This window comes from Ramlibacter agri (assembly GCF_012927085.1).
In the GTDB taxonomy this organism is placed as follows: Bacteria; Pseudomonadota; Gammaproteobacteria; order Burkholderiales; family Burkholderiaceae_C; genus Ramlibacter; species Ramlibacter agri.
In genome coordinates this window covers 1888799-2333323 of the sequence record NZ_JABBFX010000001.1, presented here as the reverse complement: position 1 = coordinate 2333323, position 444525 = coordinate 1888799, and the positions used below count along the sequence as shown (strand labels likewise).

Annotated in this window: 425 protein-coding genes and 3 pseudogenes (2 of these 428 only partly in view); 205 read left to right on the top strand and 223 right to left on the bottom strand. The window is 69.3% G+C overall.

The genetic code is table 11. From position 1 onward, the window contains the following. The 5 genes in view from HHL11_RS11275 to HHL11_RS11255 are tightly spaced (at most 5 nt apart) and all read left to right on the top strand, a layout consistent with a single transcriptional unit that may run on beyond the window. Window positions 1-278, top strand: partial view of an oligopeptide/dipeptide ABC transporter ATP-binding protein gene (locus HHL11_RS11275; protein ID WP_169418471.1) — the 3' portion only. It extends 709 nt beyond the left edge of the window; 278 of the gene's 987 nt are visible here — the last part of the coding sequence; the start codon falls outside the window, past its left edge; its stop codon occupies window positions 276-278. Further along, entirely contained in the window at window positions 275-1345 is a 1071-nt protein-coding gene (locus HHL11_RS11270; RefSeq protein ID WP_169418470.1) for an ABC transporter ATP-binding protein, read from the top strand. The genes HHL11_RS11275 and HHL11_RS11270 overlap by 4 nt, the downstream gene beginning before the upstream one ends. Next, window positions 1342-2859 (top strand): ABC transporter substrate-binding protein, encoded by a 1518-nt coding sequence (locus HHL11_RS11265; protein ID WP_205964251.1) that lies wholly within the window; start codon window positions 1342-1344, stop codon window positions 2857-2859. The genes HHL11_RS11270 and HHL11_RS11265 overlap by 4 nt, the downstream gene beginning before the upstream one ends. A gap of 1 nt (window position 2860) precedes the next feature. Beyond that, complete coding sequence (locus HHL11_RS11260) at window positions 2861-3802, top strand: ABC transporter permease (protein WP_169418469.1); 942 nt, start codon at window positions 2861-2863, stop codon at window positions 3800-3802. 5 nt (window positions 3803-3807) lie between these two features. Further along, window positions 3808-4695 (top strand): ABC transporter permease, encoded by an 888-nt coding sequence (locus HHL11_RS11255; protein WP_169418468.1) that lies wholly within the window; start codon window positions 3808-3810, stop codon window positions 4693-4695. Between the two features lie 93 nt (window positions 4696-4788). Here the strand turns inward: HHL11_RS11255 and HHL11_RS11250 are convergent, their stop codons facing one another. Next, a complete protein-coding gene (locus HHL11_RS11250; protein WP_169418467.1) occupies window positions 4789-5559 on the bottom strand; it encodes a 3-hydroxybutyrate dehydrogenase in 771 nt (256 codons plus the stop codon). A gap of 49 nt (window positions 5560-5608) precedes the next feature. Further along, window positions 5609-6604: a Bug family tripartite tricarboxylate transporter substrate binding protein gene (locus tag HHL11_RS11245; RefSeq protein WP_169418466.1), complete on the bottom strand. Its 996-nt coding sequence runs from the start codon at window positions 6602-6604 to the stop codon at window positions 5609-5611. A gap of 83 nt (window positions 6605-6687) precedes the next feature. On the opposite strand from HHL11_RS11245, the gene HHL11_RS11240 reads away from it, so the two are divergent. From HHL11_RS11240 to HHL11_RS11210, 7 genes are all read left to right on the top strand, one after another. Beyond that, window positions 6688-7506: an IclR family transcriptional regulator gene (locus tag HHL11_RS11240; RefSeq protein WP_169418465.1), complete on the top strand. Its 819-nt coding sequence runs from the start codon at window positions 6688-6690 to the stop codon at window positions 7504-7506. A 7-nt stretch (window positions 7507-7513) separates the two neighbouring features. Then, entirely contained in the window at window positions 7514-9211 is a 1698-nt protein-coding gene (gene ilvD / locus HHL11_RS11235) for a dihydroxy-acid dehydratase (protein ID WP_169418464.1), read from the top strand. An 8-nt stretch (window positions 9212-9219) separates the two neighbouring features. Continuing rightward, window positions 9220-10692, top strand: coding sequence for an FAD-dependent oxidoreductase (locus tag HHL11_RS11230; RefSeq protein ID WP_240980056.1), 1473 nt, complete (start codon window positions 9220-9222; stop codon window positions 10690-10692). Continuing rightward, window positions 10683-11960 (top strand): aconitase X, encoded by a 1278-nt coding sequence (locus HHL11_RS11225; RefSeq protein ID WP_169418463.1) that lies wholly within the window; start codon window positions 10683-10685, stop codon window positions 11958-11960. Before HHL11_RS11230 ends, HHL11_RS11225 begins: the two co-directional genes overlap by 10 nt. Continuing rightward, window positions 11957-12412 carry an aconitase X swivel domain-containing protein gene (locus HHL11_RS11220; RefSeq protein ID WP_169418462.1) on the top strand — a complete coding sequence of 152 codons (456 nt, stop codon included), beginning with the start codon at window positions 11957-11959 and terminating at the stop codon, window positions 12410-12412. Before HHL11_RS11225 ends, HHL11_RS11220 begins: the two co-directional genes overlap by 4 nt. Before the next feature lie 21 nt (window positions 12413-12433). Next, window positions 12434-13402, top strand: coding sequence for a Bug family tripartite tricarboxylate transporter substrate binding protein (locus HHL11_RS11215; protein WP_169418461.1), 969 nt, complete (start codon window positions 12434-12436; stop codon window positions 13400-13402). Between the two features lie 103 nt (window positions 13403-13505). Beyond that, window positions 13506-14648, top strand: coding sequence for a porin (locus tag HHL11_RS11210; RefSeq protein WP_342593201.1), 1143 nt, complete (start codon window positions 13506-13508; stop codon window positions 14646-14648). Between the two features lie 78 nt (window positions 14649-14726). Here the strand turns inward: HHL11_RS11210 and HHL11_RS11205 are convergent, their stop codons facing one another. After that, window positions 14727-15758 (bottom strand): LacI family DNA-binding transcriptional regulator, encoded by a 1032-nt coding sequence (locus tag HHL11_RS11205; RefSeq protein WP_169418460.1) that lies wholly within the window; start codon window positions 15756-15758, stop codon window positions 14727-14729. 132 nt (window positions 15759-15890) lie between these two features. Between HHL11_RS11205 and HHL11_RS11200 the strand changes: the two genes are divergently transcribed. From HHL11_RS11200 to HHL11_RS11180, 5 genes are all read left to right on the top strand, one after another. Continuing rightward, window positions 15891-16910, top strand: coding sequence for a TRAP transporter substrate-binding protein (locus tag HHL11_RS11200; protein WP_169418459.1), 1020 nt, complete (start codon window positions 15891-15893; stop codon window positions 16908-16910). A gap of 100 nt (window positions 16911-17010) precedes the next feature. Continuing rightward, window positions 17011-18897 carry a TRAP transporter large permease gene (locus HHL11_RS11195; RefSeq protein ID WP_169418458.1) on the top strand — a complete coding sequence of 629 codons (1887 nt, stop codon included), beginning with the start codon at window positions 17011-17013 and terminating at the stop codon, window positions 18895-18897. A 13-nt stretch (window positions 18898-18910) separates the two neighbouring features. Continuing rightward, on the top strand, window positions 18911-19462 hold the full coding sequence (locus HHL11_RS11190) for a VOC family protein (protein WP_169418457.1): 552 nt from the start codon (window positions 18911-18913) through the stop codon (window positions 19460-19462). Further along, the gene (locus HHL11_RS11185) at window positions 19459-20736 is read left to right on the top strand and encodes a RuBisCO large subunit C-terminal-like domain-containing protein (protein ID WP_169418456.1); all 1278 of its coding nucleotides are present in this window, start codon (window positions 19459-19461) and stop codon (window positions 20734-20736) included. Before HHL11_RS11190 ends, HHL11_RS11185 begins: the two co-directional genes overlap by 4 nt. Beyond that, window positions 20736-22052 (top strand): four-carbon acid sugar kinase family protein, encoded by a 1317-nt coding sequence (locus HHL11_RS11180; RefSeq protein WP_169418455.1) that lies wholly within the window; start codon window positions 20736-20738, stop codon window positions 22050-22052. Before HHL11_RS11185 ends, HHL11_RS11180 begins: the two co-directional genes overlap by 1 nt. Here the strand turns inward: HHL11_RS11180 and HHL11_RS11175 are convergent. Next, window positions 21997-23037: an AraC family transcriptional regulator gene (locus HHL11_RS11175; protein ID WP_169418454.1), complete on the bottom strand. Its 1041-nt coding sequence runs from the start codon at window positions 23035-23037 to the stop codon at window positions 21997-21999. The genes HHL11_RS11180 and HHL11_RS11175 overlap by 56 nt on opposite strands. A 103-nt stretch (window positions 23038-23140) precedes the next feature. Between HHL11_RS11175 and HHL11_RS11170 the strand changes: the two genes are divergently transcribed. Genes HHL11_RS11170 through HHL11_RS11155 form a run of 4 tightly spaced genes read left to right on the top strand, consistent with a single transcriptional unit; the run spans window position 23141 to window position 26426 of the window. Further along, window positions 23141-24109 (top strand): Bug family tripartite tricarboxylate transporter substrate binding protein, encoded by a 969-nt coding sequence (locus HHL11_RS11170; protein ID WP_169418453.1) that lies wholly within the window; start codon window positions 23141-23143, stop codon window positions 24107-24109. Between the two features lie 3 nt (window positions 24110-24112). Next, window positions 24113-25129: an amidohydrolase family protein gene (locus tag HHL11_RS11165; protein ID WP_169418452.1), complete on the top strand. Its 1017-nt coding sequence runs from the start codon at window positions 24113-24115 to the stop codon at window positions 25127-25129. Next, on the top strand, window positions 25126-25467 hold the full coding sequence (locus tag HHL11_RS11160; protein WP_169418451.1) for a NifU family protein: 342 nt from the start codon (window positions 25126-25128) through the stop codon (window positions 25465-25467). Before HHL11_RS11165 ends, HHL11_RS11160 begins: the two co-directional genes overlap by 4 nt. Beyond that, window positions 25455-26426 (top strand): fumarylacetoacetate hydrolase family protein, encoded by a 972-nt coding sequence (locus tag HHL11_RS11155; RefSeq protein ID WP_169418450.1) that lies wholly within the window; start codon window positions 25455-25457, stop codon window positions 26424-26426. The genes HHL11_RS11160 and HHL11_RS11155 overlap by 13 nt, the downstream gene beginning before the upstream one ends. Here HHL11_RS11155 and HHL11_RS11150 read toward each other — a convergent pair. Then, window positions 26416-27225, bottom strand: coding sequence for an LOG family protein (locus HHL11_RS11150; RefSeq protein ID WP_169418449.1), 810 nt, complete (start codon window positions 27223-27225; stop codon window positions 26416-26418). The genes HHL11_RS11155 and HHL11_RS11150 overlap by 11 nt on opposite strands. Before the next feature lie 46 nt (window positions 27226-27271). After that, on the bottom strand, window positions 27272-27706 hold the full coding sequence (locus HHL11_RS11145; protein ID WP_342593200.1) for a VOC family protein: 435 nt from the start codon (window positions 27704-27706) through the stop codon (window positions 27272-27274). A 74-nt stretch (window positions 27707-27780) separates the two neighbouring features. Here HHL11_RS11145 and HHL11_RS11140 point away from each other — a divergent pair, with 74 nt between their 5' ends. Then, window positions 27781-28464 (top strand): TetR/AcrR family transcriptional regulator, encoded by a 684-nt coding sequence (locus HHL11_RS11140; RefSeq protein ID WP_169418448.1) that lies wholly within the window; start codon window positions 27781-27783, stop codon window positions 28462-28464. Window positions 28465-28467: 3 nt separating this feature from the next. On the opposite strand, the gene HHL11_RS11135 is transcribed toward HHL11_RS11140, so the two are convergent. The 5 genes from HHL11_RS11135 to HHL11_RS11115 are packed head-to-tail and all read right to left on the bottom strand — an operon-like array spanning window position 28468 to window position 34861. Next, window positions 28468-29328: an amidohydrolase family protein gene (locus HHL11_RS11135; RefSeq protein WP_169418447.1), complete on the bottom strand. Its 861-nt coding sequence runs from the start codon at window positions 29326-29328 to the stop codon at window positions 28468-28470. Next, window positions 29328-30983, bottom strand: coding sequence for an acyl-CoA dehydrogenase family protein (locus HHL11_RS11130; RefSeq protein ID WP_205964249.1), 1656 nt, complete (start codon window positions 30981-30983; stop codon window positions 29328-29330). The genes HHL11_RS11135 and HHL11_RS11130 overlap by 1 nt, the downstream gene beginning before the upstream one ends. A 7-nt stretch (window positions 30984-30990) precedes the next feature. Continuing rightward, on the bottom strand, window positions 30991-32220 hold the full coding sequence (locus HHL11_RS11125) for a CoA transferase (RefSeq protein WP_169418445.1): 1230 nt from the start codon (window positions 32218-32220) through the stop codon (window positions 30991-30993). Window positions 32221-32227: 7 nt separating this feature from the next. Further along, the gene (locus tag HHL11_RS11120) at window positions 32228-33208 is read right to left on the bottom strand and encodes a Bug family tripartite tricarboxylate transporter substrate binding protein (protein ID WP_169418444.1); all 981 of its coding nucleotides are present in this window, start codon (window positions 33206-33208) and stop codon (window positions 32228-32230) included. Window positions 33209-33235: 27 nt separating this feature from the next. Then, a complete protein-coding gene (locus HHL11_RS11115) occupies window positions 33236-34861 on the bottom strand; it encodes an AMP-binding protein (protein WP_169418443.1) in 1626 nt (541 codons plus the stop codon). A 95-nt stretch (window positions 34862-34956) separates the two neighbouring features. Here HHL11_RS11115 and HHL11_RS11110 point away from each other — a divergent pair, with 95 nt between their 5' ends. Then, entirely contained in the window at window positions 34957-35955 is a 999-nt protein-coding gene (locus HHL11_RS11110) for a LysR family transcriptional regulator (protein ID WP_169418442.1), read from the top strand. Here HHL11_RS11110 and HHL11_RS11105 read toward each other — a convergent pair. Next, a complete protein-coding gene (locus tag HHL11_RS11105; protein WP_169418441.1) occupies window positions 35942-36925 on the bottom strand; it encodes a Bug family tripartite tricarboxylate transporter substrate binding protein in 984 nt (327 codons plus the stop codon). The two genes, HHL11_RS11110 and HHL11_RS11105, sit on opposite strands and share 14 nt — an antisense overlap. A gap of 197 nt (window positions 36926-37122) precedes the next feature. Here HHL11_RS11105 and HHL11_RS11100 point away from each other — a divergent pair, with 197 nt between their 5' ends. The 4 genes from HHL11_RS11100 to HHL11_RS11085 are packed head-to-tail and all read left to right on the top strand — an operon-like array spanning window position 37123 to window position 40394. Next, window positions 37123-37566 (top strand): Zn-ribbon domain-containing OB-fold protein, encoded by a 444-nt coding sequence (locus HHL11_RS11100; protein ID WP_169418440.1) that lies wholly within the window; start codon window positions 37123-37125, stop codon window positions 37564-37566. Next, window positions 37563-38753 carry a thiolase C-terminal domain-containing protein gene (locus tag HHL11_RS11095; RefSeq protein WP_169418439.1) on the top strand — a complete coding sequence of 397 codons (1191 nt, stop codon included), beginning with the start codon at window positions 37563-37565 and terminating at the stop codon, window positions 38751-38753. Before HHL11_RS11100 ends, HHL11_RS11095 begins: the two co-directional genes overlap by 4 nt. 10 nt (window positions 38754-38763) lie before the next feature. Further along, window positions 38764-39747, top strand: a complete 984-nt coding sequence (locus HHL11_RS11090) for an Ldh family oxidoreductase (RefSeq protein ID WP_169418438.1) — start codon at window positions 38764-38766, stop codon at window positions 39745-39747. Next, the gene (locus HHL11_RS11085; RefSeq protein ID WP_169418437.1) at window positions 39738-40394 is read left to right on the top strand and encodes an NADPH-dependent F420 reductase; all 657 of its coding nucleotides are present in this window, start codon (window positions 39738-39740) and stop codon (window positions 40392-40394) included. The genes HHL11_RS11090 and HHL11_RS11085 overlap by 10 nt, the downstream gene beginning before the upstream one ends. Window positions 40395-40482: 88 nt before the next feature. On the opposite strand, the gene HHL11_RS11080 is transcribed toward HHL11_RS11085, so the two are convergent. The 4 genes from HHL11_RS11080 to HHL11_RS11065 are packed head-to-tail and all read right to left on the bottom strand — an operon-like array spanning window position 40483 to window position 44185. Beyond that, on the bottom strand, window positions 40483-41343 hold the full coding sequence (locus HHL11_RS11080; RefSeq protein WP_169418436.1) for a TauD/TfdA dioxygenase family protein: 861 nt from the start codon (window positions 41341-41343) through the stop codon (window positions 40483-40485). Between the two features lie 10 nt (window positions 41344-41353). After that, window positions 41354-42316, bottom strand: coding sequence for a tripartite tricarboxylate transporter substrate binding protein (locus HHL11_RS11075; RefSeq protein ID WP_169418435.1), 963 nt, complete (start codon window positions 42314-42316; stop codon window positions 41354-41356). Between the two features lie 28 nt (window positions 42317-42344). Further along, entirely contained in the window at window positions 42345-43310 is a 966-nt protein-coding gene (locus tag HHL11_RS11070; protein ID WP_169418434.1) for a tripartite tricarboxylate transporter substrate binding protein, read from the bottom strand. 38 nt (window positions 43311-43348) lie between these two features. After that, window positions 43349-44185 carry an IclR family transcriptional regulator gene (locus tag HHL11_RS11065; protein ID WP_169418433.1) on the bottom strand — a complete coding sequence of 279 codons (837 nt, stop codon included), beginning with the start codon at window positions 44183-44185 and terminating at the stop codon, window positions 43349-43351. 130 nt (window positions 44186-44315) lie between these two features. Between HHL11_RS11065 and HHL11_RS11060 the strand changes: the two genes are divergently transcribed. After that, on the top strand, window positions 44316-44945 hold the full coding sequence (locus tag HHL11_RS11060) for a LysE family translocator (protein ID WP_169418432.1): 630 nt from the start codon (window positions 44316-44318) through the stop codon (window positions 44943-44945). Between the two features lie 87 nt (window positions 44946-45032). Here HHL11_RS11060 and HHL11_RS11055 read toward each other — a convergent pair whose 3' ends face one another. Further along, complete coding sequence (locus HHL11_RS11055; RefSeq protein ID WP_169418431.1) at window positions 45033-46289, bottom strand: TIGR03862 family flavoprotein; 1257 nt, start codon at window positions 46287-46289, stop codon at window positions 45033-45035. 118 nt (window positions 46290-46407) lie between these two features. Here HHL11_RS11055 and HHL11_RS11050 point away from each other — a divergent pair, with 118 nt between their 5' ends. Continuing rightward, on the top strand, window positions 46408-48702 hold the full coding sequence (locus HHL11_RS11050) for an arylsulfatase (RefSeq protein ID WP_169418430.1): 2295 nt from the start codon (window positions 46408-46410) through the stop codon (window positions 48700-48702). 5 nt (window positions 48703-48707) lie between these two features. On the opposite strand, the gene HHL11_RS11045 is transcribed toward HHL11_RS11050, so the two are convergent. The 7 genes from HHL11_RS11045 to HHL11_RS11015 form a co-directional block, all read right to left on the bottom strand. Then, window positions 48708-49352 (bottom strand): YidH family protein, encoded by a 645-nt coding sequence (locus HHL11_RS11045; RefSeq protein WP_169418429.1) that lies wholly within the window; start codon window positions 49350-49352, stop codon window positions 48708-48710. A gap of 1 nt (window position 49353) precedes the next feature. After that, entirely contained in the window at window positions 49354-50835 is a 1482-nt protein-coding gene (locus tag HHL11_RS11040; RefSeq protein WP_169418428.1) for a DUF1254 domain-containing protein, read from the bottom strand. A 17-nt stretch (window positions 50836-50852) separates the two neighbouring features. Then, window positions 50853-51704: an acid phosphatase gene (locus tag HHL11_RS11035; protein ID WP_169418427.1), complete on the bottom strand. Its 852-nt coding sequence runs from the start codon at window positions 51702-51704 to the stop codon at window positions 50853-50855. After that, window positions 51697-52071 carry a DUF1622 domain-containing protein gene (locus HHL11_RS11030; RefSeq protein ID WP_169418426.1) on the bottom strand — a complete coding sequence of 125 codons (375 nt, stop codon included), beginning with the start codon at window positions 52069-52071 and terminating at the stop codon, window positions 51697-51699. Before HHL11_RS11030 ends, HHL11_RS11035 begins: the two co-directional genes overlap by 8 nt. Window positions 52072-52100: 29 nt before the next feature. Continuing rightward, complete coding sequence (locus HHL11_RS11025) at window positions 52101-53075, bottom strand: formylglycine-generating enzyme family protein (RefSeq protein ID WP_205964248.1); 975 nt, start codon at window positions 53073-53075, stop codon at window positions 52101-52103. Window positions 53076-53314: 239 nt separating this feature from the next. Continuing rightward, window positions 53315-54727 (bottom strand): DUF1254 domain-containing protein, encoded by a 1413-nt coding sequence (locus tag HHL11_RS11020; RefSeq protein ID WP_169418425.1) that lies wholly within the window; start codon window positions 54725-54727, stop codon window positions 53315-53317. A 16-nt stretch (window positions 54728-54743) separates the two neighbouring features. Then, window positions 54744-55523 carry a hypothetical protein gene (locus HHL11_RS11015; RefSeq protein WP_169418424.1) on the bottom strand — a complete coding sequence of 260 codons (780 nt, stop codon included), beginning with the start codon at window positions 55521-55523 and terminating at the stop codon, window positions 54744-54746. Between the two features lie 171 nt (window positions 55524-55694). Between HHL11_RS11015 and HHL11_RS11010 the strand changes: the two genes are divergently transcribed. Further along, window positions 55695-56381, top strand: a complete 687-nt coding sequence (locus tag HHL11_RS11010; RefSeq protein ID WP_240980055.1) for a response regulator transcription factor — start codon at window positions 55695-55697, stop codon at window positions 56379-56381. A gap of 38 nt (window positions 56382-56419) precedes the next feature. Here the strand turns inward: HHL11_RS11010 and HHL11_RS11005 are convergent, their stop codons facing one another. The 7 genes from HHL11_RS11005 to HHL11_RS10975 all read right to left on the bottom strand — a co-directional run bounded on the left by HHL11_RS11005 (window position 56420) and on the right by HHL11_RS10975 (window position 66153). Next, window positions 56420-57967 (bottom strand): arylsulfatase, encoded by a 1548-nt coding sequence (locus HHL11_RS11005; protein WP_169418423.1) that lies wholly within the window; start codon window positions 57965-57967, stop codon window positions 56420-56422. 20 nt (window positions 57968-57987) lie between these two features. Further along, window positions 57988-59277 carry an ion channel protein gene (locus tag HHL11_RS11000; protein WP_169418422.1) on the bottom strand — a complete coding sequence of 430 codons (1290 nt, stop codon included), beginning with the start codon at window positions 59275-59277 and terminating at the stop codon, window positions 57988-57990. A gap of 104 nt (window positions 59278-59381) precedes the next feature. After that, complete coding sequence (locus HHL11_RS10995; protein ID WP_169418421.1) at window positions 59382-60257, bottom strand: bile acid:sodium symporter family protein; 876 nt, start codon at window positions 60255-60257, stop codon at window positions 59382-59384. Window positions 60258-60266: 9 nt separating this feature from the next. Then, entirely contained in the window at window positions 60267-61229 is a 963-nt protein-coding gene (locus HHL11_RS10990) for a SphA family protein (RefSeq protein WP_169418420.1), read from the bottom strand. Window positions 61230-61320: 91 nt separating this feature from the next. Further along, entirely contained in the window at window positions 61321-62865 is a 1545-nt protein-coding gene (locus HHL11_RS10985; protein WP_169418419.1) for a phospholipase D family protein, read from the bottom strand. Between the two features lie 94 nt (window positions 62866-62959). Continuing rightward, window positions 62960-65194: an arylsulfatase gene (locus tag HHL11_RS10980; RefSeq protein ID WP_169418418.1), complete on the bottom strand. Its 2235-nt coding sequence runs from the start codon at window positions 65192-65194 to the stop codon at window positions 62960-62962. Then, window positions 65194-66153 (bottom strand): Bug family tripartite tricarboxylate transporter substrate binding protein, encoded by a 960-nt coding sequence (locus HHL11_RS10975; RefSeq protein WP_169418417.1) that lies wholly within the window; start codon window positions 66151-66153, stop codon window positions 65194-65196. Before HHL11_RS10975 ends, HHL11_RS10980 begins: the two co-directional genes overlap by 1 nt. Before the next feature lie 107 nt (window positions 66154-66260). Between HHL11_RS10975 and HHL11_RS10970 the strand changes: the two genes are divergently transcribed. After that, window positions 66261-67241: a LysR family transcriptional regulator gene (locus tag HHL11_RS10970; RefSeq protein WP_169418416.1), complete on the top strand. Its 981-nt coding sequence runs from the start codon at window positions 66261-66263 to the stop codon at window positions 67239-67241. Here HHL11_RS10970 and HHL11_RS10965 read toward each other — a convergent pair. After that, window positions 67204-68310 carry an ABC transporter substrate-binding protein gene (locus HHL11_RS10965; protein WP_169418415.1) on the bottom strand — a complete coding sequence of 369 codons (1107 nt, stop codon included), beginning with the start codon at window positions 68308-68310 and terminating at the stop codon, window positions 67204-67206. The two genes, HHL11_RS10970 and HHL11_RS10965, sit on opposite strands and share 38 nt — an antisense overlap. A 195-nt stretch (window positions 68311-68505) precedes the next feature. Between HHL11_RS10965 and HHL11_RS10960 the strand changes: the two genes are divergently transcribed. The 10 genes from HHL11_RS10960 (at window position 68506) to HHL11_RS10915 (ending at window position 78228) form a co-directional block, all read left to right on the top strand. After that, window positions 68506-69243 (top strand): FCD domain-containing protein, encoded by a 738-nt coding sequence (locus HHL11_RS10960; protein ID WP_169418414.1) that lies wholly within the window; start codon window positions 68506-68508, stop codon window positions 69241-69243. Window positions 69244-69247: 4 nt separating this feature from the next. After that, complete coding sequence (locus HHL11_RS10955; protein WP_169418413.1) at window positions 69248-70012, top strand: SDR family NAD(P)-dependent oxidoreductase; 765 nt, start codon at window positions 69248-69250, stop codon at window positions 70010-70012. 12 nt (window positions 70013-70024) lie between these two features. Beyond that, complete coding sequence (gene kce / locus HHL11_RS10950) at window positions 70025-70954, top strand: 3,5-dioxohexanoate:acetyl-CoA acetone transferase (RefSeq protein ID WP_169418412.1); 930 nt, start codon at window positions 70025-70027, stop codon at window positions 70952-70954. A gap of 22 nt (window positions 70955-70976) precedes the next feature. Beyond that, window positions 70977-72161: a Rieske 2Fe-2S domain-containing protein gene (locus HHL11_RS10945; RefSeq protein WP_240980054.1), complete on the top strand. Its 1185-nt coding sequence runs from the start codon at window positions 70977-70979 to the stop codon at window positions 72159-72161. A gap of 21 nt (window positions 72162-72182) precedes the next feature. After that, complete coding sequence (locus HHL11_RS10940; protein WP_169418411.1) at window positions 72183-73160, top strand: tripartite tricarboxylate transporter substrate-binding protein; 978 nt, start codon at window positions 72183-72185, stop codon at window positions 73158-73160. Further along, entirely contained in the window at window positions 73157-74866 is a 1710-nt protein-coding gene (locus HHL11_RS10935) for a thiamine pyrophosphate-requiring protein (RefSeq protein ID WP_169418410.1), read from the top strand. Before HHL11_RS10940 ends, HHL11_RS10935 begins: the two co-directional genes overlap by 4 nt. 68 nt (window positions 74867-74934) lie before the next feature. Next, window positions 74935-75717, top strand: coding sequence for an HpcH/HpaI aldolase family protein (locus tag HHL11_RS10930; RefSeq protein WP_169418409.1), 783 nt, complete (start codon window positions 74935-74937; stop codon window positions 75715-75717). Between the two features lie 101 nt (window positions 75718-75818). Then, a complete protein-coding gene (locus HHL11_RS10925; RefSeq protein WP_169418408.1) occupies window positions 75819-76643 on the top strand; it encodes an isocitrate lyase/PEP mutase family protein in 825 nt (274 codons plus the stop codon). A gap of 91 nt (window positions 76644-76734) precedes the next feature. Then, the gene (locus HHL11_RS10920; protein WP_169418407.1) at window positions 76735-77139 is read left to right on the top strand and encodes a cupin domain-containing protein; all 405 of its coding nucleotides are present in this window, start codon (window positions 76735-76737) and stop codon (window positions 77137-77139) included. A 9-nt stretch (window positions 77140-77148) separates the two neighbouring features. Next, a complete protein-coding gene (locus tag HHL11_RS10915) occupies window positions 77149-78228 on the top strand; it encodes a Kelch repeat-containing protein (RefSeq protein ID WP_169418406.1) in 1080 nt (359 codons plus the stop codon). A 25-nt stretch (window positions 78229-78253) separates the two neighbouring features. On the opposite strand, the gene HHL11_RS10910 is transcribed toward HHL11_RS10915, so the two are convergent. Then, a complete protein-coding gene (locus HHL11_RS10910; protein WP_205964397.1) occupies window positions 78254-79582 on the bottom strand; it encodes a PQQ-dependent sugar dehydrogenase in 1329 nt (442 codons plus the stop codon). A 131-nt stretch (window positions 79583-79713) separates the two neighbouring features. Here HHL11_RS10910 and HHL11_RS10905 point away from each other — a divergent pair, with 131 nt between their 5' ends. From HHL11_RS10905 to HHL11_RS10880, 6 genes are all read left to right on the top strand, one after another. After that, window positions 79714-81249, top strand: coding sequence for an MAC/perforin domain-containing protein (locus tag HHL11_RS10905; RefSeq protein WP_169418404.1), 1536 nt, complete (start codon window positions 79714-79716; stop codon window positions 81247-81249). A gap of 44 nt (window positions 81250-81293) precedes the next feature. Continuing rightward, window positions 81294-82214 carry a hypothetical protein gene (locus HHL11_RS10900; protein ID WP_169418403.1) on the top strand — a complete coding sequence of 307 codons (921 nt, stop codon included), beginning with the start codon at window positions 81294-81296 and terminating at the stop codon, window positions 82212-82214. Window positions 82215-82216: 2 nt separating this feature from the next. Then, entirely contained in the window at window positions 82217-83407 is a 1191-nt protein-coding gene (locus HHL11_RS10895; protein WP_169418402.1) for a glycosyltransferase family 4 protein, read from the top strand. Further along, window positions 83383-84078, top strand: coding sequence for an FkbM family methyltransferase (locus HHL11_RS10890; RefSeq protein WP_169418401.1), 696 nt, complete (start codon window positions 83383-83385; stop codon window positions 84076-84078). The genes HHL11_RS10895 and HHL11_RS10890 overlap by 25 nt, the downstream gene beginning before the upstream one ends. 149 nt (window positions 84079-84227) lie before the next feature. Continuing rightward, on the top strand, window positions 84228-84983 hold the full coding sequence (locus HHL11_RS10885) for an SDR family NAD(P)-dependent oxidoreductase (protein WP_169418400.1): 756 nt from the start codon (window positions 84228-84230) through the stop codon (window positions 84981-84983). An 11-nt stretch (window positions 84984-84994) separates the two neighbouring features. Continuing rightward, on the top strand, window positions 84995-85936 hold the full coding sequence (locus tag HHL11_RS10880; protein WP_169418399.1) for an acetamidase/formamidase family protein: 942 nt from the start codon (window positions 84995-84997) through the stop codon (window positions 85934-85936). On the opposite strand, the gene HHL11_RS10875 is transcribed toward HHL11_RS10880, so the two are convergent. Then, entirely contained in the window at window positions 85909-86997 is a 1089-nt protein-coding gene (locus HHL11_RS10875) for a substrate-binding domain-containing protein (RefSeq protein ID WP_169418398.1), read from the bottom strand. The two genes, HHL11_RS10880 and HHL11_RS10875, sit on opposite strands and share 28 nt — an antisense overlap. A 214-nt stretch (window positions 86998-87211) precedes the next feature. Here HHL11_RS10875 and HHL11_RS10870 point away from each other — a divergent pair, with 214 nt between their 5' ends. Next, window positions 87212-88660: an aldehyde dehydrogenase family protein gene (locus tag HHL11_RS10870; RefSeq protein WP_169418397.1), complete on the top strand. Its 1449-nt coding sequence runs from the start codon at window positions 87212-87214 to the stop codon at window positions 88658-88660. Window positions 88661-88665: 5 nt separating this feature from the next. Here HHL11_RS10870 and msrA read toward each other — a convergent pair whose 3' ends face one another. Both msrA and HHL11_RS34350 read right to left on the bottom strand, forming a co-directional pair. Then, window positions 88666-89394, bottom strand: coding sequence for a peptide-methionine (S)-S-oxide reductase MsrA (gene msrA / locus HHL11_RS10865; protein ID WP_169418396.1), 729 nt, complete (start codon window positions 89392-89394; stop codon window positions 88666-88668). A 75-nt stretch (window positions 89395-89469) separates the two neighbouring features. Next, window positions 89470-92559 carry a helicase-related protein gene (locus HHL11_RS34350; protein ID WP_240980053.1) on the bottom strand — a complete coding sequence of 1030 codons (3090 nt, stop codon included), beginning with the start codon at window positions 92557-92559 and terminating at the stop codon, window positions 89470-89472. A 114-nt stretch (window positions 92560-92673) separates the two neighbouring features. Between HHL11_RS34350 and HHL11_RS10855 the strand changes: the two genes are divergently transcribed. Together HHL11_RS10855 and HHL11_RS10850 are read left to right on the top strand one after the other, a co-directional pair. Continuing rightward, the gene (locus tag HHL11_RS10855; RefSeq protein WP_169418395.1) at window positions 92674-93168 is read left to right on the top strand and encodes a hypothetical protein; all 495 of its coding nucleotides are present in this window, start codon (window positions 92674-92676) and stop codon (window positions 93166-93168) included. A gap of 21 nt (window positions 93169-93189) precedes the next feature. Next, window positions 93190-94035, top strand: a complete 846-nt coding sequence (locus HHL11_RS10850) for a hypothetical protein (protein ID WP_169418394.1) — start codon at window positions 93190-93192, stop codon at window positions 94033-94035. 6 nt (window positions 94036-94041) lie between these two features. On the opposite strand, the gene HHL11_RS10845 is transcribed toward HHL11_RS10850, so the two are convergent. From HHL11_RS10845 to HHL11_RS10830, 4 genes are read right to left on the bottom strand one after another with little or no spacing between them, the layout of a single operon-like run. Beyond that, the gene (locus HHL11_RS10845) at window positions 94042-94677 is read right to left on the bottom strand and encodes a hypothetical protein (RefSeq protein ID WP_169418393.1); all 636 of its coding nucleotides are present in this window, start codon (window positions 94675-94677) and stop codon (window positions 94042-94044) included. Next, window positions 94677-95405, bottom strand: a complete 729-nt coding sequence (locus tag HHL11_RS10840; protein WP_169418392.1) for a hypothetical protein — start codon at window positions 95403-95405, stop codon at window positions 94677-94679. Before HHL11_RS10840 ends, HHL11_RS10845 begins: the two co-directional genes overlap by 1 nt. Further along, entirely contained in the window at window positions 95405-103516 is an 8112-nt protein-coding gene (locus tag HHL11_RS10835; RefSeq protein WP_169418391.1) for a beta strand repeat-containing protein, read from the bottom strand. Before HHL11_RS10835 ends, HHL11_RS10840 begins: the two co-directional genes overlap by 1 nt. A gap of 20 nt (window positions 103517-103536) precedes the next feature. Further along, the gene (locus HHL11_RS10830; RefSeq protein WP_169418390.1) at window positions 103537-105189 is read right to left on the bottom strand and encodes a ShlB/FhaC/HecB family hemolysin secretion/activation protein; all 1653 of its coding nucleotides are present in this window, start codon (window positions 105187-105189) and stop codon (window positions 103537-103539) included. A 218-nt stretch (window positions 105190-105407) separates the two neighbouring features. Between HHL11_RS10830 and HHL11_RS10825 the strand changes: the two genes are divergently transcribed. The 5 genes from HHL11_RS10825 to HHL11_RS10805 all read left to right on the top strand — a co-directional run bounded on the left by HHL11_RS10825 (window position 105408) and on the right by HHL11_RS10805 (window position 110708). Beyond that, window positions 105408-106016 carry a response regulator gene (locus tag HHL11_RS10825; protein ID WP_169418389.1) on the top strand — a complete coding sequence of 203 codons (609 nt, stop codon included), beginning with the start codon at window positions 105408-105410 and terminating at the stop codon, window positions 106014-106016. Then, window positions 106013-107773 carry an ATP-binding response regulator gene (locus HHL11_RS10820; protein ID WP_240980052.1) on the top strand — a complete coding sequence of 587 codons (1761 nt, stop codon included), beginning with the start codon at window positions 106013-106015 and terminating at the stop codon, window positions 107771-107773. Before HHL11_RS10825 ends, HHL11_RS10820 begins: the two co-directional genes overlap by 4 nt. A gap of 103 nt (window positions 107774-107876) precedes the next feature. Continuing rightward, entirely contained in the window at window positions 107877-108848 is a 972-nt protein-coding gene (locus HHL11_RS10815; RefSeq protein WP_169418388.1) for a tripartite tricarboxylate transporter substrate-binding protein, read from the top strand. 2 nt (window positions 108849-108850) lie between these two features. Then, window positions 108851-109213 (top strand): hypothetical protein, encoded by a 363-nt coding sequence (locus HHL11_RS10810; RefSeq protein WP_169418387.1) that lies wholly within the window; start codon window positions 108851-108853, stop codon window positions 109211-109213. A gap of 61 nt (window positions 109214-109274) precedes the next feature. Then, entirely contained in the window at window positions 109275-110708 is a 1434-nt protein-coding gene (locus tag HHL11_RS10805; RefSeq protein ID WP_169418386.1) for a hypothetical protein, read from the top strand. Between the two features lie 7 nt (window positions 110709-110715). On the opposite strand, the gene HHL11_RS10800 is transcribed toward HHL11_RS10805, so the two are convergent. Together HHL11_RS10800 and HHL11_RS10795 are read right to left on the bottom strand one after the other, a co-directional pair. Continuing rightward, on the bottom strand, window positions 110716-111186 hold the full coding sequence (locus HHL11_RS10800; protein WP_169418385.1) for a Cif family virulence factor: 471 nt from the start codon (window positions 111184-111186) through the stop codon (window positions 110716-110718). Next, complete coding sequence (locus HHL11_RS10795) at window positions 111179-111628, bottom strand: hypothetical protein (RefSeq protein WP_169418384.1); 450 nt, start codon at window positions 111626-111628, stop codon at window positions 111179-111181. The genes HHL11_RS10800 and HHL11_RS10795 overlap by 8 nt, the downstream gene beginning before the upstream one ends. A gap of 291 nt (window positions 111629-111919) precedes the next feature. On the opposite strand from HHL11_RS10795, the gene HHL11_RS10790 reads away from it, so the two are divergent. The 4 genes from HHL11_RS10790 to HHL11_RS10775 all read left to right on the top strand — a co-directional run bounded on the left by HHL11_RS10790 (window position 111920) and on the right by HHL11_RS10775 (window position 116535). Further along, window positions 111920-112297 (top strand): hypothetical protein, encoded by a 378-nt coding sequence (locus HHL11_RS10790; protein WP_169418383.1) that lies wholly within the window; start codon window positions 111920-111922, stop codon window positions 112295-112297. Window positions 112298-112353: 56 nt separating this feature from the next. Then, the gene (locus tag HHL11_RS10785; protein WP_169418382.1) at window positions 112354-114540 is read left to right on the top strand and encodes an LVIVD repeat-containing protein; all 2187 of its coding nucleotides are present in this window, start codon (window positions 112354-112356) and stop codon (window positions 114538-114540) included. 121 nt (window positions 114541-114661) lie between these two features. After that, window positions 114662-115558, top strand: a complete 897-nt coding sequence (locus HHL11_RS10780) for a LysR substrate-binding domain-containing protein (RefSeq protein WP_169418381.1) — start codon at window positions 114662-114664, stop codon at window positions 115556-115558. Between the two features lie 74 nt (window positions 115559-115632). Beyond that, window positions 115633-116535, top strand: a complete 903-nt coding sequence (locus HHL11_RS10775; RefSeq protein ID WP_169418380.1) for a tripartite tricarboxylate transporter substrate-binding protein — start codon at window positions 115633-115635, stop codon at window positions 116533-116535. Between the two features lie 11 nt (window positions 116536-116546). Here the strand turns inward: HHL11_RS10775 and HHL11_RS10770 are convergent, their stop codons facing one another. After that, entirely contained in the window at window positions 116547-117053 is a 507-nt protein-coding gene (locus HHL11_RS10770) for a DNA-deoxyinosine glycosylase (RefSeq protein WP_169418379.1), read from the bottom strand. 22 nt (window positions 117054-117075) lie between these two features. On the opposite strand from HHL11_RS10770, the gene HHL11_RS10765 reads away from it, so the two are divergent. After that, entirely contained in the window at window positions 117076-117591 is a 516-nt protein-coding gene (locus HHL11_RS10765; protein ID WP_169418378.1) for a DUF1697 domain-containing protein, read from the top strand. Here HHL11_RS10765 and hmpA read toward each other — a convergent pair whose 3' ends face one another. Next, entirely contained in the window at window positions 117592-118782 is a 1191-nt protein-coding gene (gene hmpA / locus HHL11_RS10760; RefSeq protein WP_169418377.1) for an NO-inducible flavohemoprotein, read from the bottom strand. A gap of 83 nt (window positions 118783-118865) precedes the next feature. Here hmpA and norR point away from each other — a divergent pair, with 83 nt between their 5' ends. Beyond that, a complete protein-coding gene (norR, locus tag HHL11_RS10755) occupies window positions 118866-120407 on the top strand; it encodes a nitric oxide reductase transcriptional regulator NorR (RefSeq protein WP_169418376.1) in 1542 nt (513 codons plus the stop codon). Window positions 120408-120437: 30 nt separating this feature from the next. On the opposite strand, the gene HHL11_RS10750 is transcribed toward norR, so the two are convergent. Continuing rightward, the gene (locus tag HHL11_RS10750) at window positions 120438-121277 is read right to left on the bottom strand and encodes a nucleotidyltransferase (RefSeq protein ID WP_169418375.1); all 840 of its coding nucleotides are present in this window, start codon (window positions 121275-121277) and stop codon (window positions 120438-120440) included. A gap of 206 nt (window positions 121278-121483) precedes the next feature. Between HHL11_RS10750 and HHL11_RS10745 the strand changes: the two genes are divergently transcribed. The 3 genes from HHL11_RS10745 to HHL11_RS10735 are packed head-to-tail and all read left to right on the top strand — an operon-like array spanning window position 121484 to window position 125329. Continuing rightward, window positions 121484-122260 (top strand): metallophosphoesterase family protein, encoded by a 777-nt coding sequence (locus HHL11_RS10745; protein ID WP_169418374.1) that lies wholly within the window; start codon window positions 121484-121486, stop codon window positions 122258-122260. 15 nt (window positions 122261-122275) lie between these two features. Further along, window positions 122276-122725 (top strand): hypothetical protein, encoded by a 450-nt coding sequence (locus HHL11_RS10740; RefSeq protein WP_169418373.1) that lies wholly within the window; start codon window positions 122276-122278, stop codon window positions 122723-122725. A 57-nt stretch (window positions 122726-122782) separates the two neighbouring features. Next, window positions 122783-125329, top strand: coding sequence for a chemotaxis protein CheW (locus HHL11_RS10735; RefSeq protein WP_169418372.1), 2547 nt, complete (start codon window positions 122783-122785; stop codon window positions 125327-125329). Between the two features lie 134 nt (window positions 125330-125463). Here HHL11_RS10735 and kdpE read toward each other — a convergent pair whose 3' ends face one another. The 6 genes from kdpE to HHL11_RS34815 are packed head-to-tail and all read right to left on the bottom strand — an operon-like array spanning window position 125464 to window position 133387. Then, complete coding sequence (gene kdpE, locus HHL11_RS10730) at window positions 125464-126153, bottom strand: two-component system response regulator KdpE (RefSeq protein ID WP_169418371.1); 690 nt, start codon at window positions 126151-126153, stop codon at window positions 125464-125466. Window positions 126154-126160: 7 nt separating this feature from the next. Then, on the bottom strand, window positions 126161-128857 hold the full coding sequence (locus HHL11_RS10725; protein ID WP_169418370.1) for a DUF4118 domain-containing protein: 2697 nt from the start codon (window positions 128855-128857) through the stop codon (window positions 126161-126163). Between the two features lie 19 nt (window positions 128858-128876). Next, complete coding sequence (kdpC, locus tag HHL11_RS10720) at window positions 128877-129452, bottom strand: potassium-transporting ATPase subunit KdpC (protein WP_169418369.1); 576 nt, start codon at window positions 129450-129452, stop codon at window positions 128877-128879. Between the two features lie 14 nt (window positions 129453-129466). Then, window positions 129467-131596: a potassium-transporting ATPase subunit KdpB gene (gene kdpB, locus HHL11_RS10715; RefSeq protein WP_169418368.1), complete on the bottom strand. Its 2130-nt coding sequence runs from the start codon at window positions 131594-131596 to the stop codon at window positions 129467-129469. Next, window positions 131593-133287, bottom strand: coding sequence for a potassium-transporting ATPase subunit KdpA (gene kdpA, locus HHL11_RS10710; RefSeq protein ID WP_169418367.1), 1695 nt, complete (start codon window positions 133285-133287; stop codon window positions 131593-131595). Before kdpA ends, kdpB begins: the two co-directional genes overlap by 4 nt. 1 nt (window position 133288) lies before the next feature. Next, window positions 133289-133387: a potassium-transporting ATPase subunit F gene (locus HHL11_RS34815; RefSeq protein WP_342593199.1), complete on the bottom strand. Its 99-nt coding sequence runs from the start codon at window positions 133385-133387 to the stop codon at window positions 133289-133291. 285 nt (window positions 133388-133672) lie between these two features. Between HHL11_RS34815 and HHL11_RS10700 the strand changes: the two genes are divergently transcribed. From HHL11_RS10700 to HHL11_RS10685, 4 genes are read left to right on the top strand one after another with little or no spacing between them, the layout of a single operon-like run. Beyond that, window positions 133673-135574, top strand: coding sequence for a potassium transporter Kup (locus tag HHL11_RS10700; RefSeq protein ID WP_169418365.1), 1902 nt, complete (start codon window positions 133673-133675; stop codon window positions 135572-135574). Continuing rightward, the gene (locus HHL11_RS10695) at window positions 135571-137388 is read left to right on the top strand and encodes an FAD-binding protein (RefSeq protein WP_169418364.1); all 1818 of its coding nucleotides are present in this window, start codon (window positions 135571-135573) and stop codon (window positions 137386-137388) included. The genes HHL11_RS10700 and HHL11_RS10695 overlap by 4 nt, the downstream gene beginning before the upstream one ends. A 32-nt stretch (window positions 137389-137420) precedes the next feature. Further along, window positions 137421-138752 carry a hypothetical protein gene (locus HHL11_RS10690; RefSeq protein ID WP_169418363.1) on the top strand — a complete coding sequence of 444 codons (1332 nt, stop codon included), beginning with the start codon at window positions 137421-137423 and terminating at the stop codon, window positions 138750-138752. A 5-nt stretch (window positions 138753-138757) separates the two neighbouring features. Beyond that, the gene (locus HHL11_RS10685; RefSeq protein WP_169418362.1) at window positions 138758-139738 is read left to right on the top strand and encodes an LLM class flavin-dependent oxidoreductase; all 981 of its coding nucleotides are present in this window, start codon (window positions 138758-138760) and stop codon (window positions 139736-139738) included. 139 nt (window positions 139739-139877) lie between these two features. Here the strand turns inward: HHL11_RS10685 and HHL11_RS10680 are convergent, their stop codons facing one another. Further along, window positions 139878-140084, bottom strand: a complete 207-nt coding sequence (locus HHL11_RS10680; protein WP_169418361.1) for a dodecin — start codon at window positions 140082-140084, stop codon at window positions 139878-139880. A 134-nt stretch (window positions 140085-140218) separates the two neighbouring features. Between HHL11_RS10680 and HHL11_RS10675 the strand changes: the two genes are divergently transcribed. The 12 genes from HHL11_RS10675 to HHL11_RS10620 are packed head-to-tail and all read left to right on the top strand — an operon-like array spanning window position 140219 to window position 154744. Next, complete coding sequence (locus HHL11_RS10675) at window positions 140219-140521, top strand: hypothetical protein (protein WP_169418360.1); 303 nt, start codon at window positions 140219-140221, stop codon at window positions 140519-140521. 38 nt (window positions 140522-140559) lie between these two features. Continuing rightward, window positions 140560-143283: a papain-like cysteine protease family protein gene (locus HHL11_RS10670; protein WP_169418359.1), complete on the top strand. Its 2724-nt coding sequence runs from the start codon at window positions 140560-140562 to the stop codon at window positions 143281-143283. 14 nt (window positions 143284-143297) lie between these two features. Beyond that, on the top strand, window positions 143298-144356 hold the full coding sequence (locus tag HHL11_RS10665) for a hypothetical protein (RefSeq protein ID WP_169418358.1): 1059 nt from the start codon (window positions 143298-143300) through the stop codon (window positions 144354-144356). Beyond that, on the top strand, window positions 144356-144610 hold the full coding sequence (locus tag HHL11_RS10660) for a hypothetical protein (protein WP_169418357.1): 255 nt from the start codon (window positions 144356-144358) through the stop codon (window positions 144608-144610). Before HHL11_RS10665 ends, HHL11_RS10660 begins: the two co-directional genes overlap by 1 nt. Further along, window positions 144607-145428, top strand: a complete 822-nt coding sequence (locus HHL11_RS10655) for a hypothetical protein (RefSeq protein WP_169418356.1) — start codon at window positions 144607-144609, stop codon at window positions 145426-145428. Before HHL11_RS10660 ends, HHL11_RS10655 begins: the two co-directional genes overlap by 4 nt. Next, window positions 145425-146861, top strand: coding sequence for a S8 family peptidase (locus tag HHL11_RS10650; protein ID WP_169418355.1), 1437 nt, complete (start codon window positions 145425-145427; stop codon window positions 146859-146861). The genes HHL11_RS10655 and HHL11_RS10650 overlap by 4 nt, the downstream gene beginning before the upstream one ends. 20 nt (window positions 146862-146881) lie before the next feature. Then, window positions 146882-148852 carry a hypothetical protein gene (locus HHL11_RS10645; RefSeq protein ID WP_169418354.1) on the top strand — a complete coding sequence of 657 codons (1971 nt, stop codon included), beginning with the start codon at window positions 146882-146884 and terminating at the stop codon, window positions 148850-148852. A 15-nt stretch (window positions 148853-148867) separates the two neighbouring features. Beyond that, window positions 148868-149911 (top strand): hypothetical protein, encoded by a 1044-nt coding sequence (locus tag HHL11_RS10640; RefSeq protein WP_169418353.1) that lies wholly within the window; start codon window positions 148868-148870, stop codon window positions 149909-149911. A gap of 19 nt (window positions 149912-149930) precedes the next feature. Beyond that, window positions 149931-151241, top strand: coding sequence for a hypothetical protein (locus HHL11_RS10635; RefSeq protein ID WP_169418352.1), 1311 nt, complete (start codon window positions 149931-149933; stop codon window positions 151239-151241). Between the two features lie 21 nt (window positions 151242-151262). Next, a complete protein-coding gene (locus HHL11_RS10630; protein WP_169418351.1) occupies window positions 151263-152510 on the top strand; it encodes a hypothetical protein in 1248 nt (415 codons plus the stop codon). Between the two features lie 10 nt (window positions 152511-152520). Further along, complete coding sequence (locus HHL11_RS10625; RefSeq protein ID WP_169418350.1) at window positions 152521-153399, top strand: hypothetical protein; 879 nt, start codon at window positions 152521-152523, stop codon at window positions 153397-153399. Beyond that, window positions 153368-154744: a hypothetical protein gene (locus tag HHL11_RS10620; RefSeq protein WP_169418349.1), complete on the top strand. Its 1377-nt coding sequence runs from the start codon at window positions 153368-153370 to the stop codon at window positions 154742-154744. The genes HHL11_RS10625 and HHL11_RS10620 overlap by 32 nt, the downstream gene beginning before the upstream one ends. A gap of 9 nt (window positions 154745-154753) precedes the next feature. Here HHL11_RS10620 and HHL11_RS10615 read toward each other — a convergent pair whose 3' ends face one another. Continuing rightward, entirely contained in the window at window positions 154754-155653 is a 900-nt protein-coding gene (locus HHL11_RS10615) for an AfsR/SARP family transcriptional regulator (protein ID WP_169418348.1), read from the bottom strand. A gap of 144 nt (window positions 155654-155797) precedes the next feature. Beyond that, window positions 155798-156910, bottom strand: a complete 1113-nt coding sequence (locus tag HHL11_RS10610; protein ID WP_169420000.1) for a branched-chain amino acid ABC transporter substrate-binding protein — start codon at window positions 156908-156910, stop codon at window positions 155798-155800. Window positions 156911-157027: 117 nt separating this feature from the next. Between HHL11_RS10610 and HHL11_RS10605 the strand changes: the two genes are divergently transcribed. Continuing rightward, complete coding sequence (locus tag HHL11_RS10605; RefSeq protein WP_169418347.1) at window positions 157028-157624, top strand: NADPH-dependent FMN reductase; 597 nt, start codon at window positions 157028-157030, stop codon at window positions 157622-157624. Here the strand turns inward: HHL11_RS10605 and HHL11_RS10600 are convergent. Then, the gene (locus HHL11_RS10600) at window positions 157621-157821 is read right to left on the bottom strand and encodes a hypothetical protein (protein ID WP_169418346.1); all 201 of its coding nucleotides are present in this window, start codon (window positions 157819-157821) and stop codon (window positions 157621-157623) included. The two genes, HHL11_RS10605 and HHL11_RS10600, sit on opposite strands and share 4 nt — an antisense overlap. A 62-nt stretch (window positions 157822-157883) precedes the next feature. Between HHL11_RS10600 and HHL11_RS10595 the strand changes: the two genes are divergently transcribed. Both HHL11_RS10595 and HHL11_RS34920 read left to right on the top strand, forming a co-directional pair. Beyond that, the gene (locus tag HHL11_RS10595) at window positions 157884-158624 is read left to right on the top strand and encodes a glutathione S-transferase (RefSeq protein ID WP_169418345.1); all 741 of its coding nucleotides are present in this window, start codon (window positions 157884-157886) and stop codon (window positions 158622-158624) included. Then, window positions 158617-159876 carry a DJ-1/PfpI/YhbO family deglycase/protease gene (locus HHL11_RS34920; protein WP_425355191.1) on the top strand — a complete coding sequence of 420 codons (1260 nt, stop codon included), beginning with the start codon at window positions 158617-158619 and terminating at the stop codon, window positions 159874-159876. Before HHL11_RS10595 ends, HHL11_RS34920 begins: the two co-directional genes overlap by 8 nt. Here the strand turns inward: HHL11_RS34920 and HHL11_RS10580 are convergent. The 4 genes from HHL11_RS10580 to HHL11_RS10565 all read right to left on the bottom strand — a co-directional run bounded on the left by HHL11_RS10580 (window position 159866) and on the right by HHL11_RS10565 (window position 166598). Beyond that, window positions 159866-161278, bottom strand: a complete 1413-nt coding sequence (locus HHL11_RS10580; RefSeq protein WP_169419999.1) for an efflux transporter outer membrane subunit — start codon at window positions 161276-161278, stop codon at window positions 159866-159868. The two genes, HHL11_RS34920 and HHL11_RS10580, sit on opposite strands and share 11 nt — an antisense overlap. Continuing rightward, window positions 161278-162501, bottom strand: coding sequence for an efflux RND transporter periplasmic adaptor subunit (locus tag HHL11_RS10575; RefSeq protein ID WP_169418344.1), 1224 nt, complete (start codon window positions 162499-162501; stop codon window positions 161278-161280). The genes HHL11_RS10580 and HHL11_RS10575 overlap by 1 nt, the downstream gene beginning before the upstream one ends. Before the next feature lie 6 nt (window positions 162502-162507). Then, on the bottom strand, window positions 162508-165705 hold the full coding sequence (locus HHL11_RS10570; RefSeq protein WP_169418343.1) for an efflux RND transporter permease subunit: 3198 nt from the start codon (window positions 165703-165705) through the stop codon (window positions 162508-162510). A gap of 80 nt (window positions 165706-165785) precedes the next feature. Then, entirely contained in the window at window positions 165786-166598 is an 813-nt protein-coding gene (locus HHL11_RS10565; RefSeq protein ID WP_240980051.1) for an aldo/keto reductase, read from the bottom strand. 64 nt (window positions 166599-166662) lie between these two features. Between HHL11_RS10565 and HHL11_RS10560 the strand changes: the two genes are divergently transcribed. Next, window positions 166663-167220: a cytochrome b gene (locus HHL11_RS10560; protein ID WP_169418341.1), complete on the top strand. Its 558-nt coding sequence runs from the start codon at window positions 166663-166665 to the stop codon at window positions 167218-167220. Between the two features lie 185 nt (window positions 167221-167405). Beyond that, window positions 167406-167636, top strand: a complete 231-nt coding sequence (locus HHL11_RS10555; protein WP_169418340.1) for a DUF2630 family protein — start codon at window positions 167406-167408, stop codon at window positions 167634-167636. A 1-nt stretch (window position 167637) separates the two neighbouring features. Here the strand turns inward: HHL11_RS10555 and HHL11_RS10550 are convergent, their stop codons facing one another. Then, window positions 167638-168744 (bottom strand): 3-deoxy-7-phosphoheptulonate synthase, encoded by a 1107-nt coding sequence (locus tag HHL11_RS10550; RefSeq protein WP_281068655.1) that lies wholly within the window; start codon window positions 168742-168744, stop codon window positions 167638-167640. Window positions 168745-168773: 29 nt separating this feature from the next. On the opposite strand from HHL11_RS10550, the gene HHL11_RS10545 reads away from it, so the two are divergent. From HHL11_RS10545 to HHL11_RS10475, 15 genes are all read left to right on the top strand, one after another. After that, on the top strand, window positions 168774-169586 hold the full coding sequence (locus HHL11_RS10545; protein ID WP_169418339.1) for an alpha/beta fold hydrolase: 813 nt from the start codon (window positions 168774-168776) through the stop codon (window positions 169584-169586). A 10-nt stretch (window positions 169587-169596) separates the two neighbouring features. Beyond that, window positions 169597-170799 carry an MFS transporter gene (locus HHL11_RS10540; RefSeq protein ID WP_425355190.1) on the top strand — a complete coding sequence of 401 codons (1203 nt, stop codon included), beginning with the start codon at window positions 169597-169599 and terminating at the stop codon, window positions 170797-170799. Between the two features lie 197 nt (window positions 170800-170996). After that, a complete protein-coding gene (locus HHL11_RS10535; RefSeq protein WP_169418338.1) occupies window positions 170997-171269 on the top strand; it encodes a hypothetical protein in 273 nt (90 codons plus the stop codon). A 43-nt stretch (window positions 171270-171312) separates the two neighbouring features. After that, the gene (locus tag HHL11_RS10530) at window positions 171313-171723 is read left to right on the top strand and encodes a hypothetical protein (RefSeq protein WP_169418337.1); all 411 of its coding nucleotides are present in this window, start codon (window positions 171313-171315) and stop codon (window positions 171721-171723) included. After that, window positions 171720-172265: a DUF4166 domain-containing protein gene (locus HHL11_RS10525; protein ID WP_169418336.1), complete on the top strand. Its 546-nt coding sequence runs from the start codon at window positions 171720-171722 to the stop codon at window positions 172263-172265. The genes HHL11_RS10530 and HHL11_RS10525 overlap by 4 nt, the downstream gene beginning before the upstream one ends. Next, window positions 172262-172651 carry a DCC1-like thiol-disulfide oxidoreductase family protein gene (locus HHL11_RS10520; protein ID WP_169419995.1) on the top strand — a complete coding sequence of 130 codons (390 nt, stop codon included), beginning with the start codon at window positions 172262-172264 and terminating at the stop codon, window positions 172649-172651. The genes HHL11_RS10525 and HHL11_RS10520 overlap by 4 nt, the downstream gene beginning before the upstream one ends. Window positions 172652-172670: 19 nt before the next feature. Further along, window positions 172671-173108 (top strand): hypothetical protein, encoded by a 438-nt coding sequence (locus HHL11_RS10515; protein WP_169418335.1) that lies wholly within the window; start codon window positions 172671-172673, stop codon window positions 173106-173108. After that, a complete protein-coding gene (locus tag HHL11_RS10510; protein WP_169418334.1) occupies window positions 173105-174115 on the top strand; it encodes a formylglycine-generating enzyme family protein in 1011 nt (336 codons plus the stop codon). The genes HHL11_RS10515 and HHL11_RS10510 overlap by 4 nt, the downstream gene beginning before the upstream one ends. A 35-nt stretch (window positions 174116-174150) precedes the next feature. Beyond that, window positions 174151-174351 carry a hypothetical protein gene (locus tag HHL11_RS10505; RefSeq protein WP_169418333.1) on the top strand — a complete coding sequence of 67 codons (201 nt, stop codon included), beginning with the start codon at window positions 174151-174153 and terminating at the stop codon, window positions 174349-174351. Between the two features lie 9 nt (window positions 174352-174360). Then, the gene (locus tag HHL11_RS10500; RefSeq protein ID WP_205964243.1) at window positions 174361-174651 is read left to right on the top strand and encodes a hypothetical protein; all 291 of its coding nucleotides are present in this window, start codon (window positions 174361-174363) and stop codon (window positions 174649-174651) included. Further along, window positions 174648-174896, top strand: a complete 249-nt coding sequence (locus HHL11_RS10495; RefSeq protein ID WP_169418332.1) for a hypothetical protein — start codon at window positions 174648-174650, stop codon at window positions 174894-174896. Before HHL11_RS10500 ends, HHL11_RS10495 begins: the two co-directional genes overlap by 4 nt. 17 nt (window positions 174897-174913) lie before the next feature. Beyond that, window positions 174914-175468, top strand: coding sequence for an NAD(P)H-dependent oxidoreductase (locus HHL11_RS10490; RefSeq protein ID WP_169418331.1), 555 nt, complete (start codon window positions 174914-174916; stop codon window positions 175466-175468). 103 nt (window positions 175469-175571) lie between these two features. Continuing rightward, window positions 175572-175823 carry a hypothetical protein gene (locus HHL11_RS10485; RefSeq protein ID WP_169418330.1) on the top strand — a complete coding sequence of 84 codons (252 nt, stop codon included), beginning with the start codon at window positions 175572-175574 and terminating at the stop codon, window positions 175821-175823. Between the two features lie 37 nt (window positions 175824-175860). Beyond that, window positions 175861-176232: a hypothetical protein gene (locus HHL11_RS10480; RefSeq protein WP_169418329.1), complete on the top strand. Its 372-nt coding sequence runs from the start codon at window positions 175861-175863 to the stop codon at window positions 176230-176232. A 65-nt stretch (window positions 176233-176297) separates the two neighbouring features. Next, window positions 176298-177086 (top strand): SDR family oxidoreductase, encoded by a 789-nt coding sequence (locus HHL11_RS10475; protein ID WP_169418328.1) that lies wholly within the window; start codon window positions 176298-176300, stop codon window positions 177084-177086. 3 nt (window positions 177087-177089) lie between these two features. Here HHL11_RS10475 and HHL11_RS10470 read toward each other — a convergent pair whose 3' ends face one another. The 3 genes from HHL11_RS10470 to HHL11_RS10460 form a co-directional block, all read right to left on the bottom strand. Beyond that, window positions 177090-177866 carry an enoyl-CoA hydratase/isomerase family protein gene (locus HHL11_RS10470; RefSeq protein WP_169418327.1) on the bottom strand — a complete coding sequence of 259 codons (777 nt, stop codon included), beginning with the start codon at window positions 177864-177866 and terminating at the stop codon, window positions 177090-177092. A gap of 30 nt (window positions 177867-177896) precedes the next feature. Then, window positions 177897-178349 carry a hypothetical protein gene (locus tag HHL11_RS10465; RefSeq protein WP_169418326.1) on the bottom strand — a complete coding sequence of 151 codons (453 nt, stop codon included), beginning with the start codon at window positions 178347-178349 and terminating at the stop codon, window positions 177897-177899. A gap of 73 nt (window positions 178350-178422) precedes the next feature. After that, a complete protein-coding gene (locus HHL11_RS10460; protein WP_169418325.1) occupies window positions 178423-178872 on the bottom strand; it encodes a TerB family tellurite resistance protein in 450 nt (149 codons plus the stop codon). Between the two features lie 136 nt (window positions 178873-179008). On the opposite strand from HHL11_RS10460, the gene HHL11_RS10455 reads away from it, so the two are divergent. Beyond that, on the top strand, window positions 179009-179956 hold the full coding sequence (locus HHL11_RS10455) for a tetratricopeptide repeat protein (RefSeq protein WP_169418324.1): 948 nt from the start codon (window positions 179009-179011) through the stop codon (window positions 179954-179956). Between the two features lies 1 nt (window position 179957). Here HHL11_RS10455 and HHL11_RS10450 read toward each other — a convergent pair whose 3' ends face one another. Next, entirely contained in the window at window positions 179958-180167 is a 210-nt protein-coding gene (locus tag HHL11_RS10450; RefSeq protein WP_169418323.1) for a hypothetical protein, read from the bottom strand. 71 nt (window positions 180168-180238) lie between these two features. On the opposite strand from HHL11_RS10450, the gene HHL11_RS10445 reads away from it, so the two are divergent. The 4 genes from HHL11_RS10445 (at window position 180239) to HHL11_RS10430 (ending at window position 184235) form a co-directional block, all read left to right on the top strand. After that, entirely contained in the window at window positions 180239-181450 is a 1212-nt protein-coding gene (locus HHL11_RS10445; RefSeq protein WP_169418322.1) for a serine hydrolase domain-containing protein, read from the top strand. Between the two features lie 22 nt (window positions 181451-181472). Next, complete coding sequence (locus HHL11_RS10440; RefSeq protein ID WP_169418321.1) at window positions 181473-182264, top strand: hydroxyacylglutathione hydrolase; 792 nt, start codon at window positions 181473-181475, stop codon at window positions 182262-182264. A 115-nt stretch (window positions 182265-182379) separates the two neighbouring features. Further along, on the top strand, window positions 182380-183498 hold the full coding sequence (locus HHL11_RS10435; RefSeq protein WP_169418320.1) for an ABC transporter substrate-binding protein: 1119 nt from the start codon (window positions 182380-182382) through the stop codon (window positions 183496-183498). A gap of 62 nt (window positions 183499-183560) precedes the next feature. Further along, on the top strand, window positions 183561-184235 hold the full coding sequence (locus HHL11_RS10430; protein WP_169418319.1) for a VC0807 family protein: 675 nt from the start codon (window positions 183561-183563) through the stop codon (window positions 184233-184235). 3 nt (window positions 184236-184238) lie between these two features. Here the strand turns inward: HHL11_RS10430 and HHL11_RS10425 are convergent, their stop codons facing one another. Together HHL11_RS10425 and HHL11_RS10420 are read right to left on the bottom strand one after the other, a co-directional pair. After that, window positions 184239-184535, bottom strand: a complete 297-nt coding sequence (locus tag HHL11_RS10425; RefSeq protein ID WP_169418318.1) for an ATPase with chaperone activity — start codon at window positions 184533-184535, stop codon at window positions 184239-184241. A gap of 7 nt (window positions 184536-184542) precedes the next feature. Further along, the gene (locus tag HHL11_RS10420) at window positions 184543-185154 is read right to left on the bottom strand and encodes a hypothetical protein (protein WP_169418317.1); all 612 of its coding nucleotides are present in this window, start codon (window positions 185152-185154) and stop codon (window positions 184543-184545) included. A gap of 82 nt (window positions 185155-185236) precedes the next feature. On the opposite strand from HHL11_RS10420, the gene mrdA reads away from it, so the two are divergent. Then, entirely contained in the window at window positions 185237-187285 is a 2049-nt protein-coding gene (mrdA, locus tag HHL11_RS10415; protein ID WP_169418316.1) for a penicillin-binding protein 2, read from the top strand. A 97-nt stretch (window positions 187286-187382) separates the two neighbouring features. On the opposite strand, the gene HHL11_RS10410 is transcribed toward mrdA, so the two are convergent. From HHL11_RS10410 to HHL11_RS10400, 3 genes are read right to left on the bottom strand one after another with little or no spacing between them, the layout of a single operon-like run. Further along, entirely contained in the window at window positions 187383-188723 is a 1341-nt protein-coding gene (locus HHL11_RS10410) for an MFS transporter (RefSeq protein WP_169418315.1), read from the bottom strand. 19 nt (window positions 188724-188742) lie between these two features. Then, complete coding sequence (locus tag HHL11_RS10405; protein WP_342593198.1) at window positions 188743-189378, bottom strand: flavin reductase family protein; 636 nt, start codon at window positions 189376-189378, stop codon at window positions 188743-188745. Between the two features lie 12 nt (window positions 189379-189390). Continuing rightward, window positions 189391-190131 (bottom strand): dienelactone hydrolase family protein, encoded by a 741-nt coding sequence (locus tag HHL11_RS10400; RefSeq protein WP_169418314.1) that lies wholly within the window; start codon window positions 190129-190131, stop codon window positions 189391-189393. A 114-nt stretch (window positions 190132-190245) separates the two neighbouring features. Between HHL11_RS10400 and HHL11_RS10395 the strand changes: the two genes are divergently transcribed. Next, window positions 190246-191184, top strand: a complete 939-nt coding sequence (locus tag HHL11_RS10395) for a LysR family transcriptional regulator (protein ID WP_169418313.1) — start codon at window positions 190246-190248, stop codon at window positions 191182-191184. A gap of 107 nt (window positions 191185-191291) precedes the next feature. Next, on the top strand, window positions 191292-191861 hold the full coding sequence (locus tag HHL11_RS10390) for a cupin domain-containing protein (RefSeq protein WP_169418312.1): 570 nt from the start codon (window positions 191292-191294) through the stop codon (window positions 191859-191861). A gap of 7 nt (window positions 191862-191868) precedes the next feature. On the opposite strand, the gene HHL11_RS10385 is transcribed toward HHL11_RS10390, so the two are convergent. Genes HHL11_RS10385 through HHL11_RS10375 form a run of 3 tightly spaced genes read right to left on the bottom strand, consistent with a single transcriptional unit; the run spans window position 191869 to window position 195890 of the window. Further along, window positions 191869-192756: an SMP-30/gluconolactonase/LRE family protein gene (locus HHL11_RS10385; protein WP_169418311.1), complete on the bottom strand. Its 888-nt coding sequence runs from the start codon at window positions 192754-192756 to the stop codon at window positions 191869-191871. Beyond that, the gene (locus tag HHL11_RS10380; RefSeq protein ID WP_169418310.1) at window positions 192756-193727 is read right to left on the bottom strand and encodes a Bug family tripartite tricarboxylate transporter substrate binding protein; all 972 of its coding nucleotides are present in this window, start codon (window positions 193725-193727) and stop codon (window positions 192756-192758) included. The genes HHL11_RS10385 and HHL11_RS10380 overlap by 1 nt, the downstream gene beginning before the upstream one ends. 27 nt (window positions 193728-193754) lie before the next feature. Further along, window positions 193755-195890 (bottom strand): beta-galactosidase trimerization domain-containing protein, encoded by a 2136-nt coding sequence (locus HHL11_RS10375; RefSeq protein ID WP_169418309.1) that lies wholly within the window; start codon window positions 195888-195890, stop codon window positions 193755-193757. 91 nt (window positions 195891-195981) lie between these two features. Here HHL11_RS10375 and HHL11_RS10370 point away from each other — a divergent pair, with 91 nt between their 5' ends. Beyond that, a complete protein-coding gene (locus tag HHL11_RS10370; protein ID WP_169418308.1) occupies window positions 195982-196758 on the top strand; it encodes an IclR family transcriptional regulator in 777 nt (258 codons plus the stop codon). Here HHL11_RS10370 and HHL11_RS10365 read toward each other — a convergent pair whose 3' ends face one another. After that, window positions 196759-198132, bottom strand: a complete 1374-nt coding sequence (locus tag HHL11_RS10365; protein ID WP_169418307.1) for an MFS transporter — start codon at window positions 198130-198132, stop codon at window positions 196759-196761. It lies immediately after the preceding gene. Between the two features lie 145 nt (window positions 198133-198277). Here HHL11_RS10365 and HHL11_RS10360 point away from each other — a divergent pair, with 145 nt between their 5' ends. Further along, window positions 198278-199048, top strand: coding sequence for an IclR family transcriptional regulator domain-containing protein (locus tag HHL11_RS10360; protein ID WP_169418306.1), 771 nt, complete (start codon window positions 198278-198280; stop codon window positions 199046-199048). A gap of 10 nt (window positions 199049-199058) precedes the next feature. Here the strand turns inward: HHL11_RS10360 and HHL11_RS10355 are convergent, their stop codons facing one another. Beyond that, window positions 199059-199274, bottom strand: a complete 216-nt coding sequence (locus HHL11_RS10355; RefSeq protein WP_169418305.1) for a hypothetical protein — start codon at window positions 199272-199274, stop codon at window positions 199059-199061. A 58-nt stretch (window positions 199275-199332) separates the two neighbouring features. Between HHL11_RS10355 and HHL11_RS10350 the strand changes: the two genes are divergently transcribed. Beyond that, complete coding sequence (locus tag HHL11_RS10350) at window positions 199333-199860, top strand: DUF488 domain-containing protein (protein WP_169418304.1); 528 nt, start codon at window positions 199333-199335, stop codon at window positions 199858-199860. Here the strand turns inward: HHL11_RS10350 and HHL11_RS10345 are convergent. Then, complete coding sequence (locus tag HHL11_RS10345; RefSeq protein ID WP_169418303.1) at window positions 199847-200815, bottom strand: Bug family tripartite tricarboxylate transporter substrate binding protein; 969 nt, start codon at window positions 200813-200815, stop codon at window positions 199847-199849. The two genes, HHL11_RS10350 and HHL11_RS10345, sit on opposite strands and share 14 nt — an antisense overlap. After that, window positions 200812-202008, bottom strand: coding sequence for a M20 aminoacylase family protein (locus tag HHL11_RS10340; RefSeq protein ID WP_169418302.1), 1197 nt, complete (start codon window positions 202006-202008; stop codon window positions 200812-200814). Before HHL11_RS10340 ends, HHL11_RS10345 begins: the two co-directional genes overlap by 4 nt. 60 nt (window positions 202009-202068) lie before the next feature. Between HHL11_RS10340 and HHL11_RS10335 the strand changes: the two genes are divergently transcribed. Beyond that, window positions 202069-203298, top strand: coding sequence for an MFS transporter (locus HHL11_RS10335; RefSeq protein ID WP_240980049.1), 1230 nt, complete (start codon window positions 202069-202071; stop codon window positions 203296-203298). Between the two features lie 143 nt (window positions 203299-203441). Here the strand turns inward: HHL11_RS10335 and HHL11_RS10330 are convergent, their stop codons facing one another. Further along, on the bottom strand, window positions 203442-204383 hold the full coding sequence (locus HHL11_RS10330) for a ketopantoate reductase family protein (RefSeq protein WP_169418300.1): 942 nt from the start codon (window positions 204381-204383) through the stop codon (window positions 203442-203444). 256 nt (window positions 204384-204639) lie between these two features. On the opposite strand from HHL11_RS10330, the gene HHL11_RS10325 reads away from it, so the two are divergent. Next, the gene (locus HHL11_RS10325; protein WP_205964242.1) at window positions 204640-205443 is read left to right on the top strand and encodes a C1 family peptidase; all 804 of its coding nucleotides are present in this window, start codon (window positions 204640-204642) and stop codon (window positions 205441-205443) included. Between the two features lie 3 nt (window positions 205444-205446). Here HHL11_RS10325 and HHL11_RS10320 read toward each other — a convergent pair whose 3' ends face one another. Both HHL11_RS10320 and HHL11_RS10315 read right to left on the bottom strand, forming a co-directional pair. After that, on the bottom strand, window positions 205447-206442 hold the full coding sequence (locus HHL11_RS10320) for an alpha/beta fold hydrolase (RefSeq protein ID WP_169418299.1): 996 nt from the start codon (window positions 206440-206442) through the stop codon (window positions 205447-205449). An 8-nt stretch (window positions 206443-206450) separates the two neighbouring features. Beyond that, the gene (locus HHL11_RS10315; RefSeq protein ID WP_169418298.1) at window positions 206451-207425 is read right to left on the bottom strand and encodes a Bug family tripartite tricarboxylate transporter substrate binding protein; all 975 of its coding nucleotides are present in this window, start codon (window positions 207423-207425) and stop codon (window positions 206451-206453) included. Window positions 207426-207514: 89 nt separating this feature from the next. Between HHL11_RS10315 and HHL11_RS10310 the strand changes: the two genes are divergently transcribed. Beyond that, window positions 207515-208447: a LysR family transcriptional regulator gene (locus tag HHL11_RS10310; protein WP_169418297.1), complete on the top strand. Its 933-nt coding sequence runs from the start codon at window positions 207515-207517 to the stop codon at window positions 208445-208447. Beyond that, a complete protein-coding gene (locus HHL11_RS10305) occupies window positions 208444-209412 on the top strand; it encodes a threo-3-hydroxy-L-aspartate ammonia-lyase (RefSeq protein WP_169418296.1) in 969 nt (322 codons plus the stop codon). The genes HHL11_RS10310 and HHL11_RS10305 overlap by 4 nt, the downstream gene beginning before the upstream one ends. A 46-nt stretch (window positions 209413-209458) precedes the next feature. Here HHL11_RS10305 and HHL11_RS10300 read toward each other — a convergent pair whose 3' ends face one another. Together HHL11_RS10300 and HHL11_RS10295 are read right to left on the bottom strand one after the other, a co-directional pair. Beyond that, window positions 209459-211099, bottom strand: coding sequence for a DUF2334 domain-containing protein (locus HHL11_RS10300; RefSeq protein WP_342593197.1), 1641 nt, complete (start codon window positions 211097-211099; stop codon window positions 209459-209461). Window positions 211100-211246: 147 nt separating this feature from the next. Continuing rightward, the gene (locus HHL11_RS10295) at window positions 211247-212269 is read right to left on the bottom strand and encodes a Bug family tripartite tricarboxylate transporter substrate binding protein (RefSeq protein ID WP_169418295.1); all 1023 of its coding nucleotides are present in this window, start codon (window positions 212267-212269) and stop codon (window positions 211247-211249) included. A gap of 35 nt (window positions 212270-212304) precedes the next feature. On the opposite strand from HHL11_RS10295, the gene HHL11_RS10290 reads away from it, so the two are divergent. Both HHL11_RS10290 and HHL11_RS10285 read left to right on the top strand, forming a co-directional pair. After that, window positions 212305-212856, top strand: coding sequence for a hypothetical protein (locus tag HHL11_RS10290; protein WP_169418294.1), 552 nt, complete (start codon window positions 212305-212307; stop codon window positions 212854-212856). A 74-nt stretch (window positions 212857-212930) separates the two neighbouring features. After that, window positions 212931-213737, top strand: a complete 807-nt coding sequence (locus HHL11_RS10285) for an N-acyl homoserine lactonase family protein (protein WP_169418293.1) — start codon at window positions 212931-212933, stop codon at window positions 213735-213737. A gap of 1 nt (window position 213738) precedes the next feature. On the opposite strand, the gene HHL11_RS10280 is transcribed toward HHL11_RS10285, so the two are convergent. Continuing rightward, window positions 213739-214122 carry a hypothetical protein gene (locus HHL11_RS10280; RefSeq protein ID WP_169418292.1) on the bottom strand — a complete coding sequence of 128 codons (384 nt, stop codon included), beginning with the start codon at window positions 214120-214122 and terminating at the stop codon, window positions 213739-213741. 45 nt (window positions 214123-214167) lie between these two features. Here HHL11_RS10280 and HHL11_RS10275 point away from each other — a divergent pair, with 45 nt between their 5' ends. The 3 genes from HHL11_RS10275 to HHL11_RS10265 are packed head-to-tail and all read left to right on the top strand — an operon-like array spanning window position 214168 to window position 216864. After that, window positions 214168-215388, top strand: coding sequence for a helix-turn-helix domain-containing protein (locus tag HHL11_RS10275; RefSeq protein WP_169418291.1), 1221 nt, complete (start codon window positions 214168-214170; stop codon window positions 215386-215388). A gap of 49 nt (window positions 215389-215437) precedes the next feature. Further along, window positions 215438-216112, top strand: coding sequence for a Vgb family protein (locus HHL11_RS10270; RefSeq protein WP_169418290.1), 675 nt, complete (start codon window positions 215438-215440; stop codon window positions 216110-216112). After that, window positions 216109-216864, top strand: coding sequence for a DUF899 domain-containing protein (locus HHL11_RS10265; RefSeq protein WP_169418289.1), 756 nt, complete (start codon window positions 216109-216111; stop codon window positions 216862-216864). Before HHL11_RS10270 ends, HHL11_RS10265 begins: the two co-directional genes overlap by 4 nt. Window positions 216865-216870: 6 nt before the next feature. Here the strand turns inward: HHL11_RS10265 and HHL11_RS10260 are convergent, their stop codons facing one another. Together HHL11_RS10260 and HHL11_RS10255 are read right to left on the bottom strand one after the other, a co-directional pair. Next, a complete protein-coding gene (locus HHL11_RS10260) occupies window positions 216871-217266 on the bottom strand; it encodes a hypothetical protein (protein WP_240980048.1) in 396 nt (131 codons plus the stop codon). Window positions 217267-217321: 55 nt separating this feature from the next. Continuing rightward, entirely contained in the window at window positions 217322-218152 is an 831-nt protein-coding gene (locus HHL11_RS10255) for a mechanosensitive ion channel family protein (RefSeq protein ID WP_240980047.1), read from the bottom strand. Window positions 218153-218315: 163 nt separating this feature from the next. Between HHL11_RS10255 and HHL11_RS10250 the strand changes: the two genes are divergently transcribed. From HHL11_RS10250 to HHL11_RS10230, 5 genes are all read left to right on the top strand, one after another. After that, window positions 218316-218762, top strand: coding sequence for a DUF2844 domain-containing protein (locus HHL11_RS10250; protein ID WP_169418287.1), 447 nt, complete (start codon window positions 218316-218318; stop codon window positions 218760-218762). 3 nt (window positions 218763-218765) lie between these two features. Continuing rightward, the gene (locus tag HHL11_RS10245; protein WP_169418286.1) at window positions 218766-220010 is read left to right on the top strand and encodes a DUF3443 domain-containing protein; all 1245 of its coding nucleotides are present in this window, start codon (window positions 218766-218768) and stop codon (window positions 220008-220010) included. 117 nt (window positions 220011-220127) lie between these two features. Then, window positions 220128-220712, top strand: a complete 585-nt coding sequence (locus tag HHL11_RS10240; RefSeq protein ID WP_169418285.1) for a hypothetical protein — start codon at window positions 220128-220130, stop codon at window positions 220710-220712. A gap of 43 nt (window positions 220713-220755) precedes the next feature. Next, the gene (locus HHL11_RS10235; protein ID WP_169418284.1) at window positions 220756-221658 is read left to right on the top strand and encodes a DMT family transporter; all 903 of its coding nucleotides are present in this window, start codon (window positions 220756-220758) and stop codon (window positions 221656-221658) included. Between the two features lie 28 nt (window positions 221659-221686). Next, window positions 221687-222799: a phospholipase A gene (locus HHL11_RS10230; RefSeq protein WP_169418283.1), complete on the top strand. Its 1113-nt coding sequence runs from the start codon at window positions 221687-221689 to the stop codon at window positions 222797-222799. Here the strand turns inward: HHL11_RS10230 and HHL11_RS10225 are convergent, their stop codons facing one another. Beyond that, the gene (locus tag HHL11_RS10225; protein ID WP_169418282.1) at window positions 222800-223759 is read right to left on the bottom strand and encodes a hypothetical protein; all 960 of its coding nucleotides are present in this window, start codon (window positions 223757-223759) and stop codon (window positions 222800-222802) included. 83 nt (window positions 223760-223842) lie between these two features. Here HHL11_RS10225 and HHL11_RS10220 point away from each other — a divergent pair, with 83 nt between their 5' ends. The 3 genes from HHL11_RS10220 to HHL11_RS10210 all read left to right on the top strand — a co-directional run bounded on the left by HHL11_RS10220 (window position 223843) and on the right by HHL11_RS10210 (window position 227023). Continuing rightward, window positions 223843-225459 carry an ATP-binding protein gene (locus HHL11_RS10220; protein WP_169418281.1) on the top strand — a complete coding sequence of 539 codons (1617 nt, stop codon included), beginning with the start codon at window positions 223843-223845 and terminating at the stop codon, window positions 225457-225459. After that, window positions 225456-226118, top strand: coding sequence for a response regulator (locus HHL11_RS10215; RefSeq protein WP_169418280.1), 663 nt, complete (start codon window positions 225456-225458; stop codon window positions 226116-226118). Before HHL11_RS10220 ends, HHL11_RS10215 begins: the two co-directional genes overlap by 4 nt. A 62-nt stretch (window positions 226119-226180) precedes the next feature. Beyond that, window positions 226181-227023, top strand: coding sequence for a dioxygenase family protein (locus HHL11_RS10210; protein WP_169418279.1), 843 nt, complete (start codon window positions 226181-226183; stop codon window positions 227021-227023). Here the strand turns inward: HHL11_RS10210 and HHL11_RS10205 are convergent. The 4 genes from HHL11_RS10205 to gspD form a co-directional block, all read right to left on the bottom strand. Next, on the bottom strand, window positions 226990-227379 hold the full coding sequence (locus HHL11_RS10205) for a VOC family protein (protein WP_169418278.1): 390 nt from the start codon (window positions 227377-227379) through the stop codon (window positions 226990-226992). The two genes, HHL11_RS10210 and HHL11_RS10205, sit on opposite strands and share 34 nt — an antisense overlap. A gap of 58 nt (window positions 227380-227437) precedes the next feature. Continuing rightward, entirely contained in the window at window positions 227438-227869 is a 432-nt protein-coding gene (locus HHL11_RS10200; protein ID WP_240980046.1) for a hypothetical protein, read from the bottom strand. Window positions 227870-227873: 4 nt separating this feature from the next. Beyond that, window positions 227874-228290 (bottom strand): hypothetical protein, encoded by a 417-nt coding sequence (locus HHL11_RS10195; protein WP_169418277.1) that lies wholly within the window; start codon window positions 228288-228290, stop codon window positions 227874-227876. A gap of 303 nt (window positions 228291-228593) precedes the next feature. Beyond that, entirely contained in the window at window positions 228594-230621 is a 2028-nt protein-coding gene (gspD, locus tag HHL11_RS10190; RefSeq protein ID WP_169418276.1) for a type II secretion system secretin GspD, read from the bottom strand. 85 nt (window positions 230622-230706) lie between these two features. Here gspD and HHL11_RS10185 point away from each other — a divergent pair, with 85 nt between their 5' ends. Then, complete coding sequence (locus HHL11_RS10185; protein ID WP_169418275.1) at window positions 230707-231648, top strand: SGNH/GDSL hydrolase family protein; 942 nt, start codon at window positions 230707-230709, stop codon at window positions 231646-231648. A gap of 40 nt (window positions 231649-231688) precedes the next feature. Next, on the top strand, window positions 231689-232690 hold the full coding sequence (locus tag HHL11_RS10180) for a GNAT family N-acetyltransferase (protein WP_169418274.1): 1002 nt from the start codon (window positions 231689-231691) through the stop codon (window positions 232688-232690). Here the strand turns inward: HHL11_RS10180 and HHL11_RS10175 are convergent. After that, window positions 232680-233174 carry a GNAT family N-acetyltransferase gene (locus HHL11_RS10175; protein WP_169418273.1) on the bottom strand — a complete coding sequence of 165 codons (495 nt, stop codon included), beginning with the start codon at window positions 233172-233174 and terminating at the stop codon, window positions 232680-232682. The two genes, HHL11_RS10180 and HHL11_RS10175, sit on opposite strands and share 11 nt — an antisense overlap. Before the next feature lie 151 nt (window positions 233175-233325). On the opposite strand from HHL11_RS10175, the gene HHL11_RS10170 reads away from it, so the two are divergent. Next, window positions 233326-233709, top strand: coding sequence for an RcnB family protein (locus HHL11_RS10170; protein WP_169418272.1), 384 nt, complete (start codon window positions 233326-233328; stop codon window positions 233707-233709). Window positions 233710-233754: 45 nt separating this feature from the next. Here HHL11_RS10170 and HHL11_RS10165 read toward each other — a convergent pair whose 3' ends face one another. Next, window positions 233755-235539: a thiamine pyrophosphate-requiring protein gene (locus HHL11_RS10165; protein ID WP_169418271.1), complete on the bottom strand. Its 1785-nt coding sequence runs from the start codon at window positions 235537-235539 to the stop codon at window positions 233755-233757. A 192-nt stretch (window positions 235540-235731) separates the two neighbouring features. Between HHL11_RS10165 and HHL11_RS10160 the strand changes: the two genes are divergently transcribed. The 4 genes from HHL11_RS10160 (at window position 235732) to HHL11_RS10145 (ending at window position 242212) form a co-directional block, all read left to right on the top strand. After that, window positions 235732-237387: a DUF1302 domain-containing protein gene (locus HHL11_RS10160; RefSeq protein WP_169418270.1), complete on the top strand. Its 1656-nt coding sequence runs from the start codon at window positions 235732-235734 to the stop codon at window positions 237385-237387. A gap of 14 nt (window positions 237388-237401) precedes the next feature. Further along, window positions 237402-238751 (top strand): DUF1329 domain-containing protein, encoded by a 1350-nt coding sequence (locus HHL11_RS10155; protein WP_169418269.1) that lies wholly within the window; start codon window positions 237402-237404, stop codon window positions 238749-238751. 19 nt (window positions 238752-238770) lie between these two features. Then, window positions 238771-239736, top strand: a complete 966-nt coding sequence (locus HHL11_RS10150) for a WD40/YVTN/BNR-like repeat-containing protein (RefSeq protein WP_169418268.1) — start codon at window positions 238771-238773, stop codon at window positions 239734-239736. Window positions 239737-239818: 82 nt separating this feature from the next. Beyond that, the gene (locus HHL11_RS10145) at window positions 239819-242212 is read left to right on the top strand and encodes an efflux RND transporter permease subunit (protein ID WP_169418267.1); all 2394 of its coding nucleotides are present in this window, start codon (window positions 239819-239821) and stop codon (window positions 242210-242212) included. Window positions 242213-242231: 19 nt separating this feature from the next. Here the strand turns inward: HHL11_RS10145 and HHL11_RS10140 are convergent, their stop codons facing one another. After that, complete coding sequence (locus HHL11_RS10140; RefSeq protein ID WP_169418266.1) at window positions 242232-242582, bottom strand: hypothetical protein; 351 nt, start codon at window positions 242580-242582, stop codon at window positions 242232-242234. 122 nt (window positions 242583-242704) lie between these two features. Between HHL11_RS10140 and HHL11_RS10135 the strand changes: the two genes are divergently transcribed. The 4 genes from HHL11_RS10135 (at window position 242705) to HHL11_RS10120 (ending at window position 246032) form a co-directional block, all read left to right on the top strand. Beyond that, a complete protein-coding gene (locus HHL11_RS10135) occupies window positions 242705-243418 on the top strand; it encodes a trypsin-like peptidase domain-containing protein (protein WP_169418265.1) in 714 nt (237 codons plus the stop codon). A 195-nt stretch (window positions 243419-243613) separates the two neighbouring features. After that, the gene (locus tag HHL11_RS10130) at window positions 243614-243943 is read left to right on the top strand and encodes a hypothetical protein (protein ID WP_169418264.1); all 330 of its coding nucleotides are present in this window, start codon (window positions 243614-243616) and stop codon (window positions 243941-243943) included. Between the two features lie 101 nt (window positions 243944-244044). Then, a complete protein-coding gene (locus HHL11_RS10125; protein ID WP_169418263.1) occupies window positions 244045-244860 on the top strand; it encodes a hypothetical protein in 816 nt (271 codons plus the stop codon). 62 nt (window positions 244861-244922) lie between these two features. After that, window positions 244923-246032, top strand: a complete 1110-nt coding sequence (locus HHL11_RS10120; protein WP_169418262.1) for a porin — start codon at window positions 244923-244925, stop codon at window positions 246030-246032. Window positions 246033-246039: 7 nt separating this feature from the next. Here HHL11_RS10120 and HHL11_RS10115 read toward each other — a convergent pair whose 3' ends face one another. From HHL11_RS10115 to HHL11_RS10095, 5 genes are all read right to left on the bottom strand, one after another. After that, window positions 246040-248424, bottom strand: coding sequence for a penicillin acylase family protein (locus tag HHL11_RS10115; protein WP_240980045.1), 2385 nt, complete (start codon window positions 248422-248424; stop codon window positions 246040-246042). 81 nt (window positions 248425-248505) lie between these two features. Further along, window positions 248506-249423, bottom strand: coding sequence for an alpha/beta hydrolase family protein (locus HHL11_RS10110; RefSeq protein ID WP_240980044.1), 918 nt, complete (start codon window positions 249421-249423; stop codon window positions 248506-248508). A 495-nt stretch (window positions 249424-249918) separates the two neighbouring features. After that, complete coding sequence (locus tag HHL11_RS10105; protein WP_169418259.1) at window positions 249919-250542, bottom strand: tyrosine-type recombinase/integrase; 624 nt, start codon at window positions 250540-250542, stop codon at window positions 249919-249921. A 149-nt stretch (window positions 250543-250691) separates the two neighbouring features. Next, window positions 250692-251435 carry a hypothetical protein gene (locus tag HHL11_RS10100; RefSeq protein WP_169418258.1) on the bottom strand — a complete coding sequence of 248 codons (744 nt, stop codon included), beginning with the start codon at window positions 251433-251435 and terminating at the stop codon, window positions 250692-250694. A 163-nt stretch (window positions 251436-251598) separates the two neighbouring features. Next, window positions 251599-252306: a hypothetical protein gene (locus HHL11_RS10095; protein ID WP_169418257.1), complete on the bottom strand. Its 708-nt coding sequence runs from the start codon at window positions 252304-252306 to the stop codon at window positions 251599-251601. A 172-nt stretch (window positions 252307-252478) separates the two neighbouring features. Here HHL11_RS10095 and HHL11_RS10090 point away from each other — a divergent pair, with 172 nt between their 5' ends. Further along, entirely contained in the window at window positions 252479-255469 is a 2991-nt protein-coding gene (locus tag HHL11_RS10090) for an RNA-directed DNA polymerase (RefSeq protein ID WP_205964239.1), read from the top strand. Window positions 255470-255535: 66 nt separating this feature from the next. On the opposite strand, the gene HHL11_RS10085 is transcribed toward HHL11_RS10090, so the two are convergent. Continuing rightward, window positions 255536-256762, bottom strand: coding sequence for a protein kinase domain-containing protein (locus tag HHL11_RS10085; RefSeq protein ID WP_169418256.1), 1227 nt, complete (start codon window positions 256760-256762; stop codon window positions 255536-255538). A 268-nt stretch (window positions 256763-257030) separates the two neighbouring features. On the opposite strand from HHL11_RS10085, the gene HHL11_RS10080 reads away from it, so the two are divergent. Then, window positions 257031-258011: a hypothetical protein gene (locus tag HHL11_RS10080; RefSeq protein ID WP_169418255.1), complete on the top strand. Its 981-nt coding sequence runs from the start codon at window positions 257031-257033 to the stop codon at window positions 258009-258011. 880 nt (window positions 258012-258891) lie between these two features. On the opposite strand, the gene HHL11_RS10075 is transcribed toward HHL11_RS10080, so the two are convergent. The 9 genes from HHL11_RS10075 to HHL11_RS10035 all read right to left on the bottom strand — a co-directional run bounded on the left by HHL11_RS10075 (window position 258892) and on the right by HHL11_RS10035 (window position 268280). After that, window positions 258892-259209: a hypothetical protein gene (locus HHL11_RS10075; RefSeq protein ID WP_169418254.1), complete on the bottom strand. Its 318-nt coding sequence runs from the start codon at window positions 259207-259209 to the stop codon at window positions 258892-258894. Window positions 259210-259734: 525 nt separating this feature from the next. Further along, the gene (locus HHL11_RS10070) at window positions 259735-260721 is read right to left on the bottom strand and encodes a Bug family tripartite tricarboxylate transporter substrate binding protein (protein ID WP_169418253.1); all 987 of its coding nucleotides are present in this window, start codon (window positions 260719-260721) and stop codon (window positions 259735-259737) included. Between the two features lie 26 nt (window positions 260722-260747). Next, a complete protein-coding gene (locus HHL11_RS10065; protein WP_169418252.1) occupies window positions 260748-261758 on the bottom strand; it encodes a YeiH family protein in 1011 nt (336 codons plus the stop codon). Between the two features lie 4 nt (window positions 261759-261762). Beyond that, on the bottom strand, window positions 261763-263391 hold the full coding sequence (locus HHL11_RS10060) for a 3-(methylthio)propionyl-CoA ligase (protein WP_169418251.1): 1629 nt from the start codon (window positions 263389-263391) through the stop codon (window positions 261763-261765). Between the two features lie 22 nt (window positions 263392-263413). Beyond that, window positions 263414-264757 carry an MFS transporter gene (locus tag HHL11_RS10055; RefSeq protein WP_169418250.1) on the bottom strand — a complete coding sequence of 448 codons (1344 nt, stop codon included), beginning with the start codon at window positions 264755-264757 and terminating at the stop codon, window positions 263414-263416. Between the two features lie 2 nt (window positions 264758-264759). After that, entirely contained in the window at window positions 264760-265731 is a 972-nt protein-coding gene (locus HHL11_RS10050) for a quinone oxidoreductase family protein (RefSeq protein ID WP_169418249.1), read from the bottom strand. A 28-nt stretch (window positions 265732-265759) separates the two neighbouring features. Then, window positions 265760-266335, bottom strand: coding sequence for an RBBP9/YdeN family alpha/beta hydrolase (locus HHL11_RS10045; RefSeq protein ID WP_169418248.1), 576 nt, complete (start codon window positions 266333-266335; stop codon window positions 265760-265762). A gap of 2 nt (window positions 266336-266337) precedes the next feature. Then, entirely contained in the window at window positions 266338-267396 is a 1059-nt protein-coding gene (locus HHL11_RS10040) for a beta-keto acid cleavage family enzyme (RefSeq protein WP_169418247.1), read from the bottom strand. Between the two features lie 35 nt (window positions 267397-267431). Continuing rightward, window positions 267432-268280: a TauD/TfdA dioxygenase family protein gene (locus HHL11_RS10035; RefSeq protein WP_169419987.1), complete on the bottom strand. Its 849-nt coding sequence runs from the start codon at window positions 268278-268280 to the stop codon at window positions 267432-267434. Window positions 268281-268521: 241 nt separating this feature from the next. Between HHL11_RS10035 and HHL11_RS10030 the strand changes: the two genes are divergently transcribed. After that, window positions 268522-269091, top strand: coding sequence for a nucleotidyl cyclase domain-containing protein (locus HHL11_RS10030; RefSeq protein ID WP_169418246.1), 570 nt, complete (start codon window positions 268522-268524; stop codon window positions 269089-269091). 45 nt (window positions 269092-269136) lie between these two features. On the opposite strand, the gene HHL11_RS10025 is transcribed toward HHL11_RS10030, so the two are convergent. The 4 genes from HHL11_RS10025 to HHL11_RS10010 form a co-directional block, all read right to left on the bottom strand. Continuing rightward, complete coding sequence (locus HHL11_RS10025) at window positions 269137-271788, bottom strand: helix-turn-helix transcriptional regulator (protein ID WP_342593196.1); 2652 nt, start codon at window positions 271786-271788, stop codon at window positions 269137-269139. A 185-nt stretch (window positions 271789-271973) separates the two neighbouring features. Then, on the bottom strand, window positions 271974-273449 hold the full coding sequence (locus tag HHL11_RS10020) for a DegQ family serine endoprotease (RefSeq protein ID WP_169418245.1): 1476 nt from the start codon (window positions 273447-273449) through the stop codon (window positions 271974-271976). A gap of 187 nt (window positions 273450-273636) precedes the next feature. Next, window positions 273637-274944, bottom strand: coding sequence for an ATP-binding protein (locus HHL11_RS10015; protein ID WP_169418244.1), 1308 nt, complete (start codon window positions 274942-274944; stop codon window positions 273637-273639). Beyond that, a complete protein-coding gene (locus HHL11_RS10010) occupies window positions 274941-275600 on the bottom strand; it encodes a response regulator (protein ID WP_169418243.1) in 660 nt (219 codons plus the stop codon). The genes HHL11_RS10015 and HHL11_RS10010 overlap by 4 nt, the downstream gene beginning before the upstream one ends. A gap of 140 nt (window positions 275601-275740) precedes the next feature. On the opposite strand from HHL11_RS10010, the gene HHL11_RS10005 reads away from it, so the two are divergent. Then, entirely contained in the window at window positions 275741-276532 is a 792-nt protein-coding gene (locus tag HHL11_RS10005; RefSeq protein WP_169418242.1) for a hypothetical protein, read from the top strand. Window positions 276533-276680: 148 nt separating this feature from the next. Here HHL11_RS10005 and HHL11_RS10000 read toward each other — a convergent pair whose 3' ends face one another. Genes HHL11_RS10000 through HHL11_RS09980 form a run of 5 tightly spaced genes read right to left on the bottom strand, consistent with a single transcriptional unit; the run spans window position 276681 to window position 281336 of the window. Then, window positions 276681-277358 carry a class II aldolase/adducin family protein gene (locus HHL11_RS10000; RefSeq protein WP_169418241.1) on the bottom strand — a complete coding sequence of 226 codons (678 nt, stop codon included), beginning with the start codon at window positions 277356-277358 and terminating at the stop codon, window positions 276681-276683. Continuing rightward, complete coding sequence (locus HHL11_RS09995) at window positions 277355-278281, bottom strand: GntR family transcriptional regulator (RefSeq protein ID WP_169418240.1); 927 nt, start codon at window positions 278279-278281, stop codon at window positions 277355-277357. The genes HHL11_RS10000 and HHL11_RS09995 overlap by 4 nt, the downstream gene beginning before the upstream one ends. Before the next feature lie 2 nt (window positions 278282-278283). After that, complete coding sequence (gene otnK, locus HHL11_RS09990) at window positions 278284-279558, bottom strand: 3-oxo-tetronate kinase (RefSeq protein ID WP_169418239.1); 1275 nt, start codon at window positions 279556-279558, stop codon at window positions 278284-278286. Window positions 279559-279579: 21 nt separating this feature from the next. After that, window positions 279580-280653: an isocitrate/isopropylmalate dehydrogenase family protein gene (locus tag HHL11_RS09985; RefSeq protein ID WP_169418238.1), complete on the bottom strand. Its 1074-nt coding sequence runs from the start codon at window positions 280651-280653 to the stop codon at window positions 279580-279582. After that, window positions 280650-281336 carry an aspartate/glutamate racemase family protein gene (locus tag HHL11_RS09980; protein WP_240980043.1) on the bottom strand — a complete coding sequence of 229 codons (687 nt, stop codon included), beginning with the start codon at window positions 281334-281336 and terminating at the stop codon, window positions 280650-280652. The genes HHL11_RS09985 and HHL11_RS09980 overlap by 4 nt, the downstream gene beginning before the upstream one ends. 90 nt (window positions 281337-281426) lie before the next feature. Between HHL11_RS09980 and HHL11_RS09975 the strand changes: the two genes are divergently transcribed. From HHL11_RS09975 to HHL11_RS09960, 4 genes are all read left to right on the top strand, one after another. After that, on the top strand, window positions 281427-282413 hold the full coding sequence (locus HHL11_RS09975) for a Bug family tripartite tricarboxylate transporter substrate binding protein (RefSeq protein ID WP_169418237.1): 987 nt from the start codon (window positions 281427-281429) through the stop codon (window positions 282411-282413). Between the two features lie 119 nt (window positions 282414-282532). Then, window positions 282533-283468 carry a hypothetical protein gene (locus HHL11_RS09970; RefSeq protein WP_169418236.1) on the top strand — a complete coding sequence of 312 codons (936 nt, stop codon included), beginning with the start codon at window positions 282533-282535 and terminating at the stop codon, window positions 283466-283468. 84 nt (window positions 283469-283552) lie between these two features. Further along, complete coding sequence (locus HHL11_RS09965; protein WP_240980042.1) at window positions 283553-284938, top strand: pyridoxal phosphate-dependent decarboxylase family protein; 1386 nt, start codon at window positions 283553-283555, stop codon at window positions 284936-284938. Next, the gene (locus HHL11_RS09960; RefSeq protein WP_169418234.1) at window positions 284935-286167 is read left to right on the top strand and encodes an ATP-grasp domain-containing protein; all 1233 of its coding nucleotides are present in this window, start codon (window positions 284935-284937) and stop codon (window positions 286165-286167) included. Before HHL11_RS09965 ends, HHL11_RS09960 begins: the two co-directional genes overlap by 4 nt. Here the strand turns inward: HHL11_RS09960 and HHL11_RS09955 are convergent. Then, complete coding sequence (locus tag HHL11_RS09955; RefSeq protein ID WP_169418233.1) at window positions 286154-287134, bottom strand: Bug family tripartite tricarboxylate transporter substrate binding protein; 981 nt, start codon at window positions 287132-287134, stop codon at window positions 286154-286156. The two genes, HHL11_RS09960 and HHL11_RS09955, sit on opposite strands and share 14 nt — an antisense overlap. Window positions 287135-287214: 80 nt before the next feature. On the opposite strand from HHL11_RS09955, the gene HHL11_RS09950 reads away from it, so the two are divergent. Beyond that, window positions 287215-288111, top strand: a complete 897-nt coding sequence (locus HHL11_RS09950) for a GntR family transcriptional regulator (protein WP_169418232.1) — start codon at window positions 287215-287217, stop codon at window positions 288109-288111. Here HHL11_RS09950 and HHL11_RS09945 read toward each other — a convergent pair. From HHL11_RS09945 to acnA, 3 genes are read right to left on the bottom strand one after another with little or no spacing between them, the layout of a single operon-like run. Next, complete coding sequence (locus HHL11_RS09945; RefSeq protein WP_342593195.1) at window positions 288071-289138, bottom strand: lactonase family protein; 1068 nt, start codon at window positions 289136-289138, stop codon at window positions 288071-288073. The genes HHL11_RS09950 and HHL11_RS09945 overlap by 41 nt on opposite strands. A 58-nt stretch (window positions 289139-289196) precedes the next feature. Then, window positions 289197-289916: a transporter substrate-binding domain-containing protein gene (locus HHL11_RS09940; RefSeq protein ID WP_169418231.1), complete on the bottom strand. Its 720-nt coding sequence runs from the start codon at window positions 289914-289916 to the stop codon at window positions 289197-289199. Then, window positions 289913-292495 (bottom strand): aconitate hydratase AcnA, encoded by a 2583-nt coding sequence (acnA, locus tag HHL11_RS09935; RefSeq protein ID WP_169418230.1) that lies wholly within the window; start codon window positions 292493-292495, stop codon window positions 289913-289915. The genes HHL11_RS09940 and acnA overlap by 4 nt, the downstream gene beginning before the upstream one ends. Window positions 292496-292545: 50 nt before the next feature. Here acnA and HHL11_RS09930 point away from each other — a divergent pair, with 50 nt between their 5' ends. Next, window positions 292546-293529, top strand: coding sequence for a Bug family tripartite tricarboxylate transporter substrate binding protein (locus HHL11_RS09930; protein WP_169418229.1), 984 nt, complete (start codon window positions 292546-292548; stop codon window positions 293527-293529). Window positions 293530-293605: 76 nt separating this feature from the next. Continuing rightward, on the top strand, window positions 293606-293809 hold the full coding sequence (locus HHL11_RS09925) for a hypothetical protein (protein ID WP_169418228.1): 204 nt from the start codon (window positions 293606-293608) through the stop codon (window positions 293807-293809). A 69-nt stretch (window positions 293810-293878) separates the two neighbouring features. Here HHL11_RS09925 and HHL11_RS09920 read toward each other — a convergent pair whose 3' ends face one another. Then, window positions 293879-294526: a dihydrofolate reductase family protein gene (locus HHL11_RS09920; protein ID WP_169418227.1), complete on the bottom strand. Its 648-nt coding sequence runs from the start codon at window positions 294524-294526 to the stop codon at window positions 293879-293881. A gap of 158 nt (window positions 294527-294684) precedes the next feature. Between HHL11_RS09920 and HHL11_RS09915 the strand changes: the two genes are divergently transcribed. Continuing rightward, window positions 294685-295548: a shikimate dehydrogenase family protein gene (locus tag HHL11_RS09915; protein WP_169418226.1), complete on the top strand. Its 864-nt coding sequence runs from the start codon at window positions 294685-294687 to the stop codon at window positions 295546-295548. Here the strand turns inward: HHL11_RS09915 and HHL11_RS09910 are convergent. Continuing rightward, entirely contained in the window at window positions 295541-296443 is a 903-nt protein-coding gene (locus HHL11_RS09910) for a LysR family transcriptional regulator (RefSeq protein WP_169418225.1), read from the bottom strand. The two genes, HHL11_RS09915 and HHL11_RS09910, sit on opposite strands and share 8 nt — an antisense overlap. Before the next feature lie 96 nt (window positions 296444-296539). On the opposite strand from HHL11_RS09910, the gene HHL11_RS09905 reads away from it, so the two are divergent. Then, window positions 296540-297517, top strand: coding sequence for a Bug family tripartite tricarboxylate transporter substrate binding protein (locus HHL11_RS09905; protein ID WP_169418224.1), 978 nt, complete (start codon window positions 296540-296542; stop codon window positions 297515-297517). Window positions 297518-297522: 5 nt separating this feature from the next. Further along, window positions 297523-298809: an FAD-dependent oxidoreductase gene (locus tag HHL11_RS09900; protein WP_169419983.1), complete on the top strand. Its 1287-nt coding sequence runs from the start codon at window positions 297523-297525 to the stop codon at window positions 298807-298809. Between the two features lie 94 nt (window positions 298810-298903). Here HHL11_RS09900 and HHL11_RS09895 read toward each other — a convergent pair whose 3' ends face one another. Next, window positions 298904-299290 (bottom strand): hypothetical protein, encoded by a 387-nt coding sequence (locus HHL11_RS09895; RefSeq protein ID WP_169418223.1) that lies wholly within the window; start codon window positions 299288-299290, stop codon window positions 298904-298906. Between the two features lie 86 nt (window positions 299291-299376). On the opposite strand from HHL11_RS09895, the gene HHL11_RS09890 reads away from it, so the two are divergent. The 3 genes from HHL11_RS09890 to HHL11_RS09880 all read left to right on the top strand — a co-directional run bounded on the left by HHL11_RS09890 (window position 299377) and on the right by HHL11_RS09880 (window position 303446). Further along, complete coding sequence (locus HHL11_RS09890; protein WP_169418222.1) at window positions 299377-301119, top strand: ABC transporter ATP-binding protein; 1743 nt, start codon at window positions 299377-299379, stop codon at window positions 301117-301119. Then, complete coding sequence (locus tag HHL11_RS09885; RefSeq protein WP_169418221.1) at window positions 301109-302899, top strand: ABC transporter ATP-binding protein; 1791 nt, start codon at window positions 301109-301111, stop codon at window positions 302897-302899. Before HHL11_RS09890 ends, HHL11_RS09885 begins: the two co-directional genes overlap by 11 nt. Before the next feature lie 259 nt (window positions 302900-303158). After that, window positions 303159-303446, top strand: coding sequence for a hypothetical protein (locus HHL11_RS09880; protein WP_169418220.1), 288 nt, complete (start codon window positions 303159-303161; stop codon window positions 303444-303446). On the opposite strand, the gene HHL11_RS09875 is transcribed toward HHL11_RS09880, so the two are convergent. The 4 genes from HHL11_RS09875 to HHL11_RS09860 form a co-directional block, all read right to left on the bottom strand. Next, complete coding sequence (locus HHL11_RS09875; RefSeq protein ID WP_169418219.1) at window positions 303393-303596, bottom strand: hypothetical protein; 204 nt, start codon at window positions 303594-303596, stop codon at window positions 303393-303395. The genes HHL11_RS09880 and HHL11_RS09875 overlap by 54 nt on opposite strands. A gap of 188 nt (window positions 303597-303784) precedes the next feature. After that, window positions 303785-304711: a hypothetical protein gene (locus HHL11_RS09870; protein WP_169418218.1), complete on the bottom strand. Its 927-nt coding sequence runs from the start codon at window positions 304709-304711 to the stop codon at window positions 303785-303787. A gap of 70 nt (window positions 304712-304781) precedes the next feature. Further along, window positions 304782-306197, bottom strand: coding sequence for an MFS transporter (locus HHL11_RS09865; protein WP_169418217.1), 1416 nt, complete (start codon window positions 306195-306197; stop codon window positions 304782-304784). 48 nt (window positions 306198-306245) lie between these two features. Beyond that, entirely contained in the window at window positions 306246-306875 is a 630-nt protein-coding gene (locus HHL11_RS09860) for a LysE family translocator (protein ID WP_169418216.1), read from the bottom strand. Window positions 306876-306940: 65 nt separating this feature from the next. On the opposite strand from HHL11_RS09860, the gene HHL11_RS09855 reads away from it, so the two are divergent. Both HHL11_RS09855 and HHL11_RS09850 read left to right on the top strand, forming a co-directional pair. Then, a complete protein-coding gene (locus HHL11_RS09855; protein WP_169418215.1) occupies window positions 306941-307915 on the top strand; it encodes a helix-turn-helix transcriptional regulator in 975 nt (324 codons plus the stop codon). Between the two features lie 149 nt (window positions 307916-308064). Continuing rightward, window positions 308065-308271: a DUF6494 family protein gene (locus tag HHL11_RS09850; RefSeq protein WP_169418214.1), complete on the top strand. Its 207-nt coding sequence runs from the start codon at window positions 308065-308067 to the stop codon at window positions 308269-308271. On the opposite strand, the pseudogene HHL11_RS09845 reads toward HHL11_RS09850, so the two are convergent. Then, a pseudogene (locus HHL11_RS09845) lies at window positions 308194-309243 on the bottom strand (NAD-dependent epimerase/dehydratase family protein). The gene HHL11_RS09850 and the pseudogene HHL11_RS09845 overlap by 78 nt on opposite strands. 93 nt (window positions 309244-309336) lie before the next feature. Here HHL11_RS09845 and HHL11_RS09840 point away from each other — a divergent pair. Continuing rightward, window positions 309337-310248, top strand: coding sequence for a LysR family transcriptional regulator (locus tag HHL11_RS09840; protein WP_169418213.1), 912 nt, complete (start codon window positions 309337-309339; stop codon window positions 310246-310248). Between the two features lie 12 nt (window positions 310249-310260). Here HHL11_RS09840 and otnK (HHL11_RS09835) read toward each other — a convergent pair whose 3' ends face one another. The 9 genes from otnK (HHL11_RS09835) to HHL11_RS09795 are packed head-to-tail and all read right to left on the bottom strand — an operon-like array spanning window position 310261 to window position 320031. After that, window positions 310261-311511, bottom strand: a complete 1251-nt coding sequence (gene otnK / locus HHL11_RS09835) for a 3-oxo-tetronate kinase (protein ID WP_169418212.1) — start codon at window positions 311509-311511, stop codon at window positions 310261-310263. Next, window positions 311496-313016 (bottom strand): tripartite tricarboxylate transporter permease, encoded by a 1521-nt coding sequence (locus tag HHL11_RS09830; protein ID WP_169418211.1) that lies wholly within the window; start codon window positions 313014-313016, stop codon window positions 311496-311498. The genes otnK (HHL11_RS09835) and HHL11_RS09830 overlap by 16 nt, the downstream gene beginning before the upstream one ends. A 3-nt stretch (window positions 313017-313019) precedes the next feature. Beyond that, on the bottom strand, window positions 313020-313493 hold the full coding sequence (locus HHL11_RS09825; RefSeq protein ID WP_169418210.1) for a tripartite tricarboxylate transporter TctB family protein: 474 nt from the start codon (window positions 313491-313493) through the stop codon (window positions 313020-313022). A gap of 46 nt (window positions 313494-313539) precedes the next feature. Further along, window positions 313540-314535 carry a Bug family tripartite tricarboxylate transporter substrate binding protein gene (locus tag HHL11_RS09820; protein WP_169418209.1) on the bottom strand — a complete coding sequence of 332 codons (996 nt, stop codon included), beginning with the start codon at window positions 314533-314535 and terminating at the stop codon, window positions 313540-313542. Between the two features lie 24 nt (window positions 314536-314559). After that, complete coding sequence (locus HHL11_RS09815) at window positions 314560-315951, bottom strand: NAD(P)H-dependent oxidoreductase (RefSeq protein WP_169418208.1); 1392 nt, start codon at window positions 315949-315951, stop codon at window positions 314560-314562. A gap of 3 nt (window positions 315952-315954) precedes the next feature. Then, window positions 315955-316872, bottom strand: a complete 918-nt coding sequence (locus HHL11_RS09810; protein ID WP_169418207.1) for a dihydrodipicolinate synthase family protein — start codon at window positions 316870-316872, stop codon at window positions 315955-315957. Next, window positions 316872-318044, bottom strand: coding sequence for an L-rhamnonate dehydratase (locus HHL11_RS09805; protein ID WP_169418206.1), 1173 nt, complete (start codon window positions 318042-318044; stop codon window positions 316872-316874). The genes HHL11_RS09810 and HHL11_RS09805 overlap by 1 nt, the downstream gene beginning before the upstream one ends. Continuing rightward, window positions 318041-319063 (bottom strand): 4-hydroxythreonine-4-phosphate dehydrogenase PdxA, encoded by a 1023-nt coding sequence (locus HHL11_RS09800; RefSeq protein ID WP_425355189.1) that lies wholly within the window; start codon window positions 319061-319063, stop codon window positions 318041-318043. The genes HHL11_RS09805 and HHL11_RS09800 overlap by 4 nt, the downstream gene beginning before the upstream one ends. 5 nt (window positions 319064-319068) lie before the next feature. After that, entirely contained in the window at window positions 319069-320031 is a 963-nt protein-coding gene (locus HHL11_RS09795) for a Bug family tripartite tricarboxylate transporter substrate binding protein (RefSeq protein ID WP_169418204.1), read from the bottom strand. 108 nt (window positions 320032-320139) lie between these two features. Here HHL11_RS09795 and HHL11_RS09790 point away from each other — a divergent pair, with 108 nt between their 5' ends. Further along, window positions 320140-321075: a LysR substrate-binding domain-containing protein gene (locus tag HHL11_RS09790; protein ID WP_169418203.1), complete on the top strand. Its 936-nt coding sequence runs from the start codon at window positions 320140-320142 to the stop codon at window positions 321073-321075. A gap of 76 nt (window positions 321076-321151) precedes the next feature. Then, a complete protein-coding gene (locus HHL11_RS09785) occupies window positions 321152-321526 on the top strand; it encodes a hypothetical protein (protein ID WP_169418202.1) in 375 nt (124 codons plus the stop codon). Window positions 321527-321613: 87 nt separating this feature from the next. On the opposite strand, the gene HHL11_RS09780 is transcribed toward HHL11_RS09785, so the two are convergent. Both HHL11_RS09780 and HHL11_RS09775 read right to left on the bottom strand, forming a co-directional pair. Then, on the bottom strand, window positions 321614-322660 hold the full coding sequence (locus tag HHL11_RS09780) for an aromatic ring-hydroxylating oxygenase subunit alpha (protein ID WP_169418201.1): 1047 nt from the start codon (window positions 322658-322660) through the stop codon (window positions 321614-321616). Window positions 322661-322662: 2 nt separating this feature from the next. Then, the gene (locus HHL11_RS09775; protein ID WP_169418200.1) at window positions 322663-323826 is read right to left on the bottom strand and encodes an ABC transporter substrate-binding protein; all 1164 of its coding nucleotides are present in this window, start codon (window positions 323824-323826) and stop codon (window positions 322663-322665) included. An 87-nt stretch (window positions 323827-323913) separates the two neighbouring features. Here HHL11_RS09775 and HHL11_RS09770 point away from each other — a divergent pair, with 87 nt between their 5' ends. Further along, window positions 323914-324447, top strand: a complete 534-nt coding sequence (locus HHL11_RS09770; RefSeq protein WP_169418199.1) for a MarR family winged helix-turn-helix transcriptional regulator — start codon at window positions 323914-323916, stop codon at window positions 324445-324447. On the opposite strand, the gene HHL11_RS09765 is transcribed toward HHL11_RS09770, so the two are convergent. Genes HHL11_RS09765 through HHL11_RS09740 form a run of 6 tightly spaced genes read right to left on the bottom strand, consistent with a single transcriptional unit; the run spans window position 324444 to window position 331337 of the window. Beyond that, entirely contained in the window at window positions 324444-325202 is a 759-nt protein-coding gene (locus tag HHL11_RS09765) for an enoyl-CoA hydratase-related protein (RefSeq protein ID WP_169418198.1), read from the bottom strand. The two genes, HHL11_RS09770 and HHL11_RS09765, sit on opposite strands and share 4 nt — an antisense overlap. Before the next feature lie 2 nt (window positions 325203-325204). After that, window positions 325205-326413, bottom strand: a complete 1209-nt coding sequence (gene pcaF / locus HHL11_RS09760) for a 3-oxoadipyl-CoA thiolase (RefSeq protein ID WP_169418197.1) — start codon at window positions 326411-326413, stop codon at window positions 325205-325207. A 6-nt stretch (window positions 326414-326419) separates the two neighbouring features. Next, window positions 326420-328036, bottom strand: a complete 1617-nt coding sequence (locus HHL11_RS09755; RefSeq protein WP_169418196.1) for a carboxylesterase/lipase family protein — start codon at window positions 328034-328036, stop codon at window positions 326420-326422. Between the two features lie 28 nt (window positions 328037-328064). Then, window positions 328065-328907: an amidohydrolase family protein gene (locus HHL11_RS09750; RefSeq protein WP_169418195.1), complete on the bottom strand. Its 843-nt coding sequence runs from the start codon at window positions 328905-328907 to the stop codon at window positions 328065-328067. Between the two features lie 19 nt (window positions 328908-328926). Further along, window positions 328927-330564, bottom strand: a complete 1638-nt coding sequence (locus tag HHL11_RS09745) for a (2,3-dihydroxybenzoyl)adenylate synthase (protein WP_169418194.1) — start codon at window positions 330562-330564, stop codon at window positions 328927-328929. Window positions 330565-330575: 11 nt separating this feature from the next. Further along, entirely contained in the window at window positions 330576-331337 is a 762-nt protein-coding gene (locus HHL11_RS09740) for an SDR family NAD(P)-dependent oxidoreductase (RefSeq protein WP_169418193.1), read from the bottom strand. Window positions 331338-331543: 206 nt separating this feature from the next. Between HHL11_RS09740 and HHL11_RS09735 the strand changes: the two genes are divergently transcribed. Then, a complete protein-coding gene (locus tag HHL11_RS09735; RefSeq protein ID WP_169418192.1) occupies window positions 331544-332536 on the top strand; it encodes a Bug family tripartite tricarboxylate transporter substrate binding protein in 993 nt (330 codons plus the stop codon). A gap of 6 nt (window positions 332537-332542) precedes the next feature. Here HHL11_RS09735 and HHL11_RS09730 read toward each other — a convergent pair whose 3' ends face one another. The 6 genes from HHL11_RS09730 to HHL11_RS09705 are packed head-to-tail and all read right to left on the bottom strand — an operon-like array spanning window position 332543 to window position 338825. After that, complete coding sequence (locus HHL11_RS09730; RefSeq protein ID WP_169418191.1) at window positions 332543-333439, bottom strand: LysR substrate-binding domain-containing protein; 897 nt, start codon at window positions 333437-333439, stop codon at window positions 332543-332545. 10 nt (window positions 333440-333449) lie between these two features. After that, on the bottom strand, window positions 333450-334424 hold the full coding sequence (locus HHL11_RS09725) for a Bug family tripartite tricarboxylate transporter substrate binding protein (protein ID WP_169418190.1): 975 nt from the start codon (window positions 334422-334424) through the stop codon (window positions 333450-333452). A 29-nt stretch (window positions 334425-334453) separates the two neighbouring features. Further along, on the bottom strand, window positions 334454-336013 hold the full coding sequence (locus HHL11_RS09720) for a bifunctional 3-(3-hydroxy-phenyl)propionate/3-hydroxycinnamic acid hydroxylase (protein ID WP_169418189.1): 1560 nt from the start codon (window positions 336011-336013) through the stop codon (window positions 334454-334456). After that, the gene (locus tag HHL11_RS09715) at window positions 336010-336873 is read right to left on the bottom strand and encodes a fumarylacetoacetate hydrolase family protein (protein ID WP_169418188.1); all 864 of its coding nucleotides are present in this window, start codon (window positions 336871-336873) and stop codon (window positions 336010-336012) included. Before HHL11_RS09715 ends, HHL11_RS09720 begins: the two co-directional genes overlap by 4 nt. Window positions 336874-336885: 12 nt before the next feature. Then, window positions 336886-337791: a VOC family protein gene (locus HHL11_RS09710; protein ID WP_169418187.1), complete on the bottom strand. Its 906-nt coding sequence runs from the start codon at window positions 337789-337791 to the stop codon at window positions 336886-336888. Beyond that, window positions 337788-338825, bottom strand: coding sequence for an amidohydrolase family protein (locus HHL11_RS09705; RefSeq protein ID WP_169418186.1), 1038 nt, complete (start codon window positions 338823-338825; stop codon window positions 337788-337790). The genes HHL11_RS09710 and HHL11_RS09705 overlap by 4 nt, the downstream gene beginning before the upstream one ends. Window positions 338826-338903: 78 nt before the next feature. Here HHL11_RS09705 and HHL11_RS09700 point away from each other — a divergent pair, with 78 nt between their 5' ends. After that, entirely contained in the window at window positions 338904-339830 is a 927-nt protein-coding gene (locus tag HHL11_RS09700) for a LysR family transcriptional regulator (protein WP_169418185.1), read from the top strand. 57 nt (window positions 339831-339887) lie between these two features. Next, window positions 339888-340109 (top strand): hypothetical protein, encoded by a 222-nt coding sequence (locus HHL11_RS09695; protein ID WP_169418184.1) that lies wholly within the window; start codon window positions 339888-339890, stop codon window positions 340107-340109. Here HHL11_RS09695 and HHL11_RS09690 read toward each other — a convergent pair whose 3' ends face one another. The 4 genes and pseudogenes from HHL11_RS09690 to HHL11_RS09675 all read right to left on the bottom strand — a co-directional run bounded on the left by HHL11_RS09690 (window position 340110) and on the right by HHL11_RS09675 (window position 344738). Then, window positions 340110-340526, bottom strand: coding sequence for a GlcG/HbpS family heme-binding protein (locus HHL11_RS09690; RefSeq protein ID WP_169419982.1), 417 nt, complete (start codon window positions 340524-340526; stop codon window positions 340110-340112). A gap of 24 nt (window positions 340527-340550) precedes the next feature. Continuing rightward, window positions 340551-342002 (bottom strand): aldehyde dehydrogenase, encoded by a 1452-nt coding sequence (locus tag HHL11_RS09685; protein WP_169419981.1) that lies wholly within the window; start codon window positions 342000-342002, stop codon window positions 340551-340553. A gap of 117 nt (window positions 342003-342119) precedes the next feature. Further along, window positions 342120-343754, bottom strand: a pseudogene (locus HHL11_RS09680) (thiamine pyrophosphate-binding protein); the annotation flags it as partial. After that, on the bottom strand, window positions 343755-344738 hold the full coding sequence (locus HHL11_RS09675) for a Bug family tripartite tricarboxylate transporter substrate binding protein (protein ID WP_169418183.1): 984 nt from the start codon (window positions 344736-344738) through the stop codon (window positions 343755-343757). Between the two features lie 110 nt (window positions 344739-344848). On the opposite strand from HHL11_RS09675, the gene HHL11_RS09670 reads away from it, so the two are divergent. Beyond that, complete coding sequence (locus HHL11_RS09670; RefSeq protein WP_169418182.1) at window positions 344849-345754, top strand: helix-turn-helix domain-containing protein; 906 nt, start codon at window positions 344849-344851, stop codon at window positions 345752-345754. Here HHL11_RS09670 and HHL11_RS34610 read toward each other — a convergent pair whose 3' ends face one another. From HHL11_RS34610 to HHL11_RS09560, 22 genes and pseudogenes are all read right to left on the bottom strand, one after another. Next, window positions 345755-347389 (bottom strand): methyl-accepting chemotaxis protein, encoded by a 1635-nt coding sequence (locus HHL11_RS34610; RefSeq protein ID WP_281068654.1) that lies wholly within the window; start codon window positions 347387-347389, stop codon window positions 345755-345757. 74 nt (window positions 347390-347463) lie between these two features. Further along, window positions 347464-347739, bottom strand: coding sequence for a DUF2277 domain-containing protein (locus HHL11_RS09660; RefSeq protein WP_169418181.1), 276 nt, complete (start codon window positions 347737-347739; stop codon window positions 347464-347466). 28 nt (window positions 347740-347767) lie between these two features. Continuing rightward, window positions 347768-348196 (bottom strand): pyrimidine dimer DNA glycosylase/endonuclease V, encoded by a 429-nt coding sequence (locus HHL11_RS09655; RefSeq protein ID WP_169418180.1) that lies wholly within the window; start codon window positions 348194-348196, stop codon window positions 347768-347770. Between the two features lie 19 nt (window positions 348197-348215). Continuing rightward, a complete protein-coding gene (locus HHL11_RS09650) occupies window positions 348216-348776 on the bottom strand; it encodes a dihydrofolate reductase family protein (protein WP_169418179.1) in 561 nt (186 codons plus the stop codon). A gap of 34 nt (window positions 348777-348810) precedes the next feature. Further along, on the bottom strand, window positions 348811-349668 hold the full coding sequence (locus tag HHL11_RS09645; RefSeq protein WP_169418178.1) for a class I SAM-dependent methyltransferase: 858 nt from the start codon (window positions 349666-349668) through the stop codon (window positions 348811-348813). 10 nt (window positions 349669-349678) lie between these two features. Further along, on the bottom strand, window positions 349679-350734 hold the full coding sequence (locus HHL11_RS09640; RefSeq protein ID WP_205964236.1) for a phosphotransferase: 1056 nt from the start codon (window positions 350732-350734) through the stop codon (window positions 349679-349681). Continuing rightward, window positions 350725-351291, bottom strand: coding sequence for a cysteine hydrolase family protein (locus tag HHL11_RS09635; RefSeq protein WP_169418177.1), 567 nt, complete (start codon window positions 351289-351291; stop codon window positions 350725-350727). The genes HHL11_RS09640 and HHL11_RS09635 overlap by 10 nt, the downstream gene beginning before the upstream one ends. Before the next feature lie 44 nt (window positions 351292-351335). Then, on the bottom strand, window positions 351336-351512 hold the full coding sequence (locus tag HHL11_RS09630; RefSeq protein ID WP_169418176.1) for a hypothetical protein: 177 nt from the start codon (window positions 351510-351512) through the stop codon (window positions 351336-351338). A 382-nt stretch (window positions 351513-351894) separates the two neighbouring features. Further along, window positions 351895-352341 carry a VOC family protein gene (locus HHL11_RS09625; RefSeq protein ID WP_169418175.1) on the bottom strand — a complete coding sequence of 149 codons (447 nt, stop codon included), beginning with the start codon at window positions 352339-352341 and terminating at the stop codon, window positions 351895-351897. Continuing rightward, window positions 352338-352886 carry a GNAT family N-acetyltransferase gene (locus HHL11_RS09620; RefSeq protein WP_169418174.1) on the bottom strand — a complete coding sequence of 183 codons (549 nt, stop codon included), beginning with the start codon at window positions 352884-352886 and terminating at the stop codon, window positions 352338-352340. Before HHL11_RS09620 ends, HHL11_RS09625 begins: the two co-directional genes overlap by 4 nt. After that, a complete protein-coding gene (locus tag HHL11_RS09615; protein WP_169418173.1) occupies window positions 352883-353257 on the bottom strand; it encodes a hypothetical protein in 375 nt (124 codons plus the stop codon). The genes HHL11_RS09620 and HHL11_RS09615 overlap by 4 nt, the downstream gene beginning before the upstream one ends. Window positions 353258-353427: 170 nt before the next feature. Further along, window positions 353428-353580: pseudogene (locus tag HHL11_RS34340) on the bottom strand (transposase); the annotation flags it as partial. A 78-nt stretch (window positions 353581-353658) separates the two neighbouring features. Next, a complete protein-coding gene (locus HHL11_RS09605) occupies window positions 353659-353934 on the bottom strand; it encodes a BrnA antitoxin family protein (protein ID WP_169418171.1) in 276 nt (91 codons plus the stop codon). Continuing rightward, window positions 353891-354166 carry a BrnT family toxin gene (locus tag HHL11_RS09600; protein WP_169418170.1) on the bottom strand — a complete coding sequence of 92 codons (276 nt, stop codon included), beginning with the start codon at window positions 354164-354166 and terminating at the stop codon, window positions 353891-353893. Before HHL11_RS09600 ends, HHL11_RS09605 begins: the two co-directional genes overlap by 44 nt. Window positions 354167-355239: 1073 nt before the next feature. Next, complete coding sequence (locus HHL11_RS34915) at window positions 355240-355542, bottom strand: type II toxin-antitoxin system RelE/ParE family toxin (protein WP_169418169.1); 303 nt, start codon at window positions 355540-355542, stop codon at window positions 355240-355242. After that, a complete protein-coding gene (locus tag HHL11_RS09590; RefSeq protein WP_169418168.1) occupies window positions 355539-355766 on the bottom strand; it encodes an addiction module protein in 228 nt (75 codons plus the stop codon). Before HHL11_RS09590 ends, HHL11_RS34915 begins: the two co-directional genes overlap by 4 nt. A 182-nt stretch (window positions 355767-355948) precedes the next feature. Continuing rightward, entirely contained in the window at window positions 355949-356356 is a 408-nt protein-coding gene (locus HHL11_RS09585) for a GNAT family N-acetyltransferase (protein WP_169418167.1), read from the bottom strand. A gap of 109 nt (window positions 356357-356465) precedes the next feature. Continuing rightward, complete coding sequence (locus HHL11_RS09580) at window positions 356466-356924, bottom strand: hypothetical protein (RefSeq protein ID WP_169418166.1); 459 nt, start codon at window positions 356922-356924, stop codon at window positions 356466-356468. A 154-nt stretch (window positions 356925-357078) separates the two neighbouring features. Next, window positions 357079-357522: a UBA domain-containing protein gene (locus HHL11_RS09575; protein ID WP_169418165.1), complete on the bottom strand. Its 444-nt coding sequence runs from the start codon at window positions 357520-357522 to the stop codon at window positions 357079-357081. Between the two features lie 130 nt (window positions 357523-357652). Next, window positions 357653-357973 carry a hypothetical protein gene (locus tag HHL11_RS09570; RefSeq protein ID WP_169418164.1) on the bottom strand — a complete coding sequence of 107 codons (321 nt, stop codon included), beginning with the start codon at window positions 357971-357973 and terminating at the stop codon, window positions 357653-357655. 214 nt (window positions 357974-358187) lie between these two features. After that, the gene (locus tag HHL11_RS09565) at window positions 358188-358907 is read right to left on the bottom strand and encodes a hypothetical protein (RefSeq protein WP_169418163.1); all 720 of its coding nucleotides are present in this window, start codon (window positions 358905-358907) and stop codon (window positions 358188-358190) included. 1288 nt (window positions 358908-360195) lie between these two features. Continuing rightward, a complete protein-coding gene (locus HHL11_RS09560; protein WP_169418162.1) occupies window positions 360196-360357 on the bottom strand; it encodes a hypothetical protein in 162 nt (53 codons plus the stop codon). Window positions 360358-360413: 56 nt separating this feature from the next. Here HHL11_RS09560 and HHL11_RS09555 point away from each other — a divergent pair, with 56 nt between their 5' ends. Continuing rightward, window positions 360414-361427, top strand: a complete 1014-nt coding sequence (locus HHL11_RS09555; RefSeq protein ID WP_169418161.1) for an integron integrase — start codon at window positions 360414-360416, stop codon at window positions 361425-361427. Here HHL11_RS09555 and HHL11_RS09550 read toward each other — a convergent pair. From HHL11_RS09550 to HHL11_RS09515, 8 genes are all read right to left on the bottom strand, one after another. Then, window positions 361424-361843, bottom strand: a complete 420-nt coding sequence (locus HHL11_RS09550) for an Sbal_3080 family lipoprotein (protein ID WP_342593241.1) — start codon at window positions 361841-361843, stop codon at window positions 361424-361426. The two genes, HHL11_RS09555 and HHL11_RS09550, sit on opposite strands and share 4 nt — an antisense overlap. A 170-nt stretch (window positions 361844-362013) precedes the next feature. Then, window positions 362014-362376, bottom strand: coding sequence for a DUF1304 family protein (locus HHL11_RS09545; protein WP_169418160.1), 363 nt, complete (start codon window positions 362374-362376; stop codon window positions 362014-362016). Window positions 362377-362413: 37 nt separating this feature from the next. Further along, a complete protein-coding gene (locus tag HHL11_RS09540) occupies window positions 362414-362767 on the bottom strand; it encodes a hypothetical protein (RefSeq protein WP_169418159.1) in 354 nt (117 codons plus the stop codon). A gap of 115 nt (window positions 362768-362882) precedes the next feature. Then, window positions 362883-363032: an AP2/ERF family transcription factor gene (locus tag HHL11_RS09535; RefSeq protein ID WP_169418158.1), complete on the bottom strand. Its 150-nt coding sequence runs from the start codon at window positions 363030-363032 to the stop codon at window positions 362883-362885. A 3-nt stretch (window positions 363033-363035) separates the two neighbouring features. Further along, window positions 363036-365174, bottom strand: coding sequence for a glycogen debranching protein GlgX (glgX, locus tag HHL11_RS09530; protein ID WP_169418157.1), 2139 nt, complete (start codon window positions 365172-365174; stop codon window positions 363036-363038). A 106-nt stretch (window positions 365175-365280) separates the two neighbouring features. Beyond that, window positions 365281-366654: an efflux transporter outer membrane subunit gene (locus tag HHL11_RS09525; RefSeq protein ID WP_169418156.1), complete on the bottom strand. Its 1374-nt coding sequence runs from the start codon at window positions 366652-366654 to the stop codon at window positions 365281-365283. Further along, the gene (locus tag HHL11_RS09520; RefSeq protein ID WP_169418155.1) at window positions 366651-369821 is read right to left on the bottom strand and encodes an efflux RND transporter permease subunit; all 3171 of its coding nucleotides are present in this window, start codon (window positions 369819-369821) and stop codon (window positions 366651-366653) included. The genes HHL11_RS09525 and HHL11_RS09520 overlap by 4 nt, the downstream gene beginning before the upstream one ends. An 18-nt stretch (window positions 369822-369839) precedes the next feature. Beyond that, window positions 369840-371072: an efflux RND transporter periplasmic adaptor subunit gene (locus HHL11_RS09515; protein ID WP_240980039.1), complete on the bottom strand. Its 1233-nt coding sequence runs from the start codon at window positions 371070-371072 to the stop codon at window positions 369840-369842. Window positions 371073-371186: 114 nt separating this feature from the next. Here HHL11_RS09515 and HHL11_RS09510 point away from each other — a divergent pair, with 114 nt between their 5' ends. Together HHL11_RS09510 and HHL11_RS09505 are read left to right on the top strand one after the other, a co-directional pair. Beyond that, window positions 371187-371804, top strand: coding sequence for a TetR family transcriptional regulator (locus HHL11_RS09510; protein ID WP_169418153.1), 618 nt, complete (start codon window positions 371187-371189; stop codon window positions 371802-371804). 118 nt (window positions 371805-371922) lie between these two features. Beyond that, the gene (locus tag HHL11_RS09505) at window positions 371923-372285 is read left to right on the top strand and encodes a hypothetical protein (protein ID WP_169418152.1); all 363 of its coding nucleotides are present in this window, start codon (window positions 371923-371925) and stop codon (window positions 372283-372285) included. 95 nt (window positions 372286-372380) lie between these two features. Here the strand turns inward: HHL11_RS09505 and HHL11_RS09500 are convergent, their stop codons facing one another. From HHL11_RS09500 to HHL11_RS09490, 3 genes are all read right to left on the bottom strand, one after another. Next, complete coding sequence (locus HHL11_RS09500; protein WP_169418151.1) at window positions 372381-372968, bottom strand: hypothetical protein; 588 nt, start codon at window positions 372966-372968, stop codon at window positions 372381-372383. A gap of 147 nt (window positions 372969-373115) precedes the next feature. Next, window positions 373116-373307, bottom strand: coding sequence for a YodC family protein (locus tag HHL11_RS09495; protein ID WP_169418150.1), 192 nt, complete (start codon window positions 373305-373307; stop codon window positions 373116-373118). Window positions 373308-373317: 10 nt separating this feature from the next. Continuing rightward, window positions 373318-373698: a hypothetical protein gene (locus HHL11_RS09490; RefSeq protein ID WP_240980038.1), complete on the bottom strand. Its 381-nt coding sequence runs from the start codon at window positions 373696-373698 to the stop codon at window positions 373318-373320. Between the two features lie 27 nt (window positions 373699-373725). Between HHL11_RS09490 and HHL11_RS09485 the strand changes: the two genes are divergently transcribed. After that, a complete protein-coding gene (locus HHL11_RS09485; protein WP_169418149.1) occupies window positions 373726-374211 on the top strand; it encodes a cupin domain-containing protein in 486 nt (161 codons plus the stop codon). A gap of 72 nt (window positions 374212-374283) precedes the next feature. Continuing rightward, window positions 374284-374643 (top strand): hypothetical protein, encoded by a 360-nt coding sequence (locus HHL11_RS09480; RefSeq protein ID WP_169418148.1) that lies wholly within the window; start codon window positions 374284-374286, stop codon window positions 374641-374643. On the opposite strand, the gene HHL11_RS09475 is transcribed toward HHL11_RS09480, so the two are convergent. Continuing rightward, a complete protein-coding gene (locus tag HHL11_RS09475; protein WP_169418147.1) occupies window positions 374640-376133 on the bottom strand; it encodes a serine hydrolase domain-containing protein in 1494 nt (497 codons plus the stop codon). The genes HHL11_RS09480 and HHL11_RS09475 overlap by 4 nt on opposite strands. Before the next feature lie 30 nt (window positions 376134-376163). On the opposite strand from HHL11_RS09475, the gene HHL11_RS09470 reads away from it, so the two are divergent. Then, window positions 376164-376781: an HAD family hydrolase gene (locus HHL11_RS09470; RefSeq protein WP_169418146.1), complete on the top strand. Its 618-nt coding sequence runs from the start codon at window positions 376164-376166 to the stop codon at window positions 376779-376781. A gap of 78 nt (window positions 376782-376859) precedes the next feature. Here the strand turns inward: HHL11_RS09470 and HHL11_RS09465 are convergent, their stop codons facing one another. Then, window positions 376860-378299 (bottom strand): cytochrome P450, encoded by a 1440-nt coding sequence (locus HHL11_RS09465; RefSeq protein WP_169418145.1) that lies wholly within the window; start codon window positions 378297-378299, stop codon window positions 376860-376862. Between the two features lie 175 nt (window positions 378300-378474). Here HHL11_RS09465 and HHL11_RS09460 point away from each other — a divergent pair, with 175 nt between their 5' ends. Further along, window positions 378475-381342, top strand: a complete 2868-nt coding sequence (locus HHL11_RS09460) for an FAD-binding and (Fe-S)-binding domain-containing protein (RefSeq protein WP_169419976.1) — start codon at window positions 378475-378477, stop codon at window positions 381340-381342. 23 nt (window positions 381343-381365) lie between these two features. Here the strand turns inward: HHL11_RS09460 and HHL11_RS09455 are convergent, their stop codons facing one another. The 15 genes from HHL11_RS09455 to HHL11_RS09385 form a co-directional block, all read right to left on the bottom strand. Then, a complete protein-coding gene (locus HHL11_RS09455) occupies window positions 381366-382352 on the bottom strand; it encodes an SDR family oxidoreductase (protein WP_169418144.1) in 987 nt (328 codons plus the stop codon). Further along, the gene (locus HHL11_RS09450) at window positions 382349-382675 is read right to left on the bottom strand and encodes a cytochrome C oxidase subunit IV family protein (protein ID WP_169418143.1); all 327 of its coding nucleotides are present in this window, start codon (window positions 382673-382675) and stop codon (window positions 382349-382351) included. The genes HHL11_RS09455 and HHL11_RS09450 overlap by 4 nt, the downstream gene beginning before the upstream one ends. Next, window positions 382672-383262 (bottom strand): cytochrome c oxidase subunit 3, encoded by a 591-nt coding sequence (locus HHL11_RS09445; RefSeq protein WP_169418142.1) that lies wholly within the window; start codon window positions 383260-383262, stop codon window positions 382672-382674. The genes HHL11_RS09450 and HHL11_RS09445 overlap by 4 nt, the downstream gene beginning before the upstream one ends. Then, on the bottom strand, window positions 383259-384854 hold the full coding sequence (gene ctaD / locus HHL11_RS09440; protein ID WP_240980037.1) for a cytochrome c oxidase subunit I: 1596 nt from the start codon (window positions 384852-384854) through the stop codon (window positions 383259-383261). The genes HHL11_RS09445 and ctaD overlap by 4 nt, the downstream gene beginning before the upstream one ends. Continuing rightward, window positions 384851-385786: a cytochrome c oxidase subunit II gene (coxB, locus tag HHL11_RS09435; protein WP_169418140.1), complete on the bottom strand. Its 936-nt coding sequence runs from the start codon at window positions 385784-385786 to the stop codon at window positions 384851-384853. Before coxB ends, ctaD begins: the two co-directional genes overlap by 4 nt. Beyond that, entirely contained in the window at window positions 385783-386604 is an 822-nt protein-coding gene (locus HHL11_RS09430) for an SCO family protein (RefSeq protein ID WP_169418139.1), read from the bottom strand. The genes coxB and HHL11_RS09430 overlap by 4 nt, the downstream gene beginning before the upstream one ends. Then, window positions 386601-386942 (bottom strand): hypothetical protein, encoded by a 342-nt coding sequence (locus tag HHL11_RS09425; protein ID WP_169418138.1) that lies wholly within the window; start codon window positions 386940-386942, stop codon window positions 386601-386603. The genes HHL11_RS09430 and HHL11_RS09425 overlap by 4 nt, the downstream gene beginning before the upstream one ends. Continuing rightward, entirely contained in the window at window positions 386929-387933 is a 1005-nt protein-coding gene (locus tag HHL11_RS09420; RefSeq protein ID WP_205964234.1) for a hypothetical protein, read from the bottom strand. The genes HHL11_RS09425 and HHL11_RS09420 overlap by 14 nt, the downstream gene beginning before the upstream one ends. Beyond that, a complete protein-coding gene (locus HHL11_RS09415; RefSeq protein ID WP_342593194.1) occupies window positions 387930-388535 on the bottom strand; it encodes a c-type cytochrome in 606 nt (201 codons plus the stop codon). Before HHL11_RS09415 ends, HHL11_RS09420 begins: the two co-directional genes overlap by 4 nt. Further along, entirely contained in the window at window positions 388532-389068 is a 537-nt protein-coding gene (locus tag HHL11_RS09410) for a DUF3341 domain-containing protein (RefSeq protein WP_342593193.1), read from the bottom strand. Before HHL11_RS09410 ends, HHL11_RS09415 begins: the two co-directional genes overlap by 4 nt. After that, the gene (gene nrfD, locus HHL11_RS09405) at window positions 389065-390429 is read right to left on the bottom strand and encodes an NrfD/PsrC family molybdoenzyme membrane anchor subunit (protein WP_169418137.1); all 1365 of its coding nucleotides are present in this window, start codon (window positions 390427-390429) and stop codon (window positions 389065-389067) included. The genes HHL11_RS09410 and nrfD overlap by 4 nt, the downstream gene beginning before the upstream one ends. After that, complete coding sequence (locus HHL11_RS09400; RefSeq protein WP_169418136.1) at window positions 390426-393167, bottom strand: 4Fe-4S dicluster domain-containing protein; 2742 nt, start codon at window positions 393165-393167, stop codon at window positions 390426-390428. Before HHL11_RS09400 ends, nrfD begins: the two co-directional genes overlap by 4 nt. Before the next feature lie 5 nt (window positions 393168-393172). Continuing rightward, window positions 393173-393826, bottom strand: a complete 654-nt coding sequence (locus HHL11_RS09395) for a cytochrome c3 family protein (RefSeq protein WP_169418135.1) — start codon at window positions 393824-393826, stop codon at window positions 393173-393175. Further along, the gene (locus HHL11_RS09390; protein WP_169418134.1) at window positions 393823-395655 is read right to left on the bottom strand and encodes a glycoside hydrolase family 15 protein; all 1833 of its coding nucleotides are present in this window, start codon (window positions 395653-395655) and stop codon (window positions 393823-393825) included. Before HHL11_RS09390 ends, HHL11_RS09395 begins: the two co-directional genes overlap by 4 nt. 127 nt (window positions 395656-395782) lie before the next feature. Then, on the bottom strand, window positions 395783-397342 hold the full coding sequence (locus HHL11_RS09385) for a fatty acyl-CoA synthetase (RefSeq protein WP_169418133.1): 1560 nt from the start codon (window positions 397340-397342) through the stop codon (window positions 395783-395785). Between the two features lie 172 nt (window positions 397343-397514). Between HHL11_RS09385 and HHL11_RS09380 the strand changes: the two genes are divergently transcribed. Together HHL11_RS09380 and HHL11_RS09375 are read left to right on the top strand one after the other, a co-directional pair. Next, complete coding sequence (locus tag HHL11_RS09380; RefSeq protein WP_169418132.1) at window positions 397515-398678, top strand: SGNH/GDSL hydrolase family protein; 1164 nt, start codon at window positions 397515-397517, stop codon at window positions 398676-398678. Between the two features lie 26 nt (window positions 398679-398704). Continuing rightward, window positions 398705-399385 (top strand): OmpW/AlkL family protein, encoded by a 681-nt coding sequence (locus HHL11_RS09375; RefSeq protein ID WP_169418131.1) that lies wholly within the window; start codon window positions 398705-398707, stop codon window positions 399383-399385. Here HHL11_RS09375 and HHL11_RS09370 read toward each other — a convergent pair. Further along, window positions 399382-400971: a mechanosensitive ion channel family protein gene (locus HHL11_RS09370; RefSeq protein WP_169418130.1), complete on the bottom strand. Its 1590-nt coding sequence runs from the start codon at window positions 400969-400971 to the stop codon at window positions 399382-399384. The two genes, HHL11_RS09375 and HHL11_RS09370, sit on opposite strands and share 4 nt — an antisense overlap. Window positions 400972-401184: 213 nt before the next feature. Between HHL11_RS09370 and HHL11_RS09365 the strand changes: the two genes are divergently transcribed. Beyond that, window positions 401185-401706 (top strand): MarR family winged helix-turn-helix transcriptional regulator, encoded by a 522-nt coding sequence (locus tag HHL11_RS09365; RefSeq protein ID WP_240980036.1) that lies wholly within the window; start codon window positions 401185-401187, stop codon window positions 401704-401706. A gap of 1 nt (window position 401707) precedes the next feature. Here the strand turns inward: HHL11_RS09365 and HHL11_RS09360 are convergent, their stop codons facing one another. The 5 genes from HHL11_RS09360 to HHL11_RS09340 form a co-directional block, all read right to left on the bottom strand. Further along, a complete protein-coding gene (locus HHL11_RS09360) occupies window positions 401708-402136 on the bottom strand; it encodes a universal stress protein (protein ID WP_169418129.1) in 429 nt (142 codons plus the stop codon). 8 nt (window positions 402137-402144) lie between these two features. After that, window positions 402145-402852 (bottom strand): TerC family protein, encoded by a 708-nt coding sequence (locus HHL11_RS09355; RefSeq protein WP_169418128.1) that lies wholly within the window; start codon window positions 402850-402852, stop codon window positions 402145-402147. Window positions 402853-402968: 116 nt separating this feature from the next. After that, on the bottom strand, window positions 402969-404360 hold the full coding sequence (locus tag HHL11_RS09350; RefSeq protein ID WP_169418127.1) for a sensor histidine kinase: 1392 nt from the start codon (window positions 404358-404360) through the stop codon (window positions 402969-402971). After that, complete coding sequence (locus HHL11_RS09345; RefSeq protein WP_169418126.1) at window positions 404347-405021, bottom strand: response regulator transcription factor; 675 nt, start codon at window positions 405019-405021, stop codon at window positions 404347-404349. Before HHL11_RS09345 ends, HHL11_RS09350 begins: the two co-directional genes overlap by 14 nt. A gap of 158 nt (window positions 405022-405179) precedes the next feature. Beyond that, the gene (locus HHL11_RS09340) at window positions 405180-406079 is read right to left on the bottom strand and encodes a LysR substrate-binding domain-containing protein (RefSeq protein ID WP_169418125.1); all 900 of its coding nucleotides are present in this window, start codon (window positions 406077-406079) and stop codon (window positions 405180-405182) included. 74 nt (window positions 406080-406153) lie between these two features. On the opposite strand from HHL11_RS09340, the gene HHL11_RS09335 reads away from it, so the two are divergent. The 9 genes from HHL11_RS09335 (at window position 406154) to HHL11_RS09295 (ending at window position 416528) form a co-directional block, all read left to right on the top strand. Continuing rightward, the gene (locus HHL11_RS09335) at window positions 406154-407557 is read left to right on the top strand and encodes a 3-isopropylmalate dehydratase large subunit (protein ID WP_169418124.1); all 1404 of its coding nucleotides are present in this window, start codon (window positions 406154-406156) and stop codon (window positions 407555-407557) included. Then, window positions 407557-408156 carry a 3-isopropylmalate dehydratase small subunit gene (gene leuD / locus HHL11_RS09330; protein WP_169418123.1) on the top strand — a complete coding sequence of 200 codons (600 nt, stop codon included), beginning with the start codon at window positions 407557-407559 and terminating at the stop codon, window positions 408154-408156. Before HHL11_RS09335 ends, leuD begins: the two co-directional genes overlap by 1 nt. A 27-nt stretch (window positions 408157-408183) precedes the next feature. Next, window positions 408184-409134, top strand: coding sequence for a tripartite tricarboxylate transporter substrate binding protein (locus tag HHL11_RS09325; protein ID WP_169418122.1), 951 nt, complete (start codon window positions 408184-408186; stop codon window positions 409132-409134). After that, complete coding sequence (locus tag HHL11_RS09320) at window positions 409134-409868, top strand: transporter substrate-binding domain-containing protein (protein WP_169418121.1); 735 nt, start codon at window positions 409134-409136, stop codon at window positions 409866-409868. The genes HHL11_RS09325 and HHL11_RS09320 overlap by 1 nt, the downstream gene beginning before the upstream one ends. Before the next feature lie 119 nt (window positions 409869-409987). Further along, window positions 409988-410686, top strand: coding sequence for an SDR family NAD(P)-dependent oxidoreductase (locus HHL11_RS09315; RefSeq protein ID WP_169418120.1), 699 nt, complete (start codon window positions 409988-409990; stop codon window positions 410684-410686). 222 nt (window positions 410687-410908) lie between these two features. Beyond that, the gene (locus HHL11_RS09310) at window positions 410909-411220 is read left to right on the top strand and encodes a hypothetical protein (RefSeq protein ID WP_169418119.1); all 312 of its coding nucleotides are present in this window, start codon (window positions 410909-410911) and stop codon (window positions 411218-411220) included. Window positions 411221-411328: 108 nt separating this feature from the next. Further along, complete coding sequence (locus HHL11_RS09305; RefSeq protein ID WP_169418118.1) at window positions 411329-412009, top strand: response regulator transcription factor; 681 nt, start codon at window positions 411329-411331, stop codon at window positions 412007-412009. An 80-nt stretch (window positions 412010-412089) separates the two neighbouring features. Next, window positions 412090-413223, top strand: coding sequence for an adenylate/guanylate cyclase domain-containing response regulator (locus tag HHL11_RS09300; RefSeq protein ID WP_169418117.1), 1134 nt, complete (start codon window positions 412090-412092; stop codon window positions 413221-413223). Further along, window positions 413220-416528, top strand: a complete 3309-nt coding sequence (locus HHL11_RS09295; RefSeq protein ID WP_169418116.1) for a response regulator — start codon at window positions 413220-413222, stop codon at window positions 416526-416528. Before HHL11_RS09300 ends, HHL11_RS09295 begins: the two co-directional genes overlap by 4 nt. Before the next feature lie 57 nt (window positions 416529-416585). On the opposite strand, the gene HHL11_RS09290 is transcribed toward HHL11_RS09295, so the two are convergent. Further along, a complete protein-coding gene (locus HHL11_RS09290) occupies window positions 416586-418997 on the bottom strand; it encodes an ATP-binding protein (RefSeq protein WP_169418115.1) in 2412 nt (803 codons plus the stop codon). Between the two features lie 72 nt (window positions 418998-419069). On the opposite strand from HHL11_RS09290, the gene crcB reads away from it, so the two are divergent. Both crcB and HHL11_RS09280 read left to right on the top strand, forming a co-directional pair. Beyond that, the gene (crcB, locus tag HHL11_RS09285; RefSeq protein WP_169418114.1) at window positions 419070-419450 is read left to right on the top strand and encodes a fluoride efflux transporter CrcB; all 381 of its coding nucleotides are present in this window, start codon (window positions 419070-419072) and stop codon (window positions 419448-419450) included. An 85-nt stretch (window positions 419451-419535) separates the two neighbouring features. Continuing rightward, a complete protein-coding gene (locus HHL11_RS09280) occupies window positions 419536-419862 on the top strand; it encodes a hypothetical protein (protein WP_169418113.1) in 327 nt (108 codons plus the stop codon). Between the two features lie 6 nt (window positions 419863-419868). Here HHL11_RS09280 and HHL11_RS09275 read toward each other — a convergent pair whose 3' ends face one another. Then, window positions 419869-420597, bottom strand: a complete 729-nt coding sequence (locus HHL11_RS09275; RefSeq protein WP_169418112.1) for a SapC family protein — start codon at window positions 420595-420597, stop codon at window positions 419869-419871. A gap of 17 nt (window positions 420598-420614) precedes the next feature. After that, a complete protein-coding gene (locus HHL11_RS09270) occupies window positions 420615-421922 on the bottom strand; it encodes a hemolysin family protein (RefSeq protein WP_169418111.1) in 1308 nt (435 codons plus the stop codon). A 68-nt stretch (window positions 421923-421990) separates the two neighbouring features. On the opposite strand from HHL11_RS09270, the gene HHL11_RS09265 reads away from it, so the two are divergent. Continuing rightward, entirely contained in the window at window positions 421991-422821 is an 831-nt protein-coding gene (locus HHL11_RS09265; protein ID WP_169418110.1) for a symmetrical bis(5'-nucleosyl)-tetraphosphatase, read from the top strand. Between the two features lie 37 nt (window positions 422822-422858). On the opposite strand, the gene HHL11_RS09260 is transcribed toward HHL11_RS09265, so the two are convergent. Both HHL11_RS09260 and ypfJ read right to left on the bottom strand, forming a co-directional pair. Then, the gene (locus tag HHL11_RS09260) at window positions 422859-424280 is read right to left on the bottom strand and encodes a DEAD/DEAH box helicase (RefSeq protein ID WP_169418109.1); all 1422 of its coding nucleotides are present in this window, start codon (window positions 424278-424280) and stop codon (window positions 422859-422861) included. A 74-nt stretch (window positions 424281-424354) separates the two neighbouring features. Continuing rightward, on the bottom strand, window positions 424355-425239 hold the full coding sequence (gene ypfJ, locus HHL11_RS09255; protein ID WP_169418108.1) for a KPN_02809 family neutral zinc metallopeptidase: 885 nt from the start codon (window positions 425237-425239) through the stop codon (window positions 424355-424357). Window positions 425240-425267: 28 nt separating this feature from the next. On the opposite strand from ypfJ, the gene pcp reads away from it, so the two are divergent. After that, a complete protein-coding gene (gene pcp, locus HHL11_RS09250) occupies window positions 425268-425936 on the top strand; it encodes a pyroglutamyl-peptidase I (RefSeq protein ID WP_169418107.1) in 669 nt (222 codons plus the stop codon). A gap of 28 nt (window positions 425937-425964) precedes the next feature. On the opposite strand, the gene HHL11_RS09245 is transcribed toward pcp, so the two are convergent. Genes HHL11_RS09245 through HHL11_RS09235 form a run of 3 tightly spaced genes read right to left on the bottom strand, consistent with a single transcriptional unit; the run spans window position 425965 to window position 428603 of the window. Further along, window positions 425965-426636 (bottom strand): glutathione S-transferase, encoded by a 672-nt coding sequence (locus HHL11_RS09245; protein ID WP_169418106.1) that lies wholly within the window; start codon window positions 426634-426636, stop codon window positions 425965-425967. Window positions 426637-426676: 40 nt separating this feature from the next. Continuing rightward, the gene (locus HHL11_RS09240; protein WP_169418105.1) at window positions 426677-427654 is read right to left on the bottom strand and encodes a Bug family tripartite tricarboxylate transporter substrate binding protein; all 978 of its coding nucleotides are present in this window, start codon (window positions 427652-427654) and stop codon (window positions 426677-426679) included. Between the two features lie 16 nt (window positions 427655-427670). Continuing rightward, the gene (locus HHL11_RS09235; RefSeq protein ID WP_169418104.1) at window positions 427671-428603 is read right to left on the bottom strand and encodes an ABC transporter substrate-binding protein; all 933 of its coding nucleotides are present in this window, start codon (window positions 428601-428603) and stop codon (window positions 427671-427673) included. Window positions 428604-428739: 136 nt separating this feature from the next. Here HHL11_RS09235 and HHL11_RS09230 point away from each other — a divergent pair, with 136 nt between their 5' ends. Genes HHL11_RS09230 through HHL11_RS09220 form a run of 3 tightly spaced genes read left to right on the top strand, consistent with a single transcriptional unit; the run spans window position 428740 to window position 431134 of the window. Next, on the top strand, window positions 428740-429591 hold the full coding sequence (locus HHL11_RS09230) for a 3',5'-nucleoside bisphosphate phosphatase (protein ID WP_169418103.1): 852 nt from the start codon (window positions 428740-428742) through the stop codon (window positions 429589-429591). Then, a complete protein-coding gene (locus HHL11_RS09225) occupies window positions 429588-430493 on the top strand; it encodes a DMT family transporter (protein ID WP_342593192.1) in 906 nt (301 codons plus the stop codon). Before HHL11_RS09230 ends, HHL11_RS09225 begins: the two co-directional genes overlap by 4 nt. A gap of 5 nt (window positions 430494-430498) precedes the next feature. Continuing rightward, window positions 430499-431134, top strand: a complete 636-nt coding sequence (locus HHL11_RS09220; protein WP_169418102.1) for an L-threonylcarbamoyladenylate synthase — start codon at window positions 430499-430501, stop codon at window positions 431132-431134. Here HHL11_RS09220 and HHL11_RS09215 read toward each other — a convergent pair. From HHL11_RS09215 to HHL11_RS09205, 3 genes are read right to left on the bottom strand one after another with little or no spacing between them, the layout of a single operon-like run. Then, window positions 431131-432051 (bottom strand): tetratricopeptide repeat protein, encoded by a 921-nt coding sequence (locus HHL11_RS09215; protein ID WP_169418101.1) that lies wholly within the window; start codon window positions 432049-432051, stop codon window positions 431131-431133. The genes HHL11_RS09220 and HHL11_RS09215 overlap by 4 nt on opposite strands. Further along, entirely contained in the window at window positions 432051-432533 is a 483-nt protein-coding gene (locus HHL11_RS09210; protein ID WP_169418100.1) for a hypothetical protein, read from the bottom strand. Before HHL11_RS09210 ends, HHL11_RS09215 begins: the two co-directional genes overlap by 1 nt. Beyond that, window positions 432530-433873 (bottom strand): ATP-binding protein, encoded by a 1344-nt coding sequence (locus HHL11_RS09205; protein WP_169418099.1) that lies wholly within the window; start codon window positions 433871-433873, stop codon window positions 432530-432532. Before HHL11_RS09205 ends, HHL11_RS09210 begins: the two co-directional genes overlap by 4 nt. Before the next feature lie 40 nt (window positions 433874-433913). Between HHL11_RS09205 and HHL11_RS09200 the strand changes: the two genes are divergently transcribed. From HHL11_RS09200 to HHL11_RS09190, 3 genes are all read left to right on the top strand, one after another. Beyond that, a complete protein-coding gene (locus HHL11_RS09200) occupies window positions 433914-434591 on the top strand; it encodes a site-2 protease family protein (protein WP_425355207.1) in 678 nt (225 codons plus the stop codon). An 11-nt stretch (window positions 434592-434602) separates the two neighbouring features. Then, entirely contained in the window at window positions 434603-435883 is a 1281-nt protein-coding gene (locus tag HHL11_RS09195; protein WP_169418097.1) for a tryptophan--tRNA ligase, read from the top strand. A gap of 82 nt (window positions 435884-435965) precedes the next feature. Then, entirely contained in the window at window positions 435966-436559 is a 594-nt protein-coding gene (locus HHL11_RS09190; RefSeq protein ID WP_169418096.1) for a response regulator transcription factor, read from the top strand. A 48-nt stretch (window positions 436560-436607) separates the two neighbouring features. Here the strand turns inward: HHL11_RS09190 and HHL11_RS09185 are convergent, their stop codons facing one another. Then, the gene (locus tag HHL11_RS09185) at window positions 436608-437945 is read right to left on the bottom strand and encodes a sensor histidine kinase (protein ID WP_169418095.1); all 1338 of its coding nucleotides are present in this window, start codon (window positions 437943-437945) and stop codon (window positions 436608-436610) included. A 276-nt stretch (window positions 437946-438221) separates the two neighbouring features. On the opposite strand from HHL11_RS09185, the gene HHL11_RS09180 reads away from it, so the two are divergent. The 10 genes from HHL11_RS09180 to HHL11_RS09135 all read left to right on the top strand — a co-directional run. Further along, window positions 438222-438452 carry a KGG domain-containing protein gene (locus HHL11_RS09180; RefSeq protein WP_169418094.1) on the top strand — a complete coding sequence of 77 codons (231 nt, stop codon included), beginning with the start codon at window positions 438222-438224 and terminating at the stop codon, window positions 438450-438452. An 82-nt stretch (window positions 438453-438534) separates the two neighbouring features. Next, entirely contained in the window at window positions 438535-438819 is a 285-nt protein-coding gene (locus HHL11_RS09175; RefSeq protein WP_169418093.1) for a hypothetical protein, read from the top strand. Between the two features lie 111 nt (window positions 438820-438930). Next, on the top strand, window positions 438931-439863 hold the full coding sequence (ku, locus tag HHL11_RS09170; RefSeq protein WP_240980035.1) for a non-homologous end joining protein Ku: 933 nt from the start codon (window positions 438931-438933) through the stop codon (window positions 439861-439863). A 13-nt stretch (window positions 439864-439876) separates the two neighbouring features. Next, a complete protein-coding gene (locus HHL11_RS09165; RefSeq protein ID WP_169418092.1) occupies window positions 439877-440389 on the top strand; it encodes a hypothetical protein in 513 nt (170 codons plus the stop codon). A 30-nt stretch (window positions 440390-440419) separates the two neighbouring features. Continuing rightward, window positions 440420-440863: a BON domain-containing protein gene (locus HHL11_RS09160; protein ID WP_169418091.1), complete on the top strand. Its 444-nt coding sequence runs from the start codon at window positions 440420-440422 to the stop codon at window positions 440861-440863. A 66-nt stretch (window positions 440864-440929) separates the two neighbouring features. Beyond that, window positions 440930-441196, top strand: a complete 267-nt coding sequence (locus HHL11_RS09155) for a hypothetical protein (protein WP_169418090.1) — start codon at window positions 440930-440932, stop codon at window positions 441194-441196. Window positions 441197-441313: 117 nt separating this feature from the next. Continuing rightward, a complete protein-coding gene (locus tag HHL11_RS09150) occupies window positions 441314-442732 on the top strand; it encodes a hypothetical protein (RefSeq protein ID WP_169418089.1) in 1419 nt (472 codons plus the stop codon). A 318-nt stretch (window positions 442733-443050) separates the two neighbouring features. Further along, window positions 443051-444007: an MBL fold metallo-hydrolase gene (locus tag HHL11_RS09145; RefSeq protein ID WP_169418088.1), complete on the top strand. Its 957-nt coding sequence runs from the start codon at window positions 443051-443053 to the stop codon at window positions 444005-444007. Window positions 444008-444073: 66 nt separating this feature from the next. Further along, entirely contained in the window at window positions 444074-444439 is a 366-nt protein-coding gene (locus HHL11_RS09140; protein ID WP_169418087.1) for a hypothetical protein, read from the top strand. Window positions 444440-444523: 84 nt separating this feature from the next. Next, window positions 444524-444525, top strand: partial view of an ABC transporter ATP-binding protein gene (locus tag HHL11_RS09135; RefSeq protein ID WP_169418086.1) — a 2-nt sliver only. Its footprint extends 595 nt past the window's final position; just 2 of its 597 coding nucleotides fall inside the window; only part of the start codon is in view: it crosses the right edge, with 2 bases visible at window positions 444524-444525; its stop codon lies off the right edge, out of view.

The window sequence follows — 444525 nt, the reverse complement described above, 5'->3', positions numbered from 1 at the left end:
TCTTCGAGGAGCCGCAGCATCCTTACACCGTGGGGCTGCTGGGTTCGATCCCGCGTCTCGACCTCGCCCGCACGCGTTTGGCCGCCATCGAAGGGCAGGTGCCGGACCCGCTGCGGCGGCCGGCGGGGTGCACCTTCGCGGAGCGTTGCCCGTTTGCGGTTGCACAGTGCCTTGCGGAGGCGCCGTCGCTGCGCGATGTAGGCACCACGCATCTCTCGGCCTGCTGGCGGGCGCCGCTGGAACCGGACGCGTTGGTCCCCCAGGAGCTGGCCGCATGACGCCCTTGCTGCGGGCCTCCGGCCTGGTCAAGCACTTCCCCGTCCGCCGCGGCCTCTTCGGCCGCGTGAGCGGCCTCGTGCGCGCCGTCGACGGCGTCGACGTGCAGCTTGCGCGCGGCGAGACGCTGGGCGTGGTCGGCGAATCGGGCTGCGGCAAGTCCACCTTGGGCCGCATGCTGCTGCGGCTGCTGGAGCCCACGGCCGGCAGCATCGCCTTCGACGGGCAGGACATCAACGCGTTGAGCCCCGCGCAACTGCGGGCCCAGCGCCGGTCCATGCAGATCATCTTCCAGGACCCGTACTCCTCGCTGAACCCGCGCATGACGGTGGGCCAGACGCTCGCCGAGCCGCTGCGCCTGCACGGCCTGCACGCGGGCCGCGAGCAGCAGCGCGTCGCCGAACTGCTGCACACCGTGGGCCTGGCGCCGGACCACGCGCAGCGCTATCCGCACGAGTTCTCCGGCGGCCAGCGGCAGCGCGTCGGCATCGCCCGCGCGCTGGCCGTGGAGCCGCAGCTGGTGGTGTGCGACGAGGCCGTGTCGGCGCTCGACGTCTCCGTGCAAGCGCAGGTGGTGAACCTGCTGCAGGACCTGCAGAAGCGCTTCGGCCTGGCCTACGTGTTCATCGCACACGACCTCGCGGTGGTGAAGCACATCGCCAACCGCGTCGCCGTGATGTACCTGGGGCGCATCGTGGAACTGGCCGACAAGGACGCGCTATTCGCGGCGCCGCGCCATCCCTATACGCAAGCGCTGCTGGGCGCGATCCCGCGGCCTGAGCCGCAGGACCGGCGCGAACGCCGCGTGCTCGGGGGCGACGTGCCCAGCCCGCTGGCGCCGCCCAGCGGCTGCCACTTCCACACCCGCTGCCCGCACGCGCGGCCGCTGTGCTCGCAGCAGGCGCCCGCGCTGGAGGCCACGCCCGACGGCCACGCCGCGGCCTGCCACTTCTGGCGCGAGCTCGCACCACAGGCGGCCGCCCCGCAGGCGATCAATTTCGCGCCGGCGCGCCGCCGGCTGGAGCGGCTGCAGGCCGCCTTCCTCACAACCACCAAGGAGAACCCATGATGCGCTGTCCTTCCCCCCGCTGGCTGCTCGCGCTTGCGCTGGGCGTTGCCGCCTTCGCCGCGCAGGCGCAGACCCTGCGCGTCGGGCTGGCCGAGGACCCCGACGCGCTGGACCCGACGCTGGCCCGCAGCTTCGTCGGCCGCATCGTGTTCTCCGGCCTGTGCGACAAGCTGTTCGACATCGACGAGAAGCTGGCCATCGTGCCGCAGCTCGCCACCAGCTACCAATGGTCGCCGGACAACAAGCAGCTCACCCTGAAGCTGCGGCCCGGCGTCACTTTCCACGACGGCGAGAAGTTCGACGCCGCCGCGGTCAAGTACAACATCGAGCGCCACAAGACGATGCCCGGCTCCAACCGCCGCGGCGAACTGGCGCCGGTGACCAGCGTCGACGTGGTCGACCCGCTGACGGTGCGCCTGAACCTGTCGGCGCCCTTCTCGCCGCTGCTGGCCGCGCTGACCGACCGCGCCGGCATGATGGTGTCGCCCAAGGCGGCACAGGCCGAGGGCGAAAGATTCGGTGCGAAGCCGGTGTGCTCCGGCCCCTTCAAGTTCGTCGAGCGGGTGGCGCAGGACCGCATCGTCCTGGAGAAGTTCACCAACTACTGGAACAAGGACGCGGTGCACTTCGACAAGGTGATCTACACGCCGATCCCCGATGCGACCGTGCGCCTCGCGAACCTGCGCTCCGGCCAGCTCGATTACATCGAGCGCATGGCGGCCAGCGACATGGAGAAGGTGAAGTCGGAGAAGAAGTTCAAGACCTCCAGCATCACCGAGATCGGCTACCAGGGCCTCACCATCAACGTCGGCAAGAGCGACAAGGCCAAGACCAGCGCGCTGGGCCGCGACCCGCGCGTGCGCGAAGCGCTGGAGCTGGCCATCGACCGCGCCGGGCTGGTGCAGGTGGTGATGGACAACGAAGCCATCGTCGGCAACCAGTGGGTGGCGCCCACCAACACCTGGTACGCGAAGAACGTGCCGGTGCCCAAGCGCAACATCGAGCGCGCCAGGCAGCTGCTGAAGGAAGCCGGCATGCCCAACCCGAGCTTCACGCTGCTGACGCCGACGACCTCCGACGCGCAGCGCATCGGCCTGGTGGTGCAGGCGATGGCGCGCGAGGCCGGCTTCGACGTGAAGATCCAGTCCGCCGAGTTCGCCACTTCGCTGAACATGGCCGACAAGGGTGACTTCGAAGCCTATGTGCTGGCCTGGAGCGGCCGGCCCGACCCGGACGGCAACCTGTACAGCTTCGACGTCTGCAACCAGCCACTCAACTACTCCGGCTATTGCGTGCAGGACGTCGACGGCCTGATCAAGCAATCGCGCGAGGTGCTGGACCCGGCGCAGCGCAAGAAGGTGTTCGAGCAGGTCGCGGCCAAGGTGCTGAAGGACCGCCCCATCGTCTACCTGTACCACCGCAAGTGGCTGTGGGCCTACACGCCCAAGCTGCAGGGCGTGCGCGAGATCCCGGACGGGCTGCTGCGCGTGACCGGGCTGAAGTTCGGCTCCTGAGATGGGCGAGTTCCTCGTCAAGCGCATCGCCCAACTGCTCCCGACGCTGGTGCTGGTGTCGATGCTGATCTTCGGGCTGCAGCAACTGCTGCCCGGGGACCCGGCCAAGATCCTGGCGGGCGAGGAACAGGACCCGCAGGTCATCGCCTACCTGCACCAGAAGCTGCACCTGGACGAGCCGCTGCCGGTGCGCTACGGCTACTGGGTGGGCGGCGTGCTGCGCGGCGACCTCGGCGAGTCCGTGCGCAACCAGCAGCCGGTGCTGCAGCTGGTGGTGCAGAAGCTGCCGGTGACCTTGGAGCTCGCCTTGCTGGCCATGTGCATCGCGCTGGTCATCGGCATCCCGGCCGGCATCGTGTCGGCCGTGGGCCGCGGCACCGCCTGGGACTGGGCGGCCAACGTGTTCGCGCTATGGGGAATCAGCACGCCCAACTTCTGGCTGGGCATCCTGCTGATCCTGCTGTTCTCGGTGAACCTGGGCTGGCTGCCCGCTTCGGGCTACGTGAGCCCGTTCGAGGACCTGCGCGCGAATCTCGCGGCGATGATCATGCCGGCCTTCGTGCTGGGCAACGCCATCGCCGCGGTGCTGATGCGGCACACGCGCAGCGCCATGCTGCAGGTGCTGAACGCCGACTACGTGCGCACCGCGCGCGCCAAGGGGCTGGACGAGAAGACGGTGGTGTTGAAGCACGCGCTGCGCAATGCGCTGACGCCGATCATCACGCTGGGCGCGCTGGAGCTGGGCACTTTGCTTTCGGGCGCGGTGCTGACCGAGCAGGTGTTCACCATTCCCGGCTTCGGCAAGCTGATCGTCGATGCGGTGTTCAACCGCGACTACGCGGTGGTGCAGGGCGTGGTGATGGTCACGGCGACGGCGTACATGGTGTTGAACCTGCTGGCCGACCTGGCCTACTTCGCGGTGAACCCGCGCCTGCGGCATTGAGAGCGATGGCGGCTGTCCTTCCCATTCCTTCCACCGTCGGCGTGGTCCCGCCGCAAGCGGGCCCGTGGCGGCGCGCCTGGCGGCGCTTGCGGCGCCGTCATGCGGCCTTGTTCGGGCTCGTCGTGGTGCTGCTGTTCGTCGGCATGGCCGTCTTCGCGCCGTGGGTCGCGCCGCAGGACCCGATCGCCACCAGCTGGAGCGCGCTGCGGCAGGCGCCCTCGTCTGCCCACTGGTTCGGCACCGACGAAATCGGCCGCGACGTGCTGTCGCGCGTCATCTGGGGCACGCGCGCTTCGCTGCTGGCGGGCGTGGTGTCGGTCAGCATCTCGCTGTTGATCGGCGTGCCGCTGGGACTGGCGGCGGGCTTCATCGGCGGCTGGGTGGATGCGGTGATCTCGCGGATCACCGACGCATTTCTCGCGTGCCCGTTCCTGATCCTGGCGATCGCGCTGGCGGCTTTCCTCGGCCCTTCGCTGTCGAATGCGATGGTGGCCATCGGCGTGTCGGCCGCGCCGATCTTCGTGCGGCTGACGCGCGGGCAGGTGCTGGGCGTGAAGGTGGAGGATTACGTGGAAGCGGCGCGCGCGGTGGGCAACCCGCCGTGGCGCATCGCGATCCGGCACATCCTGCCCAACGTGACGGCGCCGCTGATGGTGCAGTCCACGCTGGCGATCGCCGCGGCTGTCATCGCCGAAGCCAGCCTGTCCTTCCTGGGCCTGGGCCAGCAGCCACCCGCGCCGAGCTGGGGCAGCATGCTGAACACGGCCAAGAACTTCATCGACAACGCGCCCTGGATGGCGGTGTGGCCGGGGCTGGCGATCTTTTTGCTGGTGCTGTCGTTCAACCTGCTGGGGGACGGGCTGCGGGACGCGCTCGACCCGCGGCACCGTTGAAGACAGGACAGCCGGACGCAAAGGCCAAATTCAGAGGCTGTTCCTTTGCGGCTTTTGCGTAACCTTTGCGTCTTCTGCGTTCGGCTGTTTGACTTAACGCGCCACCCAGCCGCCGTCGACGTTCCAGGCCACGCCCTTCACGTTGTTCGCCGCCGGCGAGCACAGGAACACGGCAAGCTCGCCCAGTTCTTCCGGCGTGGTGAACTGCAGCGACGGCTGCTTCTCCGACAGCAGTTCGATCTTGGCCTGTTCCACGGAGATCTTCTCGTTCTGCGCGCGGGCGTCGATCTGCTTCTGCACCAGCGGCGTCAGCACCCAGCCCGGGCAGATGGCGTTGACGGTGATGCCGGTTTCCGCGGTCTCCAGCGCGATGCTCTTGGTCAGGCCGACGATGCCGTGCTTGGCGGCGACGTAGGCCGACTTCTCCGGCGAGGCCACCAGGCCGTGCGCGGACGCGATGTTGATGACGCGGCCCCAGTTGGCCTTGCGCATGGCGGGGATGGCCAGGCGCGTGGTGTGGAAGGCGCTGGAGAGGTTGATGGCGATGATCGCGTCCCAGCGCGCCGGGTCGAAGTCCTCGACCTTGGCCACGTGCTGGATGCCGGCGTTGTTCACCAGCACGTCAACCTGGCCGAAGCGCGAGGCCGCGAACTGCATCATGTCCGCGATCTCGGCCGGCTTGCTCATGTCGGCGCCGTGGTACTCGACCTCGACGCCCAGCGCGGCCACTTCCTTCTTCGCGGCCTCGACCTCGCCGAAGCCATTGAGCACGAGCCGCGCGCCCTGCTTCGCCAGCGACTTGGCGATGCCAAGCCCGATGCCGCTGGTGGAGCCGGTGACGAGGGCGGTTTTTCCTTGAAGCATGCGATTTCTCCGGGACAAAGGATTGCCTCGGAGTATCGCACTGCAGCAATTACTGCTTCTCGAACCCGATCGCCTTCACCATCTGGCCCCAGCGGTCGTAGGCGACGTGCATCTCGTGCGTCAGCTCCGCCGGCGTCGAGGGCGCGGTTTCCCAGGCGCCCGTGGCGTAGAACTCCTTCACCTCGGGCGCATTCAGCGCCTGCACCAGCATGGTGTTCAGCTTCTGCACCAGTTCGGGCGGCATCTTGGCCGGGCCGACGAAGCCGATCCAGCTGGTGAGGTCCAGGCCCGGGATGCCTTGCTCGGTGAAGGTGGGCACCTCCGGCGCCGCCAGCATGCGCGTGGGGGAGGCCACGCCGACCATGCGGATGCGGCCGGTCTTGGCGTTCTGGATCGCGGTAGGCGCGGCGTCGAAGTAAGCCTGCACGCGGCCTTCCAGCACGTCGCGCGCCGCTTCCGCCGTGCCCTTGTACGGCACGTGCGTGATCTCGATGCCCGTGGCCTTTGCAAACGCCATCGCATAGATATGCGAGGACGTGCCATTGCCGAAGGACGCGAAGTTCAGCTTGCCCGGGTTCGCCTTGGCCCAGGCCACCAGGTCCTTGGCGTTCTTGACCGGCAGCGACTGGTGCACCGTCAGCACCAGCGGGCCCTTGGCCGCCATCGTGATCGGCGTGAAGTCCTTGAACGGGTCATACGGCACCGTCGACAGCGTGTGCGGGTTCTGCGCGAACAGCGAAGACGGTGCGTACAGCAGCGTGTAGCCGTCCGGCTGCGACTTCATCACCTCGGTGGCCGACAGCATCATGCTGGCGCCCGGCTTGTTGTCGACGATCACCGTGGTGCCGGCGATCTCGGTCAGCTTGCGCGCGACCGAGCGGGCCTGCGCGTCGAGCGAGCCGCCCGCCGCCAGGCCGACCAGGATGCGGATGGGCCGGCCACCCTGCGGGAACGTGGACTGGGCCAGGCCGGCCAGCGGCGTCGCCAGCGCGGCGCCGGCCGCCCAGGCGCCGAAGGCGCGGCGGGAAATGCGCGTATCAACCATTTTTCGAACGTCTCCTTCTTTGGTTTCAGTGATTTCCGGAAAAGGTCTTGCTTATTTTGAACGCGACGTCCAAAATACGCAAGATGCAAGCCCCCGAGGACAACGGCAGCCCGCAGAAGCCTGACACCGTCAGTGCCCTGGAGCGCGGCGTGGCCGTGCTGCGCTGCTTCACCGAAGAGCGCCGGGTGCTGACCTCCACCGAGCTGTCGCGCCTGACCGGCGTGCCGCGGCCCACGGTGACCCGTCTCGCCTCCACCCTGGTCACGCTGGGCCTGCTGTCCCAGGAACCCGAAGGCGACCGCTACATGCTGGGCCCGGGCGTGGTCTCGCTGGCCCGCGTGTTCCTCGCCGGCCTCGACTTCCGCGCCATCGCCCGCCCCATGATGCAGACCCTGGCCGAAGCGGCCGGCGGCTCTGTCTACCTCGCCGTGCCCGACGGCCTGGACATGGTGCTGATCGAAGCCTGCCGCCCGCGCACCACCATGCTGGCGCCGCGGCTGGACGTCGGCTCGCGCGTGCCCATGGCCAATTCCGCGCTGGGCCGCTCCTACCTGTGGGCGCTGAAGCCCGACGCCCGCAAGGCGTTGATGGAATCGCTGCGCCTCTCGCGCGGCAGCGACTGGGCCTCGGTCGAGCCGGGCCTGCTGCGCTCGCTGGGCCAGCAGGACAAGGCGGGCTACAGCATCTCCACCGGCGAGTTCCATCGCGAAATCAATTCCCTGTCGGTGCCGGTGATCGGCCCGAACGACGAAGTCATGGCGCTCAACTGCGGCACGGCGGCCTTCATCTACACCGAAGACCACCTGCGCCAGGTGATCGCGCCGCAACTGCTGGCGCTGGCCGAAGCGCTGGCCACGGCCATCGGCGGCCACGTGCCGCCCCCCCTTTCCTCCGACAAATAGTCCCACCATGTCCCCTACGCCGCGCAAGCTGCGCAGCAACTTCCCCAAGGGCTCCTATCTCTGGGCCGTGCGCAACGCGCAATGGCAGGCGATGGGCATCCCCGAGGAAGACTGCGAGAAACCCAAGATCGCCGTCGTCAACAGCAGCTCGGAACTCGCCGCCTGCTACAGCCACCTGGACCAGGTGGCCAAGGTGGTGAAGGAAGCCATCCGCGCCGCCGGTGGCGTGCCCTTCGAGATCCGCACCACCGCGCCCAGCGACTTCGTCACCGGCGCCGGCGCCCGCGGCGCCTACATGCTGGCCGCGCGCGACCTCGTCACGAACGACATCGAGGCCGCCGTCGAAGGCGCGCAGCTCGATGGCATGGTCTGCCTCACCTCCTGCGACAAGACGGTGCCCGGCCAGCTGATGGCCGCCGCCCGCCTGAACGTGCCGACCATCCTCGTGCCCTGCGGCTACCAGGCCAGCGGCGAGTACAAGGGCGAGCACGTCGACATCGAGGAAGTGTTCATCCACTCGATGCACGCGCAGATCGGCGGCAGCACCTCCACCGAAGACGTGATCGGCATGAGCCGCTGCGCCATCCGCTCGCCGGGCGTGTGCTCGGGTCTCGGCACGGCCAACACCATGCACATCGTCTGCGAGGCGCTGGGCATGGCGCTGCCAGGCTCCGCGCCGGTGGCAGCCCTCTCCGACAAGATGTTCACCGACGCCAAGGCCGCCGGTGCCCGCATCGTGCAGATGGTGTGGGACGACCTCAAGCCGCGCGACATCCTGCAGCCCGGCGCCTTCTCCAACGCGGTGAAGGCGGTGCTGGCCATCGGCGGTTCGCTCAACGCGGTGAAGCACCTGCAAGCCGTGGCCACCGAGGCCGAGAACGGCGTCGACGTCTACGGCATGTTCGAAGAGCTCGGCCCGCAGACGCCGGTGCTGGCCGGCGTGCGCCCGATCGGCAACCACCTGATCGAGGAATTCGAAGCCGCCGGCGGCTGCCGCGCGCTGATGAAGCAGTTGCAGCCGTTGCTGGCGACCGACCCGCTCACCGTCACGGGTGCCACCGTTGCCGACAACCTGCGCACCTACCAAGTGGCGAACGCGGAAGTCATTCGCCCGATCGACAACCCGGTCGCGCCCCAGCCCGCCATCATCCTGCTGCGCGGCTCGCTCGCGCCCGAAGCGGCCCTCATCAAGACCGGCATAGCCGAGCGCAAGGTGCGCCGCTGGATCGGCCCGGCCGTCTGCTTCGAAACCTCCGACGCCGCCGTCGCCGCGCTGAAGGCCAAGACGATTGCTCCCGGCTCCGTGATGGTCATGCGCGGTGCCGGCGCCTGCGGCGGCCCCGCCATGGGTGGCGGCGCCTCGCGCGTCGTGTTCGCCATCGACGGCGCCGGCATGGGCGACGAGGTCGCCATGCTCACCGACGGCCACCTGAGCGGCCTGGTGTGCAAAGGCCTCGTCGTCGCCGAAGTCGCCCCCGAATCCGCGCTGGGCGGCCCGCTGGCCCTGGTGCAGGACGGCGACCGGATCACCATCGACCTCGACGCCCGCAAGGTCGACCTCGACGTAGCACCCGCGGTGCTGGAACAGCGCCGCGCCCAATGGCAAGCCCCGGCGAAGTTGTTCGACCGCGGCTGGCTGCAGATCTATCGCCGCAACGTCGGCCCGCTGGCGCAAGGCGCCGTCCTCACCCGCCCCACCAAGTGAAGCGCGAAATGACTGACAAGAATCTCCCCGCGATGCAGAGCCTCACGCGCACCGACGAGCGCATCCTGCAATCGGACATCTTCGAGCGCGACGCCAAGGAGCAGCGCAAGGACCTGGGCACCGTGCAGGAACCCGCCCGCGACCTCACCGTGTACCGCGAGTGCGACGTGCTGGTGGTCGGCGGCGGCCCCTCGGGCACGGCTGCAGCTGCGAGCGCCGCGCGCGCCGGCGCCGACGTCTGCCTGCTGGAGCGCTACAACCACCTGGGCGGCCTCAGCACCGGTGGCCTGGTGATCTGGATCGACCGCATGACCGACTGGCAAGGCAAGCTGGTCATCCGCGGTTTCGCCGAGGAACTGTTCGATCGCCTGCCCGCCGATGCCGTCGCCGGCCCGCCGCCGGAAGACTGGGGTTCGCAGGACAAGGACAAGGCCCACCACTGGTCTTTCCGCACCGCCGCCTACCACGGCGTCGTCACCTGGTCGCCCACGATCGACCCCGAGCGCCTGAAGCTGCTGTCGCAGGAGCTGCTGATCGAGCGCGGCGTGAAGCTGGTCTACCACTCCTGGGCCGCGATGCCGCTGATGGAGAACGGCAAAGTGGCCGGCGCCACCTTCGAGAGCAAGGAAGGCCGCATGGCCATCCGCGCCAAGGTGGTGATCGACGCCACCGGCGACGGCGACATCTTCGCCCGCGCCGGCGCCTCCTTCGTCAACGACATCGAGGAAGCCGACGTCCACCACTGCATGAACACCTCCTGGCTGTTCGGCGGCGTGGACATGCAGAAGTGGATCGCCTTCCGCTCCGGCGACCCCGAGGGCTACACCAGGTTCATGGCCGGCGGCCGCGAAGCCTGCGGCCTGTTCGAGCGTCCCTTCGTTTCCTGGCGCAACGACATCGCCCTGTTCATGGGCCCGCGCCAGAGCGGGTATTCGGCATTGGACGTCGACGACCTCACGGCCGTCGAAGTGCGCTCGCACCGCGCGATGGCCGCGCACCTGGACTACTTCAAGAAGAACGCTCCCGGCTTCGAGGACGCCTACATGGTGCTGAGCGCGCCGCAGATCGGCGTGCGCCACGCGCGCCGCCTGGTCGGTGTCGGCGCCGTGCTGCGCAGCCAGTGGCCCGAAGGCAAGGCACTGCCGGACGAAGTGGCCGTGACGCCCGCCGTGTCGCCCAAGTTCCCCAACATCTCCATCCCCTACGGCGCGCTGGTGCCGGAGAAGATGGACGGGCTGCTGGCCGTGGGCCGCCACGTCAGCTGCGACCGCAACTCGCACGGCTTCATGCGCGAGATCCCGCAGTGCTGGCAGACCGGCCAGGCCGCCGGCGTCGCCGCCGCGCTGGCGGTGAAGCACGGCATCCAGCCGCGCGCCGTGGACATCGACGAACTGCAGCAAGCGCTGCTGGCGCAAGGCGTGTACCTGCGCCCGCGCAACGAAGTGGAAGCCGCCCAGCAGAAGGAGCAGGCATGCGCCTGACCGATGTCGAGAAAGCCATGCGCGATGGCGAGGCCGGCCCCGCCGTCGCCAAGGCGATGGACCTGTTGATCCGCTACGGCGAGGCGCTGGGCGCCGAGGGCCTGGTGGAAACGCGCAACGTCTGCGGCACCGTGACGGCCACGACGCCCTTCCTGCGCGACTTCGCCGTGAACAAGGGCGGCCTGGACGCCGTCTTCAGCGAGTTCAACCTGGATTCGCAGGAAGTCGTCGCCACGCCCAAGGTCAAGGCCTTCAGCTCGCACCTGCAGCTGGGCTTCGACCCGCACCATCCGGCGGAAATGGGCGTGAGCGACGAGATCGTCCAGTTCTACAAGAAGAGCGAGGCCGCCGCCGCCAAGATGGGCGTGCAGATCCTCAACACCTGCACGCCCTACCAGGTGGGCAACGTGCCCACGCGCGGCGAGCACCTGGCTTGGATGGAATCGTCGGCCGTGATCTACGCCAACTCCGTGCTGGGCGCGCGCACCAACACCGAAGGGCGCGAGAGCACCAGCTGCGCCATGATCACCTGCCGCATCCCCGACTGGGGCTTCCACCGCGACGAAGGCCGGCGCGGCACCCTGGGCGTGCATACCGACATCCCGCTGGAGACGGTGGAGGACTGGGGCCTGTTCGGCTACTGGATGGGCGACTGGGTGCAGGAACGCGTGCCGGTCATCACCGGCGTGCGCTCTTCGCCCAACCTGCCGCGGCTGAAGCACTTCGGCGCGGCGGCGTCCTCGTCGGGCGGCGTGGAGATGTACCACATTGTCGGCATCACGCCCGAGGCGAACACCGTAGAACAGGCCTTCGGCGGCAACAAGGCCACCGAGGTACGGCACTATGGCCGCCGCGAGCGCGAGCTGACCTTGGAGCGCATCAACTCCACCGCCAGCGACAGCAAGGTGGACTACGTGATGCTGGGTTGCCCGCACTACACCATCGAGCAGATCTGGGAAGCGGCGCAGCTGCTGGAAGGCCGCAAGCTGCATCCGGAAACGGCGCTTTGGATCTGGACGCCGCGCGCGATCAAGGAACTGGCCACGCGCAACGGCTACACGCAGATCATCGAAGCCGCCGGCGGCAAGATCTTCACCGACAGCTGCTCCGCGATGAGCCGCGCCGTGCCACCCGGCACCAAGGTCGTGGCCCTGGACTCCGCCAAGCAGGCGCACTACCTGCCCGCCATCCTGGGCCTGCAAGCCTGGTTCGGCACCACCGAGCAATGCATCGAGGCCGCGTGCACCGGCCGCTGGAGCGCCGCATGAACTCGTCGACCCACGTTGAACAGGCCACCGTGGCGGCCGGCGAAACCATCGTGATCCGCGGGCGCTGCGTCGTCCCCGGCGTCGCCGAAGGCGAAGCCCTGGTCACCACGCAACCCATTTCCGGCTGGGGCGGCGTCGATCCGCGCAATGGCACGGTCATCGAGACGCGCCACGAGCTGCGCGGCCAGAGCTTCGCGAAGAAGGTGCTGGTGTTCCCCGGCGCCAAGGGCTCGTCGGGCTGGTCCGCGCAATTCCACGTGGCCCGCCTCATGGGCACCGCGCCGGCCGCCTGGCTGTTCAACCAGATGACCACCAAGGTGGCCCTGGGCACGGTGGTGAGCCACTCGCCGGCGATGACGGACTTCGACCAGGACCCGGTGGCGCTGATCCGCACCGGCGATTGGGTGAAGGTGGACGCCACCAACGGCGTCGTGACCATCACGCGCAAGTAAGACAACAAAGAGGAGACAACGATGAACAAGATCACCCGCCGCGCCTTCGCCGCCGGCGCCATCGCGCTGGCCGCCGTCGGCGCCCACGCCGACACTTTTCCCAGCAAGCCGATCCGCCTCGTCGTCGGCTTTACCGCCGGCGGCGCCGCCGACGTGCTGGCCCGCATCATCGCCAAGGGCCTGGGCACCGAGCTGGGCCAGCAGGTCATCGTCGACAACAAGCCCGGCGCCGACGGCATCATCTCCGCCAACGAGGTGCTGAAGGCACCCGCCGATGGCTACACGATCCTGCTGGGGACCAACACCGCGATGGTGGCCGTGCCGTCCCTCCGCGCCAACCCGCCCTACGACCCGTTCAAGCAGTTCACGCCGCTGTCCTCCGCCGGCGAGTTCTCGATGTTCCTGGCGGTCTCGCCCAAGGTGCCTTCGGGCAGCCTCAACGAGTTCCTCGACGCGGTCGCCGCCAACCCGGGCAAGTTCAGCTCCGCGTCCAGCAACAGCGCGGCCGAACTGGCCATGCTGCAGTTGCTCGGCACGCGCAACGTGAAGGTCGTGAACGCGCGCTACAAGGGCGACACGCAGGCCTACACCGACCTCGTGAACGGCGGCATCCAGATGATGTTCGGCACCGGCACCATGACCCCGGCCTTCGTGAAGGACGGCAAGGTGAAGGCGCTGGTGACCTTGCTGCCCAAGCGCAGCCCGCTGCTGCCCGATGTGCCCACCGCCACCGAGCTGGGCATCGGCAAGAAGCTGACCATCACGCCCTGGGCCGGCTTCTTCGGCCCCGCAGGCCTGCCGGCCGACGTGACCGAGAAGCTCAGCGCCGGCCTGCGCGCCACGCTGGCCCGGCCCGAAGTGCAGGAGCAACTGGTGGCCCAGGGCTTCTCGGCCTACGGCATGACGCCTGCCGAGTTCTCCGCGTTCTTCCGCCGCCAGTACGACGGTTTCGTGCAGACGGTGCGCGAGAACAACGTGAAGTTCGAGTAAGTACCCCGTTCCCCGCCGCGTGACAGCGCGGCATCCCCTGCTCCGGCCGCCTCGTAGCGGCCCGGAGCCTTTCCCTGCCTGTAAAAAAGAGGAGCACCAAGAGGTGATCAAGAGAAACTTGTGCCTGTCCGCCGTCGCGCTCGCCTGCGCCGCATCCGTCCACGCCCAGAGCAGCGTGACGATGTGGGGCATCGTCGACGTGAACGTCCAGCATTTCAAGGCCGAAGGCAACGGTTCGGTCAACGCCATCGGCAACGGCAGCCTGTCCACCAGCCAGCTCGGTTTCCGCGGCAGCGAAGACCTCGGTGGCGGCCTGCGCGCCAACTTCTGGCTCGAAGGCAGCATCAACCCCGACAACGGCACCGGCCGCACGACGAACCTGAACAACCAGCCGAGCGGCACGGGCACCGCGCCCGCCGGCACGCAGGGCTTCCTGTTCGACCGCCGCGCCTACGTCGGCCTGTCCAGCAACTACGGCGAGCTGCGCCTGGGCCACGACTTCGTGCCCACGCACTACAACAGCATCAGCTTCGACCCGTTCAACGCGAACGGCGTGGCGCGCGCCGGCAACTTCACGTTCTCCGGCTCCAGCAACGGTTCGCTGTCCACCACCATCACGGCCAGCAACAGCGTCGGCTACCTGCTGCCCACCAACCTGGGCGGTGTGTACGGCCAGGTGATGTACGCGGCCGGCGAGAACCAGAGCAGCGTGGCGAACCCCGACGACGGCACGCTGTTCAGCGGCCGCCTGGGCTGGACCAACGGCAAGTTCGACGTGGCCGCCGCCGCATCGCACACGCTGTTCGCGAAGACCGCCACCATCGGCTCCTTCACGCACCAGAACGTCGGCGCTTCGTACAACTTCGGCTTCGCCAAGCTGTTCGCGCTGTACAACCGAGTGAACGTGGACGTGCTGGCCGGCAGCGTGCGCAAGCAGTCGTGGGAACTGGGCGCCACCATCCCCGCCGGCCCCGGCCCCGGCCGCGTGCGCGTGACCTACGCCAACCTGAACGACGTGAGCGGCTCCAAGCTGCTGAACGCCAACGGCAGCGCGCGTTCGGGCAACGACGCCAACATGTGGGGCCTGGGCTACGTGTACGACCTGTCCAAGCGGACCGCGCTGTACGCGACCTACGCCAGCATCAGCAACAAGGGCGGCGCGACGTACGCGGTGAGCGGCGGCCCGGCCCCGATCGCGGCTGGCACGTCGACCGGTATCGAAGCGGGCGTGCGGACGTCGTTCTGACGCAACTTCGTCACCCCCGCGGAGGCGGGGAGCCAGGGCGCCCTGGGTTCCCGCCTTCGCGGGAATGACGAGGCCGGGTCAGGGCAGGTTCTCCCGGAAGATCACCTGGCTGCGCACCTGCTCCACCCCACTCGTCGGCTCGCGGCCGTCGCGCAGGTTGGCGAAGATGCGCACGCAGTTCATCACCGCGCCCTGCGGGTTCTGCGTGATCACGGCATCCAGGGTGCCGTCGATCAGCAGGGCCCGCGTATCGGGCGTGAGCCCGTGGCCGATGAAGATCGGCTTGCGCACCAGCGTCGTTTCATGGATCGCGCGGCCGATGCCCTCCGCGCCGCCGCCGATGTTGTAGATGCCGGCCAGGTCCGCGTGCTGCTCGAACAGGGCGCGCGCCTGGCGATAGTTCTTCTCCGCGTCGTCCTGCCCTTCGCGGGCCCCGACCACGTGCACCGACGGATACTGCTCCTGCATCAGGTGCAGGAACCCGGCCTCGCGCTCCTCGTGCGCCTTGTAGCTCAGGGAACCGGCGATCATCGCCACCTTGGGATGCTTGCTCCGCGCCACCGGCCCCATGAAGCGAGCGATCAGGTAGGCCGCGGTCCGCCCCGCGGCGCGGTTGTCGAGGCCTACGTAGGCCGCGCGCTGCGAGTTCGACAGGTCGGAGATCAGCGTCACCGTCGGCACGCCCTGCTCCGCCAGCTGCGCCACCGCCTCGCGCACCACCGGATGCTCCAGCGCCATGAAGGCGATGCCGTCGCACTTCTTCGCGTGCCGCAGCAGCTGTCTGGCCAGCGCCTCCGGGTTGAAGGCCTCGATGTATTCGGCCTGGCAGCGCACGTTGAACGGCGCCCAGTGCTCCTGCGAATAGCCGATCACGTCGCCCAGCATGCGCAGGAAGCGGTTGCTGCCCTCCGGAATCAGGAAAGCCAGCCGCAGCGGCTTGGGCGCCGCCGCGGCGCGCGCCTGCGCCTCGGGCACGTAACCCAGGTCGGCGGCGGCCCGCATCACGCGCTGCACCGTGGCCGCGCGCACGCCACTGCGCCCGTGCAGCACGCGATCCACCGTCGCAAGCGACACTTCAGCGCGCTGCGCCACCTCCTCCATCCGCGGCATCGGCACCTCAAAACCCCTCAAATCACCGGTTTGACCGACCGGCCCTGGAAACCTACTCTACCGCCCTACAGGCGCAGCGGCAATGGCGGCGCCTCAGGACACCTCAAAATCCCTCAAACCCAGGAGACAAGCATGCCCCATACCTCGCGCCGCAACGTCCTGCGCCAGTTCGGCGCCCTGCCCGCCGCCGGCATCGCCGCCGCCCTGCCCACTTTTGCCCGGGCTGCGGAGTTTTCGCTGAAGTACGGCAACAACCTGCCGCTGACCCACCCGCTGAACGTCCGCGCCCAGGAAGCCGCCGACCGCATCGCCAAGGAAAGCAAGGGCCGCGTCGAGATCAAGATCTTCCCGAACAACCAGCTGGGCGGCGACACCGACATGCTGGCGCAGGTGCGCTCCGGCGGCCTCGACTTCTTCACGCCTTCGGCGCTCGTCATCGCCACGCTGGTGCCGGTGGCCGCCATCAACGCCGTGGGCTTCGCCTTCGGCGACTACAACCAGGTGTGGACTGCCATGGACGGCAAGGTCGGCGCCCACGTCCGCGCGGCCATCGGCAAGATGCGCCTGTACGCCTTCGAGAAGATGTGGGACAACGGCTTCCGCCAGATGACCAGCTCGCGCGGTCCCATCGCCACCGCCAAGGACATGGACGGCCTGAAGATCCGCGTGCCGGTGAGCCCGCTGTCCGTCAGCATGTTCAAGGGCCTGGGCGCCTCGCCCGCCGGCTTGCAGTTCAGCGAGGTCTACTCCGCGCTGCAGACGAAGATCGTCGACGCGCAGGAAAACCCGCTGCCCATCATCCAGGTGGCCAAGCTGTTCGAGGTGCAGAAGAACTGCTCGCTGTCCAACCACATCTGGGACGGCTTCTGGTTCATCGCCAACGGCCGCATGTGGGACAGCCTGCCGGCCGACCTGAAGACCATCGTCGCGGGCGCCATCAACGACGCCGGCATGAAGCAGCGCGAGGACATCAAGAAGCTGAACGAGACGGTCCAGGCCGACCTCTCTTCCAAGGGCCTGCAGTTCAACAAGACCAGCCCCGACAGCTTCCGCGCCAAGCTGCGCGAAGCCGGCTTCTACGGCGAGTGGAAGGGCCGCTTCGGCGACGAAGCCTGGGGCCTGCTGGAATCCGCGGTCGGCAAGCTGGCGTAATGACTCCCCCCCGAAGCGCCTTCGGCGCCTCCCCCTCAAGGGGGCGCCACCAGCGGCCCGGCAAAGCCGGTTCCGCGGTGGCCCGCGAACGAGCCCGGACATGACACCTGTTCTTACTCACGGCGCCGCGGACGCGCCGCCCGCCGCGCGCCGCCCGCTGGGCGTGCTGGCGCAGCGCGTCGAGAACGGCCTGGGCCTGGCGGTGGATGCCGTCGCCGGCAGCCTGGTGCTGGTCGAGATCTTCGTGCTGCTGGCCGGCGTGATCGCCCGCTACGTGTTCCAGAAGCCGCTGGTCTGGTCGGACGAGCTCGCCTCGCTGCTGTTCCTGTGGCTGTCGATGCTGGGCGCCGTCGTGGCGCTGCGGCGCGGCGAACACATGCGCATGACGGGCCTCGTCAGCCGTGTCGGCCCGCGCGCGCAGGCGCTGCTGGAGACGCTGGCGCTGACGGTGCCGCTCGCCTTCCTCGCCATGGTGCTGTGGCCGGCCTTCGAGTACGCCTCGGAGGAGATGCCGGTGGTGAGCCCCGCCATGGAGATCAGCAACGGCTGGCGCGCCACGGCCATCCCGGTCGGCCTGGGACTGATGGCGATCATGGCGCTGCTGCGCCTGGCGCGCCTGCATGAAGGGCGGCGCATCGCCGTCGCCGTCGGCATCACCGCGGCGCTGACCGCGCTGCTCTGGTTTGCCGGGCCTTCGCTCGTGCCGCTGGGCAAATTGAACCTGGTGATCTTCTTCGTCGTGCTGGTCGCGGCCTGCGTGTTCGGCGGCGTGCCCATCGCCTTCTCCTTCGCGCTCGCCACCTTCGCCTACCTCGGCCTCACCACGCGCACGCCGCTGCTGGTGATGGTGGGACGGCTGGACGAAGGCATGTCGCACCTGATCCTGCTGGCGGTGCCGCTGTTCATCTTCCTCGGCGCGCTGATCGAGATGACCGGCATGGCGCGCGCCATGATCCAGTTCCTGGCCAGCTTGCTGGGCCACGTGCGCGGCGGCCTGTCCTATGTGCTGGTCGGGGCGATGTACCTCGTGTCCGGCATCTCCGGCTCCAAGGTCGCCGACATGGCAGCCATCGCGCCGGTGCTGTTCCCCGAGATGAAGGCGCGCGGCGCCAAGCCCGGTGACCTGGTCGCATTGCTTTCGGCGACCGGCGCGCAGACCGAGACGATTCCGCCTTCCATCGTGCTGATCACCATCGGCTCGGTCACCGGCGTGTCGATCGCGGCGCTGTTCAGCGGCGGCCTGTTGCCGGCGGTGGTGGTGGGCGCTTTCCTCTGCACCGTGGTGTGGTGGCGCTACCGCAAGGAAGACCTGTCGCAGGTGCGCCGCTTCACCAAGGGCCAGATCACCCGCTTCTTCGTCGTGGCGCTGCCGGCGATCCTGCTGCCCTTCGTCATCCGCGCAGCAGTCGTGGAAGGCGTGGCCACCGCGACCGAGGTGTCGACCATCGGCATCGCCTATTCGGTGATCGTCGGCATCTTCATCCACCGCCAGTTCGACATCAAGCGCCTGCCCGGCATGCTGGTGGAGACGGCGTCGCTGACCGGCGCCATCATCTTCATCGTCGGCTGCGCCACCGCCATGGCCTGGGGCCTCACGCAAAGCGGCTTCTCGCAGGACCTGGCGGCGTGGATGCAGTCCATGCCCGGGGGCGCCGCAGGCTTCATGCTGGTGTCCATCCTCGCCTTCGTGGTGCTGGGCAGCGTGCTGGAAGGCATCCCCGCCATCGTGCTGTTCGGGCCCCTGCTGTTCCCCATCGCCAAGGCCGTGGGCATCCACGAGGTGCACTACGCCATGGTGGTGATCTTCGCGATGGGCATCGGTTTGTTCAGCCCGCCGTTCGGCGTCGGCTACTACGGCGCCTGCGCCATCAGCAAGATCCATCCCGACGAAGGCCTGCCGCACATCGGCGGCTACATCCTGGCGCTCCTCGCCGGCCTCGCAGTCGTCGCGGCCGTGCCGTGGATCTCCACCGGCTTCCTCAAGTAAAGGTCAATTTTTCATGAGCAGATTCTTCGGCGAGATCCGCCAGGTGTGCTATCTCGTGCCCGACATCGAGGCCGCGATGGACTACTGGGCCAACGTGCTCGGCGTGGGCCCCTGGTACTACAACCCGCGCGTCCCCATCAAGAACTACAGCTACCGCGGCGAGCGCTACGAGCCGCACAACTCGGTGGCGCTGGCCAACGCCGGCGGCCTGCAGGTGGAGTTGCTGCAGACGCGCAACGACGTGCCGTCCATGTACCGCGACTTCCAGCAAGCCGGCCACGTCGGCGCGCAGCACTTCGCCTACTGGACGGAGAACTTCGACGCCGACCTGGCGCGCGCCGAAGCCGCGGGCTTCAAGGTCTGCATGGGTGGCGAAGTGGGCGAGAACGGGCGCTTCGTGTATTTCGAGGATGCCAAGCATCCCGGCGTGCACCCGGGCACCGTGGTGGAACTGTCGGAAGTGGCCGGCCCCAAGGGCAAGCTGTTCCGCATGATCCGCGAGGCCTCGCAGGACTGGGACGGCAAGGACCCGGTGCGGCCCTTCCCCGACCTGAGCACGCTGTGAGCGGCATGCGCTTCACCGCCACGTACCTGATCGAAACGCCGCTAGACGTGGCCCAGGTCGCCGAGGTGCTGGCCGGCGAGCAGAGCTGCGGCACCTTCGCCCGCGTCGAGGGCGAGACCGAGGCGCTGCGCGAACGGGCGCGGGCGACGGTGGAGAAGATCGAGCTGCTGGACGTGGCCGAAACGCCGTCGCTGCCCAATGGCTGGATGCAGCGGCGCGGCATGTTCGCCAAGCCGCAGAGGTGGCAGCGCGCGCGCTTGCGCGTGAGCTTCCCGGTGGCCAACGTCGGCGTGAACCTGCCGACCCTGGCGGCCACCGTGTCGGGCAACCTGTTCGACCTGGGCGAAGTCACCGGGCTGCGGCTCGAATCCGTGGAGCTGCCGGCCGCCTACCGCCAGCAGTTCCAGCTGCCGGTGCAGGGCATCGCCGGCACGCGCAAGCTCACCGGCGTCTTCGACCGGCCCCTGATCGGCACGATCATCAAGCCCAACGTGGGACTGTCGGCGCAAGAGTCCGGCGACCTGGTCGCGAAGCTGTGCGCCGCCGGCGTCGACTTCATCAAGGACGACGAGTGCTGCGGCAACCCGGACCACGCGCCGCTGGAGCAGCGCGTGCGCGCTGTCATGAAGCGAGTGCGCGCCCACCAGGACCGCACGGGCAAGCACGTGATGGTCGCCTTCAACATCAGCGACGACCTCGACGCCATGCGCCGCCATGCGGACCTGGTGCAGGCCGAGGGCGGCAGCTGCGTGATGGCCAGCCTCAACTGGTGCGGCTATTCGGCGATCCAGTCGCTGCGGCGGCACACGCCCTTGGCGATCCACGGCCATCGCAACGGCTTCGGCGCGCTGTCGCGCCATCCCTTGCTGGGCTTTTCCTATCCGGCCTGGCAGACGCTGTGGCGGCTGGCGGGCGTGGACCACATGCACGTGCACGGGCTGCAGGGCAAATTCGCGCAGGACGACGACGAAGTCATCGAGGCCGCGCAGGTCTCGCTGGCACCGCTCGCCGAAGGCCTGGATGACCGCGTGCTGCCCGCCTTCAGCAACGGCCAGTGGGCCGGCACCGTGCCCGCCACCTGGGGCAGCGTGCGCAGCAACGACCTGCTGTTCATGTCCGGCGGCGGCATCCTCGCGCATCCCGATGGCGCCGCCGCCGGCGTCGCCAGCCTGCAGCAGGCCTGGGACGCGGTGCAGCAGGGCGAGACGCTGGCCGATCGCGCACAGCGTTCGCCCGAGCTGCAAAGCGCACTGGCCTTCTTCGGCAAGAAGTGATGGCGCCGCTCCTCGGCTGGTACGGCGACGACTTCACCGGCGCCACCGACACGCTGGCCGTGCTGACGCAGGCAGGATTGCGCGCCCTGCTCTTTCTCGACGTTCCCGATGCGAACCAGCAGGCCGCGGCGGCGCGCGCGTTGGGCGGCGAATTGCAGGCCGTCGGCATCGCCGGCGCTGCGCGCACGCTGTCACCGCCGGAGATGGCCGCGGCGCTGGCGCCCGTTGGCGACTTCTTCCGGGGCCTGCAGGTGCCGGTTCTGCACTACAAGGTCTGCTCCACCTTCGACAGCGCGCCACATGTAGGAAGCATAGGTACGGCCATCCGCGTGTTGCGGCGCTCGGTCGACAACCCCTTCGTCCCGATCGTCGGCGGCCAGCCGAGCCTGGGGCGTTACTGCGCCTTCAGCAACCTGTTCGCGGCGGCCGGGCGCGGCGGTGCGGTGGAGCGCATCGACCGGCATCCGACCATGCGCCAGCATCCGGTGACGCCGATGGCGGAGGCGGACCTGCGGCGTCACCTGTCCCTGCAAGGCCTGGAACCGGTCGCTGCCCTGCACTACCCGCTGTATGCGGAAGACGAGACAACGCAGGACGCCGCTGTTTCCGCAGCCATCGACGGCCACGCGCCGGCCGTGCTGCTGGACGCCGCGGCGCCGGAGCACCTGGCGGCCATCGGCCGCATCGTCTGGGAACAGGCGCAACGCGAGAGACTGCTGGCCGTGGGCGCGAGCAGCGTGGCGCAGGCGCTGGTGGCGCATTGGGGGCCTGACGCCGCGGCGGCGGAAGCACCGCTCGCGCCGGCGAGCGCACCGCTGTTGGTGTTCGCGGGCAGCTTGTCGCCAGTGACGGCGCGCCAGGTCACCGCCACACGTTCCTTCGAACGTGTCGCGCTCGATGCCTCCGATCTTCTGGATCCCGAACGCGCAGTCGCCGCGTCCGCGCGTCTGGCCGCGCTGCTGCGCGCCGGACGCCACGTGCTGGCCTGCACGGCGCCTGCGCAGGCGGGCAGTGCGGACAGTTCACGCTCCGGCGAGCTGGCGGCCGCCAGTGCGCGCCTGCTGCGCGGCCTGTTGCTGGACCTGGCGGCGCGCGGCATGCGCTTGCCGCGCGTGGGCATCGCGGGCGGCGACACGTCGAGCCTCGCCGTCGATGCGCTGGGACTCTGGGGCCTTTCCTATCGCGCGGCGCTCGGGCCGGGCGTGACGGTGAGCCGCGCGCATGCGGACGACCCGGTGTTCGACGGCCTGGAGCTGATGCTCAAGGGCGGGCAGATGGGCGGGGAGCAGGTGTTCGAACAGCTGCTGGGGGCTTAGCGCGCCATTGCGTCGGCGCGCAGCCGAAGGCCTTGGCGAACCAGCGCGAGAACGCGCTGGTCTCCGAGAACCCCAGCAGCGCCGCCACCGCGGCCATGCTCTTGCCCGAACCCGCCAGGTAGCGCTGCGCCAGTTCGCGCCGCGTCGCTTCCAGTTCCTCCGCGAAGGACACACCTTCGGCCGTGAGATGCCGGCGCAGGGTGCGGCTCTGCAGCCCGAGCCGCAAGGCCACGTTGTCCATCGTGCAGCGGCCGCTGGGCAGCATCACGCGCACCAGTTCGCGCACCTGCGCCGGCAGCGGCCGCGCGCGCAGCCCCGCCCACTCCTCCACCTGGCGCTCCGAGACACTGCGAAACAGCGGGTCGGCTTGCTGGATCGGATGGTCCAGGTCCGCCGCGGCGAGGTACAGCGCGTTCGCATCCGCATCGAAATCCACGCGGCAGCCGAAGTGGTGCCGCCAGGGCCGCGCATCGGCCGGCGCCTCGTGCTGCAAGGTCACGGCCTGCGGATGCCAGCCGGCGCCCAGCAGGTGGCGCAGGATCTGCAGGATGCCGCCGACGACGAGATCGCTGACCTGGCGCGACGCCGCGGCGCCCGCTTCCAGCAGATGGGCGCTGAGCACGGCGCCGCCGCGCGTTTCGTGCAGTTCCAGCACCACCTCCGAATGCAGGTGCAGCCACGAGGTGATGGCGAGCAGCGCGTGCCGCACGTCCGGCTCGTCGCGCGCCAGCAAACCCACCGCGCCGAAGTGCGAGAGCCGCCGCGCCTGCGACAAGCGCAGCCCGAGATCGGGACAGGCCAGGGCTTCGGCACTGTCCTCCAGCAAGCGCGCGACGGCGCGCACCGGCAGCCGTGCCTGCGGATCGCCCAGCGTCTGCGGAGCGATGCGCGCGCGCCGCAGCAGTTGCGCGGCGTCGCCGCCGTGATTGCGCACCAGGCCCGGGAAGCCGGTGAGGACGTTGACGCTGACGGTAGGCCCCGGCATGTCCGCGATCGTCAAGACTTTGTCCGCGATGGTCAAGCGCGAAGACCCGCGCCGGGCCTAGATTCGCGGTGCGGCGAAACCCGCCGCCGGAGCGAGACAAGCCATGAAGACCACACTGCTGCGCAGCACGGCTGCGCTCTTCCTCGCCGCCTGCGCCCTCGTGGCGCAGGCCCAGCCGCAATGGCCCGCGCGGCCCGTGCGCGTGCTGGTCCCCGCACCCGCGGGCTCCGGCCCCGACGTGCTGTGCCGCAACGTCCTGCAGCGGCTGTCGGAACGGCTGGGCCAGCCCTTCCTGCCGGACAACCGGCCGGGCGCCAGCGGCCACCTGGCCGGCGACATCGTGGCCAAGGCGCCCGCCGACGGCTACACCTTGCTGTGCGGCGTGAGCAGCACCTTCGTGACGACGCCGCACCTGATGTCCAAGCTCTCGTACGACCCGCTCAAGGACTTGCAACCGGTCGACGTGCTGGCCCGCGCGCAGTTGCTGCTGGTCGCGAACCCCGGCGTTCCGGCCGACGACCTGCCCTCGCTGGTGGCGTGGATCAAGGCCAACCCCGGGAAAGTGTCCTATGCCTCGCCCGGTGTCGGCTCCAACGCCCACCTGGCAATGGAAGTGTTCAAGGCGCAGGCCGGCCTGGACATGGTGCACGTGCCCTACAACTCGCCTGCGGCGCTGACGGACGTGGCCAGCGGGCGCGTGCAGCTGATGATCGAGCCCAGCGCCAGCGCCGGCCCCTTCATCCGCGACGGCCGCCTGAAGCTGATCGCCATCGCCAGCCCCGCGCCGATGCCGGAATACCCGAAGGCGCTGCCGGCGAACAAGACGGTACCGGGCTTCGAGGTGATCGGCTGGGGCGGCATGTTCGCGCCCGCCGGCGTGCCACGGCCCATCGTCGACAAGCTCGCCACCGAGATCCAGCAGGTGCTGGCCGGCAGGGACGTGAAGGATGCGTTCGGGCAACTGGGCTTCGTCCCCGACGGCATGGGCCCGGAAGACACGCGCCGCTTCATCCGCACCGAATACGACCATTGGGGCCAGGTCATCAAGGCCGCCAACATCCGCCTGGAGTGAACAGTGATTGATGGTCTCTTCGTCTTCGACAACGTCATCCACCTCTACGACCTGTCGGCCGGCAACACGCGCACGGACCGCGACGACGCGCTGCCCGCGCGCGACCGCATCCTGGCCTACATCCGCGCCCAGGTGCGCGACCCGGCGGCCGCGCCCGGCGGCGACCGCGACTTCCGCTGGGACCGCCGCTGGAGCGTGGAGGAGATGCACCGGCTGGTGTTCGAGAATTCCGCCACCGACATGGCCATGGCACAGACCGTGCCCATGTTCGACTGGTTCCAGGACTGGTACTCGCCGGTGCGCACGCAGCATGCGATGGCCGAGGCCTATCCGGACCGCGTGCTGTTCTGCGGCGGCGTCGACCCCAGCTACCGCGGCCTGGCCGACGCGCTGGAGCAGATCGACCACCAGGCGCAGGTGATGGGCGCGAAGTCCTTCAAGTTCTACAACGGCCATGCGCTGGTGAAGGACTGCTGGCGCTGCGACGACGAGAAGCTGGCCTACCCGATGTACGAGCGGGCCATCGCCAATGGCGTCAAGGTGCTGCAGTTCCACAAGGGCAACCCTTATGGATTGCAGAACATGGAGTGGCTGAGCCCGGTCGACCTGCAGGCGCCGGCGCGCGACTTCCCGCAGGCGACATTCATCGTGCACCACCTTGCCCTGCCCTACTTCGAGGAGCTGGTGTCGATCGCCACCCGCTTCCCCAACGTCTACCTGTCCCTGGCCGGCTTCATGGCCTTCTACCGCGTGGCGCCGCGCCGGGTGCAGGAACACGTGGGCCGGCTGCTGCAGACCTGCGGCCCGGACAAGATCCTGTGGGGCTCGGAGGCCGCGCTCGCGGGCAACCCACAGCCTTACCTGGAAGCCTTCATGCAGCTGCAGATCCCCGAGGACCTGCGCGCCGGCTACGGATACCCCCAGCTCACGCGCGACGACCGCCGCAAGATCCTGGGCGAGAACTTCGCCCGCATCATGGGCGTCGACCTGGCCGCCAGGAAGCAGGAGCTGGGTCTATGACCGGCACCGTGGCACTGCGCGTGGCGGCCCTGGACCGCATGCTGCGCTCGCATGGCGGCGGGCTCGAACTGGAGTCCGTCTCTCCTGATGGCGTCGTGCGCGTGCGCTTCACGGGCATGTGCGTGGGCTGCGAACTGCGGCCGGTCACCAGCAGCTCGGTGATCGAGCCCGCGCTTGCCAAACTGGACGTCGTCACGAGGGTCGAGATCGCGGGAGGACGTGTCTCGGAGTACGCCCTCGCGTCCCTGCAAGCAGCCAGCGCCCCCGACCGCGACGCCATCCTCCAGGCCGTCGAACAATGCGAAGCCGAAATCGGAGGCCACGCATGCGGCTCGTGAGCTATCTCGCGCCCGGCGACGCGCGGCCGCGCGTCGGCAGCCTGGTCGACCTGCCGCAGGGCCGCTGCGTCGCCGACCTGCAGCGCGCGTATGCGGCGACGCTCGCCGATGACCCGTTCGCGCCGGAGATCGCCGCGGTGCGCATCCCCGGCGACATGATCCGCTTCCTCGAAGGCGGCCCGCTCTCGATGGCCGCGGCCCGCGCCGCCGAGGCGCAGGCGCGGACCCACGCTGTCTTCCTGCACGCCGAAACCGCGGTGCGCCTGCTCGCGCCGGTACCGCGCCCGCGCAAGATCATCTCGGTGGGCGGCAACTATCGCGCGCACATGGAGGAAGTGCTGCGGCAGAAGGTGCGCGTGGACCTGCCCGACTACCCCATTGCCTTCCTCAAGATGCCGTCGGCCGTCATCGGCCCGGACGAGCCCATCGTGCGTTCGCGGCTGACCGAGGAGCTCGATTACGAGATCGAGATCGGCCTGGTGATCGGCCAGCGCTGCAAGGACGTGCGCGCCGAGGACTGGCGCAGCGTGGTGGCCGGCCTGACGGTGGTGAACGACGTCAGCATGCGCGACATCATCCTGGCGGAGCAGCCTTACGGCATTCCCTTCCAGGGCAAGAACCTGGACACCTCCTGCCCCTTGGGGCCCTGCATCGCGACGCTGGACGAACTGGGCGACACCGGCAACCTGGACGTCTGCCTGCGCGTCAACGGCGAGGTGCGCCAGCAGGACAACACCCGCAACATGGTCCACGACTTCGGCCGCATCGTGGCCTACTGGTCGCGCGTGACCCTGGAGCCCGGCGACGTGATCACGACCGGTACGACCTCCGGCGTGGCGGGCTTCCGCAAGCAGCGCCCCGAGAAGCTGCTGAAGCCGGGCGACGTGGTGGAGGCCGAGGTGCAGGGAGTGGGGGTGCTCCGCAATCCCGTCGTCGACGAGCCCGGGGTCAGAGCTTGAGGTCGGCGGCCAGGCGCCGCAGCAACTCGTCCCCGCTGTCCACGTGCTGCCGGAAGGCCAGCTCGTTCGCACCCGCCGTCCCGCGCTGCGCCATGTCGTCCAGCCGCGCGTCGAAAGCGCGCCAGTACTTGTCGCGGCTGCCGAGGAAATACACCGGCACCTTCGCCAGCTGCCCGCTCTTCATCATCTCCAGGATCTGGAAGATCTCCCATTCGGTGCCCGTGCCGCCCGGTGCGATGACGATCGCCGCCGAGTGCTTGATCATGGCCTGCTCGCGCGTCGCCACGCTGGAGAAGATCAGCCCCTGCGACACGTAGCGGTTCAACTGCACGCGCGGGTTGCCGCCATAAGGCCGCTCCGGCGTGCCGTTCGGGTCGCGGTCGTAGTACGTGGTGTAGCCGATGCTCGGGCCGCCCGCTTCCAGCGCGCCCTGGTTCACGGCCTCCATCAGCCCGGGACCGGCGCCGCTCATGATCGGGAACTGCTTGCCGTAACGCTGCGTCCAGGCGCTGCCGAAAGCCTTGACGTCCTGGTACAGCGGATCGCCGGCCTTGATCCGCGAGCTGCCGTACAAGGTGACGAAGCCCTGCGGGAAACGCTCCGCCTTGAAGGCTTCGGCGCAACGCAGATCCTGCGCCAGCGCATGCACCGGGATCACGTTCTCCACGCCGTAGTACGGGCCCACGTAGGCCGCGTTCGGCACGTCCGCCCGCGGGCACGACACCAGCTCGAAGGGGCCGGGCGGGGTGACGCAGCCGGTGACGGCTGCGACCAGGACAAGGGCGGCGAGGAGCTTCATCGCCGCGATCATCGCAGCAAGCGGCCCGCGCCGCCCGCGCCTTCCGTCAGACCGCGCGCTGGCCGCCGCCGATCATCCAGGGCGTGCCGAAGCGGTCCACCAGCATGCCGAAGCCGTCGGCCCAGAAGGTCTGCGCGAAGGGCATGCGCACCTGCTGCGCGCCATCGGCCAGCGCGTCGAACACGCGGCGCGCCTTCGCCGCGTCCGGGAAAGTCACGCTCACGCTCATGCCGCCCATCTTCTCGGCCATGCCGGAATTCGGCGCGTCGGAGCACATGAGCATGCCGCCATCGAACTGCAGCATGCCGTGCATGATGCGCTGCTTGTCGACCGGCCCGCAGCCCGGAGGCGGCTCGCCGCCGCCCGCAGGCGCGTCGGAGTAGCGCAGCAACTTCAGCTCGCCGCCGAGGGCCTTCTGGTAGGCGTTCATGGCGGCGTCGGCCTGGCCGTCGAAATAGAGGTAGGGGCAGCAGCTCTGCACGGAAACTCTCCTATGTGTACGGTGTACACAAACATAGCAGACAATAGGGACACTGTCCACAATCAACCCCAACGATGAGCCGAGCCCCGCCCCAGCCGCCCGCACGCAGCACCTATCGCCACGGCGACCTGCGCCGCGCCCTGCTGGAAGCCGGGCTGGCGCTGGCACGCGAAGGCGGGCCCGATGCCGTGGGGCTGCGCGAGGTGACGCGCCGCGCCGGCGTCGTGCCCAACGCGGCCTACCGGCATTTCGGCAGCCACGCGGAGTTCCTGCAGGCCGTGCGCTCGGAGGCGCTGGCCGCGGTGGCGCGCAGCATGGAACACGAACTCGATGCGGTGCCACCACTGAAGCCCGGCACGCGCGCCAACAGCGCGGCTGCCCTCACCCACGCGCGCGCCCGGCTGCGCGCCGTCGGCATGGGCTACCTGCGCTACGCGTGGAAGGAGCCGGGCCTGTTCCGCATCGCCTTCCTGCGGCCGCACGAGCCGCAGGACGCGCTGCCCGAGCGCGAAGCCGATCCCGCGAAGGCGGGCCGCAGCGGGCTCAACCCGTTCCAGCTGCTGGGGTCGGCGCTGGACGACCTGGTGAAGGCCGGCGCGCTGCCCGCCGAGCGCAGGCCGCACGCGGAGTACGTGGCCTGGTCCGCGGTGCACGGGCTGGCCCTGCTCGTCACCGACGGACCGCTGCACGGCGCGAGCCGGCAGCAGGCGGAGGGGTTGGGGATGAAGTTGCTGGAGATGGTGGAACGGGGGATCTAGGGGCTACGCCTTCGCCCAGCGGAACACCTCCCGCGCCGCCCCACCCAGCACCCACTCGCGATCCGCATCGTTCAATGCGGGATTGCGCAGCACGAAGGCCAGCAACTCGGCCCAGGTCGCCGAGGTTTCTTCATGCGTGACATCGCCGGCCCACAGCACCCGCCGCGCGCCGAAAGCGCCCAACGCCTGCTCGAAAGCGCCCTGCACGCCTTGCGCATGGACCTCGCCGTCGCCGAACGCGCGGTGGAAGTGGCTCCACTTCAGCCAGACGTTGTCGTGCCGCGCAAGCGCCAGCACCTCGCGCCAATGCGCCTCCTTGCGCACCCAGCCGCAGTGGTCGACGACGAAGCGCAGGCGCGGGAAGCGCGCAGCCGCCGACTCCAGCAGCGCGCCGGCGTCGCGCGCCAGCAGGCACAAGGCCAGCCCGGCCTCCTGCGCTTGCGACAGCAGCGCGTCATAAGCGCCGCTGCGGAACAAGCCGCATTCGTCGCGATCGAAGATGACTACGCGCAGCGCCTTGCAGCCGGGAGCCGCGCCCAACTGCGGGATCAGCGACGCCAGTCCCGGATCGCGCCGCGTCACGCGTTGCAGCCACGCAAAACGCTGCGGATCCTGCAGCGCCGCGGCCTGCGCCAGCGGGCTGAGGGGACGGTAGGCACCGTCGCCGAATTCGATGCAAGGCGTCCCGTGGTCCTGCTCGTTGCGGCCCCAGAGCTCGTCGAACAGCACGGAGCGGATGCCCAGCGCGTCCATCGCGGTGGCGATACCACCCAGGTCCGGCTGCGGCGCCAGGTGCAGTTGCGCGTCGACGATGTCGAGCCCGCCGCGGCCGCCGATGCCATGGAAGACGGTCGGCGCCGGCATCACGCCACCCCGCCGTCGCGCGCCAGCAGGCCGCGTCCAACCACCTGCGCCTGGATCTCCGCCGCGCCCTCGAAGATGTTGAGGATGCGCGCATCGCACAGCACGCGGCTGATCTCGAACTCCAGCGCGTAGCCGTTGCCGCCGTGGACCTGCAGGCTGAGGTCCGCGTTGCTCCATGCCACCCGCGCGGCCAGCAGCTTGGCCATGCCGGCCTCGATGTCGCAGCGGCGGCCCTTGTCCTTCTCGGTCGCGGCGAAGTAGGTCAGCTCGCGCGCCAGCACCGTCTCGGCCAGCATCAGCGCCAGCTTGTCGGCCACGCGCGGGAACGCGATGATCGCCTGCCCGAACTGCCTGCGCTCCTGGGCGTAACGCAGGCCCAGCTCGTACGCGCGCCGCGCAACGCCGACGGCGCGCGCCGCGGTCTGCACGCGCGCTCCTTCGAAGGTCTGCATCAACTGCTTGAAGCCCTGCCCTTCGACGCCGCCCAGCAGGCCGTCGGCCGGCACGGCGAAGCCCTCGAAGGCGATCTCGTACTCCTTCATGCCGCGGTAGCCCAGCACCTGGATTTCGCCGCCGCTCATGCCCTCCGCTGGAAAGGGCTGCGCATCGTTGCCGCGCGGCTTGGGCGCGAGGAACATGCTGAGGCCGGCATAGCCCTTGTCGCCGGTGCGCGCCAGCACGGTCATCAGGTCACTGCGCGCCGCGTGCGTGATCCAGGTCTTGTTGCCGTCGATGCGCCAGCCGGCTTCGGTGCGGCTCGCGCGCGTGCGCAGCGAGCCCAGGTCCGAGCCGGTATCGGGTTCGGTGAACACCGCGGTCGGCAGCACGGCGCCGGAGGCGATGCCCGGCAGCCACTGCGCCTTCTGCTGCGGCGTGCCGGCCAGCGAGATCAGCTCGCCGGCGATCTCGGAGCGCGTGCCCAGCGAGCCGGCGGCGATCCAGGCGCGGCTCAGTTCCTCGGTCACCACGCACATGGCCAGCTTGCCCAGGCCGAGGCCGCCGTGTTCCGGCGCGATGCAGACGCCGAAGGTGCCCAGCGCCGCCATCTCGGCGACAACTTCGTCGGGGATCAGCGCATCGTCCAGGTGCCACAGGTGCGCGCGCGGCGCGATGCGCTCGTCGGCGAAGCGGCGGAACTGCTCGCGCACCATCGCGAGGTCGGGGTCGACCAGCGAGTCATCGACGGTCGCGCCATCCCGGACAGCTTGCATCAGAGCGCTTCTGTTGGCGGCCGTGTTGCCCTCCTCCAGGAACCACGCCACGGTGGCATCCGCCTGCAACGCCATTGCCGCTTGCATGAGCCCCAGTTCGGCCGGCCGGAAGATCTCGGACTGGCTCATCGCGATGCCGCCCGCCAGCTGTGCCAGGTACTCGCCGATGGCGATGCGCAGCACCAGGCTCTCGGCAGCGGCCAGCCGGTTCTCGCGCGCCAGTCGCAGGCCCCATTGCGCGGCTGCAGTCACGGCTTCCGCGGTGGTGGCGATCCAGGCCAGGCCGTGCAGCTCGCGCTGCCGCTCGTGGGCGAGTTGCGCGTCGAAGGCGCCGTCGCGAGTGAGGCGCGCCCGGGCCGCCGCGGTGGCCTGCGCGACGTAGTCGCGGACGGGCGCGTCGAGTTGTTCCAGGTGCCGCGCCAGCGGCGCCAGCGGTTGTTCCATGTGCATGTCAGTCCTTGGACGGGCCGGCGATGCGGCCCTGGTCGTGCAGGCGCCCGATCTGCGCGCTGCTCAGGCCCAGGCGTTCGGCCAGGACCTGGTCGGTGTGTTCGCCCAGGCGCGGCGCGCGTGGCGGCACGCCGCGCTGTTGCTGCGGCAAGGTCGCCATCGCGCCAGGGGTCGGGTAGGTGCTGCCGCTCGGGTGCGCGACGGGCGCGAACAGCGGGTTGGCGTTCACCAGCCGCGGGTCACTCGCGATGCCCTCGACCAGGGTCCGGTACGGCCCCCAGCAGACGCCGCGTGCGTCGAAGGCAGCGGCGAGTTCGGCTGCGGAGCGCTGTGCGATGGCGGCTTCCACCAACGGCAGCAGCACGGCGCGATGCCGGAAGCGCCGGCCCTCGTCCTCGGCGAAGGACACGCCCAGGGCGGCCTCGATGCCGGCGACCGCGACTTGCAGGCCCAGCACCTCGAGCAGGCCGCTCCACTGGCGCCGGGTGATCGCCACCACCATCAGCCGCTGGCCGTCGGCGGTGCCGAAGTCGCGGCCGAAAGCGCCGAACAGCTCGTTGCCCATGCGCGGACGGTCGCCCTCTTGCAGCACCTCGGCCAGCTGCCCCATGTTGGCGAGCGAAGCAAGGGCCACATCGGACAGCGGCACGCGCAGTTCCTGGCCCTGGCCGGTCTGGCGGCGGAAGCGCTCCGCGGCCAGCGTCGCGAAGGCAGCATAGGCACCGGTGAGCAGGTCCCAGGCGGGGAGCACGTGATTGACCGGCGTCGCGCTGTCGGCGGGGCCCGTCATTGCGGGCACGCCGACGGCGGCATTGACCGTATAGTCGACGGCGGACGTGCCATCGGCCCAGCCCATCACCCGCGTGGTGACCAGGTCCGGGCGGAGGGCGCGCAGGCGCTCGTGCGCCAGGAAGCCTTCCGCGGGAAAGTTGGTGACGAACAGGCCGGCGTCCTCGCCGGGCGCGCAGATGATCTGCGCCACCAGCTCGCGCCCTTCGGGGCTGCCGAAATCCACGGCGACCGACAGCTTGCCCTTGTTCAGGCCTTCCCAGTACAGGCTGGCGCCGCTGCCCGCCTCGGCACGCGGCCAGCGATGGAAGTCCGGGCCGCCGCCGATGGGGTCGATACGGACCACCTCGGCGCCCATCTGCAGCAGGTGCAGGCAGCACGAAGGCGCCGCGATGAAGGAGGCGCATTCGACGATGCGCAGGCGTTGCAACAGCGGGTACACGAGGCGCTCAGCTCAGTTTCAGGTGGATGCTCTTGGCCAGCGCGCCCCACTTGGCGAGCTCGCTCGTCATCAGGCGGCGGAAGTCGTCGGCCGAACCTTGCACCGGAATCAGCCCCTGCGCGCGCAGCTGCTTCACCACTTCCGGTTGCAAGGCGATGGCGTTCATCTCCTGCTGCAGCTTCGCGACCACGGCAGCGGGCGTGCCCGCCGGCGCCAGCAGGCCGGTCCAGTCGTGGAACTCGAAGCCCTTGACGGTCTCGCTCACGACCGGGATGTCCGGGTACTCCGCCAGCCGCGCGTCCCCGCTGAAGGCGATCGCGCGCAGCTTGCGCCCCGCCACCAGCGGCATGCCCAGCGAAATGTTGCCGAAGCTGAAGGCCGCATCGCCGCTGACCACCGCCACCAGCGCATCGGACACGCTCTTGTAGGGGATGTGGCGCATGCTCACGCCGCCCAGCGCGGCCAGTTGCTCGCCGCACAGGTGGGCCCCATTGCCGTTGCCGCCGGAGGAGAAGGTCAGCGCGCCCGGCTTGGCCTTGGCCGCCGCCAGCACGTCGGCCACCGTGCGATACGGCGAGTTCTCGGCCACCAGCATCAACAGCGGCGACTTGTAGATCTGCGCCACCGGCGTGAAATCCTTCAGCGGCGCATACGGCAGGTTGTCATAGATCGCCGGGTTGATCGCCAGCCCGCCGACGTGACCCACCACCAGCGTGTAGCCGTCCGGCGGCGCCTTGGCCGCGGCCGCCAGGCCGATGGCGCCACCGGCGCCGATGCGCGTCTCCGGCACGAAGGGCTGGCCCATGCGCTGCGACAGCGCCTGGGCGGCGATGCGCGCGCCGAGGTCGGGGTTGGATCCCGGGCTGTACGGAATGATCATGCGCACCTGGCGCTCCGGCCAGGCTTGCGCCCGCGCGGGGCTTGCCAGCAGGCCACCCGCGGCCAGGGCAGCAGGCGCGATCAAGAAGGAACGGCGGCGGATGGTCATGGCTTGTCTCCTTTGCTTTCTGGTAACTCAGGCGGCCGCGGCAGCGCGACCCAGGACGGGCGCATGGTGCTGGTCGCGGTCCCAGGCATGGGCTGGCAAGCCAGCTTCCTTGAGCTTCAGCTTCTCGATCTTGTTGGTCGGTGTGCGCGGCAAGGCATCGGTGAACTCGATGTAGCGCGGCAGCATGTAGCGGGGCATCACGCGGGTCAGCCAGTCGTAGAGCTTCGCTGCCGACAGCCCGGCGCCTTCGGCCGCCACCACGATGATGCGCACGTCGTCCTCGCCGACGTTGGCCGGATGGGCCAGCGCGGCGCATTCGCGCACGTCCGGGTGCGAGGACACCAGGCTCTCGACGTCGAAGCTGGAGATGTTCTCGCCCAGGCGCCGGATGCGCTCCTTGCGGCGGTCGATGAAGTAGACGTAGCCGTCGGCATCCTGCCGGCCGATGTCGCCGCTGTGGAACCACAGGTTGCGATTGGCTTCCACGGTGGCGTCCGGGCGGCCGACGTAGCCCTGCATCATCAGCCAGGGCACGCGCGGGCGGAACACCAGCTCGCCGGTGGCGCCCGGCGCGACGGGCTGGTCCTCGTCGTCGACGATCGCCATCTCCCAATCGGGATGCACCTGGCCGGCCGCGCCCTGGCGGCGCTGGCCGAAGGCGCTGTAGATCGGCAGGCCAATCTCGGTCATGCCATAGGCCTCGACCAGCTTGACGCCGAAGCGCGCTTCGAACTCCTCGTCGGCGCGCGAGTTGTACATGCGCGTGACGCGGTGCGCGGTATCGTGCGGCGCGGCCGGCAAGGCCTTCAGCATCGCCGTCATTGGCGGCAGCGTCTGCCCCACGGTGGCGCCGCATTCGATGGCCTCCTGCCAGTAGCGCGAGGCACTGAACTTCTGGCCTACCACCACGTGACCGCCGGCCAGCAGGGTCGGCAACACGCCCAGGCGCGTCGACATGCCGTGGAAGAAGGCGAACGGCGTGTACAGCGTGTCTTCGGCCGTGAGCCGCACCGCATGCACATAGGTGCAGGCGGAATCGAGCGCCTGCGTGTTGGTGATGAGGACGCCCTTGGACGGGCCGGTGGAACCCGAGGTGAAGGAGATCACCTGGATGGAGCGGTGGTCGCCGCGCGGCGGCAGGTCCGCCGGCACCGGCGCCTCGGTCCAGGCCCGCAGCGGGATCGCGCCCGGCGCGCGTTCGGCCGCGGCGCCGATCGCCACCACCGTGCGAACGGCGTCGCGAACCTCCGGCGACAGCGATTCCAGGGCATCGGCCGATGGCGTGTGGAGCACCGCCACCGTGCAGCCGGAAGGCCCCATCGCGTTGTCCAGCAGCGCCCCGCGGAACTGCGGGTTGATCGCCACCGTGGTCGCGCCCAGGTGGGCGCAGGCAAACCACAGGAAGACGAATTCGGCGCAGTTCGGCAGCAGCACGCCGACCCGCGAGCCTTCGGCCACGCCTTCGCGCGCCAGGCCCGCGGCGACGCGCAGCACCTGGTCACGCGCTTGCGCGTAGCTCCAGGTGCGGCCTTCGATGCTGAGGAAGGGGTTGTGCGGCCGGGCGGCGGCCTGCTGCGCCAGCAGCACGCTGGGGTGGCGCTGCTGCGGCGCCAGCACGATGCGGCCGGTGGGGCCGAACGAATGGGAGATCACGGCGGCTCGTTCCTGGAAAGCGGATGCAGCAAGGTTAGGGAGGCGCCCGCCATTTCGGTAGCATCGCGCCAACATCATCACCATGACACCAGCGTATGGCCCGCACCAGCCCCGCCCCCGCGCCCGCCCTGCTCGATAGCGAGCTGCTGAACGTGTTCTGCCGGGTCGCCGAGGCGCGCAACTTCTCGCGGGCGGCGGTCTTCCTGGACATGGCGCAGCCCATCGTCACGCGCAAGATCAAGCGGCTGGAAGACGAACTGGGCGTCCAGCTGTTCGTGCGCTCCAACCGCGGCTGCGAACTCACGCCGGAGGGCGAGCTGCTGTTCTCGCGGGCCGGCGGCATCCTGATGCAGCTGGCGCAGGTGCGCGACGAGGTGTCCACCAGCTCGCAGAAAGTGTCGGGCACCATCGCCATCGGCCTGCCTGCGGCAGCCGGCACCTTGCTGGCGCCGCACCTGATGCCTGAAGTGGCGCAGCGCTGGCCGGACCTGCACGTGGAGCTGACCGAGGCGCTGACCGGCAAGCTGATGGAAAGCGTGGCCACCCGCGAACTGTCGCTGGCCCTGGTCTACGACCCGCCGACGGACACCGGACTGATCGCGCGGCCGCTGCTGATGGAACGGCTGCACCTGGTGGGCGTGCCGCGGCTGGCGAAGCGCCTGGACTCGGTCAAGCGCGTGCAGGCGGCCGACCTGGCCAGGCTCCCGCTGGTGCTGCCGATCCGGCAACAGGTGGTACGCGTGCTGCTGGAGGACGCGTTCGCCGAAGCCGGCCTGCCGCTGGTGCCGCGCTACGAGGCCAACAGCCCGCTGCTGCTGAAGGCGATGACCTTGCAGGGCCTCGGTTTCACCGTGCTGACGCTGGGCTCGATGGCCGACGAAGTGGCCGCGGGCCGGCTGGTGGCGATTCCGCTGGAGGACCGCGGCATGTCGCTTTCGCTGTCGCTCATCACGACCAAGGAGCACGGGCGGCTGCGCGTGGTCCAGCTCATGGCCGACCTGATCGAGGGCGAGGTCCGGCGCATGGCCGCCTCGGGGGACTGGCCGGGCTCGCCGAAGGTGATCCGCCCGGCCAAGCCGCTCAGTCCTGCTTGATGTTGGCGCGCGTGATCAGTTCGCGGAACAGCACGCGCTGCCCCTTCAGGATCTGGTCCAGTTCGGCGCGACTGCCCATGGCGACCTCGCCGCCCATGTCGACGAAGCGCTGCGCGACGTCGGGCGCGGCCAGCACTTCGCGTACTTTCGCGTTCAGGGTGTCGAGGATGGCGGGTGGCGTGCCGGCCGGCGCCATCAGCGAATTGATGCCGGGCACCACGAGCCCTGGCACGGCTTCGGCAATCGTCGGCACGTCCGGGAATTCCTTGGAGCGTTTCTCGGTGGAGACGGCCAGCAGGCGCAGGCGCCCGCCCTTGGCATGCGGCGCGATGCCGCCCAGGCCGTCGATCAGCACCGGCACGCGGCCGCCGATGACGTCGGTCTGCGCCGCCCCGCCGGTGGGATAAGCCACGTTGACCAGGCGCGTGCCGGCGCGCTGGTTCAGGTTCTCGCCGATCAGCCGTGACAGCGAAGCGGAACCCGGCGTCGCGAAGAAGGTGTCCTGCGTCTTCGCGCTGGCGACCAGGTCCTGGATCGACTTCACCGGGCTGTGCGTGCTGACCGCGATGGCAAGCGGCACGTAGGAAACCGGCGCCACGGCCACCAGCGCCTTCTCGATGTCGAAGGGCAGGTTCTTCGTCATCAGCGGGTTGATCACCAGCACCGAGTTGCCCGCGAACAGGAAGGTGTAGCCGTCCGGCCTGGCCGAGGTGACGGCCTGCGTGCCGATGACGCCGTTGCCGCCCGGCCGCGCTTCCACGATCACGGCCTGGCCCAGCGAGCGCTGCAAGCGCTCGGCCAGCAGGCGGGCGAACACGTCGACGCTGCTGCCGGCGCCCGCCGCGACCACGAAGGTCAGCGGTCGCGCGGGCCAGGCGCTTTCCGCGCCGGCGGGAGCGACGGCAAGGCCGGCCAGCAGGGCGGCGGCGCTTGCGAGCCAACGGCGGCGCGAGAGGAATCGGGCGGGCATGAATGTCTCCTGTTGTTGCCCTGACTCTAAGCGCGCCAGTTGCGGCGTCTAGCAGCGCACCGGCATGGCTGCGATACCGAATCCGCATGGCGACTGCCATACGGATTCGTCATGTCCACGATGCAGGCCCGCTGCTAGCCGGGCGGCGGCCCGCTGCCTACATTGGCCCGGTACCCCGTCCCTCGGAGACAACATCCATGAGCTACCTTCCCGCCGGCATTCCGGCACCGCGGCCGACCGTCGATGACGCGCCCTTCTGGGCTGCGTGCCAGGAGCAGCGGCTGGTCATCCGCCACTGCGAGGCCTGCAGCCGCTTCTTCCATCCGCCCATGCCGTGCTGCCCGCGCTGCGGCTCCTTCGACGTGGCCTGGAAGCCCGTCAGCGGCCAGGGCAGCATCTATACCTGGACGGTCGGCCACCAGGCCATCCACCCGGCGTTGAAGGACCATGGGCCCTACAACGTCTGCGTGATCCTCCTGGACGATGCCGACGACGTGCGGCTCGTCACGAACGTCGTGGACGTCGCGCCGGAGGAACTGCGCATCGGCCTGCCGGTGGCCGTCTGCTTCGAGGAAGCGGGTGACGGCACGCTGCTGCCGCGCTTCCGCCGCGCCGACGAACAGGGGGAGCGCCAGCAATGAGCTTCCCCGTCCACGACCTGCCGCGCCGCCTGCAACCCTGCATCGTCGGCGTCGGCGAAACCCGCTACACCCGCCGCGGCGGCCACAACGACACGCCCGAACTCAAGCTGTGCCTGCAGGCCATCCACGCGGCCGCGGCCGACGCGGGCATCCACGCGGGCGAGATCGACGGCTTCGCCTCCTTCGGCTTCGAGCGCCACGAACCGGCCGTGGTGCAGACCGCGCTGGCCGCGCCCCTGCTGCGCTACGCGTCCATCGTCTGGGGCGGCGGCGGTGGCGGCTGCTCGGGCGCCGTGATGCTGGCGGCCATGGCCGTGGCCACCGGCCAGTGCCGCTATGCCGTCGTCTACCGCTCGATCTGCCAGGGCCAGCACGAGCGCTACGGCCAGTTCCGCGAACGGCCGCTGTGGGGCTCGTACATCGCGCCCTACGGCCTGATGTCGCCCGGCATGATGGTCGCCCTGGGCTACCGCCGCTTCATGGAGGAGTCGGGCAGCACCGCGGAGGACCTGTGCGAGGTCGCGATGAATTCGCGCGCCAACGCGCAGCACAATCCGCGCGCCGTCATGAAAGGCAAGCCGCTGAATCGCGAAGGCTACTTCGGCGCACGCATGGTGGCCGACCCGTTCCGGCTCAACGACTGCTGCCTGGAGACCGACGGCGCCTGCGCGATCATCGTGGCGCCGCGCGAAGTGGCCGAGAAACTGCAGCGGCCGTCGGTGCCCATCCTCGGCGCCGCCATGGCGAGCGGCCCGCGCTGGTCGCTGGGCCCCATGGGCTCGCACAACATGCCGCTGGAAGACTACGCGACGATCAATTCGCGCGAGGTGGCGAAGGCCATCTACGAGCAGGCCGGCATCGGGCCCGGCGACATCGACGTGGCGCAGATCTACGACGCCTTCACGGGGCTGATCCCCATGGCGCTGGAGGACTACGGCATCTGCGGCAAGGGCGAGACCTCGGCCTTCATCCAGTCCGGCGCGCTGCGCCAGGGCGGCCGGCTGCCGATCAACACCGCCGGCGGCCTGCATTCCGAGGCCTACCTGCACGGGTTGAACCTCATCATCGAGGGCGTGCGGCAGGCGCGCGGCGAAGCCGTGCTGCAGGTGCCGAACGTGCGGCACTGCCTGGTCACCAGCGGCGGCGGCACCGGGCAGAAGAGCGCGCTGGTCCTCGGCGGCGCCTGAGGAGACGACGATGCAACTTTCCGTCAAGGAATGCCGGCAGCTCGCCGAGGCCGCGATGGCCTCGGTGGGGCACAGTGCCGAGGAGTCGCAGATCATCGCCGACCACCTGGTGGACTGCGAACTGCGTGGCCTGGGCTTCGGCGGCCTCGCTCGCGCGCTGTCCGTCATCGAACGCCTGCGCCGGGTGGACGAGCGCCGGCCGATCCGCGTGCTGCAGCAAAGCCCCGCCAGCGCCTGCCTCGATGGTGGCGACCAGGTCGGCTACCTGGTGGGGCGCCGCGCCACCGACATCGCGATCGACAAGGCCCGTGCCACTGGCCTGGCCGCCGTGGGCGCCAGCAAGACCTGGTACACGGGCATGTTCTCGTACTACCTGGAGCGCGTCACCGCCGCCGGCTTCGTCGGCATGATCACCGGCAGTGGCAGCCCCAAGGTGGCGCCGCATGGCGGCACCGAGCCGCGCTTCAACACCAACCCGATCGCCTTCGGCTTCCCGTCGCTCGGGACGCCGGTCATCTGGGACATCGGCACTTCGAGCGTGATGGCGGGCGAGGTGACGCTGAAGAAGCGGCTGGGTGAAACGCTGGAGCCGGGCCAGGCCTTCGACCGCGCGGGCCAGCCCACGCTGGACCCGGTCGCGGCAATGGCCGGCGCCTTCACCGCCTGGGGCGGCCACAAGGGCTCGGGCCTGGCGCTGTCGGTGCAGCTGCTGTCCATGATGGCCGGCCAGGTGACGGTGCCGGTGGAACTGCGGGATTGCGGCTTCTTCATCACCGTGTTCAACCCCGACCTGTTCACGCCGCCTGGCGAGTTCAAGCGCCGTGTGACCGAGTACGCGGACTTGCTGCGCGCGAACCGTCCTGTCGATGCGGCGCGCCCCGTGCGCGTGCCTTTCGAACGCTCGGCCGCGGAACGCAATCGCCGCACGGCGGCCGATCGCATCGAGGTCGACGACCGCATCCATCACGCCCTGAAGGAGCTCGCATGCAAGTAGGGATCATCGGCGCCGGCTTCATCGCGCGCGCCCTGGCGCAGAACCTGCTGCGCGCCGGCCACGCAGTGATGCTGAGCAACTCGCGCGGGCCGCAGAGCCTGCGCAGCACGGTCGCTTCGCTGAAGTGCAAGGTGGGCACGGTGGAAGAGGCCGCGGCCTTCGGCGAGGTCGTGGCCGTGGCGATCCCGATGAGCGCCTGGCGCGAACTGCCGGCGGACGCCTTGGCGGGCAAGGTGGTCATCGACATCATGAACCACTACCCGGAGCGCGATGGGCCCATCGCCGAACTGGAGGGCGGCCTCGGCACCAGCGAGCTGATCGCGAAACAACTGCCGCAGTCGCGTGTGGTGAAGGCCTTCAACGCGATCATGGCCAACGACCTGCAGAACAACCCGCGCCCGGCGGGTGCGCCGGACCGCAAGGCCCTGCCCATCGCCGGGGATGATGCAGGCGCCAAGGCGCAGGTGGCGAAGCTGGTGGAGGAGATCGGCTTCGACGTGGTCGATGCCGGGCCGCTGGCCGAAGGCTGGCGCTTCGAGCGGGCGCGGCCGGCCTATTGCGTTCCGATGGACCAGGCGACGCTGGCGGCCACCTTGGCGGCCACGCAGCGCGACGCGTTCATGGGGGAGTATTCCTGGCGGCGGTGAGGCGGTTTCCTCGTCACCCCCGCGTGAGGAGCGAAGCGCACGTGGGGAGCCAGGACGCCCTGGGTCCCCGCCTCCGCGGGGATGACGACTATGCGGTGACTTCCTCCGTCGTCGCCCGCCGCAGCTCCCGCCGCTCCGCAAAGTCGAACCACCGTCCGCGGTGCACCGTCGCCGTGTTGTCCCACATCACCAGGTCGCCCACCTGCCAGTGGTGCTGGTAAACGAACTCGCGCTGCGTCGCGTGTTCCAGCAGGTCCAGCAGCAGCATGCGGCCTTCGGCCACGGTCATGCCCTTGACCTGGTGCGCGTGCACGCCGACGAACAGGATCTTGCGGCCCGAGCGCGGGTCGGTCTGCACCAGCGGCCAGTCGGCCGGCGCGATGCTTTCCTTCTGGGCGTCGGTGTAGCTGGTGTCGCCCAGCAGGAAGCGCGAATGCAGCGCGTAGTGCTCGGCTTCCAGGCCGTCGATCTGCTTCTTGCGCCAGTCCGGCAGCGCGTCGTAGGCCATGCGCAGGTCGGCGAACTCGGTCTCGCCGCCGAAGGCCGGCACCACCACGGCGGACAGCATCGAGTACTTGGCACGCGGCTTCTGGAAGCTGCTGTCGCTGTGCCACAGCTGGTTGGCCACGTTGCCGACGATCTTGGCGTGCTGGCGGTCGGCGACGTCGCCGTCGGCCTTGACGTTGGAGATGTCCGCCAGCTCCGCATATTCGAAGCGATGCGGGCCGCCCTTCAGCTTGCGCAAGCCCAGGTCCAGCGGCCCGAAGGACTTGGCGAAGGTGATCTGCTGCGATTGGGACAGCGGCTGCTTGCGGAACACCAGCACCGCATGCTGGTCCATCGCGTCCTCGATGGCGCGCGTCTGTTCCGGCGCCAGCGGCTGGGAGAGGTCGATGCCGCTCGCTTCGGCAGCGAAGGGCGACAGGGGTTTCAGGGTGAGCAGGCTCATGTCTTGTTCCTCAATCGAGCTTGATGTTGGCAGTCTTGACCACCTGGGTCCAGCGGTCGATCTCCTGCCGGATCTGCGTGTTGTATTGCTCCGAGGTGGAACCCACCGGCTCCAGCCCCAGCGCCGCCATGCGCGCGCCCATCTCGGGGCTGCGCACGGCCTGCGCGATGTCGGCGCTGATCTTCTGCAGCAGCGGCGCGGGCAGCCCGGCCGGCGCGATCACGCCGATGGAGCTCATGGCGCTGAAGCCGGGCACGGTGTCCGCGATCAGCGGAATCTCCGGGTTGGAGGCCGCGCGCTTCGGGCTGGACAGCGCGATGACCTTCAGGCGCTTGTCCTGCACGAAGGGCATGGACGAATACAGGATGTCGAACAGCAGCGGCACGCGCCCGCCCACCACGTCCGCCTGCGCCGGCGCGCTGCCCTTGTAGGGAACGTGGACCATCGTGATGCCGGCCATGTGGGCCAGCATCTCGCCGGCCAGGTGCGTGCCGGTGCCGGCGCCGGGCGTGGCGAAGCTGAGCGCGTTGGGGTTCTTCTTCGCATACGCTATCAGCTCCGGCACCGTGTTGAACGGCGCCGAGGGATTCGCGAACAGCCCGAAGTGCGCCTGCGCCACCAGCGAGACGCCGACGATGTCCTTCACCGTGTCGTAGGGCAGCTTCTGCAGGCTCGGGTTGATGGTCAGCGCGGAGATCGCCATGCCCAGCGTGTAGCCGTCGGCGGGCGAGCGCGCCACCGCCTGCGTGCCGACCACGGTGCCGGCGCCCGGCTTGTAGTCGAACACGACGGGCTGCTTCCAGATCGCCTCCAGCTGCCTGGACAGCAGCCGCGCCACCGTGTCGGTGGGCCCGCCGGGCGTGAAGGGCACGACCAGCTTGACGGGCTTGTCGGGCCAGGCCGGCGCCTGCGCGGCTGCCGCCAGGGGCAGCAGGGCGGCGGAGGCCAGGAGAATGCGTCGGGCGATTTTCATGTTTGTCTCCTCCGTGCCCTGTTCGCGATCAGTCGGCGGTGGCGCCCGAAGCCTTCACCACCTTCGCCCACTTCGGGATCTCGGTGTGGATGTAGGCCGCGAAAGCTTCCGGCGTCGTGCCGACCGGCGTCAGGCCCACTTCGGCCATGCGGGCCTTCACCTCGGGCGAAGCCAGCACCTTGTTCATGTCGGCGCTGATCTTGGCGACCACGTCCTTCGGCACGCCCGCTGCGACGACGGCGCCGAAGATGCTCTCGACGTTGAAGCCGGGGATCGTCTCCGCCACGGTGGGGATGTTCGGCGCGATCGACGAGCGCTTGGCGCTCATGATGCCGATCGGCTTCAGCATGCCGGCCTTCACCTGCGGCAGCGAGGAGAACAGCGGGTCGATGATCAGGTCCACGCGGCCGGCGATGACGTCGGGGTAGGCGCCGCCCGAGCCCTTGTAAGGCGTATGCAGGACGTCGATGCCGGAGTCCGACTTCAGCAGTTCCATGCCCAGGTGCATGGAGCTGCCGCTGCCCGGGGACGCGTAGCTCAGCTTGTTCGGCTCCTTCTTGGCCAGCGCGATCAGTTCCTTCACGTTGTTCGCCGCCAGCTTGTTGGAAGCGGAGATCAGGATCGGCGAGGTCGCCAGCATGGACACCGGCGCCAGGTCCTTCTCGGTGTCGAAGGGCATGTTCTTGCGCAGGCTGGGGTTGATCACGTGCGAGGTGACCACGATGCCGATCGTGTGGCCGTCCGGCTGCGCCTTGGCGACGAAGTCGGTGCCCATCACGGTGCCGGCGCCGGGCTTGTAGACCACCAGCACGGGCTGCTTCCAGGTGTCGTGCAGGCTCTTTTCCAGCAGCCGGGCCAGGATGTCCACCGCGCCGCCGGGCGCGTTGGGCACGATGATCGTCACGGGCTTGCTGGGGAAGGGGTCCGCGGCCAGCGCGGCCAGCGGCAGCAGCGCGCAGGCGGCGGTGGCAAGCAGGCGCTTGATGTCTTGCATTCGAAGTCTCCGTTGGATCAGGGGAAAGTGTTCTGGAATCAGGCTTGCGCCGGCGGCACGCGGCCGCCGATCTCGGCGGCGACCTTCTCGGCCACCGCCCGCAGGCGCGGCGCAATCTCGCCGCGCAGCTTGTCCTCGGTGAAGACGAAGCCGGCGCCGCCGCAGTTGAGCGCCATCACCTCGCCGCCGGGGCCCACCAGGGGCACCGACACCGAGGAAATCTCGCGATAGAACTCGCCGAGCGAGGTGGAGTAGCCGAGGCGCCGCGCTTCATCCAGGGCGCGCGTCAGGCCCGGCTCGATCGACGCCCACTCGGGGCCGCGCAGCAGGCGCAGCGAATCGAGCAGCTGGTTCTTTTCTTCGGCCGCCAAGGCGGCGATGTAGGCGCGGCCCAGGGCCGACACGGCCATCGGCACGCGCGAGCCCACGTCGAGCCGCGGCGCCAGGATGGAGAAGCGCGGGCGGCAGGCTTCGATCATCACCATGTCGAGGCCGTCGCGCACCGCGAGGTAGACCGAGGCCTGCGTCTCTTCCGCCATCGCCTGCATCGGCGGGCGGGCGACGGCGCGCACGTCCAGGCTGCCCAGGAAGACCTGCGCCAGCGACAGCACCGCGGGGCCCAAGGTGAAGCGGTCGGACAGCGGATCGGGCTTGAGCATGCCGTTGGCCAGCAGGGTCGCCACGAGGCGGTTCACCGTGGGCCGCGGGATGCCGGTGATGCGCGCGATGTCGGCGTAGCCCAGCACCGGGCGCTCGGCGGCGAAGCAGCGCAGCACCGACAGGCCGCGCTCCAGCGCGCTGACGGTTTCGGAACGGCTGTCCACCGGATCGGGGACGACGGGCCGGTCGGCCAGCGGATTAGGGGTTGATGTCATTTGATTTTGGACAACGCTTCCATTTTATGGAGTTCTGGACACTTTCGACGCGACCATATCCGAGGGTTTCTACCAATTTCGGGCGGCCGGTCCGTTTTCGATCCAGGCCGAGTGGACGGATACTGCGCGGATGCTGCCTGCGACTCCCCTCCTTCTTGCCTTCGTCGGCGCCAGCCTCGTGCTGGCCCTCACGCCCGGCCCGGCCGTGGTCTACATCCTCGCGCGCACGCTGGCGCAGGGGCGCTCGTCCGGCCTGGCCTCGGTGGTCGGGGTCGCGCTGGGCAACCTGGTGCTGGCAATCGGTGCGGCCGTGGGACTGGCCGCGCTGTTTGCCGTGTCGGCCGCGGCCTTCACCGTGGTGAAGTGGGCCGGCGCCTGCTACCTGGTCTATCTCGGCGTGCGGCTCTGGCGCGCGCCCGCCGCGGCTGCGGAAGGAGCCGCGCCGGTGGCGCAGCCCTTGAAGCGCATCTTCCGCGACGGCTTCGTGGTGGCCGTGCTGAACCCGAAGACGACGCTGTTCTTCGCGGCCTTCCTGCCGCAGTTCATGGACGCGCACAGCAGCCCGCTCGTGCAGACGCTGTCGCTCGGCGCGCTGTTCGTCGGCATCGCGGCGTGCACGGACCTGAGCTACGTGCTGACGGCCAGCCTGGTGGCGCCGCGGCTGAAGCGCGTTCCGCGCGGGGCGGTGTGGGGCAACCGGCTCGCCGGGACCTCCTTCATCGGGCTGGGCTTGTTGACGGCTTTCGGCGCGCGTAAGTAACTTCCGCGCCGGGGCCTGTAGGGTGCGCAGCTTCGCTGCGCACCGCCCACGGACCATCCTCGCGCGGTGCGCAGCAAGCTGCGCACCCTACGAGTTGCCCGATCGAGAGGACAACCAATCCAGGGCGCCGAGACCCGCTCGCCGTCCCTGCGCAAAACACGCCGTCAAGAGATAGCCACCCGTCGGCGCCTCCCAATCGAGCATCTCGCCGGCGCAGAACACCCCCGGCACGGCCTTCAACATGCCGTGCCCATCCACCGCCTCGAAGCGCACGCCGCCGGCCGTGCTGATCGCCTCCGCGATCGGCCGCGGCCTGGCCAGCGGCACCGGCAGCGCCTTGATCGCGTGCGCCAGCTGCGCCGGATCGTGCATCTGCTCCGGCGTCAACAACTCGTGCAGCAAGGCCATCTTCGCGCCCTGCAGGCCCAACCGGCTCTTCAAGTGCGTCGACAGGCTGCGCGGACCGCGCGGACGCGCCACTTCGTCGCGCACCTGCTGCCCGCTGTGCTGCGGCAAGAGATCCAGCAGCCACGTCGCCTGCCCGTCGGCGGCGATCGCATCGCGCAGCTTCGAACTGAAGGCATAGACCAGGCTGCCTTCGATGCCGCTCTCGGTGAGCACGAACTCGCCCTGCTGGTAGTCGTCGCCGAAGCGCCCGGCCACCGGCTTCAGCGGCTGGCCCGCGAAGCGCGAGCGCAGGTGCTCGCTCCAGCCTTCGCGGCCGGGGCTGGTGGACGCGACGTCGAAGCCGCAGTTCGAAGGCTGCAGCGGCGCGACGTCCACGCCGCGCTGCTCCAGCCACGGCGCCCACGCGCCATCGGACCCCAGCCGCGGCCAGCTGGCGCCGCCCAGCGCCAGCACGGTGGCCTCGGCGCGCACCAGCTGTTCGCCCGTGGACGCCGCGAAGCGCAGCGCGCCGTCCTCGGCAAAACCGGTCCAACGATGCCGCACATGCAGGCGCACGCCCGCGCTGCGCAGGCGGTGCACCCAGTGGCGCAGCAGCGGCGCCGCCTTCATGTCGGTGGGGAACACGCGGCCCGAGCTGCCGACGAAAGTGGCGATGCCCAGGCCCTCGGCCCAGGCGCGCACCGCGGTGTTGTCGAAAGCTGCGACCGCATCGTGCAAGCGGGCACTGCGCGCGCCATAGCGCTGCAGGAAGGGCTCGAAGCCTTCCGAATGGGTGAGGTTCAGGCCGCCGCGGCCGGCCAGCAGGAACTTGCGGCCGGGCGAAGGCATGGCATCGTAGACATCGGCCTGCACGCCGGCCTGCGACAGCACTTCAGCTGCCATCAGCCCGGCGGGGCCGCCGCCGACGATGGCGACACGTGAGGAAACTTGGGACATGGGGACGCGATTGTCCCGCACGCGGGCCGCCAAGCGGCGGACCGCTTGGCACGAAGGTCCCATAGCTGCGGCCGGCCCCCCTGCCCACACTGCGCACTCGACTTGGCAGGAGCAACGCATGAGCCAGCAAGGCACGCCCGACATTCTTCCCCGCCCCGACTTCCACTTTCCCGGCGAGGTCGGCCGCACCTACCTCGATTCCGCCCCGGCGCAGTTTCCGCAACCGGTGAAGGCGCCGCAAGGCGCGCCCAACATCCTGCTGGTGCTGCTGGACGACGTCGGCTTCGGCCAGTTCAGCACCTTCGGCGGCGGCGTGCCCTCGCCCACCATGGACCGCCTCGCCGCCGAAGGCCTGCGCTACAACCGCTTCCACACCACGGCCTTGTGCAGCCCGACGCGGGCGGCGCTCATCACCGGCCGCAACCACCACTCGACCTCCTTCGCCGGCATCACCGAGCTGGCGACCGGCTACGACGGCTACACCTGCATCCTGCCCAAGAGCTGCGGCACCATCGGCGAGGTGCTGCGCCAGAACGGCTACATGACCGCCTGGATCGGCAAGAACCACAACACGCCCACCTGGGAAACCAGCGCGGCCGGCCCCTTCGACCGCTGGGCCAACGGCCTGGGCTTCGACTACTTCTACGGGTTCAACGGTGGCGACATGAACCACTGGAACCCGATCCTCTACCGCAACCGCGACCTGGTGGCGGCGTCGACCGACCCGGACTACCACCTCACCACCGACCTCGCCGACCACGCCATCGCCTGGGTGCGGCAGGCCACCTCCATCGCGCCCGACAAGCCCTTCTTCCTGTACGTCGCGCCGGGCGCGACGCATGCGCCGCACCACACGCCGCAGGACTGGATCGCCCGCTTCAAGGGCCGGTTCGACGGCGGCTGGGACCGCTACCGCGAGCAGACGCTGGAGCGGCAGAAGAAGCTGGGCGTGGTGCCGGCGGACACCCAGCTCACCACGCGTTCGCGTGGCCTGCCGGCCTGGGATTCGCTCAACGCCGACCAGCAGCGGCTGTACGCGCGCATGATGGAAGTGTTCGCGGCCTACGGCGCGCACGCGGACGAACAGATGGGCCGCGTCGTCGACGCGGTGAAGGCGCTGCCCAACGCCGACAACACGCTGATCGTCTACATCGCCGGCGACAACGGCTCCAGCGCCGAAGGCGGCCTGGAAGGGTCGCTGTGCGAGAACATGTTCTTCAACGGCTTCCCGGAGAAGTGGCAGGACAACATCCAGGCCATCGACGAACTGGGCGGGCCGAAGCACTTCAACCACTTCCCCTCGGCCTGGGCGCACGCGATGAACACGCCCTTCCAGTGGACCAAGCAGGTGGCCAGCCACTTCGGCGGCACGCGCAACCCGATGATCATTTCCTGGCCCCAGCGCATCCGCGACCGTGGCGCGCTGCGCGGCCAGTTCGTCCACACCATCGACCTGGTGCCCACGCTCTACGAAGTCTGCGGCATCACGGCGCCGAGCGTCCTCAACGGCATCGTGCAGAAGCCCATCGAAGGCGCCAGCTTCGCCGCTAGCTTCGAGGACGCCAAGGCCCCCGCGCCGCGCAAGACGCAGTACTTCGAGCTGGGCTGCAACCGCGGCCTGTACCACGACGGCTGGATGGCCTCCAGCCCGTCCTTCGTGCCCTGGGACCCCAACCGCGCCGAATGGGACCCCGACAAGGCGACCTGGGAGCTGTACGACGTCGAGAAGGATTTCTCGCAGGCGAACGACCTGGCCGCGCAGCACCCGGACAAGCTGCGCCAGCTGCAGGACATGTGGTGGGTGGAAGCCTCCAAGTACAACGTGCTGCCGCTGGACTGGCGCGCCACGATCCGCATGAACGCCGAGGCCATGGGCCGCCCCAGCCTGGTTCGCGGCCGCAACAAGCTCACCTACTACCCCGGCACCATCGCGGTCCCGGACGCGGCCTCGCCGCCCATGTGCAACAAGTCCTGGACGATCACGGCGGAAGTGGAACTGCCCGACGCGAAGTCCAACGGGATGGTAGTGACGCACGGCGGGCTGGAAGGCGGCTACGGCCTGTACTTCCGCGACGGCGTGCCGACCTTCGTCTACAACTTTCTGTCGGTGGAGCGCTTCACCTTCGCCGCGCCGGAGCCCTTGCCGGCCGGCAAGGTGACGCTGGTGGTGGATTTCAGGTACGACGGCGGCGGCATGGGCAAGGGCGGCGCGCTCACGCTCAGCGCCAATGGCCAGAAGCTCGCCGGCGGCCGACTGGAGAAGACCATCCCGATCCAGATCTCGCTGGGCGAGGGCCTGGACGTCGGCATGGACATCGGCTCGCCGATCGATTTCACGTACGAGCTGCCCTTTGCCTTTACGGGCAAGATCGACCACGTGACCATCGAACTGGGCGCCGTCGAGGCGCGCTAGCAGGTTCAGCCGAACGGCCCGATGTGGAACACCATGCTGACGATCGCGAAGGCGCCGATCGCCAGCAGGATCAGCGCCGTCACCAGCGTGAAGGAAGCCGGGAAGCCGCTGTCGCCGTGGATCAAGCCCTGCTCGCGCATCTCCTTGCGGATGTCGCGCAGGCCGACCATGAAGTGCACGTGGTAGATGATGCCGATCGCCAGCATCACGATGCCCAGCGACACCAGCGCCAGGCCGAAATTGCGGCTGGCGTGCACGCCCTTGATGACCTCGTTCGCGGACAGCTTCTCGAAGATCTGGTAGATGGTGAAGCCGAAGCTGATAAGGGACAGCGATGTGCGGATCACCGACATCAGCGTGCGGTCCGCGCTCAGCCGCGTGCGCTGGAAGGACATGCCGGTGCGCCGCATCGACATCTCGGTGCGCCGCCGCGACAGCGTCGTGCGGAAGGTGGAAAGATCCGTGCGGTGTTCGGACAGCGCGGTGCGATGCTCCGACAGCGAGGTGCGGTGCGTCGACAGCCGCGTGCGGTGCAGCGACAGCACCGTCGACGGCTCGGTCGGCGGCGGCTCGATGTCGGGCACCGGCGGCGGCGCCGTTTCCGGCACGCGCTCGGGGCGTTCAAGGTCGTCGTCGGAGGCGTCGCCCATCTCAGGTTCCTGCTTTCTTGTGGACATCGGGCAGCCGGTAGCTGCCATCGAGGACGGCCGCCGCCGGCACGTAGGCGCGCACCAGCAACGCGAACTGGCCCGCCGGCGCCGGCAGCCAGTTGGCGCGCGCCTGCGCCTCGGCCGGCTCGGCGTGCGAAAGATGCAGCGTCAGCGAGCCGTCGGCCGCGAACTTCAATTCGTTCGCGTCCAGGTTCACCGTGCCGATGTTGTGGCGGCCATTGGGGCTGTCGGCCAGCATGAAATAGTCCTGGTCGTACATCGTCAGCGACCAGAAGCCGCCGCGCTCGCGGTCCACCGGCGGCAGCGCGCCCTTGGGGAAGGTCACCGTGTAGCGGTAGCGGCCCTGCAGCAGTTCGCCTTGCGCATCGGTGCCGCGGATGAAGTAGACCGCCTCGTGGAAGTCGTTGACGTAGATGTAGATGACCGCCGCCTGCGCCCGCCCGAACCAGTCGCTGCCCCAGGCGCCGCCGTTCTCCTGCCGCTGCCAGCCGTTGCCGGCCGTGACGCCGGCCTGGTGGTACTTCGCGCTCTCGTGCAGTTCGGCATCGGCGGCAAGCGTGACGCGATCGACCAGCGCGCGCCAGGCCGGGTCTGCGGCGCGCAGCGCCAGCAGCACCCGCGCCTGCGCCGCCATCGGCGCGTCTTCCGCGCTGACGATCGGGTTGGCGTCCAGCGCCTTCTGCAGGTCGTCCCAGAACGTCCTCACGTTCACCGGGCGGTGGCGCAGCAGGTCGGGGTCGGCCGCCAGCATTTCCGCCGTCAGCCCGGGCGGATAGACCTTGTTGCGCGCGCTGGCCTCGCAGTCGAAGCGCAGCGGCCCCGGCCGGTCTTCCTTCAGCGGCACGGCGCCGATCTGGTTCAGCACGGCGCGCGCCTGCGCCTTCGCCTCCGGCGTGCGGGCCGCGAAGCTGCGGCAGAAGATGCCGGCCACGTGGGTCGGCGAACGCAGCACGCCCAGGAAGCCCGCGGGCGCCTGCCCCTGCCAGTCCGGGCCGACCAGCAGGAACTTGCCGCCCGGCGTGCGCGAGGCGGAGCCGAGCTGGTGCGTCACCGTGGTGAACACGTCGACGACCTGGATCGTCCAGTAGTGCCCCGGCGGCGCGTCGGCGGGCGTCTGCACCACGACGGCGTCCGCCGCCAGGTCGGCGAAGCAGGCTCCGTAGATGGTGTCGTTGTTGGGCGTCACCACCTTGCGCTGCGCGGCGGGCAGGTAGTCGTCGACGTAGCCCGTGTGGTTCTTCGGCGCGCCGGGGAACAGGCCCATGGTGGCGCCCGGGCTTTTCATCAGGTGCCAGCCGCTCGTGCGGCCGAAGGTATCGGCCGCCGGATAGCCCCAGTAGAAGACGATGCGCGCGAGCGACTCGACGTACTTCTCGTTCGCCAGCTGTGCCGGCGCGCCGGCGGCGTCGGCGAGCCCCGCATGCGCGGGGTTGAAGGCACGGGCCAGGTCGGCGGGATTCATACGGGACACCTCCACGTTCACAACACGCCGTCGATGCGCACGCGCAGCGCCGCTGCTTCGGCTTGGCAGTCCGCGTTGGGGGCTGCGCCGGCGCGCCGCAAGGCCGCGACCTCGCCGGCCGCGGCCGCGAGGTCCGAGTTGAATTCCGGTTTGCCGTGCAGCTTGGCGACCGCGCCGGCGGCGGCGTTGCGGCCCTCGATCACGTCGCTCTGCCAGTGCGCGTTGCACACGAGGCGGCTTTCGCCGAACGCGCGGCCGCGGGCGAGCAGCGCATCCGCGCGCTCGGGCGCAACTTCGGTCAGCACCAGCGCCCAGGCCCAGCCGATCGAACTGTGCCCCGAGGGGTAGGAGCCGTCGCCGCGCAGCATCGCCTCGTCCGCGGGCAGGCAGGTGCCCTCCTGGTGACGCACGAAGGGCCGCACGCGCTGGTAGTGGTCCTTGGCGGCGTAGGTCGCGAGAGCCGCGTCGGTGAAGACGCGCTGCAGCATCTGGTAGAGATAGGGCGACCGCTGCTGCGTGATCGGCACGCCCAGCGCGCAGGCGAAGGCGGTGGGCGCGTGGGGAAACGCGAGCTCCGCATCCTGCGCCGCCTGCGCATAGCGCGGCGTGCCGCGCAGCCGCTGTGCCGCCGTGTGCACCGCTTCGTCGTTCGCGAAGGCCGGCGTGCCGTCGGCGGGCGGCGCCGGCAACAGCAGCAGGCTGTCCGGCAGCTCGCGGCCCAGGTAACCGGTGAGCAGGCCGGGCCGCATCTCGGGCACAGGCTGCGGCCCGGCCGGAGCGACAGCGGTGGCGCAGCCGCAGGCGGCAGCCGCGAGCGCGGCGCACGTAGCGAGACGCCGCACGCAGCGGACGAGAGCCGTCTCAGCCATGAACGGCTCCGGTCGACGCTGCACGCGCCCGCCGCTCGCGCCGTTCCCGCAGGCCCTCGATGTCGCGCTCGAGGGAGTAGTTGACGAACGTGCGGATCGCCGCGATGGCCGCCAGCCGCCCGATGGATTCCCAGTTGTCGGTGATCGCCGTTTCGACGATGTCGGCGGCGAGCTGGAAGGTGAGGCCGCCCACCAGCCAGCGCCCATAGCGCAGCCAGAGGTCAACGCGCAAGTGGTCGTCCGCCTGGCGCACCAGGCGCACGCCGCGCACGAGCGCCTCCAGCGTGGCGTAGGCGATCACCGCCAGCGCGATGAAGTTGATGCCCAGGACAGCCAGTTCAGTGAGGTAGACGAGCCATTCGCGCATCGGTCATGCTCCCGGCCGCACAGCGTGGCTCATGCAGCCGGCCCCGGCCCGTGCCGCACGCAGCGGAAGCCCACGTGGCTGGTCGAGGTGTCCACCGGCTGCGCGTGCCGCGCCGCCGGCCGGTAGCGGCGGCAGTAGTTGGGCGCGCACAGGTGCGAGCCGCCCTTGAGCACCTTGCGCGGGATGCGCACTTCGAGCTGGCAGGGGTCGTAGCTGGCCTGCTCGCTGGGTCCGCGCGGGTTCACCGGCGCGCAGCAAGGGCGCGGCGCGCTGTCGGGGTGGCCGGCGGAATACCAGTCCTGCGTCCACTCCCAGACGTTGCCGATCATGTCCAGCACGCCGTAGCCATTGGGCGGGAAGGCCGTCACCGGGGAAGTGCGCTCGAAGCCGTCATCGCCCAGGTTCTCCTGCGGGAAGCGGCCCTGCCAGGTATTGGCCATGTGGCGCCCACCCGGCGTGAACTCCTCGCCCCAGGCGTATTCGGCGCCGTCCAGGCCGCCGCGCGCGGCGAACTCCCACTCGGCTTCGGTGGCCAGTTGCTTGCCGGCCCAGGCGCAATAGGCTTCGACGTCGCGCCAGGCCAGGTGCACCGCGGGATGGTCGTCGATCCCTTCGATGCCGCTGCCGGGGCCCAGCGGATGCAGCCAGTCGGCGCCGAAGCAGAACTGCCACCACTGCGAGAAATCGCGCAGGTCCACCGGCCGCTGCGGCGGCGTGAAGACCAGCGAGCCCGCCCGCAGCATCTCGGGCAGCGCGCCGGGATAGTCCTTGGCATCGGGCGCGATCTCGGCGAAGGTGACGTGTCCCGTCGCCTCGACGAAGGCGCGGAATTGCGCGTTGGTCACCGGCGTGCGGTCGATCCAGAAGCCGCCGACCTGCACGAAGTGCGCGGGCTTTTCTTCCGCGTAGTGATGGTCGGAGCCCATGCGGAAACTGCCACCGGGAATCCACACCATCGTGTCATCGGCCAGCGTCGCGCCAGCCGCTTGCATGACTGCACTCATCGGTCCTCCACGGGTTCGCGAGGCATTGTTCGACGCCCCGCTCCCAGCAGGAATGGCACCTTGGTCCAATGCAAAGCATTCGCATGCGCAACCAACATCGCGGGCCATGGCACAGGAACTCAGCTCATGGGCTGAGGGTGGCGCCCGCGCTGCCATCGAAGGCTTCGTGCAGCGCGTGACGGCGCGCGAATCGCCCGACTCCGGTAACCAGGCCCAGGCCCGCGCCGCCGCGCGGGTGCTCAGCCCTTCGCCAGCAGCTCGAAGTCGCCCGGCTTCCAGCTGCCGTCGAACGCAGGCGCCTGCGGTCCGTAAATGCGGAAGTAGGCAAACCAGCCCTTGCCGGGCAGGGTCTGGATCCAGCGGTCCGCGGCGCGGCCTTGCGGCCGGTCGGGGCCGAAGTGCAGGTCCACCGAGCTGCCGGTGGCGTCCTTCAGCTCGAACAGCGAACGCAGCGCCGCCTTGCCCTGCGGCGTCTGCACCTGCGAGCGGCTGGCCGAGTCGTACACAGTGAGCGACCAGAACAGCTTGCCCGGCACCGGCAGCGGCACGGCCAGGCGGTAGGACCTGCCGCCATCGAGGTAAGCGCCGGCCGCATCCCGCAGGCCCAGCCAGTACAGCGAACCCGCCTGCGCATCCCGGCGGAACATGGCCGGCGATGCGCCTACAGCCTGGAAGAACCATTTCTCGCGCGCTTCCAGGTCCAGGTGCTGCTGCGTGTTGAAGTCGCCGTCCTCGTAGCGCAAGGCGGCCCACTGCCATTGCCGGTCCGGCCAGGGCAGCCGGTCGGGCCGGCGATCCCCGAAGGACTGCACCCGCATCTGCGCGTTGGCGACGACCGCGGCCTTGGCCAGGATCGCCTTCATGCGCGCGTCCGGCGCAAACGGCTGGCCCTTCTCGATGCCGAGCGCGGCGAGCTCGCCGTATTCGTTGTGGTAGCCGTCGAACAGCGGCTCCTGCTGCAGCGTGTCGTGCAGCACCTGCCAGAACTGCAGGTTGTCTTCCCACGCGAGCGGGGTCGTGTCCTGCTCCTTGCCGGTGACGTCCAGCCAGCGCGGTTCGGTCCAGCCCGCGACGGGCTGCAGCGGATAGACCTTGATCGTCTTCAGCCGTTCCTTGGCCGCCGGCACGTCGCCCCCCACGGGCAGCGACCGGACGCCGACGATCTGCCGGTTGCTGCTGGCCCGGTGCACGAAATAGCCCGCCTTGGGCAGTTCGCCGCGGTAGTCCGGGCCGACCAGCAGGTGCTTGCCGCCCTGGCCCGCGTCGGGACCTGGCAAGCCCATGTCGGCAACCCAGCGCTGGTTCACGTCCATGGAACACACGATCAGCGGGCCGGGCGCCAGCTCCACGACCAGCGGACTCGCCGCCAGGTCGAGCATCAAGGGGCCATAAGGCGTGTCGGAGTTGGCCGTGAACACGAGCTGCGCGGGCGCGCAATCGAGGATGCCGAACACCTTGTTCGCCACCACGCCGATCTGCTCGTTGCCGCGCACGATGGCCGCCCCCGACACCGTCGGATAGAAGAACTTGTAGGCCTGCACCGCGCGGCTGAAATCGGCGGCGTCGTAGGCCTGGCTGGCGGTCTCCGCGGTCGGAAAGCCCGACTGGAACTCATAGCGCGCGGCTTCCGCCGCGATGGTGTCCATGGTCATTTGTCGAACTCCTTGCCTACAGGGGAAACTGCATGTTCAACCCGAAGAACACCTGGAACTTCGGCACACCGTCGCCGTCGTGGGCCACGGTCCACTGCGGCTCGGCGAACAGGTTCATCGTCGTCTTGCCGGCCTTCCAGACCCAGCCGAGTCCGGCGCCCAGCGGGATGGAGTAGGTGTCCCGTTGCAGGTCGAAGTTCCAGGTGGCCGTGCTGCGCAGGTACCACCCTTGCGGCAGGTTGTAAATGAAGAAAGGCTGCGCCTGCAGGTTGTTCTGCGTCGGCCGCGCTTCGTCGCCCGCGAACGAATGCTGCCAGGTGACGAGGCCGCCCAGCAGGCCCCAGCGCTGCGGCGCGATCACCGTGCCCGCCAGCCCCGCCTGCCACTTGCCGGTGCCGGTCTCGTCGCGGCTGGCCGTGGGGATGGTGAACTGCGGCCCGATGCCGACTTCCATGCGCCCTTCCTTGAACAGGAACAGGTCGAACAGGTTGAGGTCGCCCACGCCCGTCTTGCGCCCGGACGGCGGCACGTCGGGCGTCGTCGTGATGGGCAAGGTGGCGCGCAGCAGCTGCGGCATGCCGAACAGCTTGTGCGGCAGGGTTCCCCGCAGCAGGAAGGAATTCGCATCCTGGTCGCCCAGGCCGTAGAAGCGGCCGGTGTAGGCGTTCTGGAGGTTCAGGCCGATCGAGGGCTGCAGCGGGTTGTTGGAGGCGTTCATCTCCTCGGTGCTCGGCTGGGCCCAGCACGGGACGCTGCTGGCACAGGCAGCGCCGAACAGCACGAGTGATTTCTTCATCGCCGGATCATTCACCGCCGGGGCGTCGCGGAGAAGTTGGACAAAGGGGCATCCCGGCGCGGTCGGACGCGCGCGCTATGCAATCACCTGCATATCGACACGCTTCGCGGATCGCTACAAGATTTTCCGGTCTGGCTGCCGGGAGGCAATTGGCGCCGGAAAGGGGAGAAGATGTACAGCGATCATGTGCCCGGCATGGCTGGAGGGCAGTCGCGCACGCCGTGCCTGCCGGCTTGCGTCCACGTCGTCGACGACGACACCCAGGTTCGCACCGCGCTGGCCCGCCTGCTGGCGGCGCACGGCTACGAAGTCCAGCCACACGCCACGGCCGCCGACTTCCTGGCCGCGCACGACGCGCGCCAGCCGGGATGCATCCTGCTGGACCTCGCGCTGCCGGACCTCGATGGCCTCGCGCTGCAGGAACGGCTCGCCGCGCAGGGCAGCGCGCTGCCGATCGTGTTCCTCACCGGCCAGGCGGACGTGCAGGCCTGCGCCAACGCATTCCGCAGCGGCGCGGTCGACTTCCTGACGAAGCCGGTCGATGAGGACTCGCTGGTCGCGGCCATCGACAAGGCCCTCGCACGCGAGGCTGCATTGCGCGTGCGGCATGAAGACCAGGAGCGCATGCGCGTGCAGTTGGCGTCATTGACGCCGCGCGAGCGCCAGGTCCTGGCCTTCGTGGCCCGCGGCAAGCTGAACAAGCAGATCGCGGGGGAGCTGGGGACGACGGAGAAGACGGTCAAGGTGCACCGCGCCCGTGGCCTGCAGAAGATGGGAGTTCGCGCGGTGGCCCACCTGGTGCGGAACCTCGAACGCAGCGGCCTGGGCCACGCGCTTGCCGCCGCCGGCGACCCATAGGGTGGAAGTGGCCGGCCTCCCGGAGGCCGGCCCCGCGTTCAGCTCGCGCCCGACGTGGCCTCGCCCATCTTCGCGATGGCGTCGTCGATGGTGAAGGTGTTCGGCCGCTGGATCGGCGGGAAGTCCTTGAAGGTTTCCGCGAACATGGCCGCGCCCGCCTGCGCCGCGTAGATGAAGTAGGCGTTGTGCAGCATCCAGTCGTAGTAGCTGTTGGACGTCACGTCCGCGAACTCGTACGGGTCCGTCCGCAGGTTGTAGATCTTGGGCAGGCGCAGGCGCGTGAACGGCTCGGCCCAGACCTGCAGGGTGCCGTGACAGCGCTGCTCCATGAACACCAGCTTCCAGTTGTCGTAGCGGATGCCGAGGATGTCGCCGTCGTCGCTGATGTAGAAGAAGACGTTGCGCGGGCAGTCCTTCTGCTCGCCGGTCAGGTAGGGCAGCAGGTTGTAGCCGTCGATGTGGTTCTTGTAGGTCCGGCCTATGGCCTGGTAGCCCGTCTTCAGCTTCTCCGGCACGTCCGGCGCGCCCGCCAGGGCCAGGATGGTCGGCAGCCAGTCGTGGTGCTGCACGATGCCGTTGGCCACCGAGCCGGCGGCTATCTTGCCGGGCCAGCGCACCAGCATCGGGATGCGGAAGGCGCCTTCCCAGTTGGTGTTCTTCTCGCTGCGGAACGGCGTCATGCCGCCATCGGGCCAGGAGTTGCGGTGCGGGCCGTTGTCGGTGGAGTACTGCACGAAGGTGTCTTCGGCGATGCCCAGTTCGTCCAGCAGGTCCAGCATCTGCCCCACGTTCTTGTCGTGGTCGATCATGGTGTCGTGGTAGGGCGACTGCCAGCGCCCGGCCTGGCCGAGGCTGGACTTCTTGGTGTGCGTGAACATGTGCATGTGCGTCGTGTTCAGCCACACGAACCACGGCTTGCCCGCCTTTTCCTGCTGCCGGATGAATTCGCTGGCCCGGGCGACGAAGTCGTCGTCGCAGGTCTCCATGCGCTCCTTGGTGAGCGGCCCCGTGTCCTCGATCTTCTGCTTGCCGACCTTGCCCCAGCGCGGCATCTCCGTCGGATCGTCCTTGTCGGTCGCCCAGGAATGGATCACGCCGCGCGGCCCGAACTTCGCGTGGAACTTCGGGTCCTTGGGGTAGTTGGCCATCTCCGGCTCTTCCTCGGCGTTCAGGTGGTACAGGTTGCCGTAGAACTCGTCGAAGCCGTGGTTGGTGGGCAGCATGTGGTTCAGGTCGCCCAGGTGGTTCTTGCCGAACTGGCCGGTGGCGTAGCCCTGCTCCTTCAGCAGGGCCGCGATCGTCACGATCTTGTCGTTCATGCCGATCGGCGCCGCCGGGATGCCCACCTTGGACAGGCCCGTGCGGTAGACGCTCTGCCCCGTGATGAAGGACGACCGCCCCGCGGTGCAGCTCTGCTCGCCGTACGAGTCGGTGAACAGCATGCCTTCCTTGGCGATGCGGTCGATGTTGGGCGTGCGGTAGCCCATGAGCCCGTGCGTGTAGCAGCTCAGGTTGGACTGGCCGATGTCGTCACCCCAGATGACGAGGACGTTGGGTTGCTTGCGCTTCGATCCCTTGCTTGCCATGTATCACCTCCAGAGAAACTTCATGCGGATGCCTTCGCCGCGGGCGAGGCGGGGCCGGCCGCCTCGCCTTGCCGCGGCGCCGGAGTCTTGACGATCATTTCCGCGCGCCCCGCCATCACGAACCAGGCCGGCAGCACCATCAGGCACAGCAGCGGCAGCAAGTGCGGGCCCGGCACCATGGCCGCGGCGAGGAACAGGCTCAGCCAGCCGTCGCGCGTGGCCACCAGGGTGAAGCCCATGATCGCGCAGGCCAGCGAAAGCGACAGCGGAATGGCGGGAATCAGCGAGTGCACCAGCAAGCCGAAGGTCGCGCCGGCCGCCACCATCGGAAAGATGCGGCCGCCGCGGAAGCCGCAGGTGCCGGCGATCACCGTCGCCAGCAGGCGCACCACCAGGAAGATGGCGAGCGCGGAAACGCCGAAATTGCCGACCTGCTCCACCATCGTCTTCATCTCGCCCAGCCCCTTGAACATCGTGAGCGGCCCGCCGACGATGCCCAGCAAGCCCAGCAGGAAGCCGCCGAGCGTGAGCGCCAGCACTTGCGGCAGCACCACGAACAGCCGGTGCAGCGAGAGGAACAGCCACACGGCAAGCATGCCGACGCCGCAGGACAGGAGCACGATCGCCGTGCCGGTCAGGAGATCGATCGCACGGGCGGCGCCATAAGGCTCGACCGGCAGCGCGAAGTTCGGCGCCTCGAACAGCGTCATCGTGACGGCGCCGGCGCCGGCGGCCAGCAGCGGCGCGAACATGCGGTCCCACAACGGCGGCTGGTTCTCGCCGCCGCCGAAGATTTCCGACAGCAGCAGGGCCGCCGCCACCGGCGTGCCGAACATCGCGCCGATGATGCCGGCCACGGCGAGGATGACCCAGGCCTTCACCGGCACCTTCGGCATCAGGCGCGTGCCGATGGCCACCGTGAGGCCGATGACGATGGCGACGATGGGGTTTTCCGGCCCCAGGCTGACGCCGCCCGCGAGCATGAGGACCAGCACGAGCGCCAGGCCAGGCAGTACGACCAGAGGCATGGGCGGGCCGAACAGGGAGACCGTCGCCGGGTCGGGCCCGGCGTGGCCCGGCACGAACTTCGCGACGAGGCCGACCACGAGACCGCACACGGTGAGCATGCCGAGGATCCACCACCACGTCGCCGGCGTCGCGCCGAACATCGGCGGCAGCACGTTCCACAGCACGCGCTGCAGCAGGTTGGCGACGATGACGACCACCAGCAGGATGAGGGCGGAGCCGACGCCCACCAGCAGGGCCGGCGCCGCAAGGGCAAGCATGGTGTGGCTGCGTGAACTGCTCATGGACGATTTCGTGGGATGGGTGTGCGGTGCAGCGGCGCGTGGCGATGATGGTGGGGGACCGCTCGCGCAACCATGGGACCTTGGTCTCACCGGGTCGTGGCGCTTCAGTGCTGCCCGCTGCCGGCCACCGCCGCAGCCTCGAAACTGTGCTGGCGCCAGCGCACGTACGGAATCGCAACGATGGTTCCCACCAGCAGCGACAACAGCACCGCCGCCATCACGCCGGGCTTGTCGATGGCGTTGTGCGTGATGGCGATGGCCACCGCCGGATGCCGCGATGCCGTGGCGAGCGCCAGCACCGTGCGGCCGCCCTCGCTGGGACCGCCAAGCAGGTGGCCTACCGCCAGCCCGACGACCGCGAAGGAAACCATCGCGACGACGCTGAAGTCACCGACCAGCCGTCCCATCGCCGGCCATTCCTTGATCAGGATCGGGATGCATGCGAGCACCAGCACCACGGTGGCGAAGTGGGACAGCGGCTTCTCGATGCGCCGCGCCAGCTTCGGCGCCCACTCGTGCACCGCCATGCCGGCCAGCGCGGGCAGCAGCATGGACGTGGCGACGATCTTGACGATGCTGGCGACTTCCACGTCGATCGGCCGCTGGAACATGCGCTGCAGCAGCGCGGCGCTGAGCGGCACGTAGACGATGGCCACCAGCGCCGTCGTCGTCAGCAGGCCGATGACGTAGGCCGCCTCGCCGCCGGCCTTGATCTGCTTGTTGGGCAAGATGGGCGGCACCGGCGAGATGGCCGAAGCCAGCAGCGCGGTGACGACCGCGTGGTTCAGGTCGAACTTCAGCAGCATCGCCGTCGCGAACAGGGGCATCACGACCAGCATCGCGACCAGCGAGCGCACCAGCAGGCCGGGCCGGCGCCACAGGTACATGAGGTCGGCGAAGCTCGCCTCCAGGGCGACGCTGCAGATGATCAGCGCCATGCTCAGCTGCAGGGCCAGTCCGATCAATGCGGTGATCGACATGGCGGCCTGCTACTTCGACGAGAGCGGAACCACCAGCGACAGCCAGAGGTTCCAGCCAGCCGCGCGGTTCTTCTCGCCGAATTCCCAGAAGGCCTTGGCGTTGGCGTAGTACTTCTTGCCGCCGCCGTCGAAGAACCAGCCCACCTGCGGGCCGATGGCCGCCACCCGCGACTTGAAGTCGCCCAGCGTCGCGCCGCTGCCGGAGTCGCCGCTGAGCTGCTGGTAGAAGTAACCCACCAGGCCGGCGTGCACGGTCTTCGTGAAGAACTGCGACGCCGCCCAGTCGACGTGGCCGTCGATGCCGTTCCGGTAGTTGGTGTCGGGGTTCTCGAAGTTGTAGGTGAGGCCGGCGACGGCCGAGAATTCCCTGCCGGCCTTGGGATCCAGGTAGGTGTAGCCGCCGCCACCATCGAGCGACCAGTGGTTGGTGCCGATGTTGGACAGCCGCCCCTTGGCATACGAACCCACCGGCACGCCGCCCATCACGTAGGCCATCGTGTTGTGCACGCCGTTGTTCCACTTGAGCGAGCCCTGCGGATAGAGGTCGGCCGCGCCATCCAGCGTGTCGGTCTGGCTGCCGGACGTCGAGTTGCCGAGCGGCCCGGTCAGCGTCGCGTCGATGGACGTGCGCATGTGCCCGCCGCCTATGCCCATGGCCAGTGCAGCCTGCCCGCCCGCCACCGGCTGCGGAAAGGTGTAGCTGGGCACGAGCAGCACGAGGTCCACGCGCGAATCGAGGCCCGCCACGATGCGGCCGCCGCGCGGGAATTCCTTGCCGCCGCCGCCGCTGACGCTCTCGTGGATGTACACCATCGGCAGGCTCCAGCCCGGCGCGCCGGGCACGGCGGCGAGGCTGCCGAACTGGCCCGGCAACCAGAAACTGACGCCGCCTTCGTCGGCGCGCGCGGCCGGCACAGCGGCCAGCAGGAGCAGCGGGAGGAACAGGGCTTCGAGTTGCTTGCGGCGGGCCATGGAGGCTTCCTGCCGCCCTTGCAACGGCGGCGGTGGATGATCGGCCGCGCCGCCGCGCCCGGGAAGTTGGACGTTGGTCCTAGGAAGTGCGCTACAACATCCACTCGACCGGCAGCAGCGACAGGAAGCCCGCTTCGAAGCGCTTCCAGGCGGTGCTGCCCGGCTCGGACGCATGCACCGCTTCGCCGGCGCTCGTGCGGTCCACCCAGACCAGCCCTGCGCCCTCCGGGGACGGCCGCACCTCGTAGGCGCTTTCGCGGATCTTGTCGTCGAACAGGCTGGACAGCCGTCCCGCCAGGTTCGTGCTGGTGAGCACGACGCCCATCTCCGTGTTCAGGCGCGCCGACCGCGGGTCGAGGTTGAAGGAGCCGACGAAGATGCGCTCGCGGTCGACGGCAAAGGTCTTGGCGTGCAGGCCCGACTGCGAACCGCTCTTGCCGATCACGTGGGTCTTGGGCCGCTGCACTTCCGCGGTGGGCTTCAGCTCGAACAGCTGTACGCCGCCACCCAGCAGCGGCTCGCGGTAGCGCGCATAGCCTGCGTACACAGGCAGCACGTCGGTGGCGGCGAGCGAATTGGTCAGCACGCGCACCTTCACGCCGCGCTGCGCGATGGCCAGCAGCGCGGACGTGCCTTCCTGCGCCGGCACGAAATACGGCGAGACCAGGTCCAGCTCGCGCAGCGGCCGGCCCAGGGCCTCCTCCAGCCGCGGCAGCATGTGCAGGTCGTGGCGCTCGGGCGGGTTCAGCACCTTGGCGGGATCGTCGGACACCAGCCGCGCGGGCACCCACTCCATGCGCAGCTGGCCGGACAGCACGTCGGCCACCAGCGTGGTGTCGCGCACCGCCTGCATGTAGCGCTGGGCCTCGGGCTTGCGCGCGGCCTCTTCCCAGCCGTCGCGCAGCTGCTGCGCCACCACGTCGGACACGGGCGCCAGCATGCCGGCAACGGGATAGGCCGAGGCGCTGTTCCAGTAGTTGTCGAACTCGGAGGACACGTCGCGCACCACGGCCCCCGCGACGGCGACGTCGAGGTCGGCGAAGTCCAGCGACTCCGCCGCGCCGAAGTATTCGTCGCCGATGTTGCGCCCGCCGACCACGCTCACCTGGTTGTCCACGGTAAAGGACTTGTTGTGCATGCGGCGGTTGACGCGCGAGAAGTCCACCGCGAAGTCGCCCAGCCGCCAGCTGCGGTTGGCGAAAGGGTTGAACAGGCGCACCTCGATGTTCGGGTGTCCATCCAGCATCGCGAGCAGTGGGTCCAGGCCGCCGGTATTGGCGTCGTCCAGCAGCAGCCGCACCCGCACGCCGCGTTCGGCGGCCTCCCACAGCGCCTGCGTCATCAGGCTGCCGGTGATGTCGTCGTGCCAGATGTAGTACTGCGCGTCGATGCTGCGCTCCGCGGTCCGCGCCAGCAGCATCCTGGCCGCGAAAGCGTCCAGGCCACCGGGCAGCGGGTGGACGGCTGTGCGGCCCGGGTGCGCCGCCACGTCGCCGGCGAGCGCGCGGCCCAGGCGCGTATCGCCACTCTGCGCCAGCGCGTGCTCCGGCGCCCTCTCGGGCACGGCGGGCAGGCTGGAGCAGCCGCAGATCATCGCGCAGAACCAGAGCACGATGAGAAGGGAAGCCCGGGGCATGCGAGGCCTTTCATGGACGGTGGAGCTGGACGATGCAAGGGGACAGCTCGTGCGCCCATTGGACTTTGGTCCAGGGTTCCCGGCCCCCGGGGAATCACTCCTCCTGCAACATCGCCGCGAAGCCGCCGTCCGCGCGGGGAGCCCCGTCGAGCAGTTCGAGGTCCACGCAACCGATGCTGCCGCTGAAAGCCGCCGGCACCGGACAGGCCGGCACGATCGGCACGTTGACGTAGCCGCAGGTCAGCCCCGCGGTGACGCCATAGGTCGTCCAGGTGCGCGGCACGTCCATGGCCTGCGGCGCCGAGCCCGCGGCTTCCAGCGTGAAGCGGCCCTTGCGCTCGCCGGCCTGCTCGAACAGCACCCGCACTTGCTGCCGTCCGGCCGGCTGCGGCAGGCGCAGGCTGAGCGTCTTCGCCTCGCTGTAGATGTAGTCGAACACCAGTTCGCCGCCGCTGCAATACAGCGCGATGCCGGCAAAGCGGTTGCCGAAGGCGAGGATCGCACCCTGCGCCGCGCCCGCGCCGAAGTCCACGTCGGCCAGGACGCGGTAGTTGCGCCCGTTGATCGCCGGAATCATCAGCCGGTCGGCCCGCGCCATCCCCGGCAGGTAGCGGTAGCGCGATGGCGCGGAACTGCGGAACCAGTCGAGCGCGCGCTCGGACTCGCGGTCGTCCAGCGGCAGCACGCCGAAGCGCTCGGCCTCTTCCCACCAGAGCTTCACCATGGACTGCACGCGCTCGGGCTGGGCCGCGGCCAGGTCGTTCACCTCGGAGTAGTCCTGGCCCATCTCGTACAGCTCCCACCGGTCGGCATCGAAGTCCACGCCCTTCTGGTGGCGCGCCACGATCTTCCAGCCCTCGCGGTACAGGGCGCGGTCCCCCACCATTTCGAAGTGCTGCACCGGCCGGCGCGAAGGCGCCGCCGCGTCGGCGAAGGTGTAGGCCATGCTGGTGCCGTGAATCGGCAACTGCCGCACGCCGCGGTACTCGGAGGGCGCGCTCACGCCCGCCAGCTCCATCACCGTGGGCAGCACGTCGATGACGTGGTGGTACTGCGTGCGCACTTCGCCGCGCTGGGCGATGCCCTTGGGCCAGCTGATGATCAGCGGCGCGCGGATGCCGCCGCCATGGGTGTTCTTCTTGTACCACTTGAGCGGCGTGTTCGACACCTGCGCCCAGCCCTGCGGATAGTGCGGGAAGGAATGCTCGCCGCCGATCAGGTCCAGGTTCTGCAGCACGTACCCGGTGGTCTCGGTCTCGGTCTGCAGGTGCTTGCGGATGTTCAGCGCGCCTGTCGGGCCACCCTCGCCGCTGGCGCCGTTGTCCGACAGCAGCACGAAGATGGTGTTCTCGTACTCGCCGATGGACGACAGGTAGTCCGCCAGCCGCCCGATCTGGTCGTCGGTATGCTCCATGAAAGCCGCATACGCCTCCTGCAGGCGCGCGGCCACCTGGCGCTCGGGGGCCGTGAGTTCCTCCCAGGCCTGCACGCCGGGGTTGCGCGGCGCCAGCTGCGCGGCCTGCGGCACCAGGCCCATGGCCTTCTGCTTCGCCAGCCGCGCTTCGCGGATCGCGTCCCAGCCCTGGTCGTAGCGGCCCTGCACGCGCTCGATGTACGCGCGCGGCACGTGCAGCGGCCAGTGGCCGGCGCCGAAGGCCAGGTAGGTCATGAAAGGCCGGCCGCGCGCCGAGCTCACGTGGTCGCGCACCTGCGCGATGGCGTGGTCCACCAGGTCCTCGCTCAGGTGGTAGCCCGGGCGCGGCTGGTGCCGGATGGGATGGTTGTCCTCGTGCAGGTCCGGGTTCCAGTGGTCGACGTAGCCGCCGAGGAAGCCGTACCAGCGGCTGAAGCCGCGGCCCAGCGGCCAGTCCGGGTGCGGGCCCGCATTGACGTAGTTGGCCAGGTTGGACAGGTGCCACTTGCCGATGGCGTAGGTGCCATAAGCGTGCTCGCCGAAGATCTCCGCGGCGGTGGCGGCGTGGCGCGAGATACGGCCCTCGTAGCCCGGGAAACCGTTGGCCCATTCCGCGATCGCGCCGACGCCGACGCTGTGCGCGTTGCGCCCCGTCAGCAAGCAGGCGCGCGTCGGCGAGCACATCGCGGTCACGTGGAAGTTGCTGTAGCGCACGCCGTTGGCCGCCAGCGCATCCATCCGCGGCGTCCGGATCTCGGAGCCGTAGCAGCCGATGTCGGAATAGCCGACGTCGTCCAGTACGATGAACACCACGTTGGGCGCGCCCGCGGGCGCCGCCGGTGCCGGCGGCCACCAGGGCGTGGAGTCCTTCCAGGTGCGGCCGATGCGGCCCTGGAACTGTGCGTCGCCAGCCATCACTCCGCCTTCAGTCCCAGCTTCTGGATCAGCCCGCCCCAGCGGCGCGCCTCGGCGGCCACGAAGGCGCCGAACTCGTGCGCATTCATGTGGAGGGGCTCGGCGCCGACCGCCTTCACGCGTTCGGCCACCTGCGGTTGCTGCGCAGCGGCAGCGAATTCCTTCTGCAGGCGGTCGACCACGGGCTGCGGCGTGCCCTTGGGCGCCAGGATGCCGTACCAGGCCGACGCATCCATGCCGGGCAGCACGGTCTCGGCGACCGTGGGCACGTCGGGCAGCTGGCTGGAGCGGCGCTTGGTGGTCACGGCCAGTGCGCGCAGCTTGCCACCCTGGATCTGCGGCAGCAGCGCGGCCAGCGCGTCGCTGTCGCAGTCGATCTCGCCACCGAGCAGCGCGGTGATGGCGGGTGCCGAGCCCTTGTAGGGCACGGCGGTGATGTCCAGCTTCAACTCCGACTTCAGCAGTTCGAAGGCCAGGTTGGTGACGGTCGCGCCGCCGCCGCCGCCGGCGCAATTGAGCTTGCCGGGCTTGGCGCGCGCTGCCTGCACGAAGTCCTGCAGCGTCTTGTAGGGCGAGCTGGCGTTCACCGCGATCACCACCGGCGCCGCGGCAATGCCGATGACCGGCGCAAAGTCCGCCACCGGGTCGAAAGTGAGGTGCGGGTAAAGCGCCTTCGTGCCGGCGTGGCCCGCCGTCGCGAACAGCAGCGTGTGGCCGTCCGCCGGCGCCTTCGCGACCAGGCTCGCCGCAATGGTGCCGCCGGCGCCCGGCTTGTTGTCGACGAGGATGGGCTGGCCCAGTTGCATGGCCTGCGCAAGCACGCGCGCGACGACATCGGCGCCGCCGCCGGGAGCGAACGGGACCACCAGCGTGACGGGCTTGGAGGGAAAGGCCTGGGCGCCGGCCAGGGAAGGCGCGAGCGTGGCGCAGGCCAGCAGCGCGGAGGCGAGAAGCTTCAAGGTTTGTCTCCAGGGGGATTTCTGCCCGGTCACTGTAGGCAGGCGGGGCGTTGCCGAAAAGTGCGAACTTCCGATCAGGTGATGCGCTGCGCGCAACAATACGCCCCATGGACCGACCCAGCACCCGGCAGATCCTGCAGCGCATGACCCGGCGGGCGCACCTGCTGGCCGACTTCCTGGCCGTGGCCCGCGCCGGCGGCATCCGGCAGGCGGCCGAGCAATCGGCCATCAGCCAGTCGGCGCTGACGCGGCGCATCCAGGAGCTGGAGCAGGCGCTGGACGTAACGCTGTTCGAGCGCAGCGTGCAGGGCATGGCGCTCACGCCTTTCGGCGCCGCGCTGCTGCACCACGCGGAGCTGGTGGAGATGAACTTCAACTACGCCGCCAGCGAGCTGAGCGACCTGCTCACCGGCAGCGCCGGCGAACTGCGCATCGCGGCCGGCCCGGCCTGGTCCTTCGAGCTGGCGGCCGATGCGGTGGCCGCGCTCAGCGCGCGGCTGCCGGCCGTGAAGGTCAGCATGCTCACGCGCATGAACGAGGCCACCTTGCCGATGCTGGACTCGGGGCGACTCGACCTGGTGCTGGGTGGCTTCCCACCGGAGCGGCAGCGCTCGCCCGAAATCGAATACGAACCGCTGATCGAAGTGGAGCACCTGGTCTTCGCCGCCACTGCGCACCCCTTGCAGCGCAAGCGCAAGGTGGCCGCGGCCGGCCTGGCGACCGTGCCCTGGATCTGGTTCAGCGAAGCGGTATCGGGGCGGCAGCTGGTGAACGACTTCTTCGACCGCGCGGGACTCGCGACACCCGCGGCGGCGGTCGAGACGACCTCGGTGCAGTTCGGCTTTCGCCTGTTGCAGCACGGCCTGCACGTGATGCTGCTGCCGTCCACCCTCGCCAGCGCGGCGGCCGCGCAGGGCCTCGCGCCGCTGAAGCTGGCGGACCCTGTGGGCCGCTACACGGCGGGGATGATGTACCGGCCCTCGCTGCGGCGGCTGCGCGCCTTCCACGAGTTCCGGCAGGCCTTGCTCGACGTGCTGCCACGCGAATCCGTCAGCGCGCGAAAGTCCCGTCCTGCCGGATCATCGTGAGGTTCACGTAGCGCGAGCCCAGGTTGCTCTGCTTCCCGTAGGAGATGTGGAAGCCGCCCAGGTCCTCGTCGCCCATGGACTCCAGCGTGGCCATCAGCTTGGCGCGGGTGATCGGGGACGGCGTCTTCTGCAGCGCGCGCACCACCAGCTTGGCGTTCAGGAAACCCTCCAGGCTGCCGTAGCTGTAATGCTTGTCCGCCAGCAGCGACTGGTACTCGGTCACGACCGGTTCGCGGGCGATGAAGGGATACGGCGCCACCTGCGTCACCATGATGCCCGCCGCGGCCTCGTTCAACTCCGCGTGCAGCCCGGACGAAACGCTCAGCGCGAAGAACATGGGATGCACGTCCTTCGCCCGCAGGCCCTTGATCAGCGCCGCGTTCGGCTTGGTCTGCCCCAGCATCAGCACGGCCTGCGGCTGCACCTTGGCCAGCGCGTCGACGCCCGAAGCCACGTCGGTGCTGCCCCGCTTCAGCGCCGCCACCGCCACCGGCTGCGCGCCGCGCTTGGCCAATGAAGCGCGGAAGGCCTCGATCGCCTCGTTGCCGAAAGCATCGTCCTGGTAGTAGGCGGCGATGCGCGTCATGCCGATGGTCCAGGCATGGTTCACCGCCGCCTCGATCTCGTCGGCCGTGCTGGGGCGCATGTGGAACACGCCGCGCATCGCGGGCTCGCGCAGCGCCTTGGCCATGCTGGTGCTGCCGATCTCCGGCACGCCGGCGGCCTGGATGATGGGGACGATCTTCAGCATGCCCGCGGTGCCGCGGTAGGCCACCAGCGCCAGTACCTCGTCTTTGTCGACCAGCTTGCGCGTGTTCTCTGCCGTCTTCTGCGGGTCGGAGCCGTCGTCCGCACTGACGATGCGGATCGTCTCGCCGCGGATGCCGCCCTTGCGATTCACCTCGTCCAGGTAAGCCTGCATGCCGCGCATGTAGTCGCGCGTGAGCGCCGCATTGGCGCTGGAATAGTCCGACGACGTCCCCAGCAGGATCTCGGCCCGGGCCGCGCCGCAGGCGGCGACCGACAGATATACCAGTACGGCGAAATGGCGGCAAATCCTGCCCCTCATACCCTTGATCACGGCATCTCCCCAACCCTGGCGGGTGATTTGGATGCCGCTGTTATATCGATACCCAACGCCGCCCGCCCCTGGCGAATTTCCTAGCGCACAACAGGTGCAACTGCGGCACCCTTCTCATGGAAAACCCGAATCTATCTTGCGCGGCTTGGGCCTGCGTGCATAAACTGTTATCACACTATGAGCGTGACTCCCCTCCCCAAGCGCAGCCCGCGCCAGAAGCGCGTCGTCGGCATCCATGCAGCCCTCGGGCAGTCCAGCGCCCTCGAACTCGATCGCAGCAGCAACCTGCACGACGCCGCCTACGAGCGCATGCGCCAGGCCTTGATGGACGGCCACTTCGTCCCCGGCCAGACCTTCACCATCCGCGCGCTGGCCGCGGTGTTCGGCACCAGCCCGATGCCGGTGCGCGACGCGCTGAAGCGCCTGGTGGCCGAGCGCGCGCTGGACCTGGGCCCCAACCGCACGGTGGTGCTGCCCATCATGACCCGCGCGCGCTTCCTCGAGATCCTGCAGATCCGCCTGAGCCTGGAGCCGATGGTGGCCGCGCGCGCCGCCGTGCGCATCACGCCGGCGCAGATCGAGGCGATGGCCGCCGACCATCGCGCGATGGACGAAGCGCTGCACAAGCGCGACGCCTCCGCCTACCTGGCCTGCAACCGCCGCTTCCACTTCCGCCTGTACGAGGCTGCCGCCACCGAGGTGATGCAGCCCGTCATCGAGAGCATGTGGATGCAGATCGGCCCGCACCTGAACCAGATGTTCCGCGTGCCCGAAGGCGCGACGGCCAACGCCGACCACCACCACATGGACCTGCTGCGCGCGCTGCGCCGGCAGGACACCCAGGCCGCCTCCAAGGCCATCCACGACGACCTCTCCGACGCGGCCGACGCCCTGCTGGCCGCCGACAACTTCAAGGAATGACAGCGTGAGCGAACACCTCCCGGCGCGCACGGCTTTCGTCACCGGCGCCGCGCGCGGCATCGGTGCCGCCGTGGCCGTGGCCCTCGCCAGGCGCGGCATCGCGCCCGTGCTGGCCGTGCGCAACCCGGACGCCGCCCGCGGCGTCGCCGACGCCGTGCTGGCCACCGGCCAGTCCTGCCTGGTGCTGCCCTGCGACGTGGCCGATGTCGCCTCGGTGCAAGCGGCCATCGCCAAGATGCTGGCGGCCTGGGGCCGCCTCGACGTGGTGGTCAACAACGCCGGCGTCATCGAGCCGATCGGCCACCTGCACGACACCGACCCCGCCACCTGGGCGCAGGCCGTGACGACCAACCTGGTCGGCTGCTACCACGTGCTGCATGCGGCGCTGCCTGCGCTGATGAAGTCAAAGGGCACGATCGTCAACATCTCCACCGGCGCCGCGCACAACCCGCGCGAAGGCTGGTCCGCCTACTGCAGTTCGAAGGCCGGCCTGGCCATGCTGACGCGCTGCGCCGCGCTCGAATATGGCCCGCGCGGCATCCTCGCCTACGGCCTCGCGCCGGGGCTGGTGGACACCGAAATGCAGGTGCGCATCCGCGGCTCCGGCATGAACGAGATCAGCCAGGTGCCGCGCGAGAACCTGGCGCCGCCCGAGCGCTCCGCCGGCGTCGTCGCCTGGCTGGCGGACCAGCGCCCCAGCGACCTGCAGGGCCAGGACCTCACTGTCAACGACGCCGCGCTGCTGCAGCGCACGGGCGTCACCCACTAAGGAAACGCGAACATGCCGCAGAACAAGGTCATCATCACCTGCGCCGTCACCGGCTCCATCCACACGCCCAGCATGTCGCCGTACCTGCCGGTGACGGCGGACGAGATCGCCGAAGCCGCCATCGGCGCGGCCGAAGCGGGCGCGGCCATCGTGCACCTGCATGCGCGCAACGAGAAGGACGGCCGCCCCGACCAGACGCCCGAGGCCTTCCTGCGTTTCCTGCCGCGCATCAAGAAGGAAAGCAACGTCGTCGTCAACATCACCACCGGCGGCGCGCCGACGATGCCGGTGGCCGAGCGGCTGCAGCCGGCGCTGAAGCTGAAGCCCGAGGTGGCCTCGCTCAACCTGGGTTCGATGAACTTCGGGCTCTACGAAATGCTGGACCGCTTCAAGTCCTTCGACCACGAGTGGGAGCGTCCCTACCTCGCCGAGAGCGACGACCGCGTGTTCAAGAACACCTTCCGCGACATCGCCTACATCCTCGAATCCTGCAGCGCCAGCCAGACCCGCTTCGAGCTGGAGTGCTACGACATCGGCCACCTGTACACGGCGGCGCATTTCCGCGACCGCGGCCTGCTGAAGGGCCCGCTGTTCATCCAGTCGGTGTTCGGCCTGCGCGGCGGCATCGGCAACGACGTCGAGGACGTCATGCACATGAAGCGCACTGCCGACCGCCTGTTCGGCAAGGACTACTACTGGTCGGTGCTGGGCGCCGGCCGCGCGCAGATGCGCGTCGCCGTGCAGTCTGCCGTCATGGGCGGCAACGTGCGCGTGGGCCTGGAGGACAGCCTGTGGGGCGGCCCCGGCCAGCTGGCCAGGAGCAACGCCGAACAGGTGGCGCGCATCCGCCGCATCCTGGAAGAACTCGGGATGGAGGTCGCGACGCCGGACCAGGCGCGCGCGATGCTGCAGCTCAAGGGCGCCGCCAACGTCGGCTTCTGAATACAAGCGAGGAAGGAAGGACATGTCGACCACCATCAGCCGCGGCGAGCAGTTGAAGCTGCTCACGCAGACCACCCCGGACACGGACATGGGCAAGCTGCTGCGCCTGTTCTGGCAGCCCATCGCGCTGTCCACGGACGTGAAGAAGGGCGATGCGATTCCCGTGAAGGTGCTGGGCGACGAGCTCACGCTGTTCCGCGGTGACAGCGGCGAAGCGCACCTGGTGGCCGGCCGCTGCCGCCACCGCCAGACGCTGCTCCACACCGGCTGGGTGCACGGCGACACCATCCGCTGCATGTACCACGGCTGGCGCTTCGACGGCAGCGGCGCCTGCGTCGAACGGCCCGCGGAGAAGGAAGCGGCGCCGCCGCCCGCTGCGAAGATCGCCGGCTACCCGGTGCGCGAGTATTGCGGCCTGGTGTTCGCCTGGCTCGGTGAAGGCGAAGCGCCGGAGTTCGACCTGCCGCGCAAGGACGCGCTGGAGGCCGAGGGCGTGACCATCGTCGCCACCAAGGAGACCTGGAAGATCAACTGGTTCCAGCAGATCGAGAACTCGCTGGACGCCACGCACGTCAGCTTCGTGCACCGTGCGCTGCGCGTCGCCTCCTTCGGCGATGCCGTCACCGACGCGATCCCCGAGCTGTCCTATGCCGAGACCGAAGCCGGCATCGAGCAGACGGCCCGCCGCGGCGCCGGCAACGTGCGCAAGTCGAACTGGACCTTCCCCAACAACAACCACGTGGTCGTGCCGGGCCTGACGCCCGCGGACCCGTGGATCGACTTCGTCATCTGGATGGTGCCGGCCGACGACGAGCACAGCACCCGCTTCACGCTCTATGCGCTGAAGGCGCAGGACGAGGCCCAGAAGCAGCGCTTGCTGCAGCAGTTCGAAAAGTACGGCCAGTACAACGCCGACGAGCACTTCGAGGAACTGTTCCTGCAGCGCAAGGGCCCCGAGGAAGGCGACGTGATCGGCCTGATCTCCGCGCAGGACTACATCGCGCAGCGGGGCCAGGGAATCATCGCCGACCGCGAGCTCGAGATGCTGGGCAAGAGCGACCTGGGCGTCATCACCCTGCGCCGCATCTTCTGGCGCGAGCTGGAAGCCGTGCGCAACGGCAAGCCCACCAAGCCCTGGCGCAAGCGCGAGCTGGCGCAAGCCCTGCCCACCCAACCCGGCCAGAAAAACGCCGCGGCCGCCGCCTGAGTCGAACAAGGAACCCCCATCGTGCCCAAGCTGTCCATCCTCCGCCGCGCGCTGCTGCTTGCCGCCGGCGCCTGCCTGCTGAACGCCGCCCACGCCCAGGGCGACAACTACCCGAACAAGGTCATCAAGCTGGTCGTGCCCTATGCGCCGGGTGGCGGCACCGACGTGCTGGCGCGCCTGGTCGCCAAGGAGATCCAGGACAAGCTGGGCCAGCCCTGCATCGTCGAGAACAAGGCCGGCGCCAATGGCATCCCCGGTACCGAGTACGCGGCCAAGGCGGCGCCGGACGGCTACACATTGATGATGGCGCCTTCGGGCCCGCTGGTGATGAACCCGGTGCTGCAGAAGACCTTGCCCTACAACCCGCAGAAGGACTTCGTGCCGATCTCGGTGGTGGGCCGCCTGCCGCTGTTCATCACCGTCAATTCGACGCAGCCGTTCAAGACGGTGAAGGAGCTGGTGGACTACGCCAAGGCGCACCCGAACGAGGTGACCTATGCGTCGAGCGCGCCGCTGTTCCAGCTGGCCACGGAACTGTTCAAGCAGAAGACCGGCACCAACTTCCTGGCCATCCCGTACAAAAGCAGCGGCGAGTCGACCATCGCGCTGACCGGCGGGCAGGTCACCATCGCCATCGCCGACGTGCCGCCGCTCGCCGGCCTGCTGAAGGCGGGCAAGCTGCGCGCTCTGGCCTACACCGACGAGCACCGCAACGCCGCCTTCCCCGAGGTGCCGACGGTGGCCGAGGCCGGCCTGCCCGGCACCGAGGTGGCGACGCTCGTGGGCGTCATCGCGCCGGCCGGCACGCCCATGCCCATCGTCCGCAAGATCCAGAACGTGGTGGTGGAGATGGTGAAGCGGCCCGAGGTGCGCGAAGCCTTCATGAAGATCGGCGTCGAGCCGGTGGGCAACACCTCGGAGGACTTCGCCAAGGCCATCGCCTTCGACCTGGACCGCTGGGCGACGGTGGCCAAGCGCGCCAACATCCAGCCGCAATGAGGCCCACCGTCGCCGAGGCCTTCCTCGCGCTGCTGAAGGAGCGCGGGGTGGACCGGTTCTACATCGGCGCCGGCACCGACACGGCGCCGCTGGTGGAGGCCTATGCGCGTTCGGCGGAGAGCGGGCTGGCGTTTCCGCAGCCGGTGATCTCCACGCACGAGAACGTGGCGGTCGGCATGGCCCATGGCTACTACATGGTCACGGGCCGGCCGCAGGCGGTGATGCTGCACGTGAGCGTAGGCGCGGCCAATGCGGTCTGCGGGCTGTTCAACGCGGCGCGGGCCCAGGTTCCGATCCTCTTCACGCCGGGGCGCACGCCGGTGTTCGAGGGCGGCCACGAAGGTTCGCGCGACAGCGAGATCCAGTGGTCGCAGGAGATGTTCGACCAGGCCGGCATGCTGCGCGAGCTGGTGAAGTGGGACTACGAGCTGCGTGATGGCAGCAACGTGCACCAGCTGGTCGACCGCGCACTGGCGATCGCCATGGCGCATCCGCGCGGCCCGGTGTGCCTGACCCTGCCGCGCGAGGCGCTGGCGGCGCCGCTGCCGGAGTCGGCGCCCTGGCCGCTGCCGGCTCCCGCGCAGGTGGCGCCGGCCGGGCCCGCGCCCGATCCCGCGGCGGTCGCGCAGCTGGCGCGTGCTCTCGCATCGGCGGAATTCCCCGCCATCCTCTGCACCGGCAGCGGGGCCGATCCTTCGACGGTGGCCGCGCTCGCGTCCTTGAGCGAGCGCTTCGGCATCGCCGTGGGCGATGCTCGTTCGCGCTACACCTGCTTTCCGTCCAGCCATCCCCTCTTCCTGGGGCACGACCACGTCGTCGTGCTGAAGCGCGCGGACGCGCTGTTGTTCCTGGAAGCCGACGTGCCCTGGGTGCCGAAGAAGGGCGAGCCGGTGGCGAAGCTGGTCGCGCATGCGGGCACCGACCCGCTGTTCACGCGTTATCCGCTGCGCGGGCATCGCACCGACCTGGCGATCACGACGACGATTGCGCAGTTGCTGCCGGCGCTGTCTTCCGCGCTGGAGGATTGCGGCGCCTTGCGCGACGCCGACGCGCGGCGTGCGCGTGCCTTGGCTTGGGCCGGGGAGCTGCGCAGCGCCGCGCGTGCCCGCGCCGATGCCGACACGCAGCGCGGCGGGGCGATCAGCAAGTCCTTCCTCACGGCGGCGGTCACGGCGACCTTGCCGGCCGACGCACTCGTCGTCAACGAATACCCGGTCGCCCGCGAGCGCATGCCCTTCGACGAGCCCGGCCGCTACTTCGTGCATCCCACTTCGGCCGGCCTGGGTTGGGGCTTTCCCGCGGCGCTGGGCGCGCAGCAAGCGGCGCCGGATCGCACCGTCGTCGCCATGCTGGGCGACGGCGCCTACCTGTTCGCCAATCCGGCGGCCTGCCACCACGCGTCGCAATTGCACGGCTTGCCTGTGCTGGTGATCGTGTTCGACAACGGCGGCTGGGAAGCGGTGCAGAACGCCGCCACCCTCGTCTACCCGCAGGGGACGGCGGCGGCGCAGGTGCGCGCCGGCGGCAGCGCGCCCTTGTCCAATCTCGCGCCGCTGCCCGACTTCGCGCGTTATGCGGAGGCCAGCGGCGGCGCCGGCTTCCGCGTGTCCGAGCGCGCCGAGCTGGAAGACGTGCTGCGGCGGGCCTTCCGCGTCGTCCGCGAAGAAAAGCGGCAAGCACTCGTCCACGTCACCGGCCGCGGCTGATCCCCCCACTCGTCATTCCCGCGCCCCCCACTCGTCATGCCCGCGAAGGCGGGAACCCAGGGCTTCCGATGAACGCATTTCTCGACCAACTGAGCTCCGGCGCCGCCCCCTCCGCCGGCACCTTCCTGATGTCCGCCAGCCCGCTCATCGCCGAGGCCGTCGGCTGCTGCGGCTTCGACTGGGCCATCATCGACGGCGAGCACTCGCCGATCGACACGATGGACCTCGCGCACATGCTGCAAGCGCTGGGCACCACGCCCACGGTGCCGGTGGTGCGCATGGCCTGGAACGACACCGTGCTGGTGAAGCGCGCGCTCGATGCCGGCGCGTCCACCCTGCTCTTCCCCTTCGTGCAGGATGCCGAAGAGGCGCAGCGCGCGGTGCGGGCCACGCGCTATCCGCCCGAAGGCATCCGCGGCATGGCGGGCCTCAGCCGCGCTTCGCGCTTCGGCGCGGTGCCGGACCATTTCAAGACGGCCAACAGCCGCATCGGCGTGGTGGTGCAGATCGAGACGCCGGCCGCGCTGGACGGGCTGGAGGAGATCGCTTCGGTGCCGGGCGTCGACGCCCTGTTCATCGGCCCGACCGACCTGTCGGGTTCGATGGGCCTGCACGGCAATGGCGCGCATCCCGACGTGCAGCGCGCGCTGCAGGATTTCGCGCGCCGCTGCAACGCACTCGGCAAGCCGGCCGGGACGCTGGCCGCGTCGGCCGAGCAGGCCAGGCAGTACGGCGAGGCCGGCTTCCGCTTCGTGGCGATCGGCTCGGACCTGGGCCTGCTGACGGGGAATGCGCGAGGGATGCTGGCGAAGCTGCGGGAAGGGGCGGCCAAGCCCTCAGGCAGCTATTAGTTGTCATCCCGGACTCGATCCGGGATCCACGCCACGCCTGCATGGATTGCGGCTCGGGGCCGCAATGACAACAATGCGGCATCCCCCAAGGAGTCCGCCGCATGCCCTCTCCCTTCTCCGCCCGCCGCCAGGCCTTCCGCCGCCTTCACGACGCCGGCTGCTTCGTCATTCCCAACCCCTGGGACGTCGGCAGCGCCCGCTACCTGCAGTCGCTCGGCTTCCAGGCGCTGGCCACCACCAGCTCCGGCGCAGCCTGGAGCCGGGGCATGGCCGACGGCGACATGCAGTTCGAAGGCGTGCTCGCCCACCTGCGCGAGCTGGTGGCCGCGACCGAGCTGCCGCTCAACGCCGACTTCGAGGACGGCTTCGCCGACGATGCCGAAGGCGTCGCGCGCAACGTGCGGCTCGCCATCGAAACAGGCATCGCCGGCGTTTCCATCGAGGACTCCACCGGCGACGCCGCCGACCCGATCCGTCCGCTCGCCGCTTCGGTGGAGCGCATGCGCGCGGCCCGCAAGGCCGTCGACGACGCCGGCGGCGAAGTGCTGCTGGTCGGCCGCGCCGAGAACTTCTTCTGGGGCCGCAAGGACCTGGACGACACGATCCGGCGCCTGCAGGCCTACGCCGAAGCCGGCGCCGATTGCCTCTACGCGCCGGGCATCTCCACCCGCGAACAGATCACCGCGGTGGTGCAGGCCGTCGCGCCCAAGCCGGTGAACCTGCTGGTGGGCTCGGCGCTGCCCTTCAACCTGCAGGAGCTCGCGGCCATGGGCGTGCGCCGCGTCAGCGTCGGCGGCGCGCTGGCGCGCTCGGCCTGGGGTGGTTTCATGCGCAGCGCCCGCCTCATCGCGGAGCAAGGCCGTTTCGACGGCTTCGCCGACGCGGCCAGCGGGGCCGAGTTGAACCGGCTCCTGGGCGCGTCCTGAAAACGGGGTAAGCCTCCGGGTTCACCCCGGCCCAGGTGGCGCGCCCCCGCCGTAGCATGCCCCGGTCCACAACCACCCTCCAGAGGACCCGATGACTGCTCGCCCGCGCTTCTCCTTCGTGCTGGTCGCCGTTGCCGCCTTCGGCTGCGGCTACGGCTTCTCCCAGGTCGCCGGCCCTGCCGACGCCAAGGGTTCCTCCACCAGGTCGCTGGGCCAGATCGAACTGGCCGGCGAGATCGACGGCATCGAGGGCCGCGCGCTGCGCGCCCGCGCCGTCACCATCGAGCCCGGCGGCCACGTGGCCGCGCACAGCCACAAGGGCCGGCCCACGCTGGAATACGTGCTGCAGGGCGACGTGGTCGAGATCCGCAACGGCGTCGAGATCCCGCACAAGGCGGGCGAGATGGTCGTGGCGAAGCAGGACGTTTCGCACTGGTGGGAGAACCGCGGCCTGACGCCAGTAGTGCTGCTGCCGGTGGATGTGTTCAAGCCCTGAGGAGGCGCCATGCCGCTCCCACGCCGCTCGCTGCTGCTCGCCGGCGCCGCCGCGTTCGCCGCCCGCGCGCAGACGGGCGGCGGCCACGCCGGCCACGACGCCCTCTACGAACGCCTGAACGCGCCGGGCCGCATCGACCGGCCGGCCGAAGCCGACGTTCAAAGCCTGTTCGACAGCCTGGCCCCCAAGGCCGCGACGCCGGGCCGCTGGACGCCGAAGGCGCCATTGCCCTTGCCGCGCAGCGAGATGGCCTGGGCCGTCGCCATGAACGGCCGCATGCACCTGGTGGGCGGCTACGGCGAGCAGCGCGTGGACCGCGCCTACCACCACGTCTACGACCCGCAGCGCGATGCCTGGGGCCGCGCCGCGCCGCTGCCGCGCGGCGCCAACCACGTGGGCGTGGCGGTAATGGGCGACACGCTGTACGCCATCGGCGGCTTCCTCGAGCAGAACCGCCACCCGGACCCCGAGTGCTACGCCTGGAGCGCCCGCGAAGACAAGTGGCGCGCCATCGCGCCGCTGCCGCAGGCGGGCGGCTCGGTGGCCTGCGTCAACTTCGAAGGCAAGCTGCACGCGATCGGCGGCGCCATCGGCGACACCTTCGACACCAAGAAGTCGGTCGACTGGCATCTGGTCTACGACCCGCAGGCCGACCGCTGGACGCGCGCCGCGCCGCTGCCCACCGGCCGCGACCACGTCGGCGCAGTGGTGGCCAACGGCCTGATCCATGTCATCGGCGGACGCGTCGACAGCTTCCACACCAACAGCAACCTGCACCACAGTTACGAAGCCGCCACCGACAAATGGACCATGCGCAACCCGCTGCCCACGGCGCGCTCGGGGCACGGCGCCGTGCTGGTGGGGCAACGCATCTTCGTCATGGGCGGCGAAGGCGTGAACCGGGTGTTCGGCCAGAACGAGGCCTACGACCTGGTGCGGGACCGCTGGGAACAGTACGCACCGATGATCACTCCGCGCCATGGCCTGGGCGCCGCGGCGATCGGCAACACGATCTACGTCGCGGGCGGCGGGCCGGTGAATGGCGGCGCTTTCCAGAGCGCAGTGCACGAGGCGTTCACGGTCGCCTAGACGGTCAGGCCAAGCCACCGATCATTCAACGTCCCGCTGCCCCCACTCGCCAGATCACGTCGCCGACATCGTCCGCCACCAGCAGCGAATGCCGGTCGGGCCCGATCGCCACGCCCACCGGCCGGCCGTAGGATTCGCTTTCGTCCGGCGCCAGGAAGCCGCTCAGGATGTCGCGCGGAGGCTGCCCGCTCGGGCGTCCGTTGGCGAAGGGCACGAAGACCACGCGGTAGCCGCTCAAAACGCTGCGGTTCCACGAGCCGTGCTGACCGATCACCATGCCGTCCTCGTCGAAACCGGGCAGCGTGCCGCGCGGCATCCAGCACAGGCCGAGCGATGCGGTGTGGCCGCCCAACGCGTAGTCCGGCGTGATCGCCTGCGCCACCCGCGCTGCGTCCTGCGGCTGCACGCGGTCGTCGACGGTGCGGCCCCAATAGCAGTACGGCCAACCGTAGAAGCCGCCCTCGCGCACCGAGGTCAGGTAGTCGGGCGGGGTTTCGTCGCCGAGGCCGTCGCGCTCGTTGACCACCGTCCACAGCACGCCCGTCTGCGGCTCCCAAGCCAGGCCCACCGGGTTGCGCAGGCCCTCGGCGAACACCCGGCTGCGGCCGCTCGCGAGATCCAGCTCGAAGATGCAGGCGCGCTCCTGCTCCACCTCGAAACCCAGGTCGCCGATGTTGGTGAGCGAGCCCACGCCGGCATACAGGCGCAGGCCGTCGGGGCTGGCCAGCAGGCTGCGCGTCCAGTGGCCACCGGGCTTGAAGCGCACGAGCGGCCGGCCGGCGGCCTGGATGCGGGTGCTGCCCGGCGCGTAGGGAAACGCCATCACGCCGTCGGTGTTGCCGACGTAGAAGGTTTCGCCGATCAAGGCCATGCCGAACGGCTGGCTCAGGCCTTCGAGCAGCGTGTCGCGGATTTCCGCGGTGCCGTCGCCGTCGGCGTCGCGCAGCAAGGTGATGCGGTTCGGGCTGGGCCCGATCGCCGCCGCGCGCTTCATCGTCGCGACCATGGCGCGCTCGAACACGGTCTTCGGCGGCCCGGGCATGAACAGCGCCTCGGCGACGGTGACGTCGCCGTTCGGCAGCACGTGGATCCAGCGGGGATGCTTCAGGCCGGTGGCGAAGGCGTTGGCGGCGAGTCCCGGCGCCGCCGCCGGCAACTGCCCCAGCGCCCAGCCGCGCGCGGTGGGCATCTTGAGCGTGGGGACGGCGCCTTGCGGGCGGCCGGCCGGAATCTCCGGCGCGCCGCCCACGGCGGGTGGCGGCACGGGGCCTTGCGTGCGGCGCCGCCACGCCACGGCGGCTTCGCCAACCAGCGCGACGCCGCGCGAGAAGAGAGTCGTCTGTCCGCTCATCATCGCTCCCCCGGCCTTGCCGGCCATCGGCGCACTCTAACAAAGCCGCCGGCCGCCCGGTTGTCCCCTGTTCTGGGGACATACGGATTCCGCGCGCCTCCGTAGCATCCGCCATTCCGAAACGGGGAGGACGCATGCCGGACATCGCAGCCTTGAAGCACGCACGCCACGAACTGGGCCTGCCTGAAATTCCCAGCCTCGTGCCCGGGCACGCCGTCCTCGGCAAGGGCTTCAACATCTTCGGCCGCTACAACGCCGCCTCCGCCAAGGCCACCCTGTTCGACATGACCCAGCCGGCGCTGCGCGTGTGGCGCTCGCCGCAATCGGGCATGCTCTACCTCCTGCCGCAGAACGTCGACGACCCGGTGGAACTCGGCGTGCAGAGCGGCGAATCGACGACGTTCAACTCCAAGTCCAGCGTCAGCCAGTACTTCAGCGCGCAGGCGAACGTGTCCGGCAAGTACGGCATGTTCAGCGCGGAGTTCGACGCCGCCTTCTCCAGCGTCGGCCAGCAGATCGCCGACTACTACCTGGGCCTGGTCTGCGTGCGCAGCAAGAACTACAAGCTGCGGCTGCTGGACGCCTCCATCGACAAGCTGGCGCCGTGGGTGCTGGACGACGCGGACTTCAAGGGCCTGCCCACCGAGTACAAGCCGGCCGACAAGGAAAACGTCCGCGCCTTCTTCGCCTTCTTCAACAAGTTCGGCACGCACTTCGTGAACGAGGTGGACATGGGCGGGCGGCTGGACTACTACACGGCGATCGACAAGACGTACAGCAAGTCCGAAACCGACTTCAAGGCCAAGCTCAAGCTGGAAGCCAAGGCGGTGTTCTTCGCGGCGAAGGCGGAGGCCGGCGTCGCCTGGAACCAGCTGGGCGAGGACTGGGCGTCCAAGCGCATCGTCCGCATCAGCGCCACCGGCTCCAACACCATCCTCGAGGCGCTGGTCCCCGGCTTCAACGACAACTTCCACTGGATCTACAACCAATGGCTGGTCGACCTGCGCTTCATGCCGATGCCGGTGGACTTCTCGCTGGTCCCGATCCATTCGCTGTTCTCGGGCGCCCAGGCCCAGGCCTTGAAGGAGGCCACCGAGGCCTATGCGGGCAACAACCTGACGCTGTACACGCCGGACGACTATGACGTCTACAAGCGCTCCTCGGGCTTCGCCAACCTGAACGACAAGCCGCTGTCACTGGCGCCCAGCCTGGGCTCGCCCGGCGTGCGCGCGCTGGTGCTGGACCGCGCGACGCTGGCCGTGAAACTGGACAAGGCGTACCGGATCACGGAGCACTCGATCGACCCGGAGACGCTGAAGGAGTACGCCGCCGTCGTGGCGGACCTCGACCCCTACCAAGGCAACCGCGACGTCATCGTGGCGATCCTGATCTGGTGGGTGTCCGGCGTGCAGCTCTATCCGAGCGTGCCGCTCGCCAACCTGCTGAAGAACCTTGGCGCGGGCGACGCCATGGACACCTGGTGGAGCCTGAAGCATACCTCCTCGGCCCTGGGCCTGGTCTCCTACGGCATCGTCGGCACCTACGGCGGCAGCGCGCCGGCGCTGGAGGCCTTCGCGATGCACGACAACACCGCCACGCGCGGGCTGCTGCTGGAGGCTTTCCTGAAGCCGGAGTACTCGGGCGGGGTGTTCCGCTACGTTCCGTCCTGAAGGCGGGGCCAGCCATGCCAAATGAATTCGGCATCGGGCGATTGATGAAGATCGACGATGTCTCGGACATGAACCCGACCTTCGCGCCCATCGCGTTCCTCGCGCAGTCGCAGCATGGCCCGGGGCTCTATGCGGTGTTTCCGGCGCATGTCCTGCAGAAAAGCTATTACCGCAAAGGCATGTGGGCGTATCTCGACAACGTTCACACCATCGGTAGCGAACCGCCACAGGCGGGACCAACGACCACGTGGCCCGTCGCATCGCCCCCATTGACCCAGACGCAGACCGTTTTCGTCAATACCGGGGTGCCAGGCCTGATCCCCGACAAGTGGGAGATGGTGACCGGCGTGGTCCCGCTGAAGATCGGGACGGAAATCCTGGGGCCCGTCGTCTACCGGAGCGCTTATTCAGCCCCGTCGGATGTCTGGAAGTCGCCCCCCTGGGCCATGGCCTCTCTGGACCTCGCGGTCGCCTTCGTCAACCCGAACCGGGCCTTCCGAAGCGACGCATTCCACCTGCCCGGCCAGGGCAATGGGTTCATTCCGCCCGGCCCGAACTTCCCGCTGCAGAAGGACAGCATCGTTCGTGTCTGCACCGAGTTCGTCACTGGCATCAAGGACATTTCCGTGAAAGTGGAGGACGTCGACCCGAACGGCTGCATCTTCGACGTCCTGCCCCAGGACGGGGTCCTGGAGCCAGGGTTCTCGGGAGCACCGGTCGTCTACGACTGCGGCGGCGCCGAACCCATGCTCGTCGGCTACGTGATCCACGGCGAGAGCAACCTGCAGAACCGGACCACCGTCTTGCGTGCGGATGCGGCACTCCAGCATCTCCGGACGTTCTGCCCCGCGCTGGGCCTGTCGATCGCGGACGCTTCCCTGGCCAGCCGGGCGGTCTGGAACGCGAATCCCAACGTCCCCGGCCAGAACAACTTCTACCAGTTGGATGGCGACTGGCCTTCCTGACCATGCGGATCCTCACGGTCGGCTACGGCGCCGCAGGCTATGGTTTCGGCCGCGTGCTGCGGGCGCTCGTCTCCGCCTGGCTGCCGCAGCACGAGGTCTCGCACTTCGAGATGGGCGGCGCCGCGGATCCCGACTTTCCATGCGTGGTGGCAGGACGGCTGGCGCCCGAGGACAGGTCGGGCTTCCGTGCGCTGGCGGCGCAGGCGGCGGCCAGCCAGCCAGACCTCGTCTTCCTGTACCTCGAAGCCTTTCCCGCGGCCCGGGCTGTGCACGCCCTCAAGGCGGCCGCGCCGGCCGTGCCCGTCGTCGTCTATTGCCCCATCGACCACGAGTTCCACGTCGACGCCTCGCTGGCGCCACTGGGGCAGGCCGACCGGCTCTGCGTCTTCACCGACTTCGCGGCGCGCTACCTGGAGCAGGTGCTGCGCTCGCTGGGCGCTTTCGACAGGCCCACCTGCGTCGTGCCCCACGGCATCGACCTGCAACGCTTCGCTCCCCTGGCGTCCGAGCCGGCCAGCGCCCGGCGCATGGCCAGGGCCACGCTGTTTGCGTCGCGGCCCCACCTGCACGACGCCTTCATCGTGCTGAACGCCAATCGCAACCAGCCCCGCAAGCGGCTGGACCTGACGATCGACGCCTTCGCCCGGTTCGCCAGGGGCAAGGAAGACGCCTACCTGTACTTCCATGCGGGCATGCGCGACCAGGGCTGCCGGCTGCTGCCGCATGCCGAGCGGCGCGGCATCGCCGAGCGCCTGCTGTTCACGCGCTGGGACGCAGAGCACCCGCGCGTCACCGACCCACACCTGAACCTGATCTACGGCGCCTGCGACGTCGGCGTGAACACCGCGGTTGGCGAGGGCTGGGGCCTGGTCGCATTCGAGCACGCGGCCACGGGCGCCGCCCAGATCGTGCCGGACCACACGGGCTGCGGCGACGCCTGGAGGGGGCACGCGCTGCTGGCGGCGTCCACCGCTCGCGAGGACCCGGCGCTGGGTACGCTGCACGAGGTCGACCCGGGCGCCCTGGCGGCGCAATTCGAGTTGCTGTATGGAAACGCGCGGCTGCGGGAAAGCTGGAGCGCCAGGGCGCTGGAACACGTGCGCCGCAACGGGGAATCCTGGCCCCAGGTGGCGCAGCGTTTCGAAGCGATCTTCTCGGACCTGCGGACGTGCGCGCCATCCAGCCCATCCTGAGCCGCCGGCAAGACGGCACGCAGCTGCTGCGCTGGCGAGGCATCGACGTGCTGCTGCGCGACACGCCGGGCTCGAACGCACTCGAAGCGATCGCCCACGACTTCCTGTGCAACCGCTACGGCCTCGATGCCCTCGAGCTCCGGCCGGGCGACCTGGTGCTCGACGTGGGCGCACACGTGGGTGCCGTGAGCATCTTCTGCGCCCTGCGCTGGCCGCAGGCCGTCGTCCACGCGTACGAGCCCATGCCCGCGAATTTCGACAACCTCGCCTGGGCGCTGCGCGAAAACGGCGTGCGCAACGTGCTCGCCTGGAACGAGGCGCTTTCCGGCGACGGCCGGACGCTGCACCTCGGAGCCTCGCCCAGCAACAGCGGGAGCGCAAGCGCCTTTCTTCCCGGCGCTCGGGACGTTCACGCGGCTTCCGTCAGCCTCGCCACGGCGTTGCGGCGGGCGAGCGCCGCGCGCTGCCGCTTCCTCAAGATGGACTGCGAGGGCATGGAACACGAGTTGTTGCGCGATCCCGCGGTGGCCGGACGGGCCGATCTGCTGGCCGTGGAAATCCACGCTTCCGATGCGCTGCGCGCCGCGGGGCACGACGCGGCGAAGCTGCAAGCGACGTGCAGGGAACGGTTCGGGGAGCGGCTGCTGCGCAGCCACGTCTGCGACTGCTGAAGTCGCCGAGCGTTGTTCCGTGGTCAAGATCACGTAGGTCCAGGTTGCGACGGCCCATGTCGCAGCTACGGCCCGGCTGCGGCACCGACAGGCGGCGATTGTCTGCGGGATACCCCGGCGGCAAGATGCCTGCCGGAAGGAGACATGCCATGGACCTCGGACTCAAGGGCAAGCGGGCACTCGTCACCGGCGGCACCAAGGGCATCGGCCGGGCCATCGCCGATACCTTCGCCGCGGAAGGCGCCAGTGTCTCGGTCTGCGCGCGCAACGCCGGCGAGGTGGAAGACGCGGTCGCCGCGCTGAGGAAGAAGGACGTGCCGGCCTTCGGCCGCGCGCTCGACGTCGCCGACGCCAACGCCCTGGAGAGCTGGGTCCGGGCCAGCGCCGCGGCGCTGGACGGCATCGACGTGCTGGTGTGCAACGTCAGCGCCCTGGCCGTCGGCGACTCGCCCGAGAGCTGGGCCAAGTCCTTTGCCACCGACATGATGCACACGGTCAATGCAGTGGCCACCGCGGTGCCTTTCCTCGAGAAGTCGGACTGCGGCTCCATCGTGCTCATCTCCAGCGTCTCGGGCTTCGAGGTCGACTTTGCCGCAGGCTCCTATGGCGCCACCAAGGCGGCGCTGATCCACTACGCCAAGGGCCTGAGCCGCAAGCTGGTCGACCAGAACATCCGCGTCAACTGCGTGTCGCCGGGCAACACCTACTTCGACGGCGGCATCTGGCAGAACATCGAGAAAGGCATGCCCGACCTGTTCGCGTCCACGCTCAAGGTCAACCCGACGCACAGGTTCGGCACGCCGCAGGAGGTGGCCAACGGCGTGGTGTTCATCGCCAGCCCCGCCGCCAGCCGCATCTCCGGCGCCAACCTGGTGATCGACGGCGCGCTCACCGTCGCCGTCTGAAGGAGCAAGCCATGGGCGCCCTGGCCGGCCACACGATCCACAAGGACCACATCCACCACGGCTGGAACAACGCGTTCCAGCCCTGCCTGCAGATCGCGCCGGGCGAGACCATCGAATTCCAGACGGTCGATGCGTCGTCCGGCCAGCTGACGCGCGAATCGACGGCCGCGGACCTGGAGCGGCTCGACCTCGCGCGCGTCAACCCGGTCACCGGCCCCGTCCATATCGATGGCGCCGAGCCAGGCGACGCCTTGAAGGTGACCGTGCTGTCGCTGCGTCCTTCGGGCTGGGGCTGGACCGGCAACATCCCCGGCTTCGGGCTGCTCACCGACCAGTTCCCGCACGCCCGCCTGCATCACTGGAACTACGACCCCGGCCTGGCGCCGGCCATGTACGGGCCGGGCGGCCGCGTGCCGCTGCGGCCCTTTACCGGCACGATAGGCGTCGCGCCCGCGGCTCCCGGGCTGCACAGCATCATTCCGCCGCGCAACGTGGGCGGCAACATGGACGCACGCGACATCGCCGCGGGCACCGAGCTGTACCTGCCGATCGAAGTGCCCGGCGCGCTGTTCTCGGTGGGCGACACGCATGCGGCGCAAGGCGATGGCGAGGTCTGCGGCACCGCCATCGAAAGCCCGATCGACGTGGTGCTGCAATTCGAGCTGGTGAAGGGCGCCCGCCTGCGCATGCCGCGCTACGTGGTGCCCGGGCCGGTGACGAACCACTTCGACCGCAAGGGCTACGAGGTGACCACGGGCATCGGCCCCGACCTGATGCAAGGCGCGCGCGTGGCCGTTTCGGAAATGGTCGAACTGCTCGCCAGCCGCTACGGCTACGACCCGCTCGACGCGTACATGCTGTGCAGCGTCTGCGCCGACCTTCGCATCAGCTCCATCGTCGACGTGCCCAACTGGGTGGTGTCGTACTACTTTCCGCGGGTGGTGCTCGAGTAGCCGAAGGCGTCGCGCAGGTCCGTCACCACGCCGGCCTTCTGCACCTTGTAGCCAGGCAATTGGTTCACGGCCGTCTTGTACTTCGTGCTGCGCAGGACGGCGAGCACCTGCTGCAGCGCCGGCGCAGCCAGGGTCTTCTCGTGGCAGATCAGGCAGTAGCGCTCGGTCTGGCTGGGGATGAAATCGAGCTTGAACTGGCGCGCGGGCGTTTCCACGCCGTAGCCGACGTCGGCCATGCCGCTCGCCACGAAGGCGGCCACCGCCGCATGCGTGTATTCGCAGCGCTCGTAGCCCTTGATGCTGGCGGGCGCCACGCCATCCTTGCGCAGCAGCAGCTCCAGCAGCAGGCGCGTGCCCGACCCCGGCTGCCGGTTGATGAAGTTCACGCCGGGCCGGGCCAGGTCGCCGGCGCGGTAGATCTCCTTCGGGTTCCCGCGCGCCACCATGAAGCCCTGGCGCCGCGTGACGATGCTGATGACCTTCAGCGAGCGCGCGTTGAGCCACCGGCCATAGTGCTGCAGCACGTCGGCCTCGAACTCGCCCACGGGAACGTGGAAGCCCGCGACATCGCATTCGCCGTTGTGGAGCGAGACGACCGCCTCCAGGCTGCTCAGGTACTTCAGCTCGTTGGCGACGCTGGCCGCGGCGAGGAAGTCGTGCAGCAGCTGGATCGAGAAGCCGTGGCTGGCATGGATGCGAAGCAGGCCCGGTGAAGGCGAACGGGCTTTCTCGATCTCGGCGCTGAGTTCCGAAGCGAGCGAGGCGAGCAGCGGCGCCAGCCGGGCGACGATGCGCTTTTCCGCCCACACCAGCTTTTCGCCGAGCATGGTGAGCTTCGAGCCCTTGCCGCGCTCCATCACGATCAGCGCCTCGCCGAACAGCGTTTCGCCCTGGCGCAGGAGCTCCCAGGCGTAGCGGTAGGAGACGCCGGTGGCCTTGCAGGCGGCCGCCAGGCTGCCCAGCTCGTGCACCTTCACCAGCAGTTCGACCAGCCGCCGCGGCAGCGACTCGCCACCCGCCTGGCGGATGATCCATTCCGGCTTGATCGTGACCTCGTGCATGCCTGGCAGCCCTCTTGCAACGTGGGGGAAATACATGCGGCCGAAAGCCGGTTCGGGAAGCCGCCGGCCCCAGCAGGATCCCATGCTAAGCGCTGGCCGCGCCAAGCGCCATATCGGCTTTCCAGAGCCTATTTGGACGACACCCGTCTCATATTGCGCCGGCCCCGCATGTCCCCCTACGCTGGCGGCGAACCCTGCACAGGAGACGCTTTCGATGAACGCCCGCACCGACCTCCCCACCCACGACCTGCTGATCGCCGGCCGGCGGGTCGCAGCCCGCGACCGCGCCTACTCCACCACGCTCGATCCGGCCACGGAACAGCCCATTGCCTACGTCGCGCAAGGCACCGCCGAGGACGCCGACCGCGCGGTCGCCGCCGCGCGCGCAGCGCTCCCCGCGTGGAGCGGCATGCGCGCCGCCGACCGTGGACGCATCCTTTACCGGCTGGCGGAGCTGCTGCGCGCGCACGAAGAGGAACTGATCGCGCTGGAAAGCCTGGATGGCGGCAAGCCGCTGGCCGCGGTGCGCCGCCAGGACGTGCCCGCCGCCATCGACACCCTCGCCTACTACGCGGGCTGGGCCGACAAGATCAACGGCCAGGTGGTCCCCGCGCGGCCCGGCGCATTGACCTACACGGTGCGCGAACCCGTGGGTGTCGTCGCGGCCATCGTGCCCTGGAACTTCCCGCTGATGATCGGCATGTGGAAGATCGCGCCGGCGCTGGCCTGCGGCTGCACGCTGGTGGTGAAGCCGGCGGAGCTGACGCCGCTGTCGGCCTTGCGGCTGGCCGAACTCGCGCTGGAGGCCGGCGTGCCGGAGGGCGTGTTCAACGTGGTGACCGGCTCGGGCAGCGTGGTGGGCGAGGCGCTCGTCCACCATCCCGACGTCGACAAGGTCACCTTCACCGGCTCGCCCGGGGTCGGCCGGCGCATCATGCAGGGCGCGGCCGGCAACTTCAAGCGGGTGACGCTGGAGCTGGGTGGCAAGTCCGCCAACCTGGTCTTTGCCAACGCCGACCTCGATGCCGCAGTGCGCGCGGCCGCGTCCGGCATCTTCTTCAACGCCGGACAGGTCTGTTCGGCGGGCTCGCGCATCCTGGTCCAGGACGCCGTGTACGACGAGGTGGTGGAGCGGCTCGCGCAGCGCGCGAGCACCATCCGCGTCGGCAGCCCGCGGGAGAGCAGCACGGCGATGGGACCGCTCATCTCGGGCAAGCAGATGCAGACGGTGCTGGATTACATAGCCATCGGGCGGAGCGAAGGCGCGAAGCTCGCGGCGGGTGGCGCGCGCGTGGGCGACCAGGGCTACTTCGTCGCGCCGACCGTGCTGGCCGACGTGAAGCACGAGATGCGCGTGTCGCAGGAGGAGATCTTCGGCCCGGTCGCCAGCGTCATCCGCTTCCGCGACGAGGCCGACGCCATCCGCATCGCCAACGGCACGCAGTTCAGCCTGGCGGCCGGGGTCTGGAGCGCCGACATCGGCCGGGTGCATCGCGTGGCCAACGCCTTGAAGGCCGGCACGGTGTGGATCAACACCTACGGCTACACGGACGTGCGCCTGCCCTGGGGCGGCGCCCGCGATTCCGGGCTGGGGCGCGAGCACGGCGAGGCCGCGCTCGAGAACTTCACGGAGCCGAAGGCGATCTGGCTGGCGACGGCGTAGCGGCGCTACTTCGACCGCTTCACCAGCACCGGGTCGGCCTGGTAGCGCTCCGGGAACAGCTGCTTCAGGTGCTCGATCTTCGGCAGGTCGTTGTACGCGATGTAGGGCTGCTGCGGGTTCTCCGTCAGGTAGTCCTGGTGGTAGGCCTCCGCGGCGAAGAAGCCGCGGCTGTCTTCCAGCCGCGTCACGATGGGCTTGCCGTAGACGTGGGCTGCATCGAGCTGCGCGATATAGGCCTGCGCCACCGCGCGCTGCGCCGGGCTGGCAGGGAAGATCGCGGATCGGTATTGCGTGCCCACGTCCGGGCCTTGCCGGTTCAGCTGCGTGGGATCGTGCGCGACGGCGAAGAAGATCTGCAGCAGCGTGCCGTAGCTCACCTGCGCAGGGTCGTAGGTGACCTCGACCGACTCCGCATGCCCGGTGTTGCCCCGGCTCACCAGCTCGTAGGCGGCGGTCGGCGCCGTGCCGCCGGCGTAGCCCGAGAGCGCGTTGCGCACGCCCTTCACGTGCTGGTAGACGCCCTGCACGCCCCAGAAGCAGCCGCCCGCGAAGACGGCCTTTTGCAGCCCGCCGGCAGGCGGCAGGTCCTGCGCCGGCGGCGGGATGCGCGCGGCTGCCTCCGCCGAGCGCGCCGGGTCCTGCCACAGCAGCCCGCCGCCGAGAACGAGCGAGCCGCCGGCCAGCAGCTGGAGGACGCCGCGGCGGCGAGGTGGATTCGAAGCGCTGGCGTTCATGGCGAGGTCCTGTTCATTCGAAGGTGAAAGCATAGGCCACCACGGCGGGTCGTGCACTGCAGCGGGCGTCGCTGCCTAGCGCCGCTGGCGGCTGCGGAACGCTTCCTTGGCCGTCATGCCGAAGCCGTTCTGGCGCAGCAGTTCGCGCTCGATGTAGCGGCTCAGGCGCTCGCGCAGCTCCGGCACGGCCTCGCCATCGCGGTACACCTGCGGAAACTTGTACGAGAGCCAGGCGTAGAGACTCACGTCCTTGCTCAGGAACTCCGCTTCCTCCAGGAAACCGGGTTCGCGATCCCGCAGCCAGCCCGCGGGGCGCGGCAGCTGCAGCGTGCGCCCCTTCACGAATGCGAGCAGGCAGGTCTCGAAGTAGGCGAGCTCGTTTTCCTTGTCGTGCGAGATGGGCGCGCAGCTGAAAGTGAACTTGTCGGCCAGCGCCAGCTTGCCGGCCATCCGGTCCACCACCCGCGCCAGGCCCAGCTGCTCCTCCAGGGCGGCCGTCTCGAACAGCGAGCCCTTGGCCGCGATGCGCGAGGCGAAGTACGAAAGGATGGGCGCCACCTGCTGCGTGCCGAGCAACTGCGCCAGCGCGTCGACGTGCCACGGGCTGGGCGCGATGGCCAGCGCGGAGCGCATCCGCGGCTGCGCCTCGACTAGCATGCGGCGCACGTGCGGCAGGTCCTCCCGGTCCAGGGCGCTCACCCGGCCTTCGTCGTGCATCCCGAAGCGCCCCGCGCGGCCGGCAATCTGCTGCACCTCGGCGGCGTTCAGCGCGCGCGTCTGCACGCCGTCGAACTTGTGCACCGTCGAAAAGATGACGCGCCGCACCGGCAGGTTCAGGCCCATGCCGATGGCGTCGGTGGCCACCACCACATCCGCTTCGCCACTGGCAAAGCGCTCCGACTCCGTGCGCCGCACCTCCGGCGCCAGTGCGCCGTAGATGGTCGCCACCGACAGCCCCTGCTCGCGGTAGCGCGCGCTCAGGGTCAGGACGTCCTTGCGGGAGAACGCGATGACGGCGTCCCCCGGCTGCAGGCCGGCATCGGCATGCCGGCGCCCGCGGCGGCTGTCCACCGGGCCGTTCTCCAGCACCAGCGGCGTCTTGCGCTCCAGCACCACCGTCTCGTGGCGCTCGCCGATGGCGTCCAGCACCTCCACGCAGCGCTGGTGCACGGTGTCGGCGCCGCACACGTAGACGTCCCGGGCCGGCGCGCCGACCAGGGCGGACGTCCAGGCCCAGCCGCGGCCGGGGTCCAGCAGCATCTGGATCTCGTCGACGACGGCGACTTCCACCTCGTGCTCGGGGTTCATCATCTCCACGGTGCAGGCGGTGTGCTGCGCGCCCTCCATGCGGTCGTGCTCTTCGCCGGTGAGCAGGTTGCAGGGGATGCCCTGGGCGACCAGGCGGTCGCGGATTTCCATGGCCAGCAAGCGCAGGGGCGCCAGGTACACCCCGGACGCCGCCTTCTTCAGCGCCTCCAGCGCGTCGTGCGTCTTGCCCGAATTGGTCGGCCCCAGGCGGAAGTGGATCGTGCGGTCCAGGGCCCGCGCCACCGGGAAGGCCTGCGGGTAGTCCTTCAGGCGCACCAGGTCCTGGGCGCGCTCTTCCTCGATGCGGCGCAGCAGCTGGCTCACGGAGGCCACCAGCGCGTTCTTCAGGTCGTTGGCCACGTCCTGCTGGCGCAAGCCCTTCGCCAGCGACTGCTTGAGGCCAGCCAGCAGCTCCAGCCGCTGCGCCGCCGACAGCGCGTTCGCGTATTCGGCCACCAGGTCCGTCACCGCGTCGGCGATGGCCTGGCCCATGCTGGCGAGCTTTTCGGCGGCGAAGAAGGCGCCGACGCGCGCCTGCAGGTTGCCCACGTCGGCCGCGGTCCGGGGCACCGGCACGCTGGCCTGCAGCAGGACGACCGCCGGCCAGGCCTGGACCTCGTCGGGCGCCACCGCGACCATCACCGGCACGCTCGCGGCCTTGAAGCAATGGAGGTCGCCGTCTTCCTGCTCGCGCACGTCGCAGTGGTGCGCCGCCTTGGTCGCCTCGATGGCCGCCGCCAGGCGCTGGCGCGCCTGGATCCTGGCGATGCCGCGCGCGCGGGTCGACCGGTCTTCCGGCGGCAGCGTTTCCATGTCCGCCGCGCGCCAGGCGGCAATCTGCTCCCCGGAGAGCGCCTTCAGCACCACCGGGTCGAACAGGACGTGCAGGCTCTCCCGGCCGCCTTTGCGCACGGTCCGGTGCGAGGCCACCGGCACCCGTTGCAGCGCCGTCCACTCATCGAGCTCGGCACGCAGCACGGCCAGCAGCTCCATGGCTTCGTCCTGGCCGACGAGGCTCTGCTCCCACTGGCGCTGCGCCAGCTTCTGCTCGCGCGCGCGGCGTTCCAGCGCCGCCTGGTGGGCGGCCAGCTGTTCGTGCACCGCCGGGGCCAGCTCGAAAACCCTGCGCAGGGCGCTCGGCGAGGGGGGCACGCCGTGCACGTCCTGGAAGTCGCGCCGGAGTTGCCCGGACTGCAGCTGGTCGAAGGCTTCGATGGCGAAGCGTTCCGGGCTCACGCCCTGCGCGAGGATCCACGCCCGCAACTCACGCGCGACCTGCGCGACGCGTGCTTCCTCCGCCTCGCGCGCTTGCGTGGCCCGTTCGTCCCGGACGCGCTGCGCCTCGCGCTCCTGCGCCAGGCGCAACTGCTTGCGCTCTTCCTTGCTGAGGCCCGGCGCGTCACCCTGCAACTGCCTCAGGCGTTCAGCCCGCTCCTCGGGCCGCCAGAGTTTGGGCTGGCCTACCTCGCCGGAGGCCAACGCAGCGGCCAGCTGCTCGCCGGCCAGCTTCAGCTCGCCCAGCAGTTCCACCGGCCGCGCATGCTCGCCCAGGGCCGCCAGCGCGTGGAGCAGACCCAGGCAGGCGGCCACCTGCGCATCGCCGCCGTTGCGGACGAACTCCGCCTGGAAGCCGGCGTCCGCGGCAGCTGCATCGACCAGCGCCTCGATTTCGGGCGTGGCGGGCGTGCGCCAGAGGCTGCGCAAGGTGGCGCGCAGCTTGGCAGGCACTTCCGCGGAGGACGCGACCATCCCCGCGAAGAAAGCCACTTGCTCGTAGACCACCCAGTTGGGGTGGGCCAGCGGCAGGTCGGACGCGAGGGAGGCGGGTTGGTCGTGGAACGCGGAGGTCTCGGGCATCAAGTTGGTTTTCGGGGCGGCGCAGGCAAGCTCGGCGTCCATTTTGCAGAACTTGCCGAGATGGGGGCCGGGGGGCCCGATTGCAAGGCCTGGCCACGGGCGACAATCACGGGGATGGACGAATCCGACCACGGCACCGAACAACAGGTGATTCACGAAGCAGGCTTCTGGCGCGACAACGGCTGGACGGCCCGCGTCATCAAGAACGAGGACGACGACGGCTGGGCCGTCGCCATGACCCCCGACGGCCAGGTCGAGCCGGCGCTGGTCGGCCCCTGGACCATGGGCCGCGACAAGAAGAACCCCAAGCCCCTGGACACCTCCGCCTTCAACACGCTGGTGAAGACCGCCGCCGAATTCGTGCGCCGGCACGAGCAGCAGTTGCATGCGGCGCTGCATAAGCAGATCGACATTTCCTGCCACGCCGGCCGCGTGAGCGTCACGCTGGACATCGAGCCGGACGAGGAAAACCCGTCGGCCGTGCTGCGCGCCACGGACGCGTCGGACGAAGTGCTGGGTGAAGCGCGCGTCTCGCCCGGCTTCCGGCTCACGCGCGCCAGCGCGGAGGCCTGGGCCGAGGCCGGCTTCAGCGCGCAAGCGGTGCGGTGAACCCCCAGGGGCGCGCCACCCGTGTCGAACCATCGCATCGTCGCCGCCAATGCGTATCGCGTGCCTCGCCCCTTCGAGGCCTTCGCGGTGCGCAGCGAAGAGCCCTGCCATGCCTTCGACGCCCGCGCGCCCTATGACCGCGTCCACGTCATTCGCACCGGCTTCCTCGATTCCGATGCGCTCGCGCGCCTGTCGGCGCAAGGCTATGCACGAACGCGGATCGACGCGTTCTCGGACATCGACTACGCGAACACCTCGCCCGCGGACCTGGCCGCAACCGCACCCGGGGTGGCTGACCTCGTAGCAGCCATCGCCTCGGCCTTGCAGCTGACCGGCGTGCTGGGCGACGGCCTCGCCGCGTACCGCGACAGCGTTGCCGAACGGATCGACTACCTCGCGTCGCGCGGGGCCGGCTTCCACAACGACGTCCGCGGCCGCTGGTCGCGCTGCCTGTTCTGGCTTCTTGCGCTCGACGTCCCGGACGTGGAGTTCGTGATGCCGCATGCGGGCGTGCAGCTGCCCCTGGCGCCAGGCGACCTGCTCGTCTTCGACCAGACCATGGCGCACGGCCTGGCCCGCCCGGGCGATGGCGGCCAGGCCGTCGAGGCATCCTTCCTCGCCGGCGCGCAGGGCCGGCAGCTGTTCCTGACGGGCGAACTGCCGCTGGCCGACGCCCAGTGGGCTGCGCTCGGCGCCCCGTGGCTTCCCGTCGAAGAGCATGAGCGCCGGGGCGCCCTCGACCTCGCCGTGGCGGAATTCGACGAGCGCAGCGGCGCCGTCAAGCGCCCGCGGGAGCTGCGCGACTCGATGAAGCGCAGCACCTGCCACGTCGACGACGGCAGCACCCCGGTGCGACCCGGGGACTGACCGCGCTCACGCGCGCGCCGTGGCCCGCACGTCCGGCGCGCCCACGTTGGCGTGGTACGCCACGCGCAGTTGCGCGGGGCCCGTAGGCTCTGGGCCGGCGCGGCCCTGCGGGTCCACGGTGCCCACGCCCAGCACGCGCACTTCCACGCCCGCGCCGGCTTCGTCGATGCCGACGAAGAGCGTGAGGCCGTTCGGTCCCGCGGGCGAAGGCACGGCGCTCGCCTTGGGCCCCCAGGGCAGCGCGCGGAAATAGGCGGCGAGCTGGCTGCCGGCGGCGGCATAGCGCGCGCGACCGGCGGCGTCGATGGCGCCGTCCGATTGCCAGACCACGCTCACGTGGATCAGCCTTTGCGAACTGGCGCCGAAGACGTAGCTCACGCGCGCAGGCCCGGGGCCGGGCTCCAGAGCCGGCAAGGGCAGGACCAGCGCCGTCGTTCCCTCCGCGGGGTTCTCCACGTGCCGCACGCCTGCGGCGGCCGCGGGGAAGTCGCGCGCGAGCGCCGCACGCACCTCGGCTTCGCGCAGGCCGAAGCTGGCACTGCGGAAGCCTCGCACGCGGTAGGCCGGCGCCGGCTGCGCCAGTGCATCCAGGCGCACCGCGCCAACGAGGGCTGCCCCCAGCAGCAAGGATCGCCGCTGCATCAGAAGCTCCCCGCCGGCAGGCGAAACACGTCCGGGTGTTCCGGGTCCGCCGAGATGGCCAGGCGCAGGCGCGCCGGGCCGGGCGGCGCCGGCATGCGTTCCAGCGGGCGCGGCTTGCCGTCGCGCGCGGGGCGTTGCACGGCCAGCGGCACGCCGTCCAGGCGCACCTCGATGCCATGGCCCGCCGCGTCGCGGCTCGCGAACAGGATGACGACGCCGGGCGCCAGCACGTGGCCGCGCGCCGTGGAAAGCGGCGCCCAGTAGCTGCCCACCAGGCCCGCCAGCAGCTGCGAGCCCGCGGCGATGATCGCCTCGCGCTGCTGCGCGGTGGCTTCGCCGGGCGCGATCCAGTAGACGTTGATGGCGGCCAGCCGATGGCTCTGCGCGCCGAACACGAAGGACAGCGTGGCGGGGCCGGGGCCAGGCGCCAGCGTGGGCGCCACCACCATCAGGGTCCGCGTGCGGGTGACGAGGTCGGCGTCCTCCTTGGGCGCCGAAGCGCCAGGGTAGTCCGCCGCAATGGCGGCCTTCACTTCGTCCAGCGTCATGCCGAAGCGCGCGCGGCCGTAGCCTTGCAGCTGGTAGGGCTGGAAGCGCATCGCATAGCTGCGCGGCTGGCCCGTGGGCGAGATGCCGATGGGCCCGGCGGGCGCTTGCGCGGCAGCGGGCACGGCCGTCACGAGGCCGGCCACGGCGAGGAGGAGTGCATGCAGGGCTTTCATCTTCATCACAGGTTCACCGCCACGATCTTCCCGTCCTGCATCGCCATCTGCAGGCCCATGTTCGCGAACGCGGCCTGCAGCCGCTGTTCCTCGGTCTTCATCGCCGCGACGCTGTCGCTGCGCAGGTATTCGGCGGCCGCGCGCTGGTCGGTCTTCATCAGGTCCAGGAAGGTCTTCTGGTAATTCAGTTCGCGCTGCAGCAGGTCCTTCGCCTGCGACTCCAGCAAGTCCACCATGCCGATGAAGCGGCGGTTGGAGTCGTTGGCGGCGTAGGCGTCGGTGCCGTAGGTGCCGGTGTAGTTCTCCCAGGACGGGTTCTGGCGCAGGTAGCGGATGCGGTCTTCGGGCGTGCCCTGGCTGGCGCCACGGAAGACGGCGGTCATCATGTCGTCCGGCTGCGAGCGGCCCGCGATGCTGAAGCCGAAGAAGTTGGTGATGGCCGACACGGTGCTGTTGTCGCCCATGGCCTGGGTGATGCTGTCGAAATCGATGTCGATGTTCAGGCTGACCCCGGCCCCGAACAGGCCGATCTGCGCGCCGATGTCCAGGCCCAGCGACAGCGTGCCGCCGGAGTAGCCGCCGCTGAAATCCAGCTTGCCGCCCAGCGAGCCGGGGCTGTAGACGATGATGCCGGCGTCGACGCTGCCCGCGCTGCTTGCCAGGCCGAGGTTCGTGCCGGCGGAGGCGCCCACGCCCACGGCTTCGTCGAACTTGCTCACCAGCTTGCCGTCCTTGAACGTCCACTCGTTGTCGGTGCGCGCATAGGCGAACACGCTGGTGTTGGCCGAGACGGAGCCGTCGCCGATGCCGATGTCGCCGTCGGCGCCGCCTTCGGCCGTCGCGCCGGCGCGGGCCTGCCCCGCCACGGTGACGCCGGTCCGGTTGGCGGACAACTCGGCCTCGGCATCGGCCTGCACGCCCACCATCACGTAGCCGGGGCCCTGGTCCACGCGCACGTCGGCATGCACGCCGGCCGAAGCGCTGGCACTGATGCCGGTGACGCCGAACTTCAGCAAGGCCTCGGCCGCCGAACCCGCCTGCGCGGACAGGTCCGCATCGCCGAGCGACACCGAACCTTCGACTACGCCCTGCGCGCGGCCCGAGACGGAGCCGCCGCGGTCGCCGATGGTCACGTCGGTATCGGTGCCCGACACGTTGTCGTAGCGGCCGAACTCGGTGCCCAGGCCGGTGCTTGGCCTGAAATAGGTGTATTGGCCCGGTGCTTCGACGACGGGCGCCAGCGGCGCCGGCGCCGGCGGTGCCGCCAGCGAAGTCAGGCCCAGGCCTAGCGTGGCGTCCGGGAACACGTCGAACACGCCGGGCATGCTGCCGCCGTCGCGGAAGCCGTATTCGGGCTGGGCGATGCGGTAGTTGCCGGCGTCGGCGCCGGTGATGCCTTCCACGCGCAGCGTGTAGCGCCCGACGCTGAGGTTGCTCAGGTCCTCCAGCGCCTTGCCGTTGGCGTCGCGCGCCACCACGAAGGGCGTGATGTCGGCGCGGATCATGCCGTTGGCGCTGTCGCCGGGGTTGCGGCCGTACAGGCCGGTGACGCGCCCCGGGTCGCCGATCATGCCGATGCCGGGCATGAAGGAGCCGCTGGTCACGTCGTACCAGATCCACTGCGGCTTCACGGTCAGCACGCCGGGCGTGTTGCCGGTCGCGGCGACCACGTAGTTGGCCGCCTTGCTGCCCGTCAGCCCCGACACCACCTGGTAATAGGGGCCCGCCGGCAGCGCCGCCGAAATCGTGCCGGTGCGGCCGACCTGGTCGATCAGCAGCAGGCTCGCCCAGACGTCGTCCAGGTCGAGCTTGCCCTGCAAGGTGACGTTGCCGTAGGCCGGCGTGATGGCCTCCCAGGCATTGCAGCCCTGGCCGGGGTCGCAGTTGCGCAGCCCGCCGTAGGTGAACGAGGTGTCCGCCACCGACCACGTGAGCACGCGCGGCGCCACCACCACGCTGCCGTTGTACGTCATCGGCGCCATGACGTAGTTGCCGCTGGCCGCGCCCGCCAGGCCGGCCACCTGCAAGGTGTAGGCGTGCGTGCCGGCATTGGCGCGCGGGCCGTAGGTCATGTTGCCCAGGTAGACCTGCATGTCGGGCAGCGTGGCGCTGGAGAAGCCCACGTTGGCCGTCACGTCGTCGCCGAACAGCACGCCGTCCAGGGAGCCCACGCTGAAGTTGTCGCCGTAGGTGATGCTGGCCGATGCGTTGGGCGTATAGGCCAGCGGCCGCTTGTTGATCGTGAGGAGCGCGGTGGTGGGCGGCAGCACGTAGTTGTAGAACTTGCCGGTGCTGGCGAGCAGCAGCGTCTGGCTGTAGACGCCGGCCGCGGTCTGCGGCGTGTAGGCGGTGAAGCCTTCCCAGCGCGTCTGCACGTCGTCGCCAGGCAGCACGCCGGACAGCTCCGGCGCCAGCACGCCGAGGTAGTCGCCATAGACCGTCGTGCGGTCCTGCACGTTGCTGGTGAGCGGCTTGGGCGCGACGTTGATCGTCGCCGTCGGATTGGTGATGTGGTAGTTGCTGCTGCCGGCGCCGGCGAGCGTCGCGTCCATGCGGTAACGCTGCGCGTCGAGCAGCGGCAGGGCCATCAGGTCGCGCACGGCCGTCGGCAGCCAGGAGTAGGCCGTCACCGGCGTGGGCGTCGCCGTGGCGCTGTAGCTCACGTCGTCGCCGAACAGCGCGCCGGCCAGCGAAGGCAGCGCCCAGGTGCTGCCGTAGGTGAAGCTCAGTGTCGCCGGGTCGTAGACCAGGGTCAGCGGCGCGGTGTTGATGGTGTGCGTGCCGTCGTTGCCGAAAGCCAGCGTGTAGTTGCCGGCCTGGGCGCCGGCCAGGCCCGCGGACTGCAGCAGGTAGGTGCCGGCCGCCGAATTCGCAGCCAGGACGACATTGGCGCTGCCGCGCGTCACGTTCACGTTGCCGCTCACGTCGTCGCCCGTCAGCACGCCGGAGAGCGTCATGCCGCCAGGCGTACCGAGCTGGCCGTAGGTGGAACTGCTGTTCGCGATGTTGTAGGTGAGCTGGCGCGGCTGCACCGTGAAGCCGTTGTCGATGGGGACGGCGGTGTAGTTGGCGGTATCCGCACCCGTCAGCGGCCCGGCCATCGCCATCGCGTAGCTGCCCGCGGCCAGCCGCTCCGGCAACAGCGTGAGGTTGCCGCCTGCCGTGACCAGCACCGCGCCGGTACTCACGTTGTCGCCGGACATCAGGCCGGGCAGCGTCACGGAAGGCGCGTAGCCCGCCGTCGTGCCGTAGGTGGCAGCACGCACGACGCCGCCGCCGTTGCGCATGTCCATCACCACGGACAGCGGGCGCGGGGCGATCTGCAGCGTGAAGTCGCTGTTGCCCGTTGCCGCCACCGTGTAGTTGCCCGACTTCGCGCCGGACAGCGTGCCGCCGGTCCACGTGTACGTGCCCACGCTGTAGTTGCCCGAGCTCGACGTCGCCAGCGAAGGCAGGCCCAGCGTGCTGCTGTTCATCGCCACCTGGCCGAGGTCTTCGGGCAGCACGCCGCCCAGTGTGGCGACGGCGCCCTGCCCCGCGAGGCTGGACTCGAACAGCACGTTGCGCGACAGGTTGCCGTAGGTCGTGGTTCCGCCGAGGAGCAGGCTGTTGTAGTAGAGGGCCAGCGAGTAGTTCAGCGCCTTGGGGGCCACGCTCAGCGTGCCCCAGGTCGAGCCGGCGCCGGTGATCACGTAGTTGGACGCGTCCGCGCCGCCCAAGGTGCGCACCTCCAGCGTGTTGGCGTAGGTGCCGGCGTCGAGGCGCGCGTACGGCACGGCGATGCCGTTGAAAAGCGTCGGACCGGCGGTGACGTCGTCCCCCGCCAGCACGCCGGACAGCGTGCTGGCGCCCAGCACCGCGGAGGTGCCGTAGACCGACTGCACATCCGGCGTGGAGAAGCTGAGCGGCTTGGGCGCGATCGTCAGCAGGCTGTCGACGTTGCCGCTGGAAGCGAGGACGTAGTTGGCGTCGTGGATGCCCGTCACGCGCTGCAGGTACGAGCCCGTGTGGGTGCGCGCATCGAGCACCAGGTCGACGCCGCCCGAGGAGAACGCGATGGTCGGCGCGAGGCTGTCGCCGGCCACCAGGTTGCTCCAGGTCACGGCGCCGGGCGTGGCCAGCGTGCCGTAGGTGGCGTTGGCGGCGGCGATGCTGTAGCCCACCGTCCGGGGCGTGATCGTGAGCGCGCCCTCCGTGTTGCCCGCGCCTTGCAGGACGTAGTTGCCGGCGGCGGCGCCGTCCAGGCTGGTCACGCCAGCCAGGTAGCTGGTGCCGACCACCGGCCGCGCGACCACGTTGCCGTCGCCGCCGCGGGCCGAGAGCACCGGCAGCACGGAATCGCCGGCGAGCACGCCGTCGAACAGCGTCGTGTTGGACAGCGCATCGCCATAGGTGGCCGAGCCCGCGGCGACCAGCCACGTGATGGGCTTGGGCGCGATCACCAGCGAAGCCAGCGTGTTGCCCGAGGTGGCCAGCGTGTAGTTGCCCGCGCCCGCGCCGGTCAAGGCTTCGAGGCCCCAGGTGTAGCTGCCCGCCGGCGTGTTGGCCGCCACCGCGCTGGCGATGGCGCCGCGGTACAGCGCCAGCGTGCCGCCGATGAGGTCGCCGCTCACGACACCGACCAGCGACACGGAGGGCAGCGTCGCCGCCGTCCCGTAAGTCGTGTTGGCGGACCCGCCCGCCAGCTGGAAGTTCAGCGTCTTCGCCGTGACGGTGGTCCGGCGCAAGCTGTTGCCGCTCGCCGCGATGGTGTAGTTGCCCGCTTCCGCGCCGGTGAGCGAGGCTGCGTAGGTGTAGTAGTCGCCGAGCGCCAGCGCGCTGCTCTCGCCCTGCCCCGCGTACACGCTGCTGGACGCCATGCCCGACACCGCCGTCACGCGGTCACCGCTTTCCACGCCCTGCAGCTCCACGCCGGCGGCGTCGACCTGGCCATAGACCTGGGTGACGTCCGCGCCGCCGTAGGTGAGGGGCTTGCGCGCGACGAACAGGCTGGACGCCTGGCCGCTGCCGGCCAGCTGGTAGTTGCCTGCGCCGGTGCCGTCCAGCCCGCCCACGGTCAGTTGGTAGCTGCCCGCCGCCAGCCGCGCGCCAATGGCGTTGCCGCTGGCGAAGAACACGGGCGCGATCACGTCGCCGTCGACCACGCCGCCCAGCGTCGCCGCCATGCCGGTGGCCGCCGTGCCGTAGGTGCTGGCAATCGGTCCCGCCACTTGCCACGACAGCGTCTTCGGCGTGATGGACACCTGCATCGGCACGTTGCCTGCCGTGTCCAGGACGTAGTTGCCGCTGTCGGCGCCGCCCAGCGAAGCCAGGCCGACCTGGTAGGCGCCCACCGGCCGCGTGCCGCTGCCGCCCGCAGTGCCGCTGCTGACGACGGTGATGGCCTGCGTGCCGGCGCCGACGTCGTCGCCGGGCAGCACGCCCACAAGCTCGGGCGAAGGAAGCACGTCGCTGCCGTAGGCCTGGCTGGTGCTCGAGCCCGCGTAGGTGATCGGCTTGGGCGAAATGCTGACGACGCCGCTGGGCACGCCGGACAGGTCCAGCGTGTAGTTGGAGCTTGCGGCGCCCGAGAGGCCCAGGAGCGTGTAGCCGTGCACGCCCACGCGCAGGTTGTTCGCGAAGGCGTAGCTGCCGGCGGCGCCCGCCAGCGTGACGGCGCTGCCGTTCAACGACGCGTTGAGCGAAAGGGCATCGTTGTTGGCGATGCCGCTGAGCGTGGCCGCGGCCGTGGGCGAACCATAGACGTACGACGGGTTGAGCACGTTCGCCGTCAGCGCGCGCGGCGTGACCGTGAGGTCCACGCGGCCCGGCGTGAGGTCGATGAAGTACGAACCCGTCGCCCCGCTCATCGTGCCCGTACCAGGGTCGAAGCTCACCGGCTGGAAGGCGATCGCGCCGCTCGCGCCCACCTGCAGGCTGTAGCTGCCCACGCCGGCGGTGACGCCGGGGCCGCTCACCGCAAGCGAGCCGTCGGCGAGGATGTTGCCGAGGCCGTCCATGACCGCCGCCGTGTTGTGGGCCGCGACGTGCAGCGCGTCCGCGCCCAGCGCGGCCTGCCCGGGATCGGCGTCGCCGTACACGCGGGTTGGCGTCGCGTCGCTGCCCAATTCGAGGCGCGCGGCATCCATGCCACCCAGCTTGCCGAAGCGGGTGGTGACGCCGTTCTCGACGAAGCGCACGGTGCCCGACTCGCCGGTGATCGTGCCGCCGGTCTTCTCGTTGGTCCAGTTCACCGAGGCGCCGGAGAGCGTGAGGCTGCCCTGCGCGCTCTGCAGGTTGCCCGTGAGCTTGAGCTCGTTGGCGACGGCGACGTCGCCGAAGAACTGGATGACCGGCGGCGCTCCCCATTCGGTGGCCGCGCCCGGCGCCACGACAGCGCTGAAGCCGTCGCCCGTGAACGAGCCCATGCGGATGCGATCGGCGAAGCCGTTGCTGCCGTCGGCGAGGCCGCCGCCGTTGCCCGCGCCATCGGCCAAGGTCAGCGACAAGCGGCCGTTGCTGTTGATGAAGCTGGCAGCGCTCAGGTCGATGCCCCCGGCGCCCGTGTCGCGCAGCGCCGGGTCCACGCCCGCCGCCGCGCCCGCGTTGGCGACGATGCTCCAGTTGCCCAGGCCCGTGGTGAACGCCCCCGACAGCCGCACCGAGCGGCCGGCCGCCAGCGACAGGTCGCCCGCGTTGCCCTGCGTCACGAAGGCGAAGGCGCCGTCCCACGCCAGGTCGTTGCTGGCCAGCAGGCTGACGCCGACGCCGGCGGACAGCTGGTTCACCAGCGCGGTCGGGTCGACGTAGCTGGTGTCCGCGTCGGTGCCCGTGCCGACCACCAGGTTCTTCGGGTCGAGCAGCAGCGCGCCGCCGGCGCCGACCTCCACGCGGCCCAGGTCCACCGCCCGGATCTGCGACTTGGACGACACCTCCACCGCGCCGCCCGCCTGCGCGCCCGTGGCGGCGACGCTGCCTTGCAAGGTGGTCGACTGCTGGCTCCAGACGATGGCCGTTCCGCCCACGCCTTGCGCACCGGTGGCGGAGACGTCGATGCGGCTGCCGGCGTCGATGGTGGTCGTGTCCGCATTCGCGAGCGCCGGCGCATCCGCCGCGGTAAAGCGCTGGCCCAGCGCCGTCGCGTCCGCGCCTGCGCGCCCGCCCTGGAACGCGCCGCCGATGCGCACGGTGCCGCCTTGCTGCGGGCCGCTCGCCAGCAGCTCGGCACCGCGCAAGGCGACGGCCTGGCCGGTCACGTCGATGCGGCCGCCGCGCGTGGCGCCGGCGTCCGCCGAGGCGTCAACGCGTCCCGAGACGGTGACCTGCCCGCCGGCGCCGCCGTCGAAGACGATCGCGCCGTCCTGGCCAGACACGCTGCGTGCCCGCACTTCGCCAGGCATGTTCACCGCTTCACGCAAGGCCTCGCGCACCGTCGCGGCCTTCAGCATCACCGTGCCGCCATCCGCCTGGATCAGGCCGCTGTTGCTCACGAGCGGCTGGCCGTCGCTGCCGGCGGCGTCCGCGGGCAAGAGCACCTGCAGGAAGCCGTCGCCGCTCAAGTCCAGGGTTGCCTTGCTGGCCGAGCCCAGCGCCACCTTGCCGAGCGGCGCGCGGATCACGCCTTCGTTGGCCGCGGTGCTCCCCAGCAGGGCCACCGCACCACCGGCGCCCGTGGTGATGAGGCCCTGGTTGCGCACGGCGCCACCCTGGCCGGAAAACAGCAGGCGGCCGTCCATGAAGTCGGACTCGCTGACGGCCAGCGTCGACGCGATGAAGCCGGCGCCCGTGTCGACGCGGCCCGTGGGCGTGATGGTCACGCCGTTCGGGTTGATCAGCAGCACCGAGCCGTCCGCGCGCAGGCTGCCCGCCAGCTGCGAAGCCGCGTTGCCGGTGACGATGTTGAGCGTGGCTGCGCCCGCGCCAGGCTGGCTGAAGACGACGCTGCGGCCCTGGGCTATGCTGAAGCTGTCCCAGCGGATGGCGGCGCGCTGCGAGGCCTGCTGCACCTGCAGCGTGTTGCCGGCAGCGCTGGCGATGGCGGCCTGGCCGGCCACCACGCGGCCGCCCGTGGGCAGGTCGGCATGCGCATGCAGCGGCAGCAGGCTCGCGAAGACGGGCCAGCAGATCGTGCGGCGCAAGGGGAAGCGTCGTCCTTGGGTCAAAACACCACCTGGCCTTTCGCGAAGAGTTGCGTTTCGGCGTAGCCGCCGGGGCGCAGCGTGCCGCGGCCCCATTCCAGCGAGAGGCTCAGCGCCTTCCAGTTGCTGCGCACGCCGGCGCCGTAGGAGGTGCTGTAGCCCGCGTGCACGCCCAGCTCGCTGTGCGGCTTGCCGCCGGCGTAGAACACATAGGGCGCCAGCGGCCAGGGCGCGTCACCGAGCGACAGCGTGAACTGGCGGGCCAGCTCGGTGCGGGCGGTCCAGCCGCTGTCGTCGGACAGCGTGCCGGAGGGGAAGCTCGAAAGCGCGTCCTCGCCGTCGAGGCTGAAAAGTTCGGCGCTGGGCAGCGCGCCGCCGGCGGCGTGCTGGCCGCGCACGTTGGCGCGCCAGCTCAGGCCGTACTTCAACAGCTGCTCCCACGAAGCGCTGGCTTCCAGCTTGGAGAAGCGCGGCTCGGCCCCGGGGCGCGAGAAGGGCACGCCGCTTTCGTACACGTCGTCCCAGCCGCGCGCGCCGAAGCGCGACACGCCGTGGCTGAAGAGGCCGGAGGCGCGCCAGCGCCCGATCTCGCCGACCGCGCCACCGGCATCGACGCCGAGGCGGAAGACGCGCAGCCGGTCCTGGTTGAGCGTCAGGTCGAACAGCGGCACCTGCGTCCACTGGCTGCTGGCGTCGAAGCTGCCGGTGAGCGTGACCTCGGAGTCGCGTGTCAGCAGCAGCGGGTAGGACAGGCGCAGCGAGGCCCGCTCGAAGCCGCTCTGCGTGGGCGGCACGTAGAAGGAGCCGGGGTTCTTCGTGTCGGACCAGGTGTATTCGGCGTTGAAGGCCAGGCCGTCGGGGCCGATGGGGACGATCACGCCGCCGCCCGCCACCCGGCGCCGCGCTTCGCTGCGCAGCATGCGGCCCGGGTTGGGATCGCCCGACACGTAGACATAGGCCTGCTCGCCGTGGCCCAGCGGCTGGTTGGCGCGCAGCTGGATCGTGCCCTGCCAGGGCCCCAGCGCTTCGGACAGCCGGCTGTCCGCGGCATAGCTGCCGGCGACGAGCGCGTGCTCGCCTTCGAGCACGAGCACGGAGCCGCCCGCGCGCGTGCCCGGCGCGAGCGTGCTGCGCAGCGTGACGCCCGGGGCGCGGCCCGCGAGCGTCAGCGCGCGTTCGACGGCGTTGTTGCGCAGCCGCGCCTGGCCGACCAGGGGCGCCAGCAGGTCTTTCACGCTGTCGCGAACGCGTTCGGGCAGCGCGCCAGCATCCACGCTCTCGATGAAGCCGTCCAGGATGTTGATGCGGAACACGCCGCCGTCGTTCAACTGCTGCGGCGGGATCACGGCGCGCACCAGCAGGTAGCCTTCGGACCGGTACAAGTTCTCGAGCGATTCCGCCAGCTTGTACAGCTCGCCGACGGTCACGCGCCGCTGCGCGAAGGGCGCGGCCAGCTGCTTCGTCGCCGTGACGAATTCCGGATAGCCGCCCACCACTTCGATGCCCGCCACGGTGACCTGCAGCGAGGCCGCCGCCGGCGCTTGCTGCGGCGCGGATTCCGGCAGCGCGGGCGCGCTCGATGAAGGCGGCGGCTCGGGACGCAGGTCGCGCGGCGTCACGCGCGAGGCCGGCTGCGCCCAGGCGGCGGCGGCCAGCGATGCGAGGGCCAGCACGCACGCGCAGCGTGCGGCAAGGCGAGGCAGATCCAACGACGTAGCTCGGACTGGTGACATGGGCGAAGGTGCGAACACTGCGCCGTGAAGGCGCGTGCCCGTCGTTTGAAAGCAGCGGCGGATGCTAGGCAAGGGCCTGTCGGGCGTCTACAGTCCATATGGACTGAATGCATGTCCCGCGCCTTGCCCTGCGGGGTGCCGCACGCTGTAATCGCACCATGCCCACTGGCCCCACGCTTCTCCTGGTCGACGACCACGCCCTCTTTCGCACCGGCCTCGCGATGGTCCTGGCGTCGGCGATTCCCGACGTGCGCGTGAACGAAGCCGCATCCATCCAGGATGCGATGCGGCAGGAAGGCGAGGCGCCGGACCTCGTGCTCCTGGACATCCAGCTGCAAGGGCTCAACGGCCTGGACGGCATCGGCCTCGTGCAACGGCGCTGGCCGGGCGTGCCCGTATTGATGCTTTCTTCGCACACCGAGCCGGAGAAAGTGCGCCAGGCCCTGGCCCGCGGCGCGGCGGACTACCTGTCCAAGGCCCACACCGCGGACCAGATGATCGCGGCGATCACGCGCGCGCTGCGCGGCGAGGCCGTGCCGCTCCCCGCGGGCGAAGCGAATGACTCCGGGCACTGCGGCCTGACGCCGCGCCAGTTCGAAGTGCTGGACCTCCTGTGCCAGGGCCTGTCGAACAAGGCGATCGGCCGCCGCCTGAACCTCTCCGAACACACCGTGCGCGGCCACGTGCAGGCGACGCTCGCGGTGCTGGACGTGTCCAGCCGTTCGGAAGCCGCCTTCGCAGCGCGCCAGCGCGGCCTGGTCCATTGAGCCGCCCGGGCCTCGCCGAGCGCGTGCGCGTCGAGCAGATGCGCCTGCTCCTGGGCAACGTGAAGGACGCGGTGTGGCAGACCGCGCTGCTGGTCGCCGTGCTGCTGTGGGCGCTGCTGGACGACTACAACGCCCGCCCGCTGGCCGCCTGGGCCACCGCGATCCTGGGGTTGGAGTTGTTCAGCGCCTGGGACGCCCGACGCGCGCTGCGGCGCCTGGACGCCACGACCTGGCAATCGCAGGTGCGGCGGCAGATGGCGCTGAACCTGGCCGACGGCCTGCTGTGGGCCAGCCTCACCTGGATCACGCTCGACACCGCGGGCCTGGGCGGCAGCGTGCTGGTGATCGCCGTGATGGCGGGCGTGGCCGGCAGCGCGATGTCCTCGCTGGCAGTCGTGATGCCGGTCTTCCTGTGCTTCCTGGCGACGCTGCTGCTCACGATCGCGGCCAAACTGTGGCTGCTGAAGGACCCGGCCTATGGCGCCCTGGCGCTGACCGGCATCCTCTATTGCATGACCCTCGTGGGCCACGGCCGCAACCTCGCGCAGTCGGCGCGGGCCGCGATCGACCTGCGCTTCGAGAACCTGGAGCTGATCGCGCGGCTGCTGCGCGAAAGCGAGAACGCGCGCGAGGCGCATCGCGCGGCCGACGAAAGCAACCTCGCCAAGTCCAAGTTCCTGGCCGCGGCCAGCCATGACCTGCGCCAACCTATCCACGCGCAAGGCCTGTTCCTGACCGTGCTGGAACGCAGTGCGCTCACGCCGGCGCAGCGCGGCATCCTGCAAAGCGTCACCTCCGCGACGCGGGCCACGGCGGAGATGCTCAACACGCTGCTGGATTTCTCGCGCATCGAGGCCGGCGTGGTGCAGGCGGAAGTGCGGCCACTCGAGCTGCAGCCGCTGCTCAATGTCATCGAGAACGAGCTGGCGCCACAGGCGGACGCCAAGGGCATCGTGTACCGCTCGCGGGAAACGCGCGCCGTCGTGCGCTCCGACTCCGCGATCCTCGCGCTGATCCTGCGCAATCTCGTGAGCAACGCCATCCGCTACACGGAGCGCGGCGGCCTGTTGATCGGTTGCCGCCTGCGTGACGGCCACGCACTGCTGGAAGTGTGGGACACCGGCATCGGCATCGCGCCAGCTGACCGCGACGCGGTGTTCCGCGAATTCCACCAATTGGGCAATCCGGAGCGCGACCGCCGCAAGGGGCTCGGCCTCGGCCTGGCCATCGCGCAGCAGCTGGCCCGCACGCTGGGGCATGCACTGACGCTGGACTCCGAGCCTGGCCGCGGCAGCGTGTTCCGCATCGAACTGCCACTGGCCCCACGCGGCGAACTGCCCGCGGCGCGGCCGCGCTGGACGGCGGTGGCTTCCATTGCCGGCGCGCGGGTGCTGGTGATCGACGACGACGAGGCAGTGCGCGAAGCCATGCGCCAGCTGCTGCGGGACTGGGGCTGCGAGTGCGACGCCGCCGACGGCATCGCCGACGCCCTGGAGCTCGCGGCCCGCGTCCTGCCTGACGTGGTGATCAGCGACTACCGGCTGCGCGGCACGTCGACCGGCGCGGACGCCATCGCGGCCCTGCGTGCGGTGCATGGCCCGCAATTGGCAGCCTTGCTGGTGACGGGAGACACGGCGCCGGAACGCCTGCGCGAGGCTGGTGCTTCGGGCATGACCCTGCTGCACAAGCCGGTGCATCCCAGGGAGTTGCAGCTGGCGCTGGCCGGGGTGCTGAGGGAAGGGAGCGCGGGAGGCTAGGAGCGCGACCGTTCACCCAAGGTGAACGTCTTAACAGACAGCCATCTTTTGCGCCATGCCGGTGCTCCATAAGATGCCTCGCTTCACATCCTGCGAGACATTGATGAAGCGCCTGTTCACGATCGCGATCGCGGCCCTCGCCGCCGTCCCCGCTTTCGCCGAGTATCCCGACAAGACGATCACGATCGTGGTGCCGTTCGCCGCCGGCGGGCCGACCGACAAGGTGGCGCGCGACTTCGCAGAAGCGCTGCGCAAGCCGCTGGGCAATGCAACCATCGTGATCGACAACGCCGGTGGCGCCGGCGGCACGATCGGCGCCGCCAAGGCCGCGCGCGCGACCCCGGACGGCTACACGCTGCTGCTGCACCACGTGAGCATGGCCACCTCGCCCGCCTTGTACCGCAAGCTGCCCTACAAGACCCTGGACGACTTCGAGTACCTCGGCCTGATCAACGAGGTGCCGATGACCGTCCTCAGCACGAAGAAGCTGCCCGCCGGCAACTTCGGCGAGCTGCGCAAGTGGCTGGAAAGCAACCGCGGCAAGATCAACCTCGCCAACGCCGGCGTCGGCTCCGCTTCGCACCTGTGCGGGCTCATGCTGCAGAACGCGCTGAAGATCGAGATGCAGACCATCTCCTACAAGGGCACCGCGCCAGCCATGACGGACCTGATCAGCGGCCACGTCGACGTCATGTGCGACCAGACCACCAACACCACCACGCAGATCGAAGCCAACACGGTCAAGGCCTACGCGGTAACGACGAAGAGGCGCCTGGCGACGCCCGCCCTGGCAGCCTTGCCCACGCTGGACGAGAGCGGCCTGAAAGGCTTCGACGTCAGCGTCTGGCACGGCCTGTTCGCGCCCCACGGCACGCCCAAGGCGATCACCGACAAGCTGAATGCAGCCCTGAAGGTGGCCTTGAAGGATCCGGCTTTCGTCAAGAGCCAGGAGAGCCTGGGCGCCGTCATCATCAACGACGCCCGCGTCAACGGCCCCGAGCACAGGAAGTTCGTCGAAGCCGAGATCGAGAAGTGGGGCCCGGTCATCAAGGCCGCCGGCCAGTACGCGGAGTGAGCATGCGAGCCGTCGCCATCCACCGTTCCCGCCTGCGGCTGCTTGCCTGCCTGGCGCTGGCCCCGCTCGCCGGCGCCGCCGTCGCGGCCTCTTCGCAATCCTTCTCGGTCGAACTCGCGGGCGGCCGCGTCAAGGGCGAGGACACGCTCAAGGTGCAGCAGGGCGACCAGGTCCAGTTGCGCATCAGCAGCGATCGCCCGGTCGAACTGCATCTGCATGGCTACGACATCGACGCCAAGGTCGCGCCTCCCGCGGTGGCCACGATGACTTTCAAGGCCAGCCTGGCAGGTCGCTTTCCGGTGCACGAACACCGCGAGGGCGCGGGCAACCACCGCGCCGTGCTGTTCATCGAAGTCCGTCCGTAGGTGCGCTCTGGGCCGATTCCGATCCACGCGCGCAACGCGCCGTCTGGCCAGGGCTGTCCCCGTGCTTGCTTCCATCTGTTCGAGCGCCGGCGCGCAGGCGCACGGCTTCGGCCAGCGCTTCGACCTGCCGCTGCCCCTGTGGCTGTGGCTCACGGGGGCCGGCGCGACGCTCGTGCTGACCTTCGTGGCGCTGGCCCTGTTCGCGCGGCGGCGCGACTTCGGCGCGCCCCTGCTTCGCAGCGTTGACCTGCTGCGGTCGCCGACGCTGCGTCGCGCGGCGCATCCGCTCGCGGCGCTGCTGCGCACCCTTGCCTGCGCATTGTTCGCGCTGAGCCTGGCCACCGGCTTCTTCGGCAACCAGGACGCCTACGCGAACCTGGTCGTCACCATGACCTGGGTGCTGTGGTGGGTCGGCATGGCCTTCTTCTGCGCCCTCGTCGGCGACCTCTGGGAGATCGTCAATCCGCTGCCGACGCTGTATCGCTCAATTGTTCGAATGATCGGTTGCCGCGAGTCGCTCGGTTGGACCTATCCGTCCTGCCTGGGCGCATGGCCGGCGGTGGCGCTGTTCTTCGCCTTCGCGTGGGCCGAACTGGTGTGGCCGGACAAGGACGTGCCGCGCGCCATCGCCAGCGCGCTGCTTGCCTACGCCGCGCTGTGCTGGGCCGGCATGTTGCTGTTCGGCGTGGAGGCCTGGCGCCGCAACGCCGATGCCTTCGCGATGGTGTTCCGGGTGCTGGGCCGCTTCGCACCGCTCGAACTGCGCGGCTCCCGGCCCGGCGAGCCGGCGCGCCTGCGCCTGCGGCCCTACGCCGCTGGCTTGCTGGCGAACGAGCCGGTGTCGAACTCGGTGGCCGCCTTCGTGCTGCTGATGCTGGCAACCGTCACCTTCGACGGCTTCCACGAAACACCGCTGATGGATCGCATCGGGACCGCCGCGCAGATGTCGCGCCCGGTGGCCGAGACGCTGTACGCCCTGTCCTCCGCGACGGGCCTGGACGAAACGCAATGGCTGAACACCGGCGTGCTGCTCATGTTCCCGCTGGCCTTCGTGTTGATCTTCCGTGTCGTCGGAGCGTGGATGCTGCGCCTGGCCGGACGCACGGGTGATACGGGGGCCGTGAACGCCATGGTCTGGAGCCTGGTGCCGATCGCCGTGGCCTACCATCTCGCGCACTACGCGTCGCTGTTGCTCACGACCGGGCAGTTCATCATCCCGCTCGCTTCGGACCCGTTCGGCTGGGGCTGGAACCTGTTCGGCACGCAGGGCCGCGGCGTCGACCTCGGCATCGTCAGTCCGGCCGTGTACTGGTACACCGCCGTCGCGCTGATCGTCATCGGCCACGTGCTGGCCGTCGTTGTCGCCCACGTCGAAGCGACGCGGCGCTTAGACAGCCACCGCGCCGCGCTCATGAGCCAGCTGCCGATGCTCGCGTTGATGGTGGCCTATACGAGCCTGAGCCTGTGGATCATGGCCCAGCCCATCGTGGGCTGAAAGGCCTTCAAGGAGCGGGCCGCGATGGCTGGGCCCAGCCCTTGTCGCTCGACCAGTGCAGGTGGACGATGCGGAAGCTTTCGCCGACGCGGCGCACGATCGCCGTCTCCTGCATCACCTGGTCGATCTTCCTGCCATCGGGCAGCTTGCCGGTGACGTGGTAGGTGCTGAGGACCCAGCGCTCGTTGCCGCTGCCGCCGACACGCCGCGCCTGCAGGCTCCAGTCGGAGACGGCAGCCATGTCGATGTCGCCCGGCAGGTGGCTCAAGGCATAGGCTTCGACCGTCGGATCCGTGACGCCGAACTCGAACACCACCAGCGAGCGATCGAGGTAGGAGAGCGCGCCACCGGTGTCCTTGCGCCTGAGTGCAGCGCGGAAGCCGTCGACCGCGTCGGCCGGCAGCCTGGCGGTCTGCGCCCACGCCGCGCTTGCTGCCACCAGGCATGCGGCCGCAAGCAGCAGGCGCGCGCTACGCATTGGGATCGACCTTCTTCGGATCGAGCAGCTCGATCATCAGGATGTCGCCCTCGACCACCCCCGCCAGCGAGGGATCGGTGTCACGCACCGTCAGCTCGTTGGGCGTATTGCCCTTGATCCACAGGCTGCGGCCGAACAGCTTGCCGCGAATGAAGGTGAGCCTCCAGCCGCGCAGTTCGTTGCGCCTGGGCGCCACCATGCCCGGGCCGATCGGGTCGAAGCGCAAGGTGGCGACGCGGCCCGCCTTGTTGGCCGGGCCGAGGGCGGTCACCTTGCCGGTGAAGCGCCGCAGCGCCGGGTCGACCGCGTCGTGACCCGCAACCTGCACGCCATCGCGCCGGCCAGGGTCGGCAGCGGCATGCAGCGCGAGCAGCAAGGCCCCGGCCAGCAACGAAGCCTGCGCAGTGGCCGCCATCCATTTCAACAACATCGTCTTCTTCATCGTTTGCTCGAAGGCCGCGAGTATCACCAGCGGCGCGCACGCGCGCAAGCCTGCTCACCTGCGACGAACGCCTTAACCGCTGCTTGTCTTCCGGCGCGCGATGGCCGCGACTAACCTACGGCGGTTTTTGCGAATCGGGCGCGAACCCGAACGAAGAAGGCCATGCAACTCTCCCTGACAGATCGCGCCCATTGGCCCCTGTGGCTGGCCGCAGTGCTCGTCGCCATCGTCCTCGGGGCGATGTGGTGGCAACCTTCACACGAAGACGCCCTCGCATCCGCAGTAGCGCCTGTGCAGCGCGTAGCCCCTGCTCCCGTCCGCGCCCCCGTACCCGTGGCGGCCGTGCGGCCCGCGCCGGCGCTCAAGCTCGTCGGCACAGTCGCGGCCGGCGCCGCCAGCTTCGCAACGGTGCTCCACACCGCGGACTCGCAGGTGCTGCAACTGCGCGTGGGCGACCACGTCGACGGCTATGCGGTCACTGCCATCGAACCCGGCCGCCTCGTGCTGGATGGCGCGGCGCAGCCCCTCGTGATCGAACCCGAAAGGACGGCGGCCGCTCCCGCGTCGCCGCCGCCATCTGCTGCCACGCCTGCCGCCCCGCAGGTCGAACAGCCGAACTATCCGGAGGGCGAGGCGCCGTGGGACCTGGCGCCGCCCTTCCGGCATTGAAGCGAGCTGCCGCTCCACCCTCTTCCTCAACCACCACTCTAAGAAGGAGACAACTCGTGAGAATGAAACTCCAGTTGCAGCTGGCCGCAGTGGCCACTGCGGTCCTGCTTGCCGCCTGCGGCGGCAGCGGCGGCGACAGCCCATCGCCGGTCGTCACGGCGCCACCCGCGGTCGACGACCAGGCCCTGGCCTACGTGGCGCCGCCCCGGCTCTGCGAGCCCGGTCCCGGCGACCAGGCCGAGCCGGGCGTCAACGGCCACATCCCCAAGTCGGCCATGTACGACACCACCGCCAACCCCGATGGCTTCAAGGGCTACTGGTGCGGCGCGCGCAAGGTGGCCCAGCACACGCTGTTCAACCGCGGCGCCTTCGGCGACCTGCAGATCAAGTCCAACGGTTCCACGCGCTGCGCCTATGCCTCCAACCGCGACGGCGCGGCCGGCGGCGATGCGGCCCTGACCACCGGCATCATCGTGTTCGACGTGAAGACGCCGACGAAGATGCAGGTCGTGCCCGCCAGCGGCGACACCGCCGTCGTCGGCACTGCACCGTCGGCCAGCGTCGCCGCCACGAGCACCAACAAGTGGGGCGAGGAAACCAGCGCAGCCACCCCCGTCAATCCGAACGGGAAGATCCTGCGCACCCCGGCGGCGCTTGAAGCCTATTCGGGCTTCGAACTCGCCGGCAACATCATGGTGGCCGGCTACAAGGACAACAAGATGGTGGACGTCTATGACGTCAGCGACTGCCTGCACCCGGTCCCGTTGAACGCCAACTACCAGAGCTCCGGCGGCCACCACGACGGCTGGATCACGCCCGACGGCAAGACCTGGTACGGCGTCCCGTTCGGCACCACGGCCAAGGACGGCGGCGCCACGCTCGTCACCGGAGGGAAGTCGCCCACCGACAAGGACTGGGCCAACTACACCGTCGCCACGAACCGCGTGGACGTGCACGTCACCAGCCTCGACGACCCGAAGAACCCGAAGCTGCTCCTGAGCTGGAACCGCTCGATGCTGCCCGACGAGGTGAAGAACAACGAGAACTGGCGGATCATGGCGGCGACCAACATCCACGACGTCAGCACCAACCCGGACGGCACGCGGATCTACCTCGCGGTGTACGGCGGTGGCGGCCAGGTGGCCGGCAACCTGCCGACGGCCAGCACCACGTTCTGGCGCGAGCAGACCTGCGCCAACGGCCTGCTGGTCATGGACTCGAGCGACATCGTCAAGCGGGTGGCCAACCCGAAGCTGAAGTACGTGAGCTTCCTCTCGTGGTGCGACCAGCAGCCCAACCCCGAGTTCGAGCAGGGCGGCTACAACCGCATGACGTCGACCTCCGCGACCCACGCGACCGAATGGGTGCGCCACATCAACGGCAAGGAATACATCGTCTCGACCGACGAGTCGTATGCCCTGACGACCAGCGACACCAACGGCCTGCCGGGCCAGTGCAAGCAGCAAAGTTTCGGCCGCATGATCGACATCTCCGACGAGAAGCACCCGAAGATCGTCGGCACTTACGAGCAGGACGCCAACAAGGCCAGCGTCTGCCCGACGCTGGTGGCGCAGGGCGGCAACGTCCCGATGGTCCACTACCTGAACTTCGACGACCGCAACAACATGCGCGTGGCGATCTACGCGTCGGCCTCGGGCGGCATCCGCTTCGCCGACTGGACCGACCCGACCAGCCCGAAGGAAATCGCGTACTACGTCAAGGAGCGCCACACGCCCACCAAGATGGACTTCACCCGTCCCGACCCCCGCTATGACAACGAGAACTGCCTGTACTACACGGGATGGAACCAGGGCGGCCTGGTCTCGATCGAGCTGACCAATCCGCAGTACAACGCCTGCATGAGCCGCAAGGCCAGCGTCAACGGCAGCGTGGTCACGGCCACGGGCGAAGTGAAGGTGTCCCTGGAGGCCAGCCGCGGCGCCAAGGGCCCCACGGCAACCCTGAGCGTGGACGGCCAGGGCAACAAGGTGCAGTTGAACTCGGTGACGCGCCTCGGCTCCGCCATCGATGCGGATGGCACGCAGATCACGGCGACGAAGAACTCGATGCAGGTCGACGGCGAAGGCACCTTCAACGGCCAGCCGGCGAAGTTCCGCGTCCAGGTGACCGACAACGGCGACAACAACGGCTTCTTCTCGCTGTCCTGCACCGAAGGCTGCTCGTTCTCCACCAGCGGCTACCTCAAGAGCGGCGGCAAGCTGGCTGTCAGCCAGAAGAGCTGACCGGCCCCAGCACCCGCAAGACCCCCGGCTCGGATCGAGCCGGGGGCTTTTGCGCTTGGGCCTGCGCGCTTCGATGCCGGAATCTAGAATAGTTGCAAATTACAGATAAAAGCGAGGCGCCGTGCAGAACGCTCAGTTGCGAGACCTGATTGCAGTGATCGAAACCGGCAGCGTCCGGTCCGCTGCGCGCAAGCTCGGCCTCGCGCAGGCCGCCGTCAGCAAGAACCTCTCGGCGCTGGAGAAATCGCTGGGCGTGCCGTTGCTGGTGCGCTCCGCGCGAGGCGTCGAGCCCACCGAGGCGGGCCGCATCGTGCTGCGCCGCGCGCGCGTCGTCGATGCCGAACTGCGCCACCTGCAGGAGGAGATCGAGCGCTTCAACGGCGAGGGCCAGAACGTCATCACGATCGGCCTGTCGGCCACCGCCGAAGCGATGCTGCTGTCGGAGGCCGTGGCGCGCTTCCGCGAGTCCGCACCCGATGCGCTGATCAGCGTGTTCGGCGGCCGCTCCTCGTCGACGATCGCGGCGCTGCGTGAAGCGAAGATCGATTTCGCGGTGGGCCCGCTGCCCACCGACCAAAGCGTCTCCGACCTGAACGCGGAGCAGTTGTGCAGCTCCGACGTGGGCATCTTCGTGCGCGCGGACCACCCGGCCGCCAACGCCCGTAACCTGGCCGCGCTGACGAATTACGGCTGGCTGTACAGCGTGCGGCCCCAGGGCGACCCGGCAATCGTGTCCCTGATGCGCGCGCACGGGCTACCCGAGCCCAAGCTGGTGGCGCACTGCGATTCCTCGAGCGCACTCGTCGACATGCTGCTGCAGAACGACTATGTCGCCTTGAACAGCGTCGCAGGCCTGGAGCCGCTGCGGCAACGCGGCCTGCTGAAGCTGCTGGCCATCGACCTCGGCCTGCCGGCGGCCGTGCAGTTCCTGCTGACCCCCATGATGCGGCCGTTGACGACATCGGCCGCCGCGCTGGCGGCCGAGTTCCGGCGCGCATCTCGCAGGCTGCGGCGGTGACTCGCGGCCCGCTCCTTGCGCGGCGCGCCTTGCTTGCCGCCATCGCGTCGGCCGGATGCTCCGGCCGCAATGCCTTGGCTGCCGCCGATTCGGACCACGTGCTGCGCCTGATCGTGCCGCAGGCGCCCGGCGGCGCTTCCGACTTCATGGCGCGCCTGCTCGCGCGCAACCTGGCACGCACCCTGGACCGGCCGGTGGTCGTGGACAACCGCTCGGGCGGTGGAACGATCATCGGGACGCGCGCGGTGGCGACGGCCGCGCCCAACGGCAATACCTTCGGCATGGTGCTGTCGGCGCACGCGATCAACCAGGCGATGCGGCACCAGATGCCGTACAACGCACTGACGGATTTCGAGCCGGTCTGCCTCGCCGGCTATTCGATCACGGTCCTCGTCACGCATCCGGGCTTCGCTGCCCGCACCGTGGACCAGTTGATCGCGTTGATGCGGCGCGCCGATCCGCCGCTGCAGTATGCGTCGCTGGGCGTCGGCTCGGTGTCGCACCTGGCCGGCGAACTGCTGGCCATCGAGGCGGGCGCGCCGCTCCAGCACGTCCCCTACAACGGCAGCACGGGGATCTATCACGCGCTGGTGCGCGGTGACTTGCCTCTGGCTTTCGTGACGCTGGAGTCCGCCCTCCCGCACATCAACGCGAAGCGCATCCGGGCGCTGGGGATCACCAACGCCAGGCGAGCCGCGCCATATCCGCAACTGCCGGCGATTGCCGAATTCCTGCCCGGCTTCGCGCTCGACGGCTTCATCGGCTTCGTCGCGCCGGCCCACACGCCGGCGCCGCTCGTCGACACATTGAGCACCGAAACCGTCAAGGCCTTGCAGGCCACCAGCATCCGCGACCGGTTGCTCCAGGGCGGCTTCGTCGTTTCGACGGCGCCGCCGGCCGCCTTTGCCGACTTCCTGCGCCACCAGGTCGACAAGTACACGGCGCTGGCCAAGCGCACCGGGATCGTGCTGGACTGACGAGGGCAGGCTCAGAGCAGCGCTCGCGCCCACGCGTCCCGCTTCTGCTCGAAGGACATCGCCGCGTGCGCCGGGCTGGTCGAAGGCAGCGCTGTCCAGGCGCTGCGCAGCTTCTCCGGCAAGTTCGGCACGACCAGCCGCCGATAGAGCTTGGCCGCGTGCTGCCCGTTCAGGCCTACCCGCTCGATGGCGGGATGCGCCGCGAAGAACGCGGCGAAATCATTCGGGACGACGCTCGCCGCCTCCATGTCGGCATCGAGGCTGCCGCGGCGCCGGGCCGCGGCACAGACGTCCCACAGCGCGACGCGGCGATCGAGCAGGTGCTGCAGGCGCGCTTCGTAGGGCGCGTCCAGGGGCACGCCGAGCACTTCGCTGGCGATCCGCCAGAAGTGGTTGCGCGGGTGGGCGTAGTACTGGCTGCAGGCCAGGGAGCGCTGGCCGGGCAGCGAGCCGAGCACCAGGATGCGCGCGTCCGCGCGGGCGATGGCGGGGAAGCCTTCGGAGATCGCGAGTGGCATGCGTGGATCGTATAGTGCGCGCATGCCACGCCAAGCCGCTTTCCTGCGGGGCATCAGCCCCATGAACTGCAAGATGCCCGAACTGGCGGCCGCCTTCGAGGGCGCCGGCTTCACCGACGTGAAGACGGTGCTTTCCAGCGGCAACGTCCTCTTCACGGAACGCGGCACGCCCGCTTCGCTGAAAAAGAAAGCCGAGGCGGCCATGGAGGCCCACCTCGGCAAGAGCTTCATGACCTTCGTGCGGCCGGTCTCGGAACTGCAGGACCTGCTCGCCGAAGACCCGTTCCAGCATTTCAAGCTGCCGGCGAAAGCCAAGCGCATCGCCACCTTCCTGTCCGATGCGAAGGCGCCGGCGCCCAAGCTGCCGATCGAGATGCAGCAGGCGCAGATCCTCGCGGTGGAGGACGGGATCGTGTTCAGCGCCTACGTGCCGCAGGAGAACGACCCCGCCTTCATGCGCCTGATCGAGAAGACCTTCGGCAAGGAAGTGACCACGCGGACGTGGGACACTATGCGGAAGGTCGTCGCCGCGGCCTGATCAGGCCGCCTTCAACTCCTCCAGCGGCCCGAAGAACTCGTACTTCAGCCGCTCCTGCGCCACGCCCAGCGCCAGCCCGCTGCGGTACACCGCCTGCATGAAGGGCTTGGGGCCGAGGAAGTAGACGTCGACGTCGCGGTCCGCGGGCAGCTGCTGCGCCAGCAACTCCTGCGTGACGACGCCGGTGACGTGCGGCTCGTCCCCGGGACGCGGCTGGTCGTAGACATACAGCACTTCGACGTTGGCATGCTGCTGCGCCAGCGCATCGACGCGCGCGCGGAAGGCATGCACGCCGCCATGGCGCGCCGCGTGGATGAAGCGGATCGGCCGGCCGCTGGGCGCCGCGGCTTCCAGCATGCTCATGGCCGGCGTGATGCCGACGCCACCGGTCACCAGCACCAGCGGACGATCGTCGTTGGCCGCCTCGTCCAGCTGGAAGTCGCCGGCCGGCGCCAGCACTTCGACCTGCGTGCCCGCCTGCGCCTGCGCGTGCAGCCAGTTGGACACGCGGCCGCCCTCCTCGCGCTTGACGCTGATGCGGTACCAGGCCTTGCCCGGCGCATCGGACAGCGAATAGTTGCGGCGCATCGGCTCGCCATCGACTTCCAGCACCAGCGTGAGGTACTGGCCCGGCACGAAGCGCAGCAGCGGCCGGCCGTCCACCGGCTCCAGGTAGAACGAGGTGATGAGCTCGCTCTCGACAACACGCCGCGCGACGCGGAAGGCGCGCGCGCCGCGCCAGCCGCCGGCTTCCGCCGCATTGGCGGCGTACACCTGTTCCTCGGCGGCGATCAGCATGTCGGCCAGCGCGCCGTAGGCTTCGCCCCAGGCGGCAATGATGTCGTCGGTGGCCGCGTCGCCGAGCACCTCCTGGATGGCGCGCAGCAGGCAGGCGCCGACGATGGGGTAGTGCTCCGGCTGCACGCCGAGGGCGACGTGCTTCTGGATGATGCGCGGCAGCGCGCCGGCCAGGGCTTCGAGCTGGTCGATGTGCGCGGCATAGGCCAGCACGGCGCCAGCCAGGGCACGCGCCTGCGAGCCGGAGGCCTGGTGCGCTTCGTTGAAGAGGCCCTTCACTTCCGGATGTTCCCGGAACATCAGGTCGTAGAAATGTTTCGTGATGGCCTCGCCATGCTGCTGCAGCGCGGGGACGGTGGCCTTGATGAGGGAGATGGTCTGGGCAGAGAACATGCACTCTGCATTCCAAGAACCGTGCCAGATCGCAAGTCCTTGTCGCAGCAAGGAAAATCCCCGGCGTGGTCCAATCGACCACGATGACCGTTGTGCCCGCGACCACGTCCGTGGTCGAAATGACTCCCCCCACCGAATCCGACCGCTACGCGCAGCTGCTCGCTGCCGCCAGGCAACTCGTTCCCTGCGATGCGATGGCGCTGCTGCGCCTGGACGAGGCCGTGCTGACGCCCCTGGCCGTCGATGGCCTCAGCGTGGAGGCGCTGGGCCGGCGCTTCGCCGTCGGCGCGCATCCGCGGCTGGCGCGGCTGGTCGAAAGCCCCGGCGTGCTGCGCTTCGCGCCGGATTGCGGCCTGCCTGATCCGTACGACGGCCTGGTCGCGGGCCAGCCCGCGATCCTGGCCGTGCACGACTGCCTGGGCGCGCCGCTGCGCATCGAGGGCCGCTTGTGGGGCCTGCTGACCCTGGACGCGCTGCAGCCCGGCGCCTTCGACGCCGTCGGCCCCTCGCAGCTCGACGCGCTGGTGCAGCTGGTGGAATCCGGCCTGGAAGCCATCGTCGCCATCCGCGAGATCCAGGAGCGCGCCGGCCGCGAACAGGCGATGGCGCGCGAATGGCAGGCCGTGCAGCAGCCGCCACGCGAGCTGCTGGGGACCAGCGTCGCGATGCACCGGCTGCGCATCGAGATCGATGCGGTGGCGTCCTCCGACCTCACGGTGCTGGTGCTCGGCGAGACCGGCGTCGGCAAGGACCTGGTGGCCCAGCGCCTGCACGCCGCTTCGCAGCGGCACGGGCGGCCGCTGGTGCAGGTGAACTGCGCGGCGCTGCCCGAGACGCTGGCGGACAGCGAACTGTTCGGCCACAAGAAAGGCGCCTTCACCGGCGCCGTGCAGGACCGCCTGGGCAAGTTCGAGCTGGCCGATGGCGGCACGCTGTTCCTGGACGAGGTGGGCGAGCTGCCGCTGGCGATCCAGGCCAAGCTGCTGCGCGTGCTGCAAAGCGGCGAGGTGCAGCGGCCCGGCAGCGACCGCGTGCGCAAGGTGGACGTGCGCGTGGTCGCCGCCACCAACCGCGACCTGCCGGCCATGATCGCGCAGGGGCGCTTCCGCGCCGACCTCTATCACCGGCTGGCGGTGTACCCGCTGCAGGTGCCGCCGCTGCGCGAGCGCGGGCGCGACGTGCTGACCCTGGCCGGCGGCTTCCTCGAGGAGAACCAGCACCGCCTGGGCGCGCGCAACCTGCGCCTGAGCCCGGCCGCCAAGAACGCGCTGCTGGCGCACCACTGGCCCGGCAACGTGCGCGAGCTGGAGCACGTGCTGAGCCGCGCGGCGCTGCGGGCGTTCCACGAGCAGGGGCGCGGCGGACGGTGGGTGGCGATCGAGCCGCGGCATGTGGCGTTGGAGGGGCAGGTGCTTGTTGCACCTGCGCCTGTGGTCACGGCGGCGCCCCTGTCATCCGGCCAGTCACTGCGCGAGGCGACGGATGCCTTCCAGCGCCAATGGATCACGGACTGCATTGCCCGCAACAACGGGCATCTCGCTCGCGCGGCCGCGGAAGCAGGCATGGACCGGAGCAACTTCCATCGGCTGGCACGGCGCTTGGACGTGCTCCCACTCCCCTCCTGATGACGGATGTCGATGCCGGGTGCGCCACGCCTACGGCGTCACCGCCTGCCTTGCCGGAATCGCCTGCGTCCACCGGTCGACATCCTCCGCCGTCATTGTGCTCACCGGCGTCAGGCGGCCATCGACGTAACCCAGCTGCTCCACGTCGTACAGGTACTGTTCGCGCGACAGCAAGGTGCCGGCGCAGACATGCGGGTCCGCCGCCGGCGGCTGCCGCGTCTCGGCGGCCAGGCGGCCGACCAGCTCGCGCATCACCCACTCGGGGATGCGGTGGCGCTCGCCGGGGTAGATGAAGCCGAACAGCGTCAGGTGCGCCAGCAGCACCCGCCAGTGCGGGCCGAAGCGCTTCAGCATGCCCTGCCAGTCCAGCCGCTCGGCGTTGGCCTGGATCAGGTGGGCGACGTCGCCGCCGTCGTAGCGCTCGCGCTCCATGATGAAGGCCTTGGAGACCAGCCCGTCCTCGATGTTGGCGATCTTCACCGGCACGCCCAGGATCTCGGCTTCGGCGTTGTGCTGGAACCAGCCCTCGTCCACCGGCGTCAGGCCGTTGCCGGAATTGAAGATGAGGTCGATGAAGTCCTCGTCCTCGCGGTCGTAGACCTTGCCCAGCCAGTGCGGGAAGGTCATGCTGGTACCCCAGCCGTGGCGCTCGGCCAGCTCCGCGATGCGGTCGTAGTCCTCGCGCTTGATGAAGATGTCCAGGTCCTTGGTCGCCCGGCGGATGCCGGTGAAGCAGGCGTGGGCGAAGGCGCCGCCCACGAGGAAAGGAATGTCCGCATCCCCCAGCGCCTGCAGGGCCGCGCGGTAGAAACCCGCGGTCTTGGGTGCGACTTCGTCCTCGAGCGAGGGCGCGATTTTTGCAGCAGGCATGCGGCCACAGTAATGAATCCGTCACGGTTGCCGCGTCACCGGGCAGGCCGGCCTGGCGTCAGCAGTGCAGGCGGCACGGCTGGGCGCCCAAGCCTTCGCCTGCGTCGGCGCGCGCCTACAGCCCTCCGTGCGGATGGACGATGGCCTGCGGCCGCGCCAGGCGGCAGCATGGGGCTTCACACAACAACGAGCGAGCCAAAGAACCCATGGGCAAGTCCGCCACCAGCGTGCGCTTCGCCGCCGTCGGCGACCTCCACGTCACCAAGGACCACGTCGGCCACCTGCGCGCCTTCTTCACCCAGGCCTCCGAAGCAGCGGACGCGCTGCTGCTGTGCGGCGACCTCACCGACTACGGCACGGCGGAGGAAGCGCGCATCCTCGCCGACGAACTCGCGGCCGTCGCCGTGCCCATCGTCGCCGTGCTGGGCAACCACGACTACGAAAGCGGCACGCCCGAGGTCGTGCGCGAGACGCTCATGGGCATCGGCGTGCGCGTGCTCGATGGCGAAGCCTGCGAGATCGAAGGCGTGGGCATCGCCGGCGCCAAGGGCTTCGCCGGCGGCTTCGGCCGCGGTTCGCTGGGCGCCTGGGGCGAGCCGGCGATCAAGATGTTCGTGCAGGAAGCACTGAACGAGGCCATGAAGTTCGAATCGGCGCTGGCCAAGCTGCGCACGCACCGGCGCATCGCGCTGCTGCACTACTCGCCGGTCTGCTCCACCGTGCGCGGCGAACCCGAAGACATCTTCCCCTTCCTGGGCAGCAGCCGGCTGGAAGAGCCCCTGCTGCGCTATCCGGTCGATGCCATCTTCCACGGCCACGCGCACCGCGGCTCGCTGGAGGGCAAGACGGTCAACGGCCTGCCGGTGTTCAACGTGGCGCGGCCGCTGTTGCTGCGCACGCGCCCCGACCTGCCGCCCTTCCGCCTGTACGACGTGCCCCGCGCGGACGTCGAAAGCGAAGAGGAAGTCGCCGCGGTGCCATAGGCTTACCATGGGCGCATGCGCACCTCCTGGAGCGTCATCGCCATCCTCGCCGCCCTCGTGGTGCTGGCCTCGGCTTTCCAGGGCGCGCTGCGCAGCACGCCGGACGCCGGCGAAGACGACGGCGAACTGCTGCAGGGCACCTGGCTGCGCGAGTACAGCGACCAGGGCACCACCATCCGGCGCGTGCTCGACCTCGAACCCAGTGGCGCCTTCCACGAAGCCGTGCGCGTGGTGCAGCCTTCCGGTGGCGTCGCCCGATTCGCGCATGAAGGCACCTGGCATTACGACGGCACCAACCTCAAGCGCCACTACACGCTCGTGAACGGCAAGCCGCCCTCGCGGCTGAACGTGCCGTTCGCGACCTTCCAGGTCACCTTCGATTCGCCCAACGAGTTCACCGGCGTCGACCACGTGCACAAGGTGGAGGTGCGCTACGAGCGCGTGCCCGCCGGCACCGAACCCTGAGGCGCGGGCACGGTTGTTGCAGGAGTTGGTTGCTCCTGCCCCGAACAACAGCTGTCCATGCCCTCGCCCGCCACCCTCCTCCCCTTCATGCACGACGTCGGCCAATGCGACCGTGCCCTGCGCGAACTGAGCCTGATGTGGCGCATGATCGAGTCGTCCACCAAGATGGTGTGTGCCGAGGAAGCGGCGGCCATCCTGCCCACCATGGCCAGCACGCGGCGGCACTTCGACCGCCTCGAAGGCGAGCTGGTGGCCAGCCTGGTGCGCGAGAAGGCCGCCAAGGTGCTGCGCGAACTGGGCACCAAGGCGCAGTACGTCATCGACATCCTGGTGCGCAACCTGTACGAGCGCACCGCGGACGTCGGCTTCCTCGCCACCGATCCGCAGCTGTGCGCCTTCGTCGCGGGCAGCGGCGGCACGCGCGCCGAGGTGCGCGAGCGCCTGCGCGCCTACCGCAGCAAGTACACGGTGTACGAAGAAATCCTGCTGCTCGCGCCGGACGGCGCCGTGCTGGCGCAGATCGACGACGCCAGCCCGGTGCAGGCCAGCAGCGACCCCATCGTCGCCCAGGCGCTGCAGCGTGACGGCTTCGTGCAGGCCTTCCGCGCCAGCGACCTGCGCCCCGGCCGGCGCCATGCGCTGCTCTATGCACGCCGCATGCTGCACCCGGCCACCGGCCAGCCCGTGGGCGTGCTGTGCCTGTGCTTCCGCTTCGAGGAGGAGATGGCGGGCATCTTCCGCTCGCACCGCGACCCGGCCGCGCGCTACAACATGCTGCTGCTCGATGACGCCAACCGCTGCATCGCCTCGGCCGACGAGGACTGGATCCCCGTCGGGGCTACCGTGCCCGTCAACCGGCAAGGCAGCGACGCCGTCTTCATGTTCCGCGGCCGCCAATACTTCTGCAGCACCGTCGCGGCCCAGGGTTACCAGGGCTATGCGGGGCCGGCCGGCTGGCAGGGCCAGGTGATGGTGCCGCTGGACGTGGCTTTCCAGAACGACGTGCAGGACGGCCCGGACACGCTGGATGCCGCGCTGCGCGAAGGCCTGCTGGCGCACGCGCAGAGCTTCTCGCCGCCGCTGCACGAGATCCTGAGCGCCGCCGAGACCATCCGCCGCGTCGTCTGGAACGGCCAGGTGATGACGGCCGGCCGCCGTGACGGCAGCGCGCGCCTGCAGGCGGTGCTGGAGCAGATCAGCGAGACCGGCAGCCGCAGCAACGAGCTGTTCGCCAGCTCCATCCGCGACCTCTACGCCACCGTGCTGGGGTCCAGCCTGCGCGACTCGGAATTCGTCTCGCACCTGCTGGTGGACCTGCTGGATCGCAACCTCTACGAGCGCGCCGACGACTGCCGCTGGTGGGCGCTGACGCCGCTGCTGCGGCAGGCACTGGGCCGCGATGCGGACAGCCTTCCTGCGGTCACGCAGACCTTGCAGTACATCAACGACCTCTACACCGTCTACACGCGCATCCTGGTGCATGACGCGGAAGGCACGATCGTGGCACAGTCGCAGCGGGCGGACGTAGCGCCGCTGGACCTGGCGGCCGCGCGCATCGCGCCTGAAATGCTGGAGCGCGTGGCGGCGCTGCGCGACGAACAGGGCTACGTGGTCTCGCCCTTCGAGCCCACGCCGCTGTACGACGGCCAGCCCACTTACGTCTACCACGCGGCCATCCGCAGCGAGGATGGCATGCGCGTCGTGGGCGGCATCGCGCTCGTGTTCGATGCCGCGCGCGAGTTCACGGCGATGCTGCGCGACGGCCTGGCCGGCAAGCCCGAGACCAGCGCCTTCTTCGTCGACCGCGCCGGCCGCATCGTCGCCAGCACCGACCCCGCGCGGCCACCGGGCAGCCGGCTGGAGATCGCGCCGGAGCTGCTGGCGCTGGACAACGGCCTCAGCGCTTCGCGGCTGGTGGCGCACGACGGCGCCTACGCGATCATGGGTTGCACGGCGTCCAGCGGCTATCGCGAGTTCAAGGTCAGCGACGGCTACCGCGACGACATCGTCGCCGTGGTGTGCGAGCGCTTCGGCCCGGTGCTCGCCCGCCAGCGCGCGCAGGCGGCCGGCGTGACGCTGCAGGGCGCGGCGGACCGCCGCAACAACGCCCACGAGTTCGCCACCTTCTTCTGCGGGGGCGCCCTGGTGGCGCTGGACATCGCGCAGGTACGCGAGGCCCGGCCGGCCAGCGCGCTCACCCGCATGCGCATCGGCTGCCCGGAGCGCGCGCTGGGCATCCTGCGCCTGGATCGCGGCGGGCAGGAGCAAAGCGTGTGGGTGTTCGACCTGGGCAGCCTCGTCTGCGGCCGCCCTTCGGTGCTGGCGGCCAATAGCCAGGTGGTGGTCGTCGAACATGAGGGGCAGGCCATCGGCCTGCTGGCCGACGAACTGCACGCCGTCTCGTCCTATGGCGAAGGCCAGCTCTCGCCCACGCCCTTCGCGGCGCAGCACCGGCTGGTGCGCGGCATCATCCGCGCCAACGGCGGCGCCTGCCTGGTGCAACTGCTGGACACCGCCTGCCTGTTCCACGTGCTGCGCGGGACCGAACCGGTGCCGGAGATCCTGCGCCTTGACGACGAGGAGCCGTTGCTGCTGGCGGCTTGAGAAAACTTCCGGACGCAAAAGACGCAAAGGTTACGCAAAAATCGCAAAAGGAATTCCATTGGATTATTTTGCGTCCTTTGCGTACTTTTGCGACTTTTGCGTCCGGAAGTCCTGAAGTTCGGATGTCCAGAAGTTCAGGTCACCAACCGATATCCCACCGCCGTCTCCGTCAGCAGGTGCTTCGGCTGCGCGGGGTCGGCCTCCAGCTTCTGCCGCAGGTGGCCCATGTAGATGCGCAGGTAGTGGCTCTGTTCTGCGTGTGAAGGACCCCACACTTCGCGCAGCAGCTGCCGGTGCGTCAGCACGCGGCCGGCGTTGGCCACCAGCACCGACAGCAGCCGGTATTCGATCGGCGTCAGGTGCACGTCCGCGCCGTCGCGCCGCACGATGCGCGAGCGCGCGTCCACCTCCACGCCGCCGAAGCGGAACACCGGGTCGGCCGCCTCGCCGTTCACCGCGCGCGGGCGCCGCAGGTTGGCGCGCACGCGCGCCAGCAGCTCGCCCACGCCGAATGGCTTGGTCAGGTAGTCGTCGGCGCCGGCATCGAGCGCCTCCACCTTGTCGCTTTCATCGGCGCGCGCGGACAGCACGATGATCGGCACCGCCGACCAGCCGCGCACGTCGCGGATCAGGTCCACGCCGTCGCCATCGGGCAGGCCCAGGTCCAGGACCACGAGGTCCGGCTTGCGGGTGCCGGCTTCGACCAGGCCGCGCTGCAAGGTCTCCGCTTCGTGCACCTGCCAGCCCTCGCCCTCCAGCGCGGTGCGGACGAAGCGGCGGATCTGGGGTTCGTCTTCGACGATCAGGGCAACAGGGCTGGGCATGGCGTTCTCAGGCCGGCGCCGCGGGCGGGGGCCGGCGCGGCAGGCGGAAGCTGAATTCTGCCCCGCCGCCAGCCGCATTGGCAGCCTGCATGGTGCCGCGGTGGGCGTCGATGACGGCCTTGCAGATCGCCAGGCCCAGGCCCACGCCGGGCGTGGCGGACTCGGCCTGGCCGCGCGTGAACTTCTCGAACAGCACCTGCTCGCGGCCCTGCACCGCGGCCGGCAGGCCCGGCCCGTGGTCACGCACCGCCACGCGCAGTGCGTCGGGCTCGGCCCAGGCGCGGATCTCGATCGGCGGCACCCCGTACTTGGCGGCGTTCTCCAGCAGGTTCACCAGCACCCGCTCGATCAGCACGGCGTCGAACTCCACCAGCGGCAGGTCCGCGGGCAGCGACACGTGCACCGTGCGCCCCTGCAGGTGCGGTTGCGCGCTGCGCAAGGCCGTGCCCACCACTTCCTCCACCGACTGCCATTCGAGCCGCAGGTTCACCTTGCCGCTCTGCAGCCGCGCCATGTCCAGCAGGTTGTTCACCAGGTGGCCCAGCGAGCGCGCCTGCTGCGCGATGGCCTCCGCCGTCTCGCCCTGCAGTGAATTCCGAAGCGAATTCCGCAGCGACTCCGCCAGCCCGATCAGCGCCGTCAGCGGCGTGCGCACGTCGTGCGAGATCGCCGCCAGCAGCGCATTGCGCAGGCGCTCCGATTCCATTTCCACCAGCGCCTGCTGCGCGATCTCGACGTAGTGCACGCGCTCCAACGCGATCGCCACCTGGCGCGCCAGGGTCTCGAGCTGGCGGCGCTGCTCCGGGATCAGCAGCCAGCGCGGCTGCGCCGGCTTCAGCGCCAGTACGCCACGCACGCGCATCGGCGCCTGCAGCGGCACGTAGTGCCAGGCCTGCGCGGCCAGCGTGCTGGTGGCCAGGCCCGCCGGCTGCCAATTGCGGAAGGCCCAGTCGGCAACGCTGCCGTCGAAGCCCGGCGGCGCGTGCGCGGGCTGCACCAGTTCGTCGCGCGCATCCGTCACCAGCACCACCGCGTCGCCGCCGAAGTGGCCGCGCACCGCGTCCTGGCCCAGCGCCGCCACCTGCGTCGAGAGCAAGGCGGCGGACAGGTCGCGCGTCAGCTCGAACAGCGATTGCGCGCGCCGCTCGCGGCTGTCGGCGATGCGCGCCTGGAAGCGCAGGCCCGCCGTCAGCTGGCCGACCAGCAGCCCCACCACCAGCATCACGCAGAAGGTCACCAGGTACTGCACGTCGCTCACCGCCATCGACAGGCGCGGCGGCACGAAGAAGAAATCGAAGGCCGCCACGTTCAACACCGCGGCCAGCGCCGCCGGCCCGCGGCCGAAGCGCATGGCCACGGCCACCGTCGTGAGCAGGAACAGCATGACGATGTTGGCCAGATCCAGCACGTCGTGCAGCGGCGTGGTGACCAGCGTGATCGCCACGCTGGCGGCCGCGGCCCAGGCATAGGGCAGCCAACGCGCCTGCCAGCCGTTCTCGGAGTCGCCCTCCTCCGGCGCCGCCGGCGTCACCCGGGCCAGGCGGCGCACGCTCTCGCGCAGGCCGATCTCCACCACGTCCATCGCCGGCGCCAGCCGCGCCAGCCGGCGCGTCATGCTGGGCGGCGCCATGCCCCAGCCACCGTGGCGCGGGCCGGGGCGGCCCACCACCAGGGTCGCGCAATTGAGCTGCTGCGCATGCGCCACCAGTTCCGGCGCGACGGCATGGGCCGCCAGCACCGCGGTTTCGGCGCCCAGTTCCTCGGCCAGCTTGAGCACGGCCAGGATGCGATCCCGCTCGCCGGCCGGCAGCCGGCGCAGCCTGGGTGTCTCGACGTAGGCCGCGTACCAGCGCACGTTCATCTGGCCGGCCAGGCGCGCCGCGGCGCGCACCGCCTGTTCGTCGCCCGCGCGCGGGCCGACGCAGGCGAGGATCGCGCCTTCGGTGTTCCACACCGGCGCGATGGCCTGCTCCACCCGGTAGCTGCGCACGTCGTCCTCGACGTGTTCGGCCGTGCGACGCAGCGCGATCTCGCGCAGCGCGATCAGGTTGCCCTTGCGGAAGAAGTTCTGCGCGGCACGCTCGGCCTGCTGCGGGATGTAGACCTTGCCGGCTTTGAGGCGCGCCATCAGTTCGTCGGGCGGCACGTCCACCAGCACCACTTCGTCGGCGCCATCGAGCACGGTGTCGGGCACCGTCTCGTGCACGCGGATGCCGGTGATGGCGCCCACCGTGTCGTTGAGGCTTTCCAGGTGCTGGACGTTCAGCGTCGACCAGACGTCGATGCCGGCGTCCAGCAGCTCCTGCACGTCCTGCCAGCGCTTGGGGTGGCGCGAGCCGGGGACGTTGGAGTGCGCCAGTTCGTCCACCAGCAGGATCGCGGGCTTGCGCTCCAGCGCGCCATCGAGGTCGAACTCCTTCAGGAGGCGGTCGCGGTAGCGCACTTCGCGCAGCGGCAGCTGCGGCAAGCCCTCGGCCAGCTGCGCCGTCTCGCTGCGGCCATGCGTCTCCACCACGCCGACCAGCACGTCGCGGCCGGCCTGCTGCTCGCGCCGCGCGGCGCCGAGCATGGCAAAGGTCTTGCCGACGCCGGCGTTGGCGCCGAAGTAGATGCGCAGCCGCCCGCGCCGCGCGCGCTGTTCGTCCGCCTGCAGCTGGGCGAGCAGTTCGTCGGGGTCGGGGCGGTGGTCGGAGGCGGCGGCCATGCGGGTGCGTCGGGAACCCCTACAGGTTATCAAGAGCGAGGTTCAGGCGCAGGACATTCACCACCGGCTCGCCGATGAGACCCAGCCAGGGCTGTTCGATGTTCTGTTCCACCAGCGCAGCGACCTTGTCGACGGGCAGGCCCCGCGCCCTGGCGACGCGGGCCACCTGGTAGCGCGCCGCCGCGGGGCTGATGTGCGGGTCCAGCCCGCTGCCGGAGGCGGTCACCGGGTCCGCCGGCACCGGCGCGGTGTTGCCCGGATCCGCGGCACGCAGCGCCGCGACGCGCGCCTTCACTGCCTCCACCAGCGCCGGATTCAGCGGCCCCAGGTTCGAGCCGCCCGAAGCCAGCCCGTTGTACGGCTGGTCCGCGGTCGCCGAAGGCCGGCCCCAGAAGTGCCTGGCGTCGTGGAAGTCCTGCCCGATCAGGTCCGAGCCCACGAGCTGGCCGTTCACGCGGACCAAGCTGCCTGCGGCCTGCCGCGGGAACGCCGCCTGCGCGGTGCCCGTCACGACCACCGGGTAGGCCACGCCCACCAGCAGCGTGAGCGCGGCGAACAGGACCAGCGTGGGGCGGAGGATGGATTCCTTGTCCATGGATGCACTCTCTTTCAGGCGAGGCCGAAGGCCGCGAGGATCATGTCGATCAACTTGATGCCCACGAAGGGCACGACGAGGCCGCCCAGGCCGTAGATGGCGAGGTTGCGGCGCAGCAGCGCCGCCGCGCCCACCGGCCGGTAGCGCACGCCCTGCAGCGCCAGCGGGATCAGGAACACGATGACCAGCGCGTTGAAGATCACCGCCGACAGGATGGCGGACTGCGGGCTGGCGAGGCGCATCACGTTCAGCGCCTGCAGCTGCGGGTAGGTGGTGACGAAGATCGCCGGCAGGATGGCGAAGTACTTGGCCACGTCGTTGGCGATGGAGAAGGTGGTCAGCGAGCCGCGCGTCATCAGCAGCGCCTTGCCGGTCTCCACCACTTCCAGCAGCTTGGTGGGGTCCGAGTCCAGGTCCACCATGTTGCCGGCCTCCTTGGCCGCCTGCGTGCCGCTGTTCATGACCACCGCGACGTCCGCCTGTGCCAGCGCCGGCGCGTCGTTGGTGCCGTCGCCGGTCATGGCCACGAGGCGGCCTTCGGCCTGGTACTCGCGAATCAGCTTCAGCTTGCCTTCCGGCGCAACCTGGGCGACGAAATCGTCGACGCCAGCCTCGGCCGCGATCGCCGCGGCCGTGAGCTTGTTGTCGCCGGTGATCATCACCGTGCGGATGCCCATGCGGCGCAGCTCGGTGAAGCGCTCGCGGATGCCGGTCTTGACGATGTCCTTCAGCTCGATCACGCCCCTCACCGTGTCGCCCTCGGCCACCACCAGCGGCGTGCTGCCACGGCGTGCGACTTCGTCGGATGTGCGCAGCACGTCGGCGGGAACGGCTCCGCCCAGCATCTGCACGTAGGCGCGCACCGCGTCGGCTGCGCCCTTGCGCAGGGCCTGGACGCGCTCGGCCACCACAGCGGCGCCGCCCGTTGCCTCCAGCTCCGGCAGCGGGATGTCCACGCCGCTCATGCGGTGCTCCGCGCTGAAGGGGATCAGCCGCGCGCCGTCGATGGGACGGTCGTCCACGCGCAGGCGCCGCGCCAGGTCGACGATGGAGCGGCCTTCGGGCGTCTCGTCGGCCAGCGAGGCGAGCAGCGCCGTGCGGGCCAGCTGCTCCTGCGTCACGCCCGGCGCCGGGTAGAAGGCCGAGGCCTGGCGATTGCCGTGCGTGATGGTGCCGGTCTTGTCCAGCAACATCACGTCGACGTCACCGGCTGCTTCGACCGCACGGCCCGAGGTGGCGATCACGTTGGCGCCCATCATGCGGCTCATGCCGGCCACGCCGATGGCCGACAGCAGGCCGCCGATGGTGGTGGGGATCAGGCACACCAGCAGCGAGACCAGCGCGGTGATGGTGACCACCTGGCCGGCGCCGCTGGCCTCCACGCTGAAGATCGAGTACGGCAGCAAGGTCGCCGTGACCACCAGAAACACGATGGTCAGCGCGATCAGCAGGATATGCAGCGCGATCTCGTTGGGCGTCTTCTGCCGGCGCGCGCTTTCGACCATGCCTATCATGCGGTCGAGGAAGGACTCGCCCGGGTTCACGGTAATGCGCACCACCAGCCAGTCGGACAGCACGCGGGTGCCGCCGGTCACCGAGCTGAAGTCGCCGCCGGCTTCGCGCACCACCGGCGCGGATTCGCCGGTGATGGCGCTCTCGTCGACGGCCGCCACGCCTTCGATCACCTCGCCGTCCAGCGGGACGATGTCTTCGGGTTCGACCAGCACCACGTCGTCCTTCGCCAGTTCCTCGCCGCGGCGCGGCAGCCAGGCGGCGCCGTGCCAGCGGCCGTCCGCGCCCGCGGCGTCGTAGCGCTTGGCCCAGACGCTCTTCTTCATGCCGCGCAGCGAAGCTGCCTGCGCCTTGCTGCGGCCCTCGGCCAGGGCCTCGGCGAAATTGGCGAACAGCACGGTGAACCACAGCCACAGGGCGATGGCGAAGATGAAGCCGGCGTTCGTCTCGCCGCCGCCCCGCAGCGCGTCGACCCACAGCAGGGTGCAGACGATGCTGCCGATGTAGACGACGAACATCACCGGGTTGTGGACCTGGACCCGCGGGTTCAGCTTGGCGAAGGCGCCCGCCAGCGCCGGCTTGACCAGGGCGGGGTCGAACAGCCGCAGCTGCGGCCTGGGATGCTTGCTCATTGCGCGCTCCAAAGCATGAAGTGCTCCACCGCCGGGCCGAGGGCCAGGGCGGGCACGTAATTCAGCAGGCCAACCAGCAGCACGGTGCCTATGACCAGCAGGACGAACAGCGGGCCGTGCGTGGGCAGGGTGCCCGCCGTCACGGGCACGCGCTTCTTGGCCGCCAGCGCGCCGGCGATGCCCAGCACCGGCACGATCACGCCGAAGCGGCCCAGCCAGACCGCCAGGCCCAGCATCGTGTTGTAGAAGGGCGTGTTGGCCGACAGGCCGGCAAAGGCGCTGCCGTTGTTGTTGGCCGCCGAGGTGAAGGCGTAGAGGATCTCGGTGAAGCCGTGCGCGCCCGGGTTCGCGACGCCCGCCTTGCCCGCACCTGCCACGACCGCGATGGCGGTCCCCACCAGCACCACGATGGGCGTGACGAGGATGGCGACCGAGGTCAGCTTCATTTCGTAGGCCTCGATCTTCTTGCCCAGGTACTCGGGCGTGCGGCCGATCATCAGGCCGGCGATGAAGACGGCGAGGATGGCGAAGATCAGCATGCCGTACAGGCCCGAGCCCACGCCGCCGAACACCACTTCGCCCAGCTGCATCAGCACCAGCGGCACCATGCCGCCGAGCGGCGTGAAGGAGTCGTGCATGCCGTTGACGGCGCCGCAGGAAGCGGCTGTGGTGACCGCGGCGAACAGACCGGAAGCCGGGATGCCGAAGCGCGCCTCCTTGCCCTCCATGTTGCCGCCGCTCATGTCGACGCCCAGCGCGGCAAGGTGCGGGTTGCCGGCCTGTTCCGCCGGCATCACCACCACCACCAGCGCAACGAACAGGATCGCCATCGCGGCGAACACGGCCCAGCCCTGGCGGATGTCGCCCACGCCGCGGCCGAAGGTGAAGCACAGGCCCGCCGGGATGGCGAAGATGGCCAGCATCTGCACCAGGTTGGTCCAGGCGTTCGGGTTCTCGAAAGGATGCGCGGAGTTGGCGTTGAAGAAGCCGCCGCCATTGGTGCCGAGCATCTTGATCGCTTCCTGCGAAGCGACCGGGCCCATGGGCAGCGTCTGCGTGGCGCCGGCCAGTGAGTGCACTTCCTGGTAGGCCGAGAAGTTCTGGATGGATCCCTGCGACACGTGGAACAGCGCGACCACTATGGACAGCGGCAGCAGCAGCCAAAGCGTAGAGCGCACCAGGTCGGCCCAGAAGTTGCCGACGCCCGAGGCCGAGCGCTGCGCGAAGCCGCGGATCAGCGCGAAGGCGACGGCGATGCCCGTGGCCGCGGAAAGGAAGTTCTGCGCGGCCAGCGCCAGCATCTGCACCAGGTAGCCCATGGTGGACTCGCCGCCATAGCCCTGCCAGTTGGTGTTGGTGACGAAGCTGAGCGCCGTGTTGAACGAGGAGTCGGGCGACACCGCGGCCAGGCCGGCCGGATTCAGCGGCAGCCACAGCTGCAGGCGCTGCAACGCGTAGACAACGAGAGCGCCCAGCGCATTGAAGGCCAGCAGTGCATAGGCGTAGTGGGTCCAGCGCATGGAACGCTGCGGGTCGGTGCCGGCCAGCCGGTACAGCGGGGCCTCGACGCGTTGCATCCAGCGCGGCAGCCGGCCTTCAAGCAAGGCGGCCATCCAGCGGCCCAGCGGCCAGCCGGCGGCCAGCACGAGGGCGAGAAACAGGGCCAGCAGGCCCCAGGCGGAAGCGCCCATGTCAGAACTCCTCGGCGTTGATCAACGCGTAGACGAGATAGGCGAGCAGCAGCAGGGCACAGAAGCCCGCCGCGCCGTAGATGACGGCCGGCGCGATCACGGCCGGCTCCTTTGCGGCGGCTCCAGCCGCTCCAGGCCGCGCACCAGCAGCGCGGCCAGCAACCAGAGCACGAAGCCCAAGCCGATGAAGACGAAGTCCATAGCAAACCTCCATTCCTTGGACTGCGGCTAGTCTTCCAGCCGGCGTGAAAAAACGGGATCAAGAAGCCGGGCCGCCGTATCAACAAGCCGTAAAGGCCGCCATAAAAAATCCGTAAAAGCTGGCGCGCGCCGGTGGCGCCGCGGCTGCGCCGCCGCAGAATCGGGCGGGTTGCGGAATTCCCCGATGAAATCGATCACCGTCCCCGCCGGCGAACCGGCGCATCCCGCGAAGGCCGCGCTCGCCCTCACCGCGCTTGGCGTGGTCTACGGCGACATCGGCACCTCGCCGCTGTACGCTTTCCGCGAGTGCCTGAACCCGGAGCACGGCGTTCCGCTCACGCCCGACTCGGTGCTGGGCATCCTGTCGCTGGTGTTCTGGGCGCTGACCCTGATCGTGACGGTCAAGTACGTCGTGTTCGTGCTGCGCGCGGACCACGACGGCGAGGGCGGCATCATGGCCTTGCAGGCGCTGGCGCGGCATGCCGTGCTGCAAAGCGACAACCGGCCCTGGGTGCTGGCGCTGGTGGCCTGGCTGGGCCTCACGGGCACGGCCATGTTCTACGGGGACAGCATCATCACGCCGGCGATCTCGGTGCTGTCGGCGGTGGAAGGCCTCAACGTCGCCACGCCGGTCTTCGACGCCTACGTCATCCCGTTCACGCTGGTGATCCTGGTGGCGCTGTTCCTGGTGCAGAAGTTCGGCACCGGCGCCGTCGGCCGCGTGTTCGGGCCGGTGATGCTGCTGTGGTTCATCGTGCTCGGGGTGCTGGGGCTGCGGCAGGTCGCGGCCGATCCGTCCGTGCTGCAGGCGCTGAACCCGTGGTGGGCCGTGCACTTCCTCGTGACGCACCAGGCGCAGTCGCTGGCCGTGATGGGCTCGGTCTTCCTGGCCGTCACCGGCGGCGAAGCGCTCTATGCCGACATGGGCCACTTCGGCGCGCGCGCCATCCGCCAGGCCTGGTTCTGCGTGGCTCTGCCGGCGCTGGTGCTGTGCTACTTCGGCCAGGGCGCGCTGGTGCTGCATGACCCGGCCGCCATCGACAACCCCTTCTTCCGGCTGGCGCCGGCCTGGGGCGTGGTGCCGCTGGTGGTGCTGGCCTCGCTGGCCACCGTCATCGCTTCGCAGGCCGTGATCTCCGGCGCCTATTCGCTGACGGCGCAGGCCATGCGCATGGGCTACCTGCCGCGGCTGCGCATCGTGCAGACTTCGGGCACCGCCATGGGCCAGGTCTACCTGCCGGCCGTCAACTGGCTGCTGATGCTGGGCGTGCTGGCGCTGGTGATCGGGTTCAGGAGCTCCAGCGCGCTGGGCGCCGCCTACGGCATCGCGGTGTCGGTGACCATGGTGACCACCACGATGCTGGCGGCGCTGGTGGCGCGCCGGCTGTGGGGCTGGAACCGGCTGGCGGTGGCCATCGGCTCCGTCTTCTTCCTGGCCATCGACCTGCTCTTCACCTTTGCCAACAGCCTGAAGATCGCCGATGGCGGCTGGCTGCCGCTGCTGGTGGCCGCGCTGGTGATGGGCCTCTTCACCACCTGGTCGCGCGGTCGCGGGCTGGTGCACGAGCTCGCGCAGGCCGACCGCGTGGACCTGGCGCCGTTCGTGCACTCGCTGCTGCAGGACCCGCCGCACCGCGTGCGCGGCACCGCGGTGTTCCTCACCTCCGAGCCGGACTCGGTGCCGCATGCGCTGCTGCACAACCTGAAACACAACCAGGTGCTGCACCAGCGCATCGTCATCCTGAAGGTGCAGCCCACCGACGTGCCGCGCGTTCCGCCGGGACAGCGGCTGCAGGTGACGGAGCTGGGCGACGGCTTCTGGCAGGTGGTGGCGCGCCACGGCTTCATGGAGGTGCCGGACGTGCCGGAATTCATGAAGCTTCTGTCCTACCAGCGCGGCATCCCGCTCGAGGCGATGAGCACTTCCTACTTCACTTCGCGCGAGACGGTGGCCACCGGGCACCTGAAGGCGATGTCGCGTCCGCGGCAGGCGGTGTTCGCGTGGCTGCATCGCAATTCGAGCCGGTCGTCGGATTACTTTTGCCTGCCGGAGAATCGGGTGGTGGAATTCGGCCGCCGCCCGTGAAACCAGACCAACACACCCTCCCTCGCCGCCGCCTGCTGCAACTCGCCGCCGCCGCGCCTTTTCTCCAAGCCCTGCCCGCGCCGGCGCAACCCGCCTTCGCGCGCGTGCGCCCCGGCGCGCCCGGCTGGCCCGCCGAAGCCGAGTGGAAAGCGCTCGGGGAGCAAGTGCACGGCACGTTGATCAAGGTGCAGTCGCCTTGGCCGGCGTGCCGCGCGACACCCACCGCTGCCGCCTGCCAGCAGTTGTTCCAGTCCGCGAAGAACCCCTGGTTCCTCGGCGACGAAGTGGCGATGACGCAGACGCTCGGCTGGATCGACGCCTGGACCTCGTCGCCCAGCGTCTACGCGGTCGCGGCGCGCAATGCGCAGGACGTCGCGGCCGCCGTCAACTTCGCGCGCCAGCATCGTTTGCGCCTCGTCGTCAAAGGCGGCGGCCACAGCTACCAGGGCACGTCCAACGCGCCGGATTCGCTGCTGGTGTGGACGCGCAAGATGAACGCCATCACCATGCACGACGCCTTCGTCGCGGCCGGCTGCAGCGGCACGGCGCCGGTGCGCGCGGTGAGCATCGGCGCGGGGGCCGTCTGGGCGCAGGCCTACGACGCCGTCACGACGCGCGCCGGCGGCTACGTGCAGGGCGGCGGCTGCATGACGGTGGGCGTGGCAGGCTTGATCCAGAGCGGCGGCTTCGGCAGCTTCTCCAAGGCCTTCGGCCTGGCCGCGGCCAGCCTGCTGGAAGCCGAGGTCGTCACCGCCGACGGCCAGGTGCGCATCGCCAATGCCTGCCAGAACGCGGACCTGTTCTGGGGCCTGAAGGGCGGCGGTGGCGGCAGCCTGGGCGTGGTGACGCGCGTGACCTTGCGCGTGCACCCGCTGCCGGAGAACTTCGGCGCGGTCAACTTCACCGTGCACGCGAAGTCGCCGGCGGCTTTCCGCCGGCTGGTGGGGCTGGCCATCGACCATTACGCCGACCGGCTGATGAACCCGCACTGGGGCGAGCAGATGCGTTTTCGCCCCGGCGACGAGCTCTCCGTCTCCATGGTGTTCCAGGGCCTGGGCTGGAGCGAGGCACGCGCCGTGTGGAAGCCCTTCTTCGACGCCATCGATGCGGCGTCGCAGGACTTCAGCATCGACTTCTCGCCGCTGAAGATCGTTTCCACCTCGGCCCGCGACTTCTTTGCGCCGACCTTGGTGAAGCGCACGCTTGGCTTCATCAAGCGCGACGACCGGCCGGGCGCGCCGGAGGGCAACGTGTTCTGGCCCGGCGACCAGGGCCAGGCCGGCCAGGTGCTGCACGCCTACCAGTCCACGTGGATGCCGGCTTCGCTGCTGCAGGCTGACCAGCGCGCGGCGCTGTGCGATGCGCTGTTCGCGGCCAGCCGCCACGCGGGCGTTTCGCTGCACTTCAACAAGGGCCTGGCCGGCGCGCCGCCGCAGGCGCTGGCCGCGGCACGCGACACCGCAATCAACCCGGCGGCGATAGCCGCATTCGCGCTCGCGATCAGCGGCGCCAACGAGCAGCCGGCCTACCCCGGCGTGGCCGGCCACGAACCGCATCCGGCGCAGGCGCGACAGTCCGCGCAAGCCGTCGCGCGCTGCCGCGATGCGCTGCGCAAGGTCGTACCGAACGCGGGCTCCTATGTCTCCGAGAGCGACTACTTCGAGCAGGACTGGCAGCACGCCTTCTGGGGGCCCAACTACGAGCGCTTGCGGGCGGTGAAGGCGAGGTACGACCCCGAGGGCCTGTTCTTCGTGCATCACGGCGTGGGCAGCGAAGCTTGGAGCGAGGACGGGTTCACGCGGCGCAGCGCTTGAAGGTGTCCGAGACGGCGCGTCATACTGGCGCCGTGCCTCCCAGCAACCAAGTCCTGCTCGCCGCACTGCAAGCAGCCCCGCGCCGCTTTCGCCTGCAACCGCTGCCTGCCGATGCAGCAAGCGCTCGTCAAGCGGGAACCGACGCTTCCCTCGCCTTCGCCATCGAATCCGCACGTCTTGGACGACAAGACACAGACGCGCAGCAAATCTTCGTCGACGCCCTCGCCGACCTGATCCGCGATGCCCTCGCGCCGGACAGCGGCGACCCCGCCTTCCAGGCCCTGGTGCTGCGCGGGCTGGAGCCCGAGGTCGAAGAGTTCGTGCAGCTCCAGCTGCAATTCGCCGCCGACCACCGCATGCTGCGCAGCGCCGTCGACGCCATCGCCCACCCCGGCAAGCTGCGCGGCCTGCCGCCCGGCCCGCTTACCGACGCGCTCGCGCAGCTGCATCGGCTGGCCGAAGGCGAAGCCTGGGCGCCGCTGCGGCACGCGGCCCACATCCTGCTCGACCTGCGGCTGGACCACGCCGTGCGCGGCGTGCTGGACCAGCTGGTCGCCGGCGACGTGCTCGCCCGCCTGGAACGCGGCGCCGAACTGCGCGCACAGCCGGCTGTGCAGCGCTACCTCGCGCTCTGGGAAAAGCGCGGCCCCATCGCCGGCACCGACGCCGCGCTGGCGCAAGGCCGCGCCTCAGCCCGCGCAGGCGACGCCGCCGAAGCCGCCGCCGTGCATGCGCTGCGCGCGGCAGCGGAGCTGCTGAATCGTGTCGCACCAGGCCACCGCGAAGTCAGCCGCCTGCACACGCCGCGCGGCTTTCCCGGCGCCGCCGAGAAGACCAAGGACGAATGGGATGCGGCCATCGTGCACGGTAGCGACATCCTGCTGCTGGCCGAGGTGAAGGCCGCGCCCGCCGCCGCCACGCCGGACTTCCCGCGCCTCGTCCGCGGCCTGCAGCGGCTTGCGCAAGCCGAGGCCGGCGCGACCTACTTCTTTCCCTCCGCAGCCGGCGACGTGGCGGTGCGCGGCGCCTCGCTGCAGCGACTGCAGCCGCACGACGCCACGCTGCCATCGCACGCCATCTATTGCTGCAGCGCGGCGCCGGACACCCAGCCGGCCTGGCTCAGCGCGGCCGCCAAATCCCTGCTCGCCTCCGAACCGGCGAGCCTGGAGTACGCTCGTTCCCTCGCACAAGGCGCGGCGCCCGCGGCGGACGGCTTGCTGCCCGTCTGGCAGGCCCTGCCCGGTGCGCCCCGGCTGCGCGGCGCCCTGCTGCAGTACGAGACCTCGCGCGCGGTGCGCGAGGCCATGCTGCACCCGGACGACCTGCTCGCCGCCCTTGCCGACACCCTGGCCAACCCCAAGTAACAACCATGATCCCGCTTTCCGTCCTCGACCTCGCGCCCATCGTGGAAGGGGGCGACGCCGCCCTGTCCTTCCAGCATTCCCTGTCGCTGGCCCAGCACACCGAAAAGTGGGGCTTCCATCGCTACTGGCTGGCGGAGCACCACGGCATGCCTGGCATCGCCAGCGCGGCCACCGCCGTGCTGATCGCGCACGTGGCCCAAGGGACGAGCAAGATCCGGGTCGGCGCCGGCGGCATCATGCTGCCCAACCATGCGCCGCTGGTGATCGCCGAGCAGTTCGGCACGCTGGCCTCGCTGTTTCCCGGCCGCGTCGAGCTGGGGCTGGGCCGCGCACCGGGGTCCGATCCGGTGACGGCGCGCGCCTTGCGGCGCAACCTGATGTCCGACCCGGACGCGTTCCCGCGCGATGTCGTCGAACTGATGGACTTCTTCTCGGACGAGCCGCAACAGTCCGTCCTGGCCGTGCCGGGCAAGGGGCTGAAGGTGCCGCTGTGGATCCTGGGCTCCAGCCTGTTCGGCGCGCAGCTGGCGGCGATGCTGGGGCTGCCCTATGCCTTCGCGTCGCATTTCGCGCCAGGGCAGATGATGGATGCGATCGCGCTGTATCGCGCAACCTTCAAGCCTTCGGCGCAGCTGGCCAAGCCTTATGTGATGCTGGGCTTCAACGTGTTCGCGGCGGACAGCGACGAGCAGGCGCAACTGCTCGCCACTTCGGCGCAGCAGGCCTTCGTCAACCTGCGCACCGGCCGCCCCAGCAAGCTGCCGCGGCCGGTGCCCGGCTACCGCGAGCAGCTGCCGCCGCAATACAAGGCGTTGCTCGACGACGTGCTGGCCTGCAGCGCCATCGGCTCGGGCGACACCGTGCGCAAGCAGTTGCACGACTTCGTCGCCCGCACCCAGGCCGACGAACTGATGATCACATCCAACATCCACGACCACGCCGCGCGGCTGCGTTCGTACGAGATCACCGCTTCGTGCCTCGCCTGAAGCCGGGGAAAGGACTTCCGGACGCAAAAGACGCAAAGGTTCCGCAAAGGACGCAAAAGAACATCAAAGGATTTTTTTGCGTCCTTTGCGCTCTTTTGCGACTTTTGCGTCCGGAAGTCCGGAAGTCCGGCTGTTCCCTTCACTCCAGCGTGAAACCCACCTTCACGGTGACCTGCCAATAGGCCACCTTGCCGTCCTTGATGTGGCCGCGGGTCTCGCAGACTTCGAACCACTGCATGTTGCGCACTGTCTCCGCCGCCTTCGCGATGGCAGTGGACACGGCGTCCTCGATGCCGCTGCTGGATGAACCGGTGAGCTCGAGCGTCTTGTAGACGTGATTGGACATGGACGGCCTCCTGTCGAGGCCGCCAGTATGCGCCGCATCTCGGTGATGCGCGCGTGATGTGCGCGTGACCGCGCGGTGACCGGCCGCCGGGACACTGGCTCCACCCAGGACACCCCAGCCGCCGGAATGAGGCCATGCCTTTGTTCGAAGACCGCAGCGCCGCCTTCATCGTGCGCGTCTGGTGCGAAAGCGGCGGCGAGGTGCCGGGTGCGGTGCGGGCCTGGCGCGGGTCGATCGAGCACGTGGCCAGCGGCGAACGGAGTTTCTTTACGGAGCTGGATGCCGTGATTGCCTTCATGAAACCCCATCTGGTGCGGCTGGGCATCGACGAGCCCACCCGCTTCTGGGAGCGCGTCGACGAGCTCGACGCCCCGCTCAACTCCGCATCCGCCGCTCCCGCCGCGCGGGCGCGCAAGCCGCAGCGGCCCGGCCGCTGACGCCCCCCCACCCGCAGCGCGAACACCAGGAGAGCGCCATGCCCCGCATCCAAGCCAACCGCGACAGCATCGACGACCGTTTCAGCGTGCTCGGCTTCACCGTGCGCACCGAAAGCCCCTTGTTCGAGGTGGCCGTCGCGACCGACCCCAACCTGTTCAAGGCCGAGAACAAGGGCCGCCGCGCCCACGCCAACTTCTATTCGAGCCGCGCCAACGGCGTCATCCGCGCCCGCCGCGGCGAAGCCGTCTACCTGGTGCCGCCGGACGTGCTGGGCAACTTCGTCGGCCAGCCGCGCCTGTACTTCGGCCTGGCCACGTACAAGGAAACCACGCGCGGCTCGCCGGACTTCGTGCAGTCGCCCAGCGACAGCTCGATGTACGTCAGCATCCGCCAGCTCACCGAGCGCGGGCTGCGCCGCTCCATCGCGCCGCAGGCGGGCTCGTCCTACGGCCATGCCAACGGCCGCGATCCCAGCCTGGAATGGGGCGGCGACAACGCAACCGCCAGCCCGGTGGCGCCACCTGCCGGCGCGCCCGCTCCTTCCACCAATGCAGCGCCGGCCGCGCCCGTGGCTGCCGCCGCGGCGTACGACGACGGCTTCGGCGCCTTCCCCGAGGAGCCGCCGCAGCAGGCGCCCGCGCGCTCCATGGACCTGCTGCTGCACGACTACAACGAGGGCCTGCTGGAGCAGCTGCGCTTCTTCGTCGAGAGCGCGCAGTGGTTTGCCGGCGTGCCCGACACGCACGGCTTCCCGCACTCCGCCATCTGCCAGGTGTTCGACCCGGCGCGCGGCCCGGAGGTCGAACAAGGCACGGCCTTCTTCATCGGCCGCAACTTGCTGCTGACGGCGGCCCACGTCGTCGACGGCAAGAACAGCCTCATCTTCGTGCCGGGCAAGAACGGCCAGGGTGTCGACACCACGCACGAACCCTTCGGCCGCTTCACCGTCGCCAGCGCCAACTGGAAGAAGCACGACCGCTACAACCCGGCCAGCCGCGACTTCGACTTCGCCATCATCAAGACCGTCACGGCCGCGCCCAACGGCCGCTGGTTCAACCTGCTGGAAGAACTGCGGCAGTCGCGGCCCGAAGGCGTGGTGGTCTGCGGCTACTCGGTGCGTTCGCGCCAGAGCGACGTGGTCAGCCGGCTCGTCAGCCGCACCATCGACACGCGCAAGCAGCACCTGCACGGCGGCTTCGTGCGCACCGTGGAGGACGAGACCTTCACCTACGACATCCAGACCCTGCCGGGCAACAGCGGCTCGCCGGTCTACTGGATCGAGAACACCAACCCGCCGCGCGCGCACATGGTGGGCGTGCACGTGGCGGGCGCCGACGACGTCACCAACAAGGGCTGCCGCATGACCGACGCCAAGATCGCGTGGATCCGCGCCCGCGCCACCGAGTGGGGCCAGGCCAGCGCGATGGAAGTGGAGGACGCGCAGGTCACGGGCCGGCTGGCCGTGCCGCTCGATCCGGACAGCACGGCGCAGTCCGCCGAAACCTTGGGCACGGCCTTCTCGGTGCACTGGGCCGACGTACCGATGTACGCGCAGACCAGCCAGATGTCGTGCTGGGCCGCCGCGGCGGCGATGATCGTCAGCTGGCGCGACCAGGTGTCCATCACCGACCAGTCCATCGCCGACAAGGTGCCGGTCTTCAACGCCTACAAGCGCGGCCTGTTCCCCTCCGAACGCCGCCCGCTGGCCGATGCCTGGAACCTGGTGCCCGAACCGCCGGCCTCGTACACCATCGAAGCCTGGTGCCGCATGGTGGCCAACAGCGGCCCGATCTACATCGACATGAACTGGTCGCCGGGTGCGGGGGGCCACGCGCGCGTGCTCGTTGGCATGACCAGCGGCGGCGCAGCCGACGGCTCCGACACCTTCATGTACATGCACGACCCGTGGCCGGGCACGCCGGGCCGCATCAAGCTGCCCTTCAGCCAGTTCCTGCAGCTGTACGAGGGACGCGTCGGCAACTCGGGCGGCAACCTGCAGTACCAGATCCTGCACGCCAACGGCGTGCCCGCGGGCCGCCGCAGCGTGACGGCCGCGCCCTTCGCGCTGAGCATGGCGGCCGACCTCGAGCCCGATGCCGACGACGATTCGCAACAACAAGGCGATGCGCCCAAGCTGGTGTCGGCGTACGCGCAGGCCGATGCCCCTGCCGGCCGCGACCCGCTGGGCCGCCAGCAGCCCGCGCCGCGCCCCGTGGTGCAGGTGCCCGAATCGATGGCGCAGCAGGCCGTGCCGGCGGCGATCCCCATCGTCAGCAGCATCGTCGGCGCGACGATGACCCGCGTGATGAACAACGAGGGCGACATCTCCTGGGAACTGGACCAGATGCGCGGCATGAAGCATCCGAACGACCAGGTCCCCAACCCGCAGGCGCCCTACCAGGACGGGCCGGTGATCCGCCTCACCGACTGGCCGAAGTTCGACGTGGGCTATGTCGACGAGATCAGCGCCGGGTTCGAGATCAGCTGGCAGTACAACGGCAAGTCGGTGGGCAACGTCGGCATCAGCAACATCGCCACCAACGACGCCGTCGGCTGGGGCCTGCACGTGAAGGCGCAGATCATGGACGACAACATCGTCTATCCGCGCAACAGCCCCACGTTCGCGGCCGTGCGCATCCGCCTCGACTACCGCTTCACCGCCGTCGTCGGCTCGGACCGCCTCGCCTACCGCATCGTCCACCTGTTCGGCAACGGCAGCTACAACCTGTCGGGCGACTGGACGCAGTTCACCTTCCTGTGAATTGAGGTCCTTCCGTGGACGCCCGTCCCGCCCTCCCGCCGCCGGCGCACATCGGTTTTGCCGATGACGACGCCGCGCCGGCGCAGGCGCTCGCCGGCCTGCCGGGCATGTTGCCCGGCCTGCCCGGCGCGGGACGCGGCGTGACGGGCAACACGCCGGCCGCTGCGCCTGCACCCGCCGCAGTTGCGCCGGCGGCGGCCGCGCCCAAGGCGCCCGCAACGGAAACACTGGCCGCGCGCACCGGCGCGCTGGTCAACGAGGTCGACTTTCCCGGCTTCGTCGCCCAGCTCGTGCACGGGACCTTCGATGCCATCGTGGATGCATCGATCCGGCAGATGGAGAGCTATGCGGACCTGCTGTCCGCCGTGTCGAAGACCGTCGAACAGTTCACAGAGGAGAACGTCAGCGCGGACCAGGCACGCGACTGGCTGGCGCAGCACTACCCGGCCGACGTCTCGCTGCAATTGCCGCGCGGCACCGACGAAGTGGCGGCCGGGCCGCAGGTGACGCCACGCGCCGAGGGCGCCAGCCCGGCCTGGCTGTCCGACTACGGGCTCGAAGGCCAGGAGCTCACCACCGAACTGCTGGAGCAGCAGGTGCTGCCGCAGGTGCGCCTGAAGGTGGGCGGCAATCGGCTGCAACTGCTGTCCACCATGGTCACGCTGGGCATCAACCGCGTGGCGGTGAAGGACGGCTCGGTCAGCGCCAAGGTGATGTTCCGCGCCGCCGCCAAGGAATCGAACACGGTGCAGTACGCGCAGAACCCCGGCGACAGCGGCAGCACGGGCGGCAGCAACTGGGGCACGCGCGGCAACAACGCCTATGCCGGCGTGCAGACCGTGGTGCAGACGGTGAACGTCAATGCGCAGAGCAGCACCGAGCTGCGGGCCGACCTGTTCGGCGAGGTCAAGCTGAATTTCGTTTCCGAGACCCTGCCGCTGGACAAGCTCGCGGATCCCGTGAAGCGCGGGTTGATCCAGCGGCATGCGGTCTTGGGCAGCACGCCGGCTGCCGCGCCCGCCGCGGCGTCCGCACCCGCCACGCCGGCCACGCCGCCCCAAGGAGCCCGCTGATGCTGCGCGAACTGCATGAAGTGATCGGCGAACTGCAGGAAAGCATTGCGCCGATGGCCGTTGCCGCCGGCGCCGGCATGCGGCTTTCGGGCCTGAGCCTCGACCTGCCGCTGGACATCGCCCTGGTGCTGCGCGCGGGCGGCTGCGTGCTGCTGGCCGACGTTCCGCGCAACCTGGCGGACGCCACGTGGACGATAGAACCGAACCGCCTGCAGCTCACGCTGGCTTGCGTGCCGGTGGAGGAAGCACCATGAGCGACGCCCAAGCCCTGCCGCCGCTGGTGCAGAACACCGGCGTGCCCTTCGACCTGTTGATCCAGGCGCTGACCGAGCAACTGGACAAGGCCCAGGCCAGCATGGCGCTGAAGGCGCGCGTGGGCAGGCTTCCCATGACCTTCGCGGTCAAGGACGTGTCGCTGGACCTGCGCGCCTTCGTGTCGATGGTGGACGACGACATCTACCTGCGCCCGGCCGGCCCGGGCGACGCCGGCGCCAGCAGCATCAAGCTGGCGCTGACGACGATCACGCGCTCGATGGTCGAAGAGAACGCCGTCAACTTCCAGGCCGAGGACCCGAAGTTCTCGCTGCGCGAAGCGCTGGGCGACCGCATCAACCCGGAAGACCAGCGCAGCCTGGAGCGCATCGGCGTGCGCTCGATCGGCCAGCTGAACGAACTGCGGCAGGCCGCCGGCGCCGACGTGGTCGCGCGCCTGGCCCGCATGCCGGTGAACCGGCTGCAGCAGGCCATGCTGGCGGCCAGCGCGCCGCGCGTGACGCGAGTGGAGCAGGACCCGGCGCCGGTGAAGACCGCGCCCGTCGCCACGCGCGCGCCGCTGCCGCAACCCACCCGCCTGCACATCGAAGCCCCGCTGCTGCGCCCCGGCAGGCTGCCGCTGATCCAGGCCGGCGGCACGCCGGTGCCGGTGGTCCAGGCGCAGGACCAGACCCTGGTGCTGCAGCCGCTCGCGCATCAACTGGGCACGGTCGCCGAAGTCGATTTCGGCGATGGCCAGGTCGCGGCGGTCAAGCTCACCGACGGCAGCGTCGGCGCGTGGAAGGAGGCAGCAACATGAACGCGAGACGCGTCCCGCGCCGCCTGCTGCTCACGCTGCACCTCGGCGAGGTACCCGAGCACCTGCCGGCCTGGGTGGCCACCACGCGCTACGGCGTGGCGCCGGCCGACCACATCGACGGCGGCATCGTCGACCGGTTGTTGAACGACCTGGGCGGCGCCTTCCGCTGCGCCCGCGTGCACAGCGCGCGCAAGCCGCGCACGACCGCCATTGCCGGCGCGCGTCGCTTCGACGATGTCGAACAGCTCAGTGGCGTTGCCCGCGTGCTGCGCGTCGAACTGCAGGACGACGCCGGGATCCACGACCTGGTCACGGCCTTGCGGCAGGTGCCGACCGTGGAAGGCGCGATGTGCGAGCACCTCAGCTACGCGCCGCTCGACTCCACCAGCTACCGCGCACTCGCGCAGGCGCAGTCCGGTCCCACCTTCGACCCGCAGGAAGCCTGGCGCCCGCACGAACTGATCCGCCTGCCGCAGGCCCTGGGCTACACGCAGGGCGATCCGGCCGTCATCATCGGGCTGGCCGACACCGGCGTCGCGCTGCAGCACCCCGGCCTGCCGCAAGCGGCGATGCGGCGCGGCTTCGACACCGTGGACCTCGACCCGTCCACCATGGGCGGCCTCACCCTGGTCGGCGACAGCCACAAGCACGACGAGGACCCGAGCGACGACGTCGGCCACGGCACCGCCTGCGCCGGCATCCTGCGCGCCGACGGCCTGGACCTGCCGCCCGGCGGCGCCGGCCAGTGCAGCCTGCTGCCGGTGCGCGTGCTGGCCGCGGCGCTCGCCGGCGAACGGCGCGTCGGCGTCGGCTCCATCGCCAACATCGACGCCGGCATGAAGCGGTTGATCGACCTCGGCGCCAAGGTCATCAACATGAGCTTCGGCACCGCCGAACACCAGCTGCCCGATGGCGGCGCGCCGCCGCACCTGGAAGTGGTGCGCTATGCGCTCGCCCGCGGCGTGATCCTGGTGGCGGCCAGCGGCAACTCGGGCCAGGCCGAACGCTATTTCCCGGCGGCGCACGAAGGCGTCATCGCCGTTGGCTCCGTCAACCTGCGCGGCGAACCCAGCCGCTTCTCCACCCGCGGCGAACACGTGGCCTTGTGCGCGCCCGGCGAAGGCATCTGGACCTGCGGCCTCACGGATGCGCCGGGCGGACTGCAGCGTGCCAACGGCACCAGCTTCGCGGCGCCCTTTGCCACCGCGGCCTGCGCCCTGCTCGCCGCCCGCGCCAATGCCCGCGCGCGGCCGCTCACCGGGACCGAAGCGCGCGCCCTGCTCGTGGACAGCTGCCGCCCGCACCTGCGCGCCGACACCACCGGCTGCGGCGCAGGCGTACTCGATGTGTGGTCCGCGCTGCGCGCGCTGGAAAACCGCATGGACGATGAAGACGACGACGCCGGCGACGGCGATCCGGGCACGGCCCCGTAGCGCCGGAGGAAGGAACAGCCATGGCCAAGACTCCTCGCAACTCGCCGCCCACGCCGCCGCCCCGGCGCAACCACCCCGGCGCCGCCAGCCACGCGCGGCCGCCGACCGCCGGCACTGCCAAGTCACCACCCTCCGCCGCCCAGGCCCGGCCGCCGGTCTCGGCCCTGGCCGCGCCGTCGGTGCCCATGGTGCCGATGTCCACCTTTTCGTCCTTTGCCCAGTCCACTTCCCCAGGAGTCCGAGCCATGAGCCGCATCTTGCTGATCGATCTTGCCGAACGTGAATTGCAGGCGCGCTCGCGCCTCAAGGCCCGCGCCGACCAGCTGCAGGCCATCGACAACACCCGGGACGTCTCGGGCGGGCTCAGCGCCGACCAGCAGGCCGAACTGAAGGCGCTGCGCGACGCGCTGGACGCCGACCAGCCGGTGGACATCTTCTACAAGACGGTGGCCTCGCAGGTGGCGCGCAGGACCTGGGACGACCTGGTGCACGGCAAGGATCCCGAGTACGTCCTCAAGTACGGCCTGTTCGGCTCGCAGCAGACCACGATCCCCGCGGACCTGGGCGTCAACGAGCGCGAGATCGCGTCGGTCTGCGGGCTGCTAGAACTGGACAACATCGTCGACCCGACGAACTCGCGCTTCGTGCGCAGCGTGGCCGAGGCGCAGGGCGAGTACCGCCAGAACTACGACCTGTTCAACGCCGCCTATGCGCTGGCCAAGGAGCGCTCGGTCGTCACGCTGCAAAGCCAGATCGACAGCGGCCGCCTGAGCCCGTCCATCATCGGCTGCATCACGCCCGACGCATCGATCGCCGAGCGCGTGGCCGCGGAAGCCAAGCAGATCCCCGGCGCCGACGAGCGCGTGCAGGCGGTCTCGGCCAAGACGGTCGCCCAAGTGGTGCGGCGCCTGGTCGACGACGGCGTGACAGCCAACGACACCTGGCTCACCAGCCGGCTCGACGCCGCCTTCAACCTGCTGACCGGCTCGATCGAAGGCGCGCCGCCCTCGGCGCTGGAGATCGACCTGCCGGACCTGGAAGCCTCGGTCGACATCGACATCGTCAAGGAGAACCTGAACGCGGTGCAGGCCATCTACTTCTCCTACCAGCTCGAAGAGATGCGCCTGTACCAGGTGGTCGAGCGCATCGTCGACCTGTTCCGCCAGGGCCTGCTGCCACTGGGCCGCGGGCGCGTGGGCGACTACCTGTACCGCTACTACCAGAAGGCCGGCGAGCGCATGACCGAGAGCGAGCGGCGCGACCTGTACTTCCGCTGCTTCGGCGCGCCGGGCGGCAACCCGCAGGCGGGCGAGCCGAATCGCGATTTCAACGAGCTGTGGCTGCGCTTCCTGTCCGCCGTCTCCAGCTTCGCGCGCCAGCTCACGGTGGACCGCCTCTTGCGCAGCACGGTGCCGATGGCGGTGTCGCAGGAGCAGGTGCGCAAGGCCGGACGCGACCTCGGTGCGAACTTGTCGCGGAATGGCTACGGCATCGCCTACAACGCCGCCATCGAGATGCAGCAGTCCATCCTGGACTTCAAGACGGTGCTGACCGACCCGGATCTCCGCAACGTGTTCGGCGCCCGCGACATGTGGCAGGTGATCGACCTCGTGAACGCCAACTACCTGGGCGGTCCGCGCAACACGCACCGCTTCCGCACGCAAAGCCGCAACGGCGCCATCGTCATCCGCTGGATCGCCAACCACGTGGAGGCGCTGTCCAACGTCAGCGGGCCGGTGCTGCAGGTGGACCAGATCGTCAACCCGCAGATGTACCGCGTGGACCCGGACCACAAGCCCACCGTCGACCCGACCGACTGGGACCTGGTGAACGCCTGCGAGCAGTGGCTGGCCGTCGGCGGCGTGCAGGACCAGAACATCGAGCAGTACGCGCAGCCGATCGAGGCGCCCATCACCAGCAGCCGGCCCATCGGCATGCCGCAGTTCGCGCGCGACGCGCTGGACCAGGCCGGCATCAGCCTGCCGGCCTGAGCGAAGGAGACCGCGATGCCTGGAACCAGCACCACGCCGATGGCGGAGCACGTCGTGCAGTCGTTACGCAACGCTTCGCAGGCGCTGGGCGTGCGCGACCCGGTGGGCTACCTCGATGGCCTCATCCGCCGCAGCTTCGCCGAGCCGGACGACGACGTCCGCTACGCCTACAACCATCTCGCCCCGGGCGCGGTGGCCTACGAGCCTTCGTTCTCGGAGACCGAGCCGCAGACCCTGCGCTTCACGATCGAGCCGATGGGCCCCGATGCCTCGCCGCTGACGCGCCGTGACGAAGCCACCCGCGAGATGCGGCGCCTGATCGGGCCGGTGTTCGGGCGCGATTCGCTGAAGTGGTTCGACACGCGCAGCGAGGCCTGGCGCGGCTTCTCCGGCATGGGCTGGATGAACTACGGCGCCTGGTTCGGCAGCGCCTTCGACGAAGACGGCCTGTACGCCACCAAGATCTACTACGAGCTGGCGCCGCAGCAGATCGAGGCCCTGGCGCCCTCTCTGGCGCGCATCACGCGCGAGGCCATGGACATCCTGCCGGGGCTGGTGCCGATCTTCACTTCGATCGGCTGCAAGAAGGACACCGGCAGCCAGCGCGTCACCTTCATGCACCGCGGGTCCTTGAGCCTCAATGCACTGGGCCCGCTGATGAACTACCTGGGCATCGGCCACCAGTTGCCCAGCCTGATGCGCACCGTGGGCGTGGCGCTGGGCGGCCGCTTCGAGCTGCCGCAGGGCGCGGTGCTGATCGGCCTGCGCGAGACGCAAAGCGGCATCGAGATGAAGCTGGAAGTGCTGCTGGCGGCGCTCCCCGACCTGCCGGTGCGCTTCCTCGACCTGCTGCGCCTGGGCCTGGCCGAGCGGCCACGCCAGCTGGGCGCCCTGGAGCGCTGGCTGGGCGCCTTCGGCGTGGAAGACGCCAGGGAGAATGGCAACTTCTCGGTGCTGTCGGTGCGCGTCACGCCGCGCTCAGCCGCGCGCATCAGCCTCTACGTGCGGCCGATCGAGTTCGAGCTGCGCGACACGCTGCAGGAGCGGCAAGCCGCCTGAACCCCCAAGGAGAAGCACCATGCCCACGGCCACCAAGCCCCCGGTCAGCGCCGAGACCCTGCAGGCGGCGCGCGACGGCGTGCGCAAGCTGCTGGAAGGCACGCAGGCCTATGCGCAGATGCCGGAAGACAGCCGCAGGGCGCTGGCGCACGACCTGGTGAACATCAGCAGCTACCTCGCCGAACCGGGCATGAAGGTCGCCCCGAAGCACATGAGCGCGGACGTGCGGGCGCTGGCCGACACCGGGTCCACCAGCGCCAAGGACCAGCCGAAGTTCGGGCAGGCGGTGAGCACCGGCGTCGAACAGGCGGTGGCGCTGATCCAGGGCGTGAACTTCCCGGCCTTCGTCAGCGGCTTGATCGAAGGGGTGTTCCACAGCATCGTCAAGAGCTCCATCGAGCAGATGGAGGCCTACGGCAAGCTGGTGGCGGACGTCTCCAAGAGCCTCAACCAGTTCCGCGACGACAACACCACCGACAACCAGGGCCGCGACCAGCTGGTGGACCAGTTCCCCGACCTGTTCCAGATGCAGATGCCGGGCGCCGACGACGCCTTCGGCAGCTTCGGCGACGACAGCGCGCCGGCGGGCCCGAAGGTCGTGCTGCGCGATGGCATCAACGAGCAGGCCGCCATCGGCCGGCTGAACGCCTCGCTGCCGCTGGACAAGCCGATCACGAAGCTGGACGACGACCTGGTCGAGGCGCTGCTGGTGCCTGCGGCCCGCACGCAGATCGCCACCGGCCGCCAGCAGCTGCTGGCGACGATGGTGATGATGGGCATCAACCGCATCGTCGTCACCGACGGCCGCATCCAGGCCAAGGTGATGTTCGACTTCCAGGCCAAGGACAACCGCAAGTACCAGGCGAGCGCGACGCAGTTCGACTACGCCAAGGACGCCTACGGCAACGTGCAGAAGACCTCGGGTTTCGAAGGCGACTACGACTCCGGCTCCAAGGGCGGCAGCTACTCGCGCGACAAGGACGGCACCGTGTCGTCGGACAGCGCGGGCTACTACAGCAAGGGCACGTACAAGTATTCGGAGAAGCCGATCATCACGGCCATGAGCAGCTCGCGGCTGGCGGACGATTCCTCGCTGCAGTCGCGCGCTTCGCTGCTCGGGAACGTGGAGGTCAACTTCAAGAGCGACTACCTGCCGCTGGAGAAGATGGCGACGCCGGAGAACATCGCGGCGATCCAGATGAACGCGCAGCCCGGCATGGTGAAGACGATGGCGGGGCGGCCGCAACGCCCCGCCGCGCCGGCAACCGCGCCTGCCGCAGCACCCGCACCTGCCGCCCCCGCCGCGCCGGCCCCGGCACCGGCTCCCTGACCCACGGCAAGGAGGACCGCCATGGCGCCCGCTGCCCTGCCCGCCGGCGCAGACTTGCACACGCCGGACGGCGCGACGCTGGAAGTCGTGCGCCCGAAGGTGCGCGCGCTGCTGGAGCAGTCGCCCGGCTTCGCCGCCCTGCCGGCGGCGCAGCAGAAGGACATCGCGCAGACCATGGTGCGGGTGGCCACCTACATGGCCAACCCGCAGTGCCTGGCGCGCGAGGAGTTCGCCGACCCGCAGTTGCACAAGGAGATGGCGCAGGCGATGGCCGGCGGCGTCGACGGCGCCAAGGACAAGGCCTCCGACAAGCTGGGCACCTTTGCCGGCGCCGACTTCAAGGCCGGCGCCCTGCAGCAGGGCACGCAGGAGTTCAAGAATCTCGTCGGCGCCGTGGACTTCCCGGCCTTCGTCGGCGGCTTGATCCAGAACGTGTTCCAGGCCATCGTCACGGCGTCCATCCAGCAGATGGAGGCTTACGGCAAGCTGCTGAAGGCCGTGGCGCAGACGGTGGACCAGTTCGCGCAGGACAACATCACGATGAACAACGCGCGCGACTGGCTGACCGAGCGCTACCCCGAGGACTTGACCATCGCGACCGGCGGCGAAGACGACGACAACGCCGGCCCGCACCTCGCCGTGCAGGGCGAGGACCAGGACGCAGCGCTGCGCCGCATCAACCAGGAGCAGCAGCTGCTGAAGCCCATCACCGACTTGAGCGACCCCGAGCAGGAGACGCGGCTGGTGACGGCAGCGCGGCTGCAGATGGCGCGCATGCGCCAGCAGATGCTGTCGTCGATGGTGCTGCTGGGGATCAACCGCATCGTCGTCACCGACGGCCTGATCAACGCCAAGGTGATGTTCGACTTCCGCGCCAGCGACGAGGCCAAGCGGCGCGCCCGTGCCTCGCTGTACGACCGCGACCAGAGCAGCAACAAGAACGTGTCGGCCGGCGGCTTCGCCCTGCCCTGGGGCGCGGCCGGTTCGGTGAACGTCAACGAGCAGCAGCACATGACGACGGTTCAGTCCTCGGTGGACGAGAGCAGCGAATCCAAGGCCGAACTGAAGGCCAAGCTGACCGGCGAGGTGCGCGTCAACTTCAAGAGCGACTACTTCCCGATGGAGAAGCTGGCTTCGCCGGGGATGATCGCTTCGATCCAGGGCAATGCCACGCCCTTCGATCCGAACCCACCGCGGCCGGCGGCAGCGCCGGGATCTGCGCCTGCCGTGCCCGCGCCGACGGCGGCGTCCGTCCCCGCGCGCGTTTGAGGCGAATGCCATGGACAGCGCCGTACTCGTTCCGCTCGCCGAGCAGGATGCCAGCGAAGAAGCGCTGGCGCTGTCCTCCGCGCTCTCCGCGGCGCAGGAATGGACACCGCAGATCCTGGCGCTGGCCCTCGCCTCGCTGGGCGACATCGACCTGCCCTCGCCGGCCGTGCCTTCGCAGAACGCCAGCGTGCTGGCGGCGCTGCCCACGCTGTACTGGGTCTACGGCCTGGACCAGGCCGGCGTGCTGCAGGCGGCCGACACCGTGGCGGGCCTGTGGGCCAGTGGCGCCGTGCAGGTGCCATTGCCTGACCACGGCGCCGCGCTGCAGGCCTGGTGGCGCGGGCGCGGGCAAAGGCTCACGCAAGGCGAGCGCCAGCAGTTGCTGGGCCTGGTGTTCGACCCGCGCGATTTCGAGCCGGGCATGCGGCGCCTGTGCCAGGCGCTGGTGGCGCTGGCCGACAACGCGGGCCAGCACGACCTGCGCGAAGAGGTCGGCCTGCAGCAGGCGGCCAGCGCCTTGCTGGACCTGTGCGGCAACCGCCTCGAAGGCGCACCTCTGACCGCGGCCGGCGACCTGCTGGCGCAGGCGCGCGCCGCCGTCGGCGTGCTGACGCCACGCGCCTTGCAGACGGCGTTTGGCGTGCGCGACTTCTATGCGCTGGTGGAGCTGAGCGAGCGTTCGCGCGGCGCCACCGGCGGACGGGCGCGCAGCCTGGCGCTGCGGGCGCAGGCCGGCGCTGCGGTGCTGCGCTGGCTGGCGCTGAGCGCGGCTTCAGGCTTCACGGTGGACCCGCAGGCCGCGGCGCTGCAGACCCTGATGGCGGAGGCGCAGCGCTGGCTGGCGGAGGGGGAAGCGAATGACGGCCGTCGCCTCGCCCTCGCGGCCTGAAGCGCAGGCGCGCCCGGCTCCCGAATCCGCCCCGCCGCCCGGCTGGCTGCGGCGCGCGGTGCGCGGCGTGCTGGACGACACGCCCAGTTACCAGCAGATGCCTTCCGACCAGAGGCGCGAGCTGGCGCAAGCGATGGTGCGCGTCGGCCAGCTCGCCGCCGACTGCATCGCCGATGAACATGCGGCGCAGGCGCAGATCGATGCTTCGAAGCAGCCGGTGGCGCAGTCACTGGCCGACCAGCCGGGCTTCGGCGAATCGGCGCGCCGCATCGGCGACGTGACGCGCGACACGCTGCAGGCGATCTCGTTTCCGCGTTTCGTCACCGATCTGCTCAATGGCGTGTTCCGCGCCATGAACGACTCCAGCCAGGCCCAGCTGCAGCAATACCTGCAGCTGCTGAACGCGGTGTCGGCCACGGCCGGCGGCTTCGAGCAGACGCAGACCAGCGAGATCCAGGTGCGGGCCTGGCTGGTGGATCACTTCCCCGATGCCTTCGAGATGGACCTGCCCGACCCGCCCGAACCGGGCGAGCCACCGCCGGACCCGGAGGACGTGGAGCCGCCGCGGCTGCGCCTGAAGGCCGGCGGCAGCATGCCACCCGAGGACGCGCTGCGCGCCGCGCTGGGCGTGCAGCCGGGGCAGGAGTTCAGCGCCAGCAACCCCGAGGCGCTGGTTCCGCTGGCGCGGCGCCAGCTGGCCCGCAGCCGGCAGCAGATGCTGGCGACGATGGTGCAGATGGGGATGCAGCGCATCGTCATCGACGCGGGCCGCATCAACGCCGCCATGCGTTTCCACATCGACACGCGCAGCGCGGCGACGCAGGACCATGGCAGCCAGAGCAGCGTGCAGAACCGCGTGCGGGCGGGCGGCAGCTTCGGCTTCGGGCCCTGGGGCGCGAGTGCGGACATCGAGAACACGGTGGCCTTCGTCAGCACGGACCGGCAGCAGGGGACGGAGGAGATGAACGTCAGTGCGGACCTGACGTCGTCGGTGGAATTGAACTTCCACACCGATGCGATCCCGCTGAACCGGCTGGCCGCGCAGGCGCAGGCGGATCGCGTGCGCAGCGCGAGCCTGAACCCGGATCGCGAAGTGGAGCTGGCCGGCGAACGCGCGGTGAACGAACGCATCACCGGCGCGCGCACGGCGGAGGAGTCACGGCGCGGCGGCGTCGATGCAGCGGTGCGAACGGCGACGCCGCCGGCCATGTCGACGGAGCCGCTGCGGGTGCCGGCGCCGGGGAGCAATCCGGAGCCTACGCCAACACCTACGCCCACACCGACACCGACCCCTGCACCAACGCCGACTCCCACCCCGACGCCGACTCCCACGCCAACCCATTGAACACGGGCATCAACGCTCGTCCCGCTGCAACCTCGCATCCGCCTGCGCCGCATAGAAATGCGCGCGCCCGACCAACTCGCGCAGGCTCAATTCGTTTTCAACCTCCCGCACCCGCAAAGGCGCCACCGGCTCCTGCACGCGTCCAACCGCGCTGTCGGAAATCCTCTGGTACACCGCCAGGGTCTCCCGCATCGGCTCGATCGCCAATTCCTTGCGCAAGGCATGCCGGCACTGCTCGAACTGCTGCAGCGCCATCGCCCGCTGCCCATTCAGCAGGAACAGCTGCATCAGCTCGCGGTGCACGTCCTCGCGCAAGGTGTCGCGGTCCAGGATGGCCTGCGCATGGCGGATCGCGCCCGCGTAGTCCTGCGCCAGCGTGCACAGCTGCATCAGCCGCCCCAGCGCATTGAGCAGGGTGCGCCGATGCAGCTCGCGCGCCCGCAGCGCCCAGTCGTCGATGAAGCCGGCCAGGATGTCGTCGTGGTACAGCGCCACGCCGCGGCGCAGCTGCTCCACCAGCGGCGCATCCAGTTGCTCCAGGGGCTTGTCGAGCGCGGGGCCGACCAGCCGCGAGAATTCGTCGACGTCCAGCCGCAGCTGCGCTTCCTGCGGCACGCCCAGCGCGCCGCGGCGGTCGCAGACCACCACCGCGTCCTGCTCCAGCGGCGGCCGGGCCAGCGCCTTGCGCAGGCGCCACAGCGCGGTGTTCAGCGAGCGGACGCTGCCGCCGTCGCTCTGTTCGGGCCACAGCGCCGCCAGCAGTTCGCTGCGGGCGAAGAAGCGGCCGCGCGCCAGCGCGAGGAAGGCGAGCAGGCTGCCTGGCCGCCCAGGGATCTCGACGGACGGACCGGGCAAATGCCCGTCGCAGTTCGCCACCGACAGGTGGCCGAACAGGTTGAGATGCAACATATGCCCCCCTTCATTCCCTGGCTTGCACGGCTGGGCCAGTGGGGCTTGTACACCGCAAGTCCTGTCGCGCGCTCCTGCCAAAGGGCGCATTCGGCGTAACAAAGCTTTGGTTCCGTGACAGTGCGCGGCGCACTGCGCGGCCGTTCACTCGATGGGGGTCTTCACGCCGTCCTTGAACGTGAACAGGCTCACGGCCGGATTCTTCAGCTCGCCGTTCGGCAGGAACTGGATCCGCGCCGTCACGCCCTGGAAGTCGGTGCTGGCGAGGAAGGGCACGTAGACCTTGGGATCGGTGGAGTTGGCGCGCTTCATCGCATCGACCAGCACGTAGGTGGCGTCGTAGGCGTAAGGGCTGTAGATCTGGAACTGGCCCGGGAACAGCTTGTCGTACTTTTCCTTCCAGGCCTTGCCGCCCGGCATCTTGTCCAGCGACGCGCCGCCGGTGGCGCACACCACGTTGCCCAGCGTGGGGGCGTTGCCCGAGAGCTTGGCGATCTCGGTGGTGCAGATGCCGTCGCCGCCGAGGAAGCGCACCTTCTGCAGCCCGAGCTGTTCCATCTGCCGCAGCATCGGCCCGGCTTGCGGGTCCATGCCGCCGAAGAAGATGGCGTCCGGGTTCTTCGCGCGGATCGAAGTGAGGATGGCCGTGAAGTCGGTCGCCTTGTCGGTGGTGAACTGCGAGTCCACCACCTGCATGCCATTGGCTTCGGCGGTCTTGCGGAAGACCTCGGCCAGGCCCTGGCCGAAGGCCGTGCGGTCGTCGACCACGGCCACGGTCTTCAGTCCGAGCTTCTTCGCCGCGTACACGGCCACTGCCGCGCCCAGGTCGTTGTCGTTGGCGATCAGGCGAAAGGTGGTCTTGAAGCCGGGCTTGGTGATGTCCGGGTTGGTGGCCGAAGGCGTGATGTGCGGGATGCCGCAGTCGTTGTAGATCTTGCTCGCGGGGATGGTGGTGCCGGAATTGAGGTGGCCCACCACGCCGGCCACCTTCAGGTCGCACAGCTTCTGCGCGGCCGCGGCGCCCTGGCGCGGGTCGCCGGCGTCGTCCTCGGCTTCGATCTCGAAGTGCACCGGCTTGCCGCCGATCGTGAGGTTCTGCGCATCGAGCTCGTCTATCGCCATGCGCACGCCGTTCTCGTTGTCCTTGCCGTAGTGCGATTGCGGGCCGGACAGCGGCGCCACGTGGCCGATGCGCACCACCTGCGCGCCGGCCGGCGCGCCTGGCGCCGCCTCGCGCTTGCCGCAGGCGGCCAGCATCAACAGGGCTGCCGCGCTCGCCGCGACCTGCGCCCATCGGATTCTTCTCATGGCATCTCCCCCGGGGTCCGCTGGCATTGTGCGGCGATGTGCAGCCCATGTGGTTAGCATGGGTGCATGGACAAGCTCTCCCTCCTCGTCATTCCCGGCAGCGTGCGCCAGGGCTCGCTGAATTGCACGCTGGCCCGCGCAGCCATGCGCATCGCCGAAGCGCAGGGCGCCGCCACGCGCCTGCTGGACCTGCGCGCGCTCGAGCTGCCGCTGTACGACGGCGACATCGAGGCGAAGCAAGGCGTTCCCGCGGGCGCGGTGGAGCTGATCGAAGCCATCATGCAAGCCGATGCCGTGCTGGTGGTCACGCCGGAATACAACGGCTTCCCGACGCCGCTGGTCATCAACGCCTTCGACTGGCTGTCGCGCGCGCCGGCCGCCGCCTCGCGCCCGGCCGGCCTGCAGGCCACGGCCAACAAGCCGCTGGGGCTGCTGTCGGCTTCACCCGGTGCGCTGGGCGGCCTGCGCGCGATGAACTACCTGCGGCAGTACTTCCAGATGGCCTTCGGGATGCTGGCGCACCCGCGCCAGTTCGCGCTGTCGCGCGCCAACGAGGCCTTCGACGCCGAAGGCAAGCTGAAGGACGACAAGGCGCGGCAGCAGGTGGAAGCGGTGGTGCAGTCGCTGCTGCAGCTGGCGGGGGCGGTGAAGACGAAGGCCTAGATGGAAAACGGCCGCCCCGCCACGGCCTGCATCATCGCCCGCCGCGCCTCGTCGGAGCGGCGGACCGCGGTGCACCACGCTTCCCAGGTTTCGTGGTCGAATTCCGGCATGCCCGGCATGCGGTTGCGCGCCGCGTCCCAGGCGGCGCGTTCGGCCGCGACGGCGGCGAAATGTTCCTCGAACGGGTTGGCGCGCACGCGGCGCAGTATAGGCTTACAGCAACTTACAGTGCGGACTTTCCTGCTAAAAAAGACAAGACATGGCGTACGAATTGCACTATTGGCCCAGCATTCCCGGCCGCGGCGAGTTTGTCCGGCTGGCCCTGGAATACGCCGGCGTACCCTATGTCGACGTGGTCCGCGAGGACGCCGGTGACGGCCTGGGCATGCCGGCCATGCTGCACCTGCTGGAAGACAAGTCGGTGCGGCGGCCGCCGTTTGCGTGCCCCGTGCTGGTCGACGGCAAGCTGGTGATCGGCCAGACCGCGGCGATCCTGCTGCATCTCGGCCCCAAGCTGGGACTGGTGGGCCGCAGCGAAGCGGACCGCCTGTGGACGCACCAGGTGCAGCTGACCATCGCCGACATGGTGGTGGAGGCGCACGATACGCACCATCCGATCGGCAGCGGGCTGTACTACGAAGACCAGGAGGCCGAGGCCAAGCGGCGGGCCGAGGACTTCCGCAAGAACCGGTTGACCAAGTTCATGGCCTGGTTCGAAGCCATCCTGGAGCGCAACCCGCGCAATGCCGAGGCGGCCGTGCCGCGGCTGGTGGGCGGCAGCGTGAGTTATGCGGACCTGTCGCTGTTCCAGCTGGTGGATGGACTGCTGTATGCGTTCCCGAAGGCGACGAAGCGGGTGCTGAAGAAGGCGCCGAAGGTCGCGGCGCTGCACGCGGGGATTGCCAGGCATCGCAAGCTGCGCGATTACTTCGCGAGCGAGCGGCGGCTGGCGTTCAACCAGGAGGGGATCTTCCGCCGGTATCCGGAATTGGATGGTTGAGACCCCGCTGCGCATCCTGTACCGCGACGAAGAGCTCGTCGCCATCGACAAGCCGGCCGGCCTGCTGGTGCACCCGAGCGCGCTCGACGCGCACGAGGAGCGCACGGCGGTCGGGCTGCTGCGCGAGCAGCTGGGCGAACCGGTGTGGACACTGCATCGGCTGGACAAGGGCACCAGCGGCGTGCTGCTGTTCGCGCGCGATGCGCAGGCGGCGCGGCGCTGGGGCGCGGCCTTCGAAGGCAGAGACGTCCACAAGCAGTACCTGGCCCTGGTGCGCGGCTGGCCGGCCGAGCACGGCGTCATAGAACAGCCGCTGGCGCGCGACCCGGAGCTGCCCTCGGCTGGCCAGCCGCGGCTGCCCGCCGTCACCCGCTTCCAGCGCCTGGCCTGCTTCGAATGGCCTTTCGCTGTGGATGCGCGGCATGCGACCAGCCGCTACGCGCTGGTGCTGGCCGAACCGCTGAGCGGCCGCCGCCACCAGATCCGCCGCCACTTCAAGCACATCGCCCATCCGCTGGTGGGCGACAGCACGCATGGCAAGGGCCAGCACAACCGGGCGGTGGCGGCGTGGCTGGGCGTGGAAAGGCTGTGGCTGCACGCGCTGAGCATCGAGCTGGGAGGCTTTCGGCTGACGGCGCCGTGCGGCCCGGAATGGACGCCCTTGTTCCGCGAGGGCGGCGTATCCTTTCCGCAGACAGGAGAGCCCACCATGCCCCAGAACACACTCAGCGGCTGCCGCGTCGCCATCCTCGCCGACGACGGCTTCGAGCAGGTCGAGATGACCGAACCGCGCAAGGCGGTGCAGGACGCAGGCGCCACGACGAAGCTGCTGTCCATCCACAAGGGCCAGGTGCAGGGCTGGAACCACGACAAGCCGGCCGACAAGTTCGACGTCGACCTCACCTTCGAGGAAGCGAAGCCGGAAGACTTCGACGCGGTGCTGTTGCCCGGCGGCGTGCAGAACGCCGACAAGATCCGCATGAGCATGCACGCCCAGCAGTTCGTTCAAGCCATGCAGAAGGCCGGCAAGCCCTTCGGGGTGATCTGCCATGCGCCCTGGCTGCTGGTGTCGGCCGGGCTGGTGAAGGGCCGCAAGGTGACCAGCTGGCCGTCGCTGCAGGACGACCTGCGCAACGCGGGCGCCGAGTGGGTCGACGAGGAAGTGGTGCGCGACGGCAACTGGGTGACGAGCCGCAAGCCGGGGGACCTGCCGGCGTTCAACAAGGCGGTCGTGGAGGCGTTCAAGAAGTAGGGACCCAATCCCCGCCCAGCGCCTTGACGAGGAACACCGCCACCAGCATCCGCTGTCCCAGCAGTTGCGCTACCTGTCGCTGCGCATTCAACAGCGCCTGCTGCGCCGTGATCACGTCCAGCGAAGTCGCGGCGCCGCCTTCATAGCGGTCCGTCGCCAGCTGCAGTACCTTGCGCGCGCTCGCCTCCGCCAGCCGGGCCTGAGCCAGCGCGCGATCGAGCGAGGCGCTGCCGGTGATGCCGTCCTGCACCTCCTGCATCGCCGTCAGCACCGTGCGCTTGTAGTTGTTGGCCGTGACCTGGTAACCCGCTTCGGCGATCGCCACGTTGGCATCGGTGCGGCCGGCGTCGAACACCGGCTGCAGCACCGACACGCCCAGCGACCACAGCAGGCTGGGCGCATCGAAGATCGTCGGGAAGTTGCGCGTGTCGCCGCCGAAGGTGGCGCCCAGCATGATGCTCGGGTAATAGGCCGCGCGCGCCACGCCGATCTGTGCGTTGGCCGCGGCCATCGCGCGCTCGGCCGAGGCGACATCGGGCCGGCGTTGCAGCAGGTCCGATGGCAGCCCCAGCGGAATGGCCGGCGCGCTGCGCGGCGCGACCGAGGGCGCCAGCTCGAACACCGGCGCGGGCCGGCCCACCAGGGTGGCGATGGCGTCCTGGAACTGCGAGCGCTGGCGCTTCAGCACGTCCACCTGCGTCAGCGTGTTGTCCAACAAGGCCTGCTGCTGCGCGACGTCCAGCCCGGAGGTCGCGCCCAGCTCGTGCCGCGCCGAGATGAACTCCAGCGCGCGACGCTGCAGCGCGATCGACTGCGCCAGCACGTCCAGCTCGATGTCCAGCTCGCGCAGGTTGAAGTAGGCCGTGGCGAGGTCCGCGCCCAGCACCAGCCGGACGTTCTGCAGGTCGGCCGCGCTCTGCTCCGCGCTCGCCTGCGCCGCCGAGACGGTGTTGCGCACGCGGCCGAACAGGTCCGCTTCGTAGGAGACGTTCAGCGAAGCCGAGAAATCGTTCTGGACGGTCTGGAAGTTCTGCGAGTTGTAGTTGGTGAGCGGCCGGTTGGCGGAGATCTCCTGCCGCGCCGTCCGCGCCGCCAGGCCCACCTGCGGGAACAGGCTCGAGTTCGCCACCTGCACACTCGCGCGCGCCTGCGCAAGCCGCGCCGTCGCCGCGGCCAGCGTGGGGCTGGCGACCAGCGCCTGCTGCTGCAGCGCGTCCAGTTGCGGGTCGCTGAAGCGCATCCACCAGTCGCCGCGCGCCAGCGTGTCGCCGGGCTGGGCCGGCTTCCACGGTTCTTCCACCTTCCAGGCCGTGGGCATCTCCACGTCCGGCTTCTGGTAGGGCGGCGCGGTGGCGCAGCCGGCCAGCAGCGCCGCGACGCCGGCGAGCACGAGCGCGCGCATCACGGCGTGACCTTGGCCGGCGCCGCGCCAGGCTGCTTCGCGTCCGCCACGGCCTGGACCTTGTCGCCTTCGGCCAGCGAATCGGACGGGTTCAGCACCAGCGTCTCATTGCCCTTCAGGCCATCGAGCACTTCGACCGTGTCGCCGAAGTTGCGTCCCAGCTTCACCGGGATCAGCCGCACGACGCCGCCGGCATCGACACGCGCGACCAGCACGCCCTGCGCGCGGAACAGCAGCGCGTTGGATGGGATGGTCAGCGCGCCGCTCGCGGCCGCGGCAAGTTCGACCTGGACGAAGGCGCCGGGCAGCAGCGCGCCGTCCTTGTTCGGCAGCATCACTTCCGCCTGCATGGTGCGTGTGGCGATGTCGATGGAGCCCGAGGTGCGCGCCACCTGGCCGGCGAACACGCGCCCGCGCAGTTCGGTCTGCGTCACCTTGGCCGGCTGGCCCTGCTTGACCAGCTGCGCGTAAGCCTGCGGCACGCTGACGTAGACCCGCAGCGGATCGGTCTGCGACAGCAGGAACAGCGGCTTGTTGCTGTCGATCAGGTCGCCGATGTCGACGTTGCGCTTGGTGATGACGCCCGAGAACGGCGCCAGCACGCGCTTGAAGCCTTCCAGCTGGCGCAGGCGTTCGACGTTGGCGTCGGCGCCGGCGAGGTTGGCCCTGGCCTGTGTGTAGGCGCTGCGGCGCTCTTCCAGCTCCTGCTGCGACACGGCGTCACGCTTGCGCAGCGCCTCCCAGCGTTCGACCGTCGTGCGCGCCAGGTCCAGGCTGGCGGCCGTCTGGTTGCGCGCGGCGATCGCTTGCGACAGCTGCTGGTCCAGTTCCGGCGTTTCGATCTCGGCCAGCAGCTCGCCCTGCTGCACGCGGCTGCCGATGTCCTTGCTCCAGCGCCGCAGGTAGCCGCCGGCGCGCGCCGACACCGGCGCCTGCACGTAGCCCTGCAAGGTGCCGGGCAGCTGCAGCGTCTGCGCTGCGCCGGCCGCGCGCACGGTGGTCGTGCGCACGTACTGCTGGGTGCTCTCTTCCGCGCGCGCCTCCAGCGTGTGGGCGTTGTGCACGCGCACGAACACGGTGCGGGCGGCACCCAGCGCCAGCAGCACCAGCACGACGGCGGTGGCGATGCGGGCCCGGCGCGCCACCTGCTTGCGGCGCAGCAGCTCACCCTCCTCCCCTTCGACGGGGTGGATCGCGAGATTCGAATGACTGGATTGCGACATTGTTGTTCAGCCTTCTTGCGGCAAGGCGTCCTGCGGCAGCGACGGGGGATGGCGGCGCGCAGCACGCTGCGCGAGCCGCTGGTGCACGCCGGCGTACAGCACCGGCACGAACAGCAGCGTGGAGACGGTAGCAAACAGCAGGCCGCCGATGACGGCGCGGCCCAGCGGCGCGTTCTGCTCGCCGCCCTCGCCCAGGCCCAGGGCCATGGGGATCATGCCGATGATCATCGCCAGCGCGGTCATCAGCACCGGCCGGATGCGCGTGGCGCCTGCTTCCAGCGCCGCAGCCAGCGGCGTGGAGCCGGCCTCGCGCTGCTGGCGCGCGAAGGCCACCACCAGGATCGAGTTGGCTGTGGCCACGCCCATGGTCATGATCGCCCCCGTGAGAGCGGGCACGCTCAAGGTCGTTCCAGTGATGAACAGCATCCACGCGATGCCGGCCAGCGCGGCGGGCAGCGCCATGATGATGATCGCGGCGTCGATCCACGACTGGAAGTTCACCACCACCAGCAGGTAGACCAGCACGATGGCCATCGCCAGGCCGAGGCCGAGGCCGGCGAAGGACGACTGCATCGTCTGCACCTGGCCGCGCAACACCACCTGGTTGCCGCGCTTCAGCTTGGGCTCGATCTTCTGGATGGCCTTGCGCACCTCCGTGGCCACGGACGCCAGGTCCGTGCCCTGCACGCTGACGTAGACATCCAGCGAAGGCGAGATGTTGTAGCGCGAGACGATGGGCAGCTGGCGCGTGCGCTGCGCCTCCACCAGGTTGCCCAGCAGCTGTTGCTGCTGCTGCACGCTGCCGGAGCCGCCGCCCACCACCGGGATGGACAGCAGCGAATCGATGCTGTCCACCTGGTACTGCGGGCTCTGCACCACGATGCTGTAGACCACGCCGTTGTTCGGGTTGAGCCAGTAGGAAGGCGAAGTCTGCGCCGTGCCCGAAAGCGCGATCAGCACGTTCTGGCCCACGTTCTGCGGCGAGATGCCCATGGCCTGCAGCCGCGTGCGGTCCATCTGCAGGTTGAGGGCCGGGCCGTCCAGGCGCTGGTGCACGTGGGCGTCGACCGCGCCGGGGATCTTGCGGATTTCCTTGGTCAGCTCCGCCGCCAGCGCCGCGTTGCCCTCGACGTCGTTGCCGGTGAACTGCACGTCGATGGCCGCCGGCAGGCCGAAGTTGAGGATCTGCGTGACGATGTCCGCCGGCTGGAAAAAGAACTCCACGCCGGGGAAGCGCTTGGGCAGCTCGCTGCGCAGCAGGGTCACCCAGTGCTCGGTGGGCTGGTGGCCTTCGCGCAAGGACAGCAGGATCTCGCCGTCCAGCGTGCCGATGGTGCCGGCGTTGCTGTACGACAGGTTGATGCCGGAGTTGGGGATGCCCAGGTTGTCCAGCACCGTCTCCAGTTCTTCCTTGGGAATGACCTGGCGGATGGCTTGCTCCACCTTGTCGGCGATCTGCGCCGTCTCCTCGATGCGGGTGCCGGTGGCCGTGCGCATGTGCAGGCGGATCTGGCCGGCGTCGACGGTGGGGAAGAAGTCGCGCCCCAGCACGGGCACCAGCAGGCAGGACAGCAGGCAGAAGGCCAGGAAGGTGAGGCCGAAGCGCCTGCGATGCACCAGCAGCGAGGACAGCGCCAGCGCGTAGGCGCGGCGCAGGTGCTCGAACTGCGCGTCGAAGGCCAGGTACACGCGCTGCAGCGCGCTGGGCTTGCCGCCCGGCTTGTGCGCGTTCCCCATCAGCAACATCACCAGCGTGGGCACCAGCGAACGCGAGAGGAAGTAGGACGCGATCATCGCGAACACCACCGCCTCGGCCAGCGGCACGAACAGGTAGCGCGCCACGCCGGAGAGGAAGAACATCGGCACGAACACGATGCAGATGCACAGCGTGGAGACGAAAGCCGGCACGCCGATTTCGCCGGCGCCGACCTCGATGGCCTCCACCAGCGGCTTGCCCAGGTGCAGGTGGCGCTCGATGTTCTCGATGGTCACGATGGCCTGGTCGACCAGGATGCCCACCGAGAGCGCCAGCCCGCCCAGCGTCATGATGTTGAGCGTCTCGCCCAGCGCGAACAGCACCAGGATGGCCGCCAGGATGGACAGCGGAATCGTCAGGGCGATGATCAGCGTGCTGCGCCAGTTGCCCAGGAACAGCAGCACCATGGCGGCGGTCAGGGCGGCGGCAATCAGCGCTTCGGACACCACGCCCTTGACCGCGGCCTTGACGAAGATCGACTGGTCGAACAGCGTGGCGATCTTGATGTCCGGCGGCAAGGTGGCGGCCACCTGCGGCAGCATGTCGCGGATGCCGTTGACGATGTCCAGCGTGGAGGCGCCGCCGTTCTTCAGCACCGACAGCAGCACGCCGCGCTGGCCGTCCTGCCGCACCACGTTGGTCTGCGGGTTGAAGCCGTCGCGCACGTTGGCCACGTCGCGCAGGTAGGTGGTGGCGCCGTTCGTGGTGCGCACCGGCAGGTCGTTGAGGCCGGCGATGGCGTCCGGCGAACCGTTCATGCGCACCGTGTATTCGGTCTCGCCCAGCTTGGCCGTGCCGGAAGGCAGGATCAGGTTCTGCGCGCTGATGGCGTTGACCACGTCGGCCGGCGCCATGCCGCGCGCCTGCAGGGCCTGGGTGTCCAGGTCGACCGAGATCACCTTGACCTTGCCGCCATAGGGGAAGGGAATGGCGGCGCCGGGAATGGTGACCAGGCGCGGGCGTAGCTGGTTGACGGCGGAGTCGAACACCGACTGCTCCGGCAGCGTGCTGCTGGAGAGGGCCAGCTGCACCACCGGGATGCTGGAGGCAGAATACTTGATCACCAGCGGCGGCAGCATGCCGGGCGGCATCTGGCGCACCTGCGTCTGCACCGCGGCCACGGTCTGGGCGATGGCCGACTGGATGTTGGCGTTGGGCTGGAAGAAGATCTTGACGATCGAGATGCCGGGCAACGAGGTCGACTCGATGTGCTCGATGTCGCTGACCGTGGTGGTCAGCCCGCGCTCGCTGGAGGCGGCGACCCGGGCGCCCATCTCCTGGGCCGGCAGGCCGTTGTAGCTCCAGATGATGGAGACCACCGGGATGTTGATCTCGGGGAAGATGTCGGTCGCCATGTTGCGCAGCGCCAGCGGCGCGGCCAGGACGATCAGCATCGCCATCACGATGAACGTGTACGGGCGCCTCAGCGCCAGCTTGACCATGGACATGCGGGAAAACCTGCCGGCGGCGATGGAAGCAACCCGCGGATGATACTGTTGCGCTTTGTATCCGATTCGTAAAGCCACTTTCAGGGCAGCTTCTTGTCCTTCCAATAGGACATCTCCGGGATCACCCCCTCCCCCGCCGCCGCGTTCTGCGCCATGTGCTCCGGACTGCCGCTGCCCGGGATCGCGCAGGTCACCGCCGGATGCCCCAGCACGAACTTCAGCAACACCTGGCTCCAGCTCTTGCAGCCGATTTCCTCCGCCCAGGAAGGCAGCGGCTTGTCGCGCAGCCGGCGCATCATGCGGCCGCCGCCGAAGGGCATGTTCACCAGCACCGCCACGCCGCGCTCGGCGGCCAGCGGCAGCAGGCGCCGGGCCGCGCCCTGGTCTTCCAGTGAATAGTTGACCTGCAGGAAATCCAGCGCCTCGCCGCGCAGGACCTCTTCCACGTCCGCATAAGCAGATGACGTGTAGTGGGTGATGCCCAGGTAGCGGATGCGCCCGGCCGCCTTCCACTGCCGCAGGCTCGCCAGCTGGTTTTGCCAGTCCAGCAGGTTGTGCACCTGCAGCAAGTCGATGCTGTCCGCGCCCAGCAACTGAAGCGAGTTCTCCATCTGCCGGATGCCCGCGGCGCGGCCGCTGGTCCAGACCTTGGTGGCGAGGAAGGCACGCTCGCGCTGGCCCAGACGCGCCAGCACCTGGCCGACCGCCGCCTCCGCCTTGCCGTACATGGGCGAGCTGTCGATGACGCTGCCGCCCGCGTCGAAGAGGGCTTGCACCACGCCCGGCAGCCGATCGAACCCGGCCGTGCCCGGGGCGCGGTCGAAGCCGACGTAGGTGCCGCAGCCGATGACGGGCAGCGCTTCTCCGGTGGAAGGGATGACGCGGGTCAGCATTCGCTTACTCCTGGTGCGGCGAATGTTGACACACGCGGCGCATCGGATGCATACGATGGACGGCATGGCACCCCGGCAAGAACCCGTCTCCTGGCGCTACTCCACGCCAGCCATCGTCCTGCACTGGGTGCTGGCCGCCCTCATCGTCTTCATGGCCAGCCTGGGCTGGTGGATGATGACCATCGAGCGCGAGCCGCAAGGCCCTTACTGGTTCGGCATCCACCGCTCCGTCGGCCTCATCGTGTTCACGCTGGTGGTGCTGCGCCTGCTCTGGCGCGCTTTCCACAAGCCGGCGCCGCTGCCCTCGGACATGCCTGCGTGGCAGGTGAAGGTATCGCACTGGACGCACTGGCTGCTGTACCTGTGGATGCTGCTGCTGCCGCTGACCGGCATCATCGGAAGCGAGTACTCGCGCGCCGGCCTCGCCTTCTTCGGCATCCCTTTGCCCGCCGGCGTGACGCCCGACCGCGCGACCGCCCAGCAGTTCTTCGAGATCCACTCGACGCTGGTGTGGCTGCTGGTGATCCTGGTGGTGCTGCACGTGCTGGCCGCGCTGAAGCACCTGCTGGTGAACCATGACGCCGTCTTCCGCCGGATGTGGCCCAGGCGGGCGTCCCGATGACGATGTCACGGAACTGCCTTTTTCGTTGGCACCTTGTCCGGCGCAAGCACTGGCGCGGCTTTGCCGCGATTCACCCACGGTTTTCCACAGGCTTCTCCACCGCGCCTGTGGGAATCGTCTGACTTGTTCCCCTTCAAACGGGGGGTTACGATCCGCTGTTCCGTTCCGCAACGCAGGAGCCCGCCATGAGTGACAAGACGATCCTGGAACACATCACGGCGCTGGTGGACGAAGAACACCACCTGCGCAAGCCCGGCAGCCCGCACCAGAACGACGCGCGGCTGAAGCAGGTGCAGGAGGAGCTCGATCAATGCTGGGACCTGCTGCGGCAGCGGCGGGCCCGGCGGGAGTTCGGGGACAACCCGGATGCGGCGACCCCACGGGACGTGGGGACCGTCGAGAACTACGAGGGTTGATTCAAGCGCCGCGGCGCTGGCGTGAAGCACGCGCCAACTTGCGCAGCACGTCTTCCGTCTGCGCCCAGTCGATGCACGCGTCGGTGATCGACACGCCCGGCTTCAGCGCCACGCCCGGCTTCAGGTCCTGCCGCCCCGCGTGGAGGTGGCTTTCGATCATCAGGCCCAGGACGCGCTGCTCGCCGCCGGCGACCTGCTGCGCCAGGTCCGCGGCCACTTCCACCTGCTTCTGGTAGTCCTTGCGCGAGTTGGCGTGCGAGCAGTCGACCATGACGCGCTCCAGCACGCCGGACTTGCGCAGGATGGCGCACGCGGAATCGACATCCTTGGCGGAGTAGTTCGGCCCGTTGCTGCCGCCGCGCAGGATGATGTGGCAGTCCTCGTTGCCCGCGGTCTCGAACACCGCCGCCACGCCCATCTTCGTCATGCCCATGAAGGCATGCGGCGCGCCGCTGGCCACCAGCGCGTCTGCGGCCATCTGCACGCCGCCATCCGTGCCGTTCTTGAAGCCGATCGGGCAGCTGAGGCCCGAGGCGAGTTGCCGGTGGCTGGGGCTCTCCGTGGTGCGCGCGCCGATGGCGCCCCAGCTGATCAGGTCCGAGACGTACTGCGGGCTGAGCAGGTCCAGGAACTCGGTGCCCGCCGGCAGGCCCAGCTGCGCGATCTCCAGCAGCAGCTCGCGCGCACGCCGCAGGCCTTCGTTGATACGGAAGCTGCCGTCGAGGCGCGGGTCGTTGATGAAGCCCTTCCAGCCGACCGTCGTGCGCGGCTTCTCGAAATAGACGCGCATCACCAGCAGCAGGTCGTCCTGCAACTCGCCCGCCAAGGCGTGCAGCCGGTGCGCATAGTCCATCGCCTGCGCGTAGTCGTGGATGGAACACGGCCCCACCACGACGAGCAGCCGCGGATCCTGCCCATGCACCACCTGGGCCACCGCCGTGCGCGCACGCTCGATGAAGGCCTGCACGGCGTCGTCGGCCGGGTGCTCGTACTGCAGCAGCGCGGGGGAAATGAGAGCGCGGACGTCGCGGATGCGGACGTCGTCGAGCCGCGTGGACTGCGGCATTTCTTCCTGGCCCTCTGGGGCCACCGGGTGGCTTGGATTCATCACGCGAGCGTAACGCATACACTTTCCCCATGGAGCAAGAAGGCGTGGCGCAGATCGATTGGGCCGGGCGGCCCGTGCGCATCGAATACCAATGGGTGGGCAGCGGTGGGCGCGATGCGCCCGTCATCGTCTTCCTGCACGAAGGGCTGGGCTCGGTCGCGATGTGGCGCGACTTTCCGGCGAAGCTTTGCGAAGCGGCCGGTGCGCGCGGCCTGGTCTACTCGCGGCCCGGCTATGGGCGCTCCACGCCGCGTTTGCCTGAAGAGAAGTGGCGGCCGGACTTCATGCACCGGCAAGCGCGCGAGGTGTTGCCCGCGCTGCTGCAGTCGTTGGGCATCGACCCTGCGCGCGACGAGCTCTGGCTGTTCGGCCACAGCGACGGCGGCTCCATCGCGCTGCTGTACGCCGCGATGTTTCCGACGGCGCTGCAAGGTGCCATCGTGCTGGCGCCGCACATCCTGGTGGAAGACGTGTCGGTCACCAGCATCGAACAGGCGCGTGTTGCCTACGAGACCACGGACCTGAAGCAGCGTCTGGCGCGTTACCACGACGACGTGGACTCCGCCTTCCGCGGCTGGAACGACATCTGGCTGGATCCGGCTTTCCGCGCGTGGTCCATCGAGGACGAGATCGCGGCGATCCGCTGCCCCGTGCTGGCCGTACAAGGCCTGGACGACGAATATGGGACACTCGAGCAGATCCGCGGCATCGCGCGGCGCGTGCCTGGCACGCAGCTGCTGGAGCTGCCGGACTGCGGCCACTCGCCGCACAAGGACCAGCCGCAGGCGGTGATCGCCGCCGCCCGGGCCTTCCTGCTTGCCCATCGCGCCCGCGCGAACTGAAGTTCCTCTCGTGACTGCTACCACCTCTCCCGCGGCCGGCGCCGGCGGCATGCGCTCCGCCATCCTGCTGCTTTCCATCGGCGCCTTCTTCAGCGGCGCCGGCCTGCGCATCTGCGACGCGCTGATCCCGCGCCTGGCGCGCGATTTCGCCATCACGCCCGGCACGGCAGGCCGCGTGGTGCTGACCTTCGCGATCGCCTATGGCCTGTCGCAACTGGCCTTCGGGCCGCTGGGCGACCGCTACGGCAAAGCGCGGATGGTGACCGTCGCCCTCTTCGGCTGCGCCATCGGCGCGGCCGCCTGTGCGCTGGCGCCTGGCTTCAACGCATTGACTGGCTTGCGCATGGTGTGGGGCCTGGCCGCCGCGGGCGTTATGCCCTTGTCGATGGCCTGGATCGGCGACGCCGTGCCTTACGAACAGCGCCAGGGCATGCTGGCCCGCCTGCTGATGGGAACCCTGACCGGCATGATGGCCGGCCAGCTGGCGGGCGGCCTGTTCGCCGATTCGACGCTGGGGTGGCGCGGTGCGTTCGCGATGCTGGCGGTGGGCTACGGAGCGACGGCGGTGCTGTTGTTGCTGCGGCTGCGGCACATCGGCATGAACGCCGCGCCGCGCAGCGGCAGCGTGGGTTTCGTTGCGCAGCTGTCCACGGTGCTGCGTGAGCCTTGGGCGCTGCGCGTGCTGGCTGCGGTGTTCGCGGAAGGCGTTCTTCTGCTGGGGCCGATGGCGTATCTGCCCGCGTACCTGCATCAGCGCTATGGCCTGACACTTTCCGCCGCTTCCGGCCTGGTCGCGCTCTATGCGGTGGGTGGGCTGGTGTACGCGATGGCGGCGCGGCACATCGTGCAGCGCTGGGGCGAGCGGCGCATGGTGCTGGCCGGCGGCATCGTGATGGGCCTGGCCTGGCTGGCCTTGTACCTGTCGCCCTTGTTCTGGTTGGCTGGCCCCGCTGCCTTGTTCCTCGGCTTCGGGACCTACCTGTATCACAACACCCTGCAGACCAATGCGACGCAGATGGCGCCGACGGCCCGCGGGACGGCCGTGGCGATGTTCGCGTTCTGCTTCTTCTTCGGGCAGGCGATGGGCGTGAGCTGGGCGGGCTGGGCGTTCGACCAGTTCGGCGCCGCCCCCTTGCTGCTGATTCCGGCGGTGGGCTTGCCGCTGGCGGGGTGGTGGTTTGCGAGGGAGATGAGGAAGCGTGGGGTGAGTTGAAGGCTTCCGTGGCGCCTGCGCGTTGCGGGGCGGAGACGGACGGGGAGTGCGGCCGGATCCTGCGGTTGTCAGTTGGCGCGAGCGCGGCATATGCTGGCGACTTTGCGTCCGGCGCTTGTTGGCTTCGGGCGCGCTACGCATAACAGCCAGGCTGCACCATGGCGTACTGCCCCAAGTGCTCACACCCGCTGGATGCAATGAGCGCGAAGCATTGCCCAAACTGCGACGCCCCATTCATCGGCCCGTTCACGCGCCATCCCATGAATGTGGCGCGAGGCTCGCCTGCTTCTGGTGAATCGACAGATGCGAGCGATGACGATGCCGGAGAATTGACCGAAAAGCAGAAGATCGCTTTCGACAATTTCCGACGATGCGTCCTCGCCATACCGCTTCTGCTGGTCGCGGGTATCGGTGCGTTTCTTCTGCTCGTAGCAGGCATGATCGCTACTTCAAGGATGCCATTGAGGTGATATGCGGCCTGACCTGGCAATCACCTAGGCCACGAGATCGGCGATGCACACCACGTACTCCATTTCAGACGGCGGGCGAGCCGCTGCCGGCTATTCGGAGAGGTCGGACTGCGCGGTCCGTTCGCTCGCCCTGAGCACGGGCATGCCGTACGTGCGGGCGTACAAGATCTGTGAGGACGCCGGCCGCAGGCCGCGCAGAGCAATGCGTCCCGAGGCGGTCGACGCCGTCTATCTCCGCTACGCGTCAGCGCCATGGGCCTCGTTTCTCGATCGCCCTCCGACCAAGCGCCCCACGGTGGCGCAGCTGGCGCGCGAGTTGCGGAGCGGCCGCTACATCTTCAAGGTCCGGCACCACGTGTTCGCCGTCATCGATGGGACTTGCATGGATGTCTTTGCGAAGTTCGCCTCGCGACGACGCGTGGAAGGGTATTGGTCCATGGCGACCCTCGCATGACGCCGCCGTCCCTGTACCAGCAAGTCCTCGGCTCGGATTTCGCCCGGCTGCCTTCGCCCCTGCGGCACTTCCATGCCCTCGAGGGCGCGCATGTCCTGCAAGGGTGGGCCGAAGTCGCAGCGCCCGCTTCGCCAGTGGCGCGCCTGCTGGCCTGGTGCCTGGGCGCGCCGCTGAGCGCGCAACGCGGTCCCATCCGGTTCGAGCTGCGGGCAGACGCGATGGGGGAAACCTGGACGCGTTACTTTCCCGGCAAGAGGATGCAGTCGCGCCTGACCCACGCCGCCGGGCACGTCGTGGAGCGCCTGGGCTTCGCGCGCCTCTTCTTCACGCTGAAGGGCGGCGCCGAACTGCTGGAGATGAAGCTCGTGCGCCTGCGCTTCCTGGGGGTGCCTTGCCCGAGCTGGCTGCTGCCGGCCATCGTCGCGGAAGAGAGTGCAACGCCGGGCCAACTACACTTTCGCGTGCAGGCTTCGCTGCCCTGGATAGGCGTCGTCGCCAGCTATCGCGGATACCTGGAGTTGCCTGACGGGGGATGCCGGTGATCGTCGTCTTCGACGCCCAATGCCTGCTTTGCAGCCGATGGGTGAAGTTCCTTCTCAAGTTCGACCGCCACGGCGTGTTCCGCTTCGCGTCGATCCAGGGGCAGGCAGGCCAGGCGCTGCTGGCCCGGGCGGGACTGCGGGTCGACGGACTGCAGACGCTGCTGCTCGTCGACGGCAAGCGCACCTGGCAGCACACGGCGGCCATCCTGCGTGTGCTGCATGCGCTGGGCTGGCCGTGGCGCGCCGCATGGCTGGCATGGATCATCCCGGCGCCAGCCCGCGATGCGGCCTATCGCCTGCTGGCGCGCAACCGGTACTCGCTGTTCGGACGCTCCGACACTTGCCTGGTGCCGCCCGCGGATTATGCGAAGCGCTTCCTGGACTGACGCGCGCCCTCCCGGACTCATGCACAACCCCTACCAGCCAAGCGCCGCCTCCCTCGAAATCCAGCCGCCGGCGCCGAAGCCCGCCCCGGAATTCCCGTTCGCGATGGTGGTTCGCTGGATTGCCAGCACCCTCGTCATCGCCTACGGGATCCTGCGGCTGGTCAACCTGGCCAACGGTTGGAGCTGGCTCGCCGATCGCGCAGTCATCGACACCTTGTCGAATCCGTGGATCCGCCTGGCCGCGGAGTCCTGTGTCCTGCTGACCGGGCTCCTGCTCCTCCTGCGCTCCAAGTTCGTCTTCCTTCCCCTGGCGGGTCACATCGCCCTCATCCTGTGGTTCGTCTTCGGCTTCGGGCCGGTCGGGCGCCTGCCCGCGGCCGTCTTCATCGTGTGGGCCGTCCAATCGGCGCTTCTCGGGTTCTCGTTGTGGCTCCTCCTGAAGCAGCGCCTGCGATGACACCCACCGGAGCAGCGTGGAGGCGCGGCGGGTCGTTGCTCGCGTCCATCGCCTGCACGGCCCTCGCCGCCTGCGCGAGCCCTCCGCCGCTGGCCACCAACCGCCTCGGCATGGAGATGGCCCTCGTGCCGGCCGGCGAGTTCACGATGGGCAACGACGCCTCCGTGCAGGAGATGGCCAGGCTCTTCCCCGGCTACGAACTCGCGCGCCTGCAGGACCTGGCGGACGAAACGCCGGCCCACCGCGTGCGCATCACGCATGCCTTCTACATGGCGCGGCACGAAGTGACGGTGGGCCAGTTCCGCCGGTTCCTCGCGGCCTCGGGCTACGTGCCGGAGTCGGTGGCCGACGGCACCGGCGGCTACGGCTACAACGCCGCCTACGATCCGAGCACGACGAAGCGCGGCGACGCCTTCGAAGGCCGCGACCCGCGCTACTCCTGGCAGAACCCGGGCTTCGCGCAGACCGACGCGCATCCGGTGGTCAACGTGACGTGGAACGACGCCGTGGCCCTGGCTCGCTGGCTGAGCGCCACCGAGAAGCATCGCTACCGCCTGCCCACCGAAGCCGAGTGGGAATACGCGTGCCACGCCGGCACCCGCACGCAGTTCCACAGCGGCGACGCGCCGGCCTCACTGGCCGCGGTGGCCAACGTGTTCGACGCCGACGCCGCGGTGAACTGGCCGCAATGGCAGGCCTACGCCCTGCCTGCTCACGACGGCTTCGCCTTCACCGCACCGGTGGGCCAGTTCGCACCCAATGCCTTCGGTCTCTACGACATGCACGGCAACGCCTGGGAATGGACGGCGGACTGGCACGACGACACCTACTACGCCCGCTCGCCGCAGGACGACCCGCAGGGGCCGGCCGAAGGCCGCGTCAAGGTGCGCCGAGGCGGTTCGTGGCACACCTGGCCGCTCTATGCACGCTGCGCCTATCGCAACTGGAATTCGCCGGACACGCGCTATACCCTGGTGGGGATCCGGTTGGTGATGGAGGCGGAGTAATCCGCCATCATGCGGATAAATCCAGGAACCAAGCCATGGAATCCATCAAACTCCGCGTCGGCCGCCCGATCACGCCGGAGCAGTTCGAGGAACTCTCGGACGAGCAACTCGTGCGGCTGATCCCCAAGGCTTACCGGGAATTCTTTCCCGGCAAGGACTTCTGCGCCGACGGCCACTTCTACCTGCACGATGGGACGGCCTGGTGCTTCTATCGCGGCGGGTTCCTGGATGACTGACGGGAAAGCATGAAGTTTCGGCTCCGGCGCCCGCCCCTGCTCCGCCTCGCACTGCTCCTGGTCGTCATCGTGCCAGCGCTCGCCTGGGCCGTCGTCAAGCCGGTGCGCGTCATCGTTCCTGAATGGACCGGCGTCAGCTGCGTGAGCCCGACCCTCTGCCTCGACGACGTGGCCCGCCGGGCGGAAGCCGAAGCGCTCTACGCCGGAGCCATCGCCTTCGAGGGCTACCGCAGCGCCTTCTCCGACTGGTACCGAGCCGTCGGAAGAGAGAAACTGTGGGCCGAAGGAGGTCGGCTATGAGCGACAAGCCACCGTACTGGTTCCCCGTCAAGCGCTACGGCTGGGGCTGGGGCCTGCCCATCACCTGGCAGGGCTGGGTCGTGCTCGCCATCTTCGTGGGGCTGCTGATCGCCGGTGCGTTATGGCTGCTGCCCTCCTACGGCAAGCCCGCCTTCGTCGTTTACGTGCTCCTCCTTGTCGCCGCGTTCACGTTCGTCTGCTGGCTCAAAGGCGAGCCCCCGGGCTGGCATTGGGGCTCGAAGTGAGCGCGAGGGCGAAGCACGTGCACATTCTCGCCATCTCCGGCAGCCTTCGCGAAGCCTCCATCAACTCGGCGCTGTGCCGGGCAGCAGCGCGCCTTGCGCCTCCTGCGCTGCGCGTCAGCGTCTATGGCGGACTGGGCGGCCTCCCGCTGTTCAATCCGGACCTCGAAGCGGTCGCGCCTCCTGCCGTCCAGGCATTCCGCGCTGCCGTTGGCGAGGCGGATGCCCTGCTGATCGCCAGCCCCGAGTACGCCCATGGAATCTCGGGACCGATGAAGAACGCCCTCGACTGGCTGGTCGGTTTCGAAGGGACCGTCGGCAAGCCCATCGCACTCTTCAACACTTCGCCGCGCGCGCATCACGCGTACGAGTCCCTGCGGGAAGTCCTGCAGACGATGTCCACCGGCATCGTCGCCGGGGCGTCGCCTGCCATTCCCTTGCTGGGCGCATGCATCACGGAGCGCGCCATGCTCGAGTCTCCCGAAGTGAGCCGCGCGATTCGGTCGGCGCTCGAAGCCCTGGCCGTTCACGTCGCAGGCAGCGGCGCGTCGGGGCCGGTCTTTCCACTGGCGTAAGCGCCTCCTCCGATCTGGGGACGGACGATCACGCGCCGCTCATCGGGGCAGCACCACTCGGCCGCCTCCCCCGTCACAATCCGGCCATCCGCAAGGAGGCCCCATGCGCCAGTTCGCCCGTACCCCGAAGGAGTTCGTCCGCGCTGTCGTCACGGGCACCGCTCCGGTGCTCGCCGTCTCGGCAAGCATCCTCGTCATGCGGGCCGCCGACCTTTTCCCGCCGGAACTCGCCTGGGACGACTGGCCGGCCTGGACCATCCTGGGCGCGCTGGTGTTCACCTTCCACTCGCTGCTGACCGCCATCGCCGGACGGCCCGCGCGCCCGCCGGCGCCGGACGCAGTGGGTAAGACCTGAGTCCCCCACCGGGGCGTTCTGGCTACCATCGCGACCCGTGACGCTCCCCGGCCTGCCACCGCTGCCCGAGTTCTGGACGGCCTCCTTCGGCTTCTGGTTCTTCTTCGTGCCCGTGCACGTCGTGCTGTTCGGCGTGCTCGCGCGCCTGCGCGGGCTGCCTTCGGCACTGGGCATCAGCGCCGGCATGGCGGCCGGTTCGCTGCTCGCCGCCACGCTGCTGGAGGCGCTGTTCTCCTGGTTGTTCGGCCCGGCGGCCGGCGCTGGCGCTGGCCTCGCCGCGCAGGCCTTGCGCGACTTCGCACCCTGGCCCATCGGCTTCGCCATCGTCTGCTTCGCCGTCGCGGCGCGCACGCGCCATCAGGAGCGCGAGTTCGCGGAATTCGTGGAGTCGCTGAAGACGGGGCTTTGAGGCGCGGTGCGCAGCCAGGCTGCGCACCCTGCGCGCGGCGGGCGGCAAACTGCCAGAATCCCGCCATGGACCTGCAACTCAAAGACAAGCACGTGCTCATCACCGGTGGCAGCCGGGGCATCGGCCTGGCGTGCGCGCGCCAGTTCCTGCGCGAAGGCTGCAAGGTGACGCTGGTGGCACGCGACCCGCAGCGGCTGGAACAAGCGCGCATCGCGCTCGGCGCCGCGCCGGACGCCGTGGCCGGCTACAGCGCCGACCTCACCGATGCCGGCGCGTCGCAGCGCCTGGTGGAAGCGGTAGAGGCCGAGCGCGGACCCGTCGACATCCTGGTGAACTCCGCCGGCGCCGCCCGCCGCACGCCCTTCCATGAGTTGCAGCCGCAGGCCTGGCACGACGCGATGCAGGCCAAGTTCTTCACCTACATCCATGTGATGGATCCGCTGGTCAAGCGCATGGGGGCGCGCGGCCGCGGCGCCATCGTCAACGTCATTGGCATGGGCGGCAAGATGGCCACCACCACGCACCTGGCAGGTGGCGCGGCCAATGCGGCGCTGATGCTGGCGACGGCGGGCCTGGCCGCGGCCTGGGGACCGAAGGGCGTGCGCATCAATGCGGTCAACCCGTCGCTGACCTTGACCGACCGGCTCGAGGAAGGCCTGGCGGCGGAAGCACGCCTGAAGAACACCACGGCAGACGCGGTGTTGAAGGAGGCGGAAGCGAAGATGCCGCTGGGGCGGCTGGCGAAGCCGGAAGACATCGCGGACGCGGTGGCGTTCCTGGCGTCGCCGCGCGCGGGGTATGTGTCGGGCGCAATTCTCTCGATGGATGGGGCGCAGACGCCGATGGTGGTGTAGGCGTCAGCGGCCCTTCCACACCGGAGCGCGCCGCTCAGTGAACGCCTTTCGCCCTTCGGCGAAATCCTCGCTCGCCGCGCTGGCCCGCTCGCGCTCACGAATGCGCTCCACGTCGAACTCGCCGCGCGCGATCTCGTTCAGCGACGCCTTCATGTCCTGCGCCGCCCGCGGCGCCAGCGTCTTCAGCTGCGCGGCCAGCGCGTCCACGCGCGCTTCCAGCTGCTCGCGCGGCACCAGCTCCTGCAGGTAGCCCACGCGCAACAGCGTCTGCGCATCCAGCGCCTGCGCGGTGAGGAAAGCGCGCTTGGCCACGCTCACGCCCAGGCGCGACACGTAGCGCGCCAGGCCGCTGGCGTAGTAGTGCAGGCCCAGCGCCGCGGCCGGCATGCGCATCTCGATGCCTTCGGCGCCGATGGCGAAATCGCAGGCCAGCACGAAGTCGGTGGCCCCGCCATACACGCTGCCGTTCAGCGCGCAGATGGTCAGCGGCCGCACGCGCTCGAGCGCCTCCACGACCTGCTCGAAGTTGGCGGCCGGCTTGCCCTCCTCGAACTCGCCCGTGTGGTAGCCCGCGCTGAACACCGGGCGCTGCGCCAGCACTTCGGCCGTCAGCACCACCACGCGGATCGCCGGGTCGGCGTCCACCTGCGCGAACAGCTGCAGCAGGCGCTCGAGGTCTTCGTTATGCAGGCGGTTGCGATAGGCGGGCCGTGCCAGCGTGATGCGGGCAATGCCGTGCGCAGCTTCGTAACGGGGCGGTTCGTAAGGGAGCGAGCTCATGGCAGGGTTCTACCATCCCCGCCGCATCCTTCAGCGCTCCCAGAACCACCAGCCGTCGCCCTCGAAATCGTCGTCCCCGTCGTCGTCGCTGGAAAAAGGCCAGGCCCAGTAAGGGCGCACCACTTCGAAGTTCCAGGCGGCGCGCTCCTCGTGGCCGGCGCGGTCCCGCAGCAGCAGTTCCGCGGTGTGCGGGCCCACGTCCAGGTAAGCCTCGTATTCGACCGCGCTTCCCTTCAGCTGCAGGTGCCGGGTGACGTTGACGCCGTCCACGCGCAGCACCACGCTGCCCGGCTCCGCGGCGGAGCGCAATTGGGCGCCGATGCGCATCGGGCCGGTCCCGCGCACCTTCTCGCCGCGCGCCGGTTCCAGGCGCGTGAACGGCGCCGGCGTGGCCACGGCCGCCGCGGCGGGCGCGGCCTGCGCGGCCTGCAGGCCGGCGGCTGCCACCAGCGTGGCCCAGGCGAGCTTGCGGAAGATGTTCAAAGCAGGACTCCAGTGGAATCCAGCGTAAGCCTGCGTCCATGAACGCAGCCTGAACGGCCGGGCCGCGGGCTATTCAGCCGCCCTTGGCGCGCAATTTGGCCGCGATGTAGTCTCCGTGCGGCACGTGCAGCAACCCCGCGATCCGGGAAATGACGTGGATCTCGCCGGCGTCGGCCGTGCCGTCCACGTACGCCACCTTCCACATCAGCTCGATCACGTTCACCTTCTCCTCCTGGGCCAGGCGCTCGTTGAGGACGTTGGTAAAGGCGAAGTAATCGTTGGCGAGCCGGGACCGCTCTTCGGCCACGGCCAGCAGCTCCTGCACGTCCGCCGCGCTGAGCGTGAAGCGCTCCTGCAGGATGCGCTGCACCGCCGCGCGTTCGCCGGCATCCATGCCCTTGTCGGCCCGCATGGCTTCCACCAGCAGGACGGCCGTGGCCAGTTGGACGGTCATCGCCGAGGGGCCGGTCTCGCCGGCCGGGGCGGCCAGGTTCTTCAGGAATTCGCGCAAAGCCAGGATCACGCAGCCATTGTGCGCTGCGCAGCACGGGCGTGCAGGCCGGGGGCCGGTCTCCTACCGCGCGTCGGTGCCAGCGACTACAAGGCGGAACTTGCCGGGGCGGAAGATGGTCTACTCGGGCAGAACCTCAGACACAACCATGAACCCGAAACGATTGATCGCCCTGTTGCTGACGCTGCTGCTGGTGCTGTTCGGCGCCGCGGCGCGCGCCCAGGCGGCCGAGCCCACCGTCCACGACATCTACCAGGCCGCCGACGCCGGCGACCTGCAACGCGCCCGCACGCTGGTCGACCAGGTGCTGGAGAAGCATCCGAACAGCGCCAAGGCGCACTACGTCAAGGCCGAAATCGCGGCGCGCCAGCAGGACGCCGCCACCGCGCGCAGCGAACTGCAGAACGCGGAACGCATAGCGCCCGGCCTGCCCTTCGCCAAGCCCGAAGCGGCGGCTGCGCTGCGCTCGCAGGTGTCGCACCTGGGGAGCAGCAGCACCAACTCCGTCCAGCCGCAGCAACGCGTGCCGCAGGAACAGCGCCGCATGGGCGCGCCGCCTTCGGGCGGCTTCGGCCTCGGCGGGCTGCTCGTGCTGGGCGTGATCGTGATCGCGGTCATCGCCATCTTCAAGTCGCGCCGCCGCCCGGCCTATGGCCCTTACCAGCAACCTGGCGCGCCGGACAACAACTTCGGCCGCTATGACGGCGGCGTGCCGCAGCAGCCCTGGGGCGGCCAGCCTTACGGTTACGGCAACGTGCCGCCCGCGCAGCCGCAACCCGGCCTGGGCTCGACGCTGGGCCGCGGCCTGGCGACCGGCCTCGCCGTCGGTGCCGGAGCGGTGGCAGCGCAGGAGATCGGCCGCCGCATGTTCGAGCACGGCAACGGGCAGCAGCCGGCGATGGACAACCGCGACCTGCACGGCGGCTCGGGCGCCGATTCCTCGCTGGCCCGCGACGCCGGCCTGGGCTCGCTCAGCGGCGACCGCGACCGCACCAACGCCGATTTCGGCGGCAACGATTTCGGCATCGCCGACAACGGCAGCTGGGACGACGGCGGCGGCAGCTTCGACGGCGGCGGCAGCGACGACTGGAACTGATTCAGCGCCCGGCGCGCAGGTGCTGGACGCCTTCCGGCGTCAGCGACACGTGCTGCCGCTCGCAGCACACGTACCCGCGCAGGTTCGCCTCTTCCCACACCGGCAGGCGCGGGCACGAGGTGCGCCAGGCGTCCATCACCTCGGCATAGGGCCGCCCCGGGCCGATCCAGGCCAGCAGGTCGGTGACGAGGGCTTCCACGGGGTCGTTCATGGCCGGATGATGCGCCGGCTTGTCGCCGCCGTGCTGGCCGGCCCTGCCGCCATCGTGTCCAATCGGGCGCCATGAAAATCAAGAAAATCGCGTTGGGCGTGCTCGCCGTCCTGGCCGTGGCGGGCGCCGCCGGCTGGTTCAGCCTCGACAAGGAAACGCGCGGCGTGCTGGCCACGCTGCCCACCAACGCCGATATCCTGTTCTGGAGCCAGGCCCAGCGCGACGCCGGCTTCCGCGCGCTCGACCGCCTGCCCGTGCTGGCGAAGTCGCACGTGGTGCCAACCGGCCTCACGGTGCGCCCGCTGCCGCCTGGCCCGCCGCTGAAGCTGCCGGTGGACCTGGACACCTTCATGGCCGGCCAGCGCAGCGCCGCGGTGGTGATCGTGCAGGACGGCAAGCTGCGGCTGGAACGCTACGGCCTCGGCTTCGACGCCAGCGGCCGCTGGACCAGCTTCTCGGTGGCCAAGTCCATCACCTCCACGCTGGTGGGCGCGGCGCTCAAGGACGGCTTCATCCACAGCCTGGACGACAAGGTCAGCGCCTACATCCCGGACATGAAGGGCTCCGCGTACGATGACGTCAGCGTGCGCCAGCTGCTCACCATGACCTCCGGCGTGCGCTGGAACGAGAACTACGGCGACCCCGCTTCCGACGTCGCGCGCTTCAACAACCACAAGCCCGAGCCCGGCGTCGACGCGGTCGTGAGCTACATGCGCAAGCTGCCGCGCGAAGTGCCGCCCGGCACGCGCTGGCACTACAGCACCGGCGAAACGACCCTGGTCGGCATCCTGCTCGCCAACGCCATCCACAAGCCGCTGGCCGATTACCTCTCCGAAAAGATCTGGGCGCCCTACGGCATGGAGCAGCAGGCCACCTGGATCCTGAGCCGCAGCGGCAAGGAGATCAGCGGCTGCTGCGTGCAGGCGGCCACGCGCGACTTCGCGCGCTTCGGCCAGTTCGTGCTGGACGGCGCGCGCATCGATGGCCAGAACGTCCTGGCGGATGGCTACCTGGCCGAAGCGACGACCAGCCGCACCAGCATCGGCCTGCCGGATGCCGGCTACGGCTTCCAGTGGTGGACCTACGCGGACGGCAGCTTCTCCGCGCGCGGCATCTTCGGCCAGGGCATCTTCATCGACCCCAAGCGCAAGCTGGTGGTGGCCTTGAACGCCGACTGGGGCGGCGGCGCCAGCGAGCGCCCGGCCGCGCAGGCGCGCGAAGCCTTCTACCACGCGGTGCAGAAGGCGGTGGACGACGAAGCACGCGCTCCGCAAGTACAGTGAGAGGCTCGCAGGAGACCTCGCAATGATCGTCAAGCAGATCTGGACCGGCAACGCCTACCGCAACTTCAACTACCTGATCGCCTGCCCGGAGACGGGCGAGGCGCTCGCCATCGACCCGCTGGACCACGAGAAGTGCCTGCAGGCCGCCAGGGACGAAGGCTGGGACATCACCCAGGTGCTGAACACGCACGAGCACCACGACCACATCGGCGGCAACGCGGCGATCATCGCCAGGACCGGCGCCAGGCTGCTGGCGCACCACAGCGCCAAGGACAAGATCCCGGGCATGGACCGCGGCCTGCAGGCCGGCGACGTGGTGAAGGTGGGCAAGACCGTGGAGCTGGAAGCGCTGGACACGCCCGGCCACACCATGTGCCACATCTGCCTGTGCGCGCATGGCGAGCGGAAGGCCATCTTCAGTGGCGACACGCTGTTCAACGCGGGCGCGGGCAACGTCCACAACGGCGGCAACGTCGATTCGCTGTACGACACCTTCGCACGCCAGCTGGCGGCGCTGCCCGAGGACACGCTGGTCTACCCCGGCCACGACTACATCGAGAACAACCTGCGCTTCACCCTGGACCGCGAACCGGACAACGCGCTGGCGCGCGAACTGCTGGAGCAGTTGCACGGGCAGGACCCGGACAACGCCTACGTCTCGACGCTGGCCGTGGAAAGCGAGATCAACACCTTCTTCCGCCTGCGCAGCCCCTCGGTCATCGCGAAGCTGCGCGAACGCTTCCCCGACCTGCCCGAGAACCCGGACGCGCACGCCGTGTTCGTGAAGCTGCGGGAACTGCGTAACAGCTGGTAGATTCACCCATTCGTTTGACAGCGGATTCCCTAATTTAGGGACAACCCCGTTCAGGACCACACTGTGGCTGAGCTAGTTTCTGTCCAAGAACAGCTATCGAACGGGAGATTCCCCCATGCATGCATCCACGCTGGCCCGGGCGGGCCGCGTCCTGGCCTTGCTTGCCCTGCTCACGCCGGGCCTTTCCTCCGCGGACATCATCCTCGGCAACTCGGGCGACCTGTCCGGCACCAGCGCCTCGCTGACCAAGGACTACCTGCGCGGCATGAACGCGTACTTCGACGAGGTCAACCGCAAGGGCGGCGTGCGCGGCGAGAAGATCAAGCTGGTGAGCCTCGATGACGGCTTCAACCCGGACAAGACGGCCGAAAACACCAAGGCCTTGATCGACCAGAACGCGCTGGCGCTGGTGGGCCTGCGCGGCACGGCCAACGTGCAGAAGATCATTCCGCAAATCCAGGCCGCCGGCATCCCGCAGATCGGCAACACCAGCGGCGCCAAGTCGCTGCGCGACCCCTATGTGGAAGGCCTGTTCCACCTGCGCGCCAGCACCACCGACGAGATCGAGGCGGCGGTGAACCACGCCTGGACCACCGGCATCACGCGCCTGGCCGTCGCCTACCAGGACGACGCCTTCGGCAAGGAAGGCATGGACGCGCTGCTGGCCTCGCTGAAGAAGCGCGACGCCACCCCGGTGGCCCAGGCCCCGGTGCCGCGCGGCACCGTGGACGTGGCCAAGGCGGTCGACGCGATCGCCGCGGTGCAGCCGCAGGCGGTGATGTACATCGGCCAGTCCAAGCCGGCGGCGGCCCTCATCAAGGGCATCCACGCCAAGGGCGGGCGGCCGCAGTTCTTCGTGCTGAGCGTCGCCTCCGGCCTGCACGCGGACCTGCACGAGGAAGCGGCGGGCGTCATCGTCAGCCAGGTGGTCCCCTACCCGTTCACCGAGATGGGCAACCCGGTGGTGCGCGACTACCAGAAGACGCTGGGCGCCTTCGACGACGGCAAGTTCAGCTACAACAGCATGGAGGGCTACCTCAACGCCAAGCTGGTGACGATCGCCCTGCAGAAGACCGCACCGCCTCTGACGCGCGCGCGCCTGATCGCCACGCTGAAGGGCCTGACCAACGAGGACCTGGGTGGCTTCGCCATCAGCTACGGTCCGCACAGCAACCTGGGCTCGCGCTTCGTCGCGCTGTCGATGATCCGCAAGGACGGCACCTTCGCGCGCTGACCCGGCGGGCCTTTGCGCCCGCCTGCCTTTCGGCGCATGATCCAGGCCACCGGAGGTGGCGAATGGCCGACAAGGGCTTTTCCCTGCGCAGCGTCGCGCCGATGCTGGTCTTCGACGCTGCGCTCCCCTGGCTCACCTACACGCTGCTGAAGGCCCAGGTGCCGGACATCAGCGAGGTCCACGCGCTCGGCGCCAGCGCGGTCGGGCCAGCCGTCTACGGGCTGTACGGCGTCATCATCAAGCGGCACATCGACATCATCGGCAGCGTGGTGCTGGCCGGCATCGCGGTGTCCATCCTCGCGCTGTTCGTGGGCGGCGATCCCAAGGTGATCCTGGTGCGCGAGTCCTTCGTCACCGGCGCGCTGGGCGCCGTCTGCCTGCTGTCGCTGCTGGGGCCCAAGCCGCTGATGTTCTACGTCGGCCGCCAGTTCACGGCCGGCCAGGACCCGGAGGAGATCGCGAAGTTCGACGCGCTGTGGCAGCGGCCCGGCGCGCGCCGCGTGTTCCGTATCCTCACCGTGGTCTGGGGCGTGGGCTGGGTCGGCGAGTTCGGCCTGCGCGTGCTGATGGTGCAACTGCTGACGGTGCCGCAGGTGCTGGCCATCGGGCCGCTGGTGTTCAACGGCATCACCTTCGCGCTGATTGCGTGGACCGTCGCCTGGACGCGCCGGCGGCGGAAGCTGGGGGAACAGGCGATGGCGGCGGAGGCGGCGGCCGAAGCGCGTCCGCAGGCCTGAGCCTCAGTCCAGCGGCCAGCCCAGCACTTCCGCCATCCGCGTCACGACCCAGGTGCATTCCTGCGGCTGCAGCGAGCCGGCATCGCCCAGGCCGCGCTCCATGGCGGCGAGCACGTCCCGTTCACTGCCGCCGGTCTTGAACTGCGCCACGGAAGCCTGCTCCGACAGCAGCTGCGCCATGTCCTCGCACAGCTCGTAGCGCTCGCGCACGGTGCGCATCGGTTCGGTGAGGCGGCCGGAAGGGGAGGTGAACAGCGCCACGAAGGAAGGCGGCACCTCGATCTGGTTGAAATCGTCCATCGGGGCGTCATTGTCGCTGCTGGGCCAGCAGCGCCTTGGCGGCCTCGATGCGCAGGTGCATCGCGACGGCCGGATCGTTCATCACGGCCAGCAGGAAGCTGCGCGGGTCCTGTTGCGGCGCCTGCGTGTTCGCCGCGGGCGCCGCCGGGGCGGCCAGCACGCGCTCGACGTCTTCCGTCTTCATGCTCTTGAGCCGCGACAGCAGCTCGGCCTGCGCCTCCGCGCCCGGCGGGATGTCCAGCCAGGGCTCGTCAGAGAACAAGGCGGCCAGGTCCGACGCGACGAACGCCGACCACTGGTCCGGAGCCGCTTCGAAGGGCGGCAGCGGTGGCCCGATGGTCATGGACACGCGATCGCGCGGCACGTCGGCCAGGTAGCGCTGGCGCAGCGCGTCGAGAAATTCCAGCGCACGCGCCTGCGCCAGCGGCTCGGCCGTGGAGAACCACAGCTGGTAGCCGGCGCTGCCGGACACCGCGATGGCGGGCGCCGGCAAGGCCAGCCCGGCCTGCACGCCCTGCCACAGCGCGCCCAGCCGGTCCCAGCCGGTCGTCGCGGAAAGCACCAGCGCCCGCGGGCCCGGCTCGTACAGGCGCTGCTGCTCGGCTTGAAGTCTGCTCATGTCCGTGAACTCTAACCGCCCCACGCGGCTGGGAACCGCTGCATCATGAATGACTCAGTCGTTGGTCCTCCCGAGGTGGCCCATGGATGCAAACGCGCCCCCCGATCCCGCGCTGCTGCGCTTTCGCACCCGCGTGCTCGCGGCCTGCGCCCTCGTGCTGGTGGGCTTCATCGCCCTCGGGGCGCGGCTGGTGTGGCTGCAGGTGTTCCGCCACGTCGAGCTCGACGAGGAAGCGGTGGCCAACAGCACGGGCATCGTGCCCATCGTCCCCAACCGCGGGCTCATCGTCGACCGCAACGGCATCTTGCTGGCCAACAACTATGCGGCCTACACGCTGGAGATCAAGCCTTCGGAGGCGACCATGCCGCTGCCGGCGCTGGTCGACGAAGTGGCCAAGGTGGTGCCCGTCACGGCGCGCGACCGCCGCCGCTTCCAGAAGCTGCTGGACGAAGGCAAGAGCGTCGGCTCCATCCCGATCCGCACCAAGCTGACCGACGAGGAAGTGGCGCGCTTCACGGCGGAGCGCTTCCGCTTTCCCGGCGTCGACATCAACGCGCGCCTGTTCCGCAGCTATCCCTGGGGTGAACTGGGCAGCCACGCCATCGGCTACATCGGCCGCATCAACGAGACCGAGAAGACGCAGATGGAGGACTGGCCCGACGACGAGCAAGCCAACTATCGCGGCACCGAGTACATCGGCAAGCTGGGCGTCGAGCAGAGCTTCGAGAAGGAACTGCACGGCTCCACCGGCGCCGAACAGGTGCAGACGCAGGCCTCGGGCCGCGCGGTGCGCGCGCTGGCGAGCGAGCCGGCGACCGCGGGCAACGTCGTCAAGCTCACGCTGGACATCAAGCTGCAGAAGCTGGTGGAAGACCTGTACGGCAACCGCCGCGGCGCCATGGTGGCCATCGAGCCGAAGACCGGCGAGGTGCTCGCCTTCGTCTCCAAGCCCACCTTCGACCCCAACCTGTTCGTCGACGGCATCGACCCGGTGAGCTGGAAGGAACTGAACGAGTCGCCGGACAAGCCGCTGCTCAATCGCGCGCTGCACGGCACCTACCCGCCCGGCTCCACCTACAAGCCCTACATGGCCCTGATCGCGCTGGAGACGCACAAGCGCCGGCCCGAGCAGTCCATCAACGACCCCGGCTACTTCTGGTTCGGCAACCACAAGTTCCGCGACGACAAGGAGGGCGGCCACGGCGTGGTGAACATGTACAAGTCCATCGTGGCTTCGTGCGACACCTACTACTACATGCTGGCGGCCGACCTGGGCGTGGACACCATCGCGAACTACATGGCGGGCTTCGGCTTCGGCCAGCCCACCGGCATCGACATCGCCGGCGAGGCGCGCGGCGTGCTGCCGTCCACGCGTTGGAAGCGCGAGACCTACCACCGGCGCGAGCAGCAGAAGTGGTACGCGGGCGAGACCATCTCGCTGGGCATCGGCCAGGGCTACAACAGCTTCACCATCCTGCAGCTGGCCAGCGCCGTCGCGACGCTCGCCAACGACGGCGTGCGCATGAAGCCGCACCTGGTGAAGGAGGTGGTCAACGAGATCGGCAGGAAGCCGCGCGTGGTGCCGCCGCAGGAGATGGGCCGCATGAACGTGAAGCCGGAGAACCTGGCCTTCGTGAAGCACGCCATGGAGGGCGTCAACATCGAGGGCACGGCGGCGGCCGCCTTCAAGGGAGCGGGCTACACCAGCGGCGGCAAGACCGGCACGGCGCAGGTGCTGGAGCTGAAGGCCAACGAGAAATACCACGCCAACGAAATCGACGAGCGCCACCGCGACCACGCCCTCTTCATCGCCTTCGCGCCGGCGGACAACCCGAAGATCGCGCTGGCGATGGTGGTGGAGAACGGCGGCTTCGGCGCCGCGGCCGCCGCGCCCATCGCGCGCCGCGTGTTCGACTACATGCTGCTGGGCCAGTACCCCAGCGCCGAGGACATGGCCGCCGTGCAGCAGGCCCAGGCCACCACGCCGATCGGCACGCCACGCACCGCCGACGCCGCCTGGCCGCCGGCCAACGTAGGCCCCGGCGCACCGCCCGCGCCCGACGATCCGAGCCTGCAGGCCAACCTGGCGGCGGCGCGCACGATGACGGCGGCCTTCGTGCCGCGCCGCTAGCGCATGGACCGCAACGAGCTGTCCGACAAGGACCGGCGGGAAGCGGACAGGGTCGAGGAGCAGACCACCCCGCGCACTCGAGGCGAGGCAGGCCCGCTCAAGCTGCGTTCGCCGCCGGCACGGCCGGCGCGCGCCGGCCGGGTTCCATCGCCCACACCAGCAGGGAGCACACCACGGGCGGCACGGCGAGCACGAGGAAGATGCTCGAGGTCGGCAATCCCATCTTGAGGAACTCGCCGCCCAGCAAGGGGCCGAGGATGGAACCGAAGCGGCCGATGCCCAGCGCCCAGCCGATGCCCGTCGAGCGCAAGGCCGTCGGGTAGTAACTGGTGGAGAGCGCGTTCACCGCGCCCTGCCCGCCGATGACGCAGAACCCCGCCACGCTCACGGCGATGAACAACTGCGAACCCGCCATGTCCAGCCTGCCGACGCTGAAGACGGCGACGGCGGCGAGCATGAAGCAGGCAAGCAGCACGCGCCGGAAACCCACCCGGTCGATGACCACGCCCAGCACCAGCGCGCCGAAGGTGCCTCCAGCCTGCAGTGCGGTCCCGGCCAGCACGGCGTCGCCGAGCGGCCGCCCCGCCCCCCGCACGACGGTCGGGATCCAGTTGGCGAGGAAGTACACCGTCAGCAGGTTCAGCAGGTTCACGCCCCACAGCAGCAGCGTCATGCGCGCCCGCCCGCCGGCGAACAGGTCGAACACGGGCGCACCGCCCGGCGCGGGCTCCTTCACCTTCAGCTCCGCCTGTTCGTCCGCCACGGCCGCTGCGTCGATGCGGCGCAGCCACTTCCGCGCGGCGGCGTGCCGGCCCCGCAGCACCAGGAACTGGATCGACTCGGGCAGGCGGACGAACATCGCGACCGCGCAGGCCACCGGCACCACGCCACCCGCCAGGAAGACCGATTGCCAGCCCCAGCGAGGCAGCAGCACGGTGGACAGGAGCCCGGCGAGGATGGCGCCGACCCCGAAGCACACGCCCACCAGCATCAGCACCGTCACCCGCACGCGCTGCGGCGCGTATTCGCCGGCCAGCGCCATCGCATTGGGCAGGATGGCGCCGAGGCCCAGGCCCGCGAAGAAGCGCGCGGCGCCCAGCCCGGCGAGCGTCGTCGCCAGCGGCGTGAGCAGCATGCACACGCCGAAGAACAGCGTGGAGGCGATCAGCACGGGCCGCCGGCCCCACTTGTCGGCCGCGACGCTCAGCGCGAACGAGCCCACCAGCAGGCCGCCCAGGCCCGCGGCGAAGACGGGGCCGAGAGCGGCCTTGTCGATGTTCCAGTCCTGCACGATGGCCGGCGCGACGAAGCCGATCATCTGGATGTCGAAGCCATCCATCAGCAGCGCCAGCCCGCACAGCGTGATGGCCAGCACCTGGAACGCGCCCAGCCGGGCGCCGTCGATCAGGGCCGGCACGTCGATCTGCTTGTTCGCCATGGAATCCCCTCCGGTTTGCTTAGCGGGTGCCCTTGCCCCAGGCGTTGCCGTAGTCGTCGACCCGGCTGGCCATGTCCGGCGGCAGGTCCAGCCGCTCGGTCGCCGTGACGGTGGAATAGAGCGCGCCATCCAGCTTGCCCACCGGCTGCAGCCGCTCGGCGACCACCCGGCCGTCCACCATGACGTCGTCGGCGACGTGGAAGCACAGCACGTCGCCGAACACCACGAAGCAATCGCCCATGGGCAGCACCTGCCGCAGCTTGCATTCCATGGAGGCCCGGGCCTGCGCCACCCGCGGCGGCCGCACGAAGCGGCTGGGCGCGCTTTCGAGGCCGGCCATCTCGAATTCGCTGGCGTTCGGCGGCCAGTTGGCGGACGTGACGCGCATCTGCTGCCGCAGTTCGTGCGACACCATGTTGACGACGAACTCGCCGGTCTCGCGGATGTTGCGCAGCGTGTCCTTCACGCCGTTGGACGAGAACATGATGATCGGCGGATTGGCCGAACAGTTGTTGAAGTGGCTGTACGGCGCCAGGTTGGCGACGCCGTCCTCTCCCTGGGTCGAGATCCAGGCGATCGGACGCGGGACGACGAGCGACGTCATCAGGAAGTAGTTGGCGATGTTCGCCTGCTCCCTGCAGATGATGGTGGGCACTTGATGGGCTCCTCAGGATTGCGAACGAAGGGTGTGGGACAGGTGGGCGATGCCGGCGGCGAGTTCTTCCTCGCTGCGGCCCGCATGTGCTCCGGGGTAGGCGTGCAGGCGCTTGTCGGGCGCCCCGAGCGCATCGAACAGGTCCAGCGTGCCGGCCCGGTCGAAGAACTCGTCATTCCAATGCTGGACGAACAGCACGGGACAGCGGATGCGCGCTGCGTCGGCCGCGATATGGCTGCTTCCGGGAAAATTCACGGACCACTTGCCGAACACGGCGCTCGCGGCAGCGGGCAGGCGCGCCAGCACGGAGAGGCCGAAGGCCGTGCCCATGGACAGGCCGACCCAGCCGATGCGCGTTGCGTCCACGGCCGGCAGGCCGGCGAGTCCGTCGAGGACGGCGAGCCAGTCGTCGACGAAGGACGGAAAACGGTTGCCGCCTTGCCAGGCCCGGGCGAATTCGGCCTGGACGCTCGCTCCCTGGGCACCGTCGCCGCGCCGGTCTCCGTGGAGCGGGCCGTCGATGGCGGCGCAGCAGAAGCCATGGTCCTGTACGAGGCGCAATGCCGCGGCAGTGGTGGCCGCGTCCCTGCGGTGGCCGGAGCCACCATGCTGCAGCAGGACCAAGGGCTGCCTGCCGCCCAAGGCCGGCGACCACAAGGTCCCGGGGATGTCGCGGCCGCCAGCCGAGGCGCGGAAGTGCCGGGCGTCCACGCCCACGGCAGCCCATTCGGCCGCCACGAAATCGATTTGCACGAAGCTTTGTCTCCTGCGGCCACTGTAGGTGCGCGCCGCGGCGGCGGTCCACTACCATTTCCTGACCGCTTCGATAACAAACCGGCATCGGGCCGCGGACCGACAATCGAGCCCATGGACCTTCGCCAGCTGCGTTATTTCGTCAAGGTCGCCGAGGAGCGCCACTTCGGCCGCGCTGCCCAGGCGCTGCACATCGCCCAGCCGGCGCTGACGCGCCAGGTGCGGCAACTGGAGGACGAACTGGGCGTGCAGCTGTTCGAGCGCCATGCCCGCGGCGCGACGCCGACCTCCGATGCCGAACTGCTGCTGGAGCGAGCCTCCTTCCTGCTGCGCTATGCCGACCAGATGCGGCACGACATGGTGGCGCGCCAGCGCCACCCGCAGGGCACCATCGCCATCGGCATGTCGCCCGGCGTGGCGCTGGTGCTGACAGCGCCCTTGGCCGCCGCCGTGCGCGAGCGCTTCCCCGCCGTGCGGCTGCAGATCGTGGAGCTGTGGGCCGACACGCTGTATTCGCAGCTGCTGCAGGGCCGGCTCGACGTCGGCGTGATGGTCGGGAGCAGCGCCTTGCCCAAGCTCACCACGGCGGAACTGCTCACCGAGCAGCTTTGCCTGATCGGCCCCGCCGGCCACCCGAAGCTCAAAGGGCGGCAGCTCCGGCCGCAGGACCTGCAAGGCCTGCCGCTGATCCTGACCGGCGTCGCGAAAGGCGGCGTGCGAGGCATCGTCGAAGCCGCCACGAGCCGCGCGGACATCACGCTGGACGGCGTGATCGAGGTGCAGTCGCTGGAGGTGGCGAAGCGCCTGGTCGCCGAAGGCTTCGGCCTGACGGTGCATTTCGCGGCGCCGATCCAGCCCGACCTGCAGGCGAAGGCCTTGCGCGCCGTGCCGATCCAGGGCCTGACGCAGAGCCGCTTCCTCGCGCGCGCATCGGAACGCCCGCCGTCGACGGCGGCCGGCGCGATCTGGTCGACCTTGAAGGACGTCGTCGCCGACCTGGTGAAGAGCGGCCGCTGGCCCAACGCGACCCTGTCGCGCGAATTGAAGCGGTGAAGCGGCGCCGATGCCGGCCCGGCATCGGAAGCATCAGCAATCGGTAGTGGACCGCGTGGCGCACGCCGCCCTAGAGTGCGGCCGGTTCGACACCGGAGACACGCACCATGAGTTCAGAGACTTTTCCCCGCCCGCAGTTCGCGAAGTTCGCGGAGCTGAGCCCCACGAAAAAGAACTACACCGGCGAGGCGCTGGGCATTCCCATCGCCGCCTACGAGATGCTCGCCGCCAAGAACATCTACCTGATGATGGCGCCCGACGGCACTTCGCGCGGCCTCAGCAAGAACAAGCCGGCGATCGCCGGCATCCCGGGCGTGGAAGTGGCGATCGTGGAATGCCCGCCGGGCAACGGCGCGGGGCTGCACATCCACCACCGCACCTACGAGTCCTTCGTCTGCATCGAGGGCAGCTTCGAGATCGCGTGGGGTCCCGACGGCGAGAACAAGACGGTGCTCGCGCCCTGCGACATGGTCTCCATCCCGCCCGGCGTGTACCGGTCCTTCCGCAACGTCGGCGACAAGACGGCGCGCATGCTGGGCTTCGTCCAGGGTCCGAAGGAAGCCGCCATGAACGACATCGTCTATTCGAAGTCCGCGGCCGACCAGGTCGAGGCGGCGCACGGCGCGGAGGTGATGGGCAACTTCCAGCGCATCGGCATTTCCTTCGCCGAGCGGTAGGCAGCGTTCAAGCGAGCGCCGGCAGCGTGAACAACGCCTCCGCCCCCGAGCACGTCACCACGATCCGCTGCCCCGCGGCATCCATCGCGATGTTGCTCGGGAAAGCGCCGTCGGGGAAGTGATAGCGCGCGATCGCCTCCGCCTTCCGGTTCAACACCCACACCGCATCCGCGCCCGGCAGGCAGACCCACAGCCGGCCCGCGGCATCGATGTGGATGCCATCGGGCCCGACCGGTCCGTAGAAGCTGGCGAAGCGGCCCAGCCGCGTCGGCTGGCCGCTGGCCGTCAGCGGCGCGCGCCAGACCGCGTTGTCGCGGGTGACCGCGACGAACAGCTCGCCGCCGTCCGCGCTGACGCGCAGCCCGTTCGGGCTCGGCAACCGGTCCAGGATGCAGCGCAGCTCGCCGCCCTGCCAGCGATACACGCGGCCCGCCGGGTCGTGCAGCCCGGTCTGGCCCTGGTCGGTGAACCAGACGGCGCCATCGGCGGTGAGCTGCAGGTCGTTGATGCCCAGGAAGCCCTGCGTCACCGCATGCGTGAGCAGCATTTCGACGCCGCCGGTGCGCAGGTCCAGCCGCACCAGGCCGCGGCGCGCATCGGCCACGAGCATCCGGCCATCGGGCGCCATCGCCATGCCGTTGGGCCAGCCGTCGTACGCACAGGCCACCTCCCAGTGGCCGGTCGGATCGACGCGCAGGATGCGGCCGTTCGGGATGTCCACGCAGTACAGCGTGCCGTCCGGCGCCAGCACCGGCCCTTCGAGGAAGGTGGTGGCCGCGCTGCCGCGCCGGTTGATGCGGCTCCACTCCACCTGCTGCTGTGGCCGCAATTCCGGCGGCACCGACGTCCAGGGAACCGCCGACTGCTTGAGGACGTTCTCCGCCAGGTTCAGCATCAGCCCGCCTTGATCCCGGCGGCCTTCACCACCTTGCCCCACTTGTCCGACTCGGACTTGATGAAGGCGCCGAACTGCGCGGGCGTCGAGCCGAGCGGATGGAAGTCGTTCTGCGCCATCTGCTGCAGCACCTTCTTGTCCTGCAGGATACGCGTGAGCTCGGTGTTCAGGCGCGCGACGATCGCCTCGGGCGTGCCGGCTGGCGCCAGCACGCCGTACCAGACGCTGGCCTCGTAGCCCGCCACGCCCGCTTCGGCCACCGTGGGCACGTCCGGCAAGTCCTTCAGGCGCGTGGCGCTCGTCACGGCCAGCGGCCGCAGCTTGCCGGCCTTGATGTAGCCCATGACGCCGGGCGTGGAAGCAAAGCTCAGGTCGATCTGGCCGGCCAGCAGGTCGGTCGTCGCCACCGCCGCGCCCTTGTACGACACATGGACGAAATCCAGCTGCACCGAGCGCTTGAACAGCTCGGTGGCCAGGTGGGCCGCGCTGCCGGTGACCGAACCGTCATTGAGCTTGCCCGGATGCGCCTTGGCATAGGCGATCAGCTCGGGCAGCGTCTTCACCGGCAGCTTGGGGTTGACGACGACGACGAAGGGCGCGTCCGCTGCCAGCGTGATGGGCGCGAAATCCTTGATCGGGTCGAACTTCAGGTTGCCGTACAGCGTGGCGTTGATCGACAGCGGCCCCGAGGTGCCGAGGAACAGCGTGTAGCCGTCCGGCTCGGAGTGCGCGACGAATTCGGCGCCGATGTCGCCGCCGGCGCCGGGCCGGTTGTCGATGACGATGGTCTGCCCGAGCCGCTCGCCCAGCGGCTGCGCCAGGATGCGGGCCAGCAGGTCGGTCGGCCCGCCCGCGGTGAGCGGCACGACCATCTTGATCGGCTTGTTCGGCCAGCCGGACTGGGCGAAGGCAAAGGCCGGCAGGGCTCCGGCGGCGATAGCGGCCAGGGCGTGGCGGCGCTGCATGGGCATGGTCTTGTCTCCTTGCTGTTGCGGACGTCAGGCGTCCAGTTCGAATGCGACGATCTCGTGGTCGGCCAGGCGCGGCACCGTCACCTCCGCCCAGTCGCCCTGCGTGGCGTGCGGCAGCACCGCGTTGTCGGTGGCGCTGCGCACCGCGCGCAGCTTCTGCCCGGGAGCGAGCCGCAGCCGCACGCGGATGCCGTCCACCGGCACCAGGTTGCGCCCCGGATGGCGCCAGCCGGTGTTGACGTGCTTGCCGACGGCGAAGTTGATCAGGTGCACCAGGCGCCGGCCCGGCTGCGCCTGGCGCGTGACGTCCACGTAGTCGGGCGCATCCACTTCCAGGTCCTGCGCATCGCCCAGGCCCAGCAGCACCGCGTTGGCGAGGATGCGGCCCAGGTCCGGGAAGCCGTACTTGTAGAACAGCGCGTCCATGCGGTTGGCGAACAGCACGACACGGCCCTGGCCATGCGCGCCGTGCACGACCACCGGCACGTCGGTGGCGCCGCGCACGGCGCTGAACTCGGGGATGCTGATGGTGGCGCCCGAATGCGCGGTCACCGGCGGGATCAGCGTGAGCGGCACGACATTGCCGGCGCCGGGCACGAACTCCAGCAGGTCGCCGTCGTTGGGCACGACGTCGGTGTCGCCCAGGCCTTGCAGCAGCGCGTCGTCGCGCTGCGCGAGGAAGCCGTAGGAGGACTGCAGCTTGCGTCGGCACGCGCCGTGGCGGCCGCCCAGCATCGCGGCCAGCGGCGCCTCCCGGCGCTCCACGCCCTGCTCGTCGTAGCGCCCGGCGTCGTAGGTGCCCACCACCGTGCCGCCGGCGGCGGCGAAGGCGCGCACGGCTTCCACCGCCGCATCGGTGAGGCACGCAGTGTTCGGCAGCACCAGCACGCAGTACTGCTTCAGGCGCTGCGCATCGAGGAACTTGTCGGAGAGCACGTCGAAGGGGATGTGCGCTTCCGACAGCGCGGCGTAGTAGCCGCGCACCGAGTCCATGTAGCGGCCATAGGGGTCGTCGCGGCCGTAGTTGTCCTGCGTGTAGCGCGAGAAGACGACCGCCACCTTGGCATCGGACTGCGCGCCGTCGAAGTATTCTTCCCAACGGCCCAGGCGCTGGAACACCTCCTGCATCGGTTGCAGACCGCGGCGGTCGAAGATGGGCGACAGGCCGCCGTTGATGTGCAGCCAGCTGTTGACGCCGTTGGCGAACTGCTGCGCGATCCAGGGCCGGTTCTCCGCTTCCGGCGCCGCATAGAGGCGCCACCACGGATAGAAGTAGCTCACCGTCATCCAGCGCGGCTTGTCCGGCGCGATGCCGGCCAGGTACTTGGCCTGGATGCCCGGCCACCAGGGCGCGGTGTTGCGGCGCTGGCATTCGAAAGCCACCACGTCCTGGTGCTCCAGCCAGTAGTCCACGTCCCAACCGCCGGGGCGGATGGTCTCCAGCGATTCGGCCAGCTGGATGGCGGAGATGAAGATCGCATCGCTCTTCACCTCGTGGATGGCCTGGTGCATGCGCTGCACCCAGGCCGCGATGCGGCGGTAGCGCCATTCGTTGTACTGGCGCCAGACCGGGCTGTCCCAGTCTTCCGTTTCGGGAATCGCGTGGCCCGAGCTCTCGCGGAACATGCGCTGGCAGGTCGGGCAATAGCAGGCGTCGGTGTCCCAGGCGGCGAACTTGCCCTGGTTGTTCCAGATGCCGTCGGCGTCGTAGCGGCGCACCATCTCCTGCACCACTTCAACCATGCGGCCGTGGTAGTAGCCGGCGTTGGGGCAGGTGACGTAATGGCCGCTCACCTCGAAGAAATTGCCTTCGCGGTCGCGCGCGAACCAGTCCGGGTGCGCCTCGGCCAGTTCACGCGGCGCGCAGCTGGGGTCGATGCGCGCCAGCACCCGCAGGCCCTGCTTGTGCGCTTCCGGAATGATCTCGGCCAGCAGGTCGCGGTCACCGAGCGTCGCGCTGATGCGCTGGCCCGGGATCTTCGTCTGGTAGAAGGCGACGATGCCGCCGCCGTTGATGCAGAAGGCGGTGGCGCCGTAGCGCTTCACGTCTTCCACGAAGGCGCGTGCTTCCACCCGGGGCTCGTCGCCTTCGCGCAGGTTCAGCAGCATCACGCGGTTGGGTTGCTTCCACCACGGCTGGGTCATCGGCTTGTCTCCGTTCATGCGGGGCAGTGTAGGAACACGATCCCCGTTTCCCAATGGCCAGTCCGCGGCAGAGTCCACTATGTGGACGCCCCGGTGTTAGCATGCGTCCATGGCGAGTCCCGCCGGCACCCAGCTCATCGCCCGCAGCGCCACGCTGCTGCGGCTCATCGCCAACTCCAACCACCAGGGCGCGCGCTTGGTCGACCTGGCGCTGCACTCGGGCCTGGAACGGCCCACGGTGCGCCGCATCCTGCAAGGCCTGATCGCCGAAGGCATGGTGCGCCAACAGGACGGCGACCACCGCTACCTGCTGGGCCACCTCACCTACGAACTCGGGCTGGCCGCCGCGCGCGGCATCGACATGCCGCGCATCGCCGCGGCTTCGCTGGACCGCATCGCGCAGGCGACCGGCGACACGGTGTACCTGGTACAACGCAGCGGCCTCGACTCGGTGTGCATCGACCGCCGCGAAGGCCCTTTCCCCGACCAGGTGCGGACCATCGACGTCGGCGCGCGCCGTCCGCTGGGCGCTGCGGTGGGCGGCCTGGCGCTGCTGGCCAGCGTGCCGGAGGACGAATGCAGTTCCATCGTGGAACTGAATCGCACGCAGTTCGAGCCGTACGAAAAGCTCTACGGCCGCCCGCTGGAGGAAGCCGTGCGCGATGCCCGCGGCCGCGGCTACGCGCTGATGCCGGTCAACGTGCTGCCCTACATGAGCGGCGTGGGCGTCGCCCTCCCCGCGGTGACCGGCACGCCGCACACGGCGCTGAGCGTGTCGGCCCTGTCCAACCGATTGATGGAAAAAGAGCGCCACCGCGAGGTGGCGCTCCTGTTGCAGCAGGAGGCCCGCATCGTGGCCTCCGCCTGCGCGGCGCTCGGGCGCTGATCAGGCCGCGACGGCCGTGCCCGCGATCGCCTGTTCGCGCAGGCGCTCGTAATCGCCCTTCTCCACCGGCCGCGCATCCTTCTTGCCCAGGTCCGCCATCCGCACGCGATAGGTCTCGCGCGCGCTCCACGCCGAGATCGCCGCGACGATGGTGATGGCCAGCGTGATGGAGCCGACGATCAGCGGGATGTTCTGCGCGCCGGGCGGCGCGACGGCGACGAACAGCGCCGGCAGCAGCGCGCTGATGGCGGTGCCGATGTTCTGCGAGATCGCCATGCCCGACACCCGGGTGCGCGTGGGGAACATCTCCGGATAGAAGCTGGGGAACACCGCGTTGTAGCCCTGGTAGACCACGCCCCACATCAGCAGCGACAGCGCGAAGGCGAGCGGCACGTTGTGGATGCTGATGGCATAGAGGTAGCCGAAGGACAGCAGGCCCGCGAGCACCGAGCCGACGGCCATGGGCAGGCGGCGGCCGATGCGGTCCGACAGGTTGCCCACGTAGGGGATCACCAGCACGGCGACCACGTTGCCCACCACCGGGATCCACAAGTACACGTCCTTCTCGAAGCCGATGCCGTAACCCGGTTGCACCGCATACGCCGCGCCGAAGATCGTGGCGACCACCGGGATCACGTTCATCAGCGAACACAGCGCCACCCGCACCATGTCGCGCCAGTTCTCGCGGAAGGCCTGCACCACCGGCGCCCTCGGCACGGCTTGCTGCGAGCTCTCGTCGGTAAAGGCCGGCGTCTCCTCCACTTCGCGGCGGATGATCCAGCCGGCGATGATGACGACGAAGCTGAGAATGAAGGGGATGCGCCAGCCCCAGGCCATGAACGCGTCCTTCTCCATGAAGTGCGCGAGCGGCAGGAACACCGCCGCGGCCAGGATCTGCCCGGCCTGCACGCCTTGCAGCGTGAAGCTGGCGAAGAAGCCGCGCCGGCCGAAGGGCGCATGCTCCAGGATCATGGAGCTGGCGCCCGAGATCTCGCCCGCGACGGCGAAGCCCTGGACCAGCCGCAGGATCACCAGCAGCAGCGGCGCCATCAAGCCCACCGAGTCGTACGTCGGCAGCAGGCCCACGCCGATGGTGGAGAAACCCATGAGGAACATGCAGGTGAGCAGGACCTTCTTGCGGCCGTGCGTGTCGCCCAGGTGGCCCAGCACGAAGGCGCCGATCGGGCGCGCCACGTAGCCGACGCCATAGGTGGCGAGCGAGGCGATGATGGCCGTCCTGGGGTTGCCGGGCGGGAAGAAGATCTGCGGAAAGATCAGCGACGCCGCGGTGGCGTAGATGAAGAAGTCGTAGTACTCCAGGGCGGATCCGATCCAGCCGCTGGCGGCGGCCTTCTTCGTCTGTGCGCTTGCCATTGCTTGTCTCCAGGGGTGTGCGTTGGTCCTGGCAGCAGCTTAGGCAATGGCCGGGTTTTTACTAGCTCAGCCCGGGGCTGGCCGGTCGATCATCGATCGGCCGGGAACGCGATCCGTGCGTTCCGCGGGTTAGCCCGAGTCCACCGTGGAAGCCACCGCCGAGGTCGACAAGAGCCTCCTCATCGAGGGGCTGGGCAAGGGCTTGCGCGTCATCGAATGCTTCTCGGATAGCCATCCGCGGCTGACGGCATCGGAGACCGCGCGGCTCGCCGGCTTGACGCGCACGGCCGCGCGGCGTTACCTGATGAGCCTCGTGCACTACGGCTACGCGGCCACCGACGGCAAGCACTACTGGCTGCTGCCGGCCATCCTGCGCCTGGGCCGCAGCTACCTGGAAGCGGCGCGCCTGCCGCGGCTGGTGCAGCCCTTCATGCAGCGGCTGTCGATGCAGACCGGCGAGACCGCCAACCTGAGCGTGCTGGACGGCCGCGACGTGGTCTACCTCACGCGCAGCAACTCGCCGCGCATCGTCTCCATCGGCTTCCATCCGGGCGCGCGCGTGCCCGCGCACGTGGTGTCGCCGGGCTTCGCCATCCTGTCGACGTTCAGCGAAGAGCGGCTGGCTGCCTGGTTCGCGGACGCCGAGTTCGGCCAGTTCACGCCGGAGACCATCACCGACCCGCAGTTGTTGCGCGACTGCGTGGAGCGCGCCCGCCGGCTCGGCTACTGGCTCGCGGACCAGTATGCGGACATCGGGCTGCGCGGCCTGGCAGTGCCGCTGAAGGACCGGCAGGGCCGCTGCGTGGGCGCGCTGAGCATCACCTTCCAGGCGCAGGTCTACCCGGGCGACGGCAGCCTGGTGAAGCTGCTGCCCGGGCTGCAGGAAGTCGCGCAGTTGCTGCGCGGGGTGATCTGAGGCGGGCGTCCTACATCTTGGGCGGTGCCATCACGCCCATCATCAGGTCTGTGTTGAGTTTCATCACCTGCTGGACCAGGCCCCACTGGCTGGTCATCAGCGTCATGAACTGCGGATTCGTGGGCGAAGCCTGCCCCGACATCGCCAGCTGCGCGGTGGTCTGCGCGATCTTCTGCTGCTCCGAAACGATCTTCTTGACCGCTTCGTTGTACTGGTCCAGGGTCATGGTTGCCTCCATCGGCGGGTGGGCCGCGGTCCCATCTTAGCCGCAGACCTGCTCGGCGATGCGCATCTGGACGGTCGGCCATTCCACTCGCAGCGCGGACGCGTTCCTCGCGCTGCTCCGCGGTTACGGCATCGAGGCGATCGCGGACGTGCGGCGCTTCCCCGGATCGCGCCGGCATCCGCAATTCGGCGCGGACGCGCTGGCTGCTTCATTGCATGCGAACGGCCTGGCCTACCACTGGATCCCGAGGCTGGGCGGCCGGCGCCGGCCTGCGCTGCCACCCGAGGAATGGGGCTGGCGCAATGCTTCGTTCCAGGGCTACGCCGAGTACCTGCGCACCGAGGAATTCGCCGAAGGCCTGGACGTGCTGCTGAACATGGGCGAGGCCTGCCCCACCGCGATGATGTGCTCGGAGCTGCTCTGGTGGCGCTGCCACCGCTCGCTGGTCGCCGACGTGCTGGTGTTCAGCGGCTTCGAGGTGACGCACATCGTCAACGAACGCGAGAGCAAGCCGCACCCGTACACCTCGCCGGCCCGCGTGGCCGACGGCCAGCTGCTCTACCCGCCGCCGGTCATTCCGCCTTGATGTTCGCTTCCTTTACGATGCGCGCGTTGGCTGCGAACTCCTTGTCTATCACGGCCTGGAACTGCTGCTGCGTGCCCGGGCTGGGCACGTTGTCCAGCTTGCGCAACTGCTCCTGCACGTCCTTGTCGGCCAGCACCTTGTTGATTTCTGCGTTGAGCTGCTGCACGTGCTCGCGCGGCATCGAAGCCGGCGCATAGAAGCCGAACAGCGAAGTGAGGTTGGCCTCGGGGAAGCCCAGCTCCGCCAGGGTCGGCACCTGCGGCATGGCCGGCAGCCGGTGCGGGCCGGTCACGGCCAGCACGCGCAGCTTGCCTTCGGCGATCAGGCTGTTGATGGCCGCGAAAGGGTTGGCCACGAACAAGTCGAACTGCCCGCCGGCGGCATCGGTGACGAGCTGCGTGCCGCCCTTGTAGGGCACGTGCGTGAGGTCCGCCCCCGACTTGCGGCGGATCTGCTCGATCATCACGTGGCCCAGGGTGCCGTAGCCGGAGCTGGCGATGCTCACCTTGCCCGGCTGCGCCTTCGCCTGCGCGATGGCGTCGGCGAAGCTCTGGCCCTTGAAGCGCGGCGTGGCCAGCACGTACACCGGCGAATACATCACCGAGGCCACGGCCACGAAATCCTTCAGCGGGTCGTACTGCACCTTCATCAGGTGCGGGTTCAGGGTCAGCGGGCTGATGGCCGCGAAGGCGATGGTGTGGCCGTCGTCCGCCTTAGCCGCGGCATCCATGCCGATGGTGCCGCCGGCGCCGGCGCGGTTGTCGACCACGATGGCCTGGCCCAGCAGGGGCCGCAGGCGTTCCGCGAACATGCGTGCGACCACGTCGTTCACGCCGCCGGCCGGATAGGGAACGATGATGCGCACGGGCTTGGTGGGCCAGGCGGCCTGCGCGCGCGCCGCCAGCGACGCGAACGATGCCAGGCCGAATGCGATGGCGCTGCGGCGGGTGGTCATGCTTGCCCTTCCTGGGCGAACCACTGGCGCGCCAGGTGCTCGTAGAAGCCCGCGCCCAGGCCGAGGATGTCGTCGTTGAAATCGTAGGACGGGCTGTGCAGGTTGACGCCCGGCTTGCCATTTCGCCCGTTGCCTATCCAGCCATACGCGCCCGGCACCTCCTCCAGCATGAAGCCGAAGTCCTCGGCGGTCATCGCGGGCAGCACGTCCGCATGCGCGTTGCCGGCGCCCACAGTGTCCGCCATCACCTGCGCCATGAAGCGCGCCTCGCGCGCGTGGTTCACCGTGGTGGGATAGCCCGGCTTGATGATCACCTCGGCGCTCGCGCGGTGTGCCTGCGCCACGTGGGTGCTGATGCGCTCGATACCTTCGACCAGCAGCTTCAGCGTCGCGTCGCCCAGCGTGCGGCAGGTGCCGTAGATGAAGGCCGTGTCGGGGATGATGTTCTCCACCGTGCCCGAGTCGATCTTGCCGATGGTGAGCACCGCGCTGTCCAGCGGATCGACGGCGCGCGAGACCAGGGTCTGCAGCTGGCCGACGATGGCGCAGGCTACCGGGATCGGGTCGACCGTCGTGTGCGGCTGGGCCGCGTGGCCGCCCTTGCCGTGCACGCGGATCTCGAAGCGGTTGGCCGATGCCATGATGGGCCCGACCCGCACGCCCATCTGGCCCGCGGGCAGCGCCGGCCAGTTGTGCAGCGCGAACACGGCCCGCGCGGGGAAGCGCTCGAACAGGCCGTCGTCCATCATCTTGCGGGCCCCGGCGCCGCCCTCCTCGCCGGGCTGGAAGATGAAGTGCACGGTGCCGTTGAAGTCCGGCCGCTTCGCCAGCAGCGTGGCCGCGCCCAGCAGCATGGTCGTGTGGCCGTCGTGGCCGCAGGCGTGCATGCGCCCGGGGTTGGCGCTGGCATATTCGAAAGTGTTCAGCTCCTGCACCGGCAACGCGTCCATGTCGGCGCGCAGCGCGATGGCGCGCTTCGGGTCGGCCGCATCGGGGCCGCTGCCGCGCAAGGTGGCGACCAGGCCGGTGCCTCCCAGGCCGCGCTGCACGGGCAGGCCGAGCGCCTGCAGCCACGCGGCCACCTGGTCGGACGTGCGCGATTCTTCGAACTTCAGCTCGGGATGCGCGTGCAGGTCGCGGCGGAACTGCACGAGCTTGCCGATGTAGGGGGAGAGGTCGGGCGAGGCTTGCATGGTCGGGGACGATCTTAGCCTTGGCGACGCGGCCTTGCCGGCCGCGCGACAATGGATGACATGAAGTGGTATTTCGGCTGGAACATCGTCGGCGCGGCCGCCGTCCTGACCCTGCTCTCGGTGGGCATGCGCCTGGGCATCGGGCCCTTCTTCCTGCCCATCGCGCACGACCTCGGCTTCAGCCGCAGCCTGCTCGCCTCCATCATCGCCGTCGGCATGCTCTGCTACGGCCTGGGCATGCCGCTCGCGGGCCACCTGGTCGCGCGCTACGGCACGCGCTTCTCGCTGGTGCTGGGCATGGTGATCGTGGCCGTGGCGACCTTGTGGGCGGTGCGCGCGCAGACAGCCTTGAGCTTCCTGTTGTCCTTCGGCGTGCTGCTGTCCGTGGGACTGTCCTTCGTCAGCCCGGTGGCGTTCACGCCGGTCATCAGCCGCTGGTTCACGCGCCAGCGCGGCATGGCGCTGTTCTTCCTGTCCACCGGCTCGATGGCAGGCATGGCCATCATGACGCCCGTGTTCACCTGGGCGATCGAGAACCACGGCTGGCGGCCCACGCTGGTCGGCTATGCCACGGTGATGGTGGTGCTGGCCGTCGCCGCGCTGCTGGTGATGCGCGATGGCGCGCCGGCGGACACGGACCTGCTGCCGGAGCAGCTGGCCACGCGCGGCGCCAGCGCGCAGGCCGCGCCAGCCAGGCCGGAGCGGCTGGCCGATGCGCTGCGCAGCGCGCCGTTCTGGATGATCTTCGGCGGCCTGTTCGCCTGCGGCTTCAGCATGAACCTGCTGGGCACACACGCGGTGCCGATGCTGATGGACCATGGCTACGACTCGCATACCAGCGCCTTCGGCATCGGCCTGATCGGGCTGGTGGCGATCTTCGGCACCCTGGTGCTGGGGCGCTGGTCGGATCGCCTGCCCCGGCGCAACATCCTGGCCGTGATCTACGCCGTGCGCGGCCTCGGCTTCTTCGCTCTGATGATCGTGGGCACGCACTGGGAGCTGTACCTGGCCGCGAGCGTGGGGGGCCTGGTCTGGGCCGGCAGCATCGCGCTGTCGTCGGCGATCCTGGCGGACGTGTACGGCGTGCGGCTCGTGGGCATGCTGTACGGCCTCGCCTATGTCGGCCACCAGCTTGGCGGCATGATCGCGGCCTGGCTGGGCGGCTGGGGCTTCGAGCACTTCGGCACGCACTGGGTCGCCTTCGGCGCAGCGGGCGCGCTGCTGCTGACGGCGGCGGTGGTGTCCTTGCAGTTGCCGGTTCGGAACATGCGGGTGGTCGCTCCGGCCTAGGGCTGGGCGCTTCGGCGAGCGGAGGATTTCAACGCAAAAGTACGCAGAAGCCGCGGAACGATTCGAGAAGGACTTCTGCGTTTTCTGCGCAACCTCTGCGTCTTCTGCGTTCTTCCTGGTGGCGTGGCGCGCGACGCTGAACGTCAAGCTGCGTTGCGGGCCCGACGCAGCTCGTAGGCTTGCAAATGGATCCACGCCGGCAACAGCGCCGCCGGGTCCGCGCCCGCGGCCTGCACCTTGTGCAGCATGTCGGCGACGATGTGCGCGCCTTCGGTGCGGTTGCCCGCTTCCAGGTCGCGCAACATCGATGCCGTCAGCGGCGAGCCGCGCTGGCGCAGCATCTGCCGGTAGCCCTCTTGCGCCGCTGCGCGCGGCGCATGCCCCGCGACTTCGGCGGCACGAACGCAAGCGTCGTAGGTCTGCTGCAGGTAGGCGTCGCCGCCCTCGGCTTCGAGGATGTCCCCCACCGACGCGCGCATCAGGCAGGTCGATGCCGCCAGCGTCGCCAGGCCGGTGAACTTCTCCCACAGCTCCAGCCAGATGTCGGCCGCCAGGATGGCCTCCACCGGAGTCTTCTGGAACAGCGCCAGCAGCTCCTGCAGCTTGCCATCCGCTTCCACGCTGCTTTCCGGCGGACGGCCGAACACGATGCGATGGATGGGCATCAGCTGCACCACTTCGCCCTCGGCGTTCAAGGTCGCCGGGATGCCGCAGCTGCCGGCCAGCACGCGCTGCGCGCCGAAGGCCTGCTGCAGCTTCGCGATGTGCGCCACGCCATTGAGCAGCGGCAGCACGTGCGAACGCTCGCCCAGGGCCGGCCGGATGGATTCCATCGCCGCGTCGAGGTCGTAGGCCTTGCAGGCCAGCAGCACCAGGTCGAACGTTTCGCCGCCCAGCTGCGACCCGAGCACCGGCCGCACGGCCTGCGTGAAGTCGCCGTGCGGGCTGCGCACCACCAGGCCACGTTCACGCAATTGCGCGGCGCGCTTCTCGCGCACCAGGAAAGCGATGTCCGCGCCGGCCTGCGCCAGCCGGCCTCCGAAATAGCCGCCGATCGCGCCAGCGCCCAGCACCAGGATCTTCATGGGGTCTCCTTGTCGAGCGGCAACGATAAGCGATCTGGAAACGCTTGGTCACACGCGGGGTAAATGCGCAATGGAAGTCGCACTTTGCTCGCCTCCATTCGGGTCGGCCACTCCAAACGGACGACGCGCCTGCGCGCCGCAAGGCCTTCAATGCACATGCCCCGGGAGCCAATGACGGCGGCGTCGCTCGGCGGGGACGGCGATGCGCAACGCGTCGCGCGCAGCGAGCCTCGCCGCCTCTGAAGGAGCATCTGCAATGACCTCACACAACACGGACATGCCGGAAGGCCTGCGTCGCCGCCAACCGTCCCGGCACGGGGGCTTCGGCTGGGTCCGCGACCTGCCCGATTCGCGCGACTTCATGTACGCCGCGCCGCTGCCCCACCTGGGCAAGCTGCCGCCCAAGGTGGACCTGCGTCCGCAATGCCCGGCCATCTACGACCAGGGCCAGCTCGGGAGCTGCACCGCCAACGGCATCGCCGCGGCGATCGAGTTCGACCAGCGCAAGGAGAAGAAGACCGAGTTCGTGCCCTCGCGCCTGTTCATCTACTACAACGAGCGCGCCATCGAGGGCCACATCAACGAGGACTCGGGCGCCCAGATCCGCGACGGCGTCAAGTCGGTCGCCAAGGTCGGCGCGCCGCCGGAATCCATGTGCCCATACGACATCTCGAAGTTCACCAAGAAGCCCAGCCCTGCCGCCTATGCCGAGGCGAAGAAGGACATCGTGAAGGTCTACGCCCGCGTGCCGCAGGTGCAGTCGCAGATGCTGGGCTGCCTGGCCGACGGCTTCCCCTTCGTCTTCGGCTTCACGGTGTACGAGAGCTTCGAGAGCGACGCGGTCGCCAAGACCGGCATGGTGCCGATGCCGGCGATGGGCGAGCAGGTGCTGGGCGGCCACTGCGTGGTGGCCGTGGGCTACGACAGCGGCACGCGCCACTTCATCGTCCGCAACTCCTGGGGGGTCGGCTGGGGCCTGCAGGGCTACTGCATGATGCCCTTCGAGTACCTGCTGAACTCGCAGTACTCCAGCGACTTCTGGACGATCCGGACGGTGTAGGTCTCAGGGCAGCAGCCAGCGCAGGTCGTCTTCCAGCCGGCGCCATTCCACGCCCGACGCCATGTGGCCGTAGGGGCTGTCCAGTTCGCGGTAGCGCTTTTCGCCGCGCACCTGGTCCAGCGCCTGCGTCACCGCGGGGTCGGGCGGGAAGATCTTGTCGGTCGTGCAGACGACGAACAGCAGCCGCGCACGGATCTCGTCCAGGCGCGGCCGCACGTCGAAGTGCTCCGCCGCGCCGGCCAGCACCACCATGCTGTTGGGGTCGAACTTGTCGGCCCAGTCGCGCGACTGCCGCTCCAGTTCGGCCTGGCGCTGTTCCGCCGTCGGCATGCGGTCTTCGTACAGCCGCTCGAGGCCGTAGTTGCGCAGCGTCTGCAGGCGCATCTCGAACAGCGTGTCGAACATGCCGCCGTGCTCGTAGTACCAGCCGCCGTGCCACTGCGGGCTGGCGGCGAAGCGCTTGCGCTGTTCTTCGGCGCCCAGGCCAGGCGGATGCGTGATGCCGGACATCAGCACGCCGGCCGCGTCCACCATCTCGGGATATTGCAGCGCCCATTGCAGCGCCTGCCAGCCGCCATAGGACGGCCCAGCCACGGCGCGCAGGTGCTGCACGCCCAGCTTCTCCAGCAGCCGGTGCTGCACGCCGACGATGTCGTGCAGCGTGACCGCCGGAAAGTCCGGTCCCCAGGGCTTGCCCGTCGCCGCGTTGATCGTGCGCGGCCCGGTGGTGCCGAAGGCCGAACCGAGCATGTTGGAGCAGACGAAGAAGAAGCGGTCCGTGTCCAGCGGCCGCCCGGGGCCCAGCAGCGAGGCCCAGGAGCCTTCCGCCGTGTGATGGCCGGGCGACAGCATCGACGGGCCGCTGGTGTAGCCGTGCGTCACCAGCACCGCGTTGGCGCCCTGCGCGTCCAGCGTGCCGTGCGTCACGTAAGCCACCTGCACGTCGGGCAGCACCTGGCCCGACTCCAGGGTATAGGAGCCGATCGAGAGAGTTTTCATGAGAGTCTTCAGTCGGGCCGGATGCCCGCGGTCTTGATCACCTTCGTCCACTTGTCCTGTTCGCTGCGGACGAAAGCCTGGTAGTCGGCAGGCGTGGTGCGCACCACGACGGCGCCCAGCGCCTCCTGCTTCTGCTTGAAGGAACCGGCCATGGCCTTCAGCGCCGCGTCGTGCAGGGCCTGGACCACATTGGCGGGCGTGCCCTTGGGCGCGGAGAGGCCGGCCCAGGCCGTCGCCTCGTAGCCGGGGTAGGTCTCGGCGACCGTCGGCAGGCCGGGGAACTGCGGGTTGCGCTGCGCGCTGGTGATCGCCAGCGGCACGAGCTTGCCCTGCTTGATGTACGGGATGACGGCGTCCTGGTTCAGGAACATCACCTGCACCTGGCCCGCCAGCAGGTCTGTGAGCGCCGCCGCGCCGCCGCGGTAAGGCACGTGCAGCATCGACGCGCCGGACCGCTGCTTCAGCATCTCCATCGCGAGGTGGCCGGAGCTGCCGTTGCCCGAGCTCGCGTAGGTGACCTGGCCAGGGTGGGCCTTGGCGAAGGTCAGCAGGTCCTTCAGCGAATGGAAGCCGGTGGACGGGTGGGCCACCAGCACGTTGGAGCCTTCGACGATCTTCGTGATGTGCACGAAGTCCTTGTTGATGTCGAAGTTCTGCCTGGGCACCAGCGCGCCGCTGGTGGCATTGCCGATCCAGGACAACATCAGCGTATGGCCGTCCGGCTGCGCCCGGGCCACGAGCTCCGCGGCGATGACGCCCGAGCCGCCCGGCCGGTTGTCGATGACGATGGGCTGGCCGAGGATCTTGCCCATGTCGTCAGCCAGCATGCGGGCCAGGGCGTCCGACGAGCCGCCGGCGGGCGCCGCGACGACCAGCTGGATGGGCCGGGTGGGAAAGGCCGGCGCCTGCGCCTGGGCCGCCAGCGTGCAGGCGGCGAGCGCGCCCAGGAACAGGCGGCGCGCCGTTTTCGCAATGTCTTGCATGTGTCTTTGTCTCCTGGCCGGCATCTTCCCGGAACTCCGGCGGCCGGCCCAATTGCTTTTGGCCGGGAGCCATTAAGATTTCCAATACCTTGCGCCAGACCGCCTACGTCCTCGTCAACCGCCTGCTCGCCCGCGGCAAGTTCCGGCACGTGCAGCTGCTGCTGAAGCTCGCCGAGCTCGGGAGCGTGCAGCGCACGGCCGATGCCATCGGCATGACCCAGCCCAGCGTCACCCAGACCCTCGCGGGCCTGGAGGAGCTGCTGGGCGTGCAGCTGTTCGAGCGCCACGCGCGCGGCGTGCGCCCCACCGCCGCCTGCCTGGACGTGCTGCCCGCGGCGCGCCAGATGTTCCTGGGCATCGCCGAGACGGCGGAGGTGGTGATGGCGCGCCACAGCACCGGCAAGGGCATCGTGCGGCTGCTGGCCTCCGCTTCGGCCTTGCAAGGCCTCTTGCTGCGGGCGCTGCCGGAGTTCCTGCGCGGCGCCCCGCACGCGCAGGTGCAATTGCGCGAGGCCGAGAACGACGACCTGCTGCTCGCCATCACGCGCGGCGAGGTGGACCTCGTCGTCTGCCGCCGGCCCACCGTCATCCCGGAAGGCTGGGCCTTCCATGCGCTCGAGGCGGACCAGCTGGTGGTGGTGTGCGACCCGGGCCACCGGCTCGCGCGCCGGCGGCGCCTCGCCTGGAGCAACGTGCAGGACGAGACCTGGCTGCTGTCGCCGGCCGGTTCCATCGCGCGCAGCGCCTTCGATGCTGTCTCCGCTTCCTTCAACGCGGCCGCGCGCACCTACCCGCTGGTCACGCGCGTGCTGGCCATGATGCTGCACCTGCTGCGCGAAGAGCGGCTCTTGTCGCTGCTTCCGCGCAGCATCGTGCGGCCGCTCGTCGACAGCGGCGCGATCTGCGTGCTGCCGCTGCCGGCAGTGGCCATGGAGCCGATCGGGCTGCTGGCCCCGCGCGAGGGCCTGCGGGAAGTGCCGCTGGCCCTGTTCGAATTCCTTCAGACACAATCACCCGCATGACCGCCACCCTTCCCACCTACGACGACGTCGTCGCGGCCGCCGGCCGCCTGCAGGGCCACGCCCACCAGACACCCGTGCTCACCTCGCGCACGGTCGACGAGGAGTTCGGCGCCCAGGTCTTCTTCAAGTGCGAGAACCTGCAGCGCATGGGCGCCTTCAAGTTCCGCGGCGCCTTCAACGCCCTGTCCAGATTCACCCCGGAACAGCGCAAGGCCGGCGTGGTCGCGTTCTCCTCGGGCAACCACGCGCAGGCGATCGCGCTGTCGGCGAAGCTGCTGGACATTCCCGCCACCATCGTCATGCCGCAGGACGCGCCGGCCGCCAAGCTGGCCGCCACGCGCGGCTATGGCGGCAACGTAGTGCTGTACGACCGCTACAAGGAAGACCGCGAGCAGATCGGCCGCGATCTGTCCGCCAGGCATGGCTTCACGCTGGTGCCGCCCTACGACCACCCGGACGTGCTGGCCGGACAAGGCACGGCGGCCAAGGAACTGTTCGAGGAGGTCGGGCCGCTGGATGCCTTCTTCGTGCCGCTGGGCGGCGGCGGCCTGCTTTCCGGCAGCGCGCTGGCCACGCGCGCGCTGGCGCCGCAATGCCAGCTGTATGGCGTGGAGCCCGAGGCGGGCAACGACGGCCAGCAGTCCTTCCGCAAGGGCGAGATCGTCCACATAGCCACGCCGCAGACCATTGCCGACGGCGCGCAGACGCAGCACCTGGGCGACATCACCTTCCCCATCATCAAGCGCGACGTCAACGACATCCTCACGGCCAGCGACGCGGAGCTGGCCGCCTGCATGGCTTTCATGGCCACGCGCATGAAAGTGGTGGTGGAACCCACGGGTTGCCTGGGCTTCGCGGCGGCGCGGCAGATGAAGGAGCAGTTGCGTGGCAAGCGCATCGGCGTGCTGGTGAGCGGCGGCAACGTCGACCTGGCGCGGTTCTGCAGCCTGGTCGGGGCCGCTTGACGCGACCCGGGACGAACTCGTAGTCGTCGTAGGGCGCGTCGGCCGCTCAATGCACCATGCTCGGCGAAACCCAGGTATAGCCCATCGCCGTCATCGCATTCACCAGGCTCTTCAGGTCCGCCAGCGCGGGCAGCTTGTATTCCGGCTCCAGCAGGAAGGGGTGGAAGAAGAACGAGCCGTAGCCGTCCCGCACGGTCATCGCGTATTGGGCGTTGGTCAGGATGTCCTGCCACGTGTACACGATGTTGGACGTCGGGTCGATGGCGGACAGGTCGTATTCGAAGTTGCCCAGGTTCTCCGGGATGATGCGCTGGCCGTAGTAGTCCTGGCCTATCGTGTACGGATAGAACTGCCCCACTTCCAGGTCGCGCGCGACCGCCGCGTTGAAGTTCGGCTGGTCCGCCGTGTAGTAGACGACCCGCTGGTACGTGGTGGCGAACGTCTGCGCCGCCGCCCTGTTCGCGTTGGCCGAGCCCTGGTAGTGCGGCATCTCCCAGGCCACCGGCGCATAGCCGTTGTCGTGCAGCTGGGCCAGCCCCGCCTGCATCCGCCCCTGCGCCCAGGCGAAGGAATCCTCGGCCACCGGTGAATCGGTGACGATGTTCCACATCTCGTAGTCGTCGCCGCTGATGCCGGTGTTCGGGTTGCGCGTGTGGTCGTACTGGTGCGTGTAGCCGTGCATCACGACCTCGCCGCCGCGCGGCAGCGCGTAATTGAGCTCCTTCTTCAGGTTGGTCGCCTGCGACAGCGGGATGTTCAGCGTCACGCCGTTGTTGTAGATGCCCAGTGCGTCGGTGAAATAGGGAATGGTGGCGATCGAGAACGGGATCTTCTGGCCGGACAGGTAATCCGTCAGCGTCTTCATCGAGGACACGGTGGTCCACGCGCTCACGTCCTCCAGCCGCACCATCGCCTTGTGGCTCTCGGCGTGCTGGATGCCCAGCATGTCGTGCAGCAGGTCGGCCAGCACCAGGTAGCGGTCGCGCGGGCCGACGAAGCTCAGGGGCATGTCGGCCACGTACCAGAACTTGCCGGAGCGCACGACATAGGGCGCGGTCTCGCCGGTCTTGGGGTCGGCCATGCTCACGACCGTCGTGGCCTTGGTGCCGTCGACGATGCCGGTGATGCCGACGTCCGGGTCCGCGTCGATGACGCCGTGCGCGCTGTCCCAGGCGTAGTACTTCACGAACGATTTGTTCTTGTACTGGATGGTGTCGAAGAAGCCCGGGCTGGGGTTGCTGGCGCTGGGCAGCGCGTTCATGCCGCGCAAGCCGTTGAACGAGAAGCCGCGCGTGGCATTGAAGTTGTACGAGCCGTTCCAGGCCAGCTGCCAGATGTTGTACTTGAACCAGACCAGCGTCTTCGCCGTGCTCGAAGCGTCCGCCAGGAAGGCCGCGGGCAGCTGGAAGTCGTAAGCCGAGCCGAGGTAGAAGGTGGCGTCGTAGCCGTTGATGGCGCCGGCCTGGTACTGCTGGACCGGCGTCATCGACACCTGGGCGTCGAAGTGGCCCAGCAGGTTGCGCAACATGATCGCGTAGGCGAACCCGATCTTGTCGTACGCCGTGCCGGAGGGCGTGTCGTAGAGCACCAGCACCTTCGGTGGCGCCGCGGTCTGGGCTTGCGCGGGAGCCCCGGCGAGGCACAGCAGCCAGGCCAGGACGACGAGGGAGCGGATAAGTTTGTTCACGGTGGCTGGATGTTTTCGGTGTAACCAGCCGTTCCGGGTAGGAGCGAAGCGCGAGAGCAGTCCATGGACCGGCCTACATCGGCTGACTGGAGGCCGACCCAGCTGCTGGGGTTCGCTGCGCGCAACCCAGCCTGCCGGCCCCCCGCGTCACTCCTTCAGCGAAATCCCCTGCAGCACCTTGTTGATGCGCGCGCGGTCCTGCTGCACGAAAGCGCTGAAAGCGGCCGGCGTGCCGCCGCCGGCGACAGCGCCCTGCAGCGCCAGCTTGTCGCGCACGTCGGCGGTCTTCATCACCGCATCGACTTCACGCGCCAGCCGGTCGGCGATGGCCGGCGGCGTCTTCGCCGGCGCATAGATGCCGGCCCAGCTCACCACCTCGAAGCCCTTGAAGCCGGGCGTCTCGGCGGCCGCCGGCACGTCGGGCATCAGCGGCAGGCGATGCGCGCCCGTCACCGCGATCGGCTTCAGCGACTTCGACTGCACGAAAGGCGCCGCGGATGCTGCAATGAGCATCGCCAGGTCGACCTGGTGGCCCGCCACGTCGGTGGCGATCTGCGAGCCGCCGCGGTAGGGGATATGCACCATGTGGATCTGGGCCTGCTGCTTCAGCATCTCGGTGGCCAGGTGCGGCAGCGTGCCGATGCCGGAAGTGGCATAGGTCAGCTTGCCGGGCTGCTTGCGCGCCAGCGCCACCAGCTCGCCGAGGTTGTTGGCGGGCAGCGAGGGATGCGCCACCAGCACCATCGGCGCGGTGTTCACCAGCACCACCGGCTGCAGTTCCTTGAACACGTCGTGGCGGTAGTAGGGCCCGCCCTGCGGCGCCGCCGGGTTCAGCGGCGAATCGCCGGCCACCAGGAAGGTGTAGCCGTCGGGCCGTGCCTGGATGGTCTTGATGAAGCCCACCTCGCCGCCGCCGCCGGAGACGTTTTCGACGATCACTTGCTGCTTCAAGCGCTCGCCGAGTTTCTGGGCCAGCAGGCGGGTGGTGCCGTCCAGGCTGCCGCCGGCGCTGAAAGGCACGATGAGGGTGATGGGGTGGTTGGGCCAGTCGGCCTGGGCCTGGGCCTGGGCGTGCGCGGCCGGGCCGCTGGCGAGGCCCAGGCCGAAGGCCAGGGCGGGAACGAGGCCGCGCAGGAGGCGGCGGCGGAGAACTTGCAGGTCGGTATCCATGGAGCGGATTGTCCGCCAGGCGCTAGCATTGCCCCATGCCGTGCCGCTTTCCCTGCGCCGCCCTGCTCCTGGCCTCCGCCTGCATCGCAGCGGCGGCCCAGGACGTCAAGCTGTTCGACAGCCGCGGGCTGCGCGGCTCCGAAGGCGTCTCGGTTCGCCTTCCGCTGCCCGCTTCCTGGCACAAGGTGGAACCGGAAGATGACTTGGCGCTGGCCGAATTCCGCGGCCCGCAGGGCCAGGCCACCGGCATCCTGCAGATTGCCCGCCGGCGCCTGCGGGCCGGCGCGGATGCGGCCTGCGCCCCCGCCCGCGCGCCGGAGCTGCTGCGCCAGCTGCCGGAGGAAGAAGCGGACACGCGCATCACCGATGTCTTCGCCCGCCAGGTCGCGGGCCGGCCCGGCTACGAGGTCCACTACGAACGCGACGCCGCGCCCGCGTTCCTGGCCGTGCGCAGCGTCATCGTCTGCCTGAAGGACAGCCGGCTCCTGGTCAGCTGCGGGGGCACCGCGGCGGCGAAGCCGGCGCTCGCCGACCTCGAGCCGGCCTGCCAGCACGTCCTGGAAAACGTGGAGATCTCCGAGGATTAAGGGAGTGCGGGGCGCCCCTGTCCTGGGGCACACTCGCGCGTGGTTCGCTTCAACCACACCAAGAGGAGATTCCCATGCGACGGATCCTTCAGGCCCTGGCGATCGCCAGTGCGTTCGGCAGCCTCATCGCGTCGGCCCAGCCGGCGCCCGAAGTGACGCTCACGCGGCTGGACTGCGGCAACGGCTTCAACGACCAGCGCCGCTTCAGCGACACCTTCGCGTACAGCGAGCCGCGCATGCCCTTCACCTTCAGCTGCTACGTCGTCAAGCACGGCGACGACTACATGGTGTGGGACACCGGCTATGCGCCCGGCTCGAACCCGAGCGCGCCCAAGGTCACGCTCGGCGAACAGCTCGCGCAGTTGGGCATCCGGCCCGAGCAGGTGAAATTCGTCGGCATCAGCCACTACCACGCGGACCACACGGGCCAGCTCGATACCGTGCCCGGCGCCACGCTGCTGATCGGCGACCGCGAATGGGCCGGCATCACGGCGCCCACGCCGCAGCCGAGCGCCAACGTCGCCGGCTTCAAGCACTGGATCAGCGGCGGCGGCAAGGTCGAACCACAGGCCGCCGACAAGGACGTGTGGGGCGACGGCACCGTCGTCATCTTGCGCACGCCGGGGCACACGCCGGGCCACCAGGCGCTGCTGGTGCGCCTGAAGGAAAAGGGCAACGTGCTCCTGAGCGGCGACGCCGCGCACTTCCACGAGAACTGGGACAACAACGGCGTGCCCGGCTTCAACTACGACCGCGCCGAGACGCTGGCCTCGCTGGAGCGGCTGAAGCAGATCGCGCAGAACCTGAAGGCCACGGTGATCATCCAGCACGACCCGCGGGATATCGGCAAGCTGCCGGCTTTCCCCACGGCGGCGCACTAGTTCAGAGCGCCTCCCACTCCGGCAGGCAATGCCGCGCGAGCGCCGTCACCCAGTACGGCTCGCGCGGGTCGAAGGCGAGGCCGAGCGCCGGGCTCACCAGGAAGCCGGCGCGCTCGAAGGCCTCCGGGTCCTGGCCGCGGATGAAGCCGGCCAGCATCTCGAAGGGCACGGCCACGTTGCCCAGGCGCAGCACCTCGGCCTGCATGGTGACCTCCTCCAGCCGGCCGCCGTCCTGGAAGCGGTAGACCACGGTTCCGTAATCCAGCTCGTTCAATCCCACGTCGTTGCGCTGCGCGCGCCAGGGCTCGCCGCGCGCATGCAGGATGTCCGCGCGGGACGCGCTGAACGGGACGCCTTCGACCAGGACATAAGGCTCGAGTCTCACGAGAGGCATTCTCGCCTTCCCCGCGCGGTCGGGTAGGCTTGCGCCATGGATTCGCTGATCGCCGCCTCCGCACGCGCGCTCGCCGCCGGCGACGCGCTGGGCGCGCTCAAGCGCGTGGCCCTGCGCGACGACCCGCCGGCGCTGGCGCTGCGCGGCATCGCGATGGCGCAGCTGGGCGAGCACGGCCGCGCGCGCGAACTGCTGCGCCGGGCCGCCCGCGGCTTCGGCACGCACGAGGAGCGGGCCCGCGCCCGCTGCGTCGTCGCCGAAGCCGAGGTGGCGCTGGCCATGCGCGACCTGGGCGGCTCGCCGCGCACGCTGGCCGCGGCGGCCGCCACGCTCGAGGCGCATGCGGACCCTGCCAATGCGCTGCAAGCGCGCCTGATCGCCGCGCGGCGCCTGCTGCTGCTGGGCCGCCTGGCCGACGCGGCATCCGCGCTGGAGCAGGTCGATGCACGTGGCTTGCCGCCGGCGCTGGCCGCCGTCGCCGGGCTGGCCCGGGCCGAACTGGCGATGCGCTCGCTGCGCATAGTCGATGCGCAGGCCGCCTTGCAGCAGGCGCAGTCCGCAGCCACGCAAGCCGGCGTGCCGGCGCTGCTGGCCGAAGTGGAAGAAGCCCAGGCCGTGCTGCTGCGGCCCGCCGCCAGCCGCCTCGCGGGCGGCAAGGTGCACCTGCTGCGGCTGGAGGAAGTGGCGGCGCTGCAGGCTTCCGGCGCGCTGGTCATCGACGGCTGCCGCCACGGCGTGCGCGCAGGCGCCGCGTGGAAGCCGCTGGCGCGCCGCCCGGTGCTGTTCGCGCTGGCGCGCGTGCTCGCCGAATCGTGGCCGGGCGACGCCGACCGCAACGTGCTGATCGCCGACGCCTTCCGCACCAAGCGCCCCGACGAGACGCATCGCGCCCGCCTGCGGGTGGAGATCGGCCGCCTGCGCACCTTGCTCGCGGACCTCGCCGACATCGAGGCGACGGCGCGCGGCTTCGTGCTGCGGCCGCACGAGGCCCGCGAAGTGGTGGTGGTCGCGCCGCCCATCGCCGGCGAGCAGGCCTCGCTGTTGGCGCTGCTGGCCGATGGGGCGGCCTGGTCCACCTCCGGCCTCGCCCTGGCGCTGGGCACCAGCCAGCGCACCGTGCAGCGCGCGCTGGCGGAGCTGGAGGAAGCGGGCCGGGTGCGCTCGCTGGGCCAGGCCCGGGCACGCCGCTGGCTGGCTGCGCCGCTGGCCGGATTCGCGACGAACTTGTTACTCCCCGCTGCCCTGCCGGCTGGCTAGAGTTCGTTCCACGGCGCCGCTTCCACGCGCCTTGCAAAGGACCCTCGCCATGAAAGTTGCAACGGAGAGCCGCCTCGCGCCCGCGCACGCCGCGGAGATCGTGCGCGAATACGGCCCCTTCCCCGGCGCCGCCAAAATCGCCGGCGTCACGCACGACGGCCACAACGTCTGGGCCGCCACGCCCGAGGCGCTGCTGGCCATCGACCCGGCCAGCGGGGAAACCCGGCGCCGCATCGCGCAGGCCTGCGACGCCGGCACCGCCTTCGACGGCAAGTACCTGTACCAGATCGCCGAAGCGCGCATCTCCAAGATCGACGCCGCCACCGGCGCAGTGGTCGCGACGATTCCGGCGCCAGGCCAGGGCAAGGACTCCGGGCTCGCCTGGGCCGAGGGCAGCCTGTGGGTGGGACAGTATCGCGACCGCAAGATCCACCAGATCGACCCCGAGACGGGAAAGATCCTGCGCACCATCGAGACCAACCGCTTCGTCACGGGCGTCACCTGGGTCGACGGCGAGCTGTGGCACGGCACCTGGGAAGGCGACGAGAGCGAGATTCGCCGCATCGACCCGCAGGACGGCACCGTGCTGGAGCGCCTGCAGATGCCGCCCGGCACCGGCGTCAGCGGGCTCGAGTCCGACGGCGCCGGCCTCTTCTACGCAGGCGGAGGCGAGAGCGGCAAGCTGCGCGCCATTCGCCGTCCCACTTCCAGGAGCAAGTCATGAGCACGAACGTAGAGAACCATTCCGTCGTTTCCGCTGACCGCTGGCTCGCCGCCCGCGAGACGCTGCTGGCCCGCGAAAAAGAGCTGATGCACCTGCAGGACGAAGTGGCGCGCGAGCGCCGCGCGCTGCCCTGGGAGCGCGTGGAGAAGGACTACGCCTTCGACACGCCGCAAGGCCGCCGCACGTTGGCCGAGCTGTTCGACGGCCGCCGCCAGCTGCTGGTGCAGCACTTCATGCTGGGGCCGGGCTGGGAGGAAGGCTGCAAGAGCTGCTCGTACATGGCCGACCACACGGACGGCATGAACGTGCATCTGGCGCAGCGCGACGTCACCCTGGTCGCGATCTCGCGCGCCCCTCTGGCGGAGATCGAGCGCTTCCGCCAGCGCATGGGCTGGCGCTTCCCGTGGGTGTCTTCGAATGGCAGCGACTTCAACCAGGACTACGGGGTCTCGTTCACGCCGCAGGAGCGCGCCAAGGGCGAGGTCCGCTACAACTACCGCGTGCAGCCCTTCGCGCCCGAGGAGATGCCCGGCATCAGCGTGTTCTACCAGGACGATGCGGGCCGCGTGTTCCACACTTATTCGACCTACGGCCGCGGCGTGGAAGTGATGATGGGCACCTACCGGATGCTGGACCTCGTGCCCAAGGGCCGCGACGAGCAGAACGCGGCCAACACGATGGACTGGGTGCGGCACCACGACCGCTACGCGTCGGGTGCCAAGAGCAGCAGCGGTTGCTGCTCGGAGAAGTAGCGCGGTTCAGCGGCGCAGCTTGCGCCGCGTGTCCAGGTACCAGGCGAGGAAAGGCAGCAGCAGCATGGAGCCAGGCAGCGCCCAGATGAAGAGGTAGGGGCTCACGCGCGAAGCGCTGCGCACCATGGCCTTCAGCTGCTGCTTGTCCTCGCGAGTCCACGAGTCGCCGCCCCAGCGCTGCTTCATCAGCAGCGGCCAGGCGCCCTTCATCATCGCGAGCTCGTCGCGCAGGCGGCGATGCTCGCGCTTGTTGCCGGCCAGGAAGGAACAGAACCACACCGGCGCCTTGCGCATCTTCACCTGGAAATGCTTCGTCGTCATCGGGTCGAAGCCCGTGTCGGGGTCGACGCCACCGGGCAGTTCGGTGGGCGACGGCGAGCCGAAGAATTTGAAGAGCGCCATCACAAAAGAATACGAAAGCCGCCAGGCCGTTGCAACCGCAAAATGGAGGTAGCGTTTACTGTCCAGCAAGTTCGGGAACTTGCTGGATGCGCGTGACGGTCACCGGCGTCGGCGCCGGCCAGCCGGCTTCGCGGCAGGTGCGGACGATCGCCTCGTTGGTGTCGAACCAGACCTGCCAGTAGTGCTCGTTGCTGCAGTAGGGCCGCACCGAGATCACCGGGCCCAGCAGGTTCAGGTCCATCAGGTTCACCTCGGGCGCCGGCGTGGCCTGCACGTTCGGGATCCGGGCAATGGCGTCGCGCAGGCGCTGGATGGCTTCCCGCGGGTCGATTGCACCCGACAACTGCGCGACGCGGTCCACGCGCCGGTACGGCAGCGCCGAGAAGTTCTGGATGGTGTCGCCGAACACCTTGCCGTTGCCGACGAGGGTCATCACGTGGTCGGGCGTGATGATGGTGGTGCCGAACAGGCCCAGTTCGCGCACGGTGCCGGTGACGCCGCCGACGGTGACGAAATCGCCGACCTTGAAGGGCCGCAGCACCAGCATGAAGGCGCCGGCGGCGAAGTTGCCCAGCATGCCGCTCCAGGCCGCGCCGATGGCCAGGCCGGCGCCGGCCAGCAGCGCAGCGAACGAGGTGGTCTGCACGCCGAAGTAGCCGAGGATGCCGATCACCAGCACGATGTTCAGCGTCACCGCGATCACCGAGCCCATGTACTTGTTCAGCGTCGGGTCCAGGTGGTTGCGGTTCATCGCCGCGGACAGCAGGTCGATCACGCGCGAGATCAGCCAGCGGCCGATCACCCAGAAGGCGACGGCCGCGAGCAGCTTCACGCCGATCGCGAGCAGGGTCACGCGAACGAAGGTCTCGACGGAGTTGAGGTCCAAGGCAGGCTCCTGGCTGACGGGAAGCCGACTGTATGGAACGAGCCCGGGGAGGGCGCTATGGGACCTTGGTGCCATGCAGGTCCGCGCCCTCCGAACTTTCTCCATTTTTCCTCCTCACACTCGCCGCAGTCGCCTGCTATTCGCTCGCGCGGGAGGGCATCGCATGAACAGGATCCTGGTCGCCTCGCTGTTGCTGGCAGGCGGCGCTGCGCACGCAGTGCTGGAAGGCCGTCCTGGCGACAGCACGGCGGCGCCGGCGCAGCGCAGTGCCGCCGCCACGTCGGCTGGCGTGGCCTATACCGAGTCCGTCCGCACCCTGCCCAGCGGCACCGTCATCCACGAATACGCCGACGGCTCGGGCACGGTCTTCGCCGTCGCCTGGTCCGGTCCGCACAAGCCGGACCTGAAGCAGCTGCTGGGGAGCCACTTCGGCGCGATGCAGGACGCAATGGCCGGCCAGCCGCGGGAGCGGCGCGCGAACCGTTCGCACATGGACGTTTCCACCGGCGACCTGGTGGTGCAGTCCGCCGGGCACATGGGCGCCTACGAAGGACGCGCCTGGCTGCAGTCGCGCGTGCCCACCGGCTTCGACCCGCAGGAGATGAAGTAGGCCATGGACCTGCGCTTCCGCGCCGCAGCCTGCTGCGCCCTCGCGGTCCTGCTCGTGCTGGCCGCTTGCGGCGGCGGCGGTGACGCCACCAGCACCACGTCGAGCACGACCAGCACCTCGAACCCGGGCGGCACGACCACGACTTCGGGCACAACGACCACGCCGGCCGTGCTGGCTTCCAACCAGGTGGCCATCACCGTCGACGGCGGCACCGATGGCAGCGCCATCAACTCGCCGTTCGTGCAGGTCACCGTCTGCACGCCGGGCTCGGCCAGCTGCCAGACCATCGGCCACATCCTGCTCGACACCGGCTCCTACGGCCTGCGCATCGCCGCGTCCGCGCTCGGTGGGCAGCTGTCCGGCCTGCCGGTCGTGAAAGCGCCCGACGGCAACGCGCTGGCCGAATGCGCCGGCTTCGTCAGCGGCTTCACCTGGGGCTCCGTGCGCACGGCCGAAGTGCACATGGGCGACGAAGTCGCGCAGGGCGTGCCCATCCAGGTCATCGACGACACCGGGGCCGCGTACGCGAGCGTGCCGTCCGCTTGCAGCAGCACCGGCAGCGACCTCGGCTCGGGCGCCGGCGCCAACGGGATCCTCGGTGTCGGTTTCCTCACGCGGGACTGCGGCGCGGACTGCACCACCAGCACCGCCGCGCAGCAGTACTTCTCCTGCACCACCGACGGCAGTTGCGGCGCCAGCCTCGCCCCGCTCGCGTCGCAGGTCGCCAACCCGGTGGCGCTGTTCGGCGCGGACAACAACGGCCTCGCGATCAGCCTGCCCGCGGTAGCGGCCGGCGGCGCGACCCGCCTGGGCGGCACGCTCACCTTCGGCATCGGCACCGCAGCGAACAACGCGCTTGGCTCGGCGCAGGTCTTCACCGCGAACGGCAACGGCAATTTCACGACCGTCTACCAGGGCCGCAGCCTCACCGCCTTCGTGGACTCGGGCTCCAACGGCATCTTCTTCCACGACCGCAGCATCCCCAGTTGCTCCAGCGGCTTCTACTGCCCCTCGAGCACCCTGTCGCTGACGGCCACGGCCAGCGGCAGCACGCAGGGCAGCGCGGCCATCGCCTTCACGGTGGAGAACGCAGGCCGCCTGTCGTCCTCCATCGTCGCCGACCACCTCGGCGGCGACATCAGCGGCTTCTTCGACTGGGGCTTGCCCTTCTTCTTCGGCCGCACGGTGTTCGTCGCCTTGCGGGATGCGTCCACGCCTGCCGGCACCGGGCCCTACTGGGCCTTCTAGGACGCAGCCGCCCACCAACCACGCATTTACCGGGCGTTTACCCCGCCGCAACCACGCCGCAACCCGGCGTGCGTGCAATGTGCGCCCAAAGAAACCTTCTCAACAACAGGAGCCTCCATGCTGATTGCCGCCAACCTCCGTCGCCTCCTTGCCTGCGCCTGCGTCGCCGGCCTGCTCACCGCCTGCGGCGGGGGCACCACCAAAGCCACCATCGGGGGCACGGTGAGCGGCCTCACCAGCGGCACCAGCGTAAGCCTGCGCAACAGCGACGGTGACACCCTGACCATCAGTGCCAACCAGTCGTTCACCTTTCCCACCGAAGTGGCGGCCGGCGACACGTACACGGTCACCGTGCTCACGCAGCCCGTGGGCCAGACCTGCACCGTCGGCAACGGCACCGGCACCATCGACTCGACCGGCAGCGACGTGTCGAACGTGACGATCGCCTGCACCGCGACTTCGTCGGTGGGCGGCACGCTGTCCGGCCTGGCCTCGGGCAACAGCGTGTGGCTGGCCACCAATGGCTCGACGCTCGCCCTCGCGGCCAACGGCGCCTTCGCCTTCCCCGGGCTGCTGTCCGCCGGCACGGCCTACAGCGTCACGGTCGTCCAGCAACCCGCGCAGCAGACCTGCTCCGTCACCAACCCGAGCGGCACGGTCGTCTCGGGCAGCATGGCGAGCGTCACCGTCACCTGCCAGTAAGGCGCAGGGCAGCGGCGGCCGGCTTGCCCGATACTCGGGCCCCATGCCGGCTTCCACCCTGCCCCTGCGCACCGCCCTGCCGCTGATCCTGGTGCTCACCTTCGTCTGGGGCACCAACTGGGTGCTGTTCCCGCTGGCGGTGAAGGAGCTGTCGGTGTGGAGCTTCCGCGCCTTCAGCACCCTGGGTTCCGGGCTTGCGCTGCTGGCCTGGGCCAAGGTGCGCGGCGAATCGCTGGCCATCCCGCGCGGCCACCGCGGCACCGTGGTGGCCGCGGCCATGGCGTATCTGGTGGTGTGGAACATCGCCAGCACCTACGCGGCCGTCCTCATCCCCTCGGGCCAGGCGGCGGTGCTGGGTTTCACGATGCCGCTGTGGGCGGCCTTGTTCGGGGCGCTGTTCCTGCGGCAGAAGCTGGAACGGCGCTCGCTGGCCGCATTGGCCCTGGGCCTGCTGGGCGTGGGCCTGCTCGCCGTGCGCGGGCTGCACGCCTATGCGCAGGCGCCGCTCGGCTTCGCCGCGGGCATTGCGGCGGCGGTGGGCTGGGCGGTGGGCACGCTGATCCTGAAGCGGCGGCCGCCGCCGGTGGCGCCGCTGGTGCTCACCGGCTGGCAGATGCTGATCACGTCGGTGCCGATCACCCTGGGCGCGCTGTGGCTGGGCGACGGCTGGTTCTGGCCTTCGTGGCAAAGCGTGGCCGTCGTGGCCTACATCACGCTGGTGCCCATGGCGCTCGGCAACGTCGCCTGGTTCTCGATCGTGGGCCTGCTGCCGGCGCACGTGGCCGGCCTCGGCTCGGTGCTGGTGCCGGTGGTGGCGATGCTCACCGGCGCCCTGGTGCGTGGCGAGCCGCTCGGCCCCGTGGAGCTGCTGGCGATGGCCTGCAGCGTCGGCGCGGTGGCACTCGCGTTGGGGTTGCGCACGCCAGCGCCGCGCCTGGCAAGGTAAGCTCTGCCTCCTGCCAAAGGGAGGACCCATGTCTTCGCGCCTGACGTCCGGCCTCGCGCTGGCTGCTGCCTTCATCGTTCCCCATGCCCACGCCCAGGGCGCCGACCCGGGCTGGCAAGCCTGCGCCGGGCTCACCGACGGCAACGCCCGCCTGCAATGCTTCGACACCTGGGCGACCCGCCAGCAGGCGCCCGGCCCTGCGCCCGCACCCCAGCCTGCGCAAGCACCGGCGCCCGCCCCCACCGTTGCGGCCGCGCCGGCGGTCCTGGGCGAGGAAGAAGGCTGCCACGACCCCAGCGCCACCGAGCTGTCGCGCATGTGGGAGCTGGAGCCGCGCACCAGCTGCGGCACTTTCGGCCTGCGCGGCTACCGTCCCCTCAGCCTGTCGCTGGTGTGGTCCAACAAGGTCAACCAGCAGCCGACGTCGGAGAACCCGGCCAACAACGCGCCCGAGCCGCGGCCCTACCGCACCTTCGAGACGAAGATCCAGCTGTCGCTGCGCAGCAAGCTCGGCGAAGGGATGCTGCGCAAGGGCGACCTGAGCGACTCGCTGTGGTTCGCGTACACGCAGCAGTCCTACTGGCAGCTGTTCACCGAAGACCTGTCGCGGCCCTTCCGCAACACCGACCACGAGCCGGAAGTCTTCTACATCTATCCCTTCGACCAGGCGCTGGGCGACAGCGGCTGGCGCCTGCGCTATGGCGGCTTCGGCCTGAGCCACCAGTCGAACGGCCAGGACCTGCCGCTTTCGCGCAGCTGGAACCGCGTCTTCATCATGGGCGGCGTGGAGAAGAAGGACTTCACGCTGCAGGCCAAGCTGTGGAAGCGCGTCCCCGAGAACGCGGCCACCGACGACAACCCGGACATCACCGACTACATCGGCCGCGGCGAGCTGGTGGCGGGCTGGGTCACGCCCAAGCGCAACCGCTGGTTCTTCACCTGGCGCACGCCGTTCAATCACCTGGACCGCGGCTCCGCGCGGCTGCAGTGGATGATTCCCGCCCGCTCGCCCTTCAGCGGCACGCGCTTCGGCAGCCTGTACTTCCACACGCAGGTGTTCACCGGCTATGGCGACAGCCTGCTGGACTACAACAAGGCCAGGACCGTTTTGAGTTTCGGGCTCAGTTTGTACGATTGGTGATCAGGGGCTCCCGGCGCCCAGCAACTCGCTCGTGCTCGCTTCGCCGGCCCCGCCGATGCCGGCCTGCCACGCGATCCACGCCAGCGCGAGCTGGCCGTTGGCGGCGGCCATCCGGTCTTCCTCCACCAGCAGGCCGCTGAAGGCCTGCAGCGTTTCCTGCGCCGTGACGCCGCCCTGGCGGAACGACTGCTCCAGCTGCGCATAGGCCGGCTGCAGCTTCTGCAGCAAGGCCAGCTGCTCGCGCGCCGCCCGCTCGGTTGCCGTGAGGATGGCCAGCCGCCGCGCGACGTCGCTCCGTGCGCGCCCCAGCACGTCTTCGGGGTCCTGCGGCAGCCCCGGCAGCGGCAGCGCGTCCGCATCGGCCGTGATCGGCGTCGCCAGCGCCTGCAGGTAGCGCGCCAGCCGCAGCTGCTCGGCCCCGGAACTGCGGCCGTCGCGCGCCAGCTCCGTTTCGGCCCCTGCCACGTCGGCGCGCCGGCGCAGCACCAGGCCGGAGACCTGGCGCGGCAGCTCGAAGTCCGGCAAGGTCGGCCGCGGGTCCACCAGCACCGGCTCCAGCAGCGCGGCCCATTCCTCGGACGTGCGATGCGGCGCAGCGTGCGCCGCCAGCGCTGCCAGGGCCTCGGTGCGCAGCTGCTCGAAGCGCTGAACGCGGCTCAGTGCCTCCTGCAGCAGCGGCGCGACCCGCCGCGCGTCCTCGCTGCCGGCGTCCACCAGCTGCTGTTCGCGCTGCAGCGTGTCGGCCAGCATGCGCGCCGTCACCAGGCGGCCGGTGGCGGCCCGCAGCTGCACATAGTCGGCGGCCAGCTGGGCCTGCAGGTGCAGCCGCTGCGCCGGCGGCGCCTCGTCCGCTGTGGCGAGCACCAGGTTGAGGGTGGCGTCGTGGAAGGCGGACCACCACGGCGCGGCGTGGGCGGCGCCGGCCGCGGCCAGCAGGACGGAAGCGAGGAAGCTGCGCATGCCGCCAGCATGGGCGCGCAGCTTGGAGGAAGTTGGGAGCCGGCATCCCGGATTTCTCCCCGATCCCCCGGCAGAATGGCGGCATGCGCCTGACGCTGCAGCGCAAGTTCTTCCTGGCGCTCACCCTCCTCCTGCTGCTCCTGCTCACGTTGTTCGTCGCCTCCTCCCGGCTGGCGCTGCAGCATGGCATCGGCCCTTACGTGGCCGAGATCGAACTCTCGCGCCTCGACTGGCTGGTCGCCAACCTGCAGACGGCCTACGCCGAGCGCGGCAACAACTGGCAGTTCCTCAACGACGACCCGCAGGCCTGGCACAGCGCGCAGATGCTCGGCGGCCGCGAACCGCGCTTTCGCGGCGAGTTTCACCACGGCGGCCCGCTGCCGCAAGGCGAAGGGCCGCACGGCTTCGGGCCGCCGCGCGACTTCGCCGGGCTGCCCCAGCTGCCCGCGTCCGGCGCGCTGCCCATGCCTCCCGCGTCCGGCGAGCAGCCACGCTTCATCCACCCGCCGCCCTGGGCCCAGCCGCAGCTGGACGTGCTGCCGCAGCACTACGCCCCGCCGCCCCCGCCGGGCATCCACGACGACCCGCGCGCCGGCCCCAATTCGGTCTACAGCCGCCTGGCCCTGGTCTCCGCCGACGGCAAGCAGGTGTTGGCCGGGCGCGCCGCGGACCCCGACGCGATGGTCAAGCGGCCCGTGCTGGTGCAGCGGCGCATCGTCGGCTGGCTCGCCCTGGCGCCGCTGGAAGGCGTGGGCTCGCGCACCGACCAGGCTTTCCTGGCACGGCAATCGACCATCCTGCTCGCCACCGGCCTCGCCGGCCTGGTGGTGGCGTTACTTCTCTCCATCTTCATGGCCCGGCGCTGGCTGCAGCGCCTGGGTGCGCTCGCGACCGGAGCCCGCGCCGTGGCCGACGGCCACCTGGACGCCCAGGTCCCCGTGCAGGGCAACGACGAACTGGCGCAGCTGACGCACGACTTCAACGCGATGGCCGCGCGCCTGCACGCCATCGAGCAATCGCGCCAGCAATGGCTGGCCGATGTCGCCCACGAACTGCGCACGCCCATCACCGCCATGCGCGCCGAGATCGAGGCGCTGCAGGACGGCGTGCGGCGCTTCGAGCCGGCCACCGCGCACCGTCTCCACGGCCAGGTGATGCGCCTGGGGCAGCTGGTGGCCGACCTGCGCCTGGTGCTGCACGAGACGCACGCCGCCGACCAGCTGGCCTGGACGGAAGTGCATCCGCTGCAGGTGCTGCGCGAAGCGCTGGAGCTGATGCAGCCGCGCCTGCAGGAAGGCCGCATCGCGGTGCAGGGCCTGGAGCAGCTCGCGAACCCCGGCCCGCTGATGCGCGGCGACGCGCCCCGCCTGTCGCAGGTGTTCACCAACCTGCTGGAAAACACGGTGCGCTACACACACCCCGGCGGCCAGCTGCTGCTGGCCGCCACCACCGAGCCGGGCGAGCCGCCGCGGCTGGTGCTGACCCTGGACGACTCCGCGCCGGGGCCGACGGAAAGCGATCTCCCCCGCCTGTTCGAGCGCTTCTTCCGCGGCGACGCCTCGCGCGCCCGCGCGAGCGGCGGCTCCGGGCTGGGCCTGGCCATCTGCCGCGCCATCGTCGAAGCCCACGGCGGCCGCATCCACGCGCAGCTGTCGCCGCTCGGCGGGCTGCGCATCACCCTCGAACTGCCACTCGCATGAAACGCATCTTCGTCGTCGAGGACGAGCCCGACATCGCCTCGGTGCTGGTCGACTACCTGCATGCGGAAGGCATGCAGCCCGTGCACTTCGCCGATGGCGAGCGGGCCTTGGACGCCGCGCTGGCCGACCCGCCGGACCTGGTGCTGCTGGACGTGATGCTGCCGGGCCGCGACGGCCTGGCGGTGCTGCGCGCGCTGCGCCAGCAGGGCCCGCTGCCGGTGATGATGCTCACCGCGCGGGTGGAAGAAGTCGACCGCCTGCTCGGACTGGAGCTGGGCGCGGACGACTACATCTGCAAGCCCTTCTCGCCGCGCGAGGTGGTGGCGCGCGTGAAGGCGGTGCTGCGGCGCACGGCGCCGCTGGAACCGGACACGGGCCTGCTGCTGGACGAGGCGCAGGGCAGCGCCGTGCTGGAAGGCCACAAGCTGCAGCTGACGCGCAAGGAGTTCCAGCTGCTCGCGGTGCTGGCGAGGCGGCCGGGGCGCATCTATTCGCGGGCGCAGTTGCTGGAGATCGTCTACCCCGATGCGCCCGACGCCAGCGAGCGCGTCCTGGACAGCCACGTGAAGAACCTGCGGCGCAAGCTGGCCGCGGTGGAACCGGCGCACGAGTGGATCCGCTCCGTGTACGGCGTGGGCTTCAGTTTCGAGACGCGTTAGGCCCCTGCGCGATTTCTCCCAGCTTGCTTGCGATGCTGGCCTTTTACCAAGGGAGGATCGCAATGGATGGACACGAACACGGGCACAGCCTGGCGGACGACCTGGCGCAGTTGCAGGGGCGGCGCAAGGCACTGGCATGGATCGGCTCCGGTGCGCTGACGGTGCTGGCTGCCTGCGGCGGCGGCGGCGGCGGCTCGGGCAGCGACGACAGCGAGGGCGTGAGCAGCAACACGACAACCACCAGCACCAGTTCGTCGTCCACAGCCACCCTGGACAGCTGCAGCGTGATCCCCAGCGAGACCGAGGGCCCGTACCCGGCCGACGGCACCAACGGCCCGAACGCGCTGACGCAATCGGGCATCGTGCGCAGCAACATCGTTTCCAGCTTCGGCAGCTACAGCGGCGCCGCCGACGGCGTGCCGCTCACGATCAAGCTGAAGCTGGTGAGCGTGTCCGGGTCTTGCGTGTCGCTGGAAAACCATGCGATCTACCTGTGGCATTGCGACCAGCTGGGGCGCTACTCGCTCTATTCGTCGGGCGCCACCAGCCAGAACTACCTGCGCGGCATGCAAGTGACCGACGCCAACGGCGAAGCCACCTTCACCAGCATCTTCCCGGCCTGCTACGACGGCCGCTGGCCGCACATCCACTTCGAGGTGTTCAGCAGCCTGGCGCGCGCCACCAGCGGCAGCAACGACAGCAAGACCTCGCAGATCGCGCTGCCCGCCGCGGCGTGCGCCGCCGTCTACGCGGATTCGCGCTACACGGGCAGCACGAGCAACCTCGCCCGCGTCTCGCTGGCGACCGACATGGTGTTCGCCGATGGCGCGACGCTGGAGACGCCGGAGATCACGGGCAGCGCGTCGGCCGGCTATGTGATCGCGCTGACGGTGGGGATCGCCTGAGCGTCCCCTATGAGCTCGTAGACGTTCCCGTCCGGGGCCCGGAAGTGCTGCCAGATCCTGCCGGCCGCGCACTGCGGCTCCGGGTAGATGAACGCGATGCCCGCGGCGAGCAAGCGAGCGCGGGCAGCGGCGAAGTCGTCGACCTCGAAGGCGACGACGGGCCCCTCGGCGAAGAAGTCGTGATGCGGGTCCAGGGGGCCGTAGACATGGACTTCGGTCCCGTCCTGCAACTGGAACCGGCCGGAGGAAGCATCGACGGACAGGACGTCCAGGCCGAGGACGTCGCGGTAGAACGCGTTCATCCGGTCGAACTCGCGTGTCCGCGTGCCCATCCAGCCCAGGCGCTTCACTTTCATTGCGGTTGCCCTCCTGATCGCAGCAAGACGATTCTGCGCGCGCTGGGGGATCGCCTGCTCAGGCCCCGAGGATGCTGCCGACTGCAAAGAGCAGGCCGAGCACCAGGCAGATGCCCGAGGACCACAACCAAAAGGCCGTGGAGTTCTCCGGAAACCGCGGCTTGAGGAGCGGGAAGCCGATGGCGCGAGCGAGGTAGACGGCACCGACCGCAGGCAGCACGAAAGCCGTGAGCGGCAGCGAGCCGATGACACCCGCGCCCGAGAAGGCATAGATCGCCCAGGCAAAAAGGACGGCCGCGATGGCCAAGGTCACCAGGGTAGGCCGGACCTTGCCCGCCTCGGCCGCGCGAGCCATGCGCTCGCCGGCGCCCATGAAGCGGTAGGCGCGCGCTCCGATCCCGATGCAGGCCAGGTGCGCAACGGCTGCGACGGCGGTCAACGTTCCACCGGCGATGAGTGCGAGGGCGCCTGCGCTGTTCATCCAGGACATGCGATCAGTATGACCGCAATGCGATGCCCCACTTGCCTGCGACCCGGGTCACGATCCACACATTGCGGTGCTCGCTGAGGACGCTTCCTGCCTTGTCCCTGCGCGTGTAGCGCAGCGCGAAGTGGACCTTGTCGGCCGAAGCAAGGATCGCAAGCTTCTCTTCGTATCGAGTGCAGGCCCAGCCGGTGCCCTCCAGCGCGGAGAACAGGTTCGCCGGGTGCTGTCCCGGGCGGTCCCACACCAGGTGCTCCGCGCCGGACAGCATCACGTGGGGAAAGTGCAATTCCCGATCCATGCCGGCCAGGTCGCGAGCGTTGAATGCCGCGGTGAAGCGGTCCAGGCACGCGGCTGCGGCCGCAATGGCTTCCGTGTCCGCCGTGGTATCCGCACTGGCGCTGACGAAGTCGATGAACTCGCGCATCGCTGGGGGGACCTTTCTTGACGCCTCTAGCCCTGAACCTTCGCGAGCACGAACGCCACCCGCTCCTCGACCGCGACCTTCGGCAACATCCAGGCCAGGCATTCGGGATGCCGCGATCGAAGAAGACCGGCGCCTGCAGCGATTGGGCGGCCTGGTGGCATCGTCGATTTCCCGGCGCCGGATGCGCCGGTGATCACGTGGAAACCGGACGGGCCAGGCCTCATCGCTTCGTGGGTGGATTCATCGCGGCCATTATGGGTGCCGCAGGGCGCCGGGTACGAAGAGTCGATCCCTGGCGCAGGCTCAAGGCAACACCGGCGCCCCCTCCACCGGCGTCAGCTTGCTCGGAACCGGTTGCGCGCCCTGCTGCTGCGCCCGCATCATGTCGTAGCGATCCAGCGACAGCGCCCTGGCCTGCGCGGCGTCGCGCACGACGACCGGCCGCAGGAACACCATCAGGTTGGTCTTCTTGCGGCTGCGTGTTTCGGCGCGGAACAGGTTGCCCAGCACCGGCACCGAACTCAGGCCCGGCACCTTCTCCTGGCTGCCGGCAAACTGGTCCTGCAGCAGTCCGCCCAGCACCACGATGCCGCCGTCCTCCACCAGCACGGTCGATTCGATGGTGCGCTTGTTGGTGGTCGGGCCGTTGCTGTTGCTGGTGGTGGAGGCATCGACGCTCGACACCTCCTGGTACACCGTCATGCGGATCGTGCCGTTCTCGCTGATCTGCGGCCTGACGCGCAGGGTCAGGCCCACGTCCTTGCGTTCGACCGTCTGGAAAGGGTTGCTGCTGGAAGTGCTGTTCGTCGTGTAAGTCCCGGTGACGAAGGGCACGTTCTGGCCCACCACGATCTTGGCCTCCTCGTTGTCCAGCGTCAGCAGGCTGGGCGTGGACAGCACGTTGGAGTCGCCGGTGCTCTCGAAGAAGCGCGCCAGCAGCCCCAGCAGGTAGGTGTCGCCCACCTTCTTGCCTATGCCGAAGTTGAAGCCGGTCGACGGCAGCGTGCTGCCATCGGTCATGTTGAGGCTGATGATGTTGGTGCCGCCCGTGCCGTAGTTCGTCCCCACATAACCGACGACGCTGCTGCTCTTCGTGCCCAGCAGGTTCTGCCATTGCACGCTGAACTCCGCCGCCTTGTCGGCCTCGACCTCCACGATCACGCTCTCCACCAGCACCTGCGCCCGCCGGCCATCGAGCTGGTCGATCACGGCACGCAGCTGGCGGTACTGCGGGTCCGGCGCGCTGATGATGAGAGCGTTGGTCGCGGGGTCGGCCTGGATCTGCCCGCCCGTGGACGGCTGGGCCGCGGCTTGCACCGCGGTCGTCGAGGCGGTGGATGAACCGCTGCTGGAACTCGTGCTCGCCGAACTCGCGCTGCTCGCCGACGTGGGCGCAGGCGATGAGGACGCGGCTTGCGTGCTGGCCGCCGCCCCTGTTCCAGCGCTGCTCGCCAGCGCTGCCCGCAGCACCGTCGCCAGCCGCGCCGCCTCCGCATTGCGCAGGTAGACCACGTGGATGTTGCCGGTGGCCGCGCCGGCATCCGGCTGGTCCAGTTCGCCCACCAGCGTGCGCAGCAGCGCGAGCCGCGCGGGGTTGGCCGCGCGCGCCAGCAAGGCATTGCTGCGCGGCTCCGCCACCACCGTGCTGCGCGCCAGGCCGTCCGCTGCCTGCTGGCCCTGCGCCGGCAGGCCCGCGCCGTCGCCCGCGGCGTCCAGCAGCTTCTGCACGACGGGCGCCAGGTCCGGCGCCAGCGCATGCTGCAGCCGGATCACCTCCACGCCCGTCGCATGCGGCACGTCCAGCGCCGCGATGATGCGGCCCAGGCGCTGCAGGTTGTCCGCATAGTCGGTGATGACCAGCGCGTTGCTGCCGGCGTTGATGTTCACCGTGTTGTTCGGGCTGATCAGCGGCCGCAGCACCGGCACCAGGTTGGCGGCGCTCTCGTAGTTCAGACGGAAGATCTGGGTGGCAATCTGCGAGCCACCGGCGCCGCCTTCCACGGCCACGGGTCCGGCCTGCAGCCTGGCCTCTGCTTCGGGCACGATCTTCAGCAGGCCGCCAGCATCGACCACGGCATAGCCGGCCGCGCGCAGGGTGGCGACGAACTGGTCGAACGCCACCGCGGGCGGCACCGGCGAATCGGTGGCCAGCGTGATCGTTCCCTTCACGCGCGGGTCGACGACGATGTTGCGATGGGTGATGGTGGCCAGCGTGCGGGCAGCCCCGGCGATGTCGGCATCGACCAGGTTCAGCGTGACGGGCTCCGCGGCATGCAGCGGCGCGGCGGCCAGCAGCAAGGCTGCGGCCAGGCGGGACTTCAGGAATCTCATGGGCGCGCCAGCGTGGCAGCGCTTTGTGGAGGCATGTGGGAGCGGCCTGCGCGATTTCTGCCAGATGGCGCGCCAAGCTGGCTGCATGAGAACGACTCTTCTTCCCGCGCTGGCAGCCAGCATCGCACTGCTGCTCGCTTCCTGCGGCGGCGGCAGCGTGGATTCGCAGCTGGACCCGACGCGCATCATCGTCTTCGGCGACGGCTTTGCCGACATCGGCCAGGCCGGCGGCCGCTACACCATCAACGACGGCACCGTGAACAACTGGACGCTCACGCTGGCCGGCGAATACGGCAACGCGCTGGCCACTTCCGCCAGCGGCGGCTTGTCGTACGCCACCGGCAATGCGCGCGTGAACACGCTGCCCGACGCCGCCGGCAGCAGCGGCCACCCCACGGTGAAGCAGCAGGTGGACACCTTCCTGGCTTCCGGCGCCCCCACCGACACCGACCTGGTGGTGCTGGCCGCCGGCACCGGCGACGTCATCGCGGAAGCGCAGGCCTACTTCAGCGGCAGCGAGACGCAGGCCCAGATGCTCGCCAACCTCGCGCAGGCCGGCGTCGACCTCGGCACGCAGGTACGGCGCCTGCTCGCAGCGGGCGCCGAACACATCGTCGTGGTCGGCCCCTACGACCTGGGCAAGTCGGCCTGGGCGGTGCAACTGGACCAGGCTTCGCTGCTGGAGAGCGCCAGCACCCAGTTCAACTCGCAGTTCCTGGTGTCGGTAGCCGACCTCGGGGAGAACGTGCTGTACGTCGACGCGGCCTACTACTTCAACCTGGTGGTGGCCTCGCCCACGACCTACAGCCTGGACAACGCCACCGGCGTGGTCTGCACCTCCGTCGACAGCGGCGCCGGCATCGGCACCGGCATCAGCCAGGTCAACTCCAGCCTGTGCACCAGCGACACGCTGGCCAGCGGCATCGACCCCTCGGTGTACCTCTTCGCCGACCGCATCTACTTCACGCCGGTGGCGCAGCGCCTGTTCGGCGAATACGCCTACGGCCGCATCCGCGACCGCTGGTGAGCCGCCGGCAGGAAGAGCGCCGCCCGGGCAGAATGCCCGCATGCAAGACGTCGATGTTCTCGCAGCCGCCGCCGGCCTGCGGCTGCGTCCCTTTGCCGGCGCGGAGGACTTCCCGCGCATGGTCGTGGCCGCCAACGCCTGCTTCGCCGCCGACGGCCTGGACATCATCCGCACCGTGGAGGACATGGCCCGCGACTACGCGGCGCTGCGGGACAGCGACCCGGCGCGCGACGTCGTGATGGCCGAACGCGGCGGCGAGCTCGTGGGCTATGCGCGCAGCATGCACTGGACGCAGCCGGATGGCGTGATGCTGTTCGGCCAGCTCGGTTTCGTGCCGCCGGCGCAGCGCCGCAGCGGCATCGGCCGGGCGCTGCTCGCCTGGCTGGAGCAGCGCCAGCGCACAGTGGCGGCCGCGCATCCGCGGGCGAGCGGCTTCGCGCACCACTCCTTCGTGACGCAGGGCGAAACTGCGCGCGCGCAGTTGCTGCGCCGGGCCGGCTATGCACCGGTGCGCCAGTTCCTGGCGATGGTGCGGCCCGACCTGGAAGCCATCCCCGATTTCCCGCTGCCACCGGGCCTGGAAGTGCGCGCCGTGCAGCCGGAGCACCACCGCGCGATCTGGGACGCCCACATGGAGGCGCTGCGCGGCGTGTGGGGCTTCCGCGGGCCGATGCCGGGCGACTACGAGACCTGGCTCACCTTGCCCACCTTCCAGCCGCACCTGTGGCAAATCGCCTGGGACACGCAGACCGGCGAAGTGGCGGGCCAGGTCAAGACCTTCATCGACGCCGAGTACAACCGCAAGTTCGGCCGCCAGCGCGGCTGGACCGAGTTCATCAGCGTGGGCGAACGCTGGCGGCGCCGCGGCCTGGCGCGGGCGCTGGTCGTGCGCGCGCTGCGGGCGCAGCGCGACGCCGGCATGCGCGATTCGGAGCTGGGCGTGGACAGCGAGAACGCCGACGGCGCCAGCCGCATCTACGCCGATTGCGGCTTCCGCGAAGTGAAGCGCAACACGGCGTACCGCAAGCCCTTCATCCTTTGACGGCCTGCCCTTCCAGGTAGACCACGCCGGCCTTCAGCTGTTCGAACAGCAGGTAGTCCGTGCCTTCCATGCCCAGCGAGCGGTAGGTGGCCTGCGCGTTCGCGTTCTCGCGCTCCACGTACAGGCGGAAGCCGCAGACGTCCGGCTCGCGCGTGGCCAGCTCGCCCAGGTGCGCATACAGCGCGCGGAACACGCCGCGGCGGCGCCAGGCCGGCTGCACGTACACGCTCTGGATCCACCAGAAGCGGCCGTTGCGCCAGTCGCTCAATTCGGTGGTGACCATCAGGCCGCCGACCACCTCGCCCTGCGCTTGCGCCACGAGATAGAAGCCCAGCGCCGGCTCGGCCAGCATGCGCCGCACGCCGGCGCCGATGACGGCGGGAAGCAGGCGCTTGCCTTCGGTTTCGTGCGCCATCGCGATGTTGAAGGCAGCAAGCACATCGGCATCGGCCGCGGTGGCGCGGCGGAGGGTGAATTCGGGCATGGAAGAAGTATGCATGGGTCAGCCCTGGCGCCGCGCCCGTGTCGGACGACTTCGCCGCTTTGTACATCTCGCCATACTCTTTTGCCTCATCGACTCACTCCGCCTGCCGAACTGCGGCACGATAGGAACATCACTCAAACAAGGAGTTCGCATGCAATCCAAGAAGATCGTCTGCCTGGTGGCCGCCGCCGCCATGGGCTTCGGTTCCCTGAGCTTCGCGCAGGGCCACGACCGCGACAACCGCGACCGCGACAACCATGACCGCGGCCGCCAGGACCAGCGCCACGATGACCGCCACGACCAGGGGCGCGACCGCAACGACCACTACTACTACGGCGCCCGCGGCCCCGAGTGGCACCGCGGCGGCCACGTGCCGGCGCAGTACCGCGACCGCCAGTACGTCGTGGACAACTGGCACGCCCACCACCTGGCCCCGCCGCCCCGCGGCTACCACTGGGTGCAGGTCGGCAACGACTACGTGCTGGCGGCCATCGCCACCGGCATCATCGCGCAGTTGATCCTGGGCAATTCGTAAGCGGTAGCGCAGGCAGGAAGGCCGGGGTTGCGACCCCGGCCTTTTTCATTTCTTCACGCCTTCCCACCATTCGCGCGCCGTCTCGCGAATGATCTTCATGGATTCGGGGTCGCGCTGCAGCAGCGCCTTCATGAAGTGCTTCACCTGCTTGGCGCTCACGTGCGGCGGCATCGGCGGCACGTCGGGGTCCGCCACCACCTGCAGCAGCACGGGCCGGTCGGAGGCCCAGGCCTGTTCGATCGCCGGCACGATCTGCCCGGTCGACTCCACCTTGATGCCGCCCATGCCCAGCGAGCGCGCGTAGTCGGCGTAAGGGAAGGCGGGCAGCAGCTGCGACGCATCGAAGCGGCGCTCGCCGGCCAGCACGCGCTGCTCCCACGTCACCATGTTCAGGTCGTTGTTGTTCAGGACCACGATCACCAGGCGCTTGTCCGCCCAGTCCTTCCAGCGCTCGGAAATCGTGATCAGGCCGTTGATGCCGATCATCTGCATGGCGCCGTCGCCCGAGATGCCCAGCACCGGCCGGTCCGGATACGCCAGCTTCGCCGCCAGCGCATAGGGCACGGACGGTCCCATCGTGGCGAGGCCGCCCGAGAGCGAGGCCATCATGCCGCGCCGCATCTTCAGGTCGCGCGCATACCAGAAGGCCGAAGTGCCCGAGTCGCAGCTGAGGATGCAGTTGTCCGGCAAGCGCGGTGACAGCTCCCAGAAGAAGCGCTGCGGGTTCAGCGGCGTGGCGTCGTCCTGCGCGCGCGCTTCCATGACGGCCCACCACTTGCGCACCGACTCCTCGACGGACTGCTGCCACGCGCGGTCGTCCTTGCGCTTCAGCAGCGGGATCAAGGCCTGCAAGGTGGCGCGGCTGTCGCCCACCAGGTTCACGTCGGTCGGGTAGCGCAGGCCCACCATGCGCGCGTCGCGGTCGATCTGCACCGCGCGCGCCTTGCCTTCCTCGGGCAGGAACTCCGAGTACGGGAAGGCGGTGCCCACCATCAGCAGCGTGTCGCACTGGGTCATCAGCTCCCAGCTCGGTTGCGTGCCGAGCAGGCCGATGGAACCGGTGACCCAGGGCAGGTCGTCCGGCAGCGCCGCCTTGCCCAGCAAGGCCTTGGCCGCGCCGGCGCCCAGCAACTCCGCGACCTGGATCAATTCGTCGGTGGCGTGCAGCGCGCCGGCGCCGGCGAGGATGGCGACCTTGCCGCCGGCATTCAGCAGGTCGGCCGCGGCCTGCAGGTCGTCCACCGCGGGCACCGTCGCGCGGAAGGTGCGCCCGATGCCGGTGTGCACGGTGTTGTGCTCCCGCGGCGGCTGCTCCACCGCCGGCAGTTCCTGCACGTCGTTGGGGAAGATCAGGCAGACCACGGTGCGGTGCTCGTGCGCGATGCGCATTGCGCGGTCGACCAGGTGGCGCACCTGCTCCGGCACCATGCAGGTGTGCACGTACTCGTGCGCGACGTCCTTGAACAGCGACTGCAGGTCCACCTCCTGCTGGTAGTCGCCGCCGATCGCCGAGCGCGCGCTCTGGCCGACGATGGCCAGCACCGGCATGTGGTCGGCCTTGGCGTCGTACAGGCCGTTCAGCAGGTGGATGGCGCCCGGCCCGGAGGTGGCCATGCACACGCCCACTTCGCCGGTGAACTTGGCGTGGGCGCAGGCCATGAAGGCGGCGAGTTCCTCGTGCCGGGCCTGGATGAATTCCATCTGCCCCTGCGCGCGGTCGAGGGCTCCGAGGAACCCGTTGATCCCGTCACCGGGATATCCGAAAACGCGGCGCACGCCCCAGGCGTGCAACCGCTGCAGCACCTGGTCGGTGACGGTCGGCTTGGCCATGTAGTTCTCCCTTTTGCAGCCATTCTGGTCCGCATCGCGCCCCCGTGTGGCTCTGCGGGCGCGCTCGCGGCCGGGGGGGAGGGTCTTCCCGAGGCCCCCCGGCAGGGGGGGGCCCCCGGTTGCACCCGGTAACCAGAATCCAGCCCGGCTCAGATTCCGCCCCAGATTCCGCAAAAACCCCGAGGAGAAAACTTGAACGCCTTCCGCCCCCGCGCCGTTGCCCTGGCTGCCGCCCTGCTGTGCGCCGCCTCCGCCCAGGCCTTCGAATTCGACACCGGCAATGCCGACCTGTCGGTCCGCTGGGACAACACCGTCCGCGCGAACTACGCCGTACGCACCGAAGGCCGCGACCCCAAGATCGGCAACTCCGCGCTGTCCGACGAAGGCGACTACAGCTTCAACAAGGGCCAGGCCGTCGCCGAGCGCCTGGACCTGCTGTCCGAGCTGGACGTGGTCTGGCAGAAGCGCTACGGCATGCGCGTCAGCGCCGCCGGCTGGGTCGACGGCGCCTACGGCAGCCAGAGCCGCAGCAACCCGAACCCGCCGCTGAACAACATCCCCAGCTACATCAACCACCAGTACAGCAACACCACGCGCCGCTTCTACGAAGGCCCGTCCGGTGAACTGATGGACGCCTTCGTGTTCGGCGGCACCGAAATCGGCAACGTGCCGGTGCAAGGCAAGGCCGGCCGCCACACCATCTATTGGGGCGAGTCGCTGTTCCTCACGGGCCACATGCACAGCGTGTCCTACGGCCAGAACCCGCTGGACCTGCAGAAGGGCTTCGCCACGCCCGGTACCGAAGCCAAGGAACTGTTCCGTCCGCTGAACCAGCTCTCGGGCCAGGCCCAGCTGACCGACACGCTGTCGGTCTCCGGCCAGTACCTGCTGGAATGGGAAGCGGCGCGCTACCCCGAAGGCGGCACCTACCTGGGCCCGGTGGACTTCGTGTTCAACGGCCCGGACCGCCAGTTCGTCAGCCCTGCGCTGGGCTTCGCCAACCGCGGCGGCGCCGCGGAACCCAGCCAGCACGGCGAATGGGGCCTGTCCGCGCGCTGGAGCCCGGCCTGGCTGGACGGCACGATGGGCTTCTACTGGCGCCGCTTCGCGGACAAGCTGCCGCAGACGCTGATCACCAAGGTCGGCCCCAACAGCACCAGCCAGTACAACCTGGTCTATGCCGACGGCATCGACATGTACGGCATGAGCCTGGCCAAGAACATCGGCGGCGTCAGCGTCGGCAGCGAACTGTCCTACCGCAAGAACACGCCCCTGAACAGCCAGGTGCTGGGCATCGCCCCCGGCCTGCCGGCGGAAGGCCAGACCAAGGGCCCGCGCGGCGACACCTGGCACGCGCTGGTCAACGCCATCGGCACCATCAACAAGACGCCGGTGTTCGACCAGGCCACCTACGCCGCCGAACTGGCGTGGTCCCACTGGGCCACCGTGCGCAGCGGCGCCAACCTGTTCAACGCCATCGGCTTCGCTCCCTGCAACGGCAAGGACAAGTGGGACGGCTGCGCCACCAAGGATTACGTCGGCGTCGCCTTCTCGTTCACGCCCACCTGGTACCAGGTGGCGCCCGGCCTCGACCTGTCCGCTCCGCTCTCTTACTCGGTGGGCGTGAAGGGCAACGCTGCCACCGTCTTCGGCGGCAACGAAGGCCTGGGCAACTACGCGATCGGCCTCGGCGCCGATCTTTACCAGAAGTACCGGTTCGACCTGAAGTACATCGACTTCGTCGGCCGCTACAAGGACAACGGCACCGCCGTCACCTCCACGAACGGCCTGACGACTTTCCTGCGTGACCGCGGCTTCGTCAGCCTCACCTTCAAGACCACCTTCTAAGCAAGGAACCCATCATGCGTTTGAAGCTCACGCTGGTGGCGGCCGCGGCCGCCACCCTGCTGCCCTGGGCCGCGTCCGCCGCCGTGTCGGCCGACGAAGCCAAGGCCCTGGGCACCACCCTCACCGCCATCGGCGCCGACAAGGCCGCCAGCAAGGACGGCCAGATCCCCGCCTACACCGGCGGCCTCACCCAGGCCCCGGCCGGCTACAAGGCCGGCGACGGCATCCGCCCGAACCCCTTCGCCGGCGAGAAGCCCACGCTGGTCATCGACGCGAAGAACATGGGCCAGTACGGCGACAAGCTGACCGAAGGCGCCAAGGCGCTGCTGAAGGCCTACCCGACCTTCCGCATGGACGTCTACCCGACGCACCGCACGGTGGCCTTCCCCAAGTTCGTCACCGACAACACGGTGAAGAACGCGACGAAGACCAGGACGCTGAACGGCGGCGTGTCGATCGAGGGCGCCCACGCCGGCTTCCCCTTCCCGATTCCCAAGACCGGGTATGAGGCGATGTGGAACCACCTGGTGCGCTTCAACGGCGTCGCCTACGAGTCCAAGTACCGCAACATCACCGTGGACGCGAGCGGCCGCCCGACCCTGGCCGTGGAAGGCCAGAGCGTGCAGGAGTTCCCGTTCTGGGACGTCACCAAGCCCGAGGCCGAGACCTACTGGCGCATGAAGCTGATGTACACGGGCCCGGCCCGCCGCAACGGCGAAGGCCTGCTGCTGGTCGACCCGCTGGACATCGGCAGCAAGGAGCGCCGTGCCTGGACCTACCTGCCCGGCCAGCGCCGCGTGAAGGTGGCCCCGGACCTCGCGCACGACACGCCGAACCCCGGCACCGCCGGCTCGACGACCTTCGACGACACCTTCATCTTCAACGGCGCCATGGACCGCTTCGACTTCAAGCTGGTCGGCAAGAAGGAGATGTACGTCCCCTACAACGACTACCAGGCGGTGTACCAGGCCAAGCAGGACGACCTGTTCAAGCCCAACCACCTGAACCCCGACATGGTGCGCTGGGAGCTGCACCGCGTGTGGGTCGTCGAAGCGACGCTGAAGGCCGACAAGCGCCACGTGTACAGCAAGCGCACCTTCTTCCTGGACGAGGACTCGTGGGCGGCCCTGGCCTCCGACGGCTACGACCAGCGCGGCCAGCTGTATCGCGCCGGCTTCGCCTACATGGCCCCCAGCTACGACGTGCCGGCGCCCTACACCGACATGTTCGGCCACTACGACCTGGTCTCGCGCATCTACTCCGTCACCGGCTACATCGCCGAGACCGGCGGCCTGAAGCAGACCAAGCCGCTGTCCGACCGCGAGTGGACCCCCGACTCGCTGGCCGGCGCCGGCATCCGCTGAGCGCGCCATGAAGACGCTGATGCGACAGCCGCTCGCGCTGCTGCTCGCGGCCGGCATCGCCGCCGGCGCGGTGGCCCAGGCGACCACCGCGGCCCCGGCGCGCGACGTGCTCGACACGCCCGCGCTGGCCACGAAGCTGGCAGACCGCGCCCTGCTGAACGCGCTGGCGCAGGCCGGCAAGCGCATCGTCGCCGTCGGCCAGCGGGGCCACGTCCTGCTGTCCGACGACGGCGGCAAGACCTGGCAGCAGGCCGAGGTGCCGGTGAGCGCCGACCTCGTCGCCGTGCACTTCCCCACGCCGGACCAGGGCTGGGCCGTCGGCCACGACGGCGTGATCCTGCACAGCGCCGATGGCGGCCGCAGCTGGAAGAAGCAGCGCGACGGCCGCCCCGACAGCGCCGACGTGCCGCTGCTGGACGTGTGGTTCGAGGACGCCGGCAAGGGCATCGCGGTCGGCGCCTTCGGCTCCGCCCTGCGCACCGCCGACGGTGGCGCGCACTGGGAACCGCTGCCCAAGGACGCCATCGAGAACCCGAAGGGCCTGCACCTGTACGCGGTGCGCGGCATCGGCAGCGACCTGTGGATGGCCGGCGAGCAAGGGCTGCTGCTCAAGCTCGATCGCGCCAGCGGCCGCTTCGTGCGGCAGGCGCAGCCTTACGAAGGCACGCTGTTCGGCGTGACCGGAACGCCGCAGGTGGTGGTGGCCTTCGGCCTGCGCGGCAACGCCGTGCGCAGCACCGATGGCGGCGCGACGTGGCAGGCCGTGCCGACGGGCATCCCGTCCGGGCTGACGGCCGGTGCCGTGGATGCGCAAGGGCGCATCCTGCTGGCGGGCCAGGCCGGCCAGCTGCTGGTGAGCGAGGACGGCGCGAGCTTCCGTCCGATCGCGTTGCAGCGGCCCGCGCCGGCTGCGGCGCTGTTGTCCCTCGGGTCCGCCGTGCTGGTGGCGGGGCCGCGCGGCGTGCAGCTGCAGCAGCTGCCGTAGTGGTGCGGTGCGCAGCGGAGCTGCGCACCCTACGCAATCCGGGCCCGAAGCGTGGCCCAAGCCGTTTCTCTGGAGTTTTCCAATGCATGCCTGTACCGCCCCCGGCGGCCTGGCGGGTGACGCCGCCGACCACCGCGTCGACGCAGCCACGGGTTCGCTCATCGAGCGCCTGGTGTTCAACAACCGCCGCGTCGTGCTGGTCGCCTGCTTGCTGGTCACGCTGGCGCTGGCGGCGCTAGCCGGCTGGCGGCTCACGCTGAACGCGAGCTTCGACAAGATGATCCCGCGCAGCCACCCGTTCATCCAGAACTACCTGGCCAACCGGGTGGAGCTGCGCGGCCTGGGCGACTCGCTGCGCATCGTGGTGGAGAACCCCAAGGGCACGATCTACGACAAGGCCTACCTCGACGCCCTGCGCAAGATCAACGACGAACTGTTCCTCACGCCCGGCGTCGACCGCGCGTGGCAGAAGTCGCTGTGGGCGCCCGGCGTGCGCTGGACCGAAGTGACGGAAGAAGGCTTCCGCGGCGGCCCGGTGATGCCGGACAACTTCGACGGTTCGCCGCGCGCCACCGAGCAGCTGAAGGCCAACATCGCCCGCTCGGGCCTGGTGGGCAGCCTGGTGGGCAACGACTTCAAGTCCAGCATGATCGTCGTGCCGCTGATGGAGAAGGACGCCGCCGGCAAGCCGGTGGACTACCACGCGCTGTCGCACGCCATCGACCACATCCGCGAGCGCTACGAGGCGCAGGGCGAGCAGGCGCCGGTGCGCATCCGCGCGATCGGCTTCGCCAAGCTGGCCGGCGACCTGATGGACGGCCTGCTGCAGGTGGCGCTGTACTTCGCCCTGGCCGCGCTGACGGCCGCCATCATCATCTGGCTGTACACGCGCTGCGTGCGCAGCACCCTGCTGGTGCTGGGCTGCTCGCTCATCGCCGTGACCTGGCAGCTGGGCCTGGTGACGGCGCTGGGCATGCAGCTGGATCCGTACTCGATCCTGGTGCCCTTCCTGGTGTTCGCCATCGGCGTGAGCCATGGCGCACAGAAGATGAACGGCATCATGCAGGACATCGCGCGCGGCGCCTCGGCGCTGTCGGCGGCCCGCCTCACCTTCCGCCGCCTGTTCCTGGCCGGCCTCACGGCGCTGCTGGCCGATGCCGTGGGCTTCGGCGTGCTGATGGTGATCGACATTCCCGTCATCCGCGAACTGGCGCTGTCGGCCAGCCTGGGCGTGGCGGTGCTGATCGCCACCAACCTGATCCTGCTGCCGGTGCTGCTGTCGTACGTGGGCGTGAGCGAAGGCGCCGCGCGCCGCGCGCTGGCCGCCGAAGCGGCGCAGCCGCGCGGCCTGGCCCGCATGTTCCATGGCCTGGAGTGGTTCACCACGCCGCGCGGCGCCGCGCTGGCGGTAGTGGCGGCCTTGATCCTGGGCAGCGTCGGCTACGCCATGAGCCTGCGCCTGAAGATCGGCGACCTCGACGCCGGCGCACCGGAGCTGCGGCCCGGCTCGCGCTACAACGTCGACGACGCCTACGTGAACGGCCACTACACGCTGTCCAGCGACACCTTCGCGGTGATCGTGAAGACCGAGAAGGAAGGCTGCCTGAAGTACGCGACGCTGGTCGAGGCCGACCGGCTGGCCTGGGCGCTGCAGCAGGTTCCCGGCGTGCAGACGACGTCGGCGCTGACCGACGCGGTGCGCCGCATCACCGCCGGCAGCAACGAAGGCAGCCCCAAGTGGCTGACCATCGCGCGCAACCAGGACGTGCTGAACTACGGCGCGCAGCAGGCCAGCGTGAACAACCCCGAGCTGTTCAACACCGACTGCTCGGTGATGCCCGTCATCGCCTACCTGTCCGACCATCGCGCCGAGACGCTGGACCGCGTGGTCGCCGTGGCGCAGGACTTCGCGCAGGCCCAGAGCAACAAGGACCGCCAGTTCCTGCTGGCCGCCGGCAGCGCCGGCATCGAGGCCGCCACCAACATCGTGGTGCACAAGGCCTGGCGCGAGATGCTGCTGCTGGTGTACGCCGCGGTCGCCCTGCTGTGCTTCATCACCTTCCGCAGCTGGCGCGCGGTGGTGGTCGCACTGGTCCCGCTGATGCTGACCTCGATGCTGTGCGAAGCGCTGATGGTGTCGCTGGGCATCGGTGTGAAGGTGGCGACCCTGCCGGTGGTGGCGCTGGGCGTGGGCATCGGCGTGGACTACGCGCTGTACCTGCTGTCGGTGCAGCTCGCGCAGCAACGCGATGGCGTGCCGCTGGGCCTGGCCTATGCGCGCGCGCTGCGCTTCACCGGCAAGGTGGTGGTGCTGGTCGGCGTGACCTTGGCCGCGGGCGTGGCCACCTGGGCGCTGTCGCCGATCAAGTTCCAGGGCGACATGGGCATCCTGCTGGCCTTCATGTTCCTGTGGAACATGGTGGGAGCGGTGGTGCTGATCCCGGCGCTGTCGCACTACCTGCTGCGGAAGGCTTGACTTGCGCGGGTGCCCCGGCTCAAGCCTGGGTGCCCGCCATTCCTTCCAGCAAATGGTTGATCAGCACACGCGTTGCCCGGTCGCGCGCCTCCACGGCGGAACGCCATTCCTGCCACTCGGCCGTGGAATCGGACCGGTGCGACAGCGACCGGAAGCGTTCCCAGGCGGATCGCTCGGCGCTCAGCGCCATCTCGTAATCCCCGACCGCGGTTGCTTCGTTGTCCCCGTCGCTCGGGCCGGCCGCGCCATGTTGCGGTGAGCTTTCAACCGGCGAGAACGCGTCGCCGGCGGAAAGTTGCTGGGAACGGCGCAACTGAGCCTCGTCGCGGCTGTGCTGGTCCTTCATCTGGCGTGCTTGGGTTTCGTCCATGCGGGCTGCTCCTGATCGCACCCATTCTGCGCCTGCCCTTCCGGCGCAGGGCATGCGCGGTAGACTGGTCGCCGGACTGCGGGTGGCACCGGTCGCTCGGCCCGGTATTGGCAAGGATGGTCGTGGCCGAATCGCTCCTGATGTCCGTGACTCGTCTCTCGACGTTCCTGGGAGATCGCGTGCTGACCGCGGGGTCCGGCTTCTTCTACGAGAGCAAATCGCGGCTCTACCTCGTGACGAGCCGCCACGTGTTCATCGACGAGGCCGCGCAACACCGGCCGGACCGGGTCGAGTTCGTGGTCCACACGGACGCCACGAACCTGGCGCGCTGGCAGTCGGTTTCCATGCCGTTGTACCAGGGTGGAAGGGCGGCATGGCGGCAGGCCATGGATTCCGGAGGCGAGATCGACGTCGCCGCGATCGAGGTGAACAGGGCCCTGCTCCCCGCCGACTTCCATGTGAGGTGCTTCCGGCCCGAAAGCCTTCCGGCCGACCTCGACATCGCTGAGGTGGGTACGCCGCTCCTGCTCGTGGGCTTTCCGCTGGGCTTCTACGACACGGTCCACCACCTCCCGGTGGTTCGCCAAGCCATCGTCGCATCGTCCTTCGGTGTCCGGTTCCAGGGACAGGGCTATTTCCTCACCGACGCCCGGATGCACCGCGGTGCCAGCGGCGCGCCCGTCGTGCTGCGGCGTGGGGAAGGCAAATTTCCGTGGGCGCTGCTTGGCGTGCACTCCTCCCGGCTGGACATGGGGAACCGGGATGTGATGCAAGACGAGTCGCTGGGGCTCAACTGCGCCTGGTACTCGGATGTGCTGAAGACCCTGGTTCCGTGACCCGGCCTCAGGCACTGCCCTGGCCGCGGTCGATCTCCTCCATGCGCCGGTCGATCTCCGTCATGGCTCGCGCGAGCAGAGGCCGGGCAGGCGTATAGTGGGTTGCACTCGACCTCTCGCTGGCACCTCTTCGTGCCTCTTGCCAGCAGCCCGGAAGCAGGTCCCCTGCGTGCGCACAAGGAATGCAGGTGCGCCATGCAGACCGAAACTCCGAAATTCCAGGCGTGGTTCGCCGCCGAGAAGGAGGCTCGGGAAGCCGAGCGCAAGTTGCACGCCCAAATGCTTCAGTTTGCGAGAGGCACCTCCGCGGCGCCTCTGGCCGACGTCGTGCTGCTCGCGCGGTCGAAGCGCGCAATGGCCCATGCCCTCTTCGACGAGGCGATGCAGGAGCTCGATGCGATCGCCAGGTCGCTTCACCATCGCCAGCTGTTCCCGACGGGCGCGTCCCTGCTGAAGTCGGCGAGCGCGCAGCATCCGGCCAGCAGCGACGATTCCTCCTCGCACCCGTTCCAGGACAGTCGGTAAACGCCACCCGGCGACGCCGATCCCACCCCAGCAGGCCCGTCCTACACCCACTGCCGCCGGCGGCGTACCTCGGCCGGCCGTGGCTCGTCTAGCCTGCTGGCATGCACACGTCGCCCCGCCTCCTGACCGCGTTCCTAGGCGCAGCCCTGCTGGCTGCGCCCGCGTTCGCAGCAGCGCCCGACCAGGCGCAGCAGCACCACCACCCGAAAGCGCATGCCAAGGCGCATGCGGCCGCCAGGCCGGCCGCGCACGCCAAGGCCAGCAGCAAGGCGTCGGCCAAGCCGGCGCTCGCGAAGAAGGAAGACCTGAAGAAGCCCGGCCCGCTGGCCGACTTCGGCAAGGAAACCGGAGCCCCGGAGGACGTCGTGCACGTCGCCAACTGGGTCTCCTATACTCGCAACGCCGGCAGGAAGTCCTTCGTCATCATCGACAAGAAGCAGGCGCAGATGTACGTGTTCGACCCGCAGGGCAAGCTCAAGAGCCGCAGCACGGTGCTCCTGGGCAAGGCCGTGGGCGACCAGGTCGCGCAGGTGGGCAACACGCCCATCTCCAAGCTCAAGGAATCGGACAAGACGACGCCCGCCGGCCGCTTCCCGACCGTCCTGGGCAAGGACAACCACCACGCGGACATCATCTGGATCGACTACAAGAACTCGCTGTCGATCCACCGCATGGCCAGCGTCTCCGCCTCGGAGCGGCGCGCCGAGCGCATGGGGTCGGACGACCCCAAGGAGCACCGCATCTCCAACGGCTGCGTCAACGTGCCGGCCGGCTTCTACAACAGCGTGCTGCATCCGACGGTGCGGAAGTACGGCGCCGTCGTCTACGTGCTGCCGGAAACCAAGACGCCGCAGCAGGCTTTCGGCTCCTTCGAGGTGCCGGCCCCGTCCAAGCCCAAGGAAGCGACGCCGGCCTGAGGGCCTGGCTTGCCCCATTCCCTAGGGGCGGAGGGCGTCCGGCACGCCTATAAACGCGTCGGATGCACAAGAATATCCTGGCGCTCGCGGCGTTGTGGGGCTCCGCCGCGGCTTTCGCCCAATCGTCCTCCGTCACGCTGTACGGCGGCATCGACCTGGCGCTCGCGTACTACCGCGGCGACGGGACGGGTTCACGCATCCAGCTCGTACCCGGTGGCAACCAGAACAACCGCATCGGCATCCGCGGGCGCGAAGACCTGGGAGGCGGCCTGTACGCAGCCTTCGAGCTCGAGGCCGGCTTCAACGCCGACAACGGCACCGGGCTGCCCACCAACACCAACAACCAGGCCAACGGCACCGTGCTTGCCACGCCCGGCACGCAGGGCCTGACCTTCAACCGGCGCTCCATCGTGTCCCTGGGCGGCGACTGGGGCGAAGTGCGACTGGGGCGCGACTACGTGCCCTCGTTCTGGCCGATCTACCTGTACGACCCCTTCCGCACCGGCGTGGGCTTCGGCGGCGTCACCATCCAGGGGACGACGGTCACCAACCTGCGGGCGTCCAACAGCATCGGCTACTTCACGCCCGCCTGCGGGACGCCGGGCTGCCTCAACTTCTTCGGCCAGGCCATGTATGCCGCCGGCGAGAACCAGAGCAGCGCGGCCGCCAACAGCGACGGCCGCACCATGGGCCTGCGCCTGGGCTATGGCGGCGAGCCCTGGGAAGTGTCGATCGCGACGACGAAGACCCGCGCGGCGGCCGTCGGCGACTTCACCCAGAGCTCCGGCGGCGGCAGCTACGGCGCCAAGTTCGGCCGCCTCATGGCCCTGGTGGGCGTGAACCGCACGGGCCTGCCGGTGGCCGTGTTGAACAACGGCAACCGCGCGCCGTTCTGGCAGGTCGGCGCCATGATCTATGCCGGCCCCGGCTACTTCCCGGTCGCCTACACGCACGTGGGCCGCAACGACGCGCAGAACAGCAGCGCCAGCAAGATCGCCTTCGGCTACGTCTACAACCTGTCCAAGCGCACCGCGCTGTACACGACCTACGCGCACATCGAGAACAAGGGCGCGCTCGCGATCCCGGTGAATGTGGGCGCCGATGCCGGGCCCACGCCGTTGCCGGGGCATCCGGCGTCGGGGATCGACATCGGGATGCGGCATACGTTCTGAATCTGCGCTAGTACTCCAGCCGCAGCGGCTGGCCGATGCGCTGCGCCTCCACGTCCTCAGGATGAAACGGGAGGGACTGCCAGTGCTTGGCGGCGAACAGCGGCAGCTGGTCGTACGCATGTTCCGACCCGGGCTCGCCGCTCTGGCCATAGGTGAGGATGGCCTGCGCCAAAGGGCCACGCTCGTCGAAGGTCACGACCTGCAGGTAGCTGCTGCCGAAGTCGACGCGATAGCCGCCGGCGTCGATGGCCTGCTGCCCCTCGGCCTCCAGCTTGTTGAGGACGCCTTCGAACTCGGTGCCGCCGTGCAGCGCCACCCTGTGGCCGTGCACCACGCGCGACTGCGGCACGCCAAGCGCGACGTCGGGCGCGAAGCCGGCCGCGCGCACGAGCGCGACGGCTTCGGCCAGCGCCTGGAAGACGGCATCGCGGGTGGCGCGCCTGTCCATGGCGAGCCCGCTGGGCGTGGCAACGGGGCGGCCGGGGTCGAAAGGGACGCGCCACACGTTCGGGATTCCCCTGGCCTTGCGCCAGAACTCGCGAAAGAGCGGCGCCCCTGCGGAGCCGGCATCGTCCGTGCGGTCCCAGGCCGAGAGGACCCGGCAGCCTTCGCGTGCGTCCCGCGACAGCAACGCGTCAGCGGCCTTGCACGCAGCGACGAGATCGTCCATGACCAGTTCTCCCGCGAAGTTGCGGTCGCGGAAGATCACGCTGCGCAGTTCGGAAGGGCCCATCCGGTCACCGGCCAGGCCATCGCTGCCAGCGAGCCGGCCACGGATTTCCTGGATGGCGCTGCGCGTACGCAAACCCTGCACGGTGCCGACCGGGCCTACGAGCGGTGATATCCCGGTGGCGGGCGGCACGTCCGGGTTGCTGAGCCAGTAGCTGTCGTTGCTGTTCTGCACCCAGTCCGGGGTGACCAGGACCGGCATGCGCCTGGCGGCGATGATGCCTGGCTGCGTGGCGGCAGCGTCCCGAGACCAGGCGCAGGCACTGCGCGAGCCATCGAGAACCGCCAGCCCCGCGCGATCGAAGAGGGCAGCCGCCGCCGGCGAGGGGGCGCAGCTTTCGAGCATCGCGGCCGACACGTCGGGCACGACCGACAGGTCCGCGTACATCGCATTGCCCTGGCGGTCGGCCGCAATGGTGTTGACCCAGGGCAGGCCCTGATTGCCCATGGCGGCACGCAGTTCCCCGACATCATGCGCGCGTGCCATGCGCATCCAGGTGTCGCCGGCACGCATGTTGAGCGTGTTCGCGTCGTGCAAGGCGTACGCGTGGCTGGCCGTCCAGCCCAAGCCCGCTTTGGGCATGGCAACAATCGGTCCCCACTCGCTGTCGTAGAAGACCTTGCTGATCGGCCGCGAGCCTTCGGCACCCGCAGGCAGGGCCACGGTCCGGGCCGTCATCTTGCGGCGTTGGCCGTCGACGAGGTAGACCGTGGGGTCCGCGGGGTCGAGCGTGAGTTCGTACAACGTGAAGCGCTGGCCGGTCGACACGGTGTGGGTCCACGCCACGTCGCGATTGAAGCCGATCAGCACCACCGGCAACATGCCACCGCTGGCGCCCATGACGTCGAGCGTGCCCGGAATCGTCAGGTGCACTTCCCAGAAGCGGTCCGGGCCGCTCCAAGGGAAGTGCGGATTTCCGAGCAGCACGCCGTGCCCGTCGGGCGTCGCATTGCGTCCGAAGGCCCAGCCGTTGGACCCGTAGGCGGCGCCCTCGGGATTCGAATTGAAACGATCGCGCGCGAGTTCGGCGGCGGCGCCGTCCGGCGTCGGGGCATCCACGCTGGCATGCCCGCGCTGGCGCGCAGGCGGGTCGGCGTCCAGCACCGCGTCCGCAAACGCACCCAGGCTCCCCAGGATCATGGTGTTCTCGACGCCGCGCCGCACGTCGCCCACGGTCATGGGCTGGAGCCAGGGCTTTCCGCGGCAACTCTCGGGCACCGTGCCGGCCTCCACGGCGTTCTGCAGGTAGCGGTTATAGCCAGCGACGTAACCGCGCACGGCGGCCTGCAGGTCAGGGCTCCACGCCGACGCGGCGCTTTCCAGCACGGCATCGTCCATGTGGGCACGGATGAAGAGATCGACCCGCGGGTTGGAGAGCTGGTTCAGGCTGATGTGGGCCGTGCCCTGCGCGCCGAGGTAGCGCGTGCGTTCCCCGCGCAGGGTCAACAAGCGATCGGCCATCAGGCAGAGGTCGTCCTGCGCGTGCGCATACGCGAAGCCGTAGCCGATGCCTTCGTAGTCGGGTGCCGTGATATGCGCGATCCCGTAGGTGGTGCGATCGATCTGCACGGTGCGCACCCTGGCCGGGGGCGCACTGGAGCAAGCCGCGAGCGCCGCGGCGGCTGCCAAGGCGAGCGCAAAAGACCGGTTGGGCGGCGACATGGGCTGCATGGTGCGCATGCGCTGCGCCGGGCGTCAAGATGCAGGATGGGCATTGCGTCCAGGCCAGAGCGCGGCTTCGCGTCAGGGAAGATTGCGCCGGAAGAACTCGACCACCTGCGCGTTCAACACCTTGTGGAAAGCCTCGCGGTCGAAGCCGGCCGCGTCCGAGCAGATCTCAGGCGCGTCCTGCCGCATGGCCGCGGGGCACGGCGGCAGGAAGGCGAAGTGCCCGGCACCGGCGACGGTGTGCAGCTCCGGCTTCCCGGGCAAGGCAGCGTCGATCGCTGCCACGTCGCCAGGCGACACGCCGTCCCCGCCGAATTCGGAGCGCCAGAGCAGGATGGGAACCCGGACGTCCCGGAACGATTCGTCGACGAAGAACAAACCGAACGGATCGGCGATCACGGCGCCTTTGATGCGGTCGTCGTGCGTCGGCGGAGGAAGGGTCCCCTGCCGCAGCGCTTCGCAGAGGGTGTCGGAATGTCCGGCGCACAGGCGCAGGCCGCGGGGGAAGACCGGAACGGCGCCGACGGTCACGAGCCCCGTGTAGCCTCCGCGGGAGAAGCCGAAGAAGCCGATGCGATCCTTGTCGATCGCAGCCGCCGACGGCCAGGCCCCGAGCAGGTAGTCGACCAGCCGCTTGATGTCGGCGGGCCGCTGGACGAAGGCGGACAAGGTGTTCGAGTTGCTGCTGTCCCGCGCGTTGTCGCCCGGATGCGAGATGGCAGCCACGACGAAACCTGCTTCCGCCAGGGCCTGCGCCGTGTCCCGATGGCCCAGGAACGTACCGGCCCGGCCGTGGCTGATGACGACCAGCGGCAAGTGCGTCCCCGCGATCGGGCAGTCTCTGGTGGCGTGGATGGTGAAGGGGCCGACTTGCGTCTCCGCCGGTGGCGCTGCGCAGGGATACCAGACCGCGCCGGAAATGGCCGGTGCCTCCCCATCGGCGGGAACCGTCAGGGACTGGATGCCGGCAGCCAGTGACAGGCCGGCGGTCATCAACCACCCAGTCGCAACCAGGACGGCGGAGAACAGGAATCTTCGCGAACGCATGTCGACCTCCTTGGCGCACTGGACTTGTGCAGGCGCAACGGAGTGTCGGTAGGGACGACGCCGGTGCCCGTCGCCGTGCGACGAAGTACGGGATGACGGCGCCGAAGTGTTGGATTCGTGGGGTAGGCGGGCGGGGGGGCGCGGGCTGCCTTTTGGCTGAAAGCGGACTTCCGCTCGGGTGCAGCGGAGGCGGCAGCGGCCTCTGGCTGCCGGTCCTAGCGGGCGGGAAGACCGACTGCTTTGCAGCGATGGCGGTCGGCCGGCGGAGGACGCCAAGTGCGAGGTCTCGGGGTCAATGCGGTCATTGAGCTACCCACCCAATTGCGGCGCCAACGCCCGGAATCCAAGGTGTTGCGGACATTGCCCAAGTCGGCACCCCGATAGCCGCCATCGAGAGCGACCGCCACAAAACAATCACCGACGCGGTCGCTTTCGCTTGCCTCAGATCTCCGTCTGCTCGGAGATCTCGAGAGCATCATCGACTTCGACGCCGAGGTACCTTACCGTCGATTCCAGCTTGGAGTGTCCCAGGAGCAGTTGCACTGCGCGAAGGTTCTTGGTGCGCCGATAGATCAGCGTCGCCTTCGTCCTGCGCATCGAGTGCGTGCCATAGTCGGCGCGGTCCAGTCCCAGGTCATCAACCCAGTGTTGGAGGATCCGTGCGTACTGCCGGGTGCCGAGATGAGGCGAATCATGGAGCCGGCTGGGGAAGAGGAAGGCTTCTGACTTCAGCCCGGCAAGCTTGATCCACGCCTGCAGAGCGTCCCGGGCGGCCGCCGTGATCTCGAACTGCACGGGGCGCTGTGTCTTGTGTTGCATGACAGTGGCGCGCGTCGCGACCTGGTCTCCGTGACAGACGTCTCGGACCTTGAGGGCGACGAGATCGCATCCCCGAAGCTTGCTGTCGATACCCAAGTTGAAGAGCGCGAGATCTCGCACCCGCCCTTCCATCTGCAGGCGGACACGCAGCGCCCAGATGTCTTTCACCTTGAAGGGGGCCTTTTGCCCGACGATCTTGCCCTTGTTCCACGGCTCGCGGTGAGCGGTATTGCCTTCGGCTGCCATGATGGTCTCCCATCGAGTTGAGGGCCATCCAGAATGCGCTTTCGGTCGCGGGCGGGGCACTTCCGGTCGGACCCGGGTGATTCCGGAGGCTGGCGTCGCCGATCAGTTGTGGAGCCAGCGTACCGCCTCCTGGTCGACGTACAGCACCACTACATGATTACGCGGCCACGGTCCCCGTAGCCCGCTGGCGTCACGTCCAATGCGGCCAGCCCCGAGAGCAGGCTGCGACGGCAGTGAAACTGCGTGTCCGACGTCTGCATCCAGGCGCCACGACGGCGTTCCAACCACGTCATGGCGACGGCGTCGCCACAGTCAAAACCCGCCATGGCATCGACATGACGGCCCTTGGGGTTCACAGCAGCGTGCACGGCGACCTCGTCGAAACCGGCGTCAGCCACTGATGCCCTGGCAGGAAGCCCGTTCGGCAAGGTGAAGTCGATTGGGACTCCCCGGCGGTACTCGTCCTCGAAGCGGTTGTCGCCCGGGCGAAGGGTAAAAATCCGCCGGTCGAGAGCGGCGTTCACGGCGCAGATCATGAGATTCCGCCATGCTCGCTGGCGCTCCGTCTTGTACTCGATCTCCCAAGCGTGATTGCACCAAGTGGAGACGACTCCGTTGCCCGGCACCCCGTTCATTAGCTCGAACTCGAATTCAGGATCGTCTGGGTAGCCGAACTGCATGAGCCGTTTGCGCAGCATCTCGGAGTTCAGCAACACGAACGGGCGGTCTTCCTCAGGGCCCGTCATGGCGGCCTGCAGCGATGCATACGTGCGGAAGCCAAGGCTAGCGGCCAGGGCTTCCGACAGGTGGGAGGACTTGGCGTCCGGGAACTCGTCCCGAAGCGACTTTTTCAGCGCGGCGAGGGGCGCCTCGCACAAGGGTGTAGCTGCCATTCGGCACTCCAATTGCTGTTCGGTCGGCGTTTCCCGATTACGCGCCGACCCAGACTGGAGTCCGTTTCGGTAGCGAGCGATGCGTGCCTGCTTTAAGCCGGGAGCAACTTAGGCCCAGGCGCCCTGAGCCGTAGTTTAGTGCACAGATCCGAAGTTGCGCACATCAACCGGTACTTGCTCTCGGGCTCCAGAGTTGGTTTATCGCGTCCATCACGTTCTCGAATGTGCCCAGAACGGCCGGAGAGAGACTTGTTGTCCCGTGAGCATGCATGTTCCGCAACTTTGGGGCAATCTCAACCCAGTCTTGCAGCCATTCAGACCGGTAATCATCCGGTAGGGGCATCGCATCTCTTTCGTCTGTCTCCACGAAGTCAACTCCGGATTCGCTCAGCTTACGTATGGCTTCTTGCCACTGTCGGTCGCGAGCCCGCTGGAGTGCCGTGCGCTGGACGACTCCGAATCTCTCCGAAGACAGAAGCCCTTCCTTCACTGCGCGCGCAAGAAGCGGTCGAAGCGTCGCCTTCGAGTTGTCGGTGTGACCGTCGGGAGGGAAGAAGCGGCACCGAAGGGCGAGTTCCAGGGTGGCGAGGGCGTGCTGCTGCGCGACCATGTGGAATCTGTAGACGAACCAGGAGTACGCATACAGATTCCTCGCCGTCTCGAAATGGATCCGGATTCGCACCGGAACGCCGGGCGACAGCTCGAATTGACTGATGTCGCGCAGGCGCTGCTCAAGCTCCGGTGGAACTGGTTCGACGTGTGGCCCCTTGAAGGCGTGGCTTCGCTGGTCAGGACCAAACACATTCGCTGCGGTGCGCAACCGGTCGGCAGAGTGGACCTGCTCGGAGTCCGTGTGATCAACTGGAGACATGCGCGCATCATGCATGCGTCAGTTGAACAAGCCACACCGAATCACTGTGTAAACTGAAGATCGATTCGTAGCAATTGTCCCGAGTGCCATGAGTGGCAAGTGCGTCGCGAAGCTCCACTGCCATCGGCGCCCCAGCGAAAGAATTCCAGTGATCAGTCTCCGTGATCTCGGCTTGGCCTACCGAAAAGCCAAAGTCGATCTGTACTACTCGTCCCATGCCTCGCTGGACGCGATTGCGGACTACGAGGATACCCTTCACGACAATCTCAGCGCCTTGCTGGTCAAACTCCAAGGCGACGACGAGTCCTGGGTCACCCGGCCCGATTTCATCGGCGGCTGGACGCTTGCGGCCAAGTCGGTTGACATGTCGAGCTGGGACGAGTACCGCGAGCAGCACGGCAATGGCCTGATCTTTTCCTCGCCTGCGGATGAATGGGAGCATGCCTGCAATCTGCTGGGTGCGGGCGATAAACCGCAGAAGCCCAAGGCCGAATTCCGGGTGATGGCCCAATGCAGCCTGGACTTTCACGTGCTGTCCACCTTGTGGATGCTGGAGGTCGGCCACCTCTTCGACGCCGAGCTGAAGCCCTGCGCCTATGGCAACCGCCTGCGCCGCACGCAGGATGGCAAGGGCATCAACGTGCTCTCGCTTGGCTCATTCGAGCCCTACCTGAAACCCTTCCGCGACTGGCGCGACAAGGGTATAGCGGCCATGCGCAGTGCGCTGGAGGCCGACAAGAAAATCGTGGCACTCACGGCGGATGTCAGCTCGTTCTATCACGAGCTGAATCCCGGCTTCATGCTGGCCCCGGCCTTTGTAGTCGATGTGATGGGGCTAGAGCTGACGCCCACCCAGGCCAAGCTCCACCGTCTTGTCATCCAGGGATTGTGCGCCTGGGCCGCAGCGACACCGCTCAAGAAAGGCCTGCCCGTTGGCCTGCCCGCCTCAGCCGTGGTGGCCAACGTGGCGCTGACCGAATTGGACCGCATCATTGAACAGCAAGTGGCGCCGCTTTACTACGGCCGCTATGTGGACGACATCCTGCTGGTGATGCAGAACGGCGCCAGCTTCCGCTCCACGGCCGAATTGTGGGACTGGGTGTTCGCACGGTGCGGCGGCAAGCTCGGCTGGGTTGATCAAGAGCACAAGCAGATCGGCTTCCAGCCCGCCTATCTGAGCGACAGCCTGATCCGCTTCGCCAACGCCAAGAACAAAGTGTTCATGCTGGCGGGCGAGCCGGGCAGAACCCTGGTGGACGCTATTGCCCATCAGATTCACGAACGCGCCAGCGAGTGGCGCGCTATGCCGCGCCTGCCGCGTTCGGCCATCCATGTGGCCACCGACCTACTGGCCGCCACACAAAGCGATGGCGAGGCCGCGGACAACCTCCGCAAGGCCGATGCGCTGACAATGCGCCGCGCCGGCTTTGCCATCAAGCTGCGCGACTTTGAGGCCTACGAGCGCGACCTTCTGCCAGACTCCTGGCGGGCACACCGTCAAGCCTTCTTCCGCGCGTTTGTGCAGCATGTGCTGGTGCTGCCGCAGTTCTTCGATCTGGCGGTGTACCTGCCCCGCGTCATTCGCCTGGCCACAGCCTGCGAAGACTTCGAGGCCCTGCGCAAGATACTGCGGGCACTTGAGCGGCTCTGCGCCCAGCTGACCGCGCATTGCGAGTTGGGCATCAAGGCCTGTCCGAGCGACAGCGTGCCGCCCGCTACCGAGCTGATGGCGCGCTGGCAGAAGCAGATTTTCACCACCGTGCGCGAGAGCATCTGCGCCGCCTTACCGCCACGTTTGTCGAAAGACGGCAAGGCCGCCTGGCAGGCCCACATGGACGACTACCTGCCCGCGCTGAACGTCGATTCATTTCTGGACTGGCATCTGTCGCCCAAGGGCTTCCAGGCCCAGCAGGCACGGCTGTTCTCCTTCGATCTGGCGCACATGCCGTTCCGCTTTCTGGGCCTCCCCCGGGAGATGGTCGCGCAGCGCGGCATTCCGGCCAGGAAGTTCGTGTCCTCCTGCGCCCATGCGGCGGAACTGCTGCCGGACAGCGTGCTCGATGGCACGCGGCACCTGGCTCAGTGGATACGCTTGAAAGGCTTGCCGCATGGCCTGCTTTTTGCCACCCGGCCGTACAACCTGCCAGAGCTGTTCATCCTCAACAAGGCGGCCTACGACGCGGCACAGAGCGAAGCGATGCAGGCCGTCGTGCTCGCGGTGCGCGGCTTCACGCTCGGCGACGCAGCGCCCGTATGCGACAAGCATGGCGTACTGCAGATCCCCGATGGCCAGCCCCAGCGCCGCTACGGCATTGCCGTCTCCAGCTGGAAAACTCAGATGGTGAGCTGGACGGCCTCGGTCATGCGCCTGCCTGACCCCGATGCTCAGCGCTATGCCCGCCTGTGCCATTTACTGGATGGCGTGATCGCCCAGCCGCAGCACAGCCGCTACCTGGTGCTGCCCGAGCTGGCCCTGCCTGCGCACTGGTTCATCCGCATCGCCCGCAAGCTGCAGGGGCGCGGTATCTCGCTGATCACCGGCATCGAATACCTGCACGCCAGCAAGGCGCGGGTGCGCAACCAGGTGTGGGCCGCGCTGTCGCACGACGGACTGGGTTTCCCCTCGCTGATGATCTACCGGCAGGACAAACAGCGTCCGGCCTTTCACGAAGAGCAGGAACTGGAGCGCTTGGCCGGCCTCGAACTGAAACCGGACAAGGTATGGAAGACACCGCCCGTCCTGCAACACGGTGACCTGCGCTTCGCCCTGCTGGTCTGCAGCGAGCTGACCAACATCAGCCACCGCGCAGCCCTGCGCGGCAAAGTGGATGCGCTGTTTGTGCACGAGTGGAACCAGGACACCGACACCTTCAACGCCCTGGTGGAATCCGCCGCACTGGACATGCATGCTTACATCATCCAGTGCAACGACCGCCAATACGGCGACAGCCGCATCCGCGCCCCGTTCAAAGAGAGCTGGCAGCGCGACCTGCTGCGGGTCAAGGGCGGAATCACCGACTACTGCGTGGTCGGCGAGATCGACGTGCAGGCGCTGCGCGCCTTCCAGAGCAGCCACCGCTCACCGGCGAAACCGTTTAAGCCGGTGCCGGATGGATTTGAGATTGACTTCGGTCGGAAGGTATTGCCGGCAGGAGAGGGGTGAAAGCCGGAGGTTAGCGGCCGCGCGTCAGAAGCCGTCATTTGAATCTAGCGATTCCCGGCACCAAAATTAGAACGGTATGTCGTCGTCCATGTCGTCGAAGCCTGACGACGGAGAAGGGGTGAGCCGAGGTGGGCGCGGCTTGTCCTTGCACTTGAGGCATCCGGCTGCACCCATCGAGTCCATGTAGTCTCGAGTAAGCCACGAGCCGCATGTCTTGCATTCAGGGATGTTGAAAACCTCCGCCCCGCATCCACCGCAGTAGGGGGTCTCGCCCACGGAGGAGCCACAGTTTCGGCATAAGTAGGTGAGCGACTTGCCGCAACTCGTGCAGTATGAGCTGGTCGAGTCCCTGATAACACGCGGCCCGCGGTAGAAGCCGCGACTCGTCCAATTTGCGTCAGGGCACTTGGTGTTCGTGCATAGGGCCAACGCTGGCGCCAGAGTGCGTGGCAATGAGTGATGTTTTCGTCCGATGGCGCGGATAAAGTCGTCTGCTCCGCTATGGCGCCCATTTGGATCGGTTGCGCATGCCTTTTCTATGGCAGCCACCAGCTCGCGCGGGAATGTAGACAATGTGCGCGCCAAGTTGGTGAGATCGCGGCTTCCCGTCAACATCTCGACCAGCATGACACCCACGCCAAAAAGGTCACTTCGCGCATCGACGGACGCTGCATCCAGAAGCTGTTCAGGCGAAGCGTAAGGTGGGGAGCCAAGCATTTCCCCTTTTGTCGTCGCCCGTGTAACGCCTTTCTGTGTTGGCGAAAAGCTCACGCCTATAGAGAAGTCGATGAGGAAGCAGCGATCCCTGGCGTCGATCATGATGTTGGACGGCTTAACGTCCCGGTGAACGATTTGACTTGCGTGTGCGTAACCTAGAGCGTCTAGCACTTGAACAGCAACATCAACTGCCGCTCTCAACTCCAGTGTTTTCTTCTCTTGAAGGACTTTCTGTAGCGTGTGGCCATGAACGTATTCCATGACCATGTAGGGTGTTTGACCGTGCTCGGCGACCAGTACGCCTTCAGTTAGGACGTAGGGGATGTTGGGGTGCTGGAATCGGGCGAGCAGCTTGGCTTCCCGAACGAACCTCTTCTGCATTGCGGCGTCGTCGCGAACGAAAGCACTGTCGAAGAACTTCACTGCCACCTTTCGATGCAGACTGCGCTGGTCGGCCGCATAGACGCTCCCGCTTAGGCCATGCCCCAGGACTTCGATCAGGTCAAAGCCCTGGCGTGCGAGGTGCTGAACATACTCGCGGGGCAAGGGGCTGGGGATAGGCGGTTGGGTGTTCACGGTGGGGCTGCGGAGAATTCAGATTTCTCTGTTGCCGGCGCAGTTTATCCGGCGCATGTGGATTGGGTTCGGTGACCAATGTCTGCAATCGGCCAATCGGGATCGCTCGTCGCCAACGTCGGGTATCGGCCGGAAGTCGCCTTGCCAGGGGGATGCGACCCGCGTCTCGACCCGATGCATTGAGCCCTAAAATCGATGGCTCGGTAGCGAGCCGCGCTTCGCCAAACGCCCCCACTGCGCCACCTCTGAGGAAACTTCAAGAACCGAAATGACATTTTGTTTGGCCTTCTCTGCGAATCCGGACGGCATTGCCGTTGTATCAGACACTCGCATCACGCTGACCAACGGCTATCAAGACGGCTTTCAAAAAACCATCTTTCCCACTGAGAATTCTTTCATCTCAGTGGCGGGTAGCGTCGGGACGCTGCTGTTCGTCCTCGACGACGTGGCCCGGTTCATTCAGCAGGCTGTGCCTGAAGGCCGGATTGATGCGCTCAGAAACCGGCTGAGTCAGCGTTTTAGGTCTCTCACTCAGCTCGGAAGAGTCACAACGGAGGCAGATTTTGCGTTTGTCATCTACGGTGACGTCAAGCTGCAAAAAGGGCCGACCCGATGCCGGCTTGTACGCTTCGACCTCGTGCTTTCTGAATCCGGAGAGCCGGTCCTCCACCAGCAGACCGCATCGGAATTCGCAGCGGAGGAGGCGAAGAAGTTCCCTGATGATCCTCGAACAACGGAGTTCCCATGGCTATGCATTGGAACCATACCGGGGACGCGGAACTTCATCGGAAACACGGCGATGAGCTTGGTTCGAGACTATTCAGCGAGCAGCTTGGAGTTCGTACCCGAGTTCGACGAAGAGGCAGTCCGCGCGATTAAAGCGTCGGCGCGCGTCCACCACCAAGTCGCCGTCCGTGCAACATCAAAGCCGTACACACGTTCTGCTGTTGGATTTGATATGCGAGGGAAACCGGATGGAACCTTCCGGAAGAAGTTGCGCGCCTACGCGAATGAGCAGGAGCGTAAAGGCGTGCGAGACGTCATTGACGTGATACAGGTCTTGGGCATGGCAGCGCTGAAACAGATCGAGTTCACGATGGCGGAGATTCCTGGCGCGATCGGCCTCGAATCAGTGAGCGAAACATGGAGCTTGGCCACGATCTCGCGCAGGAGCGGAACCAGGCTATGCACCTCCCATGATCCGAATGGCGTCACTTTCCCGTTCAAGCTGCGCAACTCTCTGCGCTGACCTCCTTACCGCTTCAGCCTGGCACCTAGCAGCAGACCCGTCCCTGGCCAGCGGATCGCCTTTACGTCCGCTGCCTGCCAATCTCGCTCGCTCGCCGCATCAGTCCGCCAATGTCAGGTATCGGCGGTCGCCGTCATCGGGGCGGCCCAACCCGACCGACCGCCCCCAGTCTCAAGCGATCCCCAGGACAAATCAACCTAGCAGCGGTTGCGGCCGGTCGAAGCTGGACGCCGGCGTCACGGTGTCGGCTCCGATGCGGCCATTGGGGTACTCAGCCAGCATTGTCGCGAACGACACTGACGGGTCGAAAACAGCGGTGACGGCGAAAGGGCACCCCAAAATGACGCGGGCGCTGCCACAAAGGTGGGAGCGCCCGCGGGTCTGGTCGAGACCTGGCTACATCACGTAGGGAAGGTCCCTCTCGGACCAAGAGAATGAAGACATATCACCTCCTTTCGTAGCTGCCAATGGACCTTCATCGTACCTGAAGACAACGGTGGCCGTGCTATGCCTCGCGGGCGTGCTCGCGGTCCGGGCGCGCGGACGGATGTCAGCCGGAAGTTGGGGCAGAAGAGTCGTATCGCGAGGGCCGAGTTCGGCCAATCGCGATCGCTCGTCGCGCCCGTCGCCGAACGTCGGATATCGGCAACCGCCGACGGTGGCAAGCACCAACCCGACCGACCGCCCCCAGTCCGGAGCCACCATTCAAGGCAGAAGATCAGTCGGCCGCTGGTCTGACACGCAGATCCGCCTCAAGCCTCGAGAGAGGCATGCGTCGTCCACCTCAGCCCCGAAGCAGCCCGCCCGGCAAAGTCTGCAACCGCAGCAAGTGCAGGTGACGCCAGTGCTGCATCGACACGCGCTCTTGCCGCGCCAACCCTCACCCCGGCTTGCAGGCCTCCGCTGCCATGCGCCCGACCGCCCAGGAAACCACGCCTTGCTTGACGAACAGCGTCTGGCGACCGTTGGTGAACGTCGTACCGTCGTTACCCAGCGCGGCAAGTGACACGGTCTCGGCGCCATCGACGCTCACTTCGGCGGCTTCGCCGAGCAGCCTGACGGAAAGTTTCGTACCGCTCTCACAGAGGTACTTGTCGGTTGGCGACGGCATGATCGACGCCGCAGGCGGCGGCGGCGCGGACGCGCACGCGGCAAGAATGAGCGTTGCGGCGGCCGCCACCGCAATGGATGCGTTCATATCCAGTTCCTTCGCCTGCGTTTCGGATTCGAATCTTAAGGGCTGTGTCCGGGCGGCGTCGGAGTCGCCCTATAGGCGCGCAGGATGCTGCCTCTTCATGCTCCCGGCGCGCGAGAATTCCCTTCCTGCACAGAGCCTTCACTCCGACGCCGCGTGCTCGGCCAGCGCGCCATCATGCGGGAACGTCCATCTCCAGGAGCCCGACATGCCGAAAGGGGACAAGTCCACCTCCACCGACCAGCCAAAGCGCCAAGCGGGCGCCATCGAGAAAGGAAGCGACCAAAAAGGCGTAGCCCGTCCTGAGACCGAGGCGCGGGCATGGGCCGCTGCCAACAAGCTCCACAGCGGAGGCAAGAAGATGGCCTCGAGGCGGCAGCTCCCCTCCGGGCCCCTCGGGGGCTCGGGCCGCAAGACCAACCGGGCGCGCTCCTCGTAACTCCTGCGCGGCTTGATTTCGCGCGGTTCCGTGTCTACGAAAAAAAGCCCCGCAAAGCGGGGCCCTGAAGCTTCACCTTGGAGGCCTTGTTACTCAGGCTTGAATCCGATCGCCTGCAGCACGCCACCGACGCGCTCGTAGTCCGCGTGCAGGCTCTTCTGCATGTCTTCCGTGCTGACCGGGTGGCCGGCTTCGAAGCCGGTGTCCAGCACCTTGGCGCGCGTGGCCGGGTCGGCCAGCGCCTTCAGCGCCGCGGCGCGCACGCGCTGCTGCACGGCGGCCGGGACGTCCGGCGCGCTCCACAGGCCCATCCACGCCACCGCTTCCAGCTGCGGGTAGCCGGCTTCCTTGAAGGTCGGCACGTCAGGCAGCTGCGGCAGGCGCGCCGGCGAGCTGACCGCGAAGGCCTTGATCTTGCCGCCCTTGATCAGCGGCAGCGAGGTCGCCACGCCGTCGAACATCAGCGGCACGTGGCCGCCCATCACGTCCTGCAGCGCCATCGTGGAGCCCTTGTAGGGGACGTGCACCAGCTCGATGCCGGCAGCCTGGTTCAGCAGCAGGCCTTCGACGTGCGACAGCGAGCCCGGGCTGTAGGAGGCATAGGTCAGGCCCGGCTTGGCCTTGGCGTAGCTCACCAGCTCCTTCAGGTTCTTCGCCGGCACCGCAGGGTTGGCCACCAGCACCAGGCCGCTGCGCCCCAGTTCGGCCAGCGGGCGCAGTTCCTTGGCCGGGTCGAACTTCAGCTTGATGATGTGCGGCACCTCGGCGACGATGGAGCTCACGCCCACCATCAGCGTGTAGCCGTCATGCGGCGAGCCGATGATGTCGTTGACGGCGATGACGCCGCCGGCGCCCAGCTTGTTGTCGACGACGATGGGCTGGCCCAGCTCCTTGGACATCGGCTCGGCGACCAGGCGCGCCAGCAGGTCGGCGCTGCCGCCGGCCGGGCCGGCCACCACCAGGCGGATCGGCTTCGTGGGATAGGCCTGCGCCGCCGCCGGCAGGCTGAAGGCGGACACGGTGGCCAGGGCGGCGCCGGCCAGCAGGGCGCGACGCGAGACGTGGAACGAGGTCATGGGAAGGATCTCTCTTCGAATCAGGTTCAGGAAAGCCAGCGCAGCAGCGCCAGCGCCAGGCAGGCAAGGAACACGGTCTCGCCGACCATCAGGAGCACGGGCTTCAGGCCCACGGTCACCAGCTCCTTCAATTGCGTCTTCATGCCGATGCCCGCGATGGAAGCCACCAGGAACCAGCGCGACACGTCGTTGCCGGCGGCCTGCACCTTGGGCGGCACGATGCCGGTGCTGTTGACCACCACCAGCAGCGCGAAGGCCACGGCGAACCAAGGCAGCAGCGGTGGCCGCTTGGCGCCTTCCGGCTGCTGGCCGCGCACGGCCAGCGACGCCAGCAGGATCACCGGCAGCAGCATGGCCACGCGCATCAGCTTCACCACCGTGGCGACGTCGCCGGTCTGCTGCGACAGGCTGTAGCCCGCGCCGACCACCTGCGCCACGTCGTGGATGGTGGCGCCCAGGAAGATGCCGGCCGGCACATTGCCCAGGCCCAGCCACTTCACCAGCATCGGGTACGCCACCATCGCCAGCGTAGACAATGCCGACACGCCGATCACGGTGAACAGCGTGGCGCGGTCCTTCTGCGGATGCGCGGGCAGTGCCGCCGACAACGCCAGCGCCGCGGACGCACCGCAGATCGCGGTGGCGCCGCCGGTCAGCAGGCCGAACAGGCCGCGGAAGCCCATCAGGCGCGCCGCGACGATCGACACCGTGATCGTCAGCGCCACCGACAGCACCACCATCGCGATCGGCCCCCAGCCCAGGGCCGCCACCTGGCCCATCGTGATGCGCAGGCCCAGCAGCGCGATGCCGATGCGCAGCACCTGGCGCGCCGTGAACTCGATGCCCGGCTTGCAGGCGCCCTCGGCCGACAGGAAGTTCATCGCCATGCCGAGGAGCAGCGCGAACAGCATCACGGGCGCGCCGTAGTGCTCGGACAGGAAGGTGGAGGCGGCGCCGACGACGGCGCAGGCCAGCACGCCGGGGGCGAGCTCGCGGAACCGATCCGCCGCGGGGTGGGAACGCAGGACCAGCAGCATGGCTTCAGGCGCCCGGCAGCTTGTGGTCGCGGTACTGGTCGCGCAGCTTGTTCTTCTGCACCTTGCCCGTGGCGCCCAGCGGGATCGCGTCGACGAACACCACGTCGTCGGGCGTCCACCACTTGGCGATCTTGCCGTCGTAGAACTTCAGCAGGTCGTGGCGGCTCACCTCGGCGCCGGCCTTCTTCACCACCACCAGCAGCGGGCGCTCGTCCCACTTGGGGTGCGGCGCGGCGATGCACGCGGCCATGGCCACCGAGGGGTGCGCCATCGCGATGTTCTCCAGGTCGATCGAACCGATCCACTCGCCGCCGGACTTGATGACGTCCTTGCTGCGGTCGGTGATCTGCATGAAGCCGTCGGCGTCGATGGTGCAGACGTCGCCGGTGGGGAACCAGCCGTCCACTAGCACCTGGCCGCCCTCGCCCTTGAAGTACTTCTCGATGATCCAGGGGCCGCGCACCAGCAGTTCGCCGGCGGCCTTGCCGTCGCGCGGCAGTTCCTTGCCCTCGTCGTCGACGATCTTCATGTCCACGCCGAACACGGCGCGGCCCTGCTTGGCCTGGATCGCCAAACGCTGCTCGCCGTCCAGCTTCTGCTGCTTCGGCTTCAGCGCGCAGACCGTGCCCAGCGGGCTGATCTCGGTCATGCCCCAGGCGTGCGTCACCTGCACGTCGTAGCGGTCCTGGAAGGCGCGCATCATCGCCGGCGGGCAGGCCGAGCCGCCGATGATCGTGCGGCGCATCGTGGAGAACTTCAGGTTGTTCGCTTCCACGTGGGCCAGCAGGCCTTGCCACACGGTGGGCACGCCGGCGGACATGGTCACGCCTTCGGCCTCGAACAGTTCGTGCAGATTCTTGCCGTCCAGGAAGGGGCCGGGAAACACCAGCTTGGCGCCCGTCATGCACGCCGCATAGGGCAGGCCCCAGGCGTTGACGTGGAACATCGGCACCACCGGCAGGATCACCTCGCGTGCCGACACGTTCATCGCATCGGGCAGCGCCACCGCGTACGTGTGCAGCAGCGTGGAGCGGTGGCTGTACAGCGCGCCCTTCGGGTTGCCCGTGGTGCCGGAGGTGTAGCACAGCGAACTGGCGGTATTCTCGTCGAACGAGGGCCAGTCGAAGTGGTCCGGCTGGGCGGCCAGCAGGTCTTCGTAGCACAGCAGGTTGGGCACGCTGGTCTTGGCCGGCATGCGCGCGCGGTCCGTCATCAGCACGAAGGCCTTGATGGTCTTCACGCGGCTGGCCACGGCTTCCACCAGCGGCAGGAAGGTCAGGTCGAAGAAGAGGACCTGGTCTTCGGCGTGGTCGGCGATCCAGACCACCTGGTCCGGGTGCAGGCGCGGGTTGAGCGTGTGCAGCACGGCGCCCGAGCCGGACACCGCGTAGTACAGCTCCATGTGGCGGTAGCCGTTCCAGGCCAAGGTGCCGACGCGGTCGCCGAACTCGACGCCGAGGACACGCAGGGCGTTGGCCAGTTGGCGGCTGCGCGAAGCCAGCTCGCCGAAGGTGTAGCGGTGGACGTCGCCCTCGACGCGGCGCGACACCACTTCCTGCTCGCCGTGGTGGCGCTCGGCGTGCCGCAGCAGCGACGAGACCAGCAGCGGCTGCTGCATCATGGATCCGTTCATATCAGTCTTCCTCGATTCGGTTTCAGGCGCCGGCGGCGGCCAGCCCGCCCGGGGCGGCGGCGGCTTCCAGCTGCTCGCCGGCGCGGGCCGCGTCGGCTTCGTAGGTACGGGCAGCCAGCACGAAGCACAGCGCCGCGGGGATTGCAAAGAAGGGCGTGGTCGCCAGCGCCGCCTGCAGTCCCCAGTGGTCGGAGAGCAAGCCGGCAACGACTGGTCCGGCAGCCAGCCCGAACAGGTTCTGGATCAGCGCCAGCACCGAGGCGCCGGTGGCGCGCACGCCGGGGTGCACCACGTCGATCACGATGGCGGACACCGGTCCGACGGTGCAGGTCATGACGAAGCCGCCGATGACGATCAGAATCATTTGCAGCTGCGGCGCATCGCCGGCCCAGCCGAAGGCAGCCAGCAGCACGCTCATCGCCACCAGGCACAGGCCCGCCATCACCATCAGCTTGCGGCGCGGCTGGTGCCGGCCCGAGCGGTCCACCACCATGCCCCAGACCACGCTGCCGACGGCGCCGGCCAGCACCACGCAGGCGGCCAGCACGCTGGCGCGCTCCGGCGCGAAGCCGTGCATGCGGTTGAAGAAGCTGGGCATCCAGGTCCACACCGCCGACACCACCACCAGCTGCGCGGCAGCGCCCACGCACACCCACAGCATGGTGCGCGAGCTGGCCAGCTTCCTGGCGATGTGCAGCGCGGTGTCACGCGTGCTGCGCGTCACCTGCTCCAGCGCGGGGGCCAGGGCCACCGTGCGGTAGTCGCGCACCTTCAGGTACAGCAGCGCCAGCACCAGGCCGGGAACACCGACCACGCCGAAGGCCGCCTGCCAGCCCCAGCGGGCCGCGATCACGCCACCGAGCATCACGCCCAGCACCGAGCCGAAGGAAGCGGAGGCGAAGAAGCCCGCCATCAGCGCCCCGCGCATGCGCGCCGGGAAGTGGCTGGCGATCAGCGCCGCGCCCACCGAGCCGTAGCCGGCTTCGCCCATGCCCACCACCGCGCGCGCCGCGAGCAGCTGCGAATAGTTGCGCGTGAACATGCAGGAGATCGTCGCCAGGCTCCAGACACCGGCCATGGCGGCAATGCTTTTCACGCGGCTCACGCGGTCGGCGAACAGCGCGATCGGCAAGGCGCCCAGCGCCACCGTCACCGAGACGACGGAGACCAGGCCGCCCAGCTGGGCGTCGGACCAGCCCCAGTCCGCCTTCATGTGCGGGAACAGGGACACGATCACCTGGCGGTCCAGGTAGTCGACCACCATCAGCGCGATGGTCATCGCGAAGGCGAACCAGGCGGCGCGGGGGCCGAACAGGTAGCCGCCGCCGGCGCCCGCCGGGCGCGCGTCCACGGAGGACAGCTGCATGCTCATGGCACCAGCACCGTGGCGCCCGTGGTCTGGCGCGATTCGAGGGCGCGATGGGCCTCCGCCGCTTCGGACAGCGCGAAGCTGCGGCCCGGCTCGCTCCTGATCTTGCCGGCCTGGACCAGCGCGAACAGCTCGTCGGCCATCTCCAGCATCTTGGCGCGCGGGGTGGCGTAGTGGATCATCGCCGGGCGCGTCACCCAGATCGAGCCCTTCACCGCCAGCAGCGTGGTGTCGATGACCACGGGGCCGGAGCTGGTGCCGTTGCTCACCAGGTGGCCGCGCGGCTGCAGGCTGTCCAGCGAGGCCATCAGCGTGTCCTTGCCGACCGAGTCGTAGACCACCGGCACGCCCTTGCCGTCGGTGAGTTCGCGCACGCGCTTGGCGATGTCCTCACGCGAGGTGACGATCACTTCCGAGCAGCCGGCCGCCTTGGCGATCTCCGCCTTGGCGTCGGTGCTGACGGTGCCGATCATGCGCACGCCCAGGGCCTTGGCCCACTGGCAGGCGATCAGGCCGACGCCGCCGGCGGCGGCGTGGTACAGGATGGTCTCGCCACCGTGCAGCGGGTAGACCTGGCGGAACAGGTACTGCGCCGTCATGCCCTTCATCATCAGCGTCGACGCCGTGCTGTCGCTCACCGCATCCGGGATCGGGATCAGCACTTCGGCCGGCATCACACGCACGTCCGAGTAGGCGCCCTGCGGGCCCAGCAGGTAGCCGACGCGGTCGCCGGGCTTCACCTCGGTGACGCCGGGGCCCACTTCCTCCACCACGCCGACGGCGTCGGAGCCGAGGCCGTTGGGCAGGGACAGCGGATAGCGGCCGGTGCGGAAATAGATGTCGATGAAGTTGACGGCCACGTAGCTGTGGCGCACGCGGGCCTGGCCGGGGCCGGGGGCGCCGACGTCGACGTTTTCGTAGCGCAATACTTCGGGACCGCCGGTCTCGTAGAGGCGGATGGCATGGGCCATGTCTTGTCTCCTGGTAACGGCTTACGCGCTAAAGCGCCGCCGTCGTCAATGCATCGATGAGGCGTTCGGCTTCGGGCCAGGGGCCATAGCCGGACGCGGGATTCAGGTGGCCGACCTCGCCCAGGTCGACCACGCTGCTGCCCCAGTCATGGGCCAGCTGCATCACGCGCTTGGTATCGGCGAGCGGGTCGTTGCGGCTGGCCGCAACGACGCTCATGAAAGGCAGCCGGGTGCGTGGCACCGGCAACCAGCCGCCGTCCTTCAGGTCGGCGAGCGTCGGGTAGCCCTCGGGCATGGGCCGCTCGAAGTCGGGCGGCGTGGCCAGCAGCGCGCCCAGCACGGGGCGCTTCGTCCGCTGCGCCCAGTGGGCCACCATGATCACGCCGCCGCTGTGGGCAACGATGACGATCGGCCCTTCGATGGACTGGGCTTCGCGCTCGATGGCCTCCACCCGCTTGGCGCAGTCGAGGTCGCCCCGCCCCATCGGCGGCACGACGCGAACGCGCGGCAGGCGGGCGGCCAGCAAGGTCTGCCAGTGCTCCGCGACGTGGTCGCGCAGCCCCGGGACGACCAGGACCGTCGGCAGTGCGGAACCCTGGCTCATGCTCAAGCCGCCTTGCGCAGGAAGCCCTGCTGCCGGCCCTTGTGGTTCGGCGCGAAGCCGTTGGCCGCCAGCGTTTCTTCCACGGTGTCGTAGAACACGCCGATCTTGCAGATCTCGCGCGCTTCCTTGCCGGTGGCGATCTCGCGGCCGAACTCGCGCGACATGCGCACCAGCTGCTCGACCTGCTTGACGGTGGACATCTTCTCGGTGCGCGACTGGTTCCAGAGGTTGTCCTCGATGCCGCAGCGCACGTGCAGGCCCATCGCGATGCCCATCATGTTGATGGGGAGCACGTTGCGCATGCTGCTTTCCACCGTCAGCATGGTGCCGTCGGGGATGGCGCGCAGGAAGTTGGACAGGCTGTAGATCGTCGGCTGGTCCATGCCGCCGCCGATGGCGACCCAGTTGCACACCAGCGGGCCCTTGTAAATGCCGCGCCGGATCAGGCGCTCCACGGTCTCGAAGCTGTTGATGTTGTAGAACTGGAAGGCGCTCTGGATGCCGGCCTTGGTCAGGCGGCGCACGTGCTCCTCGAAGAAGCTCGGGTTCGACGGCACGATCATCTCGCGGTAGGCGCGGTTGACGTCGGGCGTCGCCAGCGAGGTGCCGGCGATGTCCTCGACGTCCATCTGCTCCAGCACGTTCATCTGCGAGGTGTTCACCGTCACCGTCACCTGGTCCGGCTTCGGGTCGAGGTCGGCCAGCATGTGGCGCGTGTCGTCGGACAGCCACTTGGCAGCGGCGCCGTCGCTTTCGGGCGCGAAGGAGATCGAGCCGCCGACCTGGATCACCATCTCGGGCACGGCCTTGCGCACGCCGGCGATCAGCTCGTTGAACTTGGACAGGCGCTTGGAGCCTTTGCCGTCCAGCTCGCGCACGTGCAGGTGCAGCACGGTGGCGCCGGCGTTGTAGCAGTCCACCGCCTTCTGGATCTGGTCTTCCATCCGCACCGGGATGTCCTCGGGGAAGTCGGAGGGGATCCACTCGGGGCCGTAAGGCGCTGCGGTGATGACCAGCTTGTCCTGGTTCTCGGGGAAGAGGGAGCCGTCGAGGAAGTTCATGGGGCGTTGTCTCGTCTGGTGAAGGTGAAGGTGAATCAGTACGTGGCTTCGCCGATGATTCCGGCGCGTTCCATCTTGCGGTTGCAGGGCGGGTAGTCCATGACGGCGTAGTGCTGCGTGGACCGGTTGTCCCACATGGCCATGTCGTTCGGTTCCCAGCGCCAGCGCACCTGGTACTCGGGGATCGCGGCCTGCGCGATCAGGTAGTTCAGCAGCGCCGAGGCGCCCATGTTGTAGTCCTGGCCGTAGCGCACGTTGGCCGGCGTGTGGAAGTTGGTGAAGTGCGTGGTGAACGCGTTCACGAACAGGATCTTCTCGCCCGTGTCCGGGTGCGTGCGCACCACCGGGTGCTCGGCGTCCGGGAACTGCGCGTGCAGCGCCAGGCGCCTGTCGGCGGGCATCGCGGCGCCGAAGCTCGCCTCGATGCTGTGGCGGGCACGCAGGCCTGCGATCTGCTCCTTCACGGCCTGCGGCAGCTTCTCGTAGGCCAGCACCATGTTGGCCCACATCGTGTCGCCGCCCACCGGCGGGCGTTCCACGCAGCGCAGCACGCAGCCGAAGGGCGGCTTCTCGCGCCAGGTGGCATCGGTGTGCCAGGCGTTTTCGTAGCGGTCCGGCGGGTTGTCGGCGCTCTTGTAGATGCGCACCAGCCCGGGATGGTCGGGGTCGCTGCCCGCCACCGGATGGTCCTCCAGTTCGCCGAAGTGGCGGGCGAAGGCCACGTGCTCGGCGCGGGTGATGTCCTGGTTGCGGAAGAACAGGACCTTGTGCTTGACCAGCAGCGCGCGCAGTTCCTCGGCGAGGTCCTTGTCGCGCGAGGCGCTGGCCAGGCTGACGTTGTCGATGCGAGCGCCGATGGCGCAGGTGAGCGGTTCGACGTGCAGGCTGCGGTCCAGCGAAGCGGCCGGCACGAAGGCCGGTGCGGTGCCGGCGCGGGAGGTGTTCACGGTGCTCATATGTCTCCTTGGGATGCCCGAAATTTAGTCACCGAGCCTGACGGGAGTCCCCCCCGTGTGGAGGGGGTTTGGGGTCTATCGGGCCTCCCCGCCGTGGGGGGCGCTCCGGAAGCCCTTCCGGGGGAGACTTCCCGGCATGGAACGAGATCGAAGAACGACTGGAGACACCGTGGGAAGCACCCTGCTGGGGTGGTGGCGGCGGCTGTGGCCGGCCGCCTCCGGGCCGCACCGCCCCGCCGCGGGCCTGCTGAGCGGGCGGCAGTTCCTGCTGCGTGGCGGGGTCGCGCTGCGCGCGGCATGCCGTCGCGGGCGCGACCTGACGCTGCTGCTGGTGGTGGCCGACGACATCGACGCCATCGAGGCGATGCGCGGCCCGGCGATGGCGCAATGCGTGCGGCGCGCCCTGGGGACGCGGCTGGTGTCGCTGGCCGGCCATCGCGGCCTGGCTTGCCGCGACGGCCGCAATGCCTTCGCCGTGCTGCTGGTGGGCGTGGACGAGGACGAGGCGCTACGCCGGCTGCGGCTGGAGCTGGGCCAGGACCTGCGGGTGGTGGTGCGCGGCCGCGATGACTTCGGCAGCGTTGCCAACGCGGTGTCGCGGCCGCTGTGCATGGCGCGGCGGGTGGAGGCGGACGGCCGCTCGCTGGGCGACTGGCTGGGTGACCTGGAGGAGGATGCGGCGTTCGCTTCGCGCTTCAGCGGCTTGCGCTCGCATGTGGCGCCGGAGCCGGCTTTCTGAGGCACCGCGCGAAGCGCATCGCCGCTTCGCGACCGGCCACGGGGTTCACGCCGCTTCGCTCAGCAGCCCGAAGATCCGCGCCCGCGCGACCACCTGCTTGCGCGTGCCGGCATCGAGCTTGGCGAACAGGTTCTTCATGTGCCACTTGATCGTCTCCTCGCCCACCTGCATGGCCAGGCCGATCTCCTTGTTGGACAGGCCGCGCGCGAGCAGCGCGAGCACCTCGCGCTCCTTGGGCGTCAGCGCCATGCTCGGCGCGGCGCGCAGGCGCGGCGCCTCCGCCACCGGTGCGGGAGCCGCCGGGCCGGGCGGCACCGCGGCCGCGCTGCCCGCGACCTGCCGCACCCAGGCGCCGAGGTCCGGGTGGGCGTCCGAGAACACGCGCTGCAGGCCGAAGGAGCGCGCCAGGTCCAGCGCTTCGCGCAGCAAAGGCTGCGCGCGCTCGCCGCAGCGCTCCATGGCGAAAGCGCGCATGCCCAGCAGCTCGATGTGCAAGCGGCCCTGCTTCAGCTCCTGCACCGCTTCGTCGGCCTGCGCCAGCGGCTGCAGCGCCGCACGCCAGTCCTGCGCGGCGATGGCCGCGTAGCCGCGCGCCATCAGCTGGAAGTGCCGCACCGAGCGATGCCACAGCGGCCCCCCGGGCACGTCCGGCCCGGCCAGCACCGCGTCGATCTGCTGGCTGAGCGCCCGCGCCGAATCGCCGCGGTAATTGCGCGCATGCAGCCGCACCTGGTCGACCATGCTGGCCACGCGCAGCCGCGGCAGCTTGCGCACGATGCCCACGGCGTCCAGCGCGCCCAGCAGCTCCAGCGCGCGATGCTCGGCGCCCGCCACCATCGCGATGCGCGCCAGCGTACGGAAACCCAGCAGCACGGCTTCGACCAGGCCGCAGCGCTCCAGCACGTCGAGCCGGTTGGCCAGGGTCGCCGCAGCTTCTTCCGGTTGGTCGTGCTCCCACAAGGCCGCAGCGTAGAGCGCAGCCAGCATGGTGGCGAAGCTGCTGCGCCGGCCCAGCTCGGCTTCTGCGCGCGCCAGCACGGGCCGCAGCAGCTGCTCGGCCAGCTTCACTTGGCCTTCCCAGATGTAGCTGAGCGCGACGATGAAATCGCGCCAGCCCTGCAGGTAAAAAGCGCCTTCCGCGCCCGTCCCCTTCTGCTGGTACAGCCGCGCCAGCGCCGGCTCGCCTTCGAGCAGCGCCAGGAAAGCGCGCCGGTTGGCATGCATCTGCAGCAGCACCGGATCGGTCAGCGGCGGATCGTCGGCCCAGGGCCGGTACAGCGCGGCGAAGCGGTCCGGGTCGTCGGCGAAGATGGCCGCGCCGCCGAGGATCAGCGCGCACTCACAGCGCAGGCGTTCGTCCACGCCGGGTTGTTCGAGCACCCGCGCCACCAGCTGCTGCGCCTCGCCATGGCGCTCGCTGATGGCCAGCGACCAGGCACAGGCCAGCAGCAGGCGCGGACGCCGCTCCAGCTCCTTCGGCGGCAGCCGCGCCAGCCATTCCAGCACCGCGCCCTGCCGGCCGCGGCTGATCAGCGAGTCGTAGAGGCTGCGTTCCGCCAGGTCGTAGGCCTGCTTGGTGTCGCCGGCTTCCAGCGACTGCGCCGCGGCTTCTTCCAGCATGTCGCGGTCTGCGAACCAGGCGGCGGCGCGGCGGCGCACGCCGGCCTGCTGCGCCGCCGGCAACGCGTCGAAGCGCTGCCGCAAGGCCTCGCGGGCGAGCGCGGCCATGCGGACCCACTCGCCGTCCTGGCTGGCCGTGAAGATGGGGGTGTCGCGCTGCAGCCGGGCCAGCCGCGAGATGGCCTGCGGGTCCTCGGTGGCGGCTTCGCACAAGCCCGGATGCAAGGGGTCCAGCACCGACACCAGGGCCAGGAAACGCACGTCGGCCGGGTCGAGGTTGCCGAGCAGGTGGCCGACGAACTGGGCGCGCAGGGCGCCGCCGTGCAGGTCCAGCCGCGGCATGGCGGCCTCGCCGGCGGGACCGGCCATCACCGACAGCGCAAGCTGCAGGCCCAGCGGCCAGCCTTCGGTCATCTCGTGCAGGCGGGCGGCGGCATCGGCATCGGCGGTCTCGTCGAAGCGCTGCCGCACCAGCTCGATGGTTTCCGGCAGGCTGAAGCGCAGCTGCGCGGCATCGACCAGCACGGCCTGCCCGTAGGCCATGAGGTCACCCAGTTCCAGTTCGCAATCGGAGCGGGCGGCAACGATGCAGCGCAGGTTCTGCGGAGCATTGCGCAGCACGTAGGCCAGCGCTTCGCGCGCTGCCTCCGGCAGGCGGTCGGCCTCGTCGACGACCAGCACGATCTGCAGGGCAGTCTGCGCGACCTCGGCCAGCCAGCCGGTGACGCCTTCCAGGCCGCTCGGGGGCGCAGCGTCGAGCAGCACGTGCCCGAAGGTGGGCCGGCCGGCGCCGCTGCGCACGGCAAGCGCCAGCGCCTGCACGAAGCGCGGCACGTCGTCCTGCGGCTGCGCCTGCAGCCAGGCCACGGCGGCGCCTTCGGCGAGGTGCTCCAGGCGCCATTGCGCCAGCAGCGAAGTCTTCCCGAAACCCGCAGGCGCCTGCACCAGCACCACCGGCCGGTCGCGCAGGCGCGGGTTCTTCGCCGCGAGATCGGGCCGGGCAATGAGGTTGCGCGGCACGCGCGGCGGCGTGACCTTCAGCAGCAGGTCGCTGGCGGGGCTGGTGTCGGCAGGCACGTGCGGATGTTACCGCCGCGCTACCGTAGATGCTCGGGACCTTGGGTGCATGCGGAATGCGAGCTTCCGGACGCCAAGGACGCAAAAGAACGCAAAGGTCGCAAAAGATGCCCCTGGCAGTTCTTTTGCGACCTTTGCGTCACCTTTGCGAATTTTGCGTCCGGCAGTTCAAGGCCGGACCCGGATCAACCCAGGCGGATCGGCACGAAGATCTTGTCCTCGCCGCGCTGGATCAGCAGCGCCACGGACTTTTCGCTCTTGGAAACCGCCTGGCGCATCTGCTCCACGCTGGACACCGGCGTGCCGTTGACGGCCAGCACGATGTCGCCCTGCTCCACGCCGGCGCGTTCGGCGGCGCCGCCCACGTCTTCCACGACCAGGCCGTTCTTGACGCCCGCTTCCTTCTTTTCGTCAGGCTGCAGCGGCCGCACGGCCAGGCCGATCTTGCCGGCGTTGCTGTTGTCGGCGCCGGCATCGGCCACCGCCGTCTTGTCACCCGAGGGCGCGAGCTTCGCCGTCAGCGACACCCGCTTGCCATTGCGCCAGACTTCCAGGTCCAGCGGGTCGCCAGGACGCTTCAGGCTCACCAGGGCCGGCAGGTCGCCGGAAGACACGATCGCCTTGCCGCCGGCGCTGCGGATCACGTCGCCAGGCTGCAGGCCGGCGCGGTCCGCGGGGCTGCCCTTTTCGACGTTGGACACCAGCGCGCCTTCGGGGCGGTCCAGGCCGAAGGAATCGGCCAGGCTCTGGTTCACTTCCTGCACCGCGACACCCAGCTTGGCGTGCTGCACCTTGCCGGTGGCGACGATCTGGTCCTTGATCTTGTTGGCCAGGTCGATCGGGATGGCGAAGGACACGCCCTGGTAGCCGCCGGACTGGCTGTAGATCTGCGAGTTGATGCCCACCACCTCGCCGCGCGCGTTGAACAGCGGGCCGCCGGAGTTGCCGGGGTTCACCGCCACGTCGGTCTGGATGAAAGGCACGGCGCTGTCATCGGGCAGCGAGCGGCCCTTGGCGCTCACGACGCCGGCGGTCACCGTGTTCTCGAAGCCGAAGGGCGAGCCGATGGCCAGCACCCATTCGCCGACGCGCAGGTTCTCCACGCTGCCCATGGTGACCACGGGCAGGTTCTTGGCGTTGATCTTCAGCACCGCGATGTCGGTCTTGGGATCGGAGCCCAGCACCTTGGCGCGGAACTCGCGGCGGTCGGTGAGCTTCACCACCACCTCGTTGGCGTCCTTCACCACGTGGGCGTTGGTCAGGATCAGGCCGTCGGCGCCGACGATGAAGCCGGAGCCGGTGCCGCGCACGGGCACGGGCTTCTGCGGGCGCATCTGGCCGCGCTGGAACTGGCGGAAGAAGTCCAGCGGGTCGCCGTTGAACTGCTGCTGCATCTGGCCTTGCTCGGGCTTGGCCGTGCCCGTCACGCTGATGTTCACCACGGCCGGGCCGTAGCGCTGCGTGATGGTGGGGAAGTCCGGCATGACCACGGCGGAGCCGGTGGCCGGGGAAGTGACGACCGGCGCGGCCATGGGCGCCAGCACGGCGGCGTGGGCCGGCGTGCCGGTGTGGTGCAGCGCTTCGACTGCCGCGCCACCGACCACGCCGGCGCCCAGCAGGGCCAGCACCAGCGGTGCGGACTTGAGATTCATCTTGTTCATCAGGGCTCCTCGCGGGGGAAACGGTTCGGGACCCTCGCAATGTGCAGCCACAGGCTTAGATGAACCTTAAGAACGAAAGGCGGACTTCCGGACGCAAAGGTCGCAAAGGTTGCGCAAAGGACGCAAAAGGACAGCCTTGAATTTTTTGTGTCCTTTGCGTGCTTTTGCGTGTTTTGCGTCCGGGAGTTCAAGCGCCAGCGGGAAAGCGGATCTCCGCGCGCAGGCCGCCCAGGGCGGAAGGGCCGAGGGACAGCTGCGCGCCCATGCGCTCGGCGATCGCCTTGACGATGGCCAGGCCGAGGCCGCTGCCCGGCGCCTCGCTGCCCGGCACGCGGTAGAAGCGGTCGAACACGCGCTGCCGCTCCGCCTCCGGGATGCCGGGGCCGCTGTCTTCCACCGCGAGCCACGCCGCGCCCTCGGCGCGGCCCATGGCGATGTCGATGCGGCCGCCGGCCGGCGTGTACTTGATGGCGTTGTCGACGAGGTTGCGCAGCAGCAGGCGCAAGGCATCGGGCACCGCGCGCACCGACAGCGGCTCGCTGTCCGCGAGCCCCAGGTCCTGCTGCCGGGCCTGCGCCTTGGGCAGCAGCTCGGAGACGGATTCGCGTGCCAGCGCTTCCAGGTCCACGTCCTCCGCCGGCAGCGCCGCCATGGCGCCCTCCTCGCGGGCCAGCACCAGCAGCTGTTCGACCAGCGCAATCGCCCGCTCGATGCCGCCGGCCAGCGCCGCCGTCGCCGCGCGGCGCGTCTCCTCGTCGCGCGCCCGCTCCGCCGCCTGCACCTGCAGCTTCAGCGCGGTGAGCGGCGAGCGCAACTCATGCGCCGCATCTGCGACGAAGTGCTGCTGGGCTTCCATGGTTTCGCGCACGCGCCCGAACAGCGCATTGAGTTCCCGCACCAGCGGCTGCACTTCCTGCGGCACGCCTTCGGCCGCCAGCGGCGAGAGGTCGGTGGATTCGCGCGCGGCCACCTGCCGCCGCATGCGCGTGAGCGGCGCCAGCGACGCACTGATGACCCAGCCCACCGCCAGCATCAGCAGGGGCGCGAGCACCAGCGCGGGCAGCACCGCGTTGGCGGCCAGCGCACGGGCGCGCGCCTCGCGCGCATCGAGGTCCTGCGCGATCTGGATCGTATGTTCCGGCGTTTGGAGCGAATAGATGCGCAAGCGGATGCCGTTGACCTTGGTGTCCGAGAAGCCCAGCACCGCCTGTGCCGGCAGGCGCACGCCATTGCTGCGGTAGATGGTGGTGCCATCGGGGCCCCACACCTGCACCGAATATTCGGAGTCGTCGTTGCCCGGCACGAAGGGCACGCCGCCATGCACCGAGCGCGCCACCTCCTGCAGGTGGTAGTCGAACATCTTGTCCGCCTCCAGCAGCGCCGTGCGATAGGTGGTGGTGGCTTGCAGCAGAGTCACGGCGCCGATGGCGGCCAGCACCAGGCCCAGCAGGCGGCGGCGCAGCGAAGGGGAAGCGGTGGGCTCGAGCGTGTTCATTCGCGCGGGATCACGTAGCCCAGGCCACGCACCGTCTTGATGAAATCGCTGCCCAGCTTCTTGCGCAGGCCATGCACGTAGACCTCGACGGCATTGCTGCTCACTTCGTCCTTCCATCCATACAGTTTCTCTTCGAGTTGGGCGCGCGAGAACACCACGCCGGGACGCTGCAGCATCGGCTCCAGCACGGCCCACTCGCGCGCGGACAGCGCAAGCGGCTGGCCGTTGAGGCTGGCTTCGTGCGTCGCCGGATTCAAGGCCACGTTCTTGTGGCTGATCAAGGGCTCGCCGCGCCCGGCGCTTCGCCTCAGCAGCGCGCGGATGCGGGCCAGCAGTTCGTCGGTGTCGTAAGGCTTCACGATGTAGTCGTCGGCGCCGGCGTCGAGCCCCGCGACGCGATCGCCTTTCGCGTCGCGCGCGGTCGCTACAAGCACAGGAACGGTATCGCGGCGCGCGCGCAGCGTGCGCAGCACCTGCAGGCCGTCGGCCTTGGGCAGGCCCAGGTCCAGCAGCACGAGGTCGTACCGCTCAGCCACGAGGGCCGCATTGGCAGCGACGCCATCGCGCACCCAATCGGCCGCGTAATGCTCGGACCTCAGCAGGTCCAGCACGGCGTTGCCGATCATGAGGTCGTCTTCGACAAGAAGGATGCGCATATGGCTGTGGCAGGAAGCTCCAGGCCCTGAGCTTAGCGCGGGAAAAATCCTCGATCGAGTCACTGGGTTGAGCCGATGCCGTCCGACACCGAACTCGGGCCCGTCCTACCTCTCTGTCATTCTGTTCCTACAAGAGAGACATGATGCAGAGCTTCACCCGTTGGACCCTTGCCCTGGCCGTTCCCTTCGCCCTTGCCGGTTCCGTGGCCGGCCTGAACGAACTGGGCGCGTTCCCCGGCTTCGCGTCGGCGGGCGTGCAGGAAGTCGCGCCTCTCGGCTCCGCCGTGAGCAACCCGCTGTCGACGCTGGGCGTGCCGCCGATGGCCAAGGCCGCCGTCGCCACGGCGATCGCCGCCGCGCCGGACCTGCACACGCAGATCAAGTGGGTGGAAGTGCGCAATGGCAAGGACATGGTCATGACGCCGGACGCCACTTCGCGCCTGCTGCTGGTGCAGGCCGCGGCCGAACGCGCGAACCTCGCCGAAGTAGGCCTGAACTACCAGGACGTGTACGGCCTGATCAACGCCGAAACCTCCTGGCTGCCCCGCACCGGCGTCGGCAAGACCGGCACGCACAGCTACGGCCTCGCGCAGTTCGAGCCGGGCACCGCCAAGGCCCTGGGCCTGAAGGACCCCAACGACCCGGTGGAAGCCGTGTACGCCGCCGCCATGCACATGAAGACCGCCGCGCAATGGTCCGCCGAGAAGCTGTCCGCGCTGAAGCTGCCGCCGCAGGTGTACGCGGAGAAGCTGCGCGAAGGCGTGTCGATCTACTACAACCTGTCGTGGAAGGGCCGCCGCGCCTGGAACGGCATGAACACCGACAAGCTGCCGACGCCCACGCTGCGCCACATCGAGAACACCCGCTGGGGCGCGCAGCGCGCGGAGTTCCTGGCGCAGCAGCTGGGGATGGGCGAGAACGCGGCGAGCTGAGTTGAGCGGCCCTGGCGGCCGCTTCTTCTTCGGGTTATGTAGGGTGCGCAGCTCGGCTGCGCACCGCGTGATCGGCTGCGCCGTGCCCGGTGCGCAGCGAGCTGCGCACCCTACGTGAATGACGTCAACGACGTGAATTCAGAGGAGATCACCACTGCGCGCCGAAGGCCGCGCGCAGCTCCTCGATCTGCGCCAGCCCCAGGGGCGCCGTGCGGCCGCCATCGAGCAGCGCCAGCCGCGCCGTCTCTTCCAGCTCCTCCAGCACCGCCGCCGCCGCGAACGGGTCGTCGTGCCACACGTTGGGCCCGAGGCGCTCCAGCATCACCGCGCGCAGTTGCAGGCCGCGCTGGTCGTAGTCCGCGATGCACTGCGCCACCTCCATCGCCACCATGGGGTCGCCGGGGCGGTGATAGGGAATGACGGGGACGCGCCCGACCTTCATCACGTAGTAGGGCGTGAGCGCCGGCAGCAGCTCGCCGGCATCCGCACGCGCATCGGGCTGCAAGGTCAGCGCCACGGTGTGCGTGCTGTGCGTGTGCAGCACGCAGCGCGCGGCGCGGCCGGTGGCTTCGGTTGCCTTGTAGATCGAACGATGCAGCGCCAGCGTCTTGCTGGCCTTGTCGCCGGCGAACTGCCGGCCGTCGGCGCCGACGTGCGAAAGCCGGGCGGCGTCGAGCCGCCCGAGGCAGGCGTCGGTGGGCGTGATCAGGAAGCTGCCATCGTCCAGCCGCACGCTGATGTTGCCCGCCGTCGCGTGCACGTAACCGCGCCCGTACAGGCTGGCGCCCACGGCGCAGATGGCCGCGCGCGCTTCGTTCTCGTTCATTCGTTCCCCAGCTTGGTCAGGCGCGCGGTGTTCAGGTGCTGCCGCAGGAACTGCGAAGCCTCCATGCGCTCGTTGCGCGCCAGCAGGTCGATCAGCACCAGGTGGTCGCGGCATTGCCGCTCCAGCCGCGCCGCGTCGAGCCGCGTGCCGTACTCCACCACCCGCCGCATCTGGTTGATGGTGCGCAGCGAATCCACCAGGAAGCGGTTGTGCGCGCCGGCGATCATGGTCTCGTGGAAATGCACGCCCGCCTGGAAGATGTCCGCCGGCGTGCAGCCCATCACGCCGCCTTGCAGCAGCTGCTGCTGTTCGCGCCGGCACTTCTCCAGCTCCGCCAGGTCCACCGCGTAGCCCGGCTCCAGGATGGCGGCGGGCTCGATGATCATGCGGAAGCGGTAGCTCTCGCGGTGCGATTGCAGGTCGTTCATCAGCGGCCGGAAGATCCAGCCGCGGCCCGGCTTGCGCTCCACCATCGCCTCGCGGCCCATGCGATTGAGCAGGCGCTGCACCTGGATGCGGCTCACGCCATAGCGCTCCATCAGCTCGCTCTCGGTCACCTCCTGCGGCAGCTCGCCGTGGATGCGGTCGCTGGCGATGCGCAGGTAGATCGCTTCCTCGCTCTCGGCCTCGTCCAGCGCCAGCGGCTGCAGGCCGGCGGAGGGCAAGGCGAGCTGGTAGCCGCGGTTTGGCTCCGAACGCACCACGCCCTGCTGCGCCAGCACCTGCAGCGCCTTGCGCACCGGCGAGCGCGACACGCCCAGCGCGTCCACCAGCGACTGCTCGGTGAGCCGATGGCCCGCCGGGAAATCCTCGCGCCGCACCAGGTCGACGATGCGCGCAGCCAAGGTCGTGATCAGCGGCGTGACCTTGGGCGGCTCGTCGACGACGACAGGCTTGTGTTTGGCGGCGCGGGCAGCGGACATGTTCAGGCAAGCAGTTCGAAAGCTTCCCGGAAAAAGCCGGGCCCGCCGAAGTTACCCGATTTCAAGGTGAGGTGCAGGCCGCCCGGCGCCACCGGCGAGCGTGCGTGGCACCAGGGCACGCCCGGCGCGATCTGCGGGCCGATGCGCATGCGGCTGATCTCCAGCGCCTGCACGCAGGCCCCGGACGTCTCGCCGCCGGCCACGACCAGCTGGCCCACGCCCTGCTCCACCAGCCCGCGCGCGATGGCGGCCAGCGCATGTTCCACCAGCGCGCCGGCCTGCTCCACGCCGATCTTCTGCTGCGCCGCCTTCACCGCCGCCGGTTCCGCCGTGGCGTACACCAGCACCGGGCCTTGCGCGAGCCGCGGCTTCGCCCAGTCCAAGGCTTGCTGCACCAGGTCCGCACCGGCCGCCAGTTGCAGCGGATCGATGGCGAAGCCGGCGCCACCCCCGCTCAGGAAGGACAGCACCTGGCCATTGGTCGCCACCGAGCAGCTGCCCGACACGATGGCGCGCAGCCCTTGCGCAGAGGGAAGGCGTGCCGCCGTGGCCGCATCGCCCTCGCGCAGGCCGAAGTTCTGCGGCAGGCCGATGGCGATGCCGGAACCCGCCGTCACCAGCTTCAAGTCGGCCCAGGCCGGCCCCACGGCAACGAGCTCCGCGTTGCTGGTCGCATCGACGATCGCGACCTGCACGCCTTCGGAGCGCAGCTTCGCGATGCGCTCGCGCACGCCCTCGGTGCCGCGCGCCACGCTGCGGTAGTCGATCAGGCCCACCTTGCGTTTCGTCTGCGCCTGCAGCACGCGCACGAGGTTGGAATCCGTCATCGGCGTCAGCGGGTGGTTGCGCATGCCCGATTCGTGCAGCAGCTCGTCGCCGACGAACAGGTAGCCCTTGAACACCGTGCGGCCGTTGTCGGGGAAGGCGGGGCAGGCGATGGTGAAGTCGCAGCCCAGCGCGTTCATCAACGCTTCGGTCACCGGGCCGATGTTGCCGGCCGGCGTGGAGTCGAAGGTGGAGCAGTACTTGAAGTAGACCTGCTGCACGCCCTGGGCCTGCAGCCAGCGCAAGGCCTGCAGCGTCTGCGCAACTGCCTCGGCCGCCGGGATGGTGCGGCTCTTCAGCGCCACCACCACGGCATCGGCTTCCTCGTCCAGCGGCGCGTTGGGCACGCCGATGGCCTGCACCACGCGCATGCCGCCGCGGACCAGGTTGTTGGCGAGGTCGGTGGCGCCGGTGAAGTCGTCGGCGATGCAGCCCAGGATCGGTTTCTTCATGGCGGGCAAGCTTAACGCGCCTCACGCATCGAGCAGCGCCTGCGCCACGGCTTCGCCGAAGGCCTTGCAACCGATGCTGCCGCCGATGTCGCGGGTGCGGGTGGCGGGGTTCGCCAGCACCTTGTCGACGGCGGCGGTCATCGCGTCGCCGGCGGCCTGCAGCTTCTTGTCCTGGCGGTGGTCGCCGACCCAGCGGACCATCATCGCCACCGACAGGATCATCGACGTCGGGTTGGCGATGTCCTGGCCCGCGATGGTGGGCGCGGAGCCGTGCTGGGCCTGCGCGCAGCACAGGTCGTCGCTGGCCATCACCGAACCGGCCAGGCCCAGGCTGCCGGCCAGCTCGCTGGCCAGGTCGGACAGGATGTCGCCGTAGAAGTTGGTGGCCACCAGCACGTCGAAACGCTCCGGCTCGCGCACCAGGTGCGCGGTGGAGGCGTCGACCAGCAGGTCGTCCAGCTGCACTTCCGGGAAGTCCTTGTGCACATGGCGCACGGCTTCCAGGAACAGGCCGTCGGTCATGTGGAAGCTGTTGGCCTTGTGGATGGCGGTGACCTTCTTGCGGCGCGTCATGGCCAGCTCGAAGGCGCGGCGGGCGATGCGCTCGCTGCAGTGGCGCGTGATCTTGCGGGTGGACAGCGCCATGTCGGGGCTGGGCATCACCTCGCCCCAGCCGCGCGTCATGTTGCGGTCCGGGTAGAAGCCCTCGGTGGCCTCGCGCATGATGACCAGGTCCATGGTCTTGCCTTCACGCAGGTTGGAAGGCAGCGTGGGCCGGGTGCGCGCGGGGCGCACGTTGGCGTACAGGTCCAGGCCGACGCGGAAGCCGGCCGACACGTTGCGGCCGCCCTTTTCCGGCGCCGGGTAGTCGGCGTGCGACTGCGTGCCGAGGATCACGCCGTCAGAGCTGCGGGCACGCTGCAGCACTTCCTCGCGCAGCGTGGTGCCGTGCTGGTGCAGGCTGTCGAAGCCGACGCTGTCGTAATCCAGTTGCAGGTTCAGGCCATGGCGGCGGTCGGCCGCCTTCAGCACCTGCACGGAAGCGTCGATGATTTCGGGGCCGATGCCATCGCAGGGCAGGACGAGGAATTTCATGGGGTGTTTGCTCCGGTGGAAGGCGTGGATGGCAGGACGGCGCGCAAGCGGCGCACCGCGCTGTCGGTACTGGCGAGCACGGGGCGGGCGATCGATTGCTCGATCGTGCCACGGCTCGCGGCGAGGGAAAACTGGCCGAGCAGGACGAAGTCGCAGTCGCGCAATGATTCGGCCGCTGCGAGCACGAGCGCATCGTGGCGCGCGCGGTCGCCCGCCTGCAGGGCTTGCATGGCGCCGTCGGCGCAGGCGCTGCGCAGCGGGATCGCCTGGCCGCGTTCGGCGCAGGCTTCGGCCCATTCCTGCTGCAGGCTGGGGGCAGCCGGCGCGAAGGAGGTCAGCAGGCCGACAAGCGCCGGCCGGCGTTCGAAGGCCTCGTCGAACATCGCCTCGTTGGGCTTGAGCGTGGGCAGGCCGCAGGCCGCGCGGGCGGCGTCGATCGCGGGCCCGAAGGCCGAACAGGTGTAGAGGATGCCTTGTGCGCCGGCGGCACACGCATAGAGCGCGAGATCCACCACGCGCTGCGCCAGTGCGTCCGCGCCCGCGCCCTGCTGGCGGTCCTGCGACAGCGTGTCGTCCAGCAGGTTCATGCAGCGCGCCTCGCGCCACAAGGCCGCGAAGGCCTGCGCCACCGGCTCCATGGCGAGCGGCGTGGCATGTATCAGCGCAATCCTGGAGGCAAACAAACGGGAAACCCTGAGAGCATGTATGTCGGACTTTATTGTATCAATAATATCGTGGATACAATGCGCCCGCAACAAACAAGGAGACGCACGATGACCCCGTTGATTTCCCGCCGCAGTACCTGCGTGGCCGCCCTGCTGGCGCTCGCCGGCAGCGCCTTTGCGCAAGCGAACTACCCCAACCGGCCGATCACGCTGATCGTTCCCTACGCGGCGGGCGGCAGCTCCGATGCGCGGGCGCGGCAGGTGGCGCAGAAGATCTCCGGCTACCTGGGCCAGCAGGTGATCGTGGACAACAAGCCGGGCGGCAACGGCAACATCGGCACGGCCGCCATCGCCAAGGCGGCGCCGGACGGCTACACCATCGGCATCGGCAACCTCGCGCCGCTGACGGTGAACCGCACGCTGATGCCCAGTGCCACGCCCTTCGACGCGGCCACCGACCTGGTGCCGGTGGTGCTGCTGGAGCGCGGGCCGCTGGTGCTGGTGGTGAACGAGAAGTCGCCGTACAAAAGCGCCAAGCAGCTGGTCGACGCACTGAAGGCGCAGCCGACCAAGTTCAGCTATGCGTCGGCGGGTTCGGGCGGCGCCTTCCACCTGGCCGGCGAACTGTTCAAGTCGGTGACGGCCACCACCGCGACCCACATCCCGTACAAGGGCGGCGGCCCGGCCATGAACGACATGCTCTCGGGCCAGGTCGACTACATGTTCGAGATGGTCCCCTCGGCGCTCGGCTACCTGACGGCGCAGCCGCCCAAGTTGCGCGCACTGGCCGTGGCCACCGAGAAGCGCCTGCCTTCGCTGCCCGAAGTGCCGACCTTCGCCGAGCAGGGCATCTCCAACATGGTCATCTCCAACTGGTTCGGCATCGTCGCGCCGAAGGGCACACCGAAGACTGTCGTCGACAAGCTGAACGAAGCTGTGAACCGCGCGCTGCGCGAGCCGGACCTGCTGAAGCGCATCACCGATCCGGGCAACGTGGTGGGCGGCGGGTCGCCGGCGCAGTTCGCCGAGTTCATCAACGGCGAAACGGCACGCTGGACGCAACTGATCAAGGAGAAGGGCATCCAGGCGGAGTAGGCAAGCGCTCGGCGACCGACCACCTTTTCGGAGATGCGGTCGTTTGCCCCTGCTTTTTCACGGATCGCGCGGCGAGCTCTCACTCACACTGAGAGTGTGCAGCTCCACCGGCCCCTCTCATGAACACCAGCGACCCTGCAGGCTGGGTACGGCGCCCGCGTGCCGTATCCCGCGGCGCAGTGGTGGTCGAAGCCTGTCCCGAAGAACTGGTCCAGCATATCCGGCTGTGCAACCAAGCCACCGGGCAGAAAGCAGCTCCTCGTGCGGCAAGCGCCTCGGCGGAATTTCTTCGTGACCTCCAGGCCGCCTTCGAGACCTTGCCCGCAGCCGTGCAGCGGCTCGTTCCTGCCGATTTCTTCGGCGTCTACCTGGCCCGCGGCCTCGGCTGCAGTGCGGTGGTGGACGTCGTCCGATACCAGGGGCGAACCTTGGGCAGCGCACTCGTCATCGACGTGGACGCGTTAGCGATGCGGGATGCCAATGCGTGGGCGAGTTGGAAGGAAAGCGAGCCGTTCACTGACGACGGCACCCTGGAGATCAGGCTCACGATCGCGCATGCGGGCGAGGACGATCGGCGGACGGCGCTGCAGTTCATCCTGCTGCACGAAATCGGCCATCTGGCCGTCTGCGGACGGCGCTTCCTGCCCGAGTGGTGGATGGCGCCGGCGAACCTCGGCACCAGCCAGGACTATGCCTTCCTCGATTTCTCCTGGGAAGTCGATGCGGGCAAGAGCATCGCGCCCCGCTCGACTTCAGTCGCCGAGATGCGCAGGACCGTGTCCTTCTACTGCGACGCCGGCCTGTCTGCGGAAACCGCGGTCGGCCTGTATGGCGGCTTGCTGGACTCCGACTTCCCAACCCTCTATGCGATCGCCAACGCCTACGAGGATTTCTCCGAGTGCCTGGCCCTGTACGTGCACACCCGCCTGCTGCGGCGCCCTTATCGGCTGGAACTGCAGCTTGGCGACGAGACCTACCTCGTCGACGATCCTGACTCGGTGGCGGCGCGCTGCATGGCCAAGTTCTCGTTCGTCGAGAGCCTGCTCGCGAGCTGAGGCCTCCCCATGCGACATTCGACGTCTCTCGACCCTCGCGACTGGGTCGCGATGAGGGCCCAGGCCCACGCCATGCTGGATGACATGCTCGACCACCTGTCCGGCATCGCACAGGGGCCTGTGTGGCGGCCCGCACCCTCCGCGGTGCGCGAAGCGTTCCGGGAGGCGTTGCCGGCCCGTCCGACACCGCTGCATGCAGCGCATGAGCGGTTCATGACGCAGATCCTGCCCTATTCGGTCGGCAACACACATCCCAGGTTCATGGGCTGGGTGCACGGCGGGGGGACGGTGGAGGGCATGCTGGCGGAAATGCTGGCTGCCGGACTGAATGCCAACTGTGGCGGCCGCGATCACATGCCCATCGAGGTCGAGCGGCAGGTCGTGCGCTGGATGCGCGAGTTGTTCGGTTTTCCCGACACGGCCCAAGGCCTGCTCGTGACCGGGTCGTCCATGGCCAACCTGATCGGCACGGTGGTGGCCCGCACGCACGCGCTCGGCGTCCGCTCCCGGCAGGCCGGCGTTTCCAACCCGGGCCGGCCCCTTGTCGCGTACACGTCGCAAGCCGCACACGGCTGCATCTCGCAAGCGATGGAAATCACGGGGCTGGGTTCCGATTTCCTGCGCCGAATTCCGGTGAACGCAAGGCACGAGATCGATACGCGAGCCCTCGCCGCCGCCATCGAGGCCGACCTGGCCTCGGGAATGCATCCGTTCCTCGTCGTCGGCACCGCTGGCACCGTGGACACGGGTGCGGTGGACGACTTGGCAGGCCTGGCCGACATTGCCGCGCGCCACGGAATGTGGTTCCACGTTGACGGCGCGCTTGGCGCGCTGGGCATGATGGCTGCCGAACTCGCGCCGCGCTTTGCGGGGATCGAACGCGCGGACTCGCTCGCGCTGGACTTCCACAAATGGGGCCAGGTGCCCTACGACGCAGGTTGCATCCTGGTGCGGGACGGGAACCACCAGCTCGACGCATTCGCTGCGCCCGCCGCTTATCTTGCGAGGGAATCGCGGGGGCTGGCGGCCGGAGGACCGTGGCCCTGCGATCTCGGTCCGGACCTCTCGCGCGGATTCCGGGCCCTCAAGGTGTGGTTCACGTTCATGACGCAGGGCACCGAACGCCTGGGCGCCGCCATGGCGGGGACCTGCGCGCTGGCCCGCCGCATGGCAGCGAGGATCCAGGCAGAGCCCGAACTCGAATTGCTCGCGCCGGTCTCGCTGAATGTCGTGTGCTTCCGTTACCGCTGCGAGGACGCCGACAACGTCAACCGCCGCATCATCGCCGACCTCCACGAGTCGGGGATCGCCGTGCCCTCGCGCACGACGCTGGCCGGGCGCGTGGCCATCCGGGCAGCCATTGTCAATCACCGCACCAGCGCCCCCGATACCGACGCGCTGCTCGATGCCACCCTGGCATTCGGGCGCGAGCACGCTCATGTGCGCCACTTCGAACCAGCAATTCCATGAACCGCGCCACGCCAGACACCTCTCCCGGACACCTGCTCGACCTCACGCGCCTCATGCCGCTCGCCTTCGAGGGCGCGGACCTCACGCCCCTGGCGCAGCAGATGATCAGCCGCGCCCAGTGCAACGTCGACGATGCCGAAGCCTGGCTGGACCTCTCCACCATCCTGATGCTGCAGGGCAGCCTCGAGGAGGGCTTGGCCGTCCAGGCCCAGGCGTTGCAGATCCGAAGAGCTTTTCAACTGAAATCGGCGACCGGCGCGCAAGCCGTGCGGGTCCTGGCCTTGATGACGCCAGGCGACCTGATGACGAACTCACCCATCGGCTTCCTCGTGGAACACAGCGAAGTCGCCCTGGCTGCGACGTACATCCTGCCCGGCGAGGCGCTTCCCCCGGAGCTGCCCGAGCACGATGTGCTGTTCGTCGCGATCTCGCAATCGGAGAGTACCGACCCGCTGCTCCTGCGCCTGGCCGAGCTCTTGGCGACATGGCGCCGGCCGGTGCTCAATGCCCCTGCGCTGATCGCACAGACCCACCGGGCCAAGGCATTCGGCCTGCTTTCCGACGTGCCTGGCCTGCGCATCATGTCCACGGCTGCGGTGCTGCGCGCGCAGCTGGAAGCGCTCGCGGCGGGACACCTCGACGTCGCCGCAGTGTTGGCCGGCGCGTCCTTTCCGGTGATCGTCCGGCCGGTCGATTCGCATGCAGGACGCGCACTGGCCAGGATGGACTGTCCGCGCGATCTGTCCGAGTACCTGGCGTCCACGCCTGGACATGACTTCTTCATCTCTCCGTTCGCCGACTACCGCAGCACGGACGGACAGTTCCGGAAATACCGCATCGTGCTCGTCGACGGCGAGCCGTTCGCCGCCCACATGGCCATTTCCGGGCACTGGATGATTCACTACCTCAACGCCGGCATGACGCAGAGTGCGGCGAAGCGCGAGGAAGAAGGCCAGTTCCTGGAGCAGTTCGCGACCGGATTCGCAGCGCGCCACCAGGAGGCGTTGCGGGCCGTGCATGCACGGCTGCCGCTGGACTACCTGGTCATCGACTGCGGCGAAACGCAGGACGGCGGGTTGCTGGTCTTCGAACTGGATCCCGGCGCCGTGGTCCACTCCATGGACCCGGCCGACATGTTTCCGTCCAAGCCAGCAGCCATGCGCAAGATCTATGCAGCCTTCGAGGCCATGCTGCAGCGGCGGGCAAGGACAGGGCTCAATCCAGCTTGATGCCAGCGGTCTTTACCACCGCCGTCCAGCGCTTGTTCTCCGCGGCGATGAAGGCGGCGAATTCTTCCGGTGTGCCGCCGCCAACTTCGTTGCCGGGTCCGACGATCTTCTCGCGCATGTCGGGCGCGGCCAGCGCCTTGTTGAACACCTCGTTCAGCTTCTTCACCACCGGCTGCGGCGTACCCTTGGGCGCCACCAGGCCCAGCCAGTTCGACACCACCACCTGCGGGTAGCCCAGTTCGGCCATCGTCGGCACGTCGGGCAGCGATGGCAGGCGCCTGGCGCTGGTCACCGCCAGCGCACGCGTCTTGCCGGCCTGGATCGAAGGCAGCGCCGCATAGGTCTGCTCGAACATCATGTCGGTCTCACCCGAGAGCAGCGCGGTGGAGGCCGGGCCGCCACCCTTGTAGGGCACAGCGATCATGCTGATGCCTGCGGCCTGCTTGAACAGCTCGCCGCTCAGGTGGTGCGCGCCGCCCGCGCCGGCGTTGCCGATGGTCAGCTTGCCGGGGTCCGCCTTGGCCGCGGCCACCACGTCCTTCAAGGACTTGAAGGGCTTGTCGGCGCGCGTCACCAGCACCAGCGGCGCCTTCTCGATCAGCACGATGGGCGTGAAGTCCTTCAGCGGATCGAAGGGCACCTTGGGATAGATGGACTGGTTCACGGCCAGCGGGCCCATCGCGCCGATGCCCAGCGTGTAGCCGTCGGCGGCGGCGCGCGCCACGAAGTCGTGGCCGATGTTGCCGGCGGCGCCCGGCTTGTTGTCCACGATGACGCTCTGCCCCAGCATCGCGCCGACCGGCGTGCCGAGCTGGCGCGCGCGCAGGTCGTTGTTGCCGCCGGCGCTGAAGGACACGACCAGCGTGACCGGCTTGGTGGGGTAGTCCTGCGCGCTCGCGGCGAGCGGCAACAGGGTGGTGGCAGTGAAAGCCGCTGCGAGCAGCGGGCGGACGAACTTGTTCTTCATGCGGTCTCCTTGCTTGAGAGGCTGCATTTTGCTTTTGTTTATTGAAACGTGCAATCCAATCTGGGTTATGGTTTCACCCGATGAATGCAGAAATGTCCGTCCCCGCGCGCATCATGGAGTTGATCCGCGCCGAGGGCCTGCCGGTGGGCGCGCACCTGCCGGCGCAGATGCTGGCCGACCGCCTGCGGCTGTCACGCTCCCCGGTGAACCAGGCGCTCGGCGTGCTGCACGAGAAGGGCATCGTGCAGCGCGAGCCGAACCGCGGCTACTTCCTGGCCAGTGCGATCAGCGCGCCCGCGGCCGAACTGGCGCAGCAACTGGGCCTGGACGAAGGCGGCTCGATCAGCGCCGTCTACTTCCGCGTTGCCGAGGACCGGCTGCAGGGCGAGCTGCCCGACGCCTTCAGCGAGACGCTGCTGAAGCAGCGCTACGAGCTGACCGCCGCGCAATTGCAGGCGCTGCTGCACCGCATGCACCAGGAAGGCTGGGTGCAGAAGAAGCCCGGCTACGGCTGGGAGTTCTCGCCCATGCTCACCACGCCGGAGAGCCTGCTGCAGTCCTACCGGCTGCGCCTGGCACTGGAGCCCGCGGCGCTGATGGAGCCGGGTTACCACATCACGCCCGAAGTCATCGCGCGCTGCCGCGCGGCGGAGCTGCACCTGCTGCACGGGGGCATCAAGACCGACACCGCCGACCAGATCCACGACCGCGGCGTGCGCTTCCACGAGGCGCTGGTGGAAGGCTCGGGCAACCCTTTCTTCATCGACACGATCAAGCGGGTGAACCGCGTGCGGCGGCTCCTGTCCTATCGTTCCATGCAGGATCGCAAGCGCTACAAGCAGCACTGCGAGCAGCACCTGGCGATCCTCGAGTTGCTGGAGCAGGGGCGCAACGAGGAGGCGGCCGGGATGCTGCGGGAGCATCTCAGCGACACGCTCAAGAACCTGAAGAAGATCTCGAGGATCCTGAAGGCCTGAACACCATGCAGACCGGGCTGCCGCAGGAAACCGCGCGGCCCGTCGTCGACAAGGCACCCTGCGCGTCGACCGCGAAGGTGACGATGCTGTCGGAGTCCTCGTTCAGCACGAACAGGTGTCGCTGGTCCGGCGCCAGCGTGAAGAAGCGCGGTGTCTGGCCGCCGCTGGGCGTCACGCCCAGGAAGCGCAGCAGGCCATCGCCATCGATCGCGTAAGCCGCAATGCTGTCGTGGCCACGGTTGGAGGCGTACAGCACCGTCCCCGCCGCATTCACCTCGATCTCCGCCGAGCGGCTGTTGCCGCAGTAGTCCGCCGGGAGCATCGGCAACCATTGCAGCGGTTGCAGCACGCCATCGGCGAGGCGATACACCGTCACCGTCGAATCCAGCTCGTTGACCGAATACACCAGCGGCAGCTTCGGATGGAAGGCCACGTGCCGCGGGCCCGCGCCTTCCCGCGTTTCGATGTCGGAAGCCGCGACCAGCTTCCCGCCTTCGAACGAGAAGCAGAAGATCCGGTCCAGCCCCTTGTCCGGCACCACCACGAAGCGCCGCGACGGATCGAAGGGATTGAAGTGCGGCTTGGAGAACGGCTGCTCCTTGCGATGCGGCCCCGGCTCGCCCGGCAGCGCGACCTGCTGCACGATCGCACCCAATGCGCCATCGCCCTCCACGCCCAGCACCGTGAGGTTGCCACTCAGGTGGTTCGACACGACCAGGAAGCGTTCGCTGGCATCCAGCGCCAGGTGCACCGGGTTGCGGCCGCCGCAAGGCACCTGGTTCATCAGCGCGATGCGGCCATCGGCGGCGACGCTGAAGGCGCTGGCCTCCTGCTGGTCACCATGCACGGCATACAGGCGCGTGCCGGCGCGGTTCAGCGCGAGAAAGGACGGATTGACCAGCCCGCCCAGAACCTGGATGCACTCCAGCGCGCCGGTCCGTTCATCGACTGCAAACACGCTGATGCCATCGCCGCGCGCATTGCGCTCGCGCGTGGTGCGCGAGCCGACGTACGCGACCAAAGTCACAGGAAGACCTCCGTGCTGCGCACTGCGGTCCGAGCGCCTTCGGGCGGCCGTGCGGCGCTCATGCAGCCGGCGGCGCGACGCCCGCGCCTTCGATCCCGTGCCGCTTCAATGCCTCGGCCACGAAGCCCGATGCCTTCATCTCCTCCACGAAGGCGCGCAGCACCTGCGCCGTCGCTTCGCGCGCCTTCGGCACGCCCATGGCCTGCTGGATCACCATGAAGCGGCCCGGCAGCAGGCGCAGGCCGCCGATGCGCGCCATGTCCAGTTCCAGCTGCTGCTTCACACCCGCCGCCACCTCGGCGCCGGTCTGCACGAAATGGTCCACCACCGCCGGCGTGCTCGGCGCGCGCAGGATCTGCGCGTTCTTCAGCTCGCGCGCCAGGAACAGGTCGTAGGCGCTGCCCTGCCCCACCACCACGCGGAGGCCGGCGCGGTCCACTTCCTCGTTGGCGTGCAGCGGCGAATCGTTCTTGACCAGGTAGCAGCCCTCGATCAGCACGTAGGCCGCGCTGAAGGCGATGCCTTCGCCGCGCTTGGGATCGATGGCGAAGAAGCCGACGTCGGCGCGCTGGTCCTGCACGGCCTGCACCGATTCGGCGGCGGTGCCGTACACCTGCAGGTCTGCTTCCACGCCCAGGCGCTTGGCGAAGGCGCGGCCCAGGTCGACGGACACGCCGGCGGCGCTGTCGCCGTCGCGGCGCGCCAGCACGGCGTTGCCCACGTTGATGGAGACGCGCAGCCGGCCCTGCGGGGCGGCTTCGGTGCGGAGATCGGTCATTGCAGGTTCTTTCGCAGGATGGAGGGGATCACGCCGCCCACGCGCAGCAGCTCCAGTTCGAGCCGGGTCTCGACGGCGGCGGTGCCTTCGAAGGCGAGCATCTTGCCATCGGCGCGGAGCACGCGCACGGGAATGCGTCCGCGCACCTGCAATTGCTCCGCGCCGGCCGCGATCTCCAGCCGATCGCCCGGTTGCAGCTCCAGCATCGACGGGTGGATATCGGAAGGCAAGCGCACCGGCAGGATGCCCATGCCGATGAGGTTGGAGCGGTGGATGCGCTCGAAGCTGGATGCCAGCACCGCGCGGATGCCCAGCAGGCGCTGGCCCTTGGCCGCCCAGTCGCGCGAGGAGCCCATGCCGTAACGCTCACCGGCCACCACGACCACCGCTTCGCCGGCATCGCGATAGCGCTGCGCCACTTCCCACAGCGGCGCCACCTCGCCGCTGGGCCCGTGCACGGTTTGCGCCACCGGCAGTTCCGGGCGCAGCAGGTTGCGCAAGGTCTTGTTGTGGAAGGCGGCGCGCATCATCACTTCCCAGTTGCCGCGGCGCGAGGCGAACACGTTGAGGTCGTCGCGCTTTTCGCCGCGCGCGACCAGGTAGTCCGCCACCAGGCTCTGGGGCGGGATCGCGCTGGCGGGCGAGATGTGGTCGGTGGTGACGTCGTCGCCCACCACCAGCAGCGGGTGCGCGGTGTAGCGACCGAGCAGGCTGCCTTCGGTGACGGCGGCGAAAGGCGGGCGGCGCAGCGCGTTGGACTTGGCGTCCCAGGGGAAGCAGGCGCCTTGCGGCGCTTCGAGCGCCTGCCATAGTGGGTTGGCGGTGGCCTGCGCGAAGTCGCGGGCGAAGTCGCTGGCATCCAGGGCCTTGGCGACGTGGGCTTCGATCTCCTCGGTGGTCGGCCACAGGTCCCGCAGGTAGACCGGGCCCGCGGCGTCGTGCCCCACGGGATCCTCGCGCAAATCGCGCTCGGCATCGCCGGCCAGGCCAAAGGCGATCACCAGCGCCGGCGACATGATGAAGCTCAGGTCCAGGTCCGGATGCACGCGGCCGGGGAAATTGCGGTTGCCGGAGAGGATGGCCACGGCGCGGACCTGCGCAGCCGCCTGCGCTTCGCGGATCGGCGCGGTCAGCGGACCGGGGTTGCCGATGCAGGTGGTGCAGCCGTAGCCGACGATGCCGAAGCCCACCGCTTCCAGGTCTTCCAGCAGGCCCGCGCGCTGCAGGTAGGAAGCCGCGGCCGGCGAGCCGGGCGCCAGCGAGGTCTTCACCCAGGCCGGCGCGCGCAGCCCGCGCTGCCGCGCCTTGCGCGCCAGCAGGCCGGCGGCGACCAGCAAGCGCGGATCGGAAGTGTTGGTGCAGCTGGTGATGGCGGCGATCGCGACCGGGTGGCGCGGCATGGTGCTGCCTGCGGCGGGAGAGAAGTCCAGTGCGCGCAGGGCGCCGGCGGTCTCCGAGAAATCGAGCAGGTCCTGCGGCCGCCGCGGGCCGGCCACCTGCTGGCCGATGCGTGACAGGTCGATTTCGATCGTGCGCGTGTAGCGCGGCGCTGCCTCGGGGTCGAACCACAGGCCGGTCGCGCGCGCATAGTCCTCCACCAGTTGCACGGCGTCTTCGCGGCGGCCGGTGGCGCGCAGGTAGGCCAGCGTCTGCGCATCGATGGGGAAGTAGCCGGTGGTGGCGCCGTATTCGGGCGCCATGTTGGCGACGACGGCGCGGTCGCCCGCAGTGAGCGAGGACACGCCCGGGCCGAAGAATTCGACGAACTCGCCGGTCACGTCCAGCTCGCGCAGCCGCGCGGTCACCACCAGCGCGAGGTCGGTTGCCTGCGCCGGCGCCTGCAGCTGGCCGACCAGGCGCACGCCCACGACCTCGGGAATGCGGATCATGGTCGGCATGCCGAACAGCACCGTCTCGGCTTCGAGGCCGCCCACGCCCCAGCCGAGCACGCCGATGCCGTTGATCATCGGCGTGTGGCTGTCCGTGCCGATCATGGTGTCCGGCACCACCCATTCCACGCCCGCGCGGACTTCGCGGGTGACCACCGTGGCGAGCTGCTCCAGGTTGATCGTGTGCATGATGCCGGTGCCCGGCGGATGGATGCGCACGTTGCGCAGCTCCTGCGCGGCCCAGCGCAGGAAGCGGTAGCGCTCGCCGTTGCGGCGCATCTCGTGCCGCAGGTTGGCTTCGGCGGCGCCGGGTTCGGCATAGGCCTCGACGGCCAGCGAGTGGTCCACCGACACGTCCACCGGCAGTTGCGGGTTCAGCGCGCGCGGGTCCGCGCCGGCCTCGGCGAGCGCGTCGCGCATCGCGGCGATGTCTACCAGCGCCGGCGTGCTGGTGGTGTCGTGCATCAGCACGCGACCGGGCTGGAAGGCGATCTCGGCGTCGCTGCGGCCGGTGGCCAGCCAGTCGAACAGCGCGGCGACGGCGGCGTCGCGTTCGGCGCCCTCCATGTTGCGCAGCGCGTTTTCCAGGAGGATGCGCAGGACGACGGGCAGCTGCTGCAGGCGCGCACCGAAGCGCCCGGGCAGGTCGATGGAAGCCAAGCCATTGGGAAGCATCCGGGTATTTTGCATTTTTCCGATATCAAATGCAATAATGGCCGCACCGCCTACCTGGAGACACCATGTTCCGTCGTTCCCTGCTCGCGTGCGCGCTGCTTGCCGCCGCTTCCGCCCTGCCGGCCGCCGCCTCGGCCCAGGCCGCCTGGCCCGCGCGCCCGGTCACGCTGGTCGTGCCCTTCTCCGCCGGCGGCGGCGTGGACACCATGGCGCGCCTGCTCGCCGAGAAGCTGCACGCGCTGCTGGGCCAGAACGTCCTGGTGGACAACAAGGCCGGCGGCAGCGGCATGATCGGAGCGATGGCCGTCGTGCGGGCGCAGCCCGATGGCTACACGCTGCTCATGGGCTCGGCGGGCGAAACCGCCATCAACCCCTTCGTCTACAAGGGCCGCATGCAGTACGACCCGGCCAAGGACCTGGCGCCGATCTCGCTGGTGACGCGCGTGCCCAACGTGCTGGTCGCCAGCCCGCAGCTGCCGGTGAAGAACGTCGAGGAACTGGTGGCTTATGCGAAGAAGAACCCCGGCAAGCTCACCTACTCCAGCAGCGGCGTGGGCAACCCGCAGCACCTGAATGGCGAACTGCTGGACCAGTTGGCCGGCGTGCACATGGTGCACATCCCGTACAAGGGCGCCGCCGGCCAATTGATCGACGTCACCACCGGCCAGGTGGACCTGACCTTCGTCAGCTATACCGCAGCCAAGGGTTTCATCCAGTCCGGCAAGGTCAAGGCCCTCGCGGTGACCTCGCCGAAGCGGGCGCCCTTCGCTCCCGACCTGCCCGCCATCGCCGAATACAAGCCGCTCGCGGCTTACCAGCTGGAAAACTGGTTCGGCGTCTGGGCCCCGGCCGCCACGCCGGCCGACGTGCAACAGAAGCTGAATGCGGCCATCGCCAAGGCGCTGCAGGACCCGGACCTGGTGAAGAAGCTGCGCGAGCAAGGCGGCGAGCCGGCGCCCATGGCCATCCCGCAGTTCAAGGCCTTCATCCAGAAGGAGTCGGCGCAGTTCGCCCGCATCGTCGAAAGCGCCAAAATTGCCGCGGAATAGGCGGCTGCCTAAGCCTTAAGGCCGATGTGCAAGAGCCATCGGCCGACCATACTGGTCTGCAAGGAGGCCTACCACCATGGATGCTGCCTCGTTCCATCACCAGCTGTGTTTCCGCTCCTTGCTGCAGCCAGGCCGCGGTTACGCTTTTCCCTGCGACCCCGAGGGCCATGTAGACCTCGATGGCCTCAGCGAAGCGGCTCGCAACAACTACTTCTATGCCCGGGCGATGGTGGGGCGCGAACTTGCGCTCCCACGGGTGGAGCCCGAAGAACTGCACTGACTCGCAAAAGACATCCACTGAATTTTTTGCGATCTTTGCGCAACCTTTGCGACTTTTGCGTCCGGAAGTTCAAGCCCGCTCCAACACCACGTGCATCGCGTTCTCCGACGCCGCGTGCCGCGTGCAGCGGAAGCCCTGCTTCACCAGGTCCAGCCCCGCCAGCAGCGGTTCGCCGCTTCCAAGCAGCACCGGCGACTGCGCGATGTGCATCTCGTCGACGAGCCCGGCTTGCAGGTATTGGCGCACCGTGGCCGGGCCGCCGCCCACGCGCACGTCCTTGCCTTGCGCCGCTTCGCGGGCGCGCTCCAGCGCCTCGTGGATGCCGCCGGTGATGAAGTGGAAGACGGTGCCGCCCTTCATCTCCAGCGGCGCGCGGGCATGGTGGGTCAGCACGAACACCGGCACGTGGTAAGGCGGCTCTTCACCCCACCAGCCTTTCCATTCGTCATCGGGCCAGGGCCCGCGCACCGGGCCGAACATGTTGCGGCCCAGGATCCAGGCGCCGATGTTGTCGAAGCTGGCGCGTGCGAAGTCGTCGTCGACGCCGGTGCTGCCATCGGGCTTGCCGAACAGCATGCGCTGGAAGGTGCGGGTGGGAATGGCCCACTGGTGCAGGTTTTCCCCGCCTTCGCCCATCGGCGCCTGCAGGCTCTGCCGCGGGCCGGCGCCGAAGCCGTCGATGGAAACCGTGAACGCGAGGACCTTGAGCTTGGACATGCGATACCTCCTGCCCGGAGTGTAGGCGCCGTCCAGCGATCGGCCGGCGTGCCTTGCCGTTCGCCGGGCAAGCCAGCCTTTCCGGCATAACTGGTCGTTATTGCCTTCCACCTACTCGGTATTGGCCCGCCCCCGGCGCATGCCCTAGCATCCCGCGCATGACCGTTCCCTCGATTTCGGGCCGCACCCGCCTCTTCCCCATCGTCGGCAACCCCGTGGCGCAAGTGCGCGCGCCGGCGGTGTTCAACCGCCTGTTCGCGCTGGCCGGCATCGACGCCGTGTCCTTCGGGCTCGCGCTGCCGCCGCAGAGCGTGGCCGCGACCTGCGAAGCGCTGCTCGCTTCTCCGAGCGTGGGCGGGCTCCTGGTGACCGTGCCGTACAAGAAGACCTTGCGTGCCATCTGCGCGCGCGTGGGCAGCGAAGGCGAACTCACGGGCGCGGTGAATGCGCTGCGCCGCGACGCCGACGGCGCGATCCATGGCGACCTGTTCGATGGCGCCGGCTTCCTGGCCGGCCTGCGCGCCGCGGGCCACGAGCCCGCCGGCCAGCGCGTGCTGCTGCTAGGCGCGGGCGGCGCCGGTTCCGCGATTGCGTCCGCGCTGGCGCAGGCGGGCGTGGCGCAGCTTTCGATCTATGACCCGCAGCAGGCGAGCGCGGCGCAACTCGCTGCGCACATGCGGGCTGCGTTTGGGCAGGTGCGTTTCGAAGCGGTAACCAGTGTTTCCGGCGATGGCTTCGCGATCGTGATCAATGCGAGCCCGCTGGGCCTGAAGCCGGCCGACGCGATGCCGATCGATCCGGCGCAGCTCGCGCCCGGCACGCTGGTGTGCGACATCATCATGGAGCCCGCGACCACGAAACTCTTGCAAGCCGCTCGCGGACGCGGCCTCCCCACCCACGCCGGCCGCGCGATGCTGGACTACCAGCTGCCGGCCTACCTGCGCTTCTTCGGTTTCGACGACCTCGCGCAGCGCGTGCGCATAGCCGGCGACGAGATCACGCTGGCGCCCTCGGCTACGTAGCCGGCGCCTGCTTGCGCAGCGCCTTGAACTCCGCCTTCACCCGCTCGACAAAAGCCAGCGCCAACCGGGAAGCCGGCACGCCGGCATTCCGCACGGCAAAGACGTCATAGACCGGCGCCTTCACGATCGGCCGGAACTCCAGCTTCCCACTCCGCCAAGCCCGCGCCGTCAGGTCATCCACCACGGCGATGCCAGCCCCGCAGGCCGCCAACGCGCACGCCACCTGCCCCGAGCGCACCTCGATCTGCGCGGGCGATGCATCGCCCTTGCCTGCCGCTTCGGCGACCAGCCGGCCCTGCGGCGTGTCGGGGCTGAAGGCGACCAGCTGCTCCTTCAGCACCTCGCGCAAGCCCAGGCTGCGCCGTGCCGCAAAGGCATGCCCGGCGCCGAAAACGCAGGCCATCGACCAGGACCCCACCACCTGCGAAGTGAGCAAGGCATGCTCGATCGGCAAGGTGCTGATGGCCAGGTCCGCCTCGTTGCGCGCCAGCTGGCTCATCATCTCGCGCACCAACTGCGTCTCCATGTAGATGCGCGCCGTCGGAAAGTCCCGCACCAGCCCTGCCACCGCGCGCGGCACCACTTCCAGCGCGGTGCTGGGGCTGGCCAGCACCCGCAGCGAAAGGCCCACGCCCGACTTCAAATCCCGGGCCCGGTCGTCGATGCGCTGCACGCCGCGGTAAACCTGTTCCACCTCGGCGTAGAGGGCCTGCGCCTCGGGCGTGGGCCGCAGCTTGCCGGCGCTGCGCTCGAACAGCTTCAGCCCCACCTGGAGCTCGATGTGGCCCAGCATGCGGCTGATGCCTGGCTGGGAGACGTGCAGCAGCCGCGCGGCGCCGGTGACGGAGCCGGCGAGCATCACGGCGCGGAAGACCTCGATCTGGCGCAGGTTCATGGATAACGCGATGTTATGGGATGGCGAGCCCTTGGTATTGGAACGAAAGCGCGCGCCGTTCCATCATCTGGAGCAACCAGACCGGAGACACCAAGAATGCCTTTGCAAGCCACGCGCCGCAGCGCCCTCGCCTTCCTCGCCGCCGCAGCCCTGGCGGCCACGCCCGCCTTCGCCGCCGACTGGCCCACGGGCACCGTCAAGATCATCGTTCCCTTCGCGCCCGGCGGCGGCGCCGACACTTCGGCCCGCGTGCTGGCCGAGCTGTTCGGCAAGGAGCTGGGCAAGTCCGTCATCGTCGAGAACAAGCCGGGCGCCGGCAGCGCCATCGGCGTGATGGCCGCCGCGCAAGCGAAGGACGGCCACACCCTGCTGATGGGAAGCAACAGCATGGTGATCAACCCCTCGCTGAACTCGCAGCTCACCTACGACGTCGAGCGCGACTTCGACGCCATCGGCATGGTGTCCGCGCAGCCGCTGGTGCTGGTGGTGCCCGCCGACTCCAGCATCCACTCGATCAAGGACGTCATCGCCGAAGCCAAGGCCCGGCCGGGCGCCGTCAGCGCCGGCAACAGCGGCAACGGCACGCTGGCGCACCTCACCTCCGAGATGTTCGCCGCCCAGACGGCCACGCAGCTGACGCCGGTGGCCTACAAGGGCGAAAGCGCCCTGCTGCCGGATCTCATCGCCGGCCGCGTGTCGCTGGGCTTCCTGAACCTGCCCAGCGTCGCCCCGCACATCAAGTCGGGCAAGCTGCGCGCCATCGCCGTGTCCTCGCCCAAGCCGGTGGCAGACCTGCCCAACGTGCCGACGCTGCGCGCGCTGGGCTACCCGCAGCTGGAAGTGCAAGGCTGGGCCGCGCTGCTGGCGCCCAAGGGCACCATCCCGCCGGCGGGCCTCGCCAAGCTGGAGAGCCTGCTGGCCAAGGCGCTCGCGTCCAATGAGGTGAAGCAGAAGTTCGCCTTGCTGAGCGTCGAGCCGGTGGTGATGAACCGCCAGCAGACCGCCGCCTTCCTGCAGGCCGAAACCAAGCGCTACGCCGAGATCATCAAGGCGCGCGGCATCAAGGCCGAGTGATCATCATGAAGACCGGTCCCAGCCTCGTGGCGGACGTGCTGGTGTGCGGCGGCGGTGTCGCCGGCACCATGGCCGCGGTCGCAGCGGCGCGCCACGGCGCGGATGTCATCCTCGCCGAGCGCTATGGCTTCCTCGGCGGCAACGCCACGGCCGGCGCCGTGGCCCAGTTCAACAGCTGGCAGACGGCCAACGGCCGCCGCGTGGTGGCGGGCCTCGCGTCCGAAGTGGTGGAGCGCCTGCACGCCTATGGCGGCGCCGCTGCCCACCACCAGTTCGTCATGTCCACTGGCCACAAGATGGACCGCGTGGAGTACGCGCCCGAAGTGCTGAAGCTGGTGCTGGACGACATGGTGGCCGAAGCCGGCGTGCGCCCGCTGCTGCATGCCAACCTGCTGGACGTGCGCAGCGAGGGCCGCGTGGTGCGCGAAGCGCGCCTGCTCACCAAGAGCGGCGTCGTCACGGTGACGCCGCGCGTGCTGGTCGACTGCTCCGGCGACCTCGATGCGCTGAAGCAGGCGGGCGCCGGTTTCCTGGAACTGGAAGAAGGCGAGGCGCTGCAGCCCGCCACGATGATGTTCCGCTTCGGCCCGGTGAATTTCGAGCGCTTCGAGGCGCTGAGCGCCACGGAACTGGCGGCTCTCTCCAGGCAGGGTTTCGAACAGGGCGCGCTGGCGCGGGCCGCGCTGCATGCCGCGCGCGATCCCTTCTCCGACGACGCGTGGTTCAACATCAGCCGCCTCGGCATCGATGCCACCGACGCGACGGCCCTGGGCCGCGCCGAGATCGAAGGCCGTCGCCAGGCCTGGCGCGCGGCGGAATACATCCGCCGGCAGGTGCCGGGCTGCGAGGACGGCCGCCTGCGCGCTTTCGCCACGCAGGTAGGCGTGCGCGAAACGCGCCGCGTCGCCGGCGACCACGTGCTGACGGCGGAAGAACTGCTGCAGCCGGTGCAATTCGAAGATGCGATCGCGGCCGGCGCCTATCCGATCGACATCCATCCGGCCGCCGGCGGCGACCTGGTGTATTCGGCGCTCGGCGACGACCACGCCTACCAGATCCCCTACCGCAGCCTCGTGCCCGCGGCGCTGGACAACGCGCTGGTCGCGGGCCGCGGCGTGTCGGCCACGCACCAGGCGCTGGCGGCGATCCGCGTCATGACGATCTCGATGGCGGTCGGCCAGGCCGCCGGCACCGCGGCCGCAATGGCCGCTCGCGCGGACGGCGCGGTGCGTTCCGTGTCCGTGGACCAACTACGCGAGACCTTGCGCACGGACGGCGCCTGCCTCGCGTAACGCCGCCTCCGGTGACCCATGCCCCGCAAGGGCAACTCGCAACTCGAAACTCGTAGGGTGCGCAGCTTCGCTGCGCACCGCCCACTCGATCGCCCTAGCGCCGGGCGTGCCCGCCCGCGTGCATGCCCCCGCCGCCATTCCAATGCCCGCCATTGGGATGTCCGTGGAAATGCCCACCGCCCCCACCCCAGCAGCACCCGAACGAAGCGCCCAGCCACAGCGACCCGTAGTACGGGTAGTAGTACGCCGCGTCATACGGGTACCAGGGATAGCTGTAGTACGGGTACGGGTAGTAGGGATACGGATAGGGGTACGCGTACGAATAGGGATAGGTGTACGTGTACGGCTGCGCCGGCTGCATGGTCTGCGTCGAGTCGTACGTCGGGTTCGCGTAGTAGTACGGATAGTTGTACGGCGCCGGGTAGGTGGCGCAGCCGCCGAGCGCGGCGCAGAGGGCCAGCGAAAGGAGAAGGTGTTTCATGCGTCTCTCCTGCAACAGGCCCTTCATACGCCTGAGCCCGCAGCTGCGCAAGGGAGACAGCCCGCCTCCTAGAATCGGCGCATCCCATGTCCCTTTTTCGCCTGATCGGGCGCTTCCTGTTGCGCCACTGGGCCGCTTATGCCTCCTCCGGGCTGATGCTCGCGGCCATCGCCCTCCTGCTCGTCTGGATCCCGCGCCAGATCGGGCACATCGTCGACGGCCTCGTGGCCGGACGGCTGGCCGGCCCTGACCTGCTGCGCGAGCTGGGCTGGCTGGCCGGCGCCGGCCTCGTCGTCTACTTCCTGCGCGTGGGCTGGCGGCTGCGCCTTTACGCGGCCGCCTACCGGCTGGGCGTGGAACTGCGCGAGCAGCTTTACCAACGCCTCACGCTGCAAGGCACCGCCTTCTACCAGGGCCAGCGCACCGGCAACCTGATGGCGCTGGCCACCAACGACATCGACGCCGTCGAGATGGCCGCCGGCGAAGCGATGCTGGCCGGCTTCGACGGCACGCTCACGCTGGTGATCGTGCTGGGCATGATGTCCATCGGCGTCGACTGGCGCCTGGCGCTGTTCGCCATCCTGCCTTTCCCGTTCATGGCCGTGGCGTTCTGGTGGATCTCGCGCCACGTGCACGAAGCTTCGGCCCGCGCGCTGCAGTGCTTCGGCGCGCTCAACGACCAGGTCCAGGAAACCTTGTCCGGCGTGCGCACCTTGCGCGCGCTGGGCCTGCAGGCGCACAGCGAGCGTGAATTCGAGCGGCTCGCCGGCGCCGCGTCCGGCGCCAGCCTGGACGCGCAGCGCTGGGAAGCGGCCTACGAGCCGGCGGTGGGCTTCACGTTCGCCACTGCGACGATGTCGGTGCTGGCCGTCGGCGGCTGGCTGGTGTGGCACCAGCAGCTCACGCTGGGCCAGCTCACCAGCTTCAGCATGTACCTGGGCCAGCTGATCTGGCCCATGTTCGCGGCCGGCTGGGTGCTGTCGCTGCTGGAACGCGGCAAGGCCGCGTGGACGCGCCTGCAGCCGGTGCTGGACGCGCCGCTGGCGATTGAGAACCACGGAACCGTCGGCGCCGTCGTGCCCGGCCCGCTGGCCGTGCGCGATGTGAGCTTTCGCTACGGCTCGCACGCACGACCCGCGCTGGACCAGGTCTCGCTGGACCTGGGGCCCGGGCGCACGCTGGGCCTGGTCGGCCCCACCGGCTCCGGCAAGACCACGCTGCTCAAGCTGCTGCTGCGCCAGCTGGAGCCCGATGCGGGCACGCTGCGCTGGAACGGCGTCGCCCTGCCGGACTACACCCTCGCCGCGCTGCGCGCGGCCATTGCCTGGGTGCCGCAGGAACCTTTCCTGTTCTCGGCCACCGTCGCCGACAACATCGCACTGGCCAAGCCCGGCGCGACGCGCGCGGAGATCGAAGAGGCCGCGCGCCTGGCCGCGGTGCACGACGACATCCGCCGCCTGCCGCAAGGCTACGACACGCCGGTCGGCGAGCGCGGCGTCACGCTGTCCGGCGGCCAGCGCCAGCGGGTCGCGATCGCCCGCGCGCTGCTGGCCGATGCGCCGCTGCTGATTCTCGACGACGCGCTGTCGGCCGTGGACGCCGACACCGAAGCGCGCATCCTGGAGCACCTGCGCGACGCGCGCGTCGGCCGCACGGTGGTCATCTCCGCCCACCGCCTGAGCGCGGTGATGGACGCCGACCAGCTGCTGGTGCTGCGCGAAGGCCACGTGGCCGAACGCGGCACGCATGCCGGATTGCTGGAAGCGGGCGGCTGGTACGCGCGCCAATGGCGCTACCAGCAACTGGAGGCGAGCATCGATGCCGAGTGAAAAAAGCAGCCGCCGCCTCGTCGGCCCCGCTGCCCGCCTGCTGCTGCGCGCCGGCGCGCCGGAACGCAGCCAGGTGCTGCGCGGCATCGCCTGGATGGTGCTGGCTGCCGGCCTGGAAGCGCTGGGTCCGCTGGCCGGCAAGTACCTGATCGACAGCTTCCTGCTGCCGCACCACGAGAACCTGCCGGCGATGGCGGGGCTGCTGCTCGGCGCGCTGGCCGCGGGGCTCGTCGCGGCCTGGGTGCGCTATCTCCAGCTGATGCGCCTGGCTGGCGTGGCCATGCGCTCGGTGCAACGCATCCGCGAGCGCGTCTACGCGCACGTGCTGCGCCTGCCGATGGCCTTCTTCGATCACGCCATCATCGGCCAGCTGGTGAGCCGCGTGACCAACGACACCGAGGCGGTCAAGACGCTCTACGTGCAGGTGCTGTTCGTCATCCTCGACAGCCTGATCGTGCTGACCGGCGCGATGGCCGCCATGCTGTGGCTGGATCCGCACCTGATGCTGATCGTGCTGGGGCTGGTGCCGGTGGTGGTGCTGGTGGTGGCCCTGTACCGGCGGCTTTCGGCGCCAGCGGTGACGCGCACGCGCGAACTGCGCAGCGAGCTCAATGCGCAGGTGGCGGAGTCGATCGCCGGCATGCCGGTGCTGCAGTCGGCCAATGCCACGGCGCGTTTCCGCACGCGCTTCGCCGGCCTGAACGAGGGGCACTACCAGTCGCGCCGGCGCGAGCTGCGCGCCAACGCGTGGCTGCTGCGTCCCGTGCTGGACTGCCTGCACACCTTGCTGCTGGCGGCGCTGCTGTGGGTCTTCAGCCAGCGGGCCGGCGGCGAGGCGCTGGGCGCGCTGCAACTGGGCATCCTGTACGCCTTCATCAGCTACGTCGCGCGGGTCGTCGAGCCGCTGGTGCAGATCACCATGCAGTTCTCGCAGCTGCAGCAGGCCATGGTGGGGGCGGCACGGGTCCATGCCTTGCTGGAAGAAGCGGAGCAACCGGTGCCGCCGGCACAGGGCCGCATCACGCGCGGCGCCATCGCGGTGCGCGACCTGTCTTTCGCTTACCAGAGCGGCCATCCGGTGCTGCACGACGTCACGCTGGACATCCCGGCGGGCAGCTTCCTCGGCATCGTCGGGCCCACGGGCAGCGGCAAGAGCACGCTGCTGTCGCTGCTGCTGCGCTTCTATCCGGCGCCGGCCGGCAACCTGCGCATCGACGATGCGGCGCTGGAGGCCATCGACGATGCCCACCTGCGCGAGCGCGTGGGCCTGGTCCCGCAGGACCCTTTCCTGCTGGCGGCAAGCGCGCGCGAGAACATCGCCATGGGCCGCGATCTGAGTGATGCGCAGATCGAGGCGGCGGCGCGGGCGGCCCATGCGCACGAGATGATCCTGCGGCTGGAGCGCGGTTACGACACGCCGTTGGGCGAAGGCGGCGCGCGGCTGTCGGTGGGCCAGAAGCAGCTGGTCGCCATTGCCCGCGCGCTGGCGGGGCAGCCGCGCATCCTGTTCCTGGACGAAGCCACTTCGCACATCGACACCGAAACCGAGCAGGTGGTGCAGAGCGCGCTGGCCGGCCTGCGCGGCCGCGTCACCATCGTCGCCATCGCGCACCGGCTCTCCACCGTGCGCGACGCCGACCGCATCCTGGTCCTGCACCATGGCCGCGTCGCCGAATTGGGCAGCCATGCGCAGCTGATGGCGATCGACGGCGGCTTGTACCAGCGGCTGGTGCAGATGCAGCAGCTGGAGGATCCGGACGAGGAAACCGAGGCGGCGTAGCCACGCGTGCGCGCCAGTCGGGCGGAACGAATTCACGGAAGGCGCGCGCAACCAAGTGTTTCGCCCCGCCCCTGGCGGTTTATCCAGGGGCGCCGCTGCCGCCGCACCCGCCGTTGCACCAAGCGGCTTCCTCACCCGATGCGAACCGGTTTGAGGCGAAACCCTTACGCGATTGACTGAGGCCTTTTCAGGGTTAACCCGAAGTCAGAGCCCCTTGCCGCTTGGACACACTTGCCCGCGGTAGAGCAAGGTGAAGCAAATGATCCTCGTGAAGACGGACTTGGGATTGAAGGTGATGAAGGACCGGTCGATTCCGCTGACCGGCCAGCAGCGCGCAGCGCTGATCCTGATGGATGGCAAGCGCAGCGTGGCGACCATCGTGCAGACGGCCGCGGCGGCGGGCGTGACGCTGGACGACATCCGCCACCTGGTGCAGGTCGGCGTGGCGCAGGAAGCGCCGGCGTCCTCGATGGCCCCGACCGAGCCGGCGCCGCTACACGCGCTGCAGGGCGCTGCCCAGGCGCGGGCGGCCCGCACCGGAACCTGAAGCCGGCGCGGGCATCGCGAACGCCGCGCACGGCAGGTTCCAGGTCCGCGACGTGACGGCCAGCAGCCGCTGCAGGCTGCGCTGCATGATGTCCTGCTCGATGAAGCCGGTGAACAGCTCTCGTCGACGAATGGACCACGAACGACTCATGTTGATCTCCCTTATGGTTGTGGGCCGAGATTTTCGCCGGCGGGCGTGACAAGCCGGCTACAAACAGGCCCTCCCCTTAGCGGATGGAAGCAAGTCCGGGACACTGCTTACATTTCTGCCGCATCCCCCTAACGCAAGCGATTCTGCAGCCGTCGCCCGCCAACGCGAACGACCGAGTTCTCACTTGCTTATCGGCATAAGCTCAATCGCGCGCCCAGGTCGTCGGCCAGCGCGGCGAGCGTCGCATGCTCGCCTTCGCGCGCTGCCGCCGCCATCGCCCGGGTGCTGCGCAGCGCACCGGCCGTGTCGCCCGCCGACTTGCTGCGCTCGTAGCGCGCCCACCAGGCGAAGGCGTGGAGCCAGCTGCGGCGCGGCAGCCGCGCGGCCCGCTGGATGCAGTCCTGGTGCAGCACCGCTGCACGATCCGCCTGGCCACGGCGTTGCGCCAGCATGAAGTCGCAGAACACCAGCAGCAGCATGACGACGTCCGCGCTGCCGCGGCTGGACCCGCGCGCGCCACGTCGCAGCAGCTGGCGCGCCCAACGCAGGAGCGCGGCGAGTTGGTCGGTGTCCTGCTCGCCGTCGCGCATCAGGCGCAGCACCTCGGCGCAGGCCGCATTCACCACCGGCTGGAAGGCCGTGGCGGCGCAGCCCTCTTCGGCCGCGTACAGCGCCGCGGCATCCAGCACGCCGCGGGCGCTCGCCAGGTCACCGGCCCAGAGCGAAGCGATACCGAAGGCGTTGAGGCCCATGGCACTGGCCTCCGGGTCCTTCTGCGCGGCCCGCACTTCGATGGCACGGGTGGCGAGCAGCAGGGCCTCGTCGTGCCGGCCGAACGCGCTGGCGCTGTAGCTGCGCAGGCTCAGCGCGTCGGCCAGGCCTTCGGCATCGGAGCGGGCGTGGAAGAGATCGGCAGCGCGTTCGCCGAAGTCCGCGGCCAGCCGCAGGCGCGACCCCAGCTTGAAGCCCTGCGCCAACAGCAGGCTGGCCCGGGCCTCGAGATGCGGATCGCGCTTGCGCTGCGCATGTTCCAGCACGGCATGCGAGATGGCCACGCTGCGGCGCGGCTGCCCAGCGTCGAGTGCGGCGATGGCCTGGGCCAGGGTTCCGTCCACGGTACTGCTCTTGTAGACGGAAGATTGTAGTCACGCACCTTGCGCGACCTACTCCGATCGGAGTAGTCCTTCAGGCCCGGGCGGCCGCTACGACGCGCCGGTACAAGGCCGCGACCAGCAGTGCCGACGCCGCGAGGCAGGCCAGCGACGCCGCGAAGGCCTCGCCATGGTCCGCGCGCGCCAGCACGCCGTAGAACACCACGCCGACCAGCGCCACGCCGACCGCGTTGCCCACCTGTTGCACGGTGGCCAGCACGCCCGAGCCCACGCCGGCATGTTGCGGCGGCAGGCCCGCGAGCACGGCGGACACCAGCGGCGCCATCACCACGCCGAGCCCCACGCCCTGCAGCACCAGCACCGGCAGCATCAGGACGAGGCTCCACTCGCCGCCCCACAGCACGTTGGCCAGTTGCAGCGCGTGGCCCAGGGCCAGCAGCAGCGCACCACGCGCGATGGGCGCGCCGCCGAAGCGCGCGGCCAGCCGCGGCGCCGCCAGCGACGCCGCGAAGAAGCCGCCGGCGAGGCAGGTGAACACCAGCCCGGAAGCGAGCGGCGCCAGGCCGCGCCCTTGCTGCAGGTACAGCGCCAGCACGAAGTACTGCGAGGCATTGCCGGCATAGAAGACGAAGGTGGCGAGCAGCCCCGCGCGGAAGCCGCGTTGCGCCAGCAAGGCCGGCTGCACCAGCGGATCCGCCGCGCGCCGCTGCCGCCACACGAACGACGCGCCCAGTGGCAAGGCGGCCAGCAGCAGCAACACGCTCCACAGCGGCCAGCCCTGGTCGCGTCCTTCCACCAGCGGCCACACCACCGACACGCAGGCCAGGCCGGCGAGCACAGCGCCCGGCAAGTCGAGGCGGCTGCCGCGGCTGGCCGGCAATTCGGGAATGACGCGCGGCGCGAGCAGCAACGCCGCCAGCCCGATCGGCAGGTTGATCAGGAAGCAGCCGCGCCAACCGAGAGCCGCGGGGCCCAGGTCGATCAGCAAGCCGCCGATCAACTGGCCCAGCGCCGCACCCAGGCCCAGGGCGATGCCGTACGCCGCGAACGCCTTCGCCCGCGCCGGTCCCGCATACAGCAGGCCCAAGGTCGCCAGTACCTGCGGCTGCAGCACCGCGCCAGCCAGGCCCTGCGCGATGCGTGCGGCCACGAGGACATGCGCGTTCGGCGCGAGCCCGCAGGCGAGCGAAGCCAGCGTGAACAGCAGCAGGCCCAGCATGAACATGCGGCGGCGGCCGAACAGGTCACCCAGGCGCCCGCCCGTGATGAGCCCCGCCGCATTGGCCACGCCGTAGCCGGCCACGACCAGTTGCAGCGCGCCGTCGGAGGCATGCAGCTCGTGCTGCATCGAAGGCAGCGCGACGTTCACGATGAAGAAATCCAGCACCACCATGAAGGTGCCGGCCAGCAGCACCAGCAAGGGCAGCTTTTGCAGGCGCGCCGGCGGCGGCGCCAATGGCGCAGTAGAAGAGCCAGGATCGTTACGCATGAAGGGGATCCTTCCGGAAGGAAGAGGGGAAGGCCATGACCTCGCAGGTCATGGCCCGGGGACAACGCCATGCCAGAGCGCCCACAGGGCCGTGCCACCCAGCAGCAACGCCACCTGGCGCGCCAGCAGCATCTGCCGGCCGGCGGAGCGCGCCAGCCGCGCCCGCAGTCCGCCCGCGCCCAGCGCTACCGCGCCGTACACGAGCACCTGCGTCACGGCGATGACCCCCCACAGCAGCGCCGCCTGCATGGCCAGCGGGCCCTGCCCCGGGCGCAGGAACTGCGGGAACACGGCCACCATGAAGACGTAGGCCTTGGGATTGAGCAGGCAGGTGGCCAGCGCGCGCCAGAAGGTCTGGCGGCGGCTGCGCTGCGCCGTGTCGGGCACTTCGGTCAGCGCGCCCGGGTGCCGCCACAGCTTCCAGGCGATCCATGCCAGGTAGGCCGCGCCCGCCAGCAGCAGCAGGCGGTAGGCGGCCGGCAGCGCCTGCAGCAGCAGGCCGACCCCCAGCACGCCCATCACGACGTGCGCGAGGCCACCGGCCACGATGCCTGCCAGCGCGGCGAAACCGCCGCCGCGTCCGCCGGCGAGCGAGCTCGCCAGCACGAAAGCCATGTCCATGCCGGGCAGCGCAATGATCCCGAACACCAGCAGCGCAAAAAGCCAGATCGTTTCCATGCCGCGCAGTGTGCGGACCCATACCTGACATCGAACGGCAGGATTCCTGCCTACACTCTCTTTCCATGCGTGCCAGCCGCCTGCTCTCCATCCAGATGCTGCTGGAAACGCGCGGCCGCATGTCGGCCACCGAGCTCGCGGGCCTGCTGGAAGTGTCGGTTCGCACGCTGTACCGCGACATCGACGAACTCACCAGCGCCGGCGTGCCGGTGTATGCCGAACGCGGCCGGGCCGGCGGCTTCCAGCTGCTGCCCGGATGGAAGACGACGCTGACCGGCCTGACGCCCACCGAGGCGGAGGCCGTGTTCCTCTCGGGCCTGGCCGGCCCGGCGGCGGAGCTGGGGCTGGGCGCGGAGGTGCAGAGCGCGCAGCTGAAGCTGCTGTCCGCCCTGCCCGCGCAGTGGCGCGGCCATGCGCGGCGCATCAGCTCACGGCTGCACCTGGACCCGGTGGAGTGGTACCGCGAGGCGGACACGCTGGCGCACCTCAGTACCGTGGCGAAAGCCGTGTGGGAAGAGCGCCAGCTGGGGATCGCCTACACCAGCTGGACGCGCAGCGCACGGCAGGTGGTGCATCCGCTGGGCCTGGTGCTGAAAGCAGGCACCTGGTACCTGGTGGCCACGCGCGAAGGCAAGCTGCGCACCTTCCGCGTCGCCGGGATCACCGATGCGCGGGCGCTGGAAGCGCGCTGCACGCGGCCCCGGCGCTTCGACCTGGCGCGGCACTGGGCCGAGTCGGTGCAGCGCTTCGAGACCGAGCTCTATGCCGCCGCGGCGACGGTCACCGCGACGGCGGCCGGCCTCGCCGACCTGCGCCAGTGGAATGCCACGGTGGCGCGGGCACTGCGGGGTGTCGCGAATCCCGCGGCGGGTCAGCGGGTAGAAGTCCGCATCCCGATCGAATCGGTCCTGCAGGCGGCCGGCCCCTTGCTGCGGCTGGCGCCCGACGTCGAGGTGCAGGCACCGCGCGAGCTGCGCGCCGCGATCCTCGCGCGCGCGCAGGCTGCGGCGCGGATGTACGCGCGGCGCAAGGGCAATTGAGCTTTCCGTACACTTCGGCGCATGGACACGACGGAGTTTTTCGGCCAGGCGCAGTTCTGGCTCTACCGCGTGGGCGGCTTCGTCGTGCTGAACCTGCTGGACGACCCCGCCTGGCTGGCCCTGATCTTCTGCTGACGAAGGAGCACACCATGGACGACGACGCCTTCAACATGAGCCTGCGAAAGTTCCTCAAGTACGTCGGCGTGAGCTCGCAGCGGGAGATCGAGGCGGCGGTGGCGAGCGCCTTGCAGGCCGGCGCCTTGAAGGGCGACGAGACGCTAGCCGCGAAGATGACGCTGGAGATCCCCGGGGCGAAGCTGCAGGTGAGCTTCGACGGGGAGATCAAGCTTGCCTGATCGGGCCGCCAGGCACCCCATCCCCACCAGCGTCTCTTCCACCGCCCGCTCCAGCGGCGTGTGCGGCTCCTGCCCCAGCGCGCGCCGCAACTCCGCGTTGTCCATGCGCACTTCCTCCCGCCACAGGTAGCGCATCTCCATCAGCTCGCGCAGCAGCGGAACGAAGGGCGACGCCAGCCGCAGCAGCGGCCAGGGGAACCTGCGGATGGAAGGCAAGTGCCCGCTGCGGCGCTGCACCACCCGCCGGATCGCCTGCGCCATCTGCGTCCCGTCAGCGTCCCAGTGGCCACCGAAATGGAAGCGGGCGAAAGGCTCCAGCTGCTCGCGGCGCGCCAGCAGTTCCAGCATCGTCCGCGCCACGTCGGGCAGGTAAGCCCACTGGTGGCCGACGCCGCGCGCGTTCGGCACCGTCACCGTGCGCACCGGCTGCTCCGGCTTCACCAGGCCCTGTCCGAACCAGCTGTTTTTCGACGAGGGGCCGAAGAAGTCGCCGGCCCGCACGACAAGGACGCGCGCACCCTGCTGGGTCGCGGCCTCGAAGCGCCGCTCCAGTTCCATGCGGATCGCGCCCTTGCGTGTCCGTGGGTTCTGCGGCGCATCTTCCCGCATCTAGGGGAAGGCGTCCGGCCCGTAGTTGTAGACCGTCCCTGGAAGCACGATGGTCGCCCGCTCGGCGATCGCCGCGGCGGCGGTGTTGTCGGCCATCGGCAGCACCAGTTCGCCCCAGCGGCGGTAGCCAGGCGGATTCACCGCGTGCACGATGACGCTGCAGCCGCGGGCCGCCCGCAGGACGTCGTCGCGGTTCATGGCGTCGCCGCTGGACCAGGTGATGCCCTCGCGCTGCTCCTGCGGCTGCGCCAACCCGCGCTTGAGCGCCCGCACCGTCCAGCCGGCATCGCGCAGCTGGCGTGCCACCTCGCCGCCGATGCCGCCCGTCGCGCCCAGCACCAGGGCCGTGAGTTGCCTGTCCATGTTCCGCTCTCCTTGTTGGCGATGGGAGGATTCTGGGGAGTCGCCGGCTCCATGGGAATTGGCGAACATGGGTGAGCAGCTATACATTTCTGCATGGCCAAAGACGATATCGGCTGGGACCTGGTCCGCACTTTCCTCGGCGTGCTCTCCGAAGGCTCGCTCTCGGGCGCGGCGCGGGCGCTGGCCATCACGCAGCCAACGGCCGGGCGGCACGTCGCGGCCCTGGAACAGGCGCTGGGTGTCCCGCTCTTCACCCGCTCGCCCGGCGGGCTGCTGCCCACCGAAGCGGCGCTGGCGCTGCGCGGGCACGCCGAAAGCATGCGCAGCACCGCCGCGGCGCTGCGGCGCGCCGCCGAGAGCCAGGGTGAAGGCGTCCGGGGAACGGTGCGCATCTCGGCCAGCGAGATCGTCGGCGTGGAGGTGCTGCCGCCGATCGTCGCGGAGCTGCGCCGCGCGCATCCCGAGTTGAAGGTCGAACTGGTGCTGACCAACCGCGTGCAGGACCTGCTGAAGCAGGAGGCCGACCTCGCCGTGCGCATGACGCAGCCGCGGCAGGACGTGCTGGTCGCGCGCAAGGTGGGCGAGATCGCGCTGGGCCTGCATGCGCGGCCCGACTACCTGGCGCGCTGCGGCACGCCGAAGAAGCTGGAAGACCTGGCGCAGCACACGCTGGTCGGCTTCGACACCGAGACGCCGTTCCTCCGCGCGGCGCGCAGGCAGCTGCCCGGCATCTCCCGCGAATCCTTCGCCCTGCGCAGCGACAACGACCTGGCGCAGCTCGCCCTGGTCCGCGCCGGCGCCGGCATCGGCCTGTGCCAGGTGGCGCTGGGCAAGCGGGACGGGCTGGTGCGCCTGCTACCGCGGCAGTTGCAGATGAAGCTCGAAACCTGGGTGGTGATGCACGAGGACCTCAGGAGCAGTCCTCGGTGCAGGGCGGCTTTCGATGCGTTGGTCGAAGGTCTGCGGCGGTATATCGCCGCACCTGCCGGGCCGCCGCAGCCGTAGGCTGCGCACCGTTCACGCGTCGGCCGCCGCGAGCGCCCGCTCGAAGAAGTCCGCGCCCCCGAAATTCCCCGACTTCAGCGCCAGCAGCAGGCCCGGCCCCGGCGCCCAGGTCCAGGGCACGCCCGGCGCGATGGTGGGACCGATACGCAGTTGCTCCAATCCCAGCGCCTGCACCACGGCGCCGGAGGTCTCCCCACCTGCCACCACCAGCCGCCGCACGCCCAGCGCCACCAGGCCACGGGCAAGGCGCGCGAGGCAATCCTCCACCACCGCGCCCGCGCGCTCGGTGCCCAGCCGCTCTTGCACGGCCCGCACGTCCGCCGGCGTGGCGGTCGCATAGACCAGCACGGGACCGTCCGCCAGCCTTGCGCCGGCCCAGGCGAGCGCCTCCTGTGCCTGCCCCTCCCCGTCATCGGCGCAGCGCAGCGCGTCGATGCGGAAGGCCGGCCGCCCTGCGGCCAGCCAGTGCGCGACCTGCCCCTGCGTCGCCTGCGAGCAGGAGCCCGCCAGTACGGCGGCCAAGCCGTCGGTGCGCGGCAGGTGTGCCGCGTCCGAGGTGCCGGCAGCCACCGCCTGCATGCCCAGCGCGAGGCCGGATGCGGCCGTGACCAGCGGCAGGTCCGCGCACGCCGCCGCAATGGCTCGCAGGTCCTCGTTGTCCAGGGCGTCGGTGACGGCGTAGCGCACGCCTTCGGCGCGCAGTTGCGCCAGCCGCGAACGCACGGCTTGCGCGCCCTGCGCCACCACCGCCTGCGGCACCAGCCCGACCCTCCGGCCGGCCGGCAACTGCGCCTGCAGCAGGCGCGGCAGGCTGGCATCGCGCATCGGCGTCAGCGGATGGTCGCGCATGCCCGAATCGGACAGCAACTGCTCGCCCACGAACAGGTGGCCGGCATAGACCGTGCGGCCGTTCTCCGGGAAGGCCGGGCAGACGACGGTGAGGTCGGTGTCGAGCGCCTGCATCAGCGCATCCGCCACCGGGCCGATGTTGCCCTGCGCGGTGGAATCGAAGGTGGAGCAGTATTTGAAGTAGAAGCGGGTGGCGCCCGCCGCGCGCAGCCACGCCAGCGCTGCCAGCGATTGGGCGACGGCATCGGCCGCCGGCACGGTGCGGCTCTTCAGCGCCACCACCACCGCGTCGGCCTCCGGCGCCGGACCGCGCGGCACGCCGACGGCCTGCACGGTGCGCAGCCCCGCGCGCACCAGCATGCTCGCCACGTCGGTGGCGCCGGTGAAATCGTCCGCGATCACGCCGTAGCGCATGGCTCCTCCGGCGCGGCGGCGCGCTTCTTCAGCAGCGGACCGACGAAGCTCCACGCCAGCAGCAGCAGCGCCACCGTCACCAGCGTGCCGACCAGCCCATTGGCGTAGAAGATGCCCAGCGAGCCGTTGGACAGCAGCATCGACTGGCGGAAAGCGTCCTCGGTCTTGTCGCCCAGCACCATGGCCAGGATCAGCGGCGCGATCGGGTAGTCCAGCTTCTTGAACACATAGCCGACCACGCCGAAGCCCAGCGCCAGCCAGACGTCGAACATCTTGCCGGCGATGGTGTAGGCCCCGATCAGGCACACCACGACGATGATCGGCCCGATGATGGCGAAGGGCGCGCGCAGGATGGACGCGAACAGCGGGATGGTCGCCAGCACCAGCACGATGGCCACGACGTTGGCCATGTACATGGAGGCGATCAGGCCCCAGACGAAGTCCGGCTGGTCGACGAACAGCATGGGACCGGGCTGCAGGCCCCAGATCATCAGCCCGCCCATCATCACCGCCGCCGTCGCCGAGCCGGGCACGCCCAGCGCCAGCATGGGCAGCAGCGCCGATACGCCGGCGGAATGGTCGGCCGCTTCCGGCGCCACCACGCCTTCGGGCTCGCCCTGGCCGAAGTTCGCGCGCCGCTTCGAGAAGCGCTTGGCCACGCCGTAGGACATGAAGGAAGCCGCGGTCGGCCCGCCGGGCGTGATGCCCATCCAGCAACCGATGAGGGTGGAGCGCAGCAGCGCCCAGCCGTGGCCCGGCATCTCCTTCATCGTCTGCCAGATCACGCGCCAGCTCATGCGGGCATGCAGGCCCTGGAAGGCCAGGCCCTCTTCCACCGTTACCAGCAGTTCGCCGATGCCGAACAGGCCCACCACCGCGGCCAGGAAGGACACGCCGCCCACCAGCAGGTCGGAGCCGTAGGTCAGGCGCATCTCGCCCGAGACCGTGTCGGTGCCGACGCCGGCGAGGATCAGTCCCACCAGCAGCGCCGCGATGGTCTTCAGCGGCCGGCCGCCGCTCATGCCCGCATAGCTGCAGAACGTGAGCAGGTACACCGCGAAGTATTCGGCGGGGCTGAACTTCAGCGCGAAGTCGGCGATGGTGTTCGCCACCAGCGTCACCACCATCACGCCCGCCAGCGCGCCGAAGCCCGCCGACAGGAAAGCGGTGGCCAGCGCGCGCGCCGCATCGCCCTTGCGCGCCATCGGGTGGCCGTCGAAGGTGGTCGCCACCGACGAAGGCTCGCCGGGGATGTTGAACAGGATGGACGTGGTGCTGCCGCCGAACAGCGCGCCCCAGTACATCGAGGACAGCAGGATGATGGCCGACACCGGCGTCATCGTGAAGGTCAGCGGCAGCAGCAGGGTCACGCCGTTGGGCGCGCCCAGGCCGGGCAGCACGCCCACCAGGATGCCGAGCAGCACGCCCGCCACCATCAGCGCCACATGGTATAGGCTGAAGGCAGTCTGGAAGCCGCCGGCCAGCAGGTGCAGTTGTTCCGCCATGCCTCAATACCCCAGCCAGGTTTCGATCGGTCCCTTGGCCAGCGGCACGCCGAACCAGAGCTCGAAGGTGAGGAAGGTCACCACGCTGGCCACGAGGCCCAGCGCCGCCGCGCGGCCCCAGCCCAGGCCGCCGTGGCGGCGCGCCATGAAGGCGAGGTAGACGGCGGCGGTGAGGTAGGTGCCCAGCCAGGCCATGGCGAACACCATCACCAGCGTGGGCAGCAGCAGCGCGAGGCAGCGCGCGAGCTGCTCGCGCGTGGCGAAGGTCCCGGGCGACGCGGTGCGCGCCGCCTGCACCAGCAGCAGCAGGCTCACCGCCAGCAGCATCGCGCCCAGCCGCAGCGGCACGTAGCCCGATTGCGGCCCGGTGCTCGCCCAACCCGTGTCCAGCTGCAGCGCGCCGGCGATGACGGCGCCGGCAAACGCCGCGAGGGTGGCGGCGGTGGAGATTTCCAACGATCGACGCGACAGCATCATGCGTTCCTTCGTAGGCCGGGGCCGGCGCAACCGACCCCGGCAGGCCTCAGTCCTTCAGCAGCCAGCCGTCCTGGCTGAACTGCACCTTGTGGTTGGCCTTGTCGTTGGCGATGTAGCGGGCCAGCTCGGTGCCGGTCAGGAACATGTCGCTCTGCAGGCCCTTCTGCAGCCAGTCGCGCCACTCGGGCTTCTCGCGCACCTGCGCCATCACCTTGCCGTAGTACGCGGCCTGCTCCGGCGTGATGTCGCCCATCGCCCACACGGTGCGGGGCATGCGGAACTCCTCGATCGGGATGCCCTGCTCCTTGCAGGTGGGGATGTCGCTCCAGCCCATGTCGGCCGTCACCTTGTCCTTCAGCGGCAGGCGCTGCTTCGAGAACACGCACAGCGGGCGCACCTTGCCGGCGCGCCAGTGCGAGACGTTCTCCGAAGGATTGTTGGTGTTGGCCTCGACGTGGCCGCCGGCCAGCTGCACCGCCACTTCGCCGCCCGACTTGAAGGGGATGTAGGTGACGCTGATGCCGGTGGCCTTCTCGATCTGGCGGGTGAGGATGTGGTCGGTGTCCTTGGACTGGGCGCCGCCCATCTTGAAGGCGCCGTTCTTCGCCTTGGCCGCGGCCAGCAGATCCTTGACGGTCTTGTAAGGGCCGTCGGCGTTGGACCAGAGGATGAATTCGTCGGCCGCCATGATGGCCACCGGCGTCACGTCGTCGATGGTGTAGCCCACGCGGGTGATCATGGGCATGAGGTACGCCAGGTTGGTGGAGAACACCAGCTTGTGCGGATCGCCCTTGGACGACTTCGCGGCGATCAGGCCTTCGGTGCCGGCGCCGCCGCTCTTGTTGGTCACCACCACGGGCACCGGCATCAGCTTGTACTTCTGCACGATGGTCTGCACCACCCGCGCGAACTGGTCAGTGCCGCCGCCGGGACCGGCGGTGACGACGAACTCCACCGGGCGCACGGGCTTCCAGTCGGCGGCCAGCACGGGCAGCGCGCTCGCGGCCAGCAGCGGCAGCAGGGCCAGGGTCTTGAACTGCATGTTGTCTCCTGTTTGTTGGTGATTTCAGCGTGCCGTGGGAAAGAAATGCGCGTCCTGCTGCCGGCGCAGTGCCAGCAGTTCGGAGCCGGGATCGATGGCGACGTCGGCCAGGCAGACCGGCTGGCCGGCTTCGACGTCGCGCACCAGTTCGCGGTTGGCGGCCAGGTAGAAAGGCAGCGGCACGCCGGCAGCCAGCGGCGCGGCCGGCAGCAGTTCGGCGGCGGTGCCTTCGATCGTGTGGTGGTGGCCGCCCATGGCCAGCCGCGTGCCGGCCTTCAGCGTGCGGGTGGCGCGCGCCACCAGGTCCAGCACGGGCTTCGGTTGCTGCGCGCCGCTGGAGCGGCCATGCACCACGGCATCGAGCACGCTGGTGGCGGCTTCCAGCCCCAGCAGGTGGCGGGGGATGGGCAGCATCGCATGCCTGCCGTCGCGGCTCATGATGTGGCCCTTGCCAGCCAGCAGGCTCCAGGTCTCGGCGTCATCGCAGCGCACGACGACGAAGACGCCGCCGGCAAGGCCTGCCTCCCCGGGCGCGCGCAGGCAATGGAACACGTCCAGCGTGCCCGCTCGCGCCAGCAGGCCGCCGGCTTCCTGGGGGACGAAGGCGGTCGGCACCTCGCCGATGCGCGCGATGGGCGCGTGCAGGTCCTTGCGGTCCGGCAGCAGGCCGGTGGAATTGGCCACCACCAGCAGTTCGCACAGGTCGGGCACGGCGCGCTGCGGCAGCGCGGCGCAGGCTTCGGCGCGGGCGCGCGCCATCGCCGCCACATCGCCCTGCCCGAGCGACCACAGCCGGCCGAAGCCCGGTGCCGTGATGCGCTTGCCATTGCTCTCGATGGTCTCACTGGCAGCGTCGAACACGAAGTCGTATTCACTGGACTTGCCGGCAGCGACGATCTCCAGGCCCAGCACCTGTGCCCAGGTGACCAGGCCGATCAGCAGCGAAGGCTGGTCGCCGTCGACCGGCGTCACCACGCGGCCCTTCAGCTGGGCGAGGCGCGCCAGCTCGGGGCCGACGACGCTGTCGACCTCCTTGGAGGCAAGTGCCACGTGCAGGCCCGCTTCGATGGCCAGGCGCGCGTGGCGCGCGCCCGCTTCGGGGTGGCCGGTGGCTTCGATCAGCAGGTCGAGCGGCAGGCCCAACACCACGGACACGTCGCCGGCGGCGATGTGCTGGCCGCGCTCCCAGGCCGCAGCGGCCTGCGCCGGCGTCTCGCAGACGGCGATGCGTCCGGGCTGCAGGCCGATGGAGCGCAGGGCCTCGGCCGCGATGCCGGCCTCGCGGTCCACCGCCACGCGGCATTGAACCAGCGGCATGCGCAGCGCCTGCGCCAGGAAGCTGCGGCCGAAGCCGCCGCTGCCCACGACACAGGTCTGCACCGGCCGCGCGCCGGCGTAATGGGTCAGGTAGTTCATGCTTCAGCGGCCCCAGCGCAGGACCATCGCGTCGAGCCGCCGCGCGGTCTCGATCAACAGCGAGCGATTCGCCGGATGCAGATCCGGCCAGGGATGCCGCGGCGCTTCACAGGCGATCACGCCGCCTTCCTTCATCAGCGCCTTGGCGGCCAGGAAGCCGCACTGGCGGTTCTCCAGGTTGATCAAGGGCAGCCAGCGCTCGTAGCGGGCGATCGCTTCGTCGCGCTTGCCGGCGCGGTAGGCATCGAGGATGGGGCGAATCCCGTCCGGAAAGCCGCCGCCCGTCATCGCGCCGGTCGCACCTGCCTCCAGGTCCGGCAGCAGCGTGATCGCCTCCTCGCCGTCCCACGGACCTTCGATCGCATCGCCGCCCAGCCGGATCAGCTCGCGCAGCTTGGACGCCGCGCCCGCCGTCTCGATCTTGAAGTAGGCCAGCTGCTCGATCTCGCGCGCCATGCGAGCCAGGAACTCCGCCGACATGGGCGTGCCGGCCGCCGGCGCGTCCTGCACCATGATCGGAATCGAGATCGCGTCCGAGACGCGCTGGTAGAAGTCGTGGATCTGCTTCTCGCCCACGCGGAAAGTGGCGCCGTGATACGGCGGCATCACCATCACCATGGCGGCGCCCATGTCCTGCGCGCGGCGCGAACGCTCGGCGCAGACCCTGGAGCTGAAGTGCGTCGTCGTCACGATCACCGGCACGCGGCCGGCCACATGCCCGAGGATCGTCTTCGTCAGCACCTCGCGCTCCTCGTCGGCCAGCAGGAACTGCTCCGAGAAGTTGGCGAGGATGGCCAGCCCTTCCGAGCCGGCCTCGATCATGAAGTCGACGCAGCGTTTCTGGCTTTGCAGGTCCAGCTCGCCCGCGTCGTCGAACGTCGTCGGGACGACCGGGAACAGTCCGCGGTATCGGGCAGCCATCACTCGACGATGTTGAACTGGTCGAGGTAGTCGGTGCGCAGGGTCAGGCCCAGGCCCGGCAGCTTGTCATCGAGCTGCAGGAAGCCGTCCTGGGCCACCGGCTCGCCGTCGAAGATGTAGTAGAACAGCTCGTTGCCCACTTCCACGTCGAACATCGGGAAGTACTCGCTCATGGGGCAGTTGAGGCTGCTCATGGTGAGGTGGTAGTTGTGCATCTGGCCCGCGTGCGGGATCACCGGCACCGAGTAGGACTCGCACAGCGCGTTGATCTTGTGCGCCATGGTGATGCCGCCCACGCGGTTGGTGTCGTACTGCACCACGCTCACGGCCTTGCGCTCCAGCAGTTGCTTGAAGCCGTACAGCGAGAACTCGTGTTCGCCGCCGGAGATCGGGATCGAGGTCAGCTGGTTCAGCTCCGCGTAGCCGTCGATGTCGTCGGCGATCACCGGCTCCTCCAGCCAGCGCGGCTGGTACTTCTCCAGCTTGGGCAGGATGCGCTTGGCGTATTCCAGGTTCCAGCCCATGTAGCACTCGAGCATCAGGTCGTTGTCGTAGCCGATCACCTCGCGCACGGCCTCGACGGACTTCAGGTTCTCCACCACGCCTTGCTGGCCGTGCGCCGGGCCGTAGCCGAAGCGCATCTTGAAGGCACGGAAGCCCTGCTTCATGAACTTCTCGGCCTCGGCCTGCATTTCCTTCAGGTCGGTGCGATACAGCTTGCTGTAGTAGCAGGGGATCCTTTCCTTGGTGCGGCCGCCCAGCAGCTTGAACACCGGCTTGCCGACCGACTTGCCCAGGATGTCCCAGATGGCGATGTCCACCGCGGAGATCGCGGCCATGCCCACGCCCTTGCGGCCCCAGGCATGCGTCGCGCGGTACATGCGCTGGCTCAGGTACTCGTAGTCCCAGGGGTCCTGGCCCACCACCAGCGGCGCCAGGTATTCGTCGATGATGGCCTTGGCGATCTTCGGCGCCAGCGCCACGTTGCCCAGGCCGATGATGCCGTCGTCGGTCTCCACTTCCACCACGGTCCACGAATGGAAGCGGAAGGTCTTCATGGTTTCCTGCGGCGAGTACAGCAGGTCCATGGCGTTGGAGCAGAAGTTGCCCTGCGGCGGGACGGTTTTGCCCTTCCATTCGAAGACGCGGGCGCGGACGGATTTGATCTTCATTTGCGGGACTCTCGGTAGGCGCGACCCATCGTGGTCGCAATCTTGAATGCGTTGAACGTGGCGTTGACGTCCGCCTTGCCCTGGCCCGCGATGTCATAGGCGGTGCCGTGCGCCGGCGTGGTGATCGGGATCGGCATGCCGCCCTGCACCGTGACGCCGCGCGAGAAGCCCAGCAGCTTGATCGCGATCTGGCCCTGGTCGTGGTACATGGTCACGATGGCATCGAGCTGGCCGTCGCGCGCCTTCAGGAAGATGGTGTCGGCCGGGAAGGGGCCGCTCACCGGGAAGCCCTGTTCGTTCAGCTCGCGCACGGCCGGCGCGATCACGTCGATCTCCTGCCGTCCGCAGGTGCCGCCTTCGCCGTTGTGCGGGTTCAGGCCCGCCACGGCCACGCGCGGAGCAGCCACGCCGTTGGCCTGCAGCGAGCGGGTCATCAGCTTCGCCGCTTCGTTGATGCGCTCGCGGGTGATGTACTTCGGCACGTCTTCCAGCGGCACGTGCGACGAGATGCGCGAGGTCCACAGGCCGTCCAGCGTGTTGAACTCGCAGAAGTAGCCCTGCACGCCCAGGTATTCGGCGAAGTGGTGCAGTTCGTCCTCGTGCGCGAGACCGCCCATCTTCATCGCCTGCTTGTTCAGCGGCGCGAAGCAGATGGCGTCCACTTCACCGGCCAGCGCCGCATCCATGCAGCGATCCAGCACCTGCAGCACCGAGGCGCCGCCCGGCGCGGCGGAGGTCGAGCGCTGCACCTGCTCCGGCTTGACCGTGTCCACGGGCAGGAAGGCGGCGCGCGAGCTGTCGGAGCGGCCGCGCACGGCGGCCAGGCTTTCGACGCGGTCGGTCGCCACCTGCAGGCCGGCGATCTTCTGGCCATCGGCCCACAACCAGGGGTCGCCCACCAGCACCACGTTCGCGGTCTCGCAGGTTTCCGGGCGCGCCAGCAGGCGCGCGATCAGTTCGGGGCCGATGCCCGCCGGGTCGCCCAGCGTCAGGGCGACGACCGGCTTCTCGTTCTTCATGTCCGTCATTCCAGCTTGATGCCGCGGCGCTGCACCAGCTCCGCGTAGCGTTTGTTCTCGGCGTTGTGGAAGGCGGCGAACTGGGCCTGCGACATGGGCGTCACTTCGGCGCCGATCGCCTCCAGCCGCGCCTTCGTGTCCGCCTGCGCGATGGCCTTGTTCACTTCGTCATGCACGCGGGCCTGCACTGCCTTGGGCGTGTTGGCCGGCATGTAGATGCCGTACCAGGCGCCCATCTCCACGCCCTTCACGCCGGCTTCGGCCAGGGTCGGCACGTTGGGCAGCTTGGGGTTGCGCTGCGCGCTCGCCACCGCCAGCGCCTTGACCTTGCCGGCCTGGATCTGCGGCAGCACGGAGGCCAGCGTGTCGAAGCTCATTTGCACGTGGCCCGAGACCAGGTCCAGCAGCGCCGGGCCGCTGCCCTTGTACGGAATGTGCGTGATCTCGGTGCCGGTCGCTTCCTTGAACAGTTCGGCGGCGATGTGCTGCGTGCTGCCGGAGCCGCTGGAGGCGAAGTTCAGCTTGCCCGGCTCTTTCCTGGCCATGGCCACCAGTTCGGCGACGCTGTTCACGCCCAGCGCGTTGCTCACCACCAGCACGTTGGGCACGGAGCCGACGAAAGCCACCGGCACCAGGTCCTTGTCGTTGTCATACGAAAGCTTGAGCAGATGCGGCGCGATCGCATGCGCGGTCGACACGCCCATCACCATCGTGTAGCCGTCGCTGGACTTGGCCGTCAGGTCGGCCGCCAGCGTGTTGGAGGCGCCGGGGCGGTTGTCCACGATCACCGGCACCTTGAAGGCCGGGCCCAGCTTGTCGGCCACGGCGCGGGCGAAGGCGTCGGTGCCGCCGCCAGGCGCGCTGCCCACCAGCATGCGGATCGAGCGGTTGGGCCAGTCGCTGCCCTGGGCGTGGGCGGCGGCGGCGAAGAGGACGGCGGCAGCGGCCAGCATCAGGCGTCTTTTCATCGGTCTTGTCTCCTGGGGTACTTCGGAATGCAAGGCGATCGTAGGAGGCCCGACCCATCCCGTAAACTGAAAGATCTTCATCGAAACATAACCCGGAGATATGGATCAGTGGGCTCCATCGACCGCCAGCAAAGCACGCCCCAGCTGATGAACCGCCTGCGCATGCGCCAGGTGGCGCTGTTGCTGGCGATCGACGAACTGGGCACCTTGAGCAGCGCCGCGGAGCGCCTGGGCCTCACGCAGCCGGCCGCGACCAAGATGCTGGGCGAGCTGGAACAGGCACTGGGCCAGAAGCTGTTCGACCGCGTCGGCCGCGGCCTGCAGCGCAATGCCGCCGGCGAGCGCGTCACCGGCTTCTTCCGCAGCATCCGCGGCAGCATGGAGGCGCTGGCGCAGGAGCTGGAGGTGCTGCACCAGGGCGGCGGCGGCCGGCTGGCGGTAGGCAGCATCATGGCCGCCTCGCCGGGCCGCCTGACCCGCGCGCTGCTGCAGCTGAAGGCGGAATTCCCGCTACTGGCGCTGGAGGTCGCGGTGGACACCAGCGACCGCCTGCTCGCGCAGTTGCGCGAAGGCGTGCTGGAAATGGTGATCGGGCGCAAGGCGGCCGTGCCCGGCGTGGCTTGCAGCTTCCAGCCTATCGAGGACGAGGAGCTGGCCGTCATCGCCGGCAACGAGCATCCGCTGGCCAGGCGCCGCAGCCTGGAGTTCGGCGCCCTGCTCGATTACCCGTGGATCCTGCAGCCGCAAGGCAGCCCGATGCGCGACCTCATCGAGCACGAGTTCCGGCACCACGACGCAGAGCTGCCGCGCGGGCTGGTGGAGACCGGCTCCATCCTGACCACCATCAACCTGGTGCGCAGCTCGCCCATGCTGGGCGTCATTCCGCAGGCCGTGGCGGCCCAGCACGCGCAGCACGGCATGCTGAGCGTGCTGCGCTACAAGTTCCGGAACAGCCTGGACGCCTACGGCAGCCTGGTGCCGCGCGACCGGCCGCTCAGCGCGCCGGCGGCAAGATTCCTCGAATTGCTCCACGCGAAGTCCTAATCCCGGTCTTTGTCAGGTTGGTGACAGCATCTTTAGGAAAAATCCCTAAGGTCGTACCAAAACCTAGAACAACCCCGTGGACGAACGAACGACGGACAACGCGCTCGCCGAAATCCAGCCTCCCACGCAGGGGGCCGCCACGCGTTACCAGACCATCCGGCGCTGGTCGGTGGTGGGCAACGGCAGGCTCATGGGCAGCGTCTTCAACCGGCCCGGGCAGGGCGATGGCAAGACCATCATGACCTCGCCAGTCGTGCAGGTGCGCCTCGTGGGCGAACCACCCGCCCCGCTCGCCTTCACCGAATCGGGCAACGCCTACTGGCTGGGCGAACCGGCCGACAGCTTTGGCGTGGAGCGCGCCAAGGGCTTCGTCGACGAGAAGTCGCGCCGGGCCGACCCGCCGGCGCAGCCGGACCCCGCGCTGCGAACCACGACCATGAAGCTGACCTGAAGACAGCCCGCCTTCATACTGCCAAAGTACTCGTCGCTGGACGAGCTCCATTCCGCCTTCGGGCTCCCATGAAAAGCTGGCTGAGCGCTACCCCACCAACTGCCTGATCACGCGCCGCGCGCGATTGGGCCCGGCATCCACGTGGATGTCCATCTGCGGCCGGAAGCCGAAGCGCTGCTGGTTGCGCCATTGCGATTCGACGATCTCCTTGTCCTCCAGGAAGGTCCGGGCGGTCTGGTCGACAACGATGCGCGTGACCTCTTCGACGTTGGACTTCGGGTTGGTCGAGATGGTCCAGAAGTAGTGGCAGCTCGCGTGCGTTTCCGGCGTCACGCCGTGGAAGCCGCGCATGTGGAAGCCGCCGCGCTGCGGGTCGTCCAGCGGCGCATCGCCCTCGTCCACGGCGCCGGTCCAGATGCGCAGGTGGGACAGGTGGAATTCGATTTCCTGCCAGCGGTCGATCCGGCCGCGGAAGGGCCAGGCCTGCGCATACGTGGGCGGCGCCTCCGACCCGGGCATGTGGCGGACCACCTTCACCACCTCGCCGTCCTGCGTCACCTTCATCTGCGCGTTCATGTGCAGCCCCGGGTTGCCGCCGATCGTGTGCACGTGCACGTAGCCCAGGTGACTCAGGTCCAGCAGGTTGTCGTGCACCAGCTGGTAAGGCGCGTCGTAGTGCACCATATCGCCGCCGAAGCGGAAGGCCGGGTCCGTGTGGAAGGGATAGGCGGGCGGCTCGGAGTCCGGCCGGCTGTCCGGCGTGGAGCCGTGCCACAGCCACAGCACCTGGTCACGTTCGCGCAGCTCGTAGGAGCGCACGCGCGCCTTGGCCGGGATCGCTTCCTGCCCGGGGATCTCGACGCAAGTGCCCTGGCAGTCGAACAGCAAGCCGTGGTAGCCGCAGCGCAGGCCGCGCGGCTCGATGGCGCCCAGCGACAGCGGCAGTTCCTTGTGGCAGCAGCGGTCTTCCAGCGCGGCCACCTGGCCGTCGGGCGTGCGGAACAGCACCAGCGGCACGTCGAGCAAGGTGCGCGCGAGCGGCTGGTCCTTCAGCTCCCAGCCGAAGCCGGCGACCCACCAGCGGTCCGAGGGAAACGGCGCCTGGTGCGCGAGGTTCTGCGTGTTCGCTTCCATGCTCAGCTCCTCGAAGCGCGGTCGCGCACGCCCTTGCTCACGTCGATCTCGACGTTCCACAGCTGGCCGTCCTTCTTCTCGACGCGGCGGATGTAGACGTCCTGGATGATCTCGCCCGACTGCGCGTCGATGACGACCGGTCCGCGCGGGCTCTCGAAGGTCTGGCCGCGCATGGCCGCCACCAGCACGTCGCCGCCGCCCTTGCCCTTGGTGGCTTCGAGCGCCTTGCAGATCACGCGCATGCCGTCGTAGCCGCCCACGGCCATGAAGTTGGGCCGCAAGCCCTTGTTGGCCGCCATGAAGGCGTCGACGAACTTGCGATTGGTGGCCGAAGGATGCGCGGCGGAATAGTGGAAGGAAGTGACCACGCCCAGGGCGGCATCGCCCATGTCGTTCAGCAGGTCGTCGTCGGTCACGCCGCCATCGCCGATGAGGCGGATGCCGGCCTTGTCCAGCCCGCGCTCGGAGAACTGCTTCATCAGGCCCGCGGCGGGCCCGGACGGGATGAACACGAACACGGCGTCCGGCTTGCGATCGCGCACGCGCTGCAGGAAGGGCGCGAAGTCCGGGTTGCGCATCGGCACGCGGATCGTCTCCGGCACCTTGCCGCCATTGGCTTCCACCCGCTCCTTGAACACCTTCTCGGCGTCGATGCCGGGGCCGTAGTCGGACACCATGGTCACGACGTCCTTGATGCCGTTCCTGTGCACCCACTCCGCCATCGTCGAGGCGGATTGCTGCAGCGTATAGCTGGTGCGCACGAAGTACGGCGAGGCGCCGACGATGCTGGAAGTGGCGGCGGCCATGATGACCGACGGCGTCTTAGATTGCGTCGCCAGCGGTGCCACGGCCAGCGCCGCCGGCGTGACGCCGAAACCGGCCAGCACGTCGACCTTGTCGCCGACGATCAGCTCCTGCGCCAGGCGCCGCGTCGTCTCCGGCAGGCCCTGGTCGTCCTTCAGCAGCACTTCGACCTGGCGGCCGGCGACCTTGCTGCCGTTCTGCGCCAGGTACAGGCGCACGGCTGCGTCGATCTGCTTGCCGGTGGAAGCGAAGGGCCCGGTCATCGGCAGGATCAGGCCGACCTTGAAGGGCGCCGCCTGGGCGCAGGCGAGGAAAGGCGCGGCGGCGAGGACGGCGGCCGCGAGGCAATGGCGACGATGCATGGATACTCCTACATTCAGCATACTGACAATCAGTGTACTGAATATTGGGACGCGAGAGGGCTCGGTGTTTTCCCGGACAATGCGGGCATGAAGGCAGCCAGCGGCAGGAAAGCCGTCCAGCGCGAGGTGGGGGAAGACCTGTACGAGCAGCCGGGTCACCTGATCCGCCGCGCGCACCAGATCGCGCAAGGCATGTTCGACGAGCACGTCGGGCGCGACGTCACGCCCATCCAGTACGCCATCCTGCGCATGGTCCACGAGGTGCCGGGCATCGACCAGGTCGGCCTCGCCAGGCGCATCGCGCTCGACACCTCGACGACGGCCACCGCCGCCGCCCGCCTGGAAAGCAAGGGATTGCTGGAGCGCACCGTGGTCGCCACCAACCGGCGCCAGCTGCAGTTGCACCTGACGCCCGCGGGCGAGAAGCTGCTGGACGGCCTGGTGCGCGGCGTGCACGAGATGCGCTCGCAGCTGCTCGACTCGCTGGACCCCGATGAACGCGAGCTGTTCATCGCGCTGCTGCGCAAGTTCGTGCACCTGAACAACGAGCAGAGCCGGGCGCCCTTGCAGTTGCCGGAGGCGCCTGCGGCGCCGGCAGCACGGAAGACTCGCCGCGCTTAGCCCTTCTTCTTCGCCAGCCGCGCCCGGATGCCTTCGGTCTTGTCGGCGGTGGCGAAGAGGAGCTGGAAGCACTTGCGCTCGAACTCCAGCCCCTGCTGCAACGGCAGGTTCATGCCCTCGATCACCGCCTGCTTGATGAAGCGAAGCGCATGCTGCGGCCCCTTCGCCAGCTGCGCGGCCAGCTGGATCGCGCGCACCTCGACTTCGGCATCGGGAACGACTTCGCTCGCCAGTCCCATCTGCAACGCCGCTTCGGCGGTGAACGGCTCACCCGACATCAGGAGGCGCATCGCCCGGAACTTGCCAACGGCGCGGACCAGGCGCTGCGTGGCGCCGCCGCCAGGCATGAGGCCGATCAGCACTTCGGGCTGGCCGAAGCGGGCACCCTCGCCGGCCAGCAGGATGTCCGCATGCATCGCCAGCTCGCAACCGCCGCCCAGCGCATGGCCGCGAACCGCCGCGATCACCGGTTTCGAACAGCGCGCGATCGCGTCCCACAACGCGCCCATGTTCCGGTCGGCGATCTCGATCGGGCCGGCATCCACGTATTCCTGCAGGTCGGCGCCCGCGCAGAAGGCCCGCTCGCTGCCTGCGAGCACGATCACGCGGACCTCGGCGTCGGCATCGAGACGCGTGAAAGCTTCCGCCAGCCGCCGGCGCAAGGCGAGATTCAGGGCGTTCAGCACGGCGGGCCGGTGCAGGCGCAGCAGCGCGACGCCCGGCGCCGGCCGCTCCTCGAGCAGGATGCCTTCCACGCTCACACCCGCTCGATCGCCAGCGCGATGCCCTGGCCCACGCCGATGCACATCGTGCACAGCGCGCGCTTGCCGCCCGTGCGCTGCAACTGCCGCAGCGCCGTGAGGGCCAACCGCACGCCCGACATGCCCAGCGGGTGCCCGAAAGCGATCGCGCCGCCATTGGGATTCACATGGTCGGCGTCGTCCGGCAGGCCCAGCGCGCGCATCACGGCCAGCCCTTGCGCGGCAAAGGCTTCGTTCAACTCCACGACGTCGAAATCGCCGATCGCCAGCCGCGTCTGCTCCAGCAGTTTCTGCACCGCGGGCACGGGTCCGATGCCCATCACCCGCGGCGCCACGCCGGCAGTGGCGACGCCCAGGACACGGGCGGCAGGTTGCAGGCCGGCGCGCGCCGCGCCCGCTTCGCTCGCCAGCAACAGGGCCGCGGCGCCATCGTTGACGCCCGAGGAATTACCCGCCGTCACCGTGCCGCCGCTGCGGAAGGCCGGCCGCAAGCGCGCCAGCGATTCCAGCGTGGTGTCGGCGCGCGGATGTTCGTCCTCGCTCACGCGCACCAGTTCGCCCTTGCGGCCGCCGGGCGCGTCCAGGGGGACGATCTCCTCCGCCAGCCATCCGGCCACCTGCGCGCGAGCGGCCCGCTGCTGGCTGCGCAAGGCGAACGCGTCCTGGTCGGCGCGCGAGATGCCATGCTCCTGCGCCACGTTCTCCGCCGTCTCACCCATCGCATCGGTGCCGTACAACTGCTCCATGCGCGGGTTGACGAAGCGCCAGCCGATCGTCGTGTCATGCACCTCCGCATGCCGCGAGAACGCGGACGTCGCCTTGGGCAGCACGAAGGGCGCGCGGCTCATGCTCTCCACGCCGCCCGCGATCGCCAGGTTCAGGTGCCCTGCGGCGATGCCACGCGCGGCGCTGGCGATCGCCTCCAGGCCGGAACCGCACAGGCGGTTGACCGTGGCCGCGGCCACCGTGACCGGCAGGCCCGCGAGCAGCGCGCTCATGCGCGCCACGTTGCGGTTGTCCTCGCCGGCCTGGTTCACGCAGCCGGAGTACACCTCCTCGATCCGGCCCGGGTCGAGCTCGGGATGGCGCGCCAGCAAGGCCTGCAAGGGCAAGGCGCCCAGGTCGTCGGTGCGGATGCCGGACAAGGCGCCGCCGTAGCGGCCGATCGGCGTGCGCACGCCGTCGCACAGGAAAGCAGTCTTCATGGTTTCTCAGAACGGCAGTGGCCGGCCCAGTTGCTGCGTATAGAACTGGTCGAAGAAGTCGAGCGCGGGCCGGAACGGCACCGCCGTCGGCGCGATCGTGTCGCCGATCTCCATCGTCTGGCTGGCCGGACCCGTGAAGGCCGGCCAGGCAGGCAGCGAGCCGCCGTTGGGGTTGCCGGTGCTGGCGAAGTTGACCAGGTAGGAGGATGCGGCATCGGCGATCTGGCGATCGACGTCCGTGTAGTTGCGCATCGGCGCGCTGCGGGCCAGGTTGTTGTAGAAGTAGACCTGCTCCAGCGAATGGTGCGCACCGTACTTCGAAGGCGGGTCCTGCTCGGTGAAGTGCTGGTCCGCAAAGTAGGCCGGGCGGCGCGTGAAGAAGTACAGCCAGGTCGCCGACTTGCCGAGCGCAGCATGGGCACGGGCGATCGTCCAGGGCTGCCACGCGAACACGCTGTCGCGCATCGGCGCGTAGGCCATCGCGAGCACGTCGGCGTCGCTGGCCGCCGGGTAGACGGACTTGAACTGAGCGGCCATGCTGCCGTACTTCGTATTCGCGGCGGCGTCATAGCCAGCCAGCGTCGTGGCGAATGCCGGATACGGCGTCGCCTCGTCGGCGTTCCATCCGAGCAGCAGCGGCACGTCGTTGAACTGCTTGCGCGCGAACAGCAGGTCGATCTGGTCCGTGAGCACGTCGCCGTCGACGATCGGCGTCGGCGCGAAGGTGGCGGCCATGATCTCCTGGGCGGACTTGGCGCGCAAAGCCGAGAGCGTGGTCGCGCCGAGGGCATTGCCGAAGGCCGTCCCCGCTGTTTCCGCCTGCGCCAGCGTGGTGTTCGGGGCGCCCGCCGGCATCGTCCCCAGGCTTTCGAGCACCATGCGATGGAACAGCCCGCCCGCCTTGGCCGAAGCGAGCAGCACGTTGGCCATGCCGGCACCGGCCGATTCGCTGTAGACCGTCACCCGCTTCGGGTCGCCGCCGAAGCTGGCGATGTTGGCCTGGATCCATTGCAGCGCGGCGATCGCGTCCATCAGCGCGTAGTTGCCGGAATGGCCGGCTTCGGCCGTGAGCTCCGGATGCGCCAGGAAGCCGAGCGCGCCCACGCGGTAGTTCATGGTGACGACCACGGCGCCCTTGCTCGCGAGGCCGCGGCCATCGTAGTTGGGCAGCGAGCCGGAACCGAGCTGGTAGCCGCCGCCGTACAGCAGCATCATCACCGGCCGCTTTTCCTGGGCGCCGGCCGCCGCGCCGGTCCACACGTTCAGGTAGAGGCAATCCTCGCTCTGGGTTTCGGTCGCCTGGTAGAGGATGGCGCCCGGCTTGCCGGCCGGACGGTTGCCGTTGACGCAGGACGCGGAGAAGCTGTCGGCGTGGCGCACGCCGGTCCAGGCCGCCACGGGCTGCGGCGCCTTCCAGCGCAGCGCGCCCACCGGCGGCGCCGCGAAGGGAAGGCCCTTGAACACGCGGATCGCGGCCGTGGACTCGGCGGCCGCAGCCACCTGCCCTCCCGTGACCTGCAAGAGATCCTGCGATGCCGAATACGCGCCGTCGCCGCTGCTGCCGCCACACGAGGCGAGGCCCGCGGCGAGCGCGAGCAAGCCGACCCAGATGGTCTTCTTCATGTTGTCTCCAGTTGGTGCTTCTTGAACTTCAGAGGCCGAGGACGCGTTCCGCGTTGCCGTGCATCACCTTGTGCATCACGTCGTCGCTGTAGCCCAGCTCCGACCATTCGCGGAAGATGCGTTCGTAAGGCAGGCTCGGGTAGTCGCTGCCGAACATGATCTTGTCCTGCAGCCGCCCGCGGATGTCCACCTTCAGGTTGCCGGGGAAGTGCTTGGGCGCCCAGCCCGACATCTCCCAGTACACGTTGCCCTTGTGCAGCGCCACCGCCGTGGTCTCTTCCACCCAGGGCCAGCCCGGGTGGGCCATGATGATCTTCAGCTTGGGGAAATCGGCGGCGAGGTCGTCGATGGACGAAGGATGCGCATGGCGGATGCGCGCGCCGTTGCCGCCCGGCATGCCGGCGCCCATGCCGGTGGTGCCGACGTCGACCATCACCGCCGCGCCCAGCGCGTTGATCTCCTCGAACAGCGGGTAGTAGCGGCGGTCGTTGACCGCGAAGTGCTGCATGATGGGATGGAAGTGGAAGCCGATGAAGCCCAGCTCCTTCACCGCGTGCCGCACCTGCCGGATCGCGATCTCGCCCTTGGCCGGCTCCACCGCGCCCCAGCACTGGCGGATGCGCTCGGGATGCCGCTGCCACATGCCGTGCACGTAGTCGTTGTCGCAGGGCACGGTGGCCACCGTGGTTTCCAGGTCCAGGGCGACCAGGCAGGCTTCGACGCCGGCGCCGGTGAATTCGGCGATCACGTCCTCCTCGGACTTCGCCACCCACTCGCGCTTCCAGTAGCGCGCGAGTTCGGCCGGATAAGGCCCTTGGGAGTCAATCCAGCGCTGGGTGCCGGGATAGCAATGCAAGTCGATGATGCGCATGTCTTGTTCCTTCGTGGGTTCAGGCGGCCAGCCGCGCGGCCACCATTTCGACCAGGGCCTTCTTGGAGACCTTGCCGAAGGTGGACACCGGGAAGTCGGCCAGCAGCTCCAGCCGCTCGGGCAGCTTGAAGCGGGCAATCTCCTTGGTCTGCAGGAAGCCGACCAGGTCGGTGAGCGTGAGAGCGGCGCCGGGCCGCGGGATCACGCAGGCGCACATCTTTTCGCCCATGGCTGCATCGGGCATGGGCACGCAGGCGACGTTCTGCACCGACGGGTGCATGAGGATCAGGTTCTCGACTTCCTCCGCGCTGATCTTCTCGCCGCCGCGGTTGATCAAGTCCTTCTTGCGGCCTTCGACCACGTAGTTGCCGCTGGCGTGCCGGCGCATCAGGTCGCCGGAGCGGTAGAAGCCGTCGGCGGTGAACTGCCGCGCGTTGTACTCCGGCACGCCGTAGTAGCCGCGCAAGGTGTAAGGGCCGCGGCAGGCGAGTTCGCCCACTTCGCCCTCGGGCACCTCGGCGCCCTCGTCGTCGATCAGCCGCACCTCGTCGTCCGCGCACACCGGGCGGCCGCAGGTTTCCAGCTGCACCTCGTCCGGGTCGCCGGCGCGGACGAACATCAGCAGGCCTTCGCTCATGCCGAAGTTCTCCTGCACGAAGGCATTGCGGAACAGCTGGCGCGTGCGCAGGCGCACCTCCGGCTGCATGCGCTGGCCGCCGCTCTGGATCTGGCGCACCGAGGAGAGGTCGAACTGCGTGATCGCCGCGTCGTTGATCAGCCGGATCAGCAGCGCGGGCACCACCTTGATGTGCGTGATGCGGTGCTTCTGCACCAGCGCCAGCATCTGCTCCGGCCGCGTGTTCGCGTGCAGCACCACGGTGCCGCCCTGGAACAGGAAGCCCTGGATGCCGGGGCAGGCCAGCGGCAGGTTGTGCGCGATCGGCAGCACCAGCAGCAGCACCGACTCGGCGTCGACACCGGCCACGTCCGAGGCCACCTTGGAGTTGTAGGCGTAGTCGTTGTGCGTGCGCGGGATCAGCTTGGGGATGCCGGTGGTGCCGCCCGAGAGCTGGAAGATGCAGGGATCGGTGGCCGCGAAATCCAGTTCGGCCAGCGCACTGGCCGGCAGGCGGGCCTGCCGCTCGATCAACTCCACCAGCGAGTGCTCGCCCGGCCCGGGCGTGCCCAGCACCAGGCGCAGTTGCAGCCCCGGGTGGCCGGCCTGCACGCGCTCGATCATCGGCCCGAACTCGAAATCGCCCGAACGCTGCGGGTACACGCAGCAGCGCGCCTGCGCCAGCTGCACGAACTGGTTGATCTCGGCGAAGCGGTGCGTCACCAGCGCCGCGATCGGGATGGCGCCGATCTTCTGCAGCGCGAAGTAGAGGATCACGAACTCGGCAACGTTGGGCAGCGTGGGCACCACGCGGTCCAGCGGCCGCAGGCCCAGCTCCAGCAGGTTCAGCGCGAGGTTGGTCGAGAGCCGGTCGAGGTCGGCGTAGCTGTAGCGGCGCTCGCCGTCGACCAGCGCCGTGCGCGACGCGAAGCGCTGGAAGACGCCGGCAAACTCCTGCGCCAAGGTGTGGTCCTGCCAGTAGCCCTGGGCGCGATAGCGCGCGGCGTACTCCGGCGGGAAGGGAACGAAGCCTTCGAGCATGCGTTCCCTCCTCAGGTGGAGCTGGTGAAGCCGCCGTCGATGACCACGATTTCGCCGGTGACGAAGCGGTTGGCCTGCAGCAGGGTCAGCATCGTTTCGGCGACGTCGTCCGCGGTGACGCAGCGCTTCAGCGGCGTCAGCTTGGCGCGCTTGCCCATGAGGTCCTCGTACTTGTCGCCCAGCATGCGCTGCATCCAGTCGCCTTCCATCCAGCCCGGCGCGACCGCGTTCACGCGGATCTCGGGGCCCAGGTTCCAGGCGAGCGTCTTGGTGAGGTTCACCACCGCCGCCTTGCTGGCCGCATAGGGCAGCGGTTGCGGGCCGGGCCGCAGGCCGACGATGCTGGCGGTGTTGACGATTGCCGGGTTGCGGCCCTTCTTCAGCAGCGGCACTGCGGCGCGCGTCACCTGGAACAGCCCGCGCACGTTGACCGCGAAGGTGCGGTCCCATTCGGCCAGGTCCAGGCTCTCCAGGTCCTTCACCTTCCACTTGGCCGTGGTGCCGGCGTTGTTGACCAGGGCGTCGAGGCGGCCGAAGGCCTCGTCCACCTGCTTCAGCATCGCGCGCACGGCGGCTTCGTCGCTGACGTCGCACTGGAGCAGCAGCGTGCGTGCGCCGAGCCGCTCGGCTTCCGCCGCGGTCTCCTGCGCCGCCTTGGCGCTGGACGCGTAGTTGATGGCCACGTCGTAGCCGGCACGGGCCAGGGCCAGCACGGCGCTGCGGCCGATGCCGGTGGCGCCGCCTGTCACCAGCGCCTTGAGTCGATCAGTCATGGGGCTTCCTCTGCATGGGGTGTCGATGGCGACGCACTTTAGGAAGCGGCTCCCCCGGCCGGAAGATGGCGCGTGGCGATTCGCGATTCGTTTCCCGCATCCCCGGGTTTGCCCGGGATGCTTCGATCGCATCACGCTCGTCGATATGCCATCTTCCGGCGCTGCCGCGGCGTGCCTACATTGCGCCGACCCCAAGGAGACAAAAGATGGCAACTCCCCTCTCGCGCCGCAGCTGGCTGCACGCGGCCTGCGCGGCCTCGCTGCTCGGCTCCCCGTTTTCTTCCGCGCTCGCACAGGCGCAGGACTGGCCGACGAAGCCGGTCCGCATGATCGTTCCCTTCCCGGCCGGCACCGCGCCCGACGTGGTCGCACGCCTGCTTGCCGACAAGCTCTCGCAAGGCTGGAAGCAGGGCGTGGTGGTGGAGAACCGGCCCGGCGCCGGCGCCATCCCCGGCATGTCGGCGGCGGCGCGTGCCGAGAAGGACGGCTACACCCTCGCCTTCGTGCCCGCTGCAGCGGCGACGCTCACGCCCTACCTGTACAAGAACCCGCAGTACAACTTCGACACCGACTTCGTGCCGGTCGCCGCGGTGGGCACCAGCCCGCTGATGGTGGTGGTGAATGCGAGCTCCGGCATCCATTCGCTGGCCGACCTGGCCAAGGCCGGCAAGGCCGCGCCGGGCAAGATGAACTTCGCGGCCGGCCAGCTCAACTCGCTGCCGCACCTCACCGGTGAAATGCTCAGTCGCACCGGCAGCATGAGCCTGTTCACGGTCCCTTACGCCGGCTCGCCGGCCGCCGTCACCTCGCTGCTGGCCGGCGACTCCGCGATGACGATCGACGGCCTGCCCAGCCTGGTGCAATACGTGAAGGCCGGCAAGCTGCGCGTGATCGCCGTCACTTCCGACAAGCGCCTGCCCGGCTTCGAGGACGTTCCCGCCGCCGCCGAAACCTACAAGGGCTTCGAGGCCATCGGTTGGTTCGGCCTGTTCGCGCCCACCGGCACGCCGGCGGCCGTCGTCGACCAGATCAACCGCGAGACCAACAAGGCGCTGCAGAACCCGGACCTGGTGCGCCAGTACGCGGACCTCGGCATCTACCCGCGGCCCGGCACGCCCGCGGCGCTGAAGGAGTTCGTGGTGCAGCAGCAGGCGCTGTTCCGCGGCTGGATCCGCGAGCTGGGCCTGCAGGCCCAGTAAGGACGCTCAGTTGCCGGGTCCCTGCCGCAACAACACGTCGCACAGGAATTCGGCGGCCGGCGTCAGCGGCACGCCCGTGCGCTGGATCAGCACGATGTCCGGCGCGGGCAGCAGTTCGCGCGTCGGGATCACCTGCAGCACGCCGCGCGTCAGCGGAAAGCTCTCCCACTGGCGCGGCAGCATCGCGAGCAGGTCGGAGTAGGCCAGGCCCACCATCAGAGACAGCGCCGAGCGCGCCGACAGCACCACCCGCGGCGGCGGCAGGCCGTGCGACTGGAACAGGCGCGCCAGGTCTTCCTCGGCCCGGTATTCCACCGCCGTGGTCGCCCAGTCGGCATCCACCAGTTCGCGCAGCGAGCCGGCCTGCGCCAGCGGATGGCCCTTGCGCGCCACCACCGCGCGCGTGTTCTCGAACAGGCGGCGGCAAGCGAGCCCGGGCGCGATCGGCTGGTGCGGCACCGCGCCCAGGTAGAAGTCGATGCTGCCGTCGCGCAGCCCCGTCTCGGCGTCCGGGAACAGGCCCTCCAGCAGGCGCAGCCGCACCTTCGGGTAGCGCCGCCGGAACGACTCCAGCGCCGCCGGCAGCATGCCCACGTGCGGCATGATCGACAGGCTGGCGACCACCGTGCCGTTGTCCTCGCCGGCGGCCTGCGAGAACTCGTCGCGCGCCCGCCTGGCCTCGTTGACGATCACGCTGGCGCGGGCGTGGAAGCGCCGGCCGGTTTCGTTGAGGATCATGCCGCTGGTCTCGCGCAGGAACAGCGGGCCGCCGAGGTCTCGCTCCAGCGCGCGGATGCTGCGCGTGAGCGCCGGCTGAGGGATGTCCAGCCGGCGCGCGGCCGCCCGCAGGCTGCCCTGCTCCACGATCGCCAGCAGGTGCTCCAGCTGGTCCAGCTTCAGCATGCGGAGCGCATCACTCCGGCAGGATGCCGATGTCCTTGGTCAGCTTGGACCAGCGCGCGTGCTCGGCCTGCAGGAAGGCCGCCATCTGTTCCGGCGTTCCCGCGCCTTCCGTGATCGGGCCGACGGCCAGCAGCTTCGCCGCCATCTCCTTGTCCGACAGCACGCTGTCGAGGTCGCGGTTGAAGCGCTGGATCGCCGCCGCAGGCGTGCCGGCCGGCGCGACGATCGCCATGAATCCCGCGTAGTCGAAACCGGGGATCGCATCGGCGATGGACGGCACGGCCTCGAGGCCGGAGACCCGCTTCGCCGTGGTGACGGCGATCGGCCGCAGGCGGCCGGCCTTGATCATCTGGATCAGCGCGGGCACGTCGCCCATCACGGCCTCGGTCTGGCCGCCCACGGTCTCGGTGACCGCGGCGCCGATGGAGACGTAGGGAACGCTGTTCACCTGCACGCCCAGCTGCGACGCGAACAGGCGCGTCATCATCCCGCCGAAGGTCTTGGGCCCCTCGTTGGCGACGGTCACCTTGCCCGGGTTCGCCTTCATTTCGGCAACGAAGTCCTGCAGCGTCTTCGCCGGCGACGCCGTGTTCACGGCCAGCACGAAGGGCACCCGGCCGATCATGCCCACGGGGGCGAAATCCTTCAGCGGGTCGTAAGGCAGCGACTTGAACAGGTAGGGGTTCGTCACCAGTGCCGCCGAGGTGGCGAAGTAGAAGTTGTAGCCGTCGGCCGGCGAACGCGCGGCCGCCTGCGCGCCGATGGCGTTCTGGCCACCCGGCTTGTTGTCCACCACGATGGACTGCTTCCACTTGTGCGACAGCTGTTCGCCGAGCAGGCGCGCGATGGAGTCGGGGCCGGAACCGGCCGGCTGCGCCACCACCATGCGGATGGGCTTCTCGGGCCAGGCCTGCGCGTGCACCAGCGGCGCGGTGGCAGCCAGCGCGATGCCGGCGAGGGCGAAGTTGAATGTGCGGCGTTGCATGGCTTTGTCTCCTGTGTGTTGTCTGTCGTTCAAGCGTCCAGGCCGAGCGCGCGGGCGGCTTCGGCCACGAGGGTTGGCACGTCCGCGGCCGAGGCCGCGACGCCGTACACGTAGTTGTCGGGGCGCACGAGGGCGGCCACGCATTCATGGCGGCGGAACCAGCTGGCGGCGACGCCTTCGGTCTCTTCGCAATCCGCCTGGCCGAGCGTGACGATGCGCAGGCCCGCGAACTGCGCGGATGGCACGGACGCATCGGCCAGCACCAGGCGCCAGCCGTTGCCAGTCACCGTGTCCAGCAAGCCCCTCGTCACCCCCGCGGAGGCGGGGGCCCAGGGCTTCCCATGGCCTACGCGCACCCACGGCTGCGGGAACAAGCTGCCGCGCGCCGTGTTGCTTTGCGCGGCGAGCAATCCCGTCTCCAGGCGCGGCAGGATGTCCTGCCGCGGGGTGTCCTTCACCACGCCGCCACACTCGGCCAGCATCCTGGCATCGCGCTCGCGCGCCTTCACGGGATCGCGTTCGCAGATCACCGCGCCCACGCCCTTGATGCGGCTGGTGAGTTCGCGCACGTGCGCCTTGCGCTCGGCGCCGTAGCTATCGAGCAGCGCCTCGGCCGCCTGGCCCTGCACTTCGCCCGTCAACACGGAGCGCAGCTTCCAGGACAGGTTGGTGACGTCGCGCACGCCCTGGCACATGCCCTGCCCCAGGAAGGGCGGCTGCATGTGGGCGGCATCGCCGGCCAGGAACACGCGGCCCTGCCGCCAGTTCGCCGCGACGAGCGCATGGAAGCGATAACTCGCCTGGCGCCACAACTCGCCGTCTTCCGGCGTCAGCCAGCGTGACAGCAGCTTCCACGTCTCTTCGTCGGTGGCCACCTGCTTCGGGTCCTCGCCGGGCTTCAGCGAGATTTCCCAGCGTCTGTGGTTCTTCGGCCCGATCACGAGCGTGCAGGGACGCTCCGGCTCGCAGTACTGCACGCTCACCTGGGGCAGCTTGGCCAGGCCCTGCTCGTTGCACAGCACGTCCACCACGAGCCAGGGCTCGTCGAAGTCCAGGTCTTCCAGCGGCATCTCGAGCTGCGTCCGGACCAGGCTCGATCCGCCGTCGCAGGCGATCGCGTACTTCGCGCGCACCGTGCCGCTGGAAAGCTGCAAAGTGACACCTTCCGCGTCCTGGGAGATCCGCTGCATCTCCACGCCCAGTTCCACCTTGACGTTGGGCAGCTGCGCCACGCGGGCACGCAGCGCCTGCTCCACCGGCGGCTGCGTGAACACGTTGGACGGCGTCCAGCCTTGCGGATACGGCGGCTCCACCATCGTCATGCGGCGGATCAGCTGGCCGTCGACGCCGTAGAACTCGGAAGGCGTGAAAGGCTCGACGTGCGACGCGATTGCATCCACCACGCCCAGCTGCTGGAACACACGCATGATCTCGTGGTCCAGCGAGATGGCGCGCGGGATCTGGTAGACGTCGGTGAGCCGTTCGCAGACGTGGACGCTCAGTCCCGCCTGCCCCAGCAGCGCCGCGGCCACCTGCCCTGCCGGCCCGTAGCCGACGATGGCCACGTCATAAACCAGGCCTGCGTTCATTGGCCTTCGTTCGCAATCGGGTTGCGCAGCGTGCCGACCTTCTCGATGTCGATCTCGATGGTGTCGCCCGCCTTCATCCACACCGGCGGCGTGCGCGCCTGGCCCACGCCGGCCGGCGTGCCCATGACGATCACGTCGCCCGGCTCCAGCGTCAGCACGTCGGCCAGCAGCGCGATGGTCTCGGCGGTGCTGAAGATCATGTCGCTGGTGTTCGCGTCCTGCATCACCTGGCCGTTCAGCAGCGAGCGGATGCGCAGGCCCGTGGCGCCCGGCGCCAGTTCGTCGGCCGTCACCAGGTGCGGGCCGAAGCCGCCGGTGCGGTCGAAGTTCTTGCCGATGGTCCATTGCGGCGTGCGCTTCTGGTAGTCGCGCACGCTCATGTCGTTGAAGCAGCTGTAGCCGAAGACGTACTGCAGCGCGTCGGCCTCCTTGGTGTGGCGCGGCACGGTCTTGCCGATGACCACGGCCAGTTCCGCTTCGTAGTCGAACTTGGTCGACACCTGCGGCGCCCAGCCGGCTTCGCCGTCCGCGACCAGCGAGGAAGCGGCACGGAAGAAGAACCAGGGGTACTCGGGCTTCTCGCGGCCGCCTTCCTTGGCGTGGTCGTAGTAGTTGAGGCCCAGGCAGATGATCTTGCCGGGCTCGGGCACCAGCGGGGCCAGCTTGGCGGAAGCCAGCGCCTGGCGCTTGCCTTCCTTCAGCGCGGCGCGGCCCGCGGCCTGCAGGTCGGTGCCGGCCTTCAGCGCGAGGCGCAGGTCGGCGGGCGTGTCGGCGTTGGCGTCGTTCAGGTCGATCAGGTCCTTGCCGTCGACGAGGGCCAGGCGGGGCGCGCCATTGCGCAGGTAGGTCGTGAATTTCATGGTGGGTCTCTCTCAGGGATGGGGGGCGAAGAACACGCGCTTCTGCGCGTCCTTCAAGGTGGCGCCGGGCGGGGGCGAGATGCCCCACTGGTCCACGCGGCCGGGCGGCCACTTCCAGAAGTCGGGGCCGTGCGATTCGTAGTGCTCGTCGATCTGCTCCACTTCGGCCGTGTACTCGATGACGACGCCGAAGGGATCGATGAAGTAGTTGAAGAGGTTGTTGCCGGGGCCGTGGCGGCCGGGGCCCCACTGGATGGGAAAGCCGGCGTCCTTCATGCGGCCGCCGCCGCGCATCACCGACTCGAAGTCCGGCATCAGGAAGGCGATGTGGTTCAGCGCGTCGTTGTCGGTGATGCCGATCGCGATGGTGTGGTGGTCGCTGTCGCAGTTCATGAAGGCCATGATTCCGGTGCGGTCCGCGAGCCGGAAGCCCAGCGCGTCCTGCAGGAACTTCTGCGTCTCGTCGACGGCATGGCTGTTCAGCACCGTGTGCGTGAGGCGGATCGGGCGGTCCTGCTGCGGGGCACTTTCCACACGGCGCTCGTCGCCGTACACCACCTGGAAGGTGCGGCCATGGGGGTCCTGGAACTTGATGCCGACGCCGCCGGCCGGGTCCTTGTTCAATTCATGGGCCGGCGCCAGCAGCTTGCCGCCGGCCTTCCGCACGTTGGCAGCGACTTCGTCGAGCGCTGCGCGGCTGCGGGCGCGCAAGGTCACCTGGCGGATCTGCGGCACCTCGCCGCCCTGGTGCAGGGCGAACAGGTAGGCATCGGTGCCGCTGCCGCGCAGGTACAGCACGCTGTCGGCGCGGTGCGCCACCTCGAGGTGCCAGGTCCGGGTGTAGAACTCTTCGGCCTTGGCGAGGTCGGGCACGTACAGTGCCACGCTGCGCAGGCCCTGGATCCAGGGGGAGCTCATGTCGATTCTTTCGTGATGCCGAGGAAGCGCCCGGCGTTGCGATGGACCAGCGCCGCGACGGTCTCCGCATCGAAGCCGGCAGCCTCGACGCGTTGCACCGGCAGGCGGTCGTGGAAGTTGAAGGGGTAGTCGGTGCCCACCAGCAGCTGCGAGGCGCCGAAGGTCTGCACCAGGTAGCGCAGCGCGTTGTCGTCGAACACCAGCGTGTCGTAGAACAGCTTGCGGGCCTGTTCGGCCGGCGCTTCCTGCACGCTGTCTTTCAACGCGGGGAACACGCCCCAGCCTTGCTGCAGGCGCGGCAGCAGCAGGCCCAGCGTGCCGCCGCCGTGGCTGAAGGCGATGCGCAGGCGGGGCCGGCGCACCAGCAGGTTGCTGGTGATGACCGAGGCGGCCGCGAGGCCGACGTCACCGGGATAGGCCAGCACCTGCTGCAGCGGCGCGGGGCCCACCAGCCGCTCCATGCCGGCGGGGCGGATGGCATGCACGAACACGCAGGCACCCAGCGCTTCGCAGGCTTCGAAGAAGGGGTCGAACTTCGCCGCGCCTATGGGTTCGCCGTTGACGTTGCTGCCGACCTCCACGCCGGGGAAGCCCAGCACCTTCACGCAGTATTCGAGTTCGCGGATGGCGAGGTCCACGTCCTGCAGCGGCACCGCGCCCAGGCCGGCCAGCTTGCCGCCCGACTCGGCCACCATGGAAGCGATCTGGTCGTTGAGGAAGCGCAGCAGCTGCTGCCCGTCGGCCGGCGCCATCCAGTAGGACAGCAGCTCCGGCATCGGCGACACGGCCTGCAGCGCGAGGCCCATGTCTGCCAGGTCGTCCAGCCGCTTGGGCGTGTCCCAGCACTTGTCCGAGACCGTGCGGTAGACCTTGCCCGAGATCATCACGTTGCGATGGCAGGCCTGGGCGGCCGCCATGGCCGGCCAATCGGACGGCGCCTTGCTGCCGATGTAGGCCGGAAAATTCTCCGGCACCACGTGGGCGTGGGCGTCGATGCCGCAGGCGCAGGCGGCGGAATGTTTGTGCTGGCTCAATGTCTGTCTCCGCTGTGCATGCTAGGGAGGCCCACCCTATCTGAACAGCCGATTTGCTGGATACATAGAATCCATGCCATGGATATTCGAGAGGTCGACCTGAACCTGCTGGTGGTGTTCGACGCCATGGCGCGCCACCACAGCGTCAACCGCACGGCGGAGGCCATCGGCCTCAGCCAGCCCGCCACCAGCGCCGCGCTGGCGCGGCTGCGCCTGCTGTTCGACGACGCCCTGTTCGTGCGCGCCGGCGCCCAGATGGAGCCGACGCCGCGGGCGCTGGAGCTGGCGCCGGCCGTGCGGCGGGTGGTGGAGGCGATCCAGTCGGAGATCCTGCAGCCCGCCGGCTTCGAGCCGGCGACGGCGCAGCGCAGCTTCACCATCCTCACCCCCGATATCGGCGAGGTGGCCTTCCTGCCCGGCGTGCTGCGGCGGCTGCGGCAGGCGGCGCCGCATGTGAAGCTGCTGGCGGTGTCCAAGCCGCGCACGGCGGCCGCCACGGCGCTGGAAAACGGCGAGGCGGAGCTGGCAGTGGGCTTCTTCCCCGACCTGCAGAAGGCCGGCTATTTCCAGCAGGCGCTGTTCAACACCACCTATGTCTGCATCGCCTGCGCCCGCAACGAGGCCATCGGCGCGCGCCTGACCCTGAAGCAGTACCTGGGCGCGCACCACATCGTCGTGCGGCCCGACGGCCGCGAGCACTTCCTGGACCGCTTCCTGGAGGACAAGGGCTGGCACCGGCAGGTGATGCTGGAGCTGTCGCACTTCATGAGCCTGCTGGCCCTGCTCCCGGGCAGCGACCTGGTGGCCACGGTGCCGCAGGACATCGCCACGGTCGTGGGCCGCCACATCCCGCTGAAGCAGATCGACCTGCCCTTCCGGCCGCCGCAGATCCAGGTGCAGCAGTACTGGCACCGGCGCATGCAGGACGACCCCGCCAACCGCTGGCTGCGGGGGCTCTTCTACGAGGTCAACCGGCGGGATGCCGGGGGGCAGATGCCGTCCTGAGCCTACAGCGGCCGCCTTGTCGCTGCGCTAGCGTGAAAGCAAGCACAAGGAGAGCAGATGAACCCCAACGACATGTTGAGCCGCATCGGCGGCGTGGTGCAGGGCGGCTCGGCCAGGCCGCTGCAGGAACGCGACAAGCTGGACCGCGAGCACGGGGAGGAGCCGACGCCCAACGCCGAGAGCGCGAAGCACCAGCGCGGACTGCCGCCGCAGCAGCACCCGGCGCAAGTTCACCCCGCGCAGGAGCATCCGCCGCAGCGGAAGCACGACGAGCGCTGATCAGGCGCTGAGCAGCCCTGCCGCGGCCACACCCGCCGCGCAGATCTCCTCGTCCTCGTCGCCCGTCCCGCCGCTGGCCCCCACGGCGCCCAGGATGTTCCCCTGCGCGTCCTTGACGACCACCGCGCCGGTCTGCGGCAGGAACTTGCCATCGGCCGTGGCCGACAGCGAGACGAAGAAGTTCGGGTTCTCCTTGGCGCGCTGGCCCAGCACGCGGCTGGACACGCCCATGCCGACCGCGCCCCAGGCCTTGGCCCGGGCGATGTCGAAGCGGAACATGCTGGCACCGTCCTCGCTGGCAAAGGCCTTCAGGTTGCCGGCGGCGTCGAGCACGGCGATGCCCATGGGCTTGAAGCCGCGCTCCTTCGACTTGGCGAGGGCGGCGGTGATGATGGTGTTGGCTTGCTGCAGGGTCAGCACGAATAGCTCCAGAAACAAAACTCAGAAAGGATACTGCCGCGGCGCCGTCTGCACGGTGATCCAGCGCAGCTCGGTAAAGGCCTCGATGCCGGCCTTGCCGCCGAAGCGCCCGTAGCCCGAGTCCTTGACGCCGCCGAAGGGCATCTGCGCTTCGTCGTGCACGGTCGGGCCGTTGACGTGGCAGATGCCGGACTCGATGCGGCGCGCCACCTGCAGGGCGCGCGCCACATCGCGGCCGAACACCGCCGACGACAGCCCATACGGATTGTCGTTGGCGCAGATCACGGCTTCTTCGACGCCGTTCACGCGCACCACCGGCTTCACCGGACCGAAGCTCTCCTCGTGGTAGATCTTCATCTCGCGGGTCACGTGGTCCAGCACGGTCGCCGGCATCAGCGTGTTCTCCGACTTGCCGCCGCACACCAGCTTGGCGCCCTTGGCCAGCGCATCGTCGATCAAGGCGTTGCAGCGCTCCACCGTGCCCATGTCGACCACCGAGCCCAGCACCACCGGGCCCTTGCGCGGGTCGCCCAGCGGCAGGCCGACGGCGCGCGCGGCCAGCTTGGCCACGAAGGCGTCGGCGATCTTCGCGTCGACCACGATGCGCTCGGTGGACATGCAGATCTGGCCCGAGTTGGCGAAGGCGCCGAAGATCGCGCCGTTGACCGCGGCGTCGAGATCGGCGTCGTCCAGCACCAGCAGCGGCGCCTTGCCACCCAGTTCCAGCACGGCAGGCTTCAGGTACTTGGCGCAGGTCGCCGCAATGATCTTGCCGACGCGCGTCGAGCCGGTGAAGTTGACGCGCCGCACCGCGGGGTGCGCCACCATCGCGTCGACCACGGCAGCCGCATCGGCCGGCGCATTGGTCACGAAGTTGACGACGCCGGCCGGCAGGCCCGCCTCCTGCAGCGCCTCGATGATGAGGCCGTGCGTGGCCGGGCACAGCTCGGAGCCCTTCAGCACCACCGTGTTGCCGCAGGCCAGGGGCGTGGCGACCGCACGCACGCCCAGGATCACCGGCGCGTTCCACGGCGCGATGCCCAGCACCACGCCGGCCGGCACGCGCAAGCCCATCGCCAGCGAGCCGGGCACGTCCGACGGGATCACTTCGCCGCCGACCTGCGTGGTGATGGACGCGGCTTCCTGCAGCATGCCGGCGGCCAGGTGCACGTTGAAGCCGGCCCAGGGCGCGGCGGCGCCGGTCTCGGCAGCCATCGCCGCGATGAATTGCGGCGCGCGCGCCTCCAGCGCGGCGGCGGCCTTCAGCAGCAGCGCGCGGCGCTCGCCGGGCCCCATCGCGGACCAGGCCGGGAACGCCTTCTGCGCGGCTTCCACCGCGGTCAGCGCGTCCTGCGGCGTGGCGGCCGGTGCGCGCGTGGCGACCGAGCCGTCCAGCGGGTTGCGGCGCTCGAAGGTCTTGCCCGAAGGGCTGGCGGTGCGTTCGCCGCCGATCAGCATCTGGATCTCGTTCATGGTGTTTTCCTTTTTCGGGGGCGCCGTACGCGTGATCGCGTCGAAGCCGTAGCGGTTCATGGCGCCGAACATCGGCATCGCGGGATGCGGCAGGAACTTGGTGCGGCAATCCAGCACCGCGGGAAGGCCGGAAGCCAGCGCGCGCCGCAGGGCCGGCGCCACGTCCTCGGCGCGCAGCACGGTCTCGCCGTGGCAGCCGAAGCCGCGCGCGATGGCCGCGTAGTCGGTCTCTTCCAGCCCGGTGCCGAGCTCGAAGTCGAATCCCATCTTCTGGCCCTGGCGGATGATCCCCCAGGCCGCGTTGTTGTGGATGATGTTGACCACCGGCAGGCCGTAGCGGCGCGCCGTGTCCAGCTCGTTCAGCGTGAAGCCGAAGGAGCCGTCGCCGGTGATGTTGACCACCGCCTTGCCGGCGTGCTGCGTCTGGATCGCCAGCGCATAGGGCAGGCCGAAACCCAGGTGGCTCATGCCGGGCTCGTGGAAGCGCGTGCGCACGGCCTTCACGGGGGTGAAGTCGTTGCTCCAGAAGGTGGTGTGGCCACCGTCGAAGACCGCCAGCGCGTCCTCGGGCAAGGCATCGGCAATGGCCTGCGCCAGCGCCGCGGGGTGCATGGTCTGTTCGCGGTCGGCGGCCATCACGGCCAGCTTCGCCTCGTAGCGGGCGCGCACGGCCCGCACGCTTTCCAGCCAGTTCGCCTCGGTGCCCACGTCGCCCAACGCCGCCAGCAAATCGTCCAGCGCACGCCGCGCATCGGCCTGCATGGCCACGTCGTGCAGCACCGGCTGGCCCAGCGCCGAGGGATCGACGTTGATGCTGATGACGCGATGGCTGCGGCGCGCGAAAGCGCCCTGCTCGTCCCACATCCACGAGGACCAGCGGCAGCCGATGCTGACCACCAGGTCCGCATGCGCGAAGGCATGGCGCACCGCCTCGCCCGCGATCAGGCCGCCATGGCCGATGAAATGCGGGCTGTCGCTGGGCACCACGCCCATCGCCATCTGCGTGGGCAGCACCGGCGCGCGCAGGCGCTCGGCGAGTTGCCGCACCTGCGCATCCGCGCCGCTGGCAATGACGCCACCGCCGGCGACGATCAAGGGCCGGCGCGCGGCGCGCAGCAGCGCCACGGCATCCTGCACGTCCTGCACGTCCGGCCGCGGGCCCGAGCGGGCACGGTAGCGCGAAGGCGGCACCGAGAATTCCTCGGGCGAGAAGGAGCAGGCCTGCACCAGCACGTCCTGCGGCACGTCCAGGTGCACCGGGCCGGGCCGCCCCGACAGCGCTTCGCGAAAGGCTCGCCGCACCAGTTCCGGCAGCCGGCGCGCGTCGTGCACCACCGCGTTCCACTTCGTGATGGGCTTGGTCACCGCGACGGTGTCCAGGTCCATGAACATGCCGTTGTGCGGGTACGCGGCCGCGCGATGCTGGTTGGTGGTGATCGCCAGCAGCGGCAAGTTGTTGTTGAAGGCGGTGCCCAGGCCGGAAGCCATGTTCAGGCCGCCCGGCCCCATCTCGCCCAGCGCCACCGCCACCTGGCCCGTGGACGCATGCACCGCGGCGGCCATCATGGGGCCGGCCGCTTCATGGCGCACGCCCAGGAAGCGCAGTTGCGGCTCCTGCGAGATCGCATGCAGCAGCGGCCCGAGCTTGCCGCCGACGATGCCGAACACCTGCCGCACGTCCTCGGCGCGCAGCAGCTTGACCAGCGCCTGCGCGCCGGTCAGCTGGTTCGTGCCTGTTGGAGATTGACTCACTCAGTCCTCCGCGCTGAAACCGCTCGCCTTGACGATCGGCTGCCACCGGTTCCAGTCGCTGCGCACGATGCGCGCGAACTCCTCGGGCGATTGCACCAGCGGCACCAGCCCGTTGTCCGCCAGCGATTTGACATACGCGGGGTCCTGCGAGAACTCGCGCACCAGCGTGTTCAGGCGCTGCACGGTCTCCGCCGGCGTCTTCGCCGGCAGGAACCAGCCCAGGTACTCCTGCACCACGATGTCCTTGTAGCCCAGCTCCACCAGCGTGGGCACGTCCGGCAGGAAAGGCGAGCGCTGCGCGCTGGTCACGGCCAGGCCACGCAGCTTGCCGCCCTTGATGTAGGGCAGCACTTCGCCCAGCACGTTGAAGCTGATGGGAATCTGCCCGCCCATCACGTCCTGCAGCAGCGGCGCGCCGCCCTTGTACGGCACGGCCTTCATCTCCACGCCGGCTTCCTTCTGCAGCATCATGCCGGCGAAGTGCAGCGCGGAGCCCGCGGCCGGCACGCCGTAGTTGGCCTGCGAGGGGTTGGCCTTCAGCCACTTCAGCAGGTCCGGCACGTTGCGGATGTCGGCCGGCAGGCCCGGGCCCGCGGTCAGCACGAACTGGTAGCTGACGGTGCTGGTCACCGGAATGAAATCGGTGAGCGGGTCGTAGCTGAGCTTCTTGTACGTGTGCGGGTACAGCGCCATCACGCCGCTGGGAATCTGCAGGATGGTCAGGCCGTCCGGCGCCGCGCGCTTGACGTATTCGGTGGCGATGCGGCCGCCGGCGCCCGCGCGCGAATCGACCAGCACGTTGGCCGCGTATTTGCCGCGCAGCTTGTCGGCGAGCGGACGCGAGATGTAGTCGCCCATGCCGCCCGGCGGGAAGCCGGACACGATGAAGGCATTGCCCGCCAGGGCCTGCGCCCGCGCACCGGCGGCCAGGCCGCCGAAAGCCGCCAGGGCCGCGCCCTGCTTGAGAAGGTCTCGTCTGAGCATCGCTTGTCTCCGTTGGTATGCGTGGATGATGCGCGGCGCCGGCCGCGTTGGCGATGGACGAATGAGGCCGGGGCTTGTACTTTTCCGGCATCGCCGCACAATGCGGCTCCATGAAGCCCGCCGCGCCCCTGTTCCTCGTCCCCTTCCGCGAAGTGCGGCACGACCAGCCGGACGACTGCCTGCACTACGAGGCGGTGGCGGTGCGCGGCGAGGAGATGAACTGGACGATTCCGGCGCACCGGCACGAGGGCCTGCACCAGTTCAAGCTGGTGGTGCAAGGCTCCTTCCACGGCACCATCGAAGGCCAGGCGGTCGAGTGCACGGCGCCCGCGCTGGTGCTGGTGGCGCCCGGCGCGATGCACGGCTTCACCTACACGCACGACGTCGTCGGCCACCAGCTCACGGTGCCCACGGCCACGCTGCGCGGCCTGTTCGGCGGCTCGCTGCTGGCGCAAGGCCAGCTGGGCACCTCCTTCGTCGTCACCGGCGCGGCGGCGCAGGCCGATGCGCAGGACTGCCTGCGCCTGTTCGAGGCGGTGGCGCGCGAATTCCGCAGCGACGCACCCGGGCGCGTGCACAGCCTGCTCGCGCACGCGACCCTGATCGCGGTGCACTTCCTGCGCCAGCACGGCGCGCAGCATGCGGCGCAGCAGGGCCAGGGCGCGCGCGACACGCTGGTGCAGCGCTATCGCGCGCTGCTGGAGGCGCATTACCGCGAGCAGCAGTCGCTGTCCTTCTACGCGGACAGCCTGGGCGTGAGCTCCGACCACTTGAGCCGCACCTGCCGCCGCGTCGCTGGCCAGTCGGCACAGGAGCTGCTGCACGAACGCGTGATGCTGGAAGCGCGCCGCCTGCTCGCCTACACGCCGGCGCCGGTGGCGCAGATCGCGGAGCAGCTGGGGTACGCGGACCCGGCGTATTTCAGCAAGTTCTTCGCGCGCTGCGTGGGCGATACACCGTCGGCGTATCGGGCGCTGGTGGCGCAGGGCGTGCGCAGCGCGGCGCCGGCGGCTTGATCAGCCGGCCTGCAAAGCCGGCTCGAACGTCATAGGCGCGCGCCCGGAAGCCGACGCCTGCCCCTCCAACCGGAAGCGCGTCACCGCACGCAGCAGCGCTTCGGCCTGCACCTTCATCGATTCGGTGGCTGCGGTCGCCTCTTCCACCAGCGAGGCGTTCTGCTGCACCACGCCGTCCATCTGCGACACCGCCGTGTTCACCTGCACGATGCCCGCGCCCTGCTCGCGGCTGGCGGCGGCGATCTCGGCGACCAGGCGGCTGACCTTGTCGACGGCTACGACGATGTCCGTCATGGTCGTGCCGGCAGCGCCCACCAGGCGCGTGCCCGCTTCCACCCGCTCCACGGACGTGGAGATCAGCTCCTTGATCTCGCGCGCCGCCTGCGCGCTGCGTTGCGCCAGGCTGCGCACCTCCGCCGCCACCACGGCAAAGCCGCGGCCCTGCTCGCCGGCGCGGGCCGCTTCGACAGCGGCGTTAAGCGCGAGGATGTTGGTCTGGAAAGCGATGCCGTCGATCACGCCGATGATGTCGGCGATGCGGCGCGAGGACTCGGTGATCGCATCCATGGTGCCCACCACCTGCGAAACGACTTCGCCGCCCTTGCCGGCCACGCCGGACGCCTCGCGCGCGAGGCGGGTCGCCTCGCCGGCGATCTCGGCGTTTTGGGTCACCGTGGTCGTGAGTTCTTCCATCGAGCTGGCCGTCTCTTCCAGTGTGCTGGCCTGCTCCTCGGTGCGCTGCGACAGGTCCAGGTTGCCCTGCGCGATCTGCACGCTGGTGTCGGCGACGGTGCGCGCGCCGGTGGCCACCTCGCCCACCAGGCTGCGCAGGTCGTCCTGCATGCGCTGCATGGCGGCCAGCAGGCTGCGGCTGTCGCCGCGTCCCACTTCGATGCGGCTGGCCAGGTCGCCGGCCGCGATGCGCGCCGCCACCTCGCGCGCATAGGCCGGCTCGCCGCCCAGGTCGCGCCGCAGCGAGCGCGCGAACAGCAGGCCCAGCACCGAGGCCAGCAGCACCAGGGCCACCACTGCGCCACCCAGCACCAGGGTGGCCTTGCGTGACTCCGCCTGCGACAGCTCCACCACGCGCGTGGCCTCCGATTGGGCATAGGCGTCGAGCGTGCTGACGATCAGGTCGATCTTCTCGTCCAGCGGCCGGTTCTTGCCGCGCAGCTGCGCGTCGATGGTGCGCACCGTTTCCAGCTTCTCGGGGTCGTACTGCTTCAGCGCCTCGCGGTACTGCACCACGATGCGCGCGTGCAGCTTGCGCGCGTCCTCCACGCCCTCGGACGGCAAGCCGACGCGCCCCATCACCTCGCGCATGCGGTTGAACTCCTGGTCGATCTCCTGGTTGCGCTTGTCGAAGGACGCGAGATAGCGTTCAAAGTCCGCATGTTCGTGGCCGCGCAGCAGCAGGTAACGGTAGTCCTGCCCTTGCAGCCGGAACTGCGCGCCGGCGGCGCGCGCGGCCAGCACCGTGTCGTTCAGGTCGCGCTGCACCTGCAGGCTGGCCACGCTGGCCTGCTGCGCCCGGTGCACCGCGTACACGCCGGTGGCGCCCACCAGCACCGTTGCCAGCACCACCACGCCCACCAGCATGGCCAGCCGGGCGGCCATCGTCATCCTCGAGAACATCCCACGACTCCTCGTAACATTCCGTCACGAGCCTAACAGAGCAGCAGGGAAAACCGCTCCCGAAGATTCCCGGGTCAGCCCGGCGCGCCGAAGCGGATGGCGGACCGCGCCTTGGCCTTGGCGGCCTCGACATCGCGGTTGCGCGGCTCCGCCGCAGTGACCATGGCGCCGATCAGCCGCCGGGCCGAGGCGGCGACTTCTTCCACGGCCTGCTCGAAAGCCGCCTCGTTGGCCTTCGAAGGCACGGTAAAGCCACTGAGCTTGCGCACGAACTGCAGCGAGGCGTCGCGGATTTCGAGCTCGGTCGCAGGCGGCTCGAAGTTGAACAAGGTCTTGATGTTGCGGCACATGGTGGGACCATGGTACGCCGCGGCTGGCTCAGGGACGCTCCCAGCTTTCGACGCCGCCGGCGCAGACCTGGAACAGCGGGTGGCACTCGGGATCGGCCACCGATTGCCATTGCAGGTGCAGCGCCGGATTGCGGACCGCCAGCTTGCGCATCAGGTGCTCCCACTCGTAGCGCACTTGCCCCGCGTTGACCGGGATGGGCCCGTGCACCGAGACGGCGGCGATCTTGCTGCCGTCGAAGCTGTAGCCGCGGGCACTGGCCTCGTCCAGCACCACCCGCAGGTAGGCGCCGATGGCGTCCACGGCGGACGGCTGGCGGCGAAAGCGTTCCAGCTGCGGATGCGCTTGGTAGCCGCGCGTCTTGCCCAGGAGCACGGCCTGGGCTAGCAGCGCCTCGCGCCAGAGCGCGACGAGGCCTTGGGGATCGAGATAGCGGGGATGCAGGGACCAGAGGCGCATGGGAGCGGGCTTCGCGCTGCTACCGCGCTAGCGGCACTTCGTAGCGCAGCTCCGCGAAGCCATCGCCGACCCGCTGCGCCGAGACCAGCCGGAACGCATCGGCGCCCACAATGCGCCGCGGCAGCAGCGGCTTGCCCCGCCCCAGCGTCACCGAGCCCACTTGCACGATGACTTCGTCCAGCAGGCCGGCGTCGTGGAACTGCCCGACCAGGTCGCCACCGCCGACCACCCAGATGTTCTTGTCGCCCGCCGCCGCGTGCATCTCCGCATGCACCGGCCGCACGTCGCCGCGCACGAAGCGGATGCTGGCATCGGGCACCGGCTGCAGCGGCCGGCTGGAGAACACCCAGGTCGGTTGCGTGTAGGGCCATGGCGCGCCCTGCTGCGTGCCCAGCTTCACCACGTGCCGCAGCATCCACTGGTAGGTGGACGAGCCCATGGCGAGCGCGCCCACATCCTGGATGAAAGCGGGGTAGCTGGTGTCGTTGATGTCGCCCAGCGGGAACAGCCAGTCGAGCGAATCGTCCTCGGTGGCCAGGAAGCCGTCGAGGCTGGAGGCGGTGTAGTACTGGGTCTTCATCGTGCTTGCTTCACTTGGTTGGGCGGTTTCCTGGTCACGTCCCCGCCACCAGCAGTTCCTCCGAATTGCTCGGAGGGCGCAGGCCGTCCGTGCGCCCGGAGAAATAGCGCTCGGCCAGCAGGTCCGCCGACACGTGCCGCACCTCCTTGAATCCGGACTCGCGCGCCAATGCCAGCATCTCGCCGGGCGTGAAGAAGCTGAGGAAAGGCGTGCCGGCGGCGCGCGCACCCTCGGCCGCGCGCTCGACGCCGAAGCGGATTTCAGGGTCGTTCATCTCGATCGGCAGCATGAAGGACATGACGAGCGTGGAGCCCGGCGCGAGCGTCGCCACCTGCTTCAATGTCGCGGCGATGGCTTCCTTCGTCAGGTACATGCTCACGCCGGTCGAGGCCACCACCGCGGCTTGCGCCGCGTCGAAGCCGGCGGCGGCGAGCCGCTCCCACCAATCGTCGCCAGCCTCGAAATCGACCGGTACCAGCCGCAGGAAGGGCGGAATGCCAAGACCGAGCTCGGCGAGGCGCTGCCGCTTCCAGGCCTGCGGGCCCGGCTGGTCGATCTCGAACACGCGCATGCGCCCGGCCAACTGCCGCTGCCGCTGCGCGAAGGTGTCCAGGCCCGCACCGAGGATGACGTACTGCCCGACGCCGCGCGCCGACTGCTCCGCGACCAGGTCTTCGACGAAGCGGGCGCGCGCCAGGATCGAGGCGCGGAAAGGCCGCGTGAACGGGCTCATGTCCGGCCGCCCTTGCCAGCCGGCTTCAGGCGCGGCGATTTGCGCGCCGACTTCGTCCTCGAACACGTGCGGCGGTGCATCGGCCTGCAGGTGCAGCGCACGCCAGAGGGCGGTGCGCACGGCGGTGTTGTCCGGTTGGGGCGTGTTCCTGTCCTGCATCGGCGAGTCCTCAGGCAAGCAGATCGCGGCAGCCGAGGTCGTCCACCGCCATCATGATCCGCTCGTAATTGTTCCACCAGATCACCGGCGGCAGGTCTATGCCTGCCTGCCAGACCGGCGTCATCGCCCGCCACAGCACGGCGAGGCGGTAGTCGTCCTGCAGCGCCTGCCGGTCGTAGCCCGTGACGCCATGCGCAAGCAGCGTGTCGTGATAGCGATCGAGCAGCCCGCTCTCGTAGCGGCGCCGGCGGTCCGGGTACCAGTGCATCGCGATCATGTAGGCCAGGTCGTCGGCGCCGGCATCGATGCCCCAGCAGTCCCAGTCGAAGAACTTCACGCCCTCGCCGTTGTTGGCGAGGAAGCAGTTCCAGAAATGGCCATCGCCGTGAATGATGGTCAGGTGGCGGCGCGCGTGATAGCGCTCGTTGAGCCGGTGCGCTTGCGCCAGCAGCCGCTCGTACAGGTCGCGGCGCTCCGGCGTCAGCACGTCGCCCAGGCGCTCGGCGAAGCGGGCGAGCTTGGGACCGAAGCGTTCGAGGATGCCATCGAGATCGCTGCGGGCCGCCCACTTGCCCACCGAAACACCGAGTTGCGGATGGTCCCACCAGGCCGCGTGGAAGCGCGCGCGGGCTTCGACGATGCGGGTCGCCTCCTCCACACCAGGCGGCAGCGGCCAGGGCGTCACGATGCGGTGCGTGCCCGCCAGGTCTTCCAGCAGCAGGTGCCATTCGGAGCCGTCGGCGGTGGCCTGCGCATCGAAGCAGCGAGGCAGCAGTCCTTCGGGCGTCGCGGCGGCCACCTTGCGATAGAACTCCGCCTCCTGCAGGCCGCCGTTCCAGCCGGTCTGCGGTGGCCCGGGGATGCGGGTCTTGAGAATGAGCGTCGGCGGAGCGTCATCGCCTGCGCCGTCGTAGTGCAGCCGCAGCCGGATGATCCGCGACAGGATCGTGTTGCGCGCGTCCTGCACTTCGACTTCGCGCACGCAAGCGCCGCCTGGGAGGCGCAGGGCCTGCGTGAGGAAGGCGGTGTCGATGCCGGCGGGCAGCGCTTCCATCTTCAAAGCCACGGCTTCCGCACGTGGTCGACGCCCCCAAACTCCAGCTCCGCGCTTGTGATGGCCCGGATCGCGGGACCGAAGCTCGTGATCTCGGGCAGCGTGGCGTTCTCGTGCCTCCGGATGTCGGCGCCGGACGCGTGTGCCTTGTCGTGCGTGGTGTGCGCGTCCGCGGCCAGCGTGACCGCGTAGCCCAAGGCCGCCGCGCGCCGCACGGTGGTGTCCACGCAGAACTCGGACGCGTAGCCGCACACGGCGAGGCGCGTGACGCCCAGCGCTCGCAGCATTTCGCCCAGGTTGGTCCTCAGGAAAGAGTCCGCGGTCGTCTTGCGGACGAAGCAGTCGCCGGGCTGCACATCCAGCCCCTGGGCGAGCTGCCACCCATCGCGCTCGAATTCGAGCGCCGATCCGGGCGTCTCGTGCTGGATGAACACCACGGGCACGCCGCCTGCCCGTGCCCGCGCCGACAAGCCGTTGATCCTTGCGACAACGGCATCGGCTTCGAAGGGCCGCGGTGTGGCGTCGAACAGCGCGCGCTGGACGTCGATGACCAGAAGGGCCAGGTTCATCCGCGGATGCTACTGCAGCCCGGATCCGCCCCTCACGGCAGGTGTCAGAGAGCCAGGTCGGTGTCCGCGGCGTCCTGCGCAGAAGGCTGCGCGCCGTTGCCCTCGTGCGCCTTCCCTTTCAGGAGCAGTGCGCACACCGCAAAAATGATGAGTGCCGGCGCCATCGCGACCAGGATCTCCGTTCCGGAAAACAGGTCCCGCAGCGAAACGAACGGCATCACGCCAACAACTGCTCCAAGCATCAAAAGCCAAGCTGTCACGCTTTGCCCCTTCTATCCTCTGAAAACTCTCTCTTTTCGCGCGTTGCCAGACAGCATCGGCCCGCGCCCCGTCTAGTTTTCTCGAGATTAAGGGGACCAGCTCATCTAGTCAAACCCCGTAAGGGTCGATCCGGGTTGCGCGTCGCGCGAAACCACCAGGAATGTCAGCAAATTGACGGATTCCAGACAGATGGATGTCGCGGACGTGACGTCTTTGGCTCCGGCATTTACGAACGGCGGCCCAGGTATCAATCAGACACAGGCCGCAGGCACCGTAGGCAGTGACACGGCTCGCCCGAAAGTGATCCCGGCGCCGCGCGACGGCTCCCAAAAGCGGACATCTTCATCGCTGCCGCACGAGCTCCTGCGCGAGCCCGACCAGGATGCCTTCCGGGCCCCGCACGTAACAGAGCCGATAGACGTCCTGGTACTGAACGACTTCGCCCACGAGCTTTGCGCCGAGTTTGCCGATGCGCGCCAGCGTCTCGTCGATGTCGTCCACGGCAAACATGACGCGCAGGTACCCGAGCGCGTTCACCGGCGCATCGCGGTGATCGGCGACGACGGCAGGCGCGAGAAACCGCGAAAGCTCGATCCGGCCGTGCCCGTCCGGCGTGCGCATCATGGCGATCTCGACCCGCATGTTCGGCAAGCCGGTGACGCCGCCCGCCCAATCACCTTCGATGGGAGCGCGCCCTTCGAGCTGCAGGCCCAGTTCGGTGAAGAACTCGATGGCGGCATCGAGGTCTTCCACCACGATGCCGACGTTGTCCATGCGTTTGACGGTCACGATGTCTCCCACTGTCCGCGAAAGATGCGGTACAGGCAGTGCCTGCGCAACGGGCTTCCCTCCGGTATGCCCGGATGTTCGAAATCCTGGTGTGTGTCGTGCATGCCGATGCGCTCCATGACCGCCCGGGAACGAACATTCAGCACGGAAGTGAAGGAGACAATGTCGTCCAGCCCGATCTGCTCGAACCCGACGCGCAAGGCCGCACGGGCCCCTTCCGTGGCGAAGCCCTGCCCCCAGTGCTCACGCGCCAGGCGCCACCCCACTTCCACGCAGGGCGAGAAAGGCAACAGCCGCCGCGGGATCGAGAGACCGACAAACCCGATGAACGACCCCGTCGAGCGAAGTTCCACGGCCCAATTGCTCCAGCCGCGTTCCTGAAACTGCGCCTGCCAGGCGTCGATGCTGGCATCACTCGCCGCGCGGGACTGCAGGGCCGGGAAGAACTCCATGACGGCCGGGTCGGCGTTCATGGCGGCGAAGGGTGCGCGGTCCGGCTCGCGCCACTGGCGCAGCCGGAGGCGCGCTGTGTCCAGTTCGATCATTCGCGGTTCGATGGCCGGGTCAGCGCGAAGCTGGCGACGTCCTTGGCGTTGCGTGCCTTCTCGTTCCGTTGGAACCGGGCAGCGAACATGGCACACGCATAGGCCGGGCAGGCGATGAGCGGAAGTGCCAGATACCAGACGGTCTGGTCGTCAGTCGCTATGCAACCACTCCCGCGCTTTCCCATCCAGGTGCACGCCGACCCGACAAGCTCCAGGAAGGAAAAGGACAGCCACCAGCCCAGCGCCAAGGAGCCGCCGAGATAGAGGGCAAGCGCCTCGCCGCGGCTCGAACGATAGGTCAGATGGCCCAGCGCCCACCCGGCGACCACACCGAGTGCGCAAACTGCTGCCACGTAAGCGAAGACGTTCATGACTGCGGGCCTCGCGAGTTGATCGGTGCTCGATGCATGGTTTGCGCTACTCCTTGTGGATCAAATCACTTGTTCGCTCTGGATTTGAGGTACGTTCCCAGTCCGAACGCCCCGGCACCGAGAACAAGCAGCGCCCACTCCCAGATGTCGGTATCCGGTCCCGGAACCGCCTTGCGCCACTTGGAGAGCATGAAGGGATGAATGCACAGCGACTCCGCTACATCCTTCATCAGCACCCCAGGCTTGTCACTCAGTTGAACCGCCTTGAACTTGAACTCCAGGCTGTACTGCTTGACTTTAGCTGGTCCGATTCTCTTTGCCATGAGCACTCTCTCCGTTAGGTAAGAGTGTCAACGAAAACGAGGCAATCTCCGTGTCCGAGTCGACCGACTTGTTAAGTCTCACCGCACCTTGCTCAGACGGTCGGCCATTCGCGTCTGCCAACCCGGACCGGTGGCTTTCCAGCGCTCGATCACATCGGCGGGGAGCCGCAGCGTGAGCTGCTTGCGTGGATTCTCTGAGGGCGGCCGCCCTCCCTTGCTGATCTTGGCGCGCGCCAGCATTTCCTCGGTGAGTTCGGGAAGTTCCTCGTACTCGCCCTTTTTGATCCGATGCGCGTCTACGCGCGCCAGATCAGATTTCAAGGAGTGGCGCGATGCGGGCTTGCTCGCGGGCATTCGCTTTCCTCATGCTGAAGACGTGACGATCCGCGCCACGCGGTGTGTAGCCGACCACTACCATGCGACCTGCAAGAAGGCCGTAGCAGATGATTCGCACTTCACCATAGTCCTTGCGGGTGTCCTCCACCTCAAGCGTCACGCCGGCGAAGACGATCTCAGCGTCTTCGAAATCCAGGCCGCGATCTTCGAGCGTGCGTTCGCGCTTCTCGGGATCGTAGGTCACGCGCATAGGTTATTGTAGCTACAACAACTGGCGCGTCAAGGTCGGCTGGTCGGTGAGACTTAACGTAGAGGTAACCGGCGGACCATAGGCGGGCGAATGCCCGCCGCCGGGGCGTCCGTGTCGACTGCCATGTTGGATTGCTGGCGCGGGTTGACCATGGCTCTCAGTATGACGCGCCCAGCCGTCGAGCGGCACGATCCCCCGGCCCGGCGGCCGGCGCAAACCCGGCTCTCACTTGAAGCTGCACACGCAGCCGAGGCAGCAGGCGCGCGGCACTGCGTTGCACCGACGTCCGGGTACTGCAGGTATCCGGCGGCGGGACGCGATGCAAGCACGGTGAAGTAGAGCTTTGACCGCCACCCAAGCTTTGGAGCGGGCGGCGTCCGCGCCCGGGCGCATTGGCGAGGCAGTCGCTCGAAGACCAACAGCGAACCTCGGTAGCTGACCTGGTGGCGCGTGACGTAACCCTGCCCGGACCTCACCTGCCTGCAATCCAACGTAGAAGTCACCGGCGGCGCCTAGGCGGGCGACAGCCCGCCGCAGCGACGTCCGTGTGCACTGCCATGTTATAGGGCGATGAAGCCGAGAGCGCTTTGACGAGCATGGGTGCAGATTAGCGCAACCACCACGGCGCGCCAACCTGGCGGACCACCGATACGCCTCCGGATCGTTCGATCGGACGAACGCGAAGTTGCACGACTGCCACGGTGCGAGCCAGAGGCGCGTTGCTAGCCGAAGCTGACCCGGCGGCATCACCACCTCGCCCGAACGGCTGGACCAGCCCCCAGCAAAGTGACGCACCACGAGTAACGCCGCTGAGCGGCACGGTGCATGTCCGCCGCGCGGCCGCGATGCCAGGAGAGAGACTGGCGGCGGGGCACACGCTTGGGTGATGCCTCCAAGAGGCCGAAGCAGAACGAGCGAGGGGGAACAAAAGCGAAGACGCCTGCTTCCGACGAAATCGTGGAGCGAAGCAGAGGCGCGGCACCTACGCTCAGCCCGCGCTATAACGTAGAAGTGACCGGCGGACAGTAGGCCGGCGAAAGCCGGCCGATAGGACGTCCGCGTCGACTGCCATGTTATCCCTCATGCCTGCGCGACCTCCAATAGCCCGGCTTCCGTCGGAAGGGAGCGACAGCTAGAACAACGATCTCGTTGCGGCGATGGACATACACCACGGAGAACGGGAAGCGCTTTGGAAAGACGCGCCTAGTCTTGAACAGGTACGGCGAGCCCATATCAGGGAATTCCGCCGCAAGAGCAACGGCGCGCTGAACTGACTCGAACAGGCGTTCGCCCAGACGGCGGTCAATTTCGGCGTAGTACAGGACCTCTTCCGCCAGTTCACTCCGCGCAGCGTCGTGAAAGCGGACTGGGGTCACTTCAGGAGGCGACGGATCTCGGCGAAAACTTCTTCAGCCGGAATGAGCTTGGCGGTGCCGCTCTCGACCTCTTCGAGACGGCGCTTGATCTCTTCCTCCCAGGCCGCCTCGATTTCCTCATCGGAATCCTGCACTGAGGAGAGAAGTTCTTCAGCCAGCCGAATCCTCTCTTCGGGCGGCAGAGCGCGCGCTTTGCGTGAGAGCTCGTCGATGAGGCTGGACATGGCTGCTCCTGGGAGATGTGACTAGTCTACTCCGCGCCGCGCAAGCCGCAAACTTGCCCGCCCGCTGAGGGATAACGTAAAGGTGACCGGCGACCGACAGGCGCGACCGACAGGCGCGACCGCAGGGAGCATACGTAGTTGGGCGTCCGCGTCGACCGACAAGTTAGGCGATGCTCCGATCTTCAATGGTCATCTCCTGCATAGATCCACATTGGCACAGTCTTGCCTGCACGCTCAAATCCCACGGCTTCGTAGAACGCGGTCGCGTCGCCGTCGGATGTGAGCATAAGCTGGTGGAAGCCACGATAGCGCTCCAGCAGAGCCGCCATTAGCACGCGGCCGATGCCGCGGCGGTGGAATTCAGGATGAACCAGTAGATGCGGAAAGTAGACCACCAGGTGCCCGTCGGAGATAGCGTTCCCCAAGCCGACAAGACGTCCTTCCATCCGCGCAGTCACCAGGGTGTGCGAGTCTCTCAGCGCGCACAGGAGCTGTTTCGGCTTTTCAGCGGAGGACCACCCATTGGCCTTGTAGATCGCGATCACTTCGGGTTCCGCGATCGTGTCGTTGAGCGAGATGGATGTTCGCATCGTCTAACGTAAAGGTGACCGGCACGTTGCGGTAAGGGGCCGCACGGTGCACGATTTCCAACGGCGCCGTGCGGCCCCTTGCCGCAACGTGTCCGAGTCGACCGACCTGTTAGACCGCACCGGGCACCTTAAGCAAACGGACTGAGTAGCGTTGTACGCCCCACATCACGGCAAACGTTTCGCTGACCTCATACCAGCGCCCACTGGGCTGGCCTGAGCCGTGATTCGCACCCATGCACGAGCATTCGCAATCTGCGCCCGTTGCGTTCCAGCAGGCTGAAGCGCACACCTCCTTCTCTCTATAGAGTTGGATGACATAGCAGGCACGATACCGGCTGAACGACAGGCGAATGGTTCGCTCAAACCACGCTTGCGGCACCTCCCAAGCACCGTGGGCCTTGTCCCAGCTTGGCTTGTTTCTCTGGCCGTCGCGCAACCAGACCTTGTTATCGGCAGCGTACGGGAGACGAACAAGAAGTGGCGCCGGACGCTGACGCTGGAAAACCACCGGCAAACGCGTCTGGCTCCAGAAGCGTTCGAGATCCTGAATCGGTGATTGCACAGACATAGCGCTCCTTGTGCGGTCTAACGTCGGAGTTGACCGGCACGCACCGGCAAGGCGCCGCGAGACGTATTCTCCTGCACACGGCTTGCGGCGCCTTGCCGGTGCGTGTCCGCGTCGAACGACATGTTAGCCCGCATGGGAGCGGCGCAGCGACCGGTTACCACAGGTCCGCCTCCTGGTGCGCCGATGTTGCCATCACTTCAAGGTCCATTGGAAACACCGCTTTCTCCCCCAGGGCGCTAGCGAGTTCCCGAGCAGTTTCCAAGGACAGATTCCGCAAGTTGGGATTGAACGAGTACAGCTTCGCACGGAAGAACACCGCCATACACGGTCCCGTCACGTAGCCAACGAGACTGTTGCCTCCACGGGTCGTGGCTCGAACGCTCCGATAAACATAATTCAGCGGAGCGTCCGTCGCTTCAGGAGGCAGCGGGAATGCGTACTCATCCGAGTAGCCTATCTGTTCGAGCGCATCCACAACCGCAGACCTCTCGAAGCCGAGCTCGACGAGCGTGTCGACATCGTCCGGCTCGTAGTAGCAGCCCCAGACAGCGTGCTCCAGGAAATCTCGTTCCTCCAGCGAAGAGAGGGGCTTGATCACCAACTTATGCATGATGCGGGCTAACGTGAAGGTGAGCGGCGGCTTGCGATAGGAGCGTGCGAAGCGCGCGGACGCCGCAAGGCGTCCGTCTCGACCGGCAAGTTAGATGTCACCCTCGCCATTGGGCTAGTCATTCCGGTACCACCTCGAAGTTGACACTGTAGATCCTCTGTCCCTTCACAAAAAGCTCCAGGCGATGCTTTCCCAGCGGGTCGCCGTCGTCGAACCAGAAGTGATCAACTATCAGCGCGTCACTTGAGCGGTACAGGTCGGTCTGAATGGCCTCTGGCGCCACCTTCCTCGTATCTCCCGAAGCTTCCTTCAGCGGGGCGGGCAAATGAACAACCTCGAACCAATCGATCGCCTCGCGGTTCGGATTCTCGAACTCAACACCGAATCGAAAACCGGTCTCCTTGAGCTTTAGAGGAATGCGGGTGGTTTCGACATCCATCCGATACTCACCAGGCGAGACTTGCTTCAGTATCCCAAACTTGACGTTCCGGACATCTGCATCCGCCTGAGCCGACGACGCGATGAGGCAGAAGGCGAACGCTAGCAATGATGCGGTTCTACGCATAGGAGCCTGTGACATCTAACGTAGAAGTGACCGGCGGACCATAGGCCCGCGACAGCGGGCCGCGAGGACGTCCGTGTCGACTGCCATGTTAGGGCTCATCTGGCAGCAGTTCCACCAAGGAGAGTGTTTGCTCCAGAAGTTCGTTCGCGTGCTGGCGTTCGAGAATGGCCAACTTCGCAAGTGGACCTGCGACCGTGCATACCGCCCATGCCAACGCACGGACGCTTGTTTCATGCCCTTGTGTCTGAAAAATGGAACCTAGGATCGGCCGCCTCTCATCGTTGTGGGCGCCCGGCAGAGTGCTCGGGTTGACATGGGTTCCGACTTCGCACAACCAAGCATAGTGGTCCTTGTCGGTCGGAACGACCCCATCCAACGCCTCAATTGTCTTTCTCACCGCCGCCGGACTGTAGTCGTGGCGTCGCTCCTTCTCCGAGGAATCGATCCATTTTCTTATGTGCGCAGCGTCTGAGAAGAACAGCTGCATCAGGTTGCCGATTTCAGAAATGTTCCTCGACAAGGCTAGTGACTCGTCGTAGTACCCAAAGCCAATGAGGCGATACGAGCCAAGCGCCGACGTGCAAGTACGGCCGGCTAGGTACTCGAACACGTGTTCCCGACCGTGGCAACCCCAGTAGCAGCACGCCGTCCGGTAAAGAAGCGACACCACTGTTCCAAGTCCGTCAACGATTGCTTCAACCTGTTTGGAGCCGGAACGCAGAGACTTGCGCGCACATTCGTCCTCGAGCGAGGCCATCCGCTGCCAGAACGCACGTCCAGTTGGGAAGTCGGGCCGCGGGGTCTTCATGATGAGCTCTAACGTAGAGGTAACCGGCGGACCATAGGCAGGCGAATGCCTGCCGCGAGTAGGTCCGTGTTGACCGCTGTGTTAGACCGCATGTGGCGGAACGGACACTGGCCGGACAAGTTTGATCGGGAAGTCTTCTCGAAAGCCATCGAGCGTGGTACCCGCAGTTGATGCCAGATGCCAATTGCCTCCGATGTAGGCAAGTGACCACCAAGGGTCGTTTGCATCGATCGAGTCCACAAAGTCATAGGTACGGCAGAGAGAGTCTGCTCCAAGCAACCGGAAAAACAGATCAGCCAAACGTAGATCAGCATATGCGCCAAGACTGCAGGACTCTCGGACCACAAGGCATTCGAGTAGTCGCGGCCATGCTGCATCGCCCGTGCTCCGCATAACTGCCCAGAAATCGCCAAGCTGCCTCGGGAATTCCTCAACAGACTCGGACACGTCGACTTTCAGCCCAGCGGGCAAGGCCAATCTGAGTGCCGCTTCCACTTCAGAGGCGGAAAGTAGCTTTGACAACGTGACGTCGAAGCTCTCGGATACGTGACTCATGCGGAATAACGTGAAGGTGGTCGGCACGTTGCGGCAAGGCGCCGCGGGGCGTACGACTTTCCAACACGCCTCGCGGCGCCTTGCCGCAACGTGTCCGCGTCGACCGACATGTTAGACCGCATTACGCCACTCCTGCCAGCGCCAGAGCCACAACGCTTGTGGAGGCGATGATGGCTTGGTATCGCGGGAGATTGCAAGAGTTGACCTGACCCCGCCGTCAAGTGATTGCGTCATCTCGTGGGCAAGCGTCAAGGCGGCTGCACGCGATAGACGGATATGAACCGTGCTGTGCTCATAGCGCACCCACATAGCTCTCGCGGAATGCGCAGGCTCAAGTTCGAACACTGACTTCCACCAGAATCCGAAATCTACACCGGACGTATAGAGGTTGAACCACGCCCGACCATCCGGCACGCTCGACTGCATCTGCAGCCGGTCCACACGCCCGTCCGCTAGGTGGGTCAGTTGTTCATGCAAGTGCTCACGGCGTTCGTCCGAGAGCGCCAAGTGTAGACCGCGCCACTCGCAAATGGGACTCTTGGCCCGAAGCATCAGAAGCCCAGGCCGTTCGGCCAAGCGCTCGAAGTATGCAGATGGCTGGATTTCAAGCACCCAAGCTTGAACCTGCTCCCGCGACGGCACAATTCTCACCGGTGCGGTCTAACGTAATGTGTAGCGTGATAAATCATGCCTTATCCCGCTTCCCCTGGATAAGACAAGGACGAGGTTTGTCTCAGCGTCGCGCGCCGACATCATCATCTCGACACCCCTTGCCCAATAAGGCCTCGCGCAAACATCCCATCGGATAACCCGCGATTTCGCCATTTGCAGCGCGCGGAATAAAGCCGCGCGATAAAACCTGACTCACAGGATAAGGCCATGCCACTTCATCCATTTGGCTGACCTCCTTCCGCCTGCCAATACGTTGTGGGCTTAACTACCCCCACTCGCATGGCGACCCCACCCCACCCCGCCGCCCCTCGCCTCCTGGCCCAGGTCCGCGAGCAGGCTCGCTATTTGCACTATAGCCTTCGCACCGAGAAGGCCTATGTGTACTGGGTTCGCTTTTTCGTCCGCTGGAGCGGCTTGCGGCATCCGCGCGACATGGGCGCCGCCGAAGTGCAAGCCTTCCTGGCCATGCTGGCCACGCAGCGCCGGGTTTCCTCTTCCACCCACAGCCAGGCGCTGAGCGCGCTTCTCTTCCTCTATCGCGAGGTGCTGTCCATCGACTTGCCGTGGCTGCAGGACTTGCAGCGCCCTTCGTACAAGCGGCGCATCCCGGCCGTCCTGACTTCGCAGCAGGTCACCGCCTTGCTGGCAGCCATGCCCGCCGGCACCGTCCGCCTGGTGGCGCACCTTCTTTACGGCACGGGCATGAGGTTGATGGAGGCGCTTCGCCTGCGCGTCAAGGACCTGGATTTCGACCGTTGCGTCATCGTCATCCGCGAGGCGAAAGGCGCGAAGGACAGGGTCGTGATGCTGCCGCAGGCGCTAGCGGATGCCTTGCGTGTGCAGGTTGCCGCGTCCCGCGCGCAATGGGACCACGATCGCGCGGCCGGCCGCGGCGGCGTCTGGGTGCCGCACGCCCTGGAGCGCAAGTACCCGCGCGTCGGCCTCAGCTGGAACTGGTTCTGGGTCTTCCCCGCGCCGGCGTTCACGACGGATCCGGACACCGGCGTCCTCCGCCGCCACCACCTCCATGAAGACCGCTTTCAGCGCGCCATCAAGCGCGCGGTGGCGCTCGCCGGCCTCGACCGCCAAGTGTCGGCCCACACCCTGCGCCACAGCTTCGCCACCCACCTGCTGCAGGCCGGCACCGACATCCGCACCGTCCAGGAACTCCTGGGCCACAGCGACGTCAGCACCACGATGATCTACACGCACGTGCTGCGCGTCGCCGCGGGCGGCACGCGCAGCCCCCTCGATGCCCTGCCGCCGGCGCAGGCCGCCGCGCCGCTGGCCTAGCTTCGCGCCCCGCCCGGGAACAGCTGGTTCACCAGTTCGTCGACCTTGCGGTCGGCGTCGATGAACTTGTTCATGTTGCCGCCGCCGCGCAGCGAGTCGTACTTCGCTTCCCCCACCTGCTTGCCGGCGGTGAAGACGCGGATTTCCGCATAGGCCATGTACAGGGCGAGGTCCCAGCGCCAGCTGGCGGTGTACGTCGTCGTCGTGGCGCAGGCCGTGATGGGCGCGCTCGCGGGCAGCTGCCGCACTGCGTAGCCCTTGGTGGCCAGCGATCGCTTGTACGCTTCGATGAAACCGGCCTTCACCGACGGGTTTTCAATGACGCAGATCTCGCGTTCCAGCGCGACGTCCACAGGGCGGACGGTTTGGTGGATGGCGCACCCGGCCAGGAATGCACACAGCGTGGCACTGGCCACGCACAAAAGGCGGCTCCTCACGATTCTTCTTCTCCGTCCCGCGTTATTTGCTCTGCATTCTAGAGCGGCACGGCGCGTGCCAAGCCGCGTCCGGGTCCTTCGGATGGCGGGTGTGTGGCCAGTTCGCCGCAGCGGCGCCCGGCGCCAGCACCTTCTTCTACCCGGCGCGGCTACGCCACCAGCACCAACACCAACGCCAACGCCACCGCCGCCGGCAGCGCCTGCACGAACAGGATCTTCCGGCTGGCCGTCGCCGCGCCGAAGAGGCCGGCCACGATCACGCAGACCAGGAAGAACACCTTCACGCCGGTGCCGGCGTCACCCAGCACCAGGCCCCACACCAACCCAGCCGCCAGGAAGCCGTTGTAGAGGCCCTGGTTCGCGGCCAGCACCTTGGAGGCGCGCGCGGCTTCCAGCGTCTGGCCGAAAGCCTTCAGGCCGGCCGGCTTGTCCCAGAGGAACATCTCCAGGACGAGGAAATAGGCATGCAGCAGGGCGACGAGGCCGACAAGGACGGCGGCAACAGTGGACACGGCTCCTCCCGGGTTGGTTGCCGCCCGACTATAGCAATCACCCTTCGTGGAACCACTGCAGCCGCTTGTGGAACAGGCGCTCCAGCGCCGCCTGCCATTCGTTCTCGCCGCACTCGCGCGTCCAGGGCCGCGGGTCGCCGGGCCGCTGCAGGTGGGTCAGCGTGAACTGGTGCGTCCGCGCATCGAAACCGACGCGCACTTCGGCGCCAGCCGCATCGCCCGTGTGGCGCAGCACCAGCACGGCACCGTCCATGGCGGGCTGCAGCGAGCGCGCATAGCGCGAAGCCGCCAGGAACTCCGCCACGGCCAGCAGCGGCAGGAAGGCGGCGGCGTCGCCCAATGCGCGGCCTTCGAAAGAGGCCACGGCCTCGGCCCACGACAGCGTCTTCACTTCGGCTCGCTCGTCTTCAAGATATCGATGGGCGCACTATAGCTTCCGCGCGTAGGGCGGCTGCTGCTGCGAGACGAAGGTGCTCAGCCCTTCGCCGGCGACCGCCAGCCGCTGCCTAGTGCCGCTTGAAGTACTGCACTTCCTTTTCATGCTTCTCGGCCTGCTCGCGCGTGTCGAAGGTGCCGAGGTTGCGCCGCTTGCCCGTCTTGGGGTCCACCTTGCGCGAATAGAGGCGATAGCCGCCCGAAGGCAGTTTGCGGATCATCGTTCAGTCCCTGGGACACCGGAACAGCTTCAGCGAGCGTCCCGGCAACAGCGTCTGGCCGCCCGCGTCCTGCATTTCCTGCGACTCGTCGTTGCTGGTGTCCACCAGCAGCTGCCACTGGCTGCACTCTTCCAGCGCCGGCAGCTTGAAGTCCAGGTCCTCGTGCGAGGCGGACACCAGCAGCAGCAGGTGGTCGTCGGCCACGGGCTGGCCGCGGCGGTCCGTCTCCTTCAGGCCATTGCCGGCCAGGAACAGCGCCAGCGACTGCGTGTGCGGGTTCTGCCAGTCCTCGTCGCTCATTTCCTCGCCGTCATGGCGGAACCACATGATGTCGCGGATGTCGGTGCCGCGGATCGGGCGGCCCGAGAAGAATTTCTGCCGGTGCAGCGCCGGGTGCTCGCGCCGCAGGCGCACCAGCTTCTTCGTGAACTCCAGCAGCGTGTTGTCCGCGTTGTCCCAGTCGTACCAGCTGATCTCGTTGTCCTGGCAGTAGGCGTTGTTGTTGCCCTGCTGGGTGTTGCCGATCTCGTCGCCGCCCAGCAGCATGGGCGTGCCCTGCGACAGCAGCAGCGTGGCCAGGAAGTTGCGCTGCTGGCGCGCGCGCAGCTTGTTCACCTCCGCGTCCTCGGTCGGCCCTTCGGCGCCGCAGTTCCACGACCTGTTGTCGTTGTGGCCGTCCTGGTTGTTTTCCTGGTTGGCCTCGTTGTGCTTGTCGTTGTAGCTCACCGTGTCGCGCAGGGTGAAGCCGTCGTGCGCCGTCACGAAGTTGACGCTGGCGTAGGGCTTGCGCCCGTCGCCCTGGTACAGGTCGCTGCTGCCCGTGAAGCGGTAGCCGATGTCGCTGGCCAGGCCGCCGTCGCCCTTCCAGAAGGCCCGGATAGAGTCGCGGTAGATGCCGTTCCACTCCGCCCACTTCACCGGGAAGTTGCCCACCTGGTAGCCGCCCTCGCCCACGTCCCAGGGTTCGGCGATCAGCTTCACCTGCGACAGCACCGGGTCCTGGTGGATGATGGTGAAGAAGCCCGAGAGCTGGTCCACCTCGTGCAGCCCGCGGGCCAGCGTGCTCGCCAGGTCGAAGCGGAAGCCGTCCACGTGCATCTCCAGCACCCAGTAGCGCAGCGAGTCCATGATCAGCTGCAGAGTCTGCGGGTGCCGCACGTTCAGCGTGTTGCCGGTGCCGGTGTAGTCGAAGTAGAAGCGCGCGTTGTCCGGCACCAGCCGGTAGTAGGTGGGGTTGTCGATACCCTTGAAGCTGAGCGTCGGTCCCATGTGGTTGCCCTCGCTGGTGTGGTTGTAGACCACGTCCAGGATCACCTCGATGCCCGCGCCGTGCAGCGCCTTCACCATCTCCTTGAATTCGCGCAGCGCGCCCAGCGGCTCGCCTCGCTTGTGGGCGGCGCTGTAGCGCAACTCCGGCGCGAAGAAGTTCAGCGTCGAATAGCCCCAGTAGTTGGTGAGGCCCTTGTCCAGGAGGAAGGGATCGTCCAGGTGGGCGTGCACAGGCATCAGTTCCACCGCCGTCACGCCCAGGTCCTTCAGGTAGCCGAGCATGGTGGGGTGCGCCAGGGCCGCGTAGGTGCCGCGCAGTTCCTCCGGCACGCCGGGGTGGCGCATCGACAGGCCTTTCACGTGTGTCTCGTACAGCACGCTGTCCGGCAGCGGCGTGTTGGGCGCGCGGTCGCCGCTCCAGTCGAACCAGGGGTCGATCACCACGCCCAGCGGCGCGCCGCGCGCTTCCTGTTCCGCCATGGCCAGGTCTTCGCGTTCGCCGCCCATCGGGTAAGCGAACACGCCGCGATCGAAGTTCTCCAGGCCGTCGAGCGCCTTGGCGTAGGGGTCGAGCAGCACCACGTTCGGGTTGAAACGCAGGCCGCGCTCCGGCTCGTAGGGGCCGTGCACGCGGTAGCCGTAGCGCTGCCCGGGCTTCAGGCCGGGCACGTAGCCGTGCCAGACGAAGGCGGTCTGCTCGCGCAGCGGCACGCGCGCCTCCTGCCCTTGCTCATCGAACAGGCACAGCTCCACGCGCGTGGCGTTCTCGGAGTACAGCGCGAAGTTGACGCCCTGGCCGTCCCAGGTGGCGCCCAGGGGATAGGGTTCACCGGGCCAGGCGGTGGGTGCTGGGGAAGGGCTCGCGTCGCTCATGGCGACGATGGTTCACCAACGGCGGAGCCAGCCCCGTAGGACGGCACCGCCTGAGCTCGTCATGGAGGCGGGGTTTCGCGCAGCGAACCCGAGCTCTCCCGCCCGGTCAGGAAGCCCAGCCGCCCCCGAGCGAGCGATACAGCTGCACCTGGTTCTGCAGCCGCGCCAGCCGCGCCTGCACCAGCGCCTGCTGCGCCGCGAACAGCGAGCGCTGCGAGTCCAGCAGGTCCAGGTAGCTCGCCACGCCGTTGTCGTAGCGCAGCTTGGCCAGGCGATTGCGCACCGTCTCGGCCTCCACCACCTTGCCCTGCGCATCCAGCTGGTCGCCATAGGTGGCGCGGCCGGCCAACGCGTCGGCCACGTCCTTGAAGGCCGACTGGATCGCCTTCTCGTACTGCGCCACCGCGATCTCGCGTCCCGCCACCGACGAACCCAGGTTCGCCTGGTTGCGGCCGGCGTCGAAGATCGGCTGCAGCAAGGTCGGCGTGATCGAATAGGCGAAGGTGCCGCCCTGCACCAGCTTGTTCAGCTCGCTGCTGCCGATGCCGGCCGCAGCCGTCAGCGTGATGCGCGGGAAGAAGGCCGCGCGGGCCGCGCCGATGTTGGCGTTGGCCGCGATCAGCTGCAGCTCCGCCTGGTGCACGTCGGGCCGCTTCACCAGCACTTCGCTGGGCACGCCGGCCGGCAGGTCGGGCAGCGCGAACTTGTCGGTGGAGACGCCCACCATGAAGTCCGGCGGCACCGGCGCGCCCAGCAGCAGCGCCAGCGCGTTGATGTCGGTGGCGCGCTGCCGCTGCTGCTGCGCCAGCGTCGTGCGCGCGCTTTCGTACAGCGACTGCGCCTGGCGGAAGTCGATCTCGCTCGAAGCGCCGTTCTCGAAGCGCAGGCGCGTCAGGCGCAGCGACTCCTCGCGGGTCGTCAGCGTCTCGCGCGTCAGCGCCAGCAGCTCCTCGTCGGCGGCCACGCCCATGTAGGCGTTGGCGACCGAAGCCACCAGCGTGGCCTGCGCCGCGTTGCGGCCTTCTTCGGTGGCCAGGTACTGGTTCAGCGCCTGCTCGCTCAGCGCACGGATGCGGCCGAAGAAATCGATCTCCCAGCTGCTCAGGGCCAGGCCCACCTGGTAGGTGGTCGACTCGATGTTGGCGATGTTGGGCGCGCGGCTCACCTGCGCCTGCAGGCCCACCGAGGGCAGCTGGTCGGCCTTGCGGACGTCGTAGGCGGCGCGCGCCTGCTCGATGTTCAGCACCGCCACCCGCAGGTCGCGGTTGTTCGCCAGCGCCATCGTGATCAGCTCACGCAGGTGCGGGTCGGTGAAGAACTCCTGCCACTTCAGGTCCGAAGCGGCCCTGCCGTCCTTCGCGCCCGGGTAGGGGAACTGGTTCGCCACCGGCGCCACCGGGCGCTCGTAGGTCGGGATGAAGGAGCAGCCCGCGGCGGCCACGGCCGCGGCGGCAAGCACCGTCAGTTTCAGCAATTTCATACCTGGTCTCCCGCCGTCGCGCCCGCGGGCATTTCATGTCCCAGTTCGTGCGTGTACAGCTTGCGCTGGCGCTCGCTGCCCTTGAAGTAGCCGCGCACCACCACGAAGAAGATGGGAACGAAGAAGATGGCCAGCCCGGTGCCGGTCAGCATGCCGCCCAGCACGCCGGTGCCGATGGCACGCTGGCTGGCGGAGCCGGCGCCGCTGGCGATGGCCAGCGGCAACACACCGAGGCCGAAGGCCATCGAAGTCATGATGATGGGCCGGAAGCGCAGGTGCGCCGCCGCCAGCGCCGCCTCGATCACGCCCTTGCCCTGGGCCTGCAGGTCCTTGGCGAATTCGATGATCAGGATGGCGTTCTTCGCCGACAGGCCGATGATCGTGATCAGCCCCACCTGGAAGTACACGTCGTTCGCGTAACCGCGCAGGAGTGTCGCAAGCAGCACCCCCAGCACGCCCAGCGGAACCACCAGGATCACCGCCATCGGGATCGACCAGCTTTCGTACAGCGCGGCCAGGCACAGGAACACGGCCAGGATCGAGAAGCCGTACAGCACCATGGCCTGCGAGCCGGCGAGCTTTTCCTCGCGCGACTGGCCGGTCCACTCGTAGCCGAAGCCGGCCGGCAGCTGCGCCGCCAGGCGCTCCATCTCGTTCATCGCCGCACCCGTGCTGTAGCCCGGCGCCGGCGAGCCGGAGATGCGCATGGCCGAATAGCCGTTGTAGCGCACGGTCTGCATCGGTCCCATGATCCACTTCGTCGACGCGAAGGACGACAGCGGCACCACCTTGCCTTGCGTGCTCGGCACGTTCAGCCGCAGGATGTCCTCCGGCTGCATGCGCGATGGCGCGTCGGCCTGCACCACCACCCGCTGCAGGCGGCCGCGGTTGGGGAAGTCGTTCACGTAGGCCGAGCCGAGCGCGGTGGACAGCGTGGTGTTGATCGCGTCGAAGCTCACGCCCAGCGCCTGCGCCTTGTCGCGGTCGATCTCCAGCTGCAGCTGCGAGGCGTCTTCCAGGCCGTCCGGGCGCACCTGCGTCAGCACCTTGCTTTGCGCGGCCATGCCCAGCAGCTGGTTGCGCGCGGCGAGCAGCGCGTCATGGCCCTTGCCGCCGCGGTCCTGCAGGCGGAAGGTGAAGCCGGAAGCGACGCCCAGTTCCGGGATCGGGGGCGGGCTCAGCGGGAAGATGAAGGCATCGCGGATGCCGGACAGCGCGCCGAAGGCACGGCCCGCCAGCGCGCCGGCGGAGTGCTGCTCGCCCTTGCGCTGGTCCCAGTCCTTCAGCGTCACGAAGGCGAGGCCCGCGTTCTGGCCCTGGCCGCTGAACGAGAAGCCCAGCACGCCCACCATGCTCTCCACTTCGGGCTGCTTCAGGATGAAGCCTTCCACCTGCTGCATCACGTTGCGCGTGCGCTCCAGCGTGGCGCCCGGCGGCAGCTGCACGTTGACGAGGATGTTGCCCTGGTCTTCCTGCGGCAGGAAGGACGTGGGCAGGCGCGTGTAGACGAGCGCCACCACGCCGGCGATGGCCGCATAGACGATCAGGTAGCGGGCGGCGCGGCGCAGCAGGCGCGACACCAGGCCTTCGTAGCCGTGCGCGGTGCGCGAGAAGAAGCGGTTGAAAGCGCCGAAGAAGCCGCGCTTCTCGACGTGGTGGCCGGCCTCCACGGGCTTCAGCAGCGTGGCGCAAAGCGCCGGCGTCAGCGACAGCGCCATGAAGGCGGAGCAGGCGATCGACGCCACCATCACCGCCGAGAACTGGCGGTAGATGTTGCCGGTGGACCCGGCGAAGGCGGCGAGCGGCACGAACACCGAGATCAGCACCACGGTCACGCCGATGATGGCGCCCTGGATCTGGCCCATGGCCTTGCGCGTCGCTTCACGCGGCGGCAGGCCCTCCTCGCTCATGATCCGCTCGACGTTCTCCACCACCACGATGGCGTCGTCCACCACGATGCCGATCACCAGCACCATGCCGAACATGGTCAGCACGTTGATCGAGAAGCCCAGCGCCAGCAGCGCGCCGAAGGTGCCCAGCAGGGCCACCGGCACCACCAGGGTCGGGATGATGGTGTAGCGCCAGTTCTGCAGGAACAGGAACATCACCAGGAACACCAGCGCCACGGCTTCCAGCAGCGTCTCCACCACCTGCTTGATGGAGATCTTCACGAAGCGCGAGCTGTCGTAAGGGATGTCCCACTTCACGCCCTTGGGGAAGTAGGTCGCCAGTTCGCCCATGCGCTTGCGCACCAGGTTCGCCGTTTCCAGCGCGTTGCCCGAAGGAGACAGCTGCACGCCGATGCCGGTGGAGGCCTTGCCGTTCAGGCGCGCCTCGGTGCTGAAGCTCTGCGCGTTCAGTTCCACGCGCGCCACGTCCTTCAGGCGCACGGTGGCGCCGTCCGGCGTGGAGCGCAGGACGATGTTGCGGAACTGCTCCACGTTGGTCAGCTGGCCCGGCACCACGATGGTGGCGGACACGCCCTGGCCCGGCACGTTGGGCAGGTCGCCGATGGTGCCCGCGGACACCTGCGCGTTCTGCGCCTTGATGGCGGCGTTGACGTCGGCGGCCGACAGGTTGAAGCCCACCAGCTTCTGCGGGTCGATCCAGATGCGCATGGCGGCTTCGGTGCCGAACAGCTGCGCCTGGCCGACGCCGGGAATGCGCTGGATTTCGGGCAGCACCGAGCGCGACACGTAGTCGCCCAGGTCCACCGGCGTGAAGTTGGGGTCGTCCGAGGACAGGATCGTGAACAGCAGGAAGTTGTTGCGCGACTTGTCCACGCGCACGCCCTGCTGCGTCACCGCCGCGGGCAGGCGCGGGGTGGCGCGGGCCAGGCGGTTCTGCACGTCCACCTGCGCCAGGTCGGCGTTGGTGCCGGGCTCGAAGCTGATGGTGATCTGGCCGACGCCGTTGGCCTGCGTCACCGACTCCATGTAGATCATGCCGGGCGAGCCGTTCATTTCCTGCTCGATCACGCTGATGACGCTTTCTTCCAGCGTCTGCGCGGAGGCGCCCGGGTAGGTGGCGGTCAGCACGATGGCGGGCGGCGCCACCGGCGGGTACTGCGAGATCGGCAGCTTGGTGATGGAGACCGCGCCGATCACGATCAGGAACAGCGCGATCACCCACGCGAAGATGGGTCGGTCGATGAAGAACTTGGCCATGGGCTGGCTACTCTTTCCTTAGCGCTGGGCGGCCTGCGAAGCGGCGGCCTTGGGCGCGGAAGCCGGCGCGGAGGCGGGCCGGGCGGCCGTGCCGGCCGGGCCGGCGGGCGCGGCGGCGCCGAAGGGCACGGGCTTCACCGGCGCGCCGGGGCGCACCTTCTGGAAGCCGTCCACCATCACCATCTCGCCGGCGTTCAGGCCGGACAGCACGACCCACTGGCCGTCCTGCGAACCGCCCACCTTGATGGTGCGCTGGCTCACCTGGCCGTCCTTGCCGACCACCGACACGGTGTCGCCCTGCGGCGTGCGCGTCACGGCCTGCTGCGGCAGCAGCATGGCGTTGCGGGCCTTGGCCTGCTCGATCTGCACGCGCACGTACATGCCGGGCAGCAGCATGCCCTGGGCATTGGGCACTTCGGCGCGCAGCGTCACCTGGTTGGTGTTCTGGTCCACCGTGAGGTCGGCGAACAGCAGCTTGCCCGGTTGCGGGTACAGGCTGCCGTCTTCCAGCACGATGCGGATCTCGGCGCCTTCGCCGCCGGCGCGCTTCAGGCGGCCTTCCTGCATGGCGCGGCGCAGGTTCATCACCTCGGTGGCCGACTGCGTGAAGTTCACGTAGAGCGGGTTGATCTGCTGGATGACGGCCAGCTGCGTCGCTTCGCCCTGGCCCACCAGCGCGCCTTCGGTCACCAGCGCGCGGCCGATGCGGCCGGAGATGGGCGCCGTCACGGCGGCGTAGCCCAGGTTGATCTGTGCCGTCTGCACCGCGGCCTTGCCGGCGGCGACGTCGGCCTCGGCCTGCTTCTGCGCGGCCACGGCATTCAGGTAGTCCTGCTTGCTGATGGCGTTGGCTTCCACCAGCGGCTTGTAGCGCTCGGCCAGCGCCGTCGCCTGGCCCAGGTTGGCCTGCGCGCGCGCCAGCGTGGCCTGCGCGCTGGAAGCGGCGGCCGCATAGGGCGCGGGATCGATCTTGAACAGCACCTGGCCGGCCTTGACGTCGCTGCCTTCGCGGAAGGTGCGGCTTTGCAGGATGCCGGCGGCGCGGGCGCGCACCTGCGCGACGCGCAGGGCTTCCAGGCGGCCGGGGAGTTCCGTCACGAGACCGACATCGCCGGTCGATACAGTCACCACCCCGACTTCGGGGGCCGGTGGCGCGCCGCCGCCGGCCTGTTGTGCGTTGCCGGAACCCTGGCCGCAACCAGCGAGCAGGAAGAAGGGAATGAGCAGGAGCCAGGCACGAACCTGGGGCATGCGTGCAGCCATGGGACGCCTCGGGAAATTCTTGAAATGGACCCCCGCGCCGGACGACCTGGCCGGGGAAAGTGCCGCAGTATACATACAAGTTTGCATGTATATTCCACGGCCATGGCCCGCCGCTCCAAGGAAGACGCTCTCGCCACCCGCAACAGCCTGCTGGATGCGGCCGAGCGCGTGTTCCTCGCCCAGGGCGTGGCGGGTACTTCGCTCAACGACATCGCCCTCGCTGCCGGCACCACGCGTGGCGCCATCTACTGGCACTTCCGGGACAAGGCCGACCTGTTCAACGCGATGATGGACCGGGTGGCGATGCCCTTGCAAGGTGCCCTGGAAATGGTGGAGCAGGCGCACGAAGCCGACCCGCTGCCGGCCTTGAAGCAATCGCTGCGCCAGGCCTTCCACCAGACCGTCAACGACCCGCAGACGCGCCGCGTGTTCGAGGTGGCCACGCACAAGGTGGAGTACGTCGACAGCCTGTGCGCGGTGCGCGCACGCCACCAGGAGATCCGCGACGAGACGGTGGCCTGCTTCCGCCAGCTGCTGTTGCGCAGTGCCGCCGCGCGCGGCGTCAGGCTGGGCCTGCCCGGCCCTGCCGCCGCCCAGGGGCTGCTGGCCCTGGTGGACGGCCTCATCCAGAACTGGCTGCTGGATCCGCACGCTTTCGAGCTGGAAACGGCCGGAGTGCGCGCGGTCGAGACTTATTTGCGGGGTATGGGACTGGAGTAGGACGGCGCTTGCGCCCCGTGCCGCCGCGGGACTTCAACCGGGCGCGGGGCTGGAACGTCATGGAGATGTGCCCTCGCAAGGCATCCTGTCTCCACATCCAACAGCAAAGGAGTCCCTCATGAAATTCAGCGCCCTCACCCTCGCCGCCGCCCTGGCAGTGGCCGGTACCGCCGCCTTCGCGCAGACCGAAGTGCACCGCAGCGTGCAGGTCGGCCCCAACGGCGAAGTGACCCACGTGACGAAGCGCGTCGAGACGCCCGACGGCACGCGCGTGGTGCACAAGATGCGCCGCGTGACGACGCACACCACGCCGGTCGTGGTGCATCGCCGCGTGATGTACGAGCACCCGCACTACTGGCACCACCAGCACCGCGTGATGTACCGCGAGCACTATGACCACGGCCGCCACCTGGCCTACGGCCACCGCGACCACGACCGCGACGTGGTGGTGCACCGCGAGATCGTCCGCCGCAACGGCTGACACGCGAGCAGGCAGTGAAAAGGGCGGCCCAGCCGCCCTTTTTCATTGCCGATGCAAACAAGAAGGGCGGCCAGGCCGCCCTCTGTCCTTGTCGATCAGGACTTGCCGTACTTCTTCTTCGCGTCGGCGACGCACTTGTCCTTGGTGTCACCCTTGAGCGTGTCGCACTTCTCCTTGTCGGCGGCGTACAGCTTGTCGTTGGTGTCTTCCTTGACGTCCGCTTCCTTCTTGGCCACGGCGGCGGAGCCGGCGCCCTTCTCGGCGGCGGTCTTTTCGACCTTCGCCTCGCCCTTGGCGGCGGTGTGCGCGGCCTTGGCTTCCTTCTTGCACACGTCCTTGGCGTTGCCCTTCTGGTCGTCGCACTTCTCCTTGGCGACGTCGTAGTCGGCATCGGCCTTGGCCTTGGTCACGTCGGCGTCGTGCTTGGGGCTGGGCTTGTACTTGGCTTCGAGTTCGGCCTTGGCGACCTTCTCCTTGCCCTTGGCCTCGGCCTTGCAGATGTCCTTGGCGTTGGCCTTCATCGGGTCGCAAGCCTTCTTGTCGGCCTTGTAGGTGGAGCTGATCTGGTCCTTCTCGGCCTTGTAGGCGTTCTTGTCCATGCCAGGTGCCGCGTCGGCGGCAAATGCGGAGCCCGCGAGGGCGCAGCAGACGGCGGCGGCCAGTGCAACGATGTCCTTCTTCATGCTGTAGGTCCTTTCTGGTAGGTGAGCAAATGCTAGGGTCTGGGCCCTTTCCCAAGAACGGACCAGGCGCACCCGCGGCAGTAGGAGCCGGCAAAGGCTGAGTGTCGGCAGGTTCCTACATCGCTGGACGGTCCAGCGCAGGGGCGCTCAGGCCTGGGCTGCAACCTCGCGCCGGGCGGAGTTCATGTCGACCATGGACACGGCCAGGAAGGTGCCGATGCAGGGCTTGCAGTGCTCGTCGAACCAGACGCAGACGGCCAGGTCGTCGCTCGCGACCCGCACCAACATCAGAGGCCCGCCATCCTTGTGGCGGACCAGGTCCCCGGACTGAAGCTGCATGTTCGGCGGATTATGCGCCCGTGACCAGGCCAGGGTCGAGCTCGCGGATGCGCTCTTCCACGTAGTACCCGCCGTACTCCGTGTACCGAAGGAAAGGCCGGTGGCAGGCCGTGCAGCGCCACAGCTCGCTGCGGTTGTACGGGAAGTACCCAGGCGCGATCGGCGCCGCCGGCGACCACAGGGTCGTGCCGGCGGGGTGGACCTCCTCCAGGGTCGGGTCTTCGTCCGCCGGGTCGCGCAAGGTGCCCACAGCCTCCAGCCGGTCGCGGTCGAACGTGCCGGAGAGCGCCTCCCAGCCCGGGCAAACCAGCGCGGCGCATGCGGGGCAGGCCGCTTGCGCGGGAATGCGCCGGAGATCGTCGGCGGTCAGGAGCGGCAGCATTGCGGGCATGCGGCGATTGTCCTACGCTGCAACCCCATGAGCAGCAAGCACACCCACGACGAGCCGGCCTGGAAGCACGACGGCGTGCGCGTCATCCCCGGCAACCAGCTCGATGCGAACACGGCGCAGACGCCGGGCATGGACCGCAAGGCCGCGATCAACTTCGCCCGCGTCGGCGCGCAGAAGCTGTGGGCCGGCACCGTCCACATCCACCCCGATGCCAAGACCGGCGCCCACCACCATGGCCCGCTGGAAAGCGTGATCTACGTGGTGAAGGGCCGCGCGCGCATGCGCTGGGGCGAGCACCTGGAGTTCACGGCGGAAGCCGGCCCGGGCGACTTCATCTACGTGCCGCCCTATGTGCCGCACCAGGAGATCAATGCCAGCCGCACCGAGGTGCTGGAGTGCGTCCTGTGCCGCAGCGACGGCGAGGCCGTCGCGGTCAACCTGGACATCGAACCGGTCGAAAAACCAGAACAGGTGCTTTGGGTCGATCCCACGCACCCCCGCGGCGCGGTGTAGATTCTTGCCCCATCGCAAGCAACCACCCCGGGCTTCGGGCAAGATGGCGGGTTGGGGAGAAGAACAACGTCCATGGCTTACAAGCTTACGTACAAGCACGGGCCGAAGATGGCGCTGGCCGAGGTCAGCGCCCTCGCCTTCCTGGAAAGCGCCGAGCCGGTGCTGGTCGAGATCGCGGCCTGCACCCGGCAGCACGGCGACCGCCGGCTCCTGGTGAACCTGCTCGATGTCGTGGGCACCTTCGGCGCCAAGGAGCAGCAGGCCATCGGCCTGCTGGCCGTCCAGTACCTGGGCCACATGGAGAAGGTGGCTTCGCTGGTGCCGCAAGAAAAGCTCACCCGCATCAGCGAGTCGGCCGCCCGCGCCGAGGGCATGCAACTGCAGGTGTTCACCAACTTCACCGACGCGGTGAGCTGGCTGGTCGCGGACTAATCCACCGCTTGCGCCGCGAACTTCGCCGCGAAGCCGTTCACCGTGCTGGAGAAGGCCACCTCCACCCGGTCACCGTCGAAGCGCAGCACCCAGGAGGCCACGCCGCCCTCGTTGACGTAGCGGACCTGCACCGCCAGCGTCGATTCGCCCGTCCAGAAGGCCCGTGTCACGGTGAGGCCGCGCGCGCCCTGCGTCCGTGCCGGCTGGCCCGGCTGCCCGAGCGGCAGCACCTCGGTGCCGCCACTGGCGGTGACGATCTCGCATTCGTTGCGCTCGCCCAGGCGCAGCGTGAACTGCGCGATGCCCATCCGGTTCGGGTCGGCCTTCCACGTGCGGCCCGACACGCGCTGCGCCAGAGCGGGCGGCGGCAGTGCGACCGGTTCCGGCTCCGTCGCCAGCGCACGCACCTTCGTGGCGAGCGCCTGGGCCGCGGCCGGATCCTCGGCCAAGGCTTGCTCCGAACGGACGGCGCGCTGCAGCACGTCCAGCATCGCGCCCAGGTCGTAGTGGCGGCGGCCGGTGAGCACGGCAACGACGTCCTCGCGCGGCAGCACCACGATCAATTGGCGGTTGAAGCCCACCGCCATGAAGGCGCCGCGCGCCGGCAAGGTCCACCAGCCGTTGGCATAGCGGAAGTCCGCGCCCGGCCCGGGCGTCATCGGCAGGCTGGCGGCGAAGGCGCGGTCCACCCAGGCGCGCGGCAGCAGTTGCCGGCCCTCCCATTCGCCGTGCCGCAGTTGCAGCAGGCCGAGCCTGGCCATGTCGCGCGGGTGCAGGTACAGGCCGAAGCCGCCGGTGCTGGTGCCGCCCGGGTCCTTGCGCCAGCGCCATTGCGTGATGCCCAGCGGCGCGAACAGCTGCTTCGCGGCGTAGTCCTCGGTCGTCATGCCGGCCGCCTGCGCCAGGATGGCCGAGGCCAGCTGCGAGTTGCCGCTGTTGTAGTTGAAGCCGGCGCCGGGCGCCTGCGCCATCGGCTGGTCCAGCACGAACTGCACCCAGTCGCGGCTGGCGTACATCTTCAGCGCGGTCTCGGGCACGGCGTCGGCCAACGGCTCGATCCAGGCGATGCCGGAATCCATGTCCAGCAGGTGCTGCAGCTGCATCGCCTGCTTGCGCGCATCGAGGTTGGCCGGCGTGCGTCCGCGCATCAGCTCCACGACCGGCGTCTCGGCCGGCGGCAGCAGGCCCTGGGCGACGGCCAGGCCCACCAGCGCGGAGGTGACGGTCTTGGTGGCGGAGTTGATGGCGTGCAGCTGGCCGGCTTCGTAAGGGCCGTAGTAGGCCTCCAGCACGATGCGGCCATGGCGGGTGACGAGCACGCTGTCGGCCTGGTTGGCCTGGCCGAAGTCCAGCAGCGACTGCAGGGCCGGCGAGGACATGCCTTGCGACTCGGGCGTCGCGGTGCTCCAGCCCTGCGTCGGCCAGGCCGTGTCGGCTTGCGCGGCGGCCACGAAGACGAAGCCGGCCAGCGTTCCCCAGAAGTTGCGCATGACGCCTCCTTGCGCCCTACGATAGCGTCCATGCAGGACACTCCGCAAGCCCTCCTGTTCGACCTCGGCGGCGTGGTCGTGGACATCGACTTCGAGCGCGCCTTCGCGCACTGGGCGCCGCATTCGGCGCGGGACCCGGCGGCAATGCGGCAATGGTTGCAGTTCGACGAGCCTTACGAGCGGCACGAAACCGGCCACCTCGCTCCGGACGACTACTTCCGCCACCTGCGCACGCAGCTGGCCCTGGGCTGCAACGAAGCAACGTTGCGCGAAGGCTGGAACACCATCCTGGTCGGCGGCATAGCCGAGACGCTAGGCATGATCGACCAGGTGCGCGGCCGCGTGCCCTGCTACGCGATCAGCAACACCAACCCCGTGCACCTCGCGCACATGCGCAGCGCCTTCCCCGGCATGCTGGAGCGCTTCGAGCATGTGTTCGCCTCGCACGACATCGGCCACCGCAAGCCGCACCCGGAGTCTTTCGGCCACGTGCTGCGCGCGATCGGCGTCGCCGCGCCGCGGGCGCTGTTCTTCGATGACCTGGCGGTGAATGTGGAAGCGGCGCGGAAGTGCGGGCTGCAGGCGGTGCTGGTGCGCGGGCCGGGGGATGTGCGGCAGGCGTTGGCAGAACACGGGCTGCTGGCCTGATGTAGGGTGCGCAGCTTGCTGCGCACCGCGCGAGGACGACCGCGTGCGGTGCGCAGCGGAGCTGCGCACCCTACATGATTACCGGGACCGCAGCCGGAGACGCATCTTCAGATCCACCGGCGCCATCGTCAGCGCCATCCGCTCCGCCGGCTCGTCGCGGCCGGGCACGCCCACGAACTCCAAGTCGAAGTTGGCCAGCAGCATCGCCGTGACCATCTTCACCTCCGTCATCGCCAGGTAGCGGCCCGGGCACATGCGCGGGCCGGCGCCGAAGGGCATGACCGCGCGCTTGGCGGAGGACAGCGACTTCGCGCCGGGCTGCCCGGTGCGCCAGCGGCTCGGGTCGAAGCGCTGCGGGTCCGGGAACTGGCCCTCGTCCAGCGCCGGCCGCCGCAGCAGGCAGGCGACGATGGCGCCCTTGGGCACCAGCACGCCGGCCACCTCGGTGTCCTCGCCCACCTCGTTCATCAGCAGCGGCGCCACCGGCTTCAGCCGCATCGCCTCGCTGGCGCAGGCCTCCACTTCGTCCAGGCCCGCCAGCTGCTCGACGCTGCAGGCCACGCCATCGGGTGGCAGCACCGCGTCCACTTCCGCGCGTGCCATGGCCACCGCCTGCGGATGCCGGCCCAGCAGCCAGAACAGCCAGGCCAGCGTATGCGCCGTGGTGTCCTCGCCGGCCAGCAGCATGGTCAGCACATTGCCCGCGACGTCCTCGTCGGTGATGCCCTGCTGCCCTTTCTGGCTGGCGGCGATCAGCGCCTGGATCAGGTTCTCGGGCCGCTCGCGCAGCTCGGGCCGCTCGTCCAGTTGCGCCCGCGCCCGCGCGATGAAGGCCTGAACCTCGGCGCGCAGCGCCACCACGTGGTGCCGCAACGAGCGATTGCGCATCCAGCGCGGGAGCTCGAAAGGCGTCAGCAGGCGCTTGAACAGCGCCGGCAGGATGACGTTCAGGTGCTGCTGGATCGCCGTCTCGCTGCTGGCCTCCAGCGTGTTGAGGTTGTGCCCGAAAGCCAGGCAGGTGGTCACGTCCACCGTGTAGCGCATCAGGTCGGCGAGCACGTCGATCTCGTGGCCCTTCTGCGCAGCTTCCAGCCAGCGCCGCCGCAGCGTCTGCGTGATCTCCGACATCGCCGGCAGGTAGCTGCGGATGTGCGCCGGGTCCAGGCCCGCGAGCACCATGGGCCGCTGCCGCCGCCAGGTGTCGCCGTTGGACGAGAACAGGCCGAGGAAGCCGATCTCGCGCGAGGTGGCTTCCAGCCGCGCGCCGCGCCGGAACACCTCCGGCCGGCGCCGCAGCACCGAAGCGATGACCTCCGGGTTGGAAACGGCCAGGAAGGGCCTGCGGCCCAGCCGGAAGGCGAACACCTCGCCGTACTCGCGGCTCCAGTCCTCGAGCTGGCGGTGAAAGGATTCCAGCTTGACGCGGGGCGCGATGCCCAGCAGCGGCCAGCCCCGGGGGCCGGGAACCGCATGCATTGCGCGCGGCGGCGGCGCGTTCGGCGCGACTTCCGTAGTCATTTCTTCCTCCGTGCCCGCCTTTTACTGCCGGGCCGCCCCGCTGTCCATCGATCGGATTGCCTAAGCTCCCTTTCACATTTGCACAAATGAGTCGCGCAAGGCCGAGAACGACCTGCGTTCCGCCCTGCTCCAACCCGTGGGCCCACGGCGCCCGGGAGGAATCGTTGTGACCGACATGAGCGGGCCCGGCGCGGCCATCGACGTGGCTGCGCTGGAACAGGCGCTGCGCCGCACCGTGCAAGGCGAAGTACGCTTCGACGATGGCAGCCGCGCCTTGTACGCGGCCGATGCGTCCAACTACCGGCAGGTGCCTATCGGCGTCGTGCTCCCGGAGACAGTGGAGGACGTGGTCGCCACCGTCGCGGCCTGCCGCCAGTTCGGCGCGCCGGTGCTGCCGCGCGGCGGCGGCACCAGCCTCTGCGGGCAGTGCTGCAACGTGGCCGTGGTGCTGGACTTCTCCAAGTACATGCACCGGGTGCTCGCCATCGACCCGCAGGCGCGCACGGCGCGCGTGCAGCCCGGCGTGGTGCTCGACGACCTGCGCGACCAGGCGAAGGAGCATGGGCTCACCTTCGCGCCCGATCCCGCCACCCACACGCACAACACGCTGGGCGGCATGATCGGCAACAACTCCTGCGGCCCGCATTCGGTGATGGGTGGCGAGACCGTGCACAACGTGATCGCGCTGCAGGTGCTCACCTACGACGGCCTGCTGCTGACCCTGGACGCCACCGCCGAGGCTCGCATGCAGGCGGCCGGCGGCCGCGCGGCCGAGATCGCGAGCCAGTTGAAGGCGCTGGGCGCGCGCCATGCCGCTGCGATCCGCGAACGCTTCCCGCCGATCCCGCGCCGCGTCTCCGGCTACAACCTGCCGGCCCTGCTGCCGGAGAGCTTCGACCTGGCCAAGGCCGTGGTGGGCAGCGAAGGCACTTGCGTCATCGTGCTCGAAGCCACGCTGCGCCTGCTGCCCGACCCGAAGTCGCGCACGCTGCTGGTACTGGGCTACCCCAGCGTCTACGAAGCGGCCGACCACATCCCCGAGGTGATGGAAGCCGGGCCGATCGCCGTCGAAGGCATGGACGACCGGCTGGTGCAGGACATGAAGCGCACGCACCTGCATCCGCAGGACGTGAAGCTGCTGCCCAAGGGCGGCGGCTGGCTGCTGGTGGAGTTCGGCGGCGACACGCGCGAGGAAGCCGACGCCAAGGCGAGGAAGTTGATGGACAAGCTGCGCGGCAAGGACGACGCCCCGGAGATGGAGATCATCGACGACGCCGGCAAGGAGAAACAAATCTGGCGCGTGCGCGAAGCCGGCCTGGGCGCGACCGCCCACGTGCCCGAACAGCCCATCACCTGGGAGGGCTGGGAGGATTCCTCGGTGCCGCCGGCGAAGCTGGGCGAATACCTGCGCAAGCTGCGCGCACTGTTCGACCGCTACGGCTATGGCTGCGACCTGTATGGCCACTTCGGCCAGGGTTGCGTGCACACGCGCATCGACTTCGACCTGGAGACGGCCGACGGCATCGCCAAGTTCCGCCGCTTCCTGCACGAGGCCGCGGAGCTGGTGGTGAGCCTGGGCGGCTCGATCTCGGGCGAGCATGGCGACGGCCAGTCCAAGGCGGAACTGCTGCCCATCATGTTCGGGCCGGACCTGATAGCCGCCTTCGAGGAGTTCAAGGCCATCTGGGATCCGCAGGGCCGCATGAACCCAGGCAAGATCGTGCGCGCCTTCCGCGCCGACGAGAACCTGCGCATCGGCCCCACCTACCGCCCGGAGCCGGTGGAAACCGTCATGCACTTCGCCGCCGACAGCGGCGACTTCGGCCGCACCCTGCTGCGCTGCGTGGGCGTAGGCGAGTGCCGCAAGAAGAAGGGCAGCATGTGCCCCAGCTACATGGCCACGGGCGAGGAGATGCATTCCACGCGGGGCCGCGCCCACCTGCTGTTCGAGATGCTCAATGGCGGGCGCCAGGGCGGCATCCTCAAGCAGGGCTGGCGCGAGCCGGCCGTGAAGGAGGCGCTGGACCTGTGCCTGTCCTGCAAGGGCTGCAAGGCCGAATGCCCGGTGCACGTGGACATGGCGGCGTACAAGGCGGAGTTCCTCTCGCACTACTACGAGCACCACGCGCGGCCGCTGTCGGCCAAGGTGTTCGCGTACATCGACCGCTGGGCGCGGCTGGGCGCGCATGCGCCGGGGCTGGCGAACGCGCTGGCGAACACCTCGCTGGCGCGCCGGCTGGCGAACGTGGCGCCGCAGCGCCGGATGCCGCGCCTGGCCGCGCGCACTTTCCGCGCGGGCTTCCGGCCGCAGGCGGGTTGCGGCGCCGGCGCGGTGCTGCTGTGGCCCGACACCTTCAACAACCACTTCCATCCGCAGGTGCTGGATGCGGCGGTGCAGGTGCTGCGCCGCGCCGGCCATGAAGTGCGGCTGCCGCCGGCCGGCCTGTGCTGCGGCCGGCCCCTGTACGAAGCCGGCTTGCTGGACGAAGCGCGCGCCTACCTGAAGCGCATCGTCGAGGCGCTGGGCGACGACCTGCGCGCCGGCACGCCCATCGTGCTGCTGGAGCCGGCCTGCCAGTCGGTGCTGCAGGAGGAACTGCCGATGATGCTGCCGCACGACGAGCAAGCGAAGCGCCTGCGCATGCAGTCGCTGCTGCTGCCGGATTTCCTGCAGAAGCATGCGCCCGGGCTCGAGCTGAACCCGCCAGCGTCCAAGGCGCTGGTGCATGGGCATTGCCACCACAAGGGCGTGCTGGGCATGGATGCGGAGCTCTCCTTGCTGCGCGATCGCCTGAAGCTGGAACTGGACGTGCCGGACAGCGGCTGCTGCGGGATGGCGGGCTCGTTCGGCTTCGATAACGACAAGTACGAGGTGTCGATCGCCTGCGGCGAGCGGGTGCTGTTGCCGGCGGTGCGCTCCGCCGAATCAGGCACGCTCGTGATCGCGGATGGCTTCAGCTGCCGCGAGCAGATCTCGCAATGCACCGAGCGGGAGCCGATGCACCTGGCGGAAGTCTTGGCTCGCGCCTTGCCTCCACGCTGAAAACGGGCGCCATGTGGGGCGCCTCACCGTGAACGGCGCCAGGCGCGTGCCACCAACAACGCCGCCACGAAACCGCCCACCACCCACCCGCGGTTCAGGTTCACGGTCACCTGCGTACTCTGGCCATGCGCCTGCGCATCGAAGCGCCCATGCGCCCCGTGGTCGCCCGGCACCGGCTCCCACAAATTGTCCTTCCGGTCCGGCGGCAAGGGTTCGTCCGTGTGCTGCCCATCGACCGCCGTCTTGCCGAGAAAGCGATCGAGCAGGCCCGGAAAGAGCTTCGTCCCCAGGATCGCCTGCACCGCCGGCCAGCCCACCCACAGCTCGCGCCGCTTGTGCGTCGCCGCGTAGTACACGGCACGGGCCGCCACTTCCGGCTGGAAGATCTTGCCCATGGGACGGGGCCGCTTCTTCAAGGTCGTGCGGCCCCAGTCGAACTGCGGCGTGTTGAAGGCCGACAGCTGCACCATCGTGATGTGCACGCCGCTCCCGTCGTGGTCCAGTTCGCAGCGGACGGAATCGGTGAAGCCGCGGATCGCCGCCTTCGCCGCGCAATACGGCGCCTGCAGCGGAATCGAGCGATACGCCAGCGCCGACCCCACCTGCACGATGGTCCCGCGATTGCGCGGCTTCATCCGCCGCAGCGCGGCCAGCGTGCCCCACACCGCGCCCAGGTAGGTCACCTCCGTGGCGCGACGCCAGTCGGCCGGCGCGATCTGGTCGGCGGGCGCGAAGATGGTCGCCATCGCGTCGTTGACCCACACGTCGATGCTGCCGCCCCAGGCCTCCACGGCCGCGGCGGCCGCTTCCACCTGGTGCTCGTCGGCGACGTCCGTGGGCAACACCAGTGCCTCGCCGCCCAGGCTTTCGACGTCGGCCTTCGCGCCTTCCAGCCCGTCCACGCCGCGCGCGAGCAGCGCCACGCGCCAGCCATGCGACGCGAACTCGCGCGCGATCGCGCGGCCGATGCCCGCCGACGCACCCGTCACCACGACCACGGGAGCGCTCATCGGCCGTTCCCCTGGAAAGTGGCCGGCGCATGCGGCCGGGTCGCGTAGTCGACGCCGCTCAGGCCCACCATCACCAGCCACAGGCCGAGCGCGAACGCGGCCGCCAGCCGCACCGCCATCTGCTCGCGCAGCAGGCCCATGAAGATGGCGATCACCAGCGCCGCCTTCACCGTCGCGATGGCGAGGCCCGCCACCAGGTTGCCGGTGCCCAGCGGCACGAAGGCCGTGGCGAGGCTGGTGAACATCAGCACCAGCAGCGCGACCCACGCGAACACGAGCCGGCGCAGGTGCGCGCGGAACGCCTTGTCCTTGTCCTGGTTCACGACGCCCTCCCCACGAGGTACAGCAAGGGATACAGGAAGATCCAGACGATGTCGACGAAGTGCCAGTACAGCGCGCCGACCTCGACGTGCGTGGCTTCGCGCGCGCCGCGTCCGGCCAGCGTGCCGACGACGACCAGCCCGGCCAGCATGTGCACGGTGTGCACGCCGGTCAGCAGGAAATAGAGCAGGAAGAACAGTTCGGCGCCGGGCGCATGCAGCGCGAAGTCGGGTCCCGGCACCAGGTGCTCGCCCCACTCCTTCCAGTATTCGAGGCCTTTGACGGCGAGAAAGGCCAGGCCCAGCACGAAGGTCACCCACAGCAGGCGCCGGCTCCAGCGCCGGTAGTCCTCCGCGCAGGCCACGGCCACCGCGATCACCGCACTGCTCGTGAGCAACAGCGCCGTGTTCAAGGTGCCCAGCACAACGTGCGTGTGGCTGCCGGCTTGCGCGAAGCCCTCGGGCCAGTGGCTGCGCGCATAGACATAGGCCAGCAGCAAGCCGCCGAAGAACAGGAACTCGGAAGCCAGGAACACCCACATGCCGAGACGCGGCGCCTCGCCCTGCTCGGACATGGTGACAGCGCTCATTGCGCCACCGCCCGCGGTGAAGTCGGGTCGTAGTCATACACGCGCTCGGGCAGCTGGGGCGGGTGCGTGAAGTTGTGCGTGGGCGGCGGCGAGCTCGTCTCCCATTCCAGGCCGCGCGCATCCCAAGGGTTGGCGCTGGCCCGCTGGCCGTAGCGCAGCGACCAGGCCAGGTAGAACAGCGGCAGCAAGTAGCCGATGGCCAGCACCACGGCGCCGGCCGAGGACAGCAGGTGCAGCACCTGGAACTGCGGCGGGTACTGGTGGTAGCGGCGCGGCATGCCGGCCACGCCCAGCAGGTACTGCGGGAAGAAGGTGAAGTTGAAGCCCAGGAAGATCAGCACCGCGGCGATGCGGGCCCACAGGTCCGGCACCAGCTTGCCCGTCACCTTGGGCCACCAGAAATGGAGAGCGCCGAAGTAGGCCATGACGGTGCCGCCGACCATGATGTAGTGGAAGTGCGAGACGACGAAGTAGGTGTCGGTCAGGTGCACGTCCAGCGCGAGCGAAGCGAGGAACAGCCCGGTCAGCCCGCCGATCATGAACAGGCCGACGAAGCCCAGCGCATAGAGCATGGGCGCCTCGAAGCGCAGCGAGCCCTTGTACAAGGTGGCCGTCCAGTTGAACACCTTGATCGCCGAGGGGATGGCCACCAGGAAGCTCAGGAGCGAGAACACCATGCTGGCCGCCATCGACTGGCCGCTGACGAACATGTGGTGGCCCCAGACCAGGAAGCCGATGCTGGCGATGCCCAGGATGGCATAGGCCATGAAGCGGTAGCCGAAGATGCGCTGGCGGGCGAAACAGGGAATGATCTCGCTGGCCACGCCCATGGCCGGCAGCACCATGATGTAGACGGCCGGATGCGAATAGAACCAGAACAGGTGCTGGAACAGGATGGGGTCGCCGCCCAGCGCCGGGTCGAACACGCCGATGTGCCACAGGCGCTCGGCCACCAGCAGCAAGGTGGTCATGGCCAGCACCGGCGTCGCCAGCACCAGGATCAGGCTGGTCGCGTAGATGGCCCAGATGAACAGCGGCAGCCGGAACCAGCCCATGCCCGGCATGCGCAGGTGGTGCACGGTGACGATGAAGTTCAGGCCGGTGAGGATGGACGAGAAGCCGGTGACGAACACGCCGAACAGCGTGAGCACCACGTAGCCGTTGGAGAACATCGTCGAATACGGCGTGTAGAAGGTCCAGCCGGTGTCGACGCCACCCGCGGCCAGCGCGCAGAGCACCAGCACGCCGCCGGCCACATACAGGTACCAGCTCAGGAGGTTCAGGCGCGGAAAGGCCAGGTCCTTCGCGCCGATCATCAGCGGCAGCAGGAAGTTGCCGAACACCGAGGGAATGGACGGGATCAGGAACAGCCAGACCATGATCACGCCATGCGCGGTGAACAGGCGGTTGTAGGTGTCGTGCGAAACCAGGTCGCCCGCCGGCGTCGCCAGCTCCAGCCGGATCAGCGTCGCCGCCGCCCCGCCGACGAAGAAGAACACCGAGATCGAGATCGCATACAGGATGGCGATGCGCTTGTGGTCCGTGCTCGTGAGCCAGGACTTGATCGTGTGGCCTTCGTCCAGGTAACTCATCGCGGTGCTCCCTGCGGTCCGCCGGTGGAACGGATCCATGCGACCAGCCCCTGGATGTCTTCTTCACTCACCTGCCCTGCGAAGGACGGCATCACCGGCGCGAAGCCGGCCACCACGTCCTTCTGCGGCAGCAGGATGGAGTCGCGGATGTAGTTCTCGTCGGCCACCAGCGTGCGGCCGTCCTGCAGGTGCACGGTGCGCCCGAGCAGGCCTTCCAGCGCCGGTGCGTGCACGGTCGATCCGGCCGCGTGGCAGCCGCTGCAACCGAGTTGGCGGAAACGCGCATAGCCGTACTGCGCCAGGCTGGGCTGCGAAGTTCCGGCCTGCAGCCAGCGGCCGAAGTCGGCCGGCGCCAGCACCACGATGCGGCCGATCATCTGCGAATGCGAGCTGCCGCAGTACTCCGAGCAGAACAAGGGGAACTCGCCCAGCTGCGTGGCCGTGAACCAGAGCGTGGTGTAGCGCCCCGGCACCACGTCCTGCTTGATGCGGAAGGCGGGCACGAAGAAGCTGTGGATCGCGTCCTGCGAACTCATGACCAGCTTCACCGGCTGCCCCAGCGGCACGTGCAGTTCGTTGATCTCGCGCTTGCCGTTGCGGTGCTGCAGCTTCCACATCCACTGCTTGGCCTCCACCGAGATGGGCAGCGCGTCCGCCGGCGGCCGGTACAGCTCGCTGAAATCATGCGCGGCCCAGGTGAAGATGACGATGAACAGCGCCAGCGGCACCAGCGTCCACGTGAGCTCGACACCCAGCTTGCGTCCCACCACGCCGCGGTCCACCTTCCGGTTGCCGGCGCGGTAGCGGATGCAGAAAAAGAGCAGCACGAAGCAGATGCCGATGGCCATCACGCCGCACAGCAGCAGCATGGCGCCGAACAGCAGGTCGGTGCTGCGCGCGATGCTGGAGGCTTCGGCCAGGGTGCTGTTCATGTCCGGCCCTCGCGCCGCTTCCAGCACCAGGCGGCCAGTGCCGCCGCGCCCGCCACGCCCAGCACGCGGGTCGTGTCCATCACCGCGGCGCTGTGACGGCCCGCTTGCGGCGAGTAGTGCGCGCACAGCAGCGCCAAGCGCTCGCTGATGCCGGCGATGCGGCCACCGGCGGCTTCGGCCAGCGCCACGCGCAGTTCCACCGGGTCGAAGTCGAGGCCGGGGAAATAGCGCGACACGCGCCCGTCCGGCGTCGCCACGACGACGGCGGCCGGATGCGCGAAGCGCGCGGGTTCGCCGGCGCGGTCGCTGCCCGAAGGTGCGAGCGCGGTGAAGTCGAAGCCGATGTCGCGTGCCAGCGCTTGCGTGGCAGCGGCGGCGCCGACCAGCAAGCTCAGGTCCAGCGGCGCGGCGGCCGGGGCGGCACCGAGCAGGAAGTCCGCATAGGCGAGGTCGAGCGCGCGCCGCTCCCGCGCCGCCTGCGGCGTGTCTTGCGGGTCGACACTGACGCGCACGATGCGGAAGCTGCGGCGATCGACCGCACCCTGTTGCAAAGCAGCGAGCAACGCATGCATCACCAACCCACACAGCTGCGGACAGCGGTAGTAGCCAGGCACCAGCAAGACCGCGCGGCGGCCGTCGAACCAGTCGCCCAGCTTGCGCGCGTGGCCGTCCTGGTCGGTGAAGGGCAAGGCCAGCGGCAAGGCCGCGCCGGGCAGTTGCTGCAATGGCGCGCGCGGCGGCGGCGGCGTGCCCAGGTCTTGCGGGCAAGCGGCGGCAGTCAGCGTGCTTCCTAAGGCGAGGAACAGGCGGCGCTTCACCGGCGCGCTCCTCGCTTCGGCGCAGCCGCCGAACGCTGCACCAGCAGGTCCATCGCGTCGGCGATCGGGATGTGCGCGATGCCTTGTCCCGGGTCGACCCAGCCGGCGCCATCGAGCCAGGCCTGCTTCTCGGCGCGGTAGGCGACCAGGTCCAGTTGCGGCGCGCTCTGCAAGGCCGGACCGCTGACGGTGGGCGGCGTCGGCCAGTCGGCGCCCGAAGGCGGCAGCCGCCAGTGCCGCAGCAGCAGGAACACGGCGCCCACGGCCAGCAACACGGACAGCGCGATCGCGCCGCCCGACAGCGCCACCGCCTTGACGTGCAGTTCACGCTTCGGCATGCAGCCTCCCGGGCAGGAACAGCAGCGCCGCACCCGCGAACAGCAGCGGCAGCAGCCACAGCGCATGCAGGTTCTCCGGCGCCACCGAGGGCACGATGGTCCAGGCCGCGTTCAGTGCCGATGCCACCAGCAGCAGCACCGCCACCCAGCGCAGCCGCGCCGGATGGTCCTTCACCGCGCGCAGCAGCAGCGCCGAGAACGGGATCGCGAGCTGCAGCAGCACCAGCGCCAGCCCCGCCCAGCGCCAGCCGGTCTGCATGCGCGGCACGTACCAGGCGATCTCGCGCGGCAGGTTCTCGGCCCAGATGATCAGGAACTGCATGAAGGCGAGGTAAGCCCAGCTCATGGTCCACATCAGCAGCAGGTTGCCCAGGTCACGCCAGGGCGCGGGCCGCGGCCCGACGCTGGCCGCGAGCGTGCCCAGTGCCGCACCGGCCAGCGCCTGCTGCGACAGCGAGACCAGCCCGAAGGCCGTGCTGTACCAGCGGGGCAGCAGCGACATCAGCAGGTCCACCGCGCCCAGCGTGCCGACCACCGCATACGCCAGCAGCGAGGCCGCGGCGCGGCCCTTGCGCGGGTCGCGCAGCCCGCGCGCCAGCCACCAGCAGGCCAGCGCGTACACCACCAGCCGGCCGAAGAAGAAGGGCTGCGACAGCCACAGGCCGGGGAAGCCGGGATGCGCGACTTCATGCAGCCAGCTGCGGTCGGTGGCCCAGGGATAGAGCAGCGGCACGCCCAGCAGCACCGGCACCAGCGCGAGCAGCAGCCAGGGCAGCCTCGACGCGAGCCGCGGCGCCAGCTGCGCGAAGGCTTCGCCCCAGGCGCCGCCGGTCAGGCGATACATCCAGGCGTTCACCCAGCAACCGAGGACCAGACCCAGGCACCACCACCAGGCGCTCAACCAGCCGGCCAGGAACAGGCGGGGCGCGAGCCGCCACCCGGCGATCGAAAGCAGCAGCAAGACGGCACCGAGCAAGGTCCAGCGCTTCATCGCTTCGCTCCCGAGGCCGCGAGCTTCGCCTGCACGGCAGGCGGCAGCTCCGCCACCGGCGCATGCTGGCTCAGTTGCAGCGCGCGCACATAGGCCACGATCGCCCAGCGGTCCTGCGGGTCCACGCGGTCGGCGTACGAGGGCATGATGCCGTAGCCCTGGCTGATGACGTCGTAGAAGTGGCGGTCGGGCGCGTCGCGCAGCCGCTGCTGGTGATACGAAGGCGGCGCCGGGAAACCGCGCCGCACCACCGGGCCGTCGCCATCGCCCAGTGCACTATGGCAAGGCAGGCAATAGATCGCATAGCGGTCCTGGCCGCGCTGCAGCAGCACGGGCGTCACTGGCGGCAGCCGCGTCGCGTTCTCGGCGGCCATGCGCGCGAGCACTTCGTCGTGCCCGCCATGGCCGCTGCTGACGGCCGCCGCATCGCCCATGCGCGTGGGCATGCTGCCGGGCGGCGGCGGCCGGTCCGCGCGGCCATCGGCAAACATCGCGCTGCCCTCGCCCGGCTCCCAATGCCCCTGGTGGTACATGCCTTGCATCTGCCGCTCGCAGCCGGCGAGGGCGAGGAGAGAAAGCAGGAGACAAGTCCGGCTGTTCACGCCGCCACCTCCACGCACAGCAAGGGCTGCAAGCCCCGCAGGAAATCCTCCGCCTTCTCCCGATCGAACACAGGTTCGTCTGCCCGCAGGCACAGGAAGAAGCGGTTGCGCATGGCCAGGTCGAAGTCCGGCGCGGCGAACAGCGGATGGCGCAGCCGCGGCAGGCCGCTGCCCACCAGCATCGCGATAACCGCGGCGAAGGCGCCGCCCAGCACGCCCATCTCGAAGGTGATGGGCACGAACATCGGCCAGCTGTTCAAGGGCCGCCCGCCGACGTTGACCGGGAAGTCGACCACGGCCGCATACCACTGCAGGAAGTAGCCGCCGATGCCGCCCGCCAGCGCGCCCAGCAGCGTGAACAGCGGAACCCGGCTGCCCGTGAAGCCCACCGCCTCGGCCAGCCCTTCCACCGCGAAGGGCGAGTAGGCCTCGGCACGCCGGTAGCCGGCCGCATGCGCCGCGCGCGCCGCGGCCAGCAGCGCATCGGCCGTCGCGAATTCGGCCATCAGGCCCCACAGCGCCGGCCGGCTCACTGGCCCTCCTCCGCGCTCTCGCGCACCAGCTCGCGCATCTCCGAGATCGAGATCACGGGCAGCAGCCGGATGAAGACCAGGAACAGCCAGACGAAGGTGCAGATCGAGCCGAGCAGGAACACCCAGTCCCAGGCCGTCGGGATGAAGAGGCCCCAGGCCGAGGGCATGAAGTCGCGGTGCGTGCTCTGCACCACGATGATCACGCGCTCCGTCCACATGCCCAGGTTCACCAGCAGGCTCAGCACGAACAGCAAGGGCACGTTGCGGCGGAAGCGCCGGAACCACAGGATCTGCGGGACCAGCACGTTGCACGTCATCATCATCCAGTAGAACGGCGCGTAAGCCCCGCCGAAGCGGTCCAGCGTCATCGCGATCTCGAACTCGTCGCCGCTGTAGAAGGACGTGAAGATCTCGCAGGCATAGCCGTAGGCCACCACCAGCCCGGTGGCCAGCAGCACCTTGGCCGCGTGGTCCAGGTGCACCGGCGTGATGAAGTCCTCCAGCCCGAAAGCGCGCCGCAACGGGATGGCCAGCGTGAGCACCATCGCGAAGCCGGAGAACAGCGCGCCGGCCACGAAGTACGGCGGGAAGATGGTCGAGTGGTAGCCCGGCGTGTTGCCGATGGCGAAGTCCAGCGACACCACCGAGTGCACCGACACCACCAGCGGCGTCGCGATGCCCGCCAGCAGCAGGTAGGCCGACTGGTGCCGCGCCCACTGGCGCGCCTCGCCGCGCCAGCCCAGCGCCGCCAGGCCGAAGGCGACCTGCTTGAAGCGGGTGTGCGCGCGGTCGCGCAAGGTCGCCAGGTCCGGCAGCAGCCCCATGTACCAGAACAGGAAGGACACGATGATGTAGGTGCCGATGGCGAAGAAGTCCCACACCAGCGGGCTGCGCCAGTTGGGCCACACGTTCATGTGGTTCGGGTAGGGCGCGATCCAGTAGAAGAACCAGGGCCGTCCCAGGTGCAGGATGGGGAACAGGCCCGCCATGCCGGCGGCGAACAAGGTCATCGCCTCGGCGAAGCGGTTGATCGAGGTCCGCCACTTCTGCCGCAGCAGCAGCAGGATGGCGGAGATGAAAGTGCCGGCATGGCCGATCCCGATCCACCACACGAAGTTGGCGATCGCAAAGCCCCAGGCCACCGGGATGTCGATGCCCCAGATGCCCGGCCCGCGCGCGAACAGGTAGCCCATGGCCCCAACGAACCCCACCGTGCCCGCCAGCGTGCCGAAGAAGGCCAGCAGCCAGGGCCAGCGCACCGGCCGCGTCAGCACCAGGTCGGCGATCTTGTCGCTGATGCTGGCGTAGCCCCAGCCGGCGCGCAGCACGCCGATGTCGCGCGAGACGGGCGGGCTGCTCACTTCTCCTCCCGCCGCACCCGCGCGAGATAGGTGGTGCGCGGCCGCGTGTTCAGCTCGCCCAGCAGCGCGTAGTGGCGCGGCGATTCACGCTGCTTCACCACGGTGCTGTCCTTGTCGTTCAGGTCGCCGAAGGAGATGGCGCGCGTCGGGCAGGCGGCCTGGCAGGCGGTGACCACCGCGGCCGCCGGCAGGCCGGTGGTCTGCTCGTGCTGGCGCGCGCGGGCGACGCGCTGCAGGCAATAGCTGCACTTTTCCATCACGCCGCGCGAACGCACGGTCACGTTGGGATTGCGCTGGCCTTTCAGCGACTCGTGCTGGTCGTCGCTGTACTGCAGGAAGTTGAAGCGCCGCACCTTGTACGGGCAGTTGTTGGAGCAGAAGCGGGTGCCGATGCAGCGGTTGTAGACCTGCACGTTCAGGCCTTCGGTGTCGTGCATGGTGGCGCCCACCGGGCAGACCAGCTCGCAAGGCGCGTCCTCGCAATGCATGCAGGGCACGGGCTGGAAGATGCTGCCGGCCACTTCCTCGGTGCGATAGTGGTCGACGCGGATCCAGTGCATGGCGTGGCCGCGCGCCACCTCCTCGCGCCCCACCACCGGGATGTTGTTCTCGGCCTGGCAGGCGGCGGTGCAGGCGTTGCAGCCGATGCAGGCATCGAGGTCGATCGTCATCGCCCAGGCCGCGCCTTCGCTCTTCGGCCGCTCCGGATAGAGCGATGCATGCCCAGGCTCGACGATGCGATCCGTGGGCAAGACGGTGCGCGCGAGGTCGCGGCCGTGCTGGTCCATCTCGTGCTGCGTCACCGAGAAGTCGTGCCGGTCTGCCAGCTTCTGCAATTGCAGCGGCGCGGTGGCCTCTCCTTTGGCGCGCAGCACGTAGCCATCGAAGCCGACGCCGTTGCCGACGTGGCCAGCCGCGGTCCGCCCGTAGCCCAAAGGTACCGTCATCACACCCTCGGCCTGGCCGGGCAGCACCCACACCGGCGCGTCGACATGCCCTTGCGCCGTCGTCGCGCGCACGCGGTCGCCGGTGCTCAGGCGATAGCTTGCTGCCGTGGCAGGGCCGATCAGGAGCGCGTTGTCCCAGGTCAGCTTGGTGAAGGGCCGCGGCAGTTCCTGCAGCCAGCCGTTGTTGGCATAGCGGCCGTCGGCCACCGAAGGATCGGCACTGAACAAGGCGACCAGCGCGGGCGCTTCGGGCGGCGTTGCCGCAAGCAGTTCGCCCATGCCCTTGCTGCGAAGCTTCAGCGGATGGGCCGGCGTGCTTTCCACGCAACCGAGCTGCAACGCCTCGCGCCAGCGCGCTTCGAAGTCCGCGTTCCAGAACGGGCGCCAATGCGCCTGCACCAGGGCATGGCCGTCGCGCACGTCGCCGCCGCCGGCCAGCGCCAGCACTTCGGCCAGCGAGCGCGTGTCGTACAGCGGCGCGATCGCCGGCTGCAGCAGCGTGACCGTGCCGTCGTGCGCCAGGGCATCGCCCCATTGCTCGTAGGCATGCGACAGCGGCAGGTGCCAGGTGGAAGAGCGCGCCGTCTCGTCGGTGTACAGGCCCAGGTGGATGCTGGCAGGCACGCGTCCCAGCGCCGCGGCGAACGAAGGCGATGCGTAGCAGGGGTTGGCGTCCAGGACCAGCAGCGTGTCGACCGCGCCCGCCTGCATCGCGTCGAGCAGCGCCGGCATCCGCCCGCTCTCGGGCGCCATCGCCATCGGCGCCAGCACGTCGACGCAGCGCGAGGCCAGCTGCTGGTGCATGCCATGCACCAGCGCGTGCGATGCGGGCGAGAGGCAGGCGCCCGGCACCAGCAGGCTGCCTGGCCCGGCGGCGCGCAAGGCCTGCAGCAGCGCGGCCTCGAAGCCCGCCGTCGGCGCGGCGCCGCCGGCCAGCGCCGTCGCCAGGCGCTGCACGAGCGCGTCGATCTGCGCCGGCGGCAGCGCGAGGCGCTGGTCGGCCCGCGCGCCGAACAGGCCGGGCGTGGCCTCCACCGCGAACAGGCGGGCCGCCTGCTGCGCTCCGGCGCGGCGCTGGTTGGACCAGTCGAGTGCTTGCCGCAGCGCGCCCGGGCCCTCGGTGAACGGATCCGAGCCCAGCGCCACGATGCAGCGCGCGCGATCCACGTGGCGCAGCGCCTGCACGGGCTGGCCGAAGGCAAGCTGCGCGCCCTGCTCCGCCGCCTCGTCGTGCAGCGGCGCGTACTGCGTCCAGCGCGCCTTGGGCCAGCGCTTCAGCAGCGCATCGATCTGGAAGCGCACCGTCGGTGAAGTGAGCGGCCCGGTCAGCAGGTGCAGGCCTTCGCCGGAGCGCGCCTGCAGGCGCTGCGCCATGCCTGACCAAGCGGTCTCGAAGGCCGACCAGCTCGACGCCGCGAGCGGCCCGCCGGGCGCGGTGCGCTGCAGCACTTCGCCGGAGCGGTCCGGGTCCCACAGCTCCAGCACCGAAGCCTGCATCCACGCATCCGTCGCGCCCAGGCTGGACGGATGCGCGGGACTGCCTTCGATCTTGATCGGCCGGCCGCCTTCGGTGCCTACGAGCACGCCCAATCCGTGCCCATCGCGCAGGCAGGCGCTGGCATAGAACAGCGGCAAGCCGGCCGCGCGCGCCTCGGGCATGTGGACCCAGGGATAGATGGTTTCGCGCGGCGGCCGGCTGCAGCCGGTGCCGCCCAGCGCCAGCGAAGCGGCCATCAGGCCCAGCGCGCGGCGCCGGTTCACTTTGGGGACGAACTGCAGGGGCTGTTCCATGGTCGTCAGCGGTGGCAGGTGGAACAGTCGGTGCGCCGCTCCTTGCTTTCCAGCTTGAGCATGCGCGCGAGGTTGGCTGCGTCCGCCTCGTCGATGCGCGGCGCGGAAGGCGTGAACAGCTGGTCATGCGGCCGCAGCCGCGGCACCGGGTCGCGGTGGCAGGCCAGGCACCATTGCATCTGCAGCGGTTGCGCGCGCCAGGTCAATGGCATCTGGTCGACGCGGCCATGGCATTCGACGCAGGCCACGCCCTTGGCGAGGTGGACGCTGTGGTCGAAGTAGACGAAGCCCGGCAGGTTGTGCACGCGCCGCCACTCCAGCGGCTTGCCGGTGCGCTCGCTTTCGTGCAAAGGTTCGAGGACGCCGGCGTCGGTGTACAGCTGCGAATGGCAGCTGAGGCAGATGCCGGTGGACGGCAGGCCGGCGAAGCGGCCCGTCTCCACTGTCGTATGGCAGTAGCGGCAGTCGATGCCGTCGTCGCCCACGTGGTGCTTGTGGCTGAAGGGAATGGGTTGCGCCGGCGGCTGGCCCAGTTGCTGGTAGACGCTCTCGCGCCAGACCGAAAAACCCACCAGCGCCGGGAACAGCAGGAACAGCGCGGCCACGGCCAGCTTCACGCCCAGCTCGAGCCGGCGGCTGAAGACCTGGTCGCTGCTCATGCGCCCGCCTTCTTCAGCGCCAATGCGGCGGTGATCAGGCCCGTGTGGCTGAAGGCCTGGGGGAAGTTTCCCATCGGCGAGCCGTCGCTGGCGCTGAATTCCTCGGCGTACAGGCCCACGTGGTTGCGCAGCTTCAACAGCCGCTCGAACAAGTCCCGCGCCTCGTCCACGCGGCCCTGGAGCGCCAGGCACTCCACGCACCAGAAGCTGCAGATGGCGAACAGGTGCTCGGGACCCGGCACGCCGTCGTAGGCGCCGCCGGGCGGGTAGCGATAAAGCAGGCCGTCGTCCACGCGCAGTTGCCGCATCACCTCGCGCACGGTGCCGACCATTCGCGGGTCATTGGGTTCGAGGTAGCCAATGCGCGGGATCAGCAGCAAGCTGGCGTCGGCGTCCTGGCTGCCATAGAAGCCGACGTAGCTGCCCAGCGTGGCATCGAAGGCATGCGCGTCGATGTCCGCGCGCAGCGCATCGCGCTCGGCGCGCACGCGCTTCTCGTCGATCGGCAGGCCGCAGCGATCGTGCAGCGCCAGCGCGCGGTCCAGCGCCGCCCAGCACATCAGCTTGCTGTGCGTGTTGTGGCGCGGCGGCAGGCGCACCTCCCAGATGCCCTGGTCCGGCTTGCGCCAGACCTCGCACACCACATCGGTGAAGCCGGCGAGCAACGCCTTCTCCTGCTCGTCGAGCGGACCGCCGCCCAGCACGTGGTGCCAGGCCGTCATCAGCACTTCACCATAGATGTCGTGCTGGACCTGTTCGGAGGCCGCATTGCCGATGCGCACCGGGCCGATGCCGCGGTAGCCGCGCAGGCTGGTCAGCACCTCCTCGGGCAGCAGCGCGTCGCCGCTGACGTCGTACACCACCTGCAGCCCGGGCCGCGTCGAGTGGGTGGCGTGCAGCAGCCAGCGCAGGAAGGCGTCACTCTCGCGGGTGTAGCCGAGGTCGAGGAAGGCATCCAGCACCAGCGAGGTGTCGCGCAGCCAGCAGAAGCGGTAGTCCCAGTTGCGGCCGCCGGTCTCGCTCTCGGGCAGCGAAGTCGTGGGCGCGGCGACGACGGCGCCGGTGGGGCGGTGGTTCAGCAGCTTGAGCGCCAGCGCGCTGCGCTCCACCGCATCGGCATAAGGGCCCTCGTAGCGGCAGCGGGCGCACCAGGCCTGCCACAGGCCCTGGGTCGCAGCCAGGCGGTCTTCGGCGTCGTGCACCAGGGCCGCGGGCGCGTGGTGCACGTCATCCGCGGGCGCATGCAGGATGAAGGCGTGGCGATCGCCGGCCTGCATGCGCACGCTGCCGACCAGCGTCGGTCCCGCGGCATCCAACTGCATCGGCATCGAACTGCGCAGCACCGCCTGCTCGGGGCCGATGCGGAAGCGCCAGGAACCCTCCGGGCCGGCCTGCAGCATGGGGTCGGCCCGCGCATAGTCCGGCCGCGGCGCGAACAGGCATTCCAGGTCCACGCTGCCGGCCGTGCACTCGGCGATGCGCACCACCTCCTGCGGCTGGCCGGGCGCCGGCGCGCCGCCGGCTTCCGGCACGCACATGAAGTCGATGAGCTCGAGCACGCCGGTGGGCGTTTCGAAGCGCGTGCGCAGGATGTTGCTGTTCGGCTCGTACGCCTGGACGCCGAAGGGCGCGCCGGGCGGACCCAGTGCGAAGCATCCGCCGCGCTCGTCATCGAGCAGCGCGGCGAAAACCGAGGGCGACGCGAACGCCGGGTAGCACCACCAGTCCATCGCCCCTTGGCGCGAGACCAGCGCGAGCGTGCGGCAATTGCCGATGGCAGCGTGGTCCCCGATGGCGGCGGCAGCCCGGCGCGCTGGGAGGCCGTGCATGACCAACGCGAATACCTGTTTGAAAAATTCTGCGCCGATGCTAGGCGCATATGGCCGCGCCAGGGGCTCGGTCTGGACGGATGTCCAGTGAATTTGTGCAAATGCGGTGCTACGGCCGCGCTGCCAGCTAACGGAAGATGCCTTCGTGCCGCACCCGCAACTCGCGCTTGAGCAGCTTGCCGCTCGGGTTCTTCGGCAAGGTCTGCGCGAACACGACCGCCTTCGGCGTCTTGAAGCCGGCCAGGTGCTGTTCGCAATGGCCCAGCACTTCGGCTTCGCTCAAGGCCTGCCCGGCCTTCGGCACGATCACGGCCACCACGGCTTCGACCCAGCGCGGATGCGGCACGCCGATCACCGCGACTTCGGACACGGCCGGGATGCGGTAGATCATCTCCTCGACCTCGCGGCTCGCGACGTTCTCGCCGCCGGTCTTGATCATGTCCTTCTTGCGGTCGACCACCGTGATGAAGCCCTCCGCGTCGATGGTCGCGAGGTCGCCGCTGTGGAACCAGCCGCCTTCGAACGCCGCCCGGGTCTTCTCCTCGTCCTTGAAGTAGCCCAGCATCAGGTGCGGAGAACGGTGGACGATCTCTCCCACCTCGCCTGGAGGCACGTCCTGCATGCGGTCGTCGACCACGCGCGTCTCCACGTTCAGCACGGCGCGGCCGCAGGAGCCCGGCTTGCGCAGCTGGTCTTCCGGACCCAGCATGGTTGCCAGCGGCGCGATCTCGGTCTGGCCATACAGGTTCCAGAAGCCCACTTGCGGCATGCGCGCCGCCATCTCGCGCAACACTTCCACCGGCATGATCGAGGCGCCGTAGTAGCCCTTGCGCAGCGCGGAGAGGTCGGTACCTTCGAACAGCGGCGAGCGCAGCAGCGAGATCCACACCGTCGGCGGCGCGAAGAAGGAGCTGATGCCGTGCTTCGCCATCAGCGGCAGCAGGTTGTCCGGCGTGGGCTTGGCCGTGATGATGCTGGTGCCGCCGACGTAGATCATCGGGCCCAGGAACACGTCCAGCTGCGCGCAGTGGTACAGGGGCAGCGCATGCAGCATGACGTCGCTGCCGCTGATGTTCGCGTCGACCGCGCAGCTCGCGTACTGCCAGATGATGGCATCGTGCGTGAGCATGGCGCCCTTGGGCGCGGACTCGGTGCCGCTGGTGTAGACGATCTGCGCGAGGTCGCCGCTTGCCAGGTCCACCTCCGGCGGCGCGGCCGGCGTGCGCGCGAGTTCGTCGAAGCGGGTCATGCCGAACACCGGCACGGAGTCTTCTTCCGACGGCAGCCACACGAACTGCCGCACCGCGGTGTCCAGCGCCGCGGCGCTGCGCGCCAGTTCGGCGAGGCCGCTGTCGGTGGCCAAGGTCTCGGCCTGCGCGTGCCGCAGGATGTAGGCGACCTCTTCGGCCTTCAGCATGAAGTTGATCGGCACCAGCACGGCGCCCAGGCGCGCCAGCGCGAAGCGCAGCGCCGCGAAGCCGTGGCTGTTGCGGGCCAGGACGGCGAAGCGGGTGCCCTTGGCCACGCCCATTTTCGCCAGGCCCGCGGCTACGCGCCCCACGACGGCGTCGAATTCTGCGAAAGTCCACCGCGTCGCGCCGCAGACGATGGCGGTCTTGGCGGGATGGCGTTGCGCGCTGCGATGCAGGAGGTCGGCCAGGGTCTGGCGGCGGATGGCGGTGTCCACGAGGGCTCCAGGAAACGAGACACGCCATCGTGCAAGGCGGCGTGCCCGGTTTCCAGCGGACTTACCCGGCACAAACCCTGAGCAAGGTTTGCGCGCGACGCGGCTATTCTGAGCGTCGCAGAAACGAACGCTCGTTCGCTTTTTTGTGGATCCCCTGCATAAAGGACACGGCATGCAACACACCAAGTACAAGCTGGGCCTGCTGGCGCTCGCCGCATCGGCCGCGGCCATCCTCTCCGCCTGCGGCGGCGGCGGCGACCCCGCGGGGCCGCGCGTCGCGATCGCGCGCGTCGTCGTCGCCGGCGACAGCCTGGCTGACGTCGGCACCTTCGGCTACAAGTTCACCGTGCAAGACTCGACGAACGCCGCCGGCTTCCCGATCTATCCGCAGATCGTGGCCCAGAACTACGGCATCGCGAGCCAGTGCAACTTCTACAAGTACACCGGCACGACCTTCGCCGCCAATCCCACGGCTGGCTGCACCAACTTTGCCATCGGCGGCGGTCGCATCGTGGTGCCCACCGCGCAAGGCGGCGCGACCAATCCGCAGACGGTGCCCACGCAGCTCGCAACCGCGGCCACCGCCATGGGCGGCTACAGCGGCACGGACCTGGTGCTGGTGGACGGCGGCGGCAATGACGCGGCCGACCTCGTGACGGCCTACCTGGGCGCGGCCACCGGCGCCGCAGGCCTGGCCAACTACCAGACCTTCCTCGCGCAGCAGCTCGATGCCGCCACCATCGCGGCGGCGCTGCAGCAGCCCAATGGCGGCGCGGTCGCCGCCGGCCTGTACATGCAGAAGCTGGCCGACACCTACTACGCCGCCTTCAAGGCCAGCGCCCTCGACAAGGGCGCGACCCACGTCGCCGTGCTCAACGTGCCGGACATCACGCTGACGCCGAAGTTCCAGGCCGTGCTGGTCGGCGTGACGCGCGCCCAGGGCGCCACCGCCGCCGCCACCTTGCAGGCCGCCATCCGCCAGTGGATCAGCGGCTTCAACACCGAGCTGAACGCCAAGGTCGCCGGCGACGCGCGCGTGGCCGTGGTGGACTTCTACGCCGACTTCACCGACGAAGTAAACAACCCGGCGGCCTACGGCCTCACCAACGCCACGACACCCGCCTGCCCGGCGACCGGGACCGATTCCTCCGGCCTGCCCACCTACGACTTCCCGACCTGCACGTCCGCGGCCCTCGACGCCGCGCCGCCCGCGGGCCTGGCTGCCGGCTGGTGGCACACCTGGACCTTCTCGGACAGCTTCCACCCCACTCCCTACGGCCACCACCTGCTCGCCGCGTCCATCAGCCGCCGGCTGGCGCGCGCCGGCTGGATCTGAACAACAGCGAAGCGAGGACCCAGACCATGAACAACAACAAGTTCCTGCCCCGCGCGGTGGCCGCGGCCTGCCTGGCCGGCGCCGCGCTGGGCGCGCAGGCGCAGAGCGCCGGCACCTGGTTCGGCACCATCGGCGCGACCCGCATCGCGCCCAACACGTCGAGCGGCACGTTGTCGCCGCCCGCCGCGCCCAACACGCAGGTGGACGTGGGCGCCGACACGCAGCCGACGCTGTCGATCGGCCGCATGATCACCGACAACTGGTCGGTGGAAGTGCCGATCGGCTTCGGCTACAAGCACTCGATCAAGGGCGCCGGCGCGATCGACGGCGTCGGCACGATCGCCACGGTGAAGTCGCTGCCGATCACGGTGTTCGCGCAGTACCGCTTCCTGGAGCCGACCGCGCAGTTCCGGCCCTACGCGATGCTGGGCCTGACCTACGCCTACTTCTACGACGAGCAGGGCAGCGCCACGCTGAACGCGGTGAACCCGGCCAACCCGCCGGGCGGCACCGGCGTGAGCGTGGATTCGAAGTTCGGCTTCACGCCTGGCGTGGGCGTGACGGCGCGCATCAACGACCGCTGGTTCGTCGACCTGCAGTACGCGCGGTCCTTCCTGAAGACCACGACGCACTTGTCGTCGGGCCAGAGCATCGACACCAAGCTGGATCCGGACGTGTTCCGGATCGCCGTCGGCTACTTGTTCTAAGGCAGCTGCGGCACGACGTCGACGGGCGACGCCGCGAACACGGCGCCGTGCCGCTCGACGATCGCGGCGGCCTGCAGCAGCACCTCCTGCCGCAAGGCCAGGAACTCGCCCCAGTCGCCGGTGCGGAACCAGGCAAACAGCTCCAGCTCGAAGCCGCGCCAGCCCATGTCGACCAGCCGCACGCGGGCCCCGCTGGGGTCCACGCGCGGGTTCTGGGCCAGCAACTCGCCCAGCGCCGCGGTGATGGCGCGCACCTGCTCGGACGAAGCGCCATAGGCGATCCGCAGCGTGTTCTGCGCCAGGCAGCGCTTGCGTGACGAGAAGTTCTCGATATTGCCCTGCGCCAGCACGCCGGCCGGGATCGACAGCAGCGTCTGCTCCAAGGTGCGGATGCGCACCGAACGCAGCGTGATGTCCTCGACCCAGCCGGTGCGTCCGCCCACCGAGCAGAAGTCGCCGACCGCGATGGCCTCGTCGCCCAGCAGCAGGATGCCGCCCAGCAGGTTCTCCACCGTCTTCTGCGCGCCCAGCGCCACTGCGATACCGACGATGCCCAGGCCGGCCAGCGCCGTGCTGATGTCCACGCCGGCCACGCGCAGCACCGCGACCACCGCGATGAAGCAGATCAGCACCTTGTACAGGCGCTCGCCCAGCAGCATCACCGAGCGCGGGCCGGTGCGCCCTTTCACCAGCAGTTGCGACTCGGTGCGGCGGAACACCAGCATGCCGATGCGCAGCAGCGCCCAGGCGAGGGCCACCATCAGCAGCACCAGGATGAAGCGCGTGTAGGCCACGCGGAAGGCGAAGGACTGGCCGAAGGCCGGCAGCGCTTCCAGGTGCAGCAGCAGGGTCACCACCGCCACCGCCGGCCAGCGGGTGTCGGCATGCCAGGCCGCCAGGAACTCGCTGAAGTTCGGCTTGCGCACCAGGCGGCGCAGCAGCCGGAAGGCGGCCTCCAGCAGCAGCGGCACGATCATCAGCGGCAACACCAGCGACAGCAGCCACACCACGGCGTGCGCCAGCGTCACGCCGAACACGTCGTAGCGGGAGAAGGCGGCCGGCAGCACGCGCTCGGCCCAGGTGCTGCCCATGGCGGCGTACCACTGCGGGATGCGAGCCACCGTCTGCGGCGACACCACCCAGACCTGGCCGGCGACCGGGTCCTGCACGCGCACCAGTTCGATGTACTGGTCCTCTCCCGCGATGCGCAGCGGGCCCACGCGCTCGCGGTCCACCGGCAGGCCGTCGTTGAGCGTGCCTTCGGGCGCGTCGCTGATGGTGGTGAGCGGCGCCAGGAAGTAGCGGTCCATCAGGTCGCCGAGGTCGTGCGCCAGGTCTTCTGCGTTGGCGCGCTGGGCGGCCGGCACCTGCAGGTAGCGAACAGCCACCGCGGGGTTGCCCATGCGCAGGGCGGCGACGAAGGACGCGAGGGCGCGGCGCGGGGTCTCGCGCCCGTAGGGGTCGCGTGGGCGCTCCGGTGCACTCGCAGTGGACGCCGGCGGCAGGATCTGCGCCGGCGCCATTGCCGGCAGCAGGAACAGCGCGATCAGCAGCCCCGCCAGCAGCCTGGCAGCGCGACAAGTCATGAGGCTCATCCTCCCGCCGGCATCGTAGCCAGCCGCCTGCGCCCGGCCCTTGCCCCTTTCCATGAGCGCCACGGCCGACCTTGATGCATTTGCCCAAATGCATAGAATGGATTCGGGCCGCAAACGGCGCGGCCCGTTCTTTCAGGACTTTGCAGGACATCCTTGCACGCCCCCGCTATCGGGGGCTTTTTTTGGCCGGCCTATGATGCGCACATGCCAGCAGCAACGTCCGCCCGCAAGAAGTCCCCGCGTCCTGCCTCCGAAGCCATGGACGAGCCGACAGCCCGCGTGCTGCGGCGCTTCCGCCTGGTGTTCAACACGGTCAAGACGCACTTCCGCGCGGTGGAGAAGAAAGCCGGCGTGGCGGGCGCGCAGGTGTGGGCGCTGAGCGTCGTCGCCGCCCAGCCTGGCATCGGTGTCGGCGCGCTGGCCAAGGCGATGGACGTGCACCAGTCCACCGCCAGCAACCTCATCAAGCCGATGCTGGAAAGCGGGTTGCTGCTGGGGGAGCGATCGGGGACGGACCGCCGCGCCGTGCAGCTGACCATCACGACGCAGGGGACCCGGGTGCTGCGCAGGGCGCCGGTGCCTTTCGCGGGCGTGCTGCCGGATGCGCTGGCCAAGCTGGACGCCGCCACCCTGGCGCGGCTGGACCGCGACCTGGGCAAGCTGATCGAGGCCCTGGGCGTGCAGCCGCGCGGGGCGAATGTGCCGCTGCACGGCCCGGAAGACTAGGTCAACCGAGCACCTGCACGTGGCTCGCCCCCAGCAGGTGCCGCACCTGCTGCGCCAGCGAGCCGAACATGCGACCGGCCAGGCCGGCCGGCGCTTCCCCGAAGATGACGCGGTCGCAGCCGAAACGGCGGGCCGCCTCGGCGATGGTCTCGGCGCCGCGGCCCACCAGCACGGTGGCCGTGTAGTCGGCGCCCGCCGCGCGCAGCAGGCCTTCGGCGTATTCGAGGTCTTCGGCGCCGGCGGACTGCTGCAGCTGCTGCAGTTCGCGCTGGCCGAAGTACATGGACACGTGGCCGGACAGCTTGGGCTGCACCCGCAACAGGCGGATGTGCACCGCCGGCTCCTCGCGCTGGATCCGGACCGCGCGGTCCACGGCGGCGCGCGTGCGTCCGGCGTCGTGCGGGTCGACCGGCACCAGCAACTGCGTCATGGCCTGCCTCAGGCCGCGGGCTGGTCGGCGCCCGCCGCCTCTTCCGCGCCGCCGTTGCGCGCTGCCAGCCACTTGCCGACCGCGACCACCAGCACGGCGCCGAGGGCGGGCGCGGCGGTGTGCAGCCAGTGGATGTCTTCGACGTAGGCCTTGATGGCCGGGTCGCCGATCGCCATTTCACCGGCCACCCAACCCAGCAGGGCGGCGCCCAGCGTGATGATGATCGGGAAGCGCGTCATCAGCTTCAGGATGATCGTGCTGCCGAAGATGATCAGCGGGATGCTGATGACGAGCCCCAGGATCAGCAGCAGCAGGTCGCCCTTGGCGGCCGCGGCCACGCCGATGACGTTGTCCAGGCTCATCACGAGGTCGGCGATGATGATCGTCTTGATCGCGGCGGCCAGGCCGGAGTTGCCCTCCACGTCCTCGTCGTCGTCGCCGCCGGACAGCAGGCCGACGCCGATCCACAGCAGCAGCGCCGCGCCTACCAGCTTCAGGTAAGGCAGGGTCAGCAGGTAGACCGCGAAGAAGGTCAGGATGACCCGCAGCACGACGGCGCCGACGCTGCCGAAGATGATGGCCTTCTTCTGTTGCCGTTCGGGCAGCGAGCGGCAGGCCAGCGCGATCACCACCGCGTTGTCGCCGGACAGCACGATGTTGATCAGGATGATCTGGGACAGGGCGAGCCAGAAAGCAGGGCTCGTGATGACGGACATGGGATCTCCTCGCGGTGTTGCGGGACCTTGCATGTCCCGATCCCTCCGAGGCTAAGGACCTGGCCTGTCAGCACGCTGGACGCCAGCTTTCAGCCCGCTTACAGGCCCTGGGGAAACTACGTACGCATGCGGAAAAACACGGTGAAGGTGTTGCCGATGCCGTCCGTGTCCTCTTCCAGCGTGATGCTGGCGCCGTGCAAGGTGGCGATCTCGCTGACGATGGCCAGGCCCAGCCCGCTGCCGTCGGTGGGCGTGCCCAGCAGGCGGTGGAAGCGTTCGAACACGCGGTCGCGCTCCGCCAAAGGGATCTTGGGACCGTCGTCACTGATCGCCAGTTCGGCCTTGACCGCGTCCGCCGCGCGGCCGGCCCGCACCGTGACGCGGCCGCCTTCCTGGCTGTAGCGGATGGCGTTGTCGATCAGGTTGTTGATCAATTCGCGCAGGCGGTCGCGGTCGGCATCGATCATCAGCGGCTCGTCCGGGCCTTCGAAGCCAAGGTCGATGTTGCGCCGGATCGCATGCGGCACCCAGTCCATGCTCACTTCGAGCGCGAAGGCGTGCAGGTCCAGCGGCTGCAGTTGCACGGTGTCGAGCGCGCCCGGCTCGTTGCGGGCCAGCGACAGCAACTGCCGCACCAGCCGTGACAGCCGATCGGCGCTGATGAAAAGCTGCGCCAGCGAATGGCGCACGCGCTCGGGGTCGGTCTCGCGCAGCGCCAGTTCGATCTGCGCCTTCAGGCCGCTGACCGGCGTCTTCAGCTGGTGCGCCGCGTCGGCGACGAAGCGGTTCTGGAAATCGAAGGTGCGCGCCAGCCGCGCCAGCAGGTCGTTGACCTCCTCCACCAGCGGCCGCACCTCGCCCGGCACGTCCTCCAGCGGGACCGGGCTCAGGTCCAGGTGCGAGCGGTCGGACACGGCGCGGCGCAGGCGCTGCAGCGGCTGCAGGCCGCGCGAGACGCCGAACCAGACGACGGCGGTGGCAGCGACGATCAGCAGCAGCTGCGGCAGCACCACGTTGGCCAGCATCTCCAGCGTGAGGCGCTGGCGCTTGTGCAGGGTCTCGGCGACCTGCACCTGGACGACGGTGTTGCCGGCCGGCAGCCAGGCCGCGACGATGCGCACCGCTTCATCGTGCATGACGCCCTCATAGAACACCGGTTGGCCATTGCGCGGAATGGCCTGCTGCGGCGCCGGCAGGCTGGCGTCGCCCCCGAGGACCGTGCCGTCTTCGGCCGTGACGCGGAAAGACAGGCGGTCCTGCTGGTCGAGAAGAAGCAGGGCCTCCTCGCCGGGCGACAACTCCAGTTGCGGCCGCGGGGCGCCAGGCTTCACGTGCAGCGCGAGCTCGCGCGCGATCTCGTGCAGCGCGCGGTCGTAGGCGAGGTTGGAAAAGCGCAGCGAGTTCCAGTACGCCGCGGCGGTGTCCAGCACCAGCAGCAGGAACAGCGGCCCGAGCAGCCAGGCGAGCAGCTTGCGCTGCAGGCGGGGGCCGCCCTCAGCCCGCTTCATCCCCGCGTTCCATCAGGTAGCCCATCCCCCGCACCGTGCGGATCTCGCACCCCAGCGGCTCGAGCTTCTTGCGCAGGCGGTAGACGTAGACCTCGATGGCGTTGTCACCGACCTCGTCGCCCCAGCCATACAGGTGGTTGACCATCTGCTCCTTGCTGACGACGCGGCCCTCGCGCATCAACAGGATCTCCAGCACTGCCAGCTCGCGCGGCGACAGCTCCAGCGGCTTCTTGTCGTAGTACACGCGCCGGCCCACGGTGTCGAAGCGCAGCAGGCCGTGATCGAGGTAAGGCGTGGCGTTGCTGCCGCGGCGCAGCAGCGCGCGCACGCGCGCTTCCAGCACCGGCAGGTCGAAGGGCTTGGCCAGGTAATCGTCGGCGCCGAGGTCGAGGCCGCGCACCTGGTCCTCCATCGTGTCCATCGCCGTCAGCATCAGCACCGGCAAGGTGGACTTGCGGGCGCGCAGGCGCTTCAACACTTCGAGCCCTGACAGGCCCGGCAGGCCGATGTCGAGGATGGCCAGGTCATAGATCGCCAGCGCCAGCGCCTGGTCCGCCTCCTCGCCGGTACCGACGTGGTCCACCGCATGGGCGGACTGCACCAGCGCGCGCGACAGCGCGTCGGCCAGCACTTTGTCGTCTTCGACCAGGAGGATTCTCATTGGAAGCGAATCCTAACGCGCGGGGGAGAGGGAAAACTTCCGGTCGCAAAGGACGCAAAGGTTTCGCAAAAGCCGCAAAAGGACATCCGATTGAATTGGATTCTTTGGCGATCCTTTGCGTACTTTTGCGTCCTTTGCGTCCGGAAGTCCTGCATTTTTCACCGCCGCAACGCCTTCGCCGCCTTGCGGATCACGTCCGCCAGCGCCGCCGCGCGGGGCGTCAGCGGGCGGGTGCGGGGTTGCAGCAGCGACTGCACCGACACGCCCGGCGAGGGCGTGACGCGGATCCGCGTGAGCATGCCTTTGCCGCAGAAGGGCGCGATGGTCGGTTCGGTGGCCAGCGCCAGGTAGTCCGAGTGCAGCAGCAGGAACAGCAGCGCCGAGAAGGCATCGCGCTGCACCGCGAAGCGCGGCGCCGGCAGGCCGGCCTTGCGGAAGGCGCCGACGATCATCGGGTCCTCCTGGCCCGGGCGGCCACCGTGGATCCATTCGCAATCCGCCAGCTGCACCAGATCGGTGGCGCGCGCCAGCGGATGGCCGTCGCGCGCGACCACCACGAAGTCGGAGCTGAAGAGACGCTCGGCGTGCAGGTCCGGCCCGCGCACGGCCGGCGCCACGGGGGTCACCGCGAAATCGAGCTTGCCTTCGCGCAGCTGCGCCACCAGGATGTCCGCCGTGCCGCCATGCAGGTGCACGATGCCGTCCGGGTTCTCCTCGCGGTAGCGGCGGATCGCGTCGCTCGCCAGCAGCGCCTCCGCCGTCGACGACAGCCCCACCCGCACGCTGCCGTGCCCGTGGCCCGCGGCGGCGGCGATCTCCTCCTGCGCCTTGCGCAGCTCGGCGTCCGCCAGCCGCGCGCGCCGCAGCAGGATGCGCCCGTACTCCGTCGGCTCCACGCCGTGGGCCGAACGCACCAGCAACGCCACGCCCAGTTCGCGTTCCAGCGCCACCAGGTTCTTGCTGATCGCGCCCTGGCTCAGGTTCAGGCGGCGCGCCGCGCCGCGCACGCTGCCCAGGTCGGCGACGGCAATGAAATCCCGCAGATGGGCTTCGCGCACGTGTTGACTTCCGGTGAACACCTTGAGTGTTGGAGCATCTTACGCGGCGGCGCCCCGCGCGCGATGATCGCCAGATGCAACCCCGCACGTTTTTCGACAAGGTCTGGGACGCCCACGTCATCGCCGACCTCGGCGACGGAGCCTGCCTCCTGCAGGTCGACCGGCTGCTGCTGCACGACGTCACCGGCAGCGTGGTGATGCGCGAGCTGCAGGCCAGCGGCCGCGCCGTCGCCTGCCCGCCCCAGGTGTTCAGCATCATCGACCACCTGCTGGTCACCAAGCCGCAGGCCGCGCCGCGCGACGGCTGGACGCCGGTGGCCGTGGAAATGATCGGCGAGGCCCGCCGCCGCGCCCGCGAACTCGGCGTGACGCTGGTCGACGTCGACGACCAGCGCATGGGCATCACCCACGTCATCGCGCCGGAGCTGGGCATCGCCCTGCCCGGCCTCACCGTCGTCTGCGGGGACAGCCACACCTGCACCCTGGGCGGCATCGGCGCGGTCGGCTGGGGCATCGGCACCTCCGAAGGCACGCACGTGCTCGCCACGCAGGCGCTGGTGGAGAGCAAGCCCAAGCGCATGCGCGTCACCTTCGACGGCCAGCTGGGTCCCTGCGTGTCCGCCAAGGACATGATCCTCAAGCTGATCGGCACCATCGGCGCCGGTGGCGGCGCCGGCTATGCGATCGAATTCGCCGGCGAAGCCGTGCGGGCCCTGTCGGTGGAAGCGCGGCTCACGCTGTGCAACATGGCGGTCGAATGCTCGGCCAAGTACGGCTTCGTGGCGCCCGACGAGAGGGTGTTCGAGTACCTGAAGGGCCGTTCGTACGCGCCGAAGGGCGAAGCCTGGGACGCCGCCGTCACCCACTGGCGCAGCCTGGCCACCGACGAAGGCGCGATCTTCGACGCCGAAATGCGCATCGACGTCGGCCAGCTTGCGCCGCAGGTCACCTGGGGCACCAGCCCGCAGCACGTGGCCTCGGTGCGCGACCGCGTGCCCGCGCCCGCAGGCGAGCCGCAGGCGCAGGCGCTCGCCGAACGGGCGCTGGCCTACCAGCAGCTGCAAGCCGGCCTGCCGCTGGCGGACGTGAAGATCGACGTCGCCTATATCGGCACCTGCACCAACGCGCGCCTGTCGGACCTGCGCCTGGCCGCCGACTGGCTGCGCGGCAAGACGGTCGCCCCGCACGTCACCGCCATCTGCATCCCCGGCTCCGCCGAAGTGAAGCGCGCCGCCGAAGCCGAAGGCCTGGACGCGGTGTTCCGCGCCGCCGGCTTCGAATGGCACGAGCCCGGTTGCGGCATGTGCGGCAGCGGCCGCGGCCGGCTGGAGAACGTGCGCGTGATCAGCACCAGCAACCGCAATTTCGAGAACCGCCAGGGCAAGCGCACGCGCACCCACCTGGCCAGCCCGCTCACCGTCGCTGCGTCGGCGGTGGCTGGGCACATCGCCGACGCGCGCGAAGAAGGAGTGCGCTGATGGAAGCGCTGCGCCAGGTCACGGGCATTGCCGCGCCGCTGCTGCGCGCCAACGTCGACACCGACCAGATCATCCCCACGCGCTTCCTCACGCGCACTTCCGAGGAGGGCCTGCACGAAGGCCTGTTCGCCGAATGGGCCACGCGCGCCGACGGCACGCCGGACCCGGGCTTCGTGCTGAACCAGCCGGCGTTCAAGGAAGCGCGCATCCTGCTGGGTGGCCCCAACTTCGGTTGCGGCTCCTCGCGCGAAGGCGCACCGCGGGCCTTGCGCCAGCGCGGCTTCCGCTCCGTCATCGCGCCGAGCTTCGGCGACATCTTCTACAACAACTGCTTCCGCAGCGGCATCGTGCCGGTACGGCTGCCGCAGGAAACGGTGGAAGCGCTGGCGCGCCAAGGCGGCGAGCTCACGGTGAGCGTGGACCATTGCGCGGTACGCGTGGAGGCCACCGGCGAGATGCACGCCTTCCTGCTGCCCAAGCTGCTGCGCCGCATGTTGCAGGAAGGCCTGGACGAGGTGGCGCTCACGCTGACGCAGCAAGCCGCGATGGACGCGTTCCGCGTCCGCGACCGCGCGCTGCGCCCCTGGGCCTACCTGTAAATCGAAAACAAGATCAAGGAGACAAGCATGAAAGCCCTCATCGCGCTGGCCCTGCTCGTTGCGTCCGCGGTCCCCGCCGCGGCCCAGACCGACTTCCCCAACAAGCGCGTCACGCTGGTGGTGTCCGCTTCGCCCGGTGGCGGGCTGGACGCCACCGCGCGCCTGCTGTCCGAGCGCATGGCCAAGGCCTGGGGCCAGCCGGTGATCGTGGAGAACCAGGGCGGCGCCGACGGCCTGATCGCGACGCAGCGCGTCGCCACCGGCCCGGCCGACGGCTACACCATGCTGCTGCAGATTCCCTCGCTGCTGCTCCTGAAGCACAACACGCACGATCCCGGCTTCGATCCCGTCGCCTCGCTCGCGCCGGTGTCCGAGCTGGGTCGCACGCCTTCGGTAGTGGCCGTCAACGCCAGGAGCGGCATCAAGACCGTGCAGGAGCTGGTCGCCTGGTGCAACCAGTCCGAGCGGCCTTGCAGCTGGGGCTCCGGCCAGCAGCTGTCCTACCTGTATGGCAAGCGCGTGTTCGCGCTCAGCGGCATCCGCGAGACCGTCAACGTCAACTACAAGGGCACGGGCCCGGTGGTGAACGACCTGCTGGGCAACCACATCACCATCGGCATGACCAGCATCGCCGCGCCACTGGCCTTCCACCAGCAAGGCACGCTGCGCATCCTGGCGGTGAACGCAGAGAAGCGCGTGCCGCAGATCCCCGAGGTACCCACCTTCCACGAAGCCGGCCTGCAGATGCCGGCGCGCGGCTCCTGGTACGGCCTGTTCGTGCCGGCGAAGACGCCGCCGGAAGTGATCGCGAAGATCGAGAAAGTCGTCGTCGGGCTCGCCAACGACCCGGCGGCGCAGGAGGTGATGCGCAACATCGGCGCCGAGCCCGTGTTCGGTCCCAGCCGCGAGTTCGCCGCCGGAATCAGGGAAGATGCGGCCTTCCTCGATTCGCTCGTCCAGCAATATCCCCTGAAGTGATGCGCCCCGACCCTGCCCTCGTCCACGAATTCGCGCCCACCGGCGAACTGCGCGCCGCCATCAACCTCGGCAACCCGGTGCTGGCCCAGAGCCACACGGCGCGCGAGCGGCCGGCCGGCGTCACCATCGACCTGGCGCGCCGCTTCGGCGAGCTGCTGGGCGTGCCGGTGCAGCTGCTGCCCTTCGAAACGCCGGGCGCGTCCGCCGCGGCCATCGCCTCGGGCAAGGCCGACATCGGCTTCCTCGCCGTCGACCCGAAGCGCGCCGAAAGCATCCACTTCACCGCGCCTTATGTGCAGATCGAAGGCTGCTACCTCGTGCGCGATGCGTCGCCACTGCAGCACAACGACGAGGTCGACCAGCCCGGGCGCCGCATCGTCGCGGGCGCCGGCAGCGCGTATGCGCTTTACCTGGCGCGCGAGCTGCGGCATGCGCAGCTGGTGGAGGTGCCCTTCGACAATGCCTGCGCGGCCGACGCGCTGCTCGCCGACCCGGCGCTGGACGCCGCCGCCGGCGTGCGCCAGCAGTTGCTCGCCGACCTGGCGCGCGTGCCCGGCGTACGCTTGCTGCCCGGCGCCTTCATGGCCATCCACCAGGCCATGGCGATGCCGCGCGGCCGCAGCGCCGCGGCGGTGGACCTGCTGGAAAGCTTCCTCGCGCAGCAACGGTCCAGCGCCTTCGTGCGGAATGCGCTGGCGCGGCATGGCATGGAAGGCGTCACCGCGCTGGCATAGAACTTCCGGACGCAAAGGTCGCGAAGGTCACGCAAAGGTCGCAAAAGGACTTCCAGGATTTGTTTTGCGACTTTGGCGCAGCCTTTGCGGCTTTCGCGTCCTGAATCCACAATCGAGGGATGTCCAATCGTCTCGTCCTCATCACCGGCGCCGCCGGCCACCTGGGCCGCGCCGTCGCGGCGGAATTCGCGCGGGCTGGCGAGCGCCTCGCGCTGCTGGCGCGTTCGCGCGAGCAGTTGCAGGCGCTGTACGGCGCCGAGGATTCGCTGCACCTGTTCGTCGCCGCCGACCTGCTGGATCCGGCCAGCCTGCAGCAGGCCGTGCACAACCTGGAAGCGCGCGCCGGCGGCATCGACGTGCTCTGCAACGTCGCCGGCGGCTTTGCGATGGGCGACCCCGTGCATGCAACGGCGCCGGGCACCTGGCAGCAGATGCACGACATCAACGTGCGCACCCTGCTGAACGCGGTGCAGGCCGTGGTGCCCGGCATGGTGGCGCGCCGGCGCGGCAAAGTGGTCAACGTCGGCTCCTACGCCGCCTTGCAAGGCAGCGCGAACATGGGCGCCTACGTGGCCTCGAAGTCCGAAGTCATGCGCATCACCGAAGCCATGGCGGCGGAACTGCGCGAGCAGGGCGTCAACGTCAATTGCGTGCTGCCCACCATCATCGACACGCCCGACAACCGCGCCGCGATGCCGAAGGCCGACGCGGCGCGCTGGGTCGCGCCCGCGCAGCTGGCCAAGGTGATCTCCTTCCTCGCCTCCGACCCAGCCTCCGCGGTCCACGGCGCCTGCATCCCGGTGCGCGGACTCAGTTGAAAATTTCACGCTGAGGCCGCGCCGCGCACTGTCACGTCTGTCAGCCAAGTGCCCGCCTTGCGCGGGCATCTTCACGTGGATTAACAGGTTTTCGCGCACGCCACCGGCACCGCGCCTCCTACACGCCTGGACTGGTGCAAGCCGGAGCATTTCCTCCCGTAGCGCGGGAACAGACCTCCAGAAAGAAAGCTGACGAAGCGCTCCAACAACCGGGAGAACCTGATGAAAGTCCTAGTCGCCGTTATCGCTGCCGCCGCCGCGCTCGCCGCAGCCCCCACCTTCGCCCAGGACCTGGTCGCGCGCCAGGGCGAGGATTCCGTCCGCCTTTCGGACGGCGCTTGCCAGAGCGAGCTCGTGCTGAGCCGCCTCGAAGGCGAGCAGCAGACCGACTTCCACTCCGCCACGGCCGTGTTCCAGGGCAAGAACTTCCAGGCCTGCTGGCGCCAGATGGGCAACGTGGCCTTCCTCGTCTATGAAGACGGCGACCAGGGCATCATCCCCATCCAGGAACTCAAGCCCGAACTGGCCGCTTGAAAACCAACGGCATCATTCAGCTGACAGCCGGGCCATGACCCGGCCCTGCATGCAATATCCTCGACGGCACGGGCATCCCAGCCCGTGATTGTTGCCCACCGATAAAGCATGCGAGTTCTGATCGTCGAGGACGACCCGACAACCTCAGCCATGCTTGCGGGCCTCGTGCGCCGCGAGCACTGGCACCACCAGCAGGCCGAAGACCTGGCCAGCGCCTGGCAGGCGCTGCGCACCGCCGCGTTCGACATCCTGCTGCTGGACCTGAGCCTGCCCGATGGCGAGGGCACGGACCTGCTGCAAAAGATCCGCCGCGGCGCGCCTGGCGAGCTGCCGGACCCCAAGCTGCCGGTGCTGGTCATCTCGTCCCGTTCCCAGCTGCGCTCGCGCCTGATGGCGCTGGACCTGGGCGCCGACGGCTACGTCATCAAGCCCGTGCACCTGGATGAGGTGGGCGCCGTGATGCGCGCCTTGCTGCGCCGGCGCACCACCATCGCGGCCGGGCAGATCCGCCACCGCGACCTCGTGCTCGACCCGCAAAGCCGGCGCGTGCAACAGGCCGGCGCGCAGGTCGACCTGACCGAACAGGAATTCGCGGTCCTGCTGGCGCTGATGGAAGATCGGCCCCGGCCGCTGTCGCGCGCCGACATCCAGGCCCGCAGCGGCAACCGCGTCGGCGACGGCAACGCCGTCGAAGTGCATGTGCACCACTTGCGCCGCAAGCTCGGCGACAGCCTGATCCAGACCGTGCGCGGGGTCGGCTACCGCGTGCCGCCCGACTCGCGTAGCTGAGCGACCACAGGCGGGCGGTAAGATGCCGTCGAGGCGCGCCGCAGTCGGGCGCGCCAAGCTACACCAAGGAATTTCCCCCCATGGCATGGATCGTTCTGATGGAGGACGACGCGGCCACACGCACGCTCGTCAGCTCGGTGCTGAGGAAGGACGGCCACGAGGTTGCCCAGGCCGAAAACGGCCGCGCCGGCCTGCTGCTGTGCGCCGGCCGCAGGCCCGACCTGGTGATCAGCGACGTGCAGATGCCCGAAATGAACGGGTTCGACATGCTGGCCCAGCTGCGCCAGACGCCGGAGCTGGCCGCCACGCCCGTCATCCTGCTCACCTCCCTGCAGGAGCGCGCGCACATGCGCATCGGCATGACTTCGGGCGCCGATGACTACATCACCAAGCCCTTCCGCCCCGGCGAGCTGCGCGACGCAGTCAGTGCCCAGCTGAACAAGCGGCAGGTGCAGGCCAACCTGCAGGCGCTGGCCATCGAATCGGCCGTGCAGCATGCGCTGGTGGAGCAGCGCCACGAGCTGGCGCGGCTGTACGAAACGCGGCTGGCGCACGAACTCAGCGAGCGCTGGCCCACGGGCGCCGGCGGCACCGGCGACGAGCGCTTCGACTCGGCCACGGTGCTGTTCGTCGACATCCCGCGCTACGCCGAAGTCGCGCAGAAGCTGGAACCGAACGAACTGGCCGAGCTGGTCAAGAAGTTCTACGGCAGCGCCAACGACGCCGCCCACCTGTTCGGCGCGCGGCACATGCAGTTCATCGGCGAAGGCCTGCTGGCCGTCTTCTGCGACGACAACAACACGCGGACCGTCAACCACGGACTGCGCGCGGCCCGCACTGCGCTGGGCCTGGTGGAAGCGGGACGCGGCATCGCCAAGTTGCTGGAGAGCAACTATCCCGGGCGTTCGCTGCCGCCCTTCTCCGTGAACGTGGCGCTGAACAGCGGCCCGGTCACGCTGACCTTGCTGCAGGACGGCCTGCATGGCGGCGAACAGAAGCTGCCGGTGGGCGACGTGGTGAGCACGACGATGGCGCTGCAGCGCCAGGCGCAGGGGCTGGGCTGGCCCGCGGTCGTGAGCGTCACGACCCTGCGCATGGTGACGGGCGCGGTGCGCACCGAGCGCCGCGCCCTGCTGGAGCTGCCTGGCCGCGGCCAGCCGGTCGACGCGGCCGAACTCGTCGGCCTGGCGCCGCCGGCGGGCGAAGAGGAATGAGCCGCATGGTGCCGCTGGGGCGGGTCCTGACCGCACCGATGGTGCTGCTGGCCACCGTGCCGGCACTGGCGGTGGCCTGGCTGCTGGGGCACGCCGCCAACGATTCGGTCGAGGAACTGGCCGGCCGCCTGCTGACCCAGGTGGCCGCCGTCGTGCAGGCCGGCACCGAGCACCAGTTCGCGCAGGCGAACGATGCGATGAACGGCCTGTTCCCCGAACGCCCCGGCGCGGCGGACCTCGAGCGCGCCCGCCAGTGGCTGCGCGAGCCGGCCCGCTTCGAGCCGATGGCTTTCGTGCTGGCGCGCCAGTCGACCGGGGTGCGCGCCGTGCACTTCGCCAACCTGCGCGGCGAATATTTCGGCCTGACGGCCACGCCGGATGGCATCCAGGTCGGCCAGCGCGGGGCGGCCGGTGCCGGCTTCAGTTCCTGGCTGGCGCGCGAGCCCGGCGACCGCAGCCACCCGCTCGCGGTGGCCAGCGCCGGCTTCGAGCCGCGCACCAGCCCCTGGTACCGCGCCGCGATGGAAGCGCGCGGGCGCGTCTTCACGCCGGTCCGCACGGCCCCGGACGGCCGCCAGCTCATGGTGAGCCTGGCGCAGCCGGTGTTCGACACCGACGGTGGCGCGGCCGGCGTGTTCGCCGCCGACCTTTACCTGGCGCAGCTCGGCACCATGCTGCGCACGCAGCACATCAGCTCCCATGGCGGCGCCTTCGTCGTCGACGAACGCGGCGCGCTGGCGGCCAGCTCCGCCGGCGATGCGCTGGTCGCGCCCGGCGGCGCGCTGCGCAGCCCGCGCGACAGCGCCAACCCCGTCATCCGCGCCGGCTTCGCGGCGCTGGAAGGCCTGCGCGCGCAGCGCGACGCCGACAGCGTGCAGGCCGACACGCGGCTGCAGCGCATCGCCGCCCCAGGCGGCGCGGTGCTGATGATGGCTCGGCCCTTCGGCGAAGCCTACGGCCTGCACTGGACGCTGGTGGTGGCGGCGCCCGAGAGCGACTTCACCGGCGACATCCAGCGCGCCATGCGCAACGCCGTGATCTGGGGCGCAGGCCTGGTCATCCTGGGCACGCTGATCGCCTTCCTGCTCGCACGCGGCTTCGGCAAGCGCCTGGGCCGGCTGTCGGCCGCGGCCGAACAGCTGGGGCGCGGCGAGGTGCCGCCGGTCGAGGGCGGCACGCGCATCCGCGAACTGCATCGCCTGGGCGAGGTGCTGCATGACAGCGGCGAGCAGCTGCAGTCCTACCGCCGCCAGGTGGAAGCCGACGCCGTCGCGCTGCAGCAGGCCAACGAGACGCTGGAAGCGCGGGTGGCCAAGCGCACCGCGGAACTGGAAGCCTCGCGCGAGGAGGCGCTGGCCGCCGCGCAGGCCAAGGCCGCCTTCCTCGCCACCATGAGCCACGAGATCCGCACGCCGCTGAACGGCGTGGTGGGCATGAGCACGCTGCTGGCCGAGACGCCGCTGAACCCGGAGCAGCGCGACTACCTGCAGACGATCCGCGTCTCCAGCGACCAGCTGCTGGCGGTGATCAACGACGTGCTCGACTTCTCCAAGATCGAATCGGGCAAGCTGGACCTGGAATCCGAGCCGCTCAGCGTGCGCGGCGCCGTCGAAGAGGCCTGCGACATCGCCGCGCCGCGGGCGCGCGACAAGGGCCTGGAGCTGATCATCGACATCCCCGAACATGGCCCCGGCGCCGTGCCGGGCGCGATCAAGGGCGACATCACGCGCATCCGCCAGGTGCTGATCAACCTGGTGAACAACGCCGTGAAGTTCACCGCGCGCGGCGAGGTGGCGGTGCACCTGCGTTCGCGCGCGGCACCCGATGGCTCGGGGCGCGCGCTGCTGGAGTTCCGCGTCAGCGACACCGGCATCGGCATCCCGCCCGAGCGGCAGCAGGCGCTGTTCTCCGCCTTCACGCAGGGCGATGCGTCCACCACGCGCAAGTACGGCGGCACCGGCCTGGGCCTGGCGATCTGCAAGCGCCTGGTGGAGCTGATGGGCGGCGAGATCGGCGTGGAGAGCGAAGCGGGCCGCGGGTCCACCTTCTGGTTCACGCTGCCGGCGACGGTGACCGAACTGACCGAGGCGCTGCAGCCGATCGACGCCGGCCGGCTGAAGGCGATCCGCGTGCTGGTGGTGGACGACCACCAGACCAACGTGCGCGTGCTCACGCGCCAGCTGCAGCTGTGGGGCATGGAAGTGCGCTCGGCCGAGTCGGGCGCCGACGCGCTGGACCTGCTGCGGGCGATGACCGCGCTGCCGGACGTGATCGTCACCGACATGCACATGCCGGAGATGGATGGCGTGGCGCTGGCGAGCGAACTCAAGGCCGACACGCGCTTCGCGCGCATTCCGCTCGTGCTCCTCAGCTCCGGCTTCATGCCGGCGGGCGACGAGACCGCGGCGCTGTTCCAGGCGCGGCTCCTGAAGCCGGCGCGCCAGAACCAGCTGTTCGAGACCATCCTGCGCTGCGTCACCGCGGAGGAGTCGGCTGCCAGTGGCGCCGCCGTCGCCGGCGGCTCGGTGCGCAAGGACGCCACGGTGCTGGTGGCCGACGACAACGCGGTCAACCTGAAGGTGGCCTGCGCGATGCTGATGAAGCTGGGCTACGAAATGCGCACCGCCACCGATGGCCGCGAGGCCGTGGAAGCCGTGGCGCACGCGGCAGCGCATGGCCAGCGCATCGACGCCATCCTGATGGACGTCAACATGCCGGACGTCGACGGCCTGCAGGCCACGCGGCAGATCCAGGCCGCGCGCGGCAAGGCGGCACCGCCGATCATTGCCGTGACCGCGGCAGCTTCGGCCGAGGACCGCGAGCGCTGCGAGGCGGCCGGCATGGACGACTACCTCACCAAGCCGCTGCAGGTGGCGGCGCTGGCGCAAGCGCTCGAGAAGTGGATTGCCGGGCGCGCCCTTGCTGCCCCGCCGGCACCCGCAGCCGCCGCGGTGCCCGAAGCGGCGCTGGTCGACTTCGCACGGCTGGAGGAGTTCCGCGAGTTCGACGACGAGGAACTGACGATGACGAAGGAAGTCATCGCGCTGTTCCTGCAGGACACGCCGGTGCGGCTGGACGCCATCGACGCCGCGCTGGCGGCGCACGACGCAGGCGCGCTGGCGACGGCGGCCCATGCGCTGAAGGGCGCGGCGGGCAACGTGGGCGCGACGGCGCTGCATGTCGCGTCGGGCGAGCTGGAGGCGCAGGCGAAGGAAGGGGTTCCGGCCGATGGCGCGGAACGTGCAGCACGTTTGCGCAGCCTCTGGGAGGGGACGCGCGAGGCCGTGCAGGGCTGGCCGGACTGACGGTCGTCCGGGCCGCGGTCCCGCGCGGTGCGCAGCAAGGCTGCGCACCCTGCGGACTCAAACCGCGCGGCTCGCCGGCAGGCTGAACCAGAACGTCGCGCCCGCCCCCGCACTGCCCTCGGCCCACATGCGGCCGCCATGCCGCTCCACCACGCGGCGCGCGAGCGCCAGCCCGATGCCGTTGCCCTCGAATTCGTCGGCGGCATGCAGGCGCTGGAAGGCGGTGAACAGGCGGCCCGCAAAAGCTGGATCGAAGCCGGAGCCGTTGTCGCGCACGTAGAAGGCGAGCTCGCTGCCGCGGGGCTCGCAGCCCACCACGATGCGCCCCTGCGCCTGCCGGCCGGTGAACTTCACGGCGTTGGACAGCAGGTTCCACCAGACCTGGCGCAGGCTCGCCGGGTCCGCATGCACGGAAGGCAAGGGCCCGATCTCCACCTGCATGCAGGGCGGCGGCTGCAGCTGCGCGAGGATCTCGCGCACCAGCGCCTCCTGCCTCACCGTGCGCTCCGCCAGCTCGCCCTTGCCGGCATGCGCGACGGCCAGCAGGCCATCGATCATGCGGCCCATCTGCGCGGTATTGGCGGCGATGCGGTCCACCAGCCGGCGCACGCGCTCCGGGTCGCGCTGCAGCAGGCCGGGCAAGGCGTCGGCAAAGCCTTCGATGGCCCGCAGCGGCGCGCGCAGGTCGTGCGCCACCGAATAGGAGAAGGCCTCCAGCGATTCGTTGGCCGCGGCGAGCTCGCGCGTGCGGTCGGACACGCGCTCCTCCAGTTGCTCGTTGGCCTCGCTCAGCGCCAGCTGCGCCTGCTTCAGCGGCGTCACGTCCACCGTGCAACCGTGCCACAGCTCGCCGCCGTCGGCGCGATCGGGTTGCGAATACGTGAGGTAGTGGCGCACGCCGGTCGACAACACCACGCGGTATTCGATGGCGATCGGGCCCAGGCGCGCGGCGGCCTCTTCCAGCGCCCGATTCACCCCTGCCGCGTCCTCGGGGTGGATGCGCGCGAACACCGGTGCCGCGTCGATGCGCGCCTGCTCCGGCGTCACCTCGAACATCGGTTCGATGGCATCGCTCGCGAAGGGCAGCGTGATGGGCCCCGGCGGATGCACGCGCATCTGGAAGATCATGCCGGGGATGTTGCGCGCGAGCTTTTCCAGCAACGTGCGGTGGCGCGATTCGCTCTCGCGCAGCTCGTGTTCCAGCGCCGGCAGCCGGTCCAGCATGTGGTTGAACTGGCGCGCGACGCGGGCCAGTTCGCGCGGGCCGCCTTCCGGCGCGCGGCGCTCGGCTTCGCCGGCCGCCACGGCTTCGGCGGCTCGCGCCAGCGCGTGCATCGGGCCGGCGATGCGACGCACCAGCGCCGTGATCAGCAGGCTGGCCGCCAGCAGCACCGCCAGCGTCAGGCCCAGCGCCCGCAGCACGCCCACGCGCACCGGCCCGAAGGTGCGGCCCACGTCGACGCCCGCGATGGCGACCAGCCCCGAATTGCCGACCGCCCGCATTCCATAGAAGCGCTCGACGCCGTCGATGCCACGCGCCGTGAGCGAGTTGCCGCCGCGCTGCAGCACCTCGACGAAGCGCGCGAGGTTCGGCATCTGCCGGCCGACCAGCCCCGGAACGAGCGGGTCGCGCGCCAGCACGTAGCCTCCGACCGTGACCAGCGCGGAACTCACGCCCTGCTGCGCATCGGCCTGCACCAGTCGCTCCAGCATGTCCTCGGCCAGCACCAGCTGCAGGCTGCCGGCTCCGTCAGGCAGCGGCAACGTGAGCGCCAGCGCGAAGCCTTCCGGCACCACGAAGGCCGGGCTCAGCAGGCCTTGTGGCAGTCCGCGCAGGGCCTCGACGGCTACCCGCACATGGCGGTCGGGCCGGGCGGCGCAGACCGCATCGCCGCGCGCGTCGAGCACGACGAGGTTGGCCAGGTCGCCATGCAGCGAGACCAGCTGGTCCAGCAGCGGGTCGCAGCGGCCCGCGTCCAGCGCCTGCACCAGTGGACGCTGCGCCAGCTGGCGGCCCAGGCGCCTTTGCTGGTCGAGGGTGGCCAGGGCGTCCGTCGCCGTGCTGCTGGCGACGCCCTGGACCAGCGCATTGGCTTCCTCCACCCGGCCGTGCGTCTGGCGCACCAGGTTGTAGCCAAGCAGCACCACCAGCGGCGCCGCCGTCACCAGCACCAGGCCGGTGAGCAGCACGCGCAGGCTGGCGCCGGCGCGCAACGGCAGTTCCGCGGCTTCGCGGCGCGTGCGGCGCGAGGCCAGCACGAACACCAGCACCGCGGTGGCCGTGACGAAGCCCGCGCCCTTCCAGGTCTGGAAGCGCGTCAGCGCCTCGGCGCTGGAGAACAGCAGGATGCCGGTTTCGTCGGAGAAGGCGATCCACAGCAGTCCCACGGCCAGGTAGGCCAACGCCAGCAGCGCGGCGAACGGACGGTCCGGGGCGGGGGAAGGTGCTGGCTTCTTGTTCTCGTGCATGGCGGCTGCGCCAGGACATTCTTGCAGACCGGTCCTCTGGGCGGTGGGAGTCCAGCGTGTATAAGAGCGGCCATGCTGAGCTCCATCGTTTCCATCAGCGTGGGCGCCGCCCTGGGCGCGCTGCTGCGCTGGGTCCTGTCCACCCGGCTCAATGCCCTCTGGCCCAACCTCCCGCTCGGGACGCTGGCGGCCAACCTGCTGGGGGGCTACGTCATCGGCATCGCGGCCGCCTGGCTGGCGATGCGGCCGGAGCTGCCGCCGCAGGTGCGCCTGTTCGTGATCACCGGCTTCCTGGGCGGCCTGACGACGTTCTCCACCTTTTCGGCCGAGGTCGTGATGCAACTGCAGCAAGGTCAACCGGGGTGGGCGCTCACAATCGCGGCGGTCCACCTGGCAGGCTCTCTACTGTTGACCGGCCTGGGCTTCGCGACGGTTCGAGCCCTGGCCGGGTGAGGTCCTGTTGTTTAAGCAAAAGGCTGAGTTGCGCGCCGCGATTCGCCCTAATGGCCGAGCTTGAGGCAGGAGGACACTTTCCTCCATGTCACTGTTTCTGGAACCCTTGCGCCGGTTGTTGGGCGCCGTCGGCGTCAGGGGATGGGCTCCCTTGCGGCCGCCCGAGGAGTTCCATCTCGGTGGGGACCTGATCTACCGGCTGAAAGCCTGGCCGCGCCTGCCCGAGGCGGGCCGCACGCTGGACATCTACCGGGTGCTGTCCGTCATGAGCAGCCGGCCGGTGAACCGGCAGTGGATCCTGTCGCGCGTGCGCATGGAGCCGCACAAGCTGGAAGAGATGCTGCGCCAGTGGGTGTCGGAAGGCGCGCTGGAGGTCATCGACCCCCGCCGCTTCGCGCAGTCGGGGGCCTGACGCCGGTCACTGCTGTTGCTGCGCCTGGGCGACCTTGTCGACCAGCCGCTGCATGTTCGACAGCGACAACAGGTGCATCGAGACCAGGTGCATCTCGCCGCTGCGGAACAGGGACAGCGCCACCGCGTCCGGCAGCGCCAGCAGCTTCTTCTCGTCGACCACCAGCAGGCTGCCCACGGTGAAGCTGCGGCCGTCCACCAGGTCGGCGCGCGCATTCATTTCGGTCAGCAGGCCCGCCTGCTCCAGCCGCTGGCAGAAGGCTTCGGTGCGCACGTACTCGCGCTGGTACTGCGTCAGGAAGTCCAGCGCGTTGCGCAGGTAAGGCGTGTCGCGGCCCTCGGCATCGAACAGCGCCTCGCCTTCCGTCTCGTTGAGGCCGGGGTAGGCTTCGTCGATGCAGACGCCCAGCGACTGTCCCGGCAGCTCCGCCAGCACGAAGGGATAGCGGCGCACGAAGGCCGGCACGTAGCGGCCGGTCCAGCGGTCCTGCGCGTCGACGAACAGGTTCTCGCGGCTGCGCAGCCCCAGCATCACCACCGGCACGATCCTGCCGTTGCCGCCGCGCGTGAAGACCACGGCGTATTCCTTGCAGGCCTCGCCGAACTCGACGCCGGCCAGGTACAGCGAATTGGCCTTGCGGGCGAAGCCGAAGCTGGTGCTGGGGCGCACGCGCCGCTGGCGATGCCGCACGCGATCCAGCAGCACCGGCTTCTCGTAGTACATGCTCTCGGCCATCTCTCGTTCCCCTCTCGTCAAGCGCCGGCGCCGGCCGGCTCGCTCTGCGGCATGGCCTGGGCCATGACCTTGTCGATGCGGCGGCCGTCGAGGTCCACCACCTCGAACACCCAGTCGCCTGCCTCGATGCGCTCGCCGGTCGTTGGCAGGCTGCCCGACACCGCCATCAGCAGGCCGGCCAGCGTGTTGTAGCGGCCCTTGTCCTCTTCCGGCAGCTCGCGGATGTCCAGCCGCGCCTTCAGTTCGGAGATGGGCATGAGGCCATCGAGCAGCCAGGAGCCGTCCTCGCGCTGCGTCGCCCAGCCTTCGGTGGCCACCTCGGGCTGCAGTTCGCCGGTGATCGCCTCCAGCAGGTCGTGCGGGGTGAGCAGGCCCTGCACCACGCCGTATTCGTCCACCACGAACACGATGCGCGCGGCCTCGGTGCGGAAGTGCTCCAGCAGTTCCATGCCGCTCAAGGTCTCCGGCACGAAGCGCGCCGGCTGCACGTGCGGCTCGACCGGGCCGTCGTGGTCCAGGCCCTGCGCGAGCAGCCGTGCGACGCTGATCACGCCGACGACGTCATCCAGCGAATTGCGGCACACGGGATACCAGCTGTGCGGCTCGTCCTGGCCCGCGCGCTTGAGGCAGTCGCGCACGGACAGCGACGCATCGAGCCACTTCACGTCCAGGCGCGGCACCATCATCGAGGTGAGCGGCCGGTCGTCGAGGTGGAACACGTTGCGCACCATCTGGTGCTCGTGCTGCTCGATGACGCCGGCGTCCACGCCCTCTTCCAGGCTGTGGGCGATCTCCTCCTCGGTCATGCCGCGCTTGGTGTCGGTGTCGATGGCCAGGATCTTCAGGATGGCCTGGGTCGACGCCGACAGCAGCTTCACGAAAGGACCGGCGGCCTTGGCCAGGAAGCGCATGGGGCGCGCGGCCCAGCGCGCCACGGTCTCCGGATAGAGCTGGCCGATGCGCTTGGGCACCAGCTCGCCCAGCAGGATGGTGACGTAGGTGATCGCCGCCACCACGATGGCCGTGGCCAGCCAGCCGGCCGTGCGCGCCGGCACGCCGTGCGCCTGCAGCCAGGTGGCGAGTTCGGCGCTGAAGGCCGCCTCGCCGATGATGCCGTTGAGGATGCCGATGGACGTGATGCCCACCTGCACGGTCGAAAGGAACTGGGTCGGGCGGTCCAGCAGCTGCAGCGCGGCCTCGGCGCCCTTGTCACCGGATTCGGCCATGGCGCCCAGCCGCGCCCGCCGGCTGGAGGCGAGCGCCATCTCGGACATGGCGAACAGGCCGTTGACAACCGTCAGGAACGCAATGAGCAGGAAATCCATGAATGGCGACAGAATGGAACGTTGGGACTTTACCGCAGCCCTGCCGCTGGACGGGGCGGCGCATACCGATGGCGAACTACCTGATTGGCGACCTCCAGGGTTGCGACGCACCGCTTGCGCGGCTGCTGGCGAAGATCGGCTTCTCGGCCAGCCGCGACACGCTCTACCTGCTGGGCGACCTCGTGAACCGCGGGCCGGCTTCGGCCGCCGTACTGCGCCGGCTGATGGGCTACGGCGACGCGGCGCAATGCCTGCTGGGCAACCACGACCTGAGCCTGCTGGCGATCGCGCACGGCGACCGCGCGCCGCACCGCAACGACACGATGGACGAGATCCTGCAGGCGGCTGACCGCGACGCCATGCTGGATTGGCTGCGCCATCGCGCCATGGCGATCCACGCCCACGGCATCCTGATGGTGCACGGCGGCGTGCTGCCGTCCTGGGATTTGAAGCAGTCGCTGGCGCTGGCCGGCGAGGTGGAGCGCGTGCTGCGCGGGCCGGCGCTGGGCGACTTCCTTTCCCACATGTACGGCAACCAGCCGGACCGCTGGGACGACCAGCTCACGGGCTTCGAGCGGCTGCGGGTGATCGTGAACGCGCTGACGCGGCTGCGCTTCTGCACGCCGGAAGGGGCGATGGACCTGCGCGCCTCGGGCGGCCTGCACAAGGCGCCGCCGGGGCTGCTGCCGTGGTTCGACGTGCCGGATCGCCAGACGGCCAACGTCACCATCGCCTTCGGGCACTGGTCGACGCTGGGCTACCTGCGGCGCGACAACATCATCGCGCTGGATACGGGCTGCGTGTGGGGCGGGTGCCTGAGCACGCTGAAGCTCGCAGCGGATGGCCGCCACGAGCTGATCCAGGAGAAGTGCGAGCAGGCGCAGGCGCCGGGAGACTGATGCCCTGGGTCCCCGTCTGCGCGGGGATGACCCAGAGTCAAGCCGGCGTGTTCGCCTTGAACAGCGCCGCCAGCTTGCGCTTCGGCTTGATGTTCGACGACACGCGCCCACCGGCCGGCTTGGTGTTGGCGTCCCAGGAGGCCGCGGCCTCGCGTTCCGGGGCTTCGTAGGGCTGGTCGAAGAAGGGATCCTTGGGCGCGGACGCGGGCCGCGACTCGCGGCGGCGCTCCTCGTAGGAACCGCGGCGGTCCTCTTCCTCGTCGCGCTCGCGCCAGGCACGGCGGCCGTCGTTGATGCGGCCGCGCGGGCGCTCGTCGTCGAACTCCATCGGCTCGATCTCGACCTTGCGCTTCAACAGCTTCTCGAGATCGGCCATCAGGCGCTGGTCGCCAGGCGCCACCAGCGTCACCGCCAGGCCCGAAGCGCCGGCGCGGCCGGTGCGGCCGATGCGGTGCACGTAGTCCTCAGGGTTGAACGGCACGTCGAAGTTGAACACCGCCGGCACGTCCTTGATGTCCAGGCCGCGGGCGGCGACGTCGGTCGCCACCAGCAGGTCGACTTCGCCCTTCTTGAAGGCGTCCAGCGACTTCAGGCGCTCGTCCTGGCTCTTGTCGCCGTGCAGCGCGGTGGTCTTCAGGCCCTCGCGCTCCAGCGTGCGGGCAAGGCGCGCGCAACCGAGCTTGCTGTTGACGAACACGAAGGCCTGGGTGATCCCGCGCTGGCGCACGATCTGCTTGATCGCGCGCCGCTTGTCATCGTCCGTGACGCTGAAGAAATGCTGTTCGACGGTGGAGGCCGTGGCGTTCGGCTTCGACACCTCGATGGTCACCGGGTCCTGCAGGTAGCTGTTGGCCAGCCGCTTGATCTCGGGCGAGAAGGTGGCCGAGAACAGCAGCGTGGTGCGCTGCTTGGGCAGATACGACAGGATGCGTTGCAGGTCCGGCAGGAAGCCGATGTCCAGCATGCGGTCGGCCTCGTCCAGCACCACGTATTCCACCTGGTTCAGGACGGCGTTCTTGGCCTCGATGTGATCCAGCAGCCGGCCCGGCGTGGCGACCAGCACCTCGACGCCGCGCTTCAGTTCCGCCGTCTGCGGCTTCATGTCCATGCCACCGAACACCACGGCGCTGCGCAGGTTGGTGTACTTGGCGTACAGCTTGACCTGCTGGGCCACCTGGTCCGCCAGTTCGCGGGTGGGCAGCAGCACCAGTGCCCGCACCGGGTGCCGCGCCGGCGAGGTGGAGGCGTTTTCGTGCTTCAGCATCCGCTGCAGCAGCGGCAGCGAGAACGCCGCTGTCTTGCCGGTGCCGGTCTGGGCCGCGCCCATGACGTCTTTCCCCGTGAGCACCACGGGGATGGCCTGCGCCTGGATGGGCGTCATCTGCTCGTACCCCATTTCGGCCACGGCGCGGGCCAGGGGTTCGGCGAGGGAGAGTTTGGAAAAGGCTGATTCGGACATCGGAGCCGGCTATTGTCGCATTCCTGCAAAAACCGTGCCTCAGCACAGTTTGCAGGCCTCCCGTGACGCTTTCTTTACGGGTGTGCGGCGCCGAAAGTATCGCAAGCCTTCACGCTGCCGGTCTTGAAGCCGGTGTCGAACCAATGCTGCCGCTGCGCGCTGGTGCCGTGGGTGAAACTCTCCGGCACGACGGCACGGCCGGCGTTGCGCTGCAGGGCGTCGTCGCCGATCTGCTTGGCCGCGTTCATCGCCTCCTCGATGTCTCCCTGCTCCAGGATGTTGCGCTCGCGCTGGGCATGGTGGCCCCACACGCCGGCCAGGCAGTCGGCCTGCAGTTCCACGCGCACGCTCATCGCGTTGGCCTGGGCTTCGGTCTGGCGCTGCCGCGCGCGGTCCACCTTGCCGGTGATGCCCAGTTCGTTCTGCACGTGGTGGCCCACCTCGTGCGCGATCACGTAGGCCTGCGCGAAGTCGCCGGGCGCGCCCAGGCGGTTCTTCAGCGTGTCGTAGAAGCTCAGGTCGATGTAGACCTTCTGGTCCGCGGGGCAGTAGAAGGGGCCCATCGCCGCCTGGCCAGCGCCGCAGCCGGTGCGGATCGCGCCGCGGTACAGCACGAGCTTCGGCGGGTGATAGGTGGCGCCGCCCTGGCGGAACAGTTCGGTCCACACGTCTTCGGTGTCCGCCAGCACGGTGCTGACGAATTTGGCCTGCTGGTCGTTGGCCGGCGGCGGATGGGCCGGACCCTGGTGCTGCACCTGCGCCTGCTGGCCGCCGCCACTGAGCATGGACAGCAGGGTCAGCGGATTCACGCCCAGCACCGCCCCGCCGATGAGGGCGACGACGATCGTGCCGATGCCGATCGCGCCCGTACCGATGCCGAAGCCGCCACCGCCGCCGCCCCCGGAGGAGTCGCGGTAGTCTTCGACGTTCGATGATTCGCGGTTGCCTTCCCAGCGCATTTCCGTTCCCCTGCTGTAGAGTGAGTCGATGGTAAGTACACCGAGCCCGGCCTTGCGTAGTCCGCCATCCGTACTGGTTACCGGTTTCGATCCCTTCGGCGGGAGCGCCGTCAACCCCAGCTGGCAGGCTGTGCAGGCGCTGGATGGTCGCACAATCGCCGGCCACCGCATCGTCGGCGCCGAAGTGCCCACGGTGTTCGGACAGTCATTGCAGAGGCTGCGCGTGCTGATGGAGCAGCACCGGCCGCGCCTGGTGGTCTGCACCGGCCAGGCCGGCGGCCGCGGCGCCCTTTCACTGGAACGGGTGGCGATCAACGTCAACGATGCGCGGATCGCCGACAACGCCGGCGCGCAGCCGGTGGACACGGCGATCGTCGAGGGCGGGCCCGCCGCCTATTTCACCGGGCTGCCGATCAAGGCGATGCTGAAGGCGCTGCTGGACGCCGGGATCAACGCCGAGGTTTCGCAGACCGCCGGCACCTTCGTCTGCAACCACGTCTTTTACGGTCTGATGCACCTGCTGGCCCAGCCGGCCTGGCAGGGCGTGCGCGGCGGCCTGGTCCACGTGCCCTTCCTGCCGGAACAGGGGCAGCCGTCGATGCATGTGGACCAGATCGTGCAGGGCCTCGAACTGGCGATCGAGGTGGCTTTGACGACCGAGCACGACATCCGGAAAGAGGCTGGCGCGCTTTCCTAGGGTGCGCAGCTCCGCTGCGCACCTGCGCTCACCCCACGACGTCGAACGGGCCGCCCTTCGCGAGGGCCCGTTCATACGCCGGCCGTGCGTGGCAGCGCGAAAGAAAAGCCAGCAGGTTCGGATGGCGCTGGTCCAGCCCGCCGCGCGCCTGCGCCGCCTCCAGCGGAAAACTCATCTGGATGTCGGCGGCCGTGAGGCTGTCGCCGGCAAACCAGTCGCGGCCGGCCAGTTCGCCTTCCAGGTAGGCCAGGTGGCGGTCGATCTGCGGCTGCACGAAGCCGCCGCGGGCCTTCTCCGCGATGCCGCGCGCCACCGGCCGCGCCAGGAAAGGCATCTTCGCCCGCCCGATGCGGTCGAACACCAGCTTCAGCAGCAGCGGCGGCATCAGCGAGCCCTCCGCGTAATGCATCCAGTAGGTGTAGCGGATGCGCTCCGGCGTGCCCGCCGCGGGCGCGAACCGGCCCGCGCCATGGCGCTCCACCAGGTATTCGAGGATCGCGCCGGATTCGGCCAGCGTCAGCTCGCCATCGGTGATCACCGGCGACTTCCCCAGCGGATGCACCTTGCGCAACTCCGGCGGCGCCAGCAGCGTCTGCGGGTCGCGCTCGTAGAAGCGCACCTCGTACGGCAGTTCCAGTTCTTCCAGCAGCCACAGCACGCGCTGCGATCTCGAGTTGTTCAGGTGGTGGACGGTGATCATGGGACGCAAGTGGACCAGACCGCGGCACCCCTGCCAACACCTAGTTCATCTGGACGTCGACCTTCTTCAGCGTCTCGCGCCAGTAGCTGTCTTCGCTGCGGACGTAGTCGCGCAGCTCCGGCAGCGACATGTCGATGGTCTCGGCGCCCATCTCCGTCACGCGCTTCTTCACCTCGGGGTCGGCCAGCGACTTGCGGATAGCCAGGTTCAGGCGTTCCAGCACCGGCTCGGGCGTGTCCCGGGGCGCGAAGACCGCCAGCCACGAGTAGACGCCGAAGCCGATGCCGGATTCCTTCAAGGTCGGCAACTCCGGCAAGGCTTCCGCCCGGTTCGGTGAGGTGACGGCCAGCGCCCGCACCAGGCCCTTGTCGATCAGCGGCTTGGCCGTCGCCAGCACGGCGAACATCACCTGCACCTGGCCGCCGATCAGGTCGGTCACGGCCGGTCCCTCTCCGCGGTAGGGCACGTGCCGCATGGGCGTGCCGGTCGCCTGCCGGAAGATTTCGCCGTTCAGGTGCGGGCTGGAACCCGCGCCGCCGGAGGCGAAGGTCAGGCCGCCAGGCACGCTCTTGCCGTAGGCGATCAGTTCCTTGACGTTGTGGACCGGCAGCGACTTGTTGACGATCAGGACGCCCGGGTTGCGGCCGATCATCGCCACCGGCACGAAGTCACGCTGGAACCGGTAGTCGAGCTTCGCGTAGAGGTAGGAATTGATGATGCCCGAGAGCCCGCTCGCCGACAGCGTGTAGCCGTCGGCCTTGGCCTTCGCCACGTACGACACGCCGATGTTGCCGTTGGCGCCCGGCCGGTTCTCGATCACGACGGACGTGCCCAGCGTCTCGTTGGCCTTGGCCAGCGCGACCCGCGTCAGGGCGTCGCTGCTGCCGCCGGCCGGATAGTTGACGACGACGTGCACCGGCCGCGCCGGCCATTCTTCCGCCCCTGCAGCGCCCGGCGACGCCAGGGCCAGCACCAGGGCCACGCCGGGCACAACATGCGATTGCCTGAAGAAATCCATCATCGTTCCTTGTGAATCACTCGATGAGTGCGTCGGCCTCGTCGACCAGGCTGGCGGGGAGTGCCAGGCCCAGCGCGCGCGCGGACCGCAGGTTGATCGTCATCGGCCCTTTCAGGGACCGGTCGACCGGGATCTCCGCCGGTGAGGCCCCTTGCAGGATGCGTTCCGCCACCTGCGCCATCATCGGCCAGCCGCGCTTCTTGGGCGCATTGAAGGCGGCGAGCCCGCCGCCGCGGGCAATGGACAGCTGGTTGCCGACGGCGGCAATGCCCGCGGCCAGGAACATGCGCCCCAGGTGCTCGCCATTGCGGTTGAAGAATTCGTGCGGGCCGACGACGGCGCCGCCACAGCCATCGCGGCGCATGGCATCGATGGCAGGCTGCAATTGCTCCACTTGCGTGGCTTCGTAGACGCCGAACTCCAGCGCCATGGCCTCGGCGGCCTCGCGCAGGTCGCGCAGCACCGCCGGGGCCGGCGAATAGCTCGGGTTGTAGAGATGGCCGATTCGCTTCAGTCCAGCGACGGCCAGCTTGAGCAGCCGCACCTTCGTCCACTGGTTGTAGGGCTCGTAGGTGAAGCCGGTGAAATGGCCGCCCGGGCGCCGGTGGCTTTCGATGAGCCCGGCTTCCACCATGTCGGTCGCCCAGCAGATGACGGGCACCGCCTTGCCCGTGGCGGCCATCGTTTCCTTGAGCGCGATGTTGGGATTGGTCAGGAAGGAACAGACCAGGTCCGGGCCGGCCGCCAGCATCTCCCGGACCTGTTGCCAGGTCAGTGCCTTGTCGCGTTGGCCATAGCGCTCGTCGTACACGACGTCACGGCCTTCCTCGTAGCCCAGCCGCGCCATCGCGGCCTTGAAATCGGCGACGTCTTCCGTGTTCACGAAGGGGTCGCCCAGCGGCACGTAGTGGATCAGCCCGATGCGATAGGGGCGGGTGGGGGTCTTCATGGCCGGCGATGATAGTCCGTTCCACAAATGGGAGCAACCGTTCTACATTTGCGAACCTGAACCAGCATCCGCTCCGGGCCGGGCTGGCGAAGACCCGGCTCCTGCGCGGATGCCACCCCGCCGGTAAAATGGGAGCGTGTCCCCCCTCAACGCCGACCTGCACTGCCACTCCGTTGTTTCCGACGGCACCCTGACCCCGGAAGAACTGGCCGCGCGCGCCGCCGCCAACGGCGTGGAGCTGTGGGCGCTGACGGACCACGACGAAATCGGCGGCCAGCACCGCGCTGCCGCCGCCGCCCACGCCAAGGGCATGCGCTACCTCACCGGCACCGAGATCTCGGTCACCTTCGCCGGCGAGACGGTGCACATCGTCGGCCTCGGCTTCGATCCGGACGACGCGGAGATGCAGCGCGGGCTGCAGCAGACGCGCGGCGGCCGCGGCGGCCGCGCGCAGGAAATTTCCGCCGGCCTGGCGCAGGCGGGCATCCCGAACGCCTACGAAGGCGCGCTCAAGTACGTGGGCAACCCGGACCTGATCTCGCGCACCCACTTCGCCCGCTACCTGGTCGAAGCCGGCATCTGCAAGGACACCAACGAGGTGTTCCGCCGCTTCCTCACCGAAGGCAAGCCCGGCTTCGTGCCGCACCGCTGGGCGAACCTGAAGGACGCCGTGCAGTGGATCACCGCCGCTGGCGGCGTGGCCGTCATCGCGCACCCGGCGCGCTACCGGTTCACCGCCAACGAGGAGTACGCCCTCTTCACCGAGTTCAAGGCCCACGGCGGCCGCGGGGTGGAGGTGGTGACCGGCAGCCACACGACGGCCGAAGCGAACAAGTACGCCGGCACCGCCCGCGAATTCGGCCTGGCGGCCTCGCGCGGCAGCGATTTCCACAGCCCCGACGAAAGCCACACCGACCTCGGCAAGCTGCCGCCCCTCCCCGCCGACCTGGTGCCGGTGTGGGACCTGCTGGCCGATCGCATCCGGTGACGGCGCAGGCGGCCATCCTGCCGCTCGCGCGGCCGCATGCGCTGGCCGGCATCGCACTGGTCATCGCCGCCAGCGCCTGCTTCTCGGTCCTCGACACGACCACCAAGTACGTCAGCGCCGGCGTGCCGATCCTGATGGCGCTGTGGTTCCGCTATTTCTTCCAGGCCGTGGCCACGACGGCGGTCGTGCTGCCGCTGCGCGGTATGCAGGTGTGGCGCACCCGGCGCCTGGGCTGGCAGCTGGTGCGGGGTGTGCTGCTGCTGGCCAGCAGCGTGCTGTCGTTCACCAGCCTGCGCTACCTGCCGGTGGGCGAGTTCACCGCCATGGTCATGATCACGCCGCTGGTCATCACGCTGCTGGCCGCGCGCCTGCTGCACGAGCGCGTGTCGCCGCTGCGCTGGGCGCTGGTGGTCGGCGGCTTCACCGGCACGCTCATCATCATCCGCCCGGGCGGCGGCACCTTCGGCTGGGCCAGCCTGCTGCCGCTGGCGCTGGTGGCCAGCAACGCGGCCTTCCAGGTGCTCACCAGCAAGCTGGCGCGCACCGAAGATCCGGTGACCATGCACCTCTACACGGGCTGGACCGGCACCGCGGCCGCCTTCCTGATGCTGCCCTTCGTCTGGACGGCGGTGCCCGACCCGTGGCTCTGGGCCTGCATGTGCCTCATGGGCCTGATGGGCACGGTCGGCCATTTCCTGCTGATCCTGGCCTACTACCGCGCGCCCGCGGCCGTGCTCACGCCCTACCTCTACACGCAGATCGGCTTTGCGATGATCGGCGGCGTCCTGGTTTTCGGCCATGTGCCGGACCACCTGTCGCTGCTGGGAATCGGCATGATCGCGTTCTGCGGCGCCGCCGGCGCCTGGCTCACGGTGCGGGAGCGCCGCGCCGCCGCGAGCTGACAGCCATGGCCCAATACTTCGAACTCCATCCGGACAACCCGCAGCCGCGCCTGCTGAAGCAGGCTGCCGCCGTCATCGCCAAGGGCGGCGTGGTGGCCGTGCCCACGGACTCCAGCTACGCCATCGCCTGCCATCTCGACGACAAGGCGGCGGTCGACCGGCTGCGCGAGATCCGCCGCGTGGACGAGAAGCACCACCTCACGCTGATCTGCCGCGACCTGAGCGAGCTGGCCAACTACGCGCGCGTCGACAACAAGCAGTACCGGCTGCTGAAGTCGGCGACGCCGGGGCCCTTCACCTTCATCCTGGACGCCACGCGCGAGGTGCCGCGGCGGGTGAGCCATCCGCAGCGCAAGACCATCGGCCTGCGGGTGCCGGACCACAAGGTGCTGCAGGCGCTGCTGGAGGCGCATGGCGCGCCGCTGCTGTCCACCACGCTGATGGACCCACAGGAAAAGGAGCCGCTCAACGACCCCGAGCAGATCCGCGAGCGATTCCAGCACCAGCTCGACGCGGTCATCGGTTCCGGCCCCTGCCCCGACCAGCCGACCACGGTGATCGACCTCACGCCCATGGGCACGGGCGGCGAAGCGGTGCTGCTGCGGCAGGGCCGCGGCGACGTCGGCCTGCTCGGTCTTTAAAACTTCGGGCTGAGCCGCACGCCCTGCAGCTCGCGCTCCAGCGAGCGCCGGAACAGGCCCGGGCCGATCCAGGTGTAGGCCACGATGGCCAGCCAGGCGATCTCGATCGGCACGACCCAGTCCTTCAGGCCCTGCTGCTGCGCCAGCCCCAGCGCGATGCGGTAGGCGGCATAGGCGAACAGCAGCACGAGGATGGAGCGGGTGGTGCCGATGGACTCCATCCACACGCTGTAGCGCCACCACAGGCCCAGCAAGGGGTTCTGGCGGGCCTTGGCGCCGGATAGCACGTGCAGCGCACCACGGTGCGTGGCATCGATGCGCAGGGCCTGCAAGGCGTGTTCCCGCGCTTCCGCGGGGTCGCCACGCCGCAGCAGCACCCGTCCCATCAGCGCCAGGCCGTCGGCCGATTCCGGGTCCAGCCGCAGCGCCGCCAGCGCGCGCTCGCCCGCTTCGTCCAGGCGGCCCTGCTGCAACGCATGCGAGCCCAAGGCGACGAGGGTGGCCGGATCTTCGGGCGCAAGCGCCAGCGCTTGCAGCAGCAGCGGCCCGACCTGCGCCGGCTTGCCCCACAGCTCGTACAGCGAAGCCTGCGCGCGCAGCAGGCCCGGCGCATGCGGCTCCAGCGCCAGTGCCTGGCGGAAATGGGCTTCGGCGGCGGCGAAGCGGCGCGCGCCCATTTCCACCGTGCCGAGCGCATAGTGGGCCAGGGCGGACTCGGGCGCCAGCGCCACGCCGGCGCCGGCCTCGTAGCGCGCCGCGTGCAGCCGGCGCATGTTGTACAGCGCGATCGCCAGCAGCGCATGCGCTTCGCCGTCGTCCGGGTCGCTCGCCAGCAGCTGGCGCAAGGTTTCCACCGCGCCGTGCACATGGCCTTGCGCCAGCTGGTCCTGGGCCAGTTCCCGCAGTTGGTCTTCCATCAGAACACCACCAGCAGCCAGATGCCGTGCGGCAGCAGGGCCAGCAGCTTGTCACGCAGGAAGAAGGCCGCGGCCACCACGAGGATGCCGTTGCGCACCCGGCCGCCGAACCAGGCATAGAGCTCGAAGGTGCGCCGCTGCAGCACGAACAGCCCGTAGCTGACGCCCATCTTCCACAAGGTCACGACCAGCAGCGCCCACCAGGCGTCGGAGCGGCCCAGGTAGCCTTCGGCGAGGGCCCAGAAGACCAGGAACAGCAGCCCGAAGGAGCCGAGGAAGCCGAGCGCGACCAGCGCGGTCTCGCGCCAGCGGGTCGGGCTGCCGACCGCGTGGCCGTTGACCACGAACCAGGGCCAGGCCAGCCAGGTGCCGCCGAACATGAAGCCGAACAGCGGCCAGATGGGGTCGACGGCGATATGCGTCCAGCGGCTCGGCGCCGGCTCGTCCACGATGCGGTAGGCGGCGTTCTGGGTCCTGCTCATTGCTTCCCGTGCTTGTCCAGGAAGGCCAGCACCTCGTCGTACTGGCCGGATTCGTTGGCGTAGCGGGCGTAGTTGCGCGCCGTGGTGAGCCACTCGAGCGTGGTCGGCTTCACGCGCTTGAGCGCGGAGCGCAGGTCCTGGTCGCTCAGCGGCACCTCGCGTCCCTGCGCGATGGAAGCGTCGATCGCCTCCTCGACCGCCGACTCCACCAGGTAGCGCAGGTCCGCGCCGGAGAAGCCGGAGGTGTTCGCGGCCAGGAAGTCGATGTCGATCGGCTCCGCCGGCCGCTCGCGCAGCAGGATCGCCAGGATGGCGCGCCGGGCCTCGCGATCCGGCGGCGGCACGAACTGCACGCGATCGAAGCGCCCGGGCCGGCGGAAGGCCGAATCGACCGCCCAGGGCACGTTGGTGGCGCCGATCACCAGCACGCCGGCATTCGACTGCCCGAAGCCGTCCATCTCCGCCAGGAACTGGCTCACCACCTTGGCCGAAGCCGCCTCGCGCGAGTGCTGGCGGCGGCCGCCCAGCGCCTCGATCTCGTCGAAGAACAGCACGCAGGGCGCACTCTGCCGCGCCTTCTGGAAGAGGGCCTGCAGCTTGCGTTCCGATTCGCCGAGGTACATGTCCAGGACGTCGGCGATGGCGACGTTGTGGAAGGCGGCCTGGCATTCGCCGGCGGTGGCGCGCGCCATCAGCGTCTTGCCGCAGCCGGGCGGGCCGTACAGCAGGATGCCGCCGCCCGCCTTCTGCCGGAAGCGCTGGAACAGGCTCGGTTTCTGGAACGGCAGGATGATCTTGCGGCGGACCTGCTCCTTGATGTCGTCCAGGCCGCCGATGTCGGCGAAGGTCACGCGCTCGCCGGCCGGCTCCAGCACGCGGGCCATGTCCTCTTCGCGCGTGTCGTCGTTGGCGAGCACGGTGACCCGCGGCGCCCGGCCGCCGGCCTTCTGGATCGCCAGCATGCCTTCCAGCTGCGCGGACAGGCCGTGGTCCTCGAGGGCGGCGTTCTTCGCCACCGCCTCGCGGTAGGCGCGCAGGCCGTCGTCGGCGCGCCCGAGCTCGGCGAGGGTCCGCGCCTTCAACAGCAGGGTCTGCGGCTCGCCATCGAGCAGCCAGGCCAGCGCCGCTTGCGGCTGGTCGGCGGCCAGGCAAGTGCGCGCGCCCAGCAGGCGCTCCTCGGGGCCGAAGGCGGCCGGCACCTCGCGCCCGGCCAGCAGCTCGAAGCCCAGCAGCGGTTCCTCGCGCTCGAGATAGGCCCGCAGCAGCAGCGCCAGCAAGGCGTGGTTGCCCGGCGTGAGCTGGTAGGCCTGCCGCAGGCTCGCGATCGTTGCGTCGTCCATGTCGGCACGGTTTATAGCAGCCGCGCTGCTCTTTGCGACAATCCGCGCCGTGAATCCCGCTTTCTGGATCCAGTCGATCCTCGTCTACTGCATTCCCACCCTGTTCGCCATCACCCTCCACGAGGTGGCGCACGGGTGGGTCGCGCGCCGCTGCGGCGACGACACCGCGTGGGTGGCGGGCCGCATCACGCTCAATCCGCTGAAGCACATCGACCCCGTCGGCACCATCCTGTTCCCGCTGGTGCTGTTCGTCGCCACCGGCGGCAGCTATGCCCTCGGTTACGCCAAGCCGGTGCCGGTGCGCCTGGGCCGCCTGCGCGACCCGCGCAAGCAGGCCATCCTGGTGATCCTGGCCGGGCCGGCCTGCAACTTCCTGCAGGCGCTGCTGTGGGCCGTGGTGCTGGTGGGCCTGCAGGTCGCCGGCATCCGCGAACGCTTCTTCGTGGGCATGGCCCAGGCCGGCGTGCTGGTGAACCTGGCGATGTTCGCCTTCAACCTGCTGCCGATCCCGCCGCTGGACGGCGGGCGCGCCCTGGTCGAACTGCTGCCGTACAAGGCCGCGCATGCCCTCGCCCGCCTGGAGCCCTGGGGCTTCATGCTGGTCACGCTGCTGGTGGTCGCCGGCTTCGTCGACACCTGGTGGATGCGCCCCCTCATCGACCTGAGCCTGGGCGCCGTCCGCGTGGTCCTGAGCCCTCTGTATAGTCTTTTCAGCTGAATCCCCCATCCATGGCCACCGTCCGCTACCTCACCGGCATCACCACCACCGGCACCCCGCACCTGGGCAACTACGTCGGCGCCATCCGCCCGGCCGTGCAGGCCAGCAAGCGGCCCGGCACCGAGAACTTCTACTTCCTCGCCGACTACCACGCGCTGATCAAGTGCGACGAGCCGCAGCGCATCCAGCGCTCCACGCTGGAGATCGCCGCCTGCTGGCTGGCCGCCGGCCTGGACCCCGAGCAGGTGTTCTTCTACCGGCAGTCGGACATCCCCGAGATTCCCGAGCTCACCTGGCTGCTCGCCTGCGTCACCGGCAAGGGCGTGCTCAATCGCGCCCACGCCTACAAGGCCCAGGTGGACAAGAACACGGCCGCCGGCACCGACGTCGACACCGACGTCTCCATGGGCCTGTTCATGTACCCGGTGCTGATGGCCGCGGACATCCTGATGTTCAAGGCGCACAAGGTGCCGGTGGGCCGCGACCAGGCCCAGCACCTGGAGATGGCGCGCGACATCGCCTCCAGCTTCAACCACCTCTATGGCGAGCACCTCGTGCTGCCCGAAGCGCAGATCGACGAATCGGTGGCGCTGCTGCCCGGCCTCGACGGCCGCAAGATGAGCAAGAGCTACGACAACGTCATCGGCCTGTTCGCGCCGCGCGAGACGGTGCGCAAGCAGATCTTCTCGATGCTCACCGACTCGCGCGCGCCCGGCGAACCGAAGGACACGGAAGGCTCCGCCCTGTTCCAGGTCTACCAGGCCTTCGCCTCCGCGGAGGAGACGCAGAAGCTGCGCCAGGCCTATGCCGACGGCATCGCCTGGAGCGACGCCAAGCAGCTGCTGTTCGAGCGCATCGACCGCGAGATCGCGCCCATGCGCGAGCGCTACGACCACCTGGTGAGCCATCCCGCGGAGCTGGAGGAGATCCTGCACGCCGGCGCCGCCAAGGCCCGCCAGCGGGCCACGCCGCTCATGAGCGAACTGCGCCAGGCCGTCGGCCTGCGCAACCTGGCGACCCTGCCAGCGGCCGGAAAGAAGGAAAAGGGCAAGGCCGCCTTGCCCAGCTTCAAGCAGTACCGCGAAGCTGACGGCCAGTTCTACTTCAAGCTCGTCGACGCCCAGGGCAAGCTGCTGCTGCAAAGCGCCGGTTTCGGCTCGCCCAGGGAAGCCGGGCAGTTCATCGCCCGGCTGAAGCAGGCGGGCGCCGGCTGGGCCGGCCAGGCCGAGGCGGCGGAGGGTGTCGACGTCGGCGAGGTCGAAGCCGCATTGAAGGCTTTGTCCGACGCCTAAAACCATCGGATTAGACCGCGAGTCGTAATGGCGACTTCTGTATCCTTGCCAACAGATCACGCGGGAAAATCCCTTGAAAAACATGACTCTTTACGTCATCGACGACCATCCGCTCATGCGCGAAGCTGTTGTGATGCTGCTGCGGCGCCTGCGCCCGGGCGCCAACGTGGTGGAACTCGACCGGCTTGGCAGTATTGAAGCCGCGGTGGGCCAGCATGGCGCGCCGGACCTGATCACGCTGGACCTGAAGCTGCCGGACACCACCGGCGCTTCCGGCGTGCATGAGCTCAAAAAGCGCTTCCCCGAGACGCCCCTGGCGGTGCTTTCCGCCTCCCCCGCGGCCGACGCGGAGGAGCAATGCATCGAAGCGGGCGCCGACATCTACATCGAAAAATCCTCAGGCGGGTTGGAGATCGGCAACGCGCTGCGGGCACTGTTGTCGGCCGACGGACAATTCGAAGAGCTGGCTCCCACGGACAACAAGCTGTCCAAGCGGCAGAAGCAGCTGATCGTCATGCTGGATCGCGGGCTGTCCAACCGCGAGATCGCCGACGAGCTGGGCATCAGCGAACATACGGTGAAGGTGCACCTGTGGCGCCTGTTCCGCCGCCTGGGCGTGAAGAGCCGCACGCAGACGATCCACTTCGCCCGCATGCACGGGCTGCTGGCGTCCTGAGGCGTCCTCGCGCGGTGCGCAGCAAAGCGGCGCACCCTAGCCCCCAAGTCAGCCGCGTTCCGGCAGGATCTGCTCCATCGAGGCCTGCGCCCGCTCCGCGGCCCTGCGGGCATCGGTGGGCTGCAGCAGCAGCCGGAACACCGTCCCGCGTCCCACCCGGGAGCGCAGCGTGAGCGGATGGCCCAGGATGCCCGTGAGCCGGGCCACGATGTAGAGCCCCAGGCCGAAGCCGTCCTCGGTGCCCGCATGGGGCACCTTGTAGAACTCCCGGAAGATCTCCTTCTGGTGCACCGGGGCGATGCCCACCCCCGTGTCCCAGACCTCGATGCGCAAGCCCTTGCGGGTGGACCGTGAGGCCACCAGGATGCCACCGCGCTGGGTGTAGCGGATGGCGTTGGAGATCAGGTTGCCCAGGATCCGCTGCAGCAGGATCGGGTCCGACACCACCGACCCCAGTTGCACGTGCAGCCGGAACTGCAGGCCCTTGGCTTCGCACAGCGGCCGGTACTGCAGCTCCAGGTCGCGCATCAGCTTGGCGACGTTCACGGTCTCGATGTTCAGCTTGATCTTGCCGGAGTCCAGCCGCGCCAGGTCGAACAGCGAGTCGAACAGCTGGTGCACGGCCTTGGTCGATTCCACGATCTTGGGCGCCAGCTCGTGCACCAGCTCCGGCTCGCTGCCCAGCCAGTCGGCATACAGCCCCAGCGCATGCACCGGTTGCCGGATGTCATGCGCGGCGCTGGCCAGGAAGCGGTTCTTGATCTCCACGGCGTCCAGGGCCGCCTGGGTCTGCCGGGTGAGCGATTCGATCAGCAGGTTGTTCCGATACTGGAGCTCGAAATTGCGCCGCTGGGTATCGTGCATGCGCACCCCGGCGCGCCGCAGCACCTGCCAGAAGGCCAGCAGCAGCAGCGCCAGCCACCAGTGGTAGGTCGGCCCCTGCAGGCGCAGCTCGAAGACCATGCGCCACGCCATGAAGGCCAGGATGCTGAGCGCGAACGCGTCCAGGTAGCGGGTCAGGGCCGTGCGCTCGCTGGACAGGCTGTGGGTGGTGAACATGCCCAGGCCCGCCAGCATCAGCCAGCAGAGGAACTGGTCGGCCAGCGCGATGCGGTCGAAGAAGATCAGCGTGGCCAGGCCCCACACCAGCGCCGACGCCGGCCAGAGCAGGTGGTAGCGGTGGTGGAACGCGATGTGTTCCTCGCTGCCGCCGACCATCACTTCCCGCTCGTAGCGGCGCAGCACCCGCAGGCGCGCCAGGGCGACGCCGGCCGCGAGCACCGTCCATGCCGCCAGCGGCCCGGGCGGCGAGCCGGGCCAGAGCACGGCGGCAAAGATGGCGATGAAGGCCAGGCCCACCCATTGCGTGGAGCGCTGGGTGCGCATCAGGCTGCGAACGAGTTCCCCTTCTACCCATTGCGCTTCGGCAGTTGCTACAGCAACAGGGGGCGACTCCATCTTCATCGGGGCGAGTCTAGAACATTGCCCGTCCGCGGCTAGGACCGCTCCGACACAGCTATGGGCGCCGTCCTACACATCCGAACGCTGAACACGAACAGACTCTGCCGTTGCGCTGAGCCGATGCCCGAAGCAAGGTGCAAAGTGGACAGCGGGCCTTCCCCCTGTTTGTTCGAGCCAAGACCCAACCCTGACGAGGATCACATGGATTCCCAAACCGGCACCCACGACGACAACATGAAGCCCGCCACGAAGAAGTCGCTGCGCGGCTTTGCGGCGATGGATCCGCAGCGCCAGCGCGAGATCGCCAGCCTCGGCGGCCGCGCCGCGCACCAGAGCGGCCATGCCCATGAGTTCACCAGCGAGGAAGCCCGCGCCGCCGGCAAGAAGCGCCACGCCCGCGCCCAGGCCACCGGCGAAAGCCCGCGCGCCTGATGAGCCGCCTGTAGGACGGCGCGGCCCGCACCGGCGCCCGGGGCTGACAGTCCCTCCCGCGCGGGTACCTCATGATGGCCCCATGCCATCGCCGCAGTCCGCGTCGTCCGTTTCCTCCCTGCCCTCCAACCCGGCTGCGCAGCTCGCAGCGGCGAGCCGTGCCTTGTGGTCGGCGACCCTCTCGCTGATGACGGCCTTCATGCAGATGCAGGCGCCGGCGCACCGTTACCTCCTGGCGCGCCGCATCGCCCGCAACTTCGAGACGCTGGCCGCACAGGAATGCTTCGACAGCGGTTGCCGCGGCAGCTTCGGCCGCCTGGCATTGCGGTGGCAACGGCAGGCGGAGCAGTTCGCGCCCGCGCACTGAAGCGCGCTTCACGCCGCATTCGTTGCCTGCCTACAGGACGCGCGGGGCGTGTCCGACAGCTTCTGCCCAGCCGCATTTGCAAACTGCCGGAAACAATCCACACGCTTTGAAATGGCAGACACCAAGGGCATGGCCCGCAGCTCCACGCGCTCGCTGTGGAAAGGGGCCATCACTTTCGGCCTGGTCCACATCCCGATCGGGCTGTACTCGGCCACCGAGGAAACCGACGTCGACTTCGACTGGCTCGACCGGCGCACGCTCGACCCGGTCGGCTACAAGCGCATCAACAAGCGCACGGGGCGCGAGATCGCCAAGGAAGACGTGGTGAAGGGCGTGGCTCACGGCAAGGACAGCTATGTCGTGCTGAGCCCGGAAGAGATCGAAGCGGCCTATCCGCGCACGACGCAGACGATCGAGATCGTCTCGTTCATCGACATCCACGAGCTGCCCTTCGTGTACCTCGAGAAACCCTATTACACGGCGCCCGTCGACCGCGGTGAGAAAGTCTATGCGCTGCTGCGGCAGGCGCTCGAGGAAACCGGCAAGGCGGGCCTGGCGCGCGTGGTGATCCACAGCAAGCAGCACCTGGCCGTGCTGCTGCCCTTCGGGCCGGCCCTGGTGCTGAACCTGCTGCGCTGGGGCGACGAAGTGCGGACCTGGGACGGGCTGCCGTTGCCCGCGCAAGGCAAGGCCGGGATCAAGGACACGGAACTGAAGATGGCCAAGCATCTGATTGCCGACATGGCGGGGCACTGGAAGGCGCAGGACTGGCGCGACAACTTCCACGACGCCATCATGAAGCTGGTTGCCGCCAAGGCGAAAGCGGGCAAAGCCGCGGCCGTGGAGCCGCTGGAGGAAGCGCCTGCGGCCGCTGGCGCCGACGTCATCGACCTGACCGAACTGTTGCGGCGCAGCCTGCGCGGCGGCGGTGCGGAACCGGCGAAGCAGCCGGCTGCCAGGAAGACCGCCGCACGCAAGACCGCGGCAAGGAAAACGGCGCCCAAGGCGCCGGCGAAGAAAGCTGCCGCGCGCCGCGCAGCCTGAGGACGGAACACCTGTGCACCTGACGACGCTCTACCTGGGCCTTTGCCTCCTGGCCGCGCTGGCCGCCATCGCGGTGCTGAGCGCGCTGCTCGCCCGCCTGCGCCAGGGCCAGGACCTGCGCCGCGCGCAGGCCCACCTGCTGACGCGCGCGCTGGAACGCTATTCGGGCTGGGTGCTCGCGCAGCGCCTGGCCGCCGGGTTCCAGGGCGAAGGCCCGGAGGCCGCCGCGGCGCTGGACGAAGCCTGCACCATCCGCCTGGCCTGGTTCCCGGAACTGGCCGGCGACATGGCCGAAGTGATGGCGGTGCACAACCGCCTGGTGAATTTCCTCAGTACGCAGCAGGCGCTGTGGCTGCGCGACCCCGAACGCTGGATGGCGTCGGACCACGACGGGCGCTTCATGGCGCTGTGGCGCCAGCACCGCTACGCCCGGCAGGCGCTGCTGGAGAAGCTGCAGCAGGCCGCCAGCGTGCGGCTGCCGGTGACGCTGCCGGCGAGCGGGCCGCACGGGTCCGCCCACGCCTGAATCGAAGAAAACGCCATGCAAGGAGAAACCATGAAGCATCTCGCCGCCTCGATCGGCGCCCTGGCCGCCGGCGCGCTGGCCATGTACTACCTGGACCCGCAGTTGGGACGGCAGCGCCGCACCCTGCTGGCCGACCTGGTCATGAGCGGCCTGCGCAACGAGCCGGCCGGCGGCCCGCGGCTGCAGGCCCGGCTGGCGCGGCAGCAGCGCCCGGACCCGCAGGCCGACGCCGACCTGCGCGCCGAGATCCAGTCTCGGCTCGGCCGGATGGTGAGCCACCCGCGCGCGATCGAAGTCCGGGTGGAAAACGGCATCGTGCGCCTCAGCGGCACGGTGCTGGCCAGCGAGCGTGAAGGCCTGCTGCTGCAGGTGCAGCAGATGCCCGGCGTGCGCCGCCTGGTCAACGCGATGGCAGCCCGCGACAGCCTGGCGGGCCGCGACGACGAAGGCGTGGTCGCCCCCGCCTCCGCCTGATTCCGCCAGCCACCCTGGCACCGCGCCCGGGGCCTCGCTACCATCGCGCCCAGGAAGTCCCGCGCCATGCAACGCCCCCTGCCGCTCATCCTCCTTGGCCTGGTCGGAGCCGGCGTGCTGCTGGCCTCCTGGTGGCTGCACGCCTGGGGCGGCGTCGCGCTGGTGGCCGTCGCCGGCCTCGGCATCGCCTGGTACCGCATGCAGGTGGCGCGCAGCGCCGAAGCCGAGAAGTTCTTCGGCGACCCGGGCGAGGAGACGCGGCTTACCGGCTTCCAGGCCGGCACGCCCAGCGAGATGGACCGCGGCCCCGGCGAACCGCCCTCGGGTCCCTGACGGCGTTCCGTGGCTGTGCCTGCCTCGGCTGACCGGGGGCGCGGCGGACTTCCTACACGGCCGTCCAGCTTGATGCCCTAGCTTCGGAAGCATCAGAAACCACCGGAGGCGACATCCGTGCAAGCCAAGCTCCGACCCCACGTTGCGGCCATCCTGCTGCTGCTTCCCGCCGCCACTTTCCTGGCCCAGCCCGCGGCCGCGCAGGAGCGCGCCACGGTGGCCGCGCCCGTCATCAACGCCCTGCAGGTGAACGCCGACGACGGCGTCGCGCCCGGCTCCACGCTGCGCTTCCGGCTCGACGCCGCGCCGCGCGCCGCCCGCGCCGACGTGATGCTGGGCAAGAGCGGCATCAGCGTGCCGCTGCGCGAGACCTCGCCCGGCGTCTACACCGGCAGTTATGTCGTGCGCCGCGCCGACCGCCTCGATCCCGCGCAGCTGATGGCCGCGCGCGTGACGCAGGTGTCCGGCGGCCAGGTGATCGCGCGCAATTTCAGCTACCCGCAGTCCTTCCAGCAGCTCGCGATGGGCGCACCCGGAGCGCCTGCCGGTCCCGGGATGGCGCCGCCGCCCGGACCGGGCATCGAGCGCTTCGTGATGCGCTCCATGGGCCGGGTCGAACCGGGGCGCGAACTGCGCTTCCGCCTGCTCGGCGCGCCCGGCGGCGACGCCTGGATGGACATCCCCGGCGTGATCAGCGGCGTCGACCTGGCCGAAGTGCGGCCGGGCGTCTACGAAGGCACCTACACCGTGCGCCGCCGCGACAACCTGCAGGCCTTCGACCGCGCCGTCGCCAGCCTGCGCATGGGCAACCGCACGCTGACCGCGCGCGTCGACATGAACGGCGGCGACCGCGGCTGGGACCGCGACCGGCCGGTGGCGCGCGACGATCGCTCGCCGCAGATCACCGACCTCATGCCGGGCAACGGCGACCGCATCACCGAGCGCGGCCGCACGCAAATTGGCGCCCGCCTGTCGGACGAAGGCGGCAGCGGCATCGACCCGGCCTCGGTACGCCTGCGCCTGCAAGGCCGCGACGTCACCGGCGATGCGCGCGTGACCGGCGACGAGGTGCGCTACCGCGCCGACCTCGACCCCGGCCGCTACACCGCCGAACTGACGGTGCGCGACCAGGCCGGCAACGCCACCACCAAGACCTGGACCTTCGACGTGGCGAGCGACCGCGGCTTCGGCGACCGCGACCGGGTGGGCAGCGCCGCCGGCCTGCCGCTGCAGATCACCAGCCACCAGAACGGCTCCATGATCGACAGCGACGGCCGGTTGTTGCTGCAGGGCCGCACGGTGCCCTTCGCGGACGTGCGGGTGCAGGTGGAATCGGTGGCCAATGTGGGCGGCCTGCTGGGCGTGACCACGCCGGTGCTGGACCAGACCATCCGCGCCGACCGCAACGGCAACTTCAGCCTGCCGGTGGCCGCCAACCCCGCCTTCATCCCGGGCCAGCGCTTCGACGTGCACATGACAGCGACCAGCGAAGGTCGGACCGCCGAAGAGCGCATCTCGCTGCGGCGCCAGGGCTGACACCCGCAACTTTGTCACGCCAACGCCGCCGCTCCGGGATGAGCGGTCGGCGCCGGCCGCCGGATGGGTTGGCAGTTGGCGCGCGCTTTCGCGACACTTGTTGGCACAGAAGTTGGGGACGGATCAGAAGAGGACGTCGTTGGGAAGCAAAGGGCCGCAAAGGCCCGGATAAAAAATGGAAGCCCCGCCATGCGGGGCTTTTTCTTTGGCCTCATTCTTCCGCGAACTGCATCAAGTCTTGCGAAAGATGCAATTCACAGCATCCGGCCTTCGGTTCAAGATGCCCGCCGCCACAACCAACAAGATGGAGACATGCCCATGAAGCGCGCATTCTGGTTTGCCGTGCTGAGCGCCGCCCTGGCCCTGCCGGCCGCGGCGCAGACGGTGAAGGTAACGCCGCTGGGCGGCTTCGACGGCGAGTTCTGCGCGCAGGACCGCGCCCTGGTGTTCGAGGACCCGAACGGCACGCGCATCCTGTACGACCCGGGCCGCAGCGTGGTGGGCGCCAACGACCCGCGCCTGGGCAAGATCGACGTCATCCTGGTCAGCCACATGCACGGCGACCACGTCGGCAACGTGCGCACGCAGGCGGTGAACGCCGGCGCCTGCGGCAGCCCCGACATGTCGGTGTCCGAACTGCCCAACACGCTGGCCGTCAACATCGCGCTGGCCAAGAGAGCCAAGATCGTGACCGGCAGCGACATGCCGTCCTTCTTCGCCGCCAAGCTGCGCACCAACGGCGGCAACCCGGCCGACTCGATCCTGGCGCGCTTCGGCGGCAGCGTCGTCGTGGGCGGCGTGCGCATCGCCACCGTCACGGCCATGCACAGCAACGGCGTCGACCCGGACTACATCGGCGGCGACCTGGGCCGCATGATGAAGGAAGCCGGCATCTATGGCGACGTCGGCCTGGCCACCGGCTACGTCGTGCGCTTCAGCAACGGCCTGGCCGCCTACCTGTCCGGGGACACGGGCATCACCGCGGACCAGGAACGCGTCGTGCGCGACCTGTATCACACGCAACTGGCGGTGATGAACATCGGCGACGGCTTCACCACCGGCCCGGTGGAAGCCGCCTTCGTGATCAACGAACTGGTGAAACCCGCGTCGGTGATCGCCTCGCACGCCAACGAGGCCAGCACGGCGGGCGGCAAGCTGCGCCCCGGCAGCAAGGCCGAGGCCTTCACCAAGCTCGTGAAGGTGCCGGTGCACCTGCCGCTGTCGGGCCGGACGATGGAATTCGACGGCGGCGGCCGCTGCACGGCTGGCTGCTGAATCCGTTCAGTTCCGGTTCACCTGGCCACGCGCAACATGGAGGCACCTCAAGAAAAGGAGCCTTCCATGAACCGCTTCATCTCCGCCAAGCCGCTTCTCGCCACTGCCCTGGCCTTCGGTGCCCTGGCTGCCGCTACGGCGGCCCAGGCCCGGACCGACGTGGCGGTCTCCATCGGTGTGCCGTTCGGCTACGTTCAGCCGCAGCCGGTCTACGTGCAGCCGCAACCGGTCTATGTGCAGCCGCGCCCGGTGTACGTGCAGCCGCAACCCGTCTACGTGCAACCGCAGCCGGTCTACTACGGCTACGAATATCGCGACCGCGACTACCACCATCGCCACTGGCAAGGCGAGCGCCGCGGCTGGGGCGACGCCGACCGCGACGGCGTGCCGGACCGCTTCGACCGCGCGCCGAACAACCCCTGGCGCCGTTGATCCCGGCCCGGCGGTGAGGCCGCCGCGGGCCGGTGCAGGCGGAAGCGTTTCCGCTATGCTTGCCGCCTCGCGCGCCCTCGCCCCAT

Bases quoted from the DNA above. Each gene is read 5' to 3' on its own strand.
- HHL11_RS11270 (WP_169418470.1), top strand. From the start codon at position 275: ATGACGCCCTTGCTGCGGGCCTCCGGCCTGGTCAAGCACTTCCCCGTC.
- HHL11_RS11265 (WP_205964251.1), top strand. From the start codon at position 1,342: ATGATGCGCTGTCCTTCCCCCCGCTGGCTGCTCGCGCTTGCGCTGGGC.
- HHL11_RS11260 (WP_169418469.1), top strand. From the start codon at position 2,861: ATGGGCGAGTTCCTCGTCAAGCGCATCGCCCAACTGCTCCCGACGCTG.
- HHL11_RS11255 (WP_169418468.1), top strand. From the start codon at position 3,808: ATGGCGGCTGTCCTTCCCATTCCTTCCACCGTCGGCGTGGTCCCGCCG.
- HHL11_RS11250 (WP_169418467.1), bottom strand. From the start codon at position 5,559: ATGCTTCAAGGAAAAACCGCCCTCGTCACCGGCTCCACCAGCGGCATC.
- HHL11_RS11245 (WP_169418466.1), bottom strand. From the start codon at position 6,604: ATGGTTGATACGCGCATTTCCCGCCGCGCCTTCGGCGCCTGGGCGGCC.
- HHL11_RS11240 (WP_169418465.1), top strand. From the start codon at position 6,688: ATGCAAGCCCCCGAGGACAACGGCAGCCCGCAGAAGCCTGACACCGTC.
- ilvD (WP_169418464.1), top strand. From the start codon at position 7,514: ATGTCCCCTACGCCGCGCAAGCTGCGCAGCAACTTCCCCAAGGGCTCC.
- HHL11_RS11230 (WP_240980056.1), top strand. From the start codon at position 9,220: ATGACTGACAAGAATCTCCCCGCGATGCAGAGCCTCACGCGCACCGAC.
- HHL11_RS11225 (WP_169418463.1), top strand. From the start codon at position 10,683: ATGCGCCTGACCGATGTCGAGAAAGCCATGCGCGATGGCGAGGCCGGC.
- HHL11_RS11220 (WP_169418462.1), top strand. From the start codon at position 11,957: ATGAACTCGTCGACCCACGTTGAACAGGCCACCGTGGCGGCCGGCGAA.
- HHL11_RS11215 (WP_169418461.1), top strand. From the start codon at position 12,434: ATGAACAAGATCACCCGCCGCGCCTTCGCCGCCGGCGCCATCGCGCTG.
- HHL11_RS11205 (WP_169418460.1), bottom strand. From the start codon at position 15,758: ATGCCGCGGATGGAGGAGGTGGCGCAGCGCGCTGAAGTGTCGCTTGCG.
- HHL11_RS11200 (WP_169418459.1), top strand. From the start codon at position 15,891: ATGCCCCATACCTCGCGCCGCAACGTCCTGCGCCAGTTCGGCGCCCTG.
- HHL11_RS11195 (WP_169418458.1), top strand. From the start codon at position 17,011: ATGACACCTGTTCTTACTCACGGCGCCGCGGACGCGCCGCCCGCCGCG.
- HHL11_RS11190 (WP_169418457.1), top strand. From the start codon at position 18,911: ATGAGCAGATTCTTCGGCGAGATCCGCCAGGTGTGCTATCTCGTGCCC.
- HHL11_RS11180 (WP_169418455.1), top strand. From the start codon at position 20,736: ATGGCGCCGCTCCTCGGCTGGTACGGCGACGACTTCACCGGCGCCACC.
- HHL11_RS11175 (WP_169418454.1), bottom strand. From the start codon at position 23,037: ATGCCGGGGCCTACCGTCAGCGTCAACGTCCTCACCGGCTTCCCGGGC.
- HHL11_RS11170 (WP_169418453.1), top strand. From the start codon at position 23,141: ATGAAGACCACACTGCTGCGCAGCACGGCTGCGCTCTTCCTCGCCGCC.
- HHL11_RS11160 (WP_169418451.1), top strand. From the start codon at position 25,126: ATGACCGGCACCGTGGCACTGCGCGTGGCGGCCCTGGACCGCATGCTG.
- HHL11_RS11155 (WP_169418450.1), top strand. From the start codon at position 25,455: ATGCGGCTCGTGAGCTATCTCGCGCCCGGCGACGCGCGGCCGCGCGTC.
- HHL11_RS11150 (WP_169418449.1), bottom strand. From the start codon at position 27,225: ATGAAGCTCCTCGCCGCCCTTGTCCTGGTCGCAGCCGTCACCGGCTGC.
- HHL11_RS11140 (WP_169418448.1), top strand. From the start codon at position 27,781: ATGAGCCGAGCCCCGCCCCAGCCGCCCGCACGCAGCACCTATCGCCAC.
- HHL11_RS11135 (WP_169418447.1), bottom strand. From the start codon at position 29,328: ATGCCGGCGCCGACCGTCTTCCATGGCATCGGCGGCCGCGGCGGGCTC.
- HHL11_RS11130 (WP_205964249.1), bottom strand. From the start codon at position 30,983: ATGGAACAACCGCTGGCGCCGCTGGCGCGGCACCTGGAACAACTCGAC.
- HHL11_RS11120 (WP_169418444.1), bottom strand. From the start codon at position 33,208: ATGACCATCCGCCGCCGTTCCTTCTTGATCGCGCCTGCTGCCCTGGCC.
- HHL11_RS11110 (WP_169418442.1), top strand. From the start codon at position 34,957: ATGGCCCGCACCAGCCCCGCCCCCGCGCCCGCCCTGCTCGATAGCGAG.
- HHL11_RS11105 (WP_169418441.1), bottom strand. From the start codon at position 36,925: ATGCCCGCCCGATTCCTCTCGCGCCGCCGTTGGCTCGCAAGCGCCGCC.
- HHL11_RS11100 (WP_169418440.1), top strand. From the start codon at position 37,123: ATGAGCTACCTTCCCGCCGGCATTCCGGCACCGCGGCCGACCGTCGAT.
- HHL11_RS11095 (WP_169418439.1), top strand. From the start codon at position 37,563: ATGAGCTTCCCCGTCCACGACCTGCCGCGCCGCCTGCAACCCTGCATC.
- HHL11_RS11090 (WP_169418438.1), top strand. From the start codon at position 38,764: ATGCAACTTTCCGTCAAGGAATGCCGGCAGCTCGCCGAGGCCGCGATG.
- HHL11_RS11085 (WP_169418437.1), top strand. From the start codon at position 39,738: ATGCAAGTAGGGATCATCGGCGCCGGCTTCATCGCGCGCGCCCTGGCG.
- HHL11_RS11080 (WP_169418436.1), bottom strand. From the start codon at position 41,343: ATGAGCCTGCTCACCCTGAAACCCCTGTCGCCCTTCGCTGCCGAAGCG.
- HHL11_RS11075 (WP_169418435.1), bottom strand. From the start codon at position 42,316: ATGAAAATCGCCCGACGCATTCTCCTGGCCTCCGCCGCCCTGCTGCCC.
- HHL11_RS11070 (WP_169418434.1), bottom strand. From the start codon at position 43,310: ATGCAAGACATCAAGCGCCTGCTTGCCACCGCCGCCTGCGCGCTGCTG.
- HHL11_RS11065 (WP_169418433.1), bottom strand. From the start codon at position 44,185: ATGACATCAACCCCTAATCCGCTGGCCGACCGGCCCGTCGTCCCCGAT.
- HHL11_RS11060 (WP_169418432.1), top strand. From the start codon at position 44,316: ATGCTGCCTGCGACTCCCCTCCTTCTTGCCTTCGTCGGCGCCAGCCTC.
- HHL11_RS11055 (WP_169418431.1), bottom strand. From the start codon at position 46,289: ATGTCCCAAGTTTCCTCACGTGTCGCCATCGTCGGCGGCGGCCCCGCC.
- HHL11_RS11050 (WP_169418430.1), top strand. From the start codon at position 46,408: ATGAGCCAGCAAGGCACGCCCGACATTCTTCCCCGCCCCGACTTCCAC.
- HHL11_RS11045 (WP_169418429.1), bottom strand. From the start codon at position 49,352: ATGGGCGACGCCTCCGACGACGACCTTGAACGCCCCGAGCGCGTGCCG.
- HHL11_RS11040 (WP_169418428.1), bottom strand. From the start codon at position 50,835: ATGAATCCCGCCGACCTGGCCCGTGCCTTCAACCCCGCGCATGCGGGG.
- HHL11_RS11035 (WP_169418427.1), bottom strand. From the start codon at position 51,704: ATGGCTGAGACGGCTCTCGTCCGCTGCGTGCGGCGTCTCGCTACGTGC.
- HHL11_RS11030 (WP_169418426.1), bottom strand. From the start codon at position 52,071: ATGCGCGAATGGCTCGTCTACCTCACTGAACTGGCTGTCCTGGGCATC.
- HHL11_RS11025 (WP_205964248.1), bottom strand. From the start codon at position 53,075: ATGAGTGCAGTCATGCAAGCGGCTGGCGCGACGCTGGCCGATGACACG.
- HHL11_RS11020 (WP_169418425.1), bottom strand. From the start codon at position 54,727: ATGACCATGGACACCATCGCGGCGGAAGCCGCGCGCTATGAGTTCCAG.
- HHL11_RS11015 (WP_169418424.1), bottom strand. From the start codon at position 55,523: ATGAAGAAATCACTCGTGCTGTTCGGCGCTGCCTGTGCCAGCAGCGTC.
- HHL11_RS11010 (WP_240980055.1), top strand. From the start codon at position 55,695: ATGTACAGCGATCATGTGCCCGGCATGGCTGGAGGGCAGTCGCGCACG.
- HHL11_RS11005 (WP_169418423.1), bottom strand. From the start codon at position 57,967: ATGGCAAGCAAGGGATCGAAGCGCAAGCAACCCAACGTCCTCGTCATC.
- HHL11_RS11000 (WP_169418422.1), bottom strand. From the start codon at position 59,277: ATGAGCAGTTCACGCAGCCACACCATGCTTGCCCTTGCGGCGCCGGCC.
- HHL11_RS10995 (WP_169418421.1), bottom strand. From the start codon at position 60,257: ATGTCGATCACCGCATTGATCGGACTGGCCCTGCAGCTGAGCATGGCG.
- HHL11_RS10990 (WP_169418420.1), bottom strand. From the start codon at position 61,229: ATGGCCCGCCGCAAGCAACTCGAAGCCCTGTTCCTCCCGCTGCTCCTG.
- HHL11_RS10985 (WP_169418419.1), bottom strand. From the start codon at position 62,865: ATGCCCCGGGCTTCCCTTCTCATCGTGCTCTGGTTCTGCGCGATGATC.
- HHL11_RS10980 (WP_169418418.1), bottom strand. From the start codon at position 65,194: ATGGCTGGCGACGCACAGTTCCAGGGCCGCATCGGCCGCACCTGGAAG.
- HHL11_RS10970 (WP_169418416.1), top strand. From the start codon at position 66,261: ATGGACCGACCCAGCACCCGGCAGATCCTGCAGCGCATGACCCGGCGG.
- HHL11_RS10965 (WP_169418415.1), bottom strand. From the start codon at position 68,310: ATGAGGGGCAGGATTTGCCGCCATTTCGCCGTACTGGTATATCTGTCG.
- kce (WP_169418412.1), top strand. From the start codon at position 70,025: ATGCCGCAGAACAAGGTCATCATCACCTGCGCCGTCACCGGCTCCATC.
- HHL11_RS10945 (WP_240980054.1), top strand. From the start codon at position 70,977: ATGTCGACCACCATCAGCCGCGGCGAGCAGTTGAAGCTGCTCACGCAG.
- HHL11_RS10935 (WP_169418410.1), top strand. From the start codon at position 73,157: ATGAGGCCCACCGTCGCCGAGGCCTTCCTCGCGCTGCTGAAGGAGCGC.
- HHL11_RS10930 (WP_169418409.1), top strand. From the start codon at position 74,935: ATGAACGCATTTCTCGACCAACTGAGCTCCGGCGCCGCCCCCTCCGCC.
- HHL11_RS10925 (WP_169418408.1), top strand. From the start codon at position 75,819: ATGCCCTCTCCCTTCTCCGCCCGCCGCCAGGCCTTCCGCCGCCTTCAC.
- HHL11_RS10920 (WP_169418407.1), top strand. From the start codon at position 76,735: ATGACTGCTCGCCCGCGCTTCTCCTTCGTGCTGGTCGCCGTTGCCGCC.
- HHL11_RS10915 (WP_169418406.1), top strand. From the start codon at position 77,149: ATGCCGCTCCCACGCCGCTCGCTGCTGCTCGCCGGCGCCGCCGCGTTC.
- HHL11_RS10910 (WP_205964397.1), bottom strand. From the start codon at position 79,582: ATGATGAGCGGACAGACGACTCTCTTCTCGCGCGGCGTCGCGCTGGTT.
- HHL11_RS10905 (WP_169418404.1), top strand. From the start codon at position 79,714: ATGCCGGACATCGCAGCCTTGAAGCACGCACGCCACGAACTGGGCCTG.
- HHL11_RS10900 (WP_169418403.1), top strand. From the start codon at position 81,294: ATGAAGATCGACGATGTCTCGGACATGAACCCGACCTTCGCGCCCATC.
- HHL11_RS10895 (WP_169418402.1), top strand. From the start codon at position 82,217: ATGCGGATCCTCACGGTCGGCTACGGCGCCGCAGGCTATGGTTTCGGC.
- HHL11_RS10885 (WP_169418400.1), top strand. From the start codon at position 84,228: ATGGACCTCGGACTCAAGGGCAAGCGGGCACTCGTCACCGGCGGCACC.
- HHL11_RS10880 (WP_169418399.1), top strand. From the start codon at position 84,995: ATGGGCGCCCTGGCCGGCCACACGATCCACAAGGACCACATCCACCAC.
- HHL11_RS10875 (WP_169418398.1), bottom strand. From the start codon at position 86,997: ATGCACGAGGTCACGATCAAGCCGGAATGGATCATCCGCCAGGCGGGT.
- HHL11_RS10870 (WP_169418397.1), top strand. From the start codon at position 87,212: ATGAACGCCCGCACCGACCTCCCCACCCACGACCTGCTGATCGCCGGC.
- msrA (WP_169418396.1), bottom strand. From the start codon at position 89,394: ATGAACGCCAGCGCTTCGAATCCACCTCGCCGCCGCGGCGTCCTCCAG.
- HHL11_RS34350 (WP_240980053.1), bottom strand. From the start codon at position 92,559: ATGCCCGAGACCTCCGCGTTCCACGACCAACCCGCCTCCCTCGCGTCC.
- HHL11_RS10855 (WP_169418395.1), top strand. From the start codon at position 92,674: ATGGACGAATCCGACCACGGCACCGAACAACAGGTGATTCACGAAGCA.
- HHL11_RS10845 (WP_169418393.1), bottom strand. From the start codon at position 94,677: ATGCAGCGGCGATCCTTGCTGCTGGGGGCAGCCCTCGTTGGCGCGGTG.
- HHL11_RS10840 (WP_169418392.1), bottom strand. From the start codon at position 95,405: ATGAAGATGAAAGCCCTGCATGCACTCCTCCTCGCCGTGGCCGGCCTC.
- HHL11_RS10825 (WP_169418389.1), top strand. From the start codon at position 105,408: ATGCCCACTGGCCCCACGCTTCTCCTGGTCGACGACCACGCCCTCTTT.
- HHL11_RS10815 (WP_169418388.1), top strand. From the start codon at position 107,877: ATGAAGCGCCTGTTCACGATCGCGATCGCGGCCCTCGCCGCCGTCCCC.
- HHL11_RS10810 (WP_169418387.1), top strand. From the start codon at position 108,851: ATGCGAGCCGTCGCCATCCACCGTTCCCGCCTGCGGCTGCTTGCCTGC.
- HHL11_RS10800 (WP_169418385.1), bottom strand. From the start codon at position 111,186: ATGCGTAGCGCGCGCCTGCTGCTTGCGGCCGCATGCCTGGTGGCAGCA.
- HHL11_RS10795 (WP_169418384.1), bottom strand. From the start codon at position 111,628: ATGAAGAAGACGATGTTGTTGAAATGGATGGCGGCCACTGCGCAGGCT.
- HHL11_RS10770 (WP_169418379.1), bottom strand. From the start codon at position 117,053: ATGCCACTCGCGATCTCCGAAGGCTTCCCCGCCATCGCCCGCGCGGAC.
- HHL11_RS10765 (WP_169418378.1), top strand. From the start codon at position 117,076: ATGCCACGCCAAGCCGCTTTCCTGCGGGGCATCAGCCCCATGAACTGC.
- hmpA (WP_169418377.1), bottom strand. From the start codon at position 118,782: ATGTTCTCTGCCCAGACCATCTCCCTCATCAAGGCCACCGTCCCCGCG.
- norR (WP_169418376.1), top strand. From the start codon at position 118,866: ATGACCGTTGTGCCCGCGACCACGTCCGTGGTCGAAATGACTCCCCCC.
- HHL11_RS10750 (WP_169418375.1), bottom strand. From the start codon at position 121,277: ATGCCTGCTGCAAAAATCGCGCCCTCGCTCGAGGACGAAGTCGCACCC.
- HHL11_RS10745 (WP_169418374.1), top strand. From the start codon at position 121,484: ATGGGCAAGTCCGCCACCAGCGTGCGCTTCGCCGCCGTCGGCGACCTC.
- HHL11_RS10740 (WP_169418373.1), top strand. From the start codon at position 122,276: ATGCGCACCTCCTGGAGCGTCATCGCCATCCTCGCCGCCCTCGTGGTG.
- HHL11_RS10735 (WP_169418372.1), top strand. From the start codon at position 122,783: ATGCCCTCGCCCGCCACCCTCCTCCCCTTCATGCACGACGTCGGCCAA.
- kdpE (WP_169418371.1), bottom strand. From the start codon at position 126,153: ATGCCCAGCCCTGTTGCCCTGATCGTCGAAGACGAACCCCAGATCCGC.
- HHL11_RS10725 (WP_169418370.1), bottom strand. From the start codon at position 128,857: ATGGCCGCCGCCTCCGACCACCGCCCCGACCCCGACGAACTGCTCGCC.
- kdpC (WP_169418369.1), bottom strand. From the start codon at position 129,452: ATGGACAAGGAATCCATCCTCCGCCCCACGCTGGTCCTGTTCGCCGCG.
- kdpB (WP_169418368.1), bottom strand. From the start codon at position 131,596: ATGAGCAAGCATCCCAGGCCGCAGCTGCGGCTGTTCGACCCCGCCCTG.
- kdpA (WP_169418367.1), bottom strand. From the start codon at position 133,287: ATGGGCGCTTCCGCCTGGGGCCTGCTGGCCCTGTTTCTCGCCCTCGTG.
- HHL11_RS10700 (WP_169418365.1), top strand. From the start codon at position 133,673: ATGAAATCGATCACCGTCCCCGCCGGCGAACCGGCGCATCCCGCGAAG.
- HHL11_RS10685 (WP_169418362.1), top strand. From the start codon at position 138,758: ATGATCCCGCTTTCCGTCCTCGACCTCGCGCCCATCGTGGAAGGGGGC.
- HHL11_RS10680 (WP_169418361.1), bottom strand. From the start codon at position 140,084: ATGTCCAATCACGTCTACAAGACGCTCGAGCTCACCGGTTCATCCAGC.
- HHL11_RS10675 (WP_169418360.1), top strand. From the start codon at position 140,219: ATGCCTTTGTTCGAAGACCGCAGCGCCGCCTTCATCGTGCGCGTCTGG.
- HHL11_RS10670 (WP_169418359.1), top strand. From the start codon at position 140,560: ATGCCCCGCATCCAAGCCAACCGCGACAGCATCGACGACCGTTTCAGC.
- HHL11_RS10660 (WP_169418357.1), top strand. From the start codon at position 144,356: ATGCTGCGCGAACTGCATGAAGTGATCGGCGAACTGCAGGAAAGCATT.
- HHL11_RS10655 (WP_169418356.1), top strand. From the start codon at position 144,607: ATGAGCGACGCCCAAGCCCTGCCGCCGCTGGTGCAGAACACCGGCGTG.
- HHL11_RS10650 (WP_169418355.1), top strand. From the start codon at position 145,425: ATGAACGCGAGACGCGTCCCGCGCCGCCTGCTGCTCACGCTGCACCTC.
- HHL11_RS10645 (WP_169418354.1), top strand. From the start codon at position 146,882: ATGGCCAAGACTCCTCGCAACTCGCCGCCCACGCCGCCGCCCCGGCGC.
- HHL11_RS10640 (WP_169418353.1), top strand. From the start codon at position 148,868: ATGCCTGGAACCAGCACCACGCCGATGGCGGAGCACGTCGTGCAGTCG.
- HHL11_RS10635 (WP_169418352.1), top strand. From the start codon at position 149,931: ATGCCCACGGCCACCAAGCCCCCGGTCAGCGCCGAGACCCTGCAGGCG.
- HHL11_RS10630 (WP_169418351.1), top strand. From the start codon at position 151,263: ATGGCGCCCGCTGCCCTGCCCGCCGGCGCAGACTTGCACACGCCGGAC.
- HHL11_RS10625 (WP_169418350.1), top strand. From the start codon at position 152,521: ATGGACAGCGCCGTACTCGTTCCGCTCGCCGAGCAGGATGCCAGCGAA.
- HHL11_RS10620 (WP_169418349.1), top strand. From the start codon at position 153,368: ATGACGGCCGTCGCCTCGCCCTCGCGGCCTGAAGCGCAGGCGCGCCCG.
- HHL11_RS10615 (WP_169418348.1), bottom strand. From the start codon at position 155,653: ATGTTGCATCTCAACCTGTTCGGCCACCTGTCGGTGGCGAACTGCGAC.
- HHL11_RS10610 (WP_169420000.1), bottom strand. From the start codon at position 156,910: ATGCTGGCCGCCTGCGGCAAGCGCGAGGCGGCGCCAGGCGCGCCGGCC.
- HHL11_RS10605 (WP_169418347.1), top strand. From the start codon at position 157,028: ATGGACAAGCTCTCCCTCCTCGTCATTCCCGGCAGCGTGCGCCAGGGC.
- HHL11_RS10595 (WP_169418345.1), top strand. From the start codon at position 157,884: ATGGCGTACGAATTGCACTATTGGCCCAGCATTCCCGGCCGCGGCGAG.
- HHL11_RS34920 (WP_425355191.1), top strand. From the start codon at position 158,617: ATGGTTGAGACCCCGCTGCGCATCCTGTACCGCGACGAAGAGCTCGTC.
- HHL11_RS10580 (WP_169419999.1), bottom strand. From the start codon at position 161,278: ATGCGCGCGCTCGTGCTCGCCGGCGTCGCGGCGCTGCTGGCCGGCTGC.
- HHL11_RS10575 (WP_169418344.1), bottom strand. From the start codon at position 162,501: ATGTCGCAATCCAGTCATTCGAATCTCGCGATCCACCCCGTCGAAGGG.
- HHL11_RS10570 (WP_169418343.1), bottom strand. From the start codon at position 165,705: ATGTCCATGGTCAAGCTGGCGCTGAGGCGCCCGTACACGTTCATCGTG.
- HHL11_RS10565 (WP_240980051.1), bottom strand. From the start codon at position 166,598: ATGCTGACCCGCGTCATCCCTTCCACCGGAGAAGCGCTGCCCGTCATC.
- HHL11_RS10560 (WP_169418341.1), top strand. From the start codon at position 166,663: ATGGCACCCCGGCAAGAACCCGTCTCCTGGCGCTACTCCACGCCAGCC.
- HHL11_RS10555 (WP_169418340.1), top strand. From the start codon at position 167,406: ATGAGTGACAAGACGATCCTGGAACACATCACGGCGCTGGTGGACGAA.
- HHL11_RS10550 (WP_281068655.1), bottom strand. From the start codon at position 168,744: ATGAATCCAAGCCACCCGGTGGCCCCAGAGGGCCAGGAAGAAATGCCG.
- HHL11_RS10545 (WP_169418339.1), top strand. From the start codon at position 168,774: ATGGAGCAAGAAGGCGTGGCGCAGATCGATTGGGCCGGGCGGCCCGTG.
- HHL11_RS10535 (WP_169418338.1), top strand. From the start codon at position 170,997: ATGAGCGCGAAGCATTGCCCAAACTGCGACGCCCCATTCATCGGCCCG.
- HHL11_RS10530 (WP_169418337.1), top strand. From the start codon at position 171,313: ATGCACACCACGTACTCCATTTCAGACGGCGGGCGAGCCGCTGCCGGC.
- HHL11_RS10525 (WP_169418336.1), top strand. From the start codon at position 171,720: ATGACGCCGCCGTCCCTGTACCAGCAAGTCCTCGGCTCGGATTTCGCC.
- HHL11_RS10515 (WP_169418335.1), top strand. From the start codon at position 172,671: ATGCACAACCCCTACCAGCCAAGCGCCGCCTCCCTCGAAATCCAGCCG.
- HHL11_RS10510 (WP_169418334.1), top strand. From the start codon at position 173,105: ATGACACCCACCGGAGCAGCGTGGAGGCGCGGCGGGTCGTTGCTCGCG.
- HHL11_RS10505 (WP_169418333.1), top strand. From the start codon at position 174,151: ATGGAATCCATCAAACTCCGCGTCGGCCGCCCGATCACGCCGGAGCAG.
- HHL11_RS10500 (WP_205964243.1), top strand. From the start codon at position 174,361: ATGAAGTTTCGGCTCCGGCGCCCGCCCCTGCTCCGCCTCGCACTGCTC.
- HHL11_RS10495 (WP_169418332.1), top strand. From the start codon at position 174,648: ATGAGCGACAAGCCACCGTACTGGTTCCCCGTCAAGCGCTACGGCTGG.
- HHL11_RS10485 (WP_169418330.1), top strand. From the start codon at position 175,572: ATGCGCCAGTTCGCCCGTACCCCGAAGGAGTTCGTCCGCGCTGTCGTC.
- HHL11_RS10475 (WP_169418328.1), top strand. From the start codon at position 176,298: ATGGACCTGCAACTCAAAGACAAGCACGTGCTCATCACCGGTGGCAGC.
- HHL11_RS10470 (WP_169418327.1), bottom strand. From the start codon at position 177,866: ATGAGCTCGCTCCCTTACGAACCGCCCCGTTACGAAGCTGCGCACGGC.
- HHL11_RS10455 (WP_169418324.1), top strand. From the start codon at position 179,009: ATGAACCCGAAACGATTGATCGCCCTGTTGCTGACGCTGCTGCTGGTG.
- HHL11_RS10450 (WP_169418323.1), bottom strand. From the start codon at position 180,167: ATGAACGACCCCGTGGAAGCCCTCGTCACCGACCTGCTGGCCTGGATC.
- HHL11_RS10445 (WP_169418322.1), top strand. From the start codon at position 180,239: ATGAAAATCAAGAAAATCGCGTTGGGCGTGCTCGCCGTCCTGGCCGTG.
- HHL11_RS10440 (WP_169418321.1), top strand. From the start codon at position 181,473: ATGATCGTCAAGCAGATCTGGACCGGCAACGCCTACCGCAACTTCAAC.
- HHL11_RS10435 (WP_169418320.1), top strand. From the start codon at position 182,380: ATGCATGCATCCACGCTGGCCCGGGCGGGCCGCGTCCTGGCCTTGCTT.
- HHL11_RS10430 (WP_169418319.1), top strand. From the start codon at position 183,561: ATGGCCGACAAGGGCTTTTCCCTGCGCAGCGTCGCGCCGATGCTGGTC.
- HHL11_RS10425 (WP_169418318.1), bottom strand. From the start codon at position 184,535: ATGGACGATTTCAACCAGATCGAGGTGCCGCCTTCCTTCGTGGCGCTG.
- HHL11_RS10420 (WP_169418317.1), bottom strand. From the start codon at position 185,154: ATGAGCAGACTTCAAGCCGAGCAGCAGCGCCTGTACGAGCCGGGCCCG.
- mrdA (WP_169418316.1), top strand. From the start codon at position 185,237: ATGGATGCAAACGCGCCCCCCGATCCCGCGCTGCTGCGCTTTCGCACC.
- HHL11_RS10410 (WP_169418315.1), bottom strand. From the start codon at position 188,723: ATGGCGAACAAGCAGATCGACGTGCCGGCCCTGATCGACGGCGCCCGG.
- HHL11_RS10395 (WP_169418313.1), top strand. From the start codon at position 190,246: ATGGACCTTCGCCAGCTGCGTTATTTCGTCAAGGTCGCCGAGGAGCGC.
- HHL11_RS10390 (WP_169418312.1), top strand. From the start codon at position 191,292: ATGAGTTCAGAGACTTTTCCCCGCCCGCAGTTCGCGAAGTTCGCGGAG.
- HHL11_RS10385 (WP_169418311.1), bottom strand. From the start codon at position 192,756: ATGCTGAACCTGGCGGAGAACGTCCTCAAGCAGTCGGCGGTTCCCTGG.
- HHL11_RS10380 (WP_169418310.1), bottom strand. From the start codon at position 193,727: ATGCCCATGCAGCGCCGCCACGCCCTGGCCGCTATCGCCGCCGGAGCC.
- HHL11_RS10375 (WP_169418309.1), bottom strand. From the start codon at position 195,890: ATGAACGGAGACAAGCCGATGACCCAGCCGTGGTGGAAGCAACCCAAC.
- HHL11_RS10370 (WP_169418308.1), top strand. From the start codon at position 195,982: ATGGCGAGTCCCGCCGGCACCCAGCTCATCGCCCGCAGCGCCACGCTG.
- HHL11_RS10365 (WP_169418307.1), bottom strand. From the start codon at position 198,132: ATGGCAAGCGCACAGACGAAGAAGGCCGCCGCCAGCGGCTGGATCGGA.
- HHL11_RS10355 (WP_169418305.1), bottom strand. From the start codon at position 199,274: ATGACCCTGGACCAGTACAACGAAGCGGTCAAGAAGATCGTTTCGGAG.
- HHL11_RS10350 (WP_169418304.1), top strand. From the start codon at position 199,333: ATGCGCATCTGGACGGTCGGCCATTCCACTCGCAGCGCGGACGCGTTC.
- HHL11_RS10345 (WP_169418303.1), bottom strand. From the start codon at position 200,815: ATGACCACCCGCCGCAGCGCCATCGCATTCGGCCTGGCATCGTTCGCG.
- HHL11_RS10340 (WP_169418302.1), bottom strand. From the start codon at position 202,008: ATGCAAGCCTCGCCCGACCTCTCCCCCTACATCGGCAAGCTCGTGCAG.
- HHL11_RS10335 (WP_240980049.1), top strand. From the start codon at position 202,069: ATGAAGTGGTATTTCGGCTGGAACATCGTCGGCGCGGCCGCCGTCCTG.
- HHL11_RS10330 (WP_169418300.1), bottom strand. From the start codon at position 204,383: ATGAAGATCCTGGTGCTGGGCGCTGGCGCGATCGGCGGCTATTTCGGA.
- HHL11_RS10325 (WP_205964242.1), top strand. From the start codon at position 204,640: ATGACCTCACACAACACGGACATGCCGGAAGGCCTGCGTCGCCGCCAA.
- HHL11_RS10320 (WP_169418299.1), bottom strand. From the start codon at position 206,442: ATGAAAACTCTCTCGATCGGCTCCTATACCCTGGAGTCGGGCCAGGTG.
- HHL11_RS10315 (WP_169418298.1), bottom strand. From the start codon at position 207,425: ATGCAAGACATTGCGAAAACGGCGCGCCGCCTGTTCCTGGGCGCGCTC.
- HHL11_RS10305 (WP_169418296.1), top strand. From the start codon at position 208,444: ATGACCGCCACCCTTCCCACCTACGACGACGTCGTCGCGGCCGCCGGC.
- HHL11_RS10295 (WP_169418295.1), bottom strand. From the start codon at position 212,269: ATGGATACCGACCTGCAAGTTCTCCGCCGCCGCCTCCTGCGCGGCCTC.
- HHL11_RS10290 (WP_169418294.1), top strand. From the start codon at position 212,305: ATGCCGTGCCGCTTTCCCTGCGCCGCCCTGCTCCTGGCCTCCGCCTGC.
- HHL11_RS10285 (WP_169418293.1), top strand. From the start codon at position 212,931: ATGCGACGGATCCTTCAGGCCCTGGCGATCGCCAGTGCGTTCGGCAGC.
- HHL11_RS10275 (WP_169418291.1), top strand. From the start codon at position 214,168: ATGGATTCGCTGATCGCCGCCTCCGCACGCGCGCTCGCCGCCGGCGAC.
- HHL11_RS10270 (WP_169418290.1), top strand. From the start codon at position 215,438: ATGAAAGTTGCAACGGAGAGCCGCCTCGCGCCCGCGCACGCCGCGGAG.
- HHL11_RS10265 (WP_169418289.1), top strand. From the start codon at position 216,109: ATGAGCACGAACGTAGAGAACCATTCCGTCGTTTCCGCTGACCGCTGG.
- HHL11_RS10260 (WP_240980048.1), bottom strand. From the start codon at position 217,266: ATGGCGCTCTTCAAATTCTTCGGCTCGCCGTCGCCCACCGAACTGCCC.
- HHL11_RS10250 (WP_169418287.1), top strand. From the start codon at position 218,316: ATGAACAGGATCCTGGTCGCCTCGCTGTTGCTGGCAGGCGGCGCTGCG.
- HHL11_RS10245 (WP_169418286.1), top strand. From the start codon at position 218,766: ATGGACCTGCGCTTCCGCGCCGCAGCCTGCTGCGCCCTCGCGGTCCTG.
- HHL11_RS10240 (WP_169418285.1), top strand. From the start codon at position 220,128: ATGCTGATTGCCGCCAACCTCCGTCGCCTCCTTGCCTGCGCCTGCGTC.
- HHL11_RS10235 (WP_169418284.1), top strand. From the start codon at position 220,756: ATGCCGGCTTCCACCCTGCCCCTGCGCACCGCCCTGCCGCTGATCCTG.
- HHL11_RS10230 (WP_169418283.1), top strand. From the start codon at position 221,687: ATGTCTTCGCGCCTGACGTCCGGCCTCGCGCTGGCTGCTGCCTTCATC.
- HHL11_RS10225 (WP_169418282.1), bottom strand. From the start codon at position 223,759: ATGCGCAGCTTCCTCGCTTCCGTCCTGCTGGCCGCGGCCGGCGCCGCC.
- HHL11_RS10220 (WP_169418281.1), top strand. From the start codon at position 223,843: ATGCGCCTGACGCTGCAGCGCAAGTTCTTCCTGGCGCTCACCCTCCTC.
- HHL11_RS10215 (WP_169418280.1), top strand. From the start codon at position 225,456: ATGAAACGCATCTTCGTCGTCGAGGACGAGCCCGACATCGCCTCGGTG.
- HHL11_RS10210 (WP_169418279.1), top strand. From the start codon at position 226,181: ATGGATGGACACGAACACGGGCACAGCCTGGCGGACGACCTGGCGCAG.
- HHL11_RS10205 (WP_169418278.1), bottom strand. From the start codon at position 227,379: ATGAAAGTGAAGCGCCTGGGCTGGATGGGCACGCGGACACGCGAGTTC.
- HHL11_RS10200 (WP_240980046.1), bottom strand. From the start codon at position 227,869: ATGTCCTGGATGAACAGCGCAGGCGCCCTCGCACTCATCGCCGGTGGA.
- HHL11_RS10195 (WP_169418277.1), bottom strand. From the start codon at position 228,290: ATGCGCGAGTTCATCGACTTCGTCAGCGCCAGTGCGGATACCACGGCG.
- gspD (WP_169418276.1), bottom strand. From the start codon at position 230,621: ATGAGATTCCTGAAGTCCCGCCTGGCCGCAGCCTTGCTGCTGGCCGCC.
- HHL11_RS10185 (WP_169418275.1), top strand. From the start codon at position 230,707: ATGAGAACGACTCTTCTTCCCGCGCTGGCAGCCAGCATCGCACTGCTG.
- HHL11_RS10180 (WP_169418274.1), top strand. From the start codon at position 231,689: ATGCAAGACGTCGATGTTCTCGCAGCCGCCGCCGGCCTGCGGCTGCGT.
- HHL11_RS10175 (WP_169418273.1), bottom strand. From the start codon at position 233,174: ATGCCCGAATTCACCCTCCGCCGCGCCACCGCGGCCGATGCCGATGTG.
- HHL11_RS10170 (WP_169418272.1), top strand. From the start codon at position 233,326: ATGCAATCCAAGAAGATCGTCTGCCTGGTGGCCGCCGCCGCCATGGGC.
- HHL11_RS10165 (WP_169418271.1), bottom strand. From the start codon at position 235,539: ATGGCCAAGCCGACCGTCACCGACCAGGTGCTGCAGCGGTTGCACGCC.
- HHL11_RS10155 (WP_169418269.1), top strand. From the start codon at position 237,402: ATGCGTTTGAAGCTCACGCTGGTGGCGGCCGCGGCCGCCACCCTGCTG.
- HHL11_RS10150 (WP_169418268.1), top strand. From the start codon at position 238,771: ATGCGACAGCCGCTCGCGCTGCTGCTCGCGGCCGGCATCGCCGCCGGC.
- HHL11_RS10145 (WP_169418267.1), top strand. From the start codon at position 239,819: ATGCATGCCTGTACCGCCCCCGGCGGCCTGGCGGGTGACGCCGCCGAC.
- HHL11_RS10140 (WP_169418266.1), bottom strand. From the start codon at position 242,582: ATGGACGAAACCCAAGCACGCCAGATGAAGGACCAGCACAGCCGCGAC.
- HHL11_RS10130 (WP_169418264.1), top strand. From the start codon at position 243,614: ATGCAGACCGAAACTCCGAAATTCCAGGCGTGGTTCGCCGCCGAGAAG.
- HHL11_RS10125 (WP_169418263.1), top strand. From the start codon at position 244,045: ATGCACACGTCGCCCCGCCTCCTGACCGCGTTCCTAGGCGCAGCCCTG.
- HHL11_RS10120 (WP_169418262.1), top strand. From the start codon at position 244,923: ATGCACAAGAATATCCTGGCGCTCGCGGCGTTGTGGGGCTCCGCCGCG.
- HHL11_RS10115 (WP_240980045.1), bottom strand. From the start codon at position 248,424: ATGTCGCCGCCCAACCGGTCTTTTGCGCTCGCCTTGGCAGCCGCCGCG.
- HHL11_RS10110 (WP_240980044.1), bottom strand. From the start codon at position 249,423: ATGACCGCCGGCCTGTCACTGGCTGCCGGCATCCAGTCCCTGACGGTT.
- HHL11_RS10105 (WP_169418259.1), bottom strand. From the start codon at position 250,542: ATGGCAGCCGAAGGCAATACCGCTCACCGCGAGCCGTGGAACAAGGGC.
- HHL11_RS10100 (WP_169418258.1), bottom strand. From the start codon at position 251,435: ATGGCAGCTACACCCTTGTGCGAGGCGCCCCTCGCCGCGCTGAAAAAG.
- HHL11_RS10095 (WP_169418257.1), bottom strand. From the start codon at position 252,306: ATGTCTCCAGTTGATCACACGGACTCCGAGCAGGTCCACTCTGCCGAC.
- HHL11_RS10080 (WP_169418255.1), top strand. From the start codon at position 257,031: ATGACATTTTGTTTGGCCTTCTCTGCGAATCCGGACGGCATTGCCGTT.
- HHL11_RS10075 (WP_169418254.1), bottom strand. From the start codon at position 259,209: ATGAACGCATCCATTGCGGTGGCGGCCGCCGCAACGCTCATTCTTGCC.
- HHL11_RS10070 (WP_169418253.1), bottom strand. From the start codon at position 260,721: ATGACCTCGTTCCACGTCTCGCGTCGCGCCCTGCTGGCCGGCGCCGCC.
- HHL11_RS10065 (WP_169418252.1), bottom strand. From the start codon at position 261,758: ATGCTGCTGGTCCTGCGTTCCCACCCCGCGGCGGATCGGTTCCGCGAG.
- HHL11_RS10060 (WP_169418251.1), bottom strand. From the start codon at position 263,391: ATGAACGGATCCATGATGCAGCAGCCGCTGCTGGTCTCGTCGCTGCTG.
- HHL11_RS10055 (WP_169418250.1), bottom strand. From the start codon at position 264,757: ATGCAGCTGTCCTCCGTGGACGCGCGCCCGGCGGGCGCCGGCGGCGGC.
- HHL11_RS10050 (WP_169418249.1), bottom strand. From the start codon at position 265,731: ATGGCCCATGCCATCCGCCTCTACGAGACCGGCGGTCCCGAAGTATTG.
- HHL11_RS10045 (WP_169418248.1), bottom strand. From the start codon at position 266,335: ATGAGCCAGGGTTCCGCACTGCCGACGGTCCTGGTCGTCCCGGGGCTG.
- HHL11_RS10040 (WP_169418247.1), bottom strand. From the start codon at position 267,396: ATGAACTTCCTCGACGGCTCCCTCTTCCCCGAGAACCAGGACAAGCTG.
- HHL11_RS10020 (WP_169418245.1), bottom strand. From the start codon at position 273,449: ATGAACAAGATGAATCTCAAGTCCGCACCGCTGGTGCTGGCCCTGCTG.
- HHL11_RS10015 (WP_169418244.1), bottom strand. From the start codon at position 274,944: ATGAACACGCTCGAGCCCACCGCTTCCCCTTCGCTGCGCCGCCGCCTG.
- HHL11_RS10010 (WP_169418243.1), bottom strand. From the start codon at position 275,600: ATGCGCATCCTTCTTGTCGAAGACGACCTCATGATCGGCAACGCCGTG.
- HHL11_RS10005 (WP_169418242.1), top strand. From the start codon at position 275,741: ATGATGCAGAGCTTCACCCGTTGGACCCTTGCCCTGGCCGTTCCCTTC.
- HHL11_RS10000 (WP_169418241.1), bottom strand. From the start codon at position 277,358: ATGAACGAGAACGAAGCGCGCGCGGCCATCTGCGCCGTGGGCGCCAGC.
- HHL11_RS09995 (WP_169418240.1), bottom strand. From the start codon at position 278,281: ATGTCCGCTGCCCGCGCCGCCAAACACAAGCCTGTCGTCGTCGACGAG.
- otnK (WP_169418239.1), bottom strand. From the start codon at position 279,558: ATGAAGAAACCGATCCTGGGCTGCATCGCCGACGACTTCACCGGCGCC.
- HHL11_RS09985 (WP_169418238.1), bottom strand. From the start codon at position 280,653: ATGAAATTCCTCGTCCTGCCCTGCGATGGCATCGGCCCCGAAATCATC.
- HHL11_RS09975 (WP_169418237.1), top strand. From the start codon at position 281,427: ATGACCCCGTTGATTTCCCGCCGCAGTACCTGCGTGGCCGCCCTGCTG.
- HHL11_RS09970 (WP_169418236.1), top strand. From the start codon at position 282,533: ATGAACACCAGCGACCCTGCAGGCTGGGTACGGCGCCCGCGTGCCGTA.
- HHL11_RS09965 (WP_240980042.1), top strand. From the start codon at position 283,553: ATGCTCGACCACCTGTCCGGCATCGCACAGGGGCCTGTGTGGCGGCCC.
- HHL11_RS09960 (WP_169418234.1), top strand. From the start codon at position 284,935: ATGAACCGCGCCACGCCAGACACCTCTCCCGGACACCTGCTCGACCTC.
- HHL11_RS09955 (WP_169418233.1), bottom strand. From the start codon at position 287,134: ATGAAGAACAAGTTCGTCCGCCCGCTGCTCGCAGCGGCTTTCACTGCC.
- HHL11_RS09950 (WP_169418232.1), top strand. From the start codon at position 287,215: ATGAATGCAGAAATGTCCGTCCCCGCGCGCATCATGGAGTTGATCCGC.
- HHL11_RS09940 (WP_169418231.1), bottom strand. From the start codon at position 289,916: ATGACCGATCTCCGCACCGAAGCCGCCCCGCAGGGCCGGCTGCGCGTC.
- acnA (WP_169418230.1), bottom strand. From the start codon at position 292,495: ATGCAAAATACCCGGATGCTTCCCAATGGCTTGGCTTCCATCGACCTG.
- HHL11_RS09930 (WP_169418229.1), top strand. From the start codon at position 292,546: ATGTTCCGTCGTTCCCTGCTCGCGTGCGCGCTGCTTGCCGCCGCTTCC.
- HHL11_RS09925 (WP_169418228.1), top strand. From the start codon at position 293,606: ATGGATGCTGCCTCGTTCCATCACCAGCTGTGTTTCCGCTCCTTGCTG.
- HHL11_RS09920 (WP_169418227.1), bottom strand. From the start codon at position 294,526: ATGTCCAAGCTCAAGGTCCTCGCGTTCACGGTTTCCATCGACGGCTTC.
- HHL11_RS09915 (WP_169418226.1), top strand. From the start codon at position 294,685: ATGACCGTTCCCTCGATTTCGGGCCGCACCCGCCTCTTCCCCATCGTC.
- HHL11_RS09910 (WP_169418225.1), bottom strand. From the start codon at position 296,443: ATGAACCTGCGCCAGATCGAGGTCTTCCGCGCCGTGATGCTCGCCGGC.
- HHL11_RS09905 (WP_169418224.1), top strand. From the start codon at position 296,540: ATGCCTTTGCAAGCCACGCGCCGCAGCGCCCTCGCCTTCCTCGCCGCC.
- HHL11_RS09900 (WP_169419983.1), top strand. From the start codon at position 297,523: ATGAAGACCGGTCCCAGCCTCGTGGCGGACGTGCTGGTGTGCGGCGGC.
- HHL11_RS09895 (WP_169418223.1), bottom strand. From the start codon at position 299,290: ATGAAACACCTTCTCCTTTCGCTGGCCCTCTGCGCCGCGCTCGGCGGC.
- HHL11_RS09890 (WP_169418222.1), top strand. From the start codon at position 299,377: ATGTCCCTTTTTCGCCTGATCGGGCGCTTCCTGTTGCGCCACTGGGCC.
- HHL11_RS09885 (WP_169418221.1), top strand. From the start codon at position 301,109: ATGCCGAGTGAAAAAAGCAGCCGCCGCCTCGTCGGCCCCGCTGCCCGC.
- HHL11_RS09880 (WP_169418220.1), top strand. From the start codon at position 303,159: ATGATCCTCGTGAAGACGGACTTGGGATTGAAGGTGATGAAGGACCGG.
- HHL11_RS09875 (WP_169418219.1), bottom strand. From the start codon at position 303,596: ATGAGTCGTTCGTGGTCCATTCGTCGACGAGAGCTGTTCACCGGCTTC.
- HHL11_RS09865 (WP_169418217.1), bottom strand. From the start codon at position 306,197: ATGCGTAACGATCCTGGCTCTTCTACTGCGCCATTGGCGCCGCCGCCG.
- HHL11_RS09860 (WP_169418216.1), bottom strand. From the start codon at position 306,875: ATGGAAACGATCTGGCTTTTTGCGCTGCTGGTGTTCGGGATCATTGCG.
- HHL11_RS09855 (WP_169418215.1), top strand. From the start codon at position 306,941: ATGCGTGCCAGCCGCCTGCTCTCCATCCAGATGCTGCTGGAAACGCGC.
- HHL11_RS09850 (WP_169418214.1), top strand. From the start codon at position 308,065: ATGGACGACGACGCCTTCAACATGAGCCTGCGAAAGTTCCTCAAGTAC.
- HHL11_RS09840 (WP_169418213.1), top strand. From the start codon at position 309,337: ATGGCCAAAGACGATATCGGCTGGGACCTGGTCCGCACTTTCCTCGGC.
- otnK (WP_169418212.1), bottom strand. From the start codon at position 311,511: ATGCGCTACGGCGTGATCGCGGACGATTTCACCGGCGCCACCGACGTG.
- HHL11_RS09830 (WP_169418211.1), bottom strand. From the start codon at position 313,016: ATGGCGGAACAACTGCACCTGCTGGCCGGCGGCTTCCAGACTGCCTTC.
- HHL11_RS09825 (WP_169418210.1), bottom strand. From the start codon at position 313,493: ATGATGCTGTCGCGTCGATCGTTGGAAATCTCCACCGCCGCCACCCTC.
- HHL11_RS09820 (WP_169418209.1), bottom strand. From the start codon at position 314,535: ATGCAGTTCAAGACCCTGGCCCTGCTGCCGCTGCTGGCCGCGAGCGCG.
- HHL11_RS09815 (WP_169418208.1), bottom strand. From the start codon at position 315,951: ATGAACTACCTGACCCATTACGCCGGCGCGCGGCCGGTGCAGACCTGT.
- HHL11_RS09810 (WP_169418207.1), bottom strand. From the start codon at position 316,872: ATGGCTGCCCGATACCGCGGACTGTTCCCGGTCGTCCCGACGACGTTC.
- HHL11_RS09805 (WP_169418206.1), bottom strand. From the start codon at position 318,044: ATGAAGATCAAATCCGTCCGCGCCCGCGTCTTCGAATGGAAGGGCAAA.
- HHL11_RS09800 (WP_425355189.1), bottom strand. From the start codon at position 319,063: ATGAAGAACGAGAAGCCGGTCGTCGCCCTGACGCTGGGCGACCCGGCG.
- HHL11_RS09795 (WP_169418204.1), bottom strand. From the start codon at position 320,031: ATGAAAAGACGCCTGATGCTGGCCGCTGCCGCCGTCCTCTTCGCCGCC.
- HHL11_RS09780 (WP_169418201.1), bottom strand. From the start codon at position 322,660: ATGGAAGCGAACACGCAGAACCTCGCGCACCAGGCGCCGTTTCCCTCG.
- HHL11_RS09775 (WP_169418200.1), bottom strand. From the start codon at position 323,826: ATGCATCGTCGCCATTGCCTCGCGGCCGCCGTCCTCGCCGCCGCGCCT.
- HHL11_RS09770 (WP_169418199.1), top strand. From the start codon at position 323,914: ATGAAGGCAGCCAGCGGCAGGAAAGCCGTCCAGCGCGAGGTGGGGGAA.
- pcaF (WP_169418197.1), bottom strand. From the start codon at position 326,413: ATGAAGACTGCTTTCCTGTGCGACGGCGTGCGCACGCCGATCGGCCGC.
- HHL11_RS09755 (WP_169418196.1), bottom strand. From the start codon at position 328,036: ATGAAGAAGACCATCTGGGTCGGCTTGCTCGCGCTCGCCGCGGGCCTC.
- HHL11_RS09750 (WP_169418195.1), bottom strand. From the start codon at position 328,907: ATGCGCATCATCGACTTGCATTGCTATCCCGGCACCCAGCGCTGGATT.
- HHL11_RS09745 (WP_169418194.1), bottom strand. From the start codon at position 330,564: ATGCTCGAAGGCTTCGTTCCCTTCCCGCCGGAGTACGCCGCGCGCTAT.
- HHL11_RS09740 (WP_169418193.1), bottom strand. From the start codon at position 331,337: ATGACTGATCGACTCAAGGCGCTGGTGACAGGCGGCGCCACCGGCATC.
- HHL11_RS09735 (WP_169418192.1), top strand. From the start codon at position 331,544: ATGGCAACTCCCCTCTCGCGCCGCAGCTGGCTGCACGCGGCCTGCGCG.
- HHL11_RS09730 (WP_169418191.1), bottom strand. From the start codon at position 333,439: ATGCTGAAGCTGGACCAGCTGGAGCACCTGCTGGCGATCGTGGAGCAG.
- HHL11_RS09725 (WP_169418190.1), bottom strand. From the start codon at position 334,424: ATGCAACGCCGCACATTCAACTTCGCCCTCGCCGGCATCGCGCTGGCT.
- HHL11_RS09720 (WP_169418189.1), bottom strand. From the start codon at position 336,013: ATGAACGCAGGCCTGGTTTATGACGTGGCCATCGTCGGCTACGGGCCG.
- HHL11_RS09715 (WP_169418188.1), bottom strand. From the start codon at position 336,873: ATGAAATTCACGACCTACCTGCGCAATGGCGCGCCCCGCCTGGCCCTC.
- HHL11_RS09710 (WP_169418187.1), bottom strand. From the start codon at position 337,791: ATGAGCTCCCCCTGGATCCAGGGCCTGCGCAGCGTGGCACTGTACGTG.
- HHL11_RS09700 (WP_169418185.1), top strand. From the start codon at position 338,904: ATGGATATTCGAGAGGTCGACCTGAACCTGCTGGTGGTGTTCGACGCC.
- HHL11_RS09695 (WP_169418184.1), top strand. From the start codon at position 339,888: ATGAACCCCAACGACATGTTGAGCCGCATCGGCGGCGTGGTGCAGGGC.
- HHL11_RS09685 (WP_169419981.1), bottom strand. From the start codon at position 342,002: ATGAACGAGATCCAGATGCTGATCGGCGGCGAACGCACCGCCAGCCCT.
- HHL11_RS09675 (WP_169418183.1), bottom strand. From the start codon at position 344,738: ATGCTCAGACGAGACCTTCTCAAGCAGGGCGCGGCCCTGGCGGCTTTC.
- HHL11_RS09670 (WP_169418182.1), top strand. From the start codon at position 344,849: ATGAAGCCCGCCGCGCCCCTGTTCCTCGTCCCCTTCCGCGAAGTGCGG.
- HHL11_RS34610 (WP_281068654.1), bottom strand. From the start codon at position 347,389: ATGTTCTCGAGGATGACGATGGCCGCCCGGCTGGCCATGCTGGTGGGC.
- HHL11_RS09660 (WP_169418181.1), bottom strand. From the start codon at position 347,739: ATGTGCCGCAACATCAAGACCTTGTTCAACTTCGAGCCGCCTGCGACC.
- HHL11_RS09655 (WP_169418180.1), bottom strand. From the start codon at position 348,196: ATGCGCCTCTGGTCCCTGCATCCCCGCTATCTCGATCCCCAAGGCCTC.
- HHL11_RS09650 (WP_169418179.1), bottom strand. From the start codon at position 348,776: ATGAAGACCCAGTACTACACCGCCTCCAGCCTCGACGGCTTCCTGGCC.
- HHL11_RS09645 (WP_169418178.1), bottom strand. From the start codon at position 349,668: ATGCAGGACAGGAACACGCCCCAACCGGACAACACCGCCGTGCGCACC.
- HHL11_RS09635 (WP_169418177.1), bottom strand. From the start codon at position 351,291: ATGAACCTGGCCCTTCTGGTCATCGACGTCCAGCGCGCGCTGTTCGAC.
- HHL11_RS09620 (WP_169418174.1), bottom strand. From the start codon at position 352,886: ATGATCGAACTGGACACAGCGCGCCTCCGGCTGCGCCAGTGGCGCGAG.
- HHL11_RS09615 (WP_169418173.1), bottom strand. From the start codon at position 353,257: ATGAACGTCTTCGCTTACGTGGCAGCAGTTTGCGCACTCGGTGTGGTC.
- HHL11_RS09605 (WP_169418171.1), bottom strand. From the start codon at position 353,934: ATGCCCGCGAGCAAGCCCGCATCGCGCCACTCCTTGAAATCTGATCTG.
- HHL11_RS09600 (WP_169418170.1), bottom strand. From the start codon at position 354,166: ATGCGCGTGACCTACGATCCCGAGAAGCGCGAACGCACGCTCGAAGAT.
- HHL11_RS09590 (WP_169418168.1), bottom strand. From the start codon at position 355,766: ATGTCCAGCCTCATCGACGAGCTCTCACGCAAAGCGCGCGCTCTGCCG.
- HHL11_RS09585 (WP_169418167.1), bottom strand. From the start codon at position 356,356: ATGCGAACATCCATCTCGCTCAACGACACGATCGCGGAACCCGAAGTG.
- HHL11_RS09580 (WP_169418166.1), bottom strand. From the start codon at position 356,924: ATGTCTGTGCAATCACCGATTCAGGATCTCGAACGCTTCTGGAGCCAG.
- HHL11_RS09570 (WP_169418164.1), bottom strand. From the start codon at position 357,973: ATGGATGTCGAAACCACCCGCATTCCTCTAAAGCTCAAGGAGACCGGT.
- HHL11_RS09565 (WP_169418163.1), bottom strand. From the start codon at position 358,907: ATGAAGACCCCGCGGCCCGACTTCCCAACTGGACGTGCGTTCTGGCAG.
- HHL11_RS09560 (WP_169418162.1), bottom strand. From the start codon at position 360,357: ATGGATGAAGTGGCATGGCCTTATCCTGTGAGTCAGGTTTTATCGCGC.
- HHL11_RS09555 (WP_169418161.1), top strand. From the start codon at position 360,414: ATGGCGACCCCACCCCACCCCGCCGCCCCTCGCCTCCTGGCCCAGGTC.
- HHL11_RS09535 (WP_169418158.1), bottom strand. From the start codon at position 363,032: ATGATCCGCAAACTGCCTTCGGGCGGCTATCGCCTCTATTCGCGCAAG.
- glgX (WP_169418157.1), bottom strand. From the start codon at position 365,174: ATGAGCGACGCGAGCCCTTCCCCAGCACCCACCGCCTGGCCCGGTGAA.
- HHL11_RS09525 (WP_169418156.1), bottom strand. From the start codon at position 366,654: ATGAAATTGCTGAAACTGACGGTGCTTGCCGCCGCGGCCGTGGCCGCC.
- HHL11_RS09520 (WP_169418155.1), bottom strand. From the start codon at position 369,821: ATGGCCAAGTTCTTCATCGACCGACCCATCTTCGCGTGGGTGATCGCG.
- HHL11_RS09515 (WP_240980039.1), bottom strand. From the start codon at position 371,072: ATGCCCCAGGTTCGTGCCTGGCTCCTGCTCATTCCCTTCTTCCTGCTC.
- HHL11_RS09510 (WP_169418153.1), top strand. From the start codon at position 371,187: ATGGCCCGCCGCTCCAAGGAAGACGCTCTCGCCACCCGCAACAGCCTG.
- HHL11_RS09505 (WP_169418152.1), top strand. From the start codon at position 371,923: ATGAAATTCAGCGCCCTCACCCTCGCCGCCGCCCTGGCAGTGGCCGGT.
- HHL11_RS09500 (WP_169418151.1), bottom strand. From the start codon at position 372,968: ATGAAGAAGGACATCGTTGCACTGGCCGCCGCCGTCTGCTGCGCCCTC.
- HHL11_RS09495 (WP_169418150.1), bottom strand. From the start codon at position 373,307: ATGCAGCTTCAGTCCGGGGACCTGGTCCGCCACAAGGATGGCGGGCCT.
- HHL11_RS09490 (WP_240980038.1), bottom strand. From the start codon at position 373,698: ATGCCCGCAATGCTGCCGCTCCTGACCGCCGACGATCTCCGGCGCATT.
- HHL11_RS09485 (WP_169418149.1), top strand. From the start codon at position 373,726: ATGAGCAGCAAGCACACCCACGACGAGCCGGCCTGGAAGCACGACGGC.
- HHL11_RS09480 (WP_169418148.1), top strand. From the start codon at position 374,284: ATGGCTTACAAGCTTACGTACAAGCACGGGCCGAAGATGGCGCTGGCC.
- HHL11_RS09475 (WP_169418147.1), bottom strand. From the start codon at position 376,133: ATGCGCAACTTCTGGGGAACGCTGGCCGGCTTCGTCTTCGTGGCCGCC.
- HHL11_RS09470 (WP_169418146.1), top strand. From the start codon at position 376,164: ATGCAGGACACTCCGCAAGCCCTCCTGTTCGACCTCGGCGGCGTGGTC.
- HHL11_RS09465 (WP_169418145.1), bottom strand. From the start codon at position 378,299: ATGACTACGGAAGTCGCGCCGAACGCGCCGCCGCCGCGCGCAATGCAT.
- HHL11_RS09460 (WP_169419976.1), top strand. From the start codon at position 378,475: ATGAGCGGGCCCGGCGCGGCCATCGACGTGGCTGCGCTGGAACAGGCG.
- HHL11_RS09455 (WP_169418144.1), bottom strand. From the start codon at position 382,352: ATGAGCGCTCCCGTGGTCGTGGTGACGGGTGCGTCGGCGGGCATCGGC.
- HHL11_RS09445 (WP_169418142.1), bottom strand. From the start codon at position 383,262: ATGAGCGCTGTCACCATGTCCGAGCAGGGCGAGGCGCCGCGTCTCGGC.
- ctaD (WP_240980037.1), bottom strand. From the start codon at position 384,854: ATGAGTTACCTGGACGAAGGCCACACGATCAAGTCCTGGCTCACGAGC.
- coxB (WP_169418140.1), bottom strand. From the start codon at position 385,786: ATGAACAGCACCCTGGCCGAAGCCTCCAGCATCGCGCGCAGCACCGAC.
- HHL11_RS09425 (WP_169418138.1), bottom strand. From the start codon at position 386,942: ATGCCGAAGCGTGAACTGCACGTCAAGGCGGTGGCGCTGTCGGGCGGC.
- HHL11_RS09420 (WP_205964234.1), bottom strand. From the start codon at position 387,933: ATGAAGCGCTGGACCTTGCTCGGTGCCGTCTTGCTGCTGCTTTCGATC.
- HHL11_RS09400 (WP_169418136.1), bottom strand. From the start codon at position 393,167: ATGGAACAGCCCCTGCAGTTCGTCCCCAAAGTGAACCGGCGCCGCGCG.
- HHL11_RS09395 (WP_169418135.1), bottom strand. From the start codon at position 393,826: ATGAGCAGCGACCAGGTCTTCAGCCGCCGGCTCGAGCTGGGCGTGAAG.
- HHL11_RS09390 (WP_169418134.1), bottom strand. From the start codon at position 395,655: ATGCACGGCCTCCCAGCGCGCCGGGCTGCCGCCGCCATCGGGGACCAC.
- HHL11_RS09380 (WP_169418132.1), top strand. From the start codon at position 397,515: ATGCAACACACCAAGTACAAGCTGGGCCTGCTGGCGCTCGCCGCATCG.
- HHL11_RS09375 (WP_169418131.1), top strand. From the start codon at position 398,705: ATGAACAACAACAAGTTCCTGCCCCGCGCGGTGGCCGCGGCCTGCCTG.
- HHL11_RS09370 (WP_169418130.1), bottom strand. From the start codon at position 400,971: ATGACTTGTCGCGCTGCCAGGCTGCTGGCGGGGCTGCTGATCGCGCTG.
- HHL11_RS09365 (WP_240980036.1), top strand. From the start codon at position 401,185: ATGCCAGCAGCAACGTCCGCCCGCAAGAAGTCCCCGCGTCCTGCCTCC.
- HHL11_RS09360 (WP_169418129.1), bottom strand. From the start codon at position 402,136: ATGACGCAGTTGCTGGTGCCGGTCGACCCGCACGACGCCGGACGCACG.
- HHL11_RS09355 (WP_169418128.1), bottom strand. From the start codon at position 402,852: ATGTCCGTCATCACGAGCCCTGCTTTCTGGCTCGCCCTGTCCCAGATC.
- HHL11_RS09350 (WP_169418127.1), bottom strand. From the start codon at position 404,360: ATGAAGCGGGCTGAGGGCGGCCCCCGCCTGCAGCGCAAGCTGCTCGCC.
- HHL11_RS09345 (WP_169418126.1), bottom strand. From the start codon at position 405,021: ATGAGAATCCTCCTGGTCGAAGACGACAAAGTGCTGGCCGACGCGCTG.
- HHL11_RS09335 (WP_169418124.1), top strand. From the start codon at position 406,154: ATGCAACCCCGCACGTTTTTCGACAAGGTCTGGGACGCCCACGTCATC.
- leuD (WP_169418123.1), top strand. From the start codon at position 407,557: ATGGAAGCGCTGCGCCAGGTCACGGGCATTGCCGCGCCGCTGCTGCGC.
- HHL11_RS09325 (WP_169418122.1), top strand. From the start codon at position 408,184: ATGAAAGCCCTCATCGCGCTGGCCCTGCTCGTTGCGTCCGCGGTCCCC.
- HHL11_RS09320 (WP_169418121.1), top strand. From the start codon at position 409,134: ATGCGCCCCGACCCTGCCCTCGTCCACGAATTCGCGCCCACCGGCGAA.
- HHL11_RS09315 (WP_169418120.1), top strand. From the start codon at position 409,988: ATGTCCAATCGTCTCGTCCTCATCACCGGCGCCGCCGGCCACCTGGGC.
- HHL11_RS09310 (WP_169418119.1), top strand. From the start codon at position 410,909: ATGAAAGTCCTAGTCGCCGTTATCGCTGCCGCCGCCGCGCTCGCCGCA.
- HHL11_RS09305 (WP_169418118.1), top strand. From the start codon at position 411,329: ATGCGAGTTCTGATCGTCGAGGACGACCCGACAACCTCAGCCATGCTT.
- HHL11_RS09300 (WP_169418117.1), top strand. From the start codon at position 412,090: ATGGCATGGATCGTTCTGATGGAGGACGACGCGGCCACACGCACGCTC.
- HHL11_RS09295 (WP_169418116.1), top strand. From the start codon at position 413,220: ATGAGCCGCATGGTGCCGCTGGGGCGGGTCCTGACCGCACCGATGGTG.
- HHL11_RS09290 (WP_169418115.1), bottom strand. From the start codon at position 418,997: ATGCACGAGAACAAGAAGCCAGCACCTTCCCCCGCCCCGGACCGTCCG.
- crcB (WP_169418114.1), top strand. From the start codon at position 419,070: ATGCTGAGCTCCATCGTTTCCATCAGCGTGGGCGCCGCCCTGGGCGCG.
- HHL11_RS09280 (WP_169418113.1), top strand. From the start codon at position 419,536: ATGTCACTGTTTCTGGAACCCTTGCGCCGGTTGTTGGGCGCCGTCGGC.
- HHL11_RS09275 (WP_169418112.1), bottom strand. From the start codon at position 420,597: ATGGCCGAGAGCATGTACTACGAGAAGCCGGTGCTGCTGGATCGCGTG.
- HHL11_RS09270 (WP_169418111.1), bottom strand. From the start codon at position 421,922: ATGGATTTCCTGCTCATTGCGTTCCTGACGGTTGTCAACGGCCTGTTC.
- HHL11_RS09265 (WP_169418110.1), top strand. From the start codon at position 421,991: ATGGCGAACTACCTGATTGGCGACCTCCAGGGTTGCGACGCACCGCTT.
- HHL11_RS09260 (WP_169418109.1), bottom strand. From the start codon at position 424,280: ATGTCCGAATCAGCCTTTTCCAAACTCTCCCTCGCCGAACCCCTGGCC.
- ypfJ (WP_169418108.1), bottom strand. From the start codon at position 425,239: ATGCGCTGGGAAGGCAACCGCGAATCATCGAACGTCGAAGACTACCGC.
- pcp (WP_169418107.1), top strand. From the start codon at position 425,268: ATGGTAAGTACACCGAGCCCGGCCTTGCGTAGTCCGCCATCCGTACTG.
- HHL11_RS09245 (WP_169418106.1), bottom strand. From the start codon at position 426,636: ATGATCACCGTCCACCACCTGAACAACTCGAGATCGCAGCGCGTGCTG.
- HHL11_RS09240 (WP_169418105.1), bottom strand. From the start codon at position 427,654: ATGGATTTCTTCAGGCAATCGCATGTTGTGCCCGGCGTGGCCCTGGTG.
- HHL11_RS09235 (WP_169418104.1), bottom strand. From the start codon at position 428,603: ATGAAGACCCCCACCCGCCCCTATCGCATCGGGCTGATCCACTACGTG.
- HHL11_RS09220 (WP_169418102.1), top strand. From the start codon at position 430,499: ATGGCCCAATACTTCGAACTCCATCCGGACAACCCGCAGCCGCGCCTG.
- HHL11_RS09215 (WP_169418101.1), bottom strand. From the start codon at position 432,051: ATGGAAGACCAACTGCGGGAACTGGCCCAGGACCAGCTGGCGCAAGGC.
- HHL11_RS09210 (WP_169418100.1), bottom strand. From the start codon at position 432,533: ATGAGCAGGACCCAGAACGCCGCCTACCGCATCGTGGACGAGCCGGCG.
- HHL11_RS09205 (WP_169418099.1), bottom strand. From the start codon at position 433,873: ATGGACGACGCAACGATCGCGAGCCTGCGGCAGGCCTACCAGCTCACG.
- HHL11_RS09195 (WP_169418097.1), top strand. From the start codon at position 434,603: ATGGCCACCGTCCGCTACCTCACCGGCATCACCACCACCGGCACCCCG.
- HHL11_RS09190 (WP_169418096.1), top strand. From the start codon at position 435,966: ATGACTCTTTACGTCATCGACGACCATCCGCTCATGCGCGAAGCTGTT.
- HHL11_RS09185 (WP_169418095.1), bottom strand. From the start codon at position 437,945: ATGCGCACCCAGCGCTCCACGCAATGGGTGGGCCTGGCCTTCATCGCC.
- HHL11_RS09180 (WP_169418094.1), top strand. From the start codon at position 438,222: ATGGATTCCCAAACCGGCACCCACGACGACAACATGAAGCCCGCCACG.
- HHL11_RS09175 (WP_169418093.1), top strand. From the start codon at position 438,535: ATGCCATCGCCGCAGTCCGCGTCGTCCGTTTCCTCCCTGCCCTCCAAC.
- ku (WP_240980035.1), top strand. From the start codon at position 438,931: ATGGCAGACACCAAGGGCATGGCCCGCAGCTCCACGCGCTCGCTGTGG.
- HHL11_RS09160 (WP_169418091.1), top strand. From the start codon at position 440,420: ATGAAGCATCTCGCCGCCTCGATCGGCGCCCTGGCCGCCGGCGCGCTG.
- HHL11_RS09155 (WP_169418090.1), top strand. From the start codon at position 440,930: ATGCAACGCCCCCTGCCGCTCATCCTCCTTGGCCTGGTCGGAGCCGGC.
- HHL11_RS09145 (WP_169418088.1), top strand. From the start codon at position 443,051: ATGAAGCGCGCATTCTGGTTTGCCGTGCTGAGCGCCGCCCTGGCCCTG.
- HHL11_RS09140 (WP_169418087.1), top strand. From the start codon at position 444,074: ATGAACCGCTTCATCTCCGCCAAGCCGCTTCTCGCCACTGCCCTGGCC.